The following is a 461,373-nucleotide window of genomic DNA, read 5'->3' on the forward strand; positions in this document are numbered from 1 at the left end:
GTACGCGCGGTTTGTTGCGTCTTACATTTCGTGCGTTCCCGCAGGAGTCTTCGTGGATTTTTACTTGGTTATTCAAAATTGTTTGAGTGCCTGGCACTTTGCAAAGACACCATCCACATCGTTACCTTCTAATTGTTTGGGTGCCTGACACTCGCATAAGCATGCCCCTAGCATCATAACAGTCCTTAAAGCGTAAAAATCCACTTCGCTTTCCGCGGACACGTTGTAAGTCGCCACCCTCGCGTACGCGCGGTTTGTTGCGTCTTACATTTCGTGCGTTCCCGCAGGAGTCTTCGTGGATTTTTACTTGGTTATTCAAAATTGTTTGAGTGCCTGGCACTTTGAAGTCATCTCTGTAAACCCTATTGGCTATACCCATGAAAATTCAGAATTGTTTGAGTGCCTGGCACTTTTATTTGGCACTTTTATTTATTTATCTTTGAAATTGTCGTATCTTCTATGAAGGTTGTTGTATTGAATAAAAATAGCACATCTTCAATACTATTTTCAGTCATATATTGCGTTATATTACCGTTATAGTAGCGCAGGTCTATGACATGTATTTCAGGAATATGATTTGTCAAAAATGGAATGACGTTATGAGCATAAGAGTCTTTGATGACTAAAAGCTTCTGTTGTTCTATCTGTTGTGGTTCAAGCTTTGTCGTAAGCTTCATAAGTGCATGTACTCCTCCTAAGAAATAAGAATATTGATCCTTTTTCTTAAGATAGCTTGTATCATACATTGTAGTGAAAGTTTGATTAGAATCTGCGATATACATCTCTGTTTTTGCTTGCTTACGTGGAATATAAGCTTGAATTTGATCAGGCGTTACATTCGTAAATTGACTTCGTGTATGATAGCTTCCAAGAAATGAATTACTAACGTTTTTGATTAAAAAATCGCTCTGCGAAAGAGGCTCCCACCCCATTTGCTTTGCATACGCAACATACGCTAAATAGGCTCCATATGTCGTCCAATGATGGTCAGTACGGTAGTAAATTGTTTCAGATGCATGTGGCTCTAAAAAATCAAAACCATTGATAAACGTTAAGTCATTGTGCAGTTGTTGTTCTATCAATTGATTGACTTTTTTTTGAGGATACGCTGGTGCTAACCACGGTAAACGCTCTGGATAAAGACCAATTGATGTCGGGGCAAGCAAAAATGTCATGTTCACTTTTGGATGCTTATTGGCAAATTGCTTTACTACATTTATATCTTGTTGCACCTTCGTATTATCCGGTTGTGTAAACTTATCGAATAAATAGCCGTCTTTCCCTTGATAGATGTCATTATTCTCTTGTTGCAACCGGCCTTTTTCCGTGGCTGATTTCAACCACAACCATTTGTCCCGAAATGGGAAATGGTCTGTAACAAAACGCTCCGCTTCCTCGGCATATTTTTTCGATAATACATCATCCCATGATAAATGTGGGGCTACTTGTAAATACCTATTTTCCAGTTCAGAGAAGCGGTGATGAGGCAAAATGAAAAATAATAGAGCAAAGAACAGCATCGTACCGACAAAACAAAAAACTAATAATCGCTCTGCATTTTGCTTCAAATTTGGCTACCTCCTTAAAAACGAAAATATAAAAATGGGTTAAACGTAGCGTCGACTAAATAAGCTACAGAAAGAAAATATAATAAGCCATACCAAGCAATATGGAAAAATGATAACGCACTCGTTTTCTTCCATAATTTCATCGGTATTGAGGCAATGATTAACACTAGTAGTAGCACTATATTCGTATAAAAATAGTACCCAGTGTCATTATTCCAAAGTGATTGTCCATTGAACCCGAACATGGCAGCCAAATATTTTCCTATTAAAGACGGTTGATCGAAGGCGAACAACACCCATCCAATTAAAATAAGGAAGATAGCATATAAATGTCTTGTCCAACGAGGTAAACGAGAAAGTAACGATAGCCCCCACCATTTTTCAACAATAAGGATGACGCCGAAATATAGCCCCCACCCTATAAAATTCCAGCTCGCTCCATGCCAAAAGCCTGTAAGTAGCCAAACGATTAAAATGTTGCGCATTTGTTTGGCTAACCCTCTGCGATTGCCACCAAGTGGAATGTATACATAATCGCGGAACCAGCTGCTAAGTGAAATATGCCACCTTCTCCAAAAGTCAGTAATACTTTGGGCAATATAAGGCTTGTTAAAATTTTCATTAAATCGAAAACCAAACATCAAGCCAAGTCCAATTGCCATATCAGAATACCCGCTAAAATCAAAATAGATTTGGAAGGCAAAAGCAATAATTCCTAACCAAGCTGTCAATATAGGCATCGTTTCAACATTCGAGCTAGAAATCGTATCCCAAAGTAAGCCTATATTATTTGCAAGTAGCACCTTTTTAGCTAGGCCAATAACAAAGCGCTGCACACCTTCTGCAAACATACTTATATTTTCTGCACGATGCTGGAGTTGTTGAGCAATCGTATTATATGTCACGATTGGGCCAGCAACTAATTGTGGGAACAGTGCAACAAACGTCCCGAAATCAATCCAGTTCCGCTGTGCTTTAGCTGTTCCCCTGTAGACGTCTATAATATATGACATTGATTGGAACGTATAAAAGGATATACCGATTGGCAAAGGAAGTTCTGTTAACGGAATATCCGTGCCAAGTAATGCATTCACATTTTGAATAAGAAAATCTGCATATTTAAAATAAGATAACAGCATTAAATTGACGATAATAGAGCATACAACAATGCCCTTTCTTTTTACTGATGACATATTTGGCTTATCTAATAACAAACCGAAAGTATAATCTGTCAGCGTAGACACTAGCATAATCACGATATAAACTGGTTCGCCCCATGCATAAAAAATTAAACTCATTAAAAATAAAATTAAATTTCTAATTTTTCGTGGCGAGCAATAATAAAGCGTTAGCACTATTGGCAAAAATACGAATAGAAAGAGCAGGCTACTAAATACCATGTGCTATTTTGTTTCAAAGAAGCTATCGTAAACTTTTATCAGCTCGTCCGCACTATCAGAAATCACAAGTAGCACATAATTTCCTTTTGTAATTAGTTTGTAGTTTTTAGCATTTTCATATTGATCTGGTAAATATTGTTCGAATAGTTTTTGAACATTTTCTGCACGTTGTTTTACTGCCGCTTCGATGTCTGGGATATCCTTAGCGTCCTTTACTTTGAATATAGCAATTTCATTGGATTTAACATTCATCATTGGGATTCGTACTGAATAATCCGCAAGCTTTGCTGCATCAATATTGTATAAATCCTTTAATTCTTCTGCAGATAATTCCATTAAAACAGGTTGCTCCACCTTTTCTAACATTTGGTCTGCCATTTCCTTTGCAGACTGTTTTACTTCAATTGTTGCCTCTTTATCTCCTGAGCAAGCCGAGATTACGATGGCAAGCATAGCCGTTAATAATATCATTATTGTTTTTTTCATGTTAAAAACTCCTTTTTTATTGTGATTCAATGGGAGTAGACGTGAATCATCTACTTACGTTACATAAAAAATTTTTTCCTTTCGTATTTTTTTGCTTTTTGTAAAATAATTATACTTTTTTTAACAGGAAATACTTATCTCTATCCATTTATCTATGTAAAAATATCCATAAAAAAATGGTATATCGAAACGTTTCCGATGTACCATTTTCATGTTTAAATTCATTTTCTCGATAATCGATAAACTAAAGCAATATACAGTAAATCGTACATTAAGGTTGCCATAGAGGTAATGGTAATGAATGGGGTTCTAAAATAAATAAAGAAACCGACAGCAGCAAATAACGTCCCAATCATTTTACACACCGCAATGGCCATAGATTGCCCGGCTAAACTTCCCCTGCCGAGTAATAAACCGATAAATAGTCCAGACATCATTAAATTTTGTACAAATGCTGCATATTTTCCTTCCATATCATGTAGTTCTTGTGAGAGTGAAATAATGATTAAAAAGCTTACGCTAAGTGTAAAGAGGAATGATGTGTAAAAAAGTTTTGATGAAATCGTTTTTTTATATTCATGGCGCCCATATATTAAATATTGCCACATAATGACAAGGTCGAGTACAAACCATATAAACGAAATAACACTTTGTAAATCATTTTGCGGATAAATAAATGTAAAGATAAATTCCCATGAAATATTGGCACATATTGCAACCATTGGCATACCATATTTCTCATCTTTAAAGCTTCGTTTAATAATAAGTATGTATGTCAAAATCCAAAATAGTCCCATGCCTAATTGGCAAATAAATAGAAAATAATATTGACTCATAAACACGCTCCTTTTTAATTTGCTTAATAGAATGCAACCTCTTCTTTGTTACTGTATGACTAGTAGTGAATCTATTATGTCAGCTGGAAGAGGTACAATTTTATACAAGTAAAAATATAGCGCTCCAGTCAATTAGCCTGTAAGTTAAGATGCACGATGCATAAGCTATACATTGGCAATTCAATTCGATATAGTTAAACGGGGTGATGATATGAAAACTAAAATTTATTACAACAATGAGCAGTTCATAGCAGGAACTACCTTAAAAGATAGTACGGAACTCGAGCAAAACAATATGGCACTACACATTTGCACCAGCCCAGATGATGTAGTAATCAATCGAAAAAATTTAGCGGCGACCTTACACTGTGATGTAAATGATTTCATTTGTACGCAACAAACACATAGTGCTAATTTTCATCGAGCGACGTTAGCCGATAAAGGGTTAGGGGCACTGCGACAAGATACAGCCATTGCGAATACTGATGCGCTTTATACTTTTGAAAAAGATTTAATGCTCTGTAGTTTTACAGCTGATTGTGTACCTGTCATTTTTTATAATAATCGCCATGGCGTTATCGGTGTTATTCATTCAGGCTGGCAAGGGACAGTCAAGGAAGTGACAGTCAAACTCTTCCAGCATTTAATAGAGACAGAGCAATGTAGCCCTCAAGATTTCTACGTGCAAATCGGCATGGCCCTTAGCCAACAGAAATTCGAGGTAGATGCCGATGTCTACGAACAATTTAATCGTTTAGGCTATGCAGATGATTTTATGTATTACAATGCACAAACAAATAAGTATCACATTGATAACCAACAAACTGTGAAAAAGCAATGTGAGCTTGCAGGCATTCCTTCACATCAAATTACAATTGATAATACGTGCACGTTTCTTAGTGACGAAGGTTTCTCCTACCGTCAAGATAAACAGTGTGGCAGGCATTTGAGCTTTATCATGCGAAAATCATAAGGACCACATACCACAAACATACAAAAAGGCAATTTATCACAATTTTAATAATGATAAATTGCCTTTCCTTCTATATGGTTATTTCACATATCCTCATTTTTAAACTGCACAGAAAATGGCTATCCTATATAACATGTCCATTGGTTTTCAAGTTCATTGTATAGGAGGAATAATTATTCATATTCCATATATAATTTTTCTTAGCTTACTCATCTCGTTATTAAATATATTTGATGGTTTTGCAACACACTTTGGGTTACTACACAATAAAATTGAAGAGGTAAACCCGATTATGAACTTTTTATGGGTTTCAAGCCCTGCGTTGTTTTTAGCAGTGAAAATGATGCTGTCATTATCCATTTCCTATCTTTCCTATTTAGTTTATAGACTGAGCGGTACTCGTTTCCAAAAACTATACACGATCTGTTTATCGGGGATTCTCATCCTTTACTTAGCTATTTTTAGCATGCATTTGTATTGGTTAACAGTTCTATAAAACGAACGCCCTCTTGCTTTATAGTAAGATGCTTATTTTAATGTTCCCGTACTAATGATTGATGTTTTCACATGAACATCAATTGCTACTTTACTAACAATTTCCCTCTTCTTTTCAGTAGTCCATTTTCCGTAATAGTACATTCGGAAATATTCACTTAAACCACTTGGATCTACTTGCCATTCATTGAGTTTATATAGAAACTTTTTAATATCTTGCTCTAACTCTTTATTTACATCTTTTTCTAATTTTGCTAAACTTTCCGTTGTAAATAAATCGTTTTCTCTTTCGCCTTTGTACTCACTTAATGTCCCTTTTATCTCTATTGATATAGTGAGCTTGGGTGAAGTCATACTTTTATTGCTCTTTATGTGGACATCATTTTCAACTAAGTCAATTAATAGTTTTTCTTTGCCATGTCCCTGTTCCATAGTAATATCCAATGGGGCAAGGTTTTTTCTTCCCTGTATTGCTTGAATAATAAGTGCCTCTTTTGGATTGATTAATTCAAACATTTGGTTACCTCTAAATACGGCAATTCCTTTTATTTCAATTTTATCGCTATTTTTATCAACAAACGGAATAATAGGATCGAACACAGGATTGGTAATCGTATACATAAAATCGTGAATGTTTGTATTAGGATTAAATGCTGTATTAATGCTTGGTTCCAATAAATCGTTTAAATAAAAGTTAATATTCGGTTTATCCGGATAATTATATTTCAGCATTTCTTCTCCCTTTTCCTTCACTATCGCAATAAGTACTTTATTACCAACTTCCGCATTTCGGTATAAATGTTGAATCACTTTTCGCACATTACCCTGACGCGCAAACTCCTCATTAAACAACACAACACGTAATTGATTAAAAACAATTTTTTTGTCTGAAAGCTTTTCTATTTCGACAATTCCATTAGAGACGAGGTCCGTGACGACCGTAAAAGTCTGTGTACTACGTTGCGCTTCAGGTGAATATTGAGGAATTGCAACGGTTAATTTCATGCTGTCCTTATCTATATAATCAAAGGCGATAATACCAACCATACCGACATCTTCAAGTGGTACTTTTTTTTCTCTTTCTGCGCAAGCAGCCAAAAATAAAAGCTGTAAAAAAAGCATAAGACAAAGAAGTTTTTTGCTCATAATTGCACCTGCTTCTTTTTTCGAAGTGCATAAACCATCATTAATAAAATGGGCCATAAGATTAACATATAGGCAACATAGTTTGCACCATAAAATAATTTTTCTTGAAAATCTCTTGAAAAAGGCATTTTCACAACAAAGAAAATAATTATTGCTAAAATGTATAAATAAGCATTACTTTTTTTAGATAGTAAAGAATCTACCCCTTTTTTCGCACACCATAAATAAGCAGCAACCGTAGATAATATTAAAAATACCCATAATGTAATGCCGAAAATATCAATCCTTTCAATAAAAGAAAACTCTCCAGCTTTAAATAAATTTAATACTGAGAATTCAACATTTTCCAACTGCCATTCGGAATAGTACATCACACTAATCGCTGTTGTGATAAAACAAAGTAGGATACTTATCCAAATGCCTATTAATGTATGCCGGTATGCTTTTTTTTGATCGACAATGTAAGGAAAATAAAACATGATTAACTCATAGCCTAAAATCGATAAATAACCTCTTTTTACCGCTTCATAAAAGTCGTTCACACTAAAAAAATTATATAAAGGTAGAAAATGACTAAAATCGCCTTTTTCAAATGCCCAATGTGTAAAATATACCATGCCAATCGTTAGAAAAAAGGTCATTATACAAAATCGCGCAATAGATTTAATGCCTCCACTGACAATGTAAATAAGCAATAATAAAAAACAAAAAACAGGTCCAGTAATTGTTTGCTCTTGAAGCGCAGTACTTTGAATGAGATGCATATAATTACTAATAATCCCTGCAATAAAAATAATAAATTGAATAATGAAAAAAAGGTTGATAAATTTCCCTAACCATTTACCTAGTAAAATTTCATTTATACGGAATAGGTTTTCATTTGGATATTTTGAATTAATCCAAACCATTGGGTAAAGTGTAATACTCGCAATCACGCCAAAAAGCAATGGCATAAATGCCTGGCTATATCCTAAAGAACTAAGTTGCTGAGGTAGCGAGAGAATGCCAGTACCGATCATTATGCTTTGTGCCAAAAAAACTACATGATATGGATTTAATAGCTTCTTGCTCTTACCTGTACTCAACTTAAACCACCTCGAATTCTGTAACAGCTTTTATTTTTTTTGCGCTCTAGAAATACCTTTCTTTTCGTTTAAATATTTTATCGGAAAGCGAAGAATACCATCGAATAAATCTCTCCCCTTACGTGGAACAACTGGAGTCATATAGGGTGTACCTAAAGAATTCAGTCGTAATAAATGAGCAAATAGCCAAGCAAAGGCGAGCATTAACCCGTATAATCCAAAAAGCCCTGCTGATAAAATAAAAATATAACGAATAAATCTACTTGTATTACTCAATAAAAAGATTGGTGGGAGGAATGACAGTAAGGCAGATGTTGCAACTAATACAATTAAAATATTACTAAGCAATCCAGCTTCAACCGCCGCAGTACCAATAACGATACCTCCTACGATACCAATCGTTTGCCCGACTTTAGCAGGCATTCGTGACCCAGCTTCGCGGAGCACTTCAATAATTAGCTCTATAAACAATACTTCTATTAGTGGTGGAAATGGTACTTTACTTCTAGATTCCTGCAAGTTTAACAATAGCTCGTATGGTAAAATCTCAGGATGGAATGTCAAAGCAGATATATACATCGGTGTAATCATAATGGTCATAAAAAAACCGAAAAATCGAAGCATCCGTAGCAACGATGCCGTTGTCCAACGGTTATAATAATCTTCGACAGAAACAAACATTTCGAAAAATGATGTTGGACAAACAATAGCTGCTTGGCTATTATCCATAAAAATCACGATTCTTCCATCAATAAGGTACTGACTAACACTGTCTGGTCGTACACTCATATAATGCTGTGGGAAAGGAGATAACGGATTATCTTCAATCAGCTGCTTGAGCTCTGATATATCTGTAAAGAAAGGATATTGTAATTGATCAATTCGCTCCCGTAGCCTGTCTAAATTTTCTTTATTTACGATATTGTCCATGTACAAAATTGAAATTTTAATATTTGTTTCGGTTCCTACAGTGCGCGTTTCATTTTTTAACATGGGATTTTGGATCCGTCTTTTTACTAATGAAATATTGGTCTCTAATGATTCTGTAAAAGCATCTTGAGGCCCTATAACTGTTGACTCCGTTTCGGTATTCGTTATCGAACGTGTAGGGGCACTATATGTGTCAATCACTTGCAATTGGCCAGGTTTGTGGAAAAATATTAAAGTTTGACCAGCATTTAATTTTTGTATAATTACATCTATATCTTCTAAGTCAACTGACTCCGATACTTGAAATATTTGATTAACATGATTCGCTAACGGAATAAAAACCATCGATTGTAATGTCATTTTCTCGATAAGAGAGGAGAAATAAAAAATCGTAACAACACCTGCATCTGTAGCCATTTTTTTTATAACTACATCATCAATTTCTTGAATCTTCTTCTTTATCTTTTCAATTACTTGCTGTTCTTTTTCTTCCATGTCATTTCTCCCCTCTTATTAAGGCTTATTGAAATTGCTCACTCCATTTAACGCTTATATGTACCACGCATACACCATCACCATATTATTCATGTAGTTTGTCCTTTTTCTGAATAAATATGTATTAATTGTTTCTTTATAAACGACAAAAGGATATATCTCAAGCTAGAGATATATCCTTTTCTATTATTTTGTATGTTTATTTATTTTCAGATCGACTTTTCCCAATACCGAACACATAATAGCTCAGTGTAATAAGAATAAGGAAAATAATCCCTACAATTAATGAAACTCGTGTATCCTCATTAAACCACATACCGATGAGTACCATTATTAGAAATGCAATTGTTGCATAGTTTGTTAAAGGAGCAAAAGGCGTTTTAAATGGGTGATTTTCCAATTGTGACCCTTTAACTTTTCTAAAGCGAATCTGACTAATCAAAATGACAAACCACGGAATCATTCCTGGCAATACACTAGCACTATAAACATAGACAAATAGGTTTTGTGGCGCAATGTAACTTAAAATAACGCCAACAACTAAACCAACTAGTACACCTGCTGTACCTAGGATTGGTACTCCATTATTTGAAAGCTTTGCAAAAAACTTAGGTGCCTGACCATTCATAGCAAGAGTGTAAAGCATGCGCCCAGCACTATAAATCCCACTATTACAGCCACTCATAGCTGCTGTAATTACGACAAAGTTAATGATACCTGCCGCTGCAGTAATACCCACTTTTGCGAAAGTGGCAACAAACGGACTGCCGATAGTCCCTAACTCATCCCACGGATAAACCGTTACAATAATGAAAATTGCACCGATATAGAAAATTAATATGCGCCAAATAATACTTTGTATCGCATTGGTAATAGTTGTTTGGGGATTTTTTGCTTCTCCCGCTGTAATCCCAATAAGCTCTACTCCTTGGTAAGCAGCAACAACTAAAGATAGTGCAAAGAAGAATCCTGTCCATCCGCCAGTAAAGAAGCCTCCATGGGACCAAAGATTTGATAGACCAATTGCAATGCCTCCATTGCCAATACCAAAGAAGATAAGGCCAAAGCCCGCCACAATCATTAGCACAATCGTGACAATTTTTATCATCGCAAACCAAAACTCAAATTCCCCAAATGATTTAACTGAAATAAAATTGGCAACACCAAGTATCACCATAGCAATCAATCCAGGAATCCAAGCGGGCAAATCAGGGAACCAATACTGCATGTACGTTCCGACAGCTATAATTTCGGACATCCCAACGATAACCCACTGGAACCAGTTACTCCATGCCGTTAAATAACCTGCTAATGGATGAATATATTTATAACCGAATGTTGCAAATGATCCTGTACTTGGCTCAACATAAAGCATCTCACCCATTGCACGCATGATAAAAAATATAAAAATACCTGATATAGCATATGCAAGGAGCACGGATGGCCCAGTCCACTGAATAGCACTGGCAGAACCCATAAATAGACCTACACCTATGGTACCACCAAGAGCAATCATTTGAATATGTCGTGCCTCCAAGCCTCTATTTAATTCTTTTTTTGCCACTTGTATACGCCCCTTTTAACTAATAACGCTTCGATAATTTACTTTATAAATAATAATAAATTCTTCCGATAAATACAAATGTATTTTTAGGAAAAACATATTTTTTGATAATAGTAGAATTAAAAAAGTAAGCATATTATCTCGTAACTTTGTTGTCATGTGCTTTAACACGCAACATTTGAAGGGGCTTAAAACCCACTTACAGCAAGGTATGCGTGGACAAACTCCATGTGAAATTTATTATTCATTGTCGAAATAAAGAAACGTACTTCATTACAATTATTAAATTTAAAACAAACAAATAAAAATTGTTTTATGTATACAAATAATTATTTCAGAATATTCTTAATTGTTATTCCGCGCACATATAATACCATTATTTTTCATTTAATTTTAATATTTCTTAAAATTCCATCAACTCAACGGAAAATTAGCAAAAATAATTGACCTGAAAGTTAAAAAAGTATAATATTTTTACATATTTCTATGAAAAAGAGGCTTACATGTGAGAAATTTATTATTTAGAAGAAAAAATATAACTGATTTATTAAAAAAAGATGGAACACTTCAGCTCAAACAATCGCTAGGCGCTTTTGACCTTATATTGCTTGGCGTCGGCGCTATTGTTGGAACAGGAATTTTCATCTTACCTGGCACAGTTGCTGCCACTCACGCAGGACCTGGAATTGTTTTTTCATTTATCATAGCTGCTATCGTTTGCGCCTTAGCTGGCATGTGCTATTCTGAGTTTTCATCGAGTGTACCTGTCACTGGAAGTGCCTACACCTATGGGTATATTGTATTTGGGGAAATTGTTGCTTGGTTAGTTGGCTGGGCACTGCTTTTAGAGTATGGCTTAGCCGTTGCAGCTGTTGCAACAGGATGGTCATCTTATTTAAGTGCTTTACTTGCTGGCTTCCAAATTTCGATTCCAACAGCAATCTCGGGTTCATTCAATCCCTCTGCTGGTACGTATATTAACTTACCCGCTATTGTCATAATTTTCGCTACTGCATTTTTCTTAACACTTGGCATAAAAGAGTCAACAAGATTAAATTCCATTATGGTGTTCTTGAAAGTTGCAGTGATTTTACTATTTATTGGCGTTGGTATATTTTACGTCGAGCCAACAAACTGGCAACCATTTCTACCATTTGGCGTAAGCGGAGTATTGGGTGGCGCAGCACTTGTATTCTTCGCTTACCTAGGATTTGATGCTGTTTCATCAGCAGCTGAAGAAGTAAAAAATCCTCAACGAAATATGCCCATTGGGATAATTGGTTCACTATTAATATGTACTGTTCTTTATGTCATTGTTTCACTAGTACTAACAGGCATGGTCCCATACACACAGCTAAACGTCAGTGATCCTGTAAGCTATGTCATGCAACTCGTTCATCAAGATTGGATTGCTGGTATCATTTCATTAGGTGCGGTTGTAGGAATGATGACAGTTATTCTTGTTATGTCCTATGGAGGGACACGCCTACTATATGCACTAGGACGTGATGGTTTACTGCCAAAAAGCATGGCAGAGCTAAGTCCAAAATTCAAAACACCAGTGAAAAACACTTGGGTATTCGCAGTGCTTGTTGCTTTCTGTGCTGGCTTCGTTCCTTTGTCAAAGCTAACTGAGCTTGTCAATATGGGAACACTCGTAGCTTTCACAATCGTCTCAATTGGTGTCATTTATTTAAGAAAAAATAAAAACATTCCTTCAGGCGGCTTTAAAGTACCCTTCTTCCCTGTGTTACCTATTTTGTCATTCTTCATGTGTTTATTTTTAATTTCACAGCTATCCATACATACATGGATTGCTTGTGGACTGTGGTTTATATTTGGCTTGATTATATACTTTGTATACGGGCTGAAGCATAGCACAATGAATTAAGTGTCTAAATTAGAGTGCCTGACACTCAAACAATTCTGAATTTTATCTTCACACGTAGAGTTCGGTTGGAATGCACGAAATGTAAGACGCAACAAGATCGCATTAGCACGAGTAGCAGCTTACGGTAAGCCCATGGGAGTGCCAGGCACTCAAACAATTTTTTGTCCGATTATAACAAATAAAATCCGCTGAAAGCTCAGCGGATTTTACGATTTATAAGTCTTATCGAATTATTGCAACAATGTTTGTTCCTGAAGTTTTGCCGCAAAATATTTGCGCGCATCCGCGGTAAGAATTTGCAAATGTACAACCTCATCCTGCCGCGCAAACTCCACAAACATACCACTTAAGTTTTCATAAACATATTTGATTTTAAAGCCATTATCTAAAAAGTGGTCAACCTTTTTTATTTCTTCCGTACTTTGTAAGAAATCTGACATACCCACACCCCTCTTTTACTTTCTACTCAGCACCTTTTATTTCAAGTATTGGATCAGCTTGATCTGCTGTCTCAACGTCATCTGGATTGGCTGCCGGCTGAGACACTAATTCTTGACCAAAAAGTTCATCCAAGTTGTGACCAGCAGTTATTCCTAAATACTTTGCATCACTTGGATCTTCTAGTTCAGCTTGTGGATACTTTTTGAACCACCAATACTTCGCTAACACATAGTAAACGAGCGCTCCTACACCGAATCCAACTAGCGATGAATAAGCGGAAAATACATTTGCCACTGCACCACCGATAATCCAAGCGATTAAACCTGCCAAGTTAAAGCCATTCATATATTTGAATTGACCATTTAGCTCATACAAATCTTTTACGTTCACACGTCGTTTGCGAATCAAATAATAATCTGCGAATAAAATACCGACAATTGCTGTTAATATACCGCCTATAATTAATAGCGCATTCACTAAAACATCAAATAAGCTCCACGGCTGTGCAAGGATTCCTATAACCCCTGCAATGACAACGCCTACCCAGAACGGAACTTTTGGTCCGCCAATATTGGAGAATATGGTAGCTGCCGGTATTACATTAGCAGATGTATTCGTTGACCATTGTGCTAAAACGATCATTAATAAAAGTATCCCTAAAATAATGCCACTCGCACTTTGCTGTAATGCGTTGATTGGATCAGCAGATGCGACAGCCATATAACAAACCGCCCCAATTGTAACGATAAACGTATTTGTAATAGGCATAACAATTAACGAGCCGACTAACTGTGTTTTGTTACGTTTAAACCAATTGCGCTCATTTTTTGGTGCTTTAAAGAAGCGAGAAAGGGACGGCATGTCAGCTGCTAATGTAGCCCAGAAGCCCATATTCGCCATAATGACAATCATAAATGCTGTAAAAGCCGCTACACCTGTAGTTGGCGTTTCCACCCAAGACCAAACATCTTTTCCTTGAGTAGTGGCAGCATCTGCTAATGTTATATACATCCAACAGGAAATCAATATTATAATCGGCGCCGCTAAATCTGCAAAGCGCTCAATTGATTTAATGCCTAATGAAGTATTAAATAGCTGAAGAGCAGCAAAGACAAGAAAGCATAGAAACCAATTATTAAAATCAAATAGTAAATTTAAAATACCGTTAATAGCCATTGCTCCGAAATATGTGTTTATACCAAACCAACAGGCTGCTGTCACACCTCGAACTAATGACGGTATATGTGTTCCAAACGTACCGAAAGGCGCACGCATATATACAGGAAATGACAAGCCATGCTCTATCCCGATATCACCAATTAACGTCATAAATACACCGATTAAACAAGAACCGATTAACGTAGCCAAAATTACCATAGGTAAAGGTAAACTAATAATAGCAGCACCGCCAATTGCAAAGGCCGCTAATACTATAGCCATTCCTATCCAAATAACTGCAAAACCGAATGCTCCAATATTTCTTTGTTGATGTGTCACTGGAAGTAAATCAGGGGATTTCAAATAATTCCCGTCATGTTCCATACATTTCGCTCCTTTTTAATAGATTATGCATCGGCATCAAACAATCCGAATGATGCGTACAGCCGATATCACTCATCATTTCTGACATGAGCCGGTAGCATGATTTTTCGTTCAAGTAGCGCATCATTACTTGGCAACGGATGACTGCCCTACTGAATGAAATTTTCCGTGACATCTACTTGAGGTTTCCTCCCTTTAAACGATATGAAAACAATCACTAAAGGGAGGTGGAATAACAGTTACTAATTAACAGTCGAACCTTTTATTTAGATAGACTACTCATAATTAATTGACGTTCATTCCAAGTCATTGGCGCAATAGCAGATTTTCTTTCAACCATTGTTATTGCCCCATCAACTGGGCACACAATGGAGCACAAATTACAACCGACGCAATCCTCCTCACGAACCTTTAACAACGGCACTCCATTTTCTGTATACAAATCAATACATTGATGAGATGTATCTTCGCATGCAATATGGCACTTATTACAGTTAATACATACATCATTATTAATTTCCGCGACAATTTTATAATTTAAATCTAAATTGCCCCAGTCTGAATAGCGGGACACCGAGCGACCGACTAAGTCCATCACAGATGCAATTCCTTTGTCATCTAAATAATTATTTAGTCCATCAATCATATCCTCGACAATACTAAATCCGTGGTGCATCGCTGCTGTACATACTTGCACACCTGTTGCACCCATTAAAATAAACTCGGCGGCATCTTGCCAATTAGAAATACCACCTATACCCGATATCGGAACATTAATGTGAGGATTACGGGCGCACTCTGCTACCATATTCAGTGCAATTGGCTTAACAGCTGGACCACAATAGCCGCCATGTGCTCCTTTACCAGCAACATGAGGCACAGTATTCCATGTATCTAAATCGACACCTGCCAAGCTATTAATTGTATTAATCATACTAATAGCATCTGCCCCACCTCTTGTCGCCGCTTCAGCAGTTACTGTTATATCCGTTATGTTAGGCGTTAACTTCACAATGACTGGTGTACGTGCTGCTTCTTTCACCCAATACGTTTGCTTTTCCACCAATTCAGGTACTTGACCAGAGGCGGAGCCCATTCCTCGTTCTGCCATCCCATGTGGACAACCAAAATTAAGCTCAAGACCATCTACCCCCACATCTTCTACTCGTTTTACAATTTCATGCCACTTTTCCTGCTTCGGTTCTACCATAAGGGAAGCAATAATGGCATGGTCAGGGAACCTTTTTTTCGTTTCATAAATTTCTTTTAAGTTTACTTCTAACGGTCTATCTGTAATCAATTCAATATTATTGAAGCCTGCCACTCGTTGTCCGTTATAACTGACTGCTGCAAATCGTGAAGATACATTTAAAATTGGTTCACCCAATGTTTTCCATACAGCCCCACCCCACCCCGCTTCAAATGCACGTTGTACTTGATAGCCTGAGTTCGTTGGCGGTGCTGATGCAAGCCAAAATGGATTTGGTGATTTGATCCCCGCTAAATCAATTCGTAAATCTGCCATGTCACTTCCCCCCTTATGCAATCTCGCTTGGTTTTCTTAAACGCTCATGAATCTTATAAGCTGCATCTTTACCTTGCTGAACTGCTGTTACAACCATTGCCTCACCTTGTCCGTTTCCAAATACAACATCACCACATGCAAACACTTTTTTATTTGATGTTTGCATCGTCGTTTCATCAATATCGACAACACCATTTGTATGCTGTATGCCAAAAGATTCAATTAATGATACGAAACGTGTTTGACCAATCGCTTTGATGACTGCATCCACGCTTATTATAAAGTTGGACCCAGCAATTTCTTCTGGTCTTTGGCGACCATCTGCTCCTGGTGCACCTAGCTTCATTTTCATGCATTCAATACCAACAACTTCCCCAGCTTCATTGCCGATAATTTTTTTCGGCGCAGTTAACCAGTTGAACTCCACTCCATCTTGCTTGGCAAACTCAAATTCAAATTTGTAGGCCGTCATTTCCTTTTGTGTTCTTCTATAAAGAATTTTCACATTGTCCGCACCTAATCGCACAGCACAAGTAGCCCCATCAATTGCTGTATTACCAGCACCAATAACAGCTACGCGTTTCCCTACCATATCAGTTGGAAGCGCTCCCACTTTTGTTTGCTTTACAAACTCAATTGCATCATGGACACCGATAAGATTTTCTCCCTCGATGCCAAGATTCGGCACTGCCCCCATACCAACTGCTAAAATAACACTGTCAAATTGTTCTAAAATTTCATCTGCTGAAATATCAATACCAACCCTAGTATTTGTTTGAATGTTTACACCAAGCTTCACAATTTGTTCAACTTCCCAATCGGCTACCTCATTTGGTAATCGGAATGACACGATGCCGTAGCTTCCTAACCCACCTGCTTTCGATTCAGCCTCATAGATTGTGACACTATAACCAAAACGACTAAGCTCACGAGCCGCAGAAAGACCCGCGGGACCAGCTCCAATAATAGCGACCTTTAGTCCGTTACTTTCGCCTTTCTTAAATAGCTGTGTATTTGTCTCCATTGCCCAATCAGTAGCATAACGCTGTAGTTCTCCGATTTTGATTGGCTTTGTTGAGGCATTTAATACACATGCCCCTTCACAGAGCTCTTCTGTTGGACAAACTCTTGCACAACTTGCACCAATTGGGTTTGCTTCTAATATAGTAGTAGCAGAGCCCTTCATATTACCTGATGCAATTTTTTTTATGAAATTTGGTATTTGAATGCTCGTTGGACACGCTTTAATACATGGTGCGTCATAACAATAGAGACAACGATTTGCTTCTTCAATTGCTTCATTTTTTGTCATTCTGTCGGTTAATTCAATAAAATTACGCTTTAGTTGCTTCGTCATTTCATGTTCTTGAATCGGAACCATTTCCACATCCCCCTCATGTGTTCTTGATGTGACTCGCCATTGTTTAATAGCCGATTGTCTTGTTCTCCAGTCAAAACAATCGGCCATGCATAGCCTTTTATTCAATTATGCCTTACAAGAATTAGCCTAGGGTGAACCCCACTGAATGTAAGTGCTTTCCACACTTATAAAATAGAAAATCTGCTGAAGCAAGTTATATTTTTATCGTTTCTGCAGCAGATGTTTTCAACTCTCGTTTTATAAAGCGCCCACTACCTAATACACCGACAAATTCTTTTTCTTTAATAACATATTCACCACGTACAAGGACAGAAATTGGTTCACCCGTAACTTCCCAGCCTTCATACGGATTGTAATCGACATTCATATGATGTGTTTTAGCTGAAATTTCGCGTTTTACATCAGCATCGAAAATCACAATATCCGCGTCTGAACCAATGGCGATTGTTCCTTTTTGTGGGAATAAGCCAAAGATTTTTGCCGCACTTGTCGAAATCATATCAACAAATTCATTGATTGTTATTTTGCCTTTAGCAACACCTTCTGAATATAAAATGCTAAAGCGATCTTCTATAAACGGTCCACCATTCGGAATTTTTGAAAAATCATTTAATCCTAATTGTTTTTTACCGTTAAAACTAAATGAGCATTGATCGGAACCAATTGTTTGTAATTGCTTCGCTTTTAAGGCATTCCACAGATGCTCCTGATGATATTTCGGACGAAGTGGTGGTGACCAAACGTATTTCGCCCCTTCAAAGCCTGGTTGTGCTAATGCAGACTGATCTAAAGTTAAATAAGGTGGACATGTTTCCCCATACACGTCGTAGCCTTTTTCACGCGCAGCGATAATTTCGTCTACTGCTTCTTTACAAGTAACATGGACAACATACAGTGTTGCACCTGCTAAATGAGCTAGTTCAATCGCACGCTTTGTCGCTTCACCTTCTAACTCTGCTGGACGAGTAAGTGCATGGTAAATAGGCTCTTTATGTCCCGCTTTTCTCGCCTCTTCAACAAGCTCGTCGATTACAGAGCCATTTTCACAATGCACCATAACGGTAGCGCCAACCTCTTTTGCAATTTTAAAAGCTTTAAAAAGGGTGCGATCTGTCGCTTGGAATTCTTTTGCATAGGCCATAAAGACCTTTACAGATGTAATCCCTTCTTGCTCTAGCAACACGGGTAACTCCGCCTCTGTCTCTGGGGTTAAATCACCAATCATTAAGTGGAATCCATAATCAATCGCTGATTTCCCCTTTGCCTTTTCATGCCACTTCTCAACAGCTGTAGAAAGCTTCTTTTCACCAGCCGTTAAACAAAAGTCTAAAATGGTTGTTGTGCCACCAAACGCCGCCGCAATCGTACCAGATTTCCAGTCATCATCTGTCACTGTATTGTTAAAGGGCATATCTAAATGAGTATGCGGATCAATCCCTCCCGGCATAACATATTTGCCAGTAGCATCAATAATTTCTGCGCCTTCTACAGATAAATTTTTGCCAATTTGTACAATCTTTCCGTTTTCTATGAGAATATCTGCCTCGTACACATCTGAAGCAGTTGCTACTCGTCCACCTTGAATGATTTTTTTCATGCTATCCTCACCTTTCGTGTCTATTCAAGTAAATTATATTGAATCTATTCTAGTAGCCTGATAGTTTGCAAAATCACCATAAAAATTTAACTTGCACTGATAGCACAGCTCTTACTAGTTTTACTGAAAAGTAAGAGTCCGTCATGTTCTAGTAAAACTAATTTAACGTATACGATGCCCCTATACTAAATTTCGTTTGCATTGTTAGTACCGTTTCAAGTAGTACATCTGCTCCCTTTGCGCAATCTTCAAACGATGTTTCCTCCTCCTCGCAATGACTCTTACCATTAATACTCGGTACAAATATCATTGCTGAAGGAATCATACTAGCTATATATTGCGCATCATGTCCTGCACCACTAAACATTCGATGAGAGCTATAACCAAAGCGTTCGCAGGACATTTCGATTTCATCACAAATTTGTGTATCAAACATTACCGTATCTCTACCCCACAGTTTAACTGGCTGTATGTGGCAACCCATATCCTCTGTAGGTAAGGCATTCAATATCTCTTCGACCTTTTGCATTACCTCAGGCTTTTGATGACGCGAATCAATTGTAAACGTCACTTTATTTGGAATAACCGTATGAATATTAGGAAAAACATTCATTCGTCCAAACGTGAACACTAATTGTTCGTCAATTTCCCCAAGCTGTTCATGTAAAGTCAGCATTGTTTTTGCTGCAACAATCATCGGATCTTTGCGCATTGACATCGGGGTCGTTCCAGCATGATTAGATTCACCTGTGATAGTAATTTCATAACATACCATTCCAAGTACCCCTTGGACAACGCCAATTTCTAATTGCCTCGCTTCTAGTACTGGCCCTTGTTCGATATGAAGTTCGATATAAGCTAGCGCCTCTTTTAAACGATGCTGCGGGTCACCCTCATAACCACTAGCTTTTAATGCCTCTTGAAAGGACATGCCATTTTTATCGACCGACTGTAGCATTTTGTCCTTTTCAAATTTCGAAGCAATTACGCCTGAGCTCATCATCGCTGGATCAAAGCGAGCACCTTCTTCATTTGTAAAATTAACAATCATTAATGGCACATCTAGCTCTACATCGTTGTCCTTCAATGTTCTAATCGCTTCTAAAGCTGTTAAAACACCTAAAACACCATCAAACTTGCCACCCTTTTCAACAGAATCTAAATGTGATCCCATGACAATTGGAGGAACTTCTTTTTTTCCTGGTAGAAGGGCATAGATATTGGCCATATCATCCACCTTGATTTCCATACCTAATTCCTCGCAGCACTTACAAAAATAATCCCTAGCTAAAACATCCTCATTCGAAAGAGACAAACGCGTTACGCCACCGTTTATAGTAGCCCCAAACTGACTAAATTGTTCAATTGAATCTTGCAATCGTCTACTATTACATTTATACATATGCAAGTCCTCTCTTTCACAGTAGTTAATAAATATTCTAAATTAGATAAAATTTACGAGATATGGATATAAAACTAAAAAAATATGTGCATCTGCACATGATATATGGTAAGTTATGTTCATATTAAGGGGGGAAACTATGGGAACGATTCGCAAAATTGTGGAGGGAGTTCAATTCCCTATGCTGACATTAGTAGCTGGACAAAGTGGAGCACATCGCAGAGTTACCGGTATTAACGTAATAGAGAGCATTGATTTAATTATGTTTTGTCGACCAAATGAACTAGTCGTCACTACAGGTATTAACTTATCACAGCAAGAAGATTCCTTAGAACAACTCGTTAAGTTAGCTTACGCAAAAAAAGTAGCAGGCTTTATTATTAACATAGGCCCTTATATTTCTGCTATTCCACAGTCGATCATCACTTTTGCTAATGAGCATGATTTCCCTGTTTTTCAAATGCCTTGGCATTGTCGAATAGCTGATTTATTAAAAACAACTTTTCAATTTATTGCGAACCATCATCAAGAGCATTCCATCGAAGAAAAGGTCCTTTATAATTTACTTTTTCATTATAAAAAATATATGGACACGACAAAAGAACAACTGGCGCAACTCGGATTCCCACAAGGTAGAGAGCTTGCTATCATCACTTGCTCAACGATAGGCACCCAGTCTAGCATTGACCGATATGAGGTCATGGTCCAATTTGCATTTCAACATCGCTATAAACGGTTTTTAAAACTAAAGCATAAAAATCACCTCATTTTTTTAATTGATAGAGCACAAATCAATACACCGAACATCCCCTTCTCTAAAATTGTTGAAGAAATCTATGATAAAATTAAACAAAAAAATGGCACCCTCGATATGATTATCGGTAAAGGAAACTATCAAAAAGAGCACGAAAATGTACGTAAAAGCTATGAAGAATCATTAACTGTTATTCAATTAGCACAGCTTCATAACAACCGATTTTTATATAAATATAAAGATATTGGCGCCTATCAAATTATTATGGCCGTTCAAAACCAACCATTAATGCAATCCTTTAGTCAAGATATATTAGGTCAATTACATCGCTACGACGAGCTACACAACACAGATTATGTAGCATTTTTACGCATTTTTCTCGAGGAAAATGGCAGTACGAGTAAAATTAGCGAACGACAATTTATACATCGTAATACCGTCCTATACAAAATTAAAAAAATAGAAGTGCTTTTAGATATGGATCTAACTAATCCATTTACAAAAACAAATCTCTACTTAGCTTTTTTAATAGAAGATGTGTTAACACATCAATAATAAAAGTTTGTAGTATAGTACTCCTTCCGTTATTTATGTCTGAATTTTCAATCAATAGATTGTCCTTCTAAAACAATTAAGCTATTCATATAAAGTAATAATGGAGTAAACGCCATCTGTTGCAATTAAGCGCAACATTAATAACTGGTAATAGGTTTTAGTAGTATTGCTATAAATTGAATAGTTCATCATTGCTAGAATTGAAGGAGGAATGTTTAGAATGGTAACGAATACAGGCGTAAAAGAACTAGGGCATTTTATTAATGGGGAAATTGTAGTTGGCAAAAGTGGAAACTTTTCTAATGTTTACAACCCTAGTACAGGAGCAGTAATTGCACGTGTCCCACTTGCAACAAAGGAAGAAGTGCAAGCGGCAATCGTTAGTGCTAAAAATGCATTTCCAGCTTGGCGCGGACTTTCAGTTGGAAAACGTGCTGAAATTGTGCTGAAGTTTCGGCAATTACTAACAGCACGCATGGATGAATTAATCGACTTGATTTGTACAGAAAGCGGGAAAACGATTGAAGATGCCAAAGGTGAAATTACAAGAGGCTTAGAATCCGTTGACTTGGCAATCAATGCGCCTCATTTAGTAAAAGGCGAGTATTCAGTTAATGTAGGCGGGAATATTAATGCATATTCTGCAAAAGCACCACTTGGCGTTGTTGCAGCGATTTCCCCCTTTAACTTCCCCGTTATGGTCCCACTTGCTATTACAAGTATGGCAGTTGCTGTAGGGAATGCCGTTATTTTAAAACCGTCTGAGCGTGTTCCTTGCTCTGCTCTCTTTTTATCAGAGCTTTGGAAGGAAGCAGGTTTACCAGATGGGATTTGGACAGTTATTAATGGTGACAAGGATACAGTAAATGAGCTTTTAACGAATCCTACCATTGAGGCTATTTCATTTGTCGGATCAACACCAGTGGCTGAATATATTTACGCAACAGGCTCTAAGCATGGGAAACGTGTTACAGCATTAGGTGGTGGCAAAAACAATATGGTTGTTATGCCTGATGCAGATTTAGAACAAGTTGCAAATGCCTTTTTAGGTGCAGCGTATGGTGCAGCATCACAACGATGTATGGCAATTTCTACAATCATCCCAGTTGGTGAAACTACAGCTGATAAACTTGTAAAAATATTAGCTAATAAAATTGCAGCTTTAAAAGTAGGACCTTATACTGATCCGGGAGTTGATTTTGGTCCTGTTATTACGCAACAATCGAAGGATGCCATCATAGGCTTTATTGAACGTAGTCTACAAGAAGGTGCTACTATCGTGTGCGATGGTCGTCAACCAGAAATTTCGAAAGAATCTAATGGTTTTTATTTAGGCCCAACATTATTGGATCACGTAAAACCAGGTATGGAAATTTATGAGCAAGAAGTATTCGGGCCTGCTCGTAATGTCGTACGTGTTCAAACATTGGAGGAAGCTATTGATTTAATTAACAATCACGAATTAGGAAACGGGGTAACTATCTTTACAAATAATGGAGCAGCCGCTCGTAAATTCACTTCTGAAATTGAAGTTGGTATGGTAGGCGTAAACGTACCTATCCCAATTCCCGTCGGCTACCATAATTTTGGGGGCTGGAAACGTTCAAAATTTGGAGAAGGTCATATGTTTGGACCAGACCAAGTCCGCTTCTTTACGAAAGCTAAAACTATTTCCGAAAAGTGGTTTGAGGATACTACAGAATCTGCATCATCCTTCGCTTTTCCAAGTAATAACGACTAGAAATACAAGCCGTCTCAGTGTACATATGAGACGGCTATTTGTTACTAAAAAACTGATGGACCAAATGTGCCATCAGTTTTAAAGTGTTTACTTTTTCTTGTTATTTGTATCTTTTTTGTTCGTTTTTGGAACATCTGTGAAATCTGCTTCTTCCCCAGCTTCCATACCATAACTCGGATTGCTGTTAATACGAGTATGTGGATCGAAATCCGCATCTTCATCCAATCGCTTCATGAGGATTGGAATTGATACTAGTCCAGCTATTCCGACAAGAGCATATACCCACCTAGACAACACGGCTGTTTGTCCACCAAATAAATATGCGACTAAATCAAATCTAAAAAATCCTATTAGTCCCCAGTTAATTGCACCTATAATTACAAGAACTAAGGCAATCCTATATAATACACCCATTCGTAGTACCTCCTTTCTTTCTAAATTGGCGAAGCAATTCAAATGTCTGGCCAAGGATAAACCTTCACCATTGTAAAAAGCAACGCGTTGCTATGACTAATGGCAAACTAGCCTTTTGTCAATGTGTCATGTAAGTTATTTACAACACTCATAATGACGGTCTTATTTTTCGCAATAACTGTTTTTTTATACAAAGGTACGCTTTGCTAGTCTATAACAGCAAAAGAGCATACAAAAAGCACTAATAAATCCCCAAAATGAACATTTATTAGCGCTTAATATTTAGTATTAGTTAATTACCTTTATGAAATGACTTTTCATGCTGAAGTAACCATTCTTTCCGCCATAAACCTCCAGCATAACCAGTTAACGTTCCATTTGAGCCAATAATACGATGACAAGGAATAACAATGCTAAGTTTATTTTTGCCATTTGCATTGCCAACAGCTCTTATCGCTTTTTCATTGCCAATTGACATAGCAATCGTTTTATAAGTCCCTATTTCAGCGTACCCTATATTAGTCAATGCTTGCCATACTCGTTTTTGAAAGTTGGTGCCTTCAACGCTATATGGAAAAGTAAAAGTAAAACGTTGCCCATGAAAATATTCATCCAATTGCTTTAGGCAATCAAGTAGAATTTTCGGTGTTGAATCTTTTGGGATATTTATTATTTGTTGTCGCTCGGAAAACATAATTGAACAAACAGCTTCATCACTTCCTATAATTTCTATAATACCGATAGGAGAATTGTAATCCACTTTATACTTTGTCATATAATGACCTCCATAAATAAAAGGTTGCATATGCTTGCCACCCTTGCCAATGTGCTTCAAACTCTTTTAATTCATCTATTGTCGGTTTTCGATTTAATGCTAGTTGCATTTTCAAGGCATTATGAAGTCCTACATCGGCAATTGGAAACGAAGTTGGATCATGAAAGCATTTCATTAAAACATAATCCGCAGTCCATGCTCCAACTCCTCTTATTGCCATAAGAAATTTTTTAATACTGGTACTATTTTGTTCCTTCAGCAATTTTTCTTTATTTAATTCACCACTTGCCATCGCATGTGCAATTGCAATTATATATTCGGCTTTTCGAATAGTAAATTGCAATGCTCTTACATCATCTATATCTAAAGACGCGATTTTTTCGCATGTTGGAAATACCCAATAGGTTTCCCCTTCATAAGTCACACTTTCACCAAAATGTTCAACAAATCGTTTTTTTAGTGTATAAGCGAATGTTAAATTTATTTGTTGTCCGATAATCGCCCATACAAGCGCTTCAAATAAATCAGGAATACCTATTATTCGTAATCCATAATATTTTTTTACAGGTTGCTGCAAAATATCATCTTTTAGTGCCATTTTATAAAAAGGTGCCAAGTTTCGATCTAAGTCGAACCATTCCCTTATATAAGCTATCACTTGTTCAACAGCAGCTTTAGAAGGCGTGTTGAGTGGAAAGTGGACCTTAATCGTTTGTGCGCTATAGCTAATTTTACATAAGATGAATTCATTGTTAATTTTTAGTAACTTGTATAAAATTTCATTTTTTATCGTATGCAGTACCTCTTGATTGGATCTAGCTAAAAATAATAAGCATTCATCATAGTTAAATAACATTGGAGTACTTAGCTCAACGTGGCATTTTTCCTCTGACTGTTTCATATTCATAGCTCCTTATATTGAAGGCTTCGATATTCAGTGGGAGAGCATTTTTTTTGGCGACGAAAAACTGTGTAAAAATTAGAAGAACTGCGAAATCCAGTTTCAAAGCAAATTTCTAAAATGGTTAAATTCGTACTCTTTAGTAAATGTGCTGCTTTATCGATTCTTATTTTTTCTAAATAAGTTCGTGGGGTTTCAGCAGTTGCTTGTTTAAATAAACGTTCAAGATGAAAGGGGCTTATCCCAACATGATTGGCAATATGCTGCAACGTAAGCGATTGCTTGTATTCTTTCATTAAAAATGATGTAACCGCTTTGATTAGTTGCGCATGTGGAGAGTGCTCAACTTCAGGTTGACACCGTTTACAAGCACGAAAGCCTGCTTGCTCAACCTTTGTTATATCATCGTAAAATGCTACATTTATTTTTTTCGGTTTTCTTGACCTGCACGAAGGACGACAATAAATTTTTGTCGTTTTTACTGCCGTAAAAAATAATCCATCATAAGTTCGATCACAAGCGATTATTTTCTCCCACATTTCATCAAATGAAAGATTTACGTTACTGTCCATTTAATGCCTCCTTTTTTCAGCTATTTTTCATATAAAAATGACGTATCTCTCGTCTCGACTAATTGTGTCGCATTTTTTGTCAAATAGGCAATGATTGTATCTGATAATGCATTGCCAAAGCTAAAACGTTTAACGCCTAATTGTTGTAGCGTCTTACAATTCGTTAAACCTGGTAAACTCATTAAATTAATGGGAGCATCTATAGCTGAAGTAATTTCTTTTATTTCTTCATGATCTATCAGCCCAGGTATAAAAATTCCACTAGCACCACTGTCCACATATGCCTTTGCTCTTGTCATTGTTTCCACAAATGGTTGCTCCGTTTGAAAATATGTATCTGTCCTTGCATTAATAAAAAAGTCTTTATAGCCATGTTGATCTAACATCATTCTCATTTCTTCTAATAAGGAGCAATGTTCATTCATATTTCTTAGTCCTTTTTGTTGTTTTAGTGAATCCTCAATATTGATCCCTGCTACGCCAATATCGGCTGTTCTTAATACATTATCCAAAATTGTTTTCGTATCGCTTCCATACCCTGCCTCAATATCTGCTGAAACTGGGATATTTACATTATCCGTAATTGCTTTAATTATAGCTAAATGTCTATTAAAATCTATACATTCACCATCTGCATATCCGAGCGAATTCGCGATTCCCCAGCTTGTTGTACCAATTGCTTTAAATCCTATTTTTTCTAGTGTTAATGCAGATAGTAAATCCCAAGCATTCCCTAATAATAATAAATCTTGTGTGGCATGTAACGCATTGAATGTTTTTATTGTTGTCATATTTAATCCCCCTATACGTGATAGGTATCATCTTATCAGGGGTTCAACAATCATTTCGTCCTCATTCTTGCTCTTATGGTCTAATACAAGCACTTTAATGCCAATTAAAAAGCCACATCTTTGCACCAATTATTAAAAATCCCTTCTAGCATAATGCTAAAAGGGACTTTTATTATTTCTGCCAATTACTTAATTCCTTTAATAGCTCTGGCAATTGTAATTTTCTTACATCTATCGGTGGTAATGCATGAATAAATTCTTTTCCATACGATTTTGTGCTAATACGGCGATCTAACACAATAAATGCGCCCTTATCTTGCGAAGAACGGATTAATCGGCCAAAACCTTGCTTAAAACGCATAATCGCTTCAGGTAAAGACAGCTCCGTAAATGAGTTACGCCCTTGCATTGTGAGGTGTTTGGCACGTGCCTTGAACACTGGCTCCTCTGGAGAAGAGAATGGCAGACGTACAACGATTACGGAAGAAAGTGCGTCACCTGGGACGTCTACTCCTTCCCAAAAGCTATTTGTTCCAAATAACACTGCTTGGCTAAATTTCTGAAACGATTTGAGAATACGCATCCGACTACCACCAGTAACACCCTGTGCAAAGAGCATATAATCATCGAGTAGTTCACTATCTTGTATTAGCTCGACTGTTTTTCGCAGCATATCTTGTGCCGTGAATAAGACAAAGCAGCGACCCTCCGTCATGCGAACCGTACGTGTAATGGCGTGCGCAACTGCCTCGATATATTCCGCCTGCGTAACTTTTTGAATATCCGGCATATCCGTGACGATAAACGCCTTTGCACCTGCATAGTACGAAGGAGGTGCCTGTAACTGTACGACCTGCACACTGTCTGAAATACCTAGCTGACGTGTAATAAAACGTTCATTGCCTGGTACAGTTAATGTTCCTGAAGTCCAGACGATACTTGCTTGGTTACGTAGTGGTGCAAGTACCTTTTCAATGATTGGTGTGACATTTACCGGCTTTTTATAAACATGTAGACTACCTGGTACACTGCGCAAATCAAACTCAAACCACACTGAATTATCATCCTGTGGTAATAGGAAAATTTCCTCCCATTCTGCAATTCTTAGCTTCATTTCACGAATCCAATAATGCCACTCGGATAATATAAACACTTCATTTTTGTCTAATTGCTCAATATTATTTTCAAAAGCTTTGCCAGCTTCTACAGCAAGGTCTAGCCATTGCTGTAATAGTTTGCTTACTTGTAAAAGTGGCTCTTTTGCAAGTAATACATCCTCTAAAAACAGTGTACACTTGCTACTTGCCTGTTTGCCTTTAATTTGCTGTTGTACTTTTTGTACTACACGCTGAATTGTTTCGTCAAACACACGCTGTAGGCGTATAAATTGTTTGTCGAGTTGCTGTAAGCTTTGCATCGGAATGCGTTGCTTCTTCTTTGCAGCCTGACTAAATTGCTGAAAGAGAGCTGTTTCTTCCATTGTACCAATTTGGCCAAAAACATATTTCCATTGGGTATATGAAAAGACCGTTTCATCTTGTTGCATAGCTGCTTGAATAACTTGATGTGCTTCGTCAATAATCCAACCATCGATTTGTGTGAAAATTGGCGTTTGACGAACTAAATCACTAATTACCATCGCGTGATTCGTCACGATGCAATCCGCTGTTGCACTATTTTTTAATGCTTGCTCGTAGAAATCAAAGCCTTTTGTCGATTTTTCATCAGGTATTTTGCGGATTTTTTCTAAAAATAGCTGTCCTCCACCAGAAACATTGAGTTCACTTAACACACCTGTTTGGGTTTTTGTCAGCCATACAAGCAATTGTAAAATTGTAAACGTATCATCATATGATTCATCTGCATATGCCATACACTGCTCAAAGCGTGCGAGGTCAATATAATGTTGCATGCCTTTAAGTACTGCAACGTTTACTTTTGTGCCAAGAATTCTTTCGATTTTTGGTAGTTCCTCTTCTACAAGCTGCTCCTGTAAATGTGCTGTATACGTACTAATCGCTATTTTTTTATTGTGCTCTCGTGCATATAGAATACCAGGTAAAAGATAACCAACCGTTTTACCGATGCCTGTAGAAGCCTCGATAATACATTCTTCTTTCATGTTTAATGCTTGCCAAATTGTATCCATCATCGCAAATTGAGCTGGTCGTTGCTCGAAGTTAGGTATAGCCTTTGTCATCATTGCTTCTTTGTCTTTTGCAGTTTGAGGATAGGGTGCTAGCTCTGGCTTAAGAACCTGTTTTTGGCGACCATCACAAATCGCAAAATTGCGATAGTAAGTAATATTTTCATCAGTCGAACTTTGATGGCGTTTTATTTGTAGTGCCTCAAAGAAAAGCTGGGATAAATTAGATTTTAAACGGAACGAGCGTTTATGCATTTGTTCAAGCGTTAGCTGTGGAAGGTTTAAAAGCTCATTCCAACTACGTTTAAAAAGCTCAGCTGTTGCAAGTGCGTCATCGTCCGCTCTATGTGCATTTTCAAGTTCAATATTTAAATCCGCTGCTAAATCACCTAGCTTAAAACTAAGTGACATAGGGAATAAAATTTTTGCTAGCTCTACCGTATCCATTTTCTTACCATGCCATTTCGGTAAACCAGCTCGTTTGAATTCTGCTTGTAAAAAGGATAAGTCAAAATCGGTATTATGCGCGACAAAAACACAATCGGCAATCAATTCATATATGTAGTCCGCATGTGCCTCAAACGGCAAGGCATCTTTGACATCCTCGTCCGTAATATGCGTTAAATCTTGAATAAAGGACGGTATCGATTTACCCGGATGTATAAACTTTGTAAAGGTGCGCTCAATTTTCCAATCCTTCATTATTACAATGGCAATTTGAATCATCCGGTCACCATTTGCTGGAGAATGACCTGTCGTCTCCAAATCAACAATTGCATACTTTTGACTTTCCATCATACATCTCAACTCACAGTTCACATTAGATAGATGAATTTTATCATACATTCATCTATCTGGTCATCCTTGCGCCATTTCAATCCCAAATTGTGTGAGAATTGTGTGAGTGACTGGCACTCTTACAGGCACACACAAAAATCCACGTCGCTTTCTGAGGGCACAATATAAGTTCCCTAAGAAGCTTCGTGGATTTTCACTTAAATAATTTTTACAAGCAAATTTCAGAATTGTTTTAGAATTGTGTGAGTGACAGGCACCTTTTAATATACAGTTGCTTCAGGTTCGTAGGCAATCATTTCTTTTATTGTATTACCTTCTCCCATTATCGCAACAGTCGGTTTATGCTCTTTTGCCTCCACATTATCTACATAAACATAAGAGATAATGATGACGATATCTCCTCGTTGTACAAGACGTGCTGCTGCGCCATTGACGCAAATAACGCCTGACCCACGCTCACCTGCAATAATATAAGTTTCAAAGCGAGCACCATTATTATTATTTACGATATGCACTTTTTCGTTTGGTAGCATACCAACTGCATCTAAAATATCCTCATCGATTGTGATGGATCCTACATAATTTAAATCCGCTTCCGTTACAGTAGCACGGTGGATTTTGCCATTCATCATCATTCGTAACATGTTATTTTCCTTCTTTCACATTAAAGATACAATTATCGATTAATCGCGTTTGACCGATATAAACAGCCGCCGCTAAAAGAATTTGTTCCGTTTGAGCTGTTACTGGTAGTAGGTCTGGGTAAGCCAATAATTCAATATAATCAATTTTTCCATGTGTGCGTGCAGTAATGTGCGCCTTTGCTTTTGCCAGTGCTCCTGTTGCATCACCATTTGCTAAAAAGCTATCTCTAGCAAGCTGTAAAGCCTCATATATAGCCGGTGCTTCACGACGATCTATAGCACTCAAATAGACATTGCGCGAAGATTTTGCTAAGCCGTCCTCCTCACGTACGATAGGCACGACACGCATTTCTAACGGGAAATGATAATCACGTACCATCGTAGCGATAATAGCTGCTTGCTGTGCATCCTTTTGACCGAAATACGCACGGTTTGGCTGGGTTAAGTGAAATAATATAGATACAACCTGTAATACGCCATCAAAATGCCCTGGTCGGCTTGCCCCACATAAAATGGTTGCCTGCTCACCTGCATAGATGCGAATACCACCATTGTGCGGATATATCTCTTCAACACTTGGTGCAAAGACTATATCTACACCTACAGATTGTGCTAAAGCCGTGTCTCGTTCTAAATCACGAGGATAACTTTCAAAGTCCTCGTTTGGACCAAATTGCGTCGGATTAACGAAAATACTCATAACAACAAGGTCATTTTCTACACGTGCTTTTGACGCTAATGTTAAATGGCCTTCATGCAAATAACCCATCGTTGGCACTAAACCAATTGTTTGTTGCGCTAGCTTTGCTGCTCGAATTTCTGCAGTTAGTGCTTCGATTGTCTTGATGACTTTCATTTATTTAACGCCTCCGTATAGCTGATCCAATGCCTCATCCTTCATCGTGAAGGAGTGGTTTAATGTAGGGAATGTCCCCGCCTTAACGCCATTTACAAAATTAGCAATGCCACTACTTGCTTCACTTCCCATATCAGCAAAGCGTTCCACAAATTTTGGTACATGATGTGATCCATAGCTAAGCATGTCATGGAAAACTAACACTTGTCCATCTGCCTCTAGTCCAGCGCCAATGCCAATCGTAGGAATAATTAATGCAGTGGAAACTAACTTGGTTAGCTGATGTGGAATACATTCTAATACAATTGCACAAGCGCCCGCAGCTTCACATTTTTTGGCATCCTCAATAAGTTGTTTTGCCTGTTCCGCTGTCTTTCCCTGTACCTTATAGCCACCAAGCACTCCTGCTAATTGCGGCTGCAAGCCTAAGTGCGCAACAACCGGAATACCAGCTGATGTTAATTTACTAATAACTGGCAGTACATCCCCTGCCCCTTCTAGCTTGAGAGCATCTGCACCCGTTTCCTGCATCATGGTTACCGCAGTTTTTAAAGTGTCGTTAATATCACCTTGATAAGACCCAAATGGCATATCTACGATTACAAACGTATTTTTCGCCCCTCGTCGTACAGCTTTTGCATGGTGAACCATATCCGCTACGGTAACTGGCATCGTTGAAGGATAACCAAGTACTACCATTCCAAGCGAATCGCCTACTAGAATCATTTCAACGCCTGCTTCTTCTGCAAATGTTGCAGAAGGGTAATCGTACGCCGTTAACATAACGATTTTCTCTCCTGCTGCTTTCATTTTTAAAAAATCTGATGTCGTCTTCATTGTGTAATCCTCCTTTTTTTAAGGAAAAAAACAAAAAGACCTTTCTATTCCTAAAAATGGACAGAAAGGTCATGTGCTCGTTCAGAACCGTTTTACCTCATTGTTGTTAACATACCAGCAGGATTTTGTGTGCCTAAGCAACTAAAAATCTGTGACATGAGGATGAGGTTTTAACTTCATTTAAACAAATAGAAATCAGCCATTTCACTTCTTATAGTTAGACTGTTTCTACTTAATCAAGTTAAATTTTGAACGCATCGTTTTCTTCCGTCCCTGTCTATAAAGATCAAGGCAGATATTTGTTGTAATTTGTCAATTGCTTTTGAAGGTGCCGTTCACAAAGGATACTGCCCTTCAGCATTACTATAACAGATTCCAATTAATCTTCAAATATTTTTTTCTAGCAATTGACTTCCCATGGAATTTCGTCAGAACATTATTTTCACAAAAATTGACAAACAATACTATACGTCATATACTATCAGCATACTATACAACATATAATATAAAACCTTGTATAGGTAATTGAATGTGAGGTGGGAAGATGACATTTCAGCTAGGCTCCGCATTACTCGATGCTTGTGTACTTGCGATTGTTGATAAGGAGGATGCATATGGCTACTCATTAACACAGCAGGTACAATCTGTGATGGATATATCCGAATCAACACTGTATCCGGTTTTACGCCGTTTACAAAAAGCAAACTACCTAACAACATATGACCAGCCCTACCAAGGGAGAAATAGACGGTATTATCAAATAACCGAGCAAGGGCGTATACGATTGCTAGAGCTTTTACAGGAGTGGCAAATGTATAAGCAAAAAGTTGACTGTGTACTTTTAGGAGGGAAATTAGATGGATAAAGTAAGCTATTTAAAAAAGCTACGAGGCAAATTACGTCGGCTTCCAGCGCATGAGCTAAATGCTGCGCTTGTCTATTATGAAGAGTATTTTGATGAAGCAGGCGTAGAAAATGAGCAGCAAGTCATTTCACAACTAGGTTCTCCCTCTGTTGTTGCTTCACAAATAATGGCTGACTTTGCTTTAAAAGATTTAGATGCAACACCCGCTTCTACAAAGAAAAATATGACCGCTATTTGGCTTATTATTCTTGCAATATTGTCGGCACCACTTTCTTTACCATTACTAGCTGTTGCGGTAGCACTTATTATATCAGTTGGAGCAGTCATCTTTAGCGTTGTTGTGGCGATTGTTGCAACAGTTTTAAGCATCTTTTTAGGCGGAGTTATGGCACTTATTGCGGGCTTCTTTGTTTTAACAGAGCACTGGCCAACAGCATTTCTCTTTATGGGAATAGGACTAATTGTAACAGGATTGGGCGTTCTACTTTTCCCTGCCGTAGCTCGCTTGATTAAGAAAATTGGGCTTGTTTGTGTAGAAGTATTGGCAAGTTTATTCCGTAAAATTACAAAAAAGCGTAAAGGGGGATTTTAGATGATTTCGCGATATAAGCTCATTGCGCTTAGTATGATTACTTTAGGTATTTTACTTGCCGTAATTGGTTTTTCTTCTGGAGGAAGATGGTTTATCTTACAAGGGGATAACGGCTTCACTGTTCCTGCTAAAAATGGGCTTGAAAATAATTTTCATGCACTTGAAGCATTTACAGACCTGCACATAATCAATGACTACGGAGATGTTGAAATACTTCAGTCAGATAGCTATACATTAGAAACAAATGTTATGAAAAATACGGACGTAACTTATAGCATTAAAGATGGTACTTTGACAGTTGAAACTAAAAGTAAAAGAAAAAGCGGCATGACGATTGGCATCGGGACCTTCAAATCACCTTCCATTAAAATTACGGTTCCAAAAGATACAATACTAAATTCCATAGTTATTGACAGTAATTTTGGCGATACAACGCTTAAAGGGTTCCAATACAAGCAACTAAGCCTTAATGAGGATTATGGAGATATTCTATTGAAGAATATTGTTGGAGAAAATACCGAGATTACTCAGTCTTTTGGTGATTTAACATTCGAGCAATTTAAAAGTAACGGCCTTGTTGTTGAAAGTGAGCATGGGGATATTACTATTAATGGGACACTTAACGGTCAATCCAAGATCACCTCTAGCTTTGGAGATGCTACACTATACTTAGACAATAAAAAAAGTGATGTAGGTTTCGAATTGAATACAAGCTTCGGAGATATTTCAGTGAATGATAGTTCGCAAAATAGTAAGGTTTCTCAGCTCCTTGCAGGAGAAAATCAGCTAAGCGTTTCTCTTTCACATGGAGATATAGAATTATCTCTAAAATAAATAAAAAATAAAGATGCTGGGACGGAGTAGAAAAAGTGTTAGATTGATTACAATCAATCTAACACTTTTTCCTATGACGTTGATGTCAGCTACGATGGGCGCTTGCCACTAGTGTTCTCTTCTAATTTTTTATTGATTGCAAAAGAAAGAAGAAATGTTCTTCTCTAAAATTAAATAGCAAAATTTACGAACAAAGCATTGTCCCAGTAGTATCTTCTTTTTATAAAATTTTAATATCACCCGAATAAATTGTTCGAATTGTACCATCATTTAAAGTTAGCTGTAGCACACCTTCATCTGTAATGCCGCTTGCAATACCTTCAACACGTTCTCGCAAAGTCGTCACTTCAATACGCTGTCCTATTGTGCAAGACATTTGCTCCCATAGCTCTTTAATACTGGAAAAGCCCTCTTTTACGAATAGCTCAGTAAACTGCTCTAAATATTGTAAAATCGTTGCAACAAGTGCAGCACGATTAATTTCCTCTCCTGCAGCTATGCTTAGCGACGTGGCAATATTTGCGATGTCAGGAGAAAAATCTTTTTCTTGCTGGTTAGCATTAATACCAATCCCAACAAGTAATGCTTGGACAAGGTCTGCCTCTGCCTGCATTTCTGTTAAAATTCCTGTACATTTTTTGCCGTTAATAAGTAAATCATTTGGCCACTTTATTGCAGGCTCTACATGTTTGTATAATGTTTTAATCGCCATTGTAACTGCAACGGCAACGACAAGTGTAAATGAAGATGCTTGCTGTGGTGATACATCTGGTCGTAAAATAATGGTCATCCAAATACCTGTACCTTTTGCTGATTCCCATGGTCTAGACATGCGGCCACGTCCTGCCGTTTGTTCTTCACCAATAACAATCGTACCATCTGGGGCACCTTCTTGTGCTAGCTTATGCGCAATTGTTTGTGTGGAATCCACGACATCAAAATAGTGAATTTGTCGACCTAACCGCTCTGTTTTTAAAAATAATTCTAATTGTGTTGGGCTTAAGCTATTCGGCACACCAGTTAATACATAGCCTTTTTTCTTAACAGTTTCAAAAGTGTAGCCTTCCTCCTGTAACGTCTGCATATGCTTCCAAATTGCAGTACGCGACACCCCTAGTGAATCTGCCAACTCTTGTCCTGAAACCGCCTTACCGCTAGCTGCTAATAATCTCTTTAAAATTTCATCCTTCATGGACATACTCATACTCAAACCAATCCTTTAGTATTTTTCTTCATTGCATCTAATCACAACAGTGGCATTTCAAAAATATCATCTATAACTAACATGGCTCGTTAGCATGAAATGCCTATAAGATTTACCATTCATGCTTTAAAATACTGTATAAAAGGGAATCTCGCCAGCCATCTCTTAATAGCAAATCTTGTCTTATTTTCCCTTCTTCAATCATACCGATTTTTTCTAATACTTTAGCAGAGCTCCATCTCTCTCAGTATAACTCTCTTACCTATTAAATGGTCAATCAGCATAAAACCCTCTTGATTGAAATTTTGTTTATGTATAAATCGTTTCTAGTTTTTTCACTTAACATCCCAACAAAAAGATAAAGCAAGTGACCTTTTAATGACGTAATTTCAATGGTCACTTTTTGTCACTTGCATTATTTTCATTATATAATCAACTATTCATCCTTTAAGGACATACTTCCGCTCAAACCAATCTTTAATGTGGTTTCGCTCATTAGTAAGTTCCCCAAGAACAACGGCCGTTAAAATTAATTGCAAGGCTTCCTTTAACCAAGGTCCCCGTTTTTGTCCAGACCATTGCAATAAATCCATTCCATTCACTACAAGCTCTTGACGATGCCTTATTGGTAAGCTTGCCTGAACCTCCCGTATGCTTTCCTGCGAGTTGTTCATTAGTCCTTTCAACTGTGCAAAGTATTGTGCTGCTTCGAGCTCCTCTTGCGAATACGTAAAATAGTCCATACTCGTCCAACCCTTTTGGAACGCATGGAACGCACTTATAACAGCCTTAACAAATGCCATTTCCTTATTCGATAACCGATAGGCACGTAACACTTCCTGCCATCGGTCTTCTTGTATAAGAGCAAAATAAGCCCAACCGCAAGTTGCATTTTGTACAGTAAAGCCTTGCCAATGTTCTACTTGGAAGTCTCCTTGCAAATAGGACACTAGTCCACTTTCTTCAAGCTTTCTCATGCCATTATAAACATCTTTCCCTATCCACAGCTTATCAAGTTCGGCCTTAATGCGCTCTTTGGCAACCCATTCAATATCGGAAGCTTTTTCCTGTATTGCCTGAAGTGTCTCAGCTTCGATTGAAAAGCCAAGCTGGGCTGAAAAACGCACAGCCCTTAGCATTCGTAAGGCATCCTCAGCAAAACGCACTTTTGCTTCTCCTACTGCTCGAATAACGCCAGCCTCAATATCACGCTGCCCATTATAATAATCTACAAACGTGCCATCCCGACGCATAGCTATTGCATTCATCGTAAAATCACGACGTTGTAAATCCTCTTTCAGGGACCTTACAAAATGGACTTCCTCTGGTCTTCGATGATCCGTATACTCTCCATCTGTGCGATAGGTTGTTACTTCAACTGGTGCAGTTGGCTCAAGAACAAGCACGGTGCCATGTTGAATCCCAATATCAACGGTACGAATAAAAACAGTTTTAACTTCTTGTGGCAATGCATTTGTCGCTACATCTACATCATGTGCTGGACGTTTTAATAGGGCGTCTCGCACAGCTCCTCCTACGACAACTGCCTCAAAGCCTGCCTCCTCTAATTGTTCAATAACTGAGAAAGCAGCTTGCCATTCTTTATTGTTTTGCATGGTTTTTATCAGCAACCTTTTCATACAGTTGTTCATACTGCTCGACAATTTTAGATGAGTGGAATTTTTCACTAACTGCACGCATCGCTGCTTCGCGGAAACGAAGTAATTTATCTTCATCGTTCAATAACTGTACAGCATAGTCAGCTACCGCATCCGTATCGCCTAATTCCACTAAATAGCCATCTACACCATGATCAATGACTTCTGGTATTCCACCAACGGTCGTACCAATACATGGCACACCACAAGCCATTGCTTCAAGCAATACAAGTCCAAAAGATTCCTGCTGTGAAAGTAATAACTTCAGATCACTAATAGCGTACAATTCATCTAAATTTTCTTGTTTACCTAAAAATAAGACGTCCTTGACATACGGGCTTTCTTTTACTTGATCCATCACACGATGCTTTTCAGGTCCATCCCCTACTAACAATAGCTTCGCTTTTACATTTCCACGGATTTTCATAAATGCATCAATAATATGAGGGAGGTTCTTAATTTTACGGAAGTTAGAAACATGAATGATGACTTTCTCATCTTCTTGAATGCCAAACTGCTCTTTTAAGTTACCAGCGTTTTGCGGACGATAGACACGCTCATCCACGAAGTTGTAAATCGTTTCAATTGGCTTAACAGTATCAATAAGTTCGTAGGTTTGTTCTTTTAGTGACTCTGAAACTGCTGTTACAATATCAGACTTATCAATACCATATTTGATGGCTTGTGACAGCGTAGAATCCTGTCCAAGTACGGAAATATCCGTGCCATGGAGTGTTGTCACAATACCAATATTTTGCCCACTCATTTCTCGGGCTAGCACCGCACATACGGCATGTGGGATTGCATAATGTACATGTAATACGTCTAACCCTTCATCTTTAATCACGTCCGCCATTTTACTCGCTAATGCAATATCATACGGCGAATACTGAAATACTGAATAATTGTTTACTTCTACTTCATGGAAAAAGACGGTCGGATAAATTTTGTTCAATCGAAATGGTACGCTTGAGGTGATGAAATGAATTTCGTGGCCTCTCTCTGCAAGCATTTTTCCTAATTCTGTTGCAATCACACCAGAGCCTCCAACTGTTGGATAACAGGTAATGCCGATTTTTAGCTTTCTCATTCGATAATCATCCTTTCTTAATTCACGTCTTTTTAGTCTCGTCTTTCTTGAATCAGTCTCCAATCCACAAAGCCCTCTTGTAGGCCTTTTAATAGTATTTCTGCAGTTCCCATATTTGTTGCCAGTGGCACTTGGTAAACATCACAAAGACGGATAAGTGCAGAAACATCTGGCTCATGTGGTTGTGCTGTTAATGGGTCACGGAAGAAAATGACCATGTCCATATCATTATTGGCGATCATAGCGCCAATTTGTTGGTCCCCACCAAGGGGACCCGAGCGAAAACGTGTAACCTCTAAGCTAGTAGCATCCATAACACGTTGCCCTGTTGTACCTGTTGCATAAAGCGTATGTTCATTTAAAATATCACGGTAAGCAATAGCAAACTGTACTAGATTATCTTTTTTGCGATCATGTGCAATTAATGCGATTTTCATAAGTTTTCCATCCGTTCTTTAGATGATGTTTTCTAAACCATAAACTAGCTGATCCATTTTCATAACTTCTTCTACACAAAATGCTACACCGGACATAAAGGAGTTACGATTTAATGAGTCATGACGGATTGTTAATAGTTGACCGTCTCCTCCAAACAATACTTGCTGATGTGCCACTAAACCAGGTAAGCGAACAGAATGAATTCGCATACCATCAAAATCAGCCCCTCTTGCTCCTTCAATCGTTTCTTTTTCCTGTGGATGACCTTGCGTTTTCTGTGCTCGCACCTCTTGGATCAGTTGTGCCGTTTTGACACCAGTACCAGATGGCGCATCCAACTTTTGGTCATGGTGCATTTCAATGATCTCTACATCTGGTAAGTATTTTGCTGCTTCTTTAGCAAATTTCATCATCAGGATTGCCCCAATTGCAAAGTTTGGTGCGATAATGCAGCCTAACTCCTTCTCATTAGCAAGTGCTGATAGTTCTTCAAGCTGAGCATCTGTAAAACCAGTTGTGCCAATAACAGGTCGTACATTTAAATTTAAAGCCTCTTTTGTATGATTGTATACTGCATGTGGATTCGTTAAATCTACTAAAACGTCAGGGGCAGTTGCTTCTACTAGCTCGTTCATATCTGTAAATATTGGTGCTGTATAGCTTGCTGGGAACATTTCTAAATCAGCTAATGTCTGGCCAACCTCTTTATAATCTAGTACAGCTACTAACTCCATTTTGGCATGTTTCATAACTGTATGTACAGCTTCAGCTCCCATTTTTCCTCTTGGCCCTGCAATTGCTACACGAATCGACATTATTCCTCTTCCTTTCTTGTCCAGCGATCCTTATCTCTTGTTTCAAATTTATGTATGACACGTAAAAGTGCCTCATCTAATTTTATACCTTGTGCATTAGCAAAGCATACTAAAACAAAGAAAAAGTCACCTAATTCTTCTTCAATACTATTCGTATCTTCAGTGCTTTTTTTCTTTTTCTGTCCGTAAACATCTTGCACTTCGCGCGACAATTCTCCAAGCTCCTCCGTTAAACGTGCGAGTAGTTCAAAAGGAGGAAAATAACCTTCCTTAAATTGTCCAATATAGTCATCCACACGTTTTTGCAAGGCTTGCATCGTTATCTGTTCTGTCATCCAATATCACACTCCTATTTACCATCGTATAAAATTTACACCATTGTTGTCAAAAACAATAAAATGACAGATAATATAACCACTACTTCATAGTTAGGAATTACAGGAGGTCATATGTTCAAACAGATCAAAATTCGTAATATTATCGCAATAATGCTCGGAGCAGCCATTTATAGCTTTGGTTTTGTACATTTTAATATGCAAAATCAGCTAGGTGAAGGTGGTTTTAGTGGGATTACCCTTGTTCTCTATTTTACACTAGGTTGGGACCCCGCATTACTTAATTTAATCTTGAATATTCCAATGTTTATTTTAGGTTGGCGCCTACTCGGTAAAAAATCTTTTATCTACACATTAATAGGTACAATTTCAGTATCCATTTTCTTGAAAATTTTTCAGAAATATCAGTTCACTATTCACTTAGAGGATGATTTATTCCTCGTGGCATTGTTTGCTGGTGTTTTCGTTGGACTAGGGTTAGGTATTGTCTTCCGCTATGGTGGCACTACGGGCGGTGTGGATATATTAGCACGACTAGGACATAAATATCTAGGCTGGAGTATGGGTAAAACAATGTTCATATTCGATGCCATTGTTATTTTAATATCTTGGCTAACATTTTTAGATGCACGTTCAATGATGTACACGCTTGTTGCTGTCTTTGTAGGGGCGCGCGTAATTGATTTTGTTCAGGACGGTGCCTATGCAGGACGTGGAGCACTCATTATTTCCGAAAAATCTAGTGCAATTGCGGATATGATTGCATTGCGCATGGAACGAGGCGTCACTATTTTAGAAGGGCATGGGCACTTTACAAAGCAGGCAAAAGAAGTGATATACTGCGTTGTGGGCCGCAATGAAGTTGTACGTTTAAAATCGATTATCCATGAGGTCGATCCTCATGCCTTCGTCTCTATTTCTGAAGTTCGAGATGTTGCTGGAGAAGGCTTCACTCTTGACGATCAAAAACAGCCATTACATTGAGAATAGGAACAAAGAGAAAAGTGTTAGATTGACGGTAATTCAATCTAACACTTTTTATTGCTACGAAGTTGTCCGCTACGGCGGTTGCTTTCAGCAGATTTTTTCGGCGATTCGTGGACTTTTATCGGCGATTTCTTCTGTCTTACCGGCGATTCCCGCCACTCAAAGTAGGGGAAGTCATCTGCTTATTAACAAAGAAATAAAAAAACTTGTTATAGTGGTTATCCCACTATAACAAGTTTTTCTTAGTCGTCATTACGCATATTTGTAAAGATTAAAATTAATCGTAATAATTCTAAAACAGCTACTGCAGCAGCAGCTACATAAGTTAACGCAGCGGCACTTAACACTTTACGTGCTGGACGTTCCTCTTCGTTCGTAATAATACCAAGTGAATTCATTTGCACGAGAGCGCGCTTTGATGCGTCGAACTCAACTGGTAATGTTACTAATTGGAACACTACGCCTGCTGCTAATAAAACGATACCTAACAATAACATATTAGATAAACCAGAAAAAATTCCGATCATAACGAAAACCCAAGATGCGTTTGATGAAATATTCGCAACTGGAACAAGCTTACTACGTAAAGTAAGCATTGAATATGCCTCTTTATGCTGAATGGCATGGCCTACTTCATGGGCAGCAACTGCTGCACCTGCTACACTTGCCTCATAAAAGTTACTCTCTGATAATGCGACTGTTTTTGTCGCAGGGTTGTAGTGATCAGATAACACACCTTGTGTTGGCACAACTCGCACATCGTACAAGCCGTTCGCATCTAAGATCGCCCTTGCTACCTCAGCACCAGTTTGTCCCTTCATGGTACGTTCCTTTGCAAACTTATTATACGTACCTTTTACCTTCATTTGAGCGTACAATGGCAGTAGCATAATAATCGCAAAATAAACAATATACATGCCTGTTGACAATTTCCTAACCCCTTTCTACCTCGATACTATAATTCTATAGAGATTTCTCTAATTGGGCAAATATTTGCGCCACCTAATTGAGAAAATAGCGATAAAAATACAAGCAATTGATAACCAAAAAGTAAAGTATCCAATGGCACTTGTATATTCAGCTAAATCACGATACATTGGCATTTGCCCAAATACATAGTCTATGACATCATTATGCAAGGTCCATACAGCTGCAACCACAATATGCCAATATGAAAATACATATTTACCGATGTAAAGGACGCCTTGTAATGCCATCGCAAAATGTGAGCCGATTAGCATCCAGCCTTGCCAGCCGATGTAGCCTGTTTCAACTAGAGTCCAGAGATTCATTACATCTGCCCAAATACCATATTTAACTAATGTGACAAGTGCTAACACTTCCATCAATGGCCATCTTTTTCCTAATATCCAAGCCAACAGCACAAAACAAAAAAACAAACTAGCAGTCGGACTATCTGGTACAAAAATATAAAAAATCGGCTTCGTAATCGCTAATTGCCAGCCATACCAATAATAGCCGTAAATCGTTCCTAATAAGTTGATAAGTAGTAATACTATTAAAAATGTTTTATGCGTAAGGAGGTACCAAATATTTGCACGTGTCATTTGCATGATTAAAACTCCTTTACTATCCGTCCATACTAAGATGTCTTTTTCTTTAATTTTTATGTATTTTTTGGCGGCTAAGCCTTTATGGCACTTTTATGTTTCAACAAGTGCTAATTACAAAATGAAGTTTTAGTCATAGACTTTCCTAATTAATTATATCAAATCCATGTGCTAAATGTTTAATAAAAGCTAGAAAAAAAGAGTCAGTTTCCCGACTCTTTTTAAAATTATTCAGCTTTTAAGCTTTCGATAAACTCAGCTAGCTTTTGAAGATCTTCATCAGATCCTGTCCATAAACCTGCTGGCATTTTACCACTTGGTGAACCATTGTGGGCAATGTCTTTAATCTCATCAGCTGTTAAGCCTGTATTCATAAGTGTTGGCGCACCAGCACCACCTTCTAAGCCTTCACCATGACATGTAATACATGCAGAGCCAGCATAGATTTGGTAACCTTCTGAGCCTTTATCGAACTCTACAGTTTCCACGATAGCACCTTGAATTTTTTGAGCTTCCCAGTCATGATTTACAACTGACTCCCAAGTTAAATAGAACATAGCAGCCAATGTTAATAACATAAACGCAGTTGGTAACGGGCGTTTAGACGGACGGCGTTCTGGACTCTTATCTAAAAATGGCATTAATAATAGCGCTCCAAATGCTAGACCTGGAATGACAATTGCTCCGATAACATTATATGGACCAGAAGCAAATGAGTATTTTAAGAGTTGGTACATGAATAAGAAGTACCAGTCCGGTAATGGCGTGTATGCTCTTGTTGGATCAGCTGGCCCTTCAAGTGGAGATGGGTGAGCGACTGTTAACAATAAATAAGCGATTAAGAAAACAGCACCTACCATCCATTCTTTTAGTAAGAAGTTCGGCCAGAAAGCTTCAGTTTTACCTGGATATTCGGAATAATCCTTTGGAACGTTCGGCATTCTGTGATTCGCTTTAATACGAGAATCGCCGACAAATTTCATTCCTTTTCCGCGATGCATAGTGTCCCCTCCTTTAAAAAATCATCGAACCGTCAAGAAATATTACAACGGCCCTGAAATTCCTTGACGACGAATCATGATAAAGTGTGCTGCAAGTAACCCAAACAATACTGCAGGCAAGAAGAATACATGAATCGCAAAGAATCGTGTTAACGTTTGAGCACCAAGAATAGTACTGTCACCCGCTAATAATACTTTAATCATCGAACCAATAAATGGTACAGATGCCGCAATTTCGATACCTACTTTAGTAGCGAACAATGCTTTCATATCCCATGGTAATAAGTATCCTGTAAAGCCAAGACCCATCATTACACCAAAAATACCTACACCAACCATCCAGTTTAACTCACGAGGTTTCTTATAAGAACCTGTGAAGAATACACGAAGCGTATGTAAGAACATCATTACAATTACTAATGAAGCTCCCCAGTGGTGCATACCGCGCACGATTTCACCAAATGCTACTTCGTTTTGTAAATAATAAACTGATTTCCAGGCATTCACGACGTCTGGTACATAGTACATTGTTAAGAACATACCAGATAGAATTTGAATTACTGTGATGAAAAATGTTAATCCACCGAAGCAGTAAACGAATGCTGAAAAATGGTGTGCAGGGTTCACGTGCTCTGGCACTTCGTGGTCGGCAATATCACGCCAAATAGGTGTAATATCTAATCGTTCATCGACCCAATCATAAATTTTGTTTAGCACTGAATTCGTACCCCCTTACAAATTAAACTAGAGTATTTGCTCTTGCTGGACCAATCTCTAAATAACCATCTTTTTCTTGTACTTCAAATTCATCCAACGGACCTAGAGGCGGTGTACCTGCAATGTTTTTCCCGTTTTTCTCGTAACGCCCTGCATGACAAGGACAGAAGAATTGATTTGGGTGTGCTGAATCGCCATTCCAGTCCACCATACATCCTAAATGCTTACAAACAGGTGATAGAGCAATTATTTGGTCGCCTTCTTTGTAAACCCAAGCTACGTTAGTAACATTAGATTTGTACCAAGCGTCAACTTGTTCAAATGTGAAGTCAACTTTAACTGGCTCTGTATTGATGTCAGCGACTTTATGCTCGGTTTTGATAAAATCCCCACCCTCATGCTTTTGTAAAACTGGGTCAATTGCAAAACGAACCATTGGCATCAACATACCTGCCGCCATAAATCCGCCAACACCAGTAAGTGTGTAGCTTAGAAATTGACGACGTGAAACTCGATTGTTACTCATCCTTTTCCCCCCTCTAACTTTAAAGGTCAGTCCAACGGACATACTTTTACAAATAGTAATACTAGGACATATCTATGATATATCAAGTCCATAGCTTGGTCAATATAGCATTCTGTGGAAACCTGGAGAATGTGAACATTTATTGAAACAAATTGCTAAATTTGTGCCCATTTGGTCGAAAATACAGGTATTACTTGACGTAACTGATCTTCGAGAATGGTATTTTTCACGCTCATATCCATGGATTCTAGTGGAATAGCTGGTAACCAAATAATATTTACAACATCTCCAATATTTGTCCAAAAATGGTCACAAGTAATGAAGAACACATGCTTAAAGCCAGCAGTATGTAATTGAGTTTCTAATTGCACTGGCATTTCTTCGTTTTTCAAGGCAGTACTATACGAAAATGGTGGCATGACTAATAAGCGGCCTTTAAACTGTTGTTCGATAAAAGCTGTAAGCGATAACAAAAAATCTGATTCTGCACCACTTTGCTTCAATTTTTCAGCAGTAAAATCGATTCCTACAAGTGGAATAATTGCCGTATCAATAAAATCCTTCTGCGCTAAAAACGATGTCACATCGTTTGCATTAAAATACATCCAATAACCCCCCTACTGTTACAAATATAAAAATGCCCTTTTCCACTCTTTTATAGGATAACCAATAAAAAGTGAAAACAATCATTCACTAGTCATGTTACCATATAGAGGTGGATAAAGGGCATTCAATTTTTACCTATTGACTTAAGACTATTGTAAATTGGCAGTTTCTTTTAAAACTTGTAACAAATTAGACAATTCATAAAATCGTTCTTCATCGCCTTTATCTAAGGCTTCATCAATTTGTGCGAGTAATTTTTCTTCTTGGAATACGAGTAAACTATTGGAAAGTAACTCTTCTGCCAGTAAACGGTCTTTTTCACTAACAATTAATGTTTCTGGCATATAAGGGTTTTCTTCAAGAACTGCTAAGTATTGTGCACTTGGCGGTATATTTGGGAAGTTCAATTGTATATACATATCTTCTTGTTCATGTAAACGTAAGTCATGGAACGATTTTTCAGCATCGGCTGTCATCACATTGCCTTTATAAAAACGAAATGGTACACCTGTTGAGTCTACTGTAGACATCACCATAGCTCTAGGACAATAGTGCGCTTCTTCTACAAACCGTATTCGTTTTAACAACTCATCATTACTTAATAAGTAATTTAAAATCCATACACACTCACGACGTTTTAATTGGTAATTTTTCAAAAACCAGCGAACAAATGCTTTTTTATCGACAACTGATACAGAAGCAGTCATACCCACTCCCTCCTTTACTCTAATTCTAAGCCTTCTAACATCTCTTGCCATTGTGGTTCACCCGGTTGAAGCTTGATTAAATGACCGAGAACTTCTTTAACTTCAGAACGCTTGCCTTCTTCTAATAAGAAATAAACATATTTTTCTAAAAATGCTGCGTCTTCCTTAAAATCAGTATATGCCAAACGGTAAAATTCGTATGCACGGTCGTACAATTCTAAATTTGCATATGCGTCTGCAGCGTAAGGATATAAAGTTATCCATTCAAAATCATTTTTTTGTAATGTCTCAAATAATTCAACGACATCTTCATAGCGTTCTTGTTGCGTAAATACGGAAATAAGCGTTAGCACGGCTTCCATATACTCAGGATCTAACGCAATTGCTTCTCGTAAATAATTTTCTGCTTCTTCTGGCAAAGCGTTTTTTAATGCCATTTTACCTGCAAATAAGAATAATGATTTATCGTACTCATCGCGCATCAAGCCTTCTTTAATAGCTGTATAAGCTTTTTTATTGTCCTCCGTCATGGCATAGCTTTCCGCTAGCAATAAATAAGCTGAGAAATAGTCAGGGTCTAATTCTTTTAAGTCCTCTAATTGCTTAATCGCCAATTCATATTTTTGCGATTGAAACGCAGCATATGCAGCACCAAATAAAGTATCTGGTTTCACTTCGTCATCTAGAGCTGCTAAATAATAGTCTAATGCTGTTTCATAGGCAGCGCCCGCACGATATACTTCTGCTAGTCGTTCAACAAGACTGACGCCTGCAAATTCCTCTTGTTGTTCATGTAATTCTTCGTAAAGGCGCGCAGCCTCTAGAAAACGTCCTGTCTCAAATAACAACTCTGCTTTAGCAAAATGTAGTAGTGGCTCATCTGGTAAGATCGCTAACGCCTCATTTATGCGCTTTTCTGCCACTTCAAATAAACCTTGCATTTGATAGTAATCGGCTAGCACTAGTAATGCTTGCGGATACTCTGGGGCTGTATCTTCGACTGCTAACAACATGTCTAATGCCTCGTCCTCATCACCAAGTTCCATTAAGACGTTGGCACGGTCAATTTTTAGTTGTGCCTCCTCTGGGAATAAAAATTGCAGATGCTCCAGTACACGGTCCGCTTCTTTCATGTAACCATATTGCATAAAAACTTCCGCTAGTGCGTATATTTCCTCAGGTAATTCCTTCATTAAAAAAGATTCTAGAAGCTGATCTATTAAAGCTAAATCCCCTTGCTCAAGTGCTTGCATCATTTCCGTCATTGCATTATTCACAGTCATTCACCTATTCTTTCATGTATATCTTTATGCTACAAAATATTCTCTTTTGAAACAAGAAAAAACTCCCCAAAAGGATTGGGGAGTCTAGTGTTGACTATTTCTTCACAGACTCAACATGCTCGAAAAACGACGGGTAGGAAACAGCGATGCATTCTGCATCGTCTAATGTCACTGCCCCATCCGTAATTAACGCTGCCACAGCGCCCATCATACCGATACGGTGATCCCCGTATGTTTTCAAGCTTGCCCCATATAATGGCGTTGGTCCTTCAATGATCATACCATCCTCAGTTGCTTCAATACGAGCTCCTAGTTTTTTTAGCTCATCCACCACTGCAGTAATACGATCCGTTTCTTTGACCTTGAGCTCCTCAGCATCCTTGATAATTGTTTTACCATGTGCCTGTGTTGCTAAAAGTGCAAGAATTGGAATTTCGTCAATTAATCTCGGAATCATATTCCCTTGAATAATAGTTCCATTTAAAGTAGACGTTTCAACAGTAATTGTTGCAGTTGGCTCAGATTGACCGTCTTCATTTGCTACTATTGTTATAGACGCTCCCATGTTCTGAAGAACTTCTATGATACCATCACGCGTTGGATTAACCCCAACATTTTCTAAAACAATTTTACTATCAGGACAAATTGCACCCGCTACTAAGAAAAATGCTGCAGATGAAATATCACCTGGCACTGACACATGTGTGCCTGAAAGTGCTTGTCCACCTTCAAAAGTAATAACGCCATCTACCACAGTTATTTGCGCCCCAAATTGGCGTAGCATGCGCTCCGTATGGTCACGAGATACCTCTGTTTCACGTACAACTGTTGTACCTTGCGCGCGTAAACCTGCTAGTAAAATAGCTGATTTCACTTGTGCACTGGCAACAGGCATTTGATAGTCAATAGCTTGTAGCTTTGTACCTTGTATGGCAAGTGGTGTATATTGTCCATCTGCACGACCTGTAATATGAGCACCCATTTGACGTAACGGATCAATAACACGGCGCATCGGACGTTTACCGATGGATGCATCTCCAGTCATCACGCTATGTACTTTGGAACCAGCTAAAATCCCGAGCATTAAGCGTGTTGTTGTACCAGAGTTCCCTGTGTAAAGCACCTCACTAGGTTCCTGCCAAGCTTCCATACCTGCGCTTTCGATTGTTACATTTGTACCGTCCACATCAATCTTCACACCAAGCTTGCGGAAACAATCAATAGTACTTAAACAATCTTCACCAAGTAAAAAGCCGTCAACCGTTGTTTTCCCTGTTGCAATCGCCCCAAACATAATAGAACGATGTGAAACAGATTTATCACCAGGGATTGTTAATAGCCCTTGTAAAGATGGTTTATTATACTGTAATACTTTTTCACTCATAGTTATCTCTCGCCTCCATATGAAGATAGAAAGCGCCGATAAATCGACGCTTTCTTCATTATATTTAGCCATTCGTCGCCTGTTATTAGACGTAAATGCACTAATCTATGAAATATACGTTTCAAAATTTGCTCGCTTTTGAATACATGCTGCGGCACGTTCACGATCACTTTCACTTTGCAGGCTAATCACAAGAATACCGAAGACATCTTCACGTGATTCTACAATTCGTAAATTTGTAATGCTAATTGCTTCATCAGCTAGTAGGCCTGTTACCTCAGAAATCACCCCTGGATAGTCAGGAACATCGACGTATAAGTCAAACGAAGTAAACATTGCTCCAGCACTAATTGGCAATTCATCACGCAGCTCTTTAGCAATAGCGAAATAACTTTCAATGTCTGCTGAACTACCATTTAATAACAATTCCTTAACACGATCCATTTCAGTTTGCCATCCTTCAAGCTGTGCTACTAATTCATCACGATTTTGAAGTGTAATATCACGCCACAGAATCGGATTAGAGGATGCAATACGTGTCACATCTCGGAACCCCCCTGCTGCAAGTGAGCGTGTCATTGGGTATTCACCATTTTCCCCGCCTAATTGATGCACAAGAGATGCAGCAATAACATGTGGAAAATGACTAACAACAGCCGTCATATGATCGTGCTCACGAGCGGATACACTAACAACTTTTGCATGTGTAAATTTTAAAAGGCTTTCTAGCTGAGCCATATTAATAATCTCTTCGCCTGCAAGTGGTGTCAGCATATAATACGCATTTTCGAAAAGATGCGCTTTCGCAGCTAATACACCACTTTTATGAGAGCCTGCCATCGGGTGTCCACCGATAAACGTAATACCAAGCTCACGTAACTCACCGGCTTTTTGCATAATCATTTTTTTCGTACTACCTGTATCTGTTACAATAACTTTATTTTTTAACGGCCATGTTTTTAATTGTTCCATCCACTCGAGCGTAGCGTTGACAGGCGTTCCAAAAATAATGATATCTACCTCTGCTGCCACATCTTTTGGATCTGTCACAATATCATGTACAATGTTTAATGTTTTGGCATGTTCACGTGTTTTTTCATCCATGTCATAGCCAATAATTTTAGTTTCAGGTGCCTTTTGTAAAGCAAGAGCAATCGAGCCCCCAATTAAGCCTAAACCAATAACGAGCACATTGCGTGTCATGCAAAAACCCCTTGTTCTTTTAACACTTCTTCAAGATGCTCTAATAATGCAGCATTTTGTGCTTCTGTGCCAATTGTTACGCGGATAAAACCTGGCGCACCTAGAGCATTACCACTACGAATAATAAAACCACGCTTCATAAGCTCTTGGAAAACAACATCACTATCAGCATTCGTGTTAAAGAAAATAAAGTTTGTATCAGATGGGTAGTATGTCAAATTATGCTTTTCACAAAAATCAACGTATTGTTTTTTACCTATTTCATTTGCTTCACAGCAAGTTTTTAAAAAGTCTTGATCACTTAATGCAATCGCCGCTACAGCTTGACTTAAAATCGTATTATTAAATGGCGCACGTACAGGATCCAGTTTTGCAATGACTTCTGGTTGACCAATTGCATAGCCTACACGGAAGGAGGCAAGACCGTATGCTTTAGAAAATGTGCGCATTAATAGGACATTTGGATACTCATCAATTAAAGGTAGCGTTTCTTTATGACCTGGATGCGTCACATATTCGATATACGCTTCATCTAAAACTACAAGTACATCGCTAGGTACTTTCGCTAAAAAAGCACGTAAATCTGTATCTGCAATGACAACACCTGTTGGATTATTTGGACTACATACCCACACAATAGAAGTATGTTCATCAATAGCTGCTGCCATTGCGTCTAAGTCGTGTGCACCTTCAATACAAGGGATTTTACGAACTTCCGCACCTTCAATTTCAGCATTATGAATGTATTGTGAGAATGATGGGTCTGCCATGACTGTATTCACACCTGGATACAACAGAGCACGAGTAAGAATTGCAATTATATCATCTGAACCATTTCCAAAAAGAAGCTGTGTTTCTTTGACACCAACATGTTTAGCCACAGCTGAACGTAAGTTTTGTGCATAGCCGTCTGGATAGATTGCATAGTTTACTGCACTATTTTGTAAATATGCTGTTACCTTAGGTGAGCAACCAAATGGGTTTTCATTTGATGCTAACTTTACGACTTCTTGTAAGCCAAATTCACGTTGTACTTCTTCAATTGGTTTACCTGGCTTATATGCTTGCATACCGTCCAATTGTTGTTTCCATTTCATCTCAAACATCTCCTCTTATTATTTAGCTTGGGCTAAATCTGGTCTTAATTTCACAGCATCATTTAAATAAATATGCTGAACATCTTTTTGCGCCATTTCCACATTCGCATGGATTAAAACACGAATACATAATGGCAGGGCATCTGGCACATCCATTTCATGCATACACATAACAGGAACATACTGCCAGCCGTCCATTAACCTGACAGCACGCGCTGGAAACGCCGATGTAATATCTGGTGTCGTTGAAATAACGATTGATGCAATATCTTCTATCTCCACATGATTTGCTGCCACAACCTCACGCACTAATCTCGCTGTCTCATCCCATACAAGCTCTGGCTTGTCCAATTCAATTGTAATAGCACCTCTAAGTCCCCGAATCATACAAGCACCTCCGCTAATAGCTGTCGAAATTCAGCATCTACCTCTTTGCATTCTGCTAACTCAATTGGTCGCACAAAAGGCTTCCCAATTTCTTCGAGTAACACAAATTGTAGGACACCGTACTCCGCTTTTTTATCTTTTAATAAATAGTCTGTTAATTGTTCAAATGTATAATCATTTACCGCATCAAAAGGGTAGCCATTTTTCAGCGCAAAACGTAAAAATGATGTTGTGAATTCACGATTCAACTTACCATATCGTTCACTTAATAATAGACAATACACAAGACCAATCATCACCGCTTCACCATGTGCAACTTTCCCATAACCTGCAGCTGCTTCTATGGCATGGCCATATGTATGACCCAAATTTAAATATTTACGCACTGACTGCTCTGTTTCATCCTCAGACACAATTTTCGCCTTTACTTCAATTCCAGCTTTTAAATGTTTGGCCAATTCTGTTGTACTAAAATGGATAACTGAATCTGCAGCCATTAGCTCTTGAAGCCATATGGCATTCGATATCATCGCATGCTTAATGACCTCTGCTGTACCTGAACGCACTTCACGCTCAGGTAAGCTTTCTGTAAAGACTGTATCGTAAATTACCCCTTCTGGTTGATAGAACGCACCAATCATATTTTTGCCTAGTGGATGGTTAATAGCTGTTTTACCGCCTACTGCTGAGTCATGAGCTAAAATCGTCGTTGGTATTTGGATGAATGGTACTCCTCGCATATATGTAGCTGCAACAAAGCCTGTTAAATCTCCAACTGCGCCTCCACCAAATGCAAAAATAAATGATTTACGTGAACATTTTTGTTCAAGCAAGAAAGTTTGTGCTGCATTGTATTGTTCAAATGTTTTACAAGCCTCACCACCTGGTAGCACAAATACCTCAAACGCATATGGGAAATTCCCCTTGAAATATTCCCCTTGGGCAGCCCACACATTGGCGTCAGTAAAAACAATAAGCTTATCTGCTTTTTGCAGTTTATCATCAAATATTTTGACTGCTTCAGCTAAAAAATTATGCCCAAGCACTACGTCATATTGATGTGATTTTGTTGCTACTGGTACACGCATATATTAAAACTCCTTTGCGTAACGGCGTTGTTCTTCAATTTGTGCTTTTAATTGTGGTAGTTGATCTCCATGGAACTGGTCCATAATCGCGTTGGCAATTTCCCAGGCAATAACATGTTCAGCTACTACTGAAGCTGCTGGTACTGCACAGCTGTCTGAACGTTCTACGCTTGCTTTAAACGGTTCTTTTGTCTCTATATCAATACTTTGCAATGGTTTATATAATGTTGGAATTGGTTTCATAACACCTCGAACAACAATCGGCATACCTGTAGACATTCCGCCTTCTAAGCCGCCAAGTCGATTCGTAGCACGAGTATAGCCTTGCTCTTCAGACCAAATGATTTCGTCATGTACTTCTGAACCTTTACGTCGGGCCATTTCAAAGCCAATACCAAATTCAACACCTTTAAAAGCATTAATAGACAACATTGCGGCTGCTAATTTTGCATCTAGTTTACGGTCGTAATGAACATAAGAACCAATACCGGCTGGCATACCTTCAACGATTACTTCAACAACACCGCCAATAGAATCGCCTGCTTTTTTTGCTTCATCGATTGCCTCAACCATTTTTGCTGAAGCAACAGGATCTACACAGTAGCATGGATCTGCTTCGACGATTGTACGAATTTCATCTACAGTCTTTCCTTCAATTACAGACGTGTCTGCTTTAATGCCTACGATTTCCGTTACATGTGACACAATTGAAATACCAAGCTCATTTAATAATGCTTTTGCAACAGCTCCCACTGCAACACGGACAGTAGTTTCACGCGCAGAAGAACGTTCTAAAACATTTCGTAAATCTCGATGGCCATATTTCATGCCGCCTACTAAATCAGCATGTCCTGGACGTGGACGTGAAATTTGACGTTTAATATCATCAGGATTAACATCATCTGCTAATGGTTCCGCGCCCATAATTTTCGTCCAATGCTTCCAGTCATCATTTGTGACAACTAGCGCAACAGGAGAGCCAAGTGTTTGTCCGTGGCGAACACCACCTACTATTTCTACTGTATCCGTTTCAATTTGCATACGACGACCACGGCCATGACCTCCTTGGCGACGTTTTAAATCGTGGTTAATTTTTTCTGCTGTAATTGGTAAAAGTGACGGTAAACCCTCAATTATTGTAGTTAATTGCGGTCCGTGTGATTCTCCTGCTGTTAAGTAACGCATAAACGCTTTCTCCCTTCAACTCGCTAAAGTATGTATTTTTCACTATAACATATATTCTCTAAAAAAACAGTCCTTTTGCAAATGTCATAGCACGTATTCATAAATCAATAAAGAAAGATAGCATAGCATTATATGCGAATATTCTGAACGATTTATGTAAAAAAAGAGGTTTTTTAGCTGTCTTAAACGCCACACAATAAGTCCAAGACTTTTTAACGTGAACCAGATTTACTTTAATAAAAAATACGCTTTTTGCTTATGCAAGCGAAAAGCGTACGGTCATCTATGTCTAGTGTCTTGGCTATTTATGTACGTGACAGTCATTTTATTTACTGTACGAAAGCTTTTCATCATTTAATTAATTATTTTTTTCGATAGAAGAAGGTATCTTCTACTTCAAATTCGTAACGAGATGGATTAAAAATTTGCTCTGTTGACCCTACAAATAAAATGCCATCTTGTCGTAATGCTTTACTAAAATTCGAATATATTTGATCCTTTGCTTCTTCGGTAAAGTATATCATAACATTTCTGCACACGATTAGATCGTAATGAGAATCATAATGATCATTAAGCAGATTATGCTTTTTAAATGTGACACAGCGCTTAATTTCATCTTTAACTCGGTAGAAGTTTCCTTCTTGCTCAAAATACTTTGCTTGAATATCTTTTGGCACCTCTGCTAAAGAACGCTCCGGATAAACACCTAGCTTTGCCTTTTGAATTACATTTTCATCTAAATCAGTGGCGATTATTTGAATTTGCGATAATGGTACTAATTGCGATAATACCATTGCTAATGAATATGGCTCTTCTCCAGTTGAACATGCAGCACTCCAAATTTTCAAACGCTTGTTGGATTGTAGTAACTTCGGGAAAATTTTCTTTTGCAACACTTCCCAGCGCTTTCCATTTCTATAAAACTCAGACACATTAATCGTCATTCGATCTAAAAACTCATTCATCAAATCACGATCTTGCTCGAGTGCTTTTAGAAAATCAACAAAATTACGATATCCTTTTTTCTCATAGAGTGAGGTTAATCGTCTTTTCATTTGCGCTTCTTTATATAACGCTAAATCAATTCCAGTTTTGCGCTTAATACCTTCAACAAATTGTTCATAATCAGACATACGGTCATCTTCCCCTCTAGCGTCGTATTTCCATTATAGCGGAAAAATGCCTTTACTGAAATAGTCTTTCCATGTATTCAATGTTACTTTGTCGTATTTTTCTTTTCTTCTAATAGTAGCACTTTCGAATGTTCTAATTCTAGTCGCAATTTTTCTGTTTCTTTTGTATATGATTCCAATCTTAGCTTTTCTAATTCAACTTCTTGTTCAATTGTTTTTAATTTTAATTTCTGCCCTTTTGTACGTGCATCAGTAAATATTCCAGCTAAAGCGACCATAATGCCGCCAATAATAGCAACAATAGCAATTTCCATTTTTTCTCTTCCCCCTATCTATATAGATTATACGATAAAACAAAAAAATAGTTTCCTTTTTTGAAATTTCTCTAATCAATTCTCTTATTAATCGGGAGAAAGCTCGGCTCTATAGTGCATGAATCGCAACCCTCCATTCCAGAAACTAAAAGAAGGCATCGAGTTTTTACTTTCTGATGCCTTCTATCGCCACTCTAAAATGAAGACGGTCAATTTACGCTTTCATTGCTAGTTAAATTTCTACACGATAGTCTTTTAAATTTTCCCTTAACTTTGCTTTCATGAATTTTCCTACAGATGTTTTCGGTACTTCATCTAAAAAGATTACATCATCAGGAATCCATGTTTTATGGAACTGTGACCGCAAACTGTCCAACAGCTCCTCCTTTGTAATCGAATCTTTATGCTCAGGTTTTGGAACAACACATGCTAAAGGTCGTTCCAGCCACTTTTCATGTGGTATTGCTACCACTGCCGCTTCAAATACTTTCGGATGCGTCATCAAAGCATTTTCAAGCTCCACTGACGAAATCCATTCTCCACCACTCTTAATTAAATCTTTTGTGCGATCTGTAATTTTAATATATCCATCGGGCGTCATAACCGCAATATCTCCTGTGAATAACCAACCATCTTTAAAGGCTTCTGTTGTGCGCTCATCCTTATAATACTCATTAGCAATCCAAGGGCCTCTTAATGTAATTTCGCCCATTGTTTTGCCATCCCAAGGTACCTCACCATGTTCATTCACAATGCGCATATCAAGAAGAGGCATCGTTATCCCCTGCGTTGTGCGAACGTTCATTTTTTCGTCTGTAGTATAGTTTTGCATGTGTGATAAGTATGTTGATAAGCTAACAAGCGGTGATGTCTCTGTCATACCGTATCCTGTATAATACGGAATGTTTTGCTCCTCCTCAAAGCCCCGCACAAGACCCATTGGAGATGCAGAGCCACCACAAATTATCAAACGTAAGGAAGATAAATCTCGTGGCTGTTGACGTTGTTCTTGTAAAACGCCTAGCCAAATAGTTGGAACCCCCGCTGTTAACGTTACTTTGTATTGCTCAAACAAATCGAGTAATAGCTGTGGCGTAAACATCGGTCCTGGTAGCACTTGCGTTGCTCCAAATAACACACTAGCAAACGGTAAGCCCCAGGCATTGGCATGAAACATCGGTACGACTGGTAACACTACATCGCGCTCACATATTGCTATGCTATCAGAAAGTCCCGCTGTAATACTATGAAGGACTATACTGCGATGTGTATAGACAACCCCCTTCGGCATGCCTGTTGTTGCACTCGTATAACACATGCCTGCTGGTGCATTTTCATCTATATCATCAGGGAAGACAAAATCATCATTTGCCACATCAAGAAGTTCTTCATAGGAAAGAGCATTCGGTAATGGCGAATTTTCTAAATCAACACCATCCCCCATGATAATAAACTGCTTCACCGTTTTAAGCTGTGACACAATTGGTGCAATAACAGGCACTAAATTTTCATCAATGAGTAAAATTTCATCTTCTGCATGATTAATTACATACACGATATGTTCAGGCGCTAGTCGAATATTTATCATATGCAGCACAGCACCTGCACACGGTACAGCAAAATATGCCTCTAAATGGCGATGATGATTCCAAGCAAAAGTACCAACTTTTACACCACGATCCATACCAAGTGTCGTAAGAGCATCTGCTAATTTACGCGTACGCTTGGCAAATTCTTTATAGGTAAACTCATGAATTGTTGTAGCGCTAGTACGCGAATATATTTTCTTCGCATGAAAATATCGCTCCGCTCGATTTAAAAAACTTGTTAATAGTAAAGGTGTGTCCATCATATGCATAATATCGCTCCCTTTCGTTTTCGCATTAACTTGCTCTAACACCAAAGCTGACTGCTGCTACAAAAAGATATTTACATTTAAGAATGAACCTATTTACTTCACATGCACTAAAATTATTTTGGCTGCATTCGTATAGCACCATCAAGGCGGATAACCTCACCATTGAGCATAACATTATGAATAATACTTTCCACAAGCATTGCATACTCAGATGGTTTTCCAAGACGTTTGGGGAATGGCGTCATGCTAGCAAGTGCCGTGCGAGCTGGCTCTGCTAATGACGCAAACATCGGCGTTTCAATTAACCCTGGTGCTATGGTCATTACGCGTATTCCCAAATCTGCAAGCTCACGTGCAATCGGCAATGTCATTGCCGCAACTCCGCCCTTTGAGGCGCTATAAGCTGCTTGTCCAATTTGACCATCAAAAGCGGCAACTGATGCTGTATTAATAATAACGCCTCGTTGTCCATCTTCGTCGGGCTCGTTTTGCTGCATTTTTTCGGCTGCAAGTCGAATGACATTAAACGTTCCTATTAAATTAACAGAAATTACTTTAGAAAATAGATCAAGTGCATGTACGCCACGTTTTGAAATTACTTTACTTGCATCTGCAATCCCCGCACAGTTAACCGCCACGTTAATTCGACCAAATGTAGCGATAGCATGCTCAAGCCCAGCAGCTACATCTGCCTCCTGTGTCACATCAACGCGGGCATAACGAACACTTTCGCCTAATTCCTGCGTGATTATATGCCCTCTTTCATCATTAACATCAAAAATTACAGCTTTGCCGCCCTCTTTAACAATTTTTCGTACAGTCGCTTCCCCTAAGCCTGATGCACCCCCAGTTACAATCGCGACAACGTCATGACATTCCATAGAACCCCACCCCTTTACATTTTTTCAATAATTGTGGCATTTGCCATCCCCATACCTTCGCAAATAGCGAGTAGTCCATAGCGTAAGTTTTCACGTTGCATCCGATATAGCATCGTCGTTAACAACTTTGTACCAGTAGCCCCTAGTGGGTGTCCTAACGCAATTGCTCCACCATATGGATTTAGCTTTGCTTGGTCTGCACCCATTTCATGTAACCAAGCAAGTGGAACCGGGGCAAATGCTTCGTTCACCTCATACGTATCAATATCTTCAATTGTCAGCCCTGAGCGTTTTAAGGCTTGTCTCGTAGCCTCGATTGGACCCGTAAGCATAAGCGTTGGATCTGACCCTATTACAACGCGTGTCACTATTTTTGCAAGCGGTTGAATACCTAGCTCCTGTGCTTTTGCTTTCGACATCAGCACGACAGCGGATGCACCATCACTCATTTGGCTTGCATTGCCAGCTGTAATAACCCCTTGCTCTTGAAAAACTGTTTTTAAGTCATTTAATCGTTCAATGGTCGTATCTGCTCGAGGTCCTTCATCGACTTCAAATGTAGTAACGGTTCCATCCTCTTGTGTTATTTGGACAGGCATGATTTCCGGTTGAAAATTACCTGCCTCTATCGCCGCTAATGCTCGTCTATGGCTTTCATAAGCATAGTTATTCAACATGTCTTTTGAAAACTGCCATTTTGCCGCCATTTTCTCAGCTGATAGCCCTTGATGAATAATATGATAATTTTCTTGTAAGCGTTTACCTTTATGGGCAGTTTGCATATTCGAAAACATTGGCACTCTTGTCATACTTTCAACACCGCCAGCAATCACCACATCCATATCCCCTGCTAAAATAGCTTGTGCTCCAAAATGTACAGCTTGCTGGCTAGAACCACATTGTCGGTCAATCGTTACGCCTGGAACCTTCTCTGGGAAGCCGGCCATTAATAAAGCTGTACGAGCAATATTTGCACCTTGTTCACCTGTTTGTGTAACACAACCAAAAATAACATCCTCTACTTGTCCTTTGTCGATACCTGCACGCTTTATAACTTCCTGTAGTACATCTGCTGCTAAATCATCCGCACGTACATCCTTTAATGCGCCTTTGCTTCGTCCCACCGCTGTACGAACAGCTGCTACAATCACTACTTCTCTCATATAAATACCCCTTTTCTAAAACAATTCTAAGCATACTCTTTAATACATTTACGTTTAAGTTTATTTGCTTGATAGAAAATATATACCGCTTTATGAAACTATTTACTAGTTGTTAATTATCTGAATATTATATTATTTATTTTACCTGACAAAGTAATTATTAACAATTCTTTATGTATTTAAATAGAGTAGAAAGATAGTTAGACCACATTTCATTAAACCAAAGGCGTAGTCCTTCTTCAGTAATCAAGATTTGGCGAGCTCCCCCACGTAAACCTAAGTAAAACCACTTAGTTTCAAGATATTTTGAGCAATAAAAAAAGAGCGACTCCAAGTTAATGGATATCGCTCTATATTTTATAAAATTAAACTAAATCTTCACCGAAGAATAAGCCAATTTCACGCTCTGCAGAAGCAAGAGAGTCAGAACCGTGGATAATGTTGTGAGAAACAGTTGTTGCGTAGTCACCACGGATTGTACCTGGGTTAGATTCTTCTGGTTTAGTAGCACCCATCATAGTACGAGCAAGTTTAATTACGTTTTCGCCTTCCCATACCATAGCGAATACTGGACCAGAAGTGATGAAGTCAACTAATTCACCGAAGAATGGACGTTCAGCATGCTCAGCATAGTGTTTTTCTGCTAATTCTTGAGGGATTACCATTAATTTAGCGCCTTTTAATACAAATCCGCGACGTTCAAAACGATCAACGATATCTCCTACTACTTGTCGTTCTACGCCATCAGGCTTAACCATTAAAAAAGTTTGTTCGATTGCCATGTTTAAAACACTCCTTAAATTCGTCTAACAGGTTTTACACCTACCGATAAATATTAACAAAAAATGAGCTTTAGCACAACAAAAAGCTAGAATTTACGCTTGCCCATAAACAATGCGATGTCACGAAGCTTTTTCTTAATTGGATGTTTTGGTAAAGCATCTATTTCTTGTAAAGCTTTTTTCAAATACTTGTCGCTCATTTTATTAGCTTGTGTAATAGCATCAGATTTACGCACATATTGCAACATTTTTTGGCGCTCAGGCTCTGTTAATGTTCCCGCAAACACTTTTGCTAAATAAGGCTGCATCTGTTCATCATCTTTTAATAACAAAATCGGCAAAGTAATATTTCCTTGTAATAAGTCACTACCTGCGGGCTTCCCTAATTCTTTATCTGTCGCCATAATATCTAATACATCATCGATTATTTGAAAGCTCATGCCCACAAAGTAACCAAAGCGTTTCAAATGGCTTACTGTTTTGGCATCTACACCTGCTGCCACTGCACCAATCTCACAGCTAGAAGAAATAAGTAGTGCCGTTTTTCGTTTAATACGTCTGAAATAATCCTTTAAGCCCTGATCCAATCTAAACTTGTCTTCGATTTGAATAACTTCACCATTACAAATTTCCACCATTGTTCGTGCCAAAATTTGATGAACACGTGGATCCTCGATTTTTGTGATGTATTCAAGTGCACGTGCAAAAATAAAATCGCCCGTGTACATTGCTACTCTGTTATTCCATTGGGATTTGACAGTTGGACGTCCTCGTCGCATATCGGAATCATCAATCACATCATCATGCACTAGCGACGCCATGTGAATGAGCTCTAAAGGCACAGCCACATTTTTCATCTTTTCGATATCATAATCGCCAAATTTTGCGCCAAGCAACACAAAAATTGGTCGGATTCGTTTGCCACCAGCTTGTAATAAATGGAGAGAAGCATCGTTAATTAAATGCGAAGACGAATTCACCGCTTTTTCTAATTCTTGTTCGATGATATCAATATCTGACTTCAAATCGGAATAGAGTAGTTTTAACTTCATCTTTTCCACGCTTGAAAACCTTCCCCCATTAACGTATCTTTTTAAAGCCCATATGCATTGCCGCAGCACCGCCACTGTATGCTTTGTACGTTACTTTTTCTAAACCTGCCTGTTCAAACATTACCGCTAGCTTCTTCATACCTGGGAAATTATTTGCGGATTCTTGTAACCAGGAATATTCTTTATAGCTTTTCGCAAAAATTTTACCAAATATCGGCATGATAAATTTAAAATAAAAACGGAATAGTTGTCGATAGCCTGGAATTTCTGATTGCGACGTTTCTAAACATACAACCATGCCACCAGGTTTTACGACGCGATTCATTTCTTTTAACACTTGCAAGTAATCAGGAACATTACGTAGACCAAAACCAATCGTCACATAGTCAAATGTATCGTCTGGGAAAGGCAATTCCATTGCATTCCCTTGTATAAGCTCAATTTGCGGATAAGGCGTTATTTTTTGTTCGCCCACTTTCAGCATGTTCTTACTGAAATCCAATCCCTTTACTTCGCCACTTTTTCCAACCGCCTCAGCTAACGCAATTGTCCAGTCAGCTGTTCCACAACAAACATCCAACGCCTTCGATCCAGGCTTGACAGCCATACGCTTCATCGTATCGTTACGCCAGCCAACATGCATTTGGAAGCTAATAACGCCATTCAATTTATCATAGTTTTCCGAAATACTTTCAAATACTTCGTGAACGTGCTCTTCTTTCGATTTAGCCATTTTAGTAAAACCTCTCTTATCCGTTTGTAGAAGCAATAGATGCCTCTACACGTGCTTGTAGAGCTTGTTTCACATCACTTTGTAAAAATGATGCTTGGTCTATTACCAGCAACAGCTCTGTTTTTAAGCGGGCAATTTTATCTTGTAAGACACCATTGAAGGTTGTGCCTGCCTGTAATGCACTTTGTTCAAGCGCTTTACTCATTAAAGATTTTTGTCCACGCTGATACATAGCCCATTCTCTTTCTAATCGTAACAATAATAAACTCTTTTCCATTAATGGAATATAATGATGCAATGCATAAAGCTCAAAAAACTTTGCAATTAAACCTGATTCAATATTGCTTATTGAAGAACACCATTGTTCAAATGTACGCTGTTCTGCTTCATATACTTTGATTTGATGTTCACAGCGTGTCACAATTCCTTGTGACAAATTCCGAATCAATGCGACATTTCCTGACATTGCTAAAATTTCATAATATCGTCCACTATAAAAATCCCCAGCTAAAACGGTTAGCTGCTGTTCTTTTGATGTGGCATCTAGTTCTTTAATATGATCATGTGCCGCTAGAGCTGCATATACAATTCCAACAGTTATTGCAGCTTCCCTTTGCTCTTGTTGCCACTCTTCGCCATTCAAAAAGGGAACCAACAAGTAAAACAGTTGATTTTCATCGAGCACAGGGACTCCTGTGTATTTTTGCAAAGTTCTATGACGAACATCCATGAAAATCTCTGTTTTTAACTGTGCAATTGAATTTTGAATGTATGTTGCATTCATAGACCTTACTCCATTTCACTTTCAAATACGTTAATCATCTATATGACTTAACGTTTGCTCACTGAGTCATTATAGCATAAGCATCGTTTCGGAATAAAAAGTTTTTACTTTCACCAACATGAACGGGCAGTAGAAATCCACCATAGAAATGCTCAGAAAAAATTGGTAGGAAATCTACTTGCCCGTAAAAACCAGTTTCAAGAACACATACTTAATATTCTCGTATGTGTCATGCATCCGTGCACAATATAACTAACAATCACCGGCACTGTATATGGACATTACCGATAAAAGCTACAATACAATACCTATGTTACTTTTTTCCTTCACTTTGGATAACACCATGTGCTGTATGGATTTGCGCTTTGCCACGAATTTTCATGGCAGATGTATGCTCAGTAAATTGAGCAATCATGACTTCCCCTGCATCTAATTTTTCAGAATGATGGAATTTCGTATCCGTACCACGTGTTAAGCCTATTACATGTACGCCATCTTCTTCTGCCTGAATTACTATATAATCTTGTGCCATTGTCTGTACACTCCTTAAATCCGACAAATTCTTAGTCCATCATAACATAATTAGACAAGCAGTTTAAGACATTTGAATAAATGACAAGACTTCTCTACGTTTTACCTCATCTTGTTCATAAATGCCTCGGGCCACAGATGTAACAGTTTTAGATCCTGGTTTTTTCAGACCTCGCATTGTCATACACATATGTTCTGCCTCGATTACTACGTAAACACCTTTTGGAGACAGCATGTCCATAATCGTATCAGCTACTGATGAAGTAATACGTTCTTGTAATTGCGGACGACGTGCAATTGTTTCAACCGCGCGACCTAATTTACTTAGTCCCGCTACAATGCCATCGTTTGGTATGTAAGCCACATGTGCTTTGCCATAAAAAGGCACTAAATGATGCTCACACATTGAATAAAATGGGATATCTTTTACAAGCACTAATTCTTCATGATCCTCATGGAAAACAGTTTTAAAATAATCTTTTGCATCTTCATGTAAGCCACTAAACATTTCAGCATACATTTTAGCAACACGTTTCGGCGTATCAAGTAATCCTTCACGATTAACATCCTCGCCCACAGCTTCTAAAATCATTTTTACTGCTTCTTCTATTTTCAATAAATCAACATTCGACATTCGTAAAAACCCTCCTGCGTATCAAAGCATTACACATTTCCCTATGCATCGTAGCATATCCAAAAGTTAAGCGCAAAACGACTTACCTGATTTAAAAGAAATTCACCATATCTTCTTAAAGTTTTCGTTCCTCGTGCTATGTATATAGTAAAAAACAAAGCCATCTTGTGACTAATATTTTGTATTTTATAGAATTACTGCTATTCATTATATTTTATAAATGAGTTAAAAAGAGCAGCCTTCATGCTCGTTTACATGAAGACTGCTCTATGTAACTACTAGACGTGTATTATTTTACAGCATCTTTAAGCGCTTTACCTGGTTTGAAAGCAGGTACCTTGCTAGCAGCGATTTCGATTTCTTTACCAGTTTGTGGGTTACGACCTTTACGAGCCGCACGTTCACGTACTTCAAAGTTACCAAAACCAATTAATTGTACTTTGTCACCCTTTGCAAGAGCATCTTGAATTGTATCAAATACAGCTTCAACTGCTTTAGAAGCGTCTTTTTTAGAAAGACCTGCAGCTTCAGCAACAGAGTTTACTAATTCTGTTTTATTCACACCATTCACCTCCTCTCAAAGGGTCATGAACCAATTCTGTAAAAAGAGTAACACATAGGAAACCGCGACGCAACTGTATTCATTCATGATTATAACCAAAATATGCGTTTTTCACCCAAAAAACAAAAATAACAGGACTTTTCGCATAAAAACGAATAGCCCTGCACTATTTTTTTGCTCTCTAATTTCCATTTTATCCTATAAAATAAAAGTAACCAATCCTCTGTCGCCCTCATTAACCATACGTTCAATTGTTTGGCGCATACGTTTTTTAGCTGTAGTAGGCACTGCACTCATTTTGTAACGAATTCCTTCTTTTAACACTTCATGCAATGGTGTACCAAAAAGTTGTGTTTGCCAAAGTGCATCACGATCATGTAAATAAGCATGATTCAAATCTTTCAGTAATTGCTGACTGTGGAATTCAGAGCCAATAAGTGGCGCAAATTCTGATTCCATATCAACTCGAATAATATGATAGGATGGCGCTGTTGCCTTCATACGAACTCCATAGAAATTATTTTGCTTTATAAGTTCTGGAGCAGTTGGTTCAAACTCTTGCATCATTGGTAAAGTCACACCATATCCACTCGTATCCGCTTCAGTTATTGCATCTTTAAAGCGTTTTTGTGCTTCTTTTGCTTCAGCAGCCTCTTTAATAAATAGCAACCAATCACGCTTTGTTTCAATCGGTTCATCTAACCATTCATTACAAACTGCCTTATACAATTCCCCTTGTAATGACACTCGAATGACGGCTGTACCGATTCCTGAATCTACATGAATCACTTCACTTTGATCAATAAAATCAATCTCTTTAAAGGCATCAGAAGCTTGTTGCACGTCTCTAATTTTCATGACAGATGAAAGCACTTCTTCCATGGAATCAATCAATGCTACGTTTAAAGGATGTGTAGCATCTAGTACATCAAGCCAATCTGGTTTCTCAACCTCAATCGTCCGAATTGGAAACTCAAATAACGCCTCTTGCAAAATATATTGAATATCAGTAGCACGCATTTGATCGATTGAAATCGCAATTACAGGAACGTTATAACGCTCAAATAGCTCATTTCGAAGCTGTACTGTTTCTTCTCGTGCTGGCATTTGACAATTTAACACGATAACAAAAGGTTTTCCAATTTCCTTTAATTGTGCAACAATTTCTTCTTCCGCTTTTTCAGCGGCACGACGGCTAATACCATTTACTGTTCCATCAGTTGTCACAACAATACCGATATTAGCATGATCTCGAATCACTTTATCCGTACCAATTTTCGCCGCTTCTTGGAAAGGAATTGGCTCTGTATGCCAAGGTGTATGCACAAATTTTGGACCATTCTCATCCTCGTAGCCCTTTGTACCATCAATGACATAACCAACGCAATCAGCTAAACGAATTTGGAATGTCATTTCATCTTCGCCGACCGCTATACGTGTCGCTTGAGCAGGCACAAACTTCGGCTCAGCAGTCATGATTACTGGGCCTGGCGAGCTTTGTGGCAGCTCGTCCTGTGCTCGCATTCTTTCTGTATCATCCACAATATTCGGTAACACTACAGCTTCCATTACTTTTTTTACAAATGTTGATTTACCTACACGAACTGGACCTACAACACCAATATAAACATCGCCATTTGTGCGCTCTGCAATTTCTTTAAATACTGCTTCACTCAAGGTTTCTGCCTCCTTTATCTACGCTTTTTCACTATATGCATCCACGAAGATAAATATGAAAAGCTCCTTTGTAGCAATATGAATAGAATTTATATTTCCGCTGGAAGGTGATTCCGCGAAGCAAGATAGTTTTTCCGCGGAATGAAGTGATAATTCCGCGAAGTTGGGGGATAATTCCGCGAAACAAGGTATTAATTCCGCGAAGTAATTGTTTGAGTGCCTGGCACTAATTTCGACAGCTATTTAAGCATAAAAAAAGCCTCAATCATTAGATGTTCTCTAACAATTGAGGTAATTAAAACTTTAATTCGATTCGGTAGCTTTACTTTCACTTTCTTGAGCTGCTTCAGCTTCTTCCTTCGCCTTTTTTGCATCTGCTTTATAGGCATCCATCATATAAGTTGGCTCGCCATTTTCATCTACAGTGTATGGCACTGAATAGGCTGGAACAACGGGATATTTATCGACAAGTAATTGACGAATATCCTCGCCTGGCTTTACTTCTGGTTTGTCCTCTTTTAATAGCTGACCTAAATCGATTGAATAATCCACATGCATTTCGCCATCGCCTGTCATAAATATCGGTAATTCCGCACCTGAATATGGACTTTTGACTGTTACTTCTGATTTGTAGCCTAATTTTTCAAAGTTAATTTGGTAGACATTATCAGCAATTGCACCCTTTGTCGGAATATACTGTGTGCCCAATTTGCGAATATTAATCTCTCGCATACGCTCCGCAGAGTTTAAATCTACTAATTTTACTTCGGCGCTGTTTTCTGGATCCCAAATAATATATTGATAAATACCGCCTTTTTCATATGCATTCCCTGGAATTTGCGTAATATATTTTGGCATAAGTTTTTCAAAATCGATTAAATATTTTATATAGATATCCGTATCCAATTCACTATTTTTAATTGGTACTAGGCCACCTGTAGCTTCACGATATTCATTGACAGCACGTTGGACAGATGCTAATTGATCGACATCCGGCACTTGGTTTGCGGCCTTTTCCTCCTCAGGATATGCGCAACCACCTAGCAAAACGGCTATTGCCACTGTCAAAAGAAAAGCATTTAGTTTTTTCATTTCACGTTTTTCCCCCTTTTTAAGCTGGCCATGTGGCAATTATAAGTACCATTAAAAATGTTCCAAGTCCAAACAGTATGTATGCTAATAAATTTACGATTGTACGTAATAAACCATTTGAAATTTTATTGCGACCTAGATAAATTAAACCAACTGAAATAATCATAAAGCCGATACAATAAAAAGATACCCACATGATATCTAGTGCTGGCATATGTGCTAACGGACCCATTTAAGTCTACCACCTTTCTTCAATGACACGAGACAATCAACGTTTATTATACTATGGGCATCCTTAAAAAAGAAGGCGCTTTCCCAAAAGTAAAAATGGGGTGCTATAAGGTGCTTAACATGCTATTTTTTTGATATACGAAAAAAATAATCCTTTCAAGCTCATATAAATTAAGATGACCGCTACAACAGATAACACTCCGTGGAAATCATATCATATTTTTACTATAGGTGGAGAAATTCATCATTATAAAAATAACTTTTAAGGGAAAAAAAGTATTATTACCACCTATTACTTTACAATTTGTTCAAAAAAGAGACACCTCAGATCCTTCTGAGATGCCTCTTTTGTGTCCATTTCATGACAAGTTATATATTGCTTACCGGTTCAAAACATTATTACTAATATAATTTAGTTCATCAGTTCATCGATCTCACGCTTTTTCACGCGCATCATTAATGCATCGACAGCCACTTTCGGCTCTACATCGTTAAACAATACGCCATAAAGTTCCGTCGAAATTGGCATGGCAACATCATATTTTTCGGCCAGTTGATAGGCTGCCTTCGTTGTCCGTACGCCTTCCACTACCATACCCATTTGATCGAGTACTTCTGGCAGTTTCATGCCTTTACCTAACATATTTCCTGCTCGCCAATTTCGAGAATGCACGCTTGTACACGTTACGATTAAATCACCCATGCCTGTCAGCCCTGCAAATGTAAATGGATTTCCGCCCATTTTGACACCTAGACGAGTAATTTCAGCAAGTCCACGTGTAATAAGTGCAGCCTTCGCATTATCACCATAATTTAAACCATCTGTTATGCCTGCAGCTAACGCTATAACGTTTTTTAATGCACCACCCATTTCCACGCCTATAACATCCTCATTCGTATATACGCGGAAAAACTGGTTCATAAACAAGTCCTGTACCTTCTCAGCCGCCTCTATATTGGCACAGGCTGCTGTAATCGTCGTTGGGGAATGTAATACTACTTCCTCTGCATGACTTGGCCCTGAGAGCACTACAATGTCTTCTACAAATTCAGAAGGCAAGCTTTCGGCCAAAATTTCAGATATACGTTTTAATGAATCTGGCTCAATTCCCTTTGAAACATGGACAAATAATACTTTTTTATCTAATGTAGCGGTCATCTTTTCACAAGTTTCTCGTATAGCCTTAGTTGGCACTGCAACAACGATTGTATTAGAATGTGCTACTGCCTCAGCAATATCGTTTGTAGCATGTAAATTCTCTGGTAGTATCGTTTCTGGTAAATACTTTTTATTCGTATGCTTTGTATTAATTTCTTCTGCTTGATCAGCTCTATGTGTCCACACAAGGGTATCATGTCCATTTTCCGCAAGTACCATTGCAAGTGCTGATCCCCATGATCCTGCTCCTAGTACACAAACTCGTTCCATTCAAATTCCCCCTTCTATTTCCTTTAGGTAAATCTTCGCGGGCAAAATGCATGTTATCTAACAAATTTTAACCAAATTGTGATTTAGCCTAGTCCTTTGAAAAAAGACGCCACCCAACAACAATTGTCGGGTTGGCGTACTAAATAAGTTATATTTTAGATTATGCACGCGCACGTGTAATTAAACGAATTGGCGTACCTTCAAAATCAAATGTTTCACGAATTCTATTTTCTAAAAATCGCTCATAAGAGAAGTGCATTAATTCCGTTTCATTTACAAATACCACAAATGTTGGTGGTTGAATCGCCACTTGTGTTGCATAGTAGATACGTAAGCGACGACCTTTATCAGTTGGCGCTGGATTACGTGCAACCGCATCTTCAATCACTTCATTTAGAATAGATGATTGGATACGCATCGCGTGGTTTTCACTTACACGCTGTACAATCGGTAAAATTTGATGTACTCGTTGTTTTGTATTTGCTGACACGAATATAATCGGTGCATAGTCTAAGAATAAAAAGTGTTCACGGATTTGCTGTGTAAATACATTCATTGTTTTGTCATCTTTTTCAATGGTATCCCATTTGTTAACTACAATGATAATAGCTTTTCCAGCCTCATGTGCATAGCCTGCAATTTTTTTATCCTGTTCTTGAATGCCTTCTTCAGCATTAAGAACAACTAAAACAACATCAGAACGCTCAATAGCACGTAGCGCACGTAAAACAGAATATTTCTCCGTCGTTTCGTACACTTTCCCTTTTTTACGCATACCGGCAGTATCAATAATTACATATTCATTCCCATCGTATTCGTAAGGCGTATCAATGGCATCTCGCGTTGTACCAGCAATGTTACTTACAATGACACGATCTTGACCTAGGAACGCATTCACCAATGATGATTTACCGACATTTGGACGACCAATTAAAGAGAATTTAATCACGTCATCTCCGTATTGATTTTCATCTTCTTGTGGGAAGTGCTTTGCACACTCGTCTAATAAATCTCCTAAGCCCAATCCGTGGGAACCTGAAATTGGCCAAGGTTCACCAAATCCAAGTGCATAGAAATCATAAATCATTTCACGCATATCTGGATTATCAATTTTATTAACTGCTAAAACGACCGGCTTTTTTGTTTTGTATAAAATTTTTGCAACTTGCTCATCTGCTGCTGTTACGCCTTCACGACCATTCGTCATAAAAATAATAACGTCTGCTTCTTCAATAGCGATTTCAGCTTGTTGACGAATTTGTTCTAAAAACGGCTCGTCTCCAATTTCGATACCACCTGTATCAATAATATTAAAATCATGTGTTAACCACTCTGCCGAACTATAAATACGGTCACGTGTTACTCCCGGAATATCTTCTACAATCGAGACACGTTCTCCAACGATGCGATTAAAAATCGTCGACTTACCTACGTTCGGACGACCTACGATGGCTACTACTGGTTTCGTCATCTGTACTTCATCCTTCCAACTTCTTGTCTTTCGCTATTATACACGAAAAATGCCATTATATCATAACATATCCATCATAGAGAGTACTTTTTAGCTTTCTCTTTAATATAACCGCTATTTTTCGCTCTAAGTCTTTCCTTTTGAGCAGGTATGGCTCCAACTAGTTATCCTGTTGTGGCTTACGTTATAATGAGCTGAAAACATCGCCCGCAGTGGAAATCAACTGTAACTAACTGAAATAATTTTAGACAAAAAAAAGCAAGGATACATTCGTATCCTCGCTGTTTGTTATTATTTAAAGTTTTTCAGTTGGTCGCCAATTACATCACCAAGAGAGAAACCTGTGTTTTCTTCTGGTAATTCATAGTCGATTACTTCTTCCGCCTCTGGATTTTCCAATAAATCTTTGATACTTAATGCAAGGCGCCCTTCGTCAACATTGACATCTAGCACCTTTACTTGTACCTCTTGCGCTTCTTTCAACGCTTCATGAGGCGTATTAATATGCTTATGCGCAATTTGTGAAATATGCACTAAACCTTCCACTCCAGGGAACACTTCGACAAAAGCACCAAATGATGTCAGGCGTTTTACTTTACCTACAAGCACAGTGCCCTTCGCAGCACGATCTTCAATATTCGACCAAGGTCCAGGAACTGTTTCCTTAATCGATAACGAAATACGCTCATTCTCTGGGTCTACTGAAAGAACCTTAACTTTTACTTCTTGTCCTTCTGATAATACCTCACTGACATCACTCACATGCTCATGTGATACTTGTGAAATATGGACAAGTCCATCGATACCACCAAGGTCAATAAATGCACCAAATGATGCTATACGCTGTACTTTACCATCTAATACATCGCCAGCTTTGATTTGGTTAATAACATTTTTCTTCTGAGAAGCTTTCTCAGATTCTACTACTGCTCGATGTGATAGAATTAAGCGATTTTTTTCTTTATCAAGCTCGACAATTTTAAAGCTTAGTACTTTCCCTTTATAATCTTCAAAATCATCGACAAAATAATCTTCTACTAGGGATGCTGGAACGAACCCACGTACTCCTAAATCTACAACAAGACCACCTTTAACAATATCCTTTACTTCCGCTTCGAAAACTTCTCCAGCAGCAAATTGTTGTTCTAGTGTATCCCATGCTTTTAAGGCATCTACTTTACGTTTTGATAATACATAGTTTTCTTCTTCAACTTTTGTAATCATCAATTCTAACTCATCCCCAACGGAGATAGCGTCAGACGCTTTTTCAATGTGTAAGCTCGATAATTCACTTATTGGTACGATACCGTCAAACGGTGCACCTGGAATTGAAACAGTTACCGCTTTTTCATCAACCTGCTCTGCAATACCTTTGACGATATCACCTTCGTTAAACGTTTGTTCTGCATAGTTCATTTCTTCAGACATATGTAACCCTCCTTCGCATCTTCCCTTACTATTTTATTCGATATTGAAGACAAAGACAAAAATAAATCCTTTAAATTCAAAAAATGTCTGAAATTTTAGGATTTATACCATTTTTTCTTGTGCTAATTTTAAAATGGCTTGCGCTGCGGCATCAATTGATAGCTCCGTTGTGTCTAAATAAATAGCATCCGCTGCTTGAATCAGTGGTGAAGCTTCACGCTCACTATCCATTTTATCGCGCAAAGCAATATCTTCTTGGAGCTTTTCTATTGAAGACGCTATCCCTCGTTTTTCATTGTCAATATAGCGGCGTCTTGCACGTTCTTCTACCGTAGCAGACATAAAGATTTTAAGTTCTGCATTTTTTAACACATGTGTAGCAATATCACGTCCGTCCATGACAACACCACCATTTGCGGCAAGTTTTTGCTGCTGTGCTACTAACAATTCACGCACTTTGGCATGTGCTGCTACTTGCGAAACAGAAGAGGTTACTTCATTGGAGCGAATTGCATCAGATACGTTTTCGCCATCTAAAAAAACAAGTTGACCTTGAGGAGAAGGCTTTAATTCAATTGAGCTAGCTGCTAACATTTCTGCTAATTTTGCTTCATCATCTAAATGTATGTTTTGTTGCATTGCTTTATACGTAACTGCTCGATACATTGCTCCCGTATCGATATACGTGAATCCTAGTGATTCTGCAACGATTTTCGCGATTGTGCTTTTTCCCGCACCTGCAGGACCGTCAATCGCAATTTGAATGTTTTTGTTCATTATGCTTCCCTACTTTCTTTCACACCATATTGTAACATACTAATAAAAAAAAGCCCTCTACGAGCAAGAGGGCCACTGTGAATTTAATCATCGAATGGATTTATTTCTTTACGGCGATTTAATAGCTGTCTTTCGAAGCAAAAACGTACGATATGTTGTTGATCAATATCATCGGTATCCGTTAACTGAATGGTAGCAATTGTCTTGTCATCTTTTTCAAATATTCGAACAACTGTTGCATCTGTAACGACGTAATTTACATCGCCATTGGCAAATGGTAAGACAATCGTTAACTTAATGTCATCGTCATCTTTAAAGGCTACATCACCTTTTATGATAAGTGCGAGTCCACCTGCACTTATATCCGTTGTTACTAGCTGGTATTTATAGTCTTTAAATTGAACTGCCACATCGACAGGTGTCTCAACACGCACATATTCACGGCGTTGAATTTTGATAAACTCATCCTCTTGCGGACAATGCAACATAATCATCGGTATATTGCCTGCTTTACGTCCAATTACTTCTGTATTGAAGGCGTAGGATTGTTTATCTTCTGTTCGAAAGGTTGCCCTAAATTCTGAACCATCTATTAAAAAAGCTGTTTTTTTAGTTATTACATTTGTTGGATAATCAATATAAACTATATTGTCTTTTTGTTCAACCACTTTACAGCGGAATTTTTCAATACGTTCTGTATAAGTAGGTTCAAGTTGTAGTAGTGTACCAATTTTTATTTCCATGAGCATCTCCCCGAACAATATATATATACCCCTATTATTGCATGGGATGTAAATTTTGGCTATATGAACTGGGAGCTTTTTCTATTCTTAAGTTAAATATTCTACTTTTAACACATTGTGATTTTCCGCATCAACTACAATTCGGAATGTTTCTTGCGCTTGTTCGTCTCGAACTGCAATAACTTCATAGCAAAGTCGTTGCTCGAATTGTCCGTTATCCGTATAAATATTTCTTACTTCTTCTACACGTACATTGTCATCAAAGAAAGTTTTCCAATCAATCGGATTGGCTTTTTGTGGTTTTATCGCTTCTTCTTGTATATATTCCATTGCATTTGCGCCAAGTAACTCACCATTATCTTTTGCAATTTTTAACTGAACGCCATCTGCATAAATTAAAGCATTGTCACCTGGATTAACGCGGGCAAAAGTAACATGCCAAGCTAAATGGTTTTCACGTGACTCAACAAATGCAACATCTTTCATCTCAAGTCTCTTTAAATGTTCTTCCGCTTTTTTAATAATTTCCTCTTGTGACAGCTTGGCCTCATCTACAGGACGTTCAACTAAATAAGATAGTAAATGTCCTCCCTTTTCAGTTAAGTCAACATAGCCTAAGCGAATGCCTTGGTGGAACTGTATGTGATAAAACGGATATGGTGCTGTATCACTGCTTTTTGTTACAGTAAACGTAGCATCTTTAATAATTGGGAATAAATATTTTACTTTTTCTAAAGCTTCTTTTTCTGTAACAACTGAATCTTGTAATGCTTTTAATTCTAATTTTTTCTGCCAATCTGATTCACTCAATGTAAGCGGGAAATCACTTTCGCCATAATCTTTTAATGTCTTCTTAATATTATCAAATGATGTATTAGGATTTTTATTGTCTACTTGACGCATCCAAACATCCATATTTCCATCTTGCTTATAATAATCAACAGTTGCTGTTGTCCATTCATCAGATAAAGCTTGCAAATTCGTAGAAATTTGTGGCATCTTTTCGCGCCAAGCTTCATAATCTCCGGACTTCGCTGTTTTTTTCGCTTCATCACCAAGTCTTCCTAAATAACCTAGCCACTGATTAGAAAGCTCTTGGCCAATTGGAATATTTGAAATAGATGAACGCACTTCAGAGCTTAGTCGCCAAATAGAATCGAGCTCACTGTGTATTGCCTGTTCATCCTTAAATAACAAGGACTGTGAAACTGCTCTTTGTAAGTACGATAATTTTTCTGAGGCATCCGTTAGTTTTTCTGTATACTGCGCATGCACTGTACGTTGTAAACTTTCTTTATCTCCATGTAAATCAATACTGTATGCTCCTAAACCTATAACTGCTATTGTTAAAATAACGAGCATTGTTCTCATCTATTTTCCTCCTTTCTTATGAACAGAAAATATGCTCACCTATTTGTTTTATTTGAGGGCGAGACCAAATCCACTTACTTGTCGCTGTTTTAGGGTTAAAGTAATACAATGCATTCTCTGACGGATCCCAGCCATTCATTGCATCGATAACCGCTTCTTTTGCACGCTGGTTCGGCTCTAGCCAAATTTGTCCATCCGCTACTGCTGTAAATGCTAAAGGTTGGAAAATAATACCCGAAATCGTATTAGGAAAATCAGGGCTTTCTAATCTATTTAAAATTACAGCTGCTACGGCTACTTGGCCTTCATATGGTTCACCCCTAGACTCTCCGTAAACTGCATTGGCGATTAGCTGTAAATCACGTTCCGTATACTTTGGTGGAATTTGTGTATCAGTACCATTACCATTACTACTACCAGTGCTTTCATTATTTGCTGTACCGCCACCACTAGAATTCCCGCCAGTATTACCAGTACTTTTCACCTGCTGATCAAGTGGAACACCACCATAATAGGTAAACTGATTGCCAGCTTTTAATTGCGCTTTCACCCAGTTTTCATCATAATCTGAATATCCTGCTAACGCTTTTTTTGTCTTTGTGCCTGCTATTCCATCTACTGGTATTCCATATTTCTCTTGGAAATTTCGTAATGCCCAGTAAGTGTTGTAGCCAAATTTCCCGTCAATTTTACTTTTATAAAATCCTAAGTATTGTAGTCTAGCCTGTAACTCAATGACGTCATCTCCATAAGCACCACGGGTAATTTGTTGATCGCTAAACGCTGTTGCGTTGTTTTGTGGTATTGAGACTATACTAATCGCAAGTAGGAAAGCAAAAAGTATACTTATTAAACGCACAATCATCACTCCTTTTTTTTATAGCTTGAAACAAACAGCACTTTTTATACATTTATAAAATAGAAAAAACGTAGAAATCATTTTTAGATTTCTACGCTTTTATATTTTTTTATGCATATGCAAGTGTTGGATAAGATGATAATGCGCAAGCTTAACTTTACGTAAACCAAACCACCATAAAAATAGCATAAACGGTATCATTAAATATACCCAATGTCCTTTAAATGATAATATTGTATTGTATAAAATGTGTAATACTACGGGTGCGCAAATTGCCATCGCAATCATTTCTTTCGTCTTTGCATGCTTTGAAAACTTTGCACGACCATAATAATAGCCCATTACTACTCCAAACAGAGCGTGACTCGAAACGGGTAATAATGCTCGCATGAATGCTGTATTCAAACCAAAAGAAAATAAATACAATACATTTTCAATCGTAGCAAATCCAAGAGATATACTTGCACCGTACAATATACCATCATAAGGGTCATCAAATTCTACATGATTGTAAATCGCTATTAACAGAACAAACCATTTAAAAAACTCTTCAATGACACTTGAAAATAGGACATCTTGTAAATAAAGATATTGAAAAACCCCTTCTTCTGTTAATACATACTGTAAAAACAAGATAGGGAATGTTAAAAAAGCACCATACAAAAACGTTTGAAGTAAAGTTTTTCGTGGCTCCGTTGCCATTTGATTGCGCAAATAGAAGTAACTAAAAAGCGCTAGACCTGGAGCAATGGCAGCTGATAAAAGAATGATCATGTTGCCGGCTCCTTTCAACAGTAGACTGATATCATTATACCATGTAATGACAAAAATTTTTTTAAAAGGGGATTTATTTTTTATGAGAAAAACAATTTTATTAATTCATACTGGCGGAACGATTTCCATGGCAATGAGTGAAGAGGGTGCGGTCATGCCAAACAAGGAAAATCCACTAATAAAAGAAAGTAAAAAACTAGATTCACTTGCATCTATTAAGGAAGTGGAGGCATTTAATCTTCCTTCACCACATATTACACCAAAAGAAATGCTTAGTTTACGTAATTTAATTATGGAAAAAACTTCAACTGAACAATTTGATGGTGTCGTTATTACACACGGCACAGATACATTAGAAGAAACAGCCTACTTCTTAGAGTTAACAACCAATTTATCCATTCCTATTGTCTTGACTGGTGCGATGCGTTCCTCCAATGAGTTAGGTGCAGATGGCATCTACAATTTAGTTGAAGCAGTTCGCGTAGCTGTAGATGCAGAAGCACGTGACAAAGGAGTGCTCGTTGTGATGAACGACGAAGTCCATCTAGCAGTCAATACTACAAAAACGAGCACTAGTTCTGTCAATACGTTTCAATCGCCACAATACGGTCCAATCGGACTTATTACAAAATCGCGCATTTTGTTTCATCATGCCCCGATTCGTCGCCAATATGTAGACATACAGGGCTTAGCGAAGCGAGTAGCTATGCTGAAAGTCTATGCAGGGATGGAAGTAGATTTACTCGACGTTGTCCTTGCCTGTCAATATGATGGTGTTGTACTTGAAGGACTTGGACAAGGAAATGTTCCACCAACAGTAGTAAAGGGCATTGAAAGTCTATTGGAACGTGGTATCCCTGTTGTGCTTGTATCCCGTTGCTTCAATGGCATTGCTGAAGGCGTATATGGTTACGTTGGTGGTGGTAAAATGCTAGAAGACTTAGGCGCAATTTTTGCGACAGGCATTAACGGACAAAAAGCACGATTAAAATTGCTAATCGGTTTAAATAAAGAAGGAAATCCATTGGACTTAAAGGAATTTTTCCAGTAAGTCCTATGAATTTCTCGATAACGCCACTAAAACTAGGTGCATCGTCACTAAATCATGGCATAGCGCCAATAAAACAAGCTACATCGCCATTATTAAAACGAGCGAACTGCTCATATAACACGTCAGCTCGCCGATAAATTATGATTTATCGTTAATAAAACATTGCGCTTATACATCTACTGTTTGCTCATAATAAGTTAACAGATTACGTAAGCGATCTAGTGCCAACTCAAAATCAGGTTGGATTACTGACAACTGAATAAAATTACGGTTGCGTAAATATTCACTATCTCCATGGACATATAATCCGTTTAATTTTAAATCGGTCGATAAATTAGTGAGATTCCTTGGACATTGTAATGTCAAAATCATTGGATACGCTGTAGTTGGTAAGCGATAGTCCATAAATGGGAGCTGCAGCAGCGCTTCATAGTGCTGCTGTAGTTGACTATAACGAGCTGGATATGCTTGTAAAGCATTTACTACATTGCCAATAAGCACTGCCGGTAACGTAGAAGGAATAGCACCTTGCTGATAATTAGCTAAATCCAAGTAAGCAGGTATAGTAGAGGAAGGCTCCACAAGTTGTTGGGAAAATACAAATGACAAGCCACTAAGTGCCCCAATCGCTTTACCACTCACCGCTGTAGCTAAGTAGCATTCAGCTAATGAAAACGGCATTGCCCCAAATGAGCTAATACAATCAACACAAAGCTTTAAATTATAGCGCTTAACCAATTGTAAAATTCCTTCTAAATCATTACATGTACCTGTTGAAGTTTCCCCGTGCACCATGAGTAGCCAATGATAGGAACCCGTTTGTAATAAAGCCTCCAATGACTGTAAATCAAATGCGCTTCCCCACTCTTGCGTAACGACGTCAAAATCTAATGACCAGCGCTCAGCTTGCTTGTGAAGACGTTCTCCAAATTCCCCATTCGTTAAAATAAGTCCATGACCGACTTTTTGTGCCTTGAGTTGTCCGAGCATCACCTCATTCGCTAATGTCCCTGTTCCTACTAATGTAGCGATATGCGTGGCATCTGATAATTCTAGAAGCTTGCTACTCATACGTTCATATAGTGATTGAAAAGCTTGAGATCGGTGTGATATCTCAGAATACATAATAGCTCCTTGCTGTTTAACTGGTCCTGGGTAAAATGTAAAACTTTCTTGTGCCAGTTTTCGTTGTAAGGAATGTTCAAATTGCTGCCTTGTTAATACCATTGGTAAAAACATAGCTTCAGCTGTACCTACTGCTGATGCAAATTGGGTAAAGCCCATTTGCATATACAATTTTTCCTCACGCGTAGTACCTGAAATTACAGCTGCTGAATAACCTTTTTCATAGGCAAATGCATTCAACGCCTGTGTCAATCTTAATAATACACGTCCTGTACGATATTGCTTTTTTACTGCAAGTAAGCGAATTTCACAAAGCTTTGTACAAATTTCCTTTGGTAAATACTGCTCCACTTCACCAATTTTTTCATCTATTGAAAACGGTCGTTGATCTCGAAAGGCTAACATTCCAATAAGCTCAGTTCCTTTATAAACAACTAAATACGTATTTTCTTGATGGAAACGATCTACTTTTCTTTTCATCGTATTTGGTTCATGCTGTGGAATTTCTTCAACAAAGGTTTCATAATTCAACTGCGCGATCGCATCAAATTCCTTTTCTGTCTGTGCGACTTTACACCAATACATAAAATCACTTCCTTCTTCTTAAAGACTCCTTAATATTGGATGTATGCTTAATCAACATACAAATAATTGCAACTAGCATCGGTATGTATAGCGGTAATTGACCTGAAAGTACAATTGCTCCAATGTAAAACACGAAGCCACCCAACATGCCAAGTGTAAGGCTTCTTGTTACGCTAAACACAATTGCTGTGCCGACAATCATCAAGGAAAATACAGTCGGTGACAAAGCAAGCCCAACACCGATAAATGTTGCCACGCCCTTGCCACCATTAAATTCCAGCCAAATGGGATACATATGTCCGAGTATAACGAGACAGCCCCCTACAATAATTGCCGACTGTTCCATATGCCATATACTTCCTAATAGCACAACGAGAACACCTTTCAATGAATCCCCCAAAAACGTCCACATAAATGCACCCTTACCTATTACACTCCCTGCATTACGTGCACCTAGGTTTTTACTGCGTTCCTCCTGCAAATTGACACCATATACTTTTCCAACGAAAAAAGCAGTCAAAAAGTTTCCAATAAAATAGCTAATTATCCAATATAACCAAGTCATTTTCCCCCACCTTTTATAGCTTCTATTCTAAAAGAAGCTGTATAAGCAGTCACGCCTATACAGCTTCTTCTATTTATCTTCTTTCTGCAATTGTTTGTGCGATACAATCACCATGGAAGCGTCCGTTTTCAATAAAAATTTCATTGGCATTATTGCCTGCTGCAATGACCCCAGCAATAAATAGCCCTGCTACATTTGTTTCCATTGTGTCAGGTTGACAAAATGGTCGTCCTGTTTCCTCGTCAATCGTAACACCCATCGCTCGAATAAATGAATGATCTGGGTGATAGCCAGTCATAGCAAAAACAAAGTCATTTTTTAACACTTCTTCACGACCGTCAATATTTACCACAACTTCATGCTCACGAATTTCTACTACATTTGTATTAAAGTGCATTGTGACTTCCCCGCCACGTACAACTCCGTCAAATTCAGGTAAAACCCACGGCTTAACGCTTGGAGAATATTCACTGCCACGATACACAACTGTGACACGGGCTCCAGCCTTGTTCAATTCTAATGCTGCATCTACAGCTGAATTTTTCCCACCGATTACAAGGACATCCGTATCAAAAAATTCATGTCCTTCTTTAAAGTAATGGTAAACTTTAGGTAATTCCTCACCAGGAATATCCATATAGTTAGGATGGTCGTAGTAACCTGTTGCTACGACAACATATGGCGTTTCATATACATCCTTATCTGTCGTTACAGTAAAAATCTCTCCATTTTTCACAACACTTCCGACTTTTTCAAAACGGTTAACTTGAATATTTTTCAAGCGCACTACCTCACGATAATAAACAAGTGCTTGATTTCGCTTTGGCTTACGCCCCTCAATAATGAATGGTACGTCACCAATGGCTAATCGTTCACTCGTACTAAAGAAAGTTTGATGTGTTGGATAATTGTAAATGGCATTTACGATATTTCCTTTTTCAATGACAATCGGTCGCAAACCAATTTTTTGTAAAGATATTGCTGCCGCTAAACCACAAGGGCCTCCTCCAACAATTATTGCATCAACTTGTTGCATTGTTTGACACTCCTATCAAATAGGCATCAGTGTATTTAACACAGATGCTTCGCTTTCATGCAGATGACAATCCCTCTATTGGGCATCTACATTTTTAAAAATAACTCTCGTCTCCATTATACGCCTTCTACGCATTATTGGTTGTTTATTTACCCGAAATTTCAATGTTAATTATATGGCATTCAGGTTTCGCTCCTAAACGGAATGGCAATAGTGTTGTACCATAGCCGTTACTCACAAGTGTCATCACACCCTCACGTTCCCGATAAGAACCAAGCGGATGAACACCATACGGTCCAACTCTTATTTGACCACCGTGCAAATGTCCACCAATCATTAAGTCAGCTTTAAATTTCGCCCGCACTCTGGCAAAGACACCAGGATTATGTGAAATAAAAACGACTAAATCATCCTCGCCAACTTTTTCAAAAGCAGCATCAAAACTATATTTCATCGTAGAAGTATCTTCAATAGCACTAAGCCATAAGCGATTCTTTTTTGGTAATAAGACAGCATTATTGGCAATAATTTCGACTCCATGTTGTTGTAAAATATCCCGAAATTGCTCCTCGCCTACTTCTCTATCATTATTCCCCCAGACAAAATAAGTAGGTCCTAACGGTGTCAATAAATCGAGATTGTCATGGATACGTCGAATAGGTGTGCGCCCATCTGCAAAATCTCCACCGATTATTACCGCATCAAACGTGCCATTTAATCGTTCAATCATTGGACGATTAATTTTCCGTAAATGCGTATCTGAAATAAAAAATAGTCGAATCTTTTCTTGTTCACCTTTGAGTGATAATTGATGATGCAGCACATTATTTTCGTGCGCGACCTTCCACATATAGAGTAGGAAGGCGATAACTATTAATAAAAATAGTCCAATATATATCATTCCCTCACTTCTCCTTATGACAGCAAAAAGGCGATTCATTATGCTGTAGAATCGCCTTTTTGCTAATCAGACGTTTGCCTCAACCATTCATTGGTGTTGACGTTTGTCCTTTATTTTATACTAGAAAAACATCATTGCCAAAGAATGACACCATTTTTCTTACGGTAGTTTAATGACTTGCCCAACAAATACAGTGTCATTTGGCATACCGTTTGCCGCTCGGATTTTCGCTAATGTTGCTTCACTACCATCACCGTAGTAATTTAATGCAATACGATATAGGTTTTCATTTGCTTTAACTGTATGTGTTTTTGCTTTTGCAGCATTTTGTTTTTCTTGTTCTGCCTTGCGCGCTTGCTCAGCTTTTTTAGCTTCTTCTGCTTTTTTTGCTGCCTCAGCCTGTTGCTGTGCCAATTTAGCTTCCTCGGCTTTTTTCGCCTCTTCAGCCTTTTTCGCTTCTTCAGCAGCCTTTTGTTGTTCAGCTAACTTTTCAGCGTCTTTTTGTGCCTGTTCTTTGGCTTGGTCGTTTGCTTTATCATCTTTGTCTTTATCAGATGATGTGGATGCTTCCGCTTTACTACCAGTCTTATCAATTTCTACAACAGAATCCAGCGTATCCTTTTCGGCTTCTTCTATTGTTTTACCAGGATCATAGAATTGCACGAAATAAATTAATATAGTTAATGGAATTAAAATAAATGTAACAAAAAGTATCGTCATTAACGGTGATTTACGTTTTGTGTTTTTCGGCTTTTTGTTATTACTTCCATTTTTATTCATTCTTGAAACTCTAGATAGATTTTGCTGTTCTTGTTGTTCTTCTTCAAATGACTGACGATGTTCTTCGATTTTATCACGATAGTCTTCTTTACTCATTCGACTTTCCTCCAACCTTGCTACGCATTCTTCTATCATTCTATTATGACGAATTTTGCGAAAAAAGTAAATGACCGTCAATTATAGTCTAATCGCTCAATAAAAGCTGGTTTAATCGACATTCCCATGCAATCATTTCTACTTTTTTCTCTTCCTTAACGCGTACTATATTGATTTCATCATAATGGATTCCACAATTTTCACAACAGTTTTCAGGTTTTTTCTGCAATTTTTGCCCAAAATACCCGACAAGCTGCTCGCGAATACAGCCTTTTGTCTGAGTAATTTTTAACATTTCATCGACTGCCTGATATTTTTCAAGTGCAAAATAATTAAGTCGCGCTTTCACTTCCTGAACAGATTCCTGATGGTACCAGTAATCTAGCACACGAAAGGCCGTTTCACTCAACTCACCATTTTTCAACATTTGCGATGGCTCGATATGTTGTATTACAAGCTCTTGATAACGGTCTACATGACTTGCTGACGGCAAATCGCCTGTTACAACAAATTTCGCAAGCTCCTCGTCACCATCACTATAAAGTAAAATGGCTAGAGCTGGTTTTCCATCACGGCCTGCGCGTCCTATTTCTTGCATATAATTAGCGACATTGGCTGGCATTGTTTCATGGATCACCTGTCGAATATTTGCCTTATTGATGCCCATGCCAAAAGCATTTGTCGCCACAATCCAATCTAGCTCTCCATCAATAAATTGCTGCTGAATAAATTGACGATCCTCTGCACTATAACCTGCATGATATGCGGCAGCCCGAATACCTGCTTGCATGAATGTTTCACAATATTGCTCTGCACGCTTACGTGATGACATATACAAAATACCTGGTCCAGCTGTTTTTTTGACATGCTCTAAAATCCATCTGGCCTTATCCGCCCTATCCTCGAATCCAACACGCCCAAGATGTATATTAGGACGATCCACGTTATACATAAATTCAAACGGAGCGTTCAGCGAAAGTGTAGTATGAATATCCTTTACTACTTTTTGGGTTGCAGTCGCTGACAAAGCTAACACCGGCGGGCGATTGTTTCGCGAAAACCAGTCACCAATGCGCAAATAATCTGGACGAAAATCAAATCCCCACTGCGATATACAATGCGCTTCATCAACTACAATGAGACTCAATGACATTTTCGCTAGTTTTTCCTGCACCTGTTGTTGCAAAAGCATTTCTGGTGACGTAAAAATAAAGCGATACTGTTCTAAAAAATGGAGTGCATATCGTTTTTCCTCTGCTGCTAAAAATGAATTTAAGGCTACTACTCTTTTTTCGCCAAAACGTTTAAGTTGCTCTACCTGGTCCTGCATTAGAGACAATAAAGGTGACACGATTAACACTGGCTTTTGCAATATATATGCTGGCAATTGATAGCACAGTGATTTACCCATCCCAGTTGGCAATAACGCAATTACATCTTTTCCATCAAGAATTGCTTCAATTACTTCCTTTTGACCTGGTCGAAATGTTGTATAGCCAAAGTGCTTAGCTAACGTTTGCTCTAATTCCATTTATACTTCCCCTTTCGCGAGGACAAGTCTCAGCTGGAAATAACTCATATCTTCTACTACTTCGTGCAATGCCTTTAATTTTTTTGTTTGGTATTGCTTGGAAGCCTGCCAAACTTTTTCCGCTTCTTTATATGAGACGAATGGGCCAATAGAAAAGTTCGGTTCATTCATCGCTAACTCAACTAAATGATCCTCAATCGTACTTTGTTTCAATTTTCTTATTTGCACAATTTGTTCAATTGAATATCCTTGTTCATATAAATGGGCCGTTTGCTGTGCAGAATCAGTCAGCAATGCTTTAACCCGAAGTTCCTCAGCCATTTGGCCAAGTAACGGGTAATTATTTGTTGCATGCACTTCATTCATTAATGTATGTAGTAATTCGATAAATGCTAATTGACTATCAAGCACAGTTTCCTTACGTTCACTAGAAAGCTGCTGCCATGTCCAACCAGGTAAACTATGACCACTTAATCGGTAAAGAACGAGTTGTTTATTACTATCTGATACAGGTAAAGTAGTTAATACACGAAGGCACTCTTCTAGTAGTTGTTTTTGCAATTTTCCTGATTGATATTGATAGTCCTGCAAAAAATTACGTACCCATGATTGAACTTGGGCATCCTTACTAATAGGTGAAAATGAACGAATCCCCTCTTTTTGATAAGAGAGACTTTGCACGACTAAAGAAAGACGAGCAAAAAATACATGTTCATTTCCTCGATAATGCCAGCCGTCAAATAAAAAAGTAGATGTTTGCTCTGCGCGCTGTAAACCTAGCTTTTTCATGGAATAATGACCAGATTCCTGCATACTTAACCAACTATATTGCAAAAAGGTTGCTACAGCCTCGTCAAATGTCGCGCGTGGTAGCTTTGGGAGTAATCCAAAATAGTTATGTAGCTGAAACAGTCCAACATCTTGAATTGTCTGACCTGAGCGCTTTCCTCTAAGGATATGATAAGCTGCAGAAACTGTACGTTCATTATTAAGTTTTTGAAAGATTTGCAATAAAATTTGATAAAACATTGAAGCAAATTCCTCCAATTTAATAGTATTAGGTTGAAATGTAAGTTAAACATCTTTAAAATGAGTATGAAGCTTTGTAGGACCATCGTAAAAGGAGAGAAAGAAATGGCTAAATACACAATTGTTGATAAAGATACATGCATCGCTTGTGGCGCATGCGGAGCCGCAGCACCCGATATTTATGATTATGATGATGAAGGAATTGCCTTCGTTATTTTAGATGATAACATGGGAACTGCTGAAGTTCCAGAAGATCTACTAGAAGACATGCAAGACGCTTTTGAAGGTTGCCCAACAGATTCTATCAAAGTGGCTGAAGAACCTTTTGATGGCGACTCGTTAAAATTCGAATAGTAAAACACCATTACTAAAAAAGGCATCCTCCATTGGATGCCTTTTTGTATGAGTTTTATTTGTATGTTGATATATAAGATAAAGAGTGAGTATATGTAATTTCATCAAATGAAGTTGTAAGCTCTTTTCATCTTGTTATTGCAACCATAATTTATGTATGATAAGATTTTAGTAGTTGGTACTAATAACAGATATTATTTCGTAAAGGGGTTCTTATAAATGATGGACAATTTATTACAATTAAAAGATAAAAACATTGTCGTAATGGGTGTTGCAAACGACCGCAGTATTGCTTGGGGTATTGCAAAACGTTTATTTGACGTAGGCGCCAATGTTATTTTCACGTATCGCCAAGAACGTTCATTAAAAAAATTACAAAAGCAACTTGAAAACTACGGGCAAGCAGATGCATTTGTCGTTCAATGTGATGTTAACAGTGATGAAAGCACAAAAGCAGCCTTCGATACAATTGGTGCAAAAGTTGGCGTGATCCACGGTATTGTTCACTCTGTAGCATTTGCCAATGCAGAAGACTTACACAATCGCTTTTTAGAAACAACACGCGATGGTTATGCATTCGCACAAGATACAAGTGCATATTCGCTTATTTCAACTGCAAAAGCAGCACACCCGTACATGACAGAAGGTGGCTCTATTGTAACGATGAGTTATTTAGGCGCTGAACGCGTACTTGATGGCTATAACGTAATGGGTGTTGCCAAAGCTGCATTAGAAGCGTCAATGCGCTACTTAGCTGCTGATATTGGGCAAGACAATATCCGTGTAAATGCAATTTCTGCGGGTGCTATTCGTACACTTGCGGCTAAAGGTGTTCCTTCATTCAATACAATTTTACACAAAATCGAAGAAACAGCGCCGTTAAAACGCAATGTTCAACAAGATGAAGTAGCTGATATGACAATTGTCATGCTATCTCACCTATCACGTGGGGTAACTGGCGAAACAATCTACATCGACGCTGGCTACAATATTATGGGTTAATAAAAGACAAAAAGTGTTAGATTGACTTCAATCAATCTAACACTTTTTTGCTACGCCTTTGATGCACACTACGGCAAGTGCTTTCCGCAGGGCACACCGCAAGCCACAAGCCTAGCTATGGCACTGTTTGTTGCGTCTTAAGTTTTGTGCAACAGTCGCCACATCCGCTACTATCAACGAATGCTTTTATGTTTATTTTCCTTGATGGGAAATCCACCTTTTCTAGATATTATATGCCGTTTTTCCGCATTTCCTCTAGAATCATTTCCACTTTGTTTTCATTATTTGTGACAGTAAATCGGTTAAATTGTATTTCATCGACTATTTTTCCGTCACGCATAAACAGTATACGATCAGTCCTTGCTGCAATCTTTGGATCATGCGTGACAAGCAGCACCGCTGTCCCTTCTGCATTAATCTCAGTAATGATGTCCATTATTTCCTGTGCTGATTTAGAATTAAGCGCACCAGTCGGTTCATCACCAAAAATAATTTTAGGATTGCTTATTAGTGCGCGGCAAATTCCTGCACGTTGTAGCTGTCCTCCGGAAACTTGTGTAATATTACGTTTTTCAAGATCGCTTATACCTACCTTTTTCATAAGCGATCTTGCTTTTTTGGTAATCTTATCAACGCTTTTTCTGTTATCTCGCATTGAAGGAAGTATAATATTATCTATAATATTTAAGTTTTTAAGTAAAGTCGGTTGCTGAAAAACAAATCCCATTTTTGTTCTCCGTAAATCGGCAAGCTCCTGTTCACTAAGTATTGACAAATCCATTCCATCAAAAAACACCTTTCCAGTGTCAATGCTATCCATTCCACTTACTGCATACATAAGTGTAGATTTCCCTGAGCCAGATGGACCCATAATAGCAACGAATTCCCCCTCATTTATTTCAACAGACACACCATTCAGAACACTGTGCTTTTTCTCACCTTCACCGAAAGATTTTACAATATTGTCTACGACTATCATTTTCTTCATAAACTACTCCTTTATATTTTCGGATATTTTTATTTTCCCAGCCCGAGAAGTACTAATAATTGTTGCAATCAGTACCGAGCATGCCATCAATAGCGGACAAAGTAAGTACGCCGCTAACGGATTGACCGAAAATGTAAACGACGAAGCACCAAAAGAAGAGATAACCACGCCTGCCAGTAATCCCCCGAGCGTGTTAGCAAGAAGTGTACCAACAACAATCCCAATCATTAGAACGAATAATGAACGGGCAGCGTACTGTGTCGTAATATCTGAATTTGTAAAACCTAACGCTTTCATTACAGCAATAGAATATCTATCCTTTGCGACAAGCATTTTCATAAACAATAACGTAACTAATACAGTTATAAAGAGCGCGACGGCAATTGCAGCACGGGAAGCCTTCCCAACTGCATCAATTGTTGAGCCGAAAGTTTGTAAGACGTAGTCATTAATGTCTGAAACTTTTGCATAGTTAAAGTGATTCGTATACGCTGTCATTCTACTATCCAGCACAGCTTTATCGAAAAATTCAACATTAATAACACTCCACATCATGTCTGTAGAATTGTCATTAAAAATAGCCTTTGCAGTTTTTCCACCGTTTGTAATATCGGAATAAATGCCGCTTATCGTGAAATTTTGCTCCTTTCCTGCCATGATAAGGGTTATAATATCGCCTATTTTTTTACTAAGCTCATCGGCGTTTAACTCTGAAAGTGCAATTTCATGTTGTGAAGCGGGTGCCCTCCCAGTTGAATATTCTATTGGGAAGATTGAATGGTCACCAAGTTCGATTTTGATATTTCGCTCTGTTCCATCTTCCATTTTTACTTTAAATGTTTTTGTCGAAAGAACAGTATGCTTTGAAACGGTACTGTCGTTGTTAATGGCATATAAAATTTGTTTAGTTTTTTGAGAAATATGATCAGTCTGCTGAATATCAATACGCATATCGTAGTTTCCAATACCCATATACTTGATGAAATTATTTGAAGAAATCGTGTTGTAAAGGTTTAGTGGAACAATCATGATAAATGCCGAAATTACAAGCACTGTTAGCATTGTGGCGTAAAGTCTTTTTCTTGACAGTACATCTTTGATGCCAAGAAATATATTTGTGTTAAATAGACGGTTGCTGTTTAAGCAAAATCTCCTTGTAGCACCGTTTTTTTCTTGCGAAGTGCCATAGCGTATTGCTTCAGCAGCGGAAATTTTTCGAAAGCGTTTCAACACTCCATTTACATAAGCAATAATTGCAAAAAATACAATTACAATACCAAGTATTCCGAAAAGCGATGCAAGAGAAGAATTGTCGCTTTCCCCCATATAAAGCCTGATATTTTCAAGAAGTATGTTTTTGAACAAGAATGCACCTGCATAACCGATTACACTACCTACCAACGCAATTGCTGTGTATTTTGCAAGATATATCTTCTTTATGTCTGAGACTGGTAATCCGATTGCCTTCATAACACCAATTTCACGGTAGTCTACTTCGATTTTCGCAAGGAGAGTGAAACGAATGCACATGAATGCAATGGTAACAACTAGTACACTTATAAGAAGTATAATTGCTATCATCATCCCGTCCGAAAGAGCATTAATCGTTTTAAACAGTGGATATGTTATTGTCGGTCCATTCGCTTCCAGCCCTGCGGTAGCATAGGCGGTTTCAAATGCGCCAAGCGACGATAAATCCTTTAATCTGAACTCAATTAAATATTCCGTACGGCCAGAGCCTTTTATGTCTGCGTAATCATTTTTACTAATAAGAAATCTCTTCGAAGAGGAGAGCATGGAATTCATCTGTGAATCTCTTAAAAATCCCGCAACAGTAAATGGTTTCCCACTTATCACTGCCATGTCCCCGACCTTTACGTTGTTTTCTTTCTTATAACGCAATGGAACATAAAGCTCACCATCAGATGCGTTGATAATATTACCATCGAGATCCAGCAAGTAATCGAATTTCTCACTTTGAATGCTAAAACCATTATCCTGAACATTATTTACAAACGTACTATTGCCTAAAATAATTTGCGAGCCGTCAATATTAAGAAACTCAAGCACTTGAAAATCTTGGACGTTACTATTCTGTTCAGCAAAGCCTTTAAGTCTTACTGTATTAATATCACCTACATGCATTTGCATAAAATGAGGGGTTTTCGCCTGCTTCATAAGTGTATCTAACGCCCCCGAAAGATTTACAACAAGTATTGCTGATAGCGCAACAAGCATAGCCGCGACCGCAACAAATATCATTGTTGTTAGCGATATTAGTTTGCTATTTGAAATGTCATTACGGATTATTCTGTAATACATACGTCACCTCTGTTTGAGCTTTTTAACAGATTGAAAAACATACCCCCACCAACTAGCCTTCCTGACCTAAGAAAAAGGAATTTCCTGAAAAATAGCCAAATTAATCAGTATTTTTCTCAACTCCGATAGCCCCTTTTTCGCTGTCAAACATCCTCATCATGTGCGTAAGACTTCCACTTTCAACTCCTAACAGTCGTTCGACGTTAAAAATTAATGCTTGTATTCGACCGGCGAACGCTGCATTCGTCAAATTGACCATTGCATCATCAAAAACCGTATTGGTATATGCCACAACCATTTCCATACATTCATATGGATATGGCGTATTAAATAGTCCTTGCTCTATACCTTCACGAATAATCCCAGTTAATACGGGAGGAACCTCGTTAACTATAACTTGTTGTATTTTCTGATGCATAAGCGCATTCTGCGGCTTATGCATATGCTCGATTACTTCTTTGCCATTACCGTCACTTATATTCAATGCCATGACAACGCCGATAATACGCTCATAGACGGATATATTCTTATCTGCTGCAATCTTCTTGGCAGATTGTAAAATTTGCACCGTATAGCGTTCAATCAAAGCGTCCATAATATCCTCTTTCGACTTAAAGTGATAATACAGTGTACCCCGTGCAATACCTACTTTTTCTAAAATTTCGTTTGTACTTGTGCCATCGAAACCTTTTTGACCGAAAAGCTCATCAGCTACATCCAATATTTCGTTTCGACGCTCTTCCGCTCCTTTTCGCATTTCTTCCGCTCCTTACTGACCGACTGTCTGTCTATACTATTTTATGGTACAACTTTCCATTTTGTCAATAATATATACTAAATATTGTTTTCAAGAGGATAAAAAAATCACCTCACTTCTACGAACAGTTAGAGATGAGGTGATTGTTCAATTTTCCGTTATGTGAAAAATAAAATGAGTTCTATCAACTAAGTGCTCACTTGACTAAGCCGGTATTTAACCGTTGTTTAGCAATGACGCTCTTTAATACAAATGTTAGCACACAAGCAATGACTAAAAATACTGTAATCATTGCAATTACGCCTATCCAGCCGAAGTGCATCCAAAACACACCCCCTGCGGTTCCACCCACACTCGAGCCAAAATAATAGAAAAATAAATACAGTGATGATGCCTGTGCCTTATCATGAGTGGCACGTTTGCTTACCCAGCCACTCGCTATTGAATGGGCTGCAAAAAATCCAAATGTGAAAACTGTAATACCTAATATTTTTAACAAAAGAAGACTTTGTAATGTAATAATGGCTCCTGCAAGCATAATAGCAATTGCTAACAATAACATTTTCTGTCGCCCAAACCGATCGGCCAAACTGCCAAACCATGCCGAGCTAAATGTCCCTACTAAATAAATAACGAATATCCACCCGACAATTGTGGCACTTAAATTATATGGTGGTGCCATTAATTTAAAACCAATATAGTTGTAGAGCGTCACAAAGCTTCCCATTAACACAAAGCTGATGCCAAATAAACAAAGCATAGATGGGTCCTTTAAATGCTGAATAAGTGATTTTGTTAGCGCCTTTATTTGTAACGGTCGAGCCGTAAAATTTTTGGAATTCGGTAGCATCCATATAAATAACACACTAATCATCATACTAATTACACCAAGCACAATCATGCCAACTTGCCAGTTATACAAGTCTGTCAACGTACCTATAATGACACGACCACTTAGCCCCCCTACAGAATTGCCGCTGATGTAAAGCCCCATCGCAACACCTAAACTAGTCGGAGCAATTTCCTCACCTAAATAAGCCATAGCAATAGCTGGTAGCCCAGCAAACACAACACCTTGAATAACACGCAAAACTAATATAGTTTCAAAGTTTGGTGAAAAAGCTAGGGCTAGCGTTAAAGCCGATGCTGCAAATATAGATATTGTCATTAATGACTTTCTTCCCCAAGCTTCAGAAAACGAGCCGACAATTATCATACTAATCGATAATGCCAATGTAGTTACCGATAATGACAAACTCGCAACTGCTGGAGAGACATGAAACTCTTCTGCAAATGTCGGTAACAATGGCTGCGATACATATAAGTTCGCGAAGGTAATAAACCCTGCTAAAAATAAAGCCCAATTTGCTCTGTTAAATGCTTTCGTTCCCTTCTCTATATAGTCCATCTCTATCTCCTTCCAGTGATGAGTCCTATCTATCTATTATTCTAATACAACATTCTGTAAAAAACACTGGAAGGTTGTCAAAACTTAGACAAACTATATGAACTTTTCTTTTTGTTCCCACTATTTTTATTTGACATTTTCATAGAAAGCATAATTCTATGTCACTAATTCTTCAAATAATACCCATGCCATAGAAAAATATCTTTTTTCTGTTAAATGAATGTTTTTACTATTTTGAATTAGCAATTAGTATGCTACAGTGAAGGAATAATCTAGAAATCACTGTTTTTATAAAGACTTGGAGGTATCTCATGAAAATGATTGAAGCTTTGGCTCTATCAGCGCACTATATCCATCTTGCACTAAAAGAGGAAGCGATTGTAGCTGTCATTGAGAAGGAAAGTGAAACAGTTGTAAAATATTTAGCAGGCAAACGTGTTCACACAGGTTATGTGGATGGCCAAAAAGTGAATGCGAATGATCAAAATGTGTACATCGCCTTTGCTGGAAAAAATGCTGATGTCATCATTCCCGAGGACGTATACGGTATTGCCATCAATGCTTTTGCATTTCCGATTCGAGAAAATGGTAAAGTTATTGGAGCACTAGCCTTTGGATTACCGATTGATAATGAGCTCAAACTCGAACATTATATGAATACAATGGACAATATCGTAAATAATCTTCAAGATAAAGTACATACGATTGCCTCTCATTCAGAGGAGTTAGCAGCAACTAGTGAGGAAATTAACAAACAGGCGCAACACGCGCTTGAGGATTCCGAAAAAACAAATGATGTCACAGATTTAATAAAAAGTATTTCTCGTCAAACGAATTTACTTGGCTTAAACGCATCGATTGAAGCGGCTCGCGCAGGTCAACATGGAGCAGGATTTAATATCGTAGCACAGGAAGTTAGAAAACTTTCTTTTGAAACTTCTAGTGCAACGGAGAATATTGAAGCTTCTCTTCGCAATATTAATCGAAATCTTGATAATCTAAAGCAAAATATGGGACAAATCAATGATGCTACTAGTGAACAAGCACAGCTTGTACAAGACTTTAGTGAAATTATTGAAGAACTAACAACGCTAAGTCAAGAAATGAAAGGCTTTATGCATAATGCTTTGAAATAAAATATAGAATTGAGGCGGCAATAGTATGGAAATTATTATCGATCATGAATTAGCGTTACGAACAGTCACGTTAGAGGATGCAGAGGCAGTTTTTGCGCTAACAGATAATTCGAGAGAATATTTACGAGAATGGTTACCGTGGTTAGATTTCACAAAAGAGCTTGCGGATACAAAAAGCTATATAGAAGGCTGTATTGCTGGCTACGAAGCAAAAAGTAGCATGTCGCTAGCTATTATTTTCCGCGATAAAATTGTAGGAATCGCAGGCTTTAATACTATTAATTATACTAATAAAATTGCAGCAATCGGCTATTGGCTCGGTAAAGACGCTCAAGGGCATGGCATAATGACCAAAACGGTACAAGCATTATTACAATATGCGTTTGACGAACTACAACTAAATAAAGTGGAGATCCGTGTTGCTGTGGGCAATACAAAGAGCCGAGCTATCCCTGAACGACTTAATTTCACTACAGAAGGAACAATCCGTGCTGCAGAGTGGCTATACGACCACTATGTCGACCACGTCGTTTACGGCTTGCTTGCCAACGAGTGGAAATAAGTGGATACCGCTGCAATGTCATGAGATTTATCGCTAATAGTAACTCACTTTGCGCCACTAAATCTTAATCAATTGCCACACAAAGCTCTCCTTATCAATAAAAAGCTACCTAATACTTAAGTATTAGGTAGCTTTTTCTAGTATTTATTGTTCAACCATTTCTTTTTGTATTTCTGCAGTCGCAACAGGCTCTGGCTGTTTCACTAGCTCTGTCGCAATACGCTCAAGCTCTGGTCGCAATGTATGCTTACCAGCGTAGCTTTCGATTAATTCCTTCACATCAATGCCTGACGTTTCCTTTAATGTTTCCTGTAGTGTTGACATTAAGTTCGTGGCATAAGAAGTCACCTTATTGGCACCACTTCCGCCTTCTCCGCCACCAGTATCAACAACTGTAATTTTGTCGATATTGCCTAGTGGGCTCGCAAGCTCTTTCGCATATTCTGGCATCATGCGAACAACCATATCCAGGACAGCTGCTTGACCGTAGTACTCGAAGGCTTCTGCAATTTTACGTTTCGCTTCAGCTTCTGCAAGACCTCGTAGGCGAATAATATCAGCTTCTGTTTCACCTTGTGCACGCTCAGCATCCGCTTTCGCGATACCATCTAAACGAATCTTCTCCGCTTCTGCCTTTGCTAACGACTCAATACGATATTTCTCAGCATCTGCTTGTGCAAGCTCACGCATTTTTTCAGCTTCTGCATTTTGTTCTATAGCATAACGATCAGCGTCTGCCTTTTTCTTCACTTCTGAATCGTATTGCTTTTCACGACGTAAAATTTCTTTTTCTTCTAATTCAATTTGCTTTTGACGTTCGATAATGCGAATTTGCATTTCTTGTTCCGTTACTTCCTGTTTCGCACGTGCCGTTTCTAATTCATACGCTTGGTCTGCACGAGCTTTTGCAACATCTTGCTCACGACGGAATTCCGCCACTTTTAATTGATTTTCTTTCTCGGCTTCCGCAATTTCTGTTGCACGTTCAAGCTCAGCCTTTTGCGCTTCTTTCGATGCTTCTGCACGCTTAATACGCGTTTCTTTATCTGCTTCGGCAGTCGCAATATCTGCATCTCGTTTCACTTGTGCAATCCTTGGCTTACCAAGTGAATCAAGGTAGCCATTTTTATCACGTACATCTTTAATTGTAAAGGAAACAATGACAAGACCCATCTTCGCTAAATCTTGAGAAGCTACACGTTGTACTTCTTGCGAGAATTTATCACGGTTTTTATAAATTTCCTCAACCGTCATGGAGCCTAAAATAGAACGTAAGTGTCCTTCCAATACTTCACGAGCTTCCCCTTCACGTTCTGACTTTTGCTTGCCTAAAAACTGCTCAGCTGCAGTAGCGATTTCTGAAATCGAACCACCAATTTTAATAATAGCTGTACCATCTGCCATTACTGGAACGCCCTGTTCCGTATAAACTTCAGGTGTTGTAACTTCTAATTTACTTGATAGTAAGCTTAACGGTTGAGCTTGCTGGAAAATCGGGAAGACGAATGTACCGCCCCCACGGATAATTTTTATTCGATTTCCTGACTCATCTTTATGTACATTTTTTGAGCCAAGATAGCTACCTGTTACAATCAGTGCTTCATCAGGACCCGCTGTACGATACTTTGTTACATATAGTGCCACAAGAGCAATTAAAATAAATGCTACAATTCCTAGAACAATCAAAATCTCCATCGACATAATAGTATCTCTCCTTTAAATAAATTTTCTTTCATAGGCTTTCACAAAAAGAGTGCCTGCCCTCACTTCAACAACAAGAACTGTCGTTTCATAATCAATTACCTCATTGTCAAAGCCTGTTGCGCGCTTTGCAATCATACCGCTCGTAGTCTCAATGACAACTTCACCAAAACCATCAGACGGTATCGGTACAATAACCTTACCTAACTGACCTTCAAGTGATTCTTCTGTATAAGCTAATGAGACATCAGCAGATTTTAGTGGAACGAGAATAAATAAATAAAATAGGGCACTTAAAATAACTCCAATTACAGCAGCTACACCTATATTCCAAACGCTAGGGAAAAAGGCTAACTTTTCTAAAATAAATCCAGCTGCTGACATTAATGTAATGAAAGATAGAATGACACTTGGATTAAAAATCGGTAGACTCTCTCCTATGCCCTCGACAGCATCACCGAAAAACATAAACAAAACCGTTGCCAGTCCAGCGAAAATTAATACCACTAAATAAATTTGCTCCAATGTATAGCCAAATAGCGTCAAATAGATCACCCCTTTTCAACGTATTACCTACTATACGAATGCCCTAAGAAAAAGTTTCAAAATTTTTTAACAAATAAAAAAGATTTCTATGTAATGATCTTAATTTACGACAACTTGCTTGAATTAAAGACTATGTATCACCTTCTGAATTAGCTTTAAGGATATTGAATAATACGTACTTGCACATTATGTCTGCCGTATTTTGTTGCTACTTCTTCAGATTCTACTAGAATATCTAACTTATAACCTTTGATGGCTCCTCCTTTATCTGCTGAAATAGCTCTAAATGATTCATATGGTGTCTTTATTTCTACAATAGTTCCTAATGGAAGTACTGATGGATCCACCGCTACAATCCTTAACCCATTATAATAATTAGTTTCACGAACATTAATGCCCGTTACTGTAATGCCACTACACCCTTTGCAATCGGGACCATAATATGATGCATTAAATTTCATCCACTTTTTAGTGTTTTGTTTTTGTTTCTCTTGGTTGCTGATTGTTTGAACTTTCTCTTTAGAAGACGGATTCTTACTTTGTTCAACTAGCAAGATTTTTTCTTTTCTAATCATAGCTTCCTGTTTCAACCTCTGCTTTTCCTTTTCTATTTGTAATTTTTCTTGCCTTAAAGTTATTGCTTTACTATGAATCATTTTCATAGAGGTTTCTAACTTGATCTTTGGGGAATTTTGTAATAATTCTTCACCATTATGACTGCTTTTATGTAGTTTTTTATCTTCCAAGGTAAAATTCATTAAAATAAAAAGTAGTAATAATATAAACGTTATTTTATATACATTCATTAAAATACCTAGATTCTTCAACAGAAAAACCTCCGTAGAATCCAAACCTTTTCAATTAATTCATCTAATATGGTAGTTTTATTTCGCTTCTTATTATGTATTATATATATTAAGTCTTATGTATTAACTATTTTTGATTAAAATATTAATAGTCTTTAAAAATGCTTCTACAGTTTTAAGTGTTTCTATTTCTAAATGTTCCATTTCCGCTGAAATCATTAAATTTAATTTGCCCATTTCCTGGTATGCTAAAGCCATTGCATAACGATCAACTTTATTTCTATTTAAATTTCTATTGTTGGAAGCCTTCATTTTGCTCCTTCCCTTCACCTTGGCAGTAATTCAAATCATTCCACATATACCTGTTTTTCTATAAAATCAATTAGCTTATTCAGCCTTTCCAATGTTTTTTCTTTTTCTGACTGAATTTGTAATTGTTCTATGTGCTTTGTAATATCTACCAACTTTATTTGAAATGCTTGACTCTTATGCAAAAAGTCTTTCATATTATTGTCACTTTCAAACACTCTTCCTTGATTAATAGCACCAAAAATATAACCAAAATCTAACGTCAATTCTTTTAATAACTTATTTATCGTATCCATATAAACCCCAACCTTTGTCATTAGTATCACTTCTTTAATTTTAAATTATTTCATTTAACTAATTCCGTTATTTTAATAGATTCTATACTAAGCGCTATTAATTTATCTTCTCTAGTATAATATGTCCTGGATAGTAGCTATTTAAATATTCCTTTAGACTATGTAAACATGTAATACTATCATCAATAATCGACTTTCTTAAAAAGCCATTATATAAATAAATTATATTTTTAAGCTCCACGACACAAAATAAATTTTCTTGATTATCATCCAATTGAACTAAACTATCATATTGAATATCTATACTTTGTGATTGTTGATAGATAAATTTTGTATCATCAACATCTTTAATTAATTCTAGTTCATCCTCATTCCATGTATCCATTAGTATTAAACTCGATACAGAGCTATCCATACATTTACATTCTAAAATATTTCCCCCCTCATCGCTCAAAATAACATTTGTAATTCCACCGTTAAAGTCTTTCAATAACTCGTTTGAAATATTACTTTCATTAAAAAGAACTAACTCTAAAATAGCTGTTGTTTGTAAATCATTCATAATAAAACCTCCTAGTATTACACTAAACTAACATATTTTGCTCAACCATATTAGATTTGTTCTTATCTTATCACGAACAGATGTTCGTTTACAAGTTTATTTTAGAGAATTTTTACATTTTATCTAATGTTCAATTTAAAAATTGCGCCTAAAAGTTTTTGACTAGAGCATTAGTATTTATTGAGCTACCAATCGTTTAACCTAGTAAGCACAATCCACTAATAATTGTTTACTTAAAAATCTGCAATAAAAAAAACTGGTATTCACCAGTTCTATAGCTCAATATTAAAGTGTCCATAGTTTTTTTTCATAAAATCAAAATCTAATTTATGTTTAAGAACAGAATAACTTACATACTTGTTATCTTTGTTCGCAAAACCAGTATCATATTTAATTGCGACTTTATCAAGTAGTTCTTTATTTACTATTTTTATTTCATTATCTTTTATCATGTCCCATATATACCACATCATTCCTGAGATCTGTATTGTACTGGCAATTAAATTATTATTATCAAAAACTGTTTTTGCTAATTCCAATGCTCTATTCCCGAAGGAAGCTCTCAGTTGAATATCGTTACTATTTACATTTGCTTTTTTAAAGATATAGGTATTGTCAGAGAAGTATTTTTGGCCTTGTTTAGGGATTAAACTAGTCGACGATACTTTGTCCAGTTTTTCAAGCTTCCAATAAAGATCTTCTGTAATATTTATTTTTCTTCTATAGCCTTTACTCGTCAACTTAGCAAAATAATTTCCGTTTTCACTACTTAAATCCTCCATTTTTAAATTTAATATTTCGCTATACCCTTCTCCTTTTATTCCCTCAAATAAACATAATAAAAATACCGCATGTCTTTGATCGTCAAATAAACGCATATAAGTTAGTAATTGTTCTCTTGTGTATCTGACAATCGACGCTTTAAAAACAAATCTACTACAGTATTCCATATCAATGATGCTCGGTAACCTTTGTGAACGATTTTTAGTATGTCCGTTCATTATTGCCCAATCTATATATCTAGAAATAAAACCTATGGACGCACTTAACGGTTGTGGGCTAGGAGATTTCAAACTATAAAATAACTCTTCTAACTCTACTTTATTCATATCAAAAATATCTTTATTTTTTTGATTTTCAATTTGAGTCGCTTTATTGAAGAGTGAGAAATACGTAGTTAAACTATTATCCTTTATATCTAAAGATGTTAAATACCATTCCTTAATATCCTTATTAAATACATGATCTTTCAGCATCAGTTATACACCTCATTATTGAATTAAATTCTCAAATACTTTCTGAAGTTTTTTTCTATTTTGAACGCTTAGTCCCCCATATTGGAGAATGCCAAGCTCTTCCCATAACGGATTATGTATAGAGAAGTCTAGCTGATTTAAATAATTAGCCAAGCTTTCAAATGCGATATTTTTGGCATGCATTTGTGCAGCTAATTCAATATGTCCATTAAACATTCGATTTTTAAACATTAAAGAGCTTTTATCATTTAAATGCTCTTTATAATAAGCAAAAAGATACATCATATATTCATTAATTACTTTCGCTATCTTTACTACCTCTATACGACTTTCTAATTCAAAGCTATTATTGATTGCATTTGATAGCTCTGAAAAAGTAACTACCTCACCATATGAATATTTAATATTTGAATTAGAAGTGATTCTTCCCTTCAATTCCCCTTCCACCTTTAATTCAATCACGACTTCATCAGATAACTTATCCTTAGCCAATTCTTGCAATCTTGGTTTTGGAATCGGATTAGCTTTTGCCATATCTACTTGAACTCTTTTACATTGTGCTTCTGTCATATTTGAAATGATGACAATCATATTACCTTCTAGCTCAGTCTTTTTCATGTAGGCATTATAGATAGAGAAAGTTCGATGTGCACCATCTAAAACATCCAATATAGTTCCTTCTAACAATGTCAGTGTTTTTTCTTTTTCATCGTAAAATAATTCTAGTCCTTCATTTCCAGTACCAACTTTGGCATTATATCTCAAAGTAGAAGTAATCAAATCTCCATTTAATGTTTGTTTTTCAATCTCACGTAATGATTTCGGATTTAGATTCATCACTTCTATAATTTCGTTTTTTAACTTTTTCTTTTTTGCTTGCCGCTGGATATTGGGGTTATACATCGTAATACCACTCATCCATAGCTTACCGATAATTGCATTTGGAATAACTACAGTAAATTCGTTATGTCCTGTTTTTATTACATTTTCAAAAGAATAGGGTAACGTAATAATATCTTCATATGGAGATTCTCTTATATACAATCTTAATTCTTTGATTTCAGAAGGATTTAGCCATTCTTCAAGCCAATTACAATTATATTCTTCAAGTTTTAAATTAAATTGTTCACCTAATAATAATAACTCAAATAAATTTGCTTCACTTAGCACATCTACATCGTTAATCATTTCTAAAATATTTCCTATATTAATGTTATGTCTATTAAGTTGAATGGAAATTTCATCTAAAAATACATCATTTTGAACGATTAATGGAATTTTCGCTTTAATTTCTTCAACTAATAATTCGCGGGTTTTACCAATTTTCAAGCTTTACACTCCCTTGTTTTTCCATTAATTATCTAATTATTTCAATAGTACCATATGCGATATTAAAATGTAACTACAATAAATGAATTAATTAAATTTACAACCTTTTATTACCCTTAATAATTATTATTTGTATATCTCTATTATATAGGTAGAAACAATATAAAATTATATATTATAGGATTCTAATAAATTAATTAATTAAAAAAACGTTGAATTATTATTTACTGCTATTATAATATGAATAAGTGATATCTAATTTATTACATTAAAGGAGATGAAGGTATGGCCCACCAAACAGCTAAAGATACAAAATACAATCAGTTAGTATTATCAGATGAATCAGTAATTAAGGAATTATTGACGTTTAGGGGTTCGATAGATGATACGATGTTTAATGGAAATCAAGTAGGATGTACTTCGAGCACTTTAAAAATGAATACAGATGTTATCAGTTTATTCGCCGATTTAGATAAATTAATAAAAAAAAGTTTGGACGAAGAACAGATTGAATTACTTAAATACATAGCTAAAGACTTCTCTTATCATAAAATAGGACAGCTTTTAGAAATTCCTATTAAAACAGTTGGCCGAAGATTGAATACAATTTGTTCACGAATAAAACAAGAAAACGATCGACAATGGAGAAAAGTCGTATATACGCAAAAATTAAACTTAAAATCAAAACGATGTAGCAAATGCAAAGAAGTTCTTCCTGCTACGGATGAATTTTATAGTATAAACAACAGTAGCAAAGATTTATATCATTCACAGTGTAAAAAATGCAAAAAGTAATGCAAAATATATTTGGGCGAAAATAGTAGTTTTTAAGATACACTAGTCAACTTAATAAGTAGAAGGAGCAATCATATGAAACTACAATTACCTCACGCTAACGTAGAACTGAATTTAAATCTCCCGATAGAAGAAAGAGTTCAGTATGTAAGTTGTTTGTTAGAAAATGAAAAATTGGTTTATAAAGGGGAAGAAATCTCTTTAGAGTTATATTTTAGCCTCACAGCAAATACATACAATACGTTAATTCTGTTAGACATGATAGGCTATTATATAACTAAAGGATATTTTACGAAAGAGGAATTATTATTAGAAGAAGAAAATTTAATATTTATTAAAGAGACGAAAAAGCGCAATAAAAGGCGTAGAGAAATTGCCAAGTTATTTAAAGGTCAAATAGCGCAGCATCGTTTGCAAGATAATTACGTATTGTCTCATTATAAACAAAAAGAAATTAAAAAAGGATCAATTCGACATAATACATTTTCTAATACTTCTTATTTAGAAGCAATCACATTTGGAATCGAAGAAGCAGAGGAAGATTAAATCCGATAAATGAATTAATACAAAATACATAATGAAATTTTCAAATGTATCTATGCACTTGCATGGATACATCATGAAGGTTTCATATTAAAAAAGTTTATCACATTAGTACATATCGAAAAATTAGAAATTAACAATACATAGTAGGCGGTGTTAATTAAATGAAATAATATAAAATACAAATTGAAACCTTCGAAATAAACCCTCTTTAGGAAGTGAGGACAAAGGAGAATGAATATTGTAAATAATTTAACTAAGTTTTATCAACAATTGAAAAATGATGAAAAATTACTTCGTTTACTGTATTACTTACCAAAAGATTCATTAGACGACCCGCTTGATGAGTCAAAATTGGAAATCTCTCAATTACCTAATAAAGATTTAATTTTAAACAACATATTAGTTATTGGGGATAAAACAAGCGATTTAATAATAGATTCTGCGTTTTGTCGTATTTGTTTATATACTGGTCCACGAACACCTCAAAAACATTATCTCAAAACAACAAATCTTTTTACTGAAAACCCCTATTCTAGCACGCAGCAATATATTTTTGATATTTATACACCGAATACTATTAATAATGTAGATTTTCGACTTGATTGGCTCGGCGAATCCTTGAATGAAGCACTCTTTCAGGAAAATCTCATAGAGTTTAAAGAGTTAAGATTCCACAGTGGGATGCCGCTTTTAAATATGCCTGACGGTTTTGTAGGATATCGTTGGATTTTTACTATCCCTTCCAGCCAAAAAACACGAGGTTTAAAATGATGAGCATTTCAACAATAAAAGCATTTGGCAAGCCAACCCCCTATAAGGGACTCCATCTTCATCCTATCCGAATGGTAGATGCTGATGAATTTTATGATTGCGTGCAATGTTTACTCTTGCCTAAAAGCGACTTTCAAGAACCCGAAGTAATTAGAATGTCTTATTTCATGTTTCTCCTCGCCCTCTCCCAAAATAATGATGGTAAGGATTTAGTATCCAAGCTAATTGCTCTATATCGCTTAATCTTTAAAACAGAAAACATACAGTTAACCGTCAATGAAAAAGGCATGGCATTTATTATTGTCGACGGTATTTCATTACACGAACGTGATTTTGATAAAATCAAGACCATTATTAGCGAGCAAAACCTTATCGATTTAGATGATGAATTTATCGATCCAGGTACTAAAAAAGCGATTCAAGAGGCTCGAGCATTCATGGCAAAGAGGAAAACAAGACAAGCAGATATAGAACAGCAAATAGTAGCCTACCATTGTAAATCTGGGCTCCCCTACCACGAAATAAAAAACTTAACACTTTATCAATTTCATAAAGGGTTAATAAGAATGGATTATATGGTTAGTAGCGAAGCAATTTTAAATGCTCGTTATACAGGTATGGTTGAATTTAAAAATGAGCAAGACCTTCCTCATTGGTTAGGACATATAGAAGAACCGAAGAAAAATGAAGATGTCATTATGACAAAGACTGCATTCGATAAACAAATGAAACAGCTAGGACTTAATCCTAGTATAAATAAAAAACAATAATCTAAAAGGATGGTAATTTATTATGACACAACAAAATCAATTTTTAACTTCAGTAGCAAATGTACGTTTATTTGATCGTTTAACGGATGAATTAATTCTTAATGGGAAAACATTGTTAAATTCATCTATGACGCAAGCAATTCAAACACAAGCAATTCATGCAGGTAAAGGCTCTAAAAAAGTTTATGAGCTTAATTACCAAAAAGAATTAACATTCTCTATTGAAGACGCTGCATTCGATACTGCTTATATTGCTTTACAAAACGGGACAGAAATTAATCATCAATTAGCTGAATTCTATACTGATGAAATTATTCTACTTGATGAAAGTGGTAAAGGAACACTAGCTGACAAGCCTATTGGCAAAGTCCATGTGGAACAATTGAATGGGACATTCTCACAATACGCTCCTACGGGTAAAGATATTTCTGTTCCAGCTTTAGCTGGCAAAGAAGTGCAAGTTGTCTATGCAGTACAGGAAATGATGGATACGATTGAAATCTCTGCTGATTCATTCCCGAAAGCTGTGCGTATGGAGTTAAATGTTGATATTCGTTCGAATAATGGGAAAACAGGTGAAGTCATTATTGAAGTGCCTAACTTTAAACCAAATGGTGCAGTTGAAATTTCAATGACGCATGAAGGGGTAGCTTCTTCTTCCCTAGCAGGTAGCTCACTGGCTGATAAAAAAGGAAACTACGCATACATTAAACTTCGCAATTTAACGGACGAAAAAGTACAAGTAACAGCACTAGCTTCAAATCCTTCACGTCTAGTTCTTGATTCAACCGTTCCAGGAGATTCACAACAAATCACTGTACTAGGTATTCGTGGTCCTGGTTACAGTAACGTGCTGTTACAAAACAGTGATTTAACTTGGACTTCAAAAAATTCAACAATTGCAAGTGTTGATACAAATGGCATCGTAACTTTAGGCGCAAGTGCGGCAACGAATGATCAAACAATTATTGAAGTAACAGATGGTACATATCTTGAAGCAATTACTGTTGATGTAATTTAAGTGAATTAATAAAAAAAGGGTAGAGAATAGTTCTCTACCCTTTTATTTAAATGAAGGAGTCGAGAAAATGGCTAAACGTGAAACGAAACTGACACTCGCAGATATTCAAAAAAATGCTGATGAATTAAATAAAAAACAAAAGTTTTACATTGATAAAAATCTTGGGAAATTTATTTATTACTACCCAAAGTTCAGTAAACGTAAAAAAACAATGTTAATTAATGATTTAGCAAGTACATTTGAATATGCTCAACAAAAAAACTTAGATTTCTTTAAAAATGACCATGAGCTTCAACACTATATCCTCTTTTTAATTATCAAACATTTTACTGAACTAAAAGCTGAACTGAAAGATAAATCAATTGAAACTCATTTTGCTACTATGCATAATCTAGTAGAAATTGGCTGGTATGACCTATTCCTATTGGAAATGTTCTCAGTACAAGAAATCTCAAATGTTCTCGAAGAAATTAATAAGCAATTAAATATCAGTATTCAGTTTTTAGAACTTGAAAAACAATTGATGAGTAAATTAGAACCCAATGACAAAATTCAATGAATTTAAATAGTTAAAATTTTGAACTACTCCCCTACCTTTTTAGGTGGGTATTTGAACATTTTAGGATATTTATATATTCATAGAAAATTTGATAAAGGAAGAATGCAGCAACTTTTATAGGCGCTGTATTTTTCTGTTTATCTCATAATAGGAGGGAAAAACAATTGAGTACTAACGGTACACAATCAAATAAACCAATGGATTTATTAGTCGCACTAGGAGTCAATGACGAGGTTTCAAGAAAGAATATTAATACATACATTAAGAGATTAAAAAACATAAATACGCTTACGATAAACTTTGACGTAAAAGGTTTTAATACAACTTTATTTATGGAATATGAACAGCAAATTAATGCCCTTCAACAACATATAGATACGTTAAACGTACAACTGCAAAATGTTGGAGCTGGATCATCCCCTACCCTTTCACAATTCAATGAATTCAAACAACAAATAACCACAACAGTAAAATCGATAGACAAGTTAAATGAAGCTATTGATGATAGCAATGTAAATGTGAAATCATTTTATAAACGTTTAGCAAGCATTCCTACTGGTGACCTACAATCATTAGAACAACTACTAAAGCAACTTAAAAGAGAAGTAGAAAAGGTTAATTCCAACCAAATTCAATTAAACGGCTTACAAGAAACACAACAAAGTCTGCAAAATCTCGAAACAACGTTATCTAATTTTTATGCATTGTATAATGCCTATGCAAATAACACTGACTTCGAACTATTAGCTTCCCAAATCTCAGATTTAAATACACAGATCAATGACATACAATTCGGTGAAGGTTTCAATATCGCCGGCATTTCAGAAATCTCAAGCCAATTAGAAAACATTAATCAAGGTATTATGGGGTTTAGCAAAAATACGAAAGAAGCCTCACAAAGCTCTACTTCTCTTGGTGATACATTCTTAAAAGCTATAGATACGACTAGTACACTGAAAGGGATCTTTGAAAGTACGGAGAGAAGTGTAGGCACATTTGGAAAAACACTTTTATCAGCAACAGGTATCGGTTTAGGTTTTATGGCGGTAGATTTTGTTATAGGAAAAATTAGTGAGAGTATTGCAAAGGCCAAGCAAAAGGCAGAAGACTTAAAGGTAGCACAAGAGGAAATTTTGAATTCCTATACTGAACATTCCACTGAAATAGATGGTCTGGTATCAAGATACGATCAGTTAGAGGATGCTATGGCATTGGGAAATACAGATACATCCGTACTTGCCGAATATCGAGATATTTCTAATCAACTTGCAGAATTTTTACCCAATTTAGTTAATGGTGAGGATGAATTTGGCAATAAAATCGTTGGGTCCTCAGAAGCCTTAAAAGTAAAAATTGGTCTTCTTAAAGAACAACAAGTAATTGCCGCACAGCTAGCTGAACAAGATGCCCATGATGAACGTGATGACAATATTAAAATACGTAAGAAAACCATTTCTAAACTTGAGTCAAAACAAAAAAATTTAGCGGAAGATGCTACTATTACCCTTTCCCATACTACAAATTTAAACCCTAATTTATATGAAAAAGTTAACTTTAGGGATAGTAAAGGAAAACCTGCACTTAAAACAACAGAGGATTATGATAAAAAAATAAAAGATTTGACAAAGCTTCAATTAGATGCTGAGAATAATGGCGATAGTCAGCTAGCAGCTTACTATCAGAAATTAAACATTCAAGTAAAACACTTTAAAGAAGAAATTGTTAAGAACGAAAGAGAACTTAATCGGGAAGTTTTAGCACAAAAATCAGATTATATTGCTACTATTGCCCAAACCATAAGTGAAAACGATAAATTAACGGAAAGTGCAAAAAACAATGCAGAAGGTTTTGCAGCACAACTAATCGCTGCCACAGATACAAGTAATTTAAATACTTTACAAGATTCTTTAACAACCTTATTTTCTAACACAAATGCTAATTCATTCATAACCGATATAACAAGCGCCTTCCAAAACATGGAGAATGCGACTACTGAAACTTTTGATGCTATGGCTAATGAAACTAAAGATAAGATATCTGCTATTAAAGGTGAATTGTCTAATTTAGGGTTAAGTGAAGAAGAAATTGGTAGTATTATGGATTCTTTAAATCAGCAATTCAAAGAAACTACTAAAACTCAAAAAGAACTATCAATTGAAATGAAGTTAAATAACTTAACATTTGGGCAGGCTAAAGAAAAAGTATTAGGCTATAAGGACGAAGTAGATAACCTTATTAGTACTTCTGAGCAACTAGTGGGTGTATCACAAAATAAAGTAAATAATACTTCGGATTTATTATTCCAATATGAAATGTTAACTAATCAATTGAAGGAACATACTGAAGAAGAACTAAGAAATCTTAGCCAAAAGAGTAATTTAACAGCTGAAGAACAACAACTTGTAAATACATTAAACTCAAGAGATATGATTATGAATAGCTTGAACAAACTTTATCCTACTCTTCTTGATCAAGATGGTAAAGCAATAGTCTTAAACCAAGAAAAAATTAAAGCTATTCAGGAAGAAAATCATGCAAACGACACACTATTAAAGGCATACAAACTAGCTCGAGATGGAAAATTAACTATTGAACAACAAATGACATTAGATTCTGCAAATGCCATTAAAAAGCGAATAGAACTAAAACAAACAGAAATACAGTCACTCATGACATTAAATCTGGCTTTACAAAGCGTAATCGATAATCAAAATAAGGGAACTATGATGACTAATGATGAAGCACTTGGAGCAATGAGAGCTTCAATGATTCAAGCAGCCAATAATGAGAAAATAGTTAATGGTAATAGTGAGTTAAATAATTTAAATAAACAATTGAATAATAATATAGCAACAATTGATAATTTTATTTCAACAAATAATTCCTCAATAAAATCATCAAATGCTGTCAACAATAAAACAAAAGAATCCATCTATATTACAGATACATATAAACAGTCACTAGAAAATTTAAATCTTGAAATTGAAAAGCAAGTAAAACTTCAATCTACCCTACCGAAGCATTCTGAAGAATATCGAAAATCATTAGAACAGCAATTAAAACTAGAAAAAGATAAATTATCGATTATAGAAAAACAAGCTAACTCTATTCAATCCCAAGTCTCTTCATCAAAAATCAATAAAACCGGGATGATTACAAGCAATGAATCGACGTCAAGTACTGCCAAAAAAATAAGTGGATGGTCGGGTAAAATTACAAGTACCTATGGAGGACGTCTAGATCCAATTACTGGTCAACCAGATAAACATTTAGGTATAGATATTTCAGCTAAAAAAGGGACAAGATTAGAGGCAAACGTATCTGGTACAGTCGTAAAAGCAGGTAATGCAGTAAAAAATAAAGAACATGAATCATATGGAAATATTGTAGTCATTAGAGACGATTCGGGTATTGAACACCTTTATGCTCATTTAGATAAAACGGTAGCAAAGGTTGGAGAATACATTCAAGCAGGAACTTATATTGGTGACACTGGAAAAGAAGGGCGGACAACTGGTCCCCACCTTCATTATGAAGCGCGTAAAAACGGTCAACAGATTGATCCAACAGCTTATTATAATAATGCAAACTCAGGCACTATACCGGATTCTTCTAACGTTGTTGCAACTGGACAACAAGCTATAGATCAAGCAAAATCTGAACTAATCAATTTGCAAATGGATATTTTAAATCAAAAAGAAGCCATTGCCAAATTAGAAAAAGAAATTATTGATGCGTACTTACTTCCGTTTGAATATAAGAAATCAAATTATGATAAATTTCTAGAAAATAGCGCTAATCGCTTAAAGAAATATAAAGAATCATCAAAGGAATACCGCAATGAATTAGACAAGCAAGCACAAGCCTTAATTGAAAAAAAGAAAATTAATGTTGCTGAAATTGAGCAATTAAAACAATTTATTAATAGTGGCCAACTATCAGCCGCTGTCGTTGCAGAGTATACTGAAAAACTACATGAATTAGGTAAAATTAATAGCGAAATTGATTTTGCAATTGTTGATGTTGATACCTCGAAATTAGAATCGTATGTAAGTCTTGTTAATGATTTAATCAATTCCTTTGAAGATAAACGTAAAACGAAAGATTCCTCCCTTGATTACGAGTATTTGGTTTTAAATGAACTCGATACTGCTTCCCTCAAATATCAACAATCACTTGAAAATATTAATAAAACAATGCGTGAAAAGCAAAATATTAATCGTCAAGAATTAAGTGATATTCAAAATTTAATGAATAAGGGACAAATATTTGGCGAGGCATTAACGACAGCAAATGACAGAGCCACCGACTTAAAAAAGGATATCAAACAACTCCAGCTTGATATTCAAGATAATAATTATGAAATCATTGTCAATATTAAAACCCAATCAGATGTAGCTATTGCTGATATGCAATTTGAGAAAGACAGAGCAGAAGGAATTCGCAAAATGTATGAAGAAGGATCTGCTGACTATGCCAAATATACTGATATCATGCTTAAGCAGCAAGAAAAGATTGCAGAGAAACATTTAGAAACAAGCAATAAGTTAGCTGAAGAATTGAAACAGAAAGATATAACCATTGAAAAATCCAAACAAATTGAAGACCTATTAAAAGCGGAAACTTTAGCTTATATAAATGCCACACTTGCTGTAAAAGATTATACAAAACAGCTTGAAGAAGCAAATAAATCCAAGTTAGAAAAAATTGCAAATGATTTAATTTCTGCATATAAAGATTATGTTCAAGAACGTAGAGATGAACATATGAAATTAATTGAAGATGAAATCAATCAAGAAAATAATAAACATGAGAAAATCATGAATAATCTTCAAGATGAAATGGATTTATTTCGAAAGAATGTAGAGGATAAATTAAAACTTCTAGATAGACAAGAATCTGAACGTGATTATGAAATGGAAATTGGCGATATGGAAAAAGAAAGAAATAATGTCCAAAGTCAATATAATCTATTACTACTTGATAACTCACATGAAGCAAAATCTAAGCGAAAAAAACTGCAAGAGCAATTAGATGAACTTGATAAACAAATTGCCGAACGTAGACACGATCGAGAAATTGAATTACGTAAAGAGTCTTTAAATGATGCGCTTGAAACAAAAGAAGAAGAAATAGACGAAAAAACCAAGCTTCAAGAGAAAGAACATGAAAATGTCATCAATAATATTAACCGTGAAAAAGAATATTGGGAAAAACATTATAATGATTTACTTAATGATGAACGAAAGTTTGCACAGTTAAGAAAAGACATTATGGCAGAAAACTTTGATAAAATTACTGCGGATTTTCAAGGATATATTAATGAAATGAAATTAACGATGCCAGGATTAGCAGATACAATGAATGGCACGATGAATGCAGTCGGTACTTCTATTCGTCAAAATGTTATAGACCAACTACAAGAAGCATTAAATTTAATTAATAAATTTAATGCTTCCCAAATTGAATCAAATGTTCCACCAGAAGGCTATAATCCTGATATTGATAAAAACTATGGCAATGGCACATCATCAAAAGGGAATTTATCAGAAGCAAACCTCAAAGTTTTACTAGGAAAATTTTTAACTGATAATGTTGCGAATATGTTGACAGGCGCTGCAAAGGAACAAGCTCATTATAAAGGTAATATTTATGGAGAAGCAGGTCATAACCAAGGAGCTACTATTTCTAAAAATACTAGTTTTGACTCAGCAATATCAGGGCTAACTAATGCGGAGATGGAAACTTTAAAAGCATATTTTAAAGAACAATCTAATATAAGCGGCGGCGCATACAATGAATACTTTAATCAGTTTTTAAATGGTGGAGCTATAGGTGGCAATTCTGAAAACTCTTATAACAATGCTTCTAAATATGGTATTGGTACTTCACTTAGCGTAGGCGATTCTAGAGTGTTAACTGCTAAATACTTTAAAGATGTATTAGTCAACCAAATTAGTGACCCTGTACAGCAACAAATATTGCGCAATACAGCTGATAAAATGGCTAAAGCTGGTAGAGATCAAGGCTCCAAAATCCAAACAAATGCAGGTTACAGAGAGATATCCAATACTTTAAATACAACGCAAAAATCCCAATTAAAAAGTATGATGCAAAATTACATAGAATTTATTCAAAACCCTAAATTACAAGATTATTTTCGAAGTCATATAGCATCATTGGATTCTGGCGGCTACATGAATTGGTCTGGTAGTGGTATTGATGGAAAAGGTGGTAAAGCCATTATCGCACATCCGAATGAAATTATGTTAGATTCGGCAGATACTAAAAGTTTGTTTAACTCCATTAATGTCATGGATAAAATTTTTAGCACCCTATCCCCTCTGCCCGAATCATCCATGTTAAAAACTTATCTTTCTGAAGGGACTACATATGGCAATATAAACATCGAATTCAATATCGATAAAATGAATGGGGATATGAATGATCTCAATAAGTTTAGCAAAATGATTAATGACAACTTACTACGTAAGAAAGGAATGAGAACTTAGTGTTAGAATCAATTCATTTTATGTATGATAATATTTCGTCAAAAGATATGGGTGTTTATATTGGATGGTCTTCAGGTAATCTATTCGAAGAGAATTTTTTACCACAACGACGTATTATCGAAAAGAAAATCGCTAATAATGAAACACCTTACTTTCAGAGAGTGGAACATGATCCACTCTCTTTTAAATTGTCTTTTTATCTTGATGATTGGGTAAATGAGCATGACTTAAGAAAAATTGCTCGTTGGCTCTTTCAGCCCTATTATAAACCACTAGTGTTTGATCATAATCCTAATCGAGTGATGTATGCACTTGTAGAAGGAGATTCTAGATTAATCCATAATGGACTCAAACAAGGTTATGTCGAGTTAACAATCCGGTGCGACTCACCTTACAGCTATTCGCATGAACAAATAGTAGATAAAATCGAGTTCAGAAAATCGAATAAGGGCTATTTATTACAGGATGACATTACTACATTTGCGGAAGGACAGTGTCATAATATGAAAATTACTTCAAATGGATTAACTATTGATGAACTAACGAATACATGGGGCATCTTGTATGCCAATACTTTAAAATGGAGTGACATTTAACATGGAAACTACAACTAAATTAGACTTAAAAATTGTAACTGAAGCTACCTTTGAACAGGATGATATTAAAGAGACCATTATTAACTATGGTGGAAATTTTACAAAGCTTGAACAATACTTAAAATCATCTACACAATCTATTGAGGATTTAAATGAAAATATTTTCTATTCAATCGGTCATGTAATATGGAATAAAACACCTGCAATCGGTAGCCATATTGGGTGGGTTGCAACAAGAGAAGGCATCCATGCAAAATCGAGGAAAACGAATAAGGATTATATTGTTGGCGAGTTAATAAAAGCTGTACCTGACAATGGTGGTTTATATGAATGTGTAGTGGATGGCAGAAGTTCAACTACCTCCCCTACTTTTCTTACTGGATTAAACCAAGAGTTCTATGATACAAACGGCATCAATTGGCGCAGGGAATATAACTATGAAGTGGCCGATATTGTTTACCCTACAAATGGTAGCAAACAATACTACTACATTTGCGAAACAGCAGGATTATCTTCAACAGTTGAACCTGAATGGGCTTCAATTCAAAATGGGGTCACTTCCATTGATGGCTCTGTCGTTTGGCGTAAAGCTAAAACAATTAAATGGAAACGGATCGGCAGCAGTTGTGAATTTAGACCGTTTGGCAAAATAGAATAGAGGTGCTTACATGAAAAAATGGAGTTCAATTTTAAACGTAAAGGGCTCTTATATCTCTAAAATTCATCCAATTACAAATAACGCCCAAAAATATTTTACTACGATTGCCGCAAATATTTTAAATGTCCATGCACAACAAGTCGAATTTTATTATTCAGTTTCATACGATGCAGTCAATTGGACAAAATGGCAGCCATTAAATTTATATAGTACAGATTTAGTAGATCAATACGGACTTCAAGGTTTGGCATTTCGCTATAAAATTGTTATGAGTGCTACGCAAGAATATCAAAAGCCGTATATTCAGGCATTTTCTATTAATTTTGACCCATGTGCCGTTGTAGAAAACTTAGGTGATTTTAATATTAAGCCTAAGCTTTGGATTACAAAAACAAACGGTAATGGATCAATCGAAATCATAAATACGATGACAAATCAAAAAATGCAATTAGAAAATCTAATCGATAATGAAGAAGTTTATATTCATTGTCAGAAAGAAGAAATCGTGTCAGATAGACAAAATTCAGGTGTCTATCGCTATGATGATCATAATGATGAATTTTTAGAATTACTAGTCGGAAACAACTACATTCAAGCAAACGGTGATTTTGATATGCGTATTAGGTATCAGCATCAATTTATTCAACAATAATTTCAGTGAAAGGAGGTGATAAAGTGAATATAGGTGACATTAATTATGATTTAAAAACAGTTAAACCAAGAGTTTTCCTATGCCGCCCTGATAAAAAGACAATCGCACCACTAAGTGAAGCCTATGATATTAGCTATAGTACAAAACTATCTGTATTAAATGAACTATCATTTAAGATTCCAACTGTTATTTTTCAAGACGGTGTGCCAATGGACAATAAAAATATACAAGCGATTAAAAACCGTTATTTATTTAAACTGAAATTTGGTCCTATTACTGAATACTTTCTATTAAATGAATCGAACAAATCGTATAGTGATGATGAATATATACAGTATTCTGCCCTATCGTTAGGTGTGCAATTAAGTGACAAAAATATTAGAGACTTCGAGGTAGTTAGTAAAACACTTGCACAAATAGCTACAGAAATATTGTCTTCTACTAATACGAAATGGAAGATTGGTTATGTCGATAGCTTTTTCGAAACGTATCGAAGCTACGAAGTATCCTCTAATAATATATTAGAAATAATTTATGATTTAGCAAACCTATGGAATGCACTTATTGTGTGGGATACGATTAAATGTGAAATACACTTCTATAGACCTGATAATATTGGTAACAATAAAGGATTTTATATTCGGGATGGCAAATATTTAGAAAGCTTTAATTTGTCTACCAATACGATTGATACAATCACTCGATTAAAGGTATATGGTCAAGAAGGTCTAACTATTCATCGCTTAAATCCAACAGGCCAGTCTTATTTAGAAGATTTTAGATTCTACCTTTATCCTTTTAAACAAGAAAATGGAGTCGTCGTTAGCCATTCAGAATATTTGAGTGATGAGCTTTGCATAGCATTAGAAGATTACCATACATTAGTTGATTCATTAGCAGAAAAGTTTACTTATTTAACTACAGTAATCACAACACAAACAGCGATTATTCAAACAGAAAATCAACGACTCAGCACTTTAATTACACAAAAAGTCATTATAGAGGATGAATTAGATTTATCTAACGCCAATTTTCAATCCAACTCCCCCGCCCACTTGGTTATTATTAGTCGATTAGAAGTAAAAAGAAATGAGATTTCCAATCAAGAAGCATTTATTCGAGAATTAAATTATCAACTAAAAAAATACGAAGATGAGTTGGAACAATTAAGAAATCAATTACAAAGAGAAAGTAATTTCTCTAATGATCAGCTAGCTGAGTTATCTAATTTTGAAATCGAGAAAGAATATACGAATGACTCAATTGTCGATGATCAAGATTTATTAGAAGAAGCGCAAGAAATTTTTAGGCAATACTTAGAGCCTAAAATTAAATTAGATATGAATATCATTGATTTTTTAACTGTCGTAGAATGTCAAAATGATTGGGATAAGCTCAATTTAGGTGATATCGTTTCTGTCCGTTACGATCGATTACAAGTAGATATAAAAGCTAAAATAATGGAAATTACATATGACTTTGAAAGAGAAAGCATTTCGGTTATTATCACCAACGAAATTGATGAAAAAAATACTTGGTTAGAGCAGCTTAGCAAAGCTGGTAATACCTCTACCCTCGTCCAAATGGAAAAATGGAAATGGAATCTTTCCGAAAAAAACAACGGGGCCATCAATGACATCATTAATAATAAATGGGACTCGTTAAAAAATGCAGTGATGGCAGGCTATAATCAGCAAATTGAAATCAATGAACGTGGTATTACAGTAAAAGATTTAACGGATCCTTTAAGCTGGTTAGTCATCCAAAATGGATTTTTAGCCATTACAAATGATAACGGCAACTCATGGAAACATGCTATTTCGAAAGATGGTATATTTGGCGAGCGAATTTTCGGTAAGATTATTTCTGGTGTGAATTTAATCATCGAGGATGAATCAGGTATTTGGCTGACACAAGGTTCACGTACAACAATTTATAATCGGAACGGTGATGAAGTAATGCGTTTGGGGCTAGTGACAGATGAGCCAGACCCAGAATGCTTTGGATTAACTTCATGGAATGATATTACGAAGGTTGCTATTACAACTTGTGAAGGATTTTCAGTTAGTCAAAAAGACGGTGATGCATGGAAGAAAATTTTATGGGCGAATACAGACGGAACATTATATTCTCGAAACATGGTAGCTGAAAATATTAAAATCGTAAATAACCTTGACCAATTAATTTTAGATGCTGAAAATAATTATTTTGATATTGGTTTATTTGACAAAATTGTTGCAGATGGAAAATTAACGACGCTTGAAAAATTGGAGCTTATTAAAGAATTATATAAAATTCACTCCGACTACCAGCTACTACTTCAACAAGCACAAAAGTATATACGAAGTGAACGAGATAATGAGACAGATGTAAATGGCCCGTTTGATACAACTACCCAAACCTTCCCTACTGTCTATTCGATAACAGATCGATACTCAACAAACAAAGTTAAAGAAGTATATTTGACATTAATGAACTACATAGCTAGCTACATCAAAATCTTAAAGAACGGTTATCTTGAGTCTCAAAACTTAGAAATTGATATGACAGACCCCCTTACTGAATCCACGAGCCCTATTGAAGATCGTGGTTTTTTTGTGCAAAAGTTTAAAGACTATTACGATGAGGCAACACGTTTACGACAAGCAATCGAAGACTCCTTGTTTTATTCAGGCATTCATATGGGTTCTTATAATAATAATTTAATCATGAATGAATTTGGGTTTATCGCTGTTCGAAATGATGGCAAATACCGCGCTTTCCTCAATGCGACAAATGGTCTTGCCCTGCAAAAGTGGGAAAATAATCAATGGGTAAGTAAATTATTTGCTACACTCGGCGACAAACAATGGGAAGACGGTACCCTCTACGCTGACGGACTAGTCACAAAAAATCTTCGTATTGTAGACGGTGATTTAGGTGATGCCATTACGCTTGATTGGAAAGATGGTATTACAATCTACGGAAAAAATAGAGAGAGAATTAAGCTTAACGCCAATGAAGCAATTTCTATTTATGTAGGAGAAGAGAAGAAATTTTACGTTGGCACTGATGGTAGACTTTATGCCAAAGATATAACCACTCACAATCTTAAAATTGTGGACGGGTCTTTAGGAGAGAAAATCATTTTCGACCAAACTAAAGGCATTACGATCAATGGGGATAACGGTGAACAAATACGGTTAAATGCTAATGAAGGAATCGCCATTGATGCCAAAGGTGACAAGCGTATTTGGATTGGTAAAGATGGGCTTATTTACGCGAAAAAGCTTCTAATTATGGGAAGTGATAGCGATGAAATTATTAAAGATGTGGATGGCAGCTATATTTCAGATTTAACCGTCAATAAATTAAAAACACTTAATTCCAATCAACCACAAGACTTTATTCATATTAAGGACAATTTCTTTAAAATTAAAACTAATTATGGAGGTGCCGAAAAAGATAAACTTACGATTACAGTAAAAGATACAGGAGATGCTGCTTACCCACATATGACTTGGGGGGCTGGCGGTGATACAGGCTCAGGAAATAATGTTGGCTACCAGTACAAAAAAAGTGATGGTTTTTATTTTGATTATGTAGGCACTGATGGCCAAAAACGAGAATTTGCACTTAAAAATGGCGATGAATCTATTTTAATGAAAACACCTCATTCTATGAACTTTGATGGAAAAAACATTAATTTCAAAGCTTCCACTGCAATTACTTTAGCCGTAGGAGAAAACAAAATCATCATAAATGGTGAGGGCGTTAAAGTGAATGGTACTCGAATCAACTTAAACTAAGGAGGCGATAGCATGCCTGAAGTAGCAATAAAAGGCGCAAAAATACAAAATAGTATTGCTCCTAATCATATCCGAATAAAGAAACTGAATCCTGATACTATTCCCCCTTACTCCTCCTATTTTTATGATTACATTAACGCAACCATTGAAGGAGAAATTAGTGAAGGCAGTACCAATGTATTTGTCAATGGAAAAGAAGTGACGTTCTCAGGCGCCAAAACAACCGAAAGAGATGATTATCAGCTTCCTGGTGGTTGGTCTTATGATAGCGGTGCTCATACAAGTACGAATGGTTCAGTTAAAAATGGCAGCCCTACTGTTTTTATTAATGGGAAACCATTAGCGAGAAAAAGTGATGCGATTGAAACGCACGCTGGCTCAAGCTCAATCATTACTGACGGCTCTAGCAACGTCTTTGCTAATTAAAAAAAAGCAAGAAAGAAGGTGATACATTGTCATTACCTATTAACTATTTAGAATTTAATAACCCTATCCATATCGTTTGGAGAAAAGGTTCACCTAACGACCCTTTTATCGATAGACTGGATATTGCCCGTGTAGTAAATCAACGTGTGTGCTTATTAGAAATTCCTGATGAAATGTTTAAGGTGCGTATTATAGATATGCTTGAAATAAACTACGAAGCATTTATTAAACATAACCTTAGTCATAATGAGTTTTATGTTGACTATACGAATGGCTTTGTTTATTTCCATCAATCAAAAGAAGCTGAGACACTTTCAATTATTTATAAAGGAAGAGGCCTTATCCTCTACCCTTCCACACGTATCATTCATTATGATGGTACAACTGCGACTGAATCATTGCATGACATTATTGAAAAAAGTAAATCACAAGTACAGGAATTAATTGATCGTACAGATACTTATGAAAATTATTTAAAGCGTCTTGTGATTGCCATTAACGATGCTAATAGTGCAACAGACCAGGCATTAATCGCAACACAAAAAGCGCAGGATGCCACAGAATTAGTCAAAGATGCGTATGAAACGACTGTTTTAATTTATCAGCCTTATGTTAATACATATAACGATATTGCAAAAAAATATCCATACCCTGAAGTTGGCTGGACAACACAAGTTTTTGATACAGGTATACGTTATCGTTGGAACGGAAAAGATTGGATCCCAATTGACGCATTGGGGGGAAATATTCCTTTAGCCAGTGAACTATTAAACGGCTTAATGAGTAAAGAACATTATATTAAATTAAAAAGTATTACGGAATTTGTTAACGATAAAACGATGGTATTTGTTATCCCGAAAGATATTTTAGAAGGTGTGCAAGACCCTCATATTGTTTTTGATTATGCTGGCGAAATTGGCGAAATCAAAGCTTCCGTTTCATCAATAGGCTTAGAACCAACCCCTATTTGGGTACAAAAATCAGCTAACTTCACAGATTGGTTCGATGTAACCGATAACCCAATAATGATTAGAGAAAATAATAATCTTGATGATCAATCTCATACTTTAACAGCACATACCGTGGAAAAAGGTGATATTTTTAGATTATATATCCCCTCCTTCTCTGTTGATGCCCAAAATTTATCAGTCAATGTCAAAATCATGTTAAACGACTCTTTAAACTCTTAGTGAGGCTTAAAGAGTTTTTATTATATAAAAAACAAAATGAACTAGAAAGAAGGAATTTATTTATGTCTAACCAACCCATCGTATCATGGTATGAAGGTACAAACGAAAAATCAAAAGAAGTCAACTACACAGTAGACTACAAAACTGTTGATGCTGCTTCCCAATCAGATACAAAGATATTCTATATTTGGAACAACCGAGGGGGAACAACCGATGCACCTAAAATGGAAGAAGTAACATTTACAACACGTGACCGAAGTGGTGGAACAGGCGATTTAGAAGGAAAGATTGTAGAAGCTGTAAAAGACAATTGGTTCCATGTCCGTGTTGATAGCCTATCAGAGTCCCGTTTCTTACCTGTTGGTAAAGGTGGAAATCCTCTTAATCCCTCTGGTACTAAGGACTTAGGCACAAACGGTACTACAACAAATATACACGCTGCAACTGCACAAGTTTGGTCTGCAGGAACAGCAATGACACTAGATGCTTACGTTCAACCAACGTCAAATAATAATTATATTTATAAAGTATCGAAAGCAGGAACGACAGGCGCAACACAGCCCTCATGGCCAACTGTAGAAGGCAACGCTATTATGGATGGAACAGTAGAATATTTGGCAATTAAAATTGATAAAACACCAAAGGCTAAAGAAATTTTAGGTTTAGCCAATGTTACCAATGATGCAGGAACAAACGTTGACCTAGCAGGTGGTAACTTTGTTAAGATTTCTGTTTATGCTGATGTTCCGATGAATGCGTCTGCAGGTAAAAACCAATTAATGCAACGTGTATCTTATCGTTACGTATAAAAAATAGAATAGTTTAACAGGGTAAGGGCCAGTCCCCTACCCTTTTTTCATACAATAAAAAACACTTCAATGCAATGAAGGAGATAGATAAAACATGTTATTCACAACTGCCGAAAACTATCAAGCCATTAATCTTCCCTTTAATTGGAACGCTGATTACGCCAATGGTAAAAACTTCGCTGAGTATGATTTACTTACGCATAAAAAAAATGATTTTTATTTAATTCAGAAAAACCAGGTTATTCGTTTTGGTTTGTTTGGGCAAAGGATGAAATTTTATTTTGAAATGTCAGATGGCTCCTTCAACATAAACGGTAGAAAAATTGAAGTTGCTTACGTAAAGGAAGATGGCAAAACTTATCCTTTAACAACTAACTTCGAACAAAAAGACCTTATCACATATAAAGAAGCCTTTACTGATTTTAGTAGTCAACAAGGTGTTCAACGTTCGAATATCAAATCGATACATTTTGGCTATAAAACAAATTATAAAAAAGATGATATACAACTGTTTTTCCAGCCTACTGTAGCTTTGCCCTTTAACGAGCGTGCTTTCATTGAAGTAAAACTCACTTCGAATAAACCAATGAACGGTTATTTGCTATTCCAATCAAACGGAACAGAAGTGGGACGCTTTTACGCTCCATTGGCAGCTAATAGAGTTGGGCAAATTAACTGGATCATTAAATAATTCACGAAAGGAAGAATGTAATGAAACGATTTTGGCTGCAACTACCTGAAAAAAGCGATGTTTTGGAGATTACGGCATCTAACAATAAGTTTTCATTATTTGAATCATCCACTGAACGTAGCTACACAATAGCCGTAGGAAAATACACATTAGAAAAGCTAATCGAAATGTTTACACGTGAAGGCTTAGTTGCCAGAATTGGGCAGATAAATGCAGATATGAAAGCTAAATTTCTTGTATTGTTTTTAAATCAATCATTTACGAACGTTCATGGGAGCTTTATTACGTTCATTGGAGGAATAGAATCGATTGATACTGGAGATAGACAAGAAGAAAGTATTATTCATTAAGAAAGGAGGATGCTCTATGTCGTTAATAGGCGGTAATCTGGAGAAAAAAGAAATAGGTCTAGCTCTCAGTGTATCTGGAACTTATAAAAATACTGAAATAGACAAGACAACTGGACATTTGCGATTAACACAAATCGATGTGGATAGTACAGAAAACCCAATCTATGCAGCAGAAGGCAGCTGGACTTCAGATGTAATCAATCTCGGTGATATATTTAACAGCTACGAAAAAGTATTTACAACAAATACTATGAATGGTTTAAGTTCTTTTGCAGTATTAACAAGAGTTTCAGATAACGGGGCGAATTGGTCAGATTGGTTACCACTTGCAATGGACGGAACAATTCAGTCTGATATGAAACAGTACATTCAAGTAAGAATCGATTTATTTGCAGGGTTTGTGTCGGATGTATTTGTTATTGCTAAAGGGGATTTTGAGGATAACCCATATATTAAAAAACACACAAATATAGTTGGAGACTATGTTGTTCCAAAATTAACTTCCAATACATCATCACAAACGGGTTTGGCGTTCTCTGAAACAATTTATAGCACATCCTTTGCAGCCTGGAAAGCATTTAGTGGAATTGATAACTCCGAAAGCTATGTTACAAAAAGTGGTGTTATTGAAGGCTTTTTAGGATTCTATTTTAATAATGAAATTAGAATAAATAAATATAAAGTTAGAAGTATGGCAGGAGCTTATTTAAGTTCTATGCCAAAAAATTGGGTGCTAGAAGGAAGTTTAAATACAACTGATGGTATTAATGGTACTTGGATAGAACTAGACAAAAGATCAAATCAATCCTGGTCAACAAACAATACGGACAAAGAATATGAGTTCTTCAATAATATTAAGTACAGGTCATATAGAATAAAATGGACTGCAAATAATGGCCATGCAAGCTACACTGGAATTGGCGCATTAAACTTCTATCAATCTTCCGAATCAACATTATTATTAAAAAGAGACTACGGTTTTAACATGAATATTGATTCAACAAGGTTAGAGTCAGGTAGTATTCACAGACAACAGATAACTCGTAGTCAATGGATAAGCATTGATAGATTGGATGTGAAAAGACAATGACAACATGGAATCCTATTGAAAAAGGCGCAACTATAACTCTCAGCAATGAAAACTTAACAGCTAATAACATACTTCAACAAAGCTCAGTTAAATCAACTGACCCAAAAACTAGTGGAATATGGTTTTGTGAGGTTAAGGTTGATGCATTAAATTACAACTGCATAGGTATAGGTTCAAATGACCTTCCTATGACTAGTGCGATAGGTACAAACGCCAATTATTTTTTTTACTACTACAATGGGGCAAAATACAACAGTGGTGTGGCGACTACTTACGCCCCCGCCTATGCGGTTGGGGATATTATTGGAATCTTAGTAGATTTTAATAATGGAGAGCTTACATTCTATAAGAATGGTGTCAACTTAGGAGTAGCATATAACAATATTAATAAACTCTCGAGTTTCTGTATTATAGCATCAAGTGGAACTACAACAGGTAATGGTGGCTTTACTGCTAACTTTGGCGCAACACCTTTTAAATATCCACCTAATTCAAATGACTTACCTTTAGGGGTTAAAAGTTATGATGATTCACAATTTATTTCATACGAAAGTAAATCATTTATTTTACACAACGGAATTTTCAAAAAATACAATAAAAAAATACCTTCTGATGGAGGGGAAAAATTAATTGCACCAATGACCAAACCTACACAAGATGGTATCACTATTACACAATCTAGTAGTGATGGCGCTAACTATGGCTATCTTGCTACTAGCCCCACTAGTGGTTGGATTTCTAGTAGTGGAGCAACACCTACTAACCCTGAATGGATAACTATTGACTTTGGTTTTGGGAATGAAAAAGTAGTTACCTCATATGAAGCAAAAGCTTATCTGGGAACAGCGTATATAACAAAACATAAGTTTCAAGGCTCAAACAATGGTGTTGATTTTGTTGATTTATTTGACACAACAGAACATATGACAGCTACCTTAAAAAAATATAGGTTCTCAAACGATATAGCATATAGATTTTACAGAATATATGCGTATGGAAGCTCAGGAGGAAACGGTAGGGCTTCATTAGGAAATGTTCAGTTAATTCAAAAACCTACGCCTATCAAAAATCCATTTTGGTCAGATTTTTCAACAACACTTACTAATTCAATTCAGTTTTCAGAACATGGAATGGGCAGCCTAGCACCTTTTACTAGAGAAATCACAGAGATTGAACCTATTGCAATGACAGAGAGAAGTGATATTTTAAGTGTTGGTGAAGTTGGTAAGGTGTTTAGTGAAACTATTGATTTAAAGAAATATATAGATATTAGAGCTATAAAAACTGAGGTGAGATGATGTCAACTTGGATTGATAACACAAGCACACAGGTAAATTATATCAACACAAGCTTAATTATTAATAACTCTAATTTACTAAACCAATTACTAAACCAATCGACAACAACAAGTAATAAAAGCTTTGGGACAAAAGAATATAGGAAATAGGATACCGCATGTGATACCTCTACTAGTATTGTGACATATTCTTTTCATAACTCTAGTTCTTTTAAGTTCTAAAAAACTTCATTAAATATGGTAAATTCCCTGAGGTTATCAAAAATAACGTAAAAGCTAATAGAGCTTTTATGTTACAAAATGGTCTCTCTAGTGGAGGGCATAGACTTTTAGCTAAAAGCTTAGACAAAAAACCTAAAACATAATGTTTAATTAATAAAAAAGGAGTGTATCGTTAGAAAATGGCTAATTTGTATTTAAAAGTAGAGGGTTCAGGAGGTGGTTCTAGTGGCAGTGGTATGAGTTCCATTGAGGTGTATGACCAAAAGGGCTCTTTAGTTCAGCTTACAAAAAATCATGTAGTTGAAACTAATGCCATCTATAGAACTGACGACATAGGATACCTTCACATGCTTCAAACAAAAGGTTCTTTACCTCCATACAATACTAATTCAGGTGGAATTTATTACACTATAAAACTTCCTGAATATATTAAAAGCTTTGCGAAAATATTTCTAAAGAATTGGGGAAACAGTTCTTACGACATTAGAAACATAAAAATCAGTATTTCATATGACAATATTAGTTATGAGCAAATTTATTATGATACTTTAGCAACTAATGAGGAAAAAGTTGTGTTACAAAATTATTCCCCACTTAGGAGATATTTTTTATTTCGATCAAATTATAAAATACATTCGCTCTTATATAGCGATGAATTTGAACCACTAATTATGACCTCTTATAATACACCATCACCATATGTAATAACATCTAGTGGCGATTTTAATTCAGGCTATTCTTGTTGGAAGGCTTTTAATAATACAAATAGTGGTTCTGGTGACTCATGGATTACCACAAGTGGAATCCCTCTAGGATGGATTCAAGTTAATTTTGGAACTAGTAAAAGATATAATAAAATATCTTTCACAACAAGAGATTACTCAGACAGTAACATTACTTCGCCAAAAGAGTTTAAGATTCTAGGCTCTAATGACAATTTGGTATGGACAGAGTTATCATTAATAGAAAACCAAACAAATTGGAAGCAAAATGAGACTAGAATATACGAGTTTAATAATTCAAAAGCTTACCAATACTATAGGCTTCAAATAACAGTAGCAAACTCATCATCTTACTCTGCTATTGGCAAATTGATTTTTGGCTACAGAGGGCTATCTCTATTAAATCTAAATAACAATTCAGAAAGAAGTTTTTCTGACTATGGTGTAAAGAGCTTAAAGAGTCTTAATATTCCTATAGGCGTAGTATGTTATGTGTTGCAAGATAGTGAGAAAAATACTCTTACAACAAAACAATTAGACAAGAAACCACTCAGCATTAGATTTAACTAGTGCTGAGTTTTTATTTTGATAAACTTTAGAAGGTGAAAAAATGACAATCGAAAAAGTAATTTGGAATATTGATGATACAGACTCGGGTCTTACAATTACTGATGATTTATCAATATCTTTTACAGGTTCAAATACTTATAGAGGGGCTAAGGCGAATATAGGTAGAAAAAGTGGAAAATGGTATTTTGAGTTTTTAATTAAAGGAGTATCTTCTTATATAAATGCTATAGGTGTTGCAACAAGAACACAAGCACTAACAGGATTTGATAATGCAAGTGGATTCACAGCAACTAGAGCTTACGGAAATAATGCAAGTAAACTCTCTCCCTATACAACAGGATATGGTGTAACTTACACAACAGGCGACACTATTGGTGTATCGCTAGATTTAGATAATAAAACCATTGAGTTTTCAAGAAATGGTATCTCACAAGGAGTTGCATTTACTAATTTAGGAGATGATACTTGGTTTCCTTATGTAGTAGGGATAAACACTGATTTTAAAATAACAGCGAATTTTGGTGCTACCCCATTTATCTACCCTATACCACAGGGTTATGAACCATATGTAGGAAAGACTATCGTACGTTTACTACTAAAAAATAACAACACCTTTTACTCATTATCAGACAAGACAATTGTTCATCTTCCTAATTCTTCGACTCAAAATATAGTTTTATGGGGTATTGAGAAAGACACAGAAATTCATTTAGATGTGCCTTTCACTAAACAAAACTACCCTAATGATTTAAGTAGCTTTGGGAACAACATAGAAGATAGGATTGTGTCCTCGCAAACAATAAAAAAACCAAAGAAAATTATCTTAAAAATATAAATAGAACACATTAAAAGAAAGGAAATGATTAATTTGTCAGAGCTTGTGTGGTATGAAACTAATATGTCTTCTAACACCTCTCCTTCCCCATTGGTTGCGAGTGCTAGTAGTGAGTTTTCCAGTGCTTTCAATGCATTTAGAAGTATCGAAAACAATAGCTACTGGGGAACAGACAACTATAGCCAAAATAACGCTTGGTTAAAAATAGATTTTGGTGAGTTAAAAATTGTAGATAAATTTAGAATAAAAGGTCATTCTGCACTTACAGAAAACCCCAAAACACTAAGGCTTGATTATTCACTTGATAATATTACTTGGACTAAAATATATGAAAGTATAGAAACTTCATGGACACCCTATGAAATACGAGAATTTAATGTGCCAAAAACAATTGGAAGATATTTTAAACTAACTGTAGTAAATAATCATGGTTCTTCATATTCATCAATAAATAAACTACAATTCGGATTCTATGACATGCTTGCTAAATTTACCATTCAGTCTAACTCTGATTTTTTTAGTTTTGATACGTCAACAAAAACCTTAATTCATCTACCGAATAGTTCTGCTTCAACACTTATGAAATATGGAGTAGACAAGAATAAAGAAATTGATTTAACTACTCAATATAAGAATCACCTGTATGTTACATATGATGTAGCAAGTGGTATATTCAATGAATCTACTGTAGTGGTAGCAGATGGGTTCTCAGTTTATGACTATTTAGTTAATAACCCTATAATTAAAGTGATTTCTGAAACTGATATTGCAACAATCGAAACAGAAGTAGACCTTTACAGTGTTTATGAATATATCGGTGATTTACCTGAGGTAGTAATTTACACAGAGGATAAAAAAGATGTTATCGTATCCACAACTACCGAACCTTTCGACATTTACGATGAATTCGGTGATAGTGTCGAGGTGCTTTACTACACAGACGATACAGAGGTCACAAATGCTGACTTAATTTTAGAAGCAAACTACTCCCCTCTCGATGAATTAGAAGGCGATTTCGAAGTTGTGACGTGGACTGATGAAGCACCTGAGACTGCACAGAGAGTGCTTGAAATGCAAGCTATACCTAAACCTCAGTTCATTAAGCTGGTCAACCCGAAGCGGATTTATGGTGCTTTGGATGATGTTATAGTTAATGATATCTCTCAATCCTATCGGGATGAAGCTCGTTATTTTATTTCAGGTACAGATACCACAAAGTGGTATGTATGGGATAGTATACTCAAAAAGTTTATTATTGCAGATGCTTCTAGTGAAGAAGCTATTATCGCAAATGGCATGAAACATACAGACTTAAATAACATTACTGACACAGAATGGCGGACATGGAATGAGCAGCACTTAAACATTGGGATTTTCTTAAAAGACAATCCTCGTGATACGATCGTTTCTGTTGTTGAAAATGTTTCATATGAAGATTACCTTCCTCGCCATACAGCAGCAATTCAGGACACAAGTTTATATATTTTAAATACAACAGCAAAAATAGATATTGCTTTCAATGGAAATGTTCTTAAAGGTGTGTTAAGTGATGATGATTTAACACGGGTACAATATCGGGTATTGCTGAACAACCGCAACTTCTACCCTTCTGATGGTAGCTTTACAAAGCTAGGTGAATCTCCTCAAAACATTGAATTAGTAATCCGAAGTAAGGACATTAAAATTGATGATTGGAATACTTTAAAAGTTGAGTTTAAAGACTACTTTGGTACTACAGATTATTGGTCAACAAACTTTATGGGTACATACTCTGGACTTATGTTTAAAGATGTCTACGGTGAATACTTTTCTAATGAAATAGGAGACGTATTAAAGTATCTTGATTTTGGTGTCATTATAGCAGGCCAAACGACAATCGAGCACGAGGTAATCCTAAAAAATCAATACGGCTATGATGTTAAAAATGTGCACTTGTTTGCAAATACAGCTAATTTCCCAACCGAAATGACAGTTGAATTCAGTCAAAGTCAGTCACCTTTTATACCTCATCCAGATTTAAAGCTGAGTGGTGTGCTTGCAAATAATGCTGAAATGCCCTTCTTTATTCGGTTAAAAACAAAATTAGGTTCAACGCCTGACGCAAATGGATCGTTTGACATTATCGTGAGAGCAGATAAAGCCTAATCACAATACAATGTGATAAGGAAGTGAAAATATGAATGAGGACAATAATAATGAAATAGTTAAGGATCTTCCACTACATCCAAAAACCGATGAAATCGTTAACGGAAGCTTGCATGATCATTTGCTAGGAACTGAACCTGCTCCTAACCTTAGCAATAGTTTTAAGGCAAAGTATAGTTTAATTGCGGTTGACAACGCTGATATTCATACAGAAATTATTTCAAGACCTGAAAAAAATGCAGATATTGATACGGAAATTATCCCTCGTGCCTATAATGAAACTTCGAAAGAAATACACATCAATATTATGTACCGGGGTAATGCTGAAGTGCTAACTGAGATTCAACCAATTGGATATAACAACCTTTTAGCTGAAATTGAAGTTCCACCACATAATAGAATGTCTGCCATCTATGAAGTTCAACAACCACCAATTATTACAGATAGTTTCACTCCAACTCAAGACGCTTTTACACGTGAAAAAACAGAATATCAAACCATTAACTATGGTGAGTATAAATCTATGTTGGCAGGTCAAAGTCGTGATGACATTTGGCGATCATTTATACAATTTGATGTGACTTCAATCAATCCATCGTATGTTTTAACAAGTGCATATGTAAGGATGTACTACAGTGGTAGTATTCCAAAAGGAATTACGCTTGAACTTTTAAACGCTGGTAGTAAATGGTCTGAATATAGTATTACGCACTTAAATCGCCCTACGCCTATTCAGTTAATTACAAAAGAATTCACTATTAATGAACAAGCAGGCTACTTAGAATTCAATGTTTTCGATATCGTAAAAAGCTGGGTTGCGCTTCATCAAGTGAATAATGGTTTTATCATTCGTGTCTCGAATGAAATTACCGATGGATATGTGACCTTCCTTACAAGAGAATCACAGTTACCTCCTGAACTAGTAGTAGAGTATTTTGACTCTACAATATTTAGTTTTGGCAGAAGTCAGCACATTACTGAAATCTTTATTTATAAATCCCTGCCCTCGGATAAAGACACAGAAATCACCGTTGGTTCAACATTTGATAATTCTGAGTACCCAACATATCTTTACGTTCATCGCGTTGAAGTCCCTCTCGATGAAGATATTTTCGTAGAAATCAAAGTTAATAAACCATACATTCCTGCTGAGCTAGTGGTAGCAATTCCAGATGAAAGTAATATTTTGACTGAGGTTAGCGTTAAAGTATCAAAAGATCGTACCATTTGGTCGGATATAACTATTAATAAGCCAAGCATCCCTATCGAAATAATAGCCTCCCGAATAAAAGATGACGAGCATGAAACAGAATTAGTTATTAATAAACCTTTTATAGAAGCTGAAATCACTATTCCTACACATAGGGATAGCGATATTATAACTGAAATTGATATTAATACTATTTTTTCGAGTAATGTACATACAGAAATTCTTCTAAGTAAAGATACAATTCCTACAAAAATTTCTTCACGAGCTCTTGAAGATCATAATTTATATACAAAAATTGCTGTTTCAAAACCAAAGATTGAAGCGGAAATCGTAGTAAAACATCGAGACGATATTTGGGTTGAAATTGAACCCAATATTATTAGTGATCTTACAACTGAGATTGTTGTATCTAAGCCTGAAGTTGAAGCTTGTATTGCTATTAGAGTACAAAAAGATTTTGATTCAAATGCAGATATTTTTGTCTCTTACGTAAATGATATTAATACTGAGATTATAGCTCGCAAAGTCAGCCAATTACCTACAGATATTGATATTAAAGCTGTTAGTCAAACTGACACAAAAATATCTGTATCAAAGCCATATATCCCTACTCAAATTACAATTCCAACTTGGGATGAATCAGATATTTTAACGACAATTAAACCGAGAATATTAACTGTATACAATATTTATACTGTCATTAGGGTAAATGGCGGCGTTTCAGGCTATGCATTTATTATGTAAACAATGGAGAAAAAGGAGAAAGAACTATGATTATTAAAAATTACGAAATTAGTGAATTATATGCTTTTCTATTTAACCTCATTTTAAAAGGGAAAGAGTCACGAATGCGCACGCGCTTTCTCAAACTATTAGAAGATCAGCTAAATCTTGTAAATCAAGAAAGACAGCAATTAGTTGCTGATTATGCCGAAAAAGACGAAAATGAGGAAATTTTATATACCAAGGAATTTGTAGATGAAAAAGAAATTGAAGTTCCTATTTTTAGTCCAGATGCTGAAAAAGAAGTGCAAAGCCAAATTTTAACGTTACTTCAGGAAGATTTTATTATTGACGAAACTGCAGATAAAATTGAAATGCTACAGGTTTTACAAGAAATACTGTTGAATTTAGATTTAGAGTTCACTGGTAAAAAAGCAACTTTATATAATAGGTTTTGTGAAATTTTCGAGGACATACAATTACTTGAAAATTAATTGAAGCATTCTTTTAGGATAGTTGTGGACATACAATCCACTCTATCCTTTTATAATTTTTTAAAGTTGGTGATGAATGTGCAAAGCGAAAAACATGGGGAACGATTGGCTTCTGTAGAAGTAGAAATGAAGAATCATGAAAAACGAATTTCAAAATTAGAAGGTAATCATGAATTATTACAGCGTTTAACAGTCGTTTCAGAACAACAACAAGAAATGAATAAATACCAACAAATTCAATTAAATCGAATGGATAAAACCTTCAATAACATCAACATTAATCTAACTAAACTAAATATGTCACAAGTAGAGCTGCAAGATGATGTAAAAGGTATTGGTAAACGAGTAGATAGCATTGAAGAAGACTTAAAATATGAATCTGCAAAGGATAACCTTTCAATTAGTGACACAATCAAACAATATCTACATTGGTGGATACTTATCCCACTTACAATTATAGGTGCAGAAATTATTAAGTGGCTAGGTTTATAAAGAAAGGAATGGTATACCATGAAAATCAATTGGAAAGTCCGTATTTGTAACCCTCAATTTTGGATTACATTCGGATTATCAATTATTACTCCTTTATTCGCCTATTATGGCATCACTGGAGCTGATTTGACTACTTGGGGAAGTGTATGGACATTAATGGTTAACGCGCTTTCTAATCCCTACGTACTTGCTTTAATGGGCGTTAGTATCTATAACGCCGTTTTAGATCCTACAACGGCCAATCTCAGTGACTCTCAAAGAGCATTGGCATATGTAAAGCCGAAAAGAGATGATTTTAATGACAATAAATATTAAACAACTTTTAGTAACACCCTCAAAATATAATCTTAAATGTCCATATACTATGGATGCTCAATATTTAACGATACATAATACAGCGAATGATGCATCAGCAGCAAACGAAATCAATTATATGATTAGTAATAACCATCAGGTATCCTACCATTTTGCGGTAGACGATCAGGAGGTAATTCAGGGATTGCCTTTAAACCGGAATGGGTGGCATTGTGGAGATGGTAAAGGTCATGGAAACATGCAATCAATTGGTATTGAAATTTGTTATTCTAAATCAGGTGGTGAACGTTATACAAATGCTGAAAAATTAGCTATTCAATTCATAGCACAGCTTTTACAAGAACGTGGTTGGAAAATTGACAGAGTAAGAAAGCATCAAGATTGGAGTGGTAAATATTGTCCTCATCGAATTCTTGATGAAGGAAGATGGGCATCATTCTTAAATAGAGTTCAAAAAGAACTTGATAAATTGACTAGCAATAAAGGAGGCTTCACCGTGTCACAATATGAAGAATTAAAAGCTGACTGTCAAACAATATTTCAACAATTAGCATTCATTAATACAATGTTAGGGCTAGTGGAACGACCTGTTGACAAATCGCATGAAACAGGATGGACATGGTCTCAAGAACAAGGTTTATTAAATGGGCAAAACCCACAAAAGCCACTTACTAGAGAGCAATTTTCAACAGTTCTTTATAGATTAAATAATAAAAAATAGTTCTATTTTATTTCCTTTAACTGCTCGAAATAGAATAATTAGAGTTTTTCTCACTTCCATAGCTGAACCATGAATAAACCACTGTGCAAACTCAAACCATGTTACAATAGAAAAGAATAAAGGCATCGAAGGAGATATTGCATGAAGCTATCCACCGTTTTAAATGTTTGTATTTTCTTATTTTTCACTTTACTATTTGTCAATGATTTTTTCCCTGCCACGACGCTAGCAGAGCTATTGTCGAAGAAAATTATCCTTGTCATATTAATCGTTCTTGTATGTATACAAATGGTGACTTCAAAAGGTACATATAAAAAAATATCCAAAAAGGCGTATGCTGGATTAACGCTCTATACAATTGGCCTTTGGATTGTGCTCACATTATTAGGCGGCGAATCAGAAATCGGTTTATCTTATAACAGCCCTATTTTCTACCTTATTGTGATAGTACTTGGCTTTGATTTACTACGTGTCTATCGTCAATGGAAATGTGAAGAAGCAGAAAAAAATAACGTAAAATAAAAGCATGTTCACCAATTGGATCTAAAAACCAATTGGTGACATGCTTTTCTCATTATGCTTGTGTATACTTATAATATCACAGTAAACAAGGTATTCAATTAGGATTCTAATACATTTAATATTGCATCTAGTTCCTGAACTGCGTGATCTAAGCGTTCCTTCGCCTCGATATTTTGTTGCTTCAACTGACTATACTCTAATAAATTTTTTTCATGCTTTAATTTAATAGAAGATAGGCGTTCAATACGTGCTTCGACCTTGTCAATTGCTTGCTCACAAACAGCAGTCCATAATTTTTCCGATTGCTGCATTTCTGTCGTGGACGGATTATGTTGGCGCAAAATGCGTGCGTATACCATTTCGATTTGTTCAATTATCTCTGAGTAAAAATGACGCTCTACACGCGTAGTTTGGAACGTTGAATTCTCTACATCTTTAGCATATGGCGTAATTTGACGTAGTATCTTCCCAGCATTTTCTCCAAAACTATGCGATAAATTCAATACATTCATTAATTGCAATAGTAAGCGAATTTCTTCAAGATTAATAAGCTGTGAATCGATATTTTCTTTTACCTTTAATGATTCCATATATCGTCGACCAAAATGCTCAATTTCACCATTATGTTGTTCCACTAAATGTAAACTCGCATTTTCTTTTAAACTTTTAATATAACGAATTGCATGACTTCTTAGCTCCTCCAGCGAAAGCATGTTGTCATTCCCTTGTTGTGGTTTACCTCGTTGAACATATGCAAATGCATCCACTTTTCGTGGCCATGTTGCTTCTTGGTTTTTTTCTGAGACATTGTAGCGTATATAAATTCCGTGCATTTCATATCCTCCAAGTCCATTAAACAAGTATCTCTAAAGACAATAAATCGAATACCACTTTTTTTCAAGTAATATACTTTTAAGATTCAAAAGTTTTTTAACAAATGCTTATTTTGCTGACCTTATTTCTTGAATACTTTTTCCTTCTGTAAAAGCATGGATAGATGTGATTTTACCTAATGACTGGAAGTTTGCTTTTGTATAGACCTTAGCGACTTGCTCATTAATAGGCAAAATCCACAAATACTTTAACCTGTTAACAGATTCTTTTTGAATATGTTGTAACAAATAACCAATTAAACCTTTTCCGCGATAGTTTTCTAAAGTTGCTACACTTTCTATTCTACCATGTTTACCAGAAACAAATATATTTGCCGTGCAGCAAGCTACCCCGTTCAACCTTAATAAATAATACGTAAAATGCTGTGAGCGATATGTTTTATCGAACGCCTCTTTTATTATATCAGGTTCCCCAAACGTGGAAATGCTCATTTCAACCGCTAGTGCTTCCTGTACATTAGCATTCGTTACACGTTCAATTTGAATTGCTGGATTAACCGGTAATTGAACAGTTACGCCATTCCAGCATTGTACCTCATCTGTAAAATACTCATATTGAAAGCCATGTGCTTGTAATGCCTCGATACAATGATGATTTTCCTCTAAATTGTATAGGTACATTCTTGGTATAAGCCCTTTTGATGTATAAAAATGTTTTAAGTCCGTTAAAAACCTCTCCTCTTGCTCAATCTTTTTCCAAATATGCGCGTGATTAGCGTCAAAGTACGTTGGCATGTCCTTATTGTAAAAGAATACACCTTGCGCACAACGTTCCATCTCACTAAAACTATTGATATAGTCAAGGTCTAGTTGCATGACGTGCTCTAGCTTATGCATAGTCCGATCCCCCTTCTAGCCATCTTTCATATAGCATTTCTAGTTGTTGCTCTAGTTTTTGACGCTGTTCCTTAACAAGTGTTGGTTCAGTTAATTTAAACTCTAGCTTTTCAATTTGTTCATCAATTGGGAGTTCTTTATTACTTTGTCCAATTGTCTTTGTGATTTTTTCTACTGTCGGTACTTGTTCTATGGGTAAGTGCTTTGTCCTCGCCCATTCATAATCGCCTTCATATACATGAATTGTTTGATAGTCAATCCACGCAATTTTTGTAAAGATCTTTTGTAAGAAGTAACGGTCATGTGATACACCGATGATTGTCCCTTCAAAGGATTCAAGCGTGTCTTCTAATACTTCTCTCGCCTCAATATCTAAATGGTTAGTCGGCTCATCTAAAATGAGTAAATTAACTTCTTCGTGCATCAGCTGTGCTAGACGCAGACGCATCTTTTCACCACCACTTAAGTCCTTCACTTTCTTGAATACGTCATATCCATAAAATAAAAATTGCGCAAGCATATGACGCGCTTCTGCCTCTGATACAGATACACTCTCTCGAAAGGCATCAATTAAACGAATGGTCGGATTTTCATGTTCAAATTGTTGAGACAAATAGCCAATTGATACACTATTACCTACTTTACACGTCCCTTGATTCGGTACAATTTCTCCTAACATCATTTTTAATAACGTAGATTTCCCACTACCATTGTTGCCCACAATCGCCAAACGTTCTCCGAAATAGATTGATAAATGACTATTCTGCAATAATGGCTTATCAAAAGCATGACTTACCGATTTCATTTGTACGACTTCCTTGCCACTTCGTTCGGCCATCATTAAAGCTAAATTCATTTTCTTTTTCGTGATTGGCTTTTTGACACGCGCTATCCGGTTTAATGCCTTTTCCATACTTTTAGCACGGCGATATAATGCAGCATTCGGTGGATTGGCTTCATTTGCCCACTGTCTTAGGCGTTTAATTGCTTCTTGCATTTTTTTAATTTTCTTTTGTTGTTCTTCATATTCAGCAAACTGCTGTTCAACTTTTGCTTCTTTTTGCGCAATAAAATCGTCATAATTCCCCTTGTACGTAAACGCCTCTCCATCCTCAATTTCGATGATTTTTTGTGCCATTTGATTCATAAATTGACGATCGTGCGATACGGCAATGACAATGCCAGAAAAATTACGAGTATAGTTTTCGAGCCATTCGATTGCTTGCATATCTAAATGATTTGTTGGTTCATCTAATAATAAAATAGACGGGTTACTTAGCAGAATTTGACCAAGCATGACCTTTGTTTTTTCACCGCCACTTATACTTGCAAATGGCAATGGGAGTAACGGTGTAATACCAAGACCATTTGCAATGGTCGCTAGTTGAGCATCAATTTCATAGCCCCCTTGCAACATAAAATGCTCCTGGGCATGACCATATTGTTGTAATACTTTGTCTGAAACGTTCACTTGCATTTCCTGTTCCATCGTAGTCATTTTGGCTTTTAGCGCATAGATTTCAGCAAATGCTTGCTCCAGTACTTCTTTTACTGTAAGTAAAGGGTAGCTAGGAATTTGATGCAGATAGCCAATTGTTGTTCCTTTACTTTTGATAATACGACCACTATCAGGTACATCTATACCTGCTAGTAATTGTAGTAAAGTCGTTTTACCACTGCCATTTACGCCTACAATAGCTACATGTTCCCCTTTATTGACTTCCAGTTGAAGCCCTTCAAATAATATATTTCCACCTATTACCTTTTGAATTTGTTCAGCCTTAATTTGCATTGTTTTTCCTCCATAAAACGTGCGAAAAAACATCTTTAGACAACAAAAAAGACCGCTCGATTAACAAGCAGTCTTTTCCTTTTTTATTTGTGAAAAAGAATGGCTAATCCGCTACGTGTAGTATTTGATTTTGCTTAAAAATAGACAGACCTATCCCGTTGTTAGCAAAATCGAAAGTTAGAACACGTGCAAAATACATAGCGGTATCCACTTTTACACTTGTTCTCGTAGCGTTTTGATTCATTCCTTTTCACCTCCGTTCTTATAATTAGTGATATCATACCATATTACAAAGAAATTGGGAATGAGTATTTAACATGAATTAATCGAAGGGCTAAGGCGAAACTTCGAAAGGATTGCTGGCGATTTATTCAAATAGGACATTTGAATGCAAAAAAGGGCTTTAACATCAACTCTTTTAGTACAATATTCTCAAAAAATGCATCTCAATATTCACTAATTATATTTAATTTAGAAATATACAAAAAGCATAAGTAATTATATACTAGTAAAAATAGAAATGTTTTCCTTAAATGTATGCAAAACAGCAGTGAATTTTGCAATTACTTGCTGTTTATTTATGTGGATTAAAATGTGGAGGGATTTATGAAAAACTTTAGTATGCAAATGAAAATGAGCTTGTTAATTGTGACGATTATTTTATTTGTTTTAATTGCTGTTGGACTTGTAAATATTAGTGAAATGAAAACGACCCTTGAATCAGAAAATAATACACGCCTTAGCCAAATCTATGAACTAAGTGTCTATAATTTGGAGCAAACATTACCAGGTGAATGGCATTTGGAAAATGGTGAACTTTACAAAGGAGACGCAAAAATAGCGGATGAAACTGCATTAATCGATAGATTAGGAGAGTTATCAGAAGCAGCTATTACAATCTTCGCTAATGATACACGTGTCAATACAAATGTTATGGTAGATGGACAACGTGCGATTGGCACAACTGCCGATCCGAAAGTAACAGAAGCCGTTATAACTCAAGGAAACATGTACAGTGGAACAGCTGATGTAGTTGGCAAACCTTACTTTACACAATATGGACCGATAAAAAATGCCAATGGAGAAACAATTGGTATGATTTTCGCTGGTGTTCCCTCCTCTGAAATTAATGCGGTAGCACAAAAAATGATGCTCAAAATGGGGGTAGTAGCCTTCATATGTGCAATAATTGCTGTAATTGCTGGTACATTACTTGTGCGTAATATTGTAAAACCTTTAAAACGTTTAAATACCCAGCTCGAAACAATTTCTGCTGGAGAAGGAGATTTAACACAACAACTCGTTGTCAACACAAAAGATGAAATTGGAGATCTTGCAAAGTCGTTCAATGCCATGCTTGAAACACTACGTAAAATGATGCATCAAGTAGATGAAACAGCCATTCAAGTCGCTGCTTCATCCGCTGAACTATCAGCAACTGCAGGCTCCACAACAAGAACAACTGAACAATTAACAGCTAATATGCAAGAATTAGCAAGTGGCGCAAGTACGCAAAAACAAAGTGCCAATGAAAACGCCGAAGCCATGCATGATATTGCTGGTGGTATTCAACATGTAACGGAAACAAATATGGAAGTATCCTCACATGCTACAGAAGCTTTTGATACGGCGAAACATGGTGAGAAAACAGCACAGGCCATGCAAGCACAGATGCAGGCTATGACAGAGGCAGTTTTAGAAAGTGCCAAGTCAATCGTTGCACTTGATGCACATGCTAATACAATTGGAAATATTGTCGAGGTCATTCATGCAATAGCTGACCAAACAAACTTACTTGCTTTAAATGCATCCATTGAAGCAGCACGTGCAGGAGAACATGGTAAAGGCTTTGCAGTCGTTGCAGAGGAAGTTCGTAAATTAGCGGAGCAATCTAAAACATCTGCTGCGCAAATTACCGAGACCATTCACACGATGCAACAGCTAGCACAAGAAGCGAGTGCTCATATGGAACAAAGTGAAAAGGAGGCCGCTTCAAGTGTAGACATTGTTCGTACAACAAATCTTGCTTTTGAAAACATTACAACAAAAGTAGCTGTTGTCACAAACAAAATTCAAGAAGTTTCAGGGATTGCCGAAGAGTTATATGCTCGTATTGAACAAGCCAATGCATCCACTCAAATTATGGCAGAAATAGCTGTCGATGCACGAGAGCAGTCGAAAGTCGTTTCACAGATTGCTGAGACAAACCTCTACTCAATGGAGGACATTAACAATGCAGCAACAACACTTACAAAAAATGCAGAAACGCTGCAAAATTTAATTCATCAGTTTAAATATTAAGGAATACAAGATTGTTCATCGGTCAATCCGTTTGAGCAATCTTTTTACGTTTTCGCTTTTTTCACAAATACTTTCACTAACGGTACAAGGAATATGGACACAATCAATACACGGAATAGCTGGAACGCAGTCACGATGGTCACATTTGCATGAACAGATGCTGCTATAATCCCCATTTGATCTAGTCCTCCTGGTACGATACTCAAAAATCCTGTGCGAAAATCGAGCCTGTACAAATACTTCATAACAAATGTTAACCCATATGCAGAGCCGATAAATAGACCGGCTGAGATAAATGCGTAAAATATATGCTTCTTTGATAAATGCAAATCCTCTTTTTTTAGTAGCAGGCCGATATAAATGCCAATTAAAAGCTGTGCAATATGAAGAAATGATAGTGGCATTTTGGGCACTTCAAACCCTGTTATATTCAAGCCCATTAATAAAAATACTGGACCTAGCATGTAGCCCGTTGGAATTCTCACCTTTTGGGCAAGCCACCCTGCCATTCCACAAATAAGTAGTAAAATGAATAATCGCAATGAAAGACTTCCATCAACAGTGACGATATTTTCACCAATGCCTGTCACCATTAATGGTACAAAGCCAACAATTAGCAATACTCGCAACACCTGATAAAACGTAATCACAGCCATATTCATATTCCCTTGTTCCTCAGCAAAGGCAACAATTTGTGTCATTCCTCCAGGGACGCAACATGTTAAAGCAGTCGGAAAATCTAATTCAGTACGTTTTGCTACTATCAAACTAATAGCAAAAAATAACAGGATAAATATCAAGTTAAGTACAATAATACTACCTAAAAACTGTTGAATATCCTGTACAGCTTCTTTAGTAAAGGCAAAGCCAATGGAATATCCTGCTACGACTAAACCAATATTTCGAAAATATTTATGCCATTGCAATTGTACTTTTGTAAATAACTGTACACAAAGTACAGCTGCTATTGCACCTAGTAACCACGGCATCGGAATATGTAAAAATTGAAATAACAGCGCTCCTAACAACCCAATACATAGTGTTAAAAACATCTGCTTATAAAATGTATACATTGCTAGCACCCCTCGAGAATGATAGTTCTATTATGACCACAACCTAGCCAATTTGCTACTCCTTCACACTTCTTAGAGAAAGTGCCCATTCAAAGTGCCTGTCACCGAAACAATTAAGAATTTTCAGATATTAACAATCCTGCGTCTACACGCATTGGACTTCAACAGCAGTTATTGAATAAAACCTACCTGTTAATCATTAATTTTTACCACTTATCAAACAATTTATCTAATCTAAAAATATCTATGCTACATTAATGTTAACCTGATTCAGTAAATAAATGCCTTTCCTTTTATAGGAGATGAGGTAATACGCAATTACCAAAGGAGGCCTCCAATGAAAATTCATTTAATGATTAATAGCGCGCTAGAAGAAACTGAGATTCATATACATGCAAAGGAGTACAACGAGCACATCGAAAAATTGATGAAACAGTTGCAAGCAGCCCAAACGACCATGCTCGATGGCTATTTGCAGCAAGAAATTCATCTAATAAAAATTACTGATATTTATTCAATTTATGCTGAAGGCGCTAAAGTCTTTTTACAGACAGAGGAGCAAGAATTTGAATCCAAACGCAAATTATATGAACTCGAAGCGCAATTAGCGAAAGATTTTGCACGAGTCAGTAAATCCACCCTCGTCAACATTAATAAAATTACTTCTATTCAGATGGGAAAAATTGGCGCAACGGAATTATTGCTAGATAATGATGTGTCTATTCATGTCAGCCGGAAGTATTTAAAAGAATTGAAACGCCAATTAGGTATTGGGAGGGATTCATAATATGAGAGTATTACGCATGATGATAATTGGTCTACTCATCTCACTTAGCTCATCTTACACTTTAGTGACCTTAAGTCTCATTTCTAATCATGGAATGGCTACAGGACCGGAATTACTCGAGCAAATAATCATTGCAGCCATACTCGGAGCTGCAATAGGTCCTCTATCCAGCATTTTTGACATAGAACGTTTATTATTTTCCACTCAGCTTATTCTACATTTTATTGCAGTGACATTGTTCGTCATGGTAGCGGGCTATATTGGCCGTTGGTTCGAGCATTCAGGAGTTTTGTATGTGCTCATTGCGGAAATCATTATTTATTTTATTGTATGGTGCATTTTATATGTACTGCAAAAGAACGATATTGAGGAAATCAATAATGAAATCAAAAAAAGAAAGGAATAGACAAATATGACGTTTGCGATTCAAGTCGAGCATTTACAAAAGCAATATGGCGAACAATTAGCGGTAAAAGGAATTTCCTTTAAGGTGGAACAAGGTTCTCTTTTCGCCTTTTTAGGTGCTAATGGTGCTGGAAAGTCGACAACCATTGAAATATTATGCACATTATTACAAAAATCAAGTGGTACTGTAACGATTAACGGTTATACGCTCGATGAGAGGTCCCATAATGCAGAAATTCGCAAATCAATCGGCGTTGTGTTCCAGCAAAGTCTACTCGATGAACGATTAACGGTTCGTGAAAATATTGTACACCGTGGTAAAACATATGGTTTATCGAGAACACAGCTTGCTGAAAACTATCAATTTGTCTCTACGTATTTACATTTAGATGATATTGAACAGCAAAAATATGGGACATTGTCTGGTGGTCAAAAAAGACGCGCAGATATAGCACGTGCACTCATTCATCGACCACAAATATTATTTTTAGATGAACCAACAACTGGACTTGATCCACAAACACGCAAATTCGTTTGGCAAACGATCAAACAACTCCAGGAAGAAACAAATATGACGGTATTTTTAACAACGCACTATATGGAAGAAGCTGCAGTTGCAGATCAGGTCATTGTGTTAAAACACGGTCGCATTGTCGCTGAAGGAACACCTGATTCCTTAAAAACAAAATATACTTATGACCAAATGGCACTTGTATTTCATAATCGATCTTCAGGGTTAGAATGGCTGCAAGACACCACATTACATTTCACCGAAAAGCAAGGCGTTTTCTCAGTTCGAGTGGACTCTACTATGCATGCACTTACACTTTTAAAAAGTGCAGAACCTTTTTTAGCGTCGTTTGAAGTTATTAAAGGAACGATGGACGATGTCTTTCTTCATATTATGGCACAAGGAGATGCTACGTAATGGAAGCAATGTTTAGCTTAATTCAACGTAATAACAAGGTTTTTAGGAGAGATAAAACCCAAGTCTTTTTCTCCCTCCTTTCCGTTATAATTGTCATCGTTCTTTACGCGGTGTTTCTTCAAAAAATGCAAGTCGATGCAATCGAGCAAATGACAGAGGCTACACCAGAATTGATTGCGATGGTCAATGAATGGCTAGTGGCAGGCTTATTATCAATGATAGCTGTTACAACAACTCTAGCAGCATTTGCTATTGCCGTTCGTGATATTGAATCGAAGGCGACAGCAGATTTCCTAACTGCCCCTATTTCCCGTGCAACAATTCAGATGAGCTATGTCATGAATGCCTTTATTATCGGATGCATCTTCTCACTCATTGCCCTAGTAGGCTGTGAAATTTTCTTAGTGGCCACTGGCGGTCATCTACTTAGCTTTGGTGCTCTAATTAAGGTGATTGGTATATTGTTATTATCTGTGTTACTCGCAAGCGTATTTAATGTGTTTCTCGTACTATTTATTAGCACACAAAATGCCTTTTCAACACTGAGTACAATCGTTGGCACAGTACTAGGATTTTTATGTGGTGTCTACGTCCCAGTTGGCGTTCTACCAAACTTTGCCCAACAGCTTATTATGTATTTTCCAATCAGTCACACTACATTACTATTGCGCAATGCTTTTATGGAAAGCTCAATAACAAAGGTTTTTGACGGTGTTCCTGTTGCACAGGTAGAAAGCTATAAGCTGAATTATGGTATTGTTTATGAGCTGAATGGTCACTCTCTTAGCACCTTAACAAGCTATATTGTTATTCTAGTAACTATCATCGTGCTTGCTATTTTATCAGTCTTGATATTTAAAAAGAAAAATCACTAATAGTCAATATGGACACATCGCTTTCAAACGCGATGTGTATTTTTATTGCTTTTTAACAAACATTTTGTTATTTTAAATATAAATAAACAAACAAAATAAATAATCGTTTGTTTTTCAGGAGGTTTCACAATGGATGTAAATCAATTATTTTGGCAGGCTTCTATCGAGGACATTACGCATGGCTATACAAATGAAGCCACACACTACACTTGCCTTCTTTGTGGGGAGAAAATTGAAAAAGGTATTATTTATCCACATGAAAATGTACTATATGAGGCTGAAAAATTTATGCAACACCATATTACGGCTACACACCAATCAGTTTTTCATTACTTAAATGGTTTAAATAAAAAAATGACAGGTTTAACAGAACATCAAAGTCATATTTTGCGCCTTTTTTATGAGGGTAAAACCGATCAGGAAATTAAAGAAGAACTAGAAATTGGGAGCGCAACAACTATACGACATCATCGTTTTGCGTTAAAGGAAAAAGAGCGTCAAGCTAAAACATTCCTTGCCATGATGGAACTATTAAAACAACAAGATCAGAAGGAAGATTCTTTTGTACCAATCCACAAAACGGCTACGATGGTTGACGATCGCTATAATATCACCCTTACTGAAGAACAACAGTTGCTTGAGAAATATTTCCCTAATGGCATCGGTCAGGAGCTTGTCCGCTTTCCAAAACGAGAAAAGCATAAAATCGTTGTGTTACGTGCTATTACAAAGCTTTTTGATGAGACTAAAGAGTATACAGAAAAAGAGCTTAATGCAATAATCCAACCAATCTATGAGGACTATGTACAAATTCGTCGCTATTTAATTCAATACGGTTTTATGGATCGTAAAGATGATGGCAGCGCTTATTGGGTAAAAAAATAAGAAAGTAGGGTTAACAATGGACCACAAAAAAGAATTAAAAGAACTTTATAAAGAAATGAAAATTGAAGCAGGAGTTTTTACAATGACAAACAAACAAAATGGTAAAGTGTTTGTTGGAAGCTTCAATAACTTGAAACGGTTAAACGGATTTCAGTTTATGTTAAAAACAAATACTTATACGAATAAAGCTTTACAGTCGGACTACAATACATTTGGCAAAGATGCTTTTCAGCTTGAGGTAGTGGAGTATTTGAAGGAAAAAGAAGAAGGCTATTTTGATGCAAAAAAGGAACTCGAAAAGCTTGAAGAAAAGTGGCTTGAAAAGCTTCAGCCCTATGGTGAGCTAGGCTATAATTGTTAATTAAATTGTTTAAGTGACGGACACTTCGGAATTCAGAATTGTTTTGGTGACTGGCACTTAGGGCACGACGTAAGCCGCAACTCTCACTATCACGTGGTCTGTTGCGTCTTACATTACGTGCGTTCCCGCAACCTATAAATATTCAGAATTGTTTGAGTGACTGGCACTTAATTGTGTTTTTTTTGTTAACTTTGCGAACACGAGATCATAGGAATGCTGGATTAAATTTTCAAGTATGTCTTCTGGAATATTCGCATCCATATAAATCGAATTCCAATGAGTTTTGTTCATATAGTACCCTGGAACGATTCCTTCGTAGGTTTCTCTTAATTCTTCTGCTCGACTAGGTTCACATTTTAAAGTGATAATAGGCTTTCTTGTAGCATCTCCGCCCATCATCGCAAACATTTTCCCCCCGATATGATAGCGGTCTGCCTGCCATTCTTCTTTGTAATCATATGTCGTGCCGCGTAGCTTTAAACAAAATGCATGTATCGAATCTTTTTGCATCGTTACCCCATCCTCCTATCCTAAAAAACAAAAACACACGTTCGATTATGATTATAATCAATAACGCGTGCTTTTAAAATACAATTTTTTCAAAAGTACCTACATTTAAGGTAATCTACATTGCATGTTTATATTATTTAGAACCACGATCAAACACCCCGATTACTTCGGTCGTTTGCAAAATATTTACAAACGCTTTCGCATCTACTTCTTTTATTAAACTTTTCACTTCCGCCAGCTGGTAGCGTGTAATAACGGTAATTAGCACTTTTCGTCCCTCACCTGAATATCCGCCTTTAGCATCCATCATCGTAATGCCCCGATGGAGTCTAGTTAAAAGTTGTTGTTTCACATCCTCACCATTGCTCGTAATAATCATAAGCGTTAGCTTAATATTACTCGTATGGATTGTATCGACAACCTTCCCTGTGGCGTAAATTGAAACGAGCGTGAGCAATGCCGCATCCCAACTAAAAACAAAACCTGAAATCGCCACTACTATCCCATTCATTGCTGAAATAAGTGCACCAAGGGGAAAATCTCTTTTGCGACTTAAAAGCATAGCAATAATATCAAAGCCACCTGAGGAACCAGATGCACGGAAAATTAGACCTACACTCAGGCCAACAATTACCCCACCAAATAATGATGCCAATATCGGTTCCTCTGTTGCCTTATAAATCGGAATGATTAACAATGATAGGGACATTACCGTAACTGACAGTATTGTATACGCAATAAAGCGTTTCCCTAGCTTCATTACACCTAAAATTAGCAACGGTAAATTTAATAAAAGATTCAATACACCTGTATTCAGAGGTGTAACAATACCAAGCATTATGGCAATCCCGCTTAATCCACCACTCAAAATCTCATGCGGTATTAATAAAAAATTATATGCAAAGGCCATTAATATTGAAGCAAGCGTGATAATAATAATATTGCGCATGAAATCCCCTACCATTCTACATCGAACAATTTTGATAATCTTCTCCTTAGAATACCCAACTTATTCCCCCGAAAAACCTAGACCTTCGTGTAATATTGTGACTTTCAAGCATGTCTATTTACTTTTTTTCTGCTCTTCCTTTAGCGGCTTTTCATTTTTCGGTTCTTCCATTTCCGCCACTTTCATAATTCGATCAAGCATTGTCGGATGTGTATAGCGGAACCATTTAACAAGAAGCGGTGGATTGACTTCACTTAATCCTGATATCGTAAGCTTTTGGAATGCCGTTACAGCTGCCGTACGATCGCCCATAAGTGATATGGCATAATTATCCGCTCTCGTTTCCTGATATCGTGATACAAAGTTAGATAATGGACTCGAAGCAAATAATAATAAAGATGTAATGAGTAAAAAAAGTGGCAAAGAATTGATATCACTCATTTTTTTAATTTTCAATGCATGTCCGTACCGAGCAATCGCCCACTTCATACTTTTCGCTGTTATCCAAAGCCCTATTAAGGTCAATAATAAATAACCCGCAATGCCAAAATAAATATGCTTCTCAACATAATGTCCCATCTCATGTGCCATGATAAATAAAATTTCATTATCAGTTAAGCGATTTAATGTCGTATCCCATAGCACAATTCTTGAATTACTACCGATACCAGTAACATAAGCATTTAAGGCATTTGTCTTTTGTGCCATATTAACTTCATAGACATGCTCTGCCGGTATATTAGCTTGATCAGCTATTGCTAAAATTTTTGTTTCTAGCTCTTTGTTTTTTAACGGATAAAAATCATTGTATAACGGATCAATGACAACGGGCTGAAGAAACATGACAAAAATCGTAAAGGGAATCGTTAATAGCCATGCATATAGCCACCATCTCTTCGCGCTCTTTTTAATTAACCAATATATAACTGATACGACAATAAAGGTCATTCCAAAATTGACCCAAAAATCAATAACCCCATCTCGCATCCATGAGGTAAATGCTTGTGTACTTATTCCGTAGCTTTTACTTAAATGGTAGCGATAGTATTCAATTGGGAAAAGAACTACATAAAGCAAAAATGATAACAAAAATAAATAGGCAGCATTTTGTAGCAGTTTCCATTTTGTTTGGGAAGTCGCAACTTTTTCAAAATAACGAGATACACCCATTAACAAAATGACCATATAAGCGAGCCATTCAAACGGTGTTACTACAAAGAATAGGAAATTTCGTATTTTTGAATATTCACCACTTAAGTTTAATTCTTTTTCAGACATAAACATGACTGGGTCCGCAGCGGTTCCTTGAAACGCCCGCGGTATTGTGCCACCACCACTATGAAATATATACCAGTACATGCAAAGAATATAAGCACCAAATAATAGTAGCGCAACAATTCCCATTTTTTTCGCTATGTTATTTCCCCCTTACTCCACACAAAGTTCGTCCTATAGTAAGTGTAAGCTAATTTGTAAAAGTTAGAACAAACTTTACGTGTTTTTATTTTACCTAATAAGAAATTGTCCATTATTCTTCATAGTCATTCCTTGCTCCGCGGCATTCTCTCTCTGCTCCGCGGAATTCTCTCTCTGCTCCGCGGAATTCTCTCCCTGCTTCGCGGAATCCTCTCCCTGCTTCGCGGAATTATCTCTCTGCTCCGCGGAATTCTCTCCCTGCTTCGCGGAATTCTCTCCTTGCTCCGCGGAATTCTCTCTCTGCTTCGCGGAATTCTCTCTCTGCTCCGCGGAATTCTCTCCCTGCTTCGCGGAATTCTCTCCCTGCTTCGTGGAATTCTCTCTTTGCTCCGCGGAATTCTCTCCTTGCTCCGCGGAATTCTCTCTCTGCTTCGCGGAATTCTCTCTCTGCTTCGCGGAATTCTCTCTTTGCTCCGCGGAATTCTCTCCCTGCTTCGCGGAATTCTCTCCCTGCTTCGCGGAATTCTCTCCTTGCTCCGCGGAATTCTCTCCCTGCTTCGCGGAATTCTCTCCCTGCTTCGCGGAATTCTCTCCTTGCTCCGCGGAATTCTCTCTCTGCTCCGCGGAATTCTCTCTCTGCTTCGCGGAATCCTCTCCCTGCTCCGCGGAATTCTCTCCCTGCTCCGCGGAATTCTCTCTCTGCTCCGCGGCATTCTCTCTCTGCTCCGCGGAATTCTCTCTCTGCTTCGCGGAATCCTCTCTCTGCTTCGCGGAATTCTCTCCCTGCTTCGCGGAATCCTCTCCCTGCTTCGCGGAATTATCTCTCTGCTCCGCGGGTAAATCTCCTTATTCCACAGATATTTCCCTCTGTTCCACGGGTAAACACAAAAAAGGGCTCCTAAGGAAAGCCCATGAACTATTTCATATAATGATGTTTGCTTACTTGTTTCTCTGCTCTGTGTGTTTTTTGTATGTTTTAACCACTTCAAGAATATATAATTGTTCTTCCTCCGATAATTCTTTTGCAATACTATATATGTCCGAAAGTACTTTAGCACTTTGAACAGCCTCATCTGTATCGCTCATTTCACCTTCACCTGTCAAAAGCCAGTTCTTATTAATTTTTAAACATTGACTGATAGCATTAATCACAATCATCTGTGGTTCAGTTTTATTTTTTTCGAGATTAAAAATTACACCCCTTGAAACGCCTATTGTTTCAGCAAGTGCATCCTGCGTATACCCTTTGTTTTTACGAGCGTATATTAATCTTTCACCTAAAGAGTCCATTAAAATATCACCTCTGTATTGTATTATAACCGAAGTAAAATTCATTATCAAAGCATTTCATCATTGACAACGCATATAACACAACACATAATTCATTGACAGCGCAAAATATGCGTGATAAAATTCATTCATAAAGCACGCTATAAGGAGATGATTGTCTTGTCAAAACAAAGCAAAGCCGTTTCATCTGAAAAAACTTTGAACGAAATTATTGATACAGCCAATGAACTTCCATTGGAGTGCCAAGAAAAGGTTCTCGATATTTTGCGCGGGATGGTTTTTACGAAAAATTGCATGATTAAAAAAGGGCAGTTCCAGCAATCTGAAAAACTATAACGCTTACTAGTTTTATAATTTTTCATAAGTTATGCTGCTATATCTCCACATTACAAAGGGAACCAAAATATTCAGCAATCTGACATCATTCTATATCATGCATTAATAATATGTATTGAAAACATGTTGATTAATAGCGAAGGGAGGGATGATCAACTTGCTTACCGAGTTACTTAATCTGAATACGATCCAAATTGCTAACGAAGTAGCTAACTGGCAGGACGCTATTCACGTCGCTTCATTGCCCCTATTACAGCAAAATAAAATAGAAAAACGCTATATCCAAGCAATGATAGAATCCATCGAACAACATGGTCCATATGTCGTGCTTACACCTAAAGTAGCCATTCCACATGCGCGACCATCTGATGGAGTAAATGAATTATCAATGAGTTTATTAAAATTGCAAAAACCTGTACAATTTGGACCCGATAAACCCGTGTACTTAATTATTGTGTTAGCGGCCACAGACAATACAACTCATTTACAGGCATTAGTTGATTTAACACAAGTGTTACAAGAACCTAGTCAAATCGACAATATTATCGAATGCAAGTGTCCAGAATGCATTATTGAAAAAATAAAACAATATGCTGCAAAGGAGCGATGATGATGAAGATTTTAGTTGTTTGCGGAAATGGCTTAGGCAGTAGCTTTATTATGGAGCTAAATGTTAAAAAGGCACTGCTTGAACTCGGAAAAGAAGTAGAGGTGGCACATACAGATTTAGCATCTGCAATGGCAGAGAAAGCAGATATTTATATCGGTGCAGGAGATATTATCGATCAATTGGATAACGGTGCTCGAAATATTGTACGTATCGTTAATATGATGAATGTTTCAGAAATTAAATCTAAGCTTGATCCACTACTTTAAAACTTTACGCAATGGAATCTGTAATGCTTTTTAAAATTGCATTGGATTGAGGTGTTTGTATGTTAGATATTATAATGAATGACATTTTAGGTACACCAGCAATATTAGTTGGCCTATTTGCGCTTATCGGCTTACTAATACAAAAAAAATCGGCTTCTACTGTCCTTTCAGGTACATTAAAAACCATAATGGGCTTTGTCATCTTGGGCGCTGGTGCAACCGTTTTAATTGAATCTTTAAATCATTTTAGTAAAATGTTTGATCATGCCTTTCAAGTTCAAGGAGTTATCCCCAATAATGAAGCGATTGTAGCTGCAGCGCAAACGACTTTTGGAACGTCCACTGCCATGATTATGGTATTTGGTATGGTAATGAATATATTGCTAGCGCGATTTACGCCTTATAAATATATTTTTTTAACTGGCCATCATACATTATTTATGGCGTGTTTAATCGCAACTTCCCTCTCAATAGGTGGTATGAGTGGTGTACCTCTAATTATTGTCGGATCTATATTATTAGGTATTTGTATGGTTGGCTTCCCTGCCATTTTACAGCCTACAGTGCGACAAATTACAGGTAATAATGATTTCGCAGTCGGTCATTTTGGAAGCATTGGCTACTATGTATCTGCTAAAATAGGTCGACTATTTGGCAACAAAACTAAATCAACTGAAGCAATTCCAGTACCAAAATCATTAGGATTTTTACGAGATACATCCGTTGCCATTTCCTTAACAATGTGCCTATTTTTCATTATTGTTGCCTTATGTGCAGGTCGTTCTTATATAGAAGGACAATTATCCGCTGGCTCAAATTTCATCGTTTTCGCAATTATTCAAGCGATTACCTTTGCTGCTGGGGTTTATATCATCCTAGCAGGGGTACGCATGCTGATTGCCGAAATTGTCCCTGCATTTAAAGGGATTGCCGATAAGCTTGTACCAAACGCTAAGCCTGCATTAGATTGCCCGACAATATTTCCATTTGCACCGAATGCCGTTATCATCGGCTTCCTCTTTAGTTTTATAGCAGGTTTATTATCTATGTTTGCACTACCTCTAATCGGGCTAAAAGTCATTATACCTGGCCTTGTGCCCCACTTCTTCACTGGTGCAGCAGCAGGTGTTTTCGGAAATGCAACAGGTGGTCGTATCGGCTCAATGGCAGGAGCCTTTGCCAATGGCTTAATCATTAGCTTCATCCCTGCGATACTACTCATCTTTATGGGAGACATCGGCTTTGAAGGCACCACTTTTGGTGATTCTGACTTTGGCATCGTCGGGATTATTATTATAAATATTTTAAAATTAGTTGGTGCAGTATAAATATATACCTCATTTTTACAACAGCCCTCCAATTATTAGATAGCATTTAATAATTGAAGGGCTTTACTTGCAAACCATTCACCTTATAGTTAGTCCTATATTACTACTCCATAACAAACGCCGTTTTCCCACGCTGATCCGCACTTAGATAGCCAGCTGCTTCTAGATATTCCCGCCATACTTTTTCAATCGTTGTAGCTTTTGTAGCATTGCTCTCTTTTGTCGATAGCTCTGTCATGATTTCACCTTGATAATGCCAAACTTCAATGTCTGCCTCGTATCCTGCATAGCTTCCTTTATACGTTGTTGCCTTGGCAGGTCCATATACGACTGCCTGCGATAACGTGTTATTAAACCAAGTTGCAGAGTCCCAATTTAAAATTTTCTTTGGCACATTGTCTAAAATTATTTGTTTTGCAGCACTTGTATCCACAGCATCATAGTTAACTTTAGCAGTTTCCTTTAAAGACTCTTTTCGACTAATTGTAAATGTACGGTTACCGCCCTTAATATCCATTTCAAATTTATAGTTGGATTCGTCACCTGTAAAGCCGTGGCTTTCAGTTATCGCAAGTGCTTCTTCAAGTGGTGTATTGAGAAATCTCTTTTTATACGTAATGTCGATTTTATTGCTATCTTTATAAACACGCAAACGATTGTTATAGTCTGCACTTAAAAAATCTTTACTTTGTGTATCGAAGTAATAAATTTTCACTTCATCTTTTTTAGTAGCTGTGAAAATTTTCAAAATGTCCGACTCATTGAACAGCTCTGATTTCAAATTATATTTAATCTCATGCCCGGGCTCAATTGCCGCTCTTGCCGATATGGTATTCAACATACCAATTGTACATAATACCAATCCCATTACGCCTAATTTTATTGCAATCCTTTTAAAATAATTTCTCATATAATTTCATCCTCATTTCCGATTATTTTTAAAAGTGTCGTTTCTATATTCGTTAACTGACTGTGAAAATAAATGGTTTTATGAGCATTTATGTGCTTTGACAGCACGATGGTATCCTGATAATCAAGATGTGTTTTGTAAAAAAAATGTTTTATTTGATTTGGTGCTAATTGTTGCGTGTAAGTGCCCTTATTAAAGTACCCAGTAAAGATTACAATTGCTGATGGTAAATCCATTAGTAGCCGCGTAATTGTTACTTCGTCTCGCTCTGGAACAAAATAAATAGCGTTACCTCCTATTGTCATCTCTTGTAAGCATTCACTTTTAAATGACGGCAATAGCTTAGTAGATACAACATTTTCGGGCGCATCGTAATACTCTTCAAAAAAAGGAAAAAAATCATTATCGATAGATACCTTTCTTGTAGTATGCTCAAAAAGGTAAAACGCAATATCAGCAGTTTTGCCAGAAAAGGAAGAAGGAAAAATAATTGGTCTACTATCGTTCGCATCGATAAAATCCGCTAATTGCTGTAATATTTCTTTGTTGGTAATGTGCTTCTCAAAATGGCCGCTATCTATGAACGCAACGTTATAATCATATTTTCCCATCATCGGAAGATTAGCCTTTAATAGATAGGACTCCATCACATAATCTCCTGAAAAAAATATCACCTCCTCTAAAAATCGAATGCTGTACCAAACGCTCCCTATTAAATGCCCACTGTAGCCCCATTGAAAAGAAAGATTATCGTTAATATTTATCCAACTGCCAATCGACTTTGGCTCAAACGTTTGAATGTTTTTAAAAGATTGCTTTAATTGTTTCGCTGTCATTTCACTCATAATGAGTTGACCATCGTAGCCCCACTGTACAAGTAAAGGAAGTGCACCCACATGATCAATATGGGAATGAGAAATAAACACTGCATCTAGTTTTGCCACATGGGCGGGTGTTAAATTTGGCTTAGTCTTTTCACTATTGTTCATAACACCACAATCTAGTAAAATGGCACGCCCATCCTTTTCGAGATAAAAGCAGTTGCGGCCATACTCCCCAACTCCTCCTAAAATTTCTATATTAAGCACCTACGCGTCCTCCCCGTTTTTGAAGCCAATCTAATAGGAACATAAAAACAACGGTCATAGCGACTGTAATAACAGCAACAGCCATACCTAGCCCAACATTGCCTTGTTCAAATTGGCTGTAGATAAACGTTGCGCCTGTCTCAACTGATGGTGGCAAAATAAGGAGGCCTGCGACTAACTCACGCATTGAAATAATAAATGTCATCATCATGCCAGCGAGTATTCCCTGCATTAACAGTGGGATGAAAATATATCGATACATGTCCCAACTATTCCGTCCAAAAATAGCGGCTGATTGGAAAATAGATTGATCTAACTGTGAAAATGTAGATTTTGTATATTGCACAGAGTATGGTAGGAAAAGCACACAATACGTCACAACTACCATTGTCTTTGTATTGTAAATTGTCGCTGGTAGCCAAGGTGCATTCCAAAACATAATTAAACCGACGACAAAAACAATTCCAGGAATAATATTTGGCATTAGGCTAAAGAAGTCTAACATTTGTTGCTTTTTCGTTTCACCCTTTTTAATGTAGAGTGCAATAAAAAAACCAATTATCGCTGTAATAACGGCAGTTAAAATTGAAAAAACAACACTATTTAAAAATGCTGATAATCCTGCGCTTCCGCTAGTAAACACAGCCTGATAAGACGCAAAACTGAAATTGCCGGCACTTAAACCGTCTCCTCGAACCTTCTGTAACGAAGTCACGATAATGGAAAAGTATGGAATGCCGATTGCAAACAATAAAACGATCCCTACATAAAACCATGCCCCAGCCTTGATATACCATTTATCTTTTATTTCACGAACAGCGGGTGTTTTTCCTGAAAGCACGCTATATGTAAACTTTCGTCCGATAAGATTTTGAAAATACCAAACTACGAGACACACTGAAAGTAAAAATAATGAGAGTGATGTTGCCATACGAATATCTACTGGCCATCTTGAAAGATAAGAGTGAATTTCTGTCGTAAAAACTTGAAATCCGATGCGACTTCCAAACGTTGCAGGCGTCCCAAATTCCGCCAGCGTTTTAATGAAAATCAGCAATACTCCTAGAACATAGCTTGAAACGAGTAAAGGCAATATAACCTGCAGCCAATTTCTTAAAGAACTGCGTCCAAAAATAAGTGCAGCATCTAAAAATGAACCATTTATTCTAAGCAACGTATTTTTCAGCATTAAATATAAAAAAGGAAACAGGTGCAGGCTCATCACCATAACCATGCCAAATAAGGAAAAAAAGGCATTCGATAACCAAGCGGTCCCCGGTACTAATTGCTGTAAAAAACCATTATTTTGCATAAACAATATCCATCCCATAGAACCGATATAAGGAGGTGTCATAAAAGGAATCGTTAAGATAATATCCAACCAATCATATTTATGTAAGCTTGTTTTTGTACGAATTAATGCCATAGGCAATGCCACTATCGTAGTCCCTAAAATAACGAAAACCCCTAGTAATAAAGAATTGCCTAATGTCCGCCACAAACGATCATTGTCAAACATTCTACTAATTTGTGAAAAGTCAAAATGACCATCATGGACAAATGTATAATAAACAATGGCTATTAATGGTGCGATAGCAAATGTTGCGACAATCGTCAATAAGAGGCCGAAAGTGCGTTTTCCTTCCATGATCATCGTTGCATCATTCCTTTCTTAGAAAACATAATGTAGTCCAAATGTTATTTTGAAAAAAATCCGCAATAGTCAGTGCTGTTTCTAAAAGACTTATTACTGACTAAAAGCGAATTTTTTCCATAAGTTTATCGCATCATTTAGAAGGAAAGATGCTTTTTGATACCGTTGCTAACCGCTTAACGAAAAATATCATTAACCTTCGTTAATATATCAAGCTGCTTTGACTCTGAACCTTTCCAGTTCACTTGTAACTGTGGAATTTCATCTAATGCAGCACGATCTTTTACAGCTATTTCGTTATTTCCTGGCAGTAAATATGCATCTGTAACTAGCTTTTGTCCTTCATCTGAAAGTAAGAAATTGACGTATGCTTTTGCACTTTCAACATTTTTAGCATCTTTCATAATACCGACTGCTCGAGGGCTTACAACAGTTCCACTCTTCGGATAAACAATTTCTACTGGCTCCCCACTCGCTTTAGCTTTATAAGCCATATAGTCTACGCCTGAGATTGTTGCATTTTTATCACCTGTAATAACTGCATCTAATGCTTCCTTATTTGCACCATTCACTTGTAGTCCATTGTTTTTCCATAATTGGATTGTATCCCAAGCAGTTTTTTCAGCTTCCGTATAGCCATAAATAAAATCGACAGCAGAACCTGACAAACTTGGATCAGGAATATTCATTTTTCCTTGCCACTCTGGTTTAGCTAAATCTGTCCATTCAGTTGGAATGTCTTTTGTATTTTTCGTATTATAGGCAATGCCTAATGCTGAGGCGCTATAGCCATAGTAATAGCCATCTGCATCTGACCAATCGCTATTCATTTTCGTAGCATTTTCCGCTTCCTTATAGCTAAGTAGCTGATTTGACTCCTTTAGTCCGTCCATTGATGCCACGGAAGCTAATACAACGATATCTGCCACAGGATTATTTTTCTCCGCTTCTAAACGAGATAATATTTTGCCTGTTGTCCCTTGAAACATTTCTACTTTTATGCCCGTTTTTTCTTCAAAAGCTTGCTGTATATTGGCAGCCAACCCATCTGGACCAGCTGAGTAAACCGTTAATGTTTGCACTTCTTTCGGCTTTGCGCTTGCTGCATCATTATTGACACTGTCAGCTGATTTATTATTGCCGCACCCCGCTAATGTTAATGCTACAAGAACCCCGGCAGTTGCTAGTAATTTAAAACGTTTTTTCACGTTAAACCCTCCAATTGATATATTTGTTTTGTATCTACAAAAACTTCAAGTTGCTTGCCTTGTTCCAGTGGCACGGTTTCATAAAAGCTCCATTGCTTTCCTTCTACTTGTGCCTGTACTAAATATCGATCTCCAACAAACGTACTTTTCACAATCATCGCTTGTTTCGCTATAGTTCCAGGATACTGTTTTCTCGATACACCCTCTGGACGTACAATACAATTACCTTTATCAAACCAATTGACCTTGCCTATAAAATCCGCTACATAAGGTGTTGCTGGTGCATGATAAATCTCCTCTGGTGACCCAACCTGTGCAATTCTACCTGACTCCATCACAATAATTTGATTAGACATCGTCATTGCTTCCGTTTGATCATGTGTTACAAAAATAGCTTGGCAATCTAGTTCATGGATAATATGCAGTATTTCATCCTGCATTTTTTCTCTAAGTACTGCGTCTAACGCTGATAATGGTTCATCAAATAAAATCAACTTTGGATTCGTTGCCAGTGCCCGCGCAAGTGCTACCCGCTGTTGTTGACCACCCGACAATTGTCCAGGCTTGCGATTTTCATATCCCTCCATATTCACCAAACGCATAACATACGCTACCCGTTCTGGTATTTCCGCCTTTGGTACAATTCCTTTTAAACCAAATGCGATGTTCTGGAAAATGGTCATATGTGGCCACAGCGCGAAATCTTGAAAAACCATGGCGATATTGCGTTTATTTGGTTTAACATTTTTACGAAGCTTAGAAGAATACATGATTTTGTCATCGAATACAATTTCACCATTTGTTGGTTTCTCAAGACCAGCCAGTATTTTCAGTAATGTCGTTTTACCACAGCCCGATTGTCCCAATATTGTAATGAACTTACTGTTTAATTCCACATTAATGGGCCATAGCGCTTGCGCATGTCCATATTTTTTCTCTAAATTTGTAATTGAGATTTTCATTGTAGCCTCCTCGTCTATCTCTACTATAGTTTCCAGATATTTAGAAAATATTAACCTACTATTAATATGTCGTTAAAAAAAATCTAATAAACTAAAGTAAATGTAATAGTTTATCGAATTTACTTTAGGAGGCTAAAATGAATCATCTTAAATTACAGGCATTTTGCTTACTCGTCGATTTTAAAAAATTAGCTCCCGTCGCTAAAGAGCTAGGTATTACACCCCCCACTGTCTCCTTTCATATTCGCTCTATTGAAGAAGAATACGGTGTACGCTTGTTTCGGACAAATGCAGGTGGCTATCGTTTAACTGAGGCGGGAGAAGGGCTTTTTCACTACGCATGCCAAATAGTACAATTACAAAACGATATGGATCGCTTCATTGAAAATCTATTAGCAGGTCACGTTGGTTCCATTCGTTTAGGTGCAAGTGCACTACCTGCCCATATTTTTATGCCTGAAATTATTAACCAAATCTCCACAGCTTATCCAGACATCCGAATTTCCTTGGAAGTAAAAACAGCACCTGAAATTGAAAAAATGGTAGCCTTACAGGAGCTTGACTTTGGTTTAATAATGGAAACAAAGCAACAAAACCCAACCCTTTCCTATGAAACGATTGGCGAAGATTCGCTCGTTTTGGCTTTAAGCCCTAGTCACGAACTTGCAGCAAAAAAGGACATCGCACAATCAGATGTCCTTAAAAACAAAGTATTATTACACACTTCATCTAGTTCAACCAACCATTTTATTGAAAAATGGCTAAATCCATTTCAACCATCTTTTAATACAATTGAACTCGATTCTGTAAGTACGATTAAAAAAATGCTAACCTTTGGTAAAACAATTGCATTTCTGTCTGTTTCCCTTATTGAAGAAGAATTACAATCAGGCATATTAGTGAAGAAAGATTTACATGATATTGCACTCACTCGGAAAATTCAGCTTATATACCCTCAGTCCAGACTAGACAATAAGATTGATGGATTTGTCAAAAGAGCCATTTACGATTTAGCACGTAAAATTCAGTTATAATACCTTCATTTTAATCAATCAACTTGACTCACAGATACAAAATATCTGTGAGCTCTTCCTCCCCTGTATGCACAAAATAGCTTTAGAAGCGGCGGCTTATTACACACTCCTTCCCTTTTCAACAAACTCGTTAAAAATATTCGGCAATCTGACATAATTTCATAGCATGCATTAATAACATGGATAGAAGACATGTTGATTCCTATTGAAAGGAGGGATAACAACTTGCTTACCGAGTTACTCAATATAGATACGATTCAAATTGTTAACAAAGTAGCTAACTGGCAAGATGCTATATATGTCGCTTCATCGCCATTATTACGGCAAAACAAAATAGAAAAGCGCTATATCCAAGCAATGATACAATCCATCGAACAACACGGCCCATATGTCGTGCTTACACCTAAAGTAGCAATACCACATGCTCGTCCATCTGATGGAGTAAATGAATTATCGATGAGCTTATTAAATTTACAAAACCCTGTACTATTTGGAGCAGATAAGCCTGTATCACTAATTATCGTTTTAGCGGCTACTGATCATACAACGCATTTGCAAGCTCTTGTTGATTTAACACAAGTGTTACAAGAACCTAGTCAAATCGACAATATTATTGAATGCCAGCGTCCAGAATGCATTATGGAGAAAATAAAAAAATATGCTACAAAGGAGCAATTATGATGAGAATTTTAGTCGTTTGCGGAAACGGCTTAGGCAGTAGCTTCATTATGGAACTGAATGTAAAAAAAGCATTACTTGAACTCGGTAAAGAAGCAGAGGTAACTCATACAGATTTAACATCTGCAACGTCAGAGAAGGCAGATATTTATATCGGTGCAGGAGATATTGTAGATCATTTAGATAATGGTGTGAGAAAAATCGTTCGTATCGTCAATATGATGAGTATTCCAGAAATAAAATCAAAGCTTGAACTATTGCTTTAATTAAGTTTTTAAAATTGGATAGGATGAGGTGTTGGTATGTTAGATGTTATGATGAATGACATTTTAGGTACACCAGCGATACTAGTCGGCCTATTTGCTCTTGTCGGCTTACTAATCCAAAAAAAGTCCGCTTCAACTGTTCTTTCAGGTACTTTAAAAACAATTATGGGCTTTGTCATCTTAGGTGCAGGTGCAGCCGTTTTAATTGGTTCTTTAACTCACTTTAGTAAAATGTTTGATCATGCCTTTCAGGTTCAAGGGGTTATCCCAAACAATGAAGCCATTGTAGCTGTAGCGCAAACGACTTTTGGAACATCCACTGCCATGATTATGGTGTTCGGTATGATCATGAACTTATTGCTAGCGCGATTTACGCCTTTAAAATATATTTTTTTAACTGGTCATCATACATTATTTATGGCGTGTTTAATCGCGGCTTCGCTCTCGGTTGGTGGTATGAGTGGCATACCTCTTATTATTACCGGATCAATATTATTAGGTATTTGTATGGTTATTTTCCCTGCCATTTTACAACCTACTGTACGCCAAATCACAGGTAGTGATGATTTCGCAGTTGGTCATTTTGGAAGTATCGGCTACTATGTGTCCGCTAAAATTGGGCAGCTATTTGGCAACAAAGCTAAAACAACTGAAGCGATTAAAGTACCAAAATCACTAGGATTTTTACGAGATACATCCGTTGCCATTTCCTTAACAATGAGCATATTTTTTATTGTAGTGGCATTATTCGCAGGTCGCTCTTATATTGAAGCACAATTATCCGGTGGATCAAATTTCATCGTTTTTGCAATTATTCAAGCCATTACCTTTGCTGCTGGAGTTTATATTATCCTTGCAGGCGTGCGCATGCTAATTGCTGAAATAATTCCGGCATTTAAAGGAATTGCCGATAAGCTCGTACCAAACGCTAAGCCTGCATTAGATTGCCCGACGATTTTCCCATTTGCACCTAATGCAGTTATCATCGGCTTCCTCTTCAGTTTTTTAGCAGGTTTATTATCTATGTTTGCACTACCTTTAATTGGGCTGAAAGTCATTATACCAGGCCTCGTGCCTCACTTTTTCACTGGTGCAGCCGCAGGCGTTTTTGGAAATGCAACAGGTGGTCGAATCGGCTCGATGGCAGGTGCCTTTGCCAATGGTTTAATCATCAGCTTCATCCCTGCTATCCTACTTATCTTCATGGGGGATATCGGCTATGAAGGAACAACCTTTGGTGATTCTGACTTTGGCATTGTAGGCATTGTCATTATCAATATTTTAAAATTATTTGGTGCAGTGTAATAGTACCTCTCTATACAAAGAAGCCACGTTCTAAATATAAGAACGTGGCTTCTTTAACTATTAAATTGTCAGAATTGTTTGCGTGCCTGACACTTCAAAACAGACACTTCAAAACAGAAAACATTCGAATCATCACTATGAAAAATACGATTAATGACAATTCAAGCGGGCTGTCCCACCCTGCCCATATACAGAGTGCACATACAATTGTTAGTACAGCATGAATTTCTTCTCTTAATGCAAGTGGGGTTCTCCCTGCTAACAAATCTCGAATCATGCCACCGCCAACACCCGTAAACATCGACGCAATAATAATGATGCCAAGGTCGTGCTGTAAGCTTTTTGCTAACAATCCGCCCTGTATTGCGAACGAAGCTAGGCCAATTGAATCAAAGAAATAGCCCCAGCGGTTCCAGTGATGAATCCAATTCTTTTTGACAAATAAAATAGTCGTCAGCGTAGCTAAAACAACTAATAAAGAATGTCGATCCCATATATCTGACACAGGTATATCCAGTACAACGTTACGGATAATAGAACCACCATAAGACGTAGTAAGACCGAGCACGAATATACCAATAAAAGAATATTTGGCTTGTATCGCAACAAATGCTCCACTTATGGCGTATGCAATCATGCCAATGATGTGTAATACTGTCCATGTCACATGACCAACCCCCTTTTTTATATACAAAAAAGCCCGCCCATAAAATAGTTGCGCATTAAAAACGCAAGCTATTTTATGGCGGGCTAATATCATAGCAGTCATACCTACTAATTTATCCATCTCACCATATATCGTGAAAAATTTTATAGAGGCTGTGCAATATCCAAATGACACACCGACCATTAAATTTCCTAGTTAAAATTGTAATTGATTTTTATCATAAACTCAATATTAAATTTATGATAGCGTTTCATACATAACTTGCCCCATTTGAGAGATGTCATAATCTCCTAATGCAGCCACTTCAGATTGGAAATCAGGTGCATTTAAAATCTCCTTAACCGCATCCATTAGTGGTCGATTTTCAGGCGTTTTTAATAATACAATATCATAACGCTCTTTAACAACTGGAATAAAATCGACATGAATGAGCTTGGCGATTTTTTCAACTCCTATCCCTACATCTGCGTGTCCATTGGCGACAGCAGAAGCAACATCAAGATGGCTCATTTCTTCACGGGTATAGCCTTCAATAGTGGACGGTACAATATTATGAATACGCAATTGCTCATCTAACAAAGTGCGAGCACCTGAGCCTTTCTCACGGTTGATGAATGTAAATGACTTTGTGCGAAAATCTTCAAATGTACGGATTTGCAATGGATTTCCTTTTTGAACATAGAAACCTGCTCTACGAGATACTACATTAATGAGGACAAACGGATGGCTTACAAAGATTTTCTTTACATAAGGCGTATTATAATCTCCTGTATCTCCATCAAACATATGTAAGCTCGCAATATTACAGTCTCCATGATACAACGCCATCACACCATTAAAACTACCTTCATGTGAACGCAATACTTTCGTAGACTGCTTTTTCTCAATATATTTTGCTAAAAGATCTAATACTAAATCTTGTCCACTAATAATAATTTTTGAATAATTTTTAGTCGGAGTGGCTACGGATGTCAGTGGCGCACTTCCTGTTTTTCGTTTTTGTATATAGGCTTGCAAGTCAGCACGATCTACCCGCATTTGTCGTCCTACACGGAAGACCGGCAATTCTCCTTTTTTCACTAAATCATAAATCGTCAATTTCGAAACTTTTAATAATTGTGCAACCTCTTCAATCGTATAGGATTGTTCTTGTGACATGAAATTTCTCCTCCTATATGCCTCTATTTACATGGTAACGTATTTATAGCTTTATGAACATCTTGAAATTTTCTACCAATACTATCTTTCTTTTTCACTTATAACTGTTTATAATTTGTTATGTCTTGTTATAACGAGTTATAAAAGGAGTATTATCATAGTGAAAAAATTTTATAGTTTATTTGCGACACTAGCATTACTAGTTGGGCTCCTTGCAGCCTGTGGTAACCAAGAAAAAGAGGTGACAGCAAACGAACCCGTTGAATTAACGATTTCTGCGGCAGCTAGTTTACAGGATGCCTTAGAAGAACTTAAAACAACTTATGAAAAACAACACGATACGATCAAAATCCTCTATAACTTTGGTGGTTCTGGTGCATTACAGCAACAAATTTTACAGGGTGCTCCTGCAGATCTTTTCTTTTCAGCCGCGGAAGATAAATTCGATGCGCTTGTAGAAAAAGAAATGATTGATCAAAAGCTAGGAACGGATCTTTTAGCCAATGAATTAGTATTAATCGTTCCTAAAAATAATGAAAAACAAATCAAATCCTTTGATGATTTACAACAAGCAGGAAAAATCGCGCTTGGTACACCCGAAACGGTTCCTGCTGGGCAGTATGGCGTCGACACATTACGAAATATGCAACTTTGGGATTCACTCGTATCGAAAGTGGTGTATACAAAAGATGTCCGTCAAGTACTTACTTACACAGAAACAGAAAACGTAGATGCTGGAATGGTCTATAAAACAGATGCCCTTGTCTCCGATAAAGTTGATATCGTTGCGACTGCTGATGATGCTATGCATGCACCGATTATTTATCCTGTAGGCGTCTTAAAAGCTAGTAAGCATGCTCAACAAGCGGAAGATTTTTATCAATTTTTACAAAGTGACGAAGCAATGAATATTTTTAAAAAGTATGGGTTTAAAGGAGCTCACTAAAAATGAGTACCGATTTTTGGTCTCCACTTAAACTTTCAATTGAAATTGCCTTTGTTGCAGGAATTCTCGCTATTATAGCAGGGATTTTAATGGGGAGATGGATGGCAACCCATCATTTTAAAGGGAAGCTATTGCTAGAAACCGTGTTACTCTTACCTTTAGTATTACCTCCTACTGTAGTAGGTTTCCTGCTCATCGTTATTTTTGGGAAAAATAGTTTTTTTGGAAATCTAATCGTGTGGCTTTTCGATCAGCCAGTCATGTTCACATGGTGGGCGGCCGTAATCGCTTCTACGATTGTTGCCTTTCCATTAATGTATCAATCAGCTAAAACGGGCTTTGCCTCTGTTGACCGTGATATTGAAAATGCAGCACGTGTAGATGGGGCTAATGAATGGCAAGTCTTTCTTTATGTGTCCACACCCCTTGCTTTAAAAGCACTTGTATCTGGCGGGATTTTAAGCTTTACACGAGCTTTAGGCGAGTTTGGAGCGACATTAATGTTTGCGGGAAATATTCCAGGGAAAACACAAACAACACCGCTAGCTATTTATATGGCGATTGATTCTGGAAACATGACCCTTGCCTGGACATGGGTTTTGTGTATGATCGCTATTTCATTTCTTTTGCTTCTTAGTATCCATATCCTAAAAGTATAAGAGAAAAAGTGTTAGATTGACCGCAATCAATCTAGCACTTTTTTTGCTGTGCCGTTATTGTCCGCTACAGCGGATGCTTTCCTCACTCAGCACACCGTAAGACGCAACCCTCGCTTGCTCGCGGAGTACCCGCGTCTTATGTTCTGTGCGTAACTGCATGTCTTCTTTTATGTTACATAGCGAAATTTACTAACACCTTTAAAATTTTAACGTTTTATCCCGCTCACTTGACTTCATCCCCCACTGATAGGTGGGATAAAGGCGATTGTGTCGCCAAATTTGACAATTGTAGTATCCGTTGCAAATTCCTCATTTACTGCCGTCATGATTTGTTGTAATGATAGCTGTGGATAGTGCTCTTCCATCCAATCTTTCAAGTGAGCAACCGTCACATCTGATAGCTCTACAGTTAGCTTTGATTCACCAACCATTTCCTGTAGGTGTGCAAATAATAAGATGTTAATCACACTTTTCCTCCTCCTGAATAACTGGTTTCCCTTGTGGATAAGGGATATTTTCTAATTGATCACCAATCCATTCCGTCCCGTCTTCCCAATGTTCCTTTTTCCATATAGGAACAATTTGCTTAATTCGGTCAATCGCATATTCATTTGCCAAATATGCGATTTTACGATGTGGTGATGACACCGCAATTACGACAGCAATATCAGAAATAGCTAAATGACCTACACGATGGGTAATTGCTATTTTTGCTTCTGGCCACTGCTCTTGTATTTCCTTCTCAATCTGTTCAAACATTTTTATCGCCATTGCAGGATAGGCTTGATATTCCAAATGCAATGTTTTTTTACCATTTGTCATTTCACGCACGGTACCAATGAATAGTGTGATAGCTCCAGCATTTCGATTAAGTACTTTTTGTCTTACTTGCTCCACATCAATCGGTTTATCAATAATTTCAAACAACGCTGCTGTCATCGTTTCCCCTCATTTCTTTCAACAAAAATTCCATATATTGTGTTTCATCATGAATCGAATACGCCGGGATTGTTAAGGACGAATCGAGTGGATAGCTTGGCCAATAAATGACACAAATAATATTGGTTACTTGCTGTAGTAGCACTTGATCCTGTGCTGTTCTTAGAAGCACAGCCTTCGGATAATGTTCATTTTTATACCCTTCAATCAGAATGAGATCGATTGGAAAGGAAGCATAAATCGCTAGTATTTCAGCAAGTTGCCAGCTATTTTGGTGAATACTCATCCGTAAAGTCCCCTCACCCTCTACTGCTGTAATCATCGCACCCGCCTGCTCATGCCTACTACTATCTTTCGAAGTGTCGATCATTGGCACACCACCATGTCCGTGATGCTTAATAGTTCCTACTCGTAGCCCTTCATTTGTAGCTTGCTTAATTAATTGCTCCATCAGCGTCGTCTTTCCACTATCTTGATAGCCCACTATCTGTAAGATTTTTCGATGTTGTCCCAAGGCCACTCACTTCCTTGCAAATCTTCTAACAATAAGACTGCTACTGACATGTCCTTTTCATAGCCTCGTGAACCACCAGGTAGAACGATGAAAGCGTTGGCTGTCGCCAACGAAGAAACTGCGCTCGATTTATCAAAGCCAGATGGCACTGCAACTAGCTTACCTTCTTCATAATAGGCTTGTGCGCGCACAAAACGTGTAAAGGGATTTGGCTTTGTAAAATCCGCCCCTAAAATCGCTTGCACTCTACGTAAATGGGGTTGAGCATTACTATATGCAGTGCGAATAATCGGACGTACAAAAAGCTCAAAGCCAACGTAGCAGGCTGAAGGATTACCAGAAAGCCCAAACAATAATTTGTCCTCGCGAGCAGCTACCGTTGTCACACTACCTGGACGCATCGCTACTTTATTAAACAATACGTCGGCATGAATCGCCTCGTAAATGGCTGGTAAATAATCATAATCACCTACAGAAACGCCTCCCGTTGTAATTAAAATATCTACTTCCTGTAAGGCTTTTTCAACGTTATTAATACATAACTCAAGATCATCGCTAAACTTGCCATAATATTTTACTTCTGCTCCAGCCCGTTCAATTTGCGCCATCATCATATAGGCATTACTATTTCGAATTTTGCCTGGTTGTAAAGATTCGCCTGGCTCTAGTAATTCGCTACCTGTTGCAATGACACCAATAACCGTTTTACGATAAACAGGTACTTGGTCATAGCCAAAAGTAGCGAGTAATGCCATCACACCTGGGTTAATATATTGACCTTTTTCAATGAGAATAGTGCCTTGCTGTACATCTTCACCTTTATAGGAAATGTTTGTTCCTGCTTCAAAGGGTCTTTTAATCGTCATATACTTTTGTTGATCTTCTTCAAAAGTATGTGTTAATTCTAGCATGACCACTGCATCGCACCCTTGTGGTATAGGGGCTCCCGTCATAATGCGGACAGCTTGTAATTCGCCTACTACTTCGTTATAGACATAGCCTGCGCCAATTTCCCCAACGACCTGAAATTGAACTGGATGCTGCGAAGAGGCTTCTTTACTATCGACGGAACGAATGGCATAGCCATCATATGGTGAACGATCAAAAGCTGGTACATCATGATCTGCCCTAATAGATTCGGCTATAAATCGGCCATGGGCTTGTGATAACGACACAAGCTCTTTTTTTGCTTGAAAAGCATAATCCATTACACGATGAACGGCTTCTGCTACTGGAATTGCTTGTCTTTTTTCTAGCATTTCACACACTCCTTTAACCTAATAAACGATAGTAAATGGTTTTAGCTTTTTGTATATCTTGTACACCATGAATCACAACTCGCCCATCTTGGAAAATGACGATTCGGTAATCGTCAGACTGGCAAGAAAGCAAATAAGGATTTATCTGAATTTCACCAAAGGAGCGAAGTTGGTTTGCCAGCTGCTCGAATTGATAGTATATCGGCTTTGGCGGTCGAATTTGTATCGCATCTCGCCCACAAAGTATCTGTAATTTAGTTTGATTTTCATAGGATAAATAAGGATATGTTGGATGATTGCCACAAGATGGACAATCAGCCTGCCTTATTTTATCTACATTGATTTCATAGTGTTGATTTTGCCACACATCAAACGTTAAGTAGCTTTTTCTTAGTGCTTTCTCATCACCAACAAGCAATTTTAAAACTTCTGCCACTTGATAGGCAGCAACGATTTGGACCGTTGGGCTAATAATTCCTACCGTATCGCAAGTCATCCCAGTATGGGGCATCACTTTTAATAAACAATGCAAACAAGGTGTTTTGCCTGGTACAATCGTATAGGTCGAACCATAACTTCCAACACAAGAGCCGTACACCCAAGGAATACCATATTTTTGAGCAAGGTCATTCATTAGAAAGCGAACATCAAAATTATCGGTCGCATCGACTAACACATCTACATCCTTTAACAATGGTAGCAACGACTCTGTACAAGCATCCATAATGGCGGCATTGATTTCTACCTCTGCGTTAATTTGTTGGAGACGATTTTTAGCTGCAATGACTTTCGGCATTTTCTCTTGTGCATCTAGCTCTGTATACAATTGTTGTCTTTGTAAATTACTCCACTCTACATAATCACGGTCAATAAATGTTAGCTTGCCAATTCCCGCACGCACAAGCGCTTCAGCACTAGCACTCCCCAATGCACCCGCACCTATAATCAGGACATGTTTTTGTTGGATGGACACTTGCCCTGTTTGTCCGATAGGATTAAATAATTGTTGTCTAGAATATCTATTTTGCATAAGTATGTGGCCTTTCTTTCTCTGATTTTTCGTTTGACCTTTTCATTTATAGCATTATAATAAAGGCAATGTTTTTAAGTAAAACACGTTCGAAGGAGGTCTTTACTGTGCATCCCACACATCATCAGCAACCAATACACGTTGCTATTTTAACGGTCAGTGACACACGCACAAAGGCAGATGATCATGCTGGACAGCGTATTCAATCATTACTTCAAGAAGCTACATTTGACGTTGTGGACTATCAACTAACAAAGGATGAGCCAATGGATATCGCTAGCCATGTAAAAAAATGGAGCAGTGATCCAACAATTAATACCATTATCGTCACGGGCGGAACAGGTTTTACACCAAGAGACCAAACTTACGACACCATTTTGCCTCTTTTTGAAAAAGAAATGATGGGTTTTGGTGAATTGTTTCGAACACTCAGCTATGAAGAAATTGGCCCAAGAGCGATGTTTAGTCGTGCTACTGCTGGGAGTCTCCAACAAACAGCCATTTATGTTTTACCAGGTTCCACAAATGCGGTGACACTGGCTATGACGAAGCTCATATTACCTACTGTCAAACATTTTGTTGGTGAGTTGATTCGCTTATGAAAATTGCTGGTATTGTATTAGCTGGCGGTCAATCCTCTCGATATGGTAAACCTAAAATGTTTGAGATGTTTGCTGGGCAACCTTTATATAAGCATAGTCTCATAGCGTTGCAAAAAAATCAGCTATCCCCTCTCATCATTGCTACAAATGCGTACTTACAACATCAGTTTGAACAGGAAAACGTCCATTGGATCATCGAAAAGCAGCTACATCAAGGACCGCTTTTTGCCTTGCATCATATTATGACAGCCTATCCTGATGTGGAATGGTTCTTTGTCGTAGCAAGCGATATGCCTTATATGAATGCTGATTTTATCCAAAAAATGGTCACCCTCATTAATGACGATTATGATGCGATTGTTCCTTTGCAAGCGCTACGCGATCAACCATTAGCTGCATTATATCGCCGCACAGTTTTATCCAAGGCACAACAATTAACGGAACAAAACAAACGGAGTATGAAAGTGCTGTTAGCGCAACTACGAGTATGTTATGTCCCTTTTGATAATGATAACTCAACATTTATCAATATTAATGCACAGCAAGATTGGTCAAAAACAAATAAAAAGGAGTCTAACAATGAATAATTTTACACACTGGAACGACGAAGGTCGTCCTAAAATGGTTGATATTTCAGAAAAGGAAATTACGACACGTACTGCAATTGCTCGTAGTATTATAACTTTATCTGATGTTGTCTATGAAGCCATCCAACAAGGTGATATTAAAAAAGGTGATCCAACACAAGTTGCTCAAATTGCAGGGATTATGGGTGCAAAAAAAACCGCAGATATCATTCCCATGTGTCATCCCATCATGCTACAAGGCACAGATTTTCAATTTAACTATGAAAAGACAGAGAATGGCTATGAGCTCCATATCCAAGCTACGGTCAAATGTAGTGGGAAAACTGGTGTTGAAATGGAAGCCCTCACTGCTGTATCGATTGCTGCATTAACTTTTTATGATATGTGTAAAGCAGTTGATAAAACAATGGTCATTAAAGAAACCTATCTTGTTGAAAAAACTGGTGGAAAAAGTGGTACTTTTGTGCATAAATAAACAGAAAAATTCGGCATCATTTTGCCGATTTTTTCTGTTTATTATACTCTACCCTCCAATATGAGACATTTCAATTTTTGAATTTTTCCTTTTTGCCATTGTTTGTTCATTACGTTCATCTGAATAACGATCACCTCTAGTTTCCCATACCTTTGAAATACATTTTATGATGGCGGCATCATCTTGCCCTGATCGTAGCAGCTCTCTTAAATCCGTACCTTCTGTTGCAAATAAACAAGTATATAATGTTCCTTCTGCCGAGAGACGAGCACGTGAGCAACTGGAACAAAAAGAATCCGTAACAGACGAAATTACGCCAATCTCACCTTGTGCGTCCTGATATTGATAACGTGTTGCCACTTCCCCTTTGTAATTTGGTGCTGCTGGCTGTAACGGTGAAAATTGATGAATTTGCTCAATAATGTCCTTTTTGGACACAACGTCATCTAAGCGCCAACCATTTGAATTTCCTACATCCATATATTCAATAAAGCGTAAAATATGCTGTTTATCTTTAAAAAATCGTGCCATTGTTACGATATCTTGATCATTCTTTCCTTTTTGCACAACCATATTAATTTTCACTTGTAAACCCGCTTCTGCAGCCTTTTCAATTCCTTCTAACACGGTTAATACTTTGCCTCGACGACCATTCATCTCTGAAAAACGCTCATCATCAAGTGAATCGAGACTAATTGAAACGCGAGATAAGCCAGCTTGTGCTAATGGTTGTGCAAATTTTTTTAATAAAGAACCATTTGTAGTTAATGCAATATCTTCTACACCTTCGATACGGTGAATGCGCGCAATTAATTCAGGCAAATCACGACGAAGCAAGGGCTCTCCGCCTGTAATCCGCACCTTTTTCACATTTAAAGAAACAAAGATTTTTACTAATCGTTCAATCTCATCAAAAGTTAATATTTTATTAGACGGTAAAAATGCGTAATCTGGACCAAATACTTCAGCTGGCATACAATAGCGGCATCGAAAATTACAGCGATCTGTTACGGATATTCTTAAATCTCTTAAAGGTCTATTTAATTGGTCTTGTAGATCCGGCATTTAATCTCCTTCTTTCAGTGAATTCTGAGCAGGTAATAGGATGCGTTTTGGATGCGTATAAATATTCAGAGTATGTTGTCGGATAAATCCTACCGTCGTAATGCCAAGTTGCTCTGCTAATTGCAATGCTAATTCAGTCGGTGCTGATTTAGATAGCACAATTTCACAGCCTATTTTGGAGACTTTTAGCAAAATTTCCGACGATATCCGTCCGCTAAAGACGATGACTTTATCTTGCATACTGATGTTGTTACGCAGGCAATAGCCATAAATTTTATCTAAGGCATTATGACGTCCTATATCCATGCGACTTAAGACAATGCCATTGACATTACATAGTGCGGCATTATGCACACCACCCGTTTTCTTAAAAATGTTTGCACCCTCCTGCATCTCATGCATTAAACGGAAGCAATCCTCGGTCGTCATTTGCACATGAACATCTTCCATTTTTTTCGCTACTAATGCATCATTGGTAAAAACAAATCCTTGCCGACTCATGCCACAACAAGAGGTAATATAACGTTTATTTTGCGTCTGTTGGTAATAGGGATTGAGGTGTTTTGTTTTAATATGCACAAAGCCCTCTTTCTCTTGATGCCAGATTTCCTCAATATCCTCAAAGCTACGTATCACTCGTTCAGAAGCTAAGTAGCCAATGACCATATCTTCCACGTACTCTGGTGTACAAACCATCGTAACAAACTCTTGCTGATTAATTTTTACAGTCACAGCATATTCTGAGACGATTAAATCATCTATTTCTTTTACTTGCTGGCCTTCTACGCGCGTAATTTTCCTTGTTATTGCTCGATCCATAAGGCATCCCCTTTATACACTGATATTTTTTTCAAAAACAAAGACGGAAATCGCAAAATCCTCTTCAATTTTAATATCTGAAAATAAGTGCAGTAATTTGCTGCCTATCAATTCTTCCATCCCCTCGGGTGGTGATTGTGTATATAAATCCTGAATCATACTCGTCCTTGCAGCATGTACCATTTTTAGCCCTTCGGGTGTACTGGCAATAAATTTTTCCGTCGGTGTGATATTTCCGTATAAAGTGGATACAGCCATATTCTCGACAAAAACAGTATGAATACGCTCTGGCCCTTTTCCAAATACTTCTTTTCTTAACTTTCGAATCATATCATTAAATTCATGTATTTTTTTAGACATAGCAACGATTCTCCCATCGTAAATAAACTTTTTTAGGCAAATTGATATGAGGTCACCCTTACAGTTTGTTAATGATATAGCAACTTGAAAAAAATTAAAAGAGATAATATTTTTTGATAATCATTCTCATTTAATAAATTTTATGATTAATATTGTTCATTTTGAAGGATAAGTCTATAATAATACATATCACAAATGGAATTGATTTATTTTAATCCCTATCTCACGATGTTGCATAGTGTTTTTAATATTTGAATTCTATTGTTATTAAAAATAAAAGTAGATTGAGTTTTTAGCAAGGCCTGCTAAGAATTTTATCCACCATGAATTATTAGCATGTTTTGGACATGTAATTTCATGGTGGATTTTTTTATTTTTCAAAAAACCGAGACATGGATAACTTGTTATATTCTAGAATTTACACCTATTTCAAGGTAGATTAAAGAACAATAGGGAATTACAATAATAACAAGACAATCGCTTTAAAATAACCAACTCGATTTGTTATTCCCTTTTGTCTTTAGCCGTAACAAGTTGTCCTATATGTCTCAAAGTGAATAGGAGGAAGTTACCTTGACTCAAATTAATATTAATGGCGCTCCATATGATGTAAAAGAAGGAGCTACAATCCTTGATACCATTAATCAACATGCCATTCCTCATCCTCAGATTTGTCATGTGCCAGCTGTAGACCCAATTGAAACATGTGATACTTGTATCGTGGAAGTGAATGGCCAATTAGTTCGTTCCTGCTCCACAAAGGCAGTAGACGGCATGAATATTTTATTAACTTCTGACAAAGCAAAAGCTGCACAAACTGAAGCAATGGACCGTCTACTCGAAAATCATTTACTGTACTGTACAGTATGTGATAATAACAATGGAAATTGTACATTACACAACACAGCCGAATTAATGGAAATCGAACATCAAAAATATCCGTACACGCCCAAAGTTGAACCACATGAAGTGGACATGTCGCATCCATTTTACCGATATGATCCTAACCAATGCATTGCATGTGGGCAATGTGTAGAAGTTTGCCAAAATTTACAGGTAAACGAAACATTATCACTCGATTGGGAAGCAGAAAGACCACGTGTAATTTGGGATAAAGGCGCTGCCATCAATGATTCTTCCTGTGTAAGTTGCGGTCAATGTGTAACCGTTTGCCCATGTAACGCCTTAATGGAAAAATCCATGCTTGGAGAGGCTGGATTTATGACTGGTTTAAAACAGGATATGTTAGATCCAATGATCAGTTTGATTAAGGAAGTTGAACCAGGATATAGCGGTATTTTTGCCGTTTCCGAAGTGGAAGCAGCTATGCGTAGTAAACGCACTAAAAAAACGAAAACAGTATGTACGTTCTGTGGTGTAGGTTGTTCATTCGAAGTTTGGACAAAAGACCGAAAAATTTTAAAAGTACAGCCTTCCGATGGTCCAGTAAATGCGATTTCGACTTGTGTCAAAGGGAAATTTGGCTGGGATTTCGTCAATTCTGAAGAACGTATTACAAAACCTCTTATACGTAAAAATGATGAGTTTGTTGAATCATCATGGGATGAAGCACTGGATCTAATTGCAACAAAACTTGGTGGTATTCAACAACAATATGGTCCTGGTTCTGTCGGCTTTATCTCTTCTTCTAAAATTACAAATGAAGAAAATTACTTAATTCAAAAAATGGCACGTCAGTTATTTGAAACAAATGACGTCGATAATTGTTCTCGATATTGTCAATCTCCTGCTACTGATGGTTTATTACGTACAGTAGGTTTAGGTGGTGACGCTGGTACGATTAAAGATATTGCCAAAGCTGGTCTTGTTATTATTGTTGGTGCTAACCCTGCTGAAGGTCATCCCGTTTTAGCAACGCGTGTGAAACGTGCACATAAATTACATGGTCAGAAATTAATCGTTGCCGATATACGTAAACATGAAATGGCTGAGCGTTCAGATATCTTTATGCGTCCGAAACAAGGGACTGACCAAGTTTGGTTAATGGCAGTTACCAAATATATCATAGATCAAGGATGGCATGATGAAGCCTTTATTCAAGAAAATGTCCTTCATTTTGATGATTTCAGACAAGTGCTTGAAACATATACACTTGATTATGCACAAGAAATGACTGGTATTACGAAAGAAACATTGATTGAAGTTGCTGAGATGATCCGTGATGCAGACGGTACATGTGTTCTTTGGGGCATGGGTGTAACGCAAAATACTGGAGGTTCATACACATCAGCTGCTGTTTCAAATTTACTATTATCAACTGGTAACTATCGCCGTCCCGGTGCTGGAGCCTACCCTCTCCGCGGTCATAACAATGTTCAAGGTGCTTGTGATATGGGAACATTACCAAATCTATTACCAGGCTATCAAAAAGTGACAGATGATGAGGCACGTGCAAAATTCGAAAAAGCTTATGGTGTTCCTATTCAGTCCCAACCAGGTCGAACTAATATGCAAATGTTAGATGCCATTATGGAAGGTAAAATGAAAGCGATGTATTTAGTGGGCGAAGATATGGCACTTGTTGACTGTAATGCCAACCATGTAGATGAGGTTCTTTCACAAATAGAATTTTTTGTGGTACAGGATTGTTTCCTATCACGTACAGCACAATATGCAGATGTTATTTTACCAGCTGCCCCTTCCCTTGAAAAAGAAGGTACATTCACAAATACAGAACGTCGCGTTCAGCGTCTATATCAAGTTTTACCAACACTTGGTGAATCAAAAGCAGATTGGGAAATCCTTCAAGCTGTGGCACGTCGATTAGGAGCAGATTGGCATTATGATCATCCAAGTGATATTTTTGATGAAATGGCGAGCCTTTCTCCCCTATTCTCTCAAGCCAACTATGATGTCTTAGAAGGCTGGGGTAGTTTCTGTTGGGGTAGCCACGATGGAAAAGATACACCGTTATTATATGAAGACGGCTTTAACTTCCCTGATAAAAAAGCTCGTTTTGCTTTGAATGATTGGGTACAACCAGTTGAATTTGAGGCACAATACGATTGTCATATTAACAATGGTCGTATGCTTGAACACTTCCACGAAGGAAATCTAACAAATAAATCGAAAGGTATTCAATCAAAGGTACCTGAAATTTTCGTTGAAGTCTCACCAGAATTGGCAAAAGAGCGAGGCATTGAAGATGGGGCTCTACTCCGTTTAGTATCTCCATATGGCGCATTAAAGCTAAATGCCCTTGTTACAGATCGCGTACAAGGAAATGAATTATTTTTACCAATGAACTCTGTTAGCAAAGATTCAGCTATCAACTTCTTAACTGGTCCTGCAGCAGATATTAATACATCAACACCAGCTTATAAACAAACAAAAGTACGAGTAGAAGTGCTAAAAGCAAAAGGCAAAACACCACTTCCTCGTACTAACCCTCGCTATAAAAAGCGTCATCCTCAAAATGGTGTTGAGGTACAACGAAAATGGAATCGTCCTGGCTACGTTCACTTAACAACCATAAACGAAAGAGAGTGAGAGTGAGAGCATGGCTGCACCCATTACAAATATTAAAAAACAACAAATAACAGAAGAACAGCTAAAGGAACAAAAATTAGACAATCTTAAACAACTGCTATCTGATCAAGAAGAAGCGGTCAATCAAGTGTTGCGTATTATGGCTGAATTAAATGATATCGGTGCATTAGAAGCAGCCATGAAACTACTAGAAGCCAAAGAAGAAGTCGCCCATGTTGCACTTGGACAATTAACACGTAAACCTGTAACCAATATCATTAATAATTTAATGGGGGTTGCGGGAGCATTGACGGAGCTAAGTCCTGAAACAACGACTAAGCTGATTGACGGCTTAAATTCAGGTGTAGAGGAAGCCAACAAAGCACTCGAATCCGACGAAAAAGTAAGTGCCTTTAAGCTTGTAAAAATGTTAAATGATCCAGATGTCAATCGTGCGCTCAATTTTGGTGTCCATTTCTTAAAGGGACTTGGCAAAGGTTTAAAAGAATAAGGTGGTTCTGATATGTTAGTACAAAAAGATGTAATTAACGCATTACAACAAGTTCAAGATCCTGAGCTTCATCAGAGTATCGTCACATTGAATATGGTGCGCAATATTCATATAAACGACACACATCTATCACTGGATATTATTTTAACGATACCGGGATGTCCGTTAAAGGCGAAAATCCAGCAAGATGTGGAGGAGGCATTACAAGCGATTGGTGCCTCCAGTGTTGCCATTACCTTTGGCGCGATGACAGATCAGGAACGTCGTGCATTAACCGCCTCTCTACAAGAAAAAAATGTTGATGCACAAGGAATGCCACACATGTTGCAGCTTAATTCTGGTGTGCAATTCATTGCCATCACAAGTGGCAAAGGCGGAGTTGGAAAATCGACTGTTACGATTAATTTAGCGGTCGCTCTTGCCCGTCTTGGTAAACGTGTAGGCATACTTGATGCTGATATTTATGGCTTTAGTATTCCTGCTATGATGAACATTGACCAAAAGCCTACTATGCTTGATCAAACAGCGATTCCAATTGAACGTCATGGGGTTAAATTGATGTCGATGGGCTTTTTCACGGATGGTAATCAGCCTGTTATGTGGCGTGGTCCTATGCTCAACAAATGGATTCGCAATTTCCTTGTCAATACGTTATGGGGCGATTTGGACTATCTCTTGATTGATTTACCTCCAGGAACTGGAGATGTGGCCATTGATATGGCAGCGATGATTCCTCAAGCACAAGAAATCATCGTGACCACACCGCATCTTGCCGCGTCTCATGTCGCATCCCGTGCAGGCTTGATGGCACAACATACGAAGCATACTATTCTTGGTGTAGTAGAGAATATGGCTTATTTTGCAGGGGCAGACGGTCAAAAAAACTATCTCTTTGGTCAAGGTGGAGCCGAACACTTGGCAGATTTACTGCAAACCCAAGTAATAGCTCATATTCCGTTCGCCCAGCCTGAAGAAAATACAGGCTCCTCAGTATATGATGAAGAAACAATCATCGGCGAAATATTTACTCAGCTAGCAGAAGATTTACTATATTCTTAAACAAAAATCCCTTGATTTGCTTTTACACAAATCAAGGGATTTTTTCTGTCACAAATAGCCTGCCTTTTTTAATACTTGCATGAAATAAAATCGATACGTATTTTGCACGAATGTATCTAAAGGTAGCCCTACATTCACCTGATATTTCGTAAAAATAAAATAAAACCGTTTATCCCATTTTAAACGTAATAACGCTCCTGCATCTTCACCATACTTCGCTGTAAATTCCACAATTAAAGGCTCAATCATCTCATAACAATAGTCTTTTAAATTAGCTAGTGCTTCAATATCTTTATCCCTTTGAAAGCGAATAATCCAATCCACTAATTGCTCATTCATATCCGAACGTCATCCTTTTATATAGAGTTTCTTCCTATTTAATAATACTCTTTTTTTAAGGAGCCGAAAAGTGAACTATTGAATTATCAGAATTGTTTGGGTGACTGGCACTATATTGGGGTTGCGAAAATTTGTTTTTCTTCTGGGTCCCATAAAACAATTCCAACATCTTGTTTTTGATCGATAATACGAATTGTAACAGGAACATAGTCAAATAAAATAGAATTTAATTTTGTACTAATAAACTGCAAAAGACCAATCAATTCCGTATCATTTATTAAAGGTGTATGTACCTCTATTTTAATATCTGCTAATTTTCCGTCTTCATATCGTAGCTTTCCAAATGCTTTAGGATTTAAATGTTTGAAATTCTTTTGTATTTCTTCCTTAAAACTTAATAATTTATTATATGTATCTTGATCCAAACTATATAAGGCATCGGAAGGGAACGTGTAATCTTTCTTATCTATCTCAGTCCATTTATCTATTCTATCCTTGCTCTCCGCAATAAAGGTGTCTGCTAAGAAAACGCCTGGAAGTATATCATTTTTATTGGATTCTTGATACAACGTTAAATAGATTGGAACATTTGGCATTGCTTCATTTTTCCTTATATCTTTCACTATTGTTTCAGCAATTTTTTTACCATAATTACCTACATCATTTACATCATCGTCATTATTATCAACTTTCACTTGGTCAGTATAAATCAAGCCTTTGTCATCAGATACCCGTATGTCATAATATTCATTTAACGATATCGCTAATGATATCCCTTCTATTTTTCCACTTTTTTTGTTAATGTAATTTTGTTCTAACACATGTGATAAAATGAGCGGATTCGCTTTTTCATCCTCTAAAACATTACCAGTACTATTTTCTATTGGTGGATTTAAACCTAAGCCTTCTTCAGTTTTTCTAGCTAACCATTGATTAATCATATTTTTATCTAAATATTGGCCTTCCTGCATATAAAAACTATTTGGTGAAAAATAATTTACTGATAAATTCATTAACCCCTTCTCAATCTCATTAATATTTAAAGTATTATTCATATTACTAACAATTAATCCTCGCGCAACATTCAATTTAGCAGGTTGTTGAATTTCGAATGTTTCCTTTTTCTGAATTGAAGATATATACATTTTTTCTTTATTATTATCGTCTTCATTATCACTACAAGCAGCTAAAAAAAATAAAGGTGATATCAATAATAGTGCACTTTTTCTTATACCCATGTCTATAATGCTCCTTTCTTGTTGTGATACTATGAAAATCTTTCACTACTATCGTCATACCTTATATTACCATAAGTTCTATTAACATTTATATTAAAGACTTTTTATATTGCAAACACTGTTTGTTATTTAAAGAAGGTGCAAAACCTCCAGCTTCTAAAAATAAAACAATCGTTTTACTGTTATTTAAAGTTCATTTTTTACCAAAATAGAGTTTAATCTACATACAATAAAACCTATAAAAACACAGGGTTTTTGCATTAACTCTCACTCATATTGGCTTTTGAATAATGTACTGTTCCTTGAACATTATTCAAAGAATCTTTAGTCAAATCAATTGCCATCAATACTTCATCTGGCACTTCAAAAGGTGCTTTTATATTCCATAAACTTGCCTTTTTAAATCCAAATTTCAGATAATAATCTTTGTGCCCTAAAACGATTACTGACTGAAAACCAAGCTTTTTTGCACGTTTTAAAGCCGCATTAATTAGTTGACGGAGCACGTGCTAATGAATCTACAGATTGATTAGAGACGACGACAATTATGTTGTTAGTTAAAAGAATATGACCAACAATTTCATTCGTTTTCTTATCTAACTAAATAAGTAACTGCGAAATTGTGTGTAAATTGTTTGGGTGTCTGGCACTCCTACAAAAAAAATTAAGTTCGGTACGGTACCGAACTTAATCTTTACGAACTTATTTTGTTCCGCTTGCTCCAAATCCAGAAGCGCCACGAACAGTTTGAGATAATTCATTTACTTCTAGAAGTTGAATAGAAGGGACAATCTGGATTACCATTTGTGCAATGCGCATTGATTTCTCAACGATAAATGTTTCTTTACCATGATTAATTAAAATAACGCCAATTTCCCCTCTGTAGCCTTCATCAATTGTACCAGGACTATTGAGAACTGTTACACTATGTTTTAATGCTAGTCCACTTCTTGGACGAATTTGCGCTTCTGTCCCTTTTGGTAATTCAATTTGTAAGCCTGTTTTTATTAATTTTGCTTCTCCCGAAGGAATTTCTACTGCTTCTATTGAATAAAGATCCATTCCAGCGTCACCTGGATTAGCTTGCAAAGGTAGCAATGCATCAGCATGAATTCTTTTGATTTTTACGTCTAAGTTCATTATTTTCATCCTTAACGATTAAATTTAAATGTATCATCTGTAATTGGCGCTACTTTTGCTTTTGCGTAAGTAGAACCCTTTTGTGAAAAGAAGTCATATGTTGAACCTTCATTGCGAATACCATTCATAACGATAGGATTAACTTCTTCTTCTGGGAACATTGGGTCAAATCCAACATTCATTAACGCTTTATTCGCATTATAGCGAACGTAAGCTTTTACTTCAGGCGATAAACCTGTTTCAGCATAAATATCCTCTGTATAATTCATTTCATTTTGATATAAATCCAGCAATAATTCATAACCCCATAATGTTAGCTCTTCTTGCTTTTCCTTAGAAAATTGCTTATATAAATTTTGAGCAAAGAAGCCTACTGCCACACCGTGGATGGATTCATCGCGTAAAATAAGGGAAATAATTTCTGCACTATTGCGAAGAAAGCCTTGCCCACCTAAGTACAATGGATAGAAGAAGCCAGAGTAGAAAAGGAAAGATTCTAGCATAACGGATGAGAACATCGCTTTCCACAAACTTTCAGAATCCCCTTCTTCAATACTATTATAAATATCTGCAATTTTATTAGCCTTATATTGTAGATATTCATTTTTCTTTACCCATTCAAATAGCGCGTCAATTTCTTCATTTGTACAAAGCGTTGTGAATATATATGAGTAGGATTTTGCATGTATCGCTTCAAATGCATCAAATACAGTAAGAACAGCCTTTTCTTGAAGATCTGTTGTAAAAGCAGCAACACGGTTCATCCCAATATTAGTTTGAACTGTATCAAGTAATGTTAAGCCTGCAAATACTTTCTTATACGTATCTTGGTGCTCGAAATTTTTCCACTGTTGGATATCCTTACTTACAGCAATTTCTTCTGGAAACCAAATTTGTTTCCATTGTTGATCCCAAAATACTTGTGCTAGTTCACTCGTTGACTTATTCCAATTGACCGCTTCGTAAATTATATTTGACATGCGACACACTCCTCTAAGCTTTGCAGACGTTGACGGACATAATAAACAGACTTAATCCCTTTTACCCAAGCATAAATATAAATTTTAGCCAACTGCTCCGTTGTCCAGTTATCAGTTACATACAGCGTCATCGAAATACCTTGGTCTACATGTTTTTGAGATGCTGCATATAAATCGATTAAATCATATGGATTCACATCATATGCTTCAACATATAAATGACTGTTATCATTTGTTAAATGTGGCATTGGATAAATTGTTCGACTATCCGCATAATCACGTACCTCTACGCGCTCCGTACTTGGTGCAATCGATGCTGTACAGCTACGAATATATGAAATACTACCAGTTGGTGCAATAGCTAGACGATAAGAATGGAACAAACCATATTGCATAACATCCTGCTTTAATGTTTCCCACATTTTTGATGTCACGATTGGAATATTTCCTAGTGCTTTTAAGACAACAGGTGAGAGCTCTACTTCGATTTTATTTACATATTGATCAAAATAAATGCCTGAAGCATAATCACTATCCTCAAAACGGTAGAAAGTTTCGCCTCTTTCCTTAGCAATCTCCATAGATGATTTAAGTGAATAATAGTTCATCGCTTCCATAAAGCTATCCATAAAATCAATCGAATCCTTTGAACCATACATGATTCCTTCTGTAACAAGGTGACCATGCAAATTCATACAACCAAGCCCTACCGAATGCATTAGCTTATTTGCTTTAGCTACAGGCGGTACATTCGTGATGTTCGTCATTTGCGACACATTCGTTAATAAATGCATTGCTGTATCAACTAATGTTCCAAAATCACTTACTTTACTTGCGGCATGAATATCAATTGAACCTAGGTTACACGATACATCCAGCCCGTATTCATTTGGTTCATTTTGGTCAGAAATTATACTTGTTTCCTGTACTTGTAGAATTTCTGTACATAGGTTCGACATTTTTACACGACCTATATTTTTGAGTGGGTGTACATCGTTGACATTATCATCAAAAATTTCGAAAGGATAGCCTGATTCAAATTGTGCTTTTTTCACTTCTGTATAAAGTCTACGCGCATTCAAACGTTTAATCTTACGGATATTCGGGTTATCTAGTAACTCGTAATACATCTCAGTAATTGAGATTTCAGACATCCGTTTACCATATTCTTTATAAATATCATATGGACTAAACAACACAATATCTTTATCACGTTTCATAAGTTCAAAGAAAATACTTGGAATAATAATACCTGTTGATAGCGTTGCAAGACGGATTTTATCATCCGCATTTGGCTTTTTCGATGAAATAAAATTTTCTATATCTGCGTGAAAAATATTTAGATAGACAACGCCAGAGCCGTTTCGTTGTCCAAGCTGATTCGAATAGCTAAAAGAATTTTCTAAAAGTTTAGCAACCGGGATAACACCACTTGCACGATTTAAAATTTCTTTAATTGGGTCACCTAATGGACGTAAATCTGTTAAGTTTACCCCCACTCCACCGCCAAGGCGTGATAGCTCCAAACAATAACCAATATTTTCAGCAATACTATTCATTGAATCGTCCATTGATAGTTTAAAGCAGCTCACTAATTCGCCACGTGCTTTTTTCCCACTATTTAAAGCGGTTGGCGTGGCTGGTTGGTACGCTTCCATCATTGCCTCAACCGAACGTTCTGCTAAGACAGTGTTCCCTTGTGCTAAATATAAAGCAATAATAACAATACGATCCTCATATTTTTCTAAAATTTCTTCTCCGTCACGACTTTTCATTGCGTAGCTATCATAAAATTTACTCGCACTCATAAAAGAAGGGAAGCGGAAATTGTAATCGTATGCTTTTTTGTATAGATGTTTAATAAAATCTATATCATACATGTCGATAAATTGTTTCTCATAGTAACCCTCTTCAACTAAATAGCGAATCTTTTCTTCAATATCAATAAAATAACGTAGACGTACATTTACATATTCTAAAAAATAACGGCGTGTTGCTTCACGGTCCTTTTCAAGCTCTAATTGACCTGTCGTGCTATAGCGATTAAGCACCTCATTATTAAGCTTTAAATATGTTTTCATCCCTTCACCCTCGTTTCATAAAACATTTGTATAACATCATAATCAGCCTGATATCCACGTAAATCTAATTTACATACTAGCGGGACCTGATAGGCTTCTGCAATTTTCTCACCAGCTCCGCCAAATACATGGTGCCCAAAGTTACTATTACCACTAACAGCTACTCCCTTGCAAAATTCCCTGTTTTGCTCTAAAAAGCGGGCTACTTTTGCAGGAATATCACCTAAGCCGTCTGTGTATGTTATTAAAAGATAGGGCTCAGTCAACAATAATCCATCATATATTTCAATTGATTCTCCATCTAATTTAGTAACAATACTTCGCACATTACCTGTACGACTGGCATAAACGATCATATTGCAATCATCTCAATTTGAGAAACGATTTCTTTAACATCTCCTATAAATGTGTCATTTACTTCAAGAACAGGCACACTTAAAAAGCCTGCGTCCATAATTTTTTGCTTTGCTTGTTCGTCATGATCAATATTCACAATTTCTGCCTCAAGTCCTGCACGTTGTAATTCCGATTTGACCCAAAGACATTTTGGGCATATAGTTTTAGTATAAAGTTTCATTTTAAATTCCCTCTTTTCATAATATAAAAAGGCTATCTCTCGGGAGAGACAGCCTAAGTTAGAAACGTAAAAAAGCAAAATAATAGTCACGTCCCCATTTCTTATTCCCCGAAGAAAGGTTGATTTGTTTTATTATAGGCAGGTCTCCTGGCTTTGCTTCATTCTCTGATATCCTTCCCATACCAATGCACAGTGGATTAAATCATCGTCAGCTTAACAGTTGCGGGGACAGCGTCGGATATACCGAACTTCCCTATTAAACTACATATAGTAGTACCTACATAAAACGAACACAATATATTGTTATTGAACACAATTAAGTGTACCATCCTTCTAGTAAAAAGTAAATCCAGAAAAGTGAATTCTTTATAGTGTAACTTTTCATTATATTCTTTAGGAAGAACAAACTGTTAATAAATGAAAACGACTAGCTAGTTAAGCACCATAAACAATATAGTCAGTAGTTCCAAAGAATTATAGCTTGTTTTTCATGGAGATTTTTCATAGAATCGCAAGGAATTATTATGCTACCTACTGCAGCCTATTTTAAACTGAAGATGAAATTTAATATAAACTTCTTAATATAAGTTTATATCTGTTAAACCATTTTAGCCACTATCGTAAGCCCTATTACTACCATACATTTCTTTTACTTTATTCAGAAAAAAGATATTAAATTGAATCTGCCATTTGTTAGATTTCATTTATAATAATTTTGTAGCAATCCAACCTGTCTTTGTTCTTCTATACTCGTTTGCTTTTCTGATTAAAAACGAATAGCCATCTGACATCAATGAAAACTCGACATCAGATGGCAATATAATTTAAGAATGTCTACATGTAAAGGTACCAACTAGCTCAGTTATGAGCTGGAATAAATGATTCGACAATTGCAGCTAAAGCTTGAATGGTATCATAGCTATCACCTGGAAACTCCGATTGAGCAAACTCAACTTGAAGTTCCTCACACAATCTATGACATTCATATCCGACTTCAAAATAGGACTCAATATCCGCTGATAGCGAAAGAAGTTCACATGTGACGAAGCCTTGCGCTCCTTCTTCATGTAGTGTATTTATACAATCTTTTACATTAGGACCTAGCCAGTCACCTTTCCCATGACCACTTCGATATGTAATATGCCAGTTATCAATTTGAACTGTTTTTGAAATGGCTTCGGCTAATTCAGAAAACTGGCGTACGTAGTTTTCGTTTTTTTCGGGATCAATTGGCTGACTATGGACTGTATATAAAACATGCGTCTGTGCTCGTTTTTCAACAGGAATCCATTCAAATGCACGTTGAACACGATCTTTATATACAGCAAGTAATTCATCATTTAAATGCCAATTTTTCGCATGAATGACCTTAACGTCATGAGAAGCTAATAACGAACTAACTTCATCATGAAACGCAGCAGCACCTGTAGACATAATCGGATTCACAGGTAGCGTAATAAAAGTTGTGATCCCATCTGCAAGCATTGTGTTAACAACATCCGGAATATAAGGTTCTGTATGTTTGTATGCGTTATATACTTTTACAGGCTGTGTTAAGCGATGCTGTAAAGCATGCTCCAGCCCTTTAGCAATACGTCCCGTATTTGCTGCTAATGGATCAATACCACCTAATTTTTTAAATTGTGCCGTAACGTTTTCAATCACATGAGGTGGTGGTGTTTTACCTTTCATTATATGTGTAAAATAAGGTGTTACATCGTCTAAAGATTTTGGGGCGCCATAAGCGTAATAAATTATACCAATCATATTTAAAATCTCCTTTTCTTCATTATAATAAGTTAATTTTTATGTGTGTTGTAGTTGCTGCATATTTCTATCACAAACATGGGCTACCATCATTTACAGGGACTTGAGCACAATTTTAACGGCGTAAAGATTGGATTTCCATCTTGCATATAAATTTCAGCATCAATTTCAAAAATTGTTTGAAACATTTCTTTACATAATACACAATGTGGTGAATCGTCGTAATGTATTTTTCCTTTCTTTAGGACAATCAGACGTTCGCTATTTTGTGCAGCTTGGTTAATATCATGTAACACCATGATAACGGTCATATTGTATTTATGATTTAACTCTTTTACAAGCTCCATCACTTCTAATTGGTGTGCAATATCTAGATATGTTGTTGGCTCATCTAGCAACAACACTTTAGGATGCTGTGCTACAGTCATTGCAATCCAAGCACGTTGCCGTTCACCTCCAGACATCGAAGGTAGTACCCGATTTTGCAAGTCTTGCAATCCAGTTACATCAATCGCCCAATCGACGATTTCTTTATCCTCTTTTGACAGGACCGTCTTCCCTCCGCTATGCGGATGACGCCCAAACTCCACTAACTCGCGCACTGTTAAATCTAATTGATGACTATTCATTTGCGGGAGCATCGTTAGTGTTTTAGCCACTTCTTTCGACTTCATTTCATGAATGTTTCGTTCATCCAAAAATACTGTACCATTATTCGGTTTTAAAAGACGTGAAATCACACGTAATAATGTTGATTTCCCCGAGCCATTCGGACCTATTAAACTAACAATTTCTCCTTCATTGATCTTCAAGGTAATATCATCTAACTGGAACTTGGTGAACTCATGTTGATATTGAATGTGCTCAGTTCGTAGCAATGGAATTCCCCTTTCTATGAATTAAATAAAGGAAATACGGCCCACCAATGAATGCTAGTAAAATGCCAACAGGAAACTCAATAGGATCAAATACTGTTCTCGCAATTGTATCAGCGAAAACAACAAGTAAGCCACCAGCTAGAGCTGAAGTAGGTAGTAAATACTTATGATCTCCACCGATAATTAGTCGTAAAATATGCGGTACAACCAAACCTACAAACCCAATTAATCCGGCAACACTTACTGCTATCCCTGCTAATAACGTACTTAATGCAATTAAAAAGAATCGACTTCGTTCAACATTGTGCCCTAAAAGGCTTGCCATTTCATCTCCTAGACGCATAATACGAATATGTTTAATTGCATAAATTGATAATATAATTGCTACAAGAACATAGTAAATAATCATGTTAAATTGCACCCATCCAACACCTGTCAAACCACCAGACAACCATGGTAGGACGGATTGTACACGATCGCTATACAAAATCATTAGTGCATTTGTTCCTGCACCACAAAGGGCATTAATGGCTACCCCTACTAAAATAATTCGCATTGGGGATGTACCACCCTTTTTCACCGATAAAGAATACACGATCATTGCGGCGACAAAAGCACCTAAAAAAGCTGCAATAGGTAAATATATAATATAGCCAGGAAAAACAACCATTACTGCCACCGCCATAATTCCAGCGCCGGAAGTAATTCCAATAACCCCTGGATCAGCTAATGGATTTTGCATGACACCTTGTAAAATCGAACCTGCAATAGCCAAACAAACGCCTATAATCATACCCGTTAGTATACGGGGCATACGGATTTCCCACACGATTCGTCTTGCCATCGTATCTTCCGAACTAAAAATCCCATTAAACACTTCACTTACCGAAAACGAAACTTGCCCGATCATAAGGCTACCAACACTTACTATGACCAAAAGGATTGGTAATATAATTAATGCCATTCTTCGTTTTTTAGCAAGAGGGTGTGCATATTTTTCCTCTTCTATTATCATCGCAATTTCCCCACTATAAAAAATGATTAAGCTGCTTCTTCAGCTGTCTTTAAAGCGTCTCGCATATAGTCAATGGCTTCTATGACTTGTGTGCCTGGATTGTCAAACAAATCTGCAGGTAAAATGATAATCTGATTATTTTTCACTGCATCTAAATTTTTCCAGGCAGCATTTTCTTTCAATTGTTTTTCAAATCCTTCTTTTACTGTCGCTGGGTTCGCGTGCGTAATCAGCATAATTACTTTTGGGTTACGTTCAACAATTTTCTCAACACTTAAATTCGCGTAAGTTGGAAATTTATCTGTCGCTGGTAAATCGGCTGCGATATTTTTACCACCTGCATTCTTTAATATATCTCCGTATAAAGAATTATCCAATGCGGCTAAATATGTACCTGGTGCTCCATAAACAATTAGCGCATCTAACGTTGTTTGTGTAGCGCCTTGTGCAATTTTCTCATCAATTTGTGCCACTAACTTTTCTGCTGTTGCTATGTTATTAAACAACGCTCCATATTTTTTAATCGTATTTTTAATATCATCAATTGAATTCATAGTAGAGTAGACTATTTTCGTACCTGTTGCTTCTACCGTTGTAGCAAACTGCTGGAAGTTAGGTGGTACAATCAGCACTTCCGCATTCAATGCAGCAATCTGCTCAAATGATGGTTCATGCGGGTTACCTATTTCTTGAATCGCTTTTACTTCTGCCTTCATATCAGAAGAAATCGTTGGTCGACCAGTAACGTTTGCACCTAACGCAAGCAAAATATCCAGTACTCCTCGATGTAACGTTGCAACTGAAGCTGGCATTTCTGCAAATTCATGCTTATTTCCAAGGTCATCTATTAATGTTACCGTCCCCCCTGTTTCAACTTGTTGTTCCATTTCTACTTTATCTGTTGAAGCATTCCCATCGGCTTGTTTATTTTCTTCTCCACATGCTGCTAATGTTAATGCTAACGCACCTACTAATAGAAATTTAAAATTCTTCATGTTAACTACCAACCTTTTCTTTTTATTTAAAATTGAAATGAAATTGATAATCATTCTCATACGGTTGTTTATGATTCTATTTTAAATAATAATAATTGTCAATAAACGTTTTTAATGTTGTTTTTTTAATTTTTTTATTGCACAGCCAATTAATGTATGTTTTAATTGATAATGAAAATCAATATCAATTAAAACTATTATAAAGGGGTCATAAATATGATTACAGTTACTAACCGCTTTTTAGTAAAAAAAGGCTTTGCGAATAAAATGGCACCATTATTTATATCTGATAAAACTTTATTGAACTGGGAAGGCTTTAATAAAGTTGAAGTGAACGTTTGCTCTGAACCAGAAGATCACGATGAAATGAACGTTATGATGTTCTGGGATACAGTCGAGCAATTCAAAGCTTGGCGCGAATCTGATGACTTTAAAAATTTACACCGACGTGAAGAGATTGGTAACAAAGAAAGCAGCGAAGCATCACCAATAATAGATAATCGAATTGTTATTTCTGAAATTGCTGCAACTTTAGTAAAGTAATTTCAGTACATGGATTTCTTAAAAGTCTGAAGATGCACCAATCACAACTTTAATCTTCAAGATTACCATTACACATATCAGTATAAATACAAGAATAATAACTATACGTTCTCAGACGTTTTTTCATCGAGTTTACAGGCTAACACTCTAACTCAATTCGTTTAAGAACGCTTTTAAAATTCTCTTATAAATCCACCCACAATAAATTATTGTGGGTCTTTCCTCATAAACAACAGTTTTGACAGCTAAATTAAATTAGGCGTTTTTCTACTTTAGCAAGCTATCTTATTGGCCAAATTTTAAATTTAGAACACGTCCCCTTCTCGGTTGAAAATAAACAACTACATACTTCCTTATTTTTACATAAATTAAATTAAAAAAGTACTCAGTTGAATTTAAGTGTACTTTATTAGGTCGCTTCCAAACTCAATAAAACTAGGCTTTTAATCGTTTAAAAAATGCAATTCAAGTTAAAATTGAATTGCATTTTTTTATTGGATGAGGATTCTGCAGCAATTGTGCGAGATGAATACATCATAGGAGCACGAAGTATAGATGCCTCATCTAGTTTTCGGAAAAAGTTTATGGGATAGTAATAGTTTCTTACTTAAAAATTAATCAATTAAATTAACTAATTGTAAAGATCGTTTTAAAATCTTCGCCATTTGAGCACGTGTTAAATTACTTTGTGGGTTTAAATAATCATTAGAGCCCGTCATAATATCAAGTGCTTGTAATTCTGATACTGCTTGCTTCGCGTAGTCAAATACTTTATTAGCATCTTTGTACGATAAAGCATTTTCATCAACTGTTACTTTGTAGCCCTTATATTCAAGCATACGTAATATCATTGCCGCTGCTTGCTGACGTGTAATGTTTGCATTTGGGTTAAATGTTGTGGCATTTACACCTGTTACAATACCAACCTCTGCAAGGGCTTGTACTTCATTTTCATACCACTGACCTTTAACATCCTTAAACGCAGTTGCTTTAGCTGATTGAATATTTAAAGCTCGAGCAATCATCACTGCAAATTGTGCACGCGTTATATTTTTATTTGGACTAAATGTAGTGGCTGTTGTACCTGTTGTAATCCCAGCAGCGTATAAAGCTAAAATTTCATCCTTACTGAATACATTATCGATATCTGTAAAAGGATTTTGGATAGTATTATTAGGGTTATCAGGATTATTAGAGTTATTTGTTCCTTCCTCTAAACCTGGCACATTAAACGTAAAGAATAATGTGTACGCCCCATAACCTAAGCTCCCAGAATCGATAAATATTTTTGTAACGCCATTACTATCTTGAACTAATGGTAAACGGACTACACGTACTTGATCCATTTTCTCACCTGTTGAACTAATCACTTCGATATTTTGTTGCTTACCATTTCCATCAATATAAGCAAGTGTTTCAAAACCATAAGCTTTACCGATTAATGTCATTTCAATGTAACGTTTACCGTCAATCGTTACTAATTCAGCTTTCGTGAAGTATGGTGCTAAGTAGTTTGTAATAAAATCAGCCATATTACCGTTTGGATCAGCCTCCATTTTATACGTAATTGACTGACGTGTATTCTTTTCAATTGTATTTGTCGTCGTTGCTGTTACATTTGAGGAAATTGTCTTATCCGCCGTTACCGCTTCAAAAACAAGATTATCCAGTGTATCTGCTTCAAATGAAAGTGTTGTTGTTTTTGCAATTGCAACCGGTACTAATGAAGCTACTATATTCGACCATTTCGCAATTTCTTTACCATTCTGTTTCACAATAAAACCTTGCAAATTATTTTCAATATTTATTGAAAGCGTAACTTTATATTTGTTATTTTCAAATACTGTTTTTGCTTTTTGTAAAAATACAGCTATCTCTTTTGCATTGTTAGCAAATTCAAATTTAACTATTCCCTCTTGACTAAAGTTCACTGTAGTACCTGTGTTTATGTTTGTTCCGTTATTTGTGGGATTTCCATTTGTGGAACCACTATTAGTTGAACCACCTGTACTCGGGAATGTTGTACTACCATTAATCTTTGAAAGTGACGCTTCATCAAATTTCAAAAGAACATTATAGTCATGATGATAGTTAAGATCTGCAATATCTACTTTTACCCACGCATTTTGAAGCGCAGATAGACTCGATACTGTAAATTGCACTACTCGTACATCATTTGAATCGCTAATCGTACTAGGTGTTGCACCATTCACTGTAAATCCAGTAATCCATGAACTATTTTTTAATGTTAATTGAACTTGATAAGAAGAACCATTTTTCACTACATATGCTTGATTATCTACATATGTGTTCATAATAGAACTACCAGTACCTGATTCATTTAAAAACGTAAAGTTCACTGTATATAACCCACTAGTTGATTGTTCATTGTTTTCAGTGTTAGAATTGTTATTGCCACCGGTATTTGAATTATTATTGTTCTCCCCAGAACCTGATTCACTGCCGTTGGTATTTTCTTCTGAACTATTATCCTCTTGCTTTGCAATTTCACCTGTTAATAGTACTTTTTCAACTGTCGTACTCATAGCCGAAGTGGTCCCATTTCGCTCAGTTGTTAACGTGAACGCTAAATTTTCTAAAGAATCTACTGTAAATTTAATTACACTTTTCGTGCTTCCTGCTGTCCACTCTGCAACTGTTTTATTTCCTTGTTTTACAGAAAAGCCCTTCGTCGCATCATTTACAACTAAATTCATTGTTACAGCTATTTTATTGTCTGCTGTTTTTGTTGCATATGCTTGTCCTAAAAGTGATGCGATTATTGTATGAGCAGGTGCACCAGAGCTGACAGGTGTTAGTCCAAACTCAATCACTTGGTTGTTTGAGTTGAAATGCTCAGGTAAATAAACACTTGTTTCTTTTACCGGTTTAAAATCAAATGTAAACGGCGTTGCTGGATATCTGTCACCTGACATAATAACTGTAGCTTTTAAATCAGCATCTAATTTTACTTTTATGACACGTACTAATGAATTTCCTTCTCCTTCAGAGCTTACGATTTCTACGTCTTCTCCGTTTTCACTGCCTACTTTTAGTGTCGTAAATGCATATGTGTGACCTGTTAGTTTAATATATGCATATTTTTCCTCACCATCTGAAGCTAAATCAGCATAGTTAATATAACTTTTAAAATACGTATCATATGTCTTATTATTTGTTAAAAATGTGAAAGGAACGTTCTTTGTGATAACTTCTTCTGTGTTATCCCCTGGTTGTCCTGGTTGTTCTGGTTGTTCTGGTTGTCCTGGTTGTTCTGGTGCTTCTTCACACACACGATTAACTTCCGTAACATCGGCAACACTTAAATACACAATATAGTCATGGTCATAATTTATCATCGGAATGTAAACATCAACCCATGCTTTTATTGTTTGCGCATATTGATCAACTACGAATGTGTAAATATCGTTACCATTAGTGTCTGTTGTTTTTTCAATAGCTGCTTTTAATTCGCCACCTGATTCAACCTTAAAATCCTCATACCATGTTGTATTTGCTTGTGGCACAGTAATGTCTATTGTATATAGACCATTTTTTTGCTTAACAGTAGCTTCCTTTTGTACATAGCTATTCATCATTGAATCTGCTGTTTGTTGTTCATTGAGAATTTTGATATTTGCTGAATAGTTAACTGCGCAACTAGGTACGGTATTCTCTTCCGCCCTTACTTCCATTCCAAAGCCCGGTAATATTGCACCTAACATCAGCACTACCATAGCTACATATTGCAAAAATTTCTTCAATACACTGACCTCCTGAATTTTTTAAATTATTTTGACCTATCCTGTGCGTTTCTACCTCCTTTATATTAAAAGATTTTCTAGTACTATCCCTAAACTCGAATAATTCTCATTGTCAATTAAAGTTCATGAAAACATCTATTGATTCCCCGGATGTTTTAAAGTATACAATCCCTTTTAATTGATTATGATTCTCATTCTCACTCATTATAACTCACATACTATTATTGTCAAGAAAGCAAAGATATGTTACGAGACATTATTTTTTTAACATCCTTAAAAAGTAAGACCATAGATAAACAAAAGAATTAATAACAATTAAATCTACGAAGTTAATAGTATGATTTGTCTAAAAAATCCCACTAAATCCTTACTGGCATCATATACGTGCCAACAATTTCATCTGTTTGAATAATCACTTCAACACCATACACTTCTTTCATACGTTCCGCTGTTACTGTTTCTATAGGTGATCCCTCACATAAAATTTTACCGTCTTTCATCAAAATTATATGATCACTATATTTTATTGCTTGATTAATATCATGCAATACCATCACAATTGTTAACGAATTTTCTTTGTTCAACTTCTTCACTAACTCCATTAATTCGATTTGATAAAAAATATCTAAATATGTTGTTGGCTCATCTAAACAAAGAATAGATGATTTTTGAGCAAGTGCCATGGCAATCCAGACACGCTGACGTTCACCACCTGATAATGCATCCAATTTACTCGTACGTTTTTGTGTTAAATTTGTTGCTGCCAGTGCCCAATTTACTGCTGCCTCATCTTCTTCAACATCTTTTTTCATCAATTGTTGATGAGGTACCCGTCCATAAGCAACTAGTTTTTCTATTGTGATATCTTGCGGCACGATGTTTTGTTGATAAACAATTGCAAGTTTTTTTGCAAATTCCTTTGCCTTGTATGCCATTATATCTTTCTGTTCTAGCGTTACTGATCCTTGTTGTGGCATATTATTACGGGAAATGACACTTAGTAATGTGGATTTCCCACAACCATTCGGGCCAATAATCGTCGTGATCTTCCCTTTTTCAATCGTTGTCGTAACCCCATCTAAATGATTTTTCCTCTGATCATAAGATAGTTTAATTTGTGATACTTCCAATGCACTCACCTCTCTTTACTTATCTTTTCGAATTAAGAAGATTAAGAATGGCCCACCAATTATCGCCATTATTGTTGATGCGGGGACTTCTAACGGTGCAACCACTATTCTGCCTAGCGTATCAGCAGTCAAAATCAGTAAGGCACCAGCTACTGCTGAGAATGGAATTAACCATTTATGGTCGGAACCTACTAATCTTCTTGAAATATGCGGAATTAATAACCCAACAAATGCAATAACACCTGCTGTAGCAGTTGAAATGGCCGCTAGTAATACCGCTATTGCTGCAATAATTAATCGTGCACGTGTCACATTAAAGCCTAAACTCTTTGCTGTTTTGTCTTGTAAAGCCAATAAATTGCACCACGAAGCTATTAGTAGGGAGGCTAGTAAACCTATAACACCATAAAATGAAATTAAACGTACATCACTCCAAGTTCGCATTGACAAATTAGAGCCTCCAGCTCCACCAACCATTATATTCATATAGCTACATAGCGTAACAAACGCTTCTGTTAGACCAGTAAACATCGCATTAATCGCAATACCTACTAAAATAATTTTCAAAGGATTTAAGCCTGATTTCCACGACAACATAAATACTAAAAAGCATGCAAATGCTCCACCCAAAAAAGCCAATATTGGTGTGAAGAAAAACGTCATTGGGAATATGGTAATGACTAATAATTGTACAAATGACGCCCCTGCCGAAATGCCGATTACACCTGCATCAGCTAATGGATTACGCATCACTGCCTGCAATAATACCCCGGCAACTGATAAGCCTGCACCTGCAAAAATTGCGACGATAATCCGTGGAAACCGTAAATCTTTAATAACTGCGTAATTTGAATTTTCTTCACCAAATATTGCTCTAATAAATTCTGCAATATCCATTTTAATAGAGCCTGTGATTGCAGAATATATAATTACAACTAAAAGCAATAAGCTTACAACTATAAAACTACTAATTTTTTTATTCATCTGAGTCCTCTACATTTCTCATTATGGATACATAATGTTAATCAGTTCTTCAAGTGCTTGAGGTACTGCAAGCGTTGCTGTTGTTCCAAATAAAGGTTCCTCTAAATCATATACACGTCCGTTTTTCACTGCATCAAAATGCTTCCAAATATCATTTGTAGCAAATTCCTCATTAAACATTTCCACGACTTGATCGGGCAATCCATGTGCCAGACGAATAATAATATCTGGATTACTTTGTTGTAAAAATTCCGTATTAGACGGTAAATACTCAGGTTCTTGCCCGCTCATTACATTTTGACCTCCAGCCATTCTCACTAAGTCCCCAATATACGAATTTTCTGTTGCCACCAAATAGCTACCTGGAATACCAAGTAAAATTAAAACTTTAGGGGATTCTTTTGATTCTATTTGCATGCGAAGGGCTGCAATCTTTCCTTCCAGCTCTGACACTAACTTTGTTGCCACATCACTCCGATTATACTTTTTCCCTATTTCTAAAATGGCAGCTTTCATATTATCAATGCTCTGTAAATTTACATAGGAAGCATTAATACCAACTTCATCGAATGTCTTTTTTAAATCTGCCTCCAAAGTGGTTACTGAAAAAACCTCTGTTGGATTCAAAGATTTTACAATTTCCATATCCGGTGACATCGGACTACCAACCTCGGGTAAACCTTCATATCGTTTAGGTAAATCATAAACAGTCGTAGGAACAGCAACGACGTCTAAATTTAGTGCATCTAAAATGTGAGCAACTGCAACTGTCGTTGGAATAATTCGATTTTCATCTTGAACCGTTGTATTATTTTCTTCTTTATCTTTTTCTACCGTACTTTCATTTTTCTTATTTGAACTAGTGCATGCTGAAAGAACGACAAAAATAATACATAGCGCCACAATATGTAACTTATTAATATTAACTTTTGTAGCTTTTATCATGGTCATTCACTCCTTTTAAAAAGCACCCTACTCCTACCTTAGCGAAGTAGATGAGGGTGCTTCCAAAATATTTCAATTGATTTCTTCCTTCATTCGTTTTTTAAAATTAAATAAGATAAATCCACTAACACCGAACAATAAAAGTATACCTATTGGAAAAGCATCGCTTGTTTGAGGATTTGCTTCTTTTTCTTTTACTGTCGAAGTATTTGTTACTCCAGTATTAGCATCTTTTTTAGTCGTGTTAGTGTTATTTTGCACTGTTGTAGCTGTTACTGCACTACCATCTTCATTTTTCAATGACGCTGCATCCCACACATAATCTACTGTATATTCATGGTGATAATTTAAGTCATCAATATCCACCTTCATCGTAACAGCAGTTTTTGATGTATAAGAAGGTAATGCAAATTGGACAATACGAGTATCCTCTGCCTTATTTTCGCTTACGACTTTATTACCGCCTGTACTCGATTCAAATTTCGTTATCCACGCACTTTTTTTCATCTTAATTTGTACAACTGAAGTGCCATTTTGAACTATAATTGTCGCAGGCTTTAAAAAATAATCATTTGCAATGGAAGCAGATGAAGAATCTGGTTTATTCACCTGATAATTAATTGTGTATTTTCCATCTGCAAGTGCGGCAGACGCATCTAAATAAGGTGTAACAAAAATTGTTAATAATGCAATTAACATTACTGAAAATAACCTTTTGATAGTAAAACCTCCTTTCAATTGATAATCATTATCAACACTATGTAAATAAAAAGGGATATTAAATAATACCCCTTTTTATTCTGCGTGTTCGACATATTAATGATAATGATAATCATTATCATTAATTAAATAATAATATGTAAACATTTAATTGTCAATACTAATACAAAATAGATTATTTTTCCTTAATAAATTTATAAGTAAAATCGGATTTCAATAAACTTACGCGCAAACAACAAGTGTACTAATTCTCATATCTATAAGAAAAGGCGCTGTTAAATTTGAATGTTGTTATTACATATAAAAAAGGAAATTCTTTTTTTATGAAGATTCCTTTTTCTTATTTGCTTCGTAAACTAACGATTCCCGTAAGTGCTTTTCTCCACAATCTTACCATTTTATTAAATTGAAAAATAAAATTACATTCACAAAAAAACGTAACTTTTTCTATTGGTAGCTTTACAATCCTCTTCCCTACTACTCATTCTTTTCAAAGTATTAAGCTCTTCCATTTAAACGTAAATTTAATCACATCACATCCCCTTCTCTTAATGATACTTATCTGGATTTCCATAAATTATTGACAGTTTACTAACCAATGGTTATTATATAACCATTGGTTAGTAAATACAGAAAGTAGGTACTATAATGAAAAGTAAACAGGCGGAACGGTCTGAAGAAACAAAAAAGCAGATAGTCGAATCAGCAGGTAGGTTATTTTCCGAAAAAGGATACGATTCAGTGACAATACGAGCAATTGCAAAGGATGCGGGATGTTCTCATACAACTATTTATCTTTACTTTAAAGACAAGGAAGAATTATTACACCAGCTCTCTATGCCACCCTTGCAAGAGCTACACGAACAATTTCTGTATCTTTCGAGCTTAAGTACTTTATCTTCAGAAAACAAATTGAAACAAATCAGTCTTGAATATATCCACTTTTGCCTACAGAATCGAAATTTGTATGATATTTTCTTCAACGCAAAGTCTACAAGGGTAGATGAGGAGGATCCCAAACTTGAGATAAATAGACTGCGGATTGAAATCTTTGAAATAATGAAGAAAATAATTCGGGAATGTCTTGCTATTTCAAATGAAGAACAATTATTAGCTTTTTCCCGAATTTATTACTTCAACCTTAATGGCATTCTTAGCACTTACTCGTATCAACATGAACCGCTTAACGTTTTAATGGAAAGATTAACGCCAACATTTAATCTTGCAATAGAAATTCTTCTTATCGGCTTTAAAGAAAAATTAAAAAGGGGAAATGACAATGAAGGCTGAACAAATCTCTGAGCATATCTGGAGCCTAAAGACGTGGATGATTGTTCCAATTCATGTATGGATAGTTATTGAGGAGGACGGGGTCACTTTAGTAGATGCAGGGATGCCGATGATGACAAAAGGAATTATGAAATTCATCAAGCAGCTAAATGCTGGTCCTTTGCGTAGGATTCTCTTAACACACGGACATTCGGATCATGTTGGCGCAGTAAAGAAAATATTGACTCAAAATAAAGTACCCGTATACGCACACGATATTGAAATTCCTTATATGGAAGGTGAAGTTCTTTATCCAAAAAGAAAGAAACTTGAATACAACCTGCCTAAGCAATTAGCCCAGCCCCTCACAGAGAGTGCAAATGGAAAGTTACAAACAATTGCAGGGCTTACACCCTATTTAACACCCGGTCATTCTCCGGGACACGTTGTTTATTATCATGAAAAAGATAAAGTACTGCTAGCTGGTGACCTTTTCAACTCTAAAAAAGGAAAGCTTCATCCACCAATGTTTACACCCTATATGGAAGAAGCATTACAAAGCAGTTTAATTGTAAAAGAATTAAAACCCGAGCGATTAGAAGTGTGTCATGGAAGTACGGTATTTCATCCAGCAGATCAACTAGAAGAATATGTTCAAAAAACGACAAAAAAATTAGAGAGCTAATATTAGAGAGAGAAGGATAATCCCTTTCATTAGAGGATAGGTGTTTCCTTCTCTTTGTAGCTCAAAAAAATTAAATTCACTTTCACTTGGCATTTTCTTAATATTTAGCAGCTTCAGACGAAGGATTTAAAATATCTTTTACTTGCTCTTCTGTCACATCATAGTTGTAAAATTTAGCGTAGTAATGTTGAATTTCTTCGGTCATATTATAGTCGAATATTTCTGGATGATTGTGTTGTGCCATCCATTTCAACATAAGTGGTGCATCTCCATTTGGTGGATACCAGCGATAAATTCCTAGCGGCACTTTATACACTTGTTTATTTTTTACTGCTTTTAGCTGACTCCAATCTTGGCCATCAATTGAATTATCGAATAAGTCTTTAGGCTGTGTTTCAGTAAAGTTAGTAATGTAGATAATATCTGGATCCCAGTTATATATTTGTTCCATATTGACTGCCTTAATGCCTTGAACATCCGCTTCTGCAACATCTATACCACCCGTAGCTTTAATCCATCGATTGCCATGCATATTCGAGCCTGCTACTGATATTTCTTTATCGTTATAGTATTGAAGAATCATTACTCGAGGCATATCCTCTTTTTGTACATTGGCTAGTTTATCATTAATTTCTTGTTGATTCTTTTGACCTTCTTGGATGATTTGTTCGGGGCGATCTGTTGTCCCTGTGATTTCACCCGTTAATGTTAACCAACGATTTAAAATTTCTAATGGATCATCAGAATCTGCTGTTGCTTGGAGTGCAACTGTTGGAACCCCTGCTTCTTCTAATTTATTAATTGATTTTTCATCCGATGCAATCTCAAAATAGACTTCAGGATTCACTTTCATCAATTCTTCAATATTCACTTCCCCATTTTGAATAAAGGATGTATCTGCTTTCAATATATCAGGTGAAATATCTTTTAATATTGAATGAGACGCTGCATTAAAAGAGTTCGGATGCATACCAACGATTTCTTTCGTCGAATTCGTTGCAATATACCATGTTGAGAAATATGGTAGGATGCCCCCTACTACAACACGGTCAGGATTCATTGGGATTGTTACTTTCCGATTTAGCTCGTCCTTTATAATTGCCTCTTCTTTCGTTTCCACTGTTTCATTCGATGCAGATTTATTTGCATTGTCTGACTGATTACAGCCGGCTAATAACGCAGAAAGGGCTAAAGCTGATAATGGATATTTCCAATTCATTTGTTTACACTCCTAAAATCTTATATTCAACTTAATTGATAATGATTATCAATATCATTATATACTCTACAGTATAGTCGTTCTAAGAGTCAACACCTTCTACTATATTAATGCCCTCACCTAAAAATTTTTTCGACATACCTTTCAAAGAAATATAATGGAGAGAAACATTAGCTGGAAAGAGAAAAAGCCCTCCTGTATGATGCATACATGTCAAAATAATTGACTCTACATCAAACAGGAGGGCCCTATTTTTATTTTGGCCTATAGACGACTTAAAAGCTCAAGATCGACTGAGTGAAAAGAAGTTCGCAAGTGACAATCCCTTGTGCACACTCTGCTACTGCCATTTGGTTTTCATTTCGTTGTAGCTGCTTGAATTTCAAAGAAAGCCCAATGTTCTCTAGGAATATCTATAAAGATTTGTTCCGTTTCTTCAGTTGGTAATGGTCGATTAAAAATCCGATTGAGTATCTTTACTGCCTGTGCACGTGTTAGTCTCTCTTCCGGTCTAAATTGGCCGTCGCCTGAGCCAATCATTATACCCATTGCGCTAATGCGGTCGATTTCTTTTGCTGCCCAATGCGTGGGCGCGACATCACTGTACGTTTCGCCCTTCGTTGTTAGTTGACAATACTGGTTTTCTTTAGACGCTTCTGCACATTGCTGTTCTATCCATCTTACAGCAATAACTGCCATTTGGGCTCTCGTCATCATATCATTCGGAGCAAATACACGATCTTGACGTCCTTGCATAATTTTTTGTGTTCGAATATACTCAATTTCATTTTTTGCCCAAGTAGCAGCTGTATCCACATAAAATAGTTGAGATGCTACTGGTACATCATTGTCACTCAAATTTCTTGCCAGCATTGCTGCCATTTGTGCACGTGTGACATATGCATTCGGACGGAAAGTACCATCTGTGTAGCCTTGTATATATGAAGTAACTGCCCTATCTACCTCTTCTGGTTGTTGTTGTTGTTCTTCCTGCCCTTGTTCTACATATAGTAAAGTAAAAGTAGAAAAATGCTGTACATCGAAGACAATACCTGTTTGTCCTTTCGAAAATTCTACAATACGCCCACGAATTAATTCGACTGTTCCATTGCTATGCTCTACGTAAATCATGATACTTTCTTGCTGAGCTGATGTTAGGTTCGCAGGTAATGGCAATAGCAATGTCACGGGACGATTTTGTAGATTTGTGTCAATAGTTACTGGTTGACCGACGAGCTTTACATTCACCCCATGACTTTGTTGTAAGACTAATTCTGCTTGTTTAGCCCGATCTTCGATGGCTTTTTGCAGTAGTGCATCTTTTATCGGTATCATTCGAAAATAAATATCGTCATTGAAATCATTCATTGAAGCAAAAGGAACATCTATCTTGACTAGTCCCGTATCTATGCCAAAATTTGATTTGCCCTCTAGTAATCGTTTAGCGGCCTCTCGAGCGAGTATGACCTTTGTTTCACTTGCTGGTTGTTCCATGTCGGGAATCATAAGTCGAGGTCTTTTTTCTTCCTTGTTCGCTAATTTGCGAAGGAACTCGTTGGCATTAGCAACTGTAAAATTCACTGTATCTTTGAAACTGCCGTTATGAAATACACGTGTTAATACTGATTGAATAAGTACCTCATCTGGCATACTAGGATCTACAACATTCACCAAAAATTGATTATTTGGTTCTATAGGGTTCGTACTTGGTGTGAAGGATCCTCCATCTGCTGGTACATCGTTTTTAAACCATTCAGCATACAATAATAGATTCCCTTTCCCCATTTGAAACATTTGTCCAGCTTTATACGCAATACCTTTGCCATCAGCCTTCGTATTCCATCCTACAAATGTATAACCTGTTTTTCTTAAATTATCTTTATTTCCGAGTACAGCAATTGTTTCGTAACCTTTATACTGCTTCGAGTCTGTTGGCACTTTCCCCCCATCAGCTCCGTTACTGTCATACGTAACGGTGTAGGTTGGTATTGCACTAGTCGTAAAACTCCAAGTAGTATTATTAGTAATTCCGTCATACATATTTCCAGCTAAATCCATAAATGCTCCGGCGTCAATTTGAATGCTGTAAACGGTGTTATCGTCCAAATTCACTGTAGGATTTATTGTCACAGTTTCATTAGTGATCGAAACGTTTGCTTGTGAAATACCGATTGTTTCGATAATTTGATTAGTTGAAGCATTTCGAATGAAAATGTTTTTACTAGCTACAGGTAAGATTTTTTCATTAAACGTTAACACGAGATTACTTGTAGGCAGCGCATTAGTTGCAAGGTGCGCTGGGTAATAGGTTGTTATTTCAGGAGCCTTTTTATCAAACTCCACCATTGCTCCTGTTGAAATCTCTGTAACCTGTGAGCCATCATTCCCCGCTATATCTTGATAATCAATTGTAAAGTTAATAGGTCCATCTGTATCTGCTGACTTTAGTGTATAGTTTGCTTGCCATGTTTTAGCATCGCCATCACCTTTATCACTTACATTTGCTGTTTGTCCTAATATAGCTATTTTGGGCGATTGAATGTCCTCACTTGTTTCAAAATCAATAGTGATAATATTGCCTACTTTAGCAACTGCAGGGTTCGCATTATTAGAAGCCATTGTCAACTTTTTTACAGTTGGCTTTTTACTATCCACTATGACGAAGCTTCCATCAGTTACGCTCTTTACCTCTGTTGCCGAATTGCCTAGTAAATCTTTAAAATTAATCGTAAATGGTGCTGTTCCCTCAATATCACCATTGGCTATAACATGAGTCGCTAGCCAGTTCGTTGCAGCTCCACTTACAGTAGCAGTTTTTCCTGCAATGGTAATTGTTGGTATTTGGATATTTTTATCTGTTTTTATTGCTAATGTGATGGTGTCTCCTATCTTAGCCTTTGTCGGATCAAAATTAGTGGATTTGATCGTCACCTCTACAGCTTGTGGCAGAGTTTTATCAATCACAAATGAAATCGTTGAAGTATTACCTGCACTATCTGTTACAACCAACGTATAATTTCCAATTGACGTTACAGTGCTGCCACTTGTAAAGGAAGATCCATTCAAGGTAGCCGTTCCTTCATTAAAGCTAATGGTTACGTCAGTGTTATAAATACCGCCATTTGTAACCCCTGTTATAAATGGAGGCGTTGTATCTAACCTAATTGTTTCTGAAAATACATTCGATATATTACCTGCTGTATCTTTTAGTTGCATATAAACGGTTTTACTACCATCCCCGCTTGATAATGTCCAACTTTTCGTAGACACTTTTGACTCCCAACTGGACCAAGTAGAACCATCATTTGAAAAGCGCATATCTATCGCTTCTCCTTCTGTATCCGTTGCCGTCATTGTTAAAGTAACATTCGAAGAACTTGTATATGCTGCTCCATTATTAATGAGAATAGTGCCTGTAGGAGCGTGATTTTTAGTAATCTGGATAGTAAACTCCTTATCAGACGTGTTGCCTGCCTGATCCGTTACGCTTATCGTTATCCTATAACTATTTTTCGTATCATAGGTAAACAGCGCATTTGTCTTTAATACATTGCCATCAATCGTAAAGAAATTTGTATCCCCAGACTGTAATGCAAACCTGAATGTTTGTGCACTTCCTGAATCTGTTGCTGTCAATGTCCCAATAGGTGTACCTATAGGCGCCTTTTCTTGGACTATCGTATTAGAAAGTTCAATATTAGTAGGCGGTGTAGCATCATAGAATATTTGTAATTCATTGGATGCTTTATTGAATGTACCATTATTGTTCGTAACAACCTTTTCAGGAATTTTAACTTTCACAACTCCATCCGCAATAGGTGATATTATGCCAGTAAATCTAGTGCCATCCCCATAAATAGACAATACATTTCCATTTGTAACCTTTACATCAAATACCGTAAAATCTACCACTGGCTCACTGAATACGATTGTTATAGTAATTGGATTACTATTTGTTAGATTACTTTGGTTTGATGATATTGTTACGGTTGGATTTGTATCGACATTTAGATTCATCGTATAGCTTGTACTAAAATTAATACCATCACTTACCTTAAATGTAAAAGATGAAGTGGATCCATTATCTATTAGATATTTTAATTGACCCGTATCTAAAATAGCTTTACTAATAGTAGTCACACCATTTGTAATCGCTTCTCCAGCATCAATTTGCTGATTATTATTGCTATCAATAAAGAGCTGTCCGCTATTTGGGATTGTAACAATTTGTATCGCTTGCAACGTATCTCCAACATCTTCATCCGAAAACGCAAAGGAAGTACTATTAAATGTATACACTTGACCTTCATTTACATTTACGGTTCCATCACTCGATGTTGGAGGTTTATTTAACCCAACGGTTGTTACTTGTTGCATCATATAAGCACTCTTATTGCCATCACCATCTACGACAATGACATTGAAATAATATTTTGTATTGGCGGCGAGACCTGTAACAATAAACGAAGTAATATCTTTGGCATAACCGCTTCCTAAAGCTGTCCCATTCGATTCAATGTTACTAACCGTATCCACATTATGACTAGTAGATTGATAGACACGGTATTGTAAATCCCCTTGAGTTGTTAAATCGTCAGATGCTTTAGCCCAGTCCAACTGTACGCCTGATGCCGTAATATTTGAGGCCGTAATCGCATCATTTGTAATGGTTGGTGGGTTACTTGGGGTAGGGATATCAATTGTAAATTGTGTAAATGTTATATCCCATATGCCCGCAAAAACAGTTGGTATATATTGTACACTTGCAGTAATAACAAATGAGTTAATACCATCTATATTTAACGGAATATCATAAATAGGATTCGAATTGGCAACTGTCTTAAAGGTTACGGGATTTCCCTTTGGATTTCCGTCTATATCATACCCTTGAATCTTTAAGCGCAACGCATCGTTTTCCATATGTGGATTTATTGTATCAATTTTTAATGATTTTAAATCGAAGATACCATTCGTAAAGCCTTCGCCAGCAGAAATTTTTATTGATTTTGGTGGTGAAAATTCATCTGCATCAATATAATAACCAGCTGGATATGGTTGCCCATCACTATACTTTAATAAATCAAAACCATTATCCTCAGGAATACCACTAACTATAAAGCCATTAGTTGTATCATTTAGCCAGGATGATTGCGTTAAATCTTGTGTACACTTTGGCAAATTGGGTGTATCGCAAGTTGCGGCCTCCACTTTTAAAGGAGACATCAAGCTTATCCCTGTCAACTGGCTAAAAGTAATTAGCATTGAACATAGCGTTATAATTAAAATCTTTTTCCCCATTTTTGTACTCCTTTTTAGTTGTTTCACACCTTTCGATCAATTCTTACCTAGGTCCTAGGAGGCCAATCTCCATATAAACAAATAATGAAATTTACCCCCAAATACGGTTGCATATTATTATGTGCGTGACTTCCACCCGCTGGTTCAATAGTTAATGCGTTCATTGCAGTATTCCCTGAAACAGAATAGACAGGGTGAGAACCTCTCCCTTGTTGTTCCGTCCATATTGCTCCCGTTGGCTCATTATTTGATTTTTGGTCATTGTTACAAGTAGCACTATGATTATGCCTAGGCATTTGTGTTGTTAATAATGTAACAGTTGCCAATCCTCCAGCTGCGCCAATATTCCTTGTCGTTAATCCTTCACCTGTTCCTTGATGAATCGCTGCCCGACCATTTAAATTTGGTAAAGCAAAGGTTGTCTTTCCATCTCCTCCGTACATGGTTCCTAAAATGGCAAATAAGGCGCTGTTCGACTGAATATTTACTAGTTGTCCATTACAAAAAGCCCAGTCTTGAGGTGCAAAAGTACCACCGAAAATTCTAATTTCGCCAATATACGCTTCTGACATTTTTTTCACTTCCTTTGTTATTAATTTCTTGGAGGGTATATGCCTATTAAAGCTATGCAATAATTTGCCACACTGTAGGGCTGCATATTTTGATGTGACTGCGAATTTCCTGTTGGAGATAAAGCTTGTGCATTCATATGGGTATTCAGTTGATTCGATGCATACATATTAACAGCGGTTGTTCCCCATACATTACCAGTAGCTACTTTCAACGTAGCACTTTCCGCGCTAGCAGTCACAACATGGGTATGTGCTGGCATCTCATTACTTGTTAACGTATGTGTCTCTTGTCCAGCTTTTTGTCCTAGTGTCACACCATTCCCTACATGAACCGGAACTCTTCCTCTTAAATCAGGTAAGGCAAATGTGGTAACTCCATTCCCACCATAAGTTATGCCCAACAAGGAAAACAAAGCTTGGTTTGTATTAATTGACAGTAATTGCCCGTCACATAATGCCCATCCCCTTGGAACACGTCCAAAGCTGAATAATTTAATTTCACCTACAAATGGATCACTCATTTTTACATTCCTCCTATTCAAACGATGGGTAAACACCAGAAAGCGAGATGATATAACTAATTGTTAAAAACGGCATTACATTATCATGCGGCAAATTTTCACCAACACTTGAAACGATTGTTGCATTCATTGTGCTATTTGGTGGTTGGGTTGAATATTGCATGTTTTTGGCCCATACCGCATTTTCTGGACTAGGTGTTGTGCCTTCCAGTGAAGAAGCATTTACTTGATGCGTATGAGCTGGAAGTTGTGATGCATTTAACGTCACAGACTCTACCCCTCCCATCTGACCGATCACATACTGAGTGCTCGTTACTGGGTTGTGTCCTTGGTGTACGACGACTCTACTTTGAAAATTAGGCAAGGCAAATGTCGTCTGTCCATTCCCTCCATACGTAGTACCTATGAGTGAAAAGAGCACATCATTTTCAGCAATAGACAATAGTTGACCATTACACAAACTCCATCCTTGTGGAGCATAATTACCTGCGAACATCCGAATTTCACCGATATATGGTTCCATTACTAACACCTTCCTTTAAGAATCAATATTTAAATTGTATATATAAGTAAATGAGTGCTGTAAAATGTGTGATCGTAATCACCATTACAAAAGTATGAAATTGTATGATTGACAGACATTTTCTTTCAAAAAGTACACTCAATTTTAAAATACTAAAGAAAGAAACCAAATAATATTGACAAATGTTAATGGTTTGAGAATTAACAATTAAAAAATATCTTTAACTATCTATAAGAGTTTCTTTCTTCTTCCATTGTTCAGAAAATTACAAGCAGAAATGATGAACCACCTTTTCTAAAAAAATAAGGTGCTATAAAAAAGTCGATAAAAGGGTGCTTACTCATCCTTTTAATCGACTTTTCTTATACTGCATCTAATTCACATTAATATGTCAACGCTTTAACTGGACAAAAATTATAAGGCCTATCAAGTCCCACTAGTGTTAAGTAGCATAGCGTTATTCGCATGTTATTTAATAATCAATGAACATTATCATCAAATTCAAGAGCAAGCTGGTCAAGTGACGTGCAATGGTTTACTAATTGGAATTTCCATAAAAAGCTGACGCGAAATCAACCAATTATTACCATAAAATGAAATAGGAAATTTAGTGGGAAATAAACAGGAGGAACGGTCAGAAGAAACAAAAAAGCAGATAGTAGAATCATCGGGAAAGTTAATTTCTAAACAAGGATACGATTTTGTGACAATACGAGCCATTGCATGGATGCTGGGTGTTCCTTTACAACCATTTACCTTTGCAGGAATAGCTTCAGAAAATAAATGGAAACAAATCAGTCTTGAATATATTCACTTTTGCCTCCAAAACTGAAATTTGTATGTTTTTAATTAGTATTAATCTCCTTATATATCATCTCAATTTCTTGTGAAAAAGATTTTATTTGGAAGGCTTCTGAATAGTTTTTATCCTCAGATGATGCCACTACTTGTCGAAGTTTTTCTTCATAGGTTTGTATAAAATGATCAAGCGTTGGCGTTTTTAATTTTAGTGCATTGGCAATCCCTTGGATGATTTTCACACGATAATAATCCTCTTTTGGCATTCTAGGAATATCCCATTCTCCGTCGTGATTTATAAAAATTCCTCTAAGAGGAACTGCTGAAAAATCAAAGTATCTTCCTTTTTCATTTGGTATAGAAAATGGGTCAATTAATAAGGATGCATAACGAATATAAAGCAGATATTCTTGATGTATGGGCTCAAGATTATTAAAATTCTCTATATCTTGTCTTTCTATACTTTTGGGGTGTAATGGATAATTATCATCTACCATAAACTGTAATAGATTGAGAGGCTGAATATTGAAGTGTTTCACAATTTCCATCATTTCTTTCCAATAATTTAATAAATACCGAATCGTTGTATAAGTAATAGGACCTTCAGGATAAAGTTTATAAACATACTTCGCTATGCGATTGTCATCAAATATTACTTTTAATGAAAAATCATTCATAAATAAAGGAGGATGCACGTACAAAGAAATATTTCTTGTCTCTGCTTCAAGAGGTGATGCTAATTTTTTTAATTGAATCCCTAAATGACGAAACAGTTTAGATAATTCAGCCACTCTATCCGATATTAAGTAAGTTGAGCCAATATAAACTGTTTTCTTAACGCCTGTTGTCAATACTTCATTTGATGGAATACGATCTATCCATCTAGTATCCCCATAATATGTTGAAAAGCTAATTACCTCAGCCTTAGGTGATAGATTTTTCAAGAAATTAGTGATTAAATGACTAGAGCCAAATGTAGGTGAAATCAATATAAAACAGCTAGCCTTCTTCAACACTGTAGGATTGATTTGTGCTAATACTGATAAATAAGAATCTGTTGTAATGCTAAGTATAATGGTATCCCAATTACCAGATACTAAATGATAACCTTTAAATAAAGTATCAATTGTACATTCTCCTGCAACAGACTGATGTTGTTTATTTTGTACATATACTTTAAGTGCATGTTGATGCTGTATGACTGTTTCAAAGAAAGCCTTGGAACGGAAAGATTCTCGACCGGCAATCGCTACTTTACTATTAAAATAATTTTTGACATTCACAGCTAGTTGAATTGCTGTTGGACCGGTTCCTAACAATAAAACGTTATTAAAATCAGTCATTGCCTTCTCCTTTTTCTTCTATATATGTCATTGTACTTTTTGATACAAAATAACATCAAATACATTATGAGGGTGTATAATTTCCTCAACTATTTGCCATTTGTTTTCGTCTACTTTCTGCTTTGGATAATTAAAAAGAGACTTTAACCCATTACCATAACGCATAGCAATTAGCACATCTTTATTAGTCAAAGCATACAATTGATCTAATATGGCATATTTATTGCTGACAGTTGAACTAAATATAATATGACTAATCTGTTTCATAACTGTTAGTTCCCCAACTGTTTTCTTCTCAATTTGAATCGCTAAATGTCTTCCTAATCTACTTACTACATACCTTCCCAAGTGAATCGCTTCATCATCAATATCAATCCCAAAAACTTCTGCGCCTGTTCGTTCCGCAACCATTAATAATGTTAAAGGGAAAGCTCCAGAACCTACCATGATTACTTTCGACTGACTGTTAATTTGAAAATCCCCAAATTCCTTTTCAATGCAGTCTTCTATGTTACGAAAATAATCGGTTATCTCCTCGTTTTCTAATCCCAATACGAAAGCTCGATGTTTTTCTACAATTTGGATACAAACAGAAGAGTTATTTCTGAGATTTTCGATTAATGCTATTATTTCAATCGATTGCTTTATATAATTCCAGTGTTTTTCATTTTCACGATTTGTAATAAAAGAAGAATACTTATCGATTAACTCACACAACTCTAAATACTCAACTTTTAGATCATTATTGTTTTGGTTAATTATTAACTTAAATTTTTTATCAAAGTAATGTAATTTCTTTATAAACAAATCTACATCCTTCACTTACCCCACTCCTATGTTTGAGGATTAAAGTTCAATATATGCCGTTTCTTTTAATACTATTTCATCGCTTCCTTGGATATGTTTTCTTTCACAATAAAAACGAGCCATAAATATTGCCGCTTCGGTAGTAGTAAAACTAGTGGTTTATACATATCTAGTGGAGGTTGCTAAAGCACAGTCTATTGTGGAAGCATCCAGGAAATGAGAGGTCCAGCAATTAGTCGAGCTATATCCAAAATGGAAAAAGCATTAGATTTACTTTTTTACATCGAATAAGAGGGGGTTTTTTTAACGAATCGTGAAAAATATGTAGTAGAAGAGGCTAGCGTTGTGCTACAAAATGGAAATAACTAGAATGTTTAAAAAAGATAAAAAATGCAATTCAAGTCAACTTGAATTGCATTTTTTCACGATTGAATGAGGCAAAATGTGCGCAAAATGAGTAGCAGAAGCTAAATTCTCATAGCTTCACAAGCAAGCATAGTCACCTCATCCAACTTTTTGAAAGAGTTTTTGGGATAGAACTAGTACCTAACTTTAAATTAGTAATCTTTTAGATTAAATTTACTAACTCTAGTGATCGTTTTAAAATTTTCGCCATTTGTGCACGTGTTAAATTGCTTTGTGGGTTTAAATAGCCATTAGACCCTGTCATAATCGCTAGTGCTTGTAATTCTGATACTGCTTGCTTTGCGTAGTCAAATACTTTATTAGCATCTTTGTACGTTAAAGCATTTTTATCAACTGTTACTTTATAGCCTTTGTATTCAAGCATACGCAATATTATTGCCGCTGCTTGCTGACGTGTAATATTTGCATTTGGATTAAATGTTGTTGCATTAACCCCTCTCACAATGCCAGCCTCTGCTAGTGCTTGTACTTCTTTTTGATACCACTTGCCTTTAACATCCGTAAAGGCAGTTTCTTTATTGGACTGAAGCATAAGCGCTCGAGCCATCATTACTGCAAATTGTGCACGCGTTATATTTCGATTTGGACTAAATGTTGTGGCTGTTGTACCTGTTGTAATTCCAGCAGTGTATAAAGCTAAAATTTCTTCCTTACTGAAGACATTATCGATATCCTTAAAAGGATTTTGAAGAATTGTATTTGTATTATTTGTATCTTCTTCTACGATTTTTGTTTCTTCCTCTTCAGCTGACACATTAAACGTAAAGAATAATGTGTATGCACCATAACCTAAGCTACCTGAATCGACAAATATTTTCGTTACGCCATTGCTATCTTGAACTAATGGTAAACGGACTACGCGTACTTGATCCAATTTTTCACCTGTAGAACTAATTATCTCGATATCTTGTTGCTTACCGTCTGCATCAATATAAGCAAGTGTTTCGAAGCCATACGCCTTACCAATTAGTGTCATTTCGATATAACGTTTATCGTCAATCGTTACTAATTCAGCCTTCGTGAAGTATGGTGCTAAGTAGTTTGTAATAAAATCAGGGATTTTACCATTTGGATCAGCTTCCATTTTATATGTGATTGGCTGACGAGTAATCTTTTCATTTGTCATTGTCTTTGTTGCAGTGACATTTGAAATAAATGTCTTATTAGCCGCTACTGCTTCAAAAACAAGGTTATCAAGTGTTTCAATTTCAAATGAAAGTGTAGCTGTTTTTTCATTTGCTATAGGCACTAAAGATGCTGCTTTATTTGACCATTTTGCAATTTCTTTACCATTCTGTTTCACAATAAAATCTTGCAAATTATTTCCAGTATTCAATGTGAGCGTCACTTTATATTTGTTATCTCCAAATACTGTACTTGCTTTTTGTAGGAATGCCGTTATTTCTTTTACATTCTGTAGAAGCTCAAATTTAACTGCTCCTTCTTGGATAAAGTTCCCTACAGTTTGGTCTATCTTTGTTTCTTTTTTAGGTAAATCTTTATTCATTGGTGGAGTATCAATTGGGCCACTTGTAATTGGGAAGGTTGTACTATCACTTATCTTTGAAAGGGAACCTTCATTGAATTGTAAAAAGATATTATAGTTATTATGATATTTTATATCCTCAATATCTACTTTTACCCATGCATCATAACGATCCGCTAAATTTGGTAATGTAAATTGAACTATTCGTACATCATTGGTGTCGCTTATCGTAGTAGGTGTTGAACCATTCACAGTAAACCCAGTAATCCATGAACTATTTTTTAATGTTAATTGAACTTGATAGGAAGAACCACTTTTCACGACATACGCTGGTTTAATTACATACTGGTCCATCATTGAAGTACCAGAACCTGATCCCTTTATAAACGTATAATCCACTGTATACAGCCCATTAGTTGATTGTGTAGAACCACCACTCGTTACCCCACCAGTAACTGGCAATGTTGTATTATTATTTTTTGAAGCTGAAGTTTCATCTCTCACTGTGGCTGTTACATTTGCAGATATTAATTTATCAGTCGTTACCGCTTCAAAAACAAGGTTATCTAGAGTGTCAGCTTCAAATGATAATGTTGCTGTTTTTGGCATTGCAACAGGTACCACTGATGCTACTTTGTTGGACCATTTTGCAATCTCTTTTTCATTTTGTTTTACAGTGAATTCCTGTAATTTATTTTGTGTATTTAACGAAAGAGTAACTTTATATTTATTATCTTCAAATACTGTATTTGATGCTTGTAAGAATGTCGTTATTTCTCTTTCATGTTGTGGAAATTCAAATTGAACTACTCCCTCTTGTTTAAAGTTTGCTGTAGTTCCTTCTGTACTCCCTTTCTCTTGCTCAACGCTTTTTTGTGCTAATGTTTCTGGTTGCTTAGATGCTTCTTTACAAACGCGGTTAGTCTCCGTAACATTCGAGAGTACTAGGTAAACAGTATATCTATTATCGTAAAGAAAAGGTACAGGTTGCTCCAATTTAACGTATATATCAACCCATGCTCGGATGGGGTCATCATGTTGGTCTATTGCGAATGTGTAAACCTCATTATCTTCCGAATCTTTTTCTTTTTTAATAGCTTCTTTTAACTCCCCACCTGACTCGACTTTAAACCCTCTGTACCAAGTAGAAAATTGTCCTGGCACCGTAATATCTACCGTATATTGACCATTCTCTTTTTGTATAGTAGCTTCTTTCTTTACATAGCCACTCTTAATCATTACTGAATCTTCTTCCGTTACTGAATTATCTTGCGGATTAGCTTTTAAAACATTAAAATTTGCTGAGTAGTCAATTGTGCAACTAGCATCGGTTTTCTCCTCTGCCTTTACTTCCATGCCAAGGTAAGGTAATACTGCACCAAAAATGAGCAATACCATTGCTACATATTGTATAAATTTCTTCATACCTACTCTGCCCTCCTGAATATTAAAATTATTTTAAATCACTAGGAATCCAGAATTTTTGATTAGTTAGACCTATCTTGAGCGTTTTTACCTCCTTTTAAAGCTTTTACTAGTACTACCCCTAAATGATTACCATTCTCAATTACCAACAAAATAAAACATCTATGGTTCGTTACATAAATGTATTAAAGTATTTAATTGATAATGATTCTCACTATAATTTAATTATATATTTCTCATTATTGTTGTCAAGAAAGTTAAAATATTTGGTTAGATATATTTTTGTGTCATTAAACCGTCACTCAAATATAAATTAAAAAATCCATAAATCATGTAACTAGTTTAAATTTAATAAATTTCTATTATGCCTTCAATCATTACTTTAAATCTTCAGTAGAATTATGTAGGTACTAATACTTTCATGCATTCGAATAATCACTGTTACTCCATATATTTGTTCCATTTTTTCTGTAGGTGAGCCTACGCAAACTATTTTGACATTTTCCATTAATCTTTAAGATTGTAGTGCTGTATTAAAGAATAAAATCGCAATAACGTACTATATGCATTTTAGTATATATGATTATATGAGGATATCTTGAAAGGAGTGGTCCTCTTGAACATTACATCTTTTGTCTTTTACTGTTTCATTGTTACATTTACACCAGGGCCAACTAATATTGTCATATTATCTACAGTGCATAATTCTGGGACAAAAAAAGCAATGGAATATACTTATGGAGCAACGATTGCATTTGGTTTCTTACTTGCTATTTCTGCAATGTTAAATACGCTACTGGCAACGATTATTCCAAAAATTTTAATTGTTATGCAGATTATTGGAAGCTTTTATATGTTGTATCTTGCTTATCAAGTTTATACAATGGATTCATCAAAAGCTAATGTAAATAACACTGGTTCCTTTATGTCAGGGTTCCTTACGCAGTTTTTAAATCCTAAGGTAGTGCTTTTTACAATGACTGTCATTCCTACCTATATTATGCCCTATTATGTTTCAATACCTGCTGTTACAGTAGGTGTTCTCACGATAACTGTTATTGGATTTTTAGCATTTATTACATGGGTACTTTTCGGTACAATCTTTAAGGAGTTTTTACAGAAGCATAAAAAGATAGTTAATCTATTGATGGCATTATTTTTACTTTATGCTGCAACCATGGTATGGATATAGGTAAGCTATTTGAGAGGTGAAATAGATGGATAAATTTATCTATAAAAAATCGGCAGGTATTACCGCATTATCAGCAAGTATGACTGACTTTTCATATAAAAAGCACTCTCACAAAGAGTATGCAATCGGTGTTACATTACGTGGTATTCAACACTATAACTTAGAGGGCAGTTTACAATTGTCCTATCAAAACGGCATTATGATTTTTAATCCTGAACAGGTTCATGATGGAATGGCACATGACAAAACAGGTCTCGATTATGTAATGCTTTATATTGAGCCGGAATTGCTTTTAGAGGTTATTGATAAAAAAGATTTCGTTCGTTTCTCAAACCCTATTGTTTATGATTATAGACTTCAATATAAAATAATAAGTCTTGCTAATGCAATTTTAAATGATCAAGATGAGGCATTGTGTAGTGAATTACTATTATCCCTCACAGATAACCTTGTTGAGACTGATTTTTCTACAGAATGTAAGAAAGATGACACTCTAATTAATAAAGCAAAGGATATGCTTCATACCGACTTAGAAAAAATACCTAAACTTGATGAAATATGTAAAGAACTTGAATTATCGAAATTTACGTTTATTCGATCTTTCAAGGCTCAAACTGGCATTTCACCATACCAATATTTTCTTAACTGCAAGATAGAACGTGCAAAGCAGCTAATCGAACAAAAAAGAGATATTTATTCAGTTGTCGCTGAATGTGGTTTTGTTGATTTAACCCATCTGAATAAACATTTTAAAGGTGTTTTTGGAACAACAGCGTTTGAGTATTTTTCATATGTAAATTGAACGTATTATCTATCTTATTAAGTATTTCGGATGTCCGGTTTTAATTACTCGATGCATTAGGTAGGAGATAATTTTCAGCATAAAAAAGAAAGGTGTTGAGTTCATGGAATTTGATACAAAAATTAAAATTGTTTTAAAAGATGACCTTGAAATGTGGCAAAAATTGAACGTAACAGCATTCCTAATGAGTGGAATTGCGGGCACTCAAAACATTATTGGACAACCCTATTTAGATAAGGACAATGCTCAATATTTACCTATGTCACAGCAACCAGTTATGATCCATTCTTCTACTGGTGAACGTTTGAATGAGCTTTTACAAAAGGCTCTAACAAAAGATGTCGTTATTACAATTTACACTGAAGAATTGTTTAATACATATAATGACGAGGATAATCGTGCAATGGTCGCAAAATTCAAGACGAATGAACTAAATCTTGTTGGAGTCGGAATACGAGGCAAGAAAAATCATGTAGATAAATTACTAAAAGGCTATGATTTGCATAAATAAAAGAAACTAGGTCTCAGTGACTCGGAAGATAAAGTTTTTTATTTCGATATGATTAGAGCCGCATGTGACAAAGAAAATGCAATTGTATGGGTATGAAATAAAACGGTAGCCAATGCATTTTTCCACTGGCAACCGTTTATATTTAAATCAGCTATTTTCTATTTAGCAACTATTAAAACAATCGTTGATAAGAAGTTTAAAATCGGAATCTACTCATTCTGTTTCTTCCAAATACTTAAAAATTCAAAATATAAGGTCAATGCAATTATAGGAAAGAAAAAATATAAAAAGATTATGTTTTTTGATTTATTATAACACCTAGAACAATAGAACCTGTAGTCATTTTAGGTATTTACGGTATAGTTATCCATACTTTGTATCTACTTTCCCAGATTTCTGTATGAACTCTAAACTCTTTTATTTCTGCCAATCTAAATGCTAAAGAATATGCTATTTTATAATCTGGTGTATCATATCCATTATAAATTCTCCCATAAATCTCATTTGCTATTGAATCAGCCCACGTATCAGCCTCGTACATCGTATCAAAAATAACTTCTTCAACATTCCACTTAATTGTCATTTTCCCCACCCTTATCTTAAAGATTTAGTCCAGTGTACACGAAATCACAAGTTTATCGGAAGCTTTTGTGTTCATTGAGACAATTCCAAATTCTAATAGAATCCTATCACCTTTTTTCAGAATTCCACCACCTGGTTGACCTATAAACTGATAGTTTTTTAAATGGCCATGAAAATTATAGTCTGGAGCTTGAATATGTGTTTTATATGGAGGATTTATAGCGTAGAAATTAACCCTTGATCTATTTAAGGTTACTCTTACCTTTGGACCATATTTTATTCTAGCTTCTTCATTTATGACTAATCCCCATGCTATAGAGCGCTCATTAGTATTGGGATATTTAGTTGTTTAAACTGTTGCATATGTATCTCCTTTGTTTCCGTAATAATACTTTGTGCAACTTTCGTCTGCTGAAATTAGTGAAGCGAAGCAGAAAAACAAAAGAAAAGATAACAATAATATATAGTTAATTACTCTCTTACTAATCATTATATATACCTCCTTTTTTTCACAAAAATTTATGATTTTTTTCTTGCCTTCTGAAGAAAAATACTGTGAATTTTCAAATGCTTCAGTTATTAAAATGCAGGCTGTACAATAAAAGACTGAATAAATTTCTCACTCATTTACCTCATAGTTGATTTCATATATTAATTCACATGAGCACACATCCTTTCGAATAAAAATAAATTATTTTATAAAAGGTAGTATAAAATGATATAACCAAAGAGAAAAGTCTGAATTTTTTTAATACTTTGTGAACAAGTGGTGTTCCACCTATTTATTGATTTCTTACTAATGATTTGATTTTCTTTCTAATAGGGCACTTTCCATTGTTGCGGCATTAAAGAAAACAATAATCTTTCTTAACTTTGAAAGAAAATAGCTTTAAAGCGTCCAACTAGTAGCTGTATTGACTACGTAAAAAATATATTAAATTAAAAACGGTCGATAAAAAGGTATTAGCACAACCTTTTTATCGACTTTTCTTATGCTTCATCTAATTCAGATACAACTTTTTCATCGTCCGTGGTGTGCTCTCCCAGTATGGGGTGTTTGAATAGCTGTACATAAAATTGCCTCTCTGCCCTATGTCTAATTCAACGTTTCTACTTTTTTAATTCATTCCTCAGTTAGTCTATTTTAAAGACAATTTTGACTTAACTGTTTCTCTTAGTATTAATTTAACGGAATTGCTAATACATCTTGGTTTGCGTTAGGAATTGGTTGAGGATAGAAAACAACGCTTTCTCCAGTAGATTGATTTATATACTTTTCTGCATCTTTGTATTGTTGTCTTAATCGTTTTTCAAATTCTTGTAGTGTCATATCTTGGACGCTATTTAAAAATTTTTCTTTGTTTTTTTCTGGAATATACATTCTTACCCCATATTCATTACTTAAGTTTTCTAATATTTTTTTGTAAGGTATGAGTAATAGGTCAGGATCATTGTCATATGTTGACTCAGCACGATAATGAGTAGTTGAACAAAAAACAGAAACCATTAGACAAATTAGTGTTATATTTATACCTTTCCTCATTCGTTTCCTCTCCCTTATTTTATCTGTCAAAATTCCCAACTTAAAATATAATAGATTTGTTTTAACTAAATACTTCAATTAATTTGCATATCCAATGATAGTCTGTATAATCAGATGGCCAAGTTATACCATATGATTTTATACTTTGGTATGTGTAAGTGCCTGGATTACCTGTTGCACTAAAAATTTTGGAGTTCAAGTACATTGAAGAATTATATCGTAAGGCTACTTGTTGTGTAATATCTTCACTTATAGATAATGTCGAAATTAAATAGTTGCTATTTGAGTTCACATCCTTATAAGAATCTCCTAAAAACTTTTTATACTGTTCTCTTAATATATTTTCTAATTCCTCTGGACTCATATCTCTTACATTGTTATAAAACTGGTCCATCTTTTCAGGATTAATATAAAATTCTACTGCAAATTCATCAGTCAGTTTATCCAATACTTCCTGATATGGAGTAATAAACTTTTCAAGTTTTCCATCTTCACTCGCAGAAACATTGGTGATTAATGATAAGGAAATGCTTATACATAAAAAAGACGTAAACAATAACTTTACAATTTTTATCATAGTATTCCCCTACATTAGATTTACCTATATTAAAACATGAATTATCTAGTTTTCAACTTAAATATCTTACGCAAATCCTTGAATAAGTTATGATTTTTACCTACTGCTAAATACAGGGATGTCCCACCTCATTTTCTTGCTACAAAAAAAAAGCTGCATTATGCAGCTTTCTTAATTTATATTATTTTTTTCTGTATGTGTAATAGATTCGCCTTCTACATCAATATTCGGAAGAATCCTATCTAACCACTTAGGAATATACCACGCAGTTTTCCCCATGAGAGACATGACAGCAGGAACTATGGTCATTCTTACTATAAATGCATCGAAGAATACTCCAAAAGCGAGGGCCATTCCTATTGATTTAATCATCGCATCAGGATTCATCATAAATCCGAAAAATACTGCCATCATGATGAGAGCTGCAGCAGTTACTACTCCGCCACTATCTCTCATGCCATATAAAATAGCTTTCCGACTATCTCCAGAATGGATATAAATTTCTCTCATTTTACTAACTAAGAATATTTCGTAGTCCATCGCTAATCCGAATAATATTCCAATTGTAATAACAGGTAAAAATGCTAGTATTGGAGATTGTGCTGGGAAGCCAAAGAAATTGACGAAATGTCCGTCCTGCACAACGAATACCATAAATCCTAATGTTGCTCCTAAAGAAAGCAAGAAACCTAAAACAGCTTTTAACGGTACTAATAGTGATCTAAAGACCATTACTAAAAGTATATAGGCAAGCCCGACTATCAAGGATGCAAACAATGGTAGCGCATCATTCAATTGTTGTGATATATCAATGTTCATGGCCGTTGTTCCAGTTACCATTAGTTCAATACCATGTTCTTTTGTGGTTTCTTTAGATTTTTCTCTTATAAGATTTACCAAATCCTTTGTCTTTAAATCATCTGGTCCAGACTGTGGTGTAATTTGTATCATAAAGATTTTACCTGAAGGGCCTGGAATTGGCGGTGAAACAGTTTTTACATCTTTTAATTTACTTAATTCTTGAACTATCTCACCTGCAGCTAGTTGTGTTTCCTCTGTTAATTCATCTACTTTTGCGGCAACAATTAATTGTGCATTAAAGCCTTCTCCGTACGCTTCGGTAAGTAAATCATACGCTCTTCTTTCCGTCATCTCTGTTGATTTAGCTGTCCCATCAGATGGCAGACCCAAATTCATATGGAAGAATGGAATTGTAAGAATGGCAAGGAATGCAATAGCTAATAACGATACAACGACAGGGTGTTTAGTAACTAATCTCCCCCACAAGTCCGCTTTCGTTCCATCCTTTTTCTTGCTATTACCAGCAATCTTTTTGAATAATAAATTTTTCTTCGCAGGCGACAAACGATGGCCTACCATACCTAAAATTGCTGGTAACGTGATAATTGAAATAAGAACAGCTGCAAATATACTTATAGCCGCTGAAACGCCCATAAGCGTTAAGAATGGTATTTGGGCTACTGATAACCCTAGTAAACCAATAATAACAGTTAACCCCGCAAATACTACAGCACTCCCAGATGTTCCGATAGCAATTGCAATTGAATTGTTTACAGTATGCCCCTTTGCTAATTCTATTTTAAATCGTGTAATAATAAATAGTGAGTAGTCAATGCCTACCGCTAAACCTAGCATTGCTGCTAGAATTATAGAAATAGAATTTAAATCAATAAAATAAGCACCAAACATAATTCCTAATAAGCTAATACCTAAACCTAATACCGCTATAAGAATTGGTAAGCCTGCTGCAATAAATGATCCAAATGTTATGGCTAAAACAATAAAAGCAACGACTACTCCAATAACTTCATAAATTCCCTCAAACTCTATATCAGAGAAAACTATATCTCCACCTTTTATTTCTGTTTGAATACCTGCATTTCTTGTGATATTAATACTATCTAAAATATGTTCTTTCGACTTCTCTGAAACTTTATCTGCTTCTACTGCAAATGTAACTTGTGCGTAACCAATCGTTTTATCTTCATTTAGATTGTTTAGTTCTAGCGGTGATAGAACATTTGCTACGTTGGAATCTTCACTTATCTCGTTAAGAACCGCCATAATATCGCTTTGCGCATCTTCTGATTCTAGCGTTTCTTTGTCTGTTGCCTTAAATACGATGTTTAGTGAAGATTGTTTGGCAGCACCTGCAAATTCCTCTTTAATTAGTTCAGCTGCTTTGTCAGCTGGCGTATTCGGAATAGTAAGTTCTCCATTAAATGATGGTTTAAAATACAATACTAAGGCTACTAGTATAATCAGTATCCCTAAAGTACTAAAAAGAACAGATTTTTTATGTGTCGTCGACCAATTTGCTAATTTATAAAGATACTTTGCTATTGTAATCTCCTCCTGTTGAATGTGCTAAAATACGTAAATTCCTATAATGAACAACCGTGAACATATGTTCATTTTTGTTCTAAAAAAATACCCACATTAGTAAATGTGAGACATTTCTTTAAATCGTCTTTCAATACTGTGAAATGATAAAAATATTAACTGGTCAATGAGCATACCAATTTTTTCACCATTTTCTTGTGTCTTCAAAATGGTATATATTCCTTCTATAAAGTTTGCTGAAAGGACATAGAAAATAAATGGTTCTTTCACAACGCTTTTATCTTCAAAACGAGAGAATGTTTCTTTTTGAAGAATTTTATGTAGTTCATCCACAAGTTCGTCCTTAAAATTCTCATATTTAGAACCTTTACTTTTACCAAAAAGTATTAATAGTTCTTTACTGTGCCCTTTGAAAATGTCCAAAATCTTATTTTTAATTTCAATCAATTTATCATCCGGGTTAACTTCAGTCATTATGATTTTATTAATGGCAGCAAACAAATCATTATAGACGGGGTCTACTATCGAATTAAATAAATCCTCCTTGTTTTTGAAATATTTGTATACTGTACCTAATGCAATATCAGCATTACTAGCTATATTTCTAATGGATGCACTTGAATAACCCTTTTCTTTAAATTCATCCAATGCAGCTAATAAGATTCGATTTTTTATTTCCTCTTTTAAATATTGCATACGTGAACCTCCGTTCATTTTAGGACTTTTTTAGCTTATCATGCGAAAATCTATTTGTAAATTATTTTAATTATTTTTTTCAGTATACTACACAAGCTCGCAATTGCACTTCTTTCTCCTATATCATAAATTTACAAAACAACTCAATGAAACCATATTTTAATAATTGATATCGTTTACTAAAGTAATAGATAATAAAGTGGATAAAATCTATTACAAAGGAAGAAAGTAATGAAGAATCCATTAAAAAAATATTTGATAATACCAGCTTTGCTCACTACATTATTAGCTACTCCATTCAGTGCTAACGCCTCAGCGAATGATATACATATGTCATATTTATATAGCGGAAATACTAGCTCTTTCATAAAAAATATAGATATGACTCAAGGTGCGTTAAATACGGCGACACCCAGCTTTTTTGATTTAAATGCAGATGGTAGTTTGAGTGCTACGATTGATAAAAGTTTAGTCGATGCTTTACATAATAGAGGATTAAAAGTTGTGCCATTCATTTCTAATCATTGGGACCGTAAATTGGCACAAATCGCAATGACAAATCGAGAAATATTGTCTACTCAAATCGTCAATTCTGTTTTAAAAAATAATTTAGATGGCGTCGATATTGATATAGAAAATTTAAACTATACAAATAAAGAAGAGTTTACAGATTTCATCCGATTATTACGTGAAAAAATGCCTAATAATAAAACAATATCCATAGCAGTAGCTGCAAATCCATATGGGTGGACAACTGGGTGGCATGGTTCTTATGATTACATGAAACTAAGTGAGTATAGCGATTATTTAATGGTGATGGCGTATGATGAAAGCTATAATGGGGGTTCAGTTGGTCCTGTCGCAAGTTTATCATTTGTTGAAAATTCGATTAAATTTTTATTAGATAAAGGGATTAATCCCAATAAAATAGTATTAGGCCTCCCTTTTTATGGACGAATTTGGAAGGATGATGTGGAAATAGGAGGCGACGGCATTGCTAATAATGCCGTAAAATCTATTGTGAATAGCCATAATGGAACATTTCATTTTGATAATACTTCAAAATCAGCATTTGCCAAATTTACAGTAAAAAGCAGTGACTCTCCTACTTTTATCGATGGTAAAAAGCTTGTACCAGGAAATTACACGATTTGGTACGAAAATGATTTATCTTTAAAATATAAGTTAAGACTTGTAGAGAAATATCATTTAAGAGGAACAGGTAGCTGGGAGTTACCTCAAGCGGATAATGGTATTTGGAAATTTTATTCTTCTTGGGCGAATGGGGAACATAACTTTATAGATACCGAAAACCATTGGGCAGAACAGGATATTATGGCCCTTTACCAAAAAGGTTGGATTAGCGGCAAAAACGAATACACTTACGATCCAAATGGTAATTTAACAAGAGCTCAGGCTACTGCTATCCTTATTAGTGCCATCGGTTTAGACAAAACAAACGAAACTGTACCTAATTATTTCAAGGATGTGCCAGCAAATGATTGGGCAAAACGTGCTATTGAAATTGCCTATAAGTATCATATTGTGAATGGCACAAATGAGAACATTTTCGATCCAAATGCCAATATCACAAGAGCACAATTAGCAGGTATATTATCAAGAGTGTTAAATTATCCATTGCCTACAGATGAGTCCAGTTTTTATGATGTTCCAAAAGATTTTTGGGCATATGCAGATATTTTAAAATTAAGTAGTAAAGGGATTATTCAGGGAAAAGAAGATGGAGGATTTTATCCATTTGATCATGTCACGAGAGGTCAAATGGCAGCGATGGTAAACCGGGCAAGTGCAGATTTAGAAAAGTATACAGTAAAAAAATAAATCCCTTCACCATAGTTAATAATAACTCAGCTAGAAGCAGCTATTCACCAAAAACGAGGCTGTTATTAAACGATTCAATCCTAAACCTTCAAACTAATCTGTAATATTAAAGACAAGAATTTGTACTTGATGGTTTCTTACATCATAACTTGTTTATAATGTTGCACATTTTATCAAAATGTACATTACTAAATTCAATTTTAATAGTGTACATTTTTTTATTTTGTTTAACATTTCTACTAGGGTTTATTAAAATGTGTAACATTTACAATACCAAAGTTACCACTATTACAATCCAATGACTAATGGCATTAAAAAAATTTCATAAAACGAACCTGCTGTGTATTTTTATCAAATCGACTCCCACCTTTTATTTCCGAAACTGAGCACCATCTAAAATTCCTCTCATATTCTATAATTAGACCTATTTTGAGGGGGAAAAATTATGGGGATTGAATTAACTGCTCTCCATTGGATTTATGTTGTGTTTATTGTCTTAATCATTGGTTTTATGGTTAAACGTCGAGATACCACCCTCATTTGTATTCTTGGCATATTCCTACTTGCGATTGTCGCTACTGGTGATATCACTTCATCAATAAGTGGTGTTTTTAATAGCTTTATTTATGCTATTACAGAGCTGTTATCCACCATCCTAATTATTTCCATCATTGTCGCAATGAGTCGTGTGTTAATGACTTCTGGTATTAATGAAGTCATGGTTGCGCCATTTACAAAAATTATTAAAACACCGACACTTGCCTATTGGACAATTGGTATTTTAATGATGATTATTTCTTGGTTTTTCTGGCCCTCTCCTGCCGTTGCACTCTTAGGAGCTGTGCTTTTACCAGTCGCTATTCGTGCAGGCTTACCTGCTTTAGGTGTAGCGATGGCAATGAATTTATTTGGTCACGGCATTGCACTATCTAGTGATTTTGTTATTCAAGGGGCTCCGAAGCTAACTGCTGATGCTGCGGGAATTCCAGTTGGCGACGTTGTATCAGCAAGCATTCCTCTCGTCATTACGATGGGGCTTGTGACAACGATTGTTGCTTTTTACTTATTAAAACGTGATATGAAGCGTGGGACACTTCATTTTAAGACAGCGCACGAAGCAACAGATGGGATCGAGCAAGTGAAAGATGAACATTTGCTAACAAAGGGTCAAAAACGATTTTTTGCCATTCTAATTCCCATCACCTTCTTACTCGATGTTATTGCAATGTCCGTATTGAAACTACAAGGCGGTGATGCCACTGCCCTAATCGGCGGAACAGCTGTCTTTATTTTATTAATCCTCTGTCTAGTGGCACACAAAAAACAAGGATTTGAGAAATCGACCAGTTACTTAATTCAAGGATTCCAATTTGGATTTAAAGTATTTGGACCTGTCATCCCTATCGCAGCCTTCTTCTACCTTGGTGACTCAGGATTTTCCAAAATAATCGGTGACTATCTCCCTTCCGCTTCACATGGAATTGTGAATGATCTAGGCGTCGGCTTAGCCGCTGTTGTACCCTTAACGAAAGAAATTGCGGTCATTACTCTTGCAATCGTAGGTGCCATTACTGGTTTAGACGGCTCTGGTTTCTCTGGCATTTCGTTAGCCGGTTCTGTAGGTAGTTTATTCGGCAATGCTATTGGCGGAGGTACTGCAACTCTAACTGCACTCGGGCAAATTACTGGCATTTGGGTTGGCGGGGGTACACTGTCACCAATGGAAGACAAATGATAAAGAGGCTTCTAAACAAGGCAACAATTTAAAGCAATACGGAAAGAATTCGAATAAAATAAAAAAACGGCTTGAAATGATCAAGCCGGCTGTGGGTATTGCAGCATCTATGGGAGGGATTTTCTTTACTTGCCTCTACCAAGAACGTACATGGCCTTAAACTAGTAAAAAAATTAAAATAAAAAGCCCAGACTCATTGAAGTTCTGGGCTTATTTGTTGTACAGTATGCATTCCTATTAAGCACGTTAATAAATCGGTTTTAATATACCGATAGGAAGCCAAGTACATTGTTCATCTTTTGCTTCTAGGTCTTCTTTTACACATAGAAAAGCATTAATGGAATCACTCACTGAATAAACCATACTTCCTTTTGGCATTGCTTTTTTCGTTTTAGAACCTTCTAATGGATAGGTTTTCGCTTCAGAGTCTTCCGTTACTTCATAACGAACACCTGTTTTTTTAAATTTTGTATCAAGAACTTTCATATCTGAACCAGGATAATGCTTTTCACACTTCAAGCCTTTTCCAGTGTCCTCGCAATATCTCAACATTTGATCTCCATTCATATCTGTGATTGACGTATCACGCCATTCTGTAAAGAGTTTGCCATATTCTCCGCTATTACGATTGATATTGATATACGTTACATTTGCATAGAAAGATGCGCGAATTTTCATCGGTACCTCTTTAAAAACTACTAGATTTGTTGCTTGTACACGATATGGCCCCATTTGATAAAATGTTTTACCATCATATTTTTCAATTTCATACGTTTTAAAATAATTATTGCGCTTCACCACTAACGAATCAAAAGTACCATCTTCATTTTTCTTATAAATTTTAATATCTTTTGTAAACGTCATTTTCCCCGTTTGGTCTTTATGCACCTCGGCTCCATCAAACCTAATAGCCTCTGATTTTGTTGGATTCACTATCGCTAAAATAAAAGTGGCTAGCAAAACAATAAATAATTTTTTCATTATGCTCCTCCTCATCAATTTTGTAGTTAATTTCTTTACCTACTAATATCGTATTATTTTATCAATAGAATACAATAATGTCAAAAATATAATAAAATTAACTCATTTTCCCACAGCTTTTCGTTGCACAATCTTTAAAAAACATTTGAAAACCAATATCAATAATAGGCTTTAATAATATAAAATTGTTTATTTTTATATATACTTTTTCCAATTTTACCAATAAAATAGTTAATAAGGAGCGTGGATATATTCATGGATAATGTATTTTTAATTGTATCAATGTTAAGTTTTTTAGCTGTTATAGTTTTTGCAATTATGGCTATTGTTCAATTTATTAAAAAGGATGTTTCAAAAGCTAAAAAGCAAATTAAGTTTACCGGAATATCAGTAGCAGTAATGATTGTATCCTTTATTGGTTTTGGCATGACAGCAGATCCCGTTGAAATAACAGAAAAAGAAGATACACAAAAACAAGTAGAAACTGTAGCGAAAGTGGAAGAAACGCCAGAAGAAAAAGCTGCACGTGAGGCGAAGGAAGCAGAGGAAAAAGCGTTAGCAGAACAAAAAGCAAAGGAGAAAGCAGATGCACAAGCTAAAGCAGATGCAGAGGCCAAAGCTAAAGCAGAAGCTAAGGCTAAAGAGGAAAGTGTCCCACGAGAGCATAAGTCGGCGTTAAAAAAAGCAGAGTCCTATGCTAAAACGATGCATATGTCAAAGGCAGGGATTTACGATCAATTAACATCGGAATATGGGGAGAATTTCCCGGCGGATGCTGCTCAATACGCTATAGATAATATTGTATTTGATTGGAAAGAAAATGCATTGAAAAAAGCAAAATCATACGCAGATATGATGAATATGTCAAATTCTGCCATCTATGATCAATTAATATCAGAATACGGGGAAAAATTCACTAAAGAAGAAGCTCAATATGCTATTGATAATTTAGAATAAGCACAACCGCATCTAACTGTGTAAGACACAATACAAGTCACTCACCCGAGTGGCTTTTTGTAATAAGGAGATGAATCATTGAGATATATTACTGGATTAATTGGACTTATTTTAGTCTTCTTCGGCAATTTATTCATGAGCATAACCGATAGTGACATAACCATGAATATAACATTAAAGTCATTTGGGTTTATTTATTTTATAATCGGATTAAAAATTTTATTTTCTAACATAAACTTATTAAAGAAAAGTAATAACCAAGATGACGATTAAGCTATCTTGGTTATTTTAAAGCTACTCCTAAAGTTATTTAAAAGAGAGCTTTATTTATCTCCGACTAACTTTAATACATTATCAGGTAGCCAAACATAATAGTCTTTTTCCGTTACAAAGACTAATACATACCCGTTAATCATTAACCCACCTGTGACCAAAATGCTTCCCTTTTCATACATGACATCTGGTTGCGATTCTTTTAATGGAGCGTGTTTCCCTATTGTATTTTCTATTAGCTCATAACGCTTTTCTTCTCCTAGTATCGTGTCAGCAATTTTAAGATCTGTACCAAGATAACGTCTACAAGAATCGTAAGTCCCATCATTAATGTCATCGCAATATTCCACTATTTGTCCATTTGGGGTATCCTTAAAATAAATAGACAAGGAGGGCTCTTTTCTAAAGTACCTTCCATAATTTCCATTCTCACGATTTATATTAATATACGATGGATTTTGATAGAAGGAAGCACGAATTTTTAATGGGACTTCTTTGAACACTACTAAATCTGTTGCTTGTACCCGATATTGCCCCATCTGATAAAATGTTTTACCATCATATTTTTCAATATCATATGTTCTAAAGAAGTTATTTCGCTTTACTACTAACGAATCAAATGTGCCGTTTGGATTTTTCTTATATACCTTGATGTCCTTTGTAAAAGTCATTTTCCCTGTTTGACCTTTGACAACTTCTGCTCCATCATGCATTACTTTTGCTTCTGATTTTGTTGGATGAATGATTGCTACTATAAATGAAGCTAATAACACAATAAATAACTTTTTCAATCTTCTTCCCCCTTTACAGCTTTATGTTAATTTCTTCATAAACTAATATCGTAATATTTTATCAACAGAAATGAAATATGTCAAAAAAATAACAAAATTAACGTGTTTTTCCACAATATATTTTTATCCATCTACCCTTCTCGTCAATTTTCTAAACGCTATTTCACGTTGTAATATTTGAAGAAGACTACAGAAGAAAATAGTATTCACCTATACCTTTCATTGACACAATAATTATTTTAAGTTACTATTTCCTCATTAAACGTGAGAGGTTGAGGACGATGATACGTCGTTTAAGAAAACTTAAAAACGTCGCTGTGCGATTAAGCTTCTAGGTAAATAAATTTAAACTAATTACTTAGAAGCGAGGTAAGCATAATGAACAATCAACAATATAATCATTGGTCAGAAATTAAATATATTAAGGATTTAGTGACAAATCCACTCATTGAAGTTGGAGACTATTCATACTACTCGGGTTATTATGGAAATCAAAATTTTGAGGACGGGTGTGTCAGATACCTTTGGGGTGACAATAAATCTCGTGAACTATTTAATCCTATTAATGATTTTGGTTGGCATTTAGATAAACTGATTATCGGAAACTACGTTTGTATTGCAAGTGGTGTCATCATTTTAATGGGTGGTAATCATAATCACCATTCAGAATGGATAACAGTGTATCCTTTTACGGAACAAATAGAACGTTCTTATAAGCCAAAAGGAGATACGGTTATTAAAAGTGATGCCTGGATTGGAATGAATGCAATGATAATGCCTGGGGTTACTATTGGTGAGGGTGCGATTATTGCTGCAGGTTCTGTTGTATTAAAAGATGTTCCGCCTTATACGATTGTCGGAGGAAATCCAGCTAAAGAAATACGAAAACGTTTTTCAGATTTAGAAATAGATAAATTATTAGAAATGCGTTGGTTTGATTGGGAACGAGAGAAAATTGAAAAGGCTATTCCTTTATTATCAAATGGTTCCATCGATCAATTGTATGATTTCTATTTAAAGGAAATAAAAATATAATAACTACTGAAACTACATCTAATTTGGATGTAGTTTTTTTATTGATATGTATTTTTTCCATTTAGTATTGTAGAGCATCATTTTCCAGCGCTTTATATTCCATGCTTTCTCACATGTTAGCCCTATTATTTCACATACCTTATAACTTGTACCAAAAATCTTTAGACTGCGCTATTTCGCGCAATCGTCTTTATAAACCGTAATGCCACCTACTGTTAAATCCTTTAGCGTTACCTGTCTGCCATATTCCCGTGACAGAATACTTTCAATAATTGGCAACAACTTTCGTACCTTTTCTTCTGTCATTTTTACAGCCTTCATACGCACACTCCTTTTTTATCAGAATATGTCGAATAGGCTTGTCACTTTCGTTAAGACAAATTTCAAATTGGATAAATGCCAAGCGCTCCTTCTTTCTTAATCATTTTAGGGCTGTTTCTCCACAACATACAATTCCACCGATGTAATTACTGCCAGGCAATATTGAATCCCAACTAAATCCAATTTACTATCTCCATTTGATTCACTTTCTGTTAAAATGATTTTAGAAAGGAAGTGATTAAAAATAACGACAGTGGAAAAGGAGAAATTGTCTGTCGGTTTAACACAATTTATTGATTTTACAGTTAGGCAAACAATGTTAGCAAAAATGAACAAAATTACTGAAATTAAAAATCAAGGGGATTATCATCCAGTAAAAGATCATTGGAAACAATTAAGAGAACGAATTAAATTATGCTATGAGAAAAATCAATCTCTAGAAAATTTAGATTCGTTGCTGTCTGAAGTTCATGAGAGAAAAATTAATTCCTATACCCAAGCAATAAAGGCATTTAAAAAATTTACTCGTAACAAGGAAATCGAATGGTTTGATCCACCTAAATCAATGTGGACATCTAATAATGGTTTAGTTGTTCGTTCGTCTCCCGAATTAGGTTTAGTTATTGACGGCATCCCTCACTTAATAAAATTGTTTTTTAAAGGGAACACTGAAAAAATTAATGAACGGAACATTCAACCAATCCTCACTTTAATGTCAGAAGCTCAATGCAAGGACCCTACCCCATCAACTATTGTATATGCTGTGTTAAACGTTAAAACAGCTAAATTACATGTAGCTACTCAAACAAACCCAAAAATTCTTCAAGCACTTCAACTGGAAGCACAAACATACGAAAATATTTGGAGAAATTAAGCGGCTAATCCATTTCATTTTTTATTAACATTTATAATTTCACATTGCTCTCACTTCCCTGATTACACCCACTACCCAATTATAAAAATGCAAAATCCAACCTTTTTTCGTGCTTGCTGAAGGCTGAAGTTGGTGCTATTACCATACAACTGTTAATTAATTAAAGGCTAGAGCCTGAACATATAACAGGCTCTTCCCGCCATCAAAAATCATATCTGCTTTAAAATGATGAAAATTTTTATCCAAATCCGAACATCCATGTACATATAAAAGTATTATTTCTATAGATAGCAAAATATATAAAAGAAAGGAAGTTTAGAAGGAGTGAAATACTTATGAAATGCGTCATCTATGTTCGAGTCAGCACGGATGAACAGGCTAAACATGGGTTTTCAATTGCTGCGCAAATTGAAAAATTGGAAGCTTATTGTGTTTCACAAGGATGGGAAATCGTTGAGGAGCCCTACGTCGATGATGGGTATTCTGCTAAAGATTTAAATAGGCCACATTTTCAGGCTATGATTGAGCGCATTCAGCAAGGCGGTATTGATGTCCTTCTTGTATATAAGCTTGATCGCTTAACTCGCTCTGTCCCTGATCTTCATACAATATTAGCTGAATTAGATCAATACGAATGTAAATTTAAATCCGCTACAGAAGTTTACGATACGACGAATGCGATGGGACGTTTATTTATTACACTTGTTGCTGCGATTGCACAGTGGGAGCGAGAAAATACAGCAGAACGTGTGCGTTTTGGAATGGAAAAGAAAGTGAAATTAGGTCACTGGAAAGGTGGCACGCCCCCCCTCGGCTACCAAGTAGTAGATGGTGAATTAGTCATCGATGAAGCAGAGGCTCAAATTGTGAAGGATATATTTAAGTTAGCAAAATCGTTAGGGTTTTACTCCCTTGCCCATCAATTAACGAATAAAGGAATCCCCACTCGAAAAGGCGGACAATGGCATGTCGATAGTGTTCGAGATATAGCCAATAATCCGACATACGCTGGTTATTTAATGTTTAGCTCTAATCCGAAAGACATAAAAAAGCCTCCTCGTGAACGGGTACTATTTGAAGGCAATCATGAACGTATTATAGATCGCGATGAGTTTTGGGAGCTACAAGATTTGTTAGAAAAACGCAGAACCTTAGGAGGGAAACGAGAATCGAGCAATTACTATTTTTCCTCGCTATTAAAATGTGCACGATGTGGGCATGCGATGTCGGGTCACAAAGCTGGTAAGAAAAAAACGTATCGATGTTCTGGAAAGAAAGCTGGAAAAGCTTGTACCAGTCATATGATTTTAGAAAGCAATTTAGTGCAATCCATCTTTGCAAAATGGGATGACTTAGTAGGTGGACATTTTCAAAGTAATGAAGGCGATGCCACATTTCCTATGGCACAACTCATCGCATTACAACAAGAATTATCCGTTGTTCAAAAACTTTCACACAAAAAGAAGACAATGTTTGAGCACGATGTTATCGGGATTGATGAGTTAATTCATGAAAGCGAAAAGCTCCGTAACAAAGAAAAAGAGATTCAAGCAAAGCTAAAAAAATTACAGCAGCAGGATCAGCGTCAACATGTTGAAATACGGACTGTTATCCGCAATATTGATACACTATGGTTGAATGCCGATGATTACGAACGTAAACAATTAATGACCACCATCTTCGAGCAAATTATTGTTGATACAAAGGATGATTATACGAGCAGTAAACAAGCAAGAGAAATTATAATTGTTGCAGCTAAATAATATGTCTTTTATTGGTGGCGGTACACTTATACCATGGGCGCTCATTCCCGCTGCTGCTATTTGTAACGTAAGCCCATTTGAGCTTGCACGGCGCAATTTATTGCCAGTAGCGATAGGACTTCTTGTAACGACCATTGTTGCGTTATTTTTAATTTAATTTCATCTGAGAATAAAATAAAAACTGATTATATGTTTTTCGACACAAGGCGTCAAGGTTCAACTTGATGCCTTTTATTCTGTTAATTGGCGCATTGGGCTACAACCCCCCTGTGCCGAATTAGCCGCAACAACCGCATGTAACCGTTGCTGTCTACAGTGTGCCTTCACGGTAAATCCCCGTAACGGAAATCAACAGCCATTCACCTTACATAATTCTCCTTAGTAAAAAATATTGATTTCATCTAAATCGCCTTGTTACTTAACAAATGAATAATATTATCATATTCATATAATAATTTCATTAGCTTTTTACTGTACATCTGTTTAAAAATATATTATATTTTTTGATAATGTTCTCACATTGATAACATTTGATTTTTTCCATTGATACCATCTCTTTTCTTCAGATAGGGGGCTCGATTAATGCTTAATAAAGCGGAGGTTTTAATGCATCCTGTAAGAATGAAAATTTTACAGGCACTGATGCATAATACAGAAGAAGGTTTAAGTACGTTAGAGATGATTTCTTTAATTAAAGATGTACCGCAAGCTACATTATATCGCCATATTCAAATATTAATGGATGAAAACATTATTAAAATTGTGAAAGAACGCAAAGTACGTTCTGTCACGGAAAAATTTTATGCTTTAAATGAGGGAGCAGCAAAAATAGATGCGGAGGAGTGGTCCAAGCTTACGAAAAAGCAAAAGCTAAACTATATTTCTTACTATCAATTAGCACTACTGTCTCAATATCAAAATTACTTAAACTTATTTGAAGAAGATTGCGTCGAGGATCAAGCTACTTTTTCATTACTCGACTTATCTTTAACAAAGGAACAGTTTAACAACTTTCAAAATGATTTAAATGATTTATTAACGAGATACTATAATATGTCCGATTCAAGCAATAAAACGGAAACAAAAACGATCGCATTAAATATTATTCCAAAATCTTAAGTAACAATTTTTAGGTACGATCACTGGATTTAAATTGTAAAGAAATGGAGAAGATTTATGAAAAAAGGCAAGTCAGTTGAAAATATAAGAAAATTTATCATGATTATTATAGGCGCAGTCATCGCAGCATATGGACTTGAAGCGGTATTAATACCGAACAATGTCATTGATGGTGGCGTAACAGGTATTAGTATTATGGGTGCCCATTTATTCGGAATTCCGTTAGGGGTGCTACTCTTTGTACTTAATATCCCATTTATTTATATTGGCTACAAACAAGTAGGAAAAACTTTTGCATTAATGAGTAGTACTGGGATAGCGGCTTTATCGATTTCCACAGTTCTATTACATGATGTTAAAACAATTTTAGGTCCAAACGATCCTTTATTAATTGTCTTATCAGGTGGTATGTTACTTGGAATTGGAATAGGAATTGTCTTACGAAACGGTGGTGCATTAGATGGCTCTGAAGTGTTAGCCGTACTATTATCACGTAAAATTCCGTTTTCAGTCGGAGATATTATATTATTTATTAATGCCTTTATTTTCTTAGGGGCAAGCTTTATTTTCGGATTAGAAAGTGCATTATATTCAGCTTTAACGTACTATATTGCGAAAAACGTTATTGATATTATTCAAGTAGGTTTAGAAAAATCAAAAGATGTACGTGTTGTCAGTGCAAAATCTGAGGAAATTGGTGATGCCATTCAAGCTCGTTTAGGACGTGGTGTTACTTATACACAAGGGCGTGGCGGATTTTCAAACGAACCAACTGAAATTTTAAACTGTGTTATTAACCGTATGGAAGAAAATAAGCTTGTGACAATTATTAAAGATATTGATAGCGGTGCTTTTGTTGTTATTTCTGATGTTTCAGAAGTTCGCGGTGGTAATTTCAAAAAACGTGATATTCACTAATACTAGAAGTAAGCAAGTATCATTACTTGCTTACTTCTTTTTATTTACCGTATTTGTTGGAGTTCGCTATTATTTTTTTCATATTTTATTCCGTTTATTAGACAGATTGCTCCTACTAGTACAACAGCAGATGCACCTATTAGCGCATATTGATAACTGTTTGTATAGTTGGCCAATATTCCTGCTAGTGAAGGTCCAAGCAATTGCCCTAGTGCATAGCCTGCTGTTAAAACACCTAATATTTTATGACTATTTAAAGGGACAATCTGCTTTGCTAAAGTAGTTGCAACCGTTGTAATCCCCATAAATGTCGCACCGAATATAAAAGCACTTGTATAAATTGTAAAAGTGTTAGTGGACAATGCTGGTAACACAATCCCTAATGACTGCAATAACATAGCTATAAATAATGTCATGACATAACCCCAACGCTGTGCGAGTTTTGACCAAATAAAACAAGATGGAATGGCTGCAATCCCAACGACAAACCATACAAAGACTGCATCGCCCTGAAAGCTTGTTGATTCTTTTGCGATGGATACAATGAAAGTTCCAGTAATAATATAGCCGAGCCCTTCTAGACTATAGGCAAGTACTAGCCATTTTATCCAACTTGTCGGTAGGGATGTCCGTATTACAGTAGCTTCACTAGGTTCCTGTTGTGTGTTAGGTATAATCGGCTTTATAAAAAATACAATAAATATTAGTAAGATACTACTAAAAAACGCTAAGGCAATCCAAGTGCCATACCAGTTAAATAAAGCATGTATTGGTGATACAATTAAAGCACTTAATGCAATACCTATCCCCACACCACTATAAAAAATACCTGATAAGTGTGATTTCCTGCTATTAGCTAATTGATCAAGCACTAGACTTGCAGCAACAACAAAAATAAAGGCACTCATAATACCAGAAATAAACCGAAGCACATACCAAACAGAAATCGCCTCAGTGCACCCCATTAAACCAGTTGTTACAATACTCATAACTAAAGCTAGTTGTAAGAAGGGAATCCGTTTCTTTTGTATTTGTAGACGCCCAACAATAATTGCACCTACAAAATAGCCTACATAGTTGCTCGTAGCTAAAAAACCTGCAGTCGCTCGACTAAATGCAAAAGCTTCTTGCATGTACGGTAAAATGACCGTATACGAAAAACGACTAATGCCCATTGCAACGATGAATGCAAATACTCCCCCTATTAAATAATGAATTGTTTGCTTGTTCATATTTCCCCTCCCTCTCACATTCACTATAACGAATATTTTGGTATCACAAATAGAGCGGATTATTTATAATAGATATCAAATAAATTGATAGCTGGAGGGAATATCTTGAATTTTAATGATTTATTTATTTTTAGGACAGTCGTACAAGCAGGGAGTTTTTCTAAAGCAGCCGCAGAACTCAATTACTCACAATCTAATATTTCAATGAAAATACAAAATCTAGAAGAATTATATAATGTAACATTTTTTTATCGTGGGCATCGTGGGATTCGTTTGACACCTAAAGGAGAACAATTTTATGAAATCTTATTAAAAATGTTACATCTGTATGATAAATCCTTTGAAATGCTCCATGATACGGGAGAACAAAAAGGTATTTTGCGTATTGGTTCAATGGAAACTACTGCTGCTCTACATTTACCAACACTCTTAACTAATTTTCATAAGTCATATGCACAGATAGAGTTAACAATCTTAACGAGTACATCGACGGAGAATATTAAACGATTAGAAAATTATGAGCTGGACGGTGCATTTGTTACAGGGCCTGTTTATAAAGAGCATATTTTAGCAAAGGAATTTATTAATGAGGAGCTTGTTATCATTTCGTCAAACGCGCATAAACGAATTGAAAAATTGCGCGATATAGAAAATTGCACACTTATTACTTTCCGCCACGGCTGCTCTTATCGGTCTATTTTAGAACATTGGTTACATGAAGACGGTGTGCAACCACAGAAAAGAATGGAGTTTGGAACACTTGATGGAATTATAGGCTGTGTAGCTGCCGGACTTGGGGTAACTCTCCTGCCACGTGCAATCGCAGAAAAATATTTGGCTACGCAACCTCTCGCCATTCATGTATTGGCAACAAAGCAAACACAAATCCCTACTTGGTTCATTTATCGTCAGGATGATTTTCAACCACCTGCACTAACATATTTCATTGATTCGATTGGAGCGTACCAACAGCTTAGACAGCTGTAAAAATTGCCTTTAAAGACCGATAAGTAAGAGATGCAACTTTTATTTTCAATAGGCTAAGCTTCTTTACAAACATAATGCGGTCTTAGCTAAACGAAATCATTTCCCAAGGCTCTTTCACGACAAGCAAAGCAGAAAAAGCTATACTAAATATAGTGATGAAACATTTTGAATTTACGTTATGAAGGAGAACTAAATGGACTTATTTATAGCTAGTGATCGCCAATTGCCAATCCGTTATTATGTAAATGAAGCGATTTGGATTCGCCGTGGTTGTTTTTCACCACCGCAATTAACATTGCCCTTTTTTGTGGAGGTTGAAATTAAAAACAACGACAATTTGCCAATTATTACTCAATATATTCGAGAATTCCAATGTCAATATAAGTACACTGAAATGCAAATTTTAATTAAGGATAAAACTATATTTGCTGAAATGCATGATATGCTCACTGACCAGTTACTGTGTAATCACATGGTTTCCATACACCCACTATTCCCTAAGTAATCATTTACTGCATCGAGTAAGTTAATTTTGAAAGTTCATGGTCATTAATTACAAATGGTACTTCAGATAGTTCAACCCAAATTCGAGTACACGATTCATGTTCTCGGAGAAAAGGTAAGCATTCAAGAACATCCATTCTAAAAAATGCCTGGTAACCAATGACAGGATATTTACCTTTTGAATTAAACGATGGATTTTCTTTATGGCTCACTTCGATTGAACCTATGTATTGGATTGTTCCCTTTATATATCCCTCTTCATAGGACTCACGAAGTATAGCTTCTTCTATGTTCTCCCCCGTTTCTACGTGACCACCTGGATAATTAAAACCACGATGTTTTATATGAGCTAACAATACCTTCCCATCTTTCATACACACGGCATGAACACTTGTCACAATTAATGAATTAGTTAATTTCATTCGAGGCATCCAAGTTAATTTTACTTTGCCTCCATCCCAGTCAACAATAAAAGTCTGCATGTATCTCCCCCGCTTTGTATATTTATTTTTTAATAAATATCGTTATATTTCCTTTCTATACCCTTTCACAAATCCCGCTTACTCAGCAATCTACTTTTCGTTAGCTAAATAGTAGCAAAAAGTCTTCTATTTAATTTTGAAAAAGCGTTTTGGATTTCATCAAATTACAATCATTTTGAGAAACATTAAATTATCCTTCTCTAAATATGCATACAATTGGCTTAAAAAGAATAGAAACCTAATAGAGAGATAATGCAAAATTTAGCAAATGAAAAATAAAGTGGGGTGTAGAAGAAATGATTGAAATAAGTGATGCAAAAGAATTAGTACTCGGAATTGTGCAGCATGATCCATTGTTTGTCGTTCTACAACATACACCATTAGAAGATACACTTTATGGTGATGCCTATTTAACACACATCCATGAAAAAAAATATTATAGTATTTCAGAAGTTGCAGGTTGGTTTGAAATAACGGATGCTATGCTACGTTACTACATTAAACCTTTTGACCAGTATATTTTTGATAGCGCCTCTAATCATCAAATCACGAATATTCGGTTGGACCTCCCTGCCATTTTACGACTTCGTATGATACTACTTTTAAAGGACGAATACCGTGTAAAGGGCTTAAAACTTCTTCTAGGAATTGACGATAGCGGTCAGCAAATTAAACATCAAATTACTGCTACCACTCTTGCTTCATCAGATGATTTAGCCCATAAAGTCGATGTTTTAGGAAGTGTCCTACAGCAAATGATACAAACCGGTTTATTTCATATGGAACCTAATGAAAAGCAAGGCACATTGCACATTACGATTAACGAAGATTTTTTAGCTCAAAATGTTCTTTCTTCCGAATCGAGCCGCAAAATCGAAGACATCCAAAATGAAACAAATGAACTGAAACATATAAATGAAAATCTCCAAAAGCAAATGCTAGAGTTACAAGAAGGTAGCGTAAAGGATATCGTAAAAAAAATCCGTGAACGCCATATTGAAAATGAAATCGTTTCAACACTACGCACCGAAGCACTGCAACAATTTTCACTAGAGAATAAAGCTGGATTTTTCGCAAAAATTTTTAGGTCCTCACAAATTGAAATGGAAAAAGAGCAGTTTGTTTTCAGTTATATTTCCCAGCATTTAGAAGAACGCTTGGAAGCAGCACTCAATACGTATTACGGTGCCTGACACACAAACAATTCTGAATTGTTTGTGTGTCAGGCACCTCAAAGGAGTTGGTTTTTTTTGAAAGAATATGCGATTATTTTAAAAGCTGTCGAAAAACGTTTTCATCATAAACAAGTCATTGCACCACTTTCCTTCGACATTCCAACAGGTCAGTTAATTGGCTTACTTGGTCCTTCTGGTTGTGGGAAAACGACATTGATAAAATTAATAATGGGAATGCTACAGCCTGATAATGGTACTATTCATGTATTTGAGTACACCGTTCCCCACAAGCAATTGTTAATGGATATAGGGTACATGGCGCAATCTGATGCTCTTTATACAGATTTAACAGGTGCCGAAAATCTACATTTTTTTGCAAAACTTTATCGATTATCAAAAAAAGAACGGCTTGATCGCGTAGCGTACGCTGCAAATCTTGTTCGTTTAACTGACGAATTAAATAATAAAGTAATGAATTATTCAGGGGGGATGAAAAGGAGGTTATCACTGGCAATTGCCCTTATTCAAAATCCAAAGCTATTAATTTTGGATGAACCTACAGTCGGGATTGATCCTGTATTGAAACAAGAAATTTGGCAGGAGCTTATTCGTCTAAAAGAGCAAGAACATAAAACTATTTTAGTGACTACACATGCAATGGACGAGGCTGAACGCTGTGATCAATTAGCCATACTACGTAGCGGCCACATTCTAGCACAAGGTACACCGCTAGAGTTGAAAACAAAATATAAAGCAAAAGATTTTGATGAAGTGTTTTTAAAAGCTGGGGGTACTATACTATGAGAATTGGCGCATTAATTTCAAGAATAATTCAGCAAATGCGACGCGATAAACGTACACTTGCACTGCTATTTCTTGCCCCCCTCCTCGTGCTTTCATTAATGTATTTTATATTTAATAGTAATGAGCCAGTTATAACACTTGTTGTCTCAAATATTCCTACAGAGCTTATTGAAAAACTGGATACTGTGGATTTTGAAATTATAGAAAACAATGATTTTACTATAGCCAAACTAAAGGAACATAAATATGATGGTTGGTTAGCACTTCACAACAATCAAATAAAGCTCAACTTATTAAATGATGATCCTACTACTGCTAAAGCCGTTAAGATAAAATTGTCACAAGCATTACAACCTGAGCAAGCTTCTAATATGACGATTACAACCGACTATGTATATGGTGACAAAGATACGGCTATTTTTGATATTTTCAGCCCAATGCTTATCGGCTTCTTTGTTTTCTTTTTTGTTTTTTTAATTACTGGTATTGCCTTATTAAAGGAACGCACTTCAGGAACACTAGAGCGATTATTAGCAACTCCAATTAAACGTTCAGAAATTGTCGCAGGTTATCTGATTGGTTACGGATTGTTTGCCTTTATGCAGACAATTATTATTGTCCTATTTGGAATTTATATCCTCGGTATCGTCCATGTTGGTTCTATTTGGCTCGTGTTCCTTATTAATATTTTAATTGCACTTGTATCATTATCATTAGGCGCACTTTTATCTAGCTTCGCTGCATCAGAGTTTCAAATGATGCAATTTATACCAATAGTTATTGTGCCACAAGTATTTTTTTCTGGTATTTTCCCACTTGACAATATGGTGGAATGGTTACAAAGCATTGGTCACATCATGCCATTGTATTATGCAGCTGATGCATTAAATGGCGTTATGTACAAAGGATATTCCTTTAATGAAATTGTAGTAAATTTAGTGATTCTAGCTTGCTTTGCTATTGTCTTTATTATGTTAAATATTATTAGCTTAAAAAAATATCGTTCATTATAGCTTTCTAAAAAGTTCTGCACGCAAAATCATTGGCAGAGCTTTTATTTTTTACTCAAGTATTATTCTACAAAAATAGAAAAATGATCCATATTATAAAAGCAATTCACGGCATTTTAATTTATAATATTCTTATAAGACTTTATAGGTTTATCACTAACAAAAAAGGTGTGTACGAATGAATACGATAATGGAAATACAAAACATTTCTAAACAATATAAAGCTAAGAAAGTTTTAGACAACATTTCATTCTCCATTTATACTAAAGAAATTGTGGCACTTGTAGGGAAAAATGGTTCAGGAAAAAGTACGCTACTCAAAATTATTGGGGGCTTAGTGGATCCAGATATCGGTGAAGTGAACAAACATGTACAATCTTTAAAAATTGGTTACGTACCCGAAGTCATTCCTTCTCATCTATTTTTTACACCAGAAGAGTATCTTTTTCATATGGGTAAAATTAGTGGCATACAAAAAAATGCATTACTACAAAAAATAACTGACTTACTCGAGATTTTTAATATGCAAGAAGCGCGTACCACAAGTATGATTAATTTTTCAAAAGGTATGAAGCAAAAAATGATGATCATGCAGGCGATGCTTGAAGAAACACATCTTCTCATCTTGGATGAACCCCTATCTGGACTTGATCCTCGCGCCCAAAATGAATTAGAAAATACCCTTTTGTCCTTAAAAGAAAACGGCTACAGTATCATTTTAACTTGTCATGAAACAAAATTATTAGATAATCTTGTGGATCGGGTCTTATTCATTCAAGGTGGCCATGTAATGCAAATGGAGGCATTAACAAAAACCGCTATTCCAAGCAATCAATTAGTTTTTGAGTATCCCAGTCAATGGTCGCTTGAAGATTTCCTTCCCCTTATCCAAATCAAACAAATGCGCACAATTAATAATGGAAATCAAGAGGTAACCGTAACTGTTAGTCAAGAGAATACAGATAAGATCTTACTGGCATTACTCCAGCGCAAGGCTACCATTAAACAGCTCTTCCCTCTAAATCATAAAAAGGACCAATTTTACAACCATTTCTAGGAGGCTTACTAGTGAAATGATTAGTTTATTGCATTATCAATTGATTAATTATCTAAGAACTTATAAATATATCCCCCCCTTTTTTATTTTCATTTTGTGTATGGTAGTCAATTATGCATTTGTGCCAAATCCAATATTGGATAGTTATTCGTTTACGTCAACTTTTCTTTTTTTATTGATGGGTTGGTTTACAGTAACAATATTTCATGCGGAGGACGAAGGACAAAAAGTAATTACAATTTTGCATTCTAAAGGGCAAAAAGCGTATTTTAGGGCGCTTTACTTGATTAGTATTGCGATTGGATTTTGTCTCAGCTGGGTGTCAGTATTGTACCCTATTGTGATAGATGCCTTTGGTGAGAAACCAAAAACTCTACATATAATATTGGGCTTTCTAGCTCACTTTTCTTTATCGATTCTTGCTATTGCACTCTCTGCCCTTTTCACAAGAGAACTAGTTAAAAACAAACAAAATTCTTGGTGGGGTGTTCTTAGTATCCTAATCATTTCAATAGCTATTGCCTCCTTGAAAAATGAGTTAAAGGGTCTTATATGGCTATTCCCTCCTGTCCAACTTTCTTTAGAAATGATGAGTGCTGATGACGGTCTCCAAGCCATTCCTGCTGTTTTTTATTGGCAATTTATTTGGATTTTTATTTATAGCTTGCTAGTAATCTGGTTATACTTCTGTATTTTAAATCGTAAAAAGAAAATGTAAGAAGTGCCAGGCACCCAAACAATTCTGAAAATTGTGAGTGCCTGGCACCTAAAATATTAATCGAGTAATTCTTTTAGCTGATCAATTTCAGAAACTGTTAGCTCTGTTAATTCTGAGATTGTTTCAAGATCGGTGTTTCTTTTTAATAATTTCAATGCAATCTCTGTCTGCATCTTTTTTTCTCCATGTTTGATGCCCTGTTCTAAACCTTGTTCTAAACCCTGTTCTATCCCCTGTTCTAAACCCTGTTCTATTCCTTGTTCTATGCCTTGTTCTATCCCTCGTTCTAATCCTTTTAAAAGCCCTTCTTGCTCAGCTATATATTTTGTATCTTCTAGCTTCGCCGCTTCATCAAGGATATATTTCAAACGAGATTGATAGGCATAATAATCTTCAGGGGATTGACTTAAATCTTGCCAAACATTAAAAGCATTGAATAACTCCTCATCTTTCATAGCGAGCTCCTCCAATTCCAAATAAATTTCTTCATAAACTTTCTCTTTGCGTCCATCAACCATTCCCAGTAGCATTAGCCATCTAGCAAGTAAATTTTCCCATGAATCTAATTGCTTTGCATACCATTGCTTTATAAATTTATTCATGTCGATAAAATGGATTTCGAGCACATCATCCATTTTAAACTTCTCTAAATTGTCGTAAAGCTGGAAAATAGAATGGTAATTATCTGTTTGTTCAAATAAACTAAAATTACAAATATTGATAGTAATTGTCCGTCGTAGTTTATGGTAACCCATCCCTTTACGAAGCTGAGACGTATAAATTCTTGACCAATAATACAGTGTTCGTTTCATCATATCGTATTGATTTGTTAGTTGAATTTCAACATTTATAAATAAATCATCTTGTGTTTTAACTAAAATATCCAAACGTGATTGCTTATCATCTACATGCTCGCTCCCAAATTCTTGCCTCATAAAAGAAATCTCATTAATAGCGTCGCGGCCAGTTAGATTTAAAATAGCATTTAGGAAAGCGACAGTAATGTTTTTATTCTGCTCAGTGCCAAAAAATTGTTTAAAAGCATAATCTACCTTTAAATCTACAAATCTCTCAAGTGGGATTTTACGTAAAGTCTTTACACTCATTCGCATCACTCCAATTGATTTACCTCAATTATAACATTTTGTCGATTTAGGAAAAAATGATTTAGTGAATATTTCGTCAAATTATACGTTACAGTATGTAATAAAAAACAAACTCCTAATTAAAAAAGGAATTTGTTTTAATCATTATTGATTTTCTAAAAAAAATGTTTCTTCTGAAATAACCTGAATATCATTTCTCCTTAATAGTGCAGTTGTCACACCTACCCCCACTATTTTAGAATCATTAAAATGACCATTATAAATCACTGCACTACCACAAGAAGGGCTGTATTCTTTTAATATGACTGTGGTAGCGCCTATTTCAAGTGCTTTCTGTAGTGTCGCATGTGCTCCTTTTACATAAAGCTCTGTTACATCCCTACCAGATTTTTCTAACACAACAGCTTTTCCATTTAGGACATCCTCACCGTCTCCTCCGATAATTTCTGCCGGTTCTCGAGGAGTAGTGAAACCACCCATCAATTCAGGACAAACTGTGACGGCTTTATTTTCCTTAACAAGCTGTTGAATACTTCCATTCAAACTATCCGTACCGTTATAACGTACCTTTAATCCCGCTAGGCAACTACTTATTAACATCATATCTAATCACTCCAAATAAACCTTACTTCATTTCATTTTCCTAAAAATCATTTTTTGAACCAACGTTGGAATTTCACTCAATTCGTCGATAATATATTCTGCTTTTACCGTTGGACTTGCATCATTTCTTTTCCAAACTGCTACCATACCTATGTTTTGTGCGGCTTCAATATCATTCAATGCATGATCGCCAACAAACATACTGGATGCGGCACTTACTTGTAATTTTGCTAAAGCACGATCAAATATTTCAGGGTTTGGCTTCTTTATACCTTCCCATTCGGAAATTAAAATGACCTCAAAGTTTTGTTCAATACCAAGCGCTCGAATATTATCTAATTGAAATTGTCCTTTTCCATTCGTAATCATACCTAGTTTGATATTTTGCTGCTTTAATTCATTAAGCATACTGTGCAAACGCGAAAAAGGTTTACAATAATACTTGAAGCTAGAAACATAATCATCAAGTAACTCTTTAACTGTACAATCTGTCAAATTAAATTCATTTATTAATTGCTTATAAACTTTATCCTTCCACGCATATCCATTATTGTCCAATTCAATAAATCGGCTAATATAGTCCTCTTTTGGAATACTTGAGAGTTTAGGAGTTAAACGCTCATATTGATGTGAAACAAATGCAATCAGTGACTTCTCTCTGTCTAACAATGTACCATCTAAATCAAACAGCACAGCTTCAATAATGGCCATTCCCTCCTTTTTTCGGTGTCAGGCACACAAACAATTCAGAATATTACGAGTGCCTGGCACCGTCAAGACTTCCACTAAGGTGTAGACTGCACGTTTAAATTTGCTATTTTTTCTTGTTGTTTCATGACGATCCATTTACCGCATAACATCACTATTAATGCTAAAAATACAATGACTCCTGCAAAGATGAGTGCTGCTTTATAGCTGTTGTATATTACTACAAGCTGTCCAGCAATTATTGGCCCGATTATTTGTCCGAATGCATAAAATGTTGTTAATACTGACACGACTGGTCCACTCTGGGTTGGAAAAAGCTGTCTGGCATATGCAGTTGTTAATGTTACAATGCCTACGAATGTTAAGCCGAATAAAAATGAGGACAATAAAACACTCCACACTGTTTGTGAAAATACTGGCAACAAAATTCCTAATACTTGCAATATGTACGCCACAAACAAAATCTTTATTGCAGAAAACTTTTCTAATAAGACAGTCCAAACTGGAGCAGATGGAATTGCTGCTAGTCCAACAATGACCCAGCTATAGGAAGAGTACGCTTGGAGCGAAGGAATATTGTGAATAATATCTACTAAAAATGTACCTGTAATAATATAGCCAAGTCCCTCAAGCCCATATGCAGCAATAAGCCAAGGCATAAAACCTCGCGACATTTTTGTATCAGATGATTTAGTAACTTTCACGCTATCGTGAACTTGTAAATTTCTCCATAAGATAAGTGTAATAATTAATAAAAGTGCTGATAAAATTCCTAAGCCAATCCAAGTACCTTGCCAAGCAAAACGTACTTCAATGAAAGGTACGAACAAGCCAGATATGGCAATGCCAAGCCCTATACCGCTAAATAAATAACCTGACCACTTTGTCAGTGACTGTTTAGCTAAATAATCCATAATAATACTAGAGGTTAAAACAAATATAAGCCCTCCTGTAATCCCTGCAACTAAGCGCAGGACAAGCCAAACACTATAATTTTCAATTAGCCCCATAAGGACAACAGAAAAGACGTTTAACACAACACTCAACAGTAAAAAATTTTTCTTTTGTCGATAAATAAATCCAGCCCACAAGGCACCAATAAAATAACCAATATAATTACTTGATGCTAAAAAGCCGGCAACATTAAACGAAAATCCGACATCCTCCCGCATAAATGGCAAAATGGGTGTAAAAGCAAAACGACTAATGCCCATGGCTACTACGAGTAACAATACTCCTCCAAATAATACCCCTATATGTTGACGATTCATCGCATCCCCTCCCTTTTTATTGTTATTAAAAGGATACTTAATGAACATTAATAAAGCAAACATATAATTTATAAAATTTTTCCAATATTCAATCTATAAAAATAATATTTTATAGATGTTGCACCAATTTTTTTCAGAAAAAAGACTCAAGTATTTACACTTGAGTCCTTTGGTAAATCTATTTGATTAATAATTGGCTCTTAAACTAATAACGATAGATAATATAATCAAAAAAACAACTAAACATATTCCCGACACAACAATTGCTTTTTTACCATGCATGTCCATTCACATTCCCTTTATAATCAGAATTTAATTGAATGTTAAAGGTTCTTGGACGCACGCCAATAATATTATCTCCTATTTTTGCACCTACAAATGCCGTAAATGCAGCACTCGCATAGAATTTATCATCATTAACATACGCATCTAAAGATGTTCTTTCAAATCCACTTAAAGGGACAAAATTCTGAACAATGTAAGCATTTTTATACTGTACAGTAGTTACTTTTTGATTACTATATTCAAACCTACCCTCTAATCTCACTTTCACAAAAGTTATTCCGAACAATCTAAAATCTGCATCAAATGATACAGGTCTATTTCCTACGGTAGCTCTAGTAAATCTTTGTTTTTCATCGCTTTGCATACTGTTTTCAGTTAGTTCTACATCAAAATTACCGCCATTTTGTAGAACATCTAAAATTACTTCCTGCTGTTCTTTCGATAATTCACTATACTGCTGTATGAATTCATCGTAAGTATCACCAAATGACTTTAGATAGGAAACATATTTTTCTGGCGCTTCAAATGGATTTTCTTGTCGGCCATCACTTGCTGCCAAAGCAAAATTAGGAATTACTAATCCTAAAATAACTACAAATAAAATGAATACACTACTTATTTTTTTCATAGTATGCTCCTTTCTCCGTTTAGAAATATAGTGACTCTAGCAGTGAAAGTTATAATCATCTAATCTCCATTTTTATGCCTTACTGGATTCTAATAAACCATACTGCAACCTCCCTTTTGCGCAAAACGTTTAAATGATAATGATTCTCAATTTTATTTTATTCAAAAATTTTTAAGTTTTCAACCTCTATTTTCATTTCTCTTCCAACAGCTATATATTCCCATTCCATAAAATTGTTGTAAAACTCTTTTCATTTTATGTTAATTCCCCTTACATCTCTATTAAACCAAAAAGCTTTTATTCGTTTTTTTTATAGACTTTACAGTTTAATTGTCCTATAATATTCCCTGCTGATACTAAAATACGAACGTTGAGGTGTAAACCATGAATGAATATACGCAAATTTTCAAAGGGACTGCTTTTTCAAGTAAGTCTTCAAAAGAAGTACAAATATTAAAAGATTATCTTTTTTGCATTAACGCAGACGGCATGATAGAAAAAACTATTGCACCAGAACAGCCTGAATATCAAACCTTACTAAATACATACGAAGGAAAAGGCAATTTCCATCAATTAACTGATGGTCAGTATTTCTTCCCAGGCTTTGTTGACTTGCATGTACATGCTCCTCAATGGGCTCAAGCTGGAACTGCTTTAGACATCCCTCTAAATGACTGGCTAAACACATATACCTTCCCAATCGAATCGAAGTTCTCTGATTTAGTATTTGCCAAAGAGGTCTATGAAGATTTAGTTAGTACCCTACTTGCCAATGGCACAACTACATCGTTATACTTCGCAACTGTCCATAAAGAGGCAAGCTTATTGTTAGCTGAAATATGTGCTACAAAAGGGCAACGTGGTCTAGTTGGGAAAGTTGTTATGGATGACCCTGAACAAAACCCAGCATTTTATCGTGATGCAAACACAGATACAGCATTAGCAGACACAGAAGAATTTATTTTAGCTGTTAAAGAATTAGCAAAAACTACAAAACAAGGTGTATATCCTGTAGTAACGCCTCGCTTTATTCCGAGTTGTACAGATGGTGCATTAAAAGGTTTAGGAGAATTGGCTGCTAAATATGATACACATATCCAATCACACTGTAGTGAAAGCGATTGGGAGCATGGTTATGTACAAAACCGCTTCAACAAAAATGACGCCTATGCGTTACATGACTTCGGTCTTTTAGGTGATAAGTCTGTTATGGCACATTGCAATTTTTTAAACGATGAAGATGCAGAATTATTTGCTGAAACAGGCACAGCGATTGGTCATTGTCCAATCTCAAATGCTTATTTTGCTAACAGTGTCATTCCAATTGCCCACTTCCACTCAAAAGGGGTGGATATTGGTTTAGGATCAGATATTTCTGGTGGCTTCTCTCCGAGTCTTTTCGATAATGCAAGACAAGCTGTTATGTCATCTAGAATGTTGGAGGATGGTGTTGATACAGCGCTTCCTGCAGACAAACGTGGGGTGCCAAATTCACGCATTACAATTAATGAAGCATTTTATTTAGCAACAGCTGGCGGTGGTGCAAGTTTAAGCCTACCAGTTGGTCGCTTACAGGAAAACTATACGTGGGATGTTCAAGTAATCGATACAAAAATAGCAACTGCCAAACTTCCAATCTATGATAACAATGAAGATTTGATTGATATCTTCCAAAAAATCATGTATCTTGTTCGTCCTGAAAATATTCGTGAAGTGTGGGTGCAAGGCACTAAAGTTCATGAAAGAAGCAAATGATTTAACGCAAACTATACTCTCCCCTTCGCTGTAGCAGCAGGGGGAGAACCCGAACCGAGATAAGATTCAAATACTGATCATCATATAAAAACTTAAATTTTGAGGTGTACGTCTTAGTGGAAACGCAAAAAAACAATCTAGCAAACGATAAAAGTAATACTACGCATTTAACCGTTTTACCCGATGAAAAAGTGCCATTTGGCCAATCAGTTCTTCTAGGTTTACAGCATGTTATGGCAATGGACGTCTATGTAGTTCCCTTCCTTATTGCAATGTTAATAGGTTTGCAATCAGGTCAATCAAGCGCATTGATACAATCGACTTTTATTGCAGCAGGGATAGCGACAATTGTTCAAACTCATTTCTGCATGAAGCTTCCGATCGCACAAGGGCCGTCTTATGTTCCACTAGGTGCGATTGTAGGTATTTATGCGGCTAGTGGCAGTGGCGAACTTGGTTGGAGCTCTGTGTTAGGAGCAAGCTTAATTGGTGCAATTTTTGTCATTATTTTAGGCTATACAGGTATTTTCAATAAAATTGTTAAAACTTTTATTCCTCCAATTGTAGGAGGTACAATTATTTTCGTTGTTGGATTATCGCTAATGCCAGTTGGTTTAAGTAGTAATATTTTTGAAGGTGCTGGCGCTACGATTAACCAAAATATTTATTTAGCTCTTATTTCCGCTATCGTATTAATTGTTTGTGTAATGCTAGGCTCTGTGTTCCGTCAAAAAGGTCGTGCATTTCGTATTGCATCTGTCATTATAGCGTTACTTATAGGCTGTATCGCTGCTAATTTAATGGGTGTATTAGATTTGTCAGCAGTTGGAAAAGCAAAGTGGTTTAGCTTACCACAAATTCCTTTCGCAGATTTTGGCTTTACATTTAACTTTTCTGCTATTTTGACAATGATTATTATTTATATTGTTTTAATGGCTGAAACAACAGGTACATGGTTTGCGGTTAGTAATGTCATTGAAAAACCATTGACAGATAAGCAAATAAATCGTGGAGTAATCGGAGAAGGTATTGGCTGTTTCATCGCCTCATTATTGGGTTCTACACCAGTAACTGGCTATTCAACGAATGCAGGTGTTATTTCCATTACAGGTATTGCAAGTCGTCGTGTCTTTATTGCTGCAGGTGCTTGGTTTATTTTGTTCGGTTTTTCCGGTAAATTAGCTGCGTTAATTTCTGCCATTCCATCGGCAGTTATCGGTGGTGTCTTCGTAATCGTTTGTGGCATCATTGCGATTAGTGGGTTACAAGTAATGAAAAATGAACGCATCGGCGAAAAAGAAATGTACGTCATCGCTATACCAGTCATTTTAACATTAGCGTTAACATTACTACCGAAAGATTTCTTATATTCTTTACCAACAACGGTTCAATACTTATTCGGCTCTCCAGTAGCAACTGCTGCTCTAGCTGCCATTCTTTTAAATAAAATATTACCGAACGTTAAATAGATTAATAAAGTATGAGACTGTAGAAAAATCACATTGTGAGTTTGCCCTACAGTCTCTTTTATGTTCAGTTGATTTTCATTCCACGCGGCTCACACTAAGATAGCACAATTGAATATGTTAAAGAGGGAAAAATAACGATGCCATCTTAAGAGGAATATAATATTTATGAAATCATGCTGTATGGAACAACGGAAAGAATCATTTGTATTTGATGTTAATGCAGAATATTAGGTTCATCCAAATTGCAAAGCAACTATCCATGGACTTCAATTGTTTTGAGTAAGATTTATAGGAAACTAAATATTAAAAAAAGCAAAATACCTTAAGAGGGTGGCACTCTCAATGTATTTTGTCTTTTTTATGTTGACTCTTTCGTAGTTTGTTCAAAATCACATAAATCAATCCATTTTTGAATAGACAGTATGACTTCCTGAAATGCTAAGCCATTCGGTGTTAACGCATATTCTACTTTTTTTATCGACGAATCAATATATTTTTTCTCGATTAGACCTGCTTGAACAAGCTCATTTAGACGTTCTGTTAGCAAACGATCAGAAATGCCAGGGATAGTGGCATGTATTTCATGATACCTTTTTGGACCAGGTAATAACGTATAGATGATCATGCCCATCCAACGTTTTCCTATAAATTCAATTGCCTGATGGTAGCTACTACATATATGTGAACAATTTGATTTAGTCATATAATAACCTCCCACTTTTAATTCCATATTTCTATTGTAACATATAATATTTTTTATTTGACGTATAAACTTACTAATGGTAAGATTCTTTTATCAACTTACCATTAGTAAGTTTTTTAGGAGGAAATTATGTCAACAACAAATAACAAATCAGATTTATATACAATTATGGAGGATCGAAAATCAGTGCGTGTTTATGATCCTACTTTTAAAATACCTCAAGCAGAGCTTGAAGAAATCATTCAAGAAGCAACGAGTGCCCCATCATCTAGTAATCTACAAGCATGGAGATTTCTTGTCATTCAAGATGAAGCGGTGAAAACAGAGCTTCGTACTATTGCCAATAACCAAGAACAAGTTGAAACATCATCAGCAGTGATTGCGGTGTTAGGAAATGCCGAAATGTATCAACAAGTTGAACAAATTTATACACAGAATGTCGCAGAAGGTCATATGGGTGATGCACAGAAGGATTTAATGATTGCGAATACCCTACGTACTTACCCATCTGCACCATTAGAGGTACGAAAGAATATTGCTACATTTGATGCAGGTCTTATTTCAATGCAACTTATGCTTATCGCTAAAGAAAAAGGATATGATACTGTGACAATGGGCGGTTTTGATAAAGTGAAATTTGCTGAACGATTCGAATTACCAGAGCATATTTTCCCTGTAGTCCTTATCGCTATCGGTAAAGGTGCTGCACCTGCTTATGGCTCGTCTCGTTTACCCTTAAAAGATATTGCTCGTTTTATTTAATAGGTAAATACTTGACCACCCCCGCACATGTAATTGTGCGGGGGTGATGTTTTTGCAAAAAAATTTATAAAATTCTCAATTTTTTTGCTATACTAGAGGAAAAAAGTAGGGATTAAGATGATTTATGATGTGGTTATTGTAGGTGCTGGCTCGATGGGAATGGCAGCGGGTTATTATTTAGCGAAAGCCGGTAAAAACGTCCTTATGCTCGATGCTTTTAATCCGCCACATGAAGAAGGTAGTCACCATGGTGACACGAGAATAATTCGTTTTGCTTACGGTGAAGGTGCTAGTTACGTACCTTTTGTCAAACGCGCTGGACAATTATGGAGAGAACTTGAAGCTGAAACAAACGATTCATTATTTTTACAAACAGGTGTAATGAATGTTGGCGAAACCAATCACACTTTTCTTCAAAATGTAAGGGAAAGCGCTAATCTCTATAATCTACCATTAGAACAATATACAGCTGCAGAGGCAATGGAAAAATGGCCGGGGTTAACATTACCTGAAGAAATGGTCGTATGTTTTGAACCAACTGCTGGTGTGTTACGAGTGGAAGCTTGTATTCATGCCTACAAAAAATTAGCATTAGCACAAGGCGCACTCTTGCATACCCATGAAAAGGTGCACACTATTCAGGCGCAAGAAATAATACAAATACATACAGAAAAGGGCGTCTATGAAACAAAACAACTTATTGTAACAGCAGGTGCTTGGGCCTCTGAATTACTTCAAACAATGGACCTTTCACTGCCAATTACCCCTACTCGAAAAACATTTGCTTGGTTTGAAGCAGATGATTGCCTGTATCGCGATGCTATTTTTCCTGCCTATTGTTTCGAATTTGCAAATTCTTCGTATTATGGTTTTCCAAGTATCGACGGTGCTGGTTTAAAACTTGGACGTCATGACGGTGGTGAGGCCATCAATCCGAATGAGCCACTACGTCCTTTTGATGAGCAAGATGGTGCTGAATTACAGCATTTTATTAACCGCTTTATGCCACAGCATGGTGTACTATCATTCGGAAAAACGTGCAAATATTCAGTAACCCCTGATGAGCATTTTATTATAGATTTCTTACCTAACCATCAAAATATTGTGATTGCTGCAGGCTTTTCAGGTCATGGTTTTAAATTCAGTAGTGCAGTTGGCGAAGTTTTATCTGATCTTATTTTATATGGAGAAAGTAAGCAAGATTTATCCCTATTTCAGCTTAGCCGCTTTGCTTAAATAACAACAACCAAGAGAACATAATGTCTCTTGGTTGTTTTCGTTACACTATATGATTAAAAACATTACGCTCAGTATACTAAAGAACGTTTTTTCATGGACTCACAAAAATGTTTGTTGGTGATACCTCCCCGCTTTATGCAGGTGCATCCTCTAAAACATTATTTGCTTTTATGCCTAATGTTGAAGATTATGTAGAACATCTAACATTTGAACCGATTACCGATAGGACGATTTGTTCCAAAGAGCAACTATTGAACGATTTACAGCAAATTCGTGTGCAACGTTTTACCAAAAGTAATAGCGAGCGTGTGCGTGGCGCACGTTCTGTATCAGCACCAATTTTAAATGCTTCACGTCAAATCATCTCTTCTGTCACACTCGTTATACCGGAAGCCATTACAATTATTACGAAGAAAATCAATTAATTGCCACCATTCGAAATGTCGCTATAGACTTAGAAAAACAATCATGTTAATTAAAAAGGTTAAAACGACGGTATTTTATTTTTGCCAAAGCAAATTTTTCATAGCTAAATTTCCCTTACCTTTTTCTTTATCAGATATAATTTACAAAATCCCTTTTGATTGAACTTCTTTTGATTTACTTTCTGCCAGGATTCATTTGCTCCTCGCAAATGATAAGATTGCAATATCATATTCAACCTCATAAATCCTCTTAATCTACGCTTTTAAATTGGCTTCTGTATCAGGTCAATTCATTTTCTTTTATAAACAACAATAATTTTACCTAAAATTCCGTCGAACTTCACGAGTACATTCACTGAATATTTATGCACCCTCCAAGACAAAATAATATTGTTGCGGTTCAAAATATTCAAAGCTCCCTATCTATACTTTAATTCGTTTCCAAATTTTCACCTCTAGGAACTTACTAAATTAAATAAACTTCTTGCCGATATACGTATATTCATTAAAGTTCAATTTGAAAATTCAGGCTTAAAATTATTTCTTTAATACAACTGCAAAGGAATCACTTCCAGCAATGTAATCTACACCATTTACATCAGCATAAACCTTTTCAAGCGTAAATCCAGCCTCATTCACTTCTTTTTCTAAACTATCAATGCTGAAATGCTGATTCCAATAATTATAATTCACAATCTTACCATCCTCAAAAACGAGAACATTTTTCGCCAATGACACGTGGTTAGGATATTTTATTGAAGCAAATAAAACTAAATGTTCCTTGTCAGACATTGGACTATCTCCTTGAGATAATGACCACATTAAATTTTCTTCAAAGTTTTCATAATTTGTCTCTGATAATACATCCAATAGAACTAATCCACCTGGCTTTAATCCACGGTGGACATTACGAAGTATTCTTTTTCGATTCTCTGGACTAAAGACACAATAAATTTGATAGATGAGTAGTGCTAAATCAAACTCATTTTCAATTTCAATATTCGTAATATCTTCAATTCTATAGTCAATGGATAAATTATGTTTAACGGATTCATTGATTGCATATTCAATTGAAGTTTTATTGAAATCTACACCAACAACATCATATCCCTTCTCTGCTATTTTATAGGAATAAAGACCGGGACCACAACCTAAATCAATTACTTTTTTATACTTTTCCACTGGTGCAAGTTGTGTTATAAAATTAACAGTTTCATCAATAAATGTACTCTCCCTACTCCCACCAGGTATAGTCTCGTCAAAATGTGCTTTTAAAACATAATCTGCTACAACCTCATCAAGCCAGACTTCTTTTGTTCCTGGTTCAAAAGGCTCAGGGTGCTTTGCTATAGCCAATAATTTTTCCATTCCTTCAACCCCCATTTATTTGAAGATTTATGATTACAATAAATCAACACCTGATTGCATAGTTAAAGTTCAACTATGCAATCAGGTGTTAATCACTAATTAAAATTGGTCAAAATTGTTGCCAAATTTAGCTTGTTCATTTTAAATAAATCTCCTATAGTTTCATAGAAGATTTATTTACAGCGAACACTTATTGACGATCTACCAACTGTTGTTGTGATTGTTGTGATCGTTGTAATTGTTGCATGTAGTACTTGTCCTTTGAATTCTGTGTCTGGCACTAATTTTTGTAATTCTAATACCGTATTCATCTTGATCACCTCCTTTACTTTTTTGAGGATTTATTTACAGCAAATACTTATTTTAGATCTAGGTAAGAAAAATGTGATTTTAGTGTTACTTTTGCATGTAGTGCTTGTCCATTGCCTTCTGTATATGGCACTATTTTTATAATACTAATACTGTGTTCATCTTGATCACCTCTTTTACTTTTATTAAAACCATTCATTATTATTGCCATTGGTACTAATTTTCAGCTTTTGTTCTTGCTAAAAATTTATCTGAGTTAATCAGCGGTAACCAATAAAGTGGATTGCCTTTCACTACTCCCATCAATGCTAAAACAATTCCTGAGCTACCTGTATAAACATCATCGGCTAATCTATAAGAAAATTGTCCTGGATATATGTAATAATCATTTTTCTCTATTAAAAAGAGATTAAGTAAACTCAATACATCTTTCAAGATTTCTTGACGATATTCCCCTTCCTTTACCATAGAGGGGATTAACAGAAAGCTTCCTGCACCGTCAAATAAGCTTCCACTAATTGTACAATGTATCTTTGATGTTTTTAGAATCGCATCCATTTCTTGTCGATATAGATTTTGACCACTTACATGATTGAAAAACCAAATTGAAATTGCAACTCCGATAGATCCTCCAGAAAGATAAGGTAATAGCCTATTTTTACTATCCAATATCTGTAACATCCCAAATACATCGTCTTTTTTTGCTGATTTCAAATCCTCTATTAGAAGTAACTCAGCCTTTTCTAAATACTTTTTATTATGTGTAACTGAATAAAGTGCCGAATAAAACAAAGATACACCAGACAATCCATCAATTATACCTTTATCAACCCCCATCCAGTCCGTAACTTTTAACGGCTTATCTTTTAATCTATTTAATTCTATTAAATTTTCTAATTCCTCTACCAAATCCAAATGTTCTGAATTTCCTGTCTCGAGATATAGACTTATTACAAATAGACCTATTCCAGAAAGGCCGGAGCGTAACGAAATATCTGTTTTTTTAATAGTATCTTTTAACATTTTCAACTCATTCAAAACAATATCTTTATACCCTTGCTCATACAGCAAAGCCAATATACCTGTTTTCCCAGTAAATAATCCATTATCTTCAATTTGGTGTAAATTATCTAATAAAAAATTTTTAATCCATTTATCTATTTCTGTCGTATTAGTTCGATTTTTCATAAGTGTAAACGCAGCACCACTTCCTCCAGTTAAAAAATTAAATTTCCCTCCATTCATTTCAAATTGACGAATATCACCATTAATGAACCTTTCATCCTCTGTTAAACCATTTTCAATACCAATTATTAACTTATTTATAATAGAAGCTATATTGAAGTTACTTATCTGATGACTAAGACTTATTTTTTCAGGTAAATACTCTTGGTAATCATTTATTCTTTCGTCACATTTTTCTTGTAAATCTAAAAGAAAATGATAAAATTCATATCCGTAATTATCTTTTATCCAATTAAGATGATTGCATTGTAAATATTCCTCTAAATCTTCTGAAACTAAAACTGGGAGTGCTAAATATCTTATTAATTTTTTTAATCCAAACCAATCTCTTGCAGCGCTAACCGTTATGTCCTGTGAAACAAACCCAGGTGTAGCTAGATTAGGCTTTTCTTTGGAATTCACAGCCATAGAAGTTTCAAAATCTATGATCCTAACAGTTAAATCCTCAGTTATTATAATATTGGTAGGTTGTATATCTCCCATAGCAACCCCAACATTATGCATATTATCTATTAACGTAAAAAGTTGTAATAGAATCTTCTTGGTATCTTTAACATGGCTATGCATATTGCTTCCTTTATAAAGTGGGAAATATTGAGCAATCCATTTCTGTAAGTCTCTCCCTTCGATAAATTCTTCTACGAGAAAATAATGTTCCCACTCTTGAAAATACTCAATCAGATTAACAACACCCGGTACACCTTTAAGTTTTTGCAAAGCATCATATTCAATTTTTTGCCTCGCTAAGGCATCGCGAAATCCTCCATCTAAACCTGCATTCGGTCTAGCTTCCTTTATAATTACTTTCAAATTATCTTGCTTTCGAGTCGCAAGATATACCCCACCAGCGTTACTAAAACTAAGTACCTTTTCAATGTTATATTGCTCTAAACGCTTGTCCCCTTTCGTTTCTAAATCGCTAGCAATATTGATTGTATTTAGATAATCATCGAAGTCTTTCACAAAATCAGGCACCTGATAAAAGGGATTTCTTTGATCCTGTATCAAATTGCCTTCATCATCTTTAATGCAATATTCGCCGTTTTCATTAATAATACTTTTAAATCCCCCGTATCTGTAGAACACATTGCTGTTTTTCCATCTCTTATCACTAAGAATATATGGACCTTTTTTAAAATCTTGAAGTGTGATAGAAATTATTTCTAACAATTCAATAAAGATTTCATTATTCATTGGATAGATAGTTATAAACTTTCCAGAGGAGGCACGATTCGCATTTTTTGAATTCAACGCTATCATACTATCCATGTCTTTAAGATGTTTGAACTCAATTTTTTTATCTATACATAATCTTGCTACCTTCTCTAATACACTTTTTGAATCTTCTAATGATGAAGTTATATGAATTTTCCAACCTTGTTCTGGAAGTATTGCATCATTCACTTGATAGTGTTTCCAAACCGAGTCACCATCTGATATAACAGAATAATTATCTGGAATATCACTTAATTCGTATGCATCTTCCTTTTCTGTTATCTCCTTTTCACCGTAGTATTTAGAATTTGGTTTCAGATACTTAAAATAGAGCATTACACCTTCCATTCAAATCCCCTCCATTTAATGTAAAAGCACATTCATACATGCTCGCTATTAGATTTTTTCATAAAAGAAGATTACGGTGTAGTAACACTAAAAGTTTTCAATTTGCTAGCAGAAGATTTAGAAACTAAAGTTCCTCTCCTTAACACTTTATTATCCATATATAACTAGCCCATACGCCCTAACTATTATGAGCTTAAAATTCTTTCTTACGATAGATACCGAGTGATATAAAAGAAGATAGAAGAAAAAGCAAAATACCCACTAGAAGCAATAAAATTGGCAGAAGTGTCGATATATTTAAATTAAAATTTGACAACGGAAGTCGCTCCAGTAAATAGTGTATCTCTCCTACATAATTTATAGCAATAAACGGTCCAAATACTCCTGCAATTATAATACCATCTGACTTTTCTACTCCAAAGTTATAAAGAAGTGGGAATATTATTGCTCCCGCTAGGAGCAAAGCAACAGCATCGACAGCAATCCACTCAACAACATTTTTACTATTAAAGGATAGCTGGAAGCATAACGTATATATATATACGACGCCATAAGATAATATAACTCCAATAGTTATGGATAAAAAATAGAAAAGATAGTAACTTTGTACAATAGTACTTCTACGAACTGGTAAAGTAAGCACATACTTGTCATAACCGGACTTAGCCTCAATTTTTGACAATTCCAATGTTGGGAACATCATAAGCAGCATAATAAACCTAATAGCTAACCACTGACCACTCTCACCTAATACGAAAGGCTCTGAATCCCCTGAGACCTCTGAAACCCAAATCGAAATACCAGATAATACTATACTTATCGCTGCGTACATCAAAACGCTTCGATAAACCATATAAAAGTTTGTATATTGAAGACCTAGCATTTGCATGATCTATTCACTCTTCCTCTTTTTAAAAGTATGACTTAAAATTCTTTCTTGTTATTAATAGTTACAGAAAAATAATAAGAAAGAATATAGATTAACATACCAATCAAAACAAATATCACTGAAAAACCTATAAATACATTGAAATTATGCAAATCTATATCCATTAAACTGGCTATATACTGCATTGCCTTACTTATTAAACCTGCAACATAATACGAACCAAAGAAAGTTAGCAATACAAAAATATCTGACTTTGTTGCCCCAAACAAATAGATAAGTGGGAATGTTACAGAGCCAGTTAAAATAAATATGGTAAACATAGATATCACCTCTTGATATAAAAAAATATCTAATGATATCCAAGAAAGTAGACTGAATAGATAAAGAGCACCAAGAGCTACCATTATCCCTGCAACTGTAATATAAGCAAGAAAGATATATTGACTTTTCACAATAGTTCCTCTTCGAACTGGGAAAGTAAGTACATACTTATCATAACCAGACTTCGCTGCAACTTTTAAAACTTCAAATGCAGGAAGTATACTTAATAGAAAAATAATCCTAGGAACGAAGAATTCAGCATCAACTCCAAAAAATTTCTCATCCCCTATATATATAAAAAGAACAGCACCTGTTACTATTGCTCCAACCGTGTATATTATCATACTTCGATAAACCATATAAAAGTTTGTTAATACTAAACCTGTCATTTTCATTACTTTAGTCACCTCTATTTTAAAAGTGTAAGTCAAAATTCTTTTTTACAATAAATAAATAGAGAAATAAAAAAAGATATAAGAAAAATTAAAATACCTATTAGAAGCAATATTATCGGAACATGCTTTAATGGATCGAGATTAAACTTTAACAGCGGTGGTTGCTCTATTAAAGAGTACACGCCCAAGCGGAGTGAATTTACTACTAAACCCATGAACAATAGACTCAGCAATAGAATAAAATCAGACTTCTCTTCCCCCAACATAAAAATCAATGGAAATATTATCGCTCCGAGTGTTAGCATTGAGAGAATTGTAAAAGCAATAGTTTGTAATAGACTAAGGTCAATTGAAACCTCTGAAAATAGTCCATAGACATAAAAGATACCAACAAATAGTATTACACCTATAACTACTACTAAAAAATAGACTAAGTAATAACTTTGTATAATATTTTTTCTACTAACCGGTAAAGTGAGTACATACTTATTATAACCAGACTGAGACTCAACTTTTAGAATTTCCCATACAGGCATTGTTATTACTAAACCCAACGTAATAGCACTAAAAATTGCATATGCACCTCCAGTTAGCTTCAAATAAAATGCAGTGACCCCTATTCCTATCAGTGTGTACACCAAAATGCTTCGATGAACTAAATAAAAGTTTGTAAATAATAGACCTTTCATTTATTATTCACTCCCTGTTAAAAACACACTGATTTCTTCCATTGAAACTGTTCGAGCCGCTACTTCATTCGGCAATTTTTGCCTATCTGTTACAAGTGCAGTGACGGTAGCACCATGTCTTCTTCGGGCAACGACAATATCTTTGTTCAATTGAGTTAGCTGTTCATTATCCAGATCCACAAAAGCATATTTTTCAAACACTTTATTTTTTTCCGCATTTAAAGTTATTTTACCTTCACTAATAAAGACAAGATGGCTTGCTATCCTTTCAATATCACTCATAATATGGGATGAAAGTACGATACCATGACTCCCTTCATTCACAAAATTCGCCAATTCATCCAAGACCACTTCCCTTGAAGACGGATCAAGACCGCCTGTTGCTTCATCTAAGATTAATAATTGTGCTTTATGTGATAATGCAACAGCTATAGATATTTTCATCGACATCCCACGTGAGAATGAGCCGACTTTTTTATTTCTAGGTAAAGAGAAAATATCTACTAAGCGATCAAATTCATTTTGATCCCAAGAATCAAACACTTTGACAAACACTTTACCTAACTGCTTTATTGTAAGGTTAGACGGCAGATTGATCGCATCAAATACCACCCCTATTTTTTCTTTTAGTTCAACTTCTTTATTTAGATTTTCTTTACCAAATAGTTTCACTGTACCGCTCTCTTTATGAATCAATTCCAACACTGCTTTAAATGTTGTCGATTTACCGGCCCCGTTATTACCAATAAATCCTACAATAGCTCCTGGTGGCACATTAAATGAAACATCGTCTAAGACAACTTTGTCTCCATATGACTTTCTAAGATTATTAATTTCTAAAAGATTTGACATTATTTCATCCTCCTTTATTAATATTAAAATTAATATGTCTACAGCTTAGCTACACTTAATTAGTTATAATATTCGGAAAATAAAGTTTGTAATTTTTAAAAATGGTATTCTTTCTTCTTTATTATCTATACAAATAGAAATAAATCTTAAGTGTTGCATAGATTTACACATTGCTAACATCTTAGTCGTTGTCATCGTTTTATGAATGGTGTTTATTTCCGAAAGAGGGGAGACGGTGCAGAATAGTATAATTGTAATTGCTAAAAAGGCTTCAGCTTTATTAAGTGAATTGAGGTATTATTTCATGGAAAAAATGACCTTGAAGTTTCCTCCTGTTTAGAAAACTTTTTAGCCCTTTATTCTGCCTAGAAGTGTTTTGCAAAAATGCGAAGTATGTCGAATCTCGTTCTATTTGTTTCATTGCGTGGATGTTTATCTGATGTGGGAGAATCGACTTCTGATATGTAACGGAATATCGTTGCGTTACCGATTTCTAGAACAGAATCATAGTATTCAAGTCCGTCACTTTTATAAAAGTTCAAGAAATCATTTTACAAGCGCTCTCGTTTATAGAAAAATATAGCTCTTTTGCTTGTATCATAATGATAGAAAACCGCTATATCCCCACTTACTATTTAATGTTATTACTAGTTTATCATCCCCATAACTGCCATTTCAACCGACATTTTTTCTGTCGGTAACCGTCATTTTTCTGTCGTTTGATGTGAAATATTTACTCTTCTTGACTGAAAAACAACTTAGAATAAACGTCTCTCGTGTTGAAATGAAAAATGACGGAACATCAAAAAAATGTCATACTTTGCAATTAGATGGGGTAGGAAAGCTTTTCTTTTAAAAAATATGGGGACAAAATTGATATCTTAAATCAGAAGTACACAGCTTTAACACCTTTATAAAATAGATTCATTAAATCTTGCAATCTACAATACATCCGATTAGAAAAGCACTACAAAAAATGATACTCAAATAGTAACTAACAATGAATCCACCTTATCCTCGGCTAACTCCATCTCCAAAGCCCCTTAAATTAACTATCAAGCTTTTATTTATAACTAGTCTTTAAATTCATACAATTAAACCATTAATAATTTCACTATTATGTACAAAAACAATCAAAAAAGATTGGTACAACGAAACTTCGTTATACCAATCCATTCAGTCATTAATTATGCTTAAAAACTCATGCCAATGATGCAACCGCGGCAATGTTACATGCTGATTATACGATTGATTTTTTAATATTACTTTTGTGTTAATACCCTGTAGTGTTTCTAGCACTGCTGGTTTGTCATCAACGTAAACATCTAAAGTAAGTTCTTTAATAATATTTATTTTCTCCGCATCCTGCATACCACAATAGAAATGCCCTTCTTCTACAGGGAAACCTTGCGCTCGCATCCATTGTTGCGTTTGTTGACAATATTGTTTTGGACGTGACGTAATATAATAAATTTCATGTCCTTGCTGATGTAATGCTTGCAATGTTTCAAGTGCCGCTTCGAAAATCGGACAATCCGTAAAATAGATTTCATCCAATGAACTGTTCCACATTGCTGAGCCCTCTGCATCTGTTAATCCAAAGGGCTCATGAATCTCTACTCTTTGCAAAGCTTGAAAGGTTTCGTCTGTTATATTTTTGCCTAGCTTTTTATTATAAAGCGAAAAGGCATGAGCACGTAAATTAATCAGCGTATCATCTATATCAAAGCCAAATTTCATCTATATTTTCTTCCTTTCAAGATGCCTGATCTATAAAGTGAAAGGCAAAAGTTTGTTCTTTTTCAATTTGCTGCGCCAATACTTCTTCAATGGCCTGTTCTCGCAGTTGCTGAAAATCTCTCACATTAAATTGTTTAATAGAGTCCTTATTTAGTAATGACGCAAGACAATCAGCATCCTTTAGCGCGCTATTTAAGCCGAATGCGCCAGTAGGTGTCATCGTATGAACGGCATCGCCTAAAAGGACAAGTCCTTGTGTCCCCCAACAGTCACAATGACTACTAAACACATCAAGTAGGATAAAATCTTGCCATGAACGAATATGGTGAGGAACGTTTTCCTCTAATTCAGGAAAAGCCTTTATAAGCTGGTTAATAAACGGAGTAATTGCCTGTTTTCTAAGTTGTGGAAAATCACCCTGTTTAATATTCCAACCAATTTGAATATAGCCACCTGTCTGTGAGAAAAGCGACAATTGCATATCATCAATAAGCGCCATTTTAATAGCTGGCTCCCAGCCTTGAGGCGCAGGAATTTTTGCCCATAGTAAATCAAAACCATGCTTGTGCTTTTGGATGGTAATGTGTGCTCGTTTTCGAGTTGTCGAATATCGACCATCCGCTCCTATTATAAGCTGGCTCTTAATTTCAATCGTTTCTTCGTCCTTTGTCGCGATAACGCCGACATATCGGCCTGAAGAATCCGTCATTAGTGTTGTCACCTTTGTATTTAGGAAACACTTAAAATTTTGGAAGTGAGCTGTTTGTTGAAGGATACCTTTAAGCAAATGTGCTTGAGGAACATGAATACCTAAATGTCCTACAGAAGCTTCTGGAAAAATTGTTTTAAACGCTTCGCCCTTCGCATAATATTCTAGTTTTTCCATTCTTAATAAACCAAGAGCTTCTATCGCTTCAAAGAGATGATGGTTTTTGAGAACAGTCTCGCCCTCTTCATTTAAATGTTCGCCGCGAAAAGCCTGCCCAAGTGCTGCGCTTTGTTCCAGCAGTATCACGGACAGACCCTTTTTCGCTAGCAAATGAGCGAGAAGTGCACCACTTGGTCCAGCTCCTACAATACATACATCCGCTTGAAAATTCACTTACCTTCATCTTTTTTCGGATAAGCAATAATGCGTAAATCTTGCCCTACCTTATCAACGGAATCAAATGCAACATCCCACGCATCATCCATTGTTGGCGCATTATAGCCCGCAAAAGGTGTTAAAGATAAACTTCCACCTAAAACTTTAGGCGCTACGTAAATAACGTATTTATCGATGGCGGCATCTTGTAAAAATGAAGCATTAATCGCACTTCCACCCTCGACTAAAATATCAGTTATTCCAAGTAAATAAAGCTTTTCTAACATATCATCAATATGAAGACCTTCCTTACTTTTTCGGACAGATAGGACAGTGACACCTTTAGCCTCTAAAACGTTGATTTGATCTTGCTTAACATCCTCACTGCAAACAATAATTGTTTTCGCTTCTTCTATATTTAGAACATTGGCATGTGTCGGTGTACGAAGAGAGCTATCCATAATGATGCGTATTGGGTTTTTGCCTTGGCGATCGTTTAGTCTCGTCGTTAAAGATGGATTATCAGCAATCACTGTTCCAACACCAACTAATATTGCATCTACTTCGTGACGAATATGATGGACATCTTCTCGAGCTTCTGCACCAGTTACCCATTTGGAATGCCCCGTATGCGCAGCGATTTTCCCGTCCAATGTCATCGCATATTTTGAAATAACAAAAGGCCGTTTAGTGAGCATATTGTGAATAAAGCGTTCGTTTAAACGTCGTGACTTTTCTTCTAACACACCTACCTCAACCTCAATGCCTGCATCACGCAATAATTGGATACCATTACCTGCTACAGCTGGATTAGGATCTTGCATCGCAACTACAACTCGGCTCACTTCTGATTCCTTGACTAAATTAGCACAAGGGGGCGTTTTACCGTAATGTGAACATGGCTCAAGTGTTACGTAAAGAGTAGCACCTTTTGCGTGCTCTCCTGCCATATGAAAGGCATGCACTTCCGCGTGCGGTTCCCCCGCTTTTCGATGTAAGCCAGTGCCTACGATAACACCATCTTTTACAATAACAGCTCCAACAAGAGGATTGGGGTTCGTATTCCCTCTTGCACTCGCTGCTAAATTTAATGCTAATTGCATATATTTTTCATCTGTCGTCATCTTTGTACCCTCCACTTACTTCACTTCCGGATATGACCAGATTTCTCCACTTTCGTATCTAAATAAAAACGATTTGTTTCCGTTATACCTCCCCATAAAGGGATATGTCCGTCTGCTGCTAAGCCGTGCATCTGCAAAGCAGTAAGCTTCTTCGGATTATTTGTAATCAATGTAACAGGCTTCGCACGAAGAGCTGTTAATACAGTAACCGCATCTTCATACGAACGCGTATCATCTTGGAAACCAAGTGCAAGGTTTGCTTCTACAGTATCTAATCCTTCTTCCTGTAATAAATAAGCAAGAGATTTAGAAAATAGACCGATACCACGCCCTTCATGATCAGCTAAATAGAAAATCGCTCCGCACCCATGTTCTACAATCATTTTCATAGATTCATGTAATTGATAACCACAGTCACAGCGTTGGCTCCCAAATATATCGCCAGTATGGCAAATGCTATGCATGCGGATTAAAGCATTTTCTTCATGGGCGAAATCACCGTAAACTAGTACGGATGATTGCTGAGAAAATGCTAAATTTGCCGTTGCTAGCCCATCCATAATTTCTTCTTTTGACAAATTGCCATCAACCTTTAACCAGTTATACCATTGAAAAGTCGCTGAAAATTCACCTTGCTTTATAGGTAACTTTACTGGACCTACTAGACAAATATTTTCTGTTTCAGAATGCTTTACAATTGTCATTTTGTCCTTCACTATATCCACTACTTTAGTAGTAATTGTCATATTTATCGCCAACTTTCTATTCTAAACATTTAGTTGAATTTGCTAATTAAACGCTTCTACTTAAATAACTTACTTAACGTAACTAAGTTTATAATAATAACTGAAAACTGTCAAACAACAGCCCCTTTTTTATTAAAATATCACATCTTAATAAAAAGCTGTTAAATGATGCTTAAATCATATACTAATAGCTTATGGGGGTGCTATTTTTTCTGTGCAGGCTAGTCTATAATAAGCGAAGGTAGGTTTGTTATGATGAAAGGAAGTTTAAGCATGAACTTAGAAAAAAATGTTCAAGTAAGGCAGCCAAAATACCAGCAAATTGCGGTGGATCTTGCCTCAAAAATTGTAGAAAAAAAATATCAAATTGGTGATAAAATTTACGCAAGATCTTCATTAGCTAGCCAATACAATGTATCTGCTGAAACGGCAAGAAGAGCGATAGCAGTTTTGCAAGATTTAGAAATTGTGGAAGCTTCCAAAGGTAGTGGTGTCATCATTAAATCGTATGAAATGGCGGCACGCTTTGTCCGACAATTCCAAGATGTCCAATCCGTTCATGAGCTACAAAATGAGCTTTTAATAAGTATTCAAAAGCAACAACAAGAATTGTTGCATTTACAAGAAAAAACGAAACAACTTATTAGTCGAACGGAACATTTCCGCTCGGTCAATCCCTTTATTCCATATCAAATTGAAATGACTGCTGAAAGTCCTTGTATTCATCAAACTTTGCAAGCATTAAATTTTTGGCAAAATACGTCTAGCACAATAGTCGGTATTCGCCGTGGAAATGAATTATTACTTTCACCTGGACCATATGCTTCATTTGAAGAAGGAGATATTATTTATTTTATTGGCAACGATGAAAGTTTAGGCCGCGTACAGAGTTTTTTATATCCAAATTAAAATCCGCATAAGCGCTGATATAACAGCGTTTATGCGGTTTTTTTCTTATTTAGCGATTTGACAAAAGTAACAACCTTTTGTTAGTGTTAAGTTGTTACTTGTTTATTTTTGGTTATCATTATCCTCAAATAGTGTAATGAAAACGAAACAATTGTCATATAGATTTTCTTTATTCGTTTTATGAAAGTAACATCTAAGGTTGATATCTCACTGCTGATACAAGTGGGATTAGCGCACGAAAGGAGTGGTTCTATGGAAAAAATAAAAGTAGAACATGTTTCTAAAGTATTTGGTAAACATATTCCCCAAGCTTTAGAACTCGTCAAACAACAAAAAAGTAAGACAGATATTTTAAAAGAAACAGGTGCAACAGTTGGTGTATATGATGCCAGCTTTACTGTAAATGAAGGTGAAATTTTCGTCATCATGGGCTTATCAGGTAGTGGTAAATCAACGCTGATTAGACTGTTAAATCGACTTATCGAACCTACAAGCGGCAATATTTTTATCGATGGAGAAAATATTTCTAAAATGGGGAAAGAAAGCTTACGAACCGCACGACGAAGCAAAATGAGTATGGTTTTTCAAAACTTCGGTTTATTCCCTCACCGTACACTTCTACAAAATACCGAATACGGCCTTGAAATTAGAGGCATTTCAAAAGAAGAGCGCAAAGCAAAGGCGGAACAAGCTCTTGCAAATGCAGGCTTACTTGCCTACAAAGATCAATATCCAAACCAACTATCAGGCGGGATGCAGCAACGTGTAGGCTTAGCACGAGCACTCGCAAACGACCCAGAGATTTTATTAATGGATGAAGCATTTTCCGCTCTAGATCCTTTGATTCGTAAAGAAATGCAAGATGAATTACTAGATTTACAACGAACATTGAAAAAAACAATTTTATTTATCACGCATGATTTAAATGAGGCGCTTCGCATTGGTGATCGTATTGCCATAATGAAAGATGGTTCCATTATTCAAATTGGAACTGGTGAAGAAATTTTAACGAATCCAGCAAATGATTACGTAAAAACGTTCGTTGAAGATGTCGATCGCTCTAAAGTATTAACAGCTGAAAACGTGATGGTTCGACCTGTCTATGTCAATGTCGACCTTGATGGACCTACTGTAGCATTGAAAAGAATGCGCCAAGAAGCTGTTAGTTTACTGATAGCAGTTGATAAAAATCGACATTTGAAAGGCTTTATTACCGCAGATGACGCACTAGCGGCTGCTAAAAAACAGGAACAAACGGTACATTCGATTGTTCAATCCGAGATGTTAACCGTTCCACCAGATATGCTTTTACAGGATATTTTAGGTTTGATTCATAATTCTCCTACTCCTATCGCAGTTGTTAAAGATGAACGCTTGCTTGGTGTTCTCATCCGAGGTGTTGTTATCGAAGCACTTTCAACATTCACTGAGGAGGAAGTAACACATGAATAATTTTTTAGACAATATTCCAACCTTACCACTTGCCCCATGGGTAGAGTCAGCTATGGACTGGTTGACGAGTAATTTTTCAGCATTCTTTGATGTGATTCAAAAATACGGAAAACTACTCATGAACCAGGTCACTGATTTATTAATTGGCATTCCCGCTATTATTCTCATTTTACTTGTCGTTATTTTAGCGTTTTTCGCTGTAGGCAAAAAATTTGGGCTCGCAAGCTTTACTCTAATAGGCCTTTTATTTATTTATAACCAAGGCTTATGGGAACATCTCATGGAAACCACAACGCTTGTTTTATTTTCTAGTATAATTTCTATCATCATTGGTATACCACTTGGTATTTTAATGTCCAAGTCAAGCGTTGCCGAAAATATTATTAAACCGATTCTCGATTTCATGCAAACGATGCCTGGCTTCGTTTACTTAATTCCGGCAGTTGCCTTTTTCGGTATTGGCATTGTGCCAGGTGTATTTGCATCCGTTATCTTTGCATTACCACCTACTGTACGTATGACAAATCTAGGGATTCGACAAGTACCAAAAGAATTAGTGGAAGCTGCGGATTCATACGGCAGTACTGCAGGGCAAAAGTTGTTTAAAGTGGAAATTCCGCTTGCTAAATCAACAATTATGGCCGGCATTAACCAAACCGTTATGCTATCACTTTCAATGGTAGTTATCGCTTCTATGATTGGGGCACCAGGACTTGGTCGTGAAGTATTAACAGCATTGCAACGTACACAAGTAGGGAATGGTTTCGTTGCAGGTTTAGGACTCGTGATTTTCGCGATTATTATCGATCGCTTAACTCAAAGCTTTAATAGAAAGAAAGAGCAGTAATAATGCATATAAGCAAATACAAGAGCGCACTACAAACGTTTTGTATTTTGCTAGAATGCTAAATATTGAGGAAAGAAAGGAAGATTCGATGAAACTGAAAACATTATCAAAATTAGGGATGGCTTTAGGGCTTGGCTTTATGCTAGCTGCATGTAGTGAAAGTGATTCGACTAAGAATGAGGATTCGAAAGATGTAAATTTAGCCTACGTTGAGTGGGACACAGAAATCGCTTCGACTACCGTTGTCGGTCAAGTTTTAGAAGACTTAGGATATGACGTTACGTTAACACCACTTGATAACGCAATTATGTGGGAAGCTGTTTCAAAAGGTGAAGCAGATGGCATGGTCGCTGCTTGGCTTCCACATACACATGGAACACAATACGAAAAATATAAAAAAGATTTAGACGAGCTAGGTGAAAACCTTGCTGGTGCAAAAATTGGCTTAGTTGTCCCAAGCTATATGGATGTTAATTCAATTGAAGATTTAACAAATGAAGCAGATCATACAATTACAGGAATTGAGCCTGGTGCCGGCATTACGGCGGCAACGGAAAAAGCACAAGAGGAGTATGATAACCTTGCAGATTGGAATCTATTAACTTCATCTTCAGGTGCTATGACAACTGCGCTATCGAAAGCAATTAAAAATAAAGAAGAAATTATCGTTACTGGCTGGTCTCCACACTGGAAATTCGCAAAATATGATTTGAAATATTTAGATGATCCAAAAGGTGTTTATGGCGGAGAAGAAACGATTAATACATTTGTTCGTAAAGGGTTAAAAGAAGATCAACCAGATGTATATTCAGTTTTAGATAATTTCCACTGGACATCAGAAGATCTAGAAGCAGTTATGTTAGACATTTTAAATGGTGATGATCCTAAAGATGCAGCGAAAGAATGGATTAAAAATAATCCCGATAAAGTTGCTGAATGGACAAAAGATGTAAAAGAACAATAAACAAAATTGTTTTGGTGCCTGGCACTTAGTATGGGCACCTAGCAAAATAGACGTTTTCTATTTAGTAAAAATCCACTTCGCTTTCTGCGGACACGACGTAAGCTGCAACCCTCGCTAGCGCGCTTTGTTGCGACGTACGTTACGTGCATTCCCTCAGGAGGCTTCGTGGATTTTTACTTAGTTATACATAAAAATTTTCAGAATTGTTTGAGTGACTGGCACTAAGATAATATTTTTAAGCAAATGGCGGCTCCTAAAACTAGGGCAATACAAACGATTCGTCGCCAATCTTTAGATTCGTTGAAAAAGAGCATACCTAACAATGCTCCGCCTGCTGCCCCAATACCTGTCCAAATAGCATAAGCTGTCCCCATCGGTAATGTTTCCATCGCAAAGGCAAGCCCTAAAAAACTAACCGTAAAAGCCACAATCATTAAAACTAAATTTTTCACCGATTTTACATCATTGTATTTACTAATCATAAAAACACCCATCATTTCACAGATCCCAGCGATAACTAATGCTACCCATGCCATTATACTTTCACCTCTTTATCCTTCGGTTCACCTGTTACAAGCTTCAAACCTACAACGCCAGCGAGCAGCACAACAATACATAATATTTTAGCTAGCTTCCATGGTTCTCCAAACAGCAGGCTGTCTGCACATACCGTACCTGCAGTTCCCAGTCCTACAAACACTGCATAGACCGTCCCAACAGGTAAATACTCACCAGCCTTAATTAATAAATAAAAGCTAATAAAAATGGCAATAGCTGTGCCAAGCCATTCTAGTATGCTTGTTGCATGCTTTAAGCCAATTACCCAGCCTACCTCAAAAAAAGCTGCAACAAATACACTGATCCATTGTTTGTTCATTTGTATTCCTCCATTTCATTATAGATACGAGACACAAAACGGCTTCAAAGTATTGAAGGCAAATAAAAAAAGCCTAAAGAAACACTGTTTTTCAACAGTATCTCCCAGGCTTTTATCCTTCCGTGTCACAAAATACATTTTGCGGTTTTCTCTCGGACCAGACTAGCTATCGCTACGGAACCCTAGAAAACTATCATATCTAATTGTCATTTTAGTATAGCAAATAAATTAAAAACTTTCCACTGGAACATAGCCAACCTTTTCTACTAATGCCTGCCCCTCTGGTGACACAATCCATTCAATAAACTGCTTAACATTTTGATTTTTTGTCCCAGTAGTCACTGCATAAAATTCCGACGTTAGTGGATATGTACCATTTCGAATATTATCCTTCGTCGGGGCAATACCATCAATGGACAGTAATTGAATTTCTTTATTGCCGACCATTTCTGTCGAATAATACCTAAATGTAAAACCAATTGCATTTTTATAATTACGATATTGAGATACCTCATGGATAATACCGCCCATTCCAGATGCTACATCTTCTGCTGGCGCCTCCATTAGTGCAGTATCACCCATCATTTTTTCTAGTGTCGTTTGACTACCGCTATCCGCAGGTCGTTGGAATGCACGAATCGAGTCATTGGCTCCTCCAACTTCTCGCCAGTTTGTTATTTCTCCAGCGTAAATTTGTTTAATTTGTTCTAGCGATAAATTTTCAACATTATTTTTATGGTGGACAAAAAAGACAAATGCTTCACGCCCAATCGGTGTCATGTCAAATGTCAGCCCATTGATCTCCGCTATCTTAATTTGTGACTCAGAAGGAGCCGCAGCAAAAATAACATCCACATCACCTGAAATTAAATTTTGATAAGCCTCTGGCGTTCGACTTACTTTAACCTCACTATCATAGTACGGGTATTCCTTTTTAGGATATGTCGCTTCTACAAAAGCTGCATATAATGGATACATTGCCGTTGCACCATCTAAGCGCGGTAATGGGTCCTTCAATTGTAATGAAGCTTTTTTCTCGTTCTTCACAACTTTATTGTGCTCTACGAATGGTTCGTAGGCATACTCATCGATTTCAGCATCGACAGTAGCCTTACTCATTTTATAATGATACTGAATCGGTGCAATAGAAGCGATTAAAACAGCAACGCCAATAATTGTCGAAACCGCTACTTTCCGCTTCTTTGTCTTAAACCACTCTAAAATTAGAAACGTATAGAGTAAAAAGAAGCTTATCGATAGCACGAAGAGTAGATATAAATAATGAATAGCACCATTTAATAATAAAGTAAAAGCAATTATTCCAGTAAAAAATAACACACCGATGAACACGAAAATTAATTGCAAAACTATCATTGCCTTGTCCTCCTCTCATATAAAAGTGTAAAATTACACTATTTATATTTACCTTATAAGATTTCAGAGAAAAAGGCAACAAAATTTTGGTAATTAATATGGTAATCTTCAAGGATGAAATAACAAAAATGCACGAGCGTGGCACACACATAACCTACAGCAAAAAAGGAGCTTGCAAAAGCTCCTCAATCCGAAATTGTTACCTATCCAGTGTAAACCCCTTCACATGTATCTGGTGCAGGTTCATAGAAACAATGATTTTTAAATTGACCAGTGAATGGTTGACCATACCACGTTGGTGGGCACGGAGCATATGGATTAAAGTACCAGAGTGCAAATTTCGCTGGGTGGTCTCTCCAATAGTCCAAGTTCTGTTTCGCTAATCTTTTCTCGGTTTCCCTTGCCCGTTGATAAAACATATTCCCTTTTTGAACTGCTTCAAAAGAATAATTTCCGCCCTGTACCTGATAAATAACATCGTCAATTGACCTTAAATCTTTAAAATCTAAACAATTTGATACTAGGCGATTAACAATGACATTTCCAACATACAACATCCCTTGTTTTCCTTCACCTTCCGCTTCTGCTCTCATCATCCTCGCCATTAAAGCGACATCTGCATCGCGGTATTTTGCTCTTGGCAATTTAATCACCCCACGATTATTGTATGACAAGAAGGAGTAAATTGTGCCACTGTTAATGAAGAATGCTTTTTAGCTCACTGTTGGACATTTTGGCTATTTTTAAAATAGACGCTATATTTCCTCGCATTTGCAAAACCTAATTTACTACCCAAATTAATGGAAGCACTATTATCAACATCACAATCCCAGCGTGGTTGAATTGTTTCTGCTAGGCAATAATCTATAAACTGTTCAGCCACAATACTTGCTAACCCTTTTCCCCTATAATTCAAATCGGTAACAATATCTATTTCTGCATATTTTGTAGATTTAAAAATCGAAACGCATTCACTAATAATATTCCCTCTATCCTTCACACAAAATCCAATTCCATTTTGAATAAAATTATGCGTAGAATCCCAATACTCATTGTAGTATTTTTTATCAAACGCCAAACAATGTTGAATATCCAATGAGTCTATTTTTGCTACTTCGTACTCGTAATTATCGCTTCTTCTTCTACTTTCATACTTCATTGCATCAAAAGAAAAAGCATATCTTTGAATTTTCCCTACTCTCGTATTAAGGTGTTTCTCAATTACTTGATCCCAAGCAGGATTAGCAGAAAATAATGTAAAGCGTTTCGCTTGATATACAGATGTCTCAAAAAATTTAACAAGGTTCTGTATTAATAGCTCATCTATTGTTTGCCCTGCAATATAGTACAATCCTGAATCGGTTTGAATAAGCAATGATTTGTAATCGGCACAATTTGCATAAACAGTTCCTTCTATAGTAGAATCCAACACACTAAATACAAACGTTGGTGCTTCTTCAAGTTTGTTCTTTATTAAACTATAATGCTCTTTTGGTACTAAAATCATATTGCTATAACCCCTTTATGTATATTTCAAAATACGCAGATACATTTTTTTATAAGATATTTTATTGAATTAATAAACACGGTTAAATTCGAAGGTAAATTGTCCATATTGTCCATTAATATATCGATAATACGAATAAAAGAATCGATAATGTAAAGCAAATACTCCATAACGAACCAAGTATTTTTTGATTTTTAATATTTCTATTTTGTTTTAGTTTTTCTAATAACTGAACTAAATTAATAAACCATAAAAAAGAAAATAACAGCGGTAAAAAGATTAAAAATAATAAATCCATTGCTTTTCCTCCATTAAACTATTAAAAGCTTCTTTAATTAATAGTTTTCTTTTTTCTACTTTTCCATACAAAAAATAAAATAATCACAACAAACATTAAAAATCCGATAATACCACACATAAATGGATCAATAACGAAAAAATAGCTATCCTGTACTTGATAGGGCTCTTGGCCATTTTCCATTAAACCCCTCCTAAATTTAAACATTGTGACTTAACCTCGGCATTGTAGCAAGCGCCATTTAGTCAAACATTTATTAATTAATCACAATACCTTGAGCAGCAACGAATAACATGAATAACGCAGTGCATAAAAAGAAAATTCCCCACAATAAATTCTTCGTTCTTTTATATTCTCTTAACCCTATTATTAGATACATGACACCCATCAGCGTGAACAACAATGGAAATAATTGATAATTTACCGTAACAATGACGTATATACTAATTCCCAAAACGAGGAATGCAAACAATATGTGCAATACCATTAAAGTATCAAACTTTTTTTCTTTCATTTTTTACCTCCACTTTGCTTATTATCCTTCCTCAATATCATGTAACGCACATAACGTTATTTTAAAAATTTTTTCAAAATCGATAAATTCTCTTCAAGAAATAAAGCGTTTTTTTCCATACCACGCCGTTTACACCACCCGATACTATTGAATGCATCTGTAAATCGATAAAATGGCAAAACAACTTCTAAATCAATTAATGGTCTTACACTGTTATAGCCCTCTTGATAAGCATGATACAAAGCCGAATCGTATCGTAAAAAATCACGATACAATTTAGTAAAATCAATTTCTGTTGCGCCAAAACGTACGGATTCAAAATCGATGGTGCCTGACACATTATGACCATCAACAATTATATTTGCTGGACGAAAATCCATATGTATAAAGCTTGGTCCATCTGGGGCTGGGAGCTGTTGCTTCATTTTTTCAAAATTTTCAATGGCTTGTATGTATAAGCGTTTATCTAATACATCTTTTACATCGTCAGCAAAACTATAAAATTGTCGTTGTACAAAACTAGACCATTCGGGAAATTCATTTTGAATACCTGATAGTTTTTGTGCTGGCGGCTGAATTGTATGCATGGAAGCTTGAAGGACCCCAACTTGAAACGCTACTGTTCGTGAAGCCTTCGTTATTAGTGGTTTCCCTTTTAATTCGGATAATAAAAATGCCCCAGTACATTCCTCATCACCTGCCCAATAATCTAACATTTCTGGAATGGCTACCTTCCCTTTTAAAATTTCATAAGCTTCTAGCTCACGCTGACACTTTAATTTTGAAAAAGGAATTTTCAAAAAAACATTTTCTCCATTAAACAATGTACATTTAAAGACTGTTGAACTATGGGAATCTTCCACCTCATTAACGGATCGTACTTGCAATCTAAATTGTTCAAAAACACGATTTAACATAGATAACCTTCCTATTCTTTAAGTATGCGTTTAATATTGCCGAAAGATTTGCGCTAGTAATATGGATAAAAACAGAAATTTTAGTGGGAAATTCGGTAACAAAGGTGAAGGAGTTAGATAAGAAACGACACAAATAAACGACATCATCGCTGATATATCTCTGAACAAACCAACTTTTTGGCATTAAAGGACGCAATTGAGGCGTAAGAGCAGGCAAACGGAAAAGGTTTTGCTGCAATGGCTAACGAGGTAAGAAAGCTTGCAGAAGTAGTGAAATTTAGTGTCAATGACATTACAAGCATTGTCAGCTCTGTGCAACAAGAATCTGCCGAAGTTGCCTCATAACTAGAAGTCAGTTATAAAACAATTTAAAATGGTTCCTCTCAAATTAAAGAAACAGCCAAAACCTTTAATTTAATTGCAAAACTTATAGAAGACATAACAATGAAAGTTGTTATTAAATCTAGCGAATCCAGTACACATCTTTTTTTGTTCATCAGGAGGTATCGGCGATTCTGGCTGTTTTATCGGCGATTTCTTCTGACTTACCTGCGATTCACACGGTTTTACCGGCGATTTCTCGTTCGTTATTGACCCCAAGGCTGTTCGCCATATCTTTTAAGCGCTACAACTTCACCTTCATTATTTTTCAATCGATTATAAACATACTTAATTTTGTATTCGTTGTATTTTTCTAATTCGAGTTTATCGTAATACTTCTTCGATAAAGACAACTCGCGATTATCAATTAACAAATAGTGTTCGCCATTTCTTTCTATAATGCTTTGTTCATTAAGTTGATAGGTGCTTTCGATTTGTACATCATTAATAGTGTAAAAACCCACTACAATCAGTCCTACAAAGATGACTAAGAAAAAGATTGTGAATATTTTACTTCTACTCATGTGCCTCCACCCCCCATTAACTTTTGTAGTTAATACGTTTACGTTTCAACACATGACTAAGTTTCAAAAAATAACCAACCGTTTACAATTATTAAGTAGCACACCCAATCATTACCCAATCAAAATTGACCTATAGAGTTCGTTTTGTCTCTCCGTCAATTAAATTAACATGAACATTAAATGATGTTCCACTTTCAATATGTTTAAGGACGCCTGATAAATCGAGTAATTCCTTTAAATGAATTGATTTTTCTCGATTTGCTTCAATTGTTATACTATATGGGCCAGCTACATTCATAAGTGACTCCATTCGTATTCCATCTTCCATGAAATAAGAATCTAAAAATTCTAATTCAAATGACACTGCTTTATTGCTTTTATTATGTAATACAAGGTTACATTCCCCAGTTATTAAGTCTTCACTAACATTTTCAAAATTACACTTGCCATTCCCATCGTATGAAATTGCCATAATGCCACTCGCTAATGTTTCTTGGTAAGTCATAATGAGGAACTTCGGTAAAATTGTATATATTATTACGACGATTACTATAGTTCGGAAATGATATTTCTTCATGCCTATAACAAGTAAAATAATCGCAATTAGAAACATAGCTGAACCTATAATTCCAAGCACAATATATCCATCTTGATTGCGAGTAGGAAATGACATGAATGTAGAATAAGCATCTAACATTACATTGTTCGGAAACGGAAAATATAAGTACATGCATATACCTAAAATAACAATTGAACAAATAAGTGCGACTTTATTTCTTATCATTTTATCCTCTCCTTTTAAGACGTCTTATTATGAAAAACAATCGCTCTCTTTTGCCTTTATTCATTTTTAATTCTTCCTTGTACTATCGGCTATTTTAGAGATTTTATGGGCGATTTCCTTTAGACTGAAACATTATCCTTGTATTTCAATTTAAAGCCAACCTCCCTTTAAGAGATATACTGGAACTATAAATCTCTTAACACCTTCAAATTACGAATAACCAATTCACGGGGATCGATATTTATCGTTGTCCAATCTTTATATTCTTCAGGTATTGAAACTTCTTCTAAATTGCTATTTTCTTTTGCTATAACTGTCATTTCATTTATATAGTTCTTTAATCTTTCAATATCTCCTTTTGTTCCAATTGTTCCGTGACCAGGAATCGCTTTTTGAATAGGCAAGTTACTGACTTCATTTAAAATATTTTCCCATTGTGTTGGATTGGAATACGGGAAAAATGATGGATGCATACCGACAAATAGAAGGTCAGCCATAAAAACGATTCCGTCTTCAGGTATATAAAGAAAAGAATCACAAGGTGAATGACCGCCACCAAGCGTCATTATTTTAGCAGTACGTTTCGTTCCGAAAATAGTAAACTCATTAGTAAACGTAAATTGTGGCAAGACTAATTCTAGGTCAGGGAGTGAGATTGCGAGCTCTTTTAAAAAATTTATTTCATTCTTTTTCTGCAAATCAGTAAAACTTTCACGTTGTTCTGAAAGGGATTCTATATATTTTTTCAAACCATCTATATCAGCTTTCTGTTCAGCAATTCTTTCTGGATGATTTTCCTTCATTTGTTGTAGTGATATTTGACTAGATACGATATTACAATCTTTAAATACTTGGTTTCCTCTAATATGGTCGCCATGGAAATGACTATTAATTACCCATGTGACAGGTCGATTCGTCATTTTTTCAGCTATATTTCTTAGATCTACAGCGGCTTGTTGTGTATTAAACGTATCAAACACAATTGTTTTGTTCCCTAAATCGATGAAACCAGAATTTCCAACAGATCCACTCCCATCTTTAGCAATTGCTGCGTAAATACCTTCACTTACTTGTTCAAGATTAAAATGTTTTGAATAATATTCAGTCATGAAATATTCCTCCCTATTATTTGCTCATGCATTCGCTGACTAAAGAAAAAAGAGCTGCCTATGCAACTCAAAGTATCTTGTTCGCTCAGGAGTGTCGATCATCTGTAAATATTTTAAGTTTCCGAATAATCAGCACTAAGTTGATTACCACTTAAAATGAAAGGAAATCCCATTACAATCTATTCAGCCAATCATTCACCTTGCATTTTTCTTTTATTTTACCATAAAGTACCTTTAACAAAAGGAGATAAGGGCTCTTCTTTGGATCAGAGTAAAGCCCTTCTCGAATTATTCATGATTTTTGTTACTTTTAAAGGAAACTTGATCTGCACAAATAATAAAGTCAATTAACCCCATTTCGCTATTTTGAAGCAGGACGTGGAACTCGTAATTGTCATTTACTTTATATACTTCGTTATACAACCACCATGAATCTTCCAATAAACCATCTTGTTTTATGATTTGATAATTTTCAAAGGTTACTTCCTCTATATCTGTAAAACCACCTGAATTATCAAGGTGTAATGTTAATGACCTGTCATGCTGCACAGATTTTATAATCGTACAATCATGAAATCCAAAGTTTTCAACTATGTCTTTTTCAAATGAACTAGAAGCTCCTTTGAAATATTTTCTATATTCGGCACTTGTTGCGGTAACTGACCTTTCATTTTCCTCAGACAATTTAGTTACCTCGTTTATAACTGTACGAGTTGCTTTATATAAAGCAAAAACTCGTATATCAGCTATCTGATTTAAAATCGTTTCTGGTAATTCATTTTTTAAACGATGTTTATTATAGATGAAACCATCATGAAATTGTTTAATGGCCAAATTTTTATTAAAAAGTTCATATTCGTTTTGATCATCATCGTTTGATTCCAATATAGAAGAAATTTCTTCTTGTAAATCAAGCCAGCTGTTTAACTCGTTATTGTAGAGTTGTTGAAAATATTCTTCCGAAAACGTTTCAGCTTGTTTGTCTTCCTCTAAATTCAAATGAAAACTTGTTTTTTGACACAGTTCATACCATTCTTTAGTAAAATATTTCATAGAATCTCGCCTCTCTCTAATGAAATACGGGCAGATTTATAAGCAATTTACAATTTTCTAATGTACTTATAATTCTTTTTCACATTTTATCATTATAAATTTTATAGGAGGTTTATTTTCCGCATGTTTGCTTGGCTCGTCAATTTCTGAAAACGCTACTAGCCCATATTGTTCAAATTCTTGTTTTATGGAGTCTGCATCATAAAAAAACATGTTGACGCCTTCCATTACCTCAAAGTAGTCTTTATCTAATTGTTTGCCCTTTCCAAACATAGGGGCATTTTGTGAAACTGTTGTAAAAATCATATACCCATTTGGCTTTAGCTGATTATAGCAATCTTGAATAAACTTCTCTCGCTCATGTTTATTCAATAGATGAATAAGAGCATAGCAAAATATACCGTCATAAAGTTTATTATCAAAAGGCATATCAGTTACGGAACCATGAAAAATATTAATATCAATCCCATTTTGTCTTGCCAAGTCAATCGCTGTTTGTGAAATCTCGATACCGGTTACATCGATTCCATTGTCAGTAAAAACCTTTGCATTTCTACCGTATCCAATACCAGGTATCAATATATCTTTAACATTTCTTTCAAGGAAAAAATCCTTTACTACGATTGCTGAGTCTGTCGGTTCAAATCCCCACATTGTTTGTTTTTCTATAAAACTTGATTCCCAAAATTCTGTCATATCGTATCTCCTAGCTAGTTTAATTTTGTAAAATTAAGTTTCTCTTAGCTATCACATTAATTCAACTAATTAGCTTTGCTTTATCGTACTCGCTAAGGTCCCTTCCCAGTATTTTTCTTGTTTAGAAGAGTAACTATTCATATGTATTTAAATAGGCCAATTGAAGCCTTGTTGTAACTGCGCAATAAAATGTTCAAACTCATCCAACCCTTCTTCTCTCCCAATGCTATTGATAATACTAATTATCGGTATAGTCATAGCAAGAATTATCGTAATAATCGATACAATCACTAATTTCTTTTTTACTATACTCAATATTACAGCACCCAATGTTGCTAGTATAAATGTGTAATAAATAATCCAAACTCAATTAGGAAGAGTCTCCCAATACATTTTCCCACCTCATCAATCAGTTAAGTTTAAGTCTGAATTTAAAACGTTTTGTCTTGTAAATATACTTAAGTTGAGATACAGTCCAAAGTACAAATAACGCTGCACTTACAGTGAAAAATACAATTGGGAATGCATAAAACCAATCTGGAAAATAGCGATTTACAATATAATATTCCCCTGCTTTAAATCCTTCAGTTACATAAAAGAATGTAGTGAGCAAATTCTCTTTATTATCCGCATTTAACGGAAACACATATTTAGCCTCTTTAAAATCCAAATTTAAATATTGAACATCATGGATGCCACCTTTTTTGTCAAAAATCGCAATGCTTTCTGACGTATGAAATTGTTCATTAATGGCTTCCAGCGTATGTTCGATGTTTTTAATATCATTGTCGCTAAGGTTTTTTCCATTAAACTCACTAATAAAGTTATTACGAGCTTCTCTATAGTTCAATTTAGCAGAATCAGCCAAATTAATACTTATTAATCCCAAAACTAAAAACAGCATGAAACCCCAGAATAAACGCTTCGTTTTCTTATTTAAGCCAATAAATTTCATATTCTTCCCTCCGCTTTTACACTATTCAAACAACGAAACCCTTAGATCGATACCATAACAATGTACAAGCATAGCTTGTAATTGTCCTCTGTGATGGTAAATATGCGCAACGATTTCTAACAGCCATTCATAGCGTGAGTATGTTACACCCCAAAAAGAGGTCACTTCCTCCTGAAGTTCATCTTCTGTATAATGCATAAATTTATCTTCTAAAAAATGATAATTTTTTATTAACCCCTCTTTCATGTCAGCTAAGTTGTTATAGGAGACACTAGCATAATATTCATTCATCTTGTCTTTTGAATACCCGTCTGCAATAAGGGCATCCGCTTCACAAATCATTGCAATATGCTCTAATAATTCGCCAATGGAATGCTTATTCGGTGTTGGCCTTTGATGCAAGTCTTGCTCTGCTAACTTTTCTATCATTTGAACAATTGACGTTACAGCGACTTTGATTTGATGTAGTGCGCTCTTACAATAAATATTCATCTAATCTCCCTTAACTCTTAACACCATTGTCATAGATGTTCCGGATACTTCATATTCCTCAAAACCTAATTTTTTATAAATATGAATTGCATGGCTATTTTCAAGATCTACACTTAAAGAAATGGATTTATAGCCTTCATTAATTGCTTGATCAATTATTGCCTTCATCAGCAACGTTCCTATTCCTTTTTTCCTAACTTCTTCAGCTACAGCTATTCCTAATTCAGGCGTATGCCTATCTACAAAGCCATATCCCTTATTACTTTCGTTAAACAAGCGATACCAAACAGCACCCACAGGCTGGTTTTCCTTATTTAGTGCAATTAGTGCTGAGTCTCCCTCTCTACCCCAGCTTTCATGATATTTTTTAATATGAATTGAGTTGATTAAATCCTCTTTTTTAGGTTTGTTCTCAACAATATGGATCGATTCATAAAGCATATCGGTTAAAAAATCCAATTCATTTTTTTCAACATTTCTAATTGTGACCATGAATATTTCACCCCTGATATTTTTTATATTTTATTTACTTCTATTTATAATGGCTGTTTTCCTTTTATAAATGGAAGAAGGGTTAACTTAGAACATTTATAAAAATTCATCAGCATATATATATTGCATTACGTACTAAAAAAATTTATTATATCGGGGGGATTTTTTATGTCATTATCCAAAACAAATATTTGTATTTGGAAGCCATTTTCAACATCACCACCACCGTTTACTTCAGCTGCTCAGGCAGCATTGAACATGCTTATATACAAAACAGATTAAGAATCTGCGAGATATAAGCTGTTTCGCAGATTCGAAGGAGTAAACGATGAAATCTAAAATTCAGTTTATTTTATCAATGATCATTTTCGGTACAATCGGTTTAGTTGTTCGAAAAATTGATCTTGCTTCGAGCGAAAGAGCTTTACTAAGCAGTTTTATAGGTTGCTTATTTTTGACGGTACTCTTCTTTATTATGAAGAAAAAAATATCATGGTATTTAGTGAAGTCGAATGCTTCCATATTGCTTTTCTCCTGTATTGCATTAGGTGGAAATTGGATTTTTCTTTACCAATCCTATGACCATACGACAATTGCCAACGCGACACTCGGCTATTACTTTGCACCAGTGTTTGTAATGCTCCTATGCCCAATTATCCTTAAAGAACAATTGTCATTTAAAAAAGTAGTTTGTATTATTGTCGCTATTATGGGATTACTTTTGATTGTAGGTGAAGGTCTGAGTGCCTCTAAAACGGATGATCTCCTCGGACTTTTTTATGGATTAATTGCCGCTGCATTTTATGCTACATTATTGCTATTAAATAAATTTATTAAAGAGATGGAAAAACTGGAGCTGACAATTATTCAGCTCGGTACAACTGCTATTCTCCTTATGCCATATGTTTTCTTAACTTCTGGCTTTAGAATGTTTAGTGTAGCGAGTTCTTCCATTCCTTTTATTTTAATTTTAGGAATCTTTAATACGGGGATTGGGTTTTGGTTATTCTTTGCTGGCATGGAGAAACTGAAAGGGCAAAGTATCGCGATGTTAAGCTATGTTGATCCATTTGTAGCCATATTAGTTTCGGCTTTAATACTGCAAGAGCAAATGACAGTGCTTCAAATGCTTGGTGGTACGTTCCTGTTAGCCTCAACATTTGTTAGCGAAATAAAATCTCTTAAATTTTTAAAACATTAAATATCGTCCTACACAGTGGGAAGTATTTATTCCCACTGTTTTTTATTATGAATTACCAAAGTAAATCATTTAAAAATGTAAGAATATCTTTGTTCACTTCATTTTTGTCTATACCCAATGTCATTAAATGTTTAGAGTTCGGATACCCTTTCATTGTTTTATGCTGCGTCCCGACGTTTTGAAAAATTACATTTGCACTGTCTTTATACAACGGATCATCTAATGCCCCATATAAAATACGGATTGGTGACGTTACAAGTGCTAATTTATCCATCGTTTTTTGAATGAGGTGTTGAAACTCAACTAATGAATCGATTGACATATTTTGCAATCGCGTTATTTCTACGTTTATTTGGCCTTCATTTTTTCCCTCGAGCTGTTTATAACCTTTTGCATAATGAAAGACACGCTTGTGTAGAAAAGCAGCTTCCCTACGTATTGGCACTGACATTGTCACAACACCAGTTACCTCCAGCTCTTGCGCAACTTTTAATGCAAGTACACCACCAAGAGAAAGGCCAACAACGGCTATTTTTTCATAGCCTTTCCCCTTCAACAACTGGTAACCGTCTAGTACATCCTGCCACCAATTTGTCGGTCTGTATGTGAGCAGCTCTTCTGCTGTTAAGCCATGTCCCCTATATAAGGGTGCATAGCAAGTATAATTGTGCTGTTGCAAATACTTCCCTAAATTTTTCATATCAATTGTATTGCTTGTAAAAGAGTGTAATAGTAAAACAGCCTTATCGCCACCTTTATAGAAAAAGGGCTTAGGGGGTACTATTTTCATCATTTGAATACCTCACTGACGTTGACTTTCATTAATTACATTAGAGTATAACATCTAATGTTGATTTAACGACATGGTGAAATGAAAAAGGGGAATTTCCCTCTTTAAATAGGAGATTCCCTTTTCGTATTGATGTTACTTCTTCGGCTGTAAATCCTCAATGGAGTCTATATCCATATATTCTGGAACGACAAATCCATTTTTTGTTCCTTTTAAGTTCTCCCCTAAATCATCGAAGTCATCTTTATATTTTTCATAAAATGAGCTATGTGTTGTTGGTAACCAAGCAGCTACTGTTGCATCAGCTACCCCTGTAGCGATTGCTTGAAACATAATGGCAGGATCTACTGGTGTAATTGTGACAGTGTAGCCGAGTTCTTCAAATACTGCCTGTAGTACACTACTTGAAGCTCTTTCTGAATCCCACGGAGTAGATGCTAATTCAATTTCTTTTCCGTCTACTTTTTTCGCATCTTTTGTCCATTCATTTACCTTGTCTTGGTTTTCTTCTATCCATTTGTCTGCTGCGTCTTCAAATGAACTTGTTTGTGCTTCAAACATAACAGCTTCCATATCTTCTGGTTCCCAATAAAATCTATCCAGTATTGTATACGCATCAGGTAAGTCTTTTTCCAAGTCCTTACGTGCAAGTGTATTAATATTTTCCGATCCACCTAATGTCCCTTGAGGATCTTCTAAAAATTTCAAATCATAAGATGAAAACATCCAATGTGGTGTCCATCCGGTAATAATAATTGGATCTTCATTTCGAATAGCCTGCTCTAATGAGCCTAACATCCCTGGTGTTGAACTTTGTTCAAGTTCCCAGCCTTTTAAGTTTTCATATTTCTCTATCGTTTTTTCTGCAAGCTCAGTCAACCCAGCTCCTGGTTCAATCCCTATAATTTTATAGTCAACTTGCTCCCCTATACTTGGTGTATTTCCTGTTGAGTTGCCATCGTCTTTTTTGCTATCTCCATCACCACACCCCGTTAAAAGTAGCATAGTGGCTAACCCTAAAGTGATTCCTACTGATTTCAATTTCATCTTCTTTTCGTCCCCCTAGTTCAAAACATAGAGTTTCAGCGTCTTCCTAAGAAACCCTTTATTTAAAATTTTTTGCTTAGCTACCAAAAGTAACAACTTGATTTTAACAACAGGTTGTTACTTTTGTCAAACGACTCCCTTACTAGACATACCCATTTTTACACATTCACTAACATAATTATTTATAAAAAGAGCGTTTTAAATGGCGCTCAGTTCTATATTCTAAAATAATAAAATTAGTAAATTTATAAAGAGCGTTTTCCATGGTATATTTCCATAATTTATTTAATAAATGAATTGAATGAATTAAAATTAAGGTAAAAGTTGGAGGGGAAGATTATTGGTGAGGAGAAGTGATGAGTGGAAAGATTTGAATAGAAATTTAATAGCAAATATATTTTTATTTATGGGAAGCATTTTGCTCATACTAAAATTACTATTTGTAATGGGGTATTTTAACGAGAGTCGAGTAAACTACGTTACTTATATTGATGTATACCTGTTTTTCATTTTCATTGGTGTCGTCTTGAAGTCAATAGGAAAGAAGAAAGCGAAATAACCTGGATTTACCTGTAAATATGTGATTAGAAATATAATTAATATAGATAAGCACTCATCAATATTCGAAAAGTAAAACAAAGGACTTGAGAAATAGTCTTTCTCATACCTATGAAGTTATCCTGTAGGAAAACGGCATCCTCCCTTATGCACGCTGCTTTAAGTGTAACCTTTATTATCTTTCATGAAAGCAAGTGTCTTTTTAAACAATTTTGGTTGAATCTCTGAATAAGTTAGGTTTTTAGGGAGGGTATCAAATAGTTTAACTTCACAGATTTCTGATATTGGCATTTGGCCAATTATCTTTACCTTTGCAAGGTATAGCCTTCCAAATATCTTATTAACGGAATCATCCATTGAATAGTCGCAAATCGGAACTATATCGACTGCTTCACACCCAGTCTCTTCAAATAATTCTCTTTTAGCAGTTTCAATAATGATTTCCCCAGGCTCTCTGTGACCTCCAGGAATTTCCCACGACATTCGTTCTTTCTGTCTTACGTAAAGCCACTTCCCCTTATAAATAGCACTTATTACTGCAAATTTTAAATCATTTTCATTAACAGATCCTAAATCATAATATTGAATTCTCATTTTTCCACCTCAAATTTTATCGTTACTATTCTTCACATAATCCTTTACACTATTGAATTATCCTTTAAATTTCTCAGTCCGCCAACCACAATTGCAACACCAAACGTCATTAAAAAAGAGCTTTTTAAATGGTTATTTAGCAACGATGACCAGTCCTGATTTATCCAAATCGGCATCAGAAGTTTTACCCTCTTTCTATAAATATTTGCATAAGGTTTTTCGCTATCCCCTTGTACAAATTTTCCTACCCCTTCCCATTGTGCTATAGTCATACTACAAAACCATTGTTTAGGAAGAAAATTTTCTTCTTCATCTTCAAAATAGGTATTGGATAGGTTCAATTGTTTTGCATCATAGTTAGTTAATGGTTTAGAAAGAATAAGACTTTTATTTAAAGTATCTTTCGCATTTTTTATTTCAAAATAATCCATTTCTTCACCTCTTAGCATAGCCAAACTCGTTTAATTAATAATGCGCTCCTATTTAAAACGTTTAACAATCTCTTCTCGTGAATACTCATCGAGCCAATCGCCGTATTTTTCATATAAAGGTAAAACGGTTTCCTTATTCGTTGCGATGACCTCGCATCCTCTATCATAAATAAAAAAGACCACATTTTTAGTGATATTTATAAAAAATACATCTGGATAGTTTGCAACTGAACGGAATTTTGGTTTTAAAGGGAAATCTTCATTACACGCTGCTTTAATAAGTAATGGATATTTAATATCTTGTTTGCGGCACTTTAAAGAAAAGCGCGATGTATAATAATCATCTGTCGCCTCATCATTAAATACATTTGGCAACGTTTCTTGACTTAAACGAAGTTTTATATCTTTATTTTTTAAATAGTGATTATAAACATTTATTCTATTCATTTTGTAAGACTTGTGCTGATAAACATTTGTAACAAGAAAAATTTCATCTGAATCAGAGAAAAGTTCGTTGAAAATAGACAATGCCTGACTATACACACAATCAAACATCTCGTAATTGAGACTACCATCGTCTTTAAATTGATACATTCCAGCTCCTAATTCAAAGTGAATACCTATGTCCCATTGATGATAAAGACTAGGCACTAACGTAAGCCCTGGAAATGTACTAGTTAAATATTGACCTAAATCTATTGTTGTCCACTCCATTCTTTTTATTGTTTTTTAACGCACCATTAGCACAAAAAGAAAGGACCAAAAAATGGTCCTTACTCATTTCAATATTCTATCATCCTGTCACTCGGTAAGATATTTTATTACTGCCATTTCCTTACCGAACCGGTGACCTTCATCAATAAATCCTAGACTCGCATATAAATTATGTGCACCCAAATTTTCAGGATGATAACCTACAATAACTTTTTTTGAATTCGGTAATTTAGCCATCTCTGAAATCATTAACTTAGTTGCAGCTTTCCCTATACCCTTGCCTTGGAATTTCTTATCCACCATTATTCTATACACCCAATAACCATCAAGTTCTTCTTGAACAGCATTATACATTAAAAAGCCGACTACTTTTTCATTTAAATAAATAGCATATGGCTTTAAAGTAGGCTCAAACTTTGACTGAGCTACTGATATGGCATTGGATTCGATGTATTTTTTTTGTTCTGTTGCTATCTCAAATTCACAGCAGTCGTACCAGTTTTCTGCATTTAATTCTACGATTTTCACATTATCTTTAATCATAATTTTCCCCTTTCAAAATGCGGGGAAACGCCAAACAACTTAGTTAATGAGTCGTTATCCCCTTGTTGCCATTAATAATATAAAATCTTGTATTTGTCATAATGAACGCCTCCTCTAACTACTACTGCCTAAAATTCTATTAATAGATAATTAGGCTTTTTAATTATACCATTTTTTTCATAATAATCCTTTTTGCACTATATTTTATTAAGCGCCCCGTTATCTCAAAATGGATTTTGATGTTGGAAAATATAATTTGAGGATTTAGTTTTTCCATTCTTCCCTAACAAAGGCCATTGCGCTTTCAATACTTGAGACATCCTTCTTGAGCCAACTTTCACCCATTTCTCTTACTAACGAGTGAATAAACCCTATTTTACTAACAATTTTCACATAATCCAGTAATACATTTATAACACCATCATTTAACCCCAACTCTTGTAAATCCTTAACCAGTTCTAAATCATCCTGAGAAACAACACCATTGAGATTTTTAAGATAATCAATGGGTGTCGAAGAAAGAATCTTTTTAATATACCATTCTTCGTAACTCATTCCTGTTTTAGCTTTAAATCTTTCTTCACCTTTTGCATTCCATTCCTCAATTGTTATCCCGTGTACTTCTTTAAATCGTTCTTCAGTAGTCGTGCCGTAAATTACTTTGCCAATTTTTTTCTTATATCGTTTTTGATCGTCATTCATTTATTTCATCCCTTTTCGACCTTATTCACGAAAGAAAAAAGAGCTGCCGTAGCAACTCAAAAATCGATCTTTAACGCCCCATGATTGAACAACTTACTTTCCTTTTAATTGTTTGGCATTGATAAAAAAGGTAGATCCAATTAAAAATAAGCCTAAACAAACGAACATCGTTATCCCCGAATATTTATCATCTAATATTGTCGTGCTTACTAAAACAACGAACATCATTAGTGCAAGTGTTACATATAAGCCTTTAATGTATTTCATAAGTAATACCTCCTCATAGTTAAAGAGAGCTCGCATATTGTTAAAGATTTTTTCTAGATTGAGTAAAGATAATAAAACCTACAATGAAAATCGCAAAAATACCTAAACCTTTATAGACATATTGGGTGTAACTTTTACTGTAAGTATACTCGCCTTCTCTAATTGCTTTTATATAATGACCATCCCCTATGTGGATTGCAATTGCAGTATCTGTATCGATTCCATCGATTGAATAATATTTCGTCCCTTTTGGATAGACATTTGAAAAGTTGCCTTCATATTGTTCCATATCTGAATACTTCGTGACTTCTCCAATTTCCTTATTAATCTTTTCTACATATTCATCGCTAATTACATAAATATAATCATCCCAAACAACGAAAGGATATGCCCAGCTTGTTGCCTTTGCTTTACACGGAAAAAATGAAAATACTATAATCGCAGTAAATAATATAAGTCTTGTATACCTCAAGCATTACACTCCCTCAATATATTTACTGATTAGACGATTAATACTCAATTTAGTTACAAATAATTCCAAAAATACAAATAAGCCTCATCGAACCTTCTATTAGTAAAAGAGCTACCTTAGCAACTCATTGGTCGTTAAATAACATAATTATTATAGGTATTTTCTCCACTCATGCCATGCTTCCAAGTAAGCATCTAGGTCGTGTGGATGTACTTGAATACATACGCCAATACGTGTGTATAACTGAAAAAGCACCTCGTCCACCAGCCGTTCCTTTGAAAATGTAGAATTGCTATTCCACAACGCAAACGATGACAACAGTGTATTCATCGTTAAGCTATCTGGTGAAGAGCAAAAGGCGTAGGTAAAATCATAAATTTTCGGCCCAATCAATGGTGAGGGATCAATAACGCCGTTGATTTTATTATCCAAAAATACAAAATTGTGAACACCAGTATCTCCATGTAAGAAATACTTCTCTTCTTGGATATGATAAGCACTTAATTTCTTAACCAACATCTCTACTCTTTTATGGTCCTCTAATGGTAGTAAGTCTCCTATGCTCTTTTGAGCAAATGCTAAACTACTCTCGTTAAATTCTGACCACCATTTTCTATGTAGTCCATTGACTCTTCCCCATGGCATGTCTTGGTTCACTCGTTGGTATGTATGAAATAACTCTTTTATTAAAACTTCCATCCATTCCAATTTGGGCCCTCGATTAACATGTGTTTCTCCAGAAATATAAGAGTAGACAATAAATTCTTTGTTTACGTCTGTATAAAGAACATCAGGCAATAGCTTTACATCACGATATACGGATAGAAAATCATTAGTTGCAGTAATAATGGCTGGGTTATCTATTTTTATTACAAAGGTCGGCTTATTGTTAAAGCTGAGCGTAAATAATACGCCATTCGTCGTCCCACTTTTTAAAGTTTTTAATGTGAGACAATTGTTACTTATCAAACCTTTATTTATTAGAATTTGAATGACTTCATTTATATTCATCATCTTTCATCCCTCATTGATAATGTTCGAGGTAATTACCCTTTTCAAATATTTCTTTTGCGCTTAGGGCAGTCCATTCCTCAGGTGTTACATCTGGGTGTAAATCAAGGTAGGATTTCACTATTTTATAGCCCTCGCTGTATCCATATGAATATGGTAGATCTACTCCTCCAAAATTAATTTCTTGTGAGCGCTTAAAGTTAGTACTATCTAAATCTCCTACAACTTTTGACCAATTTTCTCTATCGTATGCAGAGTACAATATATTTTCATAATATTCAGGATAAACTAATTTATTAAACATCACTGCCTTTCCTTCTAAAACCATGTTATCTAAAATCGTAAATTGCATATCTCTACTTCCATACTTTTCAGTCCAAATACTATGATGATATTCGTGGGCCATACTAAACCTTAATCTATCTTCCGTATAATCTTTATTGTATAGAACGATTATTTTCCCTGCCCCTACCGTTACCATTTCGGCGTTTACATTAGTGGCAGGAAGAACACATACAGTCGTTTCTATTTCGGACGGTATAAGGTCTGAAGATTTGAAAAGAGCTTCTTTTATAAGCTTTTCTGTTTCTTCACTATCAATTTTTTCACTTAATAATTGATTTTCTGTTAATTGGTCCGGCGCTACGTTTAGTGCATAATGTGCCATATGAAGATATTCGCCATTGTCAAAACAATCACTATAGATTGGTTCAATAACCTCTTCTTGATAAATTTCTCGTTTTGATTGTTTTGGGTTACTTTCAACTTTATCTTGATAGTTTCCATAAAGTTTATAGACATTGACTATTTTATACTTTTGCTTTGTTTGAGGGTGTTCAAAAGATGTAATGATACTTTCTATATCTTGTTTTTTATGTGATTTTTCTGTTTGTGTACAGGAAGCAAGCATTAGAATTGTGCTTATGAGCATAAATCCTACAACTATTTTCGGAAGTTTTATCAATAATATCCATCCCTTTTTACCGTATTACTGTATCGTTCGAATATCTTCCCAACCATAAACTAGCTCAGCGAGTTTTTTGCCAGCAATCAGAATTTCAACAGTATCTATCTTTTTCCCACCAAGTGCTTCATAAAATCGACGAGAGCTGTTATCTTTCAAAACAAGAACGAGCATTGAACATAACCCCATCCCCTTAATTTCTTCTACGATTGCTGTAACAAGTGCTCTCCCAATCCCTTGCCCTTGGTATTCTTTTAAAAGATAAATAGCATATAGCTCCCCTTCAAAACCGATATATTTACCGCTTCTTTCTTTACCACCTGAAGAAAAACCTAGAATGTCCCCTTCGTTATTTTCGGCAACAAATATAGCGTCATTCGAAATATTTTTTCTCCATAGCAGCTCTCGATTTTCGTATGATAAATCCATTAAGTATTCGTCGGGAACGATGTTGGCATATGTTGTTCTCCAACTGTCGACATGTACTTTCGCTATTCCTTTTGCATCTGATTCAGTTGCTTTTCTAATTTTAAAATTTTTATCCATACGTTCACTCCAATTGGGGGTGATTTGCTCTGGTATTGCGGTGTTCCGATTCCTGCTAGAGGCGATTCCCTTATGTTTTTTAGCGATTCCTGGGGTACAATCGGCGATTTCCTTCACGCTGGCGATTCGCTCTGTGTTTCCAGAATTCATCTTAGCTAGCGAAGTTTCTATTACTTTATATCCAAACATCATTTTCTGCAGTCATTTCGCCCGTTGTTTCTCCGGTATTTACGACACCTCTAGGTTCCACTAGCATTATTTGGCATTCTTGTTCTGCATAAGGCTTATGCTCCACGCCCTTTGGTATTACATACATTTCTCCTTTTGATAGTTTGACCTCTCCATCACGAAATGCAATAGCCATCTCCCCATCTAGGACGATAAATACCTCATCTGTCTCACTATGTTGATGCCATACAAAATCACCTTGAATCTTAACTAATTTAAACTGATAGTCATTCATTTCACCAATAACTTTAGGAGACCACTGCTCAGTAAACTTTGATAACTTTTCGCCTAAATTAATAGGTTGATAGTCCATGTAAATACCTCCTTTTTTTCCTTTTATTATATTTTACCAGAGGTTTGTGAAACATGTAATTTTTTCATAACTACAATTCGTCATTTAAATTCTGAAAATTATGTTAAAATAAAGGGATACTGCAAGGAGGTTTTTACATATGGCAATTGAAAAAGTACGTGAGCATTTCGCACAATGGAATTTACACCATAAAATACAGGAACTGAATGAAAGCTCCGCAACTGTTGAAATGGCAGCACAGGCACTTGGCTGTGAACCAGAACGTATCGCTAAAACACTATCGTTTCTAGTGAATGACGGGGCCATTTTAATTGTAGCTGCAGGGGATGCCAAAATTGACAATGCGAAATATAAAGCAATATTTGGGACGAAAGCGAAAATGCTTGCAAAGGAAGAAGTCAATGAACGAATTGGGCATGATATCGGAGGGGTTTGCCCGTTCGGTATTAATGAAGGGGTTGCTGTTTATTTAGATGAATCACTCAAACGTTTTGCAACTGTATTCCCCGCCTGCGGCAGCAGCAATTCTGCAATTGAACTTAGCATTCAGGAGCTAGAAGCATATACACCTTATCAGCAATGGATTGATGTTTGTAAAGGTTGGAACGATTAATAAATTAAATTCTGAATACAAAAGTAAAAATCCACAATGTTTCCTGCATGCGAGGAAACATTGTGGATTTTTTAATTTTAAACTACCTACGGGACATTTTTATAGCCTACAGCTAGCCAATGTGAATCCCATTCGGTAATCTGATTGCCCACTCTACAAGATAAGCCACACGCACGATTATCTGCAATGAAAGAACCGATTAGCCATTTCTTAGAATGGAGGTCATTACCCTGTTGAATGTTGATTGAAGGCATTTCGACGTATTGCTGGTAAATAAACAAATTGTCATCATAATGATTGTACGCAGAACCAGTTATTTTTGAGCCATCTCCTGCATAAATTTCTACCGTATTTCCTTCTCGAGAATAGACAGGCTTTTTCACATAAGGCACTCCATCTACTAATAATGGCTCTGCTGATAAATACGTTGGTAACATATATTTATTAATTGCAGCTCGCTCCTCAGCATTAAATAGCAATGGATCATTTTTACGTTCCCAAATTAACCATAACAAAATTTTCGATTGAAGGACATATGCCGCTGGAGCATTTATAATCGCAAGCTTACGATCTTTCACAAGATCCAATAATTGCAGACCGATTCTATCACCATCGGGAGCTACATCATCAATTATAAATTCTATTGGATGTGCGGGTCGATACAAAATATCGATTCTCTCCATTGAAGGCGTATAGAGCCCTCTCTTTACATCTGGCGCATCATCAGAAAAAATTATAAGCTTTTCGATAGGTACATATTCAACATCAAATGGCACACATGTTTTCAAAAAATGTACCTGACAATACTCCTCATAATCCTCTTTTGCTGTTTTACCTGTAATAACGATTTTAGGCTTTTTCACATCATATAAATACTGCATTGCGGCAAAAAGTGCACCAGATAATGTTTTATGTAATGCGGACACATCATTAGGATTTTCTAAATGAAAATGCTGACAAAGCTGTTCATTCATCTCAAACGTTTCTTGCACAAGAAAAGGCGTTTCTCCATTCAGTTCGAGACATTTTATGTTGCCATCCTCCGTACAAACAAAATCAAAACGAGCAAGTATAGACTGTTGTTGTAAATAATCCAATTCAATATAACGTATCATTTCTGAACGAATACCAAGAGCAAAAAGCTGCTCATCTGTTAAATGCTTAAATTGTTTACCCACTTTTAAAAAGATTTGCCAAAGAATCTTCGACGCGTAATAAAGTTCGTCTATTTTCTCCTTAGCCAGCTCCATCACATCATATAATGCATACTCTAAATCTTCAAAATCGGAAAAGAAATTAGGAAATTGTGAATAGAATTTTTGCCGTTGTTTACTATAAGTATCTTGTTCCATCGAGATTCTCCTTTTTCAATCGTTAGGACGAAGAAGAGCCTCCCCTAGATGCGCCTCCAGATCCAAAGCCTGATTTTCCAGATGACGAGCCGTTCGAATACGAATTAGAAGAGCTCGTATTACTTGAAGAAGAGCTTGAACCATTCGAATATGAACGCTGACCGCTCGAATAAGAATTCGTGTTACTCGAATTAGTATTTGAGCCACTAGACGTTGGGTTAGTTGATGTAGAACTATTTGTTGATGTACCAGATGAAGGCGAAGAGGAGCCACCTGTTGTAATGCCATTTGAATTCGCATTTGTAGCGTTCGGTTTTTTAGTAGTCGTTGTCGATGCCCCTGCCGAACTGCTACTGTTATAGTCCTTGTCTGTTCCATTTTTCAGATTGCGGCTTTTATAGATGGCACTTCCAATCATTGCACCCGCAGTGGCATACATTAAGCCATTAAAGAAATGTTGAGCGTAATACGGTGAATTTTCATCTAAACATTCAAACGAACCATCATCACCTTCTTGCCATTCATCACAAGCATCAGCCATTTCACTGTTATGTACATTTAGTAAATCCTCATTATTAGCAGGTTGATTATTAGTTCCTGACGTATTCGTCGTATTGACGGGATCACTAGACTCTTCGTTTGTCTGTGATTCAGTATTGCCACACGCTGCTAATTGCATGACCATAAATGATGCAGTGGTCACTGCCATATATTTTTTTAATTGCTTTGCCATATTCTTAAGCTCCTTATTATCAATACCTAGTTTACGAATAACCCTGTTATTTGGTTTCATTGTTTTTACAAATTTATACTATAAAATAATAGCACAATAATATTCCTATTAAAAAACGTCAGAGCCATGATACTCTGACGTAAAAATCATTATTTGGTCGTTACTTTTCTTCCGTATGTCATCCATCTCCATACTTTTTCCAATGGCCCCATTTTGAAAAATTTAAAATAAATGATACTAAAAATGATTTGAATTACAAAAATCATAATGGCAATGATGACAATATAGGAAGTCGAAAGCACTTCGAGTCCCATTAAAGATATAATCGCTAACCCTATAAAACTCTGAGCTAAGTAATTTGTAAACGCCATCTGTCCAACACGTCCAATTGGCTCTAAAATTTTCACAACTTTTTTGTGTTCTAGAATCAGGAATAAACTCGCTAAATAAAAATATGTAGTCGGGATTACACCTAAACCTAGTAATAATTGTAGCTTTTGATTATCATCATTTTGAGCTGCAAACCAAATCCAACTAGACATAGCTACAAATATTGGACCTGTTACATATAATACCAACTTTATTTGTTTGGTAAGTTGTCTCACATTTCTAATCCAGTCAGCTTTTGCTACTAGAAAACCTGTTAAAAACATAATAAAAATAGTTATTGTATCATTTCCTAATACATTGAAAACTGTTGAAAGAATAGCTAGGTCTGGCAAAAACATTTGTCCAAGTATGCTTACAATGTGAACAGTGATTATGCCAATAAGCCAGTTACGAATTGTATCAATCTGCGCTCGATAAAATGGTAGTAAGAACAAACCAATTACTGCATATGCAGAAAGGATGGATCCCCAGAAAAAAATTATATGGACAATCCCAATAACAAATAATGCTAGTAAACGCCTTGCAAAACGCCATCGAGGCTTATCACCTCTTGCTTCAGCGCGGGAAGCAAAAATATAAAAACCGACGCCGAAAAGAAATGAAAAAATGGAAAAGAATTTTTTCTCAATGAATATATCAATTAGTGTATCAATAATACTATTGAATTTACTATAGGCTGGCACCGGTCCTCCTTCAACTACTAGTTGATAGGCACCTACATTAATAAATAGAATGCCAAATAACGCTATTCCACGAATAATATCTAAGGACATAATTCTTTCTTTTGGTGTAACGGATGGATTCATGCTTTCAACTCCTTATCTTCAATACTGCAATTCATGCTCCTTGGCTATTATATCTACGCAACCTTACAGCAGTTTGTTGATTAGCTTACAAAAACCTTAACTGAAAGATTTTCATTTATCTTAACGATTTATTTAAAATTACAGTTTCTTGCGCAAACACTAAAAAAGGTCTGGATTAATTTCCAAGACCATTCTTTTATTTATATTATTATCAAGCGTAATCTAATGTATCAGCGGCTAATAGAATGCAAAATTTCTTCTCATTCTTTTTCATGTTTCATTAGTTTTTCATCCCTTTTCAAAAGTTAAGACAACATAATTTATAGTATGTAGACATTTTGAATTTGAAAAGAGGTGACCAAGGTGAATAGGAATAGAAGATTTAGATTTTGTTATCCTGGCTATAAATATTGCGGACCTGGATGTTCAGGACCTGGTTCACCAACAAATGCTGTTGATTCTTGTTGTAAGAAGCATGATGTATGTTATTCAAGATACGGTAGAACAAAAAAATGCGATGTATATTTTCAGCAATGTTTATTAGCACAGATGAATACCAATAGCAAAATGGGCAGAGATGCTAGACTGTTCTACAAAGTTTTCGATTTGCGTAATAATTTCTTTTAAACGTCAAAAGCCAAGAATGAACAACAAGTTCCATTCTTGGCTTCAAAGAAATATAGATGTCTTTTGCCGTTGATTTCCGCTATAGGCGGGGCTTTCCGCAAAATTGTTTAAGAATTGTTTTAGTGCCTGACACTTTTATGGGCACTTTTACTTAATCGGGATCCAAATTTCTGAATAGAGATTTTCACTTGATGGGTCTTCGTCCGTGTATACCTCTAATTCAGCTGTACCAGCTGGTTCATATGGATTGGATGGGAACCATTCAGAGAAAATTTGCTTCCAAGCATTTTGCATCGCATTCGGCATTGGGCCATGTACTTCAAACACAACCCATTTTGATGCTGGCACTTCCATCGCTAATAAATTTTCCGGTACATCCCCTACGTGATCTGTTCCAATCCAATAATCCATTAAATTATTTTCTTTATAGTTTTCGTCTGGTACACAAACACCCAGTACCCCTTTAATTTGTCCGTCATTTAATGCAAATAATTGCTCGTCCATTCCTTGACGATTTACTTCATCCCAAAATAGAGGTATACCTTGCAAATTCTCGCCTTTTTGACAATTATACGTTCTTTTCACTCCTACAACTTGGAACTTTTCTTTTTCTACAATGTTATACTTCATTGGTTCTGCTCCCTTCAGACTCACCTGGATTACGAGGCGGTTATATGATTGTAATGGTCCTTGCTGTTTTCGTGCTTCACTTGGCGTTACATTATGTTGCTTTCGAAATGCTTTTGTAAAAGCTTCAGGAGAGTCGTAGCCATATTTGAAGGCGAGATCGATTACTTTTACATCTGTATTGATTAATTCCTGTGCTGCTAAAGTCAATCTTCTTCGTCTTATATAATCCGCAATTGACATATCCGTTAAAATAGAAAATGTTCGTTGAAAATGAAAAACAGATGCATTCACTTCGTTTGCGATTTGCTCCATTGTAATCGTTTCTTGCAAATGCTCCTCTATATAATTTATTGCCTTTTGAATCGACTCAATCCAACTCAAACTCAAATGCCCTCACTCCTTGATTAAAGATTAACGTATACTAGTTTTTTCTTCCTGTCTTTTTATGCTATCTTTGGACTGGTCCACTCATTTGTATGCATAGTCTACTACATTTCGTCAATTTTCCAAACCTTTACTTTAAAGGTGCTCCTCCTACAATAATAATTATTTATACGAGGCAATAACATAAAATTTTTTTGAAGCACATGAATATTTAAGTGAGCGGAAAGCGTCCGCTTGTAGCGTTACGCTACGAAAAAAATCTTTGCAATGAGTGTGATTTGTTGATGAAAATATATAAATGAGCAATTTTATTAATTATTAGTAGATTCTTAGTATTTAATTAATTTAAAATAAACAGTATTATTAAGTATTATAGATATTTCATCTAATGACACAATACGCGGAGGATATGACATGTTAGAAATAACAAAAGAGATAACAACAAACCCAAAAGAAAAACCTGCAGTAGACCAATTAGGTTTTGGTCAATTTTTTACAGATCATATGTTTATAGTCGATTACACAGAAGGCATGGGTTGGCATAATCCACGCATTATCCCGTATCAGCCTCTTTCTATAGATCCTTCTGCAGCGGTTTTCCATTATGGACAAGCTGTATTTGAAGGATTAAAAGCTTATGCAACAGTGGATAATAGGGTCCTTTTATTCCGTCCTGACCGTAATTTTAACCGCTTAAATCATTCGAATGAGCGTATTGTCATTCCAGCAATTGATGAAGAATTGGCGTTAGAAGCGTTAAAGCAGTTAGTAACATTGGATCGTGAATGGGTTCCAAAGGCACCTGGAACATCTCTTTATATCCGTCCATTTATTATTGCTACTGAGCCACACTTGGGTGTACACCCTTCTAAAAACTATAAATTTATCATCATTATGTCTCCATCAGGCTCTTACTACAAAGAGGGCATTAATCCAGTAAAAATCATGGTGGAACAACATTTTGTAAGAGCTGTAGTTGGCGGCACTGGGGAAGCAAAAACTGCTGGTAACTATGCGAGCGCCTTAAAAGGCCAAGAAATTGCCAATAAGGAAGGCTACTCTCAAACTTTATGGCTAGACGGTAAGGAACACCGTTACATCGAAGAAGTAGGTAGCATGAATATATTCTTCAAAATAAACGGAACAGTCATCACACCAGCATTAAATGGTAGCATCTTACCTGGGATTACACGTAATTCAATGCTTCAAGTATTAAAGGCGAAAAACATTCCAGTTGAGGAACGTCGCATTTCAATCGATGAAGTGGTAGAGGCTTATCATAATGGAACTTTGGAAGAAGCATTTGGTACAGGAACAGCAGCGGTTATTTCACCTGTAGGAGAATTAAAATGGCAAGATGAAAAAATAGTGATTAATAACGGTGAGATTGGTGAAGTTTCACAAATGCTTTACGAAACATTAACAGGCATCCAGAATGGCACGCTTGAAGATACATTTGGTTGGACGATTAAATTATAAAAATATACAAAAGAGTGTTAGATTGACCGCAATCAATCTAACACTTTTTTACTGTGAACATTTTTTAGGGCAACGTAAACCACTGAAATAGCCGTCTCCACTTTTTTGACCTTTAATGAGATTGGAATAACACCAAAATAGTTGTACCTTCTTCGCTTTCCCAAAGTTCAACAAAAAAGCAATAACCATTTGGAAAATCATTTAAATATGCTTCATCATCAAGGCAAATGTTATTTTTATATTTTGTATTCCATTCTGACTTAACATCATTTATTAATAAACACTCTAATTTACTTTTTCGTTCCGTTTGATAATTACAGATAAATATTTCTTCTACTTCGCCATTAAGAATCATTTGTCCCAGTTCCTGTAACGTAAATTGTTCAGAGTAAATTTTACTTGAAACTACTACTTCATCATGATAAATCTGATTTTTTTCTTTGTCTATAAAGTATCCATTTCTTATCACTATGTTCAACCCTTCTTTATACTGTTAACAGAGTTTAAAATTTAAAAATGCCTCTACTTTTTCTCAATGAAAAAACTTAAACATTAACTTTATAATTCAATGCTAACTCATCCCCGGCTAGTCCTCGTATCCCCCAGTTATGCTTAGGTGTTTCAAAAATAGTAATTTCTATATCTTGAGGAGCTATACTCAATTGACTGTTAATTGTTTCAAATAGCAATGTGAGTAATTGTTTTTTCGTTTCCATCGTTCGACCTTCGAACATACTAATTTCAATAATGGTATATGCTTCAGTTCTTTCACTAGGAAAGTAAAAATCTTCTTTATCCATTGGGAAAAAACGATGAAATTTCTTATCGGATGGCAATGTCAGTGCCTCCATCATACAAGAATGAATAATAGTTGATAATGCTGCCTTAATAGGATTTAACCTGTCCTTAACACCATATATTTTAATTTGACTCATGCTCATCTCACCTTTCTCTTCTAACCACTTATTTCTATTCTATAAAAAACACGCAATTCCTTTAATCGTCCTTGCTTTATATATTCCATAATGCAATTATCGTAGAGTAATAATTATTGCTAAAATGGAATTATGAAATATTATTACTAGGTTGAGAGCCTTCCTCTAAGCTATTAACTGTCCAAGAAACTATAGTAGTACTATCTCTCACATCATTGTTTTGTATTGTATTCAACATACAACGAATGCTTTCATCATCTTTACTATTAGCGAATGTATTATAAATGTTCATTGGATTCGAATATGGTTCATTCGGACATTCTATTAGACCATCAGTCGTTAGAAAAATACGATTTTCCCCTTTTCTTAATTCTCTTATCCCAATACTGTAGCACGGCACATCCTGATCAAACGTGTTCACTTGTCCTATCCATTCATAAAACTGCCTTTGATTTAACTGATACTGTCCCAGTGCAGCAAGTTCTGGGGTAAATAAATATAAAATACAGTCGCCGACTGAAAACCACCATACATATCTATGTTTTCTTACAACAATTAAACAAGCTGTTTCTCCTGTTACATTTCGGCAAACTGATAGGAATTCCACAGATAGAAACATATTTAATATTTTATCTTCAAGCCGTTGAAAAAATTGTCTTGTTGCTGACGAAGATAATATATTTTTTATTTGCATTTTTTCAGCATTGAATAGTTCTAAAATTATTTCAGCACTCTCGGAAGTATTATGTGCGTCTAGGATAATGGCGAATTCCCAATCTTCCTTGTCATTGCACCATATCAAACATCCATCCTCATTTTTATATTGCCCTGCATTCGAATTGCCACCATATCTTCCTACAAGTATGTGATGAAGTTGCAGAATATTTATCGTATCTACAAAATCTTCTTGGCTTCCGACCCAGCTATAATCCTCAATATGTTTACCCATATGGATTATTCGCTAAATATGATTTGATACGGTTACAAAGTGCAAATACATCATCATTGTCCCCCATAGGAGCATCTTCCCAATCATAAACTTCCATTGGTCCCCAGTATTGTTTTGGCGTATTTGGATAACGAGCAACAATATGCATATGAAGGTGTGGAACTGAATTTCCTGAAACAAGTGAATAGACGTGCTCAGCTTTTTCCGACTCCATTAGGGCCTTGCTAACTATAGCCATCATAACGCCAAATGCTTGTGCTTCTTGCACAGTCATATCGGCAAGTGTTGGGGCATGTCTTTTTAAGTCAATCATAATATGGCCTAAGTAATTCGGTTTACCATTTCTATCAATATGACCGACGTAAATATAGTCATCTTCGTATATCATAACTCCAGCAGTTTTAATATTCCCTGCATGTTTGTCGCAAATAAAGCAATCTTTCATAATCGCACGCCTCCTAAGTTTTATCATGTTAATAACGCTATTAGCCCAATACCTTTTAATCTATCCTTGTGTATGTTTCATTGTAGGACGTACCATCAATCTTGTATTAAATTGCAGTATTTAAATATGGTTCCGATATAGTCTTTGGATTTTCAATAGGATCAACGCTAATAAATATCTAAGAAAAACCTAAATCTATTAAAGTTGATTAAACACCATTACCCTGATTGTCTTCTTTTACATAAAGGTCACTTAATTTGGGAGCTAAATTACTATTCATTTTAAGAACGCAGAAACCTAATATACTGGCGCAACTTGTTGTGCAATAATAAGATAAACCTCTCCTATTATCATTTTATGTTGCTGTATATAGTTCATAATTAAATCTCGATTATTGCGGATATTACACAGACCATCTAAGTCATTTTCTTTCTCTAATCCAATTTGATATTTCACGTTACACCCCTCCCAACTCCGTCCCATTATTTAATTACCGACAAGCTCACCTTGTTTACCCAATCATAAATAAATCTTTCTTGATGAACGTTTAACTGCGGAAGGTTGTTACGGGCAAAGAACCGATGTTCGTGACTTTCTTCCGAACGTTGAATTAATTGTCCCGTAAAACAGCTTGAGTGAAAAATAATTTGGACACTGAAAACTTTATCGCCATTCGGATATGCTGCAAATCCTTCTTCACCAGAATAAATTCCAAACAACGCTAATTGTTCAACTTTTAAACCTGTTTCTTCGTAAGTTTCTCTTACGGCCGCTTCAAGAAACGACTCGCCAGGCTCCATTATGCCACCTGCTATACCCCAAACATCTCGATCCGTTCGATGTTGTAGTAAAATTTGATTGTCATGTTCAAGAATAACACCGCACCCTACAGTCATTAGCATTTCATTGCCAATGAGCTGCCGCATTGTTTGTATGTAACTCATCATTTCCTCCTCAAATGTATGACCATTTTTATCCACACCACTATATTAACATATATATCCATTTCAGTTAAAAACCCTGTTAAGAAGAAAAACTTTTAAATTGGGCAAACTTTAATAAATGGACGATGTATGAAGTCAAAAATTAGGGCAAGAATAACAGTATAAAATTCCATTATGAGGTGTATGTATGAAAAAATTAATCATCGGTACTTTTACAGCAATCCTAACAACAGGTTTATTGTTTGGTTGTGGAACAACGAAAGAAGACAAAACAGAGCCCAACGATACTGAAGCACCTTCAACCCACAAAGAACACATGGATAATCAAAACAAAACTGATGACAAATCAAAGGAGTAAGTCTTCCTTAAGTTCATTAGACATAAAAAAACCAGCTCAAATAAATAGAGCTGGTTTTATCATTAAATTAGAAAATATTTTTAGAATGGTGAATTTTAATCTTCAGAATTGATATTATCCTTTTGGCACTCATCGCCCGTTCAAGGAATCGCCGGTTAATCCGAAACAAACGCTAATACCCTATAGCCCCTACACTTCTTCCTAATACATAGTCAAATATTCATCACGTTCCCAGTTGTGGACGCGTGTGCGGTATTTGTTCCATTCAATTTCCTTCGCTTCTGTGAACTTCTCAAAAATATGATTGCCAAGTGCGTCACGTACAATATGATCCATTTCTAGCTCGATTAATGCGTATTCTAAAGAAGATGGTAAACTATCAATGCCATTTAATTCACGATCTACACGGTTCATTTTATAAATATTTCGATCTACAGCATCTGGTGGTGTTAAGCCTTTACGTATCCCATCAAGTCCTGATGCTAAAATAACAGCCATCGCTAAGTATGGGTTAGCCGCAGGGTCAACAGAACGTAATTCAATACGAGTTGAAAGTCCTCGTGCCGCAGGAATGCGAATAAGTGGTGAACGGTTTTGAGCTGACCAAGCTACATAGCACGGTGCCTCATAGCCTGGAACTAAACGTTTATAAGAATTTACTAAAGGGTTTGTCACTGCTGTAAAGCCGTGGACATGCTTCATGACCCCTGCCATAAAGCTGCGAGCCGTTTCGCTCAATTGTAATTCAGCATGTTCATCATAGAAGGCATTTTTATCACCTTCAAACAATGAAAGATTGAAATGCATTCCTGAGCCATTAACGCCAAATAACGGCTTTGGCATAAAGGTTGCATGTAAACCATGCTGTGCTGCCACTGTCTTAACGACGAGTTTGAACGTTTGTATGTTATCGCACGCTTCAATGGCACTTGCATATTTAAAATCAATTTCATGCTGTCCCGGCGCCACTTCGTGATGAGACGCTTCAATTTCAAAACCCATACCCTCCAGCTCGAGCACAATATCACGTCGACAGTTCTCACCTAAATCAGTCGGCGCTAAATCGAAATACCCACCACTATCATTTAATTCAAGTGTTGGATGCCCTTTATCATCTAGTTTAAATAAGAAAAATTCTGGCTCTGGTCCAAGGTTAAAGGAGCTAAAGCCTAACTCTTCCATTTCCTTTAATACCCGCTTCAGGTTGGAACGTGGGTCACCTTCAAATGCTGTACCATCTGGTCGTGCAATATCACAGATAAAGCGTGCTACCTTACCTCTTTCCGCTGTCCATGGAAAGATAACGAATGTATCTAAGTCAGGACGTAAATACATATCAGACTCCTCAATACGAACAAACCCCTCAATCGATGAACCATCAAACATAACCTTATTGTCTAATGCCTTCGCTAATTGACTAACTGGTATTTCCACGTTTTTTATCGAGCCCAATATATCAGTAAATTGTAGGCGAATAAATTTCACATTTTCTTCTTTCACCATGCGGATAATATCATCTCTTGTATGATGTTTCATTCTTCACCACTCCAATTTGTCATTTTTCTTAACGTATTTTTTATAACTGCTTTTAAATTACACTAAAACAACAAAAAAGCGCAATGGGCATGTAATGTTTTCTTACATATGATTTTTCGAATAAATTTATCTTTATTTTAGATGTATCGATTCATTAGGTTGGACCTATATATTGACATTCACTAAAATAAAACTTAATGATTACTTAAAAAAATCTTTTATAGAACATTAGTCTTGCATTATTTATATTTTACTGGTACATTATAAACGAAATATAATTTTAATAGGATCTAATAGGATATTTTTACTATCCTATATACCAATCCCTATTATAGTAATTGAATAATTCGAAAGTAGCTTTTATAATAATGACGTCGGTGGATAAAGGCCTTTTGATTCCATCCATCCAGTACAGAACAAAACTCCTTTCAAATGGTCTAAGCTACCAGATTGAAGCAAACTTCGCAAACTCCAGGCAAATGATTTAACATCGCCTTAAAATTCCTATATAACACATTGTCACCAACATTCAGTATCCAGCATACTCAGATACATAGATTTACTAGTTTTTATACAATTGGGGTGACATATACCATAGGGTGAAAACAGTAAAATTCAAAGCTATCCATGGCTATCTCGCACATAACAATGTCTTGTTAATATGTTTTTAAAGAAATGAAATTGATTCTCTTTTGTTTAAATATTATTAACCGTAAAATACATGAATTTTTTTAACACCGCTAAATTCTCTGGATGGACTCAGGCGTTTTTTTCCTATTCTTTCTCAATAAAATGGCGATGACCTATTTTACTTTGCTTACATTTAAGACTGCAATTTCAATTCAAGATAGGTGATTGGTGATGGAAGTTACATTGCGTGTTCAAGCTAAAGCTAAAATACAAGCAGTTCATTTTACAGAAAAAAAACAGGAAATTATGTATCACACAAATTAGCCATTATTGTGATTGAAGCAATGGAAAAAATCGATACCCACCTCCTTTAACACAATTGTCGTAAATGTTAGACAGAGCAATGGGAGGTAAAGTTAACCGTTATCGATAAAGCTCACTGAATAACGGAATATGATTTAACGAAGGCTTCGCAATTCAATTTAAACCAATTTATTTTTACAAATCGAGGTCAAGGAATCATATTTGGTTTAAACATATTTCTAAGGAAAATTTATAGTCGGTGTTTCAAAGAAAATTCATGGATAAGTACATCTGAAATTTGGAGGGACTTCTATGAAATGGACAATAAGAAAAAAAATAAATTTACTCATCCTTACCTGTATGTTACTAATGGTATCTATTCTAGCAATTATTAATTTTATTGAAGCGAAAAAGAATTTTTTAGAAAGTGCGGATGCGAAAATTTTATCTGACTTGCAGTTAAGTTTGCAATATTTTGATGTAATTGCCCCTGGCGACTGGGCTATCAAAAATAACGAATTGTATAAAGGTGATATTAAAATTAATGATAATTTCGCTATTGTGGATGAAATTGAGGAGCTAGCAGACGGTAACATTGTGACAATCTTTCAGCATGATACACGAGTTAATACAACGATAGTCGAAAACGGCTTACGACAAGTAAATACAAAGGCTCCTCAAAAACTTATTACTGCTGTGTTAGAGCAGAAAGGACGTTATATCGGCTCAGCAAATGTATTGGGAAGTATGTATCAAGTAGCGACCGAACCGATTATGAATAGCAACGGCGAAATCATTGGCATGTGGTCGACCGGCACACCATCAGCCCCCTATATTAACATTGCTAAAAGATATGTAATGGAAAATGTTGCGATTTTAATAGGTATTGCAATTTTAATGTTCGTGAGTATTAGTTGGTTTTTACAGCGCCAAATTATTGCGCCAATTAATCAATTAAGCTTAAATGCACAAGAACTAGCTAATTTAAATTTAGACGTGAAAATAATAAATCCTAAAGGAAAAGATGAAATTGCCAATTTAGCACAAGCCTTTAATAATATGAAGCAGCGTTTAACAGAAACAATGACTATTGTATCGAATAGTGCCAATCAAATAGCTAGCTCCTCGCAGACATTAGCTGAATCATCACATCAAACAAGTGAAGCCTCCAACCAAATTGCTTTAACAATGAATGACATTTCAAATGGAACCGCCACGCAATCAGATCAGGCTGAACGTATTGTCATGATGATGAAAAAAACGATTGAAGAAGTAACCAATAGCTTAGAAAAAGCAGAAACAACTTTAAATAGAGCGATCCAATCGACCCATATCGCTCGAAAAGGTGAAGATGCTATTAATGAAGCAATTAAGCATTTAAATACAGTCACGCATACAGTTTCTTATGCAACCGACTCGATTCAAAAACTAGGCAAACGCTCCGAAGAAATCGGTGGTATTATCACCGTTATAACTGGAATTGCGGAGCAAACTAATTTATTAGCATTAAACGCTGCTATCGAAGCTGCTCGAGCAGGTGATCAAGGAAAGGGCTTTGCTGTAGTCGCATCAGAAGTTCGTCAACTTGCTGAGCAATCCAGTTCGGCTTCTGGTCAAATTACAAATTTAATTAAGAATATACAAGCCGAAACCGCTGTGACCGTCCGGACAATGGAAAGTAATTTACTCGCTGTCAAAGAACAGGTGAACATTATTAGCAAAGGCGGAGAAGCCCTACAAGAAATCGTCGAACACGTTGTTGAAACAGAGCAAGGTGTAAAACAAATGAAGTCTGCATTCACGCATGTCAATGACAACTCATTAGGTGTTCAACAGGCAATACATGATATCTCACGCATTCTAGAAGATTCCGCGGCAGCTTCAGAAGAAATGGCAGCTACCTCTGAAGAACAACATGCAACTGTAGCTGAAATTTCTCATAAATCAGAGGAATTAGCAGAAATTTCTATCAAACTACAAAACGAAGTAAATAAATTTAAATTTTAATCTAATAACTACATGACATGGAGGAACACTGAAATGAGTAAGAATAACATGATAAATATTGGTTCAAAGACTGATTATATTCCAATCTCCTTTACAGGTAATTTAGAATACGAAGTAATCGATGAGTTAAAAGAGGAGCTACACGCTATTAGTTTAGATACAAAGCATGGCTATGTAATGGATATGCAAAAAGTAACGAACATTGATAGTACTGGTTTTGGAATGATTATTAATTTCGCTAAGAAAGTTATGATTGCCGAAAAGAAAATCGCCATTATTGTGACAGATGAATTTATTCGTAAACTGTTCGCCATCTCACAATGTGACAAAGTATTCCCTATTGCAAAAAGTGAAATGCAAGCGCAGCAAATGATTAAAGAAAAAAGCTGGATAGGTGAGCTCGCACTAAGTGAATATTAAGTGCCAATATTAAGTGCCAGGCACTCAAACAATTCTGAATTTCTCCTATGAGAAAGCATAAAAGAAGCCGCGACATATCGCGAGATAGCGATATATTGCGGCTTCTATTGTGTTTGCGAGTGACAGGCACTCACACAATTTGACTCTTCAATTATTTTTGTAAAAGCATATTTAATAAAACAACGATAATAACGATTGGTACCACTACTAACATTAACACGCGATAAGTCTTATAAAATCCCTGTCCCATTTGACTTCCCATAAGCAATTCCTTTTTCACAAAACTTTTATCTACTACATAGGCAATAAAGATTGCAATCAACAAGTTGCCCAACGGTAGCATTAAATTGGACACTAAAAAATCAGTAGCATCAAAAATCGACTTTCCGAAAATGGATACATCCGCTAACAAACTAGATGATAATGCTGACGGAATGGCAGCAATGAAGACAACAACCCCCAGCAGGAACGTTAAGACTGAACGTGACATATGCCACTTCTCCATAAATGCCGCAACAATAATTTCATATAAACTAAATGATGATGTTAACGTCGCAAATAAAAACAGTAATAAAAACAGCGCTAAAAATACTTCACCAAAGGGCATTTGACTAAATGCTGTCGGTAGCACCATAAATAATAAGCCAGGCCCAGCCTGTGGCTCTAAATCAAAGGCAAATACTACAGGAAAAATAGCTAGTCCTGCAAAAAATGACACGAGCACAGTCAGTATAACTACTGAGCCTGCTGAGTTCGGTAAACTAACATCCTTTTTCAAATACGAACTATATGTAACCAAACAAGAGAACCCTACTGCCAAACCAAAGAATGACTGCCCTAACGCCTCTAATAAAGCTTTACCCGTTATATTTGAAAAGTCTGGCCATAAGAAGAATTTCACACCCTCCATTGCCCCGTCTAATGTTAATGCACGAATAACAAGAACGATAAACATAACAAATAATAATGGCATCATCCACTTATTTGCTTTTTCAATGCCGTTTTGTACACCTAGCGAAATGACAAGTACATTCGCAAGTGTAAATAACGCTAAACCTAGTAATGTAATCCACGGAGTACTAATAATTTTTCCAAATAGCTCACTTGGATTAACCGTTGAATCAATAACAGCCCCAGATACACCTAGGCCACTATAAATAAATATCCAGCCCCCTACAACACTGTAAAAGGTTAATAATAGAAAACAGCCAAGTACACCCATGCGTCCAACCCAAGCCCAAGCAGGTTTTGTTGGAACAACCTTTTTATAGGCTGTGATCGCCTCTGATTGCGTACCACGCCCTAAAATATACTCGGATAATAACATCGGTAGGCCAATCAACAAAGTGAACACCACAAATATAAGGAAAAATGCGCCGCCACCACTTTGCCCTGTGACATATGGTAGTTTCCATATAGCCCCTAGTCCAATCGCAGCACCCGCAGATGCTAAAATAAACCCTAACTTACTGGACCATTGTCCATTGTTTTCACTCATCTCTTCAATCTCCTCAAATCTAACTAATCTCACATTAATTGTACATTAAAATAGTAATTTAGACTAGTCAATTCCTGAAGATTCCAGCATGCTATTAGATCTATAAATAAAAAACCCCGAGTATGAATAAACTCGAGGCTTAATTTATTATTTCGATAAATACATCGTACGTTGTTGTTCAATCCATCTACGCATCGTTGTGAACAGTAACGCCATAATCGCCGTTAATAGCACACCTTTAACGATATTAAATGGCAAAATACCTGCAATAATCATTTTATATAATGAATCGCCAACTACTGGCTCCATACCTAAGAAATAAGTGTACATCGGTAAAAATACTGCGTAATTTAAAAAGCTCATTCCTACTGCCATAACAATTGTTCCTGTTGCCAAACCTCCAACAAGACCCGCAATTGTTTTAAAACGGTTAAAAACAAATGATACTGGTAAAATAAATAATATACCTGTCACAAAGTTTGCAATATGCCCAACTGGAACCCCTGTAGGTGTACCCGAGAAAATCCAATCCAATATATTTTTAAATAGTTCTACTAAAATACCCGCAACTGGCCCCATTGTGATGGCTGCAAGTAAAGCAGGCATATCACTGAAATCCACCTCTAAAAATGCTGGGAACGGCGGAATTGGGAAATTAAAAAGCATTAATAAAAATGAAATACTACTTAGCATACCAATCGTAATAAACGATTGAAGTTTGATATTTTTCTTCATTGAAAACTCTCTCCTCTTTGCTGATTCAATCTTGCAAGAAGAAAGGTTACGACGTAATCGATTGTTTTTTCACGAAAAAACCCTTATGCACATCAGCATAAGGGAGAAAAGGCATGATTAAATAGCGCCATTACTAGCTTTTTTTGTGCAAACAGTGCAATCTATAGACACACTAAAAAAAACGCTCGCACATAGCTTAATTCGTAACAACGAATGACGATCGTACCTTCATCTTCTCCCATCCAGACTATACTGTCGGCCTTGGAATCGCACCAAGTCAGCCATGCAAAAAAATCTTTGCACAGGTCGCGGGCTGAAGAGCCATGTAGTAAATCTTACGAGCTAATGTAGTTTGTAGTACACTAGCGATTTACAACTCTATTACCGCCGGTCGGGATTTTCACCCTGCCCCGAAGATGAATCAATATTATTTTATAAATTAACTATAATGTTTTATCTCACAAAAGTAAATACTTCTGCTTAAAAAATTCCGATTAAATTTGTATGTTTTAATGAATGCTTCTCCAAAAGGGCCAGTGGATTTTCGAGTTCAAGTTATTCAAATTCAAGCCACGAGCGACGGATTCCGCGTTTCACCATTAGAATTCCGCGTTTTAGAGCTTGGATTCCGCGTTTCACCATTAGGATTCCGCGCTTCAGAGCTTGAATTCCGCGTTTCAACACCAGATTTCCGCGTTTCCACCAGTATTCTAATACGGAAACAACTCATAAAAAAAACAGCTACCTCATAAAAGCTAGCTGTTTTTTTTGTTACTGCATAGTTTGTTTATTTGCACCTACAGGTATCGGTAAAAAATTTGTTAAATCAAAACCTTCCCAACTATCCTGTACGACGTTATCTAAGCGTAGCTTTTTATCAAAGCTTGAAGCTGTCAGCATCATGGCCTCTATTAATTGCGTTGCCCGCACAGCATCCATTGTCATCAAATCCAGAGGTGCGTCAAATGTGATGACAACACCCCCCTCTTCTTCTTTCACTGTGTACGTTACATTTTCAGGGATGACGGGTACATATATATCATCTTTTTTATCACGCATGGCAATAAGTGCCTCTGTAACAGTAGGGTATGTTTGGTGGAAGTCGGGCGATAAATATTCAGTCCCATTTTCTTCTGTATATAAATAATAGTTGTAATGATTATCTTTCGTTAACTGCATAGGCTCACTTGGCTCACCAACCTGCGAAAATTCATAAGGAGTACCATCTGCATTTTTTACCGATATCGCTTTATATTCAGAGTCGGAAAAAGTATCTTTTAATGAACTTAAATATTTTGTTACGGAAGCTGAAGCTACATCGTAATCATTTTTTTTAGGTAAGACATGAACTAGCGTCTCACCCTCTTCTTTTAACTCACCTTTGTATGGATGATAATTAGCAAAACCAAGCGCTTCCTCATCAATTTGTGGTGCGTATTTTTCATACATTTGTAGAGTTGTCGGCTTTTGCTTTCCAAAATCAGCCGATAATTTCTCGTTCGGGATTATATAGGTCATTGGTATGCTATCAGCATTGCCACCTGGTAAGCCGATTTTAAATACTACTGCATCTGCTAAATCGTCTTCGTAAACGGATGTCCGAAGTGATAGCATTCGTGCATGTTCGGCACCGATATTCGCTTTCATCACACCATCTGCATTTTCACTTTCTTGAATAGCTCGATCCTCTTGCATCGTAGAAAAATTTTCAGGAGGGGCGTTTGCTTCATCCTTAACTGGATTATTATTTGATAAAAACACGTACCCTACTATTGATAGTACAAAAACAGCTGCAATACTACTAAGAATAGGTAACTTACTCTTTTTACGCTGTTTCATTGGCTTGATGCTTTCATTCTCGTGAGTAGCAAAAGACTGCTCTTGCTCTTCAAGCACTTTTGAATCTGTTGGTTGTTGCATTGCTTCTTGAAGATGTATATTATCTTGCAGACGTGCATCTGCAAGCAATCGTTTCAACACTTCTTCTTTCGAACGGTCATCAGTCAGCTTCGGGGCATTCTTCAACATTTGTTCTAGTTGTTCATCGTCGTCAAATTGTTTATGAGTCATTGCCTTTTCGCCTCCTGTTCCCTAACCTGTTGTAGCTGTTGCCTTAAAAACTTAATGGCTCGATGTTGCGTCGTCTTAACCTTTGCTTCTGTCCAATCAAGTATCTGCGCTGTTTCAGCAATCGATAAATCTTGGAAAAAGCGCATAATAATAACCATTTTTTGATCCCCTGTACAATTTTCAAGTGCAGACTCTATTTGCATTAATTCATCACTGGCCTGTAGCATATCTTCCGGTGATGGTGTGGTTGAATGTAGTTGTTCCGTTTCCCAGTCAAAAAAATCGAGCGAATGTTTTTTGCGCACTGCCTGCTTTCTAAAATGATCTATTGCGACATTTTTAGCAATAGCAAAAAGCCATGTTTTTTCACTGCTATTTCCTGCGAATTGTTCATACGATCGCAGAACACGAACGTACACCTCATGTGATAGATCCTCAGCAAGTGTACGATTTTTTACTAGATAAATAAGAAACTGGAACACGTCTTGATGGTATGAATCGTATAATCGATGGAACACGGAGTCATTCAAAGCACTCCACCCCCGTTCTCATAGTATTTGTCGTCTAACGCTCGCACAAGTTACATCTTAATTATGATTTACTCAAAATTTTGCTAAGTGCCAATATCTGCACTAAAACTACATGCTATCAGCTTACAGGCATTGGCATTAAGTCATCTAAAATGCTAGCCGCCTGTAGCCTTTATTTATGACTTTTCAAATCAATGGGCTTCTAACGGACAAAGTTAGTCGAAGGGTAAATAGAAAGTAAAGGTTGTTCCTTCTTTTAATACACTATCGACCATAATGTTTCCGGAATGCGCCTTTACAATGTTTCGAGCAATAGCAAGCCCTAAACCAGTTCCCCCTTTAGAACGTGTACGCGCTTTATCTGCCTTATAAAAACGCTCAAAAACATATGGTAAATCTTCCTGTGGTATACCATGTCCTGTATCCTGAACAGAGATTTTAGCAAATGTCGGCTCCTTCTCTACTTTTACAAAGACAGAACCTTCATCTGTATGACGCAGTGCATTATCAACTAAATTCGTTAACACTTGTTCAATACGATCCTCATCCATGCTTATTACCGTATCTTCATCAAACTCACTATTAAAAAGGAGCTGAACATGCTTCTCTTTTGCTACTTGCGCAAATTTTTGGGTAATGCGCTCAAATGTTGCATTAATCGGTACTTCATCTTTGTATAATGTCATATGTCCAGATTCCATGCGTGCTAAATCTAATAAATCTGTAACTAAACGTCCCATACGCTTTGATTCATCATAAATAATTTTAGTAATCTCATTGCGTTCTTCTTGATCTTGTATAAAATCATCATCCATTAGCGCTTCTGAGTAGCCCTGAAGCATTGAAATAGGTGTCCGTAGTTCATGTGATACATTGGCAATAAAGTCTGAGCGAAGCTTTTCTAGACGATGCTGTTCTGTCATATCACGGATAACAGCAACAGCTCCTCGTATCAATTCCCCACTATAGAGCGGGCTAATCGTAAATGTATAATAATTTCCATCCATCTCTATTTCTTCTTCCAGCTTATCTTCAAACATTAGTACATGATCTAGCATATGATATAGCTCAGGTGGAATAGGCTTGGCACTTTGCGAGCCTTTGTTGACAAACCATTTTTGCATTAATCGTTCCGCAGGTGGATTGCTGAGTAAAATAGTACGATCCCGATTAAACGTGATAACAGCGTCAGTCATAGAAGTTAAAATATTGGATAATTGCTCATTTTCTTGATTGATTACCTCTAAATTGTGCTTTAACTGGCGCCCCATTTGATTGAATGCAACCGCAAGCTGTCCAATTTCATCGTTCTGCGTTGTCGGCATTTTTGCCTCGAAATTCCCTTTTGCAATTTCAAAGGCTAGCTCGCGCATTTTTCGTAGTGGTGAAGTAATACGTGATGAAAGGAAAAATGCAAAGAATGTCGTTAACACAAAGGCAATGAATGCCGCTAAAAAGACAATTTTCGTTGTCTCTTTGGACGTTTTATGTAACGCATCTGGACTTTGGTAAATAAAGACCGCTCCATGCACTTCATTTTCCACGTTTAGCGGGAAACCTAATACGACATATGATTCCATTTTTTCTTTATCGGTAGAGGATGGCATCATCATTTCCTTAATAATAGGATCATCTGATTTGAAAACTTCATGGAATGCTTTATTTGCTAAAATAGCGCCTTGAATTTCTTTTTTATTAACGCCTTCTTGCATTGCAAATGTTACTTCTAGATGATTGATGGCGATAAGCGCATTGGTACCATCCGGTAAAATATCTGTTAATAGTTGCGATGTCGATTCTGCTGTTTCATTGTCATCCACTATACTCGCTATTGTTGCAGCCGTTTGACGCAATGAAATCTCAGCTTGCTGCATATGATAGTTTTGAAGAAATTCGAGCATTAAAACCGTGAAAACAAATAATACAAATGAAACGAGAAGCAATATGGTTACCCATAGCTTCCCGACAACACTGTTCCATATTCTATTCATTGACAACCTCAAATTTGTAGCCAACGCCCCAAACAGTGACAATCATTTTTGCAGCGTTTTCTGATACACGATTAAGCTTCTCACGTAATCGCTTAACATGTGTATCTACTGTACGTAGATCCCCAAAGAAATCGTAATGCCAAACCTCTTTTAGTAATTGTTCACGGTCAAATACTTTGTCTGGAGATTTTGCAAGGAAATACAATAATTCATACTCTTTCGGTGTTAAATTTACTTCTATTCCCTCTGCAGTTACACGGTGTGCATCATGGTCAATCATCAAGTGTTGGAATACCACTAAATCTTTCGATGAAGATGCATTTGTTGTAGGTGAAAATGCTTGTGAGCGGCGTAAAATGGCTTTTACACGTAGCACTACCTCGCGTGGACTAAAAGGCTTAACAATATAATCATCTGCCCCAAGCTCGAAGCCTTGTACACGGTTTGCTTCCTCACCTTTTGCAGTTAATAAAATAATTGGAGTTGCAGCACGTTCTCTAATTTCTGCACAAACTTCTAGCCCATCTTTTTCAGGCATCATAATATCTAGTAAAATACAGTGATACTCTTTTTCTAAAGATTTTTCGATCGCTTCTTCACCATTCTCTGCTTCGTCGACTTGGTACCCTTCGCGCTCCAAATACATTTTTAATAAGCGGCGAATACGATCCTCATCGTCTACTACTAATACTGAAATATTCTCTGACACTTTCACGATCCCTCTCTTCCAAACTTTCTCTACCCTCTATTGTACATGGTACACAACGTCTTGAAAAGAAAAGAAAGCCCTTTCGCCGCAGCGAAAAGGCTTTTCGTTTCCCATTGTTACGCGTAGGAGTGTAAACCTGCAAGAATTAAGTTAACAGCTATTAGGTTAAATAAAATAATACCAAAACCAATTAGTGCTAACCAAGCAGATTTTTCACCTTCCCAGCCCTTAGATAGACGTAGATGTAGGAATGCTGCATAGAATAACCATGTAATAAGGGCCCATACTTCTTTCGGGTCCCATCCCCAGAAACGACTCCACGCAAGTTGTGCCCAAATCATCGCAAAGATGAGTGCACCTAACGTGAAAACAGGGAAACCAATAATAACAGATCGATAACCAATTTCATCTAATAATTGCAGATTTACACGTTTAACAAGCGGCTGGAATAATGCGCTAATTCGACGACGTGCAATAAGACGAATTAATAAGTATAGTAATGACCCTACTAGTAATGACCAAACAACTGTTGTTAATTTTTTCGCATTAATGAGTGCAGGCATTTCTACTAATGGAGACATGCCATGTTCCTCAACTGCCTCATAATCGTGCATGCCAAAAATCGGTGGCAAATTATAAGTAATTTGACGAGATACACCTTCTTTATCAAGATACGTGTATTTTGATTCGTAACCCATAGCACTAAATGTAGATGAAACGACAACAAAGCCAATTACAACAACTAAACAGTACATAACGGCTTCAAGCCAGAAACGTTGCTTAGAAGGCTTCTTTAAATCAACAACTTTTAATAAGTAAATTAAACCTGCAACTGCACTAATTGCTAAAATAGATTGACCCATTGCAGCTGTTATAACGTGAATTGTTAACCAATAACTTTGTAATGAAGGTACTAATGGACTTACTTCGCTCGGGAACATCGACGCATATGCAATAATTAAAAGCGCTACAGGTAACGCTACAAATCCTAATGCTGTCAGACGATAAATAAAGTAGATTAAAATGAATGCTGCAACGATAAACATCCCGAAAGCAGTTGTAAATTCAAACATATTACTTACAGGAGCGTGCCCTGTATGAATCCAACGTGTAATAAAATAACCAAGTTGTGCAAGAAAACCTACAATCGTTACTGTAATAGCAAGTTTACCCCATTTATCGGTATTTTTTCCCGAAGCATTGGATTGTTTAATCGCACCGCCAAATAATAAGGTTGCTACTAGATAGGCTACAAATGCAACAAATAATAGATTCCCACTTAAGTTAATCAAACTCATAAGGTGTTGTCACCTTCCTTTTTATTATTGCCAAGGCTTGTGGACTTTTCGTCCTCTTCTGCCGTATCTAACTGGTCATTATATTGTGGTAGACCAGCAAATGCAGTCACGGCATCTAAATCTTTTTTCATGCTAAACATATTTTTGTTTACGTGGGCAGCCATCAGTAATTTACCATCTGGCTCTACTTGTAACCAAAGACGACGGTGATTCCAATATGAACCAATCGCAACGCCAATCATGAAAATAATACCACCAACAAATAAAATAGGGATTGTACGGTCTTTACGTATCGTAAAGCCTGACATATCTCGTGTTTCCACACTTGCAAATTTCATTTTGTATTGATTTTCGCCTAGCGGCTCTAGTGTTTGTTTAATAGCAACAAAGCTTGTTTCACCCTCTGGTGTTTCTGGTGTCGTCATTTTAAATAGAAATGCTGGATTATTAGGAACGGACGTCGCAGTTTGCGGTACACCATTTTCAAAACCAGAGAAGTCTGGCGTGTAGACAAGTAGTTTAACAGATGTACCATTTCCTAAATCATAGTCCTTTTTAGGGTTTGTTAAATCGATTTCTACTTTACCAAGTGATTGCTCGGTTGTTTTATTTACTAGTTCAAAATTCATTTGCTTCAATTCATTTAGACGATAATCCATTTGATATAATGCGTAGCCTTCTTCTTTTAACGGATGGTTAACTCGAATTGAATAATCTCTAACCTTTTCTAGATTATCCGTATCACCAGCAATTGCATCTTCAGGCTGTTTGTATAACGTAACATTAGTTTGGAAGTTTTTCGCAACAACGTTCACGCCTTGTTTCAGCTGTTCACCTTGTGGTGTATTATCATGTGTTTCTAAAATAAATTCATGATTTTCAATAAAATAACCTTCCATGCCAGTTATTGCACGCGTTTCACCTTCACGTACCCATATCGATTCATCGACATAAAAACCAGGAACTAAACGCAACATAACCCCTGCTAAAAAGATAATGAGGCCTACATGATTTATGTACGGACCGTAACGAGCGAAACGCCCTTTTTCTGCTAACAAAGCACTTCCATCTCGACGAACATTATATTTCATCTCAGTCATTTTCTTTTCAACTTTATTAAGCATCTCTTCAGGACTTTCAGTTACTTGTCCTTCCGCAACAATACGTTGGCGCTTCATAAAGCTTTCATGGCGCTTTACTCGTTGATTTTTCAATGATTTATAAAGTGGTATACCACGGTCAAGACTTGCAACAATAATCGATACCGCAAGCATCCCAACTAATATTTGGAACCACCAAGAGCTATATAAATCTGAAAGACCTAATGTATAATAAATTTTCCCTACAACACCATAAACATCCTCGTAATATGCTCCTTTTTCAATGTCAGAAGCTTTTACGTAAAACTCTTGCGGTAATAAAGTTCCGATTGAAGCTGCTATTAATGTGATAATAATTAAAGCGATTCCAACTTTAACACTAGAGAAAAAATTCCAAATTTTATCGACAATTGTTTTGTTATACGTTTTTGAACGAATAGCCGTACCATCATAGCGCATATCGACAACTTTATTTTGTTTTTCTTCTTCGGTTAAAGGACGACCACATTTCTCACAGAGCTTCGTGCCAAACGGATTACTATGTCCACAAGCACAAATGATATTCTCCATCGTCAATTACCCCTCATTTTGGCTTTATTAATTCCATGTAAGAAGCGATATTCGCCTCTGTCATTTCTCCAGTCGTAATCTTAACTACCTTACCATCTGGATCAATTAAAACAGTTGCAGGTAAATTCCCAACATTATAGGCAGTCATAACACTTTTTGTTTTGTCAATTACTACAGGAAATGTAAGATCGTACTTATCGACAAAATTTTGTACTTCAAAATCTGTTTGTGCAATATTGACAGCCAATGTTTGAACTCCTAGGTCTTTAAAGACTTGATACTGGCTGTTCATTGCTGGCATTTCCTTCTCACATGGCTTACACCAAGTTCCCCAGAAATTCAAAAATACCCCCTGCCCTCTATAATCAGACAGTTTGTGTTTCTCTCCATTTAAATCTACTAACGTGAAGTTCGGTGCCTCAGAGCCAACTGCTACTAACTCTACCTTATCCTTTGTCGCTGTCCCGTAAACAGTGTACCCTATGGCAAGCGCCAAAATAACTAAAATAATGGTACGGGTTACAAGACGTTTTTTCTTTTTCTCCAAGTTAATAAACCCCCTACTCAAATACGCCTCGAGGTAATTATGTCGATATTTCGCATACGTACATGAAACATCTGTTATATCTCCCCGAGACTTACTTTGTTCAGCGTCTGCTGGATAAATTTAAAACTGGTGTACTATTCTCACCTATTATAGCAAAATGATACAAATTAACTTAGTTATTAATTATGAATGATTTATGAACGTTTTCACACGAGGAAAGTGAAAAACTCATTATACGTATAACGGTATGTTCACCTTCCATCACTAATGTCAGTCTAGCCGAGTTGTCCCGTTTCAGCTAACACACGCAATTGCTTGACTTCATGTTTCGACAATTCACGGTATTCTCCTGGTGTTAGGCCATATAAATCTAAAAACGCAAAACGTTCACGTTTCAGTTTAACTACTGGTGTACCGATTGCCTCAAACATACGACGTACTTGGCGATTGCGTCCTTCGTGAATAGTAATTTCACAAATCGCCTTGCCCGCTTGCTCATCAAAAGAAGTCATACTCACTTTTGCTGGTGCTGTTTTGCCATCTTCTAGTTTAATACCACGTTGTAGCTTTTTTAGACCCTCAATTGTAGGTATACCTTTTACTCGCGCAATGTACGTTTTATCAATTTTAAATTTCGGATGCGTCAACATATAAGAAAACTCTCCATCATTTGTCAGTAATAATAATCCAGATGTATCATAATCTAGACGACCCACAGGGAAAATACGTTGCGGAATATGCTTAAATAAATCTGTGACAGTTTTGCGTCCTTTATCATCTGTTACAGCAGAAATTGTTCCACGGGGTTTATAAAGTAAGTAGTAGACTTTATCTTCTTTCTCAAGTTTGACACCTTCTACTTCAATTGTATCCGAGTTGGAAACTTTTGTTCCTAGCTCACGTACAACAACACCGTTTACCTTTACTTTACCTTCTACAATCAATTGCTCTGCTTTACGCCTTGAAGCGACACCTGCATAAGCAATAACTTTTTGTAATCTTTCCATTCTTTCACCTCTAGTTAAAAATGTAACCTTTTTAAGGTTATTTTTCCCGTCAATCTGTGAAAATTATGTCATACTTTTGTGTAATATAAAAGAGAAACTAATTTTGTACTAGTAATACGATAATTCTAAATAGTGTATTATTTGCTAGTTTATCGATTATTTAACTTTGCGTAACATAAAGATTTATCGATGTTTGCTATTTATTTCTAATATAGACCAATCAACAAAATGCAAATCGCATTTAGTAAAGATATTTTATAAAGTGCCAGGCACCCAAACAATTCTGAATTTTCACAGCACTATCAATTAGGGCTACCCAAGTAAAAATCCACGTAGACTTTTGCGAGAACGCACGCAAACAGGGGTTTTGGCTTACGATGTCCGTGCGGAAAGTGTAGTGAATTTTTACGACTTAGGAAGTTCATTCGAAGTGTCAGGCACTCAAACAATTTCTCCGTATTTTATAACCTAATTAAAAAAGCTGCCCTCTTTAGGCAGCTTTTTTAATTATTCATTTTCACTATATACATTTTCGATTGTAATACCATTTTTACTTAATTCATAATTAATAAAGGCCTTCGCTATTGCTAACTTCGCCGTTAAAGATTGTTCGATTGTTGAACCATCGTTCAATGTGAAAATAAGCTTATCTGGTTTAGTAACGCCATCTTTCTCCACATTGGTTTGTTCAACCTTAACAATCTCTTCCCAGCTTGTCGAGTCTTCTTGCAAACTAAAAAAATTATTCGTATGTAATCCTTTTTCATCAATAATTTGATAATGATTGATACATAAAAATAAAATCGCAAGAACGAGCAGCCATGATGTACCAACAATTGTTCGTTGGACATTTCTCCCCTTTTTTGTAGTGGGAGTAATCAATAAATTTATTAATAAAATTATTGCCATCGCAATTAAAACAAACATCAATATAATATAGGCTTTAAAAATGGTCTCAAAAAGGTAATATTCGTGCGGTCGGTAAAGAAGCTCTTGAATGGGAAATAGCAAAATAAATGGTGCTGTAAAGCTTGAAAGAAATAAAATAATGATAATAGCGATTTGAGTTTGCTTACGGTTATTTTCACTAGTAGCCATAATAGTATACCTCCTAATGCTTCCATATTATAACTCTCATTATTTTACACCATTTACAATAAATATAAAATAGTTTCTAGTAAACAATACTCCATATTATTCATTATAAAAAATCAGCGCATCGCTTTTAACGATCCGCTGATTCTACTTTAACAGGCGTTGCATAAATACGCTCTTCCCCAATAAATATCGAAAGTACGGCTTCCTTTCTTTTTCTGGACACTTGAAGTACTTGCCTAACTGTCTTTTTTTCTTCTTTGTTTAATTGCAATTGAATTGGTTGCTCTAAACGGATAGCTAATTTATCGTTGACATTGTATTTCCCCTTTTTCACAACAGTCTCCAAATTATAATTTTGCCAAACCTCATTTGCTAACCCTCGATGGATATTCCAGTCATCCGATTCATTTAAAGTGACAACAATACATGTTTGCCCATCTTTATGAAAAGCAGTTGCCAATGTTCTTCCAGCAACCTTTGTAAAACCTGTCTTTCCAGCAAAAGCAGTACCCGTTGCTGATTTTAACGAACTTACAGGTTGCTCCGTTTCATCATCTACATCCGCTGCGACTCCTGAGCCTTCTCGTAATAAGCGGTGTTTATTTTCCCATAGCATGCCGTTTTCTGTATTGGCACGATAAAGGACAGTAGATGCTATTTTTTCAAAGGTTTTATTTTGGAGCGCTAATCTCAGCATCTCAGCTGTATCTCTTGCAGAAGATAAATGCTCGTCATGATGCAAGCCAGACGGGTTCATAAAAACTGTATTTGTGAGTCCAGCAATAACAGCTCGTTCATTCATTAATTTGACAAAGCCTTCCACTGAACCGCCTGCATGTTCAGCTAATGCAGTTGCAGCATCATTGCCAGATCGGAGCATTAAGCCATAGAGCAAGGTTTCAACTGTTACTGTCTCACCAGCTTGCAAATAGATCGACGAACCTTCAGCCATTGCAGCCCTTGGAGAAATTACTACTTCATCTTGAAGATCACTGTTTTCAATAGCGACGAGAGCTGTCCAAATTTTTGTTAAGCTCGCAATTGGGAGCCTTGCATCACTATTAGTACCTGATAACACGCGACCTGTGTCGCCGTCTAACACAACATATCCGCTTCCGCCTCTTGCTAAACCATTTTGTGGAAAAACTAAAATTCCAACTACTATCATGAACAACATTACTCGTAGTAACCGTAGCAACAAGCCACTCCTTATTATAAGTGATAGATAAGTATAACTATTAAACTAAAAAGGAAAGCGACTAGCACATTTCCTCCATTACTTAACGCCGTTAAAAGTTTCTTGGAATTTGGTCATAAATAAATCCGTTTCTTGCTCTGTATCTCCATTTTCCTCCTCAGGTAATGGAGGCATTTCTTCAATACTATTTAAACCAAAGTAATTTAAGAACTCTTTTGTTGTGCCATATAAAATAGCACGTCCAGTTCCCTCTGAACGGCCAACCTCTTTCACTAGCCCTCTGGAAGCGAGTGTTTGCAGTGGACGTTCACATTTTACGCCTCGTAAATCTTCAATTGCCACCCTTGTAATAGGTTGTTTATAGGCCACTATTGCCAATACTTCTAAGGATGCCTGAGACAATGATTGTGCAGTTGGATTCTCCACTAATTTTTGAATCGTATCTGCAAGCTCTGGCTTTGTAATTAACTGGTAAACACCAGCCATTTCTTTAATTGTAATTCCTCTATTTTCATCATCGTCAAATGCTGTACGTAATGCATCCATAGCTTGTGCAACAACTTCTTCTGCGTCACCAAGTAAGTGTGCTAATTGCTTAATCGTTAAGCCATCATCTCCCACAACAAATAATAAAGCTTCAATTCTACTTTGTAGGATCATTGTTTTCGTCATCATCCCATTCCTCCTTCTGTAATGTGACCGTTAGTTCTTCAAAATTACCGTCTTGCTCTACAATGACAATCTGACGTTTCATCAGTTCAAGCAGTGATAGAAACGTTAAAATCAGTGTTGGTTTATCTTCATAGGGAAAAAGCTCGAAAAATGATGCACGTCCACCTGTGGAACGTAAGGAATTCACAACAGAACGCATTTGATCTTTAACTGAGCGTTCCTGCCTCGTGATAGTTGTTTTCAATGGCTTTTTTAATTTTTTTCTGCGCATCAGCTTTTGGAAGGCACCAAGCATATCATATATATTGACATTCATATCGAACAACGCCATTTGCTCATCTGATGCCAATCCCGATAAATCTGTAGGTGGTCTTGTAAACACCTGCGCTCTATCTGATTCAAGCTCCTGTAGGTTGCCTGCCGCTTCTTTATATTTTTTATACTCTATTAAACGTTGTACCAGTTCCTCACGAGGGTCAGGTCCATCGACTTCAATTTCCGCATCCTCTAGCTCTCCTTCATGAATCGGTAAGAGCATACGACTTTTAATGGCTAAGAGTGTAGCAGCCATCACTAAATACTCACTCGCCTCATTTAATTCCAGTACCTGCATCGCATGGATATGATCTATATATTGTTGCGTAATTTCAGCCATTGGAATATCATAGATATCAATTTCCAATCTGTGAATTAAGTGTAATAATAAATCAAGAGGTCCTGAAAAGGCTTCTAATTTTACTTCATAAGACATTATTTTACCACCCTGATATTCAATGTTCTTTTAGTATAGTGGAAAGGAGTCCAAAATGCATCCACAGCACCATACTTTATTTATTGATTACTGTGCCTATTTCAATGGCAATGGGGATTTTTTTGAATGCCATGAAGTACTCGAGGAATATTGGAAGGACATCGCGCCTGGCAATAAAAATCATCCTCTTGTAGGTTATGTTCAATTAGCAACAGGTTTATATCATTGGCGTCGCGGCAACGCAACAGGTGCTTTCAAAATCCTACATAAAGCACTCAATAATTTTCAACTCAATAAAGGAAATGTGTTTTTTCATGAAATAGACTACACAATTCTTATCACACAATTAACCGAAACGCTAAACAATATTCAAATGGGCAATTCCTTTCAAGCGTTTCAATTACCGCTAATGCCCGCTTTACATGATTTAGTGACGGCTCGCATACTACTTTTACCGGAAAGTAGCTCTGATTATCTTCTTCATAAACATATGCTCCGTGATCGCTCACATATTCTTGCTGAACGACAAGAAAGCAAACAAAGAAAAAGCAGACGTTAATTTTCGTCTGCTTTTTCTTCATTACATTGTATACATTTTTGAACAAATTCACGCGTTTCATCCGTTGCACGCACATGTTCGTATTGGCCAAGTTCTGCTACTTCTTGTAGCATTTCCTTTGCCACACCTTCACCTCTATAAGATGGAACTACAGACACGTGCTGAATAGTTGCTGTGTTATTGTCTACTACAAGCCCGACGATACCAACATACTCATCGTTCTTTTTCCATAAATATAATACCCAATTCTCATCATTTTCATAGGATTGGATTGTCTCTGTGAGCTTTTTAATGTCTTTTTCGTTAGGCATAAACGAGAGTAGCCCCATCGCTATTTTCTCGAAAGCTTTTTTATATCGAATTAACATATTTGTCTATTCCCTCTTTTTCTAGCTGTACATAATCTTTGACTATCCTACACGATTTGTACTATTACCGCAAGCCAATTTCTGTCTTACGAACCAGGGCCGAGAATACCTTTTGATGCTAACACCCAATAGACAACGCCCCACAATAAAATAAAAGTCGTCATGGACGCTAATAATACCCATTTATTTTTTCTCAAATTCATTCACCCTTTTTTAACGTTAACGGGAGATCATTTTGTACAATATCTTCATAACTTTCACGTTTAATGGCTAATTGGTGCTGTCCATTTTCTACAAATACCACTGCTGGACGTGGTACACGATTGTAGTTGCTCGCCATCGAATAGCCATATGCCCCTGTACAGAAGATTGCTAGTACATCACCTGAAGCTGCTTCTTGTAATTTTGCATCGATAATCAATTTATCGCCCGATTCACAAAGTTTTCCAGCTACAGTGTACGTTTCTTCTTTTGGTGCATTGGCTTTACTCGCAATGACCGCCTCGTATTTCGCATCGTAAAGTGCAGGACGAATATTATCACTCATTCCACCATCAACTGCAATGTAGTTCCGTACATCTGGTACTGTTTTTTGAGAACCTATTGTATAAAGTGATGTTCCTGCATCGCCAACCAGTGAACGACCTGGTTCAATCCAGATTTCTGGCATCGTTAGCCCAAGTACCGTTGCTTTATTTTTCACAACTGTAATCATATCCTCAACATATACTTGTGGCTCAAGCGGTGCGTCTTCTTCTGTATAGCGAATACCAAAGCCCCCACCTAAGTTTAACACAGTGCACGTAAAACCGTGAGTCTTGTTCCAGTTAGAAATCTTGTCGATTAATTTTTCTCCCGCTAAACCAAAGCCAGCTGTATCAAAAATTTGAGAGCCTATATGGCAATGTAAGCCCAAAAGCTGTAAGTATTCATGTTTAAATGTTTGCTCGAATGCTTCATCTGCTTGGCCATTGTTTAAGTCAAAGCCAAATTTAGAATCAGCTTGCCCTGTCGTAATGAAATCATGTGTATGTGCCTCAACACCTGGTGTGACACGTAACAAAATACGCATGTTTTGCTGACGGCGCTCTGAAATTTCTTTTAAAAGCTTAATTTCATAGAAGTTATCTACTACAATACAACCAATTTTTGAGTCAAAGGCTAGCTCTAATTCGGCAATACTTTTATTATTGCCATGGAAGTGAATGCGCTCTGCAGGGAATCCAGCTTTTAATGCTGTAAATAGCTCCCCTCCAGAGACAACATCCAATGATAGATTTTCCTCTGCTGCTAATTGATACACCGCTACACATGCAAATGCTTTTGAAGCATAAGCTACTTCTGCCTTTACACCTAGTTTTTTAAATGTATCGATAAAGCTGCGTGCACGCTTACGAATAAGCGCTGTATCGTACACAAAAAGTGGTGTACCGTATACTTTTGCAAGCTCTAATGTGTCTACTTGTCCTATTGTTAAATGTCCATCTTCAGAAATCGCTTGTGTTCCATATAAATGCATTTGCATCTCTCCCTTTTCACGTCTCCATTTTGTGACATTGCACCTCGTGGTGTATCCAAAAACTTAGTTTTTGAAATCATCCTATCGAGGTATTATCTTTTACTAGCATGTAAGTGGCTCTTTGTTCATACCATTTAGGCATGCTAACAAAAATAATTTTTGCAAAAATCACAAAATACTATAGGTGAACTTTATCACATGAAAAAAGTGAGTGCAACGGCTCCTATGATCTTTTTCGCTGTTTGGAATCGACGACAAAAGGTCTTAATGCATCCGACGTCATTGGGAAACGGATAATTACCCGAAGCATCGCTGTTGGGAAAAATGGTACGAGCGGCCATAAATACGGCGCTTGTAACGGACGTAATGAACATAAATACGTAAATAATATAAATACCCCAATGAATAATCCATCCGCCCCCCAAATACCTGTCATAAGGAGCAAGAAAATTCTAAAGAGCTTAATGGAAATACTTAGCTCATAAGATGGAATAATAAATGTAAATATCGCTCCCACTGCTGTATATAACACAACTTCCGATGAGAAAACGCCAACATCAATCGCGATTTGTCCAATGATTACCCCTGCTACTAATCCCATGGCAGTGGACAATGGCGTAGGGGTATGAATGGCGGCCATCCTTAAAAATTCAATCCCTATATCAGCTATTAAAATTTGCAGTAATATTGGAATATGTGATTTTTCCTGACTACCTAAAAAGGACAAGGTATCAGGTAATAACGATTCGTTCGTTACAAACAAATACCATAATGGTAATAATAGTAAACCCATAATCGTTCCGAAATAACGCATAAAACGAACGAATGTCCCAACAATTGGCGCTTGTCTGTATTCTTCAGCATGCTGCAATAAATGAAAAATTGTAATAGGTACTAAAATAACAGAAGGTGAAGTATCCACCATGATGGCCACATGCCCCTCTAATAAATGAGCGGCGACAATGTCGGGTCGTTCTGTATAGCGCACAAATGGGATTGGGTGAAACTTTTGCTTAAAAAGCCATTCCTCTAGAGATTTATCCGCCATCGTCAAACCATCATGGTTAATTTGACCAAGACGCTGTCGCAATTTATCGAGCATTTCCTCATTTGCAATATCCTTCATAAACGCAATTGCGACATCGGTTTGACCGATTTTGGATATTTTATGTAGCTCGAAACGTAAATTACTGTTGCGAATGCGTCGACGCACTAAAGCTGTATTTTGCGAAATCCCTTCCGTAAAGCCATCCCTTGAACCACGTATTACCTTTTCATTATCAGGCTCTTCTGGTGATCGCCCTGGGTAATTTCGCAGCTCAGCAACATAACAGTAACCACTTTTAGTGACAAATGTTACTTGTCCACTTAAAATGGCGAGCAAATAGGCTTTACGCTCTGTTTCTTCAGAACGTCCATGAAAATTGAAAAGTGTTTCAAAATATTCTTTTTCATCGTCAATTTCGATGTCTTCTTCAGGTAACATACTAGATAGTAACTGAGTTAGGGCTTCCCCATCTACAAGTCCACTAATATATGCACAAAGAACCGGCAAATCTTTGACAAATAAATGCTTAATTCCAACGTCAAATGATTCGCCGTCCCCAAATTGCTCTTTAAGAAAATCTTCGGCTTCTTCTAAGCTGTTAAATAATTTATTTGTCATGGTGTCACCATTTTCTTAGATATCTTTTTCTACTCCATGTTCAACTGTGGCACTCGTGGCCATCCAGCTTTTTAACTGAGCTAAAATCTTTTTCTCTAAACGAGAAACTTGTACTTGTGAAATGCCAAGCCTGTTGGCAATTTCAGTTTGTGTACAGTCTGAAAAATATCGTAAATAAATAATGGATTGCTCTCTAGGGTCTAATCTTGTAAGCACTTCTTTGAGCGGAATATATTCAAATGGTTGCTCAGATTTTTCATCCTTCATTTGGTCCATTAACGTAATGGAATCCCCTTCACTTTCATACAATTGCTCATGTAAGGAAGCAGGATCCCTTAAAGCATCCGATGCAGTTACGATTTCTTCCGTCGTAACACCAAGTACTTGTGCTAAATCTTGAATGGTCGGTGGATGCTCATTGTTCTTAATAAATTCATCAGTAGCATGGCGTATTTTGAAGTTGAGCTCACGAATAGATCGGCTAACCTTCACCATGCCATCATCCCTTAAGAAGCGCTGTATTTCGCCGATAATCATCGGCACCGCATATGTGGAAAACTTCACATCATATGCTAGATCAAACTTATCTACAGATTTCATAAGCCCTATACAGCCAATTTGAAATAAATCTTCGAGCTCCACGCCCCTTGTAGTAAAGCGTTGGACGATGGACCATACAAGTCTCGTATTCCCCTCAATCATTCGTTTACGAGCTTCATGGTCGCCCTGTTGTGAACGCGCAATTAAATCACGCATTTCCTCCTGTGACAAAAGCTTATCGGACGACTGTTCTATCGGCTTCACGATAGCAACCTCACATTACCGCCGTGCGAACCGAGTAAAATTTTTTCGTAAACGTTACTGTTGTACCTTGTTGCCATTGAGACATTACTGTCAGCTGATCTGAAAAGCTATCCATAATTGTAAAGCCCATTCCAGAACGCTCCATTGCACTTTTCGTTGTAAACAAAGGTTCCATTGCTTGACTCACATCTGCAATACCAACCCCTTTATCCATTACAGACACGGTTACAATATCATCCTCACGCTTTGCATGAACTGTAACAACACCTTTGCCATCCTCTTCGTAACCGTGGATAATCGCATTGGAAACAGCTTCCGAGACAACTGTTTTAAATTCTGATAGCTCATCAATTGTTGGGTCTAATTGTGCGATAAAGCCCGTAATAGCCACACGTGCCAAAGCTTCATTTTCGCTAATTGCTAAAAAAGTTAATGTCATTTCGTTATCCATTTACAATCCCCCTAACTCGATCAATCGCTTCTTCCTCTGTTGCATCCATCATCCACGGACCTAAACCTGAAAATTGAAATACTTTTCGCATTGTCGGCGATGGATTCAATAAAATCGTTCTTCCAGCCACTGCCTCTAATTCACGCATTCGACCGAGCACAAGGCCTACACCAGAACTATCCATAAACGATAGTCGCTCAAAATTCCAAATGATGGTCGTTACAGCGCCTTGAAAAATTGCTGTAGAAATTTTAGCCCGAATTTGCTCTACTGCATGATGATCGAGCTCACCAAATAAACGTATAACCACTGTCTCTCTTGTTACCATTTCTAATTGAAAATGCATGAACATCGCCTCCTCCTCGTGCAATTCCACATTCCATCTGACAAATCCTTGCTGTTGACATAACTAGTGCCAAGTCCCTCGAAATAGTGTAAAATCGACATTCTTATTGCTTTTAGGTTAAGTGCAGTATGGGATAAAGAAGAAAGTTTTAAACGTGGTCTATATTTTTTGTAAGTGTAACTACGTAGGAGGCTTTTTTATGTAGTTATTTAGTAAAATAGTTGCTGAACAACAAAAAAAGTGCGAGATTGACCTCAGTCAATCTCGCACTTTTTGCGATGTCGTTGATGTACGCTACGACGTGCGCTTTCCACAGGCACACGTATGCCGCAGCCTTCGCTATCGTGTCGCCAGTTGCGTCTTACGATGCGTGCTTCCCACAGGAGTCATCGCCTTCGCTACCATCAACTAGTGTATTCTTCTAATTTTTATTTAAACAATTGTATAAGCTTGCTGTACTTTATCGACTGTTTCCTCATTGATTTCACTGTTTGAATACAGATAAGCAATCGTTTCCCCAGCTGTTACACGGTCACCTTTTTTCGCTACTAGTTGAATGCCCGCATCATAATCTAGTGCGGATTCCTTCGTTAAGCGACCTGCACCAAGACTAACGCTTGCTTCACCAATCATCAATGCATTAATAGACTCTACAACGCCTTCTGACGCTGCTGTTACAGCAATCTTATGAGCCGTATCATTTTGCACAATATCCGCTAAATCTCCGCCTTGTGCCACTATAAATTCCTCAAACTTAGCGACTGCTGAGCCGTCCTCTAACACTTTTTTAACTGCCGCTACTGCTGTTGTTTCATCCACTCCTGCTGCAATCTGATACATAAGTGAAGAAATAATGATGCACTCTTCAAGTAAATCAGCGTGTGTCTCTTCTAAGCGACCACTTAGTAAGGCATATGCCTCCACTACTTCAAGCTTATTACCAATCATTTTTCCTAGTGGATTATCCATATCACTAATATGTGCGACTACTTTACGTCCTAGTTTTTCACCAATCGCTGTCATTGCCTCAGCTAATTTTTTAGCTTCTTCTTTAGTTTTCATAAATGCGCCAGAGCCACATTTGACATCTAATACAATGCCATCTGCGCCACTCGCAATTTTTTTACTCATAATAGACGCAGCAATTAACGGAATAGAATCGACAGTACCCGTAACATCTCGCAATGCATACAGTTTTTTGTCTGCTGGCACGAGATTACCCGTTTGACCAGCTACTGCAATTTTATGTTTATTGACATTATCAATGAATTCTTGTGAAGACAGCTCTGTTTTTAAGCCTCGAATCGATTCTAATTTGTCAATTGTACCACCTGTAATACCTAGGCCTTTACCACTAAACTTCGCCACTGGAATGCCCAATGAAGCAATAATCGGTGTTACGATTAACGTTACTTTGTCACCGACACCACCTGTTGAATGCTTATCAATTTTAAAGCCTTCAATCGAAGTTAAATCAATGACATCTCCAGATTCAATCATAGCCTTCGTTAAATAAAAAGTTTCTTCATCTGTCATGCCAATTAAGCGAATGGCCATTAGCAAAGAGCTTGCCTGATAATCCGGAATAGAACCTGTTGTATAACCTTCAACAAAGTATTGAATTTCTGCCTGTGAAAGCTCCTTACCTTGTTTTTTCTTTTCAAATAGTTGCACCATATTCATGGAAAATTCCTCCTTATTTTAAATCTTTTAAGAAACTTTTACCGAATGGTGGTGCTTCTACATTGAAGTTTTCAGCCACAGTTGCGGCAATATCTGCAAAAGTCTCACGTAGAGCTAGCTCGCTACCACCTTTAAAACGTGGTGAATAGATAATTAGTGGTACGTATTCACGTGTATGATCTGTGCCAGGGAATGTCGGATCATTTCCGTGGTCAGCTGTAATCATAAGTAAGTCATCTTCTGTCATTGCCTCTAAAATTTCAGGAAGGCGTGCATCAAATTCTTGTAGTGCATTGCCATAGCCAAGTGGATCACGTCGATGTCCAAAATTCGCATCAAAATCTACTAAATTTAAGAAGCTTATCCCGTGGAAATCACGTCGTGCAACCTCTGCAAATTGATCCATACCGTCCATATTATTTTTTGTTCGAACTGCATCAGTAACACCTTCACCATTGAAAATATCAGAAATTTTACCGATAGCGATTACATCTAATCCTGCATCTTTTAATGAATTCATCGTTGTGCGACCAAATGGCTTTAACGCATAATCATGACGATTTGGCGTACGCGTAAAGTTACCTGGTGTACCAATAAATGGTCGTGCAATAACGCGCCCTACTAAGTACTCTGGCTGCAATGTTAACTCACGTGCAATTTCACAAATTTTATATAGCTCATCAAGTGGAATGATTTCTTCATGTGCAGCAATTTGTAATACAGGATCAGCAGATGTGTAGACAATGATTGCCCCTGTGTCCATATGTTCCTGCCCAAAATCATCAATAACTTGTGTGCCACTTGCTGGCTTATTACATAGTACTTTTCGACCTGTACGTTGTTCAAGTTCCTCAATAAGTTCAGCAGGGAATCCTTCTGGATACACTTTAAACGGTTTATCAATGTTAAGACCCATAATCTCCCAGTGACCTGTCATTGTGTCTTTCCCAACAGATGCTTCCTGCATTTTACCGAAGTATGCTTTTGGCGCATCTACTGCTTGCATTCCTTGAAGTGGCTCAATATTTGCTAAGCCAAACGATTCCATAACGGGCATTGTAAGCCCATTCATTTTTTCAGCGATATGGCCTAATGTATGTGCGCCTACATCTCCGAATTTAGCTGCGTCTGGTGCCTCACCAATCCCAACTGAATCCATTACAACGACATGGATTTTTTTAAATGGTTTATTCATAATTGTTGCCTCCTAATCTCACGACTCCATTTTACCAAAAACAAGCTAAAGGATAAAGGTCAGACATCCGACTAAGATAAATATTTATTCTTTTATACGGGAAAAGACTCTATCCATCACTTATTTTTTATGTTAAGCACGTGGATGGTACTGCTTATATACCTCAGAAAGTCTCGTTTTACTAATATGCGTATAAATTTGGGTTGTAGAAATATCTGCATGACCTAGCATCTCCTGCACTGCACGTAAATCAGCTCCATTTTCCACTAAATGGGTAGCAAAAGAATGACGTAAAGTATGCGGTGTAAGCTCATGCTGGATGCCTGCCTTTAATGCGTGCTCCTTCATTAATTTCCAACAACCTTGTCTAGTTAAACGTTTTCCACGTTGATTTATAAAAAATGCATCTGTTTTTGGATATTTCCCTTGTAATGTTCCTCTTGCGCCATCTAAATAAACACTTAAAGCAGAAAGAGCGCTTTTTCCTAGTGGAATGATGCGTTCCTTGCCTCCCTTTCCAAAAACACGTACAAAGCCCATTGTCAAATGAATATCAGCTAAATCAAGTGCAATCAGCTCACTAATACGCATACCAGAACCATATAGCAGCTCTAGCATCGCCACATCACGAATACCTTGTGGCTTACTGCGGTTCGGCGCTGTCAGTAAAGCTTCAATTTCTTCAATTGAAAGGATATTCGGAAGTTTTTGTTCAATCGTTGGCATTTCTAAATGGACTGTTGGATCTGATTCTGTTCGCTTTTCTCGAAGTAAAAATTGGTGGAAACTACGAATGGATGAAATATGGCGCGCAACAGTACGGCTTGTCTTCCCTTGCATACGTAGTTGCTCTAAATGACGTAATATCGTTGTCCGTTCAACATGGCGAAAATCAGTCATCCCTTCAGCTTCTTGCAAAAAATGTACATAGTTTTCTAAGTCTCGGCGATAGGATGCTAATGTATTAACGGATAATTGCCGCTCTACCTGGATAAAATGGATATAATCCTCTATTGCATATTGAAATTCATTCATCACAACGCCCCCTCACTGTCAATTATTCTCTATTTTAGCACGCCTATAAAAAAAGTGCGAAAGGGCTCACTTCAATTGAATTGACTAGTTTAATAGAAAAACCAAGCAAACGAATGAAAAAACAAAAAACTGCCTAATGCAATCTATACGTAAGATTTCATCAGACAGTTCTTTGTTATTGTTCTTCATTCGTTTCGTCGGTTTTATCATGACAACGCCAGCAAATACCGTGGAAAGTTAGTCGGTGATCTTTTATAATAAAGTTCCAACGTTTCTCAACAACGGCTTCCACATCCTCAAGTAAATCTTCTTGAATTTCATCTACAGCACCGCACTCGATACAAACTAGATGATGGTGGAAATGCGCAGCTCCTTCTTGGCGCAAATCATAGCGTGATACGCCATCGCCAAAGTTGATTTTGTCGACGATTTTAAGCTCTGTTAGTAATTCTAATGTTCTATAAACAGTAGCCAGACCAATTTCAGGTGCCTTATCTTTTACTAAAAGATAGACATCCTCTGCACTTAAGTGGTCCTCTTCGTGCTCTAGCAAAACAGCAACTGTTGCTTCTCGCTGCGGCGTCAGCTTATAACTAGCACTATGCAACTGTTTTTTGATACGATCAATACGGCTTTCCATGTGACGCCCCCCTAAACTCATTTCATTATACCAAAGGAGTAAATCCTATTACAAGATAGTGATTAGATTTCAAATGCATTTATGCTTTTAGCTGTTTCTTCACTTGAGTACATACGATATTACGATAAACTCAGCAACTATTATGATGAAAAAAGCGATAAAATTCAACAAAATTGTCCGTCCATTCATCTTTTTCCCGATTTTTCGCTTCGACCAGGCGGGTACAAGTAAATTACATAATACTAGCAACAATATACAATAGATAAGCTGAAATGGAAACCACCAAATCGTATATAGCCAAAACGCCTCAAGTTTTTGCAGTAAAAACACGGAGCTAAATCCAAAAAAAGTTGCGCGCATTGCGACGGTAACACGTACTAAAACTTTCAAGACACTATGTGTAGCAAGTAACAATATAATTCCGACTGAAGCGGCGACAGGAAGCACTAAACGAAAAATAGATTGCCTGTCCACATCTGCTAAACGAGGTTCTATAAATAAAATAAAAGGCTCTGCATTCGCCCCTCCAATAATATGAAAGCAGATGACGCCACAAACGAAGCTCACTGCAACAATTGATGCGTGATAAAATAGAGAAACCGTACGAGACATTAGCATGCTCCTTTTCTATCAAGGTTTGTACAGCTTATGCTCGTCCGCTTCTATTATGCTAAACTTTATTTATCTTGTTGCAATGCAAACCAAAGTACGGCGAACGCTGTCTTCGCGTCATATATACGCCCATCCGTGACCATCGCTTGTGCCTCTTCCAACGAAACTTCTAGTAATTCGACAAATTCATCTTCATCTAGTTCTGCTCTATTTTCAATCTGATATAAATCTGTCCCTACAAATAGATGAATCACTTCATCCGCAAAGCCTGGTGAAGTGGCAAAGGCTTGTAAATACTCGAATCGATGTGCACCATAGCCTGTCTCTTCTTCTAGTTCTCGGCGAGCCGTATGGATCGGTTCCTCACCTATTTCAAGTTTACCAGCAGGAATTTCTACAATAGAACGCTCAAGCGCTTTACGATATTGCTCAACCATAACGAGCTTGCCTTCGTTGGTAATGGCAATGATTGCAACTGCTCCTGGGTGCTTAATAATTTCACGCTTAGCCGACTTACCATTTGGTAATGTGACATCATCGACCTGTAACTTAACGATTTTCCCATCATAAATTGATGTCGTTTGTGTCGTTTTTTCTTCAAACTTTTTCATTGCCCATAACCTCGCTTGTTCTTCAGATATGTTCATTGTACCATTACAAGTAGAGAAATCGAAGGAGGGCGTTCGTATGAAAAAAAGACAGCTCGGCTCAAGTAGTTTATTTATTTCAGAAATTAGCTTAGGAGGTATGTCTCTTTCGACAAGCAAAAATAATGCAGCAGCCATTATCGATATGGCACTAGATGCTGGCATTAATTACATTGACACAGCAGATTTATATGATTTTGGTGCCAACGAACAAATAATTGGTGCCGTTTTGGGCAAACGTCGACAAGATATGATCGTGGCAACTAAAGTAGGCAATCGTTGGTCAGAAGGTGCGGACGGTTGGCATTGGGATGCCTCCCCTACATATATTAAAGAGGCCGTGCATCAAAGCCTGAAAAGACTTGGTACAGATTACATTGATGTCTATCAACTACATGGTGGCACGATAGAGGATGATTGGGATGGCATTATTGACACATTTGAGAGCTTGAAAAAAGACGGTGTAATTCGAGAATATGGCATTTCCTCGATTCGACCTAATGTACTGAAACGTTTTTTACCAGCTAGCTCGGCAAAAAGTGTCATGATGCAATATAGTGCGTTAGATCGTCGCCCAGAGGAATGGCTAGACTTTATTGCCAATGAAGGTGCTTCGTTAGTAACACGCGGCACTGTTGCAAAGGGCTTACTAACAAATACTTGGAAAGAGCGCATGCAACGCGTAAACGGTTATCAAACCTATACAGCAGATGAATTGACAATGACATTAACAGACTTAGCAAAACACTATGAAGATTTACACGCATTAGGGCTTGCCTTTAATTTGAAGGAACCTACTATTGCTTCAACTGTGATTGGTGCTAGTTCACAGGAACAACTTGCCCAAACACTTACAGCTTATGAAAAAGTCAATTCCATTACTAACTTTGAAGTAGCCAACGCACTGACAAAAGCGGAACAATACGCAGAGCACCGATGAAAAAATGGCTAATTTTATTGCTCCTTTTAGGTATTCTCGCCATCTCCTCTAGCATGAGCTACGAACAACAGTCTATTATTCCTGAGCTTGAGGAACTTTTGGTCAATAAACCTTTTGAAGCACAACTATCAGTATTAAAAATTCCTTATTGGAATACAGTAGTGTCTGTTGAGGAGCGAGGCTACTTTGAATTTGTAGAATTTCTAATTCGAAAGTTTACGCATTTTATAGGTTTTGGATGTATTGCGCTCGGGGTCTACTTTGCATTGGGAAAACGGCGTTTTGCTGCGGGCGTCGCCATTGTCCTTACCGCTTTGATTGCGATGCTAGATGAATTCCGTCAAAGCTTTACACCTGGACGAACAATGAACGGGCAAGATGTCCTAGTAGATACAGCTGGAGCTATTGTTTTTATTAGCATCACCTTAGCCGTCAAGAAAATACGGATGCTTAGAAAATAAATTTTGCTGGAGGTGTAGGCGATTTAGAGCATTTCTGTGGCGATTTCAATTGCGCTATCCGCGATTCCAAGTATCTATCAAAATAAACTAAAAAACAGTGAATCTCTATTAAGAGATTCACTGTTTCTACAAAACTAAGACTAAAATTTTGAGCCTTTATCACCGTACTCGTTTAATAATTCTTCAAACGATTTGTTTTTCTCACGTTGCTTGCGCTCAAAGGCTAGCTGTGCTTGACGCTCTTCCTCTGCCGCCTGCTCTTTCGCTGATAAATCTTGTTTTGCAGCTTTTAACTTCGCTAACACATCGCCACCAAGCTGGTCGGCTAATGTAACAGCTTCTTGCTTTGGTAAACTAGCTGTGAAACGATCATCTACACGCTGCTGTTGTTTTCGTTTTTTTCCCATTACTTTCACCTTCTTACTAACATTAAGGGCGTTGAACAACTGTTGCTACTCCTTGTCCACCACCGATACATAATGTGGCAAGGCCTGTTTTTGCATCACGCTTCTCCATCTCATGTAAAAGTGTGACTAAAATTCGCGCCCCACTAGCACCAATTGGGTGGCCAAGAGCAATTGCTCCCCCGTTTACATTTAGTTTATCATGATTGAAGCTTAGTTCGCGATCTACAGCAATTGATTGTGCCGCAAACGCTTCATTCGCTTCAATTAAATCTACATCTACTAAAGATATATTCGCCTTTGCTAACGCTTTTTTCACCGCAGTTACTGGACCAGTTCCCATAATGGACGGATCTACGCCAGAGCTCGCATTTGCTGAAATTTGTGCCATTGGCTTAATCCCCAACTCTAACGCCTTCGCTTTTGACATCACTACAACTGCTGCTGCACCATCGTTAATACCAGAAGCGTTCGCGGCAGTTACTGAGCCGTCCTTTTTAAATGCAGGGCGCAGCTTTGATAGGGATTCCGCTGTAACGCCTGCACGTGGAAACTCATCTTGATCAAAAATAACAGCATCGCCTTTTCGTTGTGGAATTTCTACAGCAACGATTTCATCATTAAATTTACCAGCAGCAATAGCCGCTTCTGCACGTTGTTGTGAACGTGCTGCAAAAGTATCTTGCTCCTCACGTGTAATTTCATACGCATCACATAAATTTTCCGCAGTAATGCCCATATGATAGTCATTAAATGCACACCATAATCCATCATGAATCATCGTATCCACGACTTTTTGATCTCCCATGCGGAAGCCTTCACGTGCATTTTTTAATACATACGGTGCTTGGCTCATATTTTCAAAGCCACCTGCTACAATAATGTCTGCATCGCCTGCAACAATTGCCTGTGCTGCTAAATGCACTGCTTTTAAGCCTGAGCCACATACTTTATTAATTGTTAAAGCAGGCACTGTATTTGGTAATCCTGCTGCAATCGATGCTTGACGAGCCGGATTTTGTCCAAGTCCAGCCGATAAAACATTTCCCATAATGACTTCATCGACTTGCTCACCCGCTACGCCAGCGCGCGCTAATGCTTCTTTAATAACGATACTTCCAAGAGTTGTTGCCGGCACATCCTTTAATGTTCCATGGAATGAGCCGATTGCAGTACGCACGGCACTAACAATCACTACTTCGTTTGTCATAATCATTCTCCCCTTTTCCCCGTTCAAAAATCAACACTGCATGCATATGCTACTAGCAGATAACTATATTTTAACAAATATTTTGACGATTTTCGATAACGGAAATAATCGCAGTATTTCAAAGGTTGTTGTAAAATGTTGTCGTGTTTTAAACAAATATAGTTGGGAACATTACAATTAAGAAACATGCATTTACCTTATGATAACTTAGGGACGAATGCCTAGACATACAAAGAAACAAGTCGTGGAGGTATTGAAGATGAAAAAGAAAATGCTTTTATTTTCAGGTATTACAACGACGCTCGCCGCTGCTGCAACGGGGCTGTTCGGCTTTGCGCTTTCCAATAAATTAATGTACATTCAGCAAAAAGACCCCGATTTTATTCGTGAACGTGAAACAACTGCTAAACGTTTTGACGAAGCTTGGTACAATAAAAATTTTAAATGCGAATTAAATATTGATTCTCCTAATGGCTACTCCATTCGCGGCATTATGTTCCAACCACTGCAAACAAACAATACAATGATTATTTGCCATGGGGTGACAGAAAATAAAATCAACTCAGTCAAATATGCACGTCTTTTTGAACGACTAGGGTACAATTCCGTTATTTTTGACCATCGAAGACATGGGGAGTCAGGCGGTAAAACAACAAGCTATGGTTATTATGAAAAAAATGACTTAGATGCTGTTGTGAAAACCGTGAAAGCGATGATTGGTGAAAATGCCATCCTTGGGATTCATGGTGAATCAATGGGTGCAGCAACAATGCTGTTGTATGCGGGAACGGTTGAAGATGGTGCTGATTTTTATATTGCAGATTGTGCCTTTTCAGATTTTTCAATGCTGCTTAAACAAATTGCGAAGACAGAATTTAAATATGGCTCTATCATTCCGATTCGTTTCGCTGATTTCTTTATACGACTGCGCGATGGTTATTCATTTAAAAGTGTAACGCCTTCTGAAGCTGTCACACACATCGAAAAGCCTGTTCTCTTTATCCACAGTATTCCGGATACATTTATTCCAGCTTCCATGTCGCTCGATTTATATAATAAAAAGACTGGACCGAAAAAGTTAAAGCTTTTTGACAAAGGTGCGCACGCTCAGTCCTTTAATGAAAATATGGCTGAATATGAAGATCTGATACATGACTTTTTAGAAAGTTTTATTTATCAAAAAATAAATTACGATTCTTCCTCATCCAATGTCATTCCTTTTCATCGTTAAATGAAAAACCTTGCAAGCAAAATGTCCATCTGATAATGGACATTTTACAATTTGCAAGGTTTTTTATTATTCTGCAAAAACGATATGCCATTCATCACGTTTTGCTAAAAATTCTTTTGCAAGTGCCTGTGCACCTTCAAGACTATGACTTGCAGCCCAGCCACATTGCACTTCATTACACGCTGGTACAGCTGTTGCATTCGTAACATCTGTAAATGTTTTTTCTAAAATCGTTAGTAATTCATCATAATCATTATGATTAATCAATGATACATAAAAGCCTGTTTGACAACCCATTGGACTGAAATCGACAATATGGTCGGAGTAATTGCGAATAATATCAGCAGATAAATGCTCTAAAGAATGGAGTGCTGGCATTTCCATATGCTCCTTATTAGGCTGTTTCAAGCGAATATCGTATTTATAGACTTCATCGCCACTTTTTCCTACTTTTACACCCGCTAAACGGACATAAGGTGCTTTTACTTTCGTATGGTCTAAATCAAAACTTTCCACATTTGTTTTTTCACGTTCCATTGCTAACAGCTCCTTTTCTGACAATACTAACTATTATAACTGGTTTTCTATGAAATGTGTAAATTTTTAAAATAGAATGATAATTTAAATGTATCCTTACACAAATTTTCAAAATTATAACAGTATAAATCTTTCCTCTTTTGAAAAAATATTTTCGCACTTTTTATTACCGTTATTCTGATACCCTAATTAATAAAGGTTTTATCAAGTAAAAAAATTTTTCTTCTCATTTGTCAAAAAAATTTTCTGTATTTACGAACTTTTCTTGAAATAGTAGTATCATAGCAGTTTCAACTTTCTAGATCGCTGAAACCAATGGATGCGGGGGAACCAAATTTTTTGGATGAACATTCAATCCAAGGGGTGAATCCTTGTTAAGGTAGGGCTACTCAAAGGCCCGAATCCGTCAGCTAACCTCGTAAGCGTTAAATGAGAAGGAAGATGGAGCTTGTACTATTTGAAAATAATGTATTTACAGGGCTTAAGGCTTTAAAAATACTTATGTTCAATACAACCTCCAAACCTCCCCATCATTACTTTTTAATGAATTAGAAAGCGTGATGAAACGATCGTGGGTAACACCATTTATTAGGTTAGAGATATTTGAAAACGGATTCAACACCACTTATCTCCATCGTATTGCCCTGATTACTAAGTGAAAACGGAGGAAACCCATATGACTACTCAACAAGAAAAAAAAGGCATCTTTTATGGATGGTGGATTGTAGCAGCTTGCGTCATGATTATGACGTTTTTGTATGCACCAATTATTAATTTAGTGTCACTTTATACTGTCCCTGTAACGGAAGATTTAGGAATTGGAAGAACTGAATTTATGACGTATTATACGATTATGGCTTTAGTATCAATGATTTTCTGTCCAATTGCAGGAAAAGTGATGAGGAAAATGGACATTCGTCTTTACTTGACGATATTTACAACGCTAGGCACCATTTCATATGTAGGTTTTTCATTTGCAACGACTGCAATGCACTTTTATTTATTCGCAGTGCTAATGGGGGCTTCATTAGCAGGAGCTGCTCTTATACCTGCACCAGTATTAATTACAAATTGGTTTAACGAGAAGCGTGGATTATGTTTAGGGATTGCCCTAGCAGGTAGTGGTCTTGGAGGTGTCATCCTTAGCCCTGTCCTAAACTGGCTTATTACAGATTATGGTTGGAGAAGTGCTTACCTCATTACGGGCATTTCAATGTTTGTATTAATCGTACCTATGGCATTATTTGTTATTCGACTTAAACCTGCAGATAAAGGTCTTGTTCCACTAGGTGAAATAAAAAATATAACGACTTCTTCAAAAACAGTAGAAGGGCTTTCACAAAGGGAGGCATTTAGATCCGTATCATTTTGGGCACTTTGTGCGGCAATTGTTGTCGGCGGTATTGTCGTGAATGGTATGATCATTAACCTCGCACCATATTTAAAGGATATCGGGGGCACACCTCAACACGCTGCAATACTACTTTCTTTAGGTTCAGCAATGGTAATCGTCGGAAAGTTATTAGTCGGTCGCTTATACGATAAATTAGGTACCATCACAACGTTAGTGATTATTTGTGGCTCTGCTTTAGTAAGCTTTTTATTTTTAATGAGAGGCGATCTATTAATACCTGGTATCCTGTATACGATATTTACTGGATTCGGTGCAACGGCTGTTACCGTTACACCTGCTTACTTAACTTCATCACTATTTGGGGAAAAAGAATATAGCGCGAAATTTGGGATTGTCTCATTATTTTCATCACTAGGCGCTGCACTAACACCAATTGTTTCTGGAGCGATTTATAATATTAATCATTCATATGGATTACTGTTAAATGTCTTAATTGTACTTTCAATCTTATTATTTGGATTGTTTGTCATTGCCATTAAAACAAAACCTAAATTTAATACAACTTCAGATATGGAATATTCATTAGACTAGAGAGGTGTATCATATGACTAAACATGAAACATTAATAATGGCGGAAAATTTTCAAGAAGAATTAATTCAGCATCGCAGACATCTACACCAACATCCTGAGATTGGATTTGAACTACCAAATACAATCGCATACGTTGAAAAAACTTTACTTTCTATGGGCCTAACACCACAAAAAGTCGGACAAGCAGGGCTTGTTGTAACGATTGGTAATGGCAACGGGAAAACAATCTTACTAAGAGGCGATATGGACGCATTACCGATGGAAGAAAACACGGATTTGCCGTTTAAATCAACAAATGGATTTGCACATACTTGCGGCCATGACATCCATACGACGTTCATGCTCGGCGCTGCGAAGCTTTTAAAAGAGAAAGAAAATGATATTAATGGAACTGTCAAAATCATGTTTCAGCCTGCTGAGGAAATTGGTCTTGGTGCAAGGGATATGATAGAAAATGGCTTGCTCGAAAATCCAAAAGTCGATGCTGCCCTTGCCCTCCATGTAACGCCAGATTTAGAAGTAGGGAAATTTGGTTACAAACCGGGCATCGCCGCTTCATCATTAGATGGCTTCTTCCTAAAAGTGCAAGGCAAAGGCGGACACAGTTCTGAGCCTCAAAATGCCATTGATCCATTAATGATTGTCAATGCGATATACAATCAAATGAATACATTAGTCAGCAAAGAAATTGATCCTAAAGAAAGAGCCGTTCTCGTTATTGGTAAAATGGGTGGCGGCACAGTAGCAAATATAATTCCAGATACAGCACATTTAGAGGCTACACTACGCTCTTTCAAACCAGAAGTTAGGGATCATCTATTTAGTCGAGTTCAAGAAATTATAGATGCAACAGTGAAAATGATGCGTGGAACATATGAATTAAAGACCATCTCTACCCCATCACTTTATAATAATGAAGCACTGTGCGAACAAGTCGTACCTTTTGTGAAAGAAATTTTAGGGGAAGACAATTTACAAATTGACGCTGAACCATTAGCAGGCACGGAAGATTTCTCTTACATTAGCCAACAAGTTCCAACAATGTTTATGTGGGCTGGCTCCAACGGATTAGGTGACAGCAACTACCCACTACACAACCCAAATATTATGTTAGACGAAGGAGTTATTCCATTAGGGGTAGCGGTCGTTGTGCATAGTGCAATTAGCTGGTTAAATCAAGCTTAACCTTTCTAAAGTCAAGAAGGTAGAAGAACTTATTTTTTTAAGTTCTTCTACCTTCTTTTTTCTTATTCCTATCAAAGCTTATATCATCTACTGATATTTAGCTTTGATAAAGGTTGTTGGATTTCCATAGAATTAACAGATACGTTTAGGAGCAATGTGACAATCATGCTAATTGCGAGTAGTATCGCCACAGACTTCCATTGTATTTTAAATTCATTCTTTTTCATTAATAACAATTGATTAATAAAATGAAGGAAAAAAACAATTAGCGACACTACAACAAACTGAAAGAAAAAATGCATCGCCGTCACCATCCTCATTCATTTTACGATTCATCTTCTATAAATTTCAAAAATCTGTTGCTCCATATATTTTCATAAAAATCGATCGTCTCACTTGCCGACATGAAAGGATTATTTACAGTAGAAGTAGCTTTACGTACCATAACGTTTTCGTATCCTAAGCCATGAGCAAATTTAATCGTAGCATCCAAGCAATATTCTGTTTGCGCACCGCAAAATTCAATACGCTGTACAGCTAATTCATCTAAAATATTTTTTAAGTTCGTTTTGTAAAAGGAATTTGCATGTTCTTTTCTTACATAATAATCTTGTTCTTGGACATTTAGATTTTCATGAATAGCCCAAAGTTCCTCCTCAGGTACTAGTTCCTCATCACAATGTTGAACAAAAATAATTGGTTTATGTAATTCACGATATAAGGCAATCCGCTTATTTACTTTAGTAAGTAAATTTTGCAAATCAAATAAATGCTCGTTACTGTAACATACCCCATTTTGTAAATCGATTACGATTAAAACATCTGCACTAGCTTTCATCATCTTTTCCTCCTTCATTTTCGATGGTTGTCATTTTACATCAATAAAATAGTAAAGTAGGTTATTAACATTATGCGTCCTGCTGATTGGAGTGGAGGGCGGCGACTCCAGCGGGAACGCACAGAACGTAAGACGCAACAGACCGCGCGTTAGCGAGGGTTGCGGCTTACGTTGTGCCCGCGGAAAGCGTCCGCACGCAACGGAAATCAAATGCAATAACTATTTATATTTAGTTTAAATGAAAAAGACTGCAGGTAAAACTTAAATTCGTAGTGTTGATATAAGCCATGTGTTAAAAACATGCTTTCTCTTTAGCAATTGGAGGTTATTTCCCCCCTTTGATTTACTTTAAGTTTTGTATCTCCAAATTCGGACAGCATTTTCTTAATTCAGCGATGAATTCTGATTTATTTTCTGGAAAAACCTTTATACTTCCAAAGTTTGCAGATTCCACCCATAATTCAAGCCCTTTATCAGTTGGTGAAATTTTATAACCAGTGAAATTATCTGTTGTCGGAGAAACCTTAGTGATATTTTGATAAGGAATTCGACGTTTGAATGGTCCACCTTTAATACATAAATACTCTTTATAGAAAACATATTGTATCGAAGCCCCATACCACCATACAAAACCGCCTGAAACAATAAAGAGGACAGCAATTATTAGTAAAATTGAGAAAGGTAATTCTTTATACAAAGAAAGCAGTGGGATTGTACCCATTATTGAAACGACTACAAAGATCAGTATTAACAAAAACACGTCTACTTTTGAACGGAAAACCATTCGCCCATCCCCTTTCTTATATAATTACATTATAATCAACAATACATAAAATTGTAATTATTTTCAAAATCACACTTTGCCATCGAGTCTGCAGAGTAATTCAAACAACAACGAAAAAAGCAACCGGTTTACAAAACCAGCTGCTCCTTAAAAACTCCAATTATTTCTGGAATTTATTCATTTGAGTCATCATTTGGCGTACTTGCTTTTCAGACGGCGTACGACCCATTTGTGCCATCATCATTCGAATCATTTGTTCGTTAATTGGTGGGTTTTCTTTTAAATATTTCATCATAGCTTGACGTGCAAAATAGAAACCAAGTGCTGCGCCAGCTGCTAATGCGATAATTACAATAATAATCCAGCCCCATGTAGGCATACAACCAACCTCCTCCACTACAATATACCGAGAAAAAAACTCTCCACGCTCCATTATACACCAAATACTAGCGTGTTACTATATATTATAGTGAAAATTCCTAGTGCATTGTATACTTCATCGGCTTTAACCAACCACACTCATTATCTTGTTTATTAAAGGCAATAAAACGCTCACTCATTTTTGCTAGCATTTGAAATAAATCCAAATCAAGCATTCGCGAGCCTTCACAATAGACACAGATTTTACGATCTACTAAATAAATCGCCATCTTTCCTTTTATAGGATGTTCTAAAAATAAAGCATTCCGCGCTCTTTCTAAATGAGCATATTTTGAATCTAGCTGTGCTTCTAGCATTGCAGCAATTTCATCGAAGCGGACAGTTTCACATATATACGCGAGTTCTTTTAAGGATTTCTCATTGGCATCTTCACAGCCCTGCATCATTTCTAATAACTTACGCTCTCTGCCGAAAATAAACGTTAAATGCTCTTCTTTTATTTTATATATGGAATAGGTTCTCACCAGAAATCCCCCTTCGCTCAGTTTCTTTAACGTAAGTATAGCTGATTAGACCATGTTAATTTGTCAAACGAAGGAGGTAACCATCTTCTATTTTTGTCGAAAAGCTTCTAGTTTCAGCTTATAAAATAATGCTCAGCCTCAAGACCTAGATGAAAATCCATTTCCAGTCCGTTTTAGATGATCTTTCAAACAGGTAACATAAAGGTACAAACGAAAGGAGCTAAAACATATGAAAAAATTTCTTTTATTAACTGGAGGTATTATTGCAGCATGTGTCGCACTTGCATTAATCGGTCCAATTACAGGCTTATTATTTTCAGGTGTACTCGTTGCACTAGGCATGCACTTCTACATTGGCAGTAAATCGACATTTGCAAAAATCATTTGGTTTACAGTTGGTCTAATCGGTGTGCTTTCAGCAGTTTCTAATATTCCAGCAATGATTGGTCTTGCAGCAATCGCCATTATTTATGTTATCTACAAAAAATGGAATGGCGAAGACGTTAAAATCCCAACAGTGGAAGCGAAAGAAGAAGATCCGTTTACAAACTTTGAAAAAGAATGGTCAAATTTAACAAAATAAAAGGAGCGAATTACAAATGAACTTATTCCAACGTTTTAGATACACAATTGAGGCTGATTTACATCAAGTATTTGATAAAAAGGAACAAAAAAATCCTATCGCTATGTTAAATCAATATATTCGCGAGGCAGAGAAGCAAACAGAGCAAACAGGTAAATTATTAGAGCGTCAAGGCAAGCTAAAAGAAAAAATGGAACTTGAGCTAAAACAAAATGCCGAATTATTAGCTAAACGTGAAGCGCAACTTCAATTAGCGTTGGCTAGTGGCGAACAAGACTTAATCGATTTCGCATCTGATGAAGTAGCAGCTTATACAACTCGCAATCATACGTTGCAGGCAAGTATCGAGGCGAGCACTCAAGAATATTTTGAGCTAGAGCGTAAATTTGAAACAATGAAGCACAAAATTAAAGATATGAAAGTTCGTCAATTACAGCTAATGGGGAAAGAAAATGTCACGCGTGCACACCATCAAATGGACGGCATGCTTGCCAACAACAACAAGGCTAATTTCGAGGATTTAGAATCTTATATCGATAAGCTTGCTTACCGTATCGACAAAGATCACGAGGTGACAACTTTTGAGGCACGCCTTGCAGCGCTTGAAAAAAATACATCCGAAGCTACTTCACCACTACTCATTGAAAAGAAATAACATGTTATAATGGAAAGAAATAAGGGATGCCTCAATAATTGAAGCATCCCATTTCTTTGAGTATAGGGGGAATAAAAAGAGATAAAGGATAATGATAAATGAAAAATAATAAAAAAAGGAAACGGTTTAATCTATTGATTACTATATGTATTTTTGTTTTTCTTATACTTATGTTTCTGACAATTCTATTATTTAGTTATCGTTTTATCGCACAACAACACATTAAACAAAAAAGTAGTGACCTAATCGACAATGGTGGCATTAGTGAGCTTAAAGAATTAAATGTAAATGGAAACAAACAGTTTCTATTAGTTGAAGGTAAAGATAAGAACAATCCGTTTTGTTTATTTTTACATGGTGGGCCTGGTTCGCCGTTCCCATATGGCGTAAGCGCTCGAACATTGTTTCCGGAAATAACCGATCATTGTGTTGCTGTGTATTACGATCAAAGGGGTTCAGGTAAAAGTTATACTAAAGATTTATCTATTTCTACAATGAACCTTAGTCAATTCACAGATGATGCGAATGTTATCGTTGATTATATTAGAGAAACTTATCATCAAGAAAAAATATTTGTCATAGGTCAATCATTTGGTACAGTGATTGGAACTCAATTAGTAGCCAACTATCCAGAGAAAATTCATGCCTATATGGGCATAGCTCAATTAACGAGTAGTAGTAAAGGGCAAAAACTTGGTTATAATTGGTTAAAGGGTGAAGCTATTGCTAATGATGATCAGAAGACACTCCATGAATTAGAGGCATTAAATATTATGAATTATTAGATGCACCAAACGGTAAACATTTTATCACATTAGAACACTCTGCCCATTATCCGAATGCACTTGATTCTGATATAATACCAAACGCCATTAAAACGATGGTAGAAGCTCATTACTAGGAATCTGATATTCCTCGGAAATAAATTTAGTAGAAAGAAGGGTGACCCTCTTGCAAAACTTTACAACAAATAAACTCACATTTTGGGTTCTATGCTTCTTTTTACTCGTTTTTGTAGAGCTCACAATTTTCAATAATGGTGGCGCTTTTTGTTTAATAATTGGAGCTGTATTGCTCTATTTAAGCTTTTCGAAAAACATACGATTTTTAAAATGGACAGGAATTTTCTTTATCGCCATCTCCCTTTTTACGATGTGGAGTTTGCGCCTATTTATCGTTATTTTGCTCTTATACACACTCTATCAATACTTACAACGAGAAAATGAACCGAAAATCGTTACATTAGAATTCGAAAAGCTTCCAGCAACTAAAAATGAACTATTTGGGACAATACCTGCACCTGTAGATGCCTATAAATGGCAAGATGTACAAATCCAACGTCTTGCTGGTGACATTACGATCGATACAACCCAAACGATTTTACCTGCTGGTCCAAGTCTAGTTACAATCCGACAAGGAATTGGCAAAGTGCAAATATATGTACCTTATGAAATTCCATTTCGATTACACTACACGACGTTATTTGGAGAATTTACGGGTCTACAAGGCGGTCCACAGCGGCTCCTGAATGAAAGTATTGTGTTCTCAGATGGCAACCCTGAAGATGCAAAGCGTACCCTCGTTATACACGTTGCTACATGGCTAGGAGATTTGGAGGTGCTACGTAAATGATTGCATTTCTTTCAAGAGTATTTACTTTATTTTTCATATTGATTGGTGCAGCTTTCGGCCTTCTCTTTGCTGTTTGGGGCGAACCAAATGAAAAAGTTTGGCAACCTTTATGGCAACAAAACTATGATAATATGCCGCTAGGTGGCGTGATTTTAATAAGCCTTTTTGCCCTTAGTTTCATTATTTCATGCTGGATTAGTATGACAGCTCGAGCGCGAGAGGCACAAGCTACTCGCTTTGTGAAGGAATTAATCGAGCCTGATTTCGTCCTTCCTAAAAAACAGGCACTACCGAAACCACTGAAAAAAGCACTTGTTCAAACGAGCGAGCTAATTGATACACAACGGAAAAGTTTACAGCGACTTTCCAATGAACGTGCGGAAGCAAATGATAAAGTCATCCAAGAGCGCATTATTGCCGAACGTCAACGTCTTGCACGTGAACTACATGACTCCGTTTCACAGCAATTATTTGCCGCTTCCATGTTACTTTCTGCTCTGACAGAAAGCGATGAAAATGCTAAAAGCTTAAAGCAAGTAGAAAAAATTGTACAGCAGGCACAGCTTGAAATGCGCGCATTATTATTACATTTACGCCCTGTTGCCCTGCACAATAAAACGCTCGCCCAAGGCTTAGAGGAATTGATTATCGAGCTTCAACAAAAAGTATATTTTCATATTGAATATGAGCTAGAAGAAATGTCTTTATCGAAGGCAGAGGAAGATCATTTATTCCGCATTGCGCAGGAAGCTTTATCAAATACGTTGCGTCATTCTAAAGCAACAGAGGTTGAACTACTTCTTGTTGCCCGAGATGATTTAGCGATTTTACGTATTCAAGATAATGGCCTCGGCTTTGATGTGGAGGCGGATAAATCGACTTCTTATGGACTACAAAATATCGCCGAGCGAGCGGTTGAAATTGGCTGTATGTATAAAATTGTTTCCGTACCTGGAGAAGGTACGATTGTAGAGGTCAAAGTTCCCCTACAGAAGGAGGTTGTTGAAGTTGATACAAGTATTAATAGTGGATGACCACGAGATGGTCCGAATTGGCGTATCTGCCTACTTGTCAGCACAGCCTGATATTACCGTTGTTGGTGAAGCGGAAAATGGTGCAGAGGCTGTAGAACGTGCCCTTGCCCTTCGACCAGATATTATTTTAATGGACAATGTCATGCCTGTAATGACAGGAGCGGAAGCGACTGCCAAAATATTAGAAGCCTGGCCAGAAGCGAAAATAATGATGGTCACAAGCTTTTTAGATGATGACAAAGTTTATCCGGCTTTGGAGGCTGGCGCGGTTAGCTATATTTTAAAAACATCCAACGCTAAGCAAATTGCTGACGCCATTCGTAAAACAATCGGCGGAGAAACCGTTTTGGAGCCCGAAGTCACATCTAAAATGATGCACCGTATGCGCTACGGTTCGAACACACCACTTTATGAACAATTAACTGACCGTGAAATGGAAGTTCTACTACTAATGGCAAAGGGCAAAGCAAACCAAGAGATTGCTGATGACTTATACATCGCATTAAAAACCGTGAAGACCCATGTCAGCAATATTTTAGCCAAATTAGACGTCCAAGATCGTACACAAGCCGTCGTCTACGCCTTCCAAAATGGTTTGGCCAAGTAATGATAATAATTTCATAAGGCTTTTAAAAGGATAACTGAACATTTTGCTAGTTATCCTTTTCTACTCATTTAAACAATCTTTAATAATACATGTAATTTAGAACAATAAATCACGTACAACTTGTGCAATCAATAGAAGGAAGATTGCGGGCATGGCGATTTGAAGCCATTTCATTCGAATGTACGGCACCAACTTCATTCCTAAGTGCGATCCCAAAATCGAACCTACAGTAACTGGAATAGCAATCCCCCAATTGACGATACCAAATAGATAGTAAAATACAAAAGCACTCATGCAACTGGAAAACATCATGAAACGTGTTAATTCAACAGCCCTTAAATAGCTATGTCGCCTCTTCAAAAAATACATACTATTCATTAATGCAGAACCTGGACCAAATCCCCCGTCATACATACCAATAAAAAAAGGTGTGATAAACAAGGGCTTTTGTTCATGATGATCTTCTTCCTTCATCCCTATGTTTTTATTATTTTTGAGTACAATAAAAAAGGATAGTACTAAAATAAAACAAGCAATAATATTCATGACTTGTTCAGAAATCCTTGTAGCTAAAAATGCCCCTGATATTCCGCCCAAGCTTGCCATTATCATAAACGGCACCATTTCCTTCAGAGCTATTTCTTTTTTTAACAATAACGTGATGACATTTGTAAACGAAGATACTCCTGTCGCAAACTTATTCACTGCCACCGTAGCATGAATAGGTACACCTACTACTAGCATTGCTGGAAGTAATATAAAACCTGCTGCACCAAACATGACACCAATCATCGCAGCTATGATTCCGATCGAACATAACAGTAATCCATCTACTGAAAACCATTCATTTATGAGAATAGCCATTCCACTCACCTCTCTTTCTAAATTACTGCTATAATTTACATAAAACAAATATATCTTTTTTTCCTATTCATAAAAAAAATTTATAAAATGGTGATGACAATGAATTTACATGCACTAAAAATATTTACAAAAGTTGCAGATTTAGGGAGTATTACTGCTGCGGCAAATGAATTACGGTTAAGCCAACCTGCTGTGACAATCCAAATTCGTAATTTAGAAAAAGAGTTGGGTTTGCAGCTAACGAAAAGTAAAGGACGAGGAATTCAATTAACAGAAGAAGGGCGCTTTGTTTATGAACAAGGACAACGCTTGTTTCACTTAGAAGCCCAAATTGAGGATAAGCTGCAAGCATTTGTCGCAAAAGAAGAAAAAATTCATATTGCGACTTCTTACATTCCGATTAATTATGTCCTACCTGAATATATTGCTAATTACAAATTAATGTATCCTGGTGTAGAATTTTACGTATCACTAGGAAATGTTAAATCAGTGGAAGATAAAATTCGAAATTACGAAGCAGACTTCGGATTTGTTGTTCAAAGTAATGTTGGACACGAAGATTTATATTTTGAAAAGTTAATGGAAGTCGAATTTGCGTTTATTGCCCATCCATCCCATCCATTGGCGAATCAAATCGTTTCGTTACGTGAGTTATCACAGGAGGAATTAATTTATCGGGAAAAAGGTAGTTCGACACGCGACTTACTAGAAGCTGTTTTTTATGCTCAAAATTGCCCATTGCCTAAGATTGGCTTACAAATGCAAGGACTATTTGAATCTTTAAAAGCTGTAGAAGCAGGCTACGGAATTGTCCTCGCCCCTCTTCTCAGCGTAACGGACAGCATCAAAACCAATAAATTGGCACATATCTTTATCAATAATGTAGAAATTAAACAAAGTTTATTTATTTGCACACGAAAAAGTGAATTGAAAAAACCAACTTTTGTACGGTATATAAATGAACAATTTGAATCGCAATAACATATTTTTTATAAAAACTACCTATGAAGTTTCTAAGGTCGAAACACTTGCCAGAACAGAATGAGTGGAAATCCATTTTTGCGACACTACCTCAAAAATTTGCTGAAGCATAAAGCTTCTTAATTCATAATCAACGGGCTGTCTACACGCTAAAACAAAAAAGTACACCACTATATACGTGGTGTACTTTTTGTTTACGTAAAGAGTAACGTTATTTTATTCTGTAATAATTTTATAGCGCTTTAACTTTCGCTACAACATTTTCTACAGTGAAACCGTATTTTTCCATAATTAATTCACCTGGTGCAGAAGCGCCGAACTTGTCGATAGCAAGAACGTCTCCTTCAAAGCCAGTGTATTTATGCCAACCGAATGATGCACCCATTTCGATTGCAAGACGTTTTGTCACAGCTTTTGGAAGAACTGATTCTTTATATGCTGCATCTTGTTTTTCGAAGCGATCCATTGATGGCATTGACACAACTGCTACATCCATGCCTTCAGCTTTTAATGCTTTTTGGGCTTCAATTGCAAGTGAAACTTCTGAACCTGTTGCAATTAAAATTGCATCTGCTACTTCTTTAGAAGCAGGTGATACAGTGTAAGCTCCTTTTGTAACACCTTCGCGAACTGTTTCAATTGACGCGTCAAGCACTGGTAAGTTTTGACGAGATAATACTAATACAGTTGGTGTGTTTTCAGAAGATACTGCAAGCTCCCATGCAACTGCAGATTCATTCGCATCTGCCGGACGAACAACAGAAAGATTTGGCATTGCACGTAATGAAGCTAAGTGTTCGATTGGTTCATGTGTTGGACCATCTTCCCCTACAGCAATTGAGTCATGTGTGAATACATATGTCACAGGAAGACCCATTAGTGCAGAAAGACGCACAGCAGGACGAACGTAATCTGAGAATACGAAGAATGTACCACCAAAGACGTTTAGACCACCGTGAAGAGCCATACCGTTCATTGCTGCACCCATTGCAAATTCGCGCACACCGAACCAAATATTACGACCAGCATAATCGTCTGCTGAGAAATCGCCTGCACCCTTCATCGTCGTTTTGTTCGAGCCAGCAAGGTCAGCTGAACCACCGAAGAATGATGGTGTTTTCTTCGCAATTGCATTGATTGCATCACCTGAAGAAGAACGTGTTGCTACAGATTTCCCAGCTTCATATACTGGTAATTCTGCTGCAAAATCTTCTGGTAGCTTACCATTCATAGCATTTTCGAATTGAGTTGCTAATTCAGGGAACTCAGCTTTATATGCTTCAAATTTCGTATTCCAAGCTGCTTCAGATTGTGCACCTTGCACTTCAGCAGCTGCATTGAACGTATCATATACTTCAGCAGGAATTTGGAATGGTTCATGTGCCCATTCGTACGCTGCTTTTGTTAATACAACTTCATCAGTACCTAGTGGAGCACCGTGAGAATCAGATTTACCTGACTTGTTTGGAGAACCGAAACCAATTACTGTTTTCACTTCAATAAGTGTTGGCTTGCCAGTAGATTTTTTCGCTTCCTCGATTGCTTGGTTAACAGCTTCTACTTCTGTACCGTCAGCAACCTTTAAATAGTTCCAGCCATATGACTCAAAGCGTTTTTGTACGTTTTCAGAGAATGATTTTTCTAAATCACCATCTAATGAAATATCATTTGAATCGTATAATACGATTAATTTTTCAAGTTTTAAGTGACCAGCTAATGAAATCGCTTCAGCTGCAACACCTTCCATTAAGTCGCCATCGCCGCAAAGCGCAAATGTATAGTGATCGACAATATCATGTCCTGGTTTATTATAAGTAGCAGCTAAATGACGCTCTGCCATTGCCATACCAACTGACATGGCAATACCTTGTCCAAGAGGACCTGTAGTTGCCTCTACTCCAACAGTATGACCGTATTCTGGATGTCCTGGAGTTAATGAATCCCATTGACGGAAGTTTTGAATTTCTTCCATTGGAAGGCCGTAACCTCCAAGGTGAAGTAGGCTATATAAAAGCATAGAGCCGTGACCTGCTGAAAGTACGAAACGATCGCGGTTATACCACTTTGGATTAGCCGGATTGTGGCGAAGTTGTTTTGTCCAAAGCGTATAAGCCATTGGCGCTGCCCCCATCGGTAAGCCTGGGTGACCTGAATTTGCTTTTTCAATTGCATCAATTGACAATGTTCGGATAGCATTAATCGCTAGTTGATCCGCATGTTGAGTCATTATGTTGTGACATCCTTTCTCGTCCTATATATTGTTCTACTACAGTTTAGTCAACATTGTCCTAGAAAACAATGCTTTTGTTATACTATTTGAGATTTATGTCATACTTTATCATCATTTTGTAACTTGCCATTTAAAATGGAAGAACTGAATGACGAATATTATCCAGCTATAACAATAGAAACCCAAAACGATCTAGTACTGGATTAAATGTGACATATTAATTTAAAAATTTATTTTTTTTCGCTTGTTTTACCTTCTCAGGTGTAACGTCATTGCCTTCTTCATCGACAACTTTAACATTTTCAATCGTATCGCGCATTGACGCTCTAAATGTATCTAAATATTCTTTGCGAAGAGAAGTACGCTCTTTCGCTTCTTCCTCTGTTAAATTGCCCGCCTTCGCTTTTGCTGCTAATTCATTAATTCGATTAATTTTTTCTTTTGATAACATTGTTACACACCTTTCAATACCTTTATCACTTCAGTATGCAAAGTATAGCATGGTTTCCCTTAAAATGCAGTTATACCAACCCTTAAAAACACTTCTTAGCCATAATTTACATGACTTCCAGATGTTAGTCGTGTATAACTAATTATACAAGGAAAAAATTTATACTTTATTGGAGGAAATAAGGTGAACATCACAACACAGCGATTACATATTCGAAAATTTGAAGCACAAGATTTGCAAGCTGTTTATAGTTATATGTCCGATAAATCGGTGATGTACTATATGCCAGAAGGTGTTTTAACTGTAGAACAGGTACAAAAATTTATAACAGATAATAGCGGGGAGCAAGCACAACATTTTGCTATTGTTTTACATGATCAGCCACAAGTCATCGGTCATCTAGTTTTCCATCCCTACTTTGGTGAACATACCTATGAAATTGGTTGGGTGTTGAATCCTGCATATTATCGTCATGGCTATGCTTCAGAAGCAGCGCACGCCCTATTAGATTATGGGTTTACCAATATGAAGCTTCATAGAATTATCGCTACATGCCAGCCCGAAAATATTGCTTCCTACCGAGTGATGGAAAAAATCGGTATGCGACGTGAAGGTTTTTTCAAAAAGTGTATACCGTTTGGTGACGACTGGTGGGATGAATACTATTACGCTATTTTACAGGAAGAATGGTCAGCTTTAATATGAAATTTATCTTGCCCTACAACAACCTACTTGGACAGTTTATTTTACAAACAGGAACGTTTTTAAGCATGAAAAAAAGATTAGCAGGGCAAAATTAATTGCCCGCTAACCTTTCTTGATGTTCTTGATACCGCCTATGTACGGTTGCCTTACTAACATCGAAGCCAAGACCTCTTAGTGTCGCAGCAATTTCCTCATAGGTAAAGCCCCGATTACGCAGCTTCACAATTTCTTCTATAGGCACTTCCTTACGCTCCTGACCATTTGGATTACCACGATTGGAAAGGTTATTTTCAGGACGATAGCCATTTTCTACTGCACGGCGCATGCCACGACGAATTTTCGCATTATGGATTTTACGTTGATATTCCTCAACAATAGCTAAAATTTCGAGCAACATCGTATCCATCTCATTCAATTGTACAGGCCCTGCATCACGCATGGAAAAAACATCTGTTTCAGTTTTTTGCAATAAATGAAGTACAGCCATTCGTGCATTACCACGTCCTAAACGTGTTTCATCTTGCACAAATAATGCTTGTATCTCGTTTTCTTTAATATAATCGAGCATTTCAAGTAATCCTTCGCGCTCAACATCATACCCACTATGCTTATCCAGAAAAACATTTTTCACATCATAGTTTTGTTCCTCAGCATATCGAAGTAATTCTTCTTGTTGACGCTCCAATGAAGAACTTTGTGTCTCTTTTTCGGTGCTCACACGGCAGTAAATTACAGCCGTTTGTTGTTTATTCATCATCTTTCACTTCTCGCAATTTCAATTGAATTGGTGGGTATCTTATTGTCACCCACTACTGGTATAACGAGTGATTTTCCAGCAACTATTTTCACGCTATGTAATTCGTTCTCGGCTTTCACAAGTTTTATCCAGTCGTCCGTACCCATTTTACCACGGTATTGCTCAGCTAACGACCATAAGCTATCGCCATGTTCAATATTAATTTCTGTGTAAGTAATGTCTCCAGGATCAGTTATAACAAGATAACCTGCAAATAGTAAAAATGCGCCTAACAAAATTGAAATATGTGTATTTTTTTTAAACCAATTCATTCATCTTATCCCCTTTTTAGAATGTTTGTTCGGAATGTATGTTCTTATAATAAAGCGAACAGACGTTTTTGTCAAACACTTTTCGAACCTATGTTTGCATAAGTGTTCGCATTCTGCTATACTATCTAGTAAGAAGATAGTAAGAAGAATGATATAAAAAAAGAGGTGAGCAATCATGAAAAAAGTTTCGAAAAGACAAGAGGATATACTAGCGTTTATCAAAGAAGAAGTACGTGCAAAAGGCTATCCGCCATCTGTACGTGAAATTGGGGAAGCAGTTGGACTTGCTTCCAGCTCAACGGTTCATGGACATTTAGCTCGTTTAGAGCAAAAGGGCTTTATTCGACGAGATCCTACTAAGCCACGTGCGATTGAAATTTTAGAGCCAGAGGATTCAATTCAAAAGCAAAGCGTCATCCATGTACCACTTGTTGGTAAGGTAACAGCTGGATCACCTATAACAGCTATCGAAAATATCGACGAATATTTCCCATTACCTGATATTTACGGTACAAGTGAAGATCAGCTATTTATGTTAGAAATCATGGGTGAATCGATGATCGAGGCGGGTATTTTTGACGGAGATTTAGTCATCGTCAAGCAAAGAGCAACAGCTGATAACGGTGATATTGTTGTTGCAATGACAGAAGAAGATGAAGCAACAGTTAAACGCTTCTTCAAGGAAAAAAATCATTTCCGCTTACAGCCAGAAAACGCTACAATGGAACCGATTATTGTAGATCAAGTTTCAATTTTAGGACAAGTAGTCGGCTTATATCGCCGTGTACATTAATGCATTCTCATACTTAGCAAACAAAAAAGAGAAGCACTCATGCTTCTCTTTTATATTTTAAGCTCTGCTCCGTGAAGGCAGCAAAGAGCTTCTCTGCAGCTAAATCTCCTACAACGGCTTGTTCTTCTGGATGCCACTGCACTGCTAAACAAAACGGGTAGTCTTCATGTACGAACGCTTCAACTAGGCCATCACTCGATTTCGCTGCAACGATTAGCTTCTCTGCTAATACATTTACAGCTTGATGGTGAAATGAATTCACAGCAATTTTTTCTTCCTCGATAATTGATTTTAACAACGTATCAGGCGTTAATTGCACATAATGTGTAGCTACACCACGAGCGGCTAGTTGCGTATGTTTCAACAGCCTACTACTATGATATTCGCTATCAACATCTTGGTATAAAGTTCCACCTAGTGCAACATTGAGTATTTGCATGCCACGGCAAATCCCGAAAATCGGCATTTTCCTTGTAAAAGCCGCATGAATTAAGGCAAGCTCCACCTTATCTCGTTCTGGATGTATTTGTCCTAGCTTCGGTAGAGGCTCCGCTCCAAATTCAAATGGATGAACATCATGACCACCAGATAATAATAAGCCATCCGTCAGCGATAAAATTTGTGCTACATCTTCCTCTACCCCTAGTGGAATAATAAGTGGAATGCCACCAGCCTCAATCACACTTTTACTATAGGCTACATTCAATCTTGACGATAAATCGTCCTCCGCAAATGCTGTAATACCAATAATCGGTTTCATCCATATACCCCCTTACCATAATCCTACATACCAATCAATGATGACATTCCCATAGTAATACACGATAATTGCAGCTAAAGCAATGGATGGTCCAAAAGGAATCGGCGTTTTTCGACCTTGTTGCCGTACTTTGAGCACGATTATCCCGACAATCATACCAATTACTGCCGCTACAAATAATGTCAATAATGTATTTATTGTACCAAGTACAAGTCCAAGTAAAAAGAATAATTTAATATCGCCACCGCCCATACCACCACGTGATACAACAGCAATACAATATAATATGCCAAAGCCAACAACGGCACCTACGATACTATCCCACCACGGTGTTAAGGGTGATAACACCCGTCCAATAGCTAATAATGGCAAAAAAAACAAAAGCACTTTATCAGGAATAAGCATATATGCGAAGTCCGATACAACGAGGATTACTAATAATGATATCAATAGTATAGCTACGATAAACTCTTTACTAAAGCCTAATTGCCAATATGAAAAGGCGAATAATACCCCTGTTAGCAACTCCATTAGCGGATAAATCCACGAAATTTTTTGCCCACAGCTACGACATTTACCTGCTAAAAAAACATAGGACAAAACTGGCACTAAATCAATTGCCGTTAATTGTCTCTGACAGCTCGTACAATGAGAAGGCGGCTTTACAATTGACTCCTTTATCGGCACACGTAATCCTACAACATTAAAAAACGATCCAAAAACTAGTCCAAATACAAATACTAGTATTGTATAAGCCATTTCCATTTTTACTGCCTCCTAAACTAACATAGCGCCCATACTTTGGAGTATGCGCGCCTTAACATCATTGTTCCCCTTCGTAATAGAAGGTTGTTACCTGAATGGTAGCCTTAATGGATGAATCTGCATCCTCCTCAAATAAAACTTCTTCCCCAGTTAATGTAATATCTAATGTGTCGATTTTCATCACACGTTCAATTTTTTCAATTTCCTTTAAAAATTCAAGCATTGCCTTCGTATCTTTTGCGACAACATCAATACTAAACGTCACTAATTTCAATTCTGCTGGTAATGCTTCTTTAGCAATTGTAGACGTTGGTAATGTTTTATCCCCTTCTTCACCATCTGCTTGCACGCTATTTTCAGTAAGTTGTTGTGCTGTGTCACTGAGCGCTTGCTCCTCAATTGCTGACGTGTTTGGGTCAATAATCGAAGAGTCCATCACGAGTGAATCATAATTATTAAATTCTACAGCTTCAACCCGCGTTCCTGTTACTGCTTCTATTTCCTCGATATTTCGAATAACACCTTCAATGGCGCGAGTTTGAGGCACTTTTTTTCGCAAAGATAGCACACTTACACCATGTGATTGTTGTACCGTATCTAATGCAGCAATTTGCTCCTGAATTGTTGCAATTTCTTGTTGAAGTGCACTTACGTCTTGTTCCTTCGCCTCTACCTCTTCCAATTTAGGTGTTAATAAATAGTAATAGAGCGCAAATAACAGTGCTGCAACTAATGCGGTTAGCAGAAGAATCGCTGAGTTTTTGCTGCTTGTCATGATTCTCTACCTCCAGCCAAATAAATAAAATCAATTGCCAACGTAATGGTTACCGAATAACGCGGTAATTCCTGATATTTATCCTTTAAATTTACTTCGCTTTGCTCCCCAATCGATAACTCAAAATTTTCAATTGTTCCAACTTGAATATCCGTGAAATAAGGGCTTACGTTTAGTTTATCAAGATAGTTTGAAATAGCTGACATCGTTTCAAAATCAGCGGTAATTTCTATATTTGTATCACCAAATTGATAATTCCGTAAATACGTCTGCTCTGGCAATAATGCTTGCGTCTCATCTATTAATGGTGTTACAGGGTAAGCTACATGATTGACAAATTGAACCGATTGCTCAAGCGAACCTGCATTCATATTTCGTATACCATCTAATTCTATTTGTAGCTTTTCTTGCTGTGACGTCAGCTCTATTTCCTGCGCATTTAATTTCGTAATCTCGCCTCTTGCCTGAAAATATTGGATTATCATGAACGCTAAAACGATACCAACTAGTACAATAATTAATATATATAAGAGAATTGGTGCTGATTTCTGTTTTTCTAAATTCGGTAAGAGGTTAATTTCAGGTACCATCAGTGTACCTCCTTCAAAGCCAGCCCTATTAGACTCGCAAACTTCTCAGAAAATTGAGGGAAAGATTTTTGTACCATGGCGTCATTTAACACCGTAATGGGTGTCGTGAAATTATTACTTAGAAACTCCGTAATCGTAGGCAATAATGGATTATCACCTAAAAGGAAAATATCATCTACACTTTTTTCACCTTTATGTAACGAGAATTTAAAAAAGTTCATAATACGATCAATTTCAAGAATTTGATCCGTTAGTGTCAATTGATAATTGTCTTGATCATCTATTAAATGGAATGAGTAATTAAACTCTTCCTGCTCTTTTGGTTGCCATTTTGCTAAGTCTGTTTCAAACGATTGATAACGTAAAAACTCTAGTTGACCGTACGAATAAATGCTAATCGACAATTCGTTTATAGACCAATCTGCTATTAAATATGTTCTGTCTATTTCTAGTAATTGCATATGCTCTAATAGACGAATATTACACAATGCTCGAATATCAGCAGCTTGCGGTTCTAGCGAAGCATCGAGCAACATCCCTATCGTTTTGTTCACTTCTTCTGATGGAGCCGCAAATAACATCGCTTGTCCATCATTCGGGGTTGGATCATAAACATCTATAAGTGGCTCGTGAAATGGTAAATGAATCGTTTGTCCAAGCTCCATTTCAGCGTAGCTTTTTAACTCTTTTGACTCCACATCATGCGGATGTTCAAAACTCTTGAGCAACACGGAAGTATCCGGTACAAAAATACGTGCATTTTGCTTCTTGCCTGCCCATTTGGCAACATGATTTTTCATCATATCAAACAATACGATTTCATCATTGATTATTGAACCTTCGACTACCCCTTGCGCCAATGGTAACTCATAGCCCTTCCACTGCGATGGATCAGCACCTTTTGCCACAAGCGCACGCAAAACATAATCCTTTATCTCAATCGACACATGCGAATTCTTTTTCTTTTTAAACATGCGAAAAGATGCCTCCTTTTGACTGAATCAAGTGTCTAAACATTAACCATCCATTTCCCAACCAGAAGCGCGGTATTGGCTACGCTTCTGAGTGGGTTGGGAGGGTTACTGCGTTTTTTTTGTTGTTCCTATAGTATAATTACTTTTAATTTTGCTTCCCTTTTCAATATCTGCATTAATAGCATCAATTGAGTGTGCTGTAAATATTACACTATATGCTCCCACTACATTAGGTACTGTTGCTGTTAATTTTCTAGGAACATCTTTAGAAACTTTAGATGTTGTTGGAATTTTACCAGCAGCATCTAAATATTTTTCAGTAATTAATGTTGAAATTTGTACATCGTCTGCTGCCTCAGGATTATCAGTATAGTAAATATTAGCAGCGTTTATTACGTTGATACCATCTGCTTTTACTGCATTGAATTTTGAGTTATCAATAATATTCCCAATCGCAGGAATCGCAATGGCTGCGACAATCGCTAAAATCACAATTACAGCTAGTAACTCGATAAGTGTTAAACCTTTTTGGTTTTTTAATAGTTTTTTGTTCAGTAATTTTTTGAACATGGTGTGTTCCTCCTTTAATAATGGTTTATAATTAGTGCGAAAACACGTACACCCGTAACGACAATACCTATTTTTCATACCACCTCCTTTAAGTTTTCTACTGTTTACATACTTTCATAGAGTGCGAACATCGGTAGGAAGATTGCTGCTACGATAACGCCTACAACCCCTGATAAAACGAGTATCATTAAGGGTTCGATTAGCGATTTTAATGTATCGACCGAGCGATCGACTTCATCCTCATAGAAATCGGCTATTTTTTCTAGCATATAATCGAGTGAACCTGTTGTTTCACCGATTGATGTCATTTGCGTTACTAACGGCGGAAATAGCCAGCTTTTTTCTAATGGCTCCGATAAAGTACCACCCTTTTCAAGATTATCCCGTGCCTCCAAAACAACCTTCCCAACTACTGGGTTGCCTACAACTTTTTCAACAATCGTTAGTGCATGTAATATCGGCACTGCACTACTAAATAAGGAGGATAATGTTCTCGTCATCCGAGCAATGACATTTTTTTGCATTAAAACGCCAAATACAGGGACTCGTAATAAGACGTAATTCACATTGTAATGAAAGAGCTTATTATGGTTATAGAAATACCTAAATAGAAAGACTGCTAACAATAAAATGCCAATCACTATATACCAAAATTCAACTAACCAATCTGACACGCTAACGACAATTACCGTTAATAATGGCATTTCTAAATCCATATCCTCAAAAGTTGCCATAAATGTGGGAACGATAAAAATCATTAAAAACATCCCTACCGCAATTGTCAGCACCGATAAAATAGCTGGATAAGTTAATGCTGATTGCACTTTTTTCTTTATTTTAAATTGCTTTTCTAACGTACCTGCTAGTCGCTCTAAAGTGTCATCTACATTACCCGTCGCCTCTCCAGAACGCATCATATTGACGAACATCACTGGAAAAACTTTTGGATGTTTGGCCGCAGCATCTGAAAATGAAGTACCGCTTCGAATGTCCTCTTCAACTTGCTCCAAAGCCTTTTTTAGCGACTTACTTTTCGTTTGCACACCTAAAATATGTGTAGCTTCAACGATTGACACCCCAGCACGGATAAGCGTTGCATATTGCCGACAATAAATAACGAAATCTTGATGCTTCACTTTGCCGCCGAAATTCAATTCTTTATGCAAAAGACTTTTTGACTCTTCCAACTCTCGTGCATTAATACCTTGCGCACGTAATTTTTCGAGTGCTGCCTTTTTATTGATTGCATCAATAATTCCCTTTTTTTGTGTACCAGTTTTAGTACGTCCGCTATAGCGAAAAACGGTCACTGATACTCACCCGCATTCATATATGGTCTTGCATCCTCCAACGAAATTTTCCCCATCGCAATTAACTGCTGCATGGAGGATTCCAATGTATGCATACCGAGCGCACGGCTTGTCTGCATTACACTAGGGATTTGGTGTACCTTTTCATTGCGGATTAAGTTAGCAATGGACGGTGCCTGTACTAGTATTTCAGTTGCTGCAATTCGCCCCTTTGCATCTTTTCGAATAAATAAACGCTGTGAAATAATGCCTACTAATACATTCGCTAACTGTACACGAATTTGTCCTTGCTGATGTGGTGGAAAGACATCAATAATACGATCAATCGTTGTTGGTGCACTACTTGTATGCAATGTCGCCATCACTAAGTGACCTGTTTCAGCCGCTGTAATAGCTGTTGAAATCGTTTCATAGTCTCGCATCTCACCGACTAATATCATGTCAGGGTCCTGACGTAGTGCTGCACGTAAACCATTGGCAAAACTTTGAGTATCCACACCTACTTCGCGTTGATTAATGACAGACTTTTTATGTGTATGTAAATACTCTATTGGGTCTTCAAGTGTAATAATATGCTTTGATTTTGTTTCATTAATATAGTCAATCATCGCAGCTAGTGTCGTCGATTTCCCAGAACCTGTTGGGCCTGTTACTAAAATAAGTCCTTGTGGTTTTTCAGCTAGCTGATACAACACTTGAGGCATATTTAACGATTCAATGGACGGTATTTTTGCTTCAATTAAACGTGCCGCGATTGTCATCTCATTTCGCTGATGATAGGCGTTTACACGAAAACGACATTTCCCGGGCAATGAATAGTTAAAATCCGTTTCACCTTTATCCTGAAATTCTTGAATTTTATGTGCAGGTAAAATAGCTTCCACCATCGTTTGTAATTCTTCTGAAGCAAGTGGTTCAGTCCCGTAATGCTCCAGCTGACCATGGATGCGATATACAGGAGGAATCCCCTTTGTTAAATGTAAGTCTGACGCCTTTTCCTCAAATGAACGTGTTAAAAGTTCTTCTATATTTCTCGATGTTGTCATCATACGGTTCACATCCTAGTCTACATTTGCTACACGTAATACTTCTGAAGTAGTCGTTTGTCCTTCGACTACTTTTAACAATCCATCTACTAGTAACGTGTAATAGCCTTCTTGTTTCATATAGTCGCGAATAGCACTATCTCCACTACGATTTAAAATCATATCTTTAATCGTCCGATCGATTGGTAAAATTTCATGGATGGCCATACGCCCACGATACCCCGTTTGATTGCATGAAGGACAGCCCCTTCCACGTCTGCCATGTGTTACCCCTTCAATGCCGTTTTTCTGCATGATTTCTAGTTCGTGATTCGTAAAAGCATAGGTTTCTCCACAATCTCGACATACTTTACGCACTAATCGTTGTGCCATAATACCTACTAATGAAGAAGATAGTAAAAATGGCTCTACCCCCATGTCCTGCAAACGGGAAATCGATTCCACCGCACTATTTGTATGCAATGTACTTAACACTAAATGCCCTGTTAAGGAAGCACGCACAGCAATTTGCGCAGTTTCCAAATCTCTTATTTCACCAATCATTACTATATCTGGGTCTTGTCGCAAAATAGAACGTAATCCAGTTGCAAATGTTAACCCTACTTCTTCTTTCACTTGAATTTGGTTAATGCCATCGAGCTGATATTCCACAGGATCTTCTACTGTAATAATATTGACGCCTTCTTCATTCAAGTTACTTAAAGCCGCATACAATGTAGAGGACTTACCTGAACCAGTAGGACCAGTAATGAGCATAATGCCATTAGGATGCGCAATCATTTTACGGAAAAATGCTTCATTACGCTCTGTAAAGCCAAGCTGATCTATTGTATTTGCAACGTTGCTTAAATCCAAAATACGCATTACAACTTTTTCTCCATAAACAGTTGGTAGCGTAGAAAGTCGAATATCAACTGGCTTGAAATTGACATTAGTTTTAATCCGTCCATCTTGTGGAATACGATTTTCTGTAATATTTAAGTTGCCCATAATTTTAATACGAGCGAGTACAATACTTTGCATGTGCTTAGGCAAAGACCGTTCAGTTCTTAGCACACCGTCTACACGATATCGAACCCGCAAATCCGTTTCTTGTGGGTCAAAGTGAATATCACTCGCACGCTGCGCAACACCGTTCGCGATAATTTGATTGACGAGACGCACAATCGGTGAATCTTCACGTTCGATTTCTACCTGCGCTTCTTCAGAAGTTGCCCCAATATCTAGCAATGCCGCTTCCATTGATTCTTGTAAATCATAATATTTCGTAAGTGTTCGATATAAATCATCTTTTGCGGCTATACTTGTTTCGATTTGGCAACCTGTCGCCATGCGGACCTCTTCAATTGCGAAATAATCCATCGGGTCCGCCATCGCGATAAATAGCTTGTTTTTCTCACGTCGAATCGGAATAATATTTGCACGTTTAGCTAGCTCCGCAGGAACGAGTTGAAGTAAATCCGGGCTTATTGAGTATTGATTTAAATGAATATGTGGGATACCTAATTGAAACTCCAGCACTTCGATTAATTGTTGCTCTGTTAAAATATTTTCTTTAATTAGAAAATCGCCTAACTTTTCTTCCTTTGTTTTAGTCGTAAGAGCATATTCTAGCTGCTCATTCGTAATAACTCCCGATTCAACAAGTAAATCCCCTAAACGCTTCCGTCCAGTTCTTACAGCCATTTGCATATGCTCCTCTCATTACGGACTTGTTTGTACAAAATTACCGCCTTTATCGTAGTAACCATATACAATTTCTGGATCGTTCGACGGTGTTGTGTTTGAAGATCCACTTGTATTCGAAGTGTTACTATTAGTAGGTGGATTTTTTGAAGGTTGTTCTGGTGAATCCGCTAATCCGTCCCCATCTAAATCAACTTGTAAATCTGCATCATTTGAAGTATTTCCTGTTCCATCACTAACTGCAGGCTGTCTTGAAGATTGAACGACAATTCGATTGATTGGTGCATAGTAATCACGGCTCACCAATTCTTCTCTAGTACTGCCGTTTTCCACTATCAATCGGTACACTTCTACTCGCACACCTTCTTGTCCATTTTGTATAATCTCTTCTTGCCCAATGGCTAAATCTTTTGAATAGCGAGTAATGATGCGCGGTTGGACGATTTTATCTTTACTTACACGAACGGTAATCTCTTTTTCTTTGTTTTGAGCTAATAATTCTACTTTTAATGAGTCGTTTTCAATCATTAGTTTTAACTTACTTGGTTGATTGGCATAATTGATAAATTGCAAATCTTTATTTAATGCACGATTGACTGCAGCATCCAAACCTTGTTGTAAGTACTCAATTTTTTTATCTTGTGCATGGCGCTCTAAAATCTCAAATTCTGTTTGCAGTACAGTGTGATAAATTAAAGAAGCTACAAAATTTAACCCTTCACTATTGGCTTCCTCTGCCTTTTCTCCTATAACACTTAACAAGGAGAACGGCTCGTTTGGAGCAATAATGTAGTCATTTAACGTATTTATTAGTGCTAAAACTCCTTTTGCATTCGTCGGTATTTGCTCAATTGATAATGCTAATCGCTCTGCTTCCATAGAAGTCGTATCTGCAACGGTTGCTTCAATGCTATGTTTATTTAAATAAGATGCTTGCGCTATAACTTCATTTAATGTGGTTTCTGTCTCCCATACCCCAATAGATTCCAGCTGCTTTGTCAGTTGCTCGTCCCCTATGACTTGTAAAGGAATATGAACTGTTCGTTTTCCTTCCCAGAAGGCAAACCAAGGTTTATCCGTTAAACTGCGATATTCAGCCACCGAACTTGCGACGTCAAATACTAACAATTTTGGATCGAGTGATGTTGTTACACCTGCACCTTCAACAGAAATCGGCGTATCCTGCCAAACACGAATAGCTTCTTGCAAAGCTACCTCTATTGCATCCTCTTCTAAATTTTTTACTAAAACGCCCCCAATTGTGGAGCCATCTCCTTTTGCTAGCGCACGATCTATGATTAGATTCGGAAGCCATATAGCTAACAGCACAACTAAACCTACTATAATCGCACCCAACTTCAAATATAATTTCATAGCCTCACGACCTTTACTAATTTATTGAAAAAATAAATGTCTATTATATTACTTAAAATCATTACTATATATCTATATTTTTATAATACTACAAAATCAACTCGTTTGAATATATCTTTTAACCTAAAATTTGTCACATTTTCGTACAATATATATATAAAGTGTGTAATTTCATTCATTTCATTATATTGTAAATGTGTTTTTTAACCTATATAATTAGGCTGAAAACTACCTATCAATATGTAACATAACGGAATTTTTGGATAAAGCACTCTATAATCGAGGTGAGTATATGAAAAGGATAAAATCACAGCGAGGATTTTCTTTATTAGAAGTTGTGGCATCTATCGTATTAATATCTATTATTTTATTAAGCTTTGCTCAAATTTTTGTTCAGGCAAATAGTACAGCAAATATTAATAATGAAAAGTTAGTGGTTATTAATTTAGCGGATGCCTATTTAGAAAGGTTAAAGGCTACAGGGCTTGAAGAAAAAAAAATTACTAACATAGAAGATTATTTTAAAGATTACCCAAAAACAGTAAAAATAATAGACGATCCTAAATCTCCTACCTATACCGTTAGCATTAAACCGTCAAACACAAATGTAATTTCCAATGCAATTACAACTGAAATTAATCAAAATAAAATAAATATAGTTGTAACAGTAACTTCTAGTAAAAAAATAAATAATAGAATAATCTCAAGCACCACAGAGGGGTATGTTCAAATTGAAAAAAAATAAACTTGATGAATGCGGTTTAACTTTAATAGAAGTTTTAGCAACTATAGTATTGACGGTCACTATAGCCATATTTTCTTTCTCATTTCTCACTAATAGTATAAACACCCAAAAAAAGATAATAATAGAAAACAACATTCGAGACGAAGCTGATTTAATCATGAGTAATCTTGTCAAAAACTTTTATACATTAAAAGAAAACGAAGTACGAAAAACTGAGTTTGATGACATTAACAAAAAATATTTAATCTATACTTCAATACTTGAATCATCATGCTCAAAGCCAACATCAGTCGAATACAAAAATAATTGTTTAATTACAGGCTTTACTCCCACTACTGTCGATGGAAGAACAATTATGAAATTGAGCATTAAAAATCAAGAGTACCTTGTTTCCAATCCCTATATAACGATCCACAAAGATTCATATATAAAGAGCAGCACTAGTACAAATAAGAAAGTAAGTTACCATATAAAGTTAGCGCTACAATACGATAATAAAAAGTTTTCAAAAGTATATTATTTTGAAAACCAAATACAAAGTATTCCGGATATAAAAAATTAGTACAAGGAGTGCGCCAATGAGAAAACTACTTAGTAATCAAAATGGATACGCGTTATATATTGTTTTTTGCTTGATTATTATCGTCTCTATTTTAGGTATAAGTTTGCAAATAATTACAACTAGTGGCTACACTAAAAATCATAAAAGAGAAGAGGTCGTTCTTGCCCAAGATTTATCTACTAAAGGCATAGACTATATCCAAACTGAAATCGACACATATTTCAAACAAAAAATCGGGACTACCGGTGTAACTATTTTAGAGTTTGAACAAATCCTTAAAGACTCGCTCGAGGATTCTAGTAAATCCAACTATCTATGCCCAAAAACCATCAGTATTAAAGGGAAATTAGGAAATACGAAAATATGTATTCAAAAAAGCGAAAAATTTTCTGATAAACAAGAAGATCGTTTAAAACGAATAATTACTGTGAAAAGTGAAGGAATTACAAATAAATCAAATCAACATAATATTAGTTATGCAAAAATTGTAGTTGGCTCTAGTTCAGTTCCAGAGCAACTTAACTATGCCATCTCGACAAATGCAGATGAAAAAGGAAATGGAGGGAATCTATTTTTATTTGGTGGTATTGATGTGCTAGGTGATATAAAAGCTGATGGAGATATTTACTTATATAAATCAGCTTTTAGTGGCTATTTAAATAGTCCAACTTGGAAAGATAGTACGTTTGCAAAACTTACTGCTGCTGAAGGAAATTCATTTCCAAAGATTATTGTTAATCCTAAAAAAAATATTATCGAAATGAAAAAAAATATAACTGGTACTTCATTTGATAGTTTTATAAAAGCCCCATCTTTGAGCTATTTAAGTAATAACTATACTTTATTTAAAGTGAATGAAATGGATGCCAATGAACAAAGCAAACTTCAAAAATTATTTAAAGACTATAATCTTAGTGAGAAGAACAAACCTAGAGTGATTGTTCAAAATGTATTGCAAGATACAATAAATATTAAAGAGGAAGTGAACCCAAGCGGGAAAACACTATTAAAAAGCTGCAATAATAACACTGATGCCTGTAATACTATTACTATAAAAGGTGAAAAAAACAAAAATACTTCCTATGGTAATAAAAAAGATTCATATTATATTAAAGGGAATTTATTAATTGGTCCTTATGCTGGAACCGATACTTTAGAAAATAATCAAAGTAATTATTACGATATTACTTTACAAGGGAAATACTATGTAGAAGGTTATATTGATATTAAAGGTGCTAAATTATATGGCGATGCCACTTTTTACTCTTTAAAAGATATTGATATTACATCCAGTGTTATTAATGGTTACAACGGAGGTACCAATTTCTTCTTTGCAAATGACTTTATAAATATTTCAAATATTTCTTCCGAAACAGCTATTAATAATTACAGTAATATTGATGGTTTCTTCTATACGAAAGGTCATTTTTTAATGTATGGTTTTGGTTCTAATATTAAAATAAATGGGGGAATTTCTGCAAATAGAATTGTCCTAACCGCATTAAGAGGAAAAGCAAATACAGGGGATTTAACTTCTGAATCTAGATTACGTGTAAATTATGATTTTGAAATGATTAAAAAGTTTATTGAAACACGGGATCAAAATACAATCAAAATAACTACCACAACCGAACCTATGATACTAGAAAATTTCTAAGCTATTATTATTTCAAAAATAAATCACAGGCAAACACTACATGTTAGCCTGTGATTTTTTGTTATTTCTGCAACAACCGCCCCGACAGCAGCATGCCAATTCCACCAATTGCAATGAAAAGTACTGCTCTTATTAACAAATCGAGTGCCGATAAGTCGAAGAATATAAGCTTTACGAATGCGATGGCTAGTATGGCAAAGCCAGAAAGCCGAAGTATTCGTAAGTGTCGTACTGAGCCGAGCCATAGTGACAGACTTGCCGACAAGAATAGTGTTATTGTCGTGAATGCAATACTAAGTTTCCAATCCAGTAGATTATTATAAGCTAGCTGTGACACTAGACCACATAGTGCAATCATCGTGAATACCACGCTTGCGCTGACAATTGGATCTAAAAATTTCGTCATATGTTGTTGATAAATTTGATAAATGCGCCCCTTCCTCAGTAAATCGAGGATGATAGCTACAAATACTGCAATATAGACTAATCTAGTACCAATATTTAGCCACTCAATCCCTTGTATATTATATGGGATTACACTAAGCATGAACGTAACAAGAAGGAAAAACACACCGGCAACTGGCGTTAATGCACGGCCTTTATATTTTTCAGGTAGCAACAGCGAGCCCACAAACAATATTACTATGCCGATACTCATCAAATGTGGGAAATTGCTAGCACTTGTAACATAAACACTATCAAGCTTAGCAATATAAGCAAGGAAGTATCCAGCTGTAATAACAGCTAAAATATCAGTCACATATAAATCCTTCATAATCTTCTCAAAAGCATTCAATGTTTCCTTCTGACGTATTGTATATATATAAATAATTAACAGGTATACGCCAGGCAATATTAAGCTAATATGTCCTATACTAAAAAATGGGGTCGGCTCATGTACGATAAAGCTTAAAATAAGTGCAATTGAAAACCCTAATGAACTGACGACCTTCATTAAACTTGCTCGTAGTCGTAAGCTCATCATAACACCTGCAAATGTCATGAATGGTAAAAGTAAATCATCAACCTTTTCTGGTATATTCATAATTAAAACCGTATTACAAAGTGTAATAAATGCGAGCGTTACAGCACTATCAAATGCCTCCTGCCATTTTTGCTTATAGCTATAACCCGCTACAGTTACAAACAAAATACATTGTCCAAGCAGTAGTACCTCATTATATTCAAGCCGACTACTTACTAGGTTCATAAGTAGTAAACTAAAGATTCCTAAACTAAATTGTAGTCCAGCATGAAAATGCTTCCATTTAGATTCAGCATTGTACAAGCGACACCAACTCGTGTAAAAGATTGCAAGTGTAATGAGCAGTCCTATTGCAAAAATAACTCGATTGTCACTATTCATAAACGCTACAATACTTATTGCCATAATAGAGAAAAAGGTTGTGACATAGAGCGCAATTTTTTGTTTATGTTGAAGAATAACGAATTGCAGCATCGTAAACAGGACAATCACAAAAATTAATATAATGAACGCGCTAAAATCCATGTACTCAAGTAAATAAGGTAGTAACAACGAGGTAAAGGCAACAAATAAAGTAAGTACCTCATTTTTCTTTAAATAGCTAATGGCTATACCATAGACAATAAACCCAAAGGCAATGAACAGTGCTAAAGTTAAGCCTAATACCTCGTATAAAATAGCACCAGCCGCAGTTGTTAAAATCCCTACGATAAATGCCCCACCGTATAAGGAAATGGTTACAGCTGGTGATGCCAGCTTTTTATGTTCTAAAACATAAGCGATAGCCCCTAATGCGATTGATAATAAGTAAGCGAGGATGATTTTCACCTCGTTCGATAAGTAGCCATAATCACTAACAAGCTTTAGACCCCATAACACTCCCAACACTAAAATGACCATAAATACTTTCGGGAGCGCCCACATAATTTGCTCCTCAAATGAACGCTGTGGCTGAGCATTAGTTTTCGGTGTTGATTTTTGTGTTAAATTTTGTGTTGGTTTTGGTGTTAAATTTTGTGTTGGTTTTGGTTTTGGTAATGCAGGTTGTACAGTGATGGATTGGTTAACATTTTTTACAGTTGTCTTTTGTTGTGACTGTTGTTGCTTTAATACATCCATCTCCTGCCGTAACTCTTCCATTTCCCTTTCAAGCTTAGCGATTCGCTGCTCCATTTCAAGCGACAATTAATCATCCCCCTAGCCATTAGAATTTTCTTACATTATATCATATTCATTCTATTGTAAAATTACACTTTTTTTAATGTAATGAAATGTTTATCTTGGTCTGCGATACATTAAAGCACGTTCACTATCACTGGTGCCACTTGTAGTCGGATCAACAACAACCCCCATTAATACAAGAATCGATAACACTGTATTCAAAATGGACGTTAGCTGCTCGCTCATTCCGCTCGTTAAATCAAAGCCGAACAAAGCTCCCACTTGCTGAGCGAGTAGTAGCAGCATGGAAAACAACGCTAATACAAACGGCTTGTGCATGAATCGAACCTTCCAGTTAATTCTCATATTTACTCACCTCCCCCCTTCCTCACTACAGTATATGCGCCTTACAACTTGGCACATATGCAAAAATATAGCTTTACAAAGAGGAATTTATGATTTCTTCCTAATAAAGTTGTCGTTTCAATTTCTATTAACGATAGTTACAGTTTTATCGGCGATTTGCCCCCGCTTATCGGCGATTTACATTGTTTTATCAGCGATTGGAACCAGTTAATCGGCGATTCACGCGGACTTACGGGCGATTTCAACCTTTTCTATGAACTAAAATTTACAACATTACATAATATAGAAATGAACTAATGGATAAAGGGTGATGTAGAAAATGTCTTGCAGAGAAAGACCCGATGTGTGGGACGAAGATGGAAGGGATATTGATCGTTGGGAAAATGACGGTGGTAGAAGTTATTTAATAAGATAGGGAATTTCCGCTTGGCCACTTGTCTGCTTTGCAGAAGTACTGTGAATACAAATAGGCTGTCTATTTCTTAAGATAGCCTATTTGTATTTGTTTCACTATGTGTGTTATGTAATAAAAAAGGAGATGAACTATTGATACATAGCTTCATCCCCTCTAATTCTAAGCTTATTGTTTACGTCACTAATTTGTAAAATCCTCCCTATTTGCGCTTAAACAAGTACTCCTAATGACAGGACTATTAACCACAATAGAAAGTCTACAAATGACCTTAGTGGTAATAATTACGCGCGCCAGTAAGCAGAAAGATTATTTTTTAATACTTTCTTTTCGCCTTGTTCAAAAGACTCTAAAATTAAATTTTTTTCAAATTCATTGATATTTAAAAGCGATACTTTATTCTCTTTTAAAAGGTCTAAAATGTTTCTGTTTTTTTGAAGATATTGAGTAATTTCTAACATGTCCTTCACCCCATCTAAATATATTGTTTGAATATTTCAACATTTTTTGTTGGATATACTTCTTTTAATAAGTCTAGTGCAAGATTAAGATATTTAGATTGCATTAGATGCACGTAAACGTGTAATCCAGAATCTACAATCTGCTGTTTAGTAATACAAATCTTCGTAGTTGTTTTGCCCTGCTGTCTATAATACAATCGCAATTCGTCAAATGACGAATCCTCGTATTGTAATAGATATAGTAATGGCAAGGTTCTTTTTTTTACTTGTAAATCTTTTTGTAAATTTAATAAGTCGTTATAATCATTTTTAAGTTGAGCGACAATTGCGATATAGTGCGCACTCATTTCAAGCTTAGTTGTATATTTTCCAGTCGCTAACACTGCTCCAAGCGTTGATGAAAGTGCTATTAATGAACCTGATTTCTTTTTAACAACATCTATATACATTTCTTCAGATGTTATCTTGTTCATTAAGTCATGATGCTGTCCGTCAACTGCTTGTAGTAAGTAATGGCAAAATAAACGGGTTACCTCACTTTTATAAGGTATCTCTAGCTTTTCTAGCTCCAACAATACGATACTAACTAAAGCTGTAGAAGCATTCAGCAATATGTTCCCATCTATTCCCCACTTTGATTCATCACCGTCTTCAATATCATCAACGATATCCGTAAAAAGAATCCATAATTCTAGAAGATTAAAAACGTCTTCTATAGATTTCGTTAATGTGCCACCATTCATTTGAAAATGCAATTTACTTAAACCACTAAAATCACCACCTTCATGTTGATCTAATAAGTCGTTTAAACAGCGATTAAACTCATCTGATAGTTGATAATTACCTGCAATTATCTTTAATGATTGCTTAATTCCCTCCATCATTCACCCTACCAATTATTTATTTTATTGAGATTTCACCTTACAGCTTTCTAACGATTAAAATGGACTGTTAACAATACGCAATATTTTGGATGTTCGACTTTGGTATAACAAATACAATTTTACCTAGCACCCATGAAAGCGCTTACTAAAATAACGTGAAACGTACTAGACATTCATTTCATTGGACTTACATATGTATCATACTCTCTATACAATACTAGAGGTATAAAAATAAAGTTTCTGCAGTATCCATCCTTTATTAACGTTCTGCTAAATGCCAACTATTAATTTTGTCAACGATGACTTATGATGTTTTACTTTTCCTATTACTAACTAGTATATCACTTATCCTTAAAATGTAAATATATACATATTTTAAACTATTAACACTTTTAAACCAATTTATAATAAAAATTATGTATTATTATTACAATTTCTTCCCTATAATCTATATTAGTGATATTTATTTTTTTAGAGTCGTAGAATATGAGTATAAAGTCATTAATAAAGCGTTTCAACAAAATTGTTGAAACGCTTTATATTTGTACTTAGTCGTAAATTAGTAAGCACGTGCAAACCAAACTGTATGTTTTGCTTCTTTCCCACAATGAATGCACGTATCCTTTGTAACTGGTGGGTTAAATGGAATATTACGTGTTGTGAATTTTGTCTCTTCTTTTACTTTTTCTTCACATGCATCGTCTCCACACCAACCTGCTAAAATCCAACCTGGTATTGTTTCATTCTGTTCAGCTTGAGTTAAATGTTGTTGTAACTGCTCCATTGAATCAATATGTGTATGCGAGTTATTCGCACGGAAAGCTTTTGCTTTTTCGAAAAGACGTGTTTGCATTGTTTCAAGTTCTGTTTCAATGCTTTCAACAATTGTTTCTAAAGATACAGAAACTTTTTCTTCTTCATCACGGGCTTTCATTAAACCTTCTTGATTCTCTAAATCACGTGGTCCTAACTCAATACGTACCGGTACACCTTTTAACTCCCACTCATTAAATTTATAGCCTGGCGATTGATCCGAGTCATCAAGGCGAACACGAATTCCTTTTGCTTTTAACGCTGCAAAGATTTCATCTAATTTCTCGATAATAGCAGGGTTCTTTTTCCATGGTCCAACAGGGATTAACACTACTTGAGTCGGTGCAATCTTTGGTGGTAAAACAAGACCTTGCTCATCACCATGCACCATGATGACAGAACCGATTAATCGTGTCGATGTACCCCAAGAAGTTGTATGCACATAAACATGTTTATTTTCTTTATTTAAATATTTTATATCAAATGCTTCAGCAAATTTTGTACCTAAGTAATGGGATGTACCTGCTTGTACAGCTTTTCCATCCTTCATCATGGCTTCTATAGAGAATGTATCAACCGCTCCTGCAAAGCGTTCAGATGGTGTCTTTTGTCCATCATATACTGGAATCGCTAGCAATCCTTCTACCACTTCTTTGTAAATTGCTAACATTTGCATTGTTTCTTTACGTGCATCTTCTTCATCGACATGGGCAGTATGACCTTCTTGCCATAAAAATTCAGAAGTACGGATAAACGGAAGCGTTTTCTTCTCCCAACGGAATACATTTGCCCATTGATTAATTAACACTGGAAGATCGCGATAACTTTTAATCCAATTTGAATACAAATGTCCAATCATTGTTTCTGAAGTTGGACGCAATGCTAAGCGTTCCTCCAGCTTCTCACCCGCCGCTTCTGTGACCCATGGAAGCTCTGGTGAAAATCCTTCAATATGATCTTTTTCCTTTTGAAAAAATGATTCTGGTATTAACATCGGGAAGTAAGCATTGCGGTGACCTGTTTCTTTAAACCGCTTATCCATCTCCGCTTGAATGTGCTCCCATAATTCATAGCCGTCTGGTTTAAAGGCAATACAGCCACGAACTGGCGTGTAATCCATTAAGTCCGCTTTTTGAATCGTATCCACATACCATTTTGAAAAATCGTTTATTTTTTGAGCCATCTTCTTTTCCTCCTATGTTTTTAATAATAAAAAAAGCATAAAGCATCCTAATAAAGGACGTCTTTACGCTAATTGACGTGGTACCACCTTAGTTCGACTTAATAAAAAATTAAGTCCTCTAAACGTTTGTAACGAAACGACTCGGTTAGTTGTTAACTGACATCTCCGTGGTAGGGTTCAATAAGAAGAGGTGATATAGCTTTCAGCCTAGGCTATATTTTCTGTTTCACAATACTTATTTACTTGATCACATCATCGATTTATTATTTATACATTAATATACCAATTTGCTATATGTAATTCAATCATAACTGTCATACATCCCACTTATTATTGGCTATTCACACTCTACCAACGTAGGAAATCCAGCACGCGTTTTAAAAATTGGTCAAGACCATCTCATATTTTCCAACATACAGTGTTATTTATTTGTTAAGCTAATATAACATAGCAATGTCGTTAATCAACATGTATGATGTTTATACTATAATAAATTGTTATGGGAAGGTGATTGTATGAAACGGCAACAAACAGAAAAATTATGGCGAGAAGAAAAATATCGTGTCATGTTTCATAGCCAAAAGCATTACAATCAGCTTCGGCTGGCAATGCGCGATTTACTGCCCCATGAACAAATTGAACAATTAATCGAAGCAGCATTACAACAAACCCCCACTGACGGCAGCATGCGCAATGCGTGCCAGCATATGTGGGGTTATTTCCGTAAAGTTGCTACATTCGAAGAAAAGCAAAAATACGAGAAATTGCTTATCACTGGTCAAATACCGGCGCTTCTTTGCTTTTTACAGCAATTATCCATACAATACAACATTACATATTTACGACAAAGTACTATTTTAAAAATATCGGAAGAGTAAGTCTAATTTTAAAGCAAGATATTACACTCCTCTAAAATCAACCTCTTAGGAGACCGACATGAACAAAAATCAAGACAATACAGAAGTTATCTACCTATCCAATCCATCCGAACGTTTAATGCATCCATTTTATAATAAACAAATTGTCTTTACAGGAGCCCTCTCCACGATGACACGCTCTGTAGCTGCAAAAAAGGCTCGAGCTTGTGGAGCTTTCATGCAAGGGGCCGTGACAAAAGAGACAGATTTCCTTATTCTTGGCAAGAACCGACGAGAAAAAAGCACAAAACATTTAAAGGCGGAGCAGTTAATTCAGCTTGGTCACGACATTCAAATGATAGCTGAAGATGATTTTATATGGCTTATTTCGATGCAAAAAGAGTATGTACCATCTTCTTTATAATAACGATTCCTCCAAAACGCCACTTTCTGATTCTCTCTTTCTAATGAAGGTGTTTTAGAATTACTGAAATAAAAAAATGAGGAGCAAAATTAGCTTTGTTCCTCCAAAGAAAAGCACGTTGACCAGCCGCATCACTGCGGTTAATCAACGTGCTTTTTAATTTAAGTAGTATGACTTATACTATTTTTGTACTACTGGTGCGGGATAGTCAAAGCCCTTTGTATCCACTTCGACTTTTTTCATGATTTGGTCTTCTAACGGCTTATCTGTAGCATCTCGATCAACTGCAACAATTTCATCTACCGTTTCCATCCCCTCGATGACTTTTCCAAAAGCAGCATAATCGCCATCTAGATGGGACGATTCTTCAGTCATAATAAAAAATTGTGAGCCCGCAGAATTTGGATTGCCATTCGTCCGTGCCATTGATATCACACCACGTTCATGTTTTAAATTATTTTCAAAGCCATTATTTGTAAACTCACCGTTAATCGAATACTCTGGTCCACCTGATCCATTTCCAGCAGGATCTCCTCCTTGAACCATAAAGCCAGGAATTACACGATGAAAAATAAGCCCATCATAAAAACCATCTTTTACTAAGGAAATAAAATTAGCAACTGTATTCGGCGCTACTTTAGGCTCTAGTTCAATAACAATTTTTTTATCATCATTCATCGTAATTGTCACAATTGGATTTTCTTTCACTGCAGATGCATAATCTACTTTTTCTTCCGCTGTCTTATCCTCTTTTGATGTTCCACAACCTGTCAGAACAAAAGCTAGTGCCATCAGGCTAAAGACAAAATACAATACTTTAGATCGTGCCAACATTCTTTCAACTCCCTATATAATCAGTTTATTAAAGTATATAACTATAAGATTATTCACGACAACTTATATATAATCTTACAAATGAATATTAAAAACGGAGATTTCAGGCGGGACCATAAAACGAGCTGGAATTCTAGATGTCCCTATTCCGGTATTTACATAAAGCTGCATCCCATTGCTTTTATTAATAGTATAAAATCCATCACTATATTTTTCAGCCAAGGAAGTAGTCATTGTTTTCATAAATGGAATTTTTATTTGTCCTCCATGACTATGCCCAGCTAACAATAAATTAGCAGAAGTATCTTTTAATAGGTCCGCCATATCTGGTTCATGCATAAGTACAATTTCATAATCAAAACTATCATCCATTTGCGCTAACAATTGGTCTACATCTGGATTTCCAAGCAAACCATCATCCAATCCTCCGATAAATAGCTTCTTATCATGTAATACAGTGATATTTACTCCACTATTTTTTAATAAAGTAAAACCTGAATTCGTTAATAAATCTTCATATATTTTAAAAGCACCACCACCATAATCGCGATTTCCCCAAACTGCATATTTCCCGACAGTAGCTTTAAGCTTTGATAAATTTTCAGTTACTTGTTGTTTCTGTTGAAACGTAGAAAAATTTTCGAATAAATCCCCTGTAAAAACAATAATATCAGGCGATAATTGATTTATTTTTTCTACTAAACGATTTAATTGTTTTATTGTGTAAGTTTCACTAACTTGAATATCAGATATTTGAACTATTTTGACTGATTCACCTTTGTCCTCATTTAAATCATACGAATGAATGACAAGCCTAGTTGGTTCAACTTTAAAAGCGTACCCTATAAATAAACCTATTAATACCATCAGTAATAAAACTATTTTTACAATCCTTTTAAAACTCTTCATTCCAATGTGAAAGCCCCTTTCAAATCTATAACCATTATTATAAAGGTGCTATGTTACAGTAATGTGTACTTTTATGATAGTCAGAAAAAGGCACTTAATAAATGAAAAAACGTGCATCAAATAGATGCCCGTTCTTTGTTTTATTTTGATTCAACTAAATCAAACCATATCGTAAAACGAATATACGAGTCTACTAACACCACTTCATACTGTAAATCATTTTTAGCTAAGATGCTAGCAACAATCGACAATCCTAAGCCTGTCCCGCTAATTTCTTTGTTCCTCGATTCTTCTGCTACATAAAATGCATCCCAAATAAAAGGAAGTTATAGAGAAGTTTAATGTCATTAATTATGACGGTATCTCTTATGTATATTTAAAGAAAGTCATATTAAACACTTGGTACAATGCTTTTTGAACGAGGCAGTATTTCAGATACAAGATGATAGAATTCTACAAAATACAAAGCAATATTTTTATCTCGTTAATAACTATCATAATTAAGCACAAGGATAACGTAAAAAGCCAATTTCCCAGCATCTTCGGAAATCGGCTATCAGCTTTTTTAATATGAATTCCACTTTATACTTTGCATACCTTATAGTTATTAAATCAAAACTAATTAAGAAAGTTCATATCGAGGTGTAATACAGAATTCGCCAGCAGCTGGTAGTGTATCTGTTGCACCCGTTGCGAAAACTCGAATTGTATCGAATCGTGAAATTGTAAAAGTAAAGGCTCCTCCAATTGGCACTACAGTTTGTCTAACGACTGTACCACCCGTTCCTGCAACAGGGTCAGCTCCCTTTACAAATTGAACAGTAAGAGGGAAGTTACCAATATTTTTTATAAATCCAGATGCAAAAATAACCTCGTTTGCATTTGTAGCGTAAATGATTTCAGCACCAACTACATCGTCACCTGCAACTGTGAAACTATTACATACTTTATCTTGTACATATTTTTTAGGCTCGCAGCAACTAAAGTTACCGACAATATTTCCAGAACTTTGACACATAATTATATTCAACTCCTTCTAAAGTATTTTATGGTTCTATATAGTAGATGCTTTGTGTCAAAAAGAATTTAGACTACTGTAACGCTATATTTAAAAGCCTATAATTTTTAAAATTGCCTATCCTCTCAATAAAAAGTTAAATGTTTGAATTTTCTTTTCAAATACAAACTACTACAGCTTGGGAATTGACTGTTGATGCTCAAACATAGCCGTGACCACATTTATTTAAAAAACATAGTCTAGATAAGACTATTACTTTGAAGGGAGGAACAAGGGGAATCATGCAAAATGAGAAACCATCCGTTCATTGTGTAAAGGTATCTAAAATATATGATTGGGTTAATAAATCAACGGTTATAAAGTTAAAGGAAATTATTCAGCTAGATCAAAAAAAGTTTGATGATTTTATTTGTTGTAATTTTTCGGTTCCGAGTGGAGAATTGGAACGCACCATTTTATGGACAACGTACGGCATTAACCAAATTGGTGGCTCTCTTTGCATTAATTTTAAAAGTGGATATGGTAATATTTTATCTGTATTTGTTAATGGTGAAAAACAAGCAGAAGTTAACGAAGGTAGTTCATTTTCAGCAACCTTTACACACCTCGATTTGATAGAAGTCCAATGTGATGGCGAAAATACGCCAAACTGCCACGGGGAATTTAAAATAATGTTTCATTATCATCCAAGCGATGATTACAAAATAAATTCATATAGAGATATTAAGAAAACAATTTGTTATGTATCTGATTGTCATGGGAATCCTAATTCTTGTGATAGTAGCTGCTTAATTACATGCAAAGAAATGACATGTTCAGAAAATAGAGAATGCGTTCATGTTACGGATGAGCGAGGAGAACCTATTTTACTCCATATAGTGGATTTTTTAGTAGAAGGTTTTATTTGCGTACAATTTATTAATACTAAAGATGAAATTTGTTCTAAATGTATTTTTCCATTTTCTGAAGTAGAAACTGTCTTTTTATGTGCACCTCCCGATACAGAAATTAATGCTAGCGTAATTGATGTTAAATGTAGGACCCATATTATTCCTTCATCTTCATTTTATAACAATTCCAATTGCATTGAGTTGGTTATAATGCTATCGATTTGTCAAAGCATCTATTCCTTTAATAAGGTAATCATTGAACTTATAGCCACTCTTTGTCAACCACGTAAAATTACTGACTTTCATTCAGAAGTTCAGGAAAATGTTCCATTACAATCTTTAATTCCCCCACCAATTATATAGGTAAAAGTTCTACCAAAGGATTTCGAAGATTTTCTGAAAACCTTTGGTTATTTGATGCTAATAACATATTTTCAAAATATACATCTTTCTAAATGCTATCAGTATTCATCTAAACAACGTAATTATCTCTCACCTCCTACTTCCAAATATTTTTAGTGAAAATCTTTAAGTTAAAAATGAGAAATTATTGGCTTCCTTTCGTTATAGTAAATGTAAAGGCCTTTACAAAAATTTGAAGGAGCCATTGTAGATGAAATCTAATGAAACAAATTTTATTCAGCGTCTGCAATTCGGAAAAGAAGACGCACTCGAATATATTGTGGACAACTATTTATCCCTAATAAAGGGCATCACCTATAAAGTTCTATCTCCATTTCAAAACGAAGGCATGATAGATGAATGTGTCAATGATATTTTCTTATCTGTTTGGCATCATGCAAATGATTTCAATGGTGACTCTGCTAAATTCAAAAGTTGGATTTGTTCGATAGCGAAGTTTAAGGCCATTGATTATTATCGAAAAGCTGCAAAAAATATGGAGGTTTCCAGTAATTACATAGAGACTTTTACTGCTAACTCTGTAGAAAAGGATTTGCTGCGCAATGAAAATAGGTCAGAACTCATGCAATTGATTAACAGACTTGATCCAATTGATCAACAAATCTTTATTCGAAAATTTTTCCTTGGTGAACATTCAGAAGACATCGCTCGCAGATTTGGAAAAACAAAAGCTTCTATCGACAATCGCATTTATCGCTGTAAAAAGAAACTAAGAGTACATGCATCTGATTTTTTAACGGGAGGTAGTATGGTATGAAGAATATTTATAAGCATTTAAATGATTTGGAGATTGACATAGAAGAGTTTGAAGAGATAGAGGTCAGTGCGTTTGACAAGGCTAGAGTAAAAAAAGAACTTTTAAAAAGTATTCACGCAGGCAAACAAAAGAAGTGGAAAAAGGCAGTAACTGCTGCGTCTCTTACGTTAGGTTTAATTGCCTCCACCCTCTTTGGTTTATCGTTTACAGCTAATGCAGAAGAGATTCCGATTATAGGAAATATCTATAAATATTTTAATAACGATGGCTTATCTGTAGACTATATGGAAAACTCATATCCAATAAACGGCGTCGCAGAAAGCAATGGCATTAAGGTAACGGTGAATGATGCCGTATATGATGGTGAAAAGCTAATTGTCACCTATACAATTGATACCGATAGATACATGGGCGACACACTCCATATTAAGGGTATCCCGCTAATAGAAAATAAAGGAGATGGAACGCATGAGGTTTCTCGAATAGAAGAAAATAAATATGTTGGGAAAGCCACAACTTTTGCGGAGGAAAAGTATTCTTCCATCGATGTAGATTGGAAGCTTGATTATATCCTTTCTGATCTGACAACTGATAAAGAGCGCATTACTGGTGACTGGCAATTTAGTTTTCATTTAGACAAAGCTAATATTACTGTGCAATACATTCAACAGCACAAAGAAAAGGAAGGCGTTTCAGTAACTATTGAGAATGTCACGTTTACACCAACATCGTTCCAGATCAATTACGAACAAGCTATTTCGAAGGAAATAATAAATGAATGGGACATGGCCGATGTAGATATTGAAGTAAAAGATAATTTAGGACATCGATATGTTAGCACCTATCATGGTGGCACCGGTATGGAAGATGTCAAAATGAATTGGAATAAAACCTTCCAGGTGCTAAATTCTGAGGCAACCAAACTCATCATCACGCCAAAGGTGACACTTTCAAATTATGACGGAGTCGATTACAATACGGATGGCTCCATTAAAGGGAAATATAGATTAGAGAATAGTAAAGCTGACTTAAAAGAATTTGATATGGACGAGATTATCGTGGAAATCGAAAAATAATATATAAAATCCCTCTTGTTCAAATAAGGAAACTATTTGAGCAAAGGGATCATTTTTAATTAGTGAATATTACGCTTTAACAAGACTAATCCATTAGCTATAAGTGCCACAATGGAGCACACTATAAACATTATGGCATACGGTGTCAGCTGGACGACAATCCCCATCACAAAGCCCCCAAGCGATAAACCATAGATTGCAAGATAGACTCCTAGTAATATATGTTTTTTCTCTTCTGGAATAGCAAACGATATGTAGTGTAGGATTTGCTATTTTTCTTTTCAATTTACAAACAAAGATCTATGTATTTAAAATAAATAAAAAAAGTGGAATGGGGTGGAGTAATGCATAAAAGCAATAGTTCGTTCATTGTAGCCTTTACAAATATTATCATTATATCTTTAGCCCAAATTCTTTATTGGACACTTCTAGAAGACTCCATAAATATGATGATTTATCAATTTTTACTTTTCCCTTTTACATTAGTGCTGATTAATATGATTTTTTGGTTTAGCAAATTTAAACTACAGTTTTATCAACACGCACTTTTTGCTTACGCTGCGTTCTTTAGTTCGATTATTATTACGTTTATTGCAGTTCTATCAACTCCTGCTCAAGAATTGCCACCTGGCGAAATTGTATTATTTGCAGATGTGTTATTTGTTGTTATTACAATAACAATACAGATGATTATCTTGTTGTTATTAAATTCCATTATTTACATAGTTTATAGAATCTATCATTCTCGAAATAAAATTAATATTTAAGGTTGATAATTGGTCACAAATGTCCCTTTTAGTATTGAAAGCATTAATCAAGTTCCTAGGAAAAAAACTGCTTTCAAAATTATTAAAAAGGAGAGGTAAATATGGCATTATTCCCTGAAGATAATGGAAATTTTGATTACAAAGCAAATGGTTATTACATCTATGAAAATGTGGCTGTAGGTTCTATTCAAAATGCTCGAATTAACGTGAAATACCAACGAGCAATCGCAATTTCTTTAATTCATGGTAATACAGCCGTACAATGTGCTAGTTCATTAAGAGAATGTTATAATCTTGCGGTAGAAGCTCGTAAAATTTATTTAAATACATTCCGAGAACGCTTTCCAGTTTCAGCTGAGGCAATGGCTTGGGAAATTTGGATTCATGCTACTCCAGAAGTATTGGATAGAGTGATAAATAATAAAGTTGTTCGAGTAATTCTCGGTGCTACGCTTGCTGGAAAAATTGCTATAGCTATTTCAAGAGTAGTTGCTAGTCACACAGAATACGCTGATATAGGTATTAATGATGATTTACGAAGATTTGATAGTTTTTTTGAAAAAGCTTATAACTTAATCTATTAATAAATTTAAAAACAAGAGTGATATATCATTATCACTCTTGTTTTTATCAACAAATCTAGTTCAACAACATACCAAACTATAAAATCCCCAATGAAGCATGTTTAATGCTATCAACTAGCCCCTCCTTATTCCTAAAATTCACTTCGTTTTATGACATTATCTTAAAAACTATATTTTCAGTGAATGACATCATTATTGTTATTCGTAATTACAATATTTTCTTTATTAATAGTTGCACCAACAGGATCTTGTTTGAAAACATTGATAATTCCATCTACGACGTTTTGAATTATTTGGTCATCAAATGTTGACTCCGTGCGTAGCACAACTGAACATTCTATTTCTTGATTCTTTGTATCGCCTATATTGGATTCAGAGGTTGCCGAAACTAGAACATCTTCACCTTTTAAACCTGTTTGTTCTGCTATGAGTGATTGTATATCTGCTTTTTTTCCGTCAAGCCACTTCATTGTTTCTTCATCGACTTTTTCCATAATGGATACCTTCATTTCACCATTCGGCAATATCTCAGTCAATTCACTTATAACCTCGGGTTTCGGTTTTTGTTTCCCAATAAGATAGTATGATACAGCAATCATTACAACCAGTAGCATTGAAAATAGTATTGTTTTTTTAGATTTGCCTTTCAACGATATCACACCTTTTTAATTTACTCGTTTTAATTAGTAAACTTCTAAAGTTCCGCTCAATAGCTTCCAAATATAACATCTTTGAAATATGTAATTGCCTTCCCTTTCTAACGATACGATACTTAAATTTTCATCTATTTCAACTCCCCCTATTTTATTTTTTAATAATTTATCAGAATTTTTCAGTTTTTTCAATTGAAAATAGCGAAAAATTATTGAAAAAATTTACTAATAGACGATTTTTTACGATGGATATTTCATTTATAAATTTATCAATTTCCTCAAAATATCACTCTTAAAAAAACGATTTCCCTACTAAATTAACCGAAAATTCTCTAACAATTTTAATCAAATGTATAAGTTGATTTTGTTTCAAGAAAAGTCCTTTATATAAATAAAAAAACATGTAGAAATAGACCAATTTTACTTTAAGCTCTCCCTTCCATAAAACATGTTTTCACTAACGTAAAGGAGTTGGTTTTTTTGATTCGAAACCGGTTGCTAAAAAACTTTTTGAAAAACGCAGAAATAAAAGAGCTGTATCAAAGTTATTTAGAAAAGCCTACTGCTCGCAAAAAAGAATTGATTGAAAAGTTGTTTCAAATTCATGGTCGAAAGATTCAACTACTTAGTTATTTTTCACAAACTTTAATTTTCGAATCTCAAAAATTTGATAAAAAAATTCGTCATAACAGTAAACTGAATCAATTGATATTAGATAAAAATATCGATGGAGGGAGCAAATTGCTTGATTTAATTCCAGATGAACAAAACCTTAATAATTTTGAATTCTACACACCTGTTGAATCTTGTAAATTAGAAATGATTTTTGAAGATAAACAACTGTACGAAATCGTTTCTAGATTAAGTGCAAAACAAAAAGAGATTCTGTACTTCCTTTTTGTGAAGGATTGGACAGAAGGAGAATTGGCTATGGAGCTTGGTGTTTCTAAACAAGCTATCAATAAGATTAAAAATCAAGCCTTACGAAAAATTAAAAAAGAGTATGAATTGGCAAACAGAAGAACCAGATAAAAAGTAGATTTTTAAAAATAAAAACGCTAAAAATGGTTGATAAATCGCCTTAAAAATCCCTTTAAAAAGTGTTAAATTGGCCAACTTTAACACTTTATATTAAATTTTAAGGAGGAATTTCATTATGGCGATTATTAGTTCTCGAAGAGGTGCTTCTTCTATAATTACTGTAACACCTGCAACATTATTAAAAATGGAGCATGCATTACTTACTGGGGTATCACATTTAGAATCTAAATATCCAGAGCATTTAATGGCGGATGCTTACTATCTTACTAGTCCAGAAGTTTTAAATATCGTCTTTGGCGAGACTTCTGCTAAAACAGTTGCCAATCGTACCGCCCTAATTTATTCAGACGGAATGGATGGTGTAAAAGAAGACCTTATAAACAGGGCTAAAAATGGCGCAAGACAAATAAGCGCTATTCATAGAAAAGCAATTAATAGTGGGGATAAGAATATCACACTAACATTAACTTACTATGTAGCGTTTAACCTTCATACTAGCAGAACAGTTTTAAAGTACATCGTTGATGCAATAGAAAAACTTAAGTAATTTCTCAGCATAAAAAACCTGCCTTTAATTGGCAGGTTTTTTATGTTTGAGTTAAATCCTTTAAAGCTTCAAAAAAATCCTCTCCATTAAGAATGGTATAGTAATAAAGATATTCTTTTGCACTTCCTGTTGAGTCATCGTAATCTAGAAAACGTATTTGTTTTTCATTTTCAAATACATACAATGTATATTCTTTATTCAATGCAATATCTATAAGATACGCAGTTTTTTCTAATGATGTGAAACCTTTTATTTGTTTAAGTTGTAATTTATTTAATTCATTGATAATTCGCTTTTTCTGATCTACATTTTCAATTTTGATTGTAGGAAAAGGTTCTTGCAATGTGACTACCACTGCTCCAATATGCAAAGTTGCATTTTCATCACCAAAGTTAGCATCTTTCATTATGTCCGACACAGTATAAATTTTTTCAGCTTCCGCCTTAAGAGCAGCTTCTCTTTTTTTATTTTCATATACATCCAATCCCATCAAAGCAATACAGATTAAAACGACACCAATGACTATGAAAATTGTACGTTTCCGCATAGAGTTCCTCCTCATTTTTATTTTTAAAAATTATATCAAATTTCATATTTTTCTACTCTATTTGACTCTAAATTCTCGTAAATTCACCTTTTTCCTATTGATAGAAAAAAGGTATGTTTTGATCATTTAATCAAAACATACCTTACTATCTGCTTCGTTAATTTTGATTTCCTCAAACTTTATATTTCTCTTTATCCATAAGTTCAAAGAAGGATGGGGATTTGCTTATATTCATTTCTTTTTATCGTTGAAAGCACTATTAAAATCAAGTCTTGCTCCAAATCCTTTCGATTTTGCTTATCAGTTTGCCTTAACACGGATTTAATTTTTGGTGTCAACAGGTCAATAACTTCTTGTTCAAATCTCCTACCCACGACTATCACCTCAAAAACTTATATCTATTTTTTAAACCGTTGAAATTTAACCGAAAAGCGCCACATCAATTTATATGTTCGACCCCCTCCCTCTGTTCTTTTTGCAATAGTAACTGCACTGCTTGCGTGTTATTATTGACTGCTTCTGTCAATAAGGCTAGGGATTTATCAAATTTCCAAAAAACCATTAGAAACGCTACTATCGGAAAACCAACATTACTAATAAAATTTACTAATATAGATTGATCCATATTAAAACCTCCTTTGTTCATAAAGGGGACTTAACATGTATTTTTTCAACCTTCCATAATAATAATTAATTGCATTTTCGAACATATAATAATAGCCTTTCTGCCTACTTGGTTTTTATAAAACTAAATATCATCTATGGTTGTTATTTTGGCTACTAGTTAACCTTTATAGACTGTTAGCTAACACAATAACAATAAAGGAGAGGTTAATATGCCAACAGTAACGAAAGAATATATCGAAGTAAAGAAAATAAAAGGAGATCGCGACATTCTCCCAATTCGACTTGCGCAAATTGCAGCAATAGATTACCTAGAAGGAAGAACCAATGCAGATCAACTTAAATCAAATATAGGAAATATTGCATCGCTTGCAGGTATTGCTTATTCGGTCTTCGGTAAAAGTAGCGCAGTAGGGGTTGCATTAGGTGTTATTAGTTTCCTCGCTTCAAGCCCATCTCAGTCACACCGCAATGGTATGATTCAAGGGCTTAAAGCAGGTAATAATGCGGTGCAACGCTTGGAGAGTGATTTAGTTAATTCATATCGATATAGTGAAACATTCGATATTGAGTTAGGGTTTTTAGAAGTGAGTGACTGGGGTACTCACAGCAACTTTTCAAAGGAGTAACAGGAGTAGGGAAAATCCACGCCTTTTACGATGAAAAAGGTAATCGAATCCCTGTATAAAATAATGAGGTAGTCGAATTTATTCGACTACCTCATTACTATGTAAATAACTTTGAACAAACGAAAAAAATTCAGAACTATCCTCTAGAATATATTGCTTCATCATCTTAGGCCTTTCAATAATTCCAATGATATTTCTTTCGTAATCTAAAATTATTGTATAGGATTGTTCTGGATTTACAGAATAAAAGTAAATATAAGCATCTTCATTAAAAGCCGGTCGATTAGGAATTATTTTCTTTTTCATCAAGAGACTATCTAGTATTGAGATAAATCGTTTTGTCTCCTCTTGTTCAATATAATAGGATTCTCTCATATCTGAAATCAAAACATTATTGATGCTCGCAATATCCAATGTTGGCACAGCCTCATTCAAAGTAATTAGTGGTCTAGTGTAGAACCATATTAGCCAAATCACAACTACTATCAACAATAACCATATTTTTTTATTGCGAATATCCATCTTCCTCCGTTCCTATAACCTCATTTTCTTTTTTAATTATAACAAAACACTAGCATTTCATTAAAGAGAAGTCTGAATATTATGCAAAATAAATCTATATATCAAGAATATGCACACCAGTTTTCACCGTTTTCTAACTCATACGTCGAGAGAATAACACCATCACCTCAAATGAATCTTCATTTACACCACACCAACTCCTGGTCTATCAACATATAAAATCCATGTAAATTTTGCGTGGGGTGTGCTATGGTAAATTATCGAGACAATTATATAAAGGTGGAAAATTATGTTAGAAGTAAGTGATAGTAAGTTAGCACAATATGTTGTACATTATGTAAGTGATACCCTTGTTTATGGAGAGGAAGCATTTTCTCAACCTGAGGTCATGTTAGAAGCAGCGTTTACTCAATTAGCATTTAACAAACTCGACTATGAGCAGCAGTTTGAATTTTTTCATGAATCAAATATTGGATTAAATGAAGTATATACGTATGTGAAAGCCATTTTTGATGAGGAAGCTAGTTTCCTAGAACAGTCCAAGCATATTGCCACGCACTTACATAGTGCATCTGGGCATCCTAATATTAAAAGCGGTGAATTATTTATTGGATTATTTGACAATTGTTTAATGTCGACAGAGGTAAAGAAAGTTATTGCCATTGTCAAAATTGAAGAAAAAGAAATGTTTTTAGATGTGAAAAGTGAACAAAATAAAGTGACTGTCAATGGCATCGACGGCATCAATGTAAAGAAAATCAATAATATGGCTGTCATTGTAGATATGGGGGCAGATGAAGCACCAGTTGTCTTTATGAAAACGAAAAAGAAAGAAGATGTCGTTTACTGGCAAGAACGTTTTTTGAAAATTAAAGTAGCTGATGAACATTATCATAAAACAAACTTAGCATTAACCGAATGTAAAAAATATATTTTAAAAGAAGAGAGTTTTTCCAATCCCGAAAAATTAGGTCTTTTAAACAAAACGCTCGATTATTTCCGCAGTGAAGAAGAATTTCAAGTAAACGATTATATTGAAACAGTATTTGAAGCAGTTGATTCAACGCAAAAAGATATTATCGTCAATTCAGTTAAGCCGTACGAAACTGTGATTTCCGAAAGTGCCATTGCAAAGGCTGAAAAAAGTTATAAGCGTAAAATCAAACTAGATTCTGCGATTGAAATTCAAGTGAACGTCCGTGATATTGAGCAAATGGATGAGCTAATTGAAGTTGGCTTTGATGAGGAAACAAATCGCAAATTTTATAAAATCTATTTTAATGAAGAAGTATAATCCGAAAAGTGTAAGATTGACTGAGATCAATCTTACACTTTTTTGCTGGGCTGTTGATGTCCGTTACGGCGGGTCTACTGTCGATTCATCGACTTTTAGTAGCGGTTTCCCCTGCCTTACCGGCGATTCACAGTCTTCTATCGGCGGTTTCCCCTGCCTTACCGGCGATTCACAGACTTCTATCGGCGATTTCCCCTGCCTTACCGGCGATTCACAGACTTCTATCGAGATTTACTTATCACTGCCAGCTCTTTTGTATCTTCCGTATATAAACAATTTGACCGATATGGTAGGCATTATGCGTTGTCACATTCCCCAATACTTGCCACCACTTTGCATTAAAATACCCTTTCACTTCGCTTTCAAGCTGTTCTTCTGTTAAAATTTCTTGCCACTTTAAAAGAACTGTTAATAGCTGTTGTTGTAGTTCCACGAAAGCTTTATTTTCTGAAATGGTAAACGTACGGTCATTCTCCTCTATTGTTGGCACTGCATTTTCACTATCTTCTTTATATCTCGTTTGCCACGTTTCATTCCAATAAAGCAAATGCTGTACAATTTCAGCAATACTATTACTGTCTTCACTTACCTTCCAAAAAGCTTCTTTTTCTGTAAGATTTTTAACAGCCTCTGTAAATGGGACGTACCAACTTGGATCGTTGGCATTCGCCAACAACTGATCAGATAAAACATCTTTTAGGTGAAACATTTACCCAACTCCTTCTTTTCCTTAATATTAATCATTCGCTTTAAGATGGGAAAACCCCTTTCTAAAGAAGAACCGAATGCAAAAAGATGCTCAAAAAGGATCTCCTCCCTTTTGAACATCCGTATTTTATTTTAATGGAATATTCAATTCAATATTTTGACCGATAGGATTGAAGTAATAGTCTATTAATATTTTGGCTTTACCATTGTAATTTTTAAAGGTCTCCGTTGCGTATAGGTACTCATCATCATCTGAGTATGAGCCCCCTGCAAATTCTAAAACCGTGCCATCTGCTTTTAGAGCTTTCTCAAAGAACATATGGCGCTCGCGATCACCCCATTTCTTTGCAGCAGTTTTCAGGCTTTGTTGCTCTACAGATATATCCCAATCTAAATAATCCGGTTTGGAGATTATTTTCTGTGTACCAAAATCAACTTCGATAAAATCCTCGCCCTTTGGCACAGCTTGTACAGCGCCAATTATAACCGTCAATGACTCTGGATCATCGAAATAATTACTTTGCAAATATACCGTGAATTTTCCATCGGAATTATTTCTGTATATTGATGAGCGATTTCTAACTGTTTCTCTACGTTCACCACTTTCCGTCACGACTGCAATATCTTCCAGTGCTAGTACTTGCATTGTATTTTCCTCGTCTACTTCAATATCGAGTGCCAATTTTAGTGGAGTACGGCGAATTTGTTTAATTGTAAGTTTCTGGCCTTGGACATCTACAGTACGATTCGCATTAAAAACTTTTTCCGGTGCGATTTCGTTTTGTAGTGAAAACGGTACTGTTATTTCAATGTTCCCTTTATCCTTATCATTAAAATGAAAAATAGCTTTAAAATCCTTTGAAGTATAGGCGATTGGCTCTGAAAAACTATATTCAACTGAAGAAGAAATCTTTGTTTGATTACTTGCATTATGAGTAAAGGAACACCCACATTCTATTTCATCATCCCCTTGGAACAATTGGACTTTCTCCAAAAATAATTCAAATGGAGCATCCGCGTCATAGTAAAGAACAAAACCCGAATGATCTGCAATTACGCCTTGCAATGTAAGCGATAGGTCATTTTTTGTCTGGGTCTCATTGATTTCTTCATAGTAATTATTATCCACAATATCCTTTATCCCTTTATCTCTTACTACCGCTGTTACAATGGCTTCAAGGCCAGGTATTTTAGCAATTTGACTTGCAATTGTTGGCGATATTCGAATAGAAAATAAAAGACTTAGACAACACAAAAATACTATTGCAACCGAAACAATGCGTTTCTTTTTTCTTTTTTCTCGCTTCACTTTACGAAATGTATCTATTCGAATTTGTTGAAGTTTGTCTTTTGGAACGTCAATCGGTATTTTACTCATAGCCAGTCCTCCTTTTCTCTAGCGAAGGTTCTAAGTTTTTTTAGAATGTGATGAAGCTTAGACTTTACTGTACCCTCAGGAATTTGATTGAGCTCGGCAATTTCTTTGTTTTTTAGTTGCTGAAAATATTTCATATAGACGAGTTGCTGCTCTGATAAGGTTAATTGCTCTAATAATTTCTCAATATCTGAGTAAATGGCCCATTCAAATAAGTGATATTCTTCAATTTGAACCGTTTGTTGGTGTTTACTTAAATGATCTTTACAACAATTGATTAAGACACGCACGAGCCATGTTCTGGCATATTCGTGCTGTTGAACGGTATGCATTTTTTTTAGTGCCTTATAAACTAACTCCTGCATCACGTCTAAAGCGTCTTGCTCATTTCTCATATATGTAAAAGCCATGCGATATAAAATATCTTCATCCATTTCAATAAGAGAAAGTATCGCTTGATGATCCCCACATATAGCACGCTGTGTGATTTCAAATTCCATCCTTTTCGCCTCCTTCCTTCATTAGACTGTAAAATACTTCATTTCGTTCAAATATTTTAAAATATTTATAATCTATTATGTAACAAGACATAAACTATTTGAAAAATAAAAAGAATCCATTTTAAAAAGTTTTCAAAATGGATTCCTGTTTAACTTAGCTATATTTTAATTTCCTAATATCCTCAATTAACATTTCAACATCATCCTTTTTAGTTGCCCAGCTAGTACAAAATCTTACAACACTTTGCGTAGCATCGACCTGTTCCCAAAAGGAAAATGAATAGTTCTTACCTAATTTAGTTAACACATCATTCGGTAAAATAGGAAACTGTTGATTTGTTTTCGAATCATATCTTAATAAATAACCTTCTTCAACAAATGCCTCTCGGATCATCATCGCCATTTTTACAGCATGATTAGAAATCTCATAGTATAAGCCATCTTCAAACAAGGTTTCAAACTGGATTCCTAACAGTCTCCCCTTAGCGAGCATTCCTCCATTTTGTTTGATAAAATAGCGAAAATCTTTTTTAAGATTATCATTTATGATGACTACTGCTTCCCCAAACATTGCACCTACTTTCGTACCACCGATATAGAACACATCACAAAGTCTAGCGATATCTGCTAAGGATAAATCACTGTCTTTTGAAACAAGACCATATCCTAATCGAGCTCCATCCATTACTAATGGCAAACTACATTGTCGGCAAACTTTGCTTAACTCCTCTAATTCAGTTTTACTGTAAGTCGTCCCATTCTCGCTAGGATGAGATATGTAAACTAAGCCTGGCTGAACCATATGCTCATGCGTGACATCATTCCAATGCGCATCATATAAATCTTTTACTTGTTGTGCTGTAATTTTGCCATCTTCACTCGGTAAAGTAAGTACTTTATGACCTGTGGCTTCAATTGCGCCTGTTTCATGTACAGCAATATGACCTGTAATAGCAGCAACTGCACCTTGATGTGGACGTAAAATGGACGCGATAATTGTAGTATTCGTTTGAGTTCCACCAACTAAGAAGTGTACATCTGCATTTTCTGCATCACATGCTTTTCGAATGTAAGATCTGGCTTTTTCACAATGTTCATCCATTCCATAACCAGGTGTCTGCTCTTCATTCGTTTCTATTAGGCGGTTCAGAATTTGCTTATGAGCACCTTCTGCATAATCACTTTCAAAACGTATCATTTTATATTTCCCCCAACATATTTAATTTCTTTTGAATCATTAACATAGAGGCATGTATTTCTTTCATCTCTATTGGTGACAACCCTTGTAGTAAATTCACGATTTGTTCATCAGATTTCTCATTGAGTTGATCAAATAAAGCAAGCCCTTTAGGTGTCAAGCGAATCAATTTTGTTCTGTTATCCATTGTTGATGATTCCTTACTAATTAGTCCATCATTACTAAGCTTAGTAATGATTCTGCTCATGTAACTGCGATCAATATTTAGATTTCCAGCTAAAGTGTTTGAAATACACTGTTCCAACAAACCAATCTCAATAATTACTCGTGCCTCTGTAAAAGAATAACCGGTATCCAAAACATGTTTATCTAATAAACCAAGTATATTCGTATAAAACCGATTGAATTGCCGTATATCAGCGATGATATTATCATTTAAGTTCATATTCGCCTTCCTTTATTATTAGTGGACTATGTCAACAAATATTAATGAATTTAGTGGACTATGTCAACATTTTTGAAGTAATAAAGTAGCACACCGAAATTAGCCTTCGTCATTGGTTCAAAAAAAAAGAGCTGCCTATGCAACTCAAAAGATACTACCTCTTTTTTATATACACTTACTTTGCGTTTATAAAGTAGACTAGATGATCTGTCCACTTGTCGTTCTCGTAGATGAAACCTTTCCTTGTGCATTCATAGACCATTCCAACACTTTCTGCCAATTTTATAGACGGTATATTATCAATATTTATATGAGCTTCGATTCGATGATAATTTAGTTTTTCAAACGCTAAATCAATCGCTGCTTTTACAGCCTCTTTACCATAACCTTGTCTCCAAAATTGGTTATGGATCGTATAACCGAATCTAGCCCATTGAAATTCTCTCCTCATAATTGTCGAAAAGTCTATAAAGCCAATATGAGTATTATCGACTTTTCTAAACACGCCAAATATATATACTTTGTCATCAACAGCCATTTGAAAATGTTCTGTAACTAAATCATGAAACCATTCTTTCGTACAAATGCTCATATCTATTTTCCCTTCATCGTATTTATGCTGAGAAGGTAAACGATTTTCATATTGGGTAAGCCAAGTAGAATAGTCTTCCTCTTCTATAATTCGAATAACTAATCTTTCTGTTTCGGTTTTTATCTTATTCAATCAAACACCTCATCTAGAAATATTTTCTAATATAAAAATTCTCTTGAAAAACGATAAATCCTTCTTCCACTATCCTCATCCTTCACAGACAAAAAATAGCCCCGCGATAGTGAAGCCCATTCATATAAGTCGTCGATTTATTTTCTAAGTAGTGATAAATCTCATTATTTCAGAGTGTCTCTAAAATTTCTTTTGCAATTTCATCGAGTTCTTCTGCTAGCTCAACTTCTGTAGGGGTTTCGGCCACCCTTGTTAAATATTCTTTAAACTGAACTCTTGACTCTAATGGCAATTCAATAACTAAAAAGTGAAGAATAAACCACTTCCAGTTATCATCATCTGAAGATAAAACAGCATTTACATGGGGGACAATTTCCTTGGGGAAAGTTAATAAAATTTCTAATACACCAGGAGCAACTGGCCAGTTCATATCCTGAGTAAATACGAGTAGCTCTGGCAATAAAGACACTAGTATATTTCTATCCAGTTTTTTAATTTCAACAACCTTATCGATATCATGTTTATTTCTCGGGAGGAAAACTTCAAACTCTTCCAAATCCATCACTCCTATGGTTCTTATTCATAGCAATTATTATTGCACTAGACTGCTACGTTAACTGGGAGCTATCATCGCAGTTAATTAATCAACCATTTCCCAAAATTGAGATGCCGCTTTGGAAACTTGTTGGGCCTTTAATTTAACTAATACAGGCTCTAGATGAAAATCAAATTGTTTCAATTCAAAAAGCGTTGTATGTTCTAAAAATGGTGATGTGTAATCCATTCTTGGAATAACGGATAATCCTAATCCTCTACTAACAAGTGCCTCAACCATCCTCAAATCTTTACACTCGATAATGATATTTGGCTTAACCTGATGTTCATCAAATACTTTGAAGAGGTCTTCATGGAAGGAGAGGCCTTCCATAGATCCTAGCATTATGAATGGAAACTGGGCAATCTGTTCAATCGTCACATGCTGTGCTGAAAACGATGTTGCCCAACTTTTTGGGATAATGACAGCGGTTGGGTGTTCTTTTAATTTTTTCATCTCATACTGTTCGCTATTGCCCAAACGTAAAAGTAAGGCAACATCAATTTCTCTTTGTTCGAGTCTTTTTAATAATTCTTCTGAATGCCCTGTTACTATATTCATCTTAACATTCGGATATTGTGTTCTAAACATACTGACATAGTCTATAAGCATGTTCGAACATGAAGATGATACACCGATACTTACTGTTCCTCCTATACCTTGTTCGATTTCTTGAATTCTCTGCTTTACATCTTCAATTTGCATTAGCATTTGATTGGCATATTGATATAATATGTCACCTGTTTCTGTAAGCTCCCATTTTTGACGATATCGATGAATTAATGTTGTGCCAAGATCATTTTCAAGCTTTTTTAACAACTGACTAAGCGGTGGTTGCGCGATATGTAGCACTTCTGCTGCTTTAGAAATACTTCCTTGTTTCACAATTTCTTTGAAGTAATATAGTTGTCGAAAATCCATTTCATCTCTCCATTATATGTTTTTTAATATGATTAGTTTATCATATATATATTTTTCATATCTTGAATTTGGCATTATAATTCTATATATAGTGCTTATATTAAATAGGAAGTGAGAGATATGATGAATCATCAGATTAAAACCTTGAAGCGTATCATCTTGTACGTGCTCGGGTTATTTTTTATGTCGATTGGTATTAGCCTGTCGATTCAAGCAGGATTTGGCGTATCGCCTGTGTCATCATTAGCATATGCAAGTACACTAACGACTGGCTTATCGGTTGGTGTGACAATGGCACTTGCAAATGTTTTATACATTATTATTCAAGTAATCATAAGTAAACGAATGGAGTTAACTGAATTTGCAGGTCAATTCATAATTTCATTTTTATTTGGGTTCTTGATGGATGCAGCGCTCTCTGTTGTACAACTTTTCCCCACACCTGAAACCTTCTTTACTCGAATTGTTTTTTTAATTAGTAGCTTATTTGTTATAGCAATCGGCTTAATGGGCTATACAACTGCCAAACTTCCATTAATGCCGTATGATGCGTTAACTTACGCAATTAGCGAAAAATTTAATATAAAATTTGGTAAAGCAAAAATTTCAATCGATTTCATAAATATTTGTGTAGCTGGTGCAATCTGTGTAATTTTCATTCATTCATTAGGCTCAATTGGAATCGGTACACTTATTGCCGCCTATTTTATCGGCAAAATTTTAGGTTGGCTACTACCAAAATATCAACCAACTCTTCAACAGTGGGTATTTAAAGCGGAGAAGACTTCCCAAGTAATGATACAGGAAGAGGGGAATGTGAAATTGTAGATATACATTTAGTAAAAGGGATATTTTAATTCAAACTTTTAATGCCAAGCAATTTTAATCTTTCTTGAGCAATCCATGTTGCGCAAAAAATCAGATCTACACTATAGAAGTTGAAATTGGACTCAGAATGACGGCTTGGAGAGGAATGTAGAAAAACTATGGTGTCTTGAGCACAAGTAATCATTCATTTAATAAATATTTAATAGTGCAGACACCTATAATTTTCTGCTTCAGTAGTTGGTTCATAAATTAATTGTGGACGCTTTGATTTGCGACAATAGCTTTTGTCGTATCACTCTTTTTTGTATAGTATGAAAACAAATAACATCCCCCTATTGCTATGACACTCCCTATGCCTTGTAACCAACTCATTTTTTCTCCTAATAGTAGAAAAGCTAAAATGGCAGTAAATATTGGATTAAAATTCAGGAAAACGCCTGATGTAGTTGAACCTAAATTGTGCACACACATATTCCAAAATAGCATACATACAACTGTTGCTAATACTCCTGTATAAAGAATCCCACAAATGAAAGAAGTATCTATATGGGAAACAGTAAATCTAGGTATGCTTATTGGGAAAAGCATTATTAGTCCAAAAATAGCAGAGTATAAAGTGGACATTAATGCCGAAGTTTTGGTCATAGCCCACTTACTACAAATTGTATAAATTCCCCATATACATACTGCAGCAAGCATCCACAAATCTCCTGTATTAAACTTCAATGATAACAAGTAGTCTATTTTCCCTTTTGATAGTACAAGTATGACACCACCAAAGGAAACACTCATTGCAACAATTTGTAGCATATTCATTTTCTCTTTCAAAAATATAGCTGAACAGGCAGCGATGGAAATCATATTTAATGTTGATATTAAGCCAACATTTGTTGCAGTTGTCTGCTCTAATGCTAAAAACTGTAGAAGGTTAAATAGAACAACACCTGTTAACCCCATTAAAACTAAAGGAAGTATTGCATTTTTTGGAGGCAAAATCTTTTTTTCTTTCCACCATACAATAGGCACAAGACAAATGACTGCAATCATCCACCTCAAGGTTGTCAGGGTGATAGGTGAAGCATGTTCCACAAGCGTTTTACTAACAACAAAACTTCCTGCCCATAATAAACAAGTTGCAAGCAACAAGACATAATACTTCTTCACCTTTTATTCCCCCTTCTTCCAAACAGATTTATTCTTCTACAGGTTCTTTAGGACCTTGCAACTCTAATTGATAAAAATCTAAATCTAGCCAACTATTAAATTTATAACCTGCTTTTTTAATAGTACCTGAATAGACAAAGCCAAAGTTTTTATGCATATCAATGCTTTTTTCATTTTGAGCATCAATTCCAGCAATTAGAGTCATGTATTCTCTTTCCGTTGCAATAGCTATTAATTCTTGAAGTAATGCCGTTCCAATTCCATTTTTTCTATAGCCTTTATCTACATAAATAGAATGCTCAATCGAATATTTATAAGCTGGCCAAGCTCTAAAAGGGCCAAATGTCGCATAACCTACCACTCTTTTATCTAGCTCATATACTAGTATTGGATTTCCCTCCTGCATCTTTTGGTCATACCAACTTTGTCTATTTTCAAGAGTTTGGGGTTTATATGTGTATACAGCAGTCGTATGGAGAATTGCATCATTATAAATGTTTAAAATGTCCATTAAGTCCTGTGGCGTTGCTTCTCTTATCATGTTTTTCTCCCTTTCTTTTTTGCTTTATTTATAATCCTCCTTTTATATTAAATCTCTTCATTCATAAGGTAAAATTGAACTTTTTATCCCCTTGCTATAGACTAAAGTTATAGCAAGACAAATGATGGGTGGTGAGGAAATGACATTTCAGCAATTTCGTTATCTTGTAGAGATTGCCAAACATAATTCAATTAGTAAAGCCGCTTCAGCACTTTTCGTAACACAACCTAGTATTAGTAAATCAGTGCGTGATTTGGAGTCAGAGCTAGGGATTATAATTTTAGATCGAACGAACAAAGGGGTTGTTTTTACTAAAGAAGGAACTGAGTTATTGTTTTATGCAAAAATGCTTCTGGAACAAACGGAGGCTGTTAAACATCATTTTGATAAAGACAAGAAAATTGGCCTAACGAAGTTTTCTATTTCATCACAACATTATAGCTTTGCAATTGAAGCTGTTGCGAATTTAATGGAACATTTTAAAGAACGAAAATATGAGCTGGCAGTTCGTGAAGGTAAATCAACAGACGTTATTGATGACATCTATTCAAGCAGAAGTATTATTGGTATTTTATCTGTAAGCGAATTAAATAAACACTTTTTTGAGCGTCATTTCATCTCCAAAGCTTTACTATTTACTCCACTGGCTTCATTGAAGCAACACGTCTTTTTACGCAAAGAACATCCTTTAGCCCATTATCAAACGATTACATTTGAACAATTACGAGACTATCCTTATTTAAGCTATCAACAGGATGATATGCTTTTACATTTTGCAGAAGAAACGCTCCATGTCCATAATATTGAAAAGCTAGTCTATGTGACAGATCGCGGCACGATGAATAATCTCCTATCTAATACGAATGGCTACAACCTCGGAACAGGTTGCATCGTGAACAATTACATGAACCCCAACGTCATCTCGATTCCGTTAGAGGAAAGTCATCTGATTCAAGTAGGATATGTGAAGCGAAATGATGTATTTTTGCCAGAAGAGCTTCTGATATATCTCGATTTTGTAAAATTAGCATTGGAAAAATCAATGCCTAAAGAAAATTAAAGCGCTCTTTCTTTTACTGAAAGAGCGCTTTGAGGCACAAAAAGCCCCAGTTAGTTGAATTTATCCTTCTTTATTTGTAAATTAGATCCTTTGGCATATAGGTGTTTCCACCTGCTACGGTTTCTTTTGTTTCTACATCATAAATGGCATATCTACCTATAAATTTATTTGAGCATTTTCATCATTTCAACGCAGGTGGAAATGCTAATTCAATCGCTTATTTCCTCATAATGTTCAGTAAGGATTATTTGATATCTCATTGAATTCATATTCATAAACTTTCTTGCATCTACAAATAACAAGAAGAAATACAGAAGGACTGAAATATATGAAAAAAATAATACTCGTTCCTTTTAATGATTCTCCTTATCATAAATTCTGCTTTTGCAAAAATCAAATAAAGCATATCTACCTCAAGATTAACCCCCAAGTGTATTAGAGTTAGCCTTTTTATGTGAATTAGGTCCATCTATCCTTGAAAAAATGTCTACACAAGGAAAAGAGCAATTAATCACATCTGAACGAATCGAAAAAATTGTATTACTCTAAAGTTCTGTTGTTTCATAGCGAAAACGGGTTAGCCTCTTCTCTTTTCGTACTTCTAGCACTTGAGGTATAAAAATCCCTAATAAAATACAAACAATACCAAACCATTGCAAAGGAGAAACGACTTCATGAACAAGTGTAATAGACGCGATAACCGCTGTTGGTAGTTCGACAGCTCCTAAAATTGTTCCAAGGCCTGTACCTACTTTTGGTATACCAACGGAAAAACAGATAACAGGTATGACAACACCAAAGAAACCAAGGATTAATGCATATTTCCATAATCCAGCCTGCAGTGTACCATCAATCAAGTATGTCGGGGGGAAAACTAAGCAAACAAATAGTGTTGCACTCGTTGTCATAAGAAAGCTTTTTGAATAGATTGGTACTTCGGTGGAAACACGACCACTTGCAAATATATAGAGGGAAAAGGTTATAGCAGCTAGTAATCCAAAGATTATTCCTTTAATAGATAATTGCTGTCCTAATCCTTCAAATACCCCTCCAGCAAACAACGTTCCTACAAATAAGATAATAATCGAAATGACCTTTTCACGACTCGGAACAGTTTTATTAGCAATTGCTTCAATTAGAACGCCCATCCATGTGAATTGGAATAACAACACAATAGCAATTGATGCAGGTAGTTCTTTTACAGAAAGCCCGTAAAAAATACTTGTTAAACTCATTGTTATCCCAACTGCTAACAGTGATAATATATTTTTCAAAGATACTTTATGACGAGAAAAACAAATAACAAGTAATAATAGTCCAAACCAGCCAAATACATATTGTCCACCTAAAAGTTCAGGAAAGGTAAATCCATTTGAAAACCCAACTTTAAGAATAGAAGATAGGACCCCATAGCTACAGGCACCTAATAAAACCACTAAAGAAAACTTCAATTTTTCCAAAAAAAATCCCTCCAAAAAATAAAAAATCTCGTCGTCTATAAATAGACGACGAGCGAATGAAACAGAGCTAAAACTCTACAAAATTCCGCCACTCACGAACTCGTGAGTGTTTGCTTATAAAATTAGGACAATTATATGCAAATATTTTCTAAGTGTCAACACTATTTGAGGTTTTTTGCACTTTAAACAGTATTTCTCAATCGTTTTAAAATAATAATTGATAAACAAATTTCATAGAAGTTTTAGGAAGAAAAGATATATTTTTCGCTTCTTCCCTTTTTACTAATATCATTCAGTAATATTTTTTTGACAGTTACTCATTTATGGCTCTGGGGCCCGCCCCATTTGTGGAATAAGAAAATTAGTCTTGATAGCAAGTCTCATAATCATCTTTCATTAACAAACTTTTACAAGCCAACCCATTCTCGTGATAAATCTCTTTTCCAACTTTTAATTCGATACTTCTATTTGAATTTGGATAATTAGGTTCATCATTAAGAATGTACAGGGTATCTGCATCCAGCCACTTCATAGAAAAACTACTTTTTGCATCACTATAATAAATAATTTGTACTTTATCCTTCTCGCTATTATTTGTAATTTCCACCCATACATTAACACCACCTGCTGCACCACCAAATGGCTCATAATATGCATTAGCAGCATATTTTTCTGTAGGAGATATGACCGGCCCGTGTCCCTTTTGGACGAATTCTCTATCAATTTCACTAAATGTAAAAAAGTACGTTTCATATATATAGATTGAAGATACTAAAGCAATCCCAGATAGCGTTGCAATTAGCATTTTTTTAGGAAAAGGCTTCTTTTTAATGAAGGCAATTATTATGTAAATACATACAATTAAAAATAAAATAATAGTAATAAATGCAATTAAGATACCGAATAAAATTAAAATAAAAATCCCCCTTTCTTAAGCTCAAACACAATCATTCAAATAAAAAATCCTTCAATATTCTTCTTCAAGTCAACATTGCTTCTTTAGTTTAACAAAGAAAAAAAGAGCTGCCTATGCAACTCATCTGAAATTAACCCTATATTTTTATCATAAAGACACCTTATAACAACTCTTTAATTTTCCCTTTTTAGCTAATAGCACAAGAAGCGATTGTTTTAATTGAACAATCGCACTCTGCTAGTTGAAGAAGGAAATGAAATCTTACTAAAGTATTCGGTAATGTAGCACTGGGAGATCCTTGCTAATTTATCTTATAAAACCATTTTCAAAATCGTTAAGATAATTCCTATGAAAAACCCGCATACAGCTCCATTCACTCGTATCCATTGTAGATCCTTACCAATGTTATTTTCCATCATATTAATAAGCGTTTTGTTATCCAATTTTTCCAGATTTTCTTTAACAAGAATACCTATTTTTGAATGATTTTTATCAAGGTAGTCTATAATTTGCTTTTGAATCCAATTTTCAATACTTTCCATTTTCTGAGGTGATTCTAGTATGTTATTTATAATGCTTTGCATAAATGAAATGACATACCTTTCAATAAATTCTTCATCTTCGGCTAGAACTATCAACTTTTTCTGTAGTTGCTTTAAAATCTCAGTAATTTGATCTATCGAGCTCCAATTGTTTACTTGTGTATCCTTCCAATTATTTACTTCAACCATTAATTCTTCCTTATCAGGTAAGCCTTCTAACTCTTCGCGAACTCGGGAAAGAATCAACTGCCTATATGGGTTATCATCTCTTTGTAAAAGAGTAATTCTTTTAAGAATAAATGGTTGAAGCATATTCCCTAACTTTTCCTCATTTACTAAATTGCGAAAAGAACTAATAGCCAACTTTAAAAAACCCTCTGCTTCAATATTATCAAGTAATTGTTTGGCTATTACTCCTATTTTTTGCTTTGTCTCTTCTTTTGACATCCACTTTTCGACTTCAGTCAAGCTATAGTTCAAAGCTTTTTCATCTAATTTTCCGTTTAGTGCTAGGGTAATTGTAGATTGAAGAATTTTTTCTACTTTTAAAGTGTGAAGATATTCCTTTACCTCTTTTTCAATAAACGGAGCTACTTTTTCTAAATTTGCAAAGCTGATAATCTCCTTAAGAATCGAACTAATTTTTCTTTTCAAAGTTACTGCTGACAATTCTTTCTCAGCAATTTGTATGAGTTTATCTGCAAAATGAATTTGTTTGATTTTCTCTATAATACTTTCTTTAGTCAGCCAATCTTTTTCAAGCATGGATATAAGAGCATTAATCATTCTATCTCGGTTTTTTGGAAGCAATGCGGTATGTGGAATGGGGATACCCATGGGATGGCGAAAAAGAGCTGTAACAGCAAACCAATCTGCCAGTCCACCAACTAGTCCTGCCTCAAATCCACCTTGCAATAATCGACCCATAATAGTTTCTTGAAAAGGAATCGTTATAAGAAAACCTGCACCCATAACACCTAAAGAAATTTTCGCTAAATAATTTGATTTTTTTCCGTTTTTCATCAATGTAATCAACCTTTTAAATTATTCTTGATACAAATTTGATTGTATTAGAATTTGAATTTTAGAATTTACTTTTGTCGTTTTTTTCTCTTGTTAATAAAAACTGCACTTAAATATTGTTCACCGAAACTAATATTAAATTCTTTATAAAAATGAAATTTCTTCTTGGTCTACCCCGCTTCGTTAGTTCAATAAAAAAAATTTGCATATGCATCTCAATAATTTTTAATCAATATCCTCGGCATTGCGCAGGAATTGGACAGCATGATCCAGATTCCATATTTATAGATAAAAACCTGAAAATTTTACTACTTGAATAAAATCTCCGCACACTTGGCTTTCCTCTATATGGAAAGCTGTTGAATACATTATTACAGGAGTAATTGAAATGACTGCCATAGACTTTGGCGTAACTATTTCCGAATCGGTTATTGGTGACTGTATTTGCTGTCGCAGCTGCCATTGTCGCTCCAATTCTAATCGCCCTTACGATAAATGTGGACCGCAAAAAATTGCTCATTGCCCTAAGCGTGAATACGTCCTTTATTCAATTTGGCTTTGCGCTGGAATCTGGATTAGGCGCCCATACCTCTATACTAATTTTGAGTTGGGTTGGTTTAGGTGCTATATCCATCGCTTTACTTCTTACCACCTTGCTTTTTTTAAAAATGAATAGTGGGATTAAAACTACTATTGATCTCTAAAGAAAATGAAATAGCCCCAATATGACTACACCCTTCCTTTATATTGAAATACCCGGCAAAAAATCGGCATATTCAAATGTAGGTAGGGTGTTTTTATACTATCAAAAATTTAAATATTTCAATCCTCTGGCGGTCAACTTTTTATGCCATGCATTTCGATGTAAATGCAACTATGTCCTTTTTCAACTAACCTCCTCATTCCTCAATAATAATTAATACCCCCATTTTTGCACGAGCAATTATTGCTGCAACAATTGCATCTTAAAGTTTTTTTGTGTAATAATATCGCTTACCCGTTAGCGGATAATTATTGAGTACAAATTCTTCTTTATAGCCTAGCTTCACGTAAAAATCAGGCGCTTGAAAACTAAAAGTATTTAGGAAGGCATATTTACATCCTCTATTAATAGCAATCCTCTCAACTTTTCGCATCAATTCTGTACCAATATGCTGTCCACGAAGTTTTTCGCTTACCCATAAATATTCAACTTTTAACCAATTTCCATGTGTATCACCAATCAAACCTGCAACTCTATTTCCTTCTTCATCCTCTACAAAAATACCGATATCTTTTACTAACTTATCTTCAATGTTCTCTAGATTGTATTTTAATAACTGTTGAAAAATATGTTCTTTTTCCTCTTTCATAATCTTTTCAGTTTCAATGTATTTCATTTTACCGCCTCCTATTTGTGATTCATTAACTGTTTAAAGAAGAAATTTCTTTTTTAAAATAATCCTGCCTTTTAGCAGCTGTCACAGCCTTCAATGCTAATAATCCTAATAAGAAAAAGGCTATTGACCCTATCAAGCCTATAGGACGGATTGAAGTTAATTCAGCAGCTAAACCTATTAAAACCGTTAAAACAATAATGAAACCTGCTTCTAGGACACTAAAGAAACTTCCGAATCTTCCCATCATCCTTACAGGAACATGATTTTGGTAGAACGTCAAATATCCTGTATTGGCAAACGTTACAGCAAACCCTATTAAAAATACACCAGGTGCTGAACTAAAAAAGCCACTCGAGCTATAAAGTACGAGATAACCTATTGATGTAAAAATAGTACCAATACCTATTAAAAGATTAACTGCAAGTTGATTTGAAAATACGGAATTAATAGTTGAGCCTATTATTATGCCAGCTCCAAAAATACTTAATAAAAACCCATAATTGGTGTCTGATATTGAAAGTACACCTTTAGCAAATGCTGCCTCGAGAGAATCTATTGCAGTCATGAATATCGTAGTACCACTAAATAATAAATATATCTTTGTAATATAGGTATCGCTCTTACTGAAATTAAAAACAACTCGAAAATCATTTTTTATTAAGGCCCATGTAAATCTTTGCACTTCTGTCTCTTTGAGTCTTGTATCAACATTAGGTAGCATCATAATAATGAATGCTGAAAAAAATAAAGCCACTGCATTGACATGGATGGCGGTATAAGGAGTACCCATCCAAAATAAAACCCCTGCAATGGCAGGTCCTATTAGTGAACCACACGAGTTGATAAAACTCCGTAGAGCATTAAAGCGTTGCCGATCGTTTTCTGGTATTAGTTTCGTCATATAAACCATAGAAGTAGGCTGAAAAATAGCACTGCCCATATTAATGATAAATGCTAGTACATAAACATTAATAAGTGAAGGTAAAAAAGGTATTAACGCAATACATATTGCTCGGAAAATATCTAAACTCATCATAAGTAGCCGTGTATTTACCCGATCAATTAAACTACCTGCCCAAGCATTCGAACATATCGTTGCAATAGGACCTAGTATATATAAAATAGCAATTGCAAGTGGGGAACCTGTTTCATTCAATATTATTAAATTTAGTGCGATTAGGTAAACCCATGCACCGACATTAGAAACGCCTATTCCCCCTAATAGTATTAAAGGATATTTCCATCTGGACATCATCACCACTCCAATTTTATTTTTAGTAAAACAAAATAAAAAAACTCACCCCCAAGATAATTATCTTGGGGGCGAGTCATATCGCGGTGCCACCCCAGTTCATTTCTACATCGCTGTAGAAGCCTTATCGAGTACGGCCATCGTGAATAAATCACCTGCGATACTCTATCTCGTTAACGTGAGAATACGTTGCATCATCATTGTTCCTTCAAACAAATCCAATACACAGCTCCAAGGCTTGTTTCAACACATTTCCTATCCCTCTTTTTCAGCTATCAGAGGTCTCTGTAGATAGTACGTATGTTTACTCTTCTTTTCGTAGCTTTTCATATGTAATTTTGTAAATTTTATACTATTTTAAATTGAATTTCAATACAAAAAGAATATAAATTATTATACTTCATCCATAACCTTACTTATTTTTATTGAACTAATATGCTTTTTCCGTGTTAAATCAATAAGAAACTATCCCATATTTTATCATCAACCCTAAAAAAACCTTCGTGCGAACATGCTGCTAGTAGACATTGATCATCTTGATAAAACATCAAATCCTCTGGTAATGCTGGTGTAATCCACCCAAAAAGTGAGTCACTACGTTCCTTTAGAAATTTTGTGGTAACGTTATTTAAATGAAAATAATAGACATATGCTGTACCTTCACCAAGCACTGTCGTCTCCCACTGTCGTTGGATTTTTCTTTCGATAATCTGGTCTTTAATTTCTGCTATTAATTCATCAACAAAGGCTAGCCTCAATTGTTCATTATCCATTAATTGTCTGTTCTCTACGAACGCAAAACGGTTACACCTTGTTGCTAAAAACTCGATAAGATGTTGATATCGTTTTCCTTCAACTTTTTCTGTAATCATTATCAATTTTAAATCCCCTCATTTTTTGATTGGTTATCACAATACTCTTCTTTGCTATCAATACCCAAATTATAGCATTAATACAAATATAAAAAGAAAACAGCTTGGTAGTAAAACATACCAAGTTGTTTTCTTTCTTTTATTGAACATAACTGCCTGCTATGAAGAAGCAGTTTAACGTCTGTGTTGCTTAAAAATTAATTAGTACTTTACAACTTCAACTCTTTTGTACGTTTCAAATTTATTTGCAATGCATAACTCATGTTTAGAACAAGAGCCCCTTTTTTTCTGATCATTCTTCTACTGTTGCTTTATTAAACTAAAGCGCCCGAATGTTTAATACTCAAGCTAGCCAAATAAGTATAGAAACTTGAAGATAACGATACACCGTCGTCGGAAATTGGTGGATTAAATATTTCGTTCCTCACACTCGAAAGGTTCTTCGCATGAGAAAACTTCATGGAAAAATCCCTTATATGGGATATCTTCTTCGAGGCATTTTATGCTATATGACAACTCTTCATCGCACTCCAGCTCTTCACCGCTGTTTCGCATGACCTCGAATGCATCTATAATATTTTCCATGACCGTAATTTGGATAAATAAGGGCAGATTATTCAGCATCGAATCTTCGATGTTGGTCTCAGATGTGTATCCCTATATTGAGTAGTTACTCAACAATATGGCCCAATGCATAAAAAAGACGCGTTCCTAAATAAATGAGCCCGATTGTATAAGATCATAGCAAAGCCTTGTTGAAGAAATACTTCAGTTAAAGGAGGTATACTAAAAATTTTTACTAAACGAATGAAAATTCGTTAACTGATTTTGCTTTCCCACTTATCCAATTTTTTACTAATTAACTCGTGTAATTCTTTTTCGTTCTCGGATAATTTGTAAAACATAGCTAAGGCTACTAAAATAACATCTATGCATTCTTCTTTCACATCTTCAATTCCTAAATGTTTGTACTCACTTCCGCTTGCTTTTATGTAAGATAGTACAGCTTGAGAGATTTCGCCAACTTCCTCTGATAGCTTTAATGCCATTTGCTCTAACGTTTTTGGTTCTTTTTCACTGAGTAACTTAATTTCTTTTAGCAGTTGTTTCAAGATTTCTTCCTCTTTCTTTAATTATTTCTGAAGTTATTTTAATTTTGTTATTACCATTTATATATATAGGTACTTTTGTAATCCTTGAGTTTTTTTACTAACTCTTTTGAATTATTGTCAATGACTATTAATTCTTTATACTCCGAATTTACAAATCCTTGGTCGATCATATGTTCAAAAAGAGATAACAATGTTGTGTAGTAATTGTTGATATTGAGTAATGTACAAGGTTTATTGTGGTATCCTAGTTGAGCCCAAGTAAATACTTCAAACCATTCCTCTAAAGTCCCAGAACCACCAGGCAATGCAATAAACCCATCAGCATACTCTGCCATTAATGTCTTTCTTTCATGAATAGTGTTAACAACATGAAGTTCAGACAGTTGTTGATGTGCTATCTCAACATTTTTTAACTTCTCAGGTATAACGCCAATTACCTTACCACCGGCTTCCATCACAGCATCAGCAATTGCACCCATGCATTATCTCCGATGTCCCATTGCTATGTTCAATATAAACAAATAATGCGGCTATTTTTTGCTACTCTGTCGCATCAGCTGGGATTGGTAAAGTGACTATTACTGGTCTAAAAGGGGTGTTTCATTGTGACTTTTTACAAATGTCGCAACTATATTTTATTCAGAACATCAAGAAATGCACCTATAAGTTAGCTACAATAAAGTAACTAAGTCTATTACAACAAATCAGAGGATAACATTCCATAAACAATACTATCTGTCCATTCATTTTTATTCCAAAAATCTTGTATGAAATGGGCTTCCTTTCTCATGCCTATACGTTCACATAATTTTTTTGAAGCTGTATTCCGTGCATCAAGATTAGCTTGTATACGATGTACATTAAACTCACTAAATAATTTAATTACCAAATTACTTACTGCTTCAGTTGCCAAACCTTTCCCAGCTACTTCATTTGAAAAACTATAACCAATCTCAACCGTATCTTTCATATCTGTATACCATACGGATAGATCACCAACTACTTTAGTCTCGTATATAACTGCCAAACTTAACATTGATTCTTTAGTGAGTGCACTATTTGCTAGCTTCTTATTAAATCTTTTCTGCATATCTTCATGAGTCCACTTATTATGTAATAGGAACTTACATGTATCATCATTATTATAAATAGTAAATACATCCTGTAAATCCGTACTCTTAAAAGGTCTAATTATTAATCTTTTTGTTGTGAATTCCAAGTTAACTCTCCTCCCTCATATTCATTCTACAAAACATTTTTCGTTAGTATTTACCCCACTCTTCTTAGATTTTACTTGGATTACATATCATAGTAAATTAATATCCTTCTTCCTCTAAACTGCTCCGTTAATTTAAGTACTTTTCTCTACAATCTCCACGTTCAATTTAATTCTTGTATTTTATTCAACAATCTGGCCTTTAATGAAAACGAGCGCTGATTCTTATTCTTGAATAAGGTACAATCCCTAAATAGAATAGTACCCAATTATAGAATAACAACTTATAATGTTTTCGAGTTGTTCATTAGTATTCCATTAGTTGTTAATGACACTCTAACATAATTAAAAACTAAAAAGATGTTTTATTCATTCAATTTAGTGGAATAGATTGAATGTGAACATATATAGGAGGGATAAATAATGACAGTCAAATTGACAGTAGAAAACGTAGTACAGGCGAAACAAGAAGTGGAGAAATTAGAAGCGCAAGGATATCTTCGAGATAACATTTACATCTTTGCACATTATGAAGAACGTGAAGATGATATTAACGAAGCACTGGGGACAGAAGAAGCTGGTATTAGCGAGCAAGGGTTCCTGACTTCTATGAAGAACCTGGTGAATTCCCGTGGAGATGAACTTCGCAATAAGTTAGCTTCTGTCGGATTAAGTGAATCGGAAGCTGCTCAATTCGAAAAGGAACTGGATACAGGTAAATTGGTCATAGTTGCCAATAAGTAAAAACAAACCCGGGAGTCCAATCCCGGGTTTGTTTTTCATTTTACAAGTCCTCCTCGTATTCCTTGGACTTTGTATTCCAGATGGCCTTTCAACCAAGTCAGTATAAAAACCCATCCTTCTTTATGGTCAATGATCTGCTCAAGGAAATTTCCATCTTCTTCATTAAAGAGAATTCTTCAACAATATGGCCCGATTGCTGCATAAGGGTGGCATCAGATTTAACCACTTACAATCTAAAGCACAAAGATGTTCCCAAATACGATTTTGAGAACGGAGTTGGAATATAATTAAAGTTACCAAACGACGCTTTGGTAACTTTAATATTTAACGAGGTGAAAAAATCCATAATTTGTTATAATTTAATAGAGAAAATACAGGTTCTACAATGTCGTATGGGAAGATAAGAACACTTCATTATTAAGGGACTAATAAGTATAATTTAGAAAGTAGGTAAATGAATGATTCCACTAGTTTATGACCAAGTAAATGGTTGGGGAAAAGACGATGAATTTTTTTTAACATTATTGAAGAAGATTAATGTAAAGACTATAGCCGATTTAGGCTGTGGAACAGGGAGATTAACAACTCATTTTGCAAAAGCAAACTATCAAATTACAGCAATTGACCCAAATGAAGAAGCAATTGAATATGCGAAAAATAAGCAATATTCTAGTGAAGTGACATGGATTGTTGGTGATAGTACAAATCTACAAACCAATACATATGAAACAATTATTATGACTGCGAATGTTGCACAAGTATTTCTTACAGAGAAAAGCTGGGAAAATGTTGTCACAGATGCTTTTCGAGCGTTAAAACCTGGTGGCCATTTTATTTTCGATACTCGTAATCCATTAGTAAAAGTGTGGGAAGAGTGGGAAAAAGATACGACTCCGGATATAGCAACAGATTTATTGAACGATGAGCCACTTGAAATTTGGACACAATATGAAGGATTAGTAGACGATGTTTTTACGTTTTATGAAACGGTGAAAAGAAAACATACTGGAGAAGTAGTTATTCATGAAAAAATGCAATTGAAATTTAGAACACAGGAAGCAATTTATGAATCACTAAAAAAAGCAGGGTTTTCACAGATTCAAGTTTATGGAGATTGGGAATTTAATCAAGCAACTTCAAAAACAAAATCTTTTATTTTTCACAGTATAAAATAACTCCCTTCAACTTTTATGCAGAGTTATCCAAATAACGTTCCCAAATCAAAGTTTGGGAATACAGCAGAAAGACACTAAATGTTGTAATACAACATTTAGTGTCTTTTTTCTTTTGAACATTGGGCCATCTTTTATGACACTGCCCAAAAACCCTTTATTCAACAATCTGGCCCTTTAATGGAAGAAGGCGCATTCCTTATTAAAGAAATACGCCCGATTGTTGAAGATCGTTCTAACATTATTGCCAAATAAAAAAGCACACCGTTGTTCAATAAGATTAAAAAGAGATTTAGTTACCAATTCTATTTATAACAACTTCAGGAGTGCTTTGTAAGTTTTTTACTTCCATAAACATATGACATTGTCTAAAGCATGATTTTTATTTGAACTAATATAAAACTGCTAAGTTGATTTTTCAGCTCAGCTATTTATTGAATGCATTAACTGGAAGAAGTATTCAGGTTTATGAGTCTTATTTAGGTTATACCATGAATGTAATGTGTCGGGTGCAAATACATCTAATTTTTTCAGTACTTCCATCGTAAATTCTAAAGGTGCTACTCCTGATGCAGTAATCAAATTCTCACCAGATACCGCAGGTCTCATCTCATAAAATTTTTCTCCTTTATAATTAGGACAGACCATCTTAATATACTCTAAGTCATTGCTTGTGTGTTTTCTAGAATCTAAGTATCCCATATTCGCGAGACCCTCAGTTGCACCACAAATTGCAGCAACAATAGTGCCAAGCTTTAAAGCTCGGCCAATTATTTCAAGGATAGGTTGATGAATTTCTTCACTCCAAGTAGTCCCTCCTGGTAAAATTAAAAGATCTTTACTCTCAAGAGTACATTCATCAACGGAAATATCTGGTTGTATGTTCAGTCCTCCCATCGTAGTAATCATTTCTTTATTAGCTCCTACTGTAATTACTTTTAAAGGTGCTAAATCTTTTTTGAAATATCTTCCTGAGTTTAGTTCAGCAATTAAATATCCATATTCCCAGTCCGACATTGTATTAAATACATATAGAAAAACTTTTTTTGTTTGCATCCAATAACACTCCAATCACAATTGATACAGCTATTATAAGATAACTTCCCTGACAGTTAACGTCAGGGAAGTTATCATACTTGATGAAATTTTATTAATTCCGACAGAACTTCAATAAGTCTTTTCTTAAGACTTATTGGCTCAATGACTTTAATAGATTTATTGTACGGTAAAAGCAAATAAGGTACGTATGTATGTATCATATCTTTTTCAAGTAGAAAAACTGCTTGAGTTGAAGTCCGTTCTTGTAAATAATGTCCTAAAAACCAATGTTGGCAAATATCATCCAACGCTCTTGTATTCCCATTAATAACCAAAGGGGTAATCCCTTCCTTATCTTCTATAGTTGGAAGGAGATTGTCCATAAAAAAGTCACTTGCTGAAAAGTTTTCTGGTCGGTTAAACTTATTTTCAGTTAGCATTAAGCTTTCAATTCGATCCACTCTAAAGCTACGCATATCATTTCTAAGATGACAAAATCCAATTACATACCACTTATTATTCCAATAAATAATTCTGTACGGATCAACCAATCTAAATGTTGATTGTTCTTCGCCACATTTAAGGTATAGAATTTTTACAGAGTATCCGTCAGCTACTGCCTGCTCTACTTCCCTCAAGGAAAGCTCCATAGAGATGGATTTTAATCGACTTATTACTTCAAGACTAGTTAAATGTTGGTTTATCTTTGTTTCCTGATCTTGATTTGAGTATTTACTTAGTTTTGAAATGGCTCTATTTAGTGCTTCACCTCCATAATATCCAGCTTCTTCTGCAAAAACAGCAGCGTGGAATAGTGAAGTTTGCTCCTCAAAATCAAAAAAAAGAGGAGCTTCAATAAAATTATTTAATAAAGTATATCCACCGTTATGTCCTGTGTCCGAAATTATAGGTACACCACTTGTAGAAAGTGTATCAATATAACGATAAACAGTCCTTATATTCATCTCTAACTTTTCTGCAATTTGTTTTGCAGTAATTTTTTCACTTGAATTAAGCATCCATAGAATTGCTAATATATTGTCAATTTTAGGAATATAAATCCACCTCCATATAAAATTTATTATCTATCATATAAGTTTATTTTTCTTACTTAGTAATAAGTTTATCATTTAAATTTAACTTATTCCCTTGAATTAGATTATTCTGTCTTGTTAGTTTACGTATAATTCTTAACAACCTATTTCTGATTTTTAGTATAACCCATCAACTGCGTTATTCCACAATCTGGCCCTTTAATGAAAACGAGGGCTGTTCCTTATTACAGAATCGCGCACGATTGTGGAATAAGCTACTGTAGAAAGTATTGGAATTGTTCAGTAGGTGCTGTTCTTTTCTAGTTCCCATGAATTAACCCCTAATAGTTGTCTAACTTTTAGGGGTCAATTCATTATTATTTTTTTTAGAAAATATAAATAAACTAACAATATCCAATAAAAGAATCTGCTGTAGTTAGATACTTTAGATCACGAAAATTAAGAACTCTTCTTCGTAACATATTGACCGTACAATTGGCCACAAGCTGCATCTATATCTATACCGAATTGACTTCTAATCGTTACATGAATGCCTGCAAATTGAAGTTCTTCATAAAACATTTGAACTTTTTTTTCATCCGTTTCACCATAGTGCTCGGGAGCATCAACCGTTGGATTATATCGTATAAGATTTACATGATACAAGTGTCCCCATTGACCTCGATTTTGAAGTAATTTAGCTACAGCCTTCGCATGATCAATAGAATCATTTACCCCACGTAACATTATATACGCTATATACACTTTTCTACCTGTTACTTGAATATGCTCATCTAGTGTTGCCATTACATCATCAAGAGGAAACTTATCGTTTATAGGCATCAGTTTACTCCTTTGCTCATTAAACGGCGAATGTAAAGAGAAAGTAAGGTTGACTTGTGGGAAATCGCTCGTCATTTTTTTAATATTAGGTATAATACCGACTGTAGAGACTGTTAATCTTCGTGGACTTAAGCCAAACAAGCTAGAGTCAGTCAGTGTTTTTAATGCATTAAAAACCTGTTTATTTGCGAGTGCTTCGCCCATCCCCCTAAAAGCAATACTATCAAGTGAGTGACCATTTAAGTGAAAATACAAAAGTTGGTCTGTTATCTCATCAGCCGTAAGGTTTCGCTTTAGCCCAATTGCCCCAGTTGCACAAAACTGACAGCCAAGTCCACATCCGCATTGAGAGGAAATACAAAATGATTCCCACCCAGCTCGATATTTCAACCCTATTGCCTCCACTTTATCATTACCTGAGATTTCAAAAAGGACTTTTCTAACTTGTTCTGATGATTGTTCAAATACTGGTTTGATATTGAGTATATTTGTCCCAAATTCCTTTATTAATTCTTCACGAACTGTTTTTGGTAAAATAGTCATTTGTTCAAATTCACTAATACGTTGCTTAAAAATAGCATTAGTCATTTGCTTGTATCTATAATTTGGTTGTCCTAGTTCTTTTATAAATTGCTTTATACTTTCATATTTGGTCTTCGTATTTATATGTTTCATTATATGTTCCTCCGATTATTAGACTGTCAAATATCCGTATTTTTCTAAATATTAATTGAAGTGATTCGTATGAAAACAAAGCGATTCACTCTAAAGAATCACTTTACATATTCTTCCTTTTTTTAAAAAAAGGCACCGAATCAAATCGGCGCCTAAAAATTGTATAGTACTCTTATAAAAAAACTCGAGACTATACTGTGTATTTTTTGGTATTGGAACACAAAAAGACGCCTAGTAGAGCCGGCGCCTAGTCATTACGTAGTTTATTTAATCAAATTCACAAATTTGTTTTAAACATTTTTTCTAAAATAAGGATGCAAAAAGCCTCTGGCCACCGTTGCTATATGAAGTTTGCTTAAAAAAGGACAGACTAGTCCCGTTACAAGCAACCCTTCCAAATAGCAAATGTGCTTTCACTTCTTTTGATAACACTCGATTAGTTACAATTTCCATTACTTTTTGCCTCCTTTCATACTCAATAATAATTTTTATTACTATACTAGATATTTATTTAATAAAGTTACAATGATTACATTTTCATTAAGAGGTTGTCTCTCGTTTCACGAGACAACCTCTTATTTCTTCATTGTTTAAAAGATATTTTCTTTATACTGTTAAGCTACCATCAACCGTTATAATCGAACCAGCCATGAAACTTGATTTATCGGAAGCTAAGAACAATACTGCTTCTGCAACCTCTTCAGGTTCACCATGACGCCCCATTCTAACACGTGACATTTCTTCTGGTACGTATCCTGTTTTTTCTAGAGTTTCCCCTACACTTTTAAATAGTGGTGTAACGATTCCTCCTGGGCAAACAGCATTGATTCGAATACCTTTATTAGCGTATTCAATTGCAGCCCCTTTAGTCATACCTATTACGGCATGTTTACTTGCAGAATAAACAGCAATGCTATGCTCTGGACGAATGCCTGCTGATGAAGCCGTATTGATAATAGATCCTTTACCTTGCTTCTCCATCACTTGGATCACATATTTCATTCCAAGGAAAATACCCTTTACATTTATGTCCATAATTCGTTCGTATTCTTTTGTTTCCACAGTTGTAAATGGTGCAAATTTTTGAATAATACCCGCATTATTGAAAAAGACATCAATACGATTATAATGATCAATAGTTTGGTTTATATAGTTTTGAACATCTTCCTCGTTCGAGACATCTGCTTTTATAAAAATACCTTCTCCACCTTTGTTTTGAACAAGCTTAAGAGTTTCTTGACCTGTAACTTCGTTGAAATCAACTAGCACCACTTTATACCCATTTTCAGCGAATTTTATACTTGTAGCTCTACCGATTCCACTACCTGCACCTGTTACGACAGCAACTTGATTTTCATTAGACATATATATTTCCTCTTTTCTATGTTATTTTTCATTTTGAACCTGAATTATTAAAATTTGATTTTTAAGTAGTCGGTGGCCCCCTACATAGGCATTCCTTCTTCATCATTCTTTTATACCCTAGCCAAGAGACTAGCTACTTCTTTCTCTTTTTGCGATTTTGCTTCAACATAGTCATCATAGTTGCCGTCATATACATTGACTCCTGTTGGAGAGAGTTCCAACATTTTGTCAGCCAGCTTATTCAAAAAATAACGGTCATGAGAAATAAAGAACAATGTACCCTCATAATTCTTTAGTGCAGATTCCAACACCCCTTTACTAAATAAATCTAAATGATTTGTTGGCTCGTCTATAATAAGAACATTAGCATTTTGTAACATAAGCTTGGATAACGCAACACGTGCTTTTTCACCACCACTAAGAGCTGATATTTTCTTAAAAACATCTTCGCCCGTAAACAAGAAATTCCCAAGTACAGTACGAATTTTAGCCTCTTCTATATGAGGGAATGCATTCCACACCTCATCTAATATCGTATTATTGGAATGTAAAGCTGATTGCTCTTGATCGTAATAAGCAATCGTAACTCCATTTCCCCAAGTTATTACGCCACTTTTTGGTTTATAAACATCAAGTAACGTCTTAAGTAATGTTGACTTTCCAACACCATTTGAACCAATTAATGCTACCCTTTCACCTCGTCGTAGCTGGAAACTAATATTCTTTAATAGAGGTTTTTGTTCAGTACCTACTCCGACATAGATATCAATATCTCTAACTTGTAATACCTCTTTATGAGACGCTTTTTCTATTGAAAACGACATCTGTGCACGTTTTAAGTCTTTGATAGGTGTATCAATACGTTCAATTCTCTCAAGCTGCTTTCGTTTGTTTTTTGCACTTTTAGAAGACGTTGCCATGGTAATGTTCCGTTGAATGTAATTATCCATCTTTGCAATTTGTTCTTGCTGTATTGAATATTTCTTAGCTAGAAGTTCACGGTCTTTCTCTTTGTTCTCAACATATTTCGAATAGTTTCCTACATATCGTCGTGCTTCTGTCCGCTCAATTTCATAAATAATGGTTACAAGTGAATCCAAAAAGTAACGATCATGTGAAACAACAAGGATAGTACCAGGATATGAACGTAAATAACCTTCTAACCAAGCTAAAGTAGTAAGATCCAAATGATTTGTTGGCTCATCAAGGATAAGCAAATCAGGCTTTTCCAATAGGATTTTAGCTAAAGCAAGCCTCGTTTTCTGCCCTCCACTTAACGTATGAATGAGTGTGTCTCTAGAAAAATCTCCAAAGCCCATTCCATGCAGAACACCACGAATTTTTGGTTCTATTTCATAACCACCGTGCTCCATAAACCATTCTGATTTTGCTGCATAACGCTTCATCATTTTTTCATATTTTACGGGATCAGCTATTAACGCAGGTTCACCCATTGCTCTTTCTAACTCGCGAAGTTCTTTTTCAATTTCAAGAAGATAAGAGAAGACATTTAACATTTCATTCCAAATCGTATTTTCCATTTCTAGTCCACTATTTTGGCGGAAATAGCCAACCTTTGTTTCTTTTCCAATATAAATTTCCCCATTATCGTAAGGGATATCCCCAGCAATCATCTGTAATAAGGTTGATTTTCCAGCGCCATTCACTCCTATAAGACCAACCCGGTCGCCTGCCTCAATTTTCATTGATATATTTGAAAGTATTGGATCACCTAAATAACTTTTACTAATATTGTTTAATTGAAGTAACATTTTTATCACTCTTTCTTTATGAATATTGAGCAGCCTGTTTCATGATTTTCATCAAACAGGAAGCCACAAAAACATATGCATTTCAATTTTTCTCCTTTAGAACGCAAAAAAAGGCGCCGAATAAACCGGCGCCTAAAGATTGCGTAAACCTTTAATAAGTACAAAATTGTTTAGTAATATCCTACAAATTTTGCTTTAAAACACAAAAAGACGCCGTAACCGGCGCCTAATAAATGCATCTATTTAATCAAAACTCAAAGAGTCAGTCATTTAAAGATATTTTACAAATCCTAAAATAAGAATGCAAAAAGCTTCCGGTAGCTGTTTTCTATATGAAGTTTGCTTAAAAAAGGGCAGACTAATCCCGTTGTAAGCAAATCCCCTAACAATCTATACGACTTTACTTCTTTTTCCAGGTTCATAAAAACAGTTTCCATCACTTTTTGCCTCCTTTCTCACTTATAATATTAACTATTATAATACATATTGATTAAAAAACAACCCTTAGTAATGCCCCGTCAACACTAATGACGCTTATCGCCGCTTTCAAAAAACAAAAGTATATAATAAACTGCTCATTGACACTCGGCTACATGACATTATGCTCACCCTCTTGAACTCATCCTCCACAATCTAGTCCTTTAATGAAAATGAGCACTGATTCTTTTCACAACGCCCAATTGTTGAAAATCAGATTAACTTGTATTTGGGCCGTTATTAAGTTTATTTATGTATTCGTTATAAATCCTTGCTGCACTAATATGACGTGTTACTGTCTCTTTTCAACAAATAACAAAATTAGTGTTGCCAATGGACCTAATACAAGTGAAAGTAAGAACCAATTTAACCCCGTTCTATTTTTCCCTTGTGCAAGTGCAGCATTTATCAATGCCAATGTACCCCAACCTACGAAATATTGGTTATCCATCCTCTGTCCCCCTTTTACATTTACTATACTACAATGTTAGATGAAAAAAGCACCCAAAGAATCGTCTAGTTACATTTACAAAAGCATGTTATTCAATAATCTAACCTTCTAATGAAAACGAGCGCTGATCCATATTATAGAATCGCGCCGATTGTTGAAAAATCCTGTTATTATGATTTTTGTTACAGTTCATAAACAAAGGGAAATTTGCCATCTACAAATTATTTCTTTTTTATTTTCCCTTCCACTTTACTTTGGTTTTCAGCAACTCTAAATTTTACTATTTGACTAATTAATCCATAAGGGATGGGTTTTCCAATTGGGAATTGAACTGCACCTTTAGAGGTTTTATATCCCGATAATTCATGCTGAAAATTATTAATCCCGCTTGAAGTTGGGTAGAAGCCTATATGGTTTTTGTATGCAGCAAAATGTACCAGATTTCCGTTTAATACAAAAGTAGGCATTCGGTAACTTATTTTTTCCACGGCATTTGGTGCTGATTCCTTTATAACCTTTCTTATTGTTTTTAATATTTCTTGAATCTCTTGAGGATATTGTAAAATATATTCATCAATTGATTCAGGAATGTTTTGTTCCATAATATGCCTCCTTGTAAATCTAAGTATTTAAAGGATTTTAAAACACTTTAATATTAAAGTAAATATTCTTTATCTATTTCTCACTCTCCCCAATTTTTTCAAAGTTAATATTGATGAATTGATTTAAATATTTTTGGTCCATTTTGTTTAAATGAAAATCCTCACATTTTATTTTGCCCTTAACAATATTCTTTAAAATATGTTGCTCAATTTAATGGCCCTTTAATGAAAACGAACGCTAATACTTATTCCAAATCGCTCCCGTTTGTTGAAAACTTTAAATTCCATTTTTCCCCTCAATCGTGTCCTTCTTTCAACAAAATATCTATCCTAAAAATACAATTTCACCATTTTCTTTTTTTGCTCTAATTGTAATTTTACCCACGCATTGTTTAGGATTTTTATAGCCCTTTTCACCTTCGTGAAATTGCGTAGAGAATAGATTTTCTACTTCAGCTAATGTTGTATCTTTAGAAAGTTTATGTACACGTATTAATTCGATACCTGTATAAGCATCTTCTGTTCCATGAACTTCAACTTCTCCAATGCAGTTTATTTTAAGTACAAACATCCACAATCTTTAAGATGTTATCATGCGATATTGACTAATAGATACCAATACTATTTTCACTATTAAAATTTTGATATTTTAGATAAAAACACATCTATTGTAACTGTTAATCAAAATTCAGAATTGTTAGAATATTGTTAATTACCAAGAATACACTTAAAACCTAATTTCTTTCAGGAGGGATACAAATGAAGCAAAAGTTACATTTAATTCCGTTTCAAGTGAATGAAGTGGTCGAAGTGGTCGAAGTGGTGCCAGAAGGTATTGAACTTATTGCAGCACCAAAAGTTTGGGAGAATTCTAAAGGGAAGGGGATTACTGTTGCGATATTGGACACAGGCTGCGACGTCACCCATCCTGATTTGAGTGGGCGTATTATCGGTGGGTGGAATTTCACTCATGATGATGATGGACAACCTGATCGATACATCGATTATAATGGCCATGGAACCCATGTGGCTGGCACAATTGCTGCAATCAATAACTACACAGGAGTAGTTGGTGTTGCACCTGAGGCAAGTTTATTGATTTTAAAAGTGCTTGATAAAAATGGATCAGGGCAATACGACTGGATCATAAAAGGTATTAACTATGCAGTTGAACAAAGGGTGGATATCATCTCCATGAGCCTCGGAGGTTCTGTCGATGTACCTGAGTTACACCAAGCTATTCAAAATGCAATCACTAATCAAATACTAGTCGTTTGTGCTGCTGGTAATGAGGGAGATGGACAGAGTTCTTCAAATGAATTGGCTTATCCTGCCTGCTACAATGAAGTCATCAGCGTCGGTTCCATTAACCTGCAACGTAGATCTTCTTATTTTTCAAATTCGAATAATGAAGTCGACTTAGTAGCCCCTGGTGAAGAAATCCTTTCAACGTATTTAAACGGAACTTATGCAAAACTAAGCGGAACTTCGATGGCAACACCGCATATATCTGGTGCACTTGCACTCATAAAAGAGAATGCCAACAGAAACTTTGAGCGAAATCTGACTGAGGCTGAGCTGTATGCACAATTAATAAAAAGAACGATTCCTTTAGGAAACTCACCAAAACTCGAAGGCAACGGAATGCTGTACTTAACAACAGAGGAATACTTATCGGATATATTCAACCAAAAATTATCTGGACAGGCGTTGAAAATATAATGAAAAAACTAGATTTGCTATACTGTGAATGGGAAACGGCCAAGTCAGACTTTTTAAACTATCAGGAAAATCGACCCTATTATGACGAAAAGAAAGATAAGGAAGTCAGAAATCAATACTATCATAGCATTTCATTCACGAATACTACTCTTTTAGACAGCCTTCACACATTGCTCAAAAAAACACATACAGATCAGTTAAACTACAGCCCCCACCGTTATGTGTACCCCTGGGTTGATTTACAGGAAAACGGTTCATTAAAAAGTCTTTATTCTGGAAAAAGGATGGATCCCCTTTCTGTCATAGAGGAGGACGTTCGGCTCCACGAAATGCAGGCAAAAGGTTTAATAAGCATCTTATCGGATAATCTATTTAACTGTGAACATGTAGTGCCTCAATCATGGTTCGATAAAAAAGAACCGATGAGAGGAGACTTGCATCATTTATTCGCCTGCAATCCTACCTGCAATAGCAGTCGCAGCAACTACCCTTATTACGATTTCCATGATTATATCCCTGAAGGATTAATTTTAGGAATCAAAGATGGCTGCGGCAAAGCTGAAGAAAGTAAATTCGAACCAGAATACGGCAAAGGAATCGTTGCTAGAGCAACACTCTATTTCCTAATTCGCTATCCAAACATAATAAAAAAGGAACTAGAGAATATCTCCTTATTGTTAAAATGGCATCAATCTTTTCCAGTATCTATCTATGAAAAGCATCGCAACCTAGCTATCCATGAACTTCAAGGCAATCGGAATCCTTTTATTGATTTTCCAGAGATTGCAGAATGTATCGTAACAAATTAAAAAACACTAATTCCCTTATAATCGTACAAAAGAATTAGTGTTTGCTTTTTTAATATTAAACCAATAAAGGTATAATTTCTACATGTAGTAGGTCGAGATATTAAGGGTGATTGGTCATCTTTTATTCCAAAAATTCGTTTCAAACGAAAATAAAGGAGATGGTTCCAATGACAGTTTATGAGTCTATAACGCTCATGTTTAGTTTCGCTACACTTATTGTAACGATTCTTGCGTTGTCATTTACTTTTTCAAAAAAAAAGTAAATCACCCTTTATACCTTACAGGGTAGGGTGAATTACTAGCATGCCAATCGCCTTTAATGTAATCATCTAAATCCGAACAATCTCTTTACCTTTAATAGAAACTATCGCTGGTCTCTTTTGGTATTCTTTTACATACTTTATAAATCTTCAAGGATATGTTGCAAACTTTATTATTCTTCCGCACTAAACTCTAAAATATTTAAACCCTCGGATACTTCTGGTTCTTCAAAAAAATTAGTAACATGAATAAACGTCTCTTCTGTGTCAAAAGTTGCTCTTTCGGGTTGTTCGATACACCTTTGTGCAATTTGACGTAAGCATTGCTCATTATTTAAATTAAGGAAAATTAGTTGATGGTTTGCATTTACCTCTGATGCAATATCCAAAAACCATTTTCGCTGTTGTTGAGTATTACCTGGAAAATCCATGACTACATCTGTACCAACACTTAATATGTTTTGGACATGCTTTTTCATCATCGGCTTGAGTTGCGCTGAGAATTTAAGGTAGTCTTCAAATGTTGTAATCTGATTAGGGTAAAGAGATGCAAGCCATTCATCCTCAGATAACAATACTGCTTGCTTCTCTAAAGCCACTTGTTTTGATTTAGTCGTTTTTCCAGCTCCCATTTTTCCGCAGAAAAAGTATAGAGTCCCTAGTTTTTTCATATTTTTATCCCTCCATCTTATTTTATCGGTTATTTCCTTATCTTGTAAAATTATAATTTACAACCTGGCTTATTAATAATAGTAATTGTTATGTAATGAAATTGCATACAAAGGGATTATTAGAAAACTCACCTATTATCCCAATATCACTATAAAGGAAAAAGTTGTTACAGTTTTCTTTCTGTTCTAGTTTATTTATCGTTTCTTTAATCAATAAAGAAGCATATCCTTTTTTCTTTAATATAAAGGGGTAGCGATTGAACCAATCCCTTTTACTGCTATTCAGAAAGATTCAGTTCATATACGATGGAGAAGCTTAATAATTGCTTTGTATCAATAAAAAAGACGCCAAATAATTGGACGTCCCGACTCGTGAAAAAGTACTTAATGCTGGATAAAGTATTTTTCAAGTAAGAAAAGAAATTAAACAGCTAGCTTTCTACAAGCCTCTGCACATTTGAAACAAGCTTCCGCACACTGCTGGCAATGTTCATGATCATGTTTCTTACATTCATTGCCACACGCCTCGCACACTGTCGCACATAGTGATGCTAGCTCTGAAGCAAATGGTGTATTTCGTGCTAACGCCTGCTCTAAAAAGTTACAGATATCTGCACATTCTCGGTCTAATCTGATGCATTCAGCCATCATCTTTACATCGTCTTCCTTTAGACAAGCGTCAAAGCAGTGATTGCAGGCAGCCATACATTGGTGTAAAGCCTGGATTAATTCTTGGTGTTGTTCATGTGACATATTCTATTCCTCCTAAATTTTAGATGCTACTTTCTATACATATATCCCTACAACGTATCTCTAAACATAAAATTAATAAATAACGGATGAAGGAGAGGACGGATTAAAAAGAAGACTGGATAATTCGGGTTAAAGTATATTGTTCCCCCTTTTTGGATATTTCTTTGCTTACCGTTGTGAATCCGTATAAATCTGGCTAGACCCCTTATTCCACAATCTAGCCCTTTAATGAAAGGGAGCGCTGATTCTTATTACAGAATTGCGCCCGATTACTGAATATTAAGACGGTGATTTGTCTTTTGCTTGTTAAAGTAAAGCATACCGTTTTGCAACAAAGGAATTATTTCCTTTTCTCATAGATTCCTTTTACGAATTGTTCCTTAAAATCTGTGTATTCATTGATCCACCATTGTTCTCTTCATCAAATTCATTTTCAGTTCCAATAGGAAGTTTATTCGACATTTCATCTTTTATAAATACCTCAAAAAGAAAACTATTGTTCCTCTTCATATTTTTCAAATACCAAATCGTTTACTTTAATTTGACCATATGACCCACTACTTTTAGGAATAGCAGCAACAAATCTCCAGCCTTTTTTACTATACTTATCGATTAATTCCCTATGACTCTCCATTACAAATAAACCAGAAACCTTTGCTTCTACATAGATATATTTATACATTTTTATACACCTCAAATATTATAATATTGTTTATAAACATTTATACGAACCTAATGAGTATAAGTTTCTAACTGATTATTAAACTAAGCTGCCCCATTAGTTTAAGTACTTTTCTTCACAATCACCACGTCCAATTTAATTGTTATATTTTATTCAATTAAATGGCCCTTTAATGAACACGAGCGCAGAATTGCGCCCGATTGTGGAAGATCAAAGTTATTGAAATGGTAGAAACTTCTGTGAATTCGTCTTAGTTTGTTAATAAAAAATTTTAAAGGGCTGTTTTATTATTGCTTCTTCTTTTACTGAACAATATCTTTCAGATATACATTCTACATAGTTATGAAATCTATAGTTTCACTTTGGTATTTCTGTTTAAAGTAACCTTATACTCCTGCCTCGGACGTCGTAAGGAGCAGGATATTCAGTTTGCCTCAGAGTAGTCTGCTCCACAACTTTTTGCCTCTCTCAACCAATTAGCAAGCCATGCAATTTTCTCAATACAATTATCCTTTCAACTACTTTCCCCATTATAATCCAGTAAATAAAATGTAGTAGTAAAGCGCGATCTTTGACTTTTAAATCCGATAAATTTACTCTTGTTTTAGAAGGAGTGAATAACATGACAACTTATTTAAAACCATTTACTTTTAATAACGGCGTCACAATTCGTAATCGTTACGTGATGGCGCCAATGACAACTTACTCAGCAAATGCTGATGACACAGTATCAGATGCGGAGGTTACATATTACCGTGAGCGCTCATATGGCGTCGGTGCAGTGATTACAGCATGTGCTTACGTGATTCCTAATGGGAAAGGCTTCCCAGGTCAAATCTCTGCGCATAGAGATGAATATATTCCAAGCTTAAAACGTATTGCTGATGCGATTCATGACGGTGGCGCAAAAGCAATTTTACAAATTTATCATGGTGGACGCCAAGCAGTACGTGACCTTGTACCAACTGGCGATGTCGTAAGCGCAAGTAAAACCATTGCAGCAGATGGCGGTGTGGCTCGTGCATTAACGGTAGAAGAAATTGAGGAAATAGTCGTAGCATTTGGTGAAGCGACACGTCGCGCAATTGAAGCAGGATTTGACGGTGTGGAAATTCATGGAGCCAATACGTATTTATTACAACAATTCTTCTCAGGTTTTACAAATAAACGTACAGACCGTTACGGTGGCTCTGTTGAAAAACGTATGACATTTTTATTAGAAATTATCAATAGTGTAAACCGTGCAAAAGTACAATATGCTGATGACCAATTTATCGTTGGTTATCGTTTTAGCCCAGAAGAGCCCGAAGAAGACGGTATCACTCTAGATGAAACGGTTCAACTTGTAGATCGTTTAGCAGATGAAAAGCTCGGTTACTTACACATTTCATTAGGTGATTTCCGTGCAGAAGCGCGTCGTTATAGCGGCGTAAAAGAAAACCGTATTAAAATTTTAAAACGTGTGATTGACGGTCGTGTACCGTTTATAGGCGTTGGTTCAATTTATTCACCAGAAGATGCGAAAGAAGCGATGGAAACAGGTGCTGATTTACTTGCACTTGGTCGTGAGCTATTAATTGAACCACACTGGGTAGAAAAAGTAGCAGCTGGTGAACCAGTTATTACTGAAATGGATATGAGTCGTGATAATAACATTCCAGAGCCGCTAATGAACATGATGAAACGTAATGTTGGTTGGGTGCCAGGCGTAAAATAATTATAAAAAAAGGAACCGCTATGACGAACTGACCTAAATAAATGAGACAACTTAAAGAACAAACTATATACGGATATCCGTTTCGTATTTGGTTTGATTATGATTGGATCTGGCAATTTTATGTTTGTCGCTGGGGCTCCCAACTGAACTTGAAAACGAAACAGCTCAAGACTAGATGAATATAATGGAGGCGACAAGTTATTTTATAACGTTGCTAGTGATTGTCAAAATCATTTGTGAGCTTTCATTTATAACAAAGCTTATTATGTCATTTTCGTTAATTATTTATAGTCACTATCTGTTAATATGGTAATCTTCCATTTATTCACAGAGCCATTCGCAGAATATTCCCTGGAAACTTTTTTTAATGAAAGTTATTGGTGAAGCATTTACTGGATTATCGCCATTTATTACAGGCAAAAACAGTAGCTTAATATTCAGTATAGTTAGAGGTAAAAATAGTTTGATCAATGCAACGGATAGAACACGTATTATTTATTGATACCGTTCTATCTGTTTTTTATTTTCCTTATTAACGAGATTCTATAGAGGCTACCAATCTAATTTAATAAAATTTAACAAAATATTGTTATTCATTAACCTGGCCCTTTAATGAAAACGAGCGCCGATTCATATTATAGTATCGCGATCGATTGTGGAAGCTTGTTTTTCAACTATTGCCCTTTCATTGAAGTATAGGAACGATATAAAAATGCAGGTATACAGCACTACAAAATCTCGAAAAGCCTTATCGTACAATCATTCGTGTCTTTTTCATGTGACTTTCATTTGAGAACGTTTATTGAATAATGGATGTATGTAAATTCAATAAGGTAAAACATCTATTTTTGATGGTGTAATTCTATTTTCTTCCCAATCATAAAAATAGCTCCAAAATACCTGGGACTAAAATGGGATTACCTTCTTTTTAGAGTGAAATTCTTCCTCGTGACTACTATGCTCGGAGGTCCCTGATAATTTAAAAGGTCCCCAACCTATTGAAGACCTCCCTGGGTAGCTTGATCAATAATTTGCAAATCTATGTTTTATTCATTCAATTTAGTGGAATAGATTGAATGTGAACATATATAGGAGGGATAAATAATGACAGTCAAATTGACAGTAGAAAACGTAGTACAGGCGAAACAAGAAGTGGAGAAATTAGAAGCGCAAGGATATCTTCGAGATAACATTTACATTTTTGCACATTATGAAGAACGTGAAGATGATATTAACGAAGCACTGGGGACAGAAGAAGCTGGTATTAGCGAGCAAGGGTTCCTGACTTCTATGAAGAACCTGGTGAATTCCCGTGGAGATGAACTTCGCAATAAGTTAGCTTCTGTCGGATTAAGTGAATCGGAAGCTGCTCAATTCGAAAAGGAACTGGATACAGGTAAATTGGTCATAGTTGCCAATAAGTAAAAACAAACCCGGGAGTCCAATCCCGGGTTTGTTTTTCATTTTACAAGTCCTCCTCGTATTCCTTGGACTCTGTATTCCAGATAGCCTTTCAACCAAGTCAGTATAAAAACCCATCCTTCTTTATTGTCAATGATCTGCGTGGGGCATTTTTCATCTTCTTGATTAAAGAGTCTTCTTCAACAAAATGACCCTTTAACGAAAACAAGCGCTAATCCTTGTTACAGAATCGCACCCTTATATGGAAGACATGATTTCAAGATAATACAATTACAATTTCCATTGTTCCTCTGTTACTAAGAAAAAGGGTTTGGTGTTGGTTTAAAAAATAAAGTTTGTCGATCACCCGACAAACTTTATTAGACTGACTCGTAAAAAAAGCAGTGACGGACTAGGAACTCGAAAGACCTAGACTGCCGCTGCTTTTATTGTGCTAACGTAATCTGATTAGCGTAATCTATTTTAGGTGACAAGGTCATCTACCCGTCTGGTAAACGAGACCTATGGCTCCAGAATCAAATGTCTTGTTTTCGATAAGTTTAAGGTTAATCTTCTCCTTGAGACCTTGGAATAACGGCAACCCGCTGCCGACCAGGACGGGAGAAACCGTAATTTTATACTCATCAATTAAATCAAACTGCATAAGGTAGTGTGCGAATCTAGGACTTCCTAGGATGACCATATCCTTGCCTGGCTGCTGTTTGAGGTTCTTGATCTCTTCCTCTACATCTTCTTTCACCAGTCTGGAATTGTTCCATTCGACTTTCTCCAACGTCGTGGAAAAAACGATTTTGGCTGTCTTTTCTATCCACTCGGCATGATTCCGTTCGTACTGCGAAGCTGATGGGTTCGAAGGCACAGATGGCCAGTAACTGTGCATCATCTGATAAGTCCCACGTCCCCAAATGACAGTGTCGGCAGTACTCAGAATTTCTTTCGCGTGTTTCTCCAAATCAGAATCGTAGGAAACCCAACCAATGTCCATTTCACCGTTTGGCCCTTCTACAAAACCGTCAAGCGATGCGTGCAGAAATAGAACGAGTTTTCTCATTTTCAGTTCTCCTTTGTTCATGAGGGATGTCACATTATACTTTGCAGTTTTCATTAATGTTATGTGCAGAGTCAAGTATAGCACACATTACAATCTAATAATTTCTTCTAGATTGCAAAATTTCTTTATTAAACTATTTGGCCCTATAATAAAAAAACACCTATTTCTACATGAGTGTCTTAATTGAATGTAAGTTTTTTAAAAGTATTTACTGTATAAATTCTGTCTTAGCTTTCCGCTTAGCTGAGCGTATATCTTTGTAGTCTCACTCTTTTCATGACCCAGTAAGCTTTGAATGACATCAATTGGCGCACCATTATTACGGCAGCCGGTTGAATACATAAACTCAAATAGTGCATTCTCTCGTTGATTGACAAGCTTCCCTTAGATGTTTGATCTCTAATTCTGAGAGAAACTTAGGTATTCTTTTACCTAATTTCGGCTCTTTCAATTTAGCAGCAGGATTTTTTAGAATATATCCCTCATCATGTGACCATCTAAATAGTGATTTAACACAACGAATCCTATGCCCTAAACTGGATGGCTTTAAGTGTTCTCCTGACTGTATTAAGTACTCTTTTAATTTTTCTGTACTAAATCCGTTCATATCAATATCACCCAAAAAATCGCAATAAAAGATTGTATTGAAAACAATATGTTTTTAATGTAGTATTGAATACCCCTCGATTTTTTTATCTTGTTGGTATTTTTTCCACGCTTCGGATTCACTCTCCTACTAAGTTAAATCTAGTATTCTATATTCTATTATGTTCAGAGAGAGGCTGTTTCATACAGTGATTATTCAATAAGCTAATATATTGATAATTTCCGAAGTATTTTTAACCAGTAAATAGAAAAGGGGGCCTTCCCCTATTTCAAGGAAAGCGCCCGATTGTGGAACAATAGAAAAGAAATGAGTACAAAATAAACAACCAAACAATAGGGCTTATTTTAAATATTTATACTATTGTTGATAAGTTATTTAATAATAAAACACCCTATACCAGTTTGGTATAGGGTGGAAATTACTGCATGTATCTAAAGTTTTATCAAAAATTTTGTATGCCTAAACTGAGATAAGTGTTGTTTCCATCATGAATTGGTTTATATGTTATTTAATATTTAATAATCGTTCTTCCTAAATGGCGACCACTTTTAATCGCTTCAATAGTTTGAGGTAAATCTTGAAGCGAAATTTCATTTATAAGTGTAGTTCGGGAAATATTCCATTCATTCGCTATTTTCTTCCAAATATAACTACGATTTTCGATTGGTACATTTACAGAATCAATTCCCAAAAGGTTAATTCCTCTAAGTATAAACGGCAACACTGTTGATGTTAATTTTATACCACCTGCATTCCCACACATACTCATACTTCCACCGTAGGAAATTTGAGGTATTAAAACAGAAGCAATTTCCCCGCCGACAGTATCTAGGACAAAGTCAAATTTTTGCTTATTTAACGGTTTATTTTGTACGCCTAATTCCTCTGTAAAAATGACATCGGTTGCTCCTAAAGATTTTGCTACTGCTATCTGGTGTTCTTTTCGAACTAAAGCAGAGATATTTTTGTAACCAGTTTTAGATAAAATTTGTAAAGCTATACTACCTACTCCACCAGTTGATCCAGTAACCAGAATCCTGGGATTATTATTTAAATCCATACCTTTGTCCTCTAAAGCAATGATAGAAAGGGCGGCCGTAAACCCTGCTGTTCCAAAAACCATAGCATCTTTTAAGGATAGATTCACTGGTAAAGGAACAATCCAATCTCCAGAAACTCTAGCATATTCTGCAAACCCTCCTGTATGGCTCATTCCCATAGCAAAACCTGTAACAATCACTTTCTGTCCCTCTGTGTAACGATCATCTGTTGTATGAACAACGGTTCCACTCAAATCAATTCCAGGAATCATCGGATAATTCCGAATAACTCCTCCATTTTTTTGAACAGCCAGCATATCTTTATAGTTTATTGAAGAATATGATACCTTAATTAAAACCTCGCCATCCGAAAGACTATCAAGATTCACATCTTCCAAACCATAAATTACTTGTTCTTGTTCCTCTTTTACAACAATTGCCTTGCATGTATCCATCGACATCTTCCCCCTTTTGATACAAAACATTTCTGCAACAAAAATGTTTCATAACAAAAACTAACATGATATTATAACTAATGTCAATATGGAGGAGATATTATGGAATTAAAAGATTGCATTAACTTTTTACTAAGTGCTAGCCAGAATAAAGTTTTTAAATATTTCAGCAAGCTTTTAGAGGACTATGGCGTAACACCGGCTCAATATGGTGTGTTGAATTGTTTGTGGAGAGAAGGACAATTATCCCCTAAACAAATTGGAGAAATGGTTTATTTAGAAGCCCCTACTGTCTCAGGGATATTAGATAAGATGCAAAAAGCTGAATTAATAGAACGTTCGATTGATCCAAAAAATCGTAGAAATGTTTTAGTGATGGCTACTCAAAAATCTGAAGTAATCAGAGATGAAATTGAAGCTGCCACAATTAAGTTGAATAATAAGGTTCTTCAAAACTTGTCAGATAGCGATACAGAAGTGTTGAAAAAAGCATTAGAAGTAATAATAAAATCTGATTTTTCCTAATAAAATAAATTATAATAATCCCCATCATAATCTGTTGATGGGGTGATCGTACTGGAGATTAATATTTGAAGCTATCCCACTTTCAAACTAAGCCTTACATAATATTCAAATATAATTCTTCACAAAACCCAGCTAATCTCTTTAAGGTGTTTTTCCATTAAATTGCCCTTTAATGAAAAAGGCACTTTCCTTATTCCAGGAAAGCGCCCGTTAGTTGAATAAGACAATAGAGTTATTTTTTTGAAATAAAGGTTTCACATTAACGTGTGTAGAATATTTATATTAATAATAAAAAAGGTGGGATAAAATGGTGAATCAGGTTTGTGTTATCAGTATTTACGTGCCAAATTTAAATAAAGCAATTGACTTTTATACCAATACTTTAGGTTTTGAATTAAACAAGCAGTATGGACCTAACATTGCATCACTTGTACACGGAGAGCTACCAATTATTTTAGAGGAGAACGATAATACAACCTTTAAGCAAGATAATAAAATTACAGGGGTTGTATTAGGATTGAGAACTGAGGATATTTATGAAACGGTTAAATTCTTAAAAGATAAAGAAGTGGCATTTATTGTAGATGAACCAACTAATTGTCCTCCAGGGAAATATATTAGTTTCAGAGACCCCTTCGGAAATATTTTAGAATATCTCCAATTTGAAAATATGTAATATGTATTAAAAGTTCAACAAATTTGTTGGACTTTTTTAATCACCTTTTATGAAATTCAACAAAAAGCGTTAATCCTTCTCCGACCAATGCCACCTTAGCTCAACTTGCTAAAATCTTCAAACTCTCAAAACTGTTTTAATACGATTATTTTCTTCTTTCTTATCCAAGTACTCGAAGAGACCTAGTTGATTTCCCCAAGGGTCAGTGAAAGTTCCCCATTTTGCAGAAACTTCCTCACGGGAGTATATCTCAAATTCGTCAATTCCTACTTCTTTAACAAGTCTATCTCTTTCAGCTACTATATTAGTAATTCCTAACCGTAAAGGTCCACTAGCTTCTGATGGTATTCCCTCAGCAACTTGCAACCAGCAACCAGGGATGATTTCCCATTCTACAAAACCATTGTGCGGTATGTAATCAGGTTTTCTGTTTAATAGTGTTTCATACCACTTGCGTCCTTCTTTAAAATCAGTAACACGAACTTGAATAGTTATTTCAAAAATCATTCATTACCCCCCCCATAATTATCCACATTATATGTATTCAATAACTTAAGAGGGTTCTCCTTCTTGTTAAACTAAACTGCATCGTTAGCACAATAAGAAAAAAGAGCTGCCTGCGCAATTCAATGATTTTCAAGTAAAGCGCCCTTTAATGGAGTAACATTTATTAGATCCGCTGATTGTGAGAATAAGCTCTTAAAGCTCATCCTCCTTTTAATAAATACATTCTGTTAAATTATTTAGTAAAGAAAACGCCACAAATAAAAGGTTGCATATGATTCCTATTTCTTCCAAGTAACAGATATTTTCAAAATGTCATCTCTCGTAGGCTTTCGATTCATAATACGAATATTTTAATCGAATTGATAAGACCCACATCGTCTATTGGAAAAGCTGTCGGAAATCGCAAACAACGCATGAGAACATAATTGGCTGACCAAGGACCAATGCCACGTATCTTTATTAGATTTTTTTCAGCCTCTTTGTAGTTCATTTTTAATAGTTTGTATTTTGACAATTCTCCCTGTGCCATTAACTGGGCAATTCCAATGATATATTCACTTTTTTTCAAAGTCATTTTGATATCAGCTAGGTCGGCAGGTGATAACTCAGCAATTCTTTCGTAGGATGGAAAAACCCAATAATTTTTACCTTTCAATTCTAAGGACTCACCAAATTTTTCTACAAATTGTTTTTTTAATGAGTATGCGAATGATAAGTTAATTTGTTGGCCTAAGACTCCCCAACATAAAGCTTCAAATAAGTCGGGAATGCCAATGACTCGCAATCCATAGAATTTATGGGCAGGAATATTAAGTAATGGATCTGCTTTTGCCATTTCATAAAATGAGGTCAAATCGTTATCAAGATCAAACCATTCACGAATATATTTTACAATCTTTTCTCGTTGCCACTCTTCAGTAGGTCTAGAATCATTTAAAAACTGAACAATCATTTGTTTATTATCATTTACGCTTACCTGTACCAATGACCAAATTTCTCCAATGGCTATAACTCTTGTAATGATATCGTTCTCGGCCTCGTACATGCATTCATTTTTTTCCCTTGTTAGATAGCCTAAGTTAGCATTCATGTCAACTCTTCAGGTAATGTAATAGTGATGTCATCATTGATTTCTTGCCACGTCACTTTTCATTCTCCTCACCTTAATACTATTTCCTATACTAATTACAAAATAATTAGGAGGCAAACTCACACTGATTGTAGTTTTACTTTATTACATAATAATCTTTTCTAATTTTGTTATCTTGCTATTACATTCTAGGTACCTTCTTTATTTTAATTTCTGAGGTTATAGTGTTATTTATCAAGAATGCTAAATAGGAGGTAATTAAAATGGTTCTAGATATTAAAACACGTGTCAAAAGCTTAAATTGGGATTCAATTCAAAACGAATTAGATGCGCAAGGATTTGCAAAGCTTCCAGCAATTTTAACAAAAGAGGAATGCGACTTCTTCATAGAACTCTATAGTGAGGAAGAGTCATACAGAACCACCATCAATATGGCGAGATATCGATTTGGAAATGGCGAATACAAATATTTTTCCTATCCATTGCCCGAAATCATCCAAAGTTTAAGGGAGTCCTTTTATCCAGAGTTGGCTAAAACAGCAAATCGATGGTTGAGTTTTTTAAAGAAATCAGAGCAGTTTCCAGATCATCTTCAAGATTTTTTGAGAACATGTAAAGAATATGAACAAACTAGACCGACACCCTTAATTTTAAAGTATGAAAAAGGGGGATTTAATTGCTTGCACCAAGATTTATATGGGGACGTGTTTTTCCCTTTTCAAGTAGTATTTGTATTAAATCAAAAAGATAAAGATTATAAAGGCGGTGAATCCGTATTAGTGGAACAGATTCCACACGCTCAGAGCAGGGCGCATGTCATTACGTTGGAACAAGGTAGCGCGCTGATTTTCCCTACTAACCATAGACCTTCTCTTGGTAAAAAAGGATATTACAAAAATACAGTTCGTCACGGAGTAAGTACGGTTACTACTGGAGAAAGATACGGTCTTGGAATTATTTTTCATGATTCAAAATAAATTTCACTATCTTGCTATTTTATTTTTTGTCTAATACGTACTGAATTTACAGGGTATATAATGTATGGAGAGGTGAGGTAAATGAAGGACAGCGTCAATAGTGGATTCCAAGAGAATCATGGTTATGGGTTAATGACAGAAAGTAAATGGCAAGCAATTATTAACAATGATGCCTCATATAATAATCAATTTTTCTATGCTGTAAAGACCACCGGAATCTTTTGTAAACCCTCATGCAAATCTCGGGTTCCAAAAAAGGAAAACGTACGTATTTTTCAAAACGCTGAACAAGCTCTCCAAGCAAATTTCCGTCCATGTAAGCGTTGCAAGCCTACGAATGAGAAATTGCCTGATAGTGAGTGGGTTGCTCTTATCACTGAAAACATTGATAAAAATTTCATTGAAAAACTTACACTAGAAACATTAGCAGATATAGCCCATGGAAGTCCCTATCATTTGCATCGAACGTTTAAAAAGATTACAGGCACCACGCCGGTCGAGTATATACAACAGGTTAGATTAAACGTAGCTAAAGAGTACCTCATTCAAACAAATAAAACGATTGCGGATATCTCCATATGTGTAGGAATACCTAACACTTCCTATTTTATTACTCTATTTAGAAAGAAAACCGGACAAACACCAACACAATATCGTGAAAACAATAGGTCACTAAAAAAAATGGAGGAAATTTAAAAATGAAATCAGAGAATAATCCAACACTTTATTGGTCTTTACTTAAGTATAAAGATTGGAATTTTTATATCGCTTCGACATCTAAGGGGCTTATGTTTGTTGGTTCACAGAACAAACCATTCGAGGAATTGTCTGAATGGGCTATGAAACGCCTTCCGGGAAGTTCTCTTGTTGAAGATGTTGAAAAACTCGAGCCTTATGCGTTAGAGATCACCCAGTATCTTGAAGGAAATCGGCGAAATTTTACTGTCCCATTTGATTACAATGGAACACCATTCCAGAATGTAGTATGGAATGCACTTTGTGAGATTCCATATGGACATACAATGTCCTATTCCGATATAGCAAACGTAATAAATAAACCAGCAGCAGTTCGTGCTGTCGGCGCAGCCATTGGAGCTAATCCAGTTTTAATTACTGTTCCATGTCATCGTGTAGTAGGGAAAAATGGAGCGTTAATAGGTTATCGTGGTGGATTAGAAATGAAGACAAAGCTCCTGAATTTAGAAAAACAAGGTTATTCTAGCAACAAGTGAAATTATTGTATAACAATTGAAAGCGAGGTTTCCCCATGAAAAGTGAATTGCTCTATAAATACCCCAAAACCATTTTAAATAAAGGAACAGGCTTTCTTTCTGGATATACGCACTCACTGAACCCTTATACCGGCTGTTCCTTTGGGTGTTCCTATTGTTATGTACGCCAAATGCCTGTATCTCTTTTTCGAGAAGGAGAGTGGGGAAATTGGGTTGACGTGAAAATCGGAGCAGCGGCTTTACTCGCTAAAGAACTCCGAAGAGAAAAAACAAAAGGGAAAGTGACGATTTTTATGTCGTCTAGCACAGATCCGTATCAACACAGCGAACATAAAGAAAAAATCACGCGTTCGTTATTAGAGGTAATGGTAGATGACCCACCTGACTTCTTATTAGTACAGACAAGAAGCCCACTTGTCAGTCGAGATATCGATTTGCTACAGCGCTTAAAAGACAGAGTACGGGTAAGTATAACCATTGAGACGGATTCGGAAACGATACGTAAACATTTTACTCCAGAGGCACCCCCTATTCAAGCACGCTTTAAGTTATTGCAAAAATTAGCAGAGGCAGGAATTCCAACCCAAGTTGCAATAGCCCCCGTATTACCGAGTGGACAATATTTTCCTGATAAATTGAAACCATTCGTCAATCGAATATGTATTGATGACTATTTTATGGGAGATGGCAGTGGAGGAAAACGCACAAAAAAACTAGAAATTGAAACAAAATACGCTGAAATTGGATTAGAAGAATGGTATGGTCCGCAAGTTATTCAAAAAGTATATAAGAGATTTATAGATATCTTTCCAGAAAATCAGGTTTATATAAGCCAGAAAGGGTTCGAACCGTAAAGATAATAGGAAGTGATTGCATGTGTAAAAATAATGAAGATAGTGCTGAAAAAAAGGCATTCATCTTGTTAGATGCCGATTTGCGTCCATATCAAAGTGATATACCGGGTATTTTGGGTGGACATCGACGGAGTAAATTATATGGAAGATTAGATTGTCCCACAGCACTTAGGTCTATAGCAAAAGGTGGATATGTTAAACACCGTGTATTTTTTTCAGATGAACAAACGGCAATCTCGGCAGGTTTAAGGCCGTGTGCCGTTTGTTTACCTGAAAAATATGCAACGTGGAAGAAAGAGAAATTGCAATGATACGATAGACGTAAACATTCATAAACCAACTTAACTTTCATGTTGTTCCAATTTCATTAACTCCCCTTTACTTTCCTATCTCCGTTTCATACTGCGGATAAGAATTTTAGTTTTCTTATCCACACGATTAGATTCCGTAATTTTTTGCAAAGCTTTATTATACGTAAAATTATCGAGCGTGTTATTTCTCATATATTCTATTGTGGTATCAGGAATTTTCACATAACAGATAGAGACAGCCCACGCAACCGCCATTTTGACATAATAATCTTCATGTTTCACACTATTCAATAGGTTTAACACCCTGTCGATGTATTCCATCTCAATATAAAAGTCTAAGAGCATGACCACTCCAAATCGTATGTCATATTCTTTCTTAGAAGACAGATAGGGTTGTAAAAATGCCCATACACGCTCCTTATTTGCCTTTGCAAATTTTAGACCTGTACAAAAGCTGTCACATACCGACCAATTATCAATTTTTGGCACGAACGAAGCCACATAGGACAGGTGTTCTTCAATATCTGTCTTGGCATAGCCAATGACCATACCTTGCAGCATGGCTTCCTCAAAATATTCATCTTCCGAGGTTTCGAGATAAGTGCGCCAGTCCTCCTTTGCAATTTTTTTTGCTAGTTTACGTAGCTCTGGCAGCCGGACACCCAAAATATTATTAATATTAGGTATGAGAGCTGCTGAAAACTTTTGATATTCTGGATCAATAAGTTCAAAGATTTGTTTTCTAATTGTATTTTCCATTGGTGTCTCCTATATTCCTTATATCTAACAGTTTCACTATAACTAATTATTTTTTGAGAAAGTAAAAAAATGAATAAAAAAGCAAGATATCAAAATAATATTTTTTGCCCAATAATACTTAATAATTTTCCAACGGATTAATTCTTTGTTGAAATTTCTTAACGATGTAATCTCATTCACCTGTCGCTACTCCTTATTCAAGAATATGGCCCTTTAATGGAATAACTTATATTTATCTTCGTTCCACATTTTTAGAACAAAAATTAGCATTTGATCTACTTTTGATGACATGCAATTAAAAAATCCAATTTATATATCTTCAAAATAAAATCCATAAATGTGACCGCACCGCAACCACTCGTCACCCCATAAAAATTGATGCACGTGGTTTAGCTTTATAATAAAGATTGTTCAAAATAATACCTAATAGCGTTGATAAACAGGCAAAAAGAAAGAGCATGTTTTAAAAAATTAATCAAAACATGCTCATTATATATTTTATGGAATCATTCTTTTATAAAAAAGTTTGATCATTTCTATAATATTTCCTCCGTTAATAAGCGCTTTAATGGAGGAATAAACCAGTAAATCCCTCAGTCAAACCCATGGATTGGAACAACGCCTTAATCCTTTAACTGATAGAAAACCTGTTTAATTTTGCCTCAGTGCCAAGTATGGCAGTATTAAGCTCATTCCCTCGGCTATTTTGTCCCCTTCTGAAATAGAGACTGCGTAAAAAATTCTTGCTGTTCACGCGAGCAATCACCTGACTGCGACTTCTCGGCAAATCGCAGCATTGCGCTAAGCAGCTAATCCAATCAGCAATTTCTTGATGAGGAAGTAACTCTTTGTCAATCATCATATCCACGATATTGACCAACCGCTCATCATCCTCATCACTAAAAATATGTATTCCATTATGTAGCATGCCAGAAATAGCGACAAGAACCTCACGTAGCATTGCAACGCTGCTCTCCTCGCACTGCACCAACTCAACAAAAACATCTGCACCGTGAGACGCGCTGTGAGCCCAGCCTCCTACTGAAAGGTAACCCCGCAGATCCTTCTCCTCATTGTAATAACGGAGCATTGCTTGCATTAATTGCTCAATTTCTTCTTGATTTAAAAATGGATTCCGTCTGTGGCGTTGTATAATCAAAGCGATAGGCAAGGCAGAAAACGTCCTTGTAAAAACTGACTGATCCTCCTCGCTGCCGATATTATAGAACAAATGGTTCTCATCAGTCAGAACAGTTAAGAGACTACGCAACTCCTCTTCACTGAACCTATTCTCTTCCTTAATCCACATATAAAACATCGGATAAATCAAGTTATCCCGCAATTCTGGCTGAGGATCGCCGATATATTGAAGTAACAAAGGTAAGAAATCTTGATGCTGCTCACCTTCGCCTAACTGATACTCATTCTCCTCAATTCTTTGCAAATCCTCCATAAGTTTCAACCTTATATCGCTCACTTTCCCATCCCCTTTAACATTAATAAAATCTCTTCTATGACAATATCAGGCTCATCATGATGTATATAATGTCCACTACGACTAGCAATCCGGAACTTACTTGACGTTGACAGCCATTGGAATTCTGCTTGTAGACTTTGTTCAATTCCTAATATTTCTTGTGAGGGCCATCCATCTTCATTATTATCGGGTAAACCTCTTGTAATAATTGAGAGAGGGATGTCACTTTGTTTTGAATAATCAACAATTTGCTTATAACTCTGTATTTTATCAATTTTCTCACTATTCAACATAGGATTCTCGAAATATTTCCTATTTCCTGCAAGTAGATTTTCTGGTAGAACCTTTTCATAGGCAAGTTCTTTATATTCCGGTGCAGCGTCAACCAAAACCATACCACAGATGTTCAGCGGATAAAGACTGGTATACAATCTGGCGACCAATCCACCAAAGGAATGGCCTACTAATATATAAGGCTTCTCCACGTCAAGCGCTTGCACCAATTTGGAGAGCTCTTCAACAAGATCACAGCAAGTTCGCGGGACAGCTACGTCTTGACTCCTGCCAATACCCGCCCTGTCATAGGACAAGGTTGACGTTTCATCCGATATTCGGTCTTGGACCTTTTTCCATGTTTCATGGCTATCGCCTAACCCTGCAATAAAGATTACGCTGGGTGTATTTTTACGATATTTATTGAACAGTATACGCCTATCATAGAAATTGATTATCTTTTCATGTTGTATCGTCACTTTTAATCACCTAATTAAATTATAAGCTTTACATTATTATTTCAACAATATAAAAAAGGGCCGTTTATGCAACTCAGTAATAATTTGCTAAAGTCCTCCGTTAGTTAAAGTGAAATCTTCACAATCTTACTCTATATTTCAACAACAATATCCAATTTATAGAAAATGTTCCTCAACAATTTGATCCTTATTACAGGATTGCGTCCGTTTGTTAAATAAACTTAGTATTTGACTTTCAAAAAATAAGTAGATATTATAGATATATTAAATCTACAATAGGAGTAATCATATGAAGTTAACAAAAGCAACTAACTACGCTCTCCACACCTTGCTATTTTTAGCTGTTAATCCCCCCACTGAACATATTGGTGTGGCAAAATTAGCTGAACGCCAAGAAGTTTCAACAACATATTTATCTAAAATACTAACAATGTTAGTAAAGTCCGGTATGATTGAATCTATCACAGGTGCAAATGGCGGTTATAAATTAAAACCGGGTTGGGAAGAAATTTCAATACTCGATGTTATAAAAGCTATTGAAGGTTTGACGCCTATTTTTGATTATTGTCTCGGTCATAATCCTGATTGCTTAATTCAGAAAGCGATTGAATCAGCGGAGGAAAAGCTTTTAAATGAATTGGATCAAACACGTATAGTTGATTTAGCTAACAAAATGAATGAGAAATCTATGTAAATCATGATTTCTTTTACCCTAATTATAGATATTATAACTCTATAATAGATATTATAGAGAAGGAGGAAAATAATTGATGAATAAATATGATTGTATTGTAATTGGTGCAGGACCAGCTGGATTAGGTGCAACTTTAACTTTAGGGAGAGCGCGTAGAAAAGTAGCCATATTTGATAATGGAACAAATCGAAATCGTGTAACGCAAGAGTCACACGGGTTTTTAACAAGAGATGGAATTAAACCACAAGAATTTAAAAATATTGCAATTAAAGAATTGGAATCTTATCCTTCTGTGTCAATTTCAAATGAGACAGTTATGGAGGTTAATAAAGATGTTCAAAATAATTTATTTTTAGTCAATACAACAAACAATAAATCTTATATAACAGAAAAAATACTGTTGGCTACCGGTATTCAGGAAGTATTTCCATTATTACAGATTAGAGAATATTATGGTAAAAGTTTATTCAGTTGTCCATATTGTGATGGCTGGGAGCTTAGAGACAAGCCGTTAGCTATAATTGCAGAAAATGATGACCACATTATTCATATGACTAAATTGGTTTTTAATTGGTCAAAGGATTTAATCGTTTTTACTAATGGTCATCAACTATCCAATAAAATACGAATTAATTTTGAAAGTAAAAAGATTAAGGTTTATACAGAAGTTATTAAAAACTTACATGGAGATAACGGTTACTTAGAAAGTATTGAATTAAGATCAGGTGAAAACATTCTAAGAAGTGGTGGTTTCGTAGTTCCTAGTTATTATCGCCTAAATAAATTTGCTGAGCAATTACATTGTCAAACTGATGAAAACGGAGGAATTATCACAGACGGTACTGGACGAACAACAGCAAATGGGGTTTATATTGCAGGAGAAACTGAAAAGGCAGGACCCTCTTCTTTGATGATTGCTGCAGCCGATGGCAATAAGGCTGCTACAAGCATAAACATGGATATAACAATAGATAGATTTTAAAATGTAAGCTGATGAGTTATAAATGCAAACTCATCAGCATTTTTATTATGAGGTCTAATAACGACTTACTCCATTAAATGGCCTGTTTGTTAAATAAATTAACTCGCATTTACAAATACATTTATTATTTTTTAAAAAACTAATCAAACATAATACAAATGATCAATTTTTTTATAATCATACATTTTAAATATTCATCCCAGCTAAGCTAAAGTATCGATCCTATCTGTATGTACAAACCAAAAAAATAGCCTCCTTATCAAATAAATAGAAGAAGTAGAACAAAAGATTTTCACTCTAGTGCAATTTTTGAAAGAGAAAACGAACACAGTTGGTCTTATGGTAGCCATCGATAGCCCCGAAGGAGCAGCAAATAAAGAGAAAGGTTATTATAATATTGCAGGTGTAAACATTCATGATATTAGTAACGTTTCAGATATTAATAAGTATTTCATAAAGTTGTAAGATACTTTACTAATTAGTCTAATTTAGGAGAAAACGTTTATAAGTTGTTACAACCATAAAAAGACCAAACTAAACAGGATTGAGCCCTGTAGATTACAGAGTTCAATCCTCGATTATTCCACTAAACTGTCCAATTAATTATAGTAAAACTTAGCAATATTCAGTATGCTACGATTGTATCCTTGTACAAGTAGAGTGCCTTATTGTGATATTAGTGCTCTTACAATGTAGTAATAATTGGTCCTTCCTTGGTAAGGATAATCGTATGCTCGTATTGAGCAACAAAACTTTCATCGGTTAGGCAGGTCCATCCATCTTCGGATATGATAACTTCCTCTTCAAATGTAGAGATCATAGGCTCAAAGGCAATTACCATACCATCTTTTAAAATTTCGTCATCCCAGTGAGTGAAGTAATTGAAAATGTGTTTTGGTTCTTCATGAATCGAACGTCCTATACCGTGTCCAGTAAGATTTTTTATGACTGTTAATCCATGCTGTTTTGCTACATTGTGTGCAGCTTTTCCGAGCGCACTTTTTTTTGAACCTGGCTTTGCCTTTTTAAGTCCAGCATCAAATGCTTCTTTTGCAACGTCACATATTTTATGTAAAGTTGTCTCTCCTTCCCCTACTACAAAGGAAATTCCAGTATCTGCGAAATACCCGTTTTTTGAACCTGAAACATCAATATTTACAATGTCCCCCTTTTGAATTGTCCGTTCCCCTGGAATTCCGTGCGCTACTTCTTCATTTATGCTAATGCATATATATCCAGGAAAATTGTATTCACTTTTTGGGGCAGATTGAGCTCCTGCTTTTTCAAACATCTCTCTTCCAATTTCATCGAGTTCTTTTGTGGTAATTCCAGGTTTCGTTCTATTGACTAATTCATCTCGAATCGCACCGCATATTTTACCAATTACTTTTAATCCATTAAAATCCTCTTTAGTCTTTGCAACCATTATATATCCTCTCTTTTTAATGTATTTTATGATGAGTATACCATTTAATTCCTAGCAGGGACGTGTTTTTCTTCAACAATATGGCCCTTTTGTTGAATAAATCAACTAACATTTATTATTTTTCAAACGACTAATCAAACTTAATACAAATGATCAAACTTTTTTTATAATCCTACATGATAAATATTCATCGGAAAACTGCCCTTTCTAAATTAATGAAGTATGGGTTACCTTGAAGTCTGCTCGGCTAATTGTATGCAAATAGTTACACTTAACCTTTTTGCGGTTTAGTTCAGTAACAGTCTCGAAACGATTTAGTAATATCTTTTTTGTGTAGAAAATGTGTAGAAACTTTTCATTTTCTAAAGTGTCTAGAAAGGATTTATTAAACATAAAAAAAGATGACTTTTATAGTCACCTTTTCACTTGTAAGTAGCAATTTAGTTATTGAATATTTGTTCGTAACGGTGGAAGAATGCCACTGTGTGCGCTCTTGCTAGAGAATCATTTGGTTTAAACTCTTCATTTGTTTTAGTAGTTGTTAAACCATTATCACGAAGAAATTTAATAGCTTCTGACTGAGATACAGTCTTACCATAATGCATTGAAGCTAAGATACGAGCGAAGTTACCCCGTGTGATATCCTTCCCTGCAATGGCTTGTTTGGATGCTGTGTTTGCACCTAGGACTGGTAGAGAGTATTTTGTAGCCAGTTGGTAGTTTACGTCTCCATACCATGAAGTATTAGCTATCGTTGAAGCTAGTTCTGATGGTTTGAAGTAACGGAATAGGATAGATAACATTTGGTTTTCCGTTAAGTTAGTGTACGGTTTAAGTAAGTTTTCGTACTTACCTGTTGATGGGTTTTTCACGTTTGGGTATCCACTGATGATACCGATGTTGACTGCCCACTTAAAATCCTCAGCCCAGTATTGATTTGCATTGAAATCAGCAAACTTTGATACATCAACGTTGCCCGTTGTGGGCGGTGTTACTGGAGGTGGTGGCGTTGGTGTTGAAGCTGAGTAGTTTAAATAACTTGATGCTACATACCCCTCTGATCCGTCATTTCTTTTCACAGGATACCAAACAAAATGGTTTTTCTTCGTTGATACTTTTTCATATTCAAAAGGACCTGTAATGGTAACAATTTCACCTTCACGTAAAGTACCCAAAGAAGGACTATCCGTAGTAGGTCTTGTCCTAAATGTTACATTCGTTATTGCACTAACTTTTTGATTTGTTTCAAAATAATACTTAGATTTTGTTAATTGTAAATCAAAATCATAGTTCATTTTTGAAAATTTAATATTTTCCTTGCTGTTAGAGTCATATTGAAAATGTTCACGTGAAAAAGGCAGCTCTGTTAAGTCTATTAATTCCATCTTATTAATAATTCTGATAATTTTTTCTTGATAGGCATTGGTATTTCTTTCACCAGTTGCTTGTACAATTGGACTATTTACTGGCTTAGTACCGTTATAAGCCATAATAGCGAAGTACCATTGTTCAAGTACATCTCTTTCCCCACCGTTGATGCTAGGTAAATCCTTTCGCTTAAACATATTATCTAAAGTCTCTACACCAGCTTGAATATTATAGACAATATCACTTTTTAGCCTATCTTGATTGTAGCCTGCTTGATTTGTAATTTGCATAATGCCAATTCCATTATCAGCTGTCACAATCGCTTCACCATTCATATCAAAATGACCCCAATTTCCACTTTCACCTTCCGCAATTGCCTTCACAATTTCAGGAGGAACATCATAAATTAGTGCTGTTTCGGTTAACAAACAGTTCATTGTCGAATAATCAGGGTTTACTTTCGATGCCGAATCATACTCACATGTATTCGCAATATTATTAGCTAATACATTTTTATCTATATTTATTGATAGAGAGAGAGCACCAATGGCAATAACACTAATCAATGGTTTCAATATCTTTTTCATATGTTAATATTACACTTCCTTTCATATTTTTTGAAGTTACAAGATTCAGATATATGTTATCATAAACCCAATATTTGAGATAGGGTAATAGTCAATGTTTCTTTTATTTAACATGATACGGGCACGAATTAGACGATTGCATATCGACCAGAAGAGCGCTTTGCTTTTAAATCAACTTACAAAGCATTCGCCGCAGCCATCTTACTGCAACAGAACTCTTTGGAAGTTCTTAAGAAGGTAATTACCTATACCGAGGATGATTTAGTTCCCTATTCTCCGATTCAGAGAAACACGTGGATACTGGATTGACCCTTTTGGAATTAAGTGAGGCGACAGTTCGATTCAGTGACAACAAAGCGGGAAACCTTTTTATTTGAGGCAATTGGAGGTCCAGAAGGTTTTGAACAAGCATTAAGTCAAATAGATGATAATATTACCCAAGCTGATCGCTTTAAACCAGATTTAAATGCATTCACCCAAGGACATTCTCGAGAAACTAGCACACCAAAAGCTCTTGCTACCAGCCTACAAGCTTTTGCACTCAGTGACATACTTTCCGATGATCGGATTCTCAAAAAAATCAAAAGCGCCTCAAACAAAGGATTTAAAGCTATAAATCTCGAGATTAGGGCATTCTAATATCACAACGACCATGAATACGTATGGTCATCTTCTACAAGAAACAGACCAACGAGCAAGTTCTCATTTTGATAAATTTTTTGATGAAAAAGATTGATTCGGGCACCTTTGGGCACCAATACCTTAAATATACACCTATGTATAAATATAAAAAGCCTTACAACCATTGTGGCTGTAAGGCTTTGGTTAGCGTCCTAGGATGACATACTAAAGTACTGATATATCAATGTTGTTTACCTTACTTTTTAGACTCCCCATCACGGTGTGGTCTTTAATAACCTAACCAAAAAAATTTATAAATATTGAACAATTCATTATCTCTCTTAATTGTCTCTTCTTCAAAAAGACTCTCTGCTATATCAAGCATGTCTAAAACTACTAAATAACTAACTTCTGGCACATCTTAACCCTTTGTGTAGAAGGCAGAAATTGTACCTGAAATAGTATAGCAATTCATTTTCAATTAATATATAAAACAGAAATACAATAACCTTGAATAATATCAGTTTTAACTACAAATAGCCACGCGCATATAAATGAACGTGGCTTTTGTTGTTATAGTAGATCCTTATTTTAGTTATCAAATGTAGAAATCTTTCCACTATATGTAGCTAAATAACCCTTTCCCGCTGGCACTGCTCCTTGTAATCTTAGATTTCCACTATATAAATATCCATCAATCCATTTTTCGTAAGGATACAATGTTGGGATAGAACTATTAAATGTATAATACACTTGGTGCAATGCATCTGCATAAAGATAAAAACCTCGTGGATTTATATCAGATTTAGTGATTGTCTCTGATATTATTTCACCATCTTCATATTCTTTATTGATGTCAAAACCAAGAGGTAGTTCTGTTACTGGTTCCGTTACCGGTTCTGTTACTGGTGTAAATTTCCCACCATCGTTAAAGCTTGTTTCTTCGGTAGCTATAGAGATTCCTGAAAATGCAAAAAATCCAAAAACTAATGTTAACGCGCACAACAAAATACTTAGTCTCTTCATTTCCTTCATCATCTCCTTTATAGTATTAATCATTTTGATTATAAATAGTAATCACATGATTTTCAATATTTTTTCATAATTCAGACTACTATAACTAAATTACTATTGGCAAGTGGTATATTATCTTGAAATAAGAAAGTCCAAGCTCAATATTAGTGGAGTACCTATGCTTTTAAAAACGGCGTGAAAGAACAATCTGTAGGCCGTTTGCGCAACTGATAGTATGCTAGTGTTCTAATCTACAAAGGTGCGAATATCCATTCCGTTTCGAAACGCTTGGGCCATTCAGATATTCAAACAACACTTGACCATTATTCACACGTATTAAAAGAAATGGAAAAACGCGATGAAGAAATTGCAATCAACATCTACTCCTCTTAATTTTTGTTCACCTTGTTTACATTTTGTTTACCTAATTTATATTTTATATGTTTTTCTATGCGATTCTCGATATTCTTTAGATAAATAAAAAAACGCCCAAAACCCAGTATTCTCAAGGTTTCAAGCGTTTTTCTTTTCGGTTAAAAATCAACCTACGATTTGCAATAGACGTCCCAGGAGGGAGTGAAGTATCTCTCTAGAACGTTGGTATTATGGGGGTTGTTAAGATGATTGTGTAGAAAATGTGTAGAAAAATTACCTAGTAATACGAACTTCAATAGTTCCTTATTACATTATATATTCGGATTATTTGATGTTACTCATTTCTTTTATATAGGCTGTTTTCGAAAAGAGTGTTGCTATTCAACAAACAAAGCAGTTTTATTATAAGCACTAAGAAAAGGTTACAGTACCGCCTCTTTTTCCTTGTTTCATTTATTTTTTCAAACCAACTGTATATTAGGGGTATGGGGTTAGACTAATTACGATATATCCGCCAATATTCCCCATCACATCTGTACAAATTCAACTGACATTAATCTTATAACAATAGCTAATGCAATGCTTGAAAAATATGCAGAAGTAAGATATTCTGCTAAAGGATTGCTAGACAAAATTCAAAACTTGAATTTACTAAGTGAATTTTGATTAAAGATAACTTATTTTTTAATAAAGTATAGCTGTTTCTTAATTGCGGGTTCATTTTTAAAATAAAAAACTAAAAAAAACACATATTTTGAATCTGAATTAGTTATCTAATTCAGACTCTTATTTTTGTTGCTCTCACCTGATTTGTTTTGATAAAAACCCCGTTTTCAGACCATACTGCTATAATAGCTGCTTTTTTGTCGTATTATTAAAGTGGAATTTAGGAGAGAAAACAAGTGAAATTTATCGAACCCAAAAAGCAACGAAAAAACAGAGTTAATCTACAAAAAATTGCGTAGAAATACTCTATTTTATTATATTTTGCAAAATGGAAACACAAAGAGAGAAGATTAGAAAACCCACCCGTCTCTAAGTAAATATTTCCAATAACACTTACTTCGTTTTAACTAATTCTAAATTTCAAAAAGTCCCAGTTGCTTAAAAGAATCCATTTCAGGATTATAAAATGTAGATGATATCACAATTTCAATATCTAAAAAAACTACTTTCTCTTCCTTTTTAGCTCTATTTAGCCAAGAGATTAATTGAATTTCTTCTAAATCTAATTCTTCAGACAGTTTTTTTATACTAATTGGTTTTTTTAGATGTTTTTCAATAATAGGCCAGACTAATTTATATATACTCTCAGATTCTAATGTTCTGTATTGACTTTCATAACAAACGTTTATTTGGGAATTTATAAGTTTGATAAATGAGGAATCTTTTAATTCATCAAAAGTTAATGTCCCTGCCCCTAGTTTTTCCAGTTCACTTAGACCCTTAGATTGTACATCTTTTCTAATATATAAAGGTACCCACTTGTTTTTTAAGTTTTCAACAGCACCTGACCAGGTCCCACCCTTTTTATAGTCACTTGAAGTAGCAATCGTCAATTTAGATAAAGCATATATATATTTATTTCTTTCTAATGCCGTATAAGAATAAAATCTAGCATTGGGATGGTAGGGGGAAATTACCAGTAAATTTCTGTTTAATATTTTTTTTAAGTTATCCTTCTTTTTTATAAAACTAGCTAATCCATCGGATAATATAGCAATTGTTTTACCATTTAATTCAATAGTTTTATTATGAGCAACTGAATCAATTCCTTTAGAACCGCCAGATACTGTTACTAATCCTTCTTTAACGGCTTTTTCTGTTAAGAGCTCTGTAAATTTTAAAGAATCCTCATTTGCATTTCTTGATCCTACAATACCAATAGCATCACTATTTAAGATACTTAGATCTCCAGCAAAATATAAAATATTAGGAGATAAACTTTTGAGTATCTTTTTAAATCGTTTAGGATACTCTTGATCTGCACGTGTGATTATTCTAATCCCCATTGAATTAAATTTTTCAACCTGCAACGCCATCGATGAGCTTCTAGAAAGAAGGGTAAGTATTCTTTCAGCTTCAACATCACTTATTCTTAAAATTTCCATTATCTGATGATGTGAATACTTGATTAGATTAGATGGCCTTTCTAATTCGGATTTAGCTATTTTAGTAGATAAATCCACCCATTCTTTTTGTTTAAACGGTTTATAACCCTTATCAATATTTTCTGATGGATTTACAAAAGAACATAAAAGTAAAGTAGAAAAGCTATCTTGAGAAATAATTTCTTGCAAAACGATCCCCCTCAAAGTGATTTATGTTTTAGAAAGAGCAAGAGGTGTGACACTGGAACAACCAACTTCTTTTAACCTCATAGCGCATATAGCGAATGTCCATCCTGAACTCATTATATCATCAATTAGTAATACAGGACCGTCTAAAGGTGAGTCAATAACCTCAAAAGCGTCAATATTGTTTGCTGCTTGTTTATTAGCATTTTTCATAAACTTTTGTTCTTCTGTATGCTGCTTTTTTTGTATAATTTGTTTATATGGTAAGTTTAGTTTTTGAGCTACTCTATATGCAAATCCAGGCACTAACTCGGGATTCCTCATAGATGGTACAGCCGTTATCCATTGCGGACTATTTAATTCAAGATAATGCCTTTGAATATAGTCAGCACAGTATTGTACTAGATCATTTCCAAAGAATTTATCTTCATATCTATTCTTGTATACTAATTCTCCAACTCCATCATTTTCATATAAACTTAAAGCACGTCCTTTTAAATGTTGTAAATGTAATGAAATTGCTCCTCTATTTCCATTACAACCACCCATCGGCCATTTATCAATAGGCTTGATTTCTAGAGTTTGGCTTTCTAAATACTCTAAGGCTTCATCTACTAATTGTTGATTGAACTCCATAAAAGGGGAAGAACTTGTGTTACAATTTTGGCATAAATGACAGTGTATATCTTCTGGTTCTCCTAAATTTTTTATTAAGAAATTTAAAAGACACGAACTACAATTCTCTGAATATTCAACCATATCATTGAGTTCTTGTAATTTCAAAGCCTTTATTGCAGAATTTTTTAATAAAGATATGTCTTTTATATTAGCAGAACGATAGTATTTTGGACCTTCTTTGTATATCAAATCATCTGCCTCTAACAAGTCTAGTATTTTTTGCATTTGACTTTTTGGTAAATTATATTGGGTTAATATGTCATAAACGGAACTTGGTTGTTTATTAATAATATCAAGTACTTCAATGTAATTGTTTTGATTTACAATCCCTGAATTTATCATTTTCCTCAAAGTAACTACATCTTTAGGAGAATAAAGTAATATAATGTCTGCATTTCCACCATCACGACCTGCACGTCCGATTTCCTGATAATACGTGATTAAAGAAGATGATAAATTATAATGGATTACAAAACGTACGTCACTTTTATCAAATCCCATTCCTAATGCAATGGTAGCAACTAAAACTTTAAGTTCATTCCTAATTAATCTATCTTCTAAATTTTTCTTAACCTCAGGGTCAGTTATACCTGCGTGATAAAATTCTGCTTGGATTCCCTTCAACTTTAGATATTCAGTGACTCTTTCAGCTCCTTTTTGGCTAGTACAATAGATTATTCCTGATCCTTCTAGATTTCCATTTGTAAGATGGTACTCCAACCAACCTAATTTTTCATACGTATATTTTCTCTCAATAACCCTTAAATTAAAGTTTTCCCTAACTAATGAACCTCGAATTATTTCAATATTATTCCCAAGTTGTTGTTTAATATCTTCCGCAACTCTATGATTTGCTGTGGCTGTCGTAGCTAACATTGGAACATAATTTTTCAAAGTATTTACAAATTGAATTATCTTTTTGTATTTTGGTCGGAAATCGTGTCCCCAATCTGATATACAATGAGCTTCATCAACTACAATGAGTCCTACACCTGGACCATTCTCAATCAGTGGTAAAGTTTTTTCTTTGAAATAATCATTATCCAATCTTTCAGGAGCAACAATTAACAAATCACACTGATCCGCAATAATAGCCTTGTTTACATTTTCCCATTCATTTGTATTATCACTATTAATAGTGAATGCCTTTAATCCAAATTTAGTAGCAGCATCAATTTGATTTCTAATCAAAGCTTTCAGCGGGCTAATTACAAAAGTAATACCACGGTTTTGATCTCTCAATATTTTTGCTGTTATGAAATAAACTGCACTTTTTCCCCAACCTGTTGGTTGAATAACTAGAGCACGTTGATTACTTAAAAGCAGTTCAATAGCCTTCAACTGATCATCTTTAAGTTCTTTATCTGGGAGAAATGATTTAAAAATTTTATTCGCTAAAGCTTCCATAAACCCACCCTTTTTCCAAATATTATCAATATAAATAAATAGTAACAACATAAATTAATTATGGATACTAAAAATATATAATAATTGTAAATTTCTGATGTAAGATTTATTGAAATCCTTACAAAAAGGGCTAATAGTTAAAAAATTCTCTTCCTTAAACGATTTTTACTATATTTTACCAGAAGACATAAAAATTCTAATCTAATAAAAACTCCTTTAATAATGAAATATATCCAAGAAGTTTATAACATATATTATAACCCTCGCAAAATTCGAATTATAAATCATCCTTTTATATTTGGACGTTTTTTTCCTGATCAGTCTGTTGATTCAAACGACAAAAGCAGATATGGCTGCACTGAGTAAAGTAGCTTCCAAATTCATCTTATTCAACAATTCATTTCGGTTATGTAAGTAGTATCAAAATAATTGCTTCGGTAATAAGCTTATCTAGGAATCCCTAGATAAGCTTATTACCGAAAAGAATAATAGGGAAAGGCTTGATATCAAGGGTTTTCGAGTTACCTAACTTACTTTATATATGCAGAGGAATAATTTTTTCGGTAATGTAAGCAGTAATGAGGCATTTATTTCGGTAATGTAAGCAGTGATAAATAGCCAAGAAAAAAACTGTTGCGCATTTATACAACAGCTTTTCTAGTTTCTTTACTTGATTTCATTTCTGTTTCAATTTCTACGTAAGGGCTGAGACGATATTCTATTTCGAAATCATCCCGCTTAAAGTCATAAAAAATTGCTTTAATAGATAGAAGTAAAATAGATCTTTTTTCTACATTACTATACGAATGAATATCTTGTTTAAATCTATCTATTAATTCTATAGTTACATTTTCTTTAAAAAGTTGCTCGATTTTTTCTTCGGTATTAACATACAGTGTTTTGTCATTTTCCATAGACTTTAGTTGTAGCTGAGCAATTTCTAGGATTACATTGTAATTTTCATCATTTGGATTTAAAGTACTTATAGTAAAACGCAATTTTTCAATGCCTGCTTTCAAATCCGAAACTTTTTTTCTACAGACTTTCTTCCAATCCATCATCTCATTTTTTAATCTTTGAGGATATAACTTTATTTCTCTACCCCATCTAACCGCAAAATCTTGTAAAACAATCTTATTTAATACATCTTTTTTAAGTTTACATTTACACATAGGACAAAAATAAATCGATCCATCTGTTTTTGACTTTGCAGATGTTTGATTCTTTGTTTCGAGTTTCACTCCGCATTCTTTACAAAAAACAAGATTCTTTAATATAAACGGACTATCCATTCGATTCCTTTTTGACTTTAAGTTTCTAAAGAATTGTGTAGTTTCCCATAGTCCCATTTCAATTAAAGCCGGATGATAATTAGTGAGCAAACGAAATTCTCCTAAAGATTTTTTCTTGCTATTAGAGAAACTCATCCTTGAATCCCACGCTAAATTCCCAATATACCATAGATTATTTAGAATATACCTGACCGAAGAGTCTGACCAATTACCATACCCTGCCGGAGAAGGTATTTGTGATAATTCAAGTAATTCTGCAATTTTCTCATCACTATGGCCAAAGCTATACAAGTAAAATATAAGTTTAACTATCCCAGCGTTTTCATCTGGTAATAGGTCATCTACTTCATCATTTACTTTAGAGTAGCCATAAGGATTACTAGCTGGCGGTCTCCTTTTATTTTTATCAAAAATATTTTCTTGGGCATTACGAACCCTAGATGCTTTTTTTACAGACTCATCGTGATCCAATGCTAATTTTATTTGAATTAAAGGATCATTTTCGTTCCATTCTCCATCGTGTTGAGTTGAAAATAGTTTTAGTTGAGTCTTTTTTTCCCTTAAAGGTACTATAATATTTTTATAGAAATCCGTAATATCCCTTGTTACTCGAGATTCATCATAAAAAATAACGGAGTTTGCATTTGAGTTACTTAAAATGAATTCCTTCAATTCACTCATTTTTTTACGTTTATATACAGGGTAATGATATGCAGACTTAGCGGCCTCAACAAATATTACAACACCTTGAAATCCCAAAGATTGTGCTTTTATTATGATTGCTCTTTCCTGAATTGAATGAGAATGACCTGAATTTTGTTTCTCATCAGACCAACGAATGTAACCAGCAGCAAGCTTTACATTGTCCTTGTATATATTCCACGGTAGGCTAGTCGGTGTTGATTCAGGTCTTTCTTCTTCGGTAATTACATAAACGTCATTTTCAAAATAGGTAAACTTATGTCCGATACTCATTACATCTCATCCCCTTTAACATAATTACCAAAATTAGTATGATAAAAAATAGCATCAGAACTTACTTCAACTTTTGAGAATAGAAGTTGAAGTAAGTATTCTTGCTGATACTTGTGCAATTCACTAATAAATTGCTCATTCACGGTCTTTACGAAGAAGTTAATGCCTTTTCTAGCTTCATCAATTTGTTTTAGAGCTGTATTAAGCTCCTTTATTTTCTCCACGATAGTCTTCGATTGCTTAATCAATAAGTTTATTTTTCTTTTTTTATTCGTGGCCAGTAAATCTGTTATCTCTTTATGAATAGACTTTAATTGATTCTCTTTAAAAGATAACTGTTTGTTATACTGTTTTTCTTGGGCTAATAAGCAAATAAAAACATCTTTTTTTATTTCCTTAACATTAACTTTATTTAATACATACGTGAAGTGCTCTAAAATTAATTGGTTATATCGAGGAGCTTCAATAAATATTCTAGAATGATTTTTTACACATACATAATATCCGTGTCCCCCCTCGTTATTAGAACGAAAAGTCATTACAGTTTTACAACTACTACAAATTGGCTGCAATAATCCCTTTTCATTTGATTTTGCAATAGAAACTTGTATCTCTTGCTCAAATTTCAATAGACATTCTTGCACATTTAAGTAGTCATCTAACAATATAATAGGTTCAACGTGGGGTAACCGAACGTATTTATCTTGAACTTTTATATACCCAGCATAAAAAGGATTTTTTAAGCAGGCCAATAATTTCAGATTATTTGTTGATACTTTTTTATATCTCATCAATTGTTCAATAAGTTCTTCAGCTGAATTAACATTCTCCACTGAATAGAATAAGGACTTGATATCTCTTTCCATTTCTAGTTTAGGTGTATACTTCTTTGTATTTCTTTTGCCTATAACATTGAATCCCAATATAGAATTAGGAAATTGCAATGCTGCTAAACTCGTTCTATCTGCAATATTTCTACCTTCTGACTGAGCAAAAATCCCATAAAGAGATTCTACAGATAAGGTTTTTGAGAAGGGGGGCTGACTTGAATCAGTGAAAATCACATTAACATTATACTTATAGAAAACTTTCACCAAATCAATATATTCATAAAAATTACGAGCTAGACGGTCACGATTTTGAACAAGGACCGTCTTAATTTTTCCTTTTTGAATTTCTGAAATTAATTTATTTAACTCAGGACGTTTCTCGGATGCCATCTTATTCGCAGAAATATTATCATCAAGAAAATAATGTACATTATCAGTATTTATTTTATTTTGGGCTAAATATACTTCTGCTAAACTTTCTTGTTGACGAATATTTTGTCCAGAGGTTGATACCCTACAATATACTCCTATAGAATCGTTACTCAATATCTTTAAATCTGCATATCCCATTACATTATTCCTCCATATCATCATTGTTTCGGACTAGAAAGACCCCCTTCATTTGTGGAGGAAGGTCCAACTGATCCAACGTTATTTTCTCAATCAATCTTTTAAGAAAATAGATAGATTCCTCTTGTGCATCTTCATTGAATGAAACTTTAATTACTGGTCTATGAGTCATTGTTAACATCCTTTCGTCAAATATATTACTAGTAGCATTGACGAAAGGAGAGACACTTATTCAGTTTCTTTACTATTAATTTCTAAATATAGTTACAGTATTTTTATAAGATTCACAGCAACGCTTAATCTCAAATAATTCTTTCCCCTTTTCATATGAAATTTTAATCAAATGCATTATCTACTTTAGATTTCAGCAAAAACAAGGGGAAAGAATATAAAAAATGCACAGATAAATTTTCTGTGCATTTTTCATTATGAGCTCAAAAAACCGAAGCTTCTTGATTATTACGTGTCCGATAAACTTCTCGTTTTCTAAAAACTAGTATTTTGAACTAATAGATTAGTGTTATTTTCAATCCACTCTTCAGCTATTTTAGTAGAAAGTATTTTTATATTTGGCTTTTTTTCTTTTACTGGTCTTACAAAGGCCAAATAAAAGTTAGCAACATTCCTTGTTATTCCAGACTCATCATAAAAAATAACCGTATTCACATTGGGGTTGCTTAAAATGAACTCTTTCATTTGGTTCAATTTTGTAAGTTTCTTAGAGGTCTTATGATAAACAGATGTAGCTGCTTCAACCAAAATAACAACAGCCTGGAAGCCATTATTATTTGCTTTTAATATGATTTCCCTCTCCTGAATGGAAAGAGAATTTGAATAACGAATATAAGCCACAGCAACTTTCATTGGATTTTCAGAATTACTACAAGGTAAATCAGCAGGTTGATAATCTGCTCTCTCTTCTTCTGTAATTATATAAACACCATTTTCAAAATAAGAATACTTAAACACCATATTCATAAACCTCTTCCTCTCTATTAATATATTTAACAAATCTAATCTGTCGAAGGCATTATATTCTTTTCATTTTTTGTTTTTCAATAGGGAGAGATATATTTATCAAAAAAATTAAAAATAAATGCTCTGAAATTAATTGTTAAATCGACGAACTAATCCATCTCGTCTTTGTTTTGGATTATTAAAGCGCCTCCAGATGTGGAGTAAAGTCTGACCGATTCAAAATACTTTCTCATCTAATCTTCTATGAAAATAAATAGAAAATATCCTTTCGTCGAATGTATTACTATCATCATTGACGAAATGAGTAAAACTGATTCTTTTTCTTATCTATTAGTTTCTAACTCTAGTTCCAGCTGAAAACTCGATGAACAATTTGAATTTTCACCAAGAGGAGACACGAAAACTTTTGACTCAATTGCTGGCACCTCAAGTTCTTTTAGTAATTGCATCAAGTCGATCACATTCTTCTTTCCCTTCACTTATATATTTTTTTTCAAATCGTTCAATGACCACTCGAGATATACCTACTCTCTCGCAATTTTCGTACACAAATTGAAGCCAATCTAGTTTTTGGTGTTTAGAACGCATATTTGTCTCCTTTTATGAATTATATTTTCGAAGGGATTATCTTCTTTTTAATTTTTGTTTTCAAGGGGGGGAAGTTCTATTTTTTCGAAACTGCTAAAAATAATAAAATGCTAATTGCATCCCGTTTTACAGCTCACTAGAGATTGAATTTAAAGCAATAAAAATGCTTCAGCCCTTTTTATTCTAAGGGCTGAAGCATTTATAGTATGGATTAAATTTCACTTAAGAATAACCAGTTGCTCCCGTTAGATAAAATCTAAAAACTCTTTGTTCATCGAATATTTTAAGAATTTTGTTTAAAAATTTGTATAAAGGAATTATTTCATTTTTTATAGGTTTAAGTCGACGGATTTCAATCTAGATAACAAATCTTCTTTTATTAAATTGAAAAAAAGGAGTATTTTATACCTTTTTATTTGTAGTTAGCGGGCAACACCTGTTCCACCATTACACTTGCCCTCCGTTTTACAGCCCACTATGGCTACTACAAAATTTCTAAAAATAATACTAAAGGTAAGGCATAAAAAAACTTTTATGGGTATAAAAAAACTGAAATACTCATCAAAAATGAATCTCAGACATTTAGATAATCAGCTGTAATAATATTTAAGTCTTTGACATTTTCTAATCTATCCCAGAATCTTGATTGTTTCTGATCTTTTAAAAACCGACCGTATTTTCCATTTAGTAAATACTTATCAGACATTAATAGATAACAAATTCTTTTTGCTCGACTTAGACATACAAAAAATAATCGTTCTTCTTCTCGCATTTTTTCGGGATTATCAAAATTTTTATAGAATGGAAACATACCTTCCTCCATACCAATAACGATAATTACTTCAAACTCTAATCCTTTTGAACTGTGGCGAGTTGTTAAATAAACCTCATTTTTTTGTTTGTTCAAATCCGCAAAATCTTCTATGCTATATGATTTAAACTCACCGTTTTGAACTTCCTTCATCATTTCAATATATGAATCCCACTCATTTGGAAATAATATATTGTTTTTAAATACACTCTCAAAATTCAGACTTACGTTTAAAAATTCTATCCAAATTTCTAATTCGTTGATATTCTTAGATTCCTTCAAAATCCTATATAATTTATTTCTGTATAAAAGGATTTCTAAGTCAGAACATTTCTTTGAATTTTTTTTGTTGAATCTAATCCATTTAGTGACTAATACCTCAAAATTAATATTATTTATATCTTTACACCAAGACGCACAATCCTCTAACCAGATTATCAAATCAGTTCTTTTAAGATTGCGAACTGCAACAAAGCAAGGAATTTGTTGCTGTATAAACATTTCATTCAATTCCTTAATTTGGAATTTACTTTTTGTCAAAACGGCAATTTGATTATATGGTATTCCTTTAGAAATACAATCTTGAATAACAGTATTTTTAATATATTCATATTGACTTTCTATACCTAGATTACATCTTATTAAATGTATTTCTGGAGGATATTCAAATTCTTTTGCTGCAATATAAGTTGCTGGTGGATATCCTAAAATGCTTACAGAAGCATCCAAAATTTGTTGATGACTTCTATAATTTTTTTTTAAATGTATTACTTCAAAAACAGGAAAATGTTCTAATTCTAAAAAATATTTAGGTGTTGCTCCGCTAAAACCGTAAATAGATTGATCAGGATCTCCAACTGCAATAATTTTTATTTTCGTACTTGTTACTAAAGTTAGAACCATTTCGTGTAGAGGTCTACCTAAATCTTGATACTCGTCAATTAAAATCCAAGGAAATTTAGCTTCTAAACATTTTCTAACATAGGGTTCATTTTGAATCATAGTAGTAGCAGTTTTTATTATTGTTATAAAATCTATTAGGTTATCTTGTTTTAATTGCTCTTCATATTTTAATGCCACTTTTAAAGCAATATTACAACTCTCTACCTCAATTTTACTGTTACCTGCTATCATTAAAGTTCGTTCTGCATCCATTTGTTCAATATTTAAATCGGTTTTTAGATACCCAAAACTCTCCATAATATCTTTAAATAGAAGATTCTTTTTTTTGTCCGATACTATTTTAAACTTGCTAGGAAAATCGTAATCATACAAATGTGCAAATGGAATAATTATTTGAGAAAGACAAAAAGAATGAATTGTATTGATAAAAGCATTAGGAACTTTTTTATTCAATAGTTGCTCCACGCGATGTAGTATCTCTTTGCTAGATTCTCTGCTATAAGCTATACACGCAACTTTTCTAGGATTTCTTACTTTTTCTTTTAATAATTTAACCAATTTCATAGTTAGAACCATTGTTTTCCCACTACCTGGTCCAGCTTTAATAACTAAAGAATTATTACTTACATATGCTGCATATTGATCAGTATCAGCCATTAATTCGCATAATTTTTTTTCGAAGTATTCCAGGATTATTCCTCCTTAGTTACTTGTAAAATTATATTATCAATTGCTTTAGTGATATATTCTGGCACTGTCAAATCATCAACATAAGAAGATAATCTTTGTGCAAAGCGACCTTTCCCTACTTTATTTTCACTATTTTCTATTTTACGTAGACAGGCATAATAATCACTTGTATTTAATTCATTTTCAAAATTTTTCTTCTGTCTATCTTGTCCTACTGTGAGTTCCGAGAAAGTTTTATTAATTACTTCTTTACCTTGTATATTATTAGAATATCCCATCAAATCAACTTCTAGAGTATAGAAGCTGAAATAAAATCCTTCCTCATTGAAATGGTTGGAATTATAACTTATAAAATCATTAGTAAAAATACCCAATTCATTTAATGTTTTATATGCAAGCTCCAATCCCAAATAACCCCATTTCGAATGAGATTTTTGATATTTAGTATGATATATCCTTTCATCTGATTCTTCATTAATGTAATAATAATCCCCATCAGTCAATATAACATAGGGAATTTTTAATCCTCTTAACAAACTAATATATGGTTTAAAATTAGTAGAATTAATATTACAGCAAATAATCCCAAAGTAATCTAAATTTTTCCCCAGTTTCTCAGCAAGTGCTGGTACTAGAAATTCTTCAGCTATGCCTTCTACTAACACTACTCCTTTTCCAAAGAAAATTTCTCCACGTTTTACGTCTATATACCTTTGTAAATCCATTAACTCTTTATCATTTAAATTCAATTCAACTGTTGAGTTTACTTCTGTAGATTTCCCCTGAATTCTTAAATGGACCATAGATTCTATTGGAGATACTGAAGTAATATCAGAAGAATGGGTGGTTAAAATTATTGAAGTAGGTTTCTTCATAACATCCTTAAAAATACATCTTTGTAATATCGGATGTAAATGTGCTTCTGGTTCCTCTATAGCCAAAATTGTATGTCCATCTATTGACGGAAAGTACTCACTAAAAAAAGTATAAAGCTCCTTAGAATCTTGAATATCTTGCTTAAGTTTAAAATAGTCTTGCTGAACTTCTAGGTAATTTTTTTCCAACAAATTTTGAGGTGCTTCTTTTAAAAGTTGGATATAATCCTCTTTTTTAAGTAGTTTCGGTATTGTACGATCTTCAATTGATAAAAGAATTAGCGCTATGTAGAGAATGTTTGTTACCCCTAAACTAGTTTCGCTAGTAGGACGTTGTTTATCGTCTCCTACCATTAATCGAAGTGTATTTAATATTTTATTGGGGTGGATATCAATTGTTTCTAAATTTGTAGCAGAGTAGGGATTATTACTGCCAACAATGTTTGAAAGACTTTGATTAACTCGTTCTTTTAAATCAATAATCTCTTCCAAATTTAAAATAGCATCACTTTCAGATTTCATTTTTGATGCAATTTGTTCTAATTCACTTTTTTCAATTTCATATTGTTTAATCAGTTTGTTTAATGGAGATTTTCTAATATTTTTCAAGTCACTATTTGCATCACGCAGTCCGTTAATAACTTTTATATTCAGCATCTTTCTGTGATTATGGTTAAATGAATTTTCTTCGTCCACCCCTTGGTAAATATGATATCCATATCTATCGCCATCAATTGGTTTAAAGACATATGTAAATCTTACGGTAGGTGGATTGTCACTAACTGTTGCTGAAGCAAAAGTAGAAAGTAAGGATGTATTTAATTCGTATCCTTGTATTTCAATTGAAATTTCAATTGGAATTTCATTTTCCATTGGATTTTCAATCGAATCATTAAAATCACTTTCTTCTAAGAAACGATCTTCTTCAGAAAGAGTTGGATCTAAAATTAATTGAATAGCTTTTAAAAAATTTGTTTTACCAATGTTATTTTCACCTATTATGACTTGTTTATGATTTAAATTTACTTCTACATCTAAGAAATTTCTAAAATTTTTAATTTTTACTTTTGAAATGTAAGGGGATTTAAGTAGATTTGATATTTTTCTCACTCCGAAATATATTGTTTATGAAAATTATAATTTTGTTTGATTATTTGATAAATATTGACCTAAATCGAATTAGTCAAAAAACAGAAGTTTTTTAAAAATTAGAACTATTAACTCGAGAAAAGGAGGATATTTTATTCTAAAGTTTTAAGACTTACATAGTTGAAAGGAAGAAGAAATCTCGATAGAAACTTGCAAATTAAAATACATTACAAATATATATTCAAATATATATTATGATGTATTTTAATTTGTATTCAATTATACCTCTAATATTACTTTACTTGAGTTATCATACCCACCCGGTTTAAAAGTTTTTTGGGCCGCAGAAGCAATTACTTTAGTTGATACAGCATCAACACTGCCTCCAATAACTCCCCCTAATAACGGGACCATTTTACCAAGATTAATAATCCCTTTTTCACCGAATTTTGTCACTAATCTAAAACCTACTCTTTGATTTATTTTTGTCAGAACAGCACCAGGGATTCGTTTTATTTGAGCTTGACCAACCTTTAAACCTATTTGTATACCCGCTTGTTTGGTTAATTCTGTTACACTTTGCCCTGTTAAACAAGCATAAACAAATGTTTGTACTTGATCATCCTTCAAATCATATCCTCTTATATGAGCTATTGAGGCAATCATTCTCATTTGTACATAAATTACAGATGCTATATTAGCTGGTATAGCAACTGGTAAAACGACTATGCCTCCTAGACCACTTAAAAATCCTGATGTGGCACATTTTGTAGTTTGCCATTTAACTAAACTCTCAATAGCTTTATTAGGACTACTATTTTTAGATAGATAACTTTCAGCTAATTCATAAGCCGTATCTGTTCCCGGAATACCCTCTATCGCCTTGGTATAACTCCAATCTAATAATTTGCTAACATTCGACTCCGTTAATGCACCCATATTATACCACCTTCAATAGTTATAAAACCAAATTGGGATTATTTTGATTTTAATTATATAATATTAACTACTAAATTCCAATATAAATTAAACCTAATGGAGTAAAACCCAGAAATCACGATTAGTAAAATTATCAGTTGCTGAGGAAACTCTCGAGTTAGTTCGAATCGAAAGAGTCACCTTTACCAGCCTATTAATCCTGAAGGGATAGTTTTTTTACTTATTATCAAAAGAAAAATGACATCCATCATAGTTTTAGATAAAGTATTTTTGAATGAAAGTAAAAAAGTGTATTTTACTTTATTTGATGTGTTTTTTATCGGACTGTAACAGATTACTTGCTAACCAAAATCTCTACACATTGCTAACATCATTATTTTTTTAGTTGATTTTTTACTCTTTAACAACTTGAAAATTCAATGTCTCTCAGAGATTATTTACTCAATATTAAATTTAAATAATTTGACGATCAAACAATTTCGACAAGGTGCGTTCATTGGTTGATATACAAGAACATCCATTAAAAAACAGTAAATTTGGATCTATCAATTGATTGCTTCTGTACTTGATAATTATTCTTTAGTTTTATCTCCTCCTCATCAAACCAAATAATTTTTATGCACAAAAAAACAACTATTATACATAAATTCTCTCACATAAACACCTTTTTGATAGATTAATATATATCCATAGTCTCTCCCATTGTTTTTTACATCCCTAATAGAATTTAATGTACTCATAATCATTCAGTGACTATTAAAGTAATTGAAAGGTTTAAATATTTTAGTAGAGGAAGATTCAAATGCAACAGAAATTAAACTTAAACGTTACCGTTCAAATTCCTGAGGGATATGTCATTGTCGACAAATTCGAGTTAGAGGAGTTACAGAAAAGCCGATTAGACGGTGTTTACTGGTCAATGCAAGATTTACAGGATCGCATAAATAGAAAGCAAGATTGGATTAAAGAGAATATACTCTATTTTCCTAAATTCAAACAAGAATTGGATGCATCCCTAGGGGGGTTCGTCTTCTATCCTTGTAAAAAAGGACAGCCCTGGAGCTTTCACGCGAAGAGAATGATGAAGTTTTTAGATGAAAACTTTAGTGACATTCATCATCCTAAACAATAATGAGAAATTTCGTGCTTCTATAAACTTACTTTCATTCCCACTTTTTAGAGATCATTTATTTTGAGATTGATTGGCTAGTTTTAGCCTATAAAAATAGTGGGAATGCTTTAGCTATAACTAAAAATTTAAATAGACACTCAATGTATCGAAACGGAGGAATATAATTTGGCAAGCATATCAAAGCGGGGGAACACTTGGCAATACACTGTGAGTTATATGGAAAACGGTAAATATAAGCCGATTCGAAAAGGAGGCTTTCGCACAAAAAAAGAGGCTTCTGTAGCAGCAGCTCAAATTGAAACAAATATAGCCCAAGGAACTTTTGGTATTAAAAAGGATATAGCCTTCGCTCAATATTTTTTAGAGTGGTATCAGACTTATAAGAGGGATGTTGGTAGTATTACTTTAAATTCGTATA

At 35.7% G+C, this 461,373-nt stretch carries 466 protein-coding genes, 6 pseudogenes, 4 riboswitches and 2 other annotated features (1 of these 478 only partly in view); of the genes and pseudogenes, 156 read left to right on the plus strand and 316 right to left on the minus strand.

Annotation, left to right across the window (positions count from 1 at the left end):
• Positions 1–425: 425 nt before the first annotated feature.
• From ACIP9C_RS02125 to ACIP9C_RS02140, 4 genes are all read right to left on the minus strand, one after another.
• Positions 426–1,568, minus strand: coding sequence for a DHHW family protein (locus ACIP9C_RS02125; RefSeq protein ID WP_401008197.1), 1,143 nt, complete (start codon positions 1,566–1,568; stop codon positions 426–428).
• 14 nt (positions 1,569–1,582) lie between these two features.
• A complete protein-coding gene (locus tag ACIP9C_RS02130; protein WP_401008199.1) occupies positions 1,583–2,968 on the minus strand; it encodes an MBOAT family O-acyltransferase in 1,386 nt (461 codons plus the stop codon).
• A 3-nt stretch (positions 2,969–2,971) separates the two neighbouring features.
• Complete coding sequence (locus ACIP9C_RS02135) at positions 2,972–3,454, minus strand: DUF4358 domain-containing protein (RefSeq protein WP_401008200.1); 483 nt, start codon at positions 3,452–3,454, stop codon at positions 2,972–2,974.
• Between the two features lie 221 nt (positions 3,455–3,675).
• Positions 3,676–4,290 carry a transmembrane-type terpene cyclase gene (locus ACIP9C_RS02140; protein ID WP_401008202.1) on the minus strand — a complete coding sequence of 205 codons (615 nt, stop codon included), beginning with the start codon at positions 4,288–4,290 and terminating at the stop codon, positions 3,676–3,678.
• Positions 4,291–4,501: 211 nt separating this feature from the next.
• On the opposite strand from ACIP9C_RS02140, the gene pgeF reads away from it, so the two are divergent.
• A complete protein-coding gene (gene pgeF / locus ACIP9C_RS02145; protein WP_401008204.1) occupies positions 4,502–5,263 on the plus strand; it encodes a peptidoglycan editing factor PgeF in 762 nt (253 codons plus the stop codon).
• A gap of 133 nt (positions 5,264–5,396) precedes the next feature.
• Positions 5,397–5,759 (plus strand): DUF5658 family protein, encoded by a 363-nt coding sequence (locus ACIP9C_RS02150; protein WP_401009167.1) that lies wholly within the window; start codon positions 5,397–5,399, stop codon positions 5,757–5,759.
• A 32-nt stretch (positions 5,760–5,791) separates the two neighbouring features.
• Here the strand turns inward: ACIP9C_RS02150 and ACIP9C_RS02155 are convergent, their stop codons facing one another.
• From ACIP9C_RS02155 to ACIP9C_RS02170, 4 genes are all read right to left on the minus strand, one after another.
• The gene (locus ACIP9C_RS02155; protein WP_401008206.1) at positions 5,792–6,904 is read right to left on the minus strand and encodes a Ger(x)C family spore germination protein; all 1,113 of its coding nucleotides are present in this window, start codon (positions 6,902–6,904) and stop codon (positions 5,792–5,794) included.
• Positions 6,901–7,989: a GerAB/ArcD/ProY family transporter gene (locus tag ACIP9C_RS02160; RefSeq protein WP_401008208.1), complete on the minus strand. Its 1,089-nt coding sequence runs from the start codon at positions 7,987–7,989 to the stop codon at positions 6,901–6,903. The genes ACIP9C_RS02155 and ACIP9C_RS02160 overlap by 4 nt, the downstream gene beginning before the upstream one ends.
• A gap of 30 nt (positions 7,990–8,019) precedes the next feature.
• On the minus strand, positions 8,020–9,414 hold the full coding sequence (locus tag ACIP9C_RS02165; RefSeq protein WP_401008210.1) for a spore germination protein: 1,395 nt from the start codon (positions 9,412–9,414) through the stop codon (positions 8,020–8,022).
• A 199-nt stretch (positions 9,415–9,613) separates the two neighbouring features.
• A complete protein-coding gene (locus tag ACIP9C_RS02170) occupies positions 9,614–10,978 on the minus strand; it encodes an amino acid permease (RefSeq protein WP_401008212.1) in 1,365 nt (454 codons plus the stop codon).
• 505 nt (positions 10,979–11,483) lie between these two features.
• Between ACIP9C_RS02170 and bcaP the strand changes: the two genes are divergently transcribed.
• Positions 11,484–12,869, plus strand: a complete 1,386-nt coding sequence (bcaP, locus tag ACIP9C_RS02175) for a branched-chain amino acid transporter BcaP (protein WP_401008214.1) — start codon at positions 11,484–11,486, stop codon at positions 12,867–12,869.
• 230 nt (positions 12,870–13,099) lie between these two features.
• On the opposite strand, the gene ACIP9C_RS02180 is transcribed toward bcaP, so the two are convergent.
• From ACIP9C_RS02180 to ACIP9C_RS02205, 6 genes are all read right to left on the minus strand, one after another.
• Positions 13,100–13,309 (minus strand): hypothetical protein, encoded by a 210-nt coding sequence (locus tag ACIP9C_RS02180; RefSeq protein ID WP_401008216.1) that lies wholly within the window; start codon positions 13,307–13,309, stop codon positions 13,100–13,102.
• Positions 13,310–13,331: 22 nt separating this feature from the next.
• The gene (locus ACIP9C_RS02185; RefSeq protein WP_401008218.1) at positions 13,332–14,852 is read right to left on the minus strand and encodes an NCS1 family transporter; all 1,521 of its coding nucleotides are present in this window, start codon (positions 14,850–14,852) and stop codon (positions 13,332–13,334) included.
• 262 nt (positions 14,853–15,114) lie between these two features.
• Positions 15,115–16,377, minus strand: coding sequence for an NAD-dependent dihydropyrimidine dehydrogenase subunit PreA (gene preA / locus ACIP9C_RS02190; protein ID WP_401008220.1), 1,263 nt, complete (start codon positions 16,375–16,377; stop codon positions 15,115–15,117).
• A gap of 13 nt (positions 16,378–16,390) precedes the next feature.
• Positions 16,391–17,758 (minus strand): NAD(P)-dependent oxidoreductase, encoded by a 1,368-nt coding sequence (locus tag ACIP9C_RS02195; protein ID WP_401008222.1) that lies wholly within the window; start codon positions 17,756–17,758, stop codon positions 16,391–16,393.
• A 193-nt stretch (positions 17,759–17,951) separates the two neighbouring features.
• Positions 17,952–19,355, minus strand: coding sequence for a dihydropyrimidinase (gene hydA / locus ACIP9C_RS02200; protein WP_401008224.1), 1,404 nt, complete (start codon positions 19,353–19,355; stop codon positions 17,952–17,954).
• A gap of 157 nt (positions 19,356–19,512) precedes the next feature.
• On the minus strand, positions 19,513–20,757 hold the full coding sequence (locus tag ACIP9C_RS02205) for a Zn-dependent hydrolase (protein ID WP_401008226.1): 1,245 nt from the start codon (positions 20,755–20,757) through the stop codon (positions 19,513–19,515).
• Between the two features lie 139 nt (positions 20,758–20,896).
• On the opposite strand from ACIP9C_RS02205, the gene ACIP9C_RS02210 reads away from it, so the two are divergent.
• Together ACIP9C_RS02210 and ACIP9C_RS02215 are read left to right on the plus strand one after the other, a co-directional pair.
• Positions 20,897–22,066, plus strand: coding sequence for a PucR family transcriptional regulator (locus tag ACIP9C_RS02210; protein WP_401008228.1), 1,170 nt, complete (start codon positions 20,897–20,899; stop codon positions 22,064–22,066).
• Between the two features lie 220 nt (positions 22,067–22,286).
• On the plus strand, positions 22,287–23,807 hold the full coding sequence (locus ACIP9C_RS02215; RefSeq protein ID WP_401008230.1) for a CoA-acylating methylmalonate-semialdehyde dehydrogenase: 1,521 nt from the start codon (positions 22,287–22,289) through the stop codon (positions 23,805–23,807).
• 87 nt (positions 23,808–23,894) lie between these two features.
• Here ACIP9C_RS02215 and ACIP9C_RS02220 read toward each other — a convergent pair whose 3' ends face one another.
• From ACIP9C_RS02220 to panB, 9 genes are all read right to left on the minus strand, one after another.
• On the minus strand, positions 23,895–24,221 hold the full coding sequence (locus tag ACIP9C_RS02220) for a DUF378 domain-containing protein (RefSeq protein WP_401008232.1): 327 nt from the start codon (positions 24,219–24,221) through the stop codon (positions 23,895–23,897).
• Positions 24,222–24,513: 292 nt separating this feature from the next.
• Positions 24,514–24,996 carry a methylated-DNA--[protein]-cysteine S-methyltransferase gene (locus ACIP9C_RS02225; protein ID WP_401008234.1) on the minus strand — a complete coding sequence of 161 codons (483 nt, stop codon included), beginning with the start codon at positions 24,994–24,996 and terminating at the stop codon, positions 24,514–24,516.
• Entirely contained in the window at positions 24,983–25,897 is a 915-nt protein-coding gene (locus ACIP9C_RS02230; RefSeq protein WP_401008235.1) for a DNA-3-methyladenine glycosylase family protein, read from the minus strand. The genes ACIP9C_RS02225 and ACIP9C_RS02230 overlap by 14 nt, the downstream gene beginning before the upstream one ends.
• Positions 25,898–25,899: 2 nt before the next feature.
• Complete coding sequence (locus ACIP9C_RS02235) at positions 25,900–26,469, minus strand: bifunctional transcriptional activator/DNA repair enzyme AdaA (RefSeq protein WP_401008237.1); 570 nt, start codon at positions 26,467–26,469, stop codon at positions 25,900–25,902.
• A 20-nt stretch (positions 26,470–26,489) separates the two neighbouring features.
• On the minus strand, positions 26,490–27,260 hold the full coding sequence (locus ACIP9C_RS02240; RefSeq protein WP_401008239.1) for an isocitrate lyase/PEP mutase family protein: 771 nt from the start codon (positions 27,258–27,260) through the stop codon (positions 26,490–26,492).
• Positions 27,261–27,432: 172 nt separating this feature from the next.
• On the minus strand, positions 27,433–30,204 hold the full coding sequence (gene dinG / locus ACIP9C_RS02245) for an ATP-dependent DNA helicase DinG (RefSeq protein WP_401008241.1): 2,772 nt from the start codon (positions 30,202–30,204) through the stop codon (positions 27,433–27,435).
• A 260-nt stretch (positions 30,205–30,464) separates the two neighbouring features.
• On the minus strand, positions 30,465–30,848 hold the full coding sequence (panD, locus tag ACIP9C_RS02250; protein WP_401008243.1) for an aspartate 1-decarboxylase: 384 nt from the start codon (positions 30,846–30,848) through the stop codon (positions 30,465–30,467).
• 1 nt (position 30,849) lies between these two features.
• Positions 30,850–31,704 carry a pantoate--beta-alanine ligase gene (gene panC / locus ACIP9C_RS02255; protein ID WP_401008245.1) on the minus strand — a complete coding sequence of 285 codons (855 nt, stop codon included), beginning with the start codon at positions 31,702–31,704 and terminating at the stop codon, positions 30,850–30,852.
• The gene (panB, locus tag ACIP9C_RS02260; RefSeq protein WP_401008247.1) at positions 31,705–32,541 is read right to left on the minus strand and encodes a 3-methyl-2-oxobutanoate hydroxymethyltransferase; all 837 of its coding nucleotides are present in this window, start codon (positions 32,539–32,541) and stop codon (positions 31,705–31,707) included.
• Positions 32,542–33,085: 544 nt separating this feature from the next.
• Between panB and ACIP9C_RS02265 the strand changes: the two genes are divergently transcribed.
• From ACIP9C_RS02265 to ACIP9C_RS02275, 3 genes are read left to right on the plus strand one after another with little or no spacing between them, the layout of a single operon-like run.
• Entirely contained in the window at positions 33,086–33,406 is a 321-nt protein-coding gene (locus ACIP9C_RS02265; RefSeq protein ID WP_173478483.1) for a PadR family transcriptional regulator, read from the plus strand.
• Positions 33,399–33,998, plus strand: coding sequence for a DUF1700 domain-containing protein (locus tag ACIP9C_RS02270; protein WP_401008249.1), 600 nt, complete (start codon positions 33,399–33,401; stop codon positions 33,996–33,998). The genes ACIP9C_RS02265 and ACIP9C_RS02270 overlap by 8 nt, the downstream gene beginning before the upstream one ends.
• Complete coding sequence (locus tag ACIP9C_RS02275) at positions 33,999–34,832, plus strand: DUF4097 family beta strand repeat-containing protein (protein ID WP_401008251.1); 834 nt, start codon at positions 33,999–34,001, stop codon at positions 34,830–34,832. It abuts the gene before it with no gap.
• A gap of 220 nt (positions 34,833–35,052) precedes the next feature.
• Here the strand turns inward: ACIP9C_RS02275 and ACIP9C_RS02280 are convergent, their stop codons facing one another.
• From ACIP9C_RS02280 to ACIP9C_RS02305, 6 genes are all read right to left on the minus strand, one after another.
• Entirely contained in the window at positions 35,053–36,036 is a 984-nt protein-coding gene (locus tag ACIP9C_RS02280) for a biotin--[acetyl-CoA-carboxylase] ligase (RefSeq protein ID WP_401008253.1), read from the minus strand.
• Positions 36,037–36,476: 440 nt separating this feature from the next.
• Positions 36,477–37,652: a CCA tRNA nucleotidyltransferase gene (locus ACIP9C_RS02285; RefSeq protein ID WP_401008255.1), complete on the minus strand. Its 1,176-nt coding sequence runs from the start codon at positions 37,650–37,652 to the stop codon at positions 36,477–36,479.
• Entirely contained in the window at positions 37,639–38,784 is a 1,146-nt protein-coding gene (bshA, locus tag ACIP9C_RS02290) for an N-acetyl-alpha-D-glucosaminyl L-malate synthase BshA (RefSeq protein WP_401008257.1), read from the minus strand. The genes ACIP9C_RS02285 and bshA overlap by 14 nt, the downstream gene beginning before the upstream one ends.
• Positions 38,785–38,816: 32 nt before the next feature.
• Complete coding sequence (gene mgsA / locus ACIP9C_RS02295; protein WP_401008259.1) at positions 38,817–39,221, minus strand: methylglyoxal synthase; 405 nt, start codon at positions 39,219–39,221, stop codon at positions 38,817–38,819.
• An 18-nt stretch (positions 39,222–39,239) separates the two neighbouring features.
• Positions 39,240–40,037, minus strand: coding sequence for a 4-hydroxy-tetrahydrodipicolinate reductase (dapB, locus tag ACIP9C_RS02300; protein WP_340825187.1), 798 nt, complete (start codon positions 40,035–40,037; stop codon positions 39,240–39,242).
• Complete coding sequence (locus ACIP9C_RS02305; RefSeq protein WP_401008261.1) at positions 40,037–40,372, minus strand: nucleotide pyrophosphohydrolase; 336 nt, start codon at positions 40,370–40,372, stop codon at positions 40,037–40,039. The genes dapB and ACIP9C_RS02305 overlap by 1 nt, the downstream gene beginning before the upstream one ends.
• Positions 40,373–40,486: 114 nt before the next feature.
• On the opposite strand from ACIP9C_RS02305, the gene ACIP9C_RS02310 reads away from it, so the two are divergent.
• Complete coding sequence (locus ACIP9C_RS02310) at positions 40,487–41,356, plus strand: YitT family protein (RefSeq protein WP_401008262.1); 870 nt, start codon at positions 40,487–40,489, stop codon at positions 41,354–41,356.
• 245 nt (positions 41,357–41,601) lie between these two features.
• Here ACIP9C_RS02310 and ACIP9C_RS02315 read toward each other — a convergent pair whose 3' ends face one another.
• From ACIP9C_RS02315 to prsW, 37 genes are all read right to left on the minus strand, one after another.
• Entirely contained in the window at positions 41,602–42,276 is a 675-nt protein-coding gene (locus ACIP9C_RS02315; protein WP_340826499.1) for a zinc metallopeptidase, read from the minus strand.
• Positions 42,277–42,336: 60 nt separating this feature from the next.
• Positions 42,337–42,933 (minus strand): lipoprotein heptaprenylglyceryl N-acetyltransferase LhaT, encoded by a 597-nt coding sequence (lhaT, locus tag ACIP9C_RS02320; RefSeq protein WP_401008265.1) that lies wholly within the window; start codon positions 42,931–42,933, stop codon positions 42,337–42,339.
• A gap of 224 nt (positions 42,934–43,157) precedes the next feature.
• A complete protein-coding gene (locus tag ACIP9C_RS02325) occupies positions 43,158–43,931 on the minus strand; it encodes a menaquinol-cytochrome c reductase cytochrome b/c subunit (protein ID WP_340825191.1) in 774 nt (257 codons plus the stop codon).
• 42 nt (positions 43,932–43,973) lie between these two features.
• Entirely contained in the window at positions 43,974–44,648 is a 675-nt protein-coding gene (gene qcrB / locus ACIP9C_RS02330) for a menaquinol-cytochrome c reductase cytochrome b subunit (protein WP_024364262.1), read from the minus strand.
• Positions 44,649–44,670: 22 nt separating this feature from the next.
• Complete coding sequence (locus tag ACIP9C_RS02335) at positions 44,671–45,174, minus strand: Rieske (2Fe-2S) protein (RefSeq protein ID WP_401008267.1); 504 nt, start codon at positions 45,172–45,174, stop codon at positions 44,671–44,673.
• Positions 45,175–45,329: 155 nt separating this feature from the next.
• Positions 45,330–45,779 carry a DUF2487 family protein gene (locus tag ACIP9C_RS02340; RefSeq protein WP_401008269.1) on the minus strand — a complete coding sequence of 150 codons (450 nt, stop codon included), beginning with the start codon at positions 45,777–45,779 and terminating at the stop codon, positions 45,330–45,332.
• Positions 45,780–45,929: 150 nt separating this feature from the next.
• Complete coding sequence (locus ACIP9C_RS02345) at positions 45,930–46,487, minus strand: ReoY family proteolytic degradation factor (RefSeq protein ID WP_024364265.1); 558 nt, start codon at positions 46,485–46,487, stop codon at positions 45,930–45,932.
• A gap of 14 nt (positions 46,488–46,501) precedes the next feature.
• Positions 46,502–47,770 carry a tetratricopeptide repeat protein gene (locus tag ACIP9C_RS02350; RefSeq protein ID WP_401008271.1) on the minus strand — a complete coding sequence of 423 codons (1,269 nt, stop codon included), beginning with the start codon at positions 47,768–47,770 and terminating at the stop codon, positions 46,502–46,504.
• A gap of 94 nt (positions 47,771–47,864) precedes the next feature.
• Positions 47,865–49,154 (minus strand): 3-phosphoshikimate 1-carboxyvinyltransferase, encoded by a 1,290-nt coding sequence (gene aroA / locus ACIP9C_RS02355; RefSeq protein WP_401008273.1) that lies wholly within the window; start codon positions 49,152–49,154, stop codon positions 47,865–47,867.
• A gap of 105 nt (positions 49,155–49,259) precedes the next feature.
• Complete coding sequence (locus tag ACIP9C_RS02360) at positions 49,260–50,357, minus strand: prephenate dehydrogenase (protein ID WP_401008275.1); 1,098 nt, start codon at positions 50,355–50,357, stop codon at positions 49,260–49,262.
• A complete protein-coding gene (gene hisC, locus ACIP9C_RS02365; protein ID WP_401008276.1) occupies positions 50,354–51,454 on the minus strand; it encodes a histidinol-phosphate transaminase in 1,101 nt (366 codons plus the stop codon). Before hisC ends, ACIP9C_RS02360 begins: the two co-directional genes overlap by 4 nt.
• An 18-nt stretch (positions 51,455–51,472) precedes the next feature.
• Complete coding sequence (gene aroH / locus ACIP9C_RS02370) at positions 51,473–51,841, minus strand: chorismate mutase (protein WP_340825201.1); 369 nt, start codon at positions 51,839–51,841, stop codon at positions 51,473–51,475.
• On the minus strand, positions 51,838–52,929 hold the full coding sequence (aroB, locus tag ACIP9C_RS02375) for a 3-dehydroquinate synthase (protein ID WP_401008279.1): 1,092 nt from the start codon (positions 52,927–52,929) through the stop codon (positions 51,838–51,840). Before aroB ends, aroH begins: the two co-directional genes overlap by 4 nt.
• Positions 52,930–52,932: 3 nt before the next feature.
• Positions 52,933–54,114: a chorismate synthase gene (gene aroC, locus ACIP9C_RS02380; RefSeq protein WP_401008281.1), complete on the minus strand. Its 1,182-nt coding sequence runs from the start codon at positions 54,112–54,114 to the stop codon at positions 52,933–52,935.
• 362 nt (positions 54,115–54,476) lie between these two features.
• Positions 54,477–55,247: a CheR family methyltransferase gene (locus tag ACIP9C_RS02385; RefSeq protein WP_401008283.1), complete on the minus strand. Its 771-nt coding sequence runs from the start codon at positions 55,245–55,247 to the stop codon at positions 54,477–54,479.
• Between the two features lie 83 nt (positions 55,248–55,330).
• A complete protein-coding gene (locus tag ACIP9C_RS02390) occupies positions 55,331–55,561 on the minus strand; it encodes a hypothetical protein (protein ID WP_340825205.1) in 231 nt (76 codons plus the stop codon).
• 232 nt (positions 55,562–55,793) lie between these two features.
• Positions 55,794–57,419: a long-chain fatty acid--CoA ligase gene (locus tag ACIP9C_RS02395; RefSeq protein ID WP_401009168.1), complete on the minus strand. Its 1,626-nt coding sequence runs from the start codon at positions 57,417–57,419 to the stop codon at positions 55,794–55,796.
• A 113-nt stretch (positions 57,420–57,532) separates the two neighbouring features.
• Positions 57,533–58,300, minus strand: a complete 768-nt coding sequence (locus ACIP9C_RS02400; RefSeq protein WP_401008285.1) for a 3-hydroxyacyl-CoA dehydrogenase — start codon at positions 58,298–58,300, stop codon at positions 57,533–57,535.
• 14 nt (positions 58,301–58,314) lie between these two features.
• A complete protein-coding gene (locus ACIP9C_RS02405; protein ID WP_401008287.1) occupies positions 58,315–59,463 on the minus strand; it encodes a thiolase family protein in 1,149 nt (382 codons plus the stop codon).
• 365 nt (positions 59,464–59,828) lie between these two features.
• Positions 59,829–60,245, minus strand: a complete 417-nt coding sequence (ndk, locus tag ACIP9C_RS02410) for a nucleoside-diphosphate kinase (protein ID WP_173478456.1) — start codon at positions 60,243–60,245, stop codon at positions 59,829–59,831.
• 86 nt (positions 60,246–60,331) lie between these two features.
• A complete protein-coding gene (gene hepT, locus ACIP9C_RS02415) occupies positions 60,332–61,306 on the minus strand; it encodes a heptaprenyl diphosphate synthase component II (RefSeq protein WP_401008289.1) in 975 nt (324 codons plus the stop codon).
• A gap of 19 nt (positions 61,307–61,325) precedes the next feature.
• A complete protein-coding gene (locus ACIP9C_RS02420) occupies positions 61,326–62,030 on the minus strand; it encodes a demethylmenaquinone methyltransferase (RefSeq protein ID WP_401008290.1) in 705 nt (234 codons plus the stop codon).
• A 16-nt stretch (positions 62,031–62,046) separates the two neighbouring features.
• Positions 62,047–62,814, minus strand: a complete 768-nt coding sequence (locus ACIP9C_RS02425) for a heptaprenyl diphosphate synthase component 1 (RefSeq protein WP_401008292.1) — start codon at positions 62,812–62,814, stop codon at positions 62,047–62,049.
• A gap of 313 nt (positions 62,815–63,127) precedes the next feature.
• Positions 63,128–63,346, minus strand: coding sequence for a trp RNA-binding attenuation protein MtrB (gene mtrB / locus ACIP9C_RS02430; protein WP_010858802.1), 219 nt, complete (start codon positions 63,344–63,346; stop codon positions 63,128–63,130).
• Positions 63,347–63,409: 63 nt separating this feature from the next.
• A complete protein-coding gene (gene folE / locus ACIP9C_RS02435; RefSeq protein ID WP_069511792.1) occupies positions 63,410–63,979 on the minus strand; it encodes a GTP cyclohydrolase I FolE in 570 nt (189 codons plus the stop codon).
• 289 nt (positions 63,980–64,268) lie between these two features.
• Positions 64,269–64,541: an HU family DNA-binding protein gene (locus ACIP9C_RS02440; protein ID WP_004232618.1), complete on the minus strand. Its 273-nt coding sequence runs from the start codon at positions 64,539–64,541 to the stop codon at positions 64,269–64,271.
• Positions 64,542–64,739: 198 nt separating this feature from the next.
• On the minus strand, positions 64,740–66,218 hold the full coding sequence (gene spoIVA / locus ACIP9C_RS02445; RefSeq protein WP_401008295.1) for a stage IV sporulation protein A: 1,479 nt from the start codon (positions 66,216–66,218) through the stop codon (positions 64,740–64,742).
• Between the two features lie 303 nt (positions 66,219–66,521).
• A complete protein-coding gene (locus ACIP9C_RS02450) occupies positions 66,522–67,310 on the minus strand; it encodes a hypothetical protein (protein WP_401008297.1) in 789 nt (262 codons plus the stop codon).
• 19 nt (positions 67,311–67,329) lie between these two features.
• Positions 67,330–67,542, minus strand: coding sequence for a DUF2768 domain-containing protein (locus tag ACIP9C_RS02455; protein ID WP_340825217.1), 213 nt, complete (start codon positions 67,540–67,542; stop codon positions 67,330–67,332).
• 411 nt (positions 67,543–67,953) lie between these two features.
• Positions 67,954–68,970: an NAD(P)H-dependent glycerol-3-phosphate dehydrogenase gene (locus ACIP9C_RS02460; RefSeq protein WP_401008300.1), complete on the minus strand. Its 1,017-nt coding sequence runs from the start codon at positions 68,968–68,970 to the stop codon at positions 67,954–67,956.
• 160 nt (positions 68,971–69,130) lie between these two features.
• Positions 69,131–70,441 (minus strand): ribosome biogenesis GTPase Der, encoded by a 1,311-nt coding sequence (der, locus tag ACIP9C_RS02465; protein WP_401008302.1) that lies wholly within the window; start codon positions 70,439–70,441, stop codon positions 69,131–69,133.
• A gap of 291 nt (positions 70,442–70,732) precedes the next feature.
• Positions 70,733–71,869, minus strand: coding sequence for a 30S ribosomal protein S1 (gene rpsA / locus ACIP9C_RS02470; protein WP_401008304.1), 1,137 nt, complete (start codon positions 71,867–71,869; stop codon positions 70,733–70,735).
• Between the two features lie 102 nt (positions 71,870–71,971).
• Positions 71,972–72,646, minus strand: coding sequence for a (d)CMP kinase (gene cmk / locus ACIP9C_RS02475; RefSeq protein ID WP_340825223.1), 675 nt, complete (start codon positions 72,644–72,646; stop codon positions 71,972–71,974).
• A gap of 83 nt (positions 72,647–72,729) precedes the next feature.
• Positions 72,730–73,389: a flagellar brake protein gene (locus ACIP9C_RS02480; RefSeq protein WP_401008306.1), complete on the minus strand. Its 660-nt coding sequence runs from the start codon at positions 73,387–73,389 to the stop codon at positions 72,730–72,732.
• Between the two features lie 87 nt (positions 73,390–73,476).
• Positions 73,477–74,760, minus strand: coding sequence for a PepSY1/2 domain-containing protein (locus ACIP9C_RS02485; RefSeq protein ID WP_401008308.1), 1,284 nt, complete (start codon positions 74,758–74,760; stop codon positions 73,477–73,479).
• A 16-nt stretch (positions 74,761–74,776) separates the two neighbouring features.
• The gene (gene sleB, locus ACIP9C_RS02490; RefSeq protein ID WP_401008309.1) at positions 74,777–75,619 is read right to left on the minus strand and encodes a spore cortex-lytic enzyme; all 843 of its coding nucleotides are present in this window, start codon (positions 75,617–75,619) and stop codon (positions 74,777–74,779) included.
• A gap of 99 nt (positions 75,620–75,718) precedes the next feature.
• Positions 75,719–76,393: a glutamic-type intramembrane protease PrsW gene (gene prsW, locus ACIP9C_RS02495; protein ID WP_173478441.1), complete on the minus strand. Its 675-nt coding sequence runs from the start codon at positions 76,391–76,393 to the stop codon at positions 75,719–75,721.
• Positions 76,394–76,475: 82 nt separating this feature from the next.
• Between prsW and ACIP9C_RS02500 the strand changes: the two genes are divergently transcribed.
• On the plus strand, positions 76,476–77,444 hold the full coding sequence (locus tag ACIP9C_RS02500) for an asparaginase (RefSeq protein WP_401008312.1): 969 nt from the start codon (positions 76,476–76,478) through the stop codon (positions 77,442–77,444).
• Positions 77,445–77,612: 168 nt separating this feature from the next.
• On the opposite strand, the gene ACIP9C_RS02505 is transcribed toward ACIP9C_RS02500, so the two are convergent.
• The 7 genes from ACIP9C_RS02505 to ACIP9C_RS02535 form a co-directional block, all read right to left on the minus strand.
• Entirely contained in the window at positions 77,613–79,154 is a 1,542-nt protein-coding gene (locus tag ACIP9C_RS02505) for an aminotransferase class V-fold PLP-dependent enzyme (protein ID WP_401008314.1), read from the minus strand.
• 4 nt (positions 79,155–79,158) lie between these two features.
• Positions 79,159–79,719: a glycerol-3-phosphate acyltransferase gene (locus ACIP9C_RS02510; protein WP_401008316.1), complete on the minus strand. Its 561-nt coding sequence runs from the start codon at positions 79,717–79,719 to the stop codon at positions 79,159–79,161.
• Positions 79,720–79,792: 73 nt separating this feature from the next.
• Positions 79,793–80,755 carry a YpdA family putative bacillithiol disulfide reductase gene (locus tag ACIP9C_RS02515; protein WP_340825234.1) on the minus strand — a complete coding sequence of 321 codons (963 nt, stop codon included), beginning with the start codon at positions 80,753–80,755 and terminating at the stop codon, positions 79,793–79,795.
• 145 nt (positions 80,756–80,900) lie between these two features.
• On the minus strand, positions 80,901–81,656 hold the full coding sequence (locus tag ACIP9C_RS02520; protein ID WP_401008318.1) for a metallophosphoesterase: 756 nt from the start codon (positions 81,654–81,656) through the stop codon (positions 80,901–80,903).
• A 159-nt stretch (positions 81,657–81,815) separates the two neighbouring features.
• On the minus strand, positions 81,816–82,532 hold the full coding sequence (locus ACIP9C_RS02525; protein ID WP_401008320.1) for a LysM peptidoglycan-binding domain-containing protein: 717 nt from the start codon (positions 82,530–82,532) through the stop codon (positions 81,816–81,818).
• Positions 82,533–82,620: 88 nt separating this feature from the next.
• Positions 82,621–84,063 carry a RecQ family ATP-dependent DNA helicase gene (locus tag ACIP9C_RS02530; RefSeq protein ID WP_401008322.1) on the minus strand — a complete coding sequence of 481 codons (1,443 nt, stop codon included), beginning with the start codon at positions 84,061–84,063 and terminating at the stop codon, positions 82,621–82,623.
• Complete coding sequence (locus tag ACIP9C_RS02535) at positions 84,064–85,092, minus strand: YpbB family protein (RefSeq protein WP_401008324.1); 1,029 nt, start codon at positions 85,090–85,092, stop codon at positions 84,064–84,066.
• 105 nt (positions 85,093–85,197) lie between these two features.
• Here ACIP9C_RS02535 and ACIP9C_RS02540 point away from each other — a divergent pair, with 105 nt between their 5' ends.
• Positions 85,198–85,446 carry a ferredoxin gene (locus ACIP9C_RS02540; protein WP_173478432.1) on the plus strand — a complete coding sequence of 83 codons (249 nt, stop codon included), beginning with the start codon at positions 85,198–85,200 and terminating at the stop codon, positions 85,444–85,446.
• A gap of 219 nt (positions 85,447–85,665) precedes the next feature.
• Entirely contained in the window at positions 85,666–86,448 is a 783-nt protein-coding gene (locus tag ACIP9C_RS02545; protein WP_401008326.1) for an enoyl-ACP reductase FabI, read from the plus strand.
• 229 nt (positions 86,449–86,677) lie between these two features.
• Here ACIP9C_RS02545 and ACIP9C_RS02550 read toward each other — a convergent pair whose 3' ends face one another.
• The 4 genes from ACIP9C_RS02550 to ACIP9C_RS02565 all read right to left on the minus strand — a co-directional run bounded on the left by ACIP9C_RS02550 (position 86,678) and on the right by ACIP9C_RS02565 (position 91,923).
• A complete protein-coding gene (locus tag ACIP9C_RS02550; RefSeq protein ID WP_401008328.1) occupies positions 86,678–87,436 on the minus strand; it encodes an ABC transporter ATP-binding protein in 759 nt (252 codons plus the stop codon).
• A 3-nt stretch (positions 87,437–87,439) separates the two neighbouring features.
• Positions 87,440–89,758 carry an ABC transporter permease gene (locus ACIP9C_RS02555; protein ID WP_401008330.1) on the minus strand — a complete coding sequence of 773 codons (2,319 nt, stop codon included), beginning with the start codon at positions 89,756–89,758 and terminating at the stop codon, positions 87,440–87,442.
• 100 nt (positions 89,759–89,858) lie between these two features.
• Complete coding sequence (locus tag ACIP9C_RS02560) at positions 89,859–90,515, minus strand: TetR/AcrR family transcriptional regulator (protein ID WP_401008331.1); 657 nt, start codon at positions 90,513–90,515, stop codon at positions 89,859–89,861.
• Between the two features lie 196 nt (positions 90,516–90,711).
• Positions 90,712–91,923 (minus strand): MFS transporter, encoded by a 1,212-nt coding sequence (locus tag ACIP9C_RS02565; protein ID WP_401008333.1) that lies wholly within the window; start codon positions 91,921–91,923, stop codon positions 90,712–90,714.
• Positions 91,924–92,234: 311 nt separating this feature from the next.
• Between ACIP9C_RS02565 and ACIP9C_RS02570 the strand changes: the two genes are divergently transcribed.
• A complete protein-coding gene (locus ACIP9C_RS02570) occupies positions 92,235–93,059 on the plus strand; it encodes a methyl-accepting chemotaxis protein (protein WP_401008335.1) in 825 nt (274 codons plus the stop codon).
• A gap of 25 nt (positions 93,060–93,084) precedes the next feature.
• Entirely contained in the window at positions 93,085–93,621 is a 537-nt protein-coding gene (locus ACIP9C_RS02575; protein ID WP_401008336.1) for a GNAT family N-acetyltransferase, read from the plus strand.
• Between the two features lie 144 nt (positions 93,622–93,765).
• Here the strand turns inward: ACIP9C_RS02575 and ACIP9C_RS02580 are convergent, their stop codons facing one another.
• The 8 genes from ACIP9C_RS02580 to ACIP9C_RS02615 all read right to left on the minus strand — a co-directional run bounded on the left by ACIP9C_RS02580 (position 93,766) and on the right by ACIP9C_RS02615 (position 100,426).
• A complete protein-coding gene (locus tag ACIP9C_RS02580) occupies positions 93,766–95,322 on the minus strand; it encodes a flotillin lipid rafts scaffold protein FloT (RefSeq protein WP_401008338.1) in 1,557 nt (518 codons plus the stop codon).
• 15 nt (positions 95,323–95,337) lie between these two features.
• Positions 95,338–95,868: an NfeD family protein gene (locus ACIP9C_RS02585; RefSeq protein WP_401008339.1), complete on the minus strand. Its 531-nt coding sequence runs from the start codon at positions 95,866–95,868 to the stop codon at positions 95,338–95,340.
• A 155-nt stretch (positions 95,869–96,023) separates the two neighbouring features.
• Positions 96,024–96,695 carry a 3D domain-containing protein gene (locus ACIP9C_RS02590; RefSeq protein ID WP_401008341.1) on the minus strand — a complete coding sequence of 224 codons (672 nt, stop codon included), beginning with the start codon at positions 96,693–96,695 and terminating at the stop codon, positions 96,024–96,026.
• A gap of 102 nt (positions 96,696–96,797) precedes the next feature.
• Positions 96,798–96,986 carry a hypothetical protein gene (locus ACIP9C_RS02595; RefSeq protein ID WP_401008343.1) on the minus strand — a complete coding sequence of 63 codons (189 nt, stop codon included), beginning with the start codon at positions 96,984–96,986 and terminating at the stop codon, positions 96,798–96,800.
• 35 nt (positions 96,987–97,021) lie between these two features.
• Complete coding sequence (locus tag ACIP9C_RS02600; RefSeq protein ID WP_340825254.1) at positions 97,022–97,300, minus strand: hypothetical protein; 279 nt, start codon at positions 97,298–97,300, stop codon at positions 97,022–97,024.
• Between the two features lie 76 nt (positions 97,301–97,376).
• Entirely contained in the window at positions 97,377–97,841 is a 465-nt protein-coding gene (locus ACIP9C_RS02605) for a hypothetical protein (protein WP_401008345.1), read from the minus strand.
• 272 nt (positions 97,842–98,113) lie between these two features.
• The gene (locus tag ACIP9C_RS02610) at positions 98,114–99,097 is read right to left on the minus strand and encodes a phage lytic cycle repressor MrpR family protein (protein ID WP_401008347.1); all 984 of its coding nucleotides are present in this window, start codon (positions 99,095–99,097) and stop codon (positions 98,114–98,116) included.
• 15 nt (positions 99,098–99,112) lie between these two features.
• Positions 99,113–100,426 (minus strand): ParB N-terminal domain-containing protein, encoded by a 1,314-nt coding sequence (locus ACIP9C_RS02615; RefSeq protein WP_340825257.1) that lies wholly within the window; start codon positions 100,424–100,426, stop codon positions 99,113–99,115.
• A gap of 285 nt (positions 100,427–100,711) precedes the next feature.
• Between ACIP9C_RS02615 and ACIP9C_RS02620 the strand changes: the two genes are divergently transcribed.
• The 27 genes and pseudogenes from ACIP9C_RS02620 to ACIP9C_RS02750 all read left to right on the plus strand — a co-directional run bounded on the left by ACIP9C_RS02620 (position 100,712) and on the right by ACIP9C_RS02750 (position 131,918).
• Entirely contained in the window at positions 100,712–101,221 is a 510-nt protein-coding gene (locus tag ACIP9C_RS02620) for a hypothetical protein (RefSeq protein WP_401008349.1), read from the plus strand.
• A gap of 75 nt (positions 101,222–101,296) precedes the next feature.
• Positions 101,297–101,767, plus strand: a complete 471-nt coding sequence (locus tag ACIP9C_RS02625; RefSeq protein WP_401008351.1) for a hypothetical protein — start codon at positions 101,297–101,299, stop codon at positions 101,765–101,767.
• A 231-nt stretch (positions 101,768–101,998) separates the two neighbouring features.
• Complete coding sequence (locus ACIP9C_RS02630) at positions 101,999–102,538, plus strand: hypothetical protein (RefSeq protein ID WP_401008353.1); 540 nt, start codon at positions 101,999–102,001, stop codon at positions 102,536–102,538.
• Complete coding sequence (locus ACIP9C_RS02635; RefSeq protein ID WP_401008355.1) at positions 102,538–103,308, plus strand: hypothetical protein; 771 nt, start codon at positions 102,538–102,540, stop codon at positions 103,306–103,308. Before ACIP9C_RS02630 ends, ACIP9C_RS02635 begins: the two co-directional genes overlap by 1 nt.
• 22 nt (positions 103,309–103,330) lie before the next feature.
• Positions 103,331–104,329, plus strand: coding sequence for a hypothetical protein (locus ACIP9C_RS02640; RefSeq protein WP_401008357.1), 999 nt, complete (start codon positions 103,331–103,333; stop codon positions 104,327–104,329).
• A 67-nt stretch (positions 104,330–104,396) separates the two neighbouring features.
• Positions 104,397–104,888 (plus strand): hypothetical protein, encoded by a 492-nt coding sequence (locus ACIP9C_RS02645; protein ID WP_401008359.1) that lies wholly within the window; start codon positions 104,397–104,399, stop codon positions 104,886–104,888.
• A gap of 164 nt (positions 104,889–105,052) precedes the next feature.
• Complete coding sequence (locus ACIP9C_RS02650) at positions 105,053–111,400, plus strand: peptidoglycan DD-metalloendopeptidase family protein (protein WP_401008361.1); 6,348 nt, start codon at positions 105,053–105,055, stop codon at positions 111,398–111,400.
• Entirely contained in the window at positions 111,400–111,996 is a 597-nt protein-coding gene (locus ACIP9C_RS02655) for a distal tail protein Dit (RefSeq protein ID WP_401008362.1), read from the plus strand. The genes ACIP9C_RS02650 and ACIP9C_RS02655 overlap by 1 nt, the downstream gene beginning before the upstream one ends.
• 1 nt (position 111,997) lies before the next feature.
• The gene (locus tag ACIP9C_RS02660) at positions 111,998–112,654 is read left to right on the plus strand and encodes a hypothetical protein (RefSeq protein WP_401008364.1); all 657 of its coding nucleotides are present in this window, start codon (positions 111,998–112,000) and stop codon (positions 112,652–112,654) included.
• Between the two features lie 10 nt (positions 112,655–112,664).
• Positions 112,665–113,306 carry a hypothetical protein gene (locus tag ACIP9C_RS02665; protein WP_401008366.1) on the plus strand — a complete coding sequence of 214 codons (642 nt, stop codon included), beginning with the start codon at positions 112,665–112,667 and terminating at the stop codon, positions 113,304–113,306.
• A gap of 23 nt (positions 113,307–113,329) precedes the next feature.
• Positions 113,330–117,094: a phage tail spike protein gene (locus ACIP9C_RS02670; protein ID WP_401008368.1), complete on the plus strand. Its 3,765-nt coding sequence runs from the start codon at positions 113,330–113,332 to the stop codon at positions 117,092–117,094.
• 12 nt (positions 117,095–117,106) lie between these two features.
• Positions 117,107–117,520 (plus strand): PAAR domain-containing protein, encoded by a 414-nt coding sequence (locus ACIP9C_RS02675; protein WP_401008369.1) that lies wholly within the window; start codon positions 117,107–117,109, stop codon positions 117,518–117,520.
• A gap of 26 nt (positions 117,521–117,546) precedes the next feature.
• A complete protein-coding gene (locus ACIP9C_RS02680) occupies positions 117,547–118,710 on the plus strand; it encodes a hypothetical protein (RefSeq protein ID WP_401008371.1) in 1,164 nt (387 codons plus the stop codon).
• Positions 118,711–118,772: 62 nt separating this feature from the next.
• On the plus strand, positions 118,773–119,519 hold the full coding sequence (locus ACIP9C_RS02685; protein WP_401008373.1) for a hypothetical protein: 747 nt from the start codon (positions 118,773–118,775) through the stop codon (positions 119,517–119,519).
• Positions 119,520–119,613: 94 nt separating this feature from the next.
• Positions 119,614–120,210 (plus strand): hypothetical protein, encoded by a 597-nt coding sequence (locus ACIP9C_RS02690; protein ID WP_340825276.1) that lies wholly within the window; start codon positions 119,614–119,616, stop codon positions 120,208–120,210.
• A 20-nt stretch (positions 120,211–120,230) separates the two neighbouring features.
• The gene (locus ACIP9C_RS02695; RefSeq protein ID WP_401008375.1) at positions 120,231–120,560 is read left to right on the plus strand and encodes a hypothetical protein; all 330 of its coding nucleotides are present in this window, start codon (positions 120,231–120,233) and stop codon (positions 120,558–120,560) included.
• A 16-nt stretch (positions 120,561–120,576) separates the two neighbouring features.
• The gene (locus ACIP9C_RS02700; RefSeq protein ID WP_401008377.1) at positions 120,577–121,650 is read left to right on the plus strand and encodes a discoidin/SUN/FTP domain-containing protein; all 1,074 of its coding nucleotides are present in this window, start codon (positions 120,577–120,579) and stop codon (positions 121,648–121,650) included.
• Positions 121,647–122,948, plus strand: coding sequence for an SPRY domain-containing protein (locus tag ACIP9C_RS02705; protein ID WP_401008379.1), 1,302 nt, complete (start codon positions 121,647–121,649; stop codon positions 122,946–122,948). The genes ACIP9C_RS02700 and ACIP9C_RS02705 overlap by 4 nt, the downstream gene beginning before the upstream one ends.
• A 400-nt stretch (positions 122,949–123,348) precedes the next feature.
• Positions 123,349–124,461, plus strand: coding sequence for a discoidin domain-containing protein (locus ACIP9C_RS02710; RefSeq protein ID WP_401008381.1), 1,113 nt, complete (start codon positions 123,349–123,351; stop codon positions 124,459–124,461).
• A gap of 40 nt (positions 124,462–124,501) precedes the next feature.
• Positions 124,502–125,296, plus strand: a complete 795-nt coding sequence (locus ACIP9C_RS02715) for an SPRY domain-containing protein (protein ID WP_401008383.1) — start codon at positions 124,502–124,504, stop codon at positions 125,294–125,296.
• Between the two features lie 33 nt (positions 125,297–125,329).
• A complete protein-coding gene (locus ACIP9C_RS02720) occupies positions 125,330–127,441 on the plus strand; it encodes a discoidin domain-containing protein (protein ID WP_401008385.1) in 2,112 nt (703 codons plus the stop codon).
• A 31-nt stretch (positions 127,442–127,472) separates the two neighbouring features.
• Positions 127,473–129,395 carry a DNRLRE domain-containing protein gene (locus ACIP9C_RS02725; RefSeq protein ID WP_401008387.1) on the plus strand — a complete coding sequence of 641 codons (1,923 nt, stop codon included), beginning with the start codon at positions 127,473–127,475 and terminating at the stop codon, positions 129,393–129,395.
• Between the two features lie 26 nt (positions 129,396–129,421).
• Positions 129,422–129,868, plus strand: a complete 447-nt coding sequence (locus ACIP9C_RS02730) for a hypothetical protein (protein ID WP_401008389.1) — start codon at positions 129,422–129,424, stop codon at positions 129,866–129,868.
• 78 nt (positions 129,869–129,946) lie between these two features.
• Positions 129,947–130,360 (plus strand): hypothetical protein, encoded by a 414-nt coding sequence (locus ACIP9C_RS02735; protein ID WP_401008391.1) that lies wholly within the window; start codon positions 129,947–129,949, stop codon positions 130,358–130,360.
• Positions 130,361–130,378: 18 nt separating this feature from the next.
• On the plus strand, positions 130,379–130,675 hold the full coding sequence (locus tag ACIP9C_RS02740) for a phage holin (RefSeq protein ID WP_340825291.1): 297 nt from the start codon (positions 130,379–130,381) through the stop codon (positions 130,673–130,675).
• Positions 130,659–131,150, plus strand: a pseudogene (locus tag ACIP9C_RS02745) (peptidoglycan recognition protein family protein); the annotation flags it as partial. The gene ACIP9C_RS02740 and the pseudogene ACIP9C_RS02745, both read left to right, overlap by 17 nt.
• Before the next feature lie 387 nt (positions 131,151–131,537).
• Positions 131,538–131,918: a hypothetical protein gene (locus ACIP9C_RS02750; RefSeq protein ID WP_401008393.1), complete on the plus strand. Its 381-nt coding sequence runs from the start codon at positions 131,538–131,540 to the stop codon at positions 131,916–131,918.
• Between the two features lie 98 nt (positions 131,919–132,016).
• Here ACIP9C_RS02750 and ACIP9C_RS02755 read toward each other — a convergent pair whose 3' ends face one another.
• The 4 genes from ACIP9C_RS02755 to ACIP9C_RS02770 all read right to left on the minus strand — a co-directional run bounded on the left by ACIP9C_RS02755 (position 132,017) and on the right by ACIP9C_RS02770 (position 135,684).
• Positions 132,017–132,751 (minus strand): hypothetical protein, encoded by a 735-nt coding sequence (locus tag ACIP9C_RS02755; RefSeq protein WP_401008394.1) that lies wholly within the window; start codon positions 132,749–132,751, stop codon positions 132,017–132,019.
• 108 nt (positions 132,752–132,859) lie between these two features.
• Entirely contained in the window at positions 132,860–133,648 is a 789-nt protein-coding gene (locus ACIP9C_RS02760; RefSeq protein ID WP_401008396.1) for a GNAT family N-acetyltransferase, read from the minus strand.
• The gene (abc-f, locus tag ACIP9C_RS02765; RefSeq protein ID WP_401008398.1) at positions 133,641–135,440 is read right to left on the minus strand and encodes a ribosomal protection-like ABC-F family protein; all 1,800 of its coding nucleotides are present in this window, start codon (positions 135,438–135,440) and stop codon (positions 133,641–133,643) included. The genes ACIP9C_RS02760 and abc-f overlap by 8 nt, the downstream gene beginning before the upstream one ends.
• A gap of 103 nt (positions 135,441–135,543) precedes the next feature.
• Positions 135,544–135,684 carry an RAxF-45 family protein gene (locus ACIP9C_RS02770; RefSeq protein ID WP_340825298.1) on the minus strand — a complete coding sequence of 47 codons (141 nt, stop codon included), beginning with the start codon at positions 135,682–135,684 and terminating at the stop codon, positions 135,544–135,546.
• A gap of 362 nt (positions 135,685–136,046) precedes the next feature.
• On the opposite strand from ACIP9C_RS02770, the gene ACIP9C_RS02775 reads away from it, so the two are divergent.
• Positions 136,047–137,741, plus strand: coding sequence for a methyl-accepting chemotaxis protein (locus tag ACIP9C_RS02775; protein ID WP_401008400.1), 1,695 nt, complete (start codon positions 136,047–136,049; stop codon positions 137,739–137,741).
• A gap of 44 nt (positions 137,742–137,785) precedes the next feature.
• On the opposite strand, the gene ACIP9C_RS02780 is transcribed toward ACIP9C_RS02775, so the two are convergent.
• Positions 137,786–138,814, minus strand: a complete 1,029-nt coding sequence (locus tag ACIP9C_RS02780) for an AbrB family transcriptional regulator (protein ID WP_401008402.1) — start codon at positions 138,812–138,814, stop codon at positions 137,786–137,788.
• A gap of 337 nt (positions 138,815–139,151) precedes the next feature.
• Here ACIP9C_RS02780 and ACIP9C_RS02785 point away from each other — a divergent pair, with 337 nt between their 5' ends.
• The 6 genes from ACIP9C_RS02785 to ACIP9C_RS02810 all read left to right on the plus strand — a co-directional run bounded on the left by ACIP9C_RS02785 (position 139,152) and on the right by ACIP9C_RS02810 (position 143,055).
• Positions 139,152–139,601, plus strand: coding sequence for a LytTR family DNA-binding domain-containing protein (locus tag ACIP9C_RS02785; protein WP_401008404.1), 450 nt, complete (start codon positions 139,152–139,154; stop codon positions 139,599–139,601).
• A 1-nt stretch (position 139,602) separates the two neighbouring features.
• The gene (locus tag ACIP9C_RS02790; protein WP_401008406.1) at positions 139,603–140,007 is read left to right on the plus strand and encodes a DUF3021 domain-containing protein; all 405 of its coding nucleotides are present in this window, start codon (positions 139,603–139,605) and stop codon (positions 140,005–140,007) included.
• A 6-nt stretch (positions 140,008–140,013) separates the two neighbouring features.
• Positions 140,014–140,934 carry an ABC transporter ATP-binding protein gene (locus ACIP9C_RS02795; RefSeq protein ID WP_401008408.1) on the plus strand — a complete coding sequence of 307 codons (921 nt, stop codon included), beginning with the start codon at positions 140,014–140,016 and terminating at the stop codon, positions 140,932–140,934.
• The gene (locus ACIP9C_RS02800; protein WP_401008409.1) at positions 140,934–141,809 is read left to right on the plus strand and encodes an ABC transporter permease; all 876 of its coding nucleotides are present in this window, start codon (positions 140,934–140,936) and stop codon (positions 141,807–141,809) included. The genes ACIP9C_RS02795 and ACIP9C_RS02800 overlap by 1 nt, the downstream gene beginning before the upstream one ends.
• Before the next feature lie 129 nt (positions 141,810–141,938).
• Positions 141,939–142,694 (plus strand): DUF2087 domain-containing protein, encoded by a 756-nt coding sequence (locus ACIP9C_RS02805; RefSeq protein WP_401008411.1) that lies wholly within the window; start codon positions 141,939–141,941, stop codon positions 142,692–142,694.
• A 16-nt stretch (positions 142,695–142,710) separates the two neighbouring features.
• On the plus strand, positions 142,711–143,055 hold the full coding sequence (locus ACIP9C_RS02810; protein ID WP_401008413.1) for a GIY-YIG nuclease family protein: 345 nt from the start codon (positions 142,711–142,713) through the stop codon (positions 143,053–143,055).
• A gap of 132 nt (positions 143,056–143,187) precedes the next feature.
• Here ACIP9C_RS02810 and ACIP9C_RS02815 read toward each other — a convergent pair whose 3' ends face one another.
• The 3 genes from ACIP9C_RS02815 to ACIP9C_RS02825 all read right to left on the minus strand — a co-directional run bounded on the left by ACIP9C_RS02815 (position 143,188) and on the right by ACIP9C_RS02825 (position 145,930).
• Complete coding sequence (locus ACIP9C_RS02815) at positions 143,188–143,565, minus strand: MmcQ/YjbR family DNA-binding protein (RefSeq protein ID WP_401008415.1); 378 nt, start codon at positions 143,563–143,565, stop codon at positions 143,188–143,190.
• Positions 143,566–143,698: 133 nt separating this feature from the next.
• Complete coding sequence (locus ACIP9C_RS02820; RefSeq protein ID WP_401008417.1) at positions 143,699–144,514, minus strand: YitT family protein; 816 nt, start codon at positions 144,512–144,514, stop codon at positions 143,699–143,701.
• A 114-nt stretch (positions 144,515–144,628) separates the two neighbouring features.
• The gene (locus ACIP9C_RS02825; RefSeq protein ID WP_401009169.1) at positions 144,629–145,930 is read right to left on the minus strand and encodes a M48 family metallopeptidase; all 1,302 of its coding nucleotides are present in this window, start codon (positions 145,928–145,930) and stop codon (positions 144,629–144,631) included.
• Between the two features lie 132 nt (positions 145,931–146,062).
• Between ACIP9C_RS02825 and ACIP9C_RS02830 the strand changes: the two genes are divergently transcribed.
• Complete coding sequence (locus ACIP9C_RS02830) at positions 146,063–146,770, plus strand: phage tail family protein (RefSeq protein WP_401008419.1); 708 nt, start codon at positions 146,063–146,065, stop codon at positions 146,768–146,770.
• A 99-nt stretch (positions 146,771–146,869) separates the two neighbouring features.
• Here ACIP9C_RS02830 and ACIP9C_RS02835 read toward each other — a convergent pair whose 3' ends face one another.
• The gene (locus ACIP9C_RS02835) at positions 146,870–147,220 is read right to left on the minus strand and encodes a helix-turn-helix domain-containing protein (protein WP_401008421.1); all 351 of its coding nucleotides are present in this window, start codon (positions 147,218–147,220) and stop codon (positions 146,870–146,872) included.
• Positions 147,221–147,379: 159 nt separating this feature from the next.
• Between ACIP9C_RS02835 and ACIP9C_RS02840 the strand changes: the two genes are divergently transcribed.
• The 4 genes from ACIP9C_RS02840 to ACIP9C_RS02855 all read left to right on the plus strand — a co-directional run bounded on the left by ACIP9C_RS02840 (position 147,380) and on the right by ACIP9C_RS02855 (position 149,760).
• The gene (locus tag ACIP9C_RS02840; protein WP_401008422.1) at positions 147,380–147,556 is read left to right on the plus strand and encodes a hypothetical protein; all 177 of its coding nucleotides are present in this window, start codon (positions 147,380–147,382) and stop codon (positions 147,554–147,556) included.
• 148 nt (positions 147,557–147,704) lie between these two features.
• Complete coding sequence (locus tag ACIP9C_RS02845) at positions 147,705–148,166, plus strand: PTS sugar transporter subunit IIA (RefSeq protein ID WP_401008424.1); 462 nt, start codon at positions 147,705–147,707, stop codon at positions 148,164–148,166.
• Between the two features lie 2 nt (positions 148,167–148,168).
• Positions 148,169–148,432, plus strand: a complete 264-nt coding sequence (locus ACIP9C_RS02850) for a PTS sugar transporter subunit IIB (protein WP_401008426.1) — start codon at positions 148,169–148,171, stop codon at positions 148,430–148,432.
• 59 nt (positions 148,433–148,491) lie between these two features.
• Positions 148,492–149,760, plus strand: a complete 1,269-nt coding sequence (locus ACIP9C_RS02855) for a PTS ascorbate transporter subunit IIC (RefSeq protein ID WP_401008428.1) — start codon at positions 148,492–148,494, stop codon at positions 149,758–149,760.
• 103 nt (positions 149,761–149,863) lie between these two features.
• Here the strand turns inward: ACIP9C_RS02855 and ACIP9C_RS02860 are convergent, their stop codons facing one another.
• From ACIP9C_RS02860 to ACIP9C_RS02880, 5 genes are all read right to left on the minus strand, one after another.
• Positions 149,864–150,670 (minus strand): hypothetical protein, encoded by an 807-nt coding sequence (locus tag ACIP9C_RS02860; RefSeq protein ID WP_401008430.1) that lies wholly within the window; start codon positions 150,668–150,670, stop codon positions 149,864–149,866.
• Positions 150,667–151,758, minus strand: a complete 1,092-nt coding sequence (locus ACIP9C_RS02865; RefSeq protein ID WP_401008432.1) for an MBL fold metallo-hydrolase — start codon at positions 151,756–151,758, stop codon at positions 150,667–150,669. Before ACIP9C_RS02865 ends, ACIP9C_RS02860 begins: the two co-directional genes overlap by 4 nt.
• On the minus strand, positions 151,751–153,412 hold the full coding sequence (locus ACIP9C_RS02870) for an ABC transporter permease (protein ID WP_401008435.1): 1,662 nt from the start codon (positions 153,410–153,412) through the stop codon (positions 151,751–151,753). The genes ACIP9C_RS02865 and ACIP9C_RS02870 overlap by 8 nt, the downstream gene beginning before the upstream one ends.
• Positions 153,413–153,588: 176 nt before the next feature.
• Positions 153,589–154,620 (minus strand): ABC transporter substrate-binding protein, encoded by a 1,032-nt coding sequence (locus ACIP9C_RS02875; RefSeq protein ID WP_401008436.1) that lies wholly within the window; start codon positions 154,618–154,620, stop codon positions 153,589–153,591.
• On the minus strand, positions 154,617–155,582 hold the full coding sequence (locus tag ACIP9C_RS02880; protein ID WP_401008438.1) for an ABC transporter ATP-binding protein: 966 nt from the start codon (positions 155,580–155,582) through the stop codon (positions 154,617–154,619). Before ACIP9C_RS02880 ends, ACIP9C_RS02875 begins: the two co-directional genes overlap by 4 nt.
• Before the next feature lie 137 nt (positions 155,583–155,719).
• Here ACIP9C_RS02880 and ACIP9C_RS02885 point away from each other — a divergent pair, with 137 nt between their 5' ends.
• From ACIP9C_RS02885 to ACIP9C_RS02900, 4 genes are all read left to right on the plus strand, one after another.
• Entirely contained in the window at positions 155,720–156,616 is an 897-nt protein-coding gene (locus ACIP9C_RS02885) for a LysR family transcriptional regulator (protein ID WP_401008440.1), read from the plus strand.
• A 225-nt stretch (positions 156,617–156,841) separates the two neighbouring features.
• Positions 156,842–157,297: a PTS sugar transporter subunit IIA gene (locus tag ACIP9C_RS02890; RefSeq protein ID WP_401008441.1), complete on the plus strand. Its 456-nt coding sequence runs from the start codon at positions 156,842–156,844 to the stop codon at positions 157,295–157,297.
• Entirely contained in the window at positions 157,297–157,560 is a 264-nt protein-coding gene (locus tag ACIP9C_RS02895) for a PTS sugar transporter subunit IIB (RefSeq protein ID WP_401008443.1), read from the plus strand. Before ACIP9C_RS02890 ends, ACIP9C_RS02895 begins: the two co-directional genes overlap by 1 nt.
• 36 nt (positions 157,561–157,596) lie before the next feature.
• Positions 157,597–158,865 (plus strand): PTS ascorbate transporter subunit IIC, encoded by a 1,269-nt coding sequence (locus tag ACIP9C_RS02900; protein WP_401008445.1) that lies wholly within the window; start codon positions 157,597–157,599, stop codon positions 158,863–158,865.
• 94 nt (positions 158,866–158,959) lie between these two features.
• Here the strand turns inward: ACIP9C_RS02900 and ACIP9C_RS02905 are convergent, their stop codons facing one another.
• The gene (locus tag ACIP9C_RS02905) at positions 158,960–159,532 is read right to left on the minus strand and encodes a trimeric intracellular cation channel family protein (RefSeq protein ID WP_401008447.1); all 573 of its coding nucleotides are present in this window, start codon (positions 159,530–159,532) and stop codon (positions 158,960–158,962) included.
• Between the two features lie 237 nt (positions 159,533–159,769).
• Entirely contained in the window at positions 159,770–160,690 is a 921-nt protein-coding gene (locus ACIP9C_RS02910) for a substrate-binding domain-containing protein (protein ID WP_401008449.1), read from the minus strand.
• A 160-nt stretch (positions 160,691–160,850) separates the two neighbouring features.
• Here ACIP9C_RS02910 and modA point away from each other — a divergent pair, with 160 nt between their 5' ends.
• Both modA and modB read left to right on the plus strand, forming a co-directional pair.
• Positions 160,851–161,636 carry a molybdate ABC transporter substrate-binding protein gene (gene modA / locus ACIP9C_RS02915; RefSeq protein WP_401008451.1) on the plus strand — a complete coding sequence of 262 codons (786 nt, stop codon included), beginning with the start codon at positions 160,851–160,853 and terminating at the stop codon, positions 161,634–161,636.
• 2 nt (positions 161,637–161,638) lie between these two features.
• Positions 161,639–162,295 (plus strand): molybdate ABC transporter permease subunit, encoded by a 657-nt coding sequence (gene modB, locus ACIP9C_RS02920; RefSeq protein WP_401008452.1) that lies wholly within the window; start codon positions 161,639–161,641, stop codon positions 162,293–162,295.
• 233 nt (positions 162,296–162,528) lie between these two features.
• Here modB and moaD read toward each other — a convergent pair whose 3' ends face one another.
• The 5 genes from moaD to ACIP9C_RS02945 are packed head-to-tail and all read right to left on the minus strand — an operon-like array spanning position 162,529 to position 166,037.
• Positions 162,529–162,762, minus strand: coding sequence for a molybdopterin converting factor subunit 1 (gene moaD / locus ACIP9C_RS02925; RefSeq protein WP_401008454.1), 234 nt, complete (start codon positions 162,760–162,762; stop codon positions 162,529–162,531).
• Positions 162,755–163,234 carry a molybdenum cofactor biosynthesis protein MoaE gene (locus ACIP9C_RS02930; RefSeq protein WP_401008456.1) on the minus strand — a complete coding sequence of 160 codons (480 nt, stop codon included), beginning with the start codon at positions 163,232–163,234 and terminating at the stop codon, positions 162,755–162,757. Before ACIP9C_RS02930 ends, moaD begins: the two co-directional genes overlap by 8 nt.
• Positions 163,215–163,748 (minus strand): molybdopterin-guanine dinucleotide biosynthesis protein B, encoded by a 534-nt coding sequence (mobB, locus tag ACIP9C_RS02935; protein ID WP_401008457.1) that lies wholly within the window; start codon positions 163,746–163,748, stop codon positions 163,215–163,217. The genes ACIP9C_RS02930 and mobB overlap by 20 nt, the downstream gene beginning before the upstream one ends.
• Positions 163,718–165,007 carry a molybdopterin molybdotransferase MoeA gene (locus tag ACIP9C_RS02940; protein WP_401008459.1) on the minus strand — a complete coding sequence of 430 codons (1,290 nt, stop codon included), beginning with the start codon at positions 165,005–165,007 and terminating at the stop codon, positions 163,718–163,720. Before ACIP9C_RS02940 ends, mobB begins: the two co-directional genes overlap by 31 nt.
• 13 nt (positions 165,008–165,020) lie before the next feature.
• Entirely contained in the window at positions 165,021–166,037 is a 1,017-nt protein-coding gene (locus ACIP9C_RS02945; RefSeq protein ID WP_401008461.1) for a thiazole biosynthesis adenylyltransferase ThiF, read from the minus strand.
• 107 nt (positions 166,038–166,144) lie between these two features.
• On the opposite strand from ACIP9C_RS02945, the gene ACIP9C_RS02950 reads away from it, so the two are divergent.
• Genes ACIP9C_RS02950 through moaC form a run of 3 tightly spaced genes read left to right on the plus strand, consistent with a single transcriptional unit; the run spans position 166,145 to position 167,701 of the window.
• On the plus strand, positions 166,145–166,639 hold the full coding sequence (locus ACIP9C_RS02950; protein ID WP_401008463.1) for a MogA/MoaB family molybdenum cofactor biosynthesis protein: 495 nt from the start codon (positions 166,145–166,147) through the stop codon (positions 166,637–166,639).
• Positions 166,636–167,226 carry a molybdenum cofactor guanylyltransferase gene (mobA, locus tag ACIP9C_RS02955; protein WP_401008465.1) on the plus strand — a complete coding sequence of 197 codons (591 nt, stop codon included), beginning with the start codon at positions 166,636–166,638 and terminating at the stop codon, positions 167,224–167,226. The genes ACIP9C_RS02950 and mobA overlap by 4 nt, the downstream gene beginning before the upstream one ends.
• Positions 167,219–167,701: a cyclic pyranopterin monophosphate synthase MoaC gene (gene moaC, locus ACIP9C_RS02960; RefSeq protein ID WP_401008467.1), complete on the plus strand. Its 483-nt coding sequence runs from the start codon at positions 167,219–167,221 to the stop codon at positions 167,699–167,701. Before mobA ends, moaC begins: the two co-directional genes overlap by 8 nt.
• Positions 167,702–167,749: 48 nt before the next feature.
• Here moaC and moaA read toward each other — a convergent pair whose 3' ends face one another.
• From moaA to ACIP9C_RS02975, 3 genes are read right to left on the minus strand one after another with little or no spacing between them, the layout of a single operon-like run.
• Positions 167,750–168,766 carry a GTP 3',8-cyclase MoaA gene (moaA, locus tag ACIP9C_RS02965; protein ID WP_401008469.1) on the minus strand — a complete coding sequence of 339 codons (1,017 nt, stop codon included), beginning with the start codon at positions 168,764–168,766 and terminating at the stop codon, positions 167,750–167,752.
• Positions 168,767–169,585 carry a formate dehydrogenase accessory sulfurtransferase FdhD gene (gene fdhD / locus ACIP9C_RS02970; RefSeq protein ID WP_401008470.1) on the minus strand — a complete coding sequence of 273 codons (819 nt, stop codon included), beginning with the start codon at positions 169,583–169,585 and terminating at the stop codon, positions 168,767–168,769. It abuts the gene before it with no gap.
• A gap of 12 nt (positions 169,586–169,597) precedes the next feature.
• The gene (locus ACIP9C_RS02975; RefSeq protein ID WP_173478387.1) at positions 169,598–169,945 is read right to left on the minus strand and encodes a Na-translocating system protein MpsC family protein; all 348 of its coding nucleotides are present in this window, start codon (positions 169,943–169,945) and stop codon (positions 169,598–169,600) included.
• 573 nt (positions 169,946–170,518) lie between these two features.
• Between ACIP9C_RS02975 and fdhF the strand changes: the two genes are divergently transcribed.
• The 3 genes from fdhF to ACIP9C_RS02990 are packed head-to-tail and all read left to right on the plus strand — an operon-like array spanning position 170,519 to position 175,004.
• Complete coding sequence (gene fdhF / locus ACIP9C_RS02980) at positions 170,519–173,455, plus strand: formate dehydrogenase subunit alpha (RefSeq protein WP_401008472.1); 2,937 nt, start codon at positions 170,519–170,521, stop codon at positions 173,453–173,455.
• 10 nt (positions 173,456–173,465) lie between these two features.
• Positions 173,466–173,945, plus strand: coding sequence for a helical membrane plugin domain-containing protein (locus ACIP9C_RS02985; RefSeq protein WP_401008474.1), 480 nt, complete (start codon positions 173,466–173,468; stop codon positions 173,943–173,945).
• 12 nt (positions 173,946–173,957) lie between these two features.
• Positions 173,958–175,004 carry an Mrp/NBP35 family ATP-binding protein gene (locus tag ACIP9C_RS02990; protein WP_401008476.1) on the plus strand — a complete coding sequence of 349 codons (1,047 nt, stop codon included), beginning with the start codon at positions 173,958–173,960 and terminating at the stop codon, positions 175,002–175,004.
• Positions 175,005–175,052: 48 nt separating this feature from the next.
• On the opposite strand, the gene ACIP9C_RS02995 is transcribed toward ACIP9C_RS02990, so the two are convergent.
• From ACIP9C_RS02995 to ACIP9C_RS03050, 12 genes and pseudogenes are all read right to left on the minus strand, one after another.
• On the minus strand, positions 175,053–175,343 hold the full coding sequence (locus tag ACIP9C_RS02995) for a hypothetical protein (RefSeq protein WP_401008478.1): 291 nt from the start codon (positions 175,341–175,343) through the stop codon (positions 175,053–175,055).
• Positions 175,344–175,453: 110 nt separating this feature from the next.
• Positions 175,454–176,581, minus strand: coding sequence for a CamS family sex pheromone protein (locus ACIP9C_RS03000; protein ID WP_401008480.1), 1,128 nt, complete (start codon positions 176,579–176,581; stop codon positions 175,454–175,456).
• Positions 176,582–176,841: 260 nt separating this feature from the next.
• Positions 176,842–177,163: pseudogene (locus ACIP9C_RS03005) on the minus strand (GNAT family N-acetyltransferase); the annotation flags it as partial.
• A gap of 120 nt (positions 177,164–177,283) precedes the next feature.
• Positions 177,284–177,721: a dUTP diphosphatase gene (gene dut, locus ACIP9C_RS03010; RefSeq protein WP_401008482.1), complete on the minus strand. Its 438-nt coding sequence runs from the start codon at positions 177,719–177,721 to the stop codon at positions 177,284–177,286.
• An 11-nt stretch (positions 177,722–177,732) separates the two neighbouring features.
• Positions 177,733–178,701, minus strand: coding sequence for a class 1b ribonucleoside-diphosphate reductase subunit beta (nrdF, locus tag ACIP9C_RS03015; RefSeq protein WP_340825359.1), 969 nt, complete (start codon positions 178,699–178,701; stop codon positions 177,733–177,735).
• Positions 178,689–180,782, minus strand: a complete 2,094-nt coding sequence (nrdE, locus tag ACIP9C_RS03020) for a class 1b ribonucleoside-diphosphate reductase subunit alpha (protein ID WP_401008485.1) — start codon at positions 180,780–180,782, stop codon at positions 178,689–178,691. Before nrdE ends, nrdF begins: the two co-directional genes overlap by 13 nt.
• Positions 180,779–181,138: a class Ib ribonucleoside-diphosphate reductase assembly flavoprotein NrdI gene (gene nrdI / locus ACIP9C_RS03025; protein WP_401008487.1), complete on the minus strand. Its 360-nt coding sequence runs from the start codon at positions 181,136–181,138 to the stop codon at positions 180,779–180,781. Before nrdI ends, nrdE begins: the two co-directional genes overlap by 4 nt.
• The gene (locus ACIP9C_RS03030) at positions 181,135–181,359 is read right to left on the minus strand and encodes a glutaredoxin family protein (protein ID WP_173478376.1); all 225 of its coding nucleotides are present in this window, start codon (positions 181,357–181,359) and stop codon (positions 181,135–181,137) included. The genes nrdI and ACIP9C_RS03030 overlap by 4 nt, the downstream gene beginning before the upstream one ends.
• A 120-nt stretch (positions 181,360–181,479) precedes the next feature.
• Positions 181,480–181,655: riboswitch (cobalamin riboswitch) on the minus strand.
• A gap of 562 nt (positions 181,656–182,217) precedes the next feature.
• Positions 182,218–183,126: a ferrochelatase gene (locus ACIP9C_RS03035; protein WP_401008490.1), complete on the minus strand. Its 909-nt coding sequence runs from the start codon at positions 183,124–183,126 to the stop codon at positions 182,218–182,220.
• Between the two features lie 89 nt (positions 183,127–183,215).
• Positions 183,216–184,004 carry an ABC transporter ATP-binding protein gene (locus ACIP9C_RS03040; RefSeq protein ID WP_401008492.1) on the minus strand — a complete coding sequence of 263 codons (789 nt, stop codon included), beginning with the start codon at positions 184,002–184,004 and terminating at the stop codon, positions 183,216–183,218.
• A complete protein-coding gene (locus tag ACIP9C_RS03045; protein ID WP_401008494.1) occupies positions 183,991–185,019 on the minus strand; it encodes a FecCD family ABC transporter permease in 1,029 nt (342 codons plus the stop codon). Before ACIP9C_RS03045 ends, ACIP9C_RS03040 begins: the two co-directional genes overlap by 14 nt.
• Positions 185,020–185,045: 26 nt before the next feature.
• Positions 185,046–186,014: an ABC transporter substrate-binding protein gene (locus ACIP9C_RS03050; protein WP_401008496.1), complete on the minus strand. Its 969-nt coding sequence runs from the start codon at positions 186,012–186,014 to the stop codon at positions 185,046–185,048.
• Between the two features lie 216 nt (positions 186,015–186,230).
• Here ACIP9C_RS03050 and ACIP9C_RS03055 point away from each other — a divergent pair, with 216 nt between their 5' ends.
• Entirely contained in the window at positions 186,231–186,557 is a 327-nt protein-coding gene (locus ACIP9C_RS03055; RefSeq protein WP_401008498.1) for an antibiotic biosynthesis monooxygenase, read from the plus strand.
• Between the two features lie 614 nt (positions 186,558–187,171).
• Here the strand turns inward: ACIP9C_RS03055 and ACIP9C_RS03060 are convergent.
• From ACIP9C_RS03060 to isdC, 5 genes are all read right to left on the minus strand, one after another.
• Complete coding sequence (locus ACIP9C_RS03060; protein WP_401008500.1) at positions 187,172–190,321, minus strand: NEAT domain-containing protein; 3,150 nt, start codon at positions 190,319–190,321, stop codon at positions 187,172–187,174.
• 359 nt (positions 190,322–190,680) lie between these two features.
• Positions 190,681–191,451 (minus strand): ABC transporter ATP-binding protein, encoded by a 771-nt coding sequence (locus tag ACIP9C_RS03065; protein WP_401008502.1) that lies wholly within the window; start codon positions 191,449–191,451, stop codon positions 190,681–190,683.
• Positions 191,452–191,466: 15 nt separating this feature from the next.
• Entirely contained in the window at positions 191,467–192,435 is a 969-nt protein-coding gene (locus ACIP9C_RS03070) for a FecCD family ABC transporter permease (protein WP_401008504.1), read from the minus strand.
• A gap of 21 nt (positions 192,436–192,456) precedes the next feature.
• Positions 192,457–193,380: a heme ABC transporter substrate-binding protein IsdE gene (gene isdE / locus ACIP9C_RS03075; RefSeq protein ID WP_401008506.1), complete on the minus strand. Its 924-nt coding sequence runs from the start codon at positions 193,378–193,380 to the stop codon at positions 192,457–192,459.
• Positions 193,381–193,452: 72 nt separating this feature from the next.
• Positions 193,453–194,118 (minus strand): heme uptake protein IsdC, encoded by a 666-nt coding sequence (isdC, locus tag ACIP9C_RS03080; RefSeq protein WP_401008508.1) that lies wholly within the window; start codon positions 194,116–194,118, stop codon positions 193,453–193,455.
• Positions 194,119–194,748: 630 nt separating this feature from the next.
• Between isdC and ACIP9C_RS03085 the strand changes: the two genes are divergently transcribed.
• Both ACIP9C_RS03085 and ACIP9C_RS03090 read left to right on the plus strand, forming a co-directional pair.
• Positions 194,749–195,390 carry a TetR/AcrR family transcriptional regulator gene (locus ACIP9C_RS03085; RefSeq protein WP_401008510.1) on the plus strand — a complete coding sequence of 214 codons (642 nt, stop codon included), beginning with the start codon at positions 194,749–194,751 and terminating at the stop codon, positions 195,388–195,390.
• On the plus strand, positions 195,380–196,054 hold the full coding sequence (locus ACIP9C_RS03090) for an MBL fold metallo-hydrolase (protein WP_401008512.1): 675 nt from the start codon (positions 195,380–195,382) through the stop codon (positions 196,052–196,054). Before ACIP9C_RS03085 ends, ACIP9C_RS03090 begins: the two co-directional genes overlap by 11 nt.
• A 97-nt stretch (positions 196,055–196,151) precedes the next feature.
• Here the strand turns inward: ACIP9C_RS03090 and ACIP9C_RS03095 are convergent, their stop codons facing one another.
• The 5 genes from ACIP9C_RS03095 to ACIP9C_RS03115 form a co-directional block, all read right to left on the minus strand.
• Positions 196,152–197,273, minus strand: coding sequence for an ABC transporter substrate-binding protein (locus tag ACIP9C_RS03095; RefSeq protein ID WP_401008514.1), 1,122 nt, complete (start codon positions 197,271–197,273; stop codon positions 196,152–196,154).
• A gap of 357 nt (positions 197,274–197,630) precedes the next feature.
• Positions 197,631–202,571, minus strand: a complete 4,941-nt coding sequence (locus ACIP9C_RS03100) for an S-layer homology domain-containing protein (protein ID WP_401008516.1) — start codon at positions 202,569–202,571, stop codon at positions 197,631–197,633.
• Between the two features lie 47 nt (positions 202,572–202,618).
• Positions 202,619–203,143 carry a phage tail protein gene (locus tag ACIP9C_RS03105; RefSeq protein WP_401008518.1) on the minus strand — a complete coding sequence of 175 codons (525 nt, stop codon included), beginning with the start codon at positions 203,141–203,143 and terminating at the stop codon, positions 202,619–202,621.
• A gap of 20 nt (positions 203,144–203,163) precedes the next feature.
• Positions 203,164–203,664 (minus strand): phage tail protein, encoded by a 501-nt coding sequence (locus ACIP9C_RS03110; protein WP_401008520.1) that lies wholly within the window; start codon positions 203,662–203,664, stop codon positions 203,164–203,166.
• A gap of 13 nt (positions 203,665–203,677) precedes the next feature.
• Complete coding sequence (locus tag ACIP9C_RS03115; protein ID WP_401008522.1) at positions 203,678–204,187, minus strand: phage tail protein; 510 nt, start codon at positions 204,185–204,187, stop codon at positions 203,678–203,680.
• 610 nt (positions 204,188–204,797) lie between these two features.
• Between ACIP9C_RS03115 and ACIP9C_RS03120 the strand changes: the two genes are divergently transcribed.
• Positions 204,798–205,019, plus strand: coding sequence for a hypothetical protein (locus tag ACIP9C_RS03120; protein ID WP_401008524.1), 222 nt, complete (start codon positions 204,798–204,800; stop codon positions 205,017–205,019).
• Positions 205,020–205,032: 13 nt separating this feature from the next.
• Here the strand turns inward: ACIP9C_RS03120 and ACIP9C_RS03125 are convergent, their stop codons facing one another.
• The 3 genes from ACIP9C_RS03125 to ACIP9C_RS03135 form a co-directional block, all read right to left on the minus strand.
• Positions 205,033–206,328 (minus strand): opine metallophore biosynthesis dehydrogenase, encoded by a 1,296-nt coding sequence (locus tag ACIP9C_RS03125; RefSeq protein WP_401008526.1) that lies wholly within the window; start codon positions 206,326–206,328, stop codon positions 205,033–205,035.
• 27 nt (positions 206,329–206,355) lie between these two features.
• Positions 206,356–207,150, minus strand: coding sequence for a nicotianamine synthase family protein (locus ACIP9C_RS03130; protein ID WP_401008528.1), 795 nt, complete (start codon positions 207,148–207,150; stop codon positions 206,356–206,358).
• A 553-nt stretch (positions 207,151–207,703) separates the two neighbouring features.
• Complete coding sequence (locus ACIP9C_RS03135; RefSeq protein ID WP_401008530.1) at positions 207,704–210,472, minus strand: NEAT domain-containing protein; 2,769 nt, start codon at positions 210,470–210,472, stop codon at positions 207,704–207,706.
• Positions 210,473–211,088: 616 nt separating this feature from the next.
• Between ACIP9C_RS03135 and ACIP9C_RS03140 the strand changes: the two genes are divergently transcribed.
• The 3 genes from ACIP9C_RS03140 (at position 211,089) to ACIP9C_RS03150 (ending at position 212,977) form a co-directional block, all read left to right on the plus strand.
• Positions 211,089–211,664: a LysE family translocator gene (locus ACIP9C_RS03140; RefSeq protein ID WP_401008532.1), complete on the plus strand. Its 576-nt coding sequence runs from the start codon at positions 211,089–211,091 to the stop codon at positions 211,662–211,664.
• A gap of 25 nt (positions 211,665–211,689) precedes the next feature.
• On the plus strand, positions 211,690–212,466 hold the full coding sequence (locus ACIP9C_RS03145) for an AraC family transcriptional regulator (protein WP_401008533.1): 777 nt from the start codon (positions 211,690–211,692) through the stop codon (positions 212,464–212,466).
• Positions 212,467–212,569: 103 nt separating this feature from the next.
• Positions 212,570–212,977 carry a DUF2000 family protein gene (locus tag ACIP9C_RS03150; RefSeq protein ID WP_401008535.1) on the plus strand — a complete coding sequence of 136 codons (408 nt, stop codon included), beginning with the start codon at positions 212,570–212,572 and terminating at the stop codon, positions 212,975–212,977.
• 352 nt (positions 212,978–213,329) lie between these two features.
• On the opposite strand, the gene ACIP9C_RS03155 is transcribed toward ACIP9C_RS03150, so the two are convergent.
• From ACIP9C_RS03155 to ACIP9C_RS03180, 6 genes are all read right to left on the minus strand, one after another.
• Complete coding sequence (locus ACIP9C_RS03155; protein ID WP_401008537.1) at positions 213,330–213,560, minus strand: hypothetical protein; 231 nt, start codon at positions 213,558–213,560, stop codon at positions 213,330–213,332.
• 348 nt (positions 213,561–213,908) lie between these two features.
• A complete protein-coding gene (locus ACIP9C_RS03160) occupies positions 213,909–214,049 on the minus strand; it encodes a hypothetical protein (protein ID WP_401008539.1) in 141 nt (46 codons plus the stop codon).
• A 690-nt stretch (positions 214,050–214,739) separates the two neighbouring features.
• A complete protein-coding gene (locus ACIP9C_RS03165; protein ID WP_401008541.1) occupies positions 214,740–215,102 on the minus strand; it encodes a hypothetical protein in 363 nt (120 codons plus the stop codon).
• Between the two features lie 61 nt (positions 215,103–215,163).
• Entirely contained in the window at positions 215,164–215,679 is a 516-nt protein-coding gene (locus ACIP9C_RS03170) for a hypothetical protein (RefSeq protein ID WP_401008543.1), read from the minus strand.
• A 171-nt stretch (positions 215,680–215,850) separates the two neighbouring features.
• Positions 215,851–217,941, minus strand: a complete 2,091-nt coding sequence (locus tag ACIP9C_RS03175; protein ID WP_401008545.1) for an MMPL family transporter — start codon at positions 217,939–217,941, stop codon at positions 215,851–215,853.
• Positions 217,942–218,139: 198 nt separating this feature from the next.
• Positions 218,140–218,739, minus strand: coding sequence for a TetR/AcrR family transcriptional regulator (locus ACIP9C_RS03180; RefSeq protein WP_401008547.1), 600 nt, complete (start codon positions 218,737–218,739; stop codon positions 218,140–218,142).
• A gap of 231 nt (positions 218,740–218,970) precedes the next feature.
• Here ACIP9C_RS03180 and ACIP9C_RS03185 point away from each other — a divergent pair, with 231 nt between their 5' ends.
• Together ACIP9C_RS03185 and ACIP9C_RS03190 are read left to right on the plus strand one after the other, a co-directional pair.
• Complete coding sequence (locus ACIP9C_RS03185; protein WP_401008548.1) at positions 218,971–220,581, plus strand: glycosyl hydrolase family 18 protein; 1,611 nt, start codon at positions 218,971–218,973, stop codon at positions 220,579–220,581.
• A 445-nt stretch (positions 220,582–221,026) separates the two neighbouring features.
• Positions 221,027–222,316, plus strand: a complete 1,290-nt coding sequence (locus ACIP9C_RS03190) for a hypothetical protein (RefSeq protein WP_401008550.1) — start codon at positions 221,027–221,029, stop codon at positions 222,314–222,316.
• Between the two features lie 246 nt (positions 222,317–222,562).
• On the opposite strand, the gene ACIP9C_RS03195 is transcribed toward ACIP9C_RS03190, so the two are convergent.
• Positions 222,563–223,297 carry a hypothetical protein gene (locus tag ACIP9C_RS03195; protein ID WP_401008551.1) on the minus strand — a complete coding sequence of 245 codons (735 nt, stop codon included), beginning with the start codon at positions 223,295–223,297 and terminating at the stop codon, positions 222,563–222,565.
• 399 nt (positions 223,298–223,696) lie between these two features.
• Between ACIP9C_RS03195 and ACIP9C_RS03200 the strand changes: the two genes are divergently transcribed.
• Positions 223,697–224,254, plus strand: a complete 558-nt coding sequence (locus tag ACIP9C_RS03200) for an Ltp family lipoprotein (RefSeq protein WP_401009170.1) — start codon at positions 223,697–223,699, stop codon at positions 224,252–224,254.
• 323 nt (positions 224,255–224,577) lie between these two features.
• Here the strand turns inward: ACIP9C_RS03200 and ACIP9C_RS03205 are convergent, their stop codons facing one another.
• Positions 224,578–225,318, minus strand: coding sequence for a hypothetical protein (locus ACIP9C_RS03205; protein ID WP_401008553.1), 741 nt, complete (start codon positions 225,316–225,318; stop codon positions 224,578–224,580).
• Between the two features lie 378 nt (positions 225,319–225,696).
• Here ACIP9C_RS03205 and ACIP9C_RS03210 point away from each other — a divergent pair, with 378 nt between their 5' ends.
• Positions 225,697–226,353, plus strand: a complete 657-nt coding sequence (locus tag ACIP9C_RS03210; protein ID WP_401008555.1) for a CatB-related O-acetyltransferase — start codon at positions 225,697–225,699, stop codon at positions 226,351–226,353.
• A 171-nt stretch (positions 226,354–226,524) separates the two neighbouring features.
• Here the strand turns inward: ACIP9C_RS03210 and ACIP9C_RS03215 are convergent, their stop codons facing one another.
• Positions 226,525–226,674: a hypothetical protein gene (locus ACIP9C_RS03215; protein ID WP_173478347.1), complete on the minus strand. Its 150-nt coding sequence runs from the start codon at positions 226,672–226,674 to the stop codon at positions 226,525–226,527.
• A gap of 268 nt (positions 226,675–226,942) precedes the next feature.
• Between ACIP9C_RS03215 and ACIP9C_RS03220 the strand changes: the two genes are divergently transcribed.
• The 5 genes from ACIP9C_RS03220 to ACIP9C_RS03240 all read left to right on the plus strand — a co-directional run bounded on the left by ACIP9C_RS03220 (position 226,943) and on the right by ACIP9C_RS03240 (position 231,348).
• Positions 226,943–227,548, plus strand: coding sequence for a hypothetical protein (locus ACIP9C_RS03220; protein WP_401008558.1), 606 nt, complete (start codon positions 226,943–226,945; stop codon positions 227,546–227,548).
• Positions 227,549–227,883: 335 nt separating this feature from the next.
• Entirely contained in the window at positions 227,884–229,311 is a 1,428-nt protein-coding gene (locus ACIP9C_RS03225; RefSeq protein ID WP_401008560.1) for a recombinase family protein, read from the plus strand.
• Entirely contained in the window at positions 229,295–229,468 is a 174-nt protein-coding gene (locus ACIP9C_RS03230; protein ID WP_401009183.1) for a hypothetical protein, read from the plus strand. Before ACIP9C_RS03225 ends, ACIP9C_RS03230 begins: the two co-directional genes overlap by 17 nt.
• A 425-nt stretch (positions 229,469–229,893) precedes the next feature.
• Entirely contained in the window at positions 229,894–230,430 is a 537-nt protein-coding gene (locus tag ACIP9C_RS03235) for a helix-turn-helix domain-containing protein (RefSeq protein ID WP_401008562.1), read from the plus strand.
• A gap of 57 nt (positions 230,431–230,487) precedes the next feature.
• Positions 230,488–231,348 (plus strand): YitT family protein, encoded by an 861-nt coding sequence (locus tag ACIP9C_RS03240; protein ID WP_139859914.1) that lies wholly within the window; start codon positions 230,488–230,490, stop codon positions 231,346–231,348.
• 44 nt (positions 231,349–231,392) lie between these two features.
• Here ACIP9C_RS03240 and ACIP9C_RS03245 read toward each other — a convergent pair whose 3' ends face one another.
• The gene (locus tag ACIP9C_RS03245; RefSeq protein WP_401008565.1) at positions 231,393–232,580 is read right to left on the minus strand and encodes a YbfB/YjiJ family MFS transporter; all 1,188 of its coding nucleotides are present in this window, start codon (positions 232,578–232,580) and stop codon (positions 231,393–231,395) included.
• Positions 232,581–232,685: 105 nt separating this feature from the next.
• On the opposite strand from ACIP9C_RS03245, the gene ACIP9C_RS03250 reads away from it, so the two are divergent.
• Together ACIP9C_RS03250 and ACIP9C_RS03255 are read left to right on the plus strand one after the other, a co-directional pair.
• Positions 232,686–233,567 (plus strand): LysR family transcriptional regulator, encoded by an 882-nt coding sequence (locus ACIP9C_RS03250; RefSeq protein WP_401008567.1) that lies wholly within the window; start codon positions 232,686–232,688, stop codon positions 233,565–233,567.
• Between the two features lie 193 nt (positions 233,568–233,760).
• A complete protein-coding gene (locus ACIP9C_RS03255) occupies positions 233,761–234,072 on the plus strand; it encodes a hypothetical protein (RefSeq protein ID WP_401008569.1) in 312 nt (103 codons plus the stop codon).
• A 4-nt stretch (positions 234,073–234,076) separates the two neighbouring features.
• On the opposite strand, the gene ACIP9C_RS03260 is transcribed toward ACIP9C_RS03255, so the two are convergent.
• On the minus strand, positions 234,077–234,553 hold the full coding sequence (locus ACIP9C_RS03260) for an NUDIX domain-containing protein (RefSeq protein WP_401008571.1): 477 nt from the start codon (positions 234,551–234,553) through the stop codon (positions 234,077–234,079).
• A 296-nt stretch (positions 234,554–234,849) separates the two neighbouring features.
• Here ACIP9C_RS03260 and ACIP9C_RS03265 point away from each other — a divergent pair, with 296 nt between their 5' ends.
• The 5 genes from ACIP9C_RS03265 (at position 234,850) to ACIP9C_RS03285 (ending at position 239,317) form a co-directional block, all read left to right on the plus strand.
• A complete protein-coding gene (locus tag ACIP9C_RS03265; RefSeq protein ID WP_401008573.1) occupies positions 234,850–235,746 on the plus strand; it encodes a hypothetical protein in 897 nt (298 codons plus the stop codon).
• Positions 235,747–235,803: 57 nt separating this feature from the next.
• Positions 235,804–236,532, plus strand: coding sequence for an ABC transporter ATP-binding protein (locus ACIP9C_RS03270; RefSeq protein ID WP_401008575.1), 729 nt, complete (start codon positions 235,804–235,806; stop codon positions 236,530–236,532).
• A complete protein-coding gene (locus tag ACIP9C_RS03275; protein ID WP_401008577.1) occupies positions 236,529–237,545 on the plus strand; it encodes an ABC transporter permease in 1,017 nt (338 codons plus the stop codon). Before ACIP9C_RS03270 ends, ACIP9C_RS03275 begins: the two co-directional genes overlap by 4 nt.
• Before the next feature lie 175 nt (positions 237,546–237,720).
• Positions 237,721–238,599, plus strand: coding sequence for an ABC transporter ATP-binding protein (locus ACIP9C_RS03280; protein WP_401008579.1), 879 nt, complete (start codon positions 237,721–237,723; stop codon positions 238,597–238,599).
• 16 nt (positions 238,600–238,615) lie between these two features.
• Positions 238,616–239,317: an ABC transporter permease gene (locus tag ACIP9C_RS03285; protein WP_401008581.1), complete on the plus strand. Its 702-nt coding sequence runs from the start codon at positions 238,616–238,618 to the stop codon at positions 239,315–239,317.
• 56 nt (positions 239,318–239,373) lie between these two features.
• Here ACIP9C_RS03285 and ACIP9C_RS03290 read toward each other — a convergent pair whose 3' ends face one another.
• From ACIP9C_RS03290 to ACIP9C_RS03310, 5 genes are all read right to left on the minus strand, one after another.
• Positions 239,374–240,423, minus strand: a complete 1,050-nt coding sequence (locus ACIP9C_RS03290) for an Rpn family recombination-promoting nuclease/putative transposase (protein WP_401008583.1) — start codon at positions 240,421–240,423, stop codon at positions 239,374–239,376.
• A gap of 144 nt (positions 240,424–240,567) precedes the next feature.
• A complete protein-coding gene (locus ACIP9C_RS03295; RefSeq protein ID WP_401008585.1) occupies positions 240,568–241,026 on the minus strand; it encodes a 2-thiouracil desulfurase family protein in 459 nt (152 codons plus the stop codon).
• A gap of 27 nt (positions 241,027–241,053) precedes the next feature.
• The gene (locus ACIP9C_RS03300; RefSeq protein WP_401008587.1) at positions 241,054–241,737 is read right to left on the minus strand and encodes an HAD family hydrolase; all 684 of its coding nucleotides are present in this window, start codon (positions 241,735–241,737) and stop codon (positions 241,054–241,056) included.
• Between the two features lie 74 nt (positions 241,738–241,811).
• Entirely contained in the window at positions 241,812–243,005 is a 1,194-nt protein-coding gene (locus ACIP9C_RS03305; protein ID WP_401008589.1) for a YbfB/YjiJ family MFS transporter, read from the minus strand.
• A gap of 271 nt (positions 243,006–243,276) precedes the next feature.
• Positions 243,277–243,918 (minus strand): hypothetical protein, encoded by a 642-nt coding sequence (locus tag ACIP9C_RS03310; protein WP_401008591.1) that lies wholly within the window; start codon positions 243,916–243,918, stop codon positions 243,277–243,279.
• 384 nt (positions 243,919–244,302) lie between these two features.
• On the opposite strand from ACIP9C_RS03310, the gene guaD reads away from it, so the two are divergent.
• Positions 244,303–245,673 (plus strand): guanine deaminase, encoded by a 1,371-nt coding sequence (guaD, locus tag ACIP9C_RS03315; RefSeq protein WP_401008592.1) that lies wholly within the window; start codon positions 244,303–244,305, stop codon positions 245,671–245,673.
• Between the two features lie 116 nt (positions 245,674–245,789).
• On the plus strand, positions 245,790–247,142 hold the full coding sequence (locus ACIP9C_RS03320; protein ID WP_401008593.1) for a uracil-xanthine permease family protein: 1,353 nt from the start codon (positions 245,790–245,792) through the stop codon (positions 247,140–247,142).
• A gap of 358 nt (positions 247,143–247,500) precedes the next feature.
• Here ACIP9C_RS03320 and ACIP9C_RS03325 read toward each other — a convergent pair whose 3' ends face one another.
• On the minus strand, positions 247,501–247,845 hold the full coding sequence (locus ACIP9C_RS03325) for a winged helix-turn-helix transcriptional regulator (protein WP_340825448.1): 345 nt from the start codon (positions 247,843–247,845) through the stop codon (positions 247,501–247,503).
• Positions 247,846–247,974: 129 nt separating this feature from the next.
• Between ACIP9C_RS03325 and ACIP9C_RS03330 the strand changes: the two genes are divergently transcribed.
• The 3 genes from ACIP9C_RS03330 to ACIP9C_RS03340 all read left to right on the plus strand — a co-directional run bounded on the left by ACIP9C_RS03330 (position 247,975) and on the right by ACIP9C_RS03340 (position 250,271).
• Positions 247,975–248,607 (plus strand): nitroreductase family protein, encoded by a 633-nt coding sequence (locus ACIP9C_RS03330; protein ID WP_401008595.1) that lies wholly within the window; start codon positions 247,975–247,977, stop codon positions 248,605–248,607.
• A 117-nt stretch (positions 248,608–248,724) separates the two neighbouring features.
• The gene (solA, locus tag ACIP9C_RS03335) at positions 248,725–249,843 is read left to right on the plus strand and encodes an N-methyl-L-tryptophan oxidase (protein WP_401008597.1); all 1,119 of its coding nucleotides are present in this window, start codon (positions 248,725–248,727) and stop codon (positions 249,841–249,843) included.
• 110 nt (positions 249,844–249,953) lie between these two features.
• Entirely contained in the window at positions 249,954–250,271 is a 318-nt protein-coding gene (locus ACIP9C_RS03340) for an IclR family transcriptional regulator domain-containing protein (protein ID WP_401008599.1), read from the plus strand.
• Between the two features lie 537 nt (positions 250,272–250,808).
• On the opposite strand, the gene ACIP9C_RS03345 is transcribed toward ACIP9C_RS03340, so the two are convergent.
• From ACIP9C_RS03345 to ACIP9C_RS03395, 11 genes are all read right to left on the minus strand, one after another.
• Positions 250,809–251,639 (minus strand): class I SAM-dependent methyltransferase, encoded by an 831-nt coding sequence (locus tag ACIP9C_RS03345; RefSeq protein WP_401008601.1) that lies wholly within the window; start codon positions 251,637–251,639, stop codon positions 250,809–250,811.
• Between the two features lie 173 nt (positions 251,640–251,812).
• Positions 251,813–251,950 carry a class III lanthipeptide gene (locus ACIP9C_RS03350; protein WP_401008603.1) on the minus strand — a complete coding sequence of 46 codons (138 nt, stop codon included), beginning with the start codon at positions 251,948–251,950 and terminating at the stop codon, positions 251,813–251,815.
• Between the two features lie 214 nt (positions 251,951–252,164).
• Positions 252,165–254,756 carry a class III lanthionine synthetase LanKC gene (gene lanKC / locus ACIP9C_RS03355; RefSeq protein ID WP_401008605.1) on the minus strand — a complete coding sequence of 864 codons (2,592 nt, stop codon included), beginning with the start codon at positions 254,754–254,756 and terminating at the stop codon, positions 252,165–252,167.
• 193 nt (positions 254,757–254,949) lie between these two features.
• Entirely contained in the window at positions 254,950–255,645 is a 696-nt protein-coding gene (locus tag ACIP9C_RS03360) for an ABC-2 transporter permease (protein ID WP_401008607.1), read from the minus strand.
• A gap of 35 nt (positions 255,646–255,680) precedes the next feature.
• Complete coding sequence (locus ACIP9C_RS03365; protein WP_401008609.1) at positions 255,681–256,361, minus strand: ABC-2 transporter permease; 681 nt, start codon at positions 256,359–256,361, stop codon at positions 255,681–255,683.
• A 32-nt stretch (positions 256,362–256,393) separates the two neighbouring features.
• Complete coding sequence (locus ACIP9C_RS03370; RefSeq protein WP_401008611.1) at positions 256,394–257,050, minus strand: ABC-2 transporter permease; 657 nt, start codon at positions 257,048–257,050, stop codon at positions 256,394–256,396.
• Between the two features lie 3 nt (positions 257,051–257,053).
• Positions 257,054–257,902 carry an ABC transporter ATP-binding protein gene (locus ACIP9C_RS03375; protein WP_401008613.1) on the minus strand — a complete coding sequence of 283 codons (849 nt, stop codon included), beginning with the start codon at positions 257,900–257,902 and terminating at the stop codon, positions 257,054–257,056.
• 1,176 nt (positions 257,903–259,078) lie between these two features.
• Entirely contained in the window at positions 259,079–259,642 is a 564-nt protein-coding gene (locus ACIP9C_RS03380; RefSeq protein WP_401008615.1) for a 5' nucleotidase, NT5C type, read from the minus strand.
• A 16-nt stretch (positions 259,643–259,658) separates the two neighbouring features.
• Positions 259,659–260,744, minus strand: a complete 1,086-nt coding sequence (locus ACIP9C_RS03385; protein ID WP_401008616.1) for an FAD-dependent monooxygenase — start codon at positions 260,742–260,744, stop codon at positions 259,659–259,661.
• Positions 260,741–261,850: a bifunctional diaminohydroxyphosphoribosylaminopyrimidine deaminase/5-amino-6-(5-phosphoribosylamino)uracil reductase RibD gene (gene ribD / locus ACIP9C_RS03390; RefSeq protein WP_401008618.1), complete on the minus strand. Its 1,110-nt coding sequence runs from the start codon at positions 261,848–261,850 to the stop codon at positions 260,741–260,743. Before ribD ends, ACIP9C_RS03385 begins: the two co-directional genes overlap by 4 nt.
• Positions 261,851–261,870: 20 nt before the next feature.
• The gene (locus tag ACIP9C_RS03395; RefSeq protein ID WP_401008620.1) at positions 261,871–262,596 is read right to left on the minus strand and encodes a GTP cyclohydrolase II; all 726 of its coding nucleotides are present in this window, start codon (positions 262,594–262,596) and stop codon (positions 261,871–261,873) included.
• Positions 262,597–262,869: 273 nt separating this feature from the next.
• Here ACIP9C_RS03395 and ACIP9C_RS03400 point away from each other — a divergent pair, with 273 nt between their 5' ends.
• The 4 genes from ACIP9C_RS03400 to ACIP9C_RS03415 all read left to right on the plus strand — a co-directional run bounded on the left by ACIP9C_RS03400 (position 262,870) and on the right by ACIP9C_RS03415 (position 266,768).
• A complete protein-coding gene (locus ACIP9C_RS03400) occupies positions 262,870–263,505 on the plus strand; it encodes a GntR family transcriptional regulator (protein WP_401008622.1) in 636 nt (211 codons plus the stop codon).
• A gap of 252 nt (positions 263,506–263,757) precedes the next feature.
• Positions 263,758–264,957 (plus strand): quaternary amine ABC transporter ATP-binding protein, encoded by a 1,200-nt coding sequence (locus ACIP9C_RS03405; protein WP_401008624.1) that lies wholly within the window; start codon positions 263,758–263,760, stop codon positions 264,955–264,957.
• The gene (locus ACIP9C_RS03410) at positions 264,950–265,804 is read left to right on the plus strand and encodes an ABC transporter permease (RefSeq protein WP_401008626.1); all 855 of its coding nucleotides are present in this window, start codon (positions 264,950–264,952) and stop codon (positions 265,802–265,804) included. Before ACIP9C_RS03405 ends, ACIP9C_RS03410 begins: the two co-directional genes overlap by 8 nt.
• 88 nt (positions 265,805–265,892) lie before the next feature.
• Complete coding sequence (locus tag ACIP9C_RS03415) at positions 265,893–266,768, plus strand: glycine betaine ABC transporter substrate-binding protein (protein WP_401008628.1); 876 nt, start codon at positions 265,893–265,895, stop codon at positions 266,766–266,768.
• A 221-nt stretch (positions 266,769–266,989) separates the two neighbouring features.
• Here the strand turns inward: ACIP9C_RS03415 and ACIP9C_RS03420 are convergent, their stop codons facing one another.
• From ACIP9C_RS03420 to ACIP9C_RS03505, 18 genes are all read right to left on the minus strand, one after another.
• Positions 266,990–267,304 (minus strand): DMT family transporter, encoded by a 315-nt coding sequence (locus tag ACIP9C_RS03420; RefSeq protein WP_401008629.1) that lies wholly within the window; start codon positions 267,302–267,304, stop codon positions 266,990–266,992.
• Complete coding sequence (locus ACIP9C_RS03425) at positions 267,304–267,645, minus strand: DMT family transporter (RefSeq protein WP_401008631.1); 342 nt, start codon at positions 267,643–267,645, stop codon at positions 267,304–267,306. Before ACIP9C_RS03425 ends, ACIP9C_RS03420 begins: the two co-directional genes overlap by 1 nt.
• Before the next feature lie 99 nt (positions 267,646–267,744).
• A riboswitch (guanidine-I (ykkC/yxkD leader) is annotated at positions 267,745–267,842 on the minus strand.
• Between the two features lie 31 nt (positions 267,843–267,873).
• Positions 267,874–269,019: a PstS family phosphate ABC transporter substrate-binding protein gene (locus ACIP9C_RS03430; RefSeq protein WP_401008633.1), complete on the minus strand. Its 1,146-nt coding sequence runs from the start codon at positions 269,017–269,019 to the stop codon at positions 267,874–267,876.
• A gap of 203 nt (positions 269,020–269,222) precedes the next feature.
• Positions 269,223–269,663, minus strand: a complete 441-nt coding sequence (locus ACIP9C_RS03435; protein ID WP_401008635.1) for a cell wall hydrolase — start codon at positions 269,661–269,663, stop codon at positions 269,223–269,225.
• Positions 269,664–269,737: 74 nt separating this feature from the next.
• Positions 269,738–270,526 carry a GNAT family N-acetyltransferase gene (locus ACIP9C_RS03440; RefSeq protein ID WP_401008637.1) on the minus strand — a complete coding sequence of 263 codons (789 nt, stop codon included), beginning with the start codon at positions 270,524–270,526 and terminating at the stop codon, positions 269,738–269,740.
• Positions 270,527–270,641: 115 nt separating this feature from the next.
• On the minus strand, positions 270,642–270,824 hold the full coding sequence (locus ACIP9C_RS03445) for a hypothetical protein (RefSeq protein ID WP_401008639.1): 183 nt from the start codon (positions 270,822–270,824) through the stop codon (positions 270,642–270,644).
• A gap of 33 nt (positions 270,825–270,857) precedes the next feature.
• A complete protein-coding gene (locus ACIP9C_RS03450) occupies positions 270,858–271,007 on the minus strand; it encodes a hypothetical protein (protein WP_401008641.1) in 150 nt (49 codons plus the stop codon).
• Positions 271,008–271,080: 73 nt separating this feature from the next.
• The gene (locus tag ACIP9C_RS03455) at positions 271,081–271,338 is read right to left on the minus strand and encodes a DUF3953 domain-containing protein (protein ID WP_401008643.1); all 258 of its coding nucleotides are present in this window, start codon (positions 271,336–271,338) and stop codon (positions 271,081–271,083) included.
• Between the two features lie 56 nt (positions 271,339–271,394).
• Entirely contained in the window at positions 271,395–272,255 is an 861-nt protein-coding gene (locus ACIP9C_RS03460; RefSeq protein ID WP_401008645.1) for a phosphotransferase family protein, read from the minus strand.
• 587 nt (positions 272,256–272,842) lie between these two features.
• Entirely contained in the window at positions 272,843–273,160 is a 318-nt protein-coding gene (locus ACIP9C_RS03465) for a hypothetical protein (RefSeq protein WP_401008647.1), read from the minus strand.
• A gap of 130 nt (positions 273,161–273,290) precedes the next feature.
• Positions 273,291–273,944 (minus strand): hypothetical protein, encoded by a 654-nt coding sequence (locus ACIP9C_RS03470; protein WP_401008648.1) that lies wholly within the window; start codon positions 273,942–273,944, stop codon positions 273,291–273,293.
• Between the two features lie 185 nt (positions 273,945–274,129).
• Positions 274,130–275,053 carry an MBL fold metallo-hydrolase gene (locus ACIP9C_RS03475; RefSeq protein ID WP_401008650.1) on the minus strand — a complete coding sequence of 308 codons (924 nt, stop codon included), beginning with the start codon at positions 275,051–275,053 and terminating at the stop codon, positions 274,130–274,132.
• Positions 275,054–275,341: 288 nt separating this feature from the next.
• On the minus strand, positions 275,342–276,106 hold the full coding sequence (locus tag ACIP9C_RS03480) for a DUF4085 family protein (RefSeq protein ID WP_401008652.1): 765 nt from the start codon (positions 276,104–276,106) through the stop codon (positions 275,342–275,344).
• A 66-nt stretch (positions 276,107–276,172) separates the two neighbouring features.
• Positions 276,173–276,802 carry a class I SAM-dependent methyltransferase gene (locus ACIP9C_RS03485; RefSeq protein WP_401008654.1) on the minus strand — a complete coding sequence of 210 codons (630 nt, stop codon included), beginning with the start codon at positions 276,800–276,802 and terminating at the stop codon, positions 276,173–276,175.
• Positions 276,803–276,949: 147 nt separating this feature from the next.
• Positions 276,950–277,117, minus strand: a complete 168-nt coding sequence (locus ACIP9C_RS03490; protein ID WP_401008655.1) for a hypothetical protein — start codon at positions 277,115–277,117, stop codon at positions 276,950–276,952.
• Between the two features lie 94 nt (positions 277,118–277,211).
• Positions 277,212–277,757, minus strand: coding sequence for a hypothetical protein (locus tag ACIP9C_RS03495; protein ID WP_401008657.1), 546 nt, complete (start codon positions 277,755–277,757; stop codon positions 277,212–277,214).
• A 21-nt stretch (positions 277,758–277,778) separates the two neighbouring features.
• The gene (locus tag ACIP9C_RS03500) at positions 277,779–278,249 is read right to left on the minus strand and encodes a DinB family protein (RefSeq protein ID WP_401008659.1); all 471 of its coding nucleotides are present in this window, start codon (positions 278,247–278,249) and stop codon (positions 277,779–277,781) included.
• On the minus strand, positions 278,250–278,741 hold the full coding sequence (locus ACIP9C_RS03505; RefSeq protein WP_401008660.1) for a GNAT family N-acetyltransferase: 492 nt from the start codon (positions 278,739–278,741) through the stop codon (positions 278,250–278,252).
• 328 nt (positions 278,742–279,069) lie between these two features.
• On the opposite strand from ACIP9C_RS03505, the gene ACIP9C_RS03510 reads away from it, so the two are divergent.
• Entirely contained in the window at positions 279,070–279,942 is an 873-nt protein-coding gene (locus tag ACIP9C_RS03510; RefSeq protein ID WP_401008661.1) for a DMT family transporter, read from the plus strand.
• A 52-nt stretch (positions 279,943–279,994) separates the two neighbouring features.
• On the opposite strand, the gene ACIP9C_RS03515 is transcribed toward ACIP9C_RS03510, so the two are convergent.
• From ACIP9C_RS03515 to ACIP9C_RS03575, 13 genes are all read right to left on the minus strand, one after another.
• Positions 279,995–280,735 carry an alpha/beta hydrolase gene (locus tag ACIP9C_RS03515; protein WP_401008663.1) on the minus strand — a complete coding sequence of 247 codons (741 nt, stop codon included), beginning with the start codon at positions 280,733–280,735 and terminating at the stop codon, positions 279,995–279,997.
• Between the two features lie 132 nt (positions 280,736–280,867).
• Entirely contained in the window at positions 280,868–281,779 is a 912-nt protein-coding gene (locus ACIP9C_RS03520; protein ID WP_401008665.1) for a glycine betaine ABC transporter substrate-binding protein, read from the minus strand.
• Positions 281,780–282,496: 717 nt separating this feature from the next.
• Positions 282,497–282,931 (minus strand): NUDIX hydrolase, encoded by a 435-nt coding sequence (locus tag ACIP9C_RS03525; RefSeq protein ID WP_401008667.1) that lies wholly within the window; start codon positions 282,929–282,931, stop codon positions 282,497–282,499.
• 44 nt (positions 282,932–282,975) lie between these two features.
• Positions 282,976–283,362: a hypothetical protein gene (locus tag ACIP9C_RS03530; RefSeq protein ID WP_401008669.1), complete on the minus strand. Its 387-nt coding sequence runs from the start codon at positions 283,360–283,362 to the stop codon at positions 282,976–282,978.
• Between the two features lie 48 nt (positions 283,363–283,410).
• Positions 283,411–284,076, minus strand: a complete 666-nt coding sequence (locus ACIP9C_RS03535; protein ID WP_401008671.1) for a DUF3885 domain-containing protein — start codon at positions 284,074–284,076, stop codon at positions 283,411–283,413.
• Between the two features lie 87 nt (positions 284,077–284,163).
• The gene (locus ACIP9C_RS03540; protein WP_401008672.1) at positions 284,164–284,619 is read right to left on the minus strand and encodes a GNAT family N-acetyltransferase; all 456 of its coding nucleotides are present in this window, start codon (positions 284,617–284,619) and stop codon (positions 284,164–284,166) included.
• A gap of 264 nt (positions 284,620–284,883) precedes the next feature.
• Positions 284,884–285,321 (minus strand): hypothetical protein, encoded by a 438-nt coding sequence (locus ACIP9C_RS03545; protein WP_401008674.1) that lies wholly within the window; start codon positions 285,319–285,321, stop codon positions 284,884–284,886.
• 93 nt (positions 285,322–285,414) lie between these two features.
• Positions 285,415–285,588, minus strand: a complete 174-nt coding sequence (locus ACIP9C_RS03550) for a hypothetical protein (protein WP_401008675.1) — start codon at positions 285,586–285,588, stop codon at positions 285,415–285,417.
• Positions 285,589–285,628: 40 nt separating this feature from the next.
• Complete coding sequence (locus ACIP9C_RS03555) at positions 285,629–286,060, minus strand: hypothetical protein (protein ID WP_401008677.1); 432 nt, start codon at positions 286,058–286,060, stop codon at positions 285,629–285,631.
• A 150-nt stretch (positions 286,061–286,210) separates the two neighbouring features.
• Positions 286,211–287,074 (minus strand): protein kinase family protein, encoded by an 864-nt coding sequence (locus ACIP9C_RS03560; protein ID WP_401008679.1) that lies wholly within the window; start codon positions 287,072–287,074, stop codon positions 286,211–286,213.
• Positions 287,075–287,084: 10 nt separating this feature from the next.
• Positions 287,085–288,002: a DUF2268 domain-containing putative Zn-dependent protease gene (locus tag ACIP9C_RS03565; protein WP_483869668.1), complete on the minus strand. Its 918-nt coding sequence runs from the start codon at positions 288,000–288,002 to the stop codon at positions 287,085–287,087.
• A 57-nt stretch (positions 288,003–288,059) separates the two neighbouring features.
• A complete protein-coding gene (locus tag ACIP9C_RS03570) occupies positions 288,060–288,581 on the minus strand; it encodes a GNAT family N-acetyltransferase (RefSeq protein WP_401008682.1) in 522 nt (173 codons plus the stop codon).
• A 175-nt stretch (positions 288,582–288,756) separates the two neighbouring features.
• Positions 288,757–289,122: a cupin domain-containing protein gene (locus tag ACIP9C_RS03575; protein WP_401008683.1), complete on the minus strand. Its 366-nt coding sequence runs from the start codon at positions 289,120–289,122 to the stop codon at positions 288,757–288,759.
• A gap of 139 nt (positions 289,123–289,261) precedes the next feature.
• Between ACIP9C_RS03575 and ACIP9C_RS03580 the strand changes: the two genes are divergently transcribed.
• Entirely contained in the window at positions 289,262–289,735 is a 474-nt protein-coding gene (locus ACIP9C_RS03580) for a YbaK/EbsC family protein (RefSeq protein ID WP_401008685.1), read from the plus strand.
• 86 nt (positions 289,736–289,821) lie between these two features.
• On the opposite strand, the gene ACIP9C_RS03585 is transcribed toward ACIP9C_RS03580, so the two are convergent.
• From ACIP9C_RS03585 to ACIP9C_RS03595, 3 genes are all read right to left on the minus strand, one after another.
• The gene (locus tag ACIP9C_RS03585) at positions 289,822–291,087 is read right to left on the minus strand and encodes a glutathionylspermidine synthase family protein (RefSeq protein ID WP_401008687.1); all 1,266 of its coding nucleotides are present in this window, start codon (positions 291,085–291,087) and stop codon (positions 289,822–289,824) included.
• A gap of 22 nt (positions 291,088–291,109) precedes the next feature.
• Positions 291,110–291,820 carry a hypothetical protein gene (locus ACIP9C_RS03590; RefSeq protein ID WP_401008689.1) on the minus strand — a complete coding sequence of 237 codons (711 nt, stop codon included), beginning with the start codon at positions 291,818–291,820 and terminating at the stop codon, positions 291,110–291,112.
• 149 nt (positions 291,821–291,969) lie between these two features.
• Positions 291,970–293,016: a DUF418 domain-containing protein gene (locus tag ACIP9C_RS03595; RefSeq protein WP_401008691.1), complete on the minus strand. Its 1,047-nt coding sequence runs from the start codon at positions 293,014–293,016 to the stop codon at positions 291,970–291,972.
• A gap of 363 nt (positions 293,017–293,379) precedes the next feature.
• Between ACIP9C_RS03595 and ACIP9C_RS03600 the strand changes: the two genes are divergently transcribed.
• On the plus strand, positions 293,380–293,643 hold the full coding sequence (locus ACIP9C_RS03600) for a phospholipase A2 family protein (protein WP_401008693.1): 264 nt from the start codon (positions 293,380–293,382) through the stop codon (positions 293,641–293,643).
• A 147-nt stretch (positions 293,644–293,790) separates the two neighbouring features.
• Here the strand turns inward: ACIP9C_RS03600 and ACIP9C_RS03605 are convergent, their stop codons facing one another.
• Entirely contained in the window at positions 293,791–294,654 is an 864-nt protein-coding gene (locus tag ACIP9C_RS03605) for an AraC family transcriptional regulator (protein ID WP_401009171.1), read from the minus strand.
• A gap of 417 nt (positions 294,655–295,071) precedes the next feature.
• Here ACIP9C_RS03605 and ACIP9C_RS03610 point away from each other — a divergent pair, with 417 nt between their 5' ends.
• Positions 295,072–296,136 (plus strand): branched-chain amino acid aminotransferase, encoded by a 1,065-nt coding sequence (locus ACIP9C_RS03610; RefSeq protein ID WP_401008695.1) that lies wholly within the window; start codon positions 295,072–295,074, stop codon positions 296,134–296,136.
• Between the two features lie 112 nt (positions 296,137–296,248).
• Here the strand turns inward: ACIP9C_RS03610 and ACIP9C_RS03615 are convergent, their stop codons facing one another.
• The 6 genes from ACIP9C_RS03615 to ACIP9C_RS03640 form a co-directional block, all read right to left on the minus strand.
• Positions 296,249–296,605: a hypothetical protein gene (locus ACIP9C_RS03615; RefSeq protein WP_401008697.1), complete on the minus strand. Its 357-nt coding sequence runs from the start codon at positions 296,603–296,605 to the stop codon at positions 296,249–296,251.
• A 76-nt stretch (positions 296,606–296,681) separates the two neighbouring features.
• The gene (locus tag ACIP9C_RS03620) at positions 296,682–297,071 is read right to left on the minus strand and encodes a tautomerase family protein (RefSeq protein WP_401008699.1); all 390 of its coding nucleotides are present in this window, start codon (positions 297,069–297,071) and stop codon (positions 296,682–296,684) included.
• Between the two features lie 130 nt (positions 297,072–297,201).
• Positions 297,202–298,020 carry a PP2C family serine/threonine-protein phosphatase gene (locus ACIP9C_RS03625; RefSeq protein ID WP_401008701.1) on the minus strand — a complete coding sequence of 273 codons (819 nt, stop codon included), beginning with the start codon at positions 298,018–298,020 and terminating at the stop codon, positions 297,202–297,204.
• Positions 298,013–298,465 (minus strand): HIT family protein, encoded by a 453-nt coding sequence (locus ACIP9C_RS03630; RefSeq protein WP_401008703.1) that lies wholly within the window; start codon positions 298,463–298,465, stop codon positions 298,013–298,015. The genes ACIP9C_RS03625 and ACIP9C_RS03630 overlap by 8 nt, the downstream gene beginning before the upstream one ends.
• A gap of 297 nt (positions 298,466–298,762) precedes the next feature.
• Complete coding sequence (locus ACIP9C_RS03635) at positions 298,763–298,921, minus strand: hypothetical protein (RefSeq protein ID WP_401008704.1); 159 nt, start codon at positions 298,919–298,921, stop codon at positions 298,763–298,765.
• Between the two features lie 26 nt (positions 298,922–298,947).
• Positions 298,948–299,409, minus strand: coding sequence for an NUDIX hydrolase (locus ACIP9C_RS03640; protein ID WP_401008706.1), 462 nt, complete (start codon positions 299,407–299,409; stop codon positions 298,948–298,950).
• A 187-nt stretch (positions 299,410–299,596) separates the two neighbouring features.
• On the opposite strand from ACIP9C_RS03640, the gene ACIP9C_RS03645 reads away from it, so the two are divergent.
• Complete coding sequence (locus tag ACIP9C_RS03645; RefSeq protein WP_401008708.1) at positions 299,597–299,767, plus strand: hypothetical protein; 171 nt, start codon at positions 299,597–299,599, stop codon at positions 299,765–299,767.
• A 201-nt stretch (positions 299,768–299,968) separates the two neighbouring features.
• Here the strand turns inward: ACIP9C_RS03645 and glnA are convergent, their stop codons facing one another.
• On the minus strand, positions 299,969–301,303 hold the full coding sequence (gene glnA, locus ACIP9C_RS03650) for a type I glutamate--ammonia ligase (protein WP_401008710.1): 1,335 nt from the start codon (positions 301,301–301,303) through the stop codon (positions 299,969–299,971).
• Positions 301,304–302,548: 1,245 nt separating this feature from the next.
• On the opposite strand from glnA, the gene ACIP9C_RS03655 reads away from it, so the two are divergent.
• Entirely contained in the window at positions 302,549–304,243 is a 1,695-nt protein-coding gene (locus ACIP9C_RS03655) for a methyl-accepting chemotaxis protein (protein WP_401008712.1), read from the plus strand.
• A 33-nt stretch (positions 304,244–304,276) separates the two neighbouring features.
• Positions 304,277–304,663, plus strand: a complete 387-nt coding sequence (locus tag ACIP9C_RS03660) for an STAS domain-containing protein (protein ID WP_401008714.1) — start codon at positions 304,277–304,279, stop codon at positions 304,661–304,663.
• 151 nt (positions 304,664–304,814) lie between these two features.
• Here the strand turns inward: ACIP9C_RS03660 and ACIP9C_RS03665 are convergent, their stop codons facing one another.
• Both ACIP9C_RS03665 and ACIP9C_RS03670 read right to left on the minus strand, forming a co-directional pair.
• Entirely contained in the window at positions 304,815–306,161 is a 1,347-nt protein-coding gene (locus ACIP9C_RS03665) for a sodium-dependent transporter (RefSeq protein ID WP_401008716.1), read from the minus strand.
• Between the two features lie 147 nt (positions 306,162–306,308).
• The gene (locus ACIP9C_RS03670; protein WP_401008718.1) at positions 306,309–306,896 is read right to left on the minus strand and encodes an ECF transporter S component; all 588 of its coding nucleotides are present in this window, start codon (positions 306,894–306,896) and stop codon (positions 306,309–306,311) included.
• 226 nt (positions 306,897–307,122) lie between these two features.
• Positions 307,123–307,318: riboswitch (FMN riboswitch) on the minus strand.
• A 114-nt stretch (positions 307,319–307,432) separates the two neighbouring features.
• Between ACIP9C_RS03670 and ACIP9C_RS03675 the strand changes: the two genes are divergently transcribed.
• Positions 307,433–307,648, plus strand: a complete 216-nt coding sequence (locus tag ACIP9C_RS03675) for a hypothetical protein (RefSeq protein WP_401008720.1) — start codon at positions 307,433–307,435, stop codon at positions 307,646–307,648.
• A gap of 19 nt (positions 307,649–307,667) precedes the next feature.
• On the opposite strand, the gene ACIP9C_RS03680 is transcribed toward ACIP9C_RS03675, so the two are convergent.
• The 12 genes from ACIP9C_RS03680 to ACIP9C_RS03735 form a co-directional block, all read right to left on the minus strand.
• Complete coding sequence (locus tag ACIP9C_RS03680; RefSeq protein WP_401008722.1) at positions 307,668–308,966, minus strand: RNA polymerase subunit sigma; 1,299 nt, start codon at positions 308,964–308,966, stop codon at positions 307,668–307,670.
• On the minus strand, positions 308,963–309,496 hold the full coding sequence (gene sigX / locus ACIP9C_RS03685; protein WP_340825524.1) for an RNA polymerase sigma factor SigX: 534 nt from the start codon (positions 309,494–309,496) through the stop codon (positions 308,963–308,965). The genes ACIP9C_RS03680 and sigX overlap by 4 nt, the downstream gene beginning before the upstream one ends.
• Positions 309,497–309,711: 215 nt before the next feature.
• Positions 309,712–311,487 carry an ATP-binding protein gene (locus ACIP9C_RS03690; protein WP_401008724.1) on the minus strand — a complete coding sequence of 592 codons (1,776 nt, stop codon included), beginning with the start codon at positions 311,485–311,487 and terminating at the stop codon, positions 309,712–309,714.
• The gene (locus ACIP9C_RS03695; RefSeq protein ID WP_024361488.1) at positions 311,480–312,196 is read right to left on the minus strand and encodes a response regulator transcription factor; all 717 of its coding nucleotides are present in this window, start codon (positions 312,194–312,196) and stop codon (positions 311,480–311,482) included. Before ACIP9C_RS03695 ends, ACIP9C_RS03690 begins: the two co-directional genes overlap by 8 nt.
• A gap of 116 nt (positions 312,197–312,312) precedes the next feature.
• Entirely contained in the window at positions 312,313–313,494 is a 1,182-nt protein-coding gene (ccsB, locus tag ACIP9C_RS03700) for a c-type cytochrome biogenesis protein CcsB (protein ID WP_401008727.1), read from the minus strand.
• Positions 313,491–315,164 (minus strand): cytochrome c biogenesis protein ResB, encoded by a 1,674-nt coding sequence (gene resB / locus ACIP9C_RS03705; protein ID WP_401008729.1) that lies wholly within the window; start codon positions 315,162–315,164, stop codon positions 313,491–313,493. Before resB ends, ccsB begins: the two co-directional genes overlap by 4 nt.
• 13 nt (positions 315,165–315,177) lie before the next feature.
• Entirely contained in the window at positions 315,178–315,711 is a 534-nt protein-coding gene (resA, locus tag ACIP9C_RS03710) for a thiol-disulfide oxidoreductase ResA (RefSeq protein WP_401008731.1), read from the minus strand.
• 275 nt (positions 315,712–315,986) lie between these two features.
• Complete coding sequence (locus tag ACIP9C_RS03715) at positions 315,987–316,718, minus strand: pseudouridine synthase (protein WP_401008733.1); 732 nt, start codon at positions 316,716–316,718, stop codon at positions 315,987–315,989.
• 507 nt (positions 316,719–317,225) lie between these two features.
• Entirely contained in the window at positions 317,226–317,816 is a 591-nt protein-coding gene (locus ACIP9C_RS03720) for a hypothetical protein (protein ID WP_401008734.1), read from the minus strand.
• 127 nt (positions 317,817–317,943) lie between these two features.
• Positions 317,944–319,014, minus strand: a complete 1,071-nt coding sequence (locus tag ACIP9C_RS03725; RefSeq protein WP_401008736.1) for a D-alanyl-D-alanine carboxypeptidase family protein — start codon at positions 319,012–319,014, stop codon at positions 317,944–317,946.
• Between the two features lie 78 nt (positions 319,015–319,092).
• Positions 319,093–319,686: an SMC-Scp complex subunit ScpB gene (scpB, locus tag ACIP9C_RS03730; RefSeq protein ID WP_401009172.1), complete on the minus strand. Its 594-nt coding sequence runs from the start codon at positions 319,684–319,686 to the stop codon at positions 319,093–319,095.
• Complete coding sequence (locus ACIP9C_RS03735) at positions 319,658–320,437, minus strand: segregation/condensation protein A (protein WP_401008738.1); 780 nt, start codon at positions 320,435–320,437, stop codon at positions 319,658–319,660. The genes scpB and ACIP9C_RS03735 overlap by 29 nt, the downstream gene beginning before the upstream one ends.
• A gap of 55 nt (positions 320,438–320,492) precedes the next feature.
• Between ACIP9C_RS03735 and ACIP9C_RS03740 the strand changes: the two genes are divergently transcribed.
• Entirely contained in the window at positions 320,493–320,996 is a 504-nt protein-coding gene (locus ACIP9C_RS03740; protein ID WP_401008740.1) for a DUF309 domain-containing protein, read from the plus strand.
• Here ACIP9C_RS03740 and ACIP9C_RS03745 read toward each other — a convergent pair.
• The 12 genes from ACIP9C_RS03745 to ACIP9C_RS03800 all read right to left on the minus strand — a co-directional run bounded on the left by ACIP9C_RS03745 (position 320,993) and on the right by ACIP9C_RS03800 (position 331,926).
• Positions 320,993–321,364 carry a GNAT family N-acetyltransferase gene (locus ACIP9C_RS03745; protein WP_340825536.1) on the minus strand — a complete coding sequence of 124 codons (372 nt, stop codon included), beginning with the start codon at positions 321,362–321,364 and terminating at the stop codon, positions 320,993–320,995. The genes ACIP9C_RS03740 and ACIP9C_RS03745 overlap by 4 nt on opposite strands.
• A 199-nt stretch (positions 321,365–321,563) precedes the next feature.
• Positions 321,564–322,883 (minus strand): diaminopimelate decarboxylase, encoded by a 1,320-nt coding sequence (gene lysA, locus ACIP9C_RS03750; protein ID WP_340825537.1) that lies wholly within the window; start codon positions 322,881–322,883, stop codon positions 321,564–321,566.
• Positions 322,884–323,106: 223 nt separating this feature from the next.
• A complete protein-coding gene (locus tag ACIP9C_RS03755) occupies positions 323,107–324,549 on the minus strand; it encodes a spore germination protein (protein WP_401008742.1) in 1,443 nt (480 codons plus the stop codon).
• 15 nt (positions 324,550–324,564) lie between these two features.
• A complete protein-coding gene (locus ACIP9C_RS03760) occupies positions 324,565–325,353 on the minus strand; it encodes a SigF/SigG family RNA polymerase sporulation sigma factor (RefSeq protein ID WP_337981793.1) in 789 nt (262 codons plus the stop codon).
• Between the two features lie 10 nt (positions 325,354–325,363).
• Positions 325,364–325,804, minus strand: coding sequence for an anti-sigma F factor (gene spoIIAB / locus ACIP9C_RS03765; RefSeq protein ID WP_173478263.1), 441 nt, complete (start codon positions 325,802–325,804; stop codon positions 325,364–325,366).
• Entirely contained in the window at positions 325,797–326,150 is a 354-nt protein-coding gene (spoIIAA, locus tag ACIP9C_RS03770; protein ID WP_024361503.1) for an anti-sigma F factor antagonist, read from the minus strand. The genes spoIIAB and spoIIAA overlap by 8 nt, the downstream gene beginning before the upstream one ends.
• Positions 326,151–326,582: 432 nt before the next feature.
• Positions 326,583–327,833 (minus strand): thymidine phosphorylase, encoded by a 1,251-nt coding sequence (locus tag ACIP9C_RS03775; RefSeq protein ID WP_401008745.1) that lies wholly within the window; start codon positions 327,831–327,833, stop codon positions 326,583–326,585.
• Between the two features lie 13 nt (positions 327,834–327,846).
• Positions 327,847–329,028, minus strand: a complete 1,182-nt coding sequence (deoB, locus tag ACIP9C_RS03780) for a phosphopentomutase (protein WP_401008747.1) — start codon at positions 329,026–329,028, stop codon at positions 327,847–327,849.
• Positions 329,029–329,160: 132 nt separating this feature from the next.
• A complete protein-coding gene (gene xerD, locus ACIP9C_RS03785) occupies positions 329,161–330,063 on the minus strand; it encodes a site-specific tyrosine recombinase XerD (protein ID WP_340825542.1) in 903 nt (300 codons plus the stop codon).
• A 175-nt stretch (positions 330,064–330,238) separates the two neighbouring features.
• Positions 330,239–330,703 carry a ferric iron uptake transcriptional regulator gene (gene fur / locus ACIP9C_RS03790; protein ID WP_340825543.1) on the minus strand — a complete coding sequence of 155 codons (465 nt, stop codon included), beginning with the start codon at positions 330,701–330,703 and terminating at the stop codon, positions 330,239–330,241.
• 99 nt (positions 330,704–330,802) lie between these two features.
• The gene (locus ACIP9C_RS03795) at positions 330,803–331,315 is read right to left on the minus strand and encodes a hypothetical protein (protein ID WP_401008750.1); all 513 of its coding nucleotides are present in this window, start codon (positions 331,313–331,315) and stop codon (positions 330,803–330,805) included.
• 65 nt (positions 331,316–331,380) lie between these two features.
• Positions 331,381–331,926 (minus strand): NUDIX domain-containing protein, encoded by a 546-nt coding sequence (locus ACIP9C_RS03800; protein ID WP_401008752.1) that lies wholly within the window; start codon positions 331,924–331,926, stop codon positions 331,381–331,383.
• A 76-nt stretch (positions 331,927–332,002) separates the two neighbouring features.
• Here ACIP9C_RS03800 and ACIP9C_RS03805 point away from each other — a divergent pair, with 76 nt between their 5' ends.
• Together ACIP9C_RS03805 and ACIP9C_RS03810 are read left to right on the plus strand one after the other, a co-directional pair.
• Entirely contained in the window at positions 332,003–332,902 is a 900-nt protein-coding gene (locus ACIP9C_RS03805; protein ID WP_401008754.1) for an aldo/keto reductase, read from the plus strand.
• Positions 332,899–333,363, plus strand: coding sequence for a VanZ family protein (locus ACIP9C_RS03810; protein ID WP_401008756.1), 465 nt, complete (start codon positions 332,899–332,901; stop codon positions 333,361–333,363). The genes ACIP9C_RS03805 and ACIP9C_RS03810 overlap by 4 nt, the downstream gene beginning before the upstream one ends.
• Before the next feature lie 140 nt (positions 333,364–333,503).
• Here the strand turns inward: ACIP9C_RS03810 and ACIP9C_RS03815 are convergent, their stop codons facing one another.
• Together ACIP9C_RS03815 and ACIP9C_RS03820 are read right to left on the minus strand one after the other, a co-directional pair.
• Entirely contained in the window at positions 333,504–333,770 is a 267-nt protein-coding gene (locus tag ACIP9C_RS03815; RefSeq protein WP_401008758.1) for a YqkE family protein, read from the minus strand.
• Between the two features lie 22 nt (positions 333,771–333,792).
• On the minus strand, positions 333,793–334,977 hold the full coding sequence (locus tag ACIP9C_RS03820; protein WP_401008760.1) for an acetyl-CoA C-acetyltransferase: 1,185 nt from the start codon (positions 334,975–334,977) through the stop codon (positions 333,793–333,795).
• Between the two features lie 259 nt (positions 334,978–335,236).
• Here ACIP9C_RS03820 and ACIP9C_RS03825 point away from each other — a divergent pair, with 259 nt between their 5' ends.
• Positions 335,237–336,208, plus strand: a complete 972-nt coding sequence (locus tag ACIP9C_RS03825) for an alpha/beta hydrolase (protein ID WP_401008761.1) — start codon at positions 335,237–335,239, stop codon at positions 336,206–336,208.
• Between the two features lie 66 nt (positions 336,209–336,274).
• On the opposite strand, the gene ACIP9C_RS03830 is transcribed toward ACIP9C_RS03825, so the two are convergent.
• A complete protein-coding gene (locus ACIP9C_RS03830) occupies positions 336,275–336,745 on the minus strand; it encodes an S-ribosylhomocysteine lyase (protein WP_340825553.1) in 471 nt (156 codons plus the stop codon).
• Positions 336,746–337,039: 294 nt separating this feature from the next.
• Positions 337,040–337,186: riboswitch (cyclic di-AMP (ydaO/yuaA leader) on the plus strand.
• A gap of 235 nt (positions 337,187–337,421) precedes the next feature.
• On the opposite strand from ACIP9C_RS03830, the gene ACIP9C_RS03835 reads away from it, so the two are divergent.
• Together ACIP9C_RS03835 and ACIP9C_RS03840 are read left to right on the plus strand one after the other, a co-directional pair.
• Complete coding sequence (locus ACIP9C_RS03835) at positions 337,422–338,690, plus strand: MFS transporter (RefSeq protein ID WP_401008763.1); 1,269 nt, start codon at positions 337,422–337,424, stop codon at positions 338,688–338,690.
• Between the two features lie 13 nt (positions 338,691–338,703).
• Positions 338,704–339,876, plus strand: coding sequence for a M20 metallopeptidase family protein (locus tag ACIP9C_RS03840; protein ID WP_401008765.1), 1,173 nt, complete (start codon positions 338,704–338,706; stop codon positions 339,874–339,876).
• Between the two features lie 325 nt (positions 339,877–340,201).
• On the opposite strand, the gene ACIP9C_RS03845 is transcribed toward ACIP9C_RS03840, so the two are convergent.
• The 4 genes from ACIP9C_RS03845 to sirA form a co-directional block, all read right to left on the minus strand.
• Entirely contained in the window at positions 340,202–340,714 is a 513-nt protein-coding gene (locus ACIP9C_RS03845; protein ID WP_401009173.1) for a cysteine hydrolase family protein, read from the minus strand.
• 343 nt (positions 340,715–341,057) lie between these two features.
• A complete protein-coding gene (locus ACIP9C_RS03850) occupies positions 341,058–341,498 on the minus strand; it encodes a PH domain-containing protein (protein WP_401008767.1) in 441 nt (146 codons plus the stop codon).
• A gap of 160 nt (positions 341,499–341,658) precedes the next feature.
• Complete coding sequence (locus ACIP9C_RS03855; protein WP_024361518.1) at positions 341,659–341,877, minus strand: YneF family protein; 219 nt, start codon at positions 341,875–341,877, stop codon at positions 341,659–341,661.
• Positions 341,878–341,977: 100 nt separating this feature from the next.
• A complete protein-coding gene (gene sirA, locus ACIP9C_RS03860; protein ID WP_173478238.1) occupies positions 341,978–342,403 on the minus strand; it encodes a sporulation inhibitor of replication protein SirA in 426 nt (141 codons plus the stop codon).
• Positions 342,404–342,632: 229 nt separating this feature from the next.
• Between sirA and ACIP9C_RS03865 the strand changes: the two genes are divergently transcribed.
• The 6 genes from ACIP9C_RS03865 to ACIP9C_RS03890 all read left to right on the plus strand — a co-directional run bounded on the left by ACIP9C_RS03865 (position 342,633) and on the right by ACIP9C_RS03890 (position 346,914).
• Positions 342,633–342,986, plus strand: coding sequence for a lmo0954 family membrane protein (locus ACIP9C_RS03865; protein WP_173478237.1), 354 nt, complete (start codon positions 342,633–342,635; stop codon positions 342,984–342,986).
• Between the two features lie 16 nt (positions 342,987–343,002).
• Positions 343,003–343,641: a PspA/IM30 family protein gene (locus ACIP9C_RS03870; protein WP_401008770.1), complete on the plus strand. Its 639-nt coding sequence runs from the start codon at positions 343,003–343,005 to the stop codon at positions 343,639–343,641.
• Positions 343,642–343,811: 170 nt separating this feature from the next.
• Positions 343,812–344,426: an alpha/beta fold hydrolase gene (locus tag ACIP9C_RS03875; RefSeq protein WP_401008772.1), complete on the plus strand. Its 615-nt coding sequence runs from the start codon at positions 343,812–343,814 to the stop codon at positions 344,424–344,426.
• 157 nt (positions 344,427–344,583) lie between these two features.
• A complete protein-coding gene (gene liaF, locus ACIP9C_RS03880; protein ID WP_401008774.1) occupies positions 344,584–345,273 on the plus strand; it encodes a cell wall-active antibiotics response protein LiaF in 690 nt (229 codons plus the stop codon).
• Positions 345,270–346,307 (plus strand): sensor histidine kinase, encoded by a 1,038-nt coding sequence (locus ACIP9C_RS03885; RefSeq protein WP_401008776.1) that lies wholly within the window; start codon positions 345,270–345,272, stop codon positions 346,305–346,307. The genes liaF and ACIP9C_RS03885 overlap by 4 nt, the downstream gene beginning before the upstream one ends.
• Positions 346,282–346,914 carry a response regulator transcription factor gene (locus ACIP9C_RS03890; protein WP_401008778.1) on the plus strand — a complete coding sequence of 211 codons (633 nt, stop codon included), beginning with the start codon at positions 346,282–346,284 and terminating at the stop codon, positions 346,912–346,914. The genes ACIP9C_RS03885 and ACIP9C_RS03890 overlap by 26 nt, the downstream gene beginning before the upstream one ends.
• Before the next feature lie 96 nt (positions 346,915–347,010).
• Here the strand turns inward: ACIP9C_RS03890 and ACIP9C_RS03895 are convergent, their stop codons facing one another.
• Complete coding sequence (locus ACIP9C_RS03895) at positions 347,011–347,778, minus strand: sulfite exporter TauE/SafE family protein (RefSeq protein ID WP_401008780.1); 768 nt, start codon at positions 347,776–347,778, stop codon at positions 347,011–347,013.
• Between the two features lie 99 nt (positions 347,779–347,877).
• On the opposite strand from ACIP9C_RS03895, the gene ACIP9C_RS03900 reads away from it, so the two are divergent.
• Positions 347,878–348,759: a LysR substrate-binding domain-containing protein gene (locus ACIP9C_RS03900; protein ID WP_401008782.1), complete on the plus strand. Its 882-nt coding sequence runs from the start codon at positions 347,878–347,880 to the stop codon at positions 348,757–348,759.
• A gap of 232 nt (positions 348,760–348,991) precedes the next feature.
• Here the strand turns inward: ACIP9C_RS03900 and tkt are convergent, their stop codons facing one another.
• Both tkt and ACIP9C_RS03910 read right to left on the minus strand, forming a co-directional pair.
• Entirely contained in the window at positions 348,992–350,986 is a 1,995-nt protein-coding gene (gene tkt, locus ACIP9C_RS03905) for a transketolase (RefSeq protein ID WP_401008784.1), read from the minus strand.
• Between the two features lie 220 nt (positions 350,987–351,206).
• Positions 351,207–351,440: a DUF896 domain-containing protein gene (locus ACIP9C_RS03910; RefSeq protein ID WP_340825578.1), complete on the minus strand. Its 234-nt coding sequence runs from the start codon at positions 351,438–351,440 to the stop codon at positions 351,207–351,209.
• Positions 351,441–351,623: 183 nt separating this feature from the next.
• Between ACIP9C_RS03910 and ACIP9C_RS03915 the strand changes: the two genes are divergently transcribed.
• Positions 351,624–352,145: a GNAT family N-acetyltransferase gene (locus ACIP9C_RS03915; protein WP_401008786.1), complete on the plus strand. Its 522-nt coding sequence runs from the start codon at positions 351,624–351,626 to the stop codon at positions 352,143–352,145.
• A 91-nt stretch (positions 352,146–352,236) separates the two neighbouring features.
• On the opposite strand, the gene ACIP9C_RS03920 is transcribed toward ACIP9C_RS03915, so the two are convergent.
• Both ACIP9C_RS03920 and yneA read right to left on the minus strand, forming a co-directional pair.
• Entirely contained in the window at positions 352,237–352,902 is a 666-nt protein-coding gene (locus tag ACIP9C_RS03920) for a YneB family resolvase-like protein (RefSeq protein ID WP_401008788.1), read from the minus strand.
• On the minus strand, positions 352,899–353,213 hold the full coding sequence (yneA, locus tag ACIP9C_RS03925; protein ID WP_173478223.1) for a cell division suppressor protein YneA: 315 nt from the start codon (positions 353,211–353,213) through the stop codon (positions 352,899–352,901). The genes ACIP9C_RS03920 and yneA overlap by 4 nt, the downstream gene beginning before the upstream one ends.
• Positions 353,214–353,388: 175 nt before the next feature.
• On the opposite strand from yneA, the gene lexA reads away from it, so the two are divergent.
• Positions 353,389–354,006 (plus strand): transcriptional repressor LexA, encoded by a 618-nt coding sequence (gene lexA / locus ACIP9C_RS03930; protein ID WP_401008790.1) that lies wholly within the window; start codon positions 353,389–353,391, stop codon positions 354,004–354,006.
• Between the two features lie 37 nt (positions 354,007–354,043).
• Here lexA and ACIP9C_RS03935 read toward each other — a convergent pair whose 3' ends face one another.
• The 10 genes from ACIP9C_RS03935 to ACIP9C_RS03980 form a co-directional block, all read right to left on the minus strand.
• The gene (locus ACIP9C_RS03935; RefSeq protein ID WP_401008792.1) at positions 354,044–354,766 is read right to left on the minus strand and encodes a gamma-glutamyl-gamma-aminobutyrate hydrolase family protein; all 723 of its coding nucleotides are present in this window, start codon (positions 354,764–354,766) and stop codon (positions 354,044–354,046) included.
• A gap of 12 nt (positions 354,767–354,778) precedes the next feature.
• Positions 354,779–355,531: a prepilin peptidase gene (locus tag ACIP9C_RS03940; protein WP_401008794.1), complete on the minus strand. Its 753-nt coding sequence runs from the start codon at positions 355,529–355,531 to the stop codon at positions 354,779–354,781.
• 58 nt (positions 355,532–355,589) lie between these two features.
• Positions 355,590–356,306 carry a potassium transporter gene (locus tag ACIP9C_RS03945; RefSeq protein ID WP_401008795.1) on the minus strand — a complete coding sequence of 239 codons (717 nt, stop codon included), beginning with the start codon at positions 356,304–356,306 and terminating at the stop codon, positions 355,590–355,592.
• The gene (locus ACIP9C_RS03950; protein WP_401008796.1) at positions 356,303–356,896 is read right to left on the minus strand and encodes a PilN domain-containing protein; all 594 of its coding nucleotides are present in this window, start codon (positions 356,894–356,896) and stop codon (positions 356,303–356,305) included. The genes ACIP9C_RS03945 and ACIP9C_RS03950 overlap by 4 nt, the downstream gene beginning before the upstream one ends.
• Positions 356,896–357,870 carry a type IV pilus biogenesis protein PilM gene (gene pilM / locus ACIP9C_RS03955; RefSeq protein WP_401008798.1) on the minus strand — a complete coding sequence of 325 codons (975 nt, stop codon included), beginning with the start codon at positions 357,868–357,870 and terminating at the stop codon, positions 356,896–356,898. The genes ACIP9C_RS03950 and pilM overlap by 1 nt, the downstream gene beginning before the upstream one ends.
• Before the next feature lie 105 nt (positions 357,871–357,975).
• Entirely contained in the window at positions 357,976–358,440 is a 465-nt protein-coding gene (locus ACIP9C_RS03960; RefSeq protein ID WP_401008800.1) for a prepilin-type N-terminal cleavage/methylation domain-containing protein, read from the minus strand.
• 104 nt (positions 358,441–358,544) lie between these two features.
• Positions 358,545–359,750, minus strand: coding sequence for a type II secretion system F family protein (locus tag ACIP9C_RS03965; RefSeq protein WP_401008802.1), 1,206 nt, complete (start codon positions 359,748–359,750; stop codon positions 358,545–358,547).
• On the minus strand, positions 359,747–360,799 hold the full coding sequence (locus tag ACIP9C_RS03970; protein ID WP_401008803.1) for a type IV pilus twitching motility protein PilT: 1,053 nt from the start codon (positions 360,797–360,799) through the stop codon (positions 359,747–359,749). The genes ACIP9C_RS03965 and ACIP9C_RS03970 overlap by 4 nt, the downstream gene beginning before the upstream one ends.
• 12 nt (positions 360,800–360,811) lie before the next feature.
• Entirely contained in the window at positions 360,812–362,482 is a 1,671-nt protein-coding gene (locus ACIP9C_RS03975; protein WP_401008805.1) for a GspE/PulE family protein, read from the minus strand.
• A gap of 18 nt (positions 362,483–362,500) precedes the next feature.
• Positions 362,501–363,856: a VanW family protein gene (locus ACIP9C_RS03980; RefSeq protein WP_401008807.1), complete on the minus strand. Its 1,356-nt coding sequence runs from the start codon at positions 363,854–363,856 to the stop codon at positions 362,501–362,503.
• 292 nt (positions 363,857–364,148) lie between these two features.
• Here ACIP9C_RS03980 and ACIP9C_RS03985 point away from each other — a divergent pair, with 292 nt between their 5' ends.
• The 3 genes from ACIP9C_RS03985 to ACIP9C_RS03995 are packed head-to-tail and all read left to right on the plus strand — an operon-like array spanning position 364,149 to position 366,820.
• Positions 364,149–364,601 carry a type IV pilus modification PilV family protein gene (locus ACIP9C_RS03985; protein ID WP_401008809.1) on the plus strand — a complete coding sequence of 151 codons (453 nt, stop codon included), beginning with the start codon at positions 364,149–364,151 and terminating at the stop codon, positions 364,599–364,601.
• A complete protein-coding gene (locus ACIP9C_RS03990; RefSeq protein WP_401008811.1) occupies positions 364,588–365,163 on the plus strand; it encodes a PulJ/GspJ family protein in 576 nt (191 codons plus the stop codon). Before ACIP9C_RS03985 ends, ACIP9C_RS03990 begins: the two co-directional genes overlap by 14 nt.
• A 16-nt stretch (positions 365,164–365,179) precedes the next feature.
• On the plus strand, positions 365,180–366,820 hold the full coding sequence (locus tag ACIP9C_RS03995) for a hypothetical protein (RefSeq protein WP_401008813.1): 1,641 nt from the start codon (positions 365,180–365,182) through the stop codon (positions 366,818–366,820).
• A 61-nt stretch (positions 366,821–366,881) separates the two neighbouring features.
• Here the strand turns inward: ACIP9C_RS03995 and ACIP9C_RS04000 are convergent, their stop codons facing one another.
• From ACIP9C_RS04000 to proS, 5 genes are all read right to left on the minus strand, one after another.
• A complete protein-coding gene (locus ACIP9C_RS04000) occupies positions 366,882–368,990 on the minus strand; it encodes a DUF2339 domain-containing protein (protein ID WP_401008815.1) in 2,109 nt (702 codons plus the stop codon).
• Between the two features lie 90 nt (positions 368,991–369,080).
• On the minus strand, positions 369,081–369,332 hold the full coding sequence (locus tag ACIP9C_RS04005; RefSeq protein WP_173478208.1) for a phage holin: 252 nt from the start codon (positions 369,330–369,332) through the stop codon (positions 369,081–369,083).
• A 696-nt stretch (positions 369,333–370,028) separates the two neighbouring features.
• On the minus strand, positions 370,029–370,205 hold the full coding sequence (locus ACIP9C_RS04010; RefSeq protein ID WP_401008817.1) for a hypothetical protein: 177 nt from the start codon (positions 370,203–370,205) through the stop codon (positions 370,029–370,031).
• Between the two features lie 14 nt (positions 370,206–370,219).
• Positions 370,220–371,086, minus strand: a complete 867-nt coding sequence (locus ACIP9C_RS04015; protein WP_401008819.1) for a polyprenyl synthetase family protein — start codon at positions 371,084–371,086, stop codon at positions 370,220–370,222.
• Between the two features lie 562 nt (positions 371,087–371,648).
• Positions 371,649–373,085 carry a proline--tRNA ligase gene (gene proS / locus ACIP9C_RS04020; protein ID WP_401008821.1) on the minus strand — a complete coding sequence of 479 codons (1,437 nt, stop codon included), beginning with the start codon at positions 373,083–373,085 and terminating at the stop codon, positions 371,649–371,651.
• 50 nt (positions 373,086–373,135) lie between these two features.
• Positions 373,136–373,350, minus strand: a binding site (T-box leader).
• A 250-nt stretch (positions 373,351–373,600) separates the two neighbouring features.
• On the opposite strand from proS, the gene ACIP9C_RS04025 reads away from it, so the two are divergent.
• Together ACIP9C_RS04025 and ACIP9C_RS04030 are read left to right on the plus strand one after the other, a co-directional pair.
• Positions 373,601–373,963, plus strand: a complete 363-nt coding sequence (locus tag ACIP9C_RS04025; RefSeq protein WP_401008823.1) for a YbgA family protein — start codon at positions 373,601–373,603, stop codon at positions 373,961–373,963.
• A 58-nt stretch (positions 373,964–374,021) separates the two neighbouring features.
• Positions 374,022–374,366: a BRCT domain-containing protein gene (locus ACIP9C_RS04030; protein WP_401008825.1), complete on the plus strand. Its 345-nt coding sequence runs from the start codon at positions 374,022–374,024 to the stop codon at positions 374,364–374,366.
• A gap of 180 nt (positions 374,367–374,546) precedes the next feature.
• Here the strand turns inward: ACIP9C_RS04030 and ACIP9C_RS04035 are convergent, their stop codons facing one another.
• From ACIP9C_RS04035 to ACIP9C_RS04045, 3 genes are all read right to left on the minus strand, one after another.
• Positions 374,547–375,200 carry a peptidylprolyl isomerase gene (locus tag ACIP9C_RS04035; RefSeq protein ID WP_401008827.1) on the minus strand — a complete coding sequence of 218 codons (654 nt, stop codon included), beginning with the start codon at positions 375,198–375,200 and terminating at the stop codon, positions 374,547–374,549.
• A 75-nt stretch (positions 375,201–375,275) separates the two neighbouring features.
• A complete protein-coding gene (locus ACIP9C_RS04040) occupies positions 375,276–376,109 on the minus strand; it encodes a metallophosphoesterase (RefSeq protein ID WP_401008829.1) in 834 nt (277 codons plus the stop codon).
• A gap of 622 nt (positions 376,110–376,731) precedes the next feature.
• Positions 376,732–377,127 carry a DUF3992 domain-containing protein gene (locus ACIP9C_RS04045; protein ID WP_401008831.1) on the minus strand — a complete coding sequence of 132 codons (396 nt, stop codon included), beginning with the start codon at positions 377,125–377,127 and terminating at the stop codon, positions 376,732–376,734.
• A 281-nt stretch (positions 377,128–377,408) separates the two neighbouring features.
• On the opposite strand from ACIP9C_RS04045, the gene ACIP9C_RS04050 reads away from it, so the two are divergent.
• From ACIP9C_RS04050 to ACIP9C_RS04070, 5 genes are all read left to right on the plus strand, one after another.
• Positions 377,409–378,380, plus strand: coding sequence for a BMQ_0737 family morphogenetic spore coat protein (locus tag ACIP9C_RS04050; protein WP_401008833.1), 972 nt, complete (start codon positions 377,409–377,411; stop codon positions 378,378–378,380).
• A 250-nt stretch (positions 378,381–378,630) separates the two neighbouring features.
• The gene (locus ACIP9C_RS04055) at positions 378,631–379,197 is read left to right on the plus strand and encodes a sigma-70 family RNA polymerase sigma factor (protein WP_401008835.1); all 567 of its coding nucleotides are present in this window, start codon (positions 378,631–378,633) and stop codon (positions 379,195–379,197) included.
• Positions 379,194–380,273, plus strand: a complete 1,080-nt coding sequence (locus ACIP9C_RS04060; protein ID WP_401008837.1) for a DUF4179 domain-containing protein — start codon at positions 379,194–379,196, stop codon at positions 380,271–380,273. The genes ACIP9C_RS04055 and ACIP9C_RS04060 overlap by 4 nt, the downstream gene beginning before the upstream one ends.
• A 344-nt stretch (positions 380,274–380,617) precedes the next feature.
• Entirely contained in the window at positions 380,618–381,040 is a 423-nt protein-coding gene (locus ACIP9C_RS04065; protein WP_401008839.1) for a hypothetical protein, read from the plus strand.
• Positions 381,041–381,141: 101 nt separating this feature from the next.
• The gene (locus ACIP9C_RS04070; protein WP_401008840.1) at positions 381,142–381,624 is read left to right on the plus strand and encodes a hypothetical protein; all 483 of its coding nucleotides are present in this window, start codon (positions 381,142–381,144) and stop codon (positions 381,622–381,624) included.
• A 176-nt stretch (positions 381,625–381,800) separates the two neighbouring features.
• Here the strand turns inward: ACIP9C_RS04070 and ACIP9C_RS04075 are convergent, their stop codons facing one another.
• On the minus strand, positions 381,801–382,274 hold the full coding sequence (locus ACIP9C_RS04075) for a hypothetical protein (protein ID WP_401008842.1): 474 nt from the start codon (positions 382,272–382,274) through the stop codon (positions 381,801–381,803).
• Between the two features lie 483 nt (positions 382,275–382,757).
• On the opposite strand from ACIP9C_RS04075, the gene ACIP9C_RS04080 reads away from it, so the two are divergent.
• Both ACIP9C_RS04080 and ACIP9C_RS04085 read left to right on the plus strand, forming a co-directional pair.
• Complete coding sequence (locus ACIP9C_RS04080; protein ID WP_401008844.1) at positions 382,758–383,309, plus strand: sigma factor-like helix-turn-helix DNA-binding protein; 552 nt, start codon at positions 382,758–382,760, stop codon at positions 383,307–383,309.
• A 124-nt stretch (positions 383,310–383,433) separates the two neighbouring features.
• Complete coding sequence (locus ACIP9C_RS04085) at positions 383,434–383,865, plus strand: hypothetical protein (protein WP_401008845.1); 432 nt, start codon at positions 383,434–383,436, stop codon at positions 383,863–383,865.
• A gap of 40 nt (positions 383,866–383,905) precedes the next feature.
• On the opposite strand, the gene ACIP9C_RS04090 is transcribed toward ACIP9C_RS04085, so the two are convergent.
• Together ACIP9C_RS04090 and ACIP9C_RS04095 are read right to left on the minus strand one after the other, a co-directional pair.
• Positions 383,906–384,412, minus strand: coding sequence for a hypothetical protein (locus ACIP9C_RS04090; RefSeq protein WP_401008847.1), 507 nt, complete (start codon positions 384,410–384,412; stop codon positions 383,906–383,908).
• Between the two features lie 439 nt (positions 384,413–384,851).
• Complete coding sequence (locus tag ACIP9C_RS04095; RefSeq protein ID WP_401008849.1) at positions 384,852–385,037, minus strand: hypothetical protein; 186 nt, start codon at positions 385,035–385,037, stop codon at positions 384,852–384,854.
• A gap of 211 nt (positions 385,038–385,248) precedes the next feature.
• Here ACIP9C_RS04095 and ACIP9C_RS04100 point away from each other — a divergent pair, with 211 nt between their 5' ends.
• A complete protein-coding gene (locus ACIP9C_RS04100; protein WP_401008851.1) occupies positions 385,249–385,665 on the plus strand; it encodes a hypothetical protein in 417 nt (138 codons plus the stop codon).
• A 78-nt stretch (positions 385,666–385,743) separates the two neighbouring features.
• Here the strand turns inward: ACIP9C_RS04100 and ACIP9C_RS04105 are convergent, their stop codons facing one another.
• Positions 385,744–386,187 carry a hypothetical protein gene (locus ACIP9C_RS04105; RefSeq protein WP_401008853.1) on the minus strand — a complete coding sequence of 148 codons (444 nt, stop codon included), beginning with the start codon at positions 386,185–386,187 and terminating at the stop codon, positions 385,744–385,746.
• A 289-nt stretch (positions 386,188–386,476) separates the two neighbouring features.
• Between ACIP9C_RS04105 and ACIP9C_RS04110 the strand changes: the two genes are divergently transcribed.
• Positions 386,477–387,481, plus strand: a complete 1,005-nt coding sequence (locus ACIP9C_RS04110; protein WP_401008855.1) for a nucleoid-associated protein — start codon at positions 386,477–386,479, stop codon at positions 387,479–387,481.
• Positions 387,482–387,719: 238 nt separating this feature from the next.
• Here ACIP9C_RS04110 and ACIP9C_RS04115 read toward each other — a convergent pair whose 3' ends face one another.
• The 8 genes from ACIP9C_RS04115 to ACIP9C_RS04150 form a co-directional block, all read right to left on the minus strand.
• Positions 387,720–388,190, minus strand: a complete 471-nt coding sequence (locus ACIP9C_RS04115) for a DinB family protein (RefSeq protein WP_401008856.1) — start codon at positions 388,188–388,190, stop codon at positions 387,720–387,722.
• Between the two features lie 126 nt (positions 388,191–388,316).
• Positions 388,317–389,567 carry a DUF4179 domain-containing protein gene (locus ACIP9C_RS04120; protein WP_401008858.1) on the minus strand — a complete coding sequence of 417 codons (1,251 nt, stop codon included), beginning with the start codon at positions 389,565–389,567 and terminating at the stop codon, positions 388,317–388,319.
• Entirely contained in the window at positions 389,564–390,064 is a 501-nt protein-coding gene (locus ACIP9C_RS04125; protein WP_401008860.1) for a sigma-70 family RNA polymerase sigma factor, read from the minus strand. Before ACIP9C_RS04125 ends, ACIP9C_RS04120 begins: the two co-directional genes overlap by 4 nt.
• A 154-nt stretch (positions 390,065–390,218) precedes the next feature.
• Positions 390,219–391,262 carry a threonine aldolase family protein gene (locus ACIP9C_RS04130; protein ID WP_401008862.1) on the minus strand — a complete coding sequence of 348 codons (1,044 nt, stop codon included), beginning with the start codon at positions 391,260–391,262 and terminating at the stop codon, positions 390,219–390,221.
• Between the two features lies 1 nt (position 391,263).
• The gene (locus tag ACIP9C_RS04135; RefSeq protein ID WP_401008864.1) at positions 391,264–391,707 is read right to left on the minus strand and encodes a MarR family winged helix-turn-helix transcriptional regulator; all 444 of its coding nucleotides are present in this window, start codon (positions 391,705–391,707) and stop codon (positions 391,264–391,266) included.
• A 175-nt stretch (positions 391,708–391,882) separates the two neighbouring features.
• Positions 391,883–392,431 (minus strand): GNAT family N-acetyltransferase, encoded by a 549-nt coding sequence (locus tag ACIP9C_RS04140; RefSeq protein ID WP_401008867.1) that lies wholly within the window; start codon positions 392,429–392,431, stop codon positions 391,883–391,885.
• Between the two features lie 169 nt (positions 392,432–392,600).
• The gene (locus ACIP9C_RS04145; RefSeq protein ID WP_401008869.1) at positions 392,601–392,987 is read right to left on the minus strand and encodes a DUF5071 domain-containing protein; all 387 of its coding nucleotides are present in this window, start codon (positions 392,985–392,987) and stop codon (positions 392,601–392,603) included.
• 84 nt (positions 392,988–393,071) lie between these two features.
• Positions 393,072–393,947 carry a LysR family transcriptional regulator gene (locus ACIP9C_RS04150; RefSeq protein WP_401008871.1) on the minus strand — a complete coding sequence of 292 codons (876 nt, stop codon included), beginning with the start codon at positions 393,945–393,947 and terminating at the stop codon, positions 393,072–393,074.
• A gap of 123 nt (positions 393,948–394,070) precedes the next feature.
• Between ACIP9C_RS04150 and ACIP9C_RS04155 the strand changes: the two genes are divergently transcribed.
• Positions 394,071–394,775 (plus strand): YczE/YyaS/YitT family protein, encoded by a 705-nt coding sequence (locus ACIP9C_RS04155; RefSeq protein WP_401009174.1) that lies wholly within the window; start codon positions 394,071–394,073, stop codon positions 394,773–394,775.
• Positions 394,776–395,024: 249 nt separating this feature from the next.
• Here ACIP9C_RS04155 and ACIP9C_RS04160 read toward each other — a convergent pair whose 3' ends face one another.
• Positions 395,025–395,939: a DMT family transporter gene (locus ACIP9C_RS04160; protein ID WP_401008873.1), complete on the minus strand. Its 915-nt coding sequence runs from the start codon at positions 395,937–395,939 to the stop codon at positions 395,025–395,027.
• Between the two features lie 28 nt (positions 395,940–395,967).
• Positions 395,968–396,480: a GNAT family N-acetyltransferase gene (locus ACIP9C_RS04165; protein WP_401008875.1), complete on the minus strand. Its 513-nt coding sequence runs from the start codon at positions 396,478–396,480 to the stop codon at positions 395,968–395,970.
• A 139-nt stretch (positions 396,481–396,619) separates the two neighbouring features.
• On the opposite strand from ACIP9C_RS04165, the gene ACIP9C_RS04170 reads away from it, so the two are divergent.
• Positions 396,620–397,540, plus strand: a complete 921-nt coding sequence (locus ACIP9C_RS04170; RefSeq protein WP_401008877.1) for a LysR family transcriptional regulator — start codon at positions 396,620–396,622, stop codon at positions 397,538–397,540.
• A gap of 545 nt (positions 397,541–398,085) precedes the next feature.
• Here ACIP9C_RS04170 and ACIP9C_RS04175 read toward each other — a convergent pair.
• From ACIP9C_RS04175 to ACIP9C_RS04185, 3 genes are all read right to left on the minus strand, one after another.
• The gene (locus ACIP9C_RS04175) at positions 398,086–399,000 is read right to left on the minus strand and encodes an EamA family transporter (protein ID WP_401008879.1); all 915 of its coding nucleotides are present in this window, start codon (positions 398,998–399,000) and stop codon (positions 398,086–398,088) included.
• Between the two features lie 361 nt (positions 399,001–399,361).
• The gene (locus tag ACIP9C_RS04180) at positions 399,362–399,805 is read right to left on the minus strand and encodes a DUF5412 family protein (RefSeq protein ID WP_401008881.1); all 444 of its coding nucleotides are present in this window, start codon (positions 399,803–399,805) and stop codon (positions 399,362–399,364) included.
• 422 nt (positions 399,806–400,227) lie between these two features.
• Positions 400,228–401,481: a DUF445 domain-containing protein gene (locus ACIP9C_RS04185; protein ID WP_401008883.1), complete on the minus strand. Its 1,254-nt coding sequence runs from the start codon at positions 401,479–401,481 to the stop codon at positions 400,228–400,230.
• 316 nt (positions 401,482–401,797) lie between these two features.
• Here ACIP9C_RS04185 and ACIP9C_RS04190 point away from each other — a divergent pair.
• Positions 401,798–402,005, plus strand: a pseudogene (locus ACIP9C_RS04190) (hypothetical protein); the annotation flags it as partial.
• Between the two features lie 441 nt (positions 402,006–402,446).
• On the opposite strand, the gene ACIP9C_RS04195 reads toward ACIP9C_RS04190, so the two are convergent.
• The 6 genes from ACIP9C_RS04195 to ACIP9C_RS04220 form a co-directional block, all read right to left on the minus strand.
• Positions 402,447–402,860, minus strand: coding sequence for a GNAT family N-acetyltransferase (locus ACIP9C_RS04195; protein WP_401008885.1), 414 nt, complete (start codon positions 402,858–402,860; stop codon positions 402,447–402,449).
• Between the two features lie 25 nt (positions 402,861–402,885).
• The gene (locus tag ACIP9C_RS04200; RefSeq protein WP_401008887.1) at positions 402,886–404,112 is read right to left on the minus strand and encodes an MFS transporter; all 1,227 of its coding nucleotides are present in this window, start codon (positions 404,110–404,112) and stop codon (positions 402,886–402,888) included.
• A 64-nt stretch (positions 404,113–404,176) separates the two neighbouring features.
• Positions 404,177–404,441 (minus strand) — a binding site (T-box leader).
• A 120-nt stretch (positions 404,442–404,561) separates the two neighbouring features.
• Positions 404,562–404,984 carry a stage III sporulation protein AH gene (locus ACIP9C_RS04205; RefSeq protein WP_401009175.1) on the minus strand — a complete coding sequence of 141 codons (423 nt, stop codon included), beginning with the start codon at positions 404,982–404,984 and terminating at the stop codon, positions 404,562–404,564.
• Positions 404,985–405,802: 818 nt separating this feature from the next.
• Positions 405,803–406,096 carry a MazG-like family protein gene (locus tag ACIP9C_RS04210; RefSeq protein ID WP_401008889.1) on the minus strand — a complete coding sequence of 98 codons (294 nt, stop codon included), beginning with the start codon at positions 406,094–406,096 and terminating at the stop codon, positions 405,803–405,805.
• Between the two features lie 50 nt (positions 406,097–406,146).
• Entirely contained in the window at positions 406,147–406,575 is a 429-nt protein-coding gene (locus tag ACIP9C_RS04215) for an LOG family protein (protein WP_401008891.1), read from the minus strand.
• Between the two features lie 215 nt (positions 406,576–406,790).
• A complete protein-coding gene (locus tag ACIP9C_RS04220; RefSeq protein WP_401008893.1) occupies positions 406,791–407,315 on the minus strand; it encodes a GNAT family N-acetyltransferase in 525 nt (174 codons plus the stop codon).
• 420 nt (positions 407,316–407,735) lie between these two features.
• Here ACIP9C_RS04220 and ACIP9C_RS04225 point away from each other — a divergent pair, with 420 nt between their 5' ends.
• Entirely contained in the window at positions 407,736–408,056 is a 321-nt protein-coding gene (locus ACIP9C_RS04225; RefSeq protein ID WP_069481407.1) for a YflT domain-containing protein, read from the plus strand.
• Between the two features lie 458 nt (positions 408,057–408,514).
• Entirely contained in the window at positions 408,515–409,231 is a 717-nt protein-coding gene (locus ACIP9C_RS04230) for a class I SAM-dependent methyltransferase (RefSeq protein ID WP_401008895.1), read from the plus strand.
• Between the two features lie 420 nt (positions 409,232–409,651).
• Here the strand turns inward: ACIP9C_RS04230 and ACIP9C_RS04235 are convergent, their stop codons facing one another.
• From ACIP9C_RS04235 to ACIP9C_RS04275, 9 genes are all read right to left on the minus strand, one after another.
• Positions 409,652–410,284: a type 1 glutamine amidotransferase family protein gene (locus tag ACIP9C_RS04235; RefSeq protein ID WP_401008897.1), complete on the minus strand. Its 633-nt coding sequence runs from the start codon at positions 410,282–410,284 to the stop codon at positions 409,652–409,654.
• A 74-nt stretch (positions 410,285–410,358) separates the two neighbouring features.
• Positions 410,359–411,321 (minus strand): helix-turn-helix transcriptional regulator, encoded by a 963-nt coding sequence (locus ACIP9C_RS04240; RefSeq protein WP_401009176.1) that lies wholly within the window; start codon positions 411,319–411,321, stop codon positions 410,359–410,361.
• Between the two features lie 438 nt (positions 411,322–411,759).
• Positions 411,760–412,809: a Cfr family 23S rRNA (adenine(2503)-C(8))-methyltransferase gene (locus tag ACIP9C_RS04245; RefSeq protein WP_401009177.1), complete on the minus strand. Its 1,050-nt coding sequence runs from the start codon at positions 412,807–412,809 to the stop codon at positions 411,760–411,762.
• A gap of 312 nt (positions 412,810–413,121) precedes the next feature.
• A complete protein-coding gene (locus ACIP9C_RS04250; RefSeq protein ID WP_401008899.1) occupies positions 413,122–413,271 on the minus strand; it encodes a hypothetical protein in 150 nt (49 codons plus the stop codon).
• Positions 413,272–413,424: 153 nt separating this feature from the next.
• A complete protein-coding gene (locus tag ACIP9C_RS04255) occupies positions 413,425–414,183 on the minus strand; it encodes an SDR family NAD(P)-dependent oxidoreductase (protein WP_401008901.1) in 759 nt (252 codons plus the stop codon).
• A gap of 110 nt (positions 414,184–414,293) precedes the next feature.
• Entirely contained in the window at positions 414,294–415,955 is a 1,662-nt protein-coding gene (locus tag ACIP9C_RS04260; protein WP_401008903.1) for an ABC-F family ATP-binding cassette domain-containing protein, read from the minus strand.
• A 769-nt stretch (positions 415,956–416,724) separates the two neighbouring features.
• Complete coding sequence (locus ACIP9C_RS04265; RefSeq protein WP_167395904.1) at positions 416,725–416,883, minus strand: hypothetical protein; 159 nt, start codon at positions 416,881–416,883, stop codon at positions 416,725–416,727.
• Positions 416,884–417,104: 221 nt separating this feature from the next.
• The gene (locus tag ACIP9C_RS04270; RefSeq protein ID WP_401008905.1) at positions 417,105–417,485 is read right to left on the minus strand and encodes an iron chaperone; all 381 of its coding nucleotides are present in this window, start codon (positions 417,483–417,485) and stop codon (positions 417,105–417,107) included.
• A gap of 325 nt (positions 417,486–417,810) precedes the next feature.
• Entirely contained in the window at positions 417,811–418,056 is a 246-nt protein-coding gene (locus ACIP9C_RS04275; RefSeq protein WP_401008907.1) for a hypothetical protein, read from the minus strand.
• A 188-nt stretch (positions 418,057–418,244) separates the two neighbouring features.
• Between ACIP9C_RS04275 and ACIP9C_RS04280 the strand changes: the two genes are divergently transcribed.
• The 3 genes from ACIP9C_RS04280 to ACIP9C_RS04290 all read left to right on the plus strand — a co-directional run bounded on the left by ACIP9C_RS04280 (position 418,245) and on the right by ACIP9C_RS04290 (position 420,279).
• A complete protein-coding gene (locus ACIP9C_RS04280) occupies positions 418,245–419,207 on the plus strand; it encodes a S8 family peptidase (protein WP_401008909.1) in 963 nt (320 codons plus the stop codon).
• On the plus strand, positions 419,207–420,016 hold the full coding sequence (locus ACIP9C_RS04285; RefSeq protein ID WP_401008911.1) for an endonuclease I family protein: 810 nt from the start codon (positions 419,207–419,209) through the stop codon (positions 420,014–420,016). Before ACIP9C_RS04280 ends, ACIP9C_RS04285 begins: the two co-directional genes overlap by 1 nt.
• Before the next feature lie 167 nt (positions 420,017–420,183).
• On the plus strand, positions 420,184–420,279 hold the full coding sequence (locus tag ACIP9C_RS04290) for a putative holin-like toxin (RefSeq protein ID WP_219818977.1): 96 nt from the start codon (positions 420,184–420,186) through the stop codon (positions 420,277–420,279).
• A 170-nt stretch (positions 420,280–420,449) separates the two neighbouring features.
• Here ACIP9C_RS04290 and ACIP9C_RS04295 read toward each other — a convergent pair whose 3' ends face one another.
• The 3 genes from ACIP9C_RS04295 to ACIP9C_RS04305 form a co-directional block, all read right to left on the minus strand.
• Positions 420,450–420,947 (minus strand): P-loop nucleotide/nucleoside kinase family protein, encoded by a 498-nt coding sequence (locus ACIP9C_RS04295; protein ID WP_401008913.1) that lies wholly within the window; start codon positions 420,945–420,947, stop codon positions 420,450–420,452.
• 423 nt (positions 420,948–421,370) lie between these two features.
• Positions 421,371–421,700 (minus strand): four-helix bundle copper-binding protein, encoded by a 330-nt coding sequence (locus ACIP9C_RS04300; protein ID WP_401008915.1) that lies wholly within the window; start codon positions 421,698–421,700, stop codon positions 421,371–421,373.
• 493 nt (positions 421,701–422,193) lie between these two features.
• Positions 422,194–422,382 carry a DUF4177 domain-containing protein gene (locus tag ACIP9C_RS04305; protein WP_401008917.1) on the minus strand — a complete coding sequence of 63 codons (189 nt, stop codon included), beginning with the start codon at positions 422,380–422,382 and terminating at the stop codon, positions 422,194–422,196.
• A 622-nt stretch (positions 422,383–423,004) separates the two neighbouring features.
• Between ACIP9C_RS04305 and ACIP9C_RS04310 the strand changes: the two genes are divergently transcribed.
• Together ACIP9C_RS04310 and ACIP9C_RS04315 are read left to right on the plus strand one after the other, a co-directional pair.
• The gene (locus ACIP9C_RS04310; protein ID WP_401008919.1) at positions 423,005–424,099 is read left to right on the plus strand and encodes an NADH-dependent flavin oxidoreductase; all 1,095 of its coding nucleotides are present in this window, start codon (positions 423,005–423,007) and stop codon (positions 424,097–424,099) included.
• A 1,104-nt stretch (positions 424,100–425,203) separates the two neighbouring features.
• Complete coding sequence (locus tag ACIP9C_RS04315; RefSeq protein WP_069481407.1) at positions 425,204–425,524, plus strand: YflT domain-containing protein; 321 nt, start codon at positions 425,204–425,206, stop codon at positions 425,522–425,524.
• A gap of 472 nt (positions 425,525–425,996) precedes the next feature.
• On the opposite strand, the gene ACIP9C_RS04320 is transcribed toward ACIP9C_RS04315, so the two are convergent.
• The 3 genes and pseudogenes from ACIP9C_RS04320 to ACIP9C_RS04330 form a co-directional block, all read right to left on the minus strand.
• A complete protein-coding gene (locus ACIP9C_RS04320; protein WP_401008921.1) occupies positions 425,997–426,572 on the minus strand; it encodes a dihydrofolate reductase family protein in 576 nt (191 codons plus the stop codon).
• Positions 426,573–426,770: 198 nt separating this feature from the next.
• A pseudogene (locus ACIP9C_RS04325) lies at positions 426,771–427,260 on the minus strand (tyrosine-type recombinase/integrase).
• Between the two features lie 427 nt (positions 427,261–427,687).
• Entirely contained in the window at positions 427,688–428,674 is a 987-nt protein-coding gene (locus tag ACIP9C_RS04330; RefSeq protein WP_401008923.1) for a YhdH/YhfP family quinone oxidoreductase, read from the minus strand.
• A gap of 102 nt (positions 428,675–428,776) precedes the next feature.
• Here ACIP9C_RS04330 and ACIP9C_RS04335 point away from each other — a divergent pair, with 102 nt between their 5' ends.
• Together ACIP9C_RS04335 and ACIP9C_RS04340 are read left to right on the plus strand one after the other, a co-directional pair.
• Positions 428,777–429,199, plus strand: coding sequence for a MarR family winged helix-turn-helix transcriptional regulator (locus ACIP9C_RS04335; RefSeq protein ID WP_401008925.1), 423 nt, complete (start codon positions 428,777–428,779; stop codon positions 429,197–429,199).
• A 307-nt stretch (positions 429,200–429,506) separates the two neighbouring features.
• Complete coding sequence (locus tag ACIP9C_RS04340) at positions 429,507–429,875, plus strand: VOC family protein (RefSeq protein ID WP_401008927.1); 369 nt, start codon at positions 429,507–429,509, stop codon at positions 429,873–429,875.
• 117 nt (positions 429,876–429,992) lie between these two features.
• On the opposite strand, the gene ACIP9C_RS04345 is transcribed toward ACIP9C_RS04340, so the two are convergent.
• Together ACIP9C_RS04345 and ACIP9C_RS04350 are read right to left on the minus strand one after the other, a co-directional pair.
• Positions 429,993–430,382: a VOC family protein gene (locus ACIP9C_RS04345; protein ID WP_401008928.1), complete on the minus strand. Its 390-nt coding sequence runs from the start codon at positions 430,380–430,382 to the stop codon at positions 429,993–429,995.
• Positions 430,383–430,660: 278 nt separating this feature from the next.
• Positions 430,661–431,528, minus strand: a pseudogene (locus tag ACIP9C_RS04350) (DNA-3-methyladenine glycosylase family protein).
• Between the two features lie 207 nt (positions 431,529–431,735).
• On the opposite strand from ACIP9C_RS04350, the gene ACIP9C_RS04355 reads away from it, so the two are divergent.
• From ACIP9C_RS04355 to ACIP9C_RS04375, 5 genes are all read left to right on the plus strand, one after another.
• A complete protein-coding gene (locus ACIP9C_RS04355; RefSeq protein ID WP_401008929.1) occupies positions 431,736–432,449 on the plus strand; it encodes a 2OG-Fe(II) oxygenase in 714 nt (237 codons plus the stop codon).
• An 81-nt stretch (positions 432,450–432,530) separates the two neighbouring features.
• The gene (locus ACIP9C_RS04360; RefSeq protein ID WP_401008930.1) at positions 432,531–433,145 is read left to right on the plus strand and encodes a bifunctional transcriptional activator/DNA repair enzyme AdaA; all 615 of its coding nucleotides are present in this window, start codon (positions 432,531–432,533) and stop codon (positions 433,143–433,145) included.
• 2 nt (positions 433,146–433,147) lie between these two features.
• Positions 433,148–433,681, plus strand: coding sequence for a methylated-DNA--[protein]-cysteine S-methyltransferase (gene adaB / locus ACIP9C_RS04365; RefSeq protein WP_401008932.1), 534 nt, complete (start codon positions 433,148–433,150; stop codon positions 433,679–433,681).
• A gap of 35 nt (positions 433,682–433,716) precedes the next feature.
• Positions 433,717–434,535: an SPL family radical SAM protein gene (locus ACIP9C_RS04370; protein ID WP_401008934.1), complete on the plus strand. Its 819-nt coding sequence runs from the start codon at positions 433,717–433,719 to the stop codon at positions 434,533–434,535.
• 20 nt (positions 434,536–434,555) lie between these two features.
• Entirely contained in the window at positions 434,556–434,846 is a 291-nt protein-coding gene (locus ACIP9C_RS04375; RefSeq protein ID WP_401008936.1) for a metal-binding protein, read from the plus strand.
• Positions 434,847–434,921: 75 nt separating this feature from the next.
• Here the strand turns inward: ACIP9C_RS04375 and ACIP9C_RS04380 are convergent, their stop codons facing one another.
• The 3 genes from ACIP9C_RS04380 to ACIP9C_RS04390 all read right to left on the minus strand — a co-directional run bounded on the left by ACIP9C_RS04380 (position 434,922) and on the right by ACIP9C_RS04390 (position 437,834).
• A complete protein-coding gene (locus ACIP9C_RS04380) occupies positions 434,922–435,605 on the minus strand; it encodes a DNA alkylation repair protein (RefSeq protein ID WP_401008937.1) in 684 nt (227 codons plus the stop codon).
• 631 nt (positions 435,606–436,236) lie between these two features.
• A complete protein-coding gene (locus ACIP9C_RS04385; RefSeq protein ID WP_401008939.1) occupies positions 436,237–437,082 on the minus strand; it encodes a DUF2785 domain-containing protein in 846 nt (281 codons plus the stop codon).
• Positions 437,079–437,834, minus strand: a complete 756-nt coding sequence (locus ACIP9C_RS04390) for an alpha/beta fold hydrolase (protein ID WP_401008941.1) — start codon at positions 437,832–437,834, stop codon at positions 437,079–437,081. The genes ACIP9C_RS04385 and ACIP9C_RS04390 overlap by 4 nt, the downstream gene beginning before the upstream one ends.
• A gap of 289 nt (positions 437,835–438,123) precedes the next feature.
• Between ACIP9C_RS04390 and ACIP9C_RS04395 the strand changes: the two genes are divergently transcribed.
• Complete coding sequence (locus tag ACIP9C_RS04395) at positions 438,124–438,528, plus strand: Rrf2 family transcriptional regulator (protein WP_401008943.1); 405 nt, start codon at positions 438,124–438,126, stop codon at positions 438,526–438,528.
• Between the two features lie 76 nt (positions 438,529–438,604).
• On the plus strand, positions 438,605–439,510 hold the full coding sequence (locus tag ACIP9C_RS04400) for an NAD(P)/FAD-dependent oxidoreductase (RefSeq protein WP_401008945.1): 906 nt from the start codon (positions 438,605–438,607) through the stop codon (positions 439,508–439,510).
• Between the two features lie 685 nt (positions 439,511–440,195).
• Here ACIP9C_RS04400 and map read toward each other — a convergent pair.
• Positions 440,196–440,936: a type I methionyl aminopeptidase gene (map, locus tag ACIP9C_RS04405; protein WP_401008947.1), complete on the minus strand. Its 741-nt coding sequence runs from the start codon at positions 440,934–440,936 to the stop codon at positions 440,196–440,198.
• 440 nt (positions 440,937–441,376) lie between these two features.
• Positions 441,377–442,891 (minus strand): SH3 domain-containing protein, encoded by a 1,515-nt coding sequence (locus ACIP9C_RS04410; protein WP_401008949.1) that lies wholly within the window; start codon positions 442,889–442,891, stop codon positions 441,377–441,379.
• A gap of 114 nt (positions 442,892–443,005) precedes the next feature.
• On the opposite strand from ACIP9C_RS04410, the pseudogene ACIP9C_RS04415 reads away from it, so the two are divergent.
• A pseudogene (locus ACIP9C_RS04415) lies at positions 443,006–443,446 on the plus strand (serine hydrolase); the annotation flags it as partial.
• A 657-nt stretch (positions 443,447–444,103) separates the two neighbouring features.
• Here ACIP9C_RS04415 and ACIP9C_RS04420 read toward each other — a convergent pair.
• The 11 genes from ACIP9C_RS04420 to ACIP9C_RS04470 all read right to left on the minus strand — a co-directional run bounded on the left by ACIP9C_RS04420 (position 444,104) and on the right by ACIP9C_RS04470 (position 459,823).
• A complete protein-coding gene (locus ACIP9C_RS04420; protein ID WP_401008951.1) occupies positions 444,104–444,538 on the minus strand; it encodes a hypothetical protein in 435 nt (144 codons plus the stop codon).
• Positions 444,539–445,980: 1,442 nt separating this feature from the next.
• Positions 445,981–447,201: a DNA-processing protein DprA gene (locus ACIP9C_RS04425; RefSeq protein ID WP_401008953.1), complete on the minus strand. Its 1,221-nt coding sequence runs from the start codon at positions 447,199–447,201 to the stop codon at positions 445,981–445,983.
• Between the two features lie 21 nt (positions 447,202–447,222).
• Positions 447,223–449,283, minus strand: coding sequence for a RecQ family ATP-dependent DNA helicase (locus ACIP9C_RS04430; protein WP_401008955.1), 2,061 nt, complete (start codon positions 449,281–449,283; stop codon positions 447,223–447,225).
• Positions 449,284–449,924: 641 nt separating this feature from the next.
• Positions 449,925–451,550 carry a recombinase family protein gene (locus ACIP9C_RS04435; protein WP_401008957.1) on the minus strand — a complete coding sequence of 542 codons (1,626 nt, stop codon included), beginning with the start codon at positions 451,548–451,550 and terminating at the stop codon, positions 449,925–449,927.
• The gene (locus tag ACIP9C_RS04440) at positions 451,550–452,950 is read right to left on the minus strand and encodes a recombinase family protein (protein WP_401008959.1); all 1,401 of its coding nucleotides are present in this window, start codon (positions 452,948–452,950) and stop codon (positions 451,550–451,552) included. The genes ACIP9C_RS04435 and ACIP9C_RS04440 overlap by 1 nt, the downstream gene beginning before the upstream one ends.
• A 4-nt stretch (positions 452,951–452,954) precedes the next feature.
• Positions 452,955–453,122, minus strand: coding sequence for a hypothetical protein (locus tag ACIP9C_RS04445; protein WP_401008960.1), 168 nt, complete (start codon positions 453,120–453,122; stop codon positions 452,955–452,957).
• Positions 453,123–453,436: 314 nt separating this feature from the next.
• On the minus strand, positions 453,437–453,928 hold the full coding sequence (locus ACIP9C_RS04450; RefSeq protein ID WP_401008961.1) for a serine integrase family protein: 492 nt from the start codon (positions 453,926–453,928) through the stop codon (positions 453,437–453,439).
• A 426-nt stretch (positions 453,929–454,354) separates the two neighbouring features.
• The gene (locus ACIP9C_RS04455; protein ID WP_401008962.1) at positions 454,355–454,516 is read right to left on the minus strand and encodes a hypothetical protein; all 162 of its coding nucleotides are present in this window, start codon (positions 454,514–454,516) and stop codon (positions 454,355–454,357) included.
• A gap of 574 nt (positions 454,517–455,090) precedes the next feature.
• The gene (locus ACIP9C_RS04460; RefSeq protein WP_401008963.1) at positions 455,091–456,887 is read right to left on the minus strand and encodes an ATP-dependent helicase; all 1,797 of its coding nucleotides are present in this window, start codon (positions 456,885–456,887) and stop codon (positions 455,091–455,093) included.
• A 35-nt stretch (positions 456,888–456,922) separates the two neighbouring features.
• A complete protein-coding gene (locus ACIP9C_RS04465; protein ID WP_401008964.1) occupies positions 456,923–458,905 on the minus strand; it encodes an ATP-dependent nuclease in 1,983 nt (660 codons plus the stop codon).
• A gap of 258 nt (positions 458,906–459,163) precedes the next feature.
• Positions 459,164–459,823 (minus strand): EcsC family protein, encoded by a 660-nt coding sequence (locus tag ACIP9C_RS04470; RefSeq protein WP_401008965.1) that lies wholly within the window; start codon positions 459,821–459,823, stop codon positions 459,164–459,166.
• Between the two features lie 802 nt (positions 459,824–460,625).
• Here ACIP9C_RS04470 and ACIP9C_RS04475 point away from each other — a divergent pair.
• A complete protein-coding gene (locus tag ACIP9C_RS04475; protein WP_401008966.1) occupies positions 460,626–460,955 on the plus strand; it encodes a DUF771 domain-containing protein in 330 nt (109 codons plus the stop codon).
• Between the two features lie 165 nt (positions 460,956–461,120).
• Positions 461,121–461,373, plus strand: partial view of a site-specific integrase gene (locus tag ACIP9C_RS04480; RefSeq protein WP_401008967.1) — the 5' portion only. 863 nt of this gene lie beyond the right edge of the window; only the first 253 of its 1,116 coding nucleotides appear in the window; the start codon lies at positions 461,121–461,123; the stop codon falls past the right edge of the window.

It is taken from the genome of Lysinibacillus sp. NPDC093210, assembly GCF_044753985.1.
In the GTDB taxonomy this organism is placed as follows: domain Bacteria; phylum Bacillota; class Bacilli; order Bacillales_A; family Planococcaceae; genus Lysinibacillus.

What these genes read in the sequence shown, in the direction of transcription:
- ACIP9C_RS02130 (WP_401008199.1), bottom strand. Translation starts at nt 2,968, where the DNA reads ATGGTATTTAGTAGCCTGCTCTTTCTATTCGTATTTTTGCCAATAGTG.
- ACIP9C_RS02135 (WP_401008200.1), bottom strand. Translation starts at nt 3,454, where the DNA reads ATGAAAAAAACAATAATGATATTATTAACGGCTATGCTTGCCATCGTA.
- ACIP9C_RS02140 (WP_401008202.1), bottom strand. Translation starts at nt 4,290, where the DNA reads ATGAGTCAATATTATTTTCTATTTATTTGCCAATTAGGCATGGGACTA.
- pgeF (WP_401008204.1), top strand. Translation starts at nt 4,502, where the DNA reads ATGAAAACTAAAATTTATTACAACAATGAGCAGTTCATAGCAGGAACT.
- ACIP9C_RS02150 (WP_401009167.1), top strand. Translation starts at nt 5,397, where the DNA reads ATGTCCATTGGTTTTCAAGTTCATTGTATAGGAGGAATAATTATTCAT.
- ACIP9C_RS02155 (WP_401008206.1), bottom strand. Translation starts at nt 6,904, where the DNA reads ATGAGCAAAAAACTTCTTTGTCTTATGCTTTTTTTACAGCTTTTATTT.
- ACIP9C_RS02165 (WP_401008210.1), bottom strand. Translation starts at nt 9,414, where the DNA reads ATGGAAGAAAAAGAACAGCAAGTAATTGAAAAGATAAAGAAGAAGATT.
- ACIP9C_RS02180 (WP_401008216.1), bottom strand. Translation starts at nt 13,309, where the DNA reads ATGTCAGATTTCTTACAAAGTACGGAAGAAATAAAAAAGGTTGACCAC.
- ACIP9C_RS02185 (WP_401008218.1), bottom strand. Translation starts at nt 14,852, where the DNA reads ATGGAACATGACGGGAATTATTTGAAATCCCCTGATTTACTTCCAGTG.
- preA (WP_401008220.1), bottom strand. Translation starts at nt 16,377, where the DNA reads ATGGCAGATTTACGAATTGATTTAGCGGGGATCAAATCACCAAATCCA.
- ACIP9C_RS02195 (WP_401008222.1), bottom strand. Translation starts at nt 17,758, where the DNA reads ATGGTTCCGATTCAAGAACATGAAATGACGAAGCAACTAAAGCGTAAT.
- hydA (WP_401008224.1), bottom strand. Translation starts at nt 19,355, where the DNA reads ATGAAAAAAATCATTCAAGGTGGACGAGTAGCAACTGCTTCAGATGTG.
- ACIP9C_RS02205 (WP_401008226.1), bottom strand. Translation starts at nt 20,757, where the DNA reads ATGTATAAATGTAATAGTAGACGATTGCAAGATTCAATTGAACAATTT.
- ACIP9C_RS02210 (WP_401008228.1), top strand. Translation starts at nt 20,897, where the DNA reads ATGGGAACGATTCGCAAAATTGTGGAGGGAGTTCAATTCCCTATGCTG.
- ACIP9C_RS02215 (WP_401008230.1), top strand. Translation starts at nt 22,287, where the DNA reads ATGGTAACGAATACAGGCGTAAAAGAACTAGGGCATTTTATTAATGGG.
- ACIP9C_RS02220 (WP_401008232.1), bottom strand. Translation starts at nt 24,221, where the DNA reads ATGGGTGTATTATATAGGATTGCCTTAGTTCTTGTAATTATAGGTGCA.
- ACIP9C_RS02225 (WP_401008234.1), bottom strand. Translation starts at nt 24,996, where the DNA reads ATGACAAAGTATAAAGTGGATTACAATTCTCCTATCGGTATTATAGAA.
- ACIP9C_RS02230 (WP_401008235.1), bottom strand. Translation starts at nt 25,897, where the DNA reads ATGAAACAGTCAGAGGAAAAATGCCACGTTGAGCTAAGTACTCCAATG.
- ACIP9C_RS02235 (WP_401008237.1), bottom strand. Translation starts at nt 26,469, where the DNA reads ATGGACAGTAACGTAAATCTTTCATTTGATGAAATGTGGGAGAAAATA.
- ACIP9C_RS02240 (WP_401008239.1), bottom strand. Translation starts at nt 27,260, where the DNA reads ATGACAACAATAAAAACATTCAATGCGTTACATGCCACACAAGATTTA.
- dinG (WP_401008241.1), bottom strand. Translation starts at nt 30,204, where the DNA reads ATGATGGAAAGTCAAAAGTATGCAATTGTTGATTTGGAGACGACAGGT.
- panD (WP_401008243.1), bottom strand. Translation starts at nt 30,848, where the DNA reads ATGTTACGAATGATGATGAATGGCAAAATCCACCGTGCTACTGTAACG.
- panC (WP_401008245.1), bottom strand. Translation starts at nt 31,704, where the DNA reads ATGAAAGTCATCAAGACAATCGAAGCACTAACTGCAGAAATTCGAGCA.
- panB (WP_401008247.1), bottom strand. Translation starts at nt 32,541, where the DNA reads ATGAAGACGACATCAGATTTTTTAAAAATGAAAGCAGCAGGAGAGAAA.
- ACIP9C_RS02265 (WP_173478483.1), top strand. Translation starts at nt 33,086, where the DNA reads ATGACATTTCAGCTAGGCTCCGCATTACTCGATGCTTGTGTACTTGCG.
- ACIP9C_RS02270 (WP_401008249.1), top strand. Translation starts at nt 33,399, where the DNA reads ATGGATAAAGTAAGCTATTTAAAAAAGCTACGAGGCAAATTACGTCGG.
- ACIP9C_RS02275 (WP_401008251.1), top strand. Translation starts at nt 33,999, where the DNA reads ATGATTTCGCGATATAAGCTCATTGCGCTTAGTATGATTACTTTAGGT.
- ACIP9C_RS02280 (WP_401008253.1), bottom strand. Translation starts at nt 36,036, where the DNA reads ATGAGTATGTCCATGAAGGATGAAATTTTAAAGAGATTATTAGCAGCT.
- ACIP9C_RS02285 (WP_401008255.1), bottom strand. Translation starts at nt 37,652, where the DNA reads ATGCAAAACAATAAAGAATGGCAAGCTGCTTTCTCAGTTATTGAACAA.
- bshA (WP_401008257.1), bottom strand. Translation starts at nt 38,784, where the DNA reads ATGAGAAAGCTAAAAATCGGCATTACCTGTTATCCAACAGTTGGAGGC.
- mgsA (WP_401008259.1), bottom strand. Translation starts at nt 39,221, where the DNA reads ATGAAAATCGCATTAATTGCACATGATCGCAAAAAAGATAATCTAGTA.
- dapB (WP_340825187.1), bottom strand. Translation starts at nt 40,037, where the DNA reads ATGTCGATTCGTGTAGCAATTGCAGGGCCAAGAGGAAAAATGGGAGCT.
- ACIP9C_RS02305 (WP_401008261.1), bottom strand. Translation starts at nt 40,372, where the DNA reads ATGACAGAACAGATAACGATGCAAGCCTTGCAAAAACGTGTGGATGAC.
- ACIP9C_RS02310 (WP_401008262.1), top strand. Translation starts at nt 40,487, where the DNA reads ATGTTCAAACAGATCAAAATTCGTAATATTATCGCAATAATGCTCGGA.
- ACIP9C_RS02315 (WP_340826499.1), bottom strand. Translation starts at nt 42,276, where the DNA reads ATGTATATTGTTTATTTTGCGATTATTATGCTACTGCCATTGTACGCT.
- lhaT (WP_401008265.1), bottom strand. Translation starts at nt 42,933, where the DNA reads ATGCAAATGACACGTGCAAATATTTGGTACCTCCTTACGCATAAAACA.
- ACIP9C_RS02325 (WP_340825191.1), bottom strand. Translation starts at nt 43,931, where the DNA reads ATGCATCGCGGAAAAGGAATGAAATTTGTCGGCGATTCTCGTATTAAA.
- ACIP9C_RS02335 (WP_401008267.1), bottom strand. Translation starts at nt 45,174, where the DNA reads ATGAGTAACAATCGAGTTTCACGTCGTCAATTTCTAAGCTACACACTT.
- ACIP9C_RS02340 (WP_401008269.1), bottom strand. Translation starts at nt 45,779, where the DNA reads ATGTATTTTAATGCAAACGATGTGACATCGTTTTTAGCGCAGAAGGAT.
- ACIP9C_RS02345 (WP_024364265.1), bottom strand. Translation starts at nt 46,487, where the DNA reads ATGACTGCTTCTGTATCAGTTGTCGATAAAAAAGCATTTGTTCGCTGG.
- ACIP9C_RS02350 (WP_401008271.1), bottom strand. Translation starts at nt 47,770, where the DNA reads ATGACTGTGAATAATGCAATGACGGAAATGATGCAAGCACTTGAGCAA.
- aroA (WP_401008273.1), bottom strand. Translation starts at nt 49,154, where the DNA reads ATGAGTGAAAAAGTATTACAGTATAATAAACCATCTTTACAAGGGCTA.
- ACIP9C_RS02360 (WP_401008275.1), bottom strand. Translation starts at nt 50,357, where the DNA reads ATGACACGCAATGTGCTCGTTATTGGTTTAGGCTTAATTGGGGGCTCG.
- hisC (WP_401008276.1), bottom strand. Translation starts at nt 51,454, where the DNA reads ATGAAATGGAAACAACAATTGGACGGTATGCAAGCATATAAGCCAGGT.
- aroH (WP_340825201.1), bottom strand. Translation starts at nt 51,841, where the DNA reads ATGATTCGGGGACTTAGAGGTGCTATTACAATTGAATTGGACAAGCCA.
- aroB (WP_401008279.1), bottom strand. Translation starts at nt 52,929, where the DNA reads ATGCGTGTACCAGTAGCAACAAAATCACATCAATATGACGTAGTGCTT.
- aroC (WP_401008281.1), bottom strand. Translation starts at nt 54,114, where the DNA reads ATGCGTTACTTAACAGCAGGAGAATCACACGGACCGCAATTAACTACA.
- ACIP9C_RS02385 (WP_401008283.1), bottom strand. Translation starts at nt 55,247, where the DNA reads ATGTCTGATTATGAACAATTTGTTGAAGGTATTAAGCGCAAAACTGGA.
- ACIP9C_RS02390 (WP_340825205.1), bottom strand. Translation starts at nt 55,561, where the DNA reads ATGGAAATTGCTATTGTTGCTATTATTGGCGGCATTATGGTCGCTTTA.
- ACIP9C_RS02395 (WP_401009168.1), bottom strand. Translation starts at nt 57,419, where the DNA reads ATGCATATGATGGACACACCTTTACTATTAACAAGTTTTTTAAATCGA.
- ACIP9C_RS02400 (WP_401008285.1), bottom strand. Translation starts at nt 58,300, where the DNA reads ATGGAATGTCATGACGTTGTCGCGATTGTAACTGGGGGTGCATCAGGC.
- ACIP9C_RS02405 (WP_401008287.1), bottom strand. Translation starts at nt 59,463, where the DNA reads ATGAGAGAAGTAGTGATTGTAGCAGCTGTTCGTACAGCGGTGGGACGA.
- ndk (WP_173478456.1), bottom strand. Translation starts at nt 60,245, where the DNA reads ATGGCAATCGAACAAACTTTTTTAATGGTTAAGCCTGATGGCGTAGAA.
- ACIP9C_RS02420 (WP_401008290.1), bottom strand. Translation starts at nt 62,030, where the DNA reads ATGGCTAAATCGAAAGAAGAGCACGTTCACGAAGTATTTGAAAGTATT.
- ACIP9C_RS02425 (WP_401008292.1), bottom strand. Translation starts at nt 62,814, where the DNA reads ATGAATGCAACATACATTCAAAATTCAATTGCACAGTTAAAAACAGAG.
- mtrB (WP_010858802.1), bottom strand. Translation starts at nt 63,346, where the DNA reads ATGGCACAAGATTATATAGTAATTCAGGCAGAAGAAGATGGCGTACAT.
- folE (WP_069511792.1), bottom strand. Translation starts at nt 63,979, where the DNA reads ATGTCGAATGTTGATTTATTGAAAATAGAAGAAGCAGTAAAAATGATT.
- ACIP9C_RS02450 (WP_401008297.1), bottom strand. Translation starts at nt 67,310, where the DNA reads ATGAAAAAACTAAATGCTTTTCTTTTGACAGTGGCAATAGCCGTTTTG.
- ACIP9C_RS02455 (WP_340825217.1), bottom strand. Translation starts at nt 67,542, where the DNA reads ATGGGTCCGTTAGCACATATGCCAGCACTAGATATCATGTGGGTATCT.
- ACIP9C_RS02460 (WP_401008300.1), bottom strand. Translation starts at nt 68,970, where the DNA reads ATGGAACGAGTTTGTGTACTAGGAGCAGGATCATGGGGATCAGCACTT.
- der (WP_401008302.1), bottom strand. Translation starts at nt 70,441, where the DNA reads ATGACGAAACCAGTAGTAGCCATCGTAGGTCGTCCGAACGTAGGTAAG.
- rpsA (WP_401008304.1), bottom strand. Translation starts at nt 71,869, where the DNA reads ATGTCTGAAGAAATGAACTATGCAGAACAAACGTTTAACGAAGGTGAT.
- cmk (WP_340825223.1), bottom strand. Translation starts at nt 72,646, where the DNA reads ATGAACAAAAACATTCAAATTGCGATTGACGGTCCTGCAGGTGCGGGA.
- ACIP9C_RS02480 (WP_401008306.1), bottom strand. Translation starts at nt 73,389, where the DNA reads ATGGAAATAAAAATTGGTACACTACTACAACTTGAACCTACTTATACA.
- ACIP9C_RS02485 (WP_401008308.1), bottom strand. Translation starts at nt 74,760, where the DNA reads ATGAGAACAATGCTCGTTATTTTAACAATAGCAGTTATAGGTTTAGGA.
- prsW (WP_173478441.1), bottom strand. Translation starts at nt 76,393, where the DNA reads ATGATCATTCTTTTATCAGCTGCCATTGCTCCAGGTCTAGCGCTTTTT.
- ACIP9C_RS02500 (WP_401008312.1), top strand. Translation starts at nt 76,476, where the DNA reads ATGAGAAAAACAATTTTATTAATTCATACTGGCGGAACGATTTCCATG.
- ACIP9C_RS02505 (WP_401008314.1), bottom strand. Translation starts at nt 79,154, where the DNA reads ATGTATTGGTGTAAAGTCGCACAGACAGAAAAGGAATTTGATGCGATC.
- ACIP9C_RS02510 (WP_401008316.1), bottom strand. Translation starts at nt 79,719, where the DNA reads ATGACTTGGTTATATTGGATAATTAGCTATTTTATTGGAAACTTTTTG.
- ACIP9C_RS02515 (WP_340825234.1), bottom strand. Translation starts at nt 80,755, where the DNA reads ATGCAACAAGTTGATGCAATAATTGTTGGAGGAGGCCCTTGTGGTTTA.
- ACIP9C_RS02520 (WP_401008318.1), bottom strand. Translation starts at nt 81,656, where the DNA reads ATGATATATATTGGACTATTTTTATTAATAGTTATCGCCTTCCTACTC.
- ACIP9C_RS02525 (WP_401008320.1), bottom strand. Translation starts at nt 82,532, where the DNA reads ATGAGTAAAGAAGACTATCGTGATAAAATCGAAGAACATCGTCAGTCA.
- ACIP9C_RS02530 (WP_401008322.1), bottom strand. Translation starts at nt 84,063, where the DNA reads ATGGAATTAGAGCAAACGTTAGCTAAGCACTTTGGCTATACAACATTT.
- ACIP9C_RS02535 (WP_401008324.1), bottom strand. Translation starts at nt 85,092, where the DNA reads ATGTTTTATCAAATTTTATTGCAAATCTTTCAAAAACTTAATAATGAA.
- ACIP9C_RS02540 (WP_173478432.1), top strand. Translation starts at nt 85,198, where the DNA reads ATGGCTAAATACACAATTGTTGATAAAGATACATGCATCGCTTGTGGC.
- ACIP9C_RS02545 (WP_401008326.1), top strand. Translation starts at nt 85,666, where the DNA reads ATGATGGACAATTTATTACAATTAAAAGATAAAAACATTGTCGTAATG.
- ACIP9C_RS02550 (WP_401008328.1), bottom strand. Translation starts at nt 87,436, where the DNA reads ATGAAGAAAATGATAGTCGTAGACAATATTGTAAAATCTTTCGGTGAA.
- ACIP9C_RS02555 (WP_401008330.1), bottom strand. Translation starts at nt 89,758, where the DNA reads ATGTATTACAGAATAATCCGTAATGACATTTCAAATAGCAAACTAATA.
- ACIP9C_RS02560 (WP_401008331.1), bottom strand. Translation starts at nt 90,515, where the DNA reads ATGCGAAAAGGAGCGGAAGAGCGTCGAAACGAAATATTGGATGTAGCT.
- ACIP9C_RS02565 (WP_401008333.1), bottom strand. Translation starts at nt 91,923, where the DNA reads ATGGACTATATAGAGAAGGGAACGAAAGCATTTAACAGAGCAAATTGG.
- ACIP9C_RS02570 (WP_401008335.1), top strand. Translation starts at nt 92,235, where the DNA reads ATGAAAATGATTGAAGCTTTGGCTCTATCAGCGCACTATATCCATCTT.
- ACIP9C_RS02575 (WP_401008336.1), top strand. Translation starts at nt 93,085, where the DNA reads ATGGAAATTATTATCGATCATGAATTAGCGTTACGAACAGTCACGTTA.
- ACIP9C_RS02580 (WP_401008338.1), bottom strand. Translation starts at nt 95,322, where the DNA reads ATGTCGATGGAGATTTTGATTGTTCTAGGAATTGTAGCATTTATTTTA.
- ACIP9C_RS02595 (WP_401008343.1), bottom strand. Translation starts at nt 96,986, where the DNA reads ATGAAGGCTTCCAACAATAGAAATTTAAATAGAAATAAAGTTGATCGT.
- ACIP9C_RS02600 (WP_340825254.1), bottom strand. Translation starts at nt 97,300, where the DNA reads ATGACAAAGGTTGGGGTTTATATGGATACGATAAATAAGTTATTAAAA.
- ACIP9C_RS02605 (WP_401008345.1), bottom strand. Translation starts at nt 97,841, where the DNA reads ATGAATGATTTACAAACAACAGCTATTTTAGAGTTAGTTCTTTTTAAT.
- ACIP9C_RS02610 (WP_401008347.1), bottom strand. Translation starts at nt 99,097, where the DNA reads ATGCTGAAAGATCATGTATTTAATAAGGATATTAAGGAATGGTATTTA.
- ACIP9C_RS02620 (WP_401008349.1), top strand. Translation starts at nt 100,712, where the DNA reads ATGGCCCACCAAACAGCTAAAGATACAAAATACAATCAGTTAGTATTA.
- ACIP9C_RS02625 (WP_401008351.1), top strand. Translation starts at nt 101,297, where the DNA reads ATGAAACTACAATTACCTCACGCTAACGTAGAACTGAATTTAAATCTC.
- ACIP9C_RS02630 (WP_401008353.1), top strand. Translation starts at nt 101,999, where the DNA reads ATGAATATTGTAAATAATTTAACTAAGTTTTATCAACAATTGAAAAAT.
- ACIP9C_RS02635 (WP_401008355.1), top strand. Translation starts at nt 102,538, where the DNA reads ATGAGCATTTCAACAATAAAAGCATTTGGCAAGCCAACCCCCTATAAG.
- ACIP9C_RS02640 (WP_401008357.1), top strand. Translation starts at nt 103,331, where the DNA reads ATGACACAACAAAATCAATTTTTAACTTCAGTAGCAAATGTACGTTTA.
- ACIP9C_RS02645 (WP_401008359.1), top strand. Translation starts at nt 104,397, where the DNA reads ATGGCTAAACGTGAAACGAAACTGACACTCGCAGATATTCAAAAAAAT.
- ACIP9C_RS02660 (WP_401008364.1), top strand. Translation starts at nt 111,998, where the DNA reads ATGGAAACTACAACTAAATTAGACTTAAAAATTGTAACTGAAGCTACC.
- ACIP9C_RS02665 (WP_401008366.1), top strand. Translation starts at nt 112,665, where the DNA reads ATGAAAAAATGGAGTTCAATTTTAAACGTAAAGGGCTCTTATATCTCT.
- ACIP9C_RS02675 (WP_401008369.1), top strand. Translation starts at nt 117,107, where the DNA reads ATGCCTGAAGTAGCAATAAAAGGCGCAAAAATACAAAATAGTATTGCT.
- ACIP9C_RS02685 (WP_401008373.1), top strand. Translation starts at nt 118,773, where the DNA reads ATGTCTAACCAACCCATCGTATCATGGTATGAAGGTACAAACGAAAAA.
- ACIP9C_RS02690 (WP_340825276.1), top strand. Translation starts at nt 119,614, where the DNA reads ATGTTATTCACAACTGCCGAAAACTATCAAGCCATTAATCTTCCCTTT.
- ACIP9C_RS02695 (WP_401008375.1), top strand. Translation starts at nt 120,231, where the DNA reads ATGAAACGATTTTGGCTGCAACTACCTGAAAAAAGCGATGTTTTGGAG.
- ACIP9C_RS02700 (WP_401008377.1), top strand. Translation starts at nt 120,577, where the DNA reads ATGTCGTTAATAGGCGGTAATCTGGAGAAAAAAGAAATAGGTCTAGCT.
- ACIP9C_RS02705 (WP_401008379.1), top strand. Translation starts at nt 121,647, where the DNA reads ATGACAACATGGAATCCTATTGAAAAAGGCGCAACTATAACTCTCAGC.
- ACIP9C_RS02710 (WP_401008381.1), top strand. Translation starts at nt 123,349, where the DNA reads ATGGCTAATTTGTATTTAAAAGTAGAGGGTTCAGGAGGTGGTTCTAGT.
- ACIP9C_RS02715 (WP_401008383.1), top strand. Translation starts at nt 124,502, where the DNA reads ATGACAATCGAAAAAGTAATTTGGAATATTGATGATACAGACTCGGGT.
- ACIP9C_RS02725 (WP_401008387.1), top strand. Translation starts at nt 127,473, where the DNA reads ATGAATGAGGACAATAATAATGAAATAGTTAAGGATCTTCCACTACAT.
- ACIP9C_RS02730 (WP_401008389.1), top strand. Translation starts at nt 129,422, where the DNA reads ATGATTATTAAAAATTACGAAATTAGTGAATTATATGCTTTTCTATTT.
- ACIP9C_RS02740 (WP_340825291.1), top strand. Translation starts at nt 130,379, where the DNA reads ATGAAAATCAATTGGAAAGTCCGTATTTGTAACCCTCAATTTTGGATT.
- ACIP9C_RS02750 (WP_401008393.1), top strand. Translation starts at nt 131,538, where the DNA reads ATGAAGCTATCCACCGTTTTAAATGTTTGTATTTTCTTATTTTTCACT.
- ACIP9C_RS02755 (WP_401008394.1), bottom strand. Translation starts at nt 132,751, where the DNA reads ATGCACGGAATTTATATACGCTACAATGTCTCAGAAAAAAACCAAGAA.
- ACIP9C_RS02760 (WP_401008396.1), bottom strand. Translation starts at nt 133,648, where the DNA reads ATGCATAAGCTAGAGCACGTCATGCAACTAGACCTTGACTATATCAAT.
- abc-f (WP_401008398.1), bottom strand. Translation starts at nt 135,440, where the DNA reads ATGCAAATTAAGGCTGAACAAATTCAAAAGGTAATAGGTGGAAATATA.
- ACIP9C_RS02770 (WP_340825298.1), bottom strand. Translation starts at nt 135,684, where the DNA reads ATGAATCAAAACGCTACGAGAACAAGTGTAAAAGTGGATACCGCTATG.
- ACIP9C_RS02775 (WP_401008400.1), top strand. Translation starts at nt 136,047, where the DNA reads ATGAAAAACTTTAGTATGCAAATGAAAATGAGCTTGTTAATTGTGACG.
- ACIP9C_RS02780 (WP_401008402.1), bottom strand. Translation starts at nt 138,814, where the DNA reads ATGTATACATTTTATAAGCAGATGTTTTTAACACTATGTATTGGGTTG.
- ACIP9C_RS02785 (WP_401008404.1), top strand. Translation starts at nt 139,152, where the DNA reads ATGAAAATTCATTTAATGATTAATAGCGCGCTAGAAGAAACTGAGATT.
- ACIP9C_RS02790 (WP_401008406.1), top strand. Translation starts at nt 139,603, where the DNA reads ATGAGAGTATTACGCATGATGATAATTGGTCTACTCATCTCACTTAGC.
- ACIP9C_RS02795 (WP_401008408.1), top strand. Translation starts at nt 140,014, where the DNA reads ATGACGTTTGCGATTCAAGTCGAGCATTTACAAAAGCAATATGGCGAA.
- ACIP9C_RS02800 (WP_401008409.1), top strand. Translation starts at nt 140,934, where the DNA reads ATGGAAGCAATGTTTAGCTTAATTCAACGTAATAACAAGGTTTTTAGG.
- ACIP9C_RS02805 (WP_401008411.1), top strand. Translation starts at nt 141,939, where the DNA reads ATGGATGTAAATCAATTATTTTGGCAGGCTTCTATCGAGGACATTACG.
- ACIP9C_RS02810 (WP_401008413.1), top strand. Translation starts at nt 142,711, where the DNA reads ATGGACCACAAAAAAGAATTAAAAGAACTTTATAAAGAAATGAAAATT.
- ACIP9C_RS02815 (WP_401008415.1), bottom strand. Translation starts at nt 143,565, where the DNA reads ATGCAAAAAGATTCGATACATGCATTTTGTTTAAAGCTACGCGGCACG.
- ACIP9C_RS02820 (WP_401008417.1), bottom strand. Translation starts at nt 144,514, where the DNA reads ATGCGCAATATTATTATTATCACGCTTGCTTCAATATTAATGGCCTTT.
- ACIP9C_RS02835 (WP_401008421.1), bottom strand. Translation starts at nt 147,220, where the DNA reads ATGGACTCTTTAGGTGAAAGATTAATATACGCTCGTAAAAACAAAGGG.
- ACIP9C_RS02845 (WP_401008424.1), top strand. Translation starts at nt 147,705, where the DNA reads ATGATCAACTTGCTTACCGAGTTACTTAATCTGAATACGATCCAAATT.
- ACIP9C_RS02850 (WP_401008426.1), top strand. Translation starts at nt 148,169, where the DNA reads ATGAAGATTTTAGTTGTTTGCGGAAATGGCTTAGGCAGTAGCTTTATT.
- ACIP9C_RS02855 (WP_401008428.1), top strand. Translation starts at nt 148,492, where the DNA reads ATGTTAGATATTATAATGAATGACATTTTAGGTACACCAGCAATATTA.
- ACIP9C_RS02860 (WP_401008430.1), bottom strand. Translation starts at nt 150,670, where the DNA reads ATGAGAAATTATTTTAAAAGGATTGCAATAAAATTAGGCGTAATGGGA.
- ACIP9C_RS02870 (WP_401008435.1), bottom strand. Translation starts at nt 153,412, where the DNA reads ATGATCATGGAAGGAAAACGCACTTTCGGCCTCTTATTGACGATTGTC.
- ACIP9C_RS02880 (WP_401008438.1), bottom strand. Translation starts at nt 155,582, where the DNA reads ATGAAAATCTCAATTACAAATTTAGAGAAAAAATATGGACATGCGCAA.
- ACIP9C_RS02885 (WP_401008440.1), top strand. Translation starts at nt 155,720, where the DNA reads ATGAATCATCTTAAATTACAGGCATTTTGCTTACTCGTCGATTTTAAA.
- ACIP9C_RS02895 (WP_401008443.1), top strand. Translation starts at nt 157,297, where the DNA reads ATGAGAATTTTAGTCGTTTGCGGAAACGGCTTAGGCAGTAGCTTCATT.
- ACIP9C_RS02900 (WP_401008445.1), top strand. Translation starts at nt 157,597, where the DNA reads ATGTTAGATGTTATGATGAATGACATTTTAGGTACACCAGCGATACTA.
- ACIP9C_RS02910 (WP_401008449.1), bottom strand. Translation starts at nt 160,690, where the DNA reads ATGTCACAAGAACAATCCTATACGATTGAAGAGGTTGCACAATTATTA.
- modB (WP_401008452.1), top strand. Translation starts at nt 161,639, where the DNA reads ATGAGTACCGATTTTTGGTCTCCACTTAAACTTTCAATTGAAATTGCC.
- ACIP9C_RS02930 (WP_401008456.1), bottom strand. Translation starts at nt 163,234, where the DNA reads ATGACAGCAGCGTTGTTTGAAATTATTGATAAACCGATTGATGTGGAG.
- ACIP9C_RS02940 (WP_401008459.1), bottom strand. Translation starts at nt 165,007, where the DNA reads ATGCTAGAAAAAAGACAAGCAATTCCAGTAGCAGAAGCCGTTCATCGT.
- ACIP9C_RS02945 (WP_401008461.1), bottom strand. Translation starts at nt 166,037, where the DNA reads ATGCAAAATAGATATTCTAGACAACAATTATTTAATCCTATCGGACAA.
- mobA (WP_401008465.1), top strand. Translation starts at nt 166,636, where the DNA reads ATGAAAATTGCTGGTATTGTATTAGCTGGCGGTCAATCCTCTCGATAT.
- moaC (WP_401008467.1), top strand. Translation starts at nt 167,219, where the DNA reads ATGAATAATTTTACACACTGGAACGACGAAGGTCGTCCTAAAATGGTT.
- moaA (WP_401008469.1), bottom strand. Translation starts at nt 168,766, where the DNA reads ATGCCGGATCTACAAGACCAATTAAATAGACCTTTAAGAGATTTAAGA.
- fdhD (WP_401008470.1), bottom strand. Translation starts at nt 169,585, where the DNA reads ATGGATCGAGCAATAACAAGGAAAATTACGCGCGTAGAAGGCCAGCAA.
- ACIP9C_RS02975 (WP_173478387.1), bottom strand. Translation starts at nt 169,945, where the DNA reads ATGTCTAAAAAAATACATGAATTTAATGATATGATTCGAAAGTTAAGA.
- ACIP9C_RS02985 (WP_401008474.1), top strand. Translation starts at nt 173,466, where the DNA reads ATGGCTGCACCCATTACAAATATTAAAAAACAACAAATAACAGAAGAA.
- ACIP9C_RS02990 (WP_401008476.1), top strand. Translation starts at nt 173,958, where the DNA reads ATGTTAGTACAAAAAGATGTAATTAACGCATTACAACAAGTTCAAGAT.
- ACIP9C_RS02995 (WP_401008478.1), bottom strand. Translation starts at nt 175,343, where the DNA reads ATGAATGAGCAATTAGTGGATTGGATTATTCGCTTTCAAAGGGATAAA.
- ACIP9C_RS03000 (WP_401008480.1), bottom strand. Translation starts at nt 176,581, where the DNA reads ATGGGTATAAGAAAAAGTGCACTATTATTGATATCACCTTTATTTTTT.
- dut (WP_401008482.1), bottom strand. Translation starts at nt 177,721, where the DNA reads ATGAACTTAGACGTAAAAATCAAAAGAATTCATGCTGATGCATTGCTA.
- nrdF (WP_340825359.1), bottom strand. Translation starts at nt 178,701, where the DNA reads ATGTCAAATATAATTTACGAAGCGGTCAATTGGAATAAGTCAACGAGT.
- nrdE (WP_401008485.1), bottom strand. Translation starts at nt 180,782, where the DNA reads ATGAAAACATATTTAAAGCTTAATAATGAGGTGCTTAATCGCTATAGC.
- nrdI (WP_401008487.1), bottom strand. Translation starts at nt 181,138, where the DNA reads ATGATCGTTTATGCCAGTCGTACAGGTAATGTGCGAAGTATTGTTACT.
- ACIP9C_RS03030 (WP_173478376.1), bottom strand. Translation starts at nt 181,359, where the DNA reads ATGAAACTTTATACTAAAACTATATGCCCAAAATGTCTTTGGGTCAAA.
- ACIP9C_RS03035 (WP_401008490.1), bottom strand. Translation starts at nt 183,126, where the DNA reads ATGATTGGTATAATTTATTACGCTTATGGCGCCCCAAAATCTTTAGAC.
- ACIP9C_RS03045 (WP_401008494.1), bottom strand. Translation starts at nt 185,019, where the DNA reads ATGATAATAGAAGAGGAAAAATATGCACACCCTCTTGCTAAAAAACGA.
- ACIP9C_RS03050 (WP_401008496.1), bottom strand. Translation starts at nt 186,014, where the DNA reads ATGAAGAATTTTAAATTTCTATTAGTAGGTGCGTTAGCATTAACATTA.
- ACIP9C_RS03055 (WP_401008498.1), top strand. Translation starts at nt 186,231, where the DNA reads ATGATTACAGTTACTAACCGCTTTTTAGTAAAAAAAGGCTTTGCGAAT.
- ACIP9C_RS03070 (WP_401008504.1), bottom strand. Translation starts at nt 192,435, where the DNA reads ATGAATAAAAAAATTAGTAGTTTTATAGTTGTAAGCTTATTGCTTTTA.
- isdE (WP_401008506.1), bottom strand. Translation starts at nt 193,380, where the DNA reads ATGATAAAAGCTACAAAAGTTAATATTAATAAGTTACATATTGTGGCG.
- ACIP9C_RS03085 (WP_401008510.1), top strand. Translation starts at nt 194,749, where the DNA reads ATGAAAAGTAAACAGGCGGAACGGTCTGAAGAAACAAAAAAGCAGATA.
- ACIP9C_RS03090 (WP_401008512.1), top strand. Translation starts at nt 195,380, where the DNA reads ATGAAGGCTGAACAAATCTCTGAGCATATCTGGAGCCTAAAGACGTGG.
- ACIP9C_RS03095 (WP_401008514.1), bottom strand. Translation starts at nt 197,273, where the DNA reads ATGAATTGGAAATATCCATTATCAGCTTTAGCCCTTTCTGCGTTATTA.
- ACIP9C_RS03100 (WP_401008516.1), bottom strand. Translation starts at nt 202,571, where the DNA reads ATGGGGAAAAAGATTTTAATTATAACGCTATGTTCAATGCTAATTACT.
- ACIP9C_RS03105 (WP_401008518.1), bottom strand. Translation starts at nt 203,143, where the DNA reads ATGTCAGAAGCGTATATTGGCGAAATTAGAATTTTCGGTGGTACTTTT.
- ACIP9C_RS03110 (WP_401008520.1), bottom strand. Translation starts at nt 203,664, where the DNA reads ATGAGTGATCCATTTGTAGGTGAAATTAAATTATTCAGCTTTGGACGT.
- ACIP9C_RS03115 (WP_401008522.1), bottom strand. Translation starts at nt 204,187, where the DNA reads ATGGAACCATATATCGGTGAAATTCGGATGTTCGCAGGTAATTATGCT.
- ACIP9C_RS03125 (WP_401008526.1), bottom strand. Translation starts at nt 206,328, where the DNA reads ATGACTGATTTTAATAACGTTTTATTGTTAGGAACCGGTCCAACAGCA.
- ACIP9C_RS03135 (WP_401008530.1), bottom strand. Translation starts at nt 210,472, where the DNA reads ATGAAGAAATTTATACAATATGTAGCAATGGTATTGCTCATTTTTGGT.
- ACIP9C_RS03145 (WP_401008533.1), top strand. Translation starts at nt 211,690, where the DNA reads ATGGATAAATTTATCTATAAAAAATCGGCAGGTATTACCGCATTATCA.
- ACIP9C_RS03150 (WP_401008535.1), top strand. Translation starts at nt 212,570, where the DNA reads ATGGAATTTGATACAAAAATTAAAATTGTTTTAAAAGATGACCTTGAA.
- ACIP9C_RS03155 (WP_401008537.1), bottom strand. Translation starts at nt 213,560, where the DNA reads ATGACAATTAAGTGGAATGTTGAAGAAGTTATTTTTGATACGATGTAC.
- ACIP9C_RS03160 (WP_401008539.1), bottom strand. Translation starts at nt 214,049, where the DNA reads ATGATTAGTAAGAGAGTAATTAACTATATATTATTGTTATCTTTTCTT.
- ACIP9C_RS03165 (WP_401008541.1), bottom strand. Translation starts at nt 215,102, where the DNA reads ATGAGGAAAGGTATAAATATAACACTAATTTGTCTAATGGTTTCTGTT.
- ACIP9C_RS03170 (WP_401008543.1), bottom strand. Translation starts at nt 215,679, where the DNA reads ATGATAAAAATTGTAAAGTTATTGTTTACGTCTTTTTTATGTATAAGC.
- ACIP9C_RS03180 (WP_401008547.1), bottom strand. Translation starts at nt 218,739, where the DNA reads ATGCAATATTTAAAAGAGGAAATAAAAAATCGAATCTTATTAGCTGCA.
- ACIP9C_RS03185 (WP_401008548.1), top strand. Translation starts at nt 218,971, where the DNA reads ATGAAGAATCCATTAAAAAAATATTTGATAATACCAGCTTTGCTCACT.
- ACIP9C_RS03190 (WP_401008550.1), top strand. Translation starts at nt 221,027, where the DNA reads ATGGGGATTGAATTAACTGCTCTCCATTGGATTTATGTTGTGTTTATT.
- ACIP9C_RS03195 (WP_401008551.1), bottom strand. Translation starts at nt 223,297, where the DNA reads ATGAAAAAATTATTTATTGTTTTGCTAGCCACTTTTATTTTAGCGATA.
- ACIP9C_RS03200 (WP_401009170.1), top strand. Translation starts at nt 223,697, where the DNA reads ATGATTGTATCCTTTATTGGTTTTGGCATGACAGCAGATCCCGTTGAA.
- ACIP9C_RS03210 (WP_401008555.1), top strand. Translation starts at nt 225,697, where the DNA reads ATGAACAATCAACAATATAATCATTGGTCAGAAATTAAATATATTAAG.
- ACIP9C_RS03215 (WP_173478347.1), bottom strand. Translation starts at nt 226,674, where the DNA reads ATGAAGGCTGTAAAAATGACAGAAGAAAAGGTACGAAAGTTGTTGCCA.
- ACIP9C_RS03225 (WP_401008560.1), top strand. Translation starts at nt 227,884, where the DNA reads ATGAAATGCGTCATCTATGTTCGAGTCAGCACGGATGAACAGGCTAAA.
- ACIP9C_RS03235 (WP_401008562.1), top strand. Translation starts at nt 229,894, where the DNA reads ATGCTTAATAAAGCGGAGGTTTTAATGCATCCTGTAAGAATGAAAATT.
- ACIP9C_RS03240 (WP_139859914.1), top strand. Translation starts at nt 230,488, where the DNA reads ATGAAAAAAGGCAAGTCAGTTGAAAATATAAGAAAATTTATCATGATT.
- ACIP9C_RS03245 (WP_401008565.1), bottom strand. Translation starts at nt 232,580, where the DNA reads ATGAACAAGCAAACAATTCATTATTTAATAGGGGGAGTATTTGCATTC.
- ACIP9C_RS03255 (WP_401008569.1), top strand. Translation starts at nt 233,761, where the DNA reads ATGGACTTATTTATAGCTAGTGATCGCCAATTGCCAATCCGTTATTAT.
- ACIP9C_RS03260 (WP_401008571.1), bottom strand. Translation starts at nt 234,553, where the DNA reads ATGCAGACTTTTATTGTTGACTGGGATGGAGGCAAAGTAAAATTAACT.
- ACIP9C_RS03265 (WP_401008573.1), top strand. Translation starts at nt 234,850, where the DNA reads ATGATTGAAATAAGTGATGCAAAAGAATTAGTACTCGGAATTGTGCAG.
- ACIP9C_RS03275 (WP_401008577.1), top strand. Translation starts at nt 236,529, where the DNA reads ATGAGAATTGGCGCATTAATTTCAAGAATAATTCAGCAAATGCGACGC.
- ACIP9C_RS03280 (WP_401008579.1), top strand. Translation starts at nt 237,721, where the DNA reads ATGAATACGATAATGGAAATACAAAACATTTCTAAACAATATAAAGCT.
- ACIP9C_RS03285 (WP_401008581.1), top strand. Translation starts at nt 238,616, where the DNA reads ATGATTAGTTTATTGCATTATCAATTGATTAATTATCTAAGAACTTAT.
- ACIP9C_RS03290 (WP_401008583.1), bottom strand. Translation starts at nt 240,423, where the DNA reads ATGAGTGTAAAGACTTTACGTAAAATCCCACTTGAGAGATTTGTAGAT.
- ACIP9C_RS03295 (WP_401008585.1), bottom strand. Translation starts at nt 241,026, where the DNA reads ATGATGTTAATAAGTAGTTGCCTAGCGGGATTAAAGGTACGTTATAAC.
- ACIP9C_RS03300 (WP_401008587.1), bottom strand. Translation starts at nt 241,737, where the DNA reads ATGGCCATTATTGAAGCTGTGCTGTTTGATTTAGATGGTACATTGTTA.
- ACIP9C_RS03305 (WP_401008589.1), bottom strand. Translation starts at nt 243,005, where the DNA reads ATGAATCGTCAACATATAGGGGTATTATTTGGAGGAGTATTGTTACTC.
- ACIP9C_RS03310 (WP_401008591.1), bottom strand. Translation starts at nt 243,918, where the DNA reads ATGAAAAAAATAAGTAGTGTATTCATTTTATTTGTAGTTATTTTAGGA.
- guaD (WP_401008592.1), top strand. Translation starts at nt 244,303, where the DNA reads ATGAATGAATATACGCAAATTTTCAAAGGGACTGCTTTTTCAAGTAAG.
- ACIP9C_RS03325 (WP_340825448.1), bottom strand. Translation starts at nt 247,845, where the DNA reads ATGACTAAATCAAATTGTTCACATATATGTAGTAGCTACCATCAGGCA.
- ACIP9C_RS03330 (WP_401008595.1), top strand. Translation starts at nt 247,975, where the DNA reads ATGTCAACAACAAATAACAAATCAGATTTATATACAATTATGGAGGAT.
- solA (WP_401008597.1), top strand. Translation starts at nt 248,725, where the DNA reads ATGATTTATGATGTGGTTATTGTAGGTGCTGGCTCGATGGGAATGGCA.
- ACIP9C_RS03340 (WP_401008599.1), top strand. Translation starts at nt 249,954, where the DNA reads ATGTTTGTTGGTGATACCTCCCCGCTTTATGCAGGTGCATCCTCTAAA.
- ACIP9C_RS03345 (WP_401008601.1), bottom strand. Translation starts at nt 251,639, where the DNA reads ATGGAAAAATTATTGGCTATAGCAAAGCACCCTGAGCCTTTTGAACCA.
- ACIP9C_RS03350 (WP_401008603.1), bottom strand. Translation starts at nt 251,950, where the DNA reads ATGAATACGGTATTAGAATTACAAAAATTAGTGCCAGACACAGAATTC.
- lanKC (WP_401008605.1), bottom strand. Translation starts at nt 254,756, where the DNA reads ATGGAAGGTGTAATGCTCTATTTTAAGTATCTGAAACCAAATTCTAAA.
- ACIP9C_RS03360 (WP_401008607.1), bottom strand. Translation starts at nt 255,645, where the DNA reads ATGCAAATGCTAGGTCTTCAATATACAAACTTTTATATGGTTTATCGA.
- ACIP9C_RS03365 (WP_401008609.1), bottom strand. Translation starts at nt 256,361, where the DNA reads ATGAAAATGACAGGTTTAGTATTAACAAACTTTTATATGGTTTATCGA.
- ACIP9C_RS03370 (WP_401008611.1), bottom strand. Translation starts at nt 257,050, where the DNA reads ATGAAAGGTCTATTATTTACAAACTTTTATTTAGTTCATCGAAGCATT.
- ACIP9C_RS03375 (WP_401008613.1), bottom strand. Translation starts at nt 257,902, where the DNA reads ATGTCAAATCTTTTAGAAATTAATAATCTTAGAAAGTCATATGGAGAC.
- ACIP9C_RS03380 (WP_401008615.1), bottom strand. Translation starts at nt 259,642, where the DNA reads ATGAAATTTGGCTTTGATATAGATGATACGCTGATTAATTTACGTGCT.
- ribD (WP_401008618.1), bottom strand. Translation starts at nt 261,850, where the DNA reads ATGACGACAGATGAAAAATATATGCAATTAGCATTAAATTTAGCAGCG.
- ACIP9C_RS03395 (WP_401008620.1), bottom strand. Translation starts at nt 262,596, where the DNA reads ATGACAATTACTACTAAAGTAGTGGATATAGTGAAGGACAAAATGACA.
- ACIP9C_RS03400 (WP_401008622.1), top strand. Translation starts at nt 262,870, where the DNA reads ATGAACTTAGAAAAAAATGTTCAAGTAAGGCAGCCAAAATACCAGCAA.
- ACIP9C_RS03405 (WP_401008624.1), top strand. Translation starts at nt 263,758, where the DNA reads ATGGAAAAAATAAAAGTAGAACATGTTTCTAAAGTATTTGGTAAACAT.
- ACIP9C_RS03410 (WP_401008626.1), top strand. Translation starts at nt 264,950, where the DNA reads ATGAATAATTTTTTAGACAATATTCCAACCTTACCACTTGCCCCATGG.
- ACIP9C_RS03415 (WP_401008628.1), top strand. Translation starts at nt 265,893, where the DNA reads ATGAAACTGAAAACATTATCAAAATTAGGGATGGCTTTAGGGCTTGGC.
- ACIP9C_RS03420 (WP_401008629.1), bottom strand. Translation starts at nt 267,304, where the DNA reads ATGGCATGGGTAGCATTAGTTATCGCTGGGATCTGTGAAATGATGGGT.
- ACIP9C_RS03425 (WP_401008631.1), bottom strand. Translation starts at nt 267,645, where the DNA reads ATGAACAAACAATGGATCAGTGTATTTGTTGCAGCTTTTTTTGAGGTA.
- ACIP9C_RS03430 (WP_401008633.1), bottom strand. Translation starts at nt 269,019, where the DNA reads ATGATAGTTTTGCAATTAATTTTCGTGTTCATCGGTGTGTTATTTTTT.
- ACIP9C_RS03440 (WP_401008637.1), bottom strand. Translation starts at nt 270,526, where the DNA reads ATGATTTTAGTACCAAAAGAGCATTATAGTTTAATAAAGAACAAACTT.
- ACIP9C_RS03445 (WP_401008639.1), bottom strand. Translation starts at nt 270,824, where the DNA reads ATGGATTTATTATTTTTAATCTTTTTACCGCTGTTATTTTCTTTTTTA.
- ACIP9C_RS03450 (WP_401008641.1), bottom strand. Translation starts at nt 271,007, where the DNA reads ATGGAAAATGGCCAAGAGCCCTATCAAGTACAGGATAGCTATTTTTTC.
- ACIP9C_RS03455 (WP_401008643.1), bottom strand. Translation starts at nt 271,338, where the DNA reads ATGAAAGAAAAAAAGTTTGATACTTTAATGGTATTGCACATATTGTTT.
- ACIP9C_RS03460 (WP_401008645.1), bottom strand. Translation starts at nt 272,255, where the DNA reads ATGTTAAATCGTGTTTTTGAACAATTTAGATTGCAAGTACGATCCGTT.
- ACIP9C_RS03465 (WP_401008647.1), bottom strand. Translation starts at nt 273,160, where the DNA reads ATGAGTAGAAGTAAAATATTCACAATCTTTTTCTTAGTCATCTTTGTA.
- ACIP9C_RS03470 (WP_401008648.1), bottom strand. Translation starts at nt 273,944, where the DNA reads ATGATAAGAAATAAAGTCGCACTTATTTGTTCAATTGTTATTTTAGGT.
- ACIP9C_RS03475 (WP_401008650.1), bottom strand. Translation starts at nt 275,053, where the DNA reads ATGACTGAATATTATTCAAAACATTTTAATCTTGAACAAGTAAGTGAA.
- ACIP9C_RS03480 (WP_401008652.1), bottom strand. Translation starts at nt 276,106, where the DNA reads ATGAAATATTTTACTAAAGAATGGTATGAACTGTGTCAAAAAACAAGT.
- ACIP9C_RS03485 (WP_401008654.1), bottom strand. Translation starts at nt 276,802, where the DNA reads ATGACAGAATTTTGGGAATCAAGTTTTATAGAAAAACAAACAATGTGG.
- ACIP9C_RS03495 (WP_401008657.1), bottom strand. Translation starts at nt 277,757, where the DNA reads ATGAAATTTATTGGCTTAAATAAGAAAACGAAGCGTTTATTCTGGGGT.
- ACIP9C_RS03500 (WP_401008659.1), bottom strand. Translation starts at nt 278,249, where the DNA reads ATGAATATTTATTGTAAGAGCGCACTACATCAAATCAAAGTCGCTGTA.
- ACIP9C_RS03505 (WP_401008660.1), bottom strand. Translation starts at nt 278,741, where the DNA reads ATGGTCACAATTAGAAATGTTGAAAAAAATGAATTGGATTTTTTAACC.
- ACIP9C_RS03510 (WP_401008661.1), top strand. Translation starts at nt 279,070, where the DNA reads ATGAAATCTAAAATTCAGTTTATTTTATCAATGATCATTTTCGGTACA.
- ACIP9C_RS03515 (WP_401008663.1), bottom strand. Translation starts at nt 280,735, where the DNA reads ATGATGAAAATAGTACCCCCTAAGCCCTTTTTCTATAAAGGTGGCGAT.
- ACIP9C_RS03520 (WP_401008665.1), bottom strand. Translation starts at nt 281,779, where the DNA reads ATGAAATTGAAATCAGTAGGAATCACTTTAGGGTTAGCCACTATGCTA.
- ACIP9C_RS03525 (WP_401008667.1), bottom strand. Translation starts at nt 282,931, where the DNA reads ATGAGAATTCAATATTATGATTTAGGATCTGTTAATGAAAATGATTTA.
- ACIP9C_RS03530 (WP_401008669.1), bottom strand. Translation starts at nt 283,362, where the DNA reads ATGGATTATTTTGAAATAAAAAATGCGAAAGATACTTTAAATAAAAGT.
- ACIP9C_RS03535 (WP_401008671.1), bottom strand. Translation starts at nt 284,076, where the DNA reads ATGGAGTGGACAACAATAGATTTAGGTCAATATTTAACTAGTACATTT.
- ACIP9C_RS03540 (WP_401008672.1), bottom strand. Translation starts at nt 284,619, where the DNA reads ATGATTAAAGATAATGTGAAAATCGTAGAATTAAATGCAGAAAACTGG.
- ACIP9C_RS03545 (WP_401008674.1), bottom strand. Translation starts at nt 285,321, where the DNA reads ATGAATGACGATCAAAAACGATATAAGAAAAAAATTGGCAAAGTAATT.
- ACIP9C_RS03550 (WP_401008675.1), bottom strand. Translation starts at nt 285,588, where the DNA reads ATGAAATACATTAAAGGCTTATATGTAACACTTGCACTAATGATGTTC.
- ACIP9C_RS03560 (WP_401008679.1), bottom strand. Translation starts at nt 287,074, where the DNA reads ATGATGAATATAAATGAAGTCATTCAAATTCTAATAAATAAAGGTTTG.
- ACIP9C_RS03565 (WP_483869668.1), bottom strand. Translation starts at nt 288,002, where the DNA reads ATGCTCATAAGCACAATTCTAATGCTTGCTTCCTGTACACAAACAGAA.
- ACIP9C_RS03570 (WP_401008682.1), bottom strand. Translation starts at nt 288,581, where the DNA reads ATGGATAAAAATTTTAAAATTAGAAAAGCAACTGAATCAGATGCAAAA.
- ACIP9C_RS03575 (WP_401008683.1), bottom strand. Translation starts at nt 289,122, where the DNA reads ATGGACTATCAACCTATTAATTTAGGCGAAAAGTTATCAAAGTTTACT.
- ACIP9C_RS03580 (WP_401008685.1), top strand. Translation starts at nt 289,262, where the DNA reads ATGGCAATTGAAAAAGTACGTGAGCATTTCGCACAATGGAATTTACAC.
- ACIP9C_RS03585 (WP_401008687.1), bottom strand. Translation starts at nt 291,087, where the DNA reads ATGGAACAAGATACTTATAGTAAACAACGGCAAAAATTCTATTCACAA.
- ACIP9C_RS03590 (WP_401008689.1), bottom strand. Translation starts at nt 291,820, where the DNA reads ATGGCAAAGCAATTAAAAAAATATATGGCAGTGACCACTGCATCATTT.
- ACIP9C_RS03595 (WP_401008691.1), bottom strand. Translation starts at nt 293,016, where the DNA reads ATGAATCCATCCGTTACACCAAAAGAAAGAATTATGTCCTTAGATATT.
- ACIP9C_RS03610 (WP_401008695.1), top strand. Translation starts at nt 295,072, where the DNA reads ATGTTAGAAATAACAAAAGAGATAACAACAAACCCAAAAGAAAAACCT.
- ACIP9C_RS03620 (WP_401008699.1), bottom strand. Translation starts at nt 297,071, where the DNA reads ATGAGTCAAATTAAAATATATGGTGTTAAGGACAGGTTAAATCCTATT.
- ACIP9C_RS03625 (WP_401008701.1), bottom strand. Translation starts at nt 298,020, where the DNA reads ATGGGTAAACATATTGAGGATTATAGCTGGGTCGGAAGCCAAGAAGAT.
- ACIP9C_RS03630 (WP_401008703.1), bottom strand. Translation starts at nt 298,465, where the DNA reads ATGAAAGATTGCTTTATTTGCGACAAACATGCAGGGAATATTAAAACT.
- ACIP9C_RS03640 (WP_401008706.1), bottom strand. Translation starts at nt 299,409, where the DNA reads ATGAGTTACATACAAACAATGCGGCAGCTCATTGGCAATGAAATGCTA.
- ACIP9C_RS03645 (WP_401008708.1), top strand. Translation starts at nt 299,597, where the DNA reads ATGAAAAAATTAATCATCGGTACTTTTACAGCAATCCTAACAACAGGT.
- glnA (WP_401008710.1), bottom strand. Translation starts at nt 301,303, where the DNA reads ATGAAACATCATACAAGAGATGATATTATCCGCATGGTGAAAGAAGAA.
- ACIP9C_RS03655 (WP_401008712.1), top strand. Translation starts at nt 302,549, where the DNA reads ATGAAATGGACAATAAGAAAAAAAATAAATTTACTCATCCTTACCTGT.
- ACIP9C_RS03660 (WP_401008714.1), top strand. Translation starts at nt 304,277, where the DNA reads ATGAGTAAGAATAACATGATAAATATTGGTTCAAAGACTGATTATATT.
- ACIP9C_RS03665 (WP_401008716.1), bottom strand. Translation starts at nt 306,161, where the DNA reads ATGAGTGAAAACAATGGACAATGGTCCAGTAAGTTAGGGTTTATTTTA.
- ACIP9C_RS03670 (WP_401008718.1), bottom strand. Translation starts at nt 306,896, where the DNA reads ATGAAGAAAAATATCAAACTTCAATCGTTTATTACGATTGGTATGCTA.
- ACIP9C_RS03680 (WP_401008722.1), bottom strand. Translation starts at nt 308,966, where the DNA reads ATGACTCATAAACAATTTGACGACGATGAACAACTAGAACAAATGTTG.
- ACIP9C_RS03690 (WP_401008724.1), bottom strand. Translation starts at nt 311,487, where the DNA reads ATGAATAGAATATGGAACAGTGTTGTCGGGAAGCTATGGGTAACCATA.
- ccsB (WP_401008727.1), bottom strand. Translation starts at nt 313,494, where the DNA reads ATGAGTTTGATTAACTTAAGTGGGAATCTATTATTTGTTGCATTTGTA.
- resB (WP_401008729.1), bottom strand. Translation starts at nt 315,164, where the DNA reads ATGGAGAATATCATTTGTGCTTGTGGACATAGTAATCCGTTTGGCACG.
- ACIP9C_RS03715 (WP_401008733.1), bottom strand. Translation starts at nt 316,718, where the DNA reads ATGGAAAGATTACAAAAAGTTATTGCTTATGCAGGTGTCGCTTCAAGG.
- ACIP9C_RS03720 (WP_401008734.1), bottom strand. Translation starts at nt 317,816, where the DNA reads ATGGCTACTAGTGAAAATAACCGTAAGCAAACTCAAATCGCTATTATC.
- scpB (WP_401009172.1), bottom strand. Translation starts at nt 319,686, where the DNA reads ATGACGAAAACAATGATCCTACAAAGTAGAATTGAAGCTTTATTATTT.
- ACIP9C_RS03735 (WP_401008738.1), bottom strand. Translation starts at nt 320,437, where the DNA reads ATGTCTTATGAAGTAAAATTAGAAGCCTTTTCAGGACCTCTTGATTTA.
- ACIP9C_RS03740 (WP_401008740.1), top strand. Translation starts at nt 320,493, where the DNA reads ATGCATCCACAGCACCATACTTTATTTATTGATTACTGTGCCTATTTC.
- ACIP9C_RS03745 (WP_340825536.1), bottom strand. Translation starts at nt 321,364, where the DNA reads ATGTTAATTCGATATAAAAAAGCTTTCGAGAAAATAGCGATGGGGCTA.
- lysA (WP_340825537.1), bottom strand. Translation starts at nt 322,883, where the DNA reads ATGCATTTATATGGAACACAAGCGATTTCTGAAGATGGACATTTAACA.
- ACIP9C_RS03755 (WP_401008742.1), bottom strand. Translation starts at nt 324,549, where the DNA reads ATGACAAATAAATTATTTAACAGCTTAGAAGAAGCCGAAGATTTTCTT.
- spoIIAB (WP_173478263.1), bottom strand. Translation starts at nt 325,804, where the DNA reads ATGGATAACGAAATGACATTAACTTTTTTAGCAATTAGCGAAAATGAA.
- spoIIAA (WP_024361503.1), bottom strand. Translation starts at nt 326,150, where the DNA reads ATGCATTTTCAATTAGAAATGGTAACAAGAGAGACAGTGGTTATACGT.
- ACIP9C_RS03775 (WP_401008745.1), bottom strand. Translation starts at nt 327,833, where the DNA reads ATGAATATGGTGCAACTATTTGAAAAGAAAAAACAAGGTAAGGAGCTT.
- deoB (WP_401008747.1), bottom strand. Translation starts at nt 329,028, where the DNA reads ATGAATAAACCATTTAAAAAAATCCATGTCGTTGTAATGGATTCAGTT.
- xerD (WP_340825542.1), bottom strand. Translation starts at nt 330,063, where the DNA reads ATGAATGAATTTCAATATGCAATAGAGGATTATATCCATTTTATCCAG.
- fur (WP_340825543.1), bottom strand. Translation starts at nt 330,703, where the DNA reads ATGGAAAGCCGTATTGATCGTATCAAAAAACAGTTGCATAGTGCTAGT.
- ACIP9C_RS03795 (WP_401008750.1), bottom strand. Translation starts at nt 331,315, where the DNA reads ATGTCTCGTACGGTTTCTCTATTTTATCACGCATCAATTGTTGCAGTG.
- ACIP9C_RS03800 (WP_401008752.1), bottom strand. Translation starts at nt 331,926, where the DNA reads ATGAAAAAGTTTGAAGAAAAAACGACACAAACGACATCAATTTATGAT.
- ACIP9C_RS03805 (WP_401008754.1), top strand. Translation starts at nt 332,003, where the DNA reads ATGAAAAAAAGACAGCTCGGCTCAAGTAGTTTATTTATTTCAGAAATT.
- ACIP9C_RS03810 (WP_401008756.1), top strand. Translation starts at nt 332,899, where the DNA reads ATGAAAAAATGGCTAATTTTATTGCTCCTTTTAGGTATTCTCGCCATC.
- ACIP9C_RS03815 (WP_401008758.1), bottom strand. Translation starts at nt 333,770, where the DNA reads ATGGGAAAAAAACGAAAACAACAGCAGCGTGTAGATGATCGTTTCACA.
- ACIP9C_RS03820 (WP_401008760.1), bottom strand. Translation starts at nt 334,977, where the DNA reads ATGACAAACGAAGTAGTGATTGTTAGTGCCGTGCGTACTGCAATCGGC.
- ACIP9C_RS03825 (WP_401008761.1), top strand. Translation starts at nt 335,237, where the DNA reads ATGAAAAAGAAAATGCTTTTATTTTCAGGTATTACAACGACGCTCGCC.
- ACIP9C_RS03830 (WP_340825553.1), bottom strand. Translation starts at nt 336,745, where the DNA reads ATGGAACGTGAAAAAACAAATGTGGAAAGTTTTGATTTAGACCATACG.
- ACIP9C_RS03835 (WP_401008763.1), top strand. Translation starts at nt 337,422, where the DNA reads ATGACTACTCAACAAGAAAAAAAAGGCATCTTTTATGGATGGTGGATT.
- ACIP9C_RS03840 (WP_401008765.1), top strand. Translation starts at nt 338,704, where the DNA reads ATGACTAAACATGAAACATTAATAATGGCGGAAAATTTTCAAGAAGAA.
- ACIP9C_RS03845 (WP_401009173.1), bottom strand. Translation starts at nt 340,714, where the DNA reads ATGAAAGCTAGTGCAGATGTTTTAATCGTAATCGATTTACAAAATGGG.
- ACIP9C_RS03850 (WP_401008767.1), bottom strand. Translation starts at nt 341,498, where the DNA reads ATGGTTTTCCGTTCAAAAGTAGACGTGTTTTTGTTAATACTGATCTTT.
- ACIP9C_RS03855 (WP_024361518.1), bottom strand. Translation starts at nt 341,877, where the DNA reads ATGCCTACATGGGGCTGGATTATTATTGTAATTATCGCATTAGCAGCT.
- ACIP9C_RS03865 (WP_173478237.1), top strand. Translation starts at nt 342,633, where the DNA reads ATGAAAAAATTTCTTTTATTAACTGGAGGTATTATTGCAGCATGTGTC.
- ACIP9C_RS03870 (WP_401008770.1), top strand. Translation starts at nt 343,003, where the DNA reads ATGAACTTATTCCAACGTTTTAGATACACAATTGAGGCTGATTTACAT.
- ACIP9C_RS03875 (WP_401008772.1), top strand. Translation starts at nt 343,812, where the DNA reads ATGTTTCTGACAATTCTATTATTTAGTTATCGTTTTATCGCACAACAA.
- ACIP9C_RS03885 (WP_401008776.1), top strand. Translation starts at nt 345,270, where the DNA reads ATGATTGCATTTCTTTCAAGAGTATTTACTTTATTTTTCATATTGATT.
- ACIP9C_RS03895 (WP_401008780.1), bottom strand. Translation starts at nt 347,778, where the DNA reads ATGGCTATTCTCATAAATGAATGGTTTTCAGTAGATGGATTACTGTTA.
- ACIP9C_RS03900 (WP_401008782.1), top strand. Translation starts at nt 347,878, where the DNA reads ATGAATTTACATGCACTAAAAATATTTACAAAAGTTGCAGATTTAGGG.
- tkt (WP_401008784.1), bottom strand. Translation starts at nt 350,986, where the DNA reads ATGACTCAACATGCGGATCAACTAGCGATTAATGCTATCCGAACATTG.
- ACIP9C_RS03910 (WP_340825578.1), bottom strand. Translation starts at nt 351,440, where the DNA reads ATGTTATCAAAAGAAAAAATTAATCGAATTAATGAATTAGCAGCAAAA.
- ACIP9C_RS03920 (WP_401008788.1), bottom strand. Translation starts at nt 352,902, where the DNA reads ATGATGAATAAACAACAAACGGCTGTAATTTACTGCCGTGTGAGCACC.
- yneA (WP_173478223.1), bottom strand. Translation starts at nt 353,213, where the DNA reads ATGAATTGGTTTAAAAAAAATACACATATTTCAATTTTGTTAGGCGCA.
- lexA (WP_401008790.1), top strand. Translation starts at nt 353,389, where the DNA reads ATGAAAAAAGTTTCGAAAAGACAAGAGGATATACTAGCGTTTATCAAA.
- ACIP9C_RS03935 (WP_401008792.1), bottom strand. Translation starts at nt 354,766, where the DNA reads ATGAAACCGATTATTGGTATTACAGCATTTGCGGAGGACGATTTATCG.
- ACIP9C_RS03940 (WP_401008794.1), bottom strand. Translation starts at nt 355,531, where the DNA reads ATGGAAATGGCTTATACAATACTAGTATTTGTATTTGGACTAGTTTTT.
- ACIP9C_RS03945 (WP_401008795.1), bottom strand. Translation starts at nt 356,306, where the DNA reads ATGACAAGCAGCAAAAACTCAGCGATTCTTCTGCTAACCGCATTAGTT.
- ACIP9C_RS03950 (WP_401008796.1), bottom strand. Translation starts at nt 356,896, where the DNA reads ATGGTACCTGAAATTAACCTCTTACCGAATTTAGAAAAACAGAAATCA.
- pilM (WP_401008798.1), bottom strand. Translation starts at nt 357,870, where the DNA reads ATGTTTAAAAAGAAAAAGAATTCGCATGTGTCGATTGAGATAAAGGAT.
- ACIP9C_RS03960 (WP_401008800.1), bottom strand. Translation starts at nt 358,440, where the DNA reads ATGTTCAAAAAATTACTGAACAAAAAACTATTAAAAAACCAAAAAGGT.
- ACIP9C_RS03970 (WP_401008803.1), bottom strand. Translation starts at nt 360,799, where the DNA reads ATGATGACAACATCGAGAAATATAGAAGAACTTTTAACACGTTCATTT.
- ACIP9C_RS03975 (WP_401008805.1), bottom strand. Translation starts at nt 362,482, where the DNA reads ATGGCTGTAAGAACTGGACGGAAGCGTTTAGGGGATTTACTTGTTGAA.
- ACIP9C_RS03980 (WP_401008807.1), bottom strand. Translation starts at nt 363,856, where the DNA reads ATGAAATTATATTTGAAGTTGGGTGCGATTATAGTAGGTTTAGTTGTG.
- ACIP9C_RS03985 (WP_401008809.1), top strand. Translation starts at nt 364,149, where the DNA reads ATGAAAAGGATAAAATCACAGCGAGGATTTTCTTTATTAGAAGTTGTG.
- ACIP9C_RS03995 (WP_401008813.1), top strand. Translation starts at nt 365,180, where the DNA reads ATGAGAAAACTACTTAGTAATCAAAATGGATACGCGTTATATATTGTT.
- ACIP9C_RS04005 (WP_173478208.1), bottom strand. Translation starts at nt 369,332, where the DNA reads ATGAGAATTAACTGGAAGGTTCGATTCATGCACAAGCCGTTTGTATTA.
- ACIP9C_RS04010 (WP_401008817.1), bottom strand. Translation starts at nt 370,205, where the DNA reads ATGTTAGAAATTACTCAATATCTTCAAAAAAACAGAAACATTTTAGAC.
- ACIP9C_RS04015 (WP_401008819.1), bottom strand. Translation starts at nt 371,086, where the DNA reads ATGGAGGGAATTAAGCAATCATTAAAGATAATTGCAGGTAATTATCAA.
- proS (WP_401008821.1), bottom strand. Translation starts at nt 373,085, where the DNA reads ATGGCTCAAAAAATAAACGATTTTTCAAAATGGTATGTGGATACGATT.
- ACIP9C_RS04025 (WP_401008823.1), top strand. Translation starts at nt 373,601, where the DNA reads ATGAAACGGCAACAAACAGAAAAATTATGGCGAGAAGAAAAATATCGT.
- ACIP9C_RS04030 (WP_401008825.1), top strand. Translation starts at nt 374,022, where the DNA reads ATGAACAAAAATCAAGACAATACAGAAGTTATCTACCTATCCAATCCA.
- ACIP9C_RS04035 (WP_401008827.1), bottom strand. Translation starts at nt 375,200, where the DNA reads ATGTTGGCACGATCTAAAGTATTGTATTTTGTCTTTAGCCTGATGGCA.
- ACIP9C_RS04040 (WP_401008829.1), bottom strand. Translation starts at nt 376,109, where the DNA reads ATGAAGAGTTTTAAAAGGATTGTAAAAATAGTTTTATTACTGATGGTA.
- ACIP9C_RS04045 (WP_401008831.1), bottom strand. Translation starts at nt 377,127, where the DNA reads ATGTGTCAAAGTTCTGGAAATATTGTCGGTAACTTTAGTTGCTGCGAG.
- ACIP9C_RS04050 (WP_401008833.1), top strand. Translation starts at nt 377,409, where the DNA reads ATGCAAAATGAGAAACCATCCGTTCATTGTGTAAAGGTATCTAAAATA.
- ACIP9C_RS04055 (WP_401008835.1), top strand. Translation starts at nt 378,631, where the DNA reads ATGAAATCTAATGAAACAAATTTTATTCAGCGTCTGCAATTCGGAAAA.
- ACIP9C_RS04060 (WP_401008837.1), top strand. Translation starts at nt 379,194, where the DNA reads ATGAAGAATATTTATAAGCATTTAAATGATTTGGAGATTGACATAGAA.
- ACIP9C_RS04065 (WP_401008839.1), top strand. Translation starts at nt 380,618, where the DNA reads ATGCATAAAAGCAATAGTTCGTTCATTGTAGCCTTTACAAATATTATC.
- ACIP9C_RS04070 (WP_401008840.1), top strand. Translation starts at nt 381,142, where the DNA reads ATGGCATTATTCCCTGAAGATAATGGAAATTTTGATTACAAAGCAAAT.
- ACIP9C_RS04085 (WP_401008845.1), top strand. Translation starts at nt 383,434, where the DNA reads ATGGCGATTATTAGTTCTCGAAGAGGTGCTTCTTCTATAATTACTGTA.
- ACIP9C_RS04090 (WP_401008847.1), bottom strand. Translation starts at nt 384,412, where the DNA reads ATGCGGAAACGTACAATTTTCATAGTCATTGGTGTCGTTTTAATCTGT.
- ACIP9C_RS04095 (WP_401008849.1), bottom strand. Translation starts at nt 385,037, where the DNA reads ATGGATCAATCTATATTAGTAAATTTTATTAGTAATGTTGGTTTTCCG.
- ACIP9C_RS04100 (WP_401008851.1), top strand. Translation starts at nt 385,249, where the DNA reads ATGCCAACAGTAACGAAAGAATATATCGAAGTAAAGAAAATAAAAGGA.
- ACIP9C_RS04105 (WP_401008853.1), bottom strand. Translation starts at nt 386,187, where the DNA reads ATGGATATTCGCAATAAAAAAATATGGTTATTGTTGATAGTAGTTGTG.
- ACIP9C_RS04110 (WP_401008855.1), top strand. Translation starts at nt 386,477, where the DNA reads ATGTTAGAAGTAAGTGATAGTAAGTTAGCACAATATGTTGTACATTAT.
- ACIP9C_RS04115 (WP_401008856.1), bottom strand. Translation starts at nt 388,190, where the DNA reads ATGTTTCACCTAAAAGATGTTTTATCTGATCAGTTGTTGGCGAATGCC.
- ACIP9C_RS04120 (WP_401008858.1), bottom strand. Translation starts at nt 389,567, where the DNA reads ATGAGTAAAATACCGATTGACGTTCCAAAAGACAAACTTCAACAAATT.
- ACIP9C_RS04125 (WP_401008860.1), bottom strand. Translation starts at nt 390,064, where the DNA reads ATGGAATTTGAAATCACACAGCGTGCTATATGTGGGGATCATCAAGCG.
- ACIP9C_RS04130 (WP_401008862.1), bottom strand. Translation starts at nt 391,262, where the DNA reads ATGATACGTTTTGAAAGTGATTATGCAGAAGGTGCTCATAAGCAAATT.
- ACIP9C_RS04135 (WP_401008864.1), bottom strand. Translation starts at nt 391,707, where the DNA reads ATGAACTTAAATGATAATATCATCGCTGATATACGGCAATTCAATCGG.
- ACIP9C_RS04150 (WP_401008871.1), bottom strand. Translation starts at nt 393,947, where the DNA reads ATGGATTTTCGACAACTATATTACTTCAAAGAAATTGTGAAACAAGGA.
- ACIP9C_RS04155 (WP_401009174.1), top strand. Translation starts at nt 394,071, where the DNA reads ATGAATCATCAGATTAAAACCTTGAAGCGTATCATCTTGTACGTGCTC.
- ACIP9C_RS04165 (WP_401008875.1), bottom strand. Translation starts at nt 396,480, where the DNA reads ATGATAAGAGAAGCAACGCCACAGGACTTAATGGACATTTTAAACATT.
- ACIP9C_RS04170 (WP_401008877.1), top strand. Translation starts at nt 396,620, where the DNA reads ATGACATTTCAGCAATTTCGTTATCTTGTAGAGATTGCCAAACATAAT.
- ACIP9C_RS04180 (WP_401008881.1), bottom strand. Translation starts at nt 399,805, where the DNA reads ATGCTAATTGCAACGCTATCTGGGATTGCTTTAGTATCTTCAATCTAT.
- ACIP9C_RS04185 (WP_401008883.1), bottom strand. Translation starts at nt 401,481, where the DNA reads ATGAAAAACGGAAAAAAATCAAATTATTTAGCGAAAATTTCTTTAGGT.
- ACIP9C_RS04195 (WP_401008885.1), bottom strand. Translation starts at nt 402,860, where the DNA reads ATGAAATACATTGAAACTGAAAAGATTATGAAAGAGGAAAAAGAACAT.
- ACIP9C_RS04200 (WP_401008887.1), bottom strand. Translation starts at nt 404,112, where the DNA reads ATGTCCAGATGGAAATATCCTTTAATACTATTAGGGGGAATAGGCGTT.
- ACIP9C_RS04205 (WP_401009175.1), bottom strand. Translation starts at nt 404,984, where the DNA reads ATGATTACAGAAAAAGTTGAAGGAAAACGATATCAACATCTTATCGAG.
- ACIP9C_RS04215 (WP_401008891.1), bottom strand. Translation starts at nt 406,575, where the DNA reads ATGGGTGCAATTGCTGATGCTGTGATGGAAGCCGGTGGTAAGGTAATT.
- ACIP9C_RS04225 (WP_069481407.1), top strand. Translation starts at nt 407,736, where the DNA reads ATGACAGTCAAATTGACAGTAGAAAACGTAGTACAGGCGAAACAAGAA.
- ACIP9C_RS04230 (WP_401008895.1), top strand. Translation starts at nt 408,515, where the DNA reads ATGATTCCACTAGTTTATGACCAAGTAAATGGTTGGGGAAAAGACGAT.
- ACIP9C_RS04235 (WP_401008897.1), bottom strand. Translation starts at nt 410,284, where the DNA reads ATGCAAACAAAAAAAGTTTTTCTATATGTATTTAATACAATGTCGGAC.
- ACIP9C_RS04250 (WP_401008899.1), bottom strand. Translation starts at nt 413,271, where the DNA reads ATGGAAATTGTAACTAATCGAGTGTTATCAAAAGAAGTGAAAGCACAT.
- ACIP9C_RS04255 (WP_401008901.1), bottom strand. Translation starts at nt 414,183, where the DNA reads ATGTCTAATGAAAATCAAGTTGCTGTCGTAACAGGTGCAGGTAGTGGA.
- ACIP9C_RS04260 (WP_401008903.1), bottom strand. Translation starts at nt 415,955, where the DNA reads ATGTTACTTCAATTAAACAATATTAGTAAAAGTTATTTAGGTGATCCA.
- ACIP9C_RS04265 (WP_167395904.1), bottom strand. Translation starts at nt 416,883, where the DNA reads ATGGATAACCAATATTTCGTAGGTTGGGGTACATTGGCATTGATAAAT.
- ACIP9C_RS04270 (WP_401008905.1), bottom strand. Translation starts at nt 417,485, where the DNA reads ATGGAACAAAACATTCCTGAATCAATTGATGAATATATTTTACAATAT.
- ACIP9C_RS04275 (WP_401008907.1), bottom strand. Translation starts at nt 418,056, where the DNA reads ATGTTTGTACTTAAAATAAACTGCATTGGAGAAGTTGAAGTTCATGGA.
- ACIP9C_RS04280 (WP_401008909.1), top strand. Translation starts at nt 418,245, where the DNA reads ATGAAGCAAAAGTTACATTTAATTCCGTTTCAAGTGAATGAAGTGGTC.
- ACIP9C_RS04285 (WP_401008911.1), top strand. Translation starts at nt 419,207, where the DNA reads ATGAAAAAACTAGATTTGCTATACTGTGAATGGGAAACGGCCAAGTCA.
- ACIP9C_RS04290 (WP_219818977.1), top strand. Translation starts at nt 420,184, where the DNA reads ATGACAGTTTATGAGTCTATAACGCTCATGTTTAGTTTCGCTACACTT.
- ACIP9C_RS04295 (WP_401008913.1), bottom strand. Translation starts at nt 420,947, where the DNA reads ATGAAAAAACTAGGGACTCTATACTTTTTCTGCGGAAAAATGGGAGCT.
- ACIP9C_RS04300 (WP_401008915.1), bottom strand. Translation starts at nt 421,700, where the DNA reads ATGTCACATGAACAACACCAAGAATTAATCCAGGCTTTACACCAATGT.
- ACIP9C_RS04305 (WP_401008917.1), bottom strand. Translation starts at nt 422,382, where the DNA reads ATGTATAAATATATCTATGTAGAAGCAAAGGTTTCTGGTTTATTTGTA.
- ACIP9C_RS04310 (WP_401008919.1), top strand. Translation starts at nt 423,005, where the DNA reads ATGACAACTTATTTAAAACCATTTACTTTTAATAACGGCGTCACAATT.
- ACIP9C_RS04315 (WP_069481407.1), top strand. Translation starts at nt 425,204, where the DNA reads ATGACAGTCAAATTGACAGTAGAAAACGTAGTACAGGCGAAACAAGAA.
- ACIP9C_RS04320 (WP_401008921.1), bottom strand. Translation starts at nt 426,572, where the DNA reads ATGAGAAAACTCGTTCTATTTCTGCACGCATCGCTTGACGGTTTTGTA.
- ACIP9C_RS04330 (WP_401008923.1), bottom strand. Translation starts at nt 428,674, where the DNA reads ATGGATACATGCAAGGCAATTGTTGTAAAAGAGGAACAAGAACAAGTA.
- ACIP9C_RS04335 (WP_401008925.1), top strand. Translation starts at nt 428,777, where the DNA reads ATGGAATTAAAAGATTGCATTAACTTTTTACTAAGTGCTAGCCAGAAT.
- ACIP9C_RS04340 (WP_401008927.1), top strand. Translation starts at nt 429,507, where the DNA reads ATGGTGAATCAGGTTTGTGTTATCAGTATTTACGTGCCAAATTTAAAT.
- ACIP9C_RS04345 (WP_401008928.1), bottom strand. Translation starts at nt 430,382, where the DNA reads ATGATTTTTGAAATAACTATTCAAGTTCGTGTTACTGATTTTAAAGAA.
- ACIP9C_RS04355 (WP_401008929.1), top strand. Translation starts at nt 431,736, where the DNA reads ATGGTTCTAGATATTAAAACACGTGTCAAAAGCTTAAATTGGGATTCA.
- ACIP9C_RS04360 (WP_401008930.1), top strand. Translation starts at nt 432,531, where the DNA reads ATGAAGGACAGCGTCAATAGTGGATTCCAAGAGAATCATGGTTATGGG.
- adaB (WP_401008932.1), top strand. Translation starts at nt 433,148, where the DNA reads ATGAAATCAGAGAATAATCCAACACTTTATTGGTCTTTACTTAAGTAT.
- ACIP9C_RS04370 (WP_401008934.1), top strand. Translation starts at nt 433,717, where the DNA reads ATGAAAAGTGAATTGCTCTATAAATACCCCAAAACCATTTTAAATAAA.
- ACIP9C_RS04375 (WP_401008936.1), top strand. Translation starts at nt 434,556, where the DNA reads ATGTGTAAAAATAATGAAGATAGTGCTGAAAAAAAGGCATTCATCTTG.
- ACIP9C_RS04380 (WP_401008937.1), bottom strand. Translation starts at nt 435,605, where the DNA reads ATGGAAAATACAATTAGAAAACAAATCTTTGAACTTATTGATCCAGAA.
- ACIP9C_RS04395 (WP_401008943.1), top strand. Translation starts at nt 438,124, where the DNA reads ATGAAGTTAACAAAAGCAACTAACTACGCTCTCCACACCTTGCTATTT.
- ACIP9C_RS04400 (WP_401008945.1), top strand. Translation starts at nt 438,605, where the DNA reads ATGAATAAATATGATTGTATTGTAATTGGTGCAGGACCAGCTGGATTA.
- map (WP_401008947.1), bottom strand. Translation starts at nt 440,936, where the DNA reads ATGGTTGCAAAGACTAAAGAGGATTTTAATGGATTAAAAGTAATTGGT.
- ACIP9C_RS04410 (WP_401008949.1), bottom strand. Translation starts at nt 442,891, where the DNA reads ATGAAAAAGATATTGAAACCATTGATTAGTGTTATTGCCATTGGTGCT.
- ACIP9C_RS04420 (WP_401008951.1), bottom strand. Translation starts at nt 444,538, where the DNA reads ATGAAGAGACTAAGTATTTTGTTGTGCGCGTTAACATTAGTTTTTGGA.
- ACIP9C_RS04430 (WP_401008955.1), bottom strand. Translation starts at nt 449,283, where the DNA reads ATGGAAGCTTTAGCGAATAAAATTTTTAAATCATTTCTCCCAGATAAA.
- ACIP9C_RS04435 (WP_401008957.1), bottom strand. Translation starts at nt 451,550, where the DNA reads ATGAGTATCGGACATAAGTTTACCTATTTTGAAAATGACGTTTATGTA.
- ACIP9C_RS04440 (WP_401008959.1), bottom strand. Translation starts at nt 452,950, where the DNA reads ATGGGATATGCAGATTTAAAGATATTGAGTAACGATTCTATAGGAGTA.
- ACIP9C_RS04445 (WP_401008960.1), bottom strand. Translation starts at nt 453,122, where the DNA reads ATGACTCATAGACCAGTAATTAAAGTTTCATTCAATGAAGATGCACAA.
- ACIP9C_RS04450 (WP_401008961.1), bottom strand. Translation starts at nt 453,928, where the DNA reads ATGAATATGGTGTTTAAGTATTCTTATTTTGAAAATGGTGTTTATATA.
- ACIP9C_RS04455 (WP_401008962.1), bottom strand. Translation starts at nt 454,516, where the DNA reads ATGCGTTCTAAACACCAAAAACTAGATTGGCTTCAATTTGTGTACGAA.
- ACIP9C_RS04460 (WP_401008963.1), bottom strand. Translation starts at nt 456,887, where the DNA reads ATGGCTGATACTGATCAATATGCAGCATATGTAAGTAATAATTCTTTA.
- ACIP9C_RS04470 (WP_401008965.1), bottom strand. Translation starts at nt 459,823, where the DNA reads ATGGGTGCATTAACGGAGTCGAATGTTAGCAAATTATTAGATTGGAGT.
- ACIP9C_RS04475 (WP_401008966.1), top strand. Translation starts at nt 460,626, where the DNA reads ATGCAACAGAAATTAAACTTAAACGTTACCGTTCAAATTCCTGAGGGA.